The sequence below is a fragment of the Sideroxydans lithotrophicus ES-1 genome (assembly GCF_000025705.1).
In the GTDB taxonomy this organism is placed as follows: domain Bacteria; phylum Pseudomonadota; class Gammaproteobacteria; order Burkholderiales; family Gallionellaceae; genus Sideroxyarcus; species Sideroxyarcus lithotrophicus.
On sequence record NC_013959.1, the window covers coordinates 1,033,911 to 1,495,283 of the forward strand.

421 protein-coding genes, 3 tRNA genes, 1 other RNA gene, 1 pseudogene and 2 riboswitches (2 of these 428 running past the window's edge) are annotated in these 461,373 nt (G+C 56.4%); of the genes and pseudogenes, 294 read left to right on the top strand and 132 right to left on the bottom strand.

What is annotated here, in order from left to right; genetic code table 11:
• Together carB and greA are read left to right on the top strand one after the other, a co-directional pair.
• Positions 1-1,741: the 3' portion of a carbamoyl-phosphate synthase large subunit gene (carB, locus tag SLIT_RS05280; protein ID WP_013029193.1), read on the top strand. 1,478 nt of this gene lie to the left of the window's left edge; only the last 1,741 of its 3,219 coding nucleotides appear in the window; its start codon lies beyond the left edge, outside the window; the stop codon is at positions 1,739-1,741.
• 20 nt (positions 1,742-1,761) lie between these two features.
• Positions 1,762-2,238, top strand: a complete 477-nt coding sequence (gene greA, locus SLIT_RS05285) for a transcription elongation factor GreA (protein WP_013029194.1) — start codon at positions 1,762-1,764, stop codon at positions 2,236-2,238.
• Between the two features lie 32 nt (positions 2,239-2,270).
• Here the strand turns inward: greA and SLIT_RS05290 are convergent, their stop codons facing one another.
• Positions 2,271-2,618 carry a YhbY family RNA-binding protein gene (locus SLIT_RS05290; protein WP_013029195.1) on the bottom strand — a complete coding sequence of 116 codons (348 nt, stop codon included), beginning with the start codon at positions 2,616-2,618 and terminating at the stop codon, positions 2,271-2,273.
• Between the two features lie 33 nt (positions 2,619-2,651).
• Here SLIT_RS05290 and rlmE point away from each other — a divergent pair, with 33 nt between their 5' ends.
• From rlmE to glmM, 4 genes are all read left to right on the top strand, one after another.
• A complete protein-coding gene (gene rlmE, locus SLIT_RS05295; RefSeq protein WP_013029196.1) occupies positions 2,652-3,272 on the top strand; it encodes a 23S rRNA (uridine(2552)-2'-O)-methyltransferase RlmE in 621 nt (206 codons plus the stop codon).
• Positions 3,273-3,326: 54 nt separating this feature from the next.
• Entirely contained in the window at positions 3,327-5,225 is a 1,899-nt protein-coding gene (ftsH, locus tag SLIT_RS05300; protein ID WP_013029197.1) for an ATP-dependent zinc metalloprotease FtsH, read from the top strand.
• Positions 5,226-5,256: 31 nt separating this feature from the next.
• A complete protein-coding gene (gene folP, locus SLIT_RS05305) occupies positions 5,257-6,114 on the top strand; it encodes a dihydropteroate synthase (protein ID WP_013029198.1) in 858 nt (285 codons plus the stop codon).
• Between the two features lie 206 nt (positions 6,115-6,320).
• The gene (glmM, locus tag SLIT_RS05310) at positions 6,321-7,676 is read left to right on the top strand and encodes a phosphoglucosamine mutase (protein ID WP_013029199.1); all 1,356 of its coding nucleotides are present in this window, start codon (positions 6,321-6,323) and stop codon (positions 7,674-7,676) included.
• A 674-nt stretch (positions 7,677-8,350) separates the two neighbouring features.
• On the opposite strand, the gene pstB is transcribed toward glmM, so the two are convergent.
• The 4 genes from pstB to pstS all read right to left on the bottom strand — a co-directional run bounded on the left by pstB (position 8,351) and on the right by pstS (position 12,073).
• A complete protein-coding gene (gene pstB, locus SLIT_RS05315) occupies positions 8,351-9,127 on the bottom strand; it encodes a phosphate ABC transporter ATP-binding protein PstB (protein ID WP_013029200.1) in 777 nt (258 codons plus the stop codon).
• A gap of 11 nt (positions 9,128-9,138) precedes the next feature.
• On the bottom strand, positions 9,139-9,987 hold the full coding sequence (gene pstA / locus SLIT_RS05320; protein ID WP_013029201.1) for a phosphate ABC transporter permease PstA: 849 nt from the start codon (positions 9,985-9,987) through the stop codon (positions 9,139-9,141).
• 3 nt (positions 9,988-9,990) lie between these two features.
• Complete coding sequence (gene pstC / locus SLIT_RS05325) at positions 9,991-10,953, bottom strand: phosphate ABC transporter permease subunit PstC (RefSeq protein WP_013029202.1); 963 nt, start codon at positions 10,951-10,953, stop codon at positions 9,991-9,993.
• A 73-nt stretch (positions 10,954-11,026) separates the two neighbouring features.
• Positions 11,027-12,073, bottom strand: coding sequence for a phosphate ABC transporter substrate-binding protein PstS (gene pstS / locus SLIT_RS05330; protein ID WP_013029203.1), 1,047 nt, complete (start codon positions 12,071-12,073; stop codon positions 11,027-11,029).
• A 225-nt stretch (positions 12,074-12,298) separates the two neighbouring features.
• Here pstS and tpiA point away from each other — a divergent pair, with 225 nt between their 5' ends.
• The 20 genes from tpiA to SLIT_RS15535 all read left to right on the top strand — a co-directional run bounded on the left by tpiA (position 12,299) and on the right by SLIT_RS15535 (position 31,379).
• Complete coding sequence (gene tpiA, locus SLIT_RS05335; RefSeq protein ID WP_013029204.1) at positions 12,299-13,051, top strand: triose-phosphate isomerase; 753 nt, start codon at positions 12,299-12,301, stop codon at positions 13,049-13,051.
• Positions 13,052-13,099: 48 nt separating this feature from the next.
• Entirely contained in the window at positions 13,100-13,447 is a 348-nt protein-coding gene (gene secG / locus SLIT_RS05340; RefSeq protein WP_013029205.1) for a preprotein translocase subunit SecG, read from the top strand.
• A 10-nt stretch (positions 13,448-13,457) separates the two neighbouring features.
• Positions 13,458-13,544: transfer RNA gene (locus tag SLIT_RS05345), tRNA-Leu, on the top strand.
• A 96-nt stretch (positions 13,545-13,640) separates the two neighbouring features.
• Positions 13,641-13,997 carry an NADH-quinone oxidoreductase subunit A gene (locus tag SLIT_RS05350; RefSeq protein ID WP_013029206.1) on the top strand — a complete coding sequence of 119 codons (357 nt, stop codon included), beginning with the start codon at positions 13,641-13,643 and terminating at the stop codon, positions 13,995-13,997.
• The gene (locus SLIT_RS05355) at positions 13,988-14,467 is read left to right on the top strand and encodes a NuoB/complex I 20 kDa subunit family protein (RefSeq protein ID WP_013029207.1); all 480 of its coding nucleotides are present in this window, start codon (positions 13,988-13,990) and stop codon (positions 14,465-14,467) included. Before SLIT_RS05350 ends, SLIT_RS05355 begins: the two co-directional genes overlap by 10 nt.
• A 7-nt stretch (positions 14,468-14,474) precedes the next feature.
• Positions 14,475-15,104, top strand: a complete 630-nt coding sequence (locus SLIT_RS05360) for an NADH-quinone oxidoreductase subunit C (RefSeq protein WP_013029208.1) — start codon at positions 14,475-14,477, stop codon at positions 15,102-15,104.
• A gap of 21 nt (positions 15,105-15,125) precedes the next feature.
• Complete coding sequence (locus tag SLIT_RS05365) at positions 15,126-16,379, top strand: NADH-quinone oxidoreductase subunit D (protein WP_013029209.1); 1,254 nt, start codon at positions 15,126-15,128, stop codon at positions 16,377-16,379.
• The gene (gene nuoE / locus SLIT_RS05370; protein ID WP_013029210.1) at positions 16,379-16,864 is read left to right on the top strand and encodes an NADH-quinone oxidoreductase subunit NuoE; all 486 of its coding nucleotides are present in this window, start codon (positions 16,379-16,381) and stop codon (positions 16,862-16,864) included. The genes SLIT_RS05365 and nuoE overlap by 1 nt, the downstream gene beginning before the upstream one ends.
• On the top strand, positions 16,861-18,123 hold the full coding sequence (gene nuoF / locus SLIT_RS05375) for an NADH-quinone oxidoreductase subunit NuoF (RefSeq protein WP_013029211.1): 1,263 nt from the start codon (positions 16,861-16,863) through the stop codon (positions 18,121-18,123). The genes nuoE and nuoF overlap by 4 nt, the downstream gene beginning before the upstream one ends.
• A gap of 14 nt (positions 18,124-18,137) precedes the next feature.
• Complete coding sequence (nuoG, locus tag SLIT_RS05380; RefSeq protein ID WP_013029212.1) at positions 18,138-20,444, top strand: NADH-quinone oxidoreductase subunit NuoG; 2,307 nt, start codon at positions 18,138-18,140, stop codon at positions 20,442-20,444.
• A complete protein-coding gene (gene nuoH / locus SLIT_RS05385; RefSeq protein WP_013029213.1) occupies positions 20,441-21,541 on the top strand; it encodes an NADH-quinone oxidoreductase subunit NuoH in 1,101 nt (366 codons plus the stop codon). The genes nuoG and nuoH overlap by 4 nt, the downstream gene beginning before the upstream one ends.
• Positions 21,542-21,558: 17 nt before the next feature.
• Positions 21,559-22,047 carry an NADH-quinone oxidoreductase subunit NuoI gene (gene nuoI, locus SLIT_RS05390; protein ID WP_013029214.1) on the top strand — a complete coding sequence of 163 codons (489 nt, stop codon included), beginning with the start codon at positions 21,559-21,561 and terminating at the stop codon, positions 22,045-22,047.
• A 15-nt stretch (positions 22,048-22,062) separates the two neighbouring features.
• Positions 22,063-22,710, top strand: coding sequence for an NADH-quinone oxidoreductase subunit J (locus SLIT_RS05395; protein WP_013029215.1), 648 nt, complete (start codon positions 22,063-22,065; stop codon positions 22,708-22,710).
• Between the two features lie 15 nt (positions 22,711-22,725).
• Positions 22,726-23,037 carry an NADH-quinone oxidoreductase subunit NuoK gene (gene nuoK, locus SLIT_RS05400; protein WP_013029216.1) on the top strand — a complete coding sequence of 104 codons (312 nt, stop codon included), beginning with the start codon at positions 22,726-22,728 and terminating at the stop codon, positions 23,035-23,037.
• Between the two features lie 5 nt (positions 23,038-23,042).
• Positions 23,043-25,061 (top strand): NADH-quinone oxidoreductase subunit L, encoded by a 2,019-nt coding sequence (nuoL, locus tag SLIT_RS05405; RefSeq protein ID WP_013029217.1) that lies wholly within the window; start codon positions 23,043-23,045, stop codon positions 25,059-25,061.
• 32 nt (positions 25,062-25,093) lie between these two features.
• Positions 25,094-26,587 (top strand): NADH-quinone oxidoreductase subunit M, encoded by a 1,494-nt coding sequence (locus tag SLIT_RS05410; RefSeq protein ID WP_013029218.1) that lies wholly within the window; start codon positions 25,094-25,096, stop codon positions 26,585-26,587.
• A 7-nt stretch (positions 26,588-26,594) separates the two neighbouring features.
• Positions 26,595-28,043 carry an NADH-quinone oxidoreductase subunit NuoN gene (gene nuoN, locus SLIT_RS05415; RefSeq protein WP_013029219.1) on the top strand — a complete coding sequence of 483 codons (1,449 nt, stop codon included), beginning with the start codon at positions 26,595-26,597 and terminating at the stop codon, positions 28,041-28,043.
• A gap of 66 nt (positions 28,044-28,109) precedes the next feature.
• Positions 28,110-28,664, top strand: coding sequence for an NUDIX domain-containing protein (locus tag SLIT_RS05420; protein ID WP_013029220.1), 555 nt, complete (start codon positions 28,110-28,112; stop codon positions 28,662-28,664).
• A 161-nt stretch (positions 28,665-28,825) separates the two neighbouring features.
• The gene (locus tag SLIT_RS05425) at positions 28,826-30,028 is read left to right on the top strand and encodes an ammonium transporter (RefSeq protein WP_013029221.1); all 1,203 of its coding nucleotides are present in this window, start codon (positions 28,826-28,828) and stop codon (positions 30,026-30,028) included.
• Between the two features lie 64 nt (positions 30,029-30,092).
• On the top strand, positions 30,093-31,379 hold the full coding sequence (locus SLIT_RS15535; protein WP_190272148.1) for a TniQ family protein: 1,287 nt from the start codon (positions 30,093-30,095) through the stop codon (positions 31,377-31,379).
• Between the two features lie 12 nt (positions 31,380-31,391).
• Here SLIT_RS15535 and SLIT_RS05435 read toward each other — a convergent pair whose 3' ends face one another.
• From SLIT_RS05435 to SLIT_RS15815, 7 genes are all read right to left on the bottom strand, one after another.
• Positions 31,392-32,027: a DUF429 domain-containing protein gene (locus tag SLIT_RS05435; protein WP_013029223.1), complete on the bottom strand. Its 636-nt coding sequence runs from the start codon at positions 32,025-32,027 to the stop codon at positions 31,392-31,394.
• A 12-nt stretch (positions 32,028-32,039) separates the two neighbouring features.
• A complete protein-coding gene (locus SLIT_RS05440) occupies positions 32,040-32,735 on the bottom strand; it encodes a restriction system modified-DNA reader domain-containing protein (protein ID WP_150102944.1) in 696 nt (231 codons plus the stop codon).
• A gap of 31 nt (positions 32,736-32,766) precedes the next feature.
• Entirely contained in the window at positions 32,767-33,462 is a 696-nt protein-coding gene (locus tag SLIT_RS05445) for a DUF6602 domain-containing protein (protein ID WP_013029225.1), read from the bottom strand.
• A complete protein-coding gene (locus tag SLIT_RS05450) occupies positions 33,449-35,896 on the bottom strand; it encodes an N-6 DNA methylase (RefSeq protein ID WP_013029226.1) in 2,448 nt (815 codons plus the stop codon). The genes SLIT_RS05445 and SLIT_RS05450 overlap by 14 nt, the downstream gene beginning before the upstream one ends.
• A gap of 18 nt (positions 35,897-35,914) precedes the next feature.
• Positions 35,915-38,458: a DEAD/DEAH box helicase family protein gene (locus SLIT_RS05455; RefSeq protein WP_013029227.1), complete on the bottom strand. Its 2,544-nt coding sequence runs from the start codon at positions 38,456-38,458 to the stop codon at positions 35,915-35,917.
• 135 nt (positions 38,459-38,593) lie between these two features.
• Positions 38,594-40,126 carry a TnsD family Tn7-like transposition protein gene (locus SLIT_RS15540; protein WP_083775007.1) on the bottom strand — a complete coding sequence of 511 codons (1,533 nt, stop codon included), beginning with the start codon at positions 40,124-40,126 and terminating at the stop codon, positions 38,594-38,596.
• Entirely contained in the window at positions 40,127-41,062 is a 936-nt protein-coding gene (locus tag SLIT_RS15815; protein WP_013029229.1) for a hypothetical protein, read from the bottom strand.
• 103 nt (positions 41,063-41,165) lie between these two features.
• Between SLIT_RS15815 and SLIT_RS16375 the strand changes: the two genes are divergently transcribed.
• The 21 genes from SLIT_RS16375 (at position 41,166) to SLIT_RS05580 (ending at position 65,735) form a co-directional block, all read left to right on the top strand.
• Complete coding sequence (locus SLIT_RS16375) at positions 41,166-41,540, top strand: helix-turn-helix domain-containing protein (protein WP_013029230.1); 375 nt, start codon at positions 41,166-41,168, stop codon at positions 41,538-41,540.
• Between the two features lie 223 nt (positions 41,541-41,763).
• On the top strand, positions 41,764-42,741 hold the full coding sequence (locus SLIT_RS05480) for a PDDEXK family nuclease (RefSeq protein ID WP_013029231.1): 978 nt from the start codon (positions 41,764-41,766) through the stop codon (positions 42,739-42,741).
• 5 nt (positions 42,742-42,746) lie between these two features.
• Positions 42,747-44,780: a TnsB C-terminal domain-containing protein gene (locus SLIT_RS05485; protein WP_013029232.1), complete on the top strand. Its 2,034-nt coding sequence runs from the start codon at positions 42,747-42,749 to the stop codon at positions 44,778-44,780.
• Positions 44,780-46,108 (top strand): hypothetical protein, encoded by a 1,329-nt coding sequence (locus SLIT_RS05490; protein WP_013029233.1) that lies wholly within the window; start codon positions 44,780-44,782, stop codon positions 46,106-46,108. Before SLIT_RS05485 ends, SLIT_RS05490 begins: the two co-directional genes overlap by 1 nt.
• Before the next feature lie 847 nt (positions 46,109-46,955).
• Positions 46,956-47,885, top strand: coding sequence for a hypothetical protein (locus tag SLIT_RS15105; protein WP_013029235.1), 930 nt, complete (start codon positions 46,956-46,958; stop codon positions 47,883-47,885).
• Positions 47,878-48,369, top strand: a complete 492-nt coding sequence (locus tag SLIT_RS05505) for a hypothetical protein (RefSeq protein ID WP_013029236.1) — start codon at positions 47,878-47,880, stop codon at positions 48,367-48,369. Before SLIT_RS15105 ends, SLIT_RS05505 begins: the two co-directional genes overlap by 8 nt.
• A gap of 3 nt (positions 48,370-48,372) precedes the next feature.
• On the top strand, positions 48,373-50,415 hold the full coding sequence (locus tag SLIT_RS05510; RefSeq protein WP_013029237.1) for a hypothetical protein: 2,043 nt from the start codon (positions 48,373-48,375) through the stop codon (positions 50,413-50,415).
• 99 nt (positions 50,416-50,514) lie between these two features.
• Positions 50,515-53,262, top strand: a complete 2,748-nt coding sequence (locus SLIT_RS05515) for a DEAD/DEAH box helicase (protein WP_150102945.1) — start codon at positions 50,515-50,517, stop codon at positions 53,260-53,262.
• A gap of 10 nt (positions 53,263-53,272) precedes the next feature.
• The gene (locus SLIT_RS05520) at positions 53,273-54,307 is read left to right on the top strand and encodes an SIR2 family protein (protein ID WP_013029239.1); all 1,035 of its coding nucleotides are present in this window, start codon (positions 53,273-53,275) and stop codon (positions 54,305-54,307) included.
• 118 nt (positions 54,308-54,425) lie between these two features.
• Positions 54,426-56,285 (top strand): FRG domain-containing protein, encoded by a 1,860-nt coding sequence (locus SLIT_RS05525; protein ID WP_013029240.1) that lies wholly within the window; start codon positions 54,426-54,428, stop codon positions 56,283-56,285.
• Between the two features lie 46 nt (positions 56,286-56,331).
• On the top strand, positions 56,332-56,883 hold the full coding sequence (locus SLIT_RS15110) for an MltR family transcriptional regulator (RefSeq protein ID WP_013029241.1): 552 nt from the start codon (positions 56,332-56,334) through the stop codon (positions 56,881-56,883).
• A 160-nt stretch (positions 56,884-57,043) separates the two neighbouring features.
• Complete coding sequence (locus SLIT_RS05535) at positions 57,044-58,345, top strand: hypothetical protein (RefSeq protein WP_013029242.1); 1,302 nt, start codon at positions 57,044-57,046, stop codon at positions 58,343-58,345.
• Positions 58,346-58,463: 118 nt separating this feature from the next.
• Complete coding sequence (locus SLIT_RS05540) at positions 58,464-59,582, top strand: M48 family metalloprotease (RefSeq protein ID WP_013029243.1); 1,119 nt, start codon at positions 58,464-58,466, stop codon at positions 59,580-59,582.
• Between the two features lie 548 nt (positions 59,583-60,130).
• On the top strand, positions 60,131-60,721 hold the full coding sequence (locus tag SLIT_RS05545) for a dihydrofolate reductase family protein (protein WP_013029244.1): 591 nt from the start codon (positions 60,131-60,133) through the stop codon (positions 60,719-60,721).
• A gap of 251 nt (positions 60,722-60,972) precedes the next feature.
• Positions 60,973-61,479, top strand: a complete 507-nt coding sequence (locus SLIT_RS05550) for a hypothetical protein (RefSeq protein WP_150102946.1) — start codon at positions 60,973-60,975, stop codon at positions 61,477-61,479.
• Between the two features lie 63 nt (positions 61,480-61,542).
• Positions 61,543-62,391, top strand: a complete 849-nt coding sequence (locus SLIT_RS05555; protein WP_013029246.1) for a DUF1444 family protein — start codon at positions 61,543-61,545, stop codon at positions 62,389-62,391.
• Positions 62,392-62,538: 147 nt separating this feature from the next.
• Positions 62,539-63,429 carry a tetratricopeptide repeat protein gene (locus SLIT_RS05560; protein WP_013029247.1) on the top strand — a complete coding sequence of 297 codons (891 nt, stop codon included), beginning with the start codon at positions 62,539-62,541 and terminating at the stop codon, positions 63,427-63,429.
• A gap of 109 nt (positions 63,430-63,538) precedes the next feature.
• Complete coding sequence (locus SLIT_RS05565) at positions 63,539-63,856, top strand: ribonuclease E inhibitor RraB (protein WP_041420788.1); 318 nt, start codon at positions 63,539-63,541, stop codon at positions 63,854-63,856.
• 161 nt (positions 63,857-64,017) lie between these two features.
• Positions 64,018-64,593: a DUF4272 domain-containing protein gene (locus tag SLIT_RS05570; protein WP_013029249.1), complete on the top strand. Its 576-nt coding sequence runs from the start codon at positions 64,018-64,020 to the stop codon at positions 64,591-64,593.
• Positions 64,594-64,595: 2 nt separating this feature from the next.
• Complete coding sequence (locus SLIT_RS05575; protein ID WP_013029250.1) at positions 64,596-64,937, top strand: low molecular weight protein tyrosine phosphatase family protein; 342 nt, start codon at positions 64,596-64,598, stop codon at positions 64,935-64,937.
• A gap of 54 nt (positions 64,938-64,991) precedes the next feature.
• Positions 64,992-65,735: a DUF695 domain-containing protein gene (locus SLIT_RS05580; RefSeq protein ID WP_013029251.1), complete on the top strand. Its 744-nt coding sequence runs from the start codon at positions 64,992-64,994 to the stop codon at positions 65,733-65,735.
• A gap of 530 nt (positions 65,736-66,265) precedes the next feature.
• On the opposite strand, the gene SLIT_RS05585 is transcribed toward SLIT_RS05580, so the two are convergent.
• Positions 66,266-66,952, bottom strand: a complete 687-nt coding sequence (locus SLIT_RS05585; RefSeq protein WP_013029252.1) for a Crp/Fnr family transcriptional regulator — start codon at positions 66,950-66,952, stop codon at positions 66,266-66,268.
• Between the two features lie 181 nt (positions 66,953-67,133).
• Here SLIT_RS05585 and SLIT_RS05590 point away from each other — a divergent pair, with 181 nt between their 5' ends.
• From SLIT_RS05590 to SLIT_RS05600, 3 genes are read left to right on the top strand one after another with little or no spacing between them, the layout of a single operon-like run.
• The gene (locus tag SLIT_RS05590; protein ID WP_013029253.1) at positions 67,134-67,571 is read left to right on the top strand and encodes a hemerythrin domain-containing protein; all 438 of its coding nucleotides are present in this window, start codon (positions 67,134-67,136) and stop codon (positions 67,569-67,571) included.
• A gap of 4 nt (positions 67,572-67,575) precedes the next feature.
• A complete protein-coding gene (locus SLIT_RS05595; protein WP_013029254.1) occupies positions 67,576-67,830 on the top strand; it encodes a DUF2249 domain-containing protein in 255 nt (84 codons plus the stop codon).
• A complete protein-coding gene (locus SLIT_RS05600) occupies positions 67,827-69,149 on the top strand; it encodes a hypothetical protein (protein WP_013029255.1) in 1,323 nt (440 codons plus the stop codon). Before SLIT_RS05595 ends, SLIT_RS05600 begins: the two co-directional genes overlap by 4 nt.
• Here SLIT_RS05600 and SLIT_RS05605 read toward each other — a convergent pair.
• Positions 69,124-70,236, bottom strand: a complete 1,113-nt coding sequence (locus SLIT_RS05605; protein WP_013029256.1) for a hypothetical protein — start codon at positions 70,234-70,236, stop codon at positions 69,124-69,126. The genes SLIT_RS05600 and SLIT_RS05605 overlap by 26 nt on opposite strands.
• A gap of 250 nt (positions 70,237-70,486) precedes the next feature.
• Here SLIT_RS05605 and SLIT_RS05610 point away from each other — a divergent pair, with 250 nt between their 5' ends.
• The 7 genes from SLIT_RS05610 to SLIT_RS05640 are packed head-to-tail and all read left to right on the top strand — an operon-like array spanning position 70,487 to position 76,931.
• Positions 70,487-70,912 (top strand): c-type cytochrome, encoded by a 426-nt coding sequence (locus SLIT_RS05610; RefSeq protein WP_013029257.1) that lies wholly within the window; start codon positions 70,487-70,489, stop codon positions 70,910-70,912.
• A 44-nt stretch (positions 70,913-70,956) separates the two neighbouring features.
• A complete protein-coding gene (locus SLIT_RS05615; RefSeq protein ID WP_013029258.1) occupies positions 70,957-72,333 on the top strand; it encodes a cbb3-type cytochrome c oxidase subunit I in 1,377 nt (458 codons plus the stop codon).
• 58 nt (positions 72,334-72,391) lie between these two features.
• The gene (locus SLIT_RS05620; RefSeq protein ID WP_013029259.1) at positions 72,392-72,979 is read left to right on the top strand and encodes a cytochrome c oxidase subunit 3 family protein; all 588 of its coding nucleotides are present in this window, start codon (positions 72,392-72,394) and stop codon (positions 72,977-72,979) included.
• An 8-nt stretch (positions 72,980-72,987) separates the two neighbouring features.
• Positions 72,988-73,269, top strand: coding sequence for a cytochrome C oxidase subunit IV family protein (locus tag SLIT_RS05625; protein ID WP_013029260.1), 282 nt, complete (start codon positions 72,988-72,990; stop codon positions 73,267-73,269).
• 53 nt (positions 73,270-73,322) lie between these two features.
• Positions 73,323-74,105: a CbbQ/NirQ/NorQ/GpvN family protein gene (locus tag SLIT_RS05630; RefSeq protein WP_013029261.1), complete on the top strand. Its 783-nt coding sequence runs from the start codon at positions 73,323-73,325 to the stop codon at positions 74,103-74,105.
• Positions 74,106-74,135: 30 nt separating this feature from the next.
• Positions 74,136-75,104, top strand: coding sequence for a 4Fe-4S binding protein (locus tag SLIT_RS05635; RefSeq protein ID WP_013029262.1), 969 nt, complete (start codon positions 74,136-74,138; stop codon positions 75,102-75,104).
• The gene (locus SLIT_RS05640) at positions 75,105-76,931 is read left to right on the top strand and encodes a nitric oxide reductase activation protein NorD (protein WP_013029263.1); all 1,827 of its coding nucleotides are present in this window, start codon (positions 75,105-75,107) and stop codon (positions 76,929-76,931) included. It abuts the gene before it with no gap.
• A 25-nt stretch (positions 76,932-76,956) separates the two neighbouring features.
• Here SLIT_RS05640 and SLIT_RS05645 read toward each other — a convergent pair whose 3' ends face one another.
• A complete protein-coding gene (locus SLIT_RS05645; RefSeq protein WP_013029264.1) occupies positions 76,957-77,268 on the bottom strand; it encodes a hypothetical protein in 312 nt (103 codons plus the stop codon).
• A 417-nt stretch (positions 77,269-77,685) separates the two neighbouring features.
• Between SLIT_RS05645 and SLIT_RS05650 the strand changes: the two genes are divergently transcribed.
• The 11 genes from SLIT_RS05650 (at position 77,686) to SLIT_RS05700 (ending at position 90,789) form a co-directional block, all read left to right on the top strand.
• The gene (locus SLIT_RS05650) at positions 77,686-79,419 is read left to right on the top strand and encodes a cytochrome D1 domain-containing protein (protein WP_013029265.1); all 1,734 of its coding nucleotides are present in this window, start codon (positions 77,686-77,688) and stop codon (positions 79,417-79,419) included.
• Between the two features lie 71 nt (positions 79,420-79,490).
• A complete protein-coding gene (locus SLIT_RS05655; RefSeq protein WP_013029266.1) occupies positions 79,491-81,719 on the top strand; it encodes a TonB-dependent receptor in 2,229 nt (742 codons plus the stop codon).
• Between the two features lie 47 nt (positions 81,720-81,766).
• Positions 81,767-82,081: a TusE/DsrC/DsvC family sulfur relay protein gene (locus tag SLIT_RS05660; RefSeq protein ID WP_013029267.1), complete on the top strand. Its 315-nt coding sequence runs from the start codon at positions 81,767-81,769 to the stop codon at positions 82,079-82,081.
• A gap of 54 nt (positions 82,082-82,135) precedes the next feature.
• Complete coding sequence (locus tag SLIT_RS05665; RefSeq protein WP_013029268.1) at positions 82,136-83,362, top strand: NnrS family protein; 1,227 nt, start codon at positions 82,136-82,138, stop codon at positions 83,360-83,362.
• Between the two features lie 219 nt (positions 83,363-83,581).
• Positions 83,582-84,745 carry an efflux RND transporter periplasmic adaptor subunit gene (locus SLIT_RS05670; protein WP_013029269.1) on the top strand — a complete coding sequence of 388 codons (1,164 nt, stop codon included), beginning with the start codon at positions 83,582-83,584 and terminating at the stop codon, positions 84,743-84,745.
• A gap of 3 nt (positions 84,746-84,748) precedes the next feature.
• Positions 84,749-85,939 (top strand): ABC transporter permease, encoded by a 1,191-nt coding sequence (locus SLIT_RS05675; RefSeq protein WP_013029270.1) that lies wholly within the window; start codon positions 84,749-84,751, stop codon positions 85,937-85,939.
• 2 nt (positions 85,940-85,941) lie between these two features.
• Complete coding sequence (locus SLIT_RS05680; protein ID WP_013029271.1) at positions 85,942-86,649, top strand: ABC transporter ATP-binding protein; 708 nt, start codon at positions 85,942-85,944, stop codon at positions 86,647-86,649.
• A gap of 24 nt (positions 86,650-86,673) precedes the next feature.
• Complete coding sequence (locus SLIT_RS05685) at positions 86,674-87,297, top strand: TetR/AcrR family transcriptional regulator (RefSeq protein ID WP_013029272.1); 624 nt, start codon at positions 86,674-86,676, stop codon at positions 87,295-87,297.
• A 1,027-nt stretch (positions 87,298-88,324) separates the two neighbouring features.
• Positions 88,325-89,395, top strand: a complete 1,071-nt coding sequence (locus SLIT_RS05690; protein WP_013029274.1) for a DUF6414 family protein — start codon at positions 88,325-88,327, stop codon at positions 89,393-89,395.
• Between the two features lie 394 nt (positions 89,396-89,789).
• On the top strand, positions 89,790-90,365 hold the full coding sequence (locus SLIT_RS05695; RefSeq protein WP_013029276.1) for an HU family DNA-binding protein: 576 nt from the start codon (positions 89,790-89,792) through the stop codon (positions 90,363-90,365).
• 184 nt (positions 90,366-90,549) lie between these two features.
• Positions 90,550-90,789, top strand: a complete 240-nt coding sequence (locus SLIT_RS05700) for a hypothetical protein (protein WP_013029277.1) — start codon at positions 90,550-90,552, stop codon at positions 90,787-90,789.
• A gap of 46 nt (positions 90,790-90,835) precedes the next feature.
• On the opposite strand, the gene SLIT_RS05705 is transcribed toward SLIT_RS05700, so the two are convergent.
• Positions 90,836-91,132, bottom strand: a complete 297-nt coding sequence (locus SLIT_RS05705; RefSeq protein ID WP_013029278.1) for a DUF1840 domain-containing protein — start codon at positions 91,130-91,132, stop codon at positions 90,836-90,838.
• 134 nt (positions 91,133-91,266) lie between these two features.
• Positions 91,267-91,401, bottom strand: coding sequence for a hypothetical protein (locus SLIT_RS16255; protein ID WP_013029279.1), 135 nt, complete (start codon positions 91,399-91,401; stop codon positions 91,267-91,269).
• A gap of 238 nt (positions 91,402-91,639) precedes the next feature.
• Here SLIT_RS16255 and SLIT_RS05710 point away from each other — a divergent pair, with 238 nt between their 5' ends.
• On the top strand, positions 91,640-92,296 hold the full coding sequence (locus tag SLIT_RS05710) for a thiopurine S-methyltransferase (protein WP_013029280.1): 657 nt from the start codon (positions 91,640-91,642) through the stop codon (positions 92,294-92,296).
• A gap of 48 nt (positions 92,297-92,344) precedes the next feature.
• On the opposite strand, the gene SLIT_RS05715 is transcribed toward SLIT_RS05710, so the two are convergent.
• The 8 genes from SLIT_RS05715 to cydP form a co-directional block, all read right to left on the bottom strand.
• Positions 92,345-93,616 (bottom strand): NAD(P)/FAD-dependent oxidoreductase, encoded by a 1,272-nt coding sequence (locus tag SLIT_RS05715; RefSeq protein WP_013029281.1) that lies wholly within the window; start codon positions 93,614-93,616, stop codon positions 92,345-92,347.
• A 150-nt stretch (positions 93,617-93,766) separates the two neighbouring features.
• Positions 93,767-93,931, bottom strand: a complete 165-nt coding sequence (locus SLIT_RS16055) for a hypothetical protein (protein ID WP_013029282.1) — start codon at positions 93,929-93,931, stop codon at positions 93,767-93,769.
• A 28-nt stretch (positions 93,932-93,959) separates the two neighbouring features.
• Positions 93,960-95,417, bottom strand: a complete 1,458-nt coding sequence (locus tag SLIT_RS05720; RefSeq protein WP_013029283.1) for an NAD(P)/FAD-dependent oxidoreductase — start codon at positions 95,415-95,417, stop codon at positions 93,960-93,962.
• Between the two features lie 54 nt (positions 95,418-95,471).
• Positions 95,472-95,765 carry a cyd operon YbgE family protein gene (locus tag SLIT_RS05725; RefSeq protein WP_013029284.1) on the bottom strand — a complete coding sequence of 98 codons (294 nt, stop codon included), beginning with the start codon at positions 95,763-95,765 and terminating at the stop codon, positions 95,472-95,474.
• Positions 95,762-95,881, bottom strand: a complete 120-nt coding sequence (gene cydX, locus SLIT_RS15550) for a cytochrome bd-I oxidase subunit CydX (RefSeq protein WP_013029285.1) — start codon at positions 95,879-95,881, stop codon at positions 95,762-95,764. The genes SLIT_RS05725 and cydX overlap by 4 nt, the downstream gene beginning before the upstream one ends.
• 15 nt (positions 95,882-95,896) lie before the next feature.
• Positions 95,897-97,036 (bottom strand): cytochrome d ubiquinol oxidase subunit II, encoded by a 1,140-nt coding sequence (gene cydB, locus SLIT_RS05730; RefSeq protein ID WP_013029286.1) that lies wholly within the window; start codon positions 97,034-97,036, stop codon positions 95,897-95,899.
• 14 nt (positions 97,037-97,050) lie between these two features.
• Positions 97,051-98,616: a cytochrome ubiquinol oxidase subunit I gene (locus tag SLIT_RS05735; protein ID WP_013029287.1), complete on the bottom strand. Its 1,566-nt coding sequence runs from the start codon at positions 98,614-98,616 to the stop codon at positions 97,051-97,053.
• Between the two features lie 9 nt (positions 98,617-98,625).
• Positions 98,626-98,805, bottom strand: coding sequence for a cytochrome oxidase putative small subunit CydP (gene cydP / locus SLIT_RS05740; protein ID WP_013029288.1), 180 nt, complete (start codon positions 98,803-98,805; stop codon positions 98,626-98,628).
• Between the two features lie 208 nt (positions 98,806-99,013).
• On the opposite strand from cydP, the gene SLIT_RS05745 reads away from it, so the two are divergent.
• The 7 genes from SLIT_RS05745 to SLIT_RS05775 all read left to right on the top strand — a co-directional run bounded on the left by SLIT_RS05745 (position 99,014) and on the right by SLIT_RS05775 (position 104,045).
• Complete coding sequence (locus SLIT_RS05745) at positions 99,014-100,324, top strand: sigma-54 interaction domain-containing protein (protein ID WP_013029289.1); 1,311 nt, start codon at positions 99,014-99,016, stop codon at positions 100,322-100,324.
• 40 nt (positions 100,325-100,364) lie between these two features.
• Positions 100,365-101,072 (top strand): class I SAM-dependent methyltransferase, encoded by a 708-nt coding sequence (locus tag SLIT_RS05750; RefSeq protein WP_150102948.1) that lies wholly within the window; start codon positions 100,365-100,367, stop codon positions 101,070-101,072.
• 65 nt (positions 101,073-101,137) lie between these two features.
• On the top strand, positions 101,138-101,515 hold the full coding sequence (locus SLIT_RS05755) for a hypothetical protein (protein WP_013029291.1): 378 nt from the start codon (positions 101,138-101,140) through the stop codon (positions 101,513-101,515).
• A 115-nt stretch (positions 101,516-101,630) separates the two neighbouring features.
• Positions 101,631-102,368 carry a M90 family metallopeptidase gene (locus SLIT_RS05760; protein ID WP_013029292.1) on the top strand — a complete coding sequence of 246 codons (738 nt, stop codon included), beginning with the start codon at positions 101,631-101,633 and terminating at the stop codon, positions 102,366-102,368.
• A 92-nt stretch (positions 102,369-102,460) separates the two neighbouring features.
• Positions 102,461-102,880 (top strand): hypothetical protein, encoded by a 420-nt coding sequence (locus SLIT_RS05765; protein ID WP_013029293.1) that lies wholly within the window; start codon positions 102,461-102,463, stop codon positions 102,878-102,880.
• A 119-nt stretch (positions 102,881-102,999) separates the two neighbouring features.
• Positions 103,000-103,102, top strand: a riboswitch (cyclic di-GMP riboswitch).
• A 214-nt stretch (positions 103,103-103,316) separates the two neighbouring features.
• Positions 103,317-103,613 (top strand): integration host factor subunit beta, encoded by a 297-nt coding sequence (locus SLIT_RS05770; protein WP_013029294.1) that lies wholly within the window; start codon positions 103,317-103,319, stop codon positions 103,611-103,613.
• Positions 103,614-103,718: 105 nt separating this feature from the next.
• The gene (locus tag SLIT_RS05775; protein WP_013029295.1) at positions 103,719-104,045 is read left to right on the top strand and encodes a hypothetical protein; all 327 of its coding nucleotides are present in this window, start codon (positions 103,719-103,721) and stop codon (positions 104,043-104,045) included.
• Between the two features lie 72 nt (positions 104,046-104,117).
• On the opposite strand, the gene SLIT_RS05780 is transcribed toward SLIT_RS05775, so the two are convergent.
• From SLIT_RS05780 to SLIT_RS05795, 4 genes are all read right to left on the bottom strand, one after another.
• On the bottom strand, positions 104,118-106,844 hold the full coding sequence (locus SLIT_RS05780; RefSeq protein WP_013029296.1) for a response regulator: 2,727 nt from the start codon (positions 106,842-106,844) through the stop codon (positions 104,118-104,120).
• Positions 106,845-106,854: 10 nt separating this feature from the next.
• Positions 106,855-107,295, bottom strand: coding sequence for a type 2 periplasmic-binding domain-containing protein (locus SLIT_RS05785; protein ID WP_223293830.1), 441 nt, complete (start codon positions 107,293-107,295; stop codon positions 106,855-106,857).
• A 13-nt stretch (positions 107,296-107,308) separates the two neighbouring features.
• Positions 107,309-108,691, bottom strand: coding sequence for a hypothetical protein (locus tag SLIT_RS05790; RefSeq protein ID WP_041420789.1), 1,383 nt, complete (start codon positions 108,689-108,691; stop codon positions 107,309-107,311).
• 181 nt (positions 108,692-108,872) lie between these two features.
• Positions 108,873-109,400, bottom strand: coding sequence for a response regulator (locus SLIT_RS05795; protein ID WP_013029299.1), 528 nt, complete (start codon positions 109,398-109,400; stop codon positions 108,873-108,875).
• A gap of 264 nt (positions 109,401-109,664) precedes the next feature.
• On the opposite strand from SLIT_RS05795, the gene SLIT_RS16260 reads away from it, so the two are divergent.
• Both SLIT_RS16260 and SLIT_RS15115 read left to right on the top strand, forming a co-directional pair.
• Entirely contained in the window at positions 109,665-109,787 is a 123-nt protein-coding gene (locus SLIT_RS16260) for a hypothetical protein (protein WP_013029300.1), read from the top strand.
• A 262-nt stretch (positions 109,788-110,049) separates the two neighbouring features.
• Positions 110,050-110,134, top strand: a riboswitch (cyclic di-GMP riboswitch).
• A 178-nt stretch (positions 110,135-110,312) separates the two neighbouring features.
• A complete protein-coding gene (locus SLIT_RS15115) occupies positions 110,313-111,011 on the top strand; it encodes an ankyrin repeat domain-containing protein (RefSeq protein WP_013029301.1) in 699 nt (232 codons plus the stop codon).
• 70 nt (positions 111,012-111,081) lie between these two features.
• Here SLIT_RS15115 and SLIT_RS05805 read toward each other — a convergent pair whose 3' ends face one another.
• The 3 genes from SLIT_RS05805 to gcvA form a co-directional block, all read right to left on the bottom strand.
• Positions 111,082-111,864: an alpha/beta fold hydrolase gene (locus tag SLIT_RS05805; RefSeq protein ID WP_013029302.1), complete on the bottom strand. Its 783-nt coding sequence runs from the start codon at positions 111,862-111,864 to the stop codon at positions 111,082-111,084.
• Positions 111,861-112,871 (bottom strand): M14 family zinc carboxypeptidase, encoded by a 1,011-nt coding sequence (locus SLIT_RS05810; RefSeq protein ID WP_013029303.1) that lies wholly within the window; start codon positions 112,869-112,871, stop codon positions 111,861-111,863. Before SLIT_RS05810 ends, SLIT_RS05805 begins: the two co-directional genes overlap by 4 nt.
• 167 nt (positions 112,872-113,038) lie before the next feature.
• Positions 113,039-113,938 carry a transcriptional regulator GcvA gene (gcvA, locus tag SLIT_RS05815; protein WP_013029304.1) on the bottom strand — a complete coding sequence of 300 codons (900 nt, stop codon included), beginning with the start codon at positions 113,936-113,938 and terminating at the stop codon, positions 113,039-113,041.
• 98 nt (positions 113,939-114,036) lie between these two features.
• Between gcvA and SLIT_RS05820 the strand changes: the two genes are divergently transcribed.
• The 5 genes from SLIT_RS05820 to SLIT_RS05840 all read left to right on the top strand — a co-directional run bounded on the left by SLIT_RS05820 (position 114,037) and on the right by SLIT_RS05840 (position 118,890).
• On the top strand, positions 114,037-114,927 hold the full coding sequence (locus SLIT_RS05820; RefSeq protein ID WP_013029305.1) for a DMT family transporter: 891 nt from the start codon (positions 114,037-114,039) through the stop codon (positions 114,925-114,927).
• A gap of 81 nt (positions 114,928-115,008) precedes the next feature.
• Positions 115,009-115,749 (top strand): 2OG-Fe dioxygenase family protein, encoded by a 741-nt coding sequence (locus SLIT_RS05825; protein WP_013029306.1) that lies wholly within the window; start codon positions 115,009-115,011, stop codon positions 115,747-115,749.
• Positions 115,750-115,924: 175 nt separating this feature from the next.
• Positions 115,925-116,899 (top strand): cysteine synthase A, encoded by a 975-nt coding sequence (gene cysK / locus SLIT_RS05830; protein WP_013029307.1) that lies wholly within the window; start codon positions 115,925-115,927, stop codon positions 116,897-116,899.
• Positions 116,900-116,971: 72 nt separating this feature from the next.
• Positions 116,972-117,859 (top strand): cysteine synthase CysM, encoded by an 888-nt coding sequence (cysM, locus tag SLIT_RS05835; protein ID WP_013029308.1) that lies wholly within the window; start codon positions 116,972-116,974, stop codon positions 117,857-117,859.
• 47 nt (positions 117,860-117,906) lie between these two features.
• Entirely contained in the window at positions 117,907-118,890 is a 984-nt protein-coding gene (locus tag SLIT_RS05840; RefSeq protein ID WP_013029309.1) for a hypothetical protein, read from the top strand.
• A gap of 25 nt (positions 118,891-118,915) precedes the next feature.
• Here SLIT_RS05840 and SLIT_RS05845 read toward each other — a convergent pair whose 3' ends face one another.
• Both SLIT_RS05845 and SLIT_RS05850 read right to left on the bottom strand, forming a co-directional pair.
• The gene (locus tag SLIT_RS05845; RefSeq protein ID WP_013029310.1) at positions 118,916-119,422 is read right to left on the bottom strand and encodes a TlpA family protein disulfide reductase; all 507 of its coding nucleotides are present in this window, start codon (positions 119,420-119,422) and stop codon (positions 118,916-118,918) included.
• A gap of 24 nt (positions 119,423-119,446) precedes the next feature.
• Entirely contained in the window at positions 119,447-120,487 is a 1,041-nt protein-coding gene (locus SLIT_RS05850; protein WP_013029311.1) for a hypothetical protein, read from the bottom strand.
• Positions 120,488-120,940: 453 nt separating this feature from the next.
• Here SLIT_RS05850 and SLIT_RS05855 point away from each other — a divergent pair, with 453 nt between their 5' ends.
• Positions 120,941-126,718, top strand: coding sequence for an alpha-2-macroglobulin family protein (locus SLIT_RS05855; protein ID WP_049870958.1), 5,778 nt, complete (start codon positions 120,941-120,943; stop codon positions 126,716-126,718).
• A 3-nt stretch (positions 126,719-126,721) separates the two neighbouring features.
• Here SLIT_RS05855 and pbpC read toward each other — a convergent pair whose 3' ends face one another.
• The 3 genes from pbpC to tsaE all read right to left on the bottom strand — a co-directional run bounded on the left by pbpC (position 126,722) and on the right by tsaE (position 130,970).
• Positions 126,722-129,013 (bottom strand): penicillin-binding protein 1C, encoded by a 2,292-nt coding sequence (gene pbpC, locus SLIT_RS05860; RefSeq protein WP_049870959.1) that lies wholly within the window; start codon positions 129,011-129,013, stop codon positions 126,722-126,724.
• A 173-nt stretch (positions 129,014-129,186) separates the two neighbouring features.
• Positions 129,187-130,482 carry an N-acetylmuramoyl-L-alanine amidase gene (locus SLIT_RS05865; RefSeq protein ID WP_013029314.1) on the bottom strand — a complete coding sequence of 432 codons (1,296 nt, stop codon included), beginning with the start codon at positions 130,480-130,482 and terminating at the stop codon, positions 129,187-129,189.
• A complete protein-coding gene (gene tsaE / locus SLIT_RS05870; protein ID WP_083775011.1) occupies positions 130,464-130,970 on the bottom strand; it encodes a tRNA (adenosine(37)-N6)-threonylcarbamoyltransferase complex ATPase subunit type 1 TsaE in 507 nt (168 codons plus the stop codon). The genes SLIT_RS05865 and tsaE overlap by 19 nt, the downstream gene beginning before the upstream one ends.
• Here tsaE and queG point away from each other — a divergent pair.
• Together queG and SLIT_RS05880 are read left to right on the top strand one after the other, a co-directional pair.
• Positions 130,965-132,032 carry a tRNA epoxyqueuosine(34) reductase QueG gene (queG, locus tag SLIT_RS05875; protein WP_041421083.1) on the top strand — a complete coding sequence of 356 codons (1,068 nt, stop codon included), beginning with the start codon at positions 130,965-130,967 and terminating at the stop codon, positions 132,030-132,032. The two genes, tsaE and queG, sit on opposite strands and share 6 nt — an antisense overlap.
• 58 nt (positions 132,033-132,090) lie before the next feature.
• Positions 132,091-132,166, top strand: a tRNA-Lys gene (locus tag SLIT_RS05880).
• A 54-nt stretch (positions 132,167-132,220) separates the two neighbouring features.
• Here the strand turns inward: SLIT_RS05880 and SLIT_RS05885 are convergent.
• The 5 genes from SLIT_RS05885 to SLIT_RS05905 all read right to left on the bottom strand — a co-directional run bounded on the left by SLIT_RS05885 (position 132,221) and on the right by SLIT_RS05905 (position 141,437).
• Entirely contained in the window at positions 132,221-134,734 is a 2,514-nt protein-coding gene (locus SLIT_RS05885) for a bifunctional diguanylate cyclase/phosphodiesterase (RefSeq protein ID WP_013029317.1), read from the bottom strand.
• A 159-nt stretch (positions 134,735-134,893) separates the two neighbouring features.
• Positions 134,894-137,632, bottom strand: a complete 2,739-nt coding sequence (locus tag SLIT_RS15120; RefSeq protein ID WP_013029318.1) for a putative bifunctional diguanylate cyclase/phosphodiesterase — start codon at positions 137,630-137,632, stop codon at positions 134,894-134,896.
• Between the two features lie 6 nt (positions 137,633-137,638).
• Positions 137,639-138,493, bottom strand: a complete 855-nt coding sequence (phnD, locus tag SLIT_RS15125) for a phosphate/phosphite/phosphonate ABC transporter substrate-binding protein (RefSeq protein ID WP_013029319.1) — start codon at positions 138,491-138,493, stop codon at positions 137,639-137,641.
• 248 nt (positions 138,494-138,741) lie between these two features.
• Entirely contained in the window at positions 138,742-140,322 is a 1,581-nt protein-coding gene (locus SLIT_RS05900) for an EAL domain-containing protein (protein WP_223293831.1), read from the bottom strand.
• Between the two features lie 143 nt (positions 140,323-140,465).
• On the bottom strand, positions 140,466-141,437 hold the full coding sequence (locus SLIT_RS05905; RefSeq protein ID WP_150102951.1) for a hypothetical protein: 972 nt from the start codon (positions 141,435-141,437) through the stop codon (positions 140,466-140,468).
• Positions 141,438-141,606: 169 nt separating this feature from the next.
• Between SLIT_RS05905 and SLIT_RS05910 the strand changes: the two genes are divergently transcribed.
• The gene (locus SLIT_RS05910; protein WP_013029322.1) at positions 141,607-142,068 is read left to right on the top strand and encodes a WbuC family cupin fold metalloprotein; all 462 of its coding nucleotides are present in this window, start codon (positions 141,607-141,609) and stop codon (positions 142,066-142,068) included.
• Positions 142,069-142,070: 2 nt separating this feature from the next.
• On the opposite strand, the gene SLIT_RS05915 is transcribed toward SLIT_RS05910, so the two are convergent.
• The 5 genes from SLIT_RS05915 to SLIT_RS05935 all read right to left on the bottom strand — a co-directional run bounded on the left by SLIT_RS05915 (position 142,071) and on the right by SLIT_RS05935 (position 148,652).
• Positions 142,071-143,960, bottom strand: coding sequence for a propionyl-CoA synthetase (locus tag SLIT_RS05915; protein ID WP_013029323.1), 1,890 nt, complete (start codon positions 143,958-143,960; stop codon positions 142,071-142,073).
• Positions 143,961-144,114: 154 nt separating this feature from the next.
• Positions 144,115-145,602, bottom strand: coding sequence for a bifunctional 2-methylcitrate dehydratase/aconitate hydratase (locus tag SLIT_RS05920; protein WP_013029324.1), 1,488 nt, complete (start codon positions 145,600-145,602; stop codon positions 144,115-144,117).
• A 15-nt stretch (positions 145,603-145,617) separates the two neighbouring features.
• Positions 145,618-146,766: a bifunctional 2-methylcitrate synthase/citrate synthase gene (gene prpC / locus SLIT_RS05925; RefSeq protein ID WP_013029325.1), complete on the bottom strand. Its 1,149-nt coding sequence runs from the start codon at positions 146,764-146,766 to the stop codon at positions 145,618-145,620.
• Positions 146,767-146,929: 163 nt separating this feature from the next.
• Positions 146,930-147,823: a methylisocitrate lyase gene (gene prpB, locus SLIT_RS05930; RefSeq protein ID WP_013029326.1), complete on the bottom strand. Its 894-nt coding sequence runs from the start codon at positions 147,821-147,823 to the stop codon at positions 146,930-146,932.
• Positions 147,824-147,974: 151 nt separating this feature from the next.
• A complete protein-coding gene (locus tag SLIT_RS05935) occupies positions 147,975-148,652 on the bottom strand; it encodes a GntR family transcriptional regulator (protein ID WP_013029327.1) in 678 nt (225 codons plus the stop codon).
• A gap of 232 nt (positions 148,653-148,884) precedes the next feature.
• Here SLIT_RS05935 and SLIT_RS05940 point away from each other — a divergent pair, with 232 nt between their 5' ends.
• The 9 genes from SLIT_RS05940 (at position 148,885) to SLIT_RS05980 (ending at position 160,396) form a co-directional block, all read left to right on the top strand.
• Positions 148,885-149,973: an ABC transporter ATP-binding protein gene (locus tag SLIT_RS05940; RefSeq protein WP_013029328.1), complete on the top strand. Its 1,089-nt coding sequence runs from the start codon at positions 148,885-148,887 to the stop codon at positions 149,971-149,973.
• Complete coding sequence (locus SLIT_RS05945; protein WP_013029329.1) at positions 149,966-151,003, top strand: ABC transporter permease; 1,038 nt, start codon at positions 149,966-149,968, stop codon at positions 151,001-151,003. The genes SLIT_RS05940 and SLIT_RS05945 overlap by 8 nt, the downstream gene beginning before the upstream one ends.
• The gene (locus tag SLIT_RS05950) at positions 150,996-151,772 is read left to right on the top strand and encodes an ABC transporter permease (RefSeq protein WP_013029330.1); all 777 of its coding nucleotides are present in this window, start codon (positions 150,996-150,998) and stop codon (positions 151,770-151,772) included. Before SLIT_RS05945 ends, SLIT_RS05950 begins: the two co-directional genes overlap by 8 nt.
• Positions 151,769-152,824, top strand: coding sequence for a polyamine ABC transporter substrate-binding protein (locus SLIT_RS05955; RefSeq protein ID WP_013029331.1), 1,056 nt, complete (start codon positions 151,769-151,771; stop codon positions 152,822-152,824). Before SLIT_RS05950 ends, SLIT_RS05955 begins: the two co-directional genes overlap by 4 nt.
• Before the next feature lie 92 nt (positions 152,825-152,916).
• The gene (locus SLIT_RS05960; protein ID WP_013029332.1) at positions 152,917-155,352 is read left to right on the top strand and encodes a Lon protease family protein; all 2,436 of its coding nucleotides are present in this window, start codon (positions 152,917-152,919) and stop codon (positions 155,350-155,352) included.
• An 85-nt stretch (positions 155,353-155,437) separates the two neighbouring features.
• Positions 155,438-156,118, top strand: coding sequence for a protein-L-isoaspartate(D-aspartate) O-methyltransferase (locus tag SLIT_RS05965; RefSeq protein ID WP_013029333.1), 681 nt, complete (start codon positions 155,438-155,440; stop codon positions 156,116-156,118).
• A gap of 6 nt (positions 156,119-156,124) precedes the next feature.
• Positions 156,125-158,791 (top strand): cation-translocating P-type ATPase, encoded by a 2,667-nt coding sequence (locus SLIT_RS05970; protein WP_013029334.1) that lies wholly within the window; start codon positions 156,125-156,127, stop codon positions 158,789-158,791.
• Between the two features lie 160 nt (positions 158,792-158,951).
• The gene (locus tag SLIT_RS05975) at positions 158,952-159,566 is read left to right on the top strand and encodes a hypothetical protein (RefSeq protein ID WP_013029335.1); all 615 of its coding nucleotides are present in this window, start codon (positions 158,952-158,954) and stop codon (positions 159,564-159,566) included.
• A 119-nt stretch (positions 159,567-159,685) separates the two neighbouring features.
• Positions 159,686-160,396 (top strand): hypothetical protein, encoded by a 711-nt coding sequence (locus SLIT_RS05980; RefSeq protein ID WP_013029336.1) that lies wholly within the window; start codon positions 159,686-159,688, stop codon positions 160,394-160,396.
• A gap of 78 nt (positions 160,397-160,474) precedes the next feature.
• On the opposite strand, the gene SLIT_RS05985 is transcribed toward SLIT_RS05980, so the two are convergent.
• From SLIT_RS05985 to tal, 3 genes are all read right to left on the bottom strand, one after another.
• Positions 160,475-161,149, bottom strand: a complete 675-nt coding sequence (locus tag SLIT_RS05985; RefSeq protein ID WP_013029337.1) for a sensor histidine kinase — start codon at positions 161,147-161,149, stop codon at positions 160,475-160,477.
• A gap of 189 nt (positions 161,150-161,338) precedes the next feature.
• Complete coding sequence (locus tag SLIT_RS05990) at positions 161,339-163,018, bottom strand: response regulator (RefSeq protein WP_013029338.1); 1,680 nt, start codon at positions 163,016-163,018, stop codon at positions 161,339-161,341.
• Positions 163,019-163,281: 263 nt separating this feature from the next.
• The gene (tal, locus tag SLIT_RS05995; RefSeq protein WP_013029339.1) at positions 163,282-164,235 is read right to left on the bottom strand and encodes a transaldolase; all 954 of its coding nucleotides are present in this window, start codon (positions 164,233-164,235) and stop codon (positions 163,282-163,284) included.
• A gap of 222 nt (positions 164,236-164,457) precedes the next feature.
• Here tal and ettA point away from each other — a divergent pair, with 222 nt between their 5' ends.
• From ettA to SLIT_RS06055, 12 genes are all read left to right on the top strand, one after another.
• Positions 164,458-166,128, top strand: a complete 1,671-nt coding sequence (gene ettA / locus SLIT_RS06000) for an energy-dependent translational throttle protein EttA (protein ID WP_263053160.1) — start codon at positions 164,458-164,460, stop codon at positions 166,126-166,128.
• Between the two features lie 28 nt (positions 166,129-166,156).
• Positions 166,157-167,656, top strand: a complete 1,500-nt coding sequence (locus SLIT_RS06005; RefSeq protein ID WP_013029341.1) for an anti-phage protein — start codon at positions 166,157-166,159, stop codon at positions 167,654-167,656.
• Between the two features lie 193 nt (positions 167,657-167,849).
• A complete protein-coding gene (locus SLIT_RS15130; RefSeq protein WP_013029342.1) occupies positions 167,850-168,332 on the top strand; it encodes an Lcl C-terminal domain-containing protein in 483 nt (160 codons plus the stop codon).
• Between the two features lie 143 nt (positions 168,333-168,475).
• On the top strand, positions 168,476-169,429 hold the full coding sequence (locus SLIT_RS06015; protein ID WP_013029343.1) for an SEL1-like repeat protein: 954 nt from the start codon (positions 168,476-168,478) through the stop codon (positions 169,427-169,429).
• A gap of 100 nt (positions 169,430-169,529) precedes the next feature.
• Complete coding sequence (locus SLIT_RS06020) at positions 169,530-169,934, top strand: rhodanese-like domain-containing protein (protein WP_013029344.1); 405 nt, start codon at positions 169,530-169,532, stop codon at positions 169,932-169,934.
• 84 nt (positions 169,935-170,018) lie between these two features.
• Positions 170,019-170,402 (top strand): hypothetical protein, encoded by a 384-nt coding sequence (locus SLIT_RS06025; protein ID WP_013029345.1) that lies wholly within the window; start codon positions 170,019-170,021, stop codon positions 170,400-170,402.
• 153 nt (positions 170,403-170,555) lie between these two features.
• On the top strand, positions 170,556-170,960 hold the full coding sequence (locus SLIT_RS06030) for a rhodanese-like domain-containing protein (RefSeq protein ID WP_013029346.1): 405 nt from the start codon (positions 170,556-170,558) through the stop codon (positions 170,958-170,960).
• A gap of 50 nt (positions 170,961-171,010) precedes the next feature.
• On the top strand, positions 171,011-171,490 hold the full coding sequence (locus tag SLIT_RS06035) for a hypothetical protein (RefSeq protein ID WP_150102952.1): 480 nt from the start codon (positions 171,011-171,013) through the stop codon (positions 171,488-171,490).
• A 78-nt stretch (positions 171,491-171,568) separates the two neighbouring features.
• Positions 171,569-172,162 carry a hypothetical protein gene (locus tag SLIT_RS06040; RefSeq protein WP_013029348.1) on the top strand — a complete coding sequence of 198 codons (594 nt, stop codon included), beginning with the start codon at positions 171,569-171,571 and terminating at the stop codon, positions 172,160-172,162.
• Between the two features lie 307 nt (positions 172,163-172,469).
• On the top strand, positions 172,470-172,751 hold the full coding sequence (locus tag SLIT_RS06045; protein ID WP_013029349.1) for a type II toxin-antitoxin system Phd/YefM family antitoxin: 282 nt from the start codon (positions 172,470-172,472) through the stop codon (positions 172,749-172,751).
• Positions 172,744-173,076: a type II toxin-antitoxin system RelE/ParE family toxin gene (locus SLIT_RS06050; protein ID WP_013029350.1), complete on the top strand. Its 333-nt coding sequence runs from the start codon at positions 172,744-172,746 to the stop codon at positions 173,074-173,076. Before SLIT_RS06045 ends, SLIT_RS06050 begins: the two co-directional genes overlap by 8 nt.
• A 214-nt stretch (positions 173,077-173,290) precedes the next feature.
• Positions 173,291-173,677, top strand: coding sequence for a hypothetical protein (locus SLIT_RS06055; RefSeq protein ID WP_013029351.1), 387 nt, complete (start codon positions 173,291-173,293; stop codon positions 173,675-173,677).
• A gap of 22 nt (positions 173,678-173,699) precedes the next feature.
• Here the strand turns inward: SLIT_RS06055 and SLIT_RS06060 are convergent, their stop codons facing one another.
• Positions 173,700-174,359: a methyltransferase family protein gene (locus SLIT_RS06060; protein WP_013029352.1), complete on the bottom strand. Its 660-nt coding sequence runs from the start codon at positions 174,357-174,359 to the stop codon at positions 173,700-173,702.
• 361 nt (positions 174,360-174,720) lie between these two features.
• Positions 174,721-175,185: a group I truncated hemoglobin gene (locus tag SLIT_RS06065; protein ID WP_013029353.1), complete on the bottom strand. Its 465-nt coding sequence runs from the start codon at positions 175,183-175,185 to the stop codon at positions 174,721-174,723.
• Positions 175,186-175,620: 435 nt separating this feature from the next.
• On the opposite strand from SLIT_RS06065, the gene rsgA reads away from it, so the two are divergent.
• The 5 genes from rsgA to SLIT_RS06090 all read left to right on the top strand — a co-directional run bounded on the left by rsgA (position 175,621) and on the right by SLIT_RS06090 (position 179,758).
• Positions 175,621-176,679 carry a ribosome small subunit-dependent GTPase A gene (rsgA, locus tag SLIT_RS06070; RefSeq protein ID WP_013029354.1) on the top strand — a complete coding sequence of 353 codons (1,059 nt, stop codon included), beginning with the start codon at positions 175,621-175,623 and terminating at the stop codon, positions 176,677-176,679.
• 106 nt (positions 176,680-176,785) lie between these two features.
• Positions 176,786-177,271, top strand: coding sequence for a Crp/Fnr family transcriptional regulator (locus SLIT_RS06075; RefSeq protein ID WP_013029355.1), 486 nt, complete (start codon positions 176,786-176,788; stop codon positions 177,269-177,271).
• An 85-nt stretch (positions 177,272-177,356) separates the two neighbouring features.
• Positions 177,357-177,971 (top strand): hypothetical protein, encoded by a 615-nt coding sequence (locus SLIT_RS06080; RefSeq protein WP_013029356.1) that lies wholly within the window; start codon positions 177,357-177,359, stop codon positions 177,969-177,971.
• Positions 177,968-179,161, top strand: a complete 1,194-nt coding sequence (locus SLIT_RS06085) for a DUF2157 domain-containing protein (protein ID WP_013029357.1) — start codon at positions 177,968-177,970, stop codon at positions 179,159-179,161. The genes SLIT_RS06080 and SLIT_RS06085 overlap by 4 nt, the downstream gene beginning before the upstream one ends.
• A 51-nt stretch (positions 179,162-179,212) precedes the next feature.
• Positions 179,213-179,758, top strand: a complete 546-nt coding sequence (locus tag SLIT_RS06090) for a hypothetical protein (RefSeq protein WP_013029358.1) — start codon at positions 179,213-179,215, stop codon at positions 179,756-179,758.
• A 118-nt stretch (positions 179,759-179,876) separates the two neighbouring features.
• Here SLIT_RS06090 and SLIT_RS06095 read toward each other — a convergent pair whose 3' ends face one another.
• Entirely contained in the window at positions 179,877-180,590 is a 714-nt protein-coding gene (locus tag SLIT_RS06095; protein WP_013029359.1) for a DUF6629 family protein, read from the bottom strand.
• Positions 180,591-180,717: 127 nt separating this feature from the next.
• Here SLIT_RS06095 and SLIT_RS06100 point away from each other — a divergent pair, with 127 nt between their 5' ends.
• A complete protein-coding gene (locus tag SLIT_RS06100) occupies positions 180,718-182,088 on the top strand; it encodes an EAL and HDOD domain-containing protein (RefSeq protein ID WP_013029360.1) in 1,371 nt (456 codons plus the stop codon).
• A gap of 84 nt (positions 182,089-182,172) precedes the next feature.
• Here the strand turns inward: SLIT_RS06100 and SLIT_RS06105 are convergent, their stop codons facing one another.
• Positions 182,173-182,970, bottom strand: coding sequence for an ABC transporter ATP-binding protein (locus SLIT_RS06105; RefSeq protein ID WP_013029361.1), 798 nt, complete (start codon positions 182,968-182,970; stop codon positions 182,173-182,175).
• Between the two features lie 111 nt (positions 182,971-183,081).
• On the opposite strand from SLIT_RS06105, the gene SLIT_RS06110 reads away from it, so the two are divergent.
• The 7 genes and pseudogenes from SLIT_RS06110 (at position 183,082) to SLIT_RS06135 (ending at position 189,880) form a co-directional block, all read left to right on the top strand.
• Entirely contained in the window at positions 183,082-183,657 is a 576-nt protein-coding gene (locus SLIT_RS06110; RefSeq protein ID WP_013029362.1) for a GNAT family N-acetyltransferase, read from the top strand.
• A gap of 131 nt (positions 183,658-183,788) precedes the next feature.
• A complete protein-coding gene (gene mrcB / locus SLIT_RS06115; protein WP_013029363.1) occupies positions 183,789-186,173 on the top strand; it encodes a penicillin-binding protein 1B in 2,385 nt (794 codons plus the stop codon).
• On the top strand, positions 186,173-186,727 hold the full coding sequence (locus SLIT_RS06120) for a tetratricopeptide repeat protein (protein ID WP_013029364.1): 555 nt from the start codon (positions 186,173-186,175) through the stop codon (positions 186,725-186,727). Before mrcB ends, SLIT_RS06120 begins: the two co-directional genes overlap by 1 nt.
• A gap of 108 nt (positions 186,728-186,835) precedes the next feature.
• Positions 186,836-186,901: pseudogene (locus SLIT_RS16380) on the top strand (zinc-ribbon domain-containing protein); the annotation flags it as partial.
• A 6-nt stretch (positions 186,902-186,907) separates the two neighbouring features.
• Positions 186,908-187,789, top strand: coding sequence for a pilin (locus SLIT_RS06125; RefSeq protein WP_190272149.1), 882 nt, complete (start codon positions 186,908-186,910; stop codon positions 187,787-187,789).
• 95 nt (positions 187,790-187,884) lie between these two features.
• Positions 187,885-188,562, top strand: coding sequence for a Dph6-related ATP pyrophosphatase (locus SLIT_RS06130; protein WP_013029366.1), 678 nt, complete (start codon positions 187,885-187,887; stop codon positions 188,560-188,562).
• 169 nt (positions 188,563-188,731) lie between these two features.
• Positions 188,732-189,880, top strand: a complete 1,149-nt coding sequence (locus SLIT_RS06135; protein WP_190272150.1) for an HD-GYP domain-containing protein — start codon at positions 188,732-188,734, stop codon at positions 189,878-189,880.
• Between the two features lie 100 nt (positions 189,881-189,980).
• On the opposite strand, the gene SLIT_RS15135 is transcribed toward SLIT_RS06135, so the two are convergent.
• Complete coding sequence (locus SLIT_RS15135) at positions 189,981-190,595, bottom strand: outer membrane lipoprotein (protein ID WP_190272151.1); 615 nt, start codon at positions 190,593-190,595, stop codon at positions 189,981-189,983.
• A 193-nt stretch (positions 190,596-190,788) separates the two neighbouring features.
• Between SLIT_RS15135 and SLIT_RS06145 the strand changes: the two genes are divergently transcribed.
• The 12 genes from SLIT_RS06145 (at position 190,789) to grxD (ending at position 202,416) form a co-directional block, all read left to right on the top strand.
• Positions 190,789-191,520, top strand: coding sequence for an EI24 domain-containing protein (locus SLIT_RS06145; protein ID WP_013029369.1), 732 nt, complete (start codon positions 190,789-190,791; stop codon positions 191,518-191,520).
• Positions 191,521-191,764: 244 nt separating this feature from the next.
• Entirely contained in the window at positions 191,765-193,279 is a 1,515-nt protein-coding gene (locus tag SLIT_RS06150) for an aminoacyl-histidine dipeptidase (RefSeq protein WP_013029370.1), read from the top strand.
• Positions 193,280-193,346: 67 nt separating this feature from the next.
• A complete protein-coding gene (locus SLIT_RS15140; protein WP_083775012.1) occupies positions 193,347-194,540 on the top strand; it encodes a GGDEF domain-containing protein in 1,194 nt (397 codons plus the stop codon).
• A 174-nt stretch (positions 194,541-194,714) separates the two neighbouring features.
• The gene (locus tag SLIT_RS06160; RefSeq protein ID WP_223293832.1) at positions 194,715-196,271 is read left to right on the top strand and encodes a GGDEF domain-containing protein; all 1,557 of its coding nucleotides are present in this window, start codon (positions 194,715-194,717) and stop codon (positions 196,269-196,271) included.
• A gap of 54 nt (positions 196,272-196,325) precedes the next feature.
• Positions 196,326-196,682 (top strand): hypothetical protein, encoded by a 357-nt coding sequence (locus SLIT_RS06165; RefSeq protein ID WP_013029373.1) that lies wholly within the window; start codon positions 196,326-196,328, stop codon positions 196,680-196,682.
• 51 nt (positions 196,683-196,733) lie between these two features.
• A complete protein-coding gene (locus tag SLIT_RS06170) occupies positions 196,734-197,897 on the top strand; it encodes a GGDEF domain-containing protein (RefSeq protein ID WP_013029374.1) in 1,164 nt (387 codons plus the stop codon).
• Between the two features lie 188 nt (positions 197,898-198,085).
• Complete coding sequence (locus tag SLIT_RS06175) at positions 198,086-199,138, top strand: mechanosensitive ion channel family protein (protein WP_013029375.1); 1,053 nt, start codon at positions 198,086-198,088, stop codon at positions 199,136-199,138.
• A gap of 71 nt (positions 199,139-199,209) precedes the next feature.
• Positions 199,210-200,172, top strand: coding sequence for a TraB/GumN family protein (locus SLIT_RS06180; RefSeq protein WP_013029376.1), 963 nt, complete (start codon positions 199,210-199,212; stop codon positions 200,170-200,172).
• Between the two features lie 64 nt (positions 200,173-200,236).
• On the top strand, positions 200,237-200,593 hold the full coding sequence (locus SLIT_RS06185) for a cyclic nucleotide-binding domain-containing protein (RefSeq protein ID WP_013029377.1): 357 nt from the start codon (positions 200,237-200,239) through the stop codon (positions 200,591-200,593).
• A 5-nt stretch (positions 200,594-200,598) separates the two neighbouring features.
• The gene (locus SLIT_RS06190) at positions 200,599-201,765 is read left to right on the top strand and encodes a hypothetical protein (protein WP_013029378.1); all 1,167 of its coding nucleotides are present in this window, start codon (positions 200,599-200,601) and stop codon (positions 201,763-201,765) included.
• Positions 201,766-201,833: 68 nt separating this feature from the next.
• Positions 201,834-202,070 carry a BolA family protein gene (locus SLIT_RS06195; RefSeq protein ID WP_013029379.1) on the top strand — a complete coding sequence of 79 codons (237 nt, stop codon included), beginning with the start codon at positions 201,834-201,836 and terminating at the stop codon, positions 202,068-202,070.
• Positions 202,071-202,086: 16 nt separating this feature from the next.
• Positions 202,087-202,416: a Grx4 family monothiol glutaredoxin gene (gene grxD / locus SLIT_RS06200; RefSeq protein WP_013029380.1), complete on the top strand. Its 330-nt coding sequence runs from the start codon at positions 202,087-202,089 to the stop codon at positions 202,414-202,416.
• An 18-nt stretch (positions 202,417-202,434) separates the two neighbouring features.
• Here grxD and SLIT_RS06205 read toward each other — a convergent pair whose 3' ends face one another.
• Complete coding sequence (locus SLIT_RS06205) at positions 202,435-202,989, bottom strand: YaeQ family protein (RefSeq protein WP_013029381.1); 555 nt, start codon at positions 202,987-202,989, stop codon at positions 202,435-202,437.
• 97 nt (positions 202,990-203,086) lie between these two features.
• Here SLIT_RS06205 and SLIT_RS06210 point away from each other — a divergent pair, with 97 nt between their 5' ends.
• From SLIT_RS06210 to SLIT_RS06220, 3 genes are all read left to right on the top strand, one after another.
• The gene (locus tag SLIT_RS06210) at positions 203,087-204,391 is read left to right on the top strand and encodes an MFS transporter (protein ID WP_013029382.1); all 1,305 of its coding nucleotides are present in this window, start codon (positions 203,087-203,089) and stop codon (positions 204,389-204,391) included.
• Between the two features lie 210 nt (positions 204,392-204,601).
• A complete protein-coding gene (locus SLIT_RS06215) occupies positions 204,602-204,895 on the top strand; it encodes a TusE/DsrC/DsvC family sulfur relay protein (RefSeq protein ID WP_013029383.1) in 294 nt (97 codons plus the stop codon).
• Complete coding sequence (locus SLIT_RS06220) at positions 204,826-205,671, top strand: hypothetical protein (protein ID WP_150102953.1); 846 nt, start codon at positions 204,826-204,828, stop codon at positions 205,669-205,671. The genes SLIT_RS06215 and SLIT_RS06220 overlap by 70 nt, the downstream gene beginning before the upstream one ends.
• A gap of 3 nt (positions 205,672-205,674) precedes the next feature.
• Here SLIT_RS06220 and SLIT_RS06225 read toward each other — a convergent pair whose 3' ends face one another.
• The 3 genes from SLIT_RS06225 to SLIT_RS06235 form a co-directional block, all read right to left on the bottom strand.
• Positions 205,675-206,400, bottom strand: coding sequence for a pseudouridine synthase (locus SLIT_RS06225; RefSeq protein ID WP_013029385.1), 726 nt, complete (start codon positions 206,398-206,400; stop codon positions 205,675-205,677).
• A gap of 12 nt (positions 206,401-206,412) precedes the next feature.
• Complete coding sequence (locus SLIT_RS06230) at positions 206,413-207,009, bottom strand: malonic semialdehyde reductase (RefSeq protein WP_013029386.1); 597 nt, start codon at positions 207,007-207,009, stop codon at positions 206,413-206,415.
• Between the two features lie 64 nt (positions 207,010-207,073).
• Positions 207,074-208,318, bottom strand: coding sequence for an MFS transporter (locus SLIT_RS06235; RefSeq protein ID WP_013029387.1), 1,245 nt, complete (start codon positions 208,316-208,318; stop codon positions 207,074-207,076).
• A gap of 74 nt (positions 208,319-208,392) precedes the next feature.
• On the opposite strand from SLIT_RS06235, the gene SLIT_RS06240 reads away from it, so the two are divergent.
• Positions 208,393-210,183 (top strand): N-acetylglutaminylglutamine amidotransferase, encoded by a 1,791-nt coding sequence (locus tag SLIT_RS06240; protein WP_013029388.1) that lies wholly within the window; start codon positions 208,393-208,395, stop codon positions 210,181-210,183.
• Between the two features lie 230 nt (positions 210,184-210,413).
• Positions 210,414-211,301, top strand: coding sequence for a DMT family transporter (locus SLIT_RS06245; protein WP_013029389.1), 888 nt, complete (start codon positions 210,414-210,416; stop codon positions 211,299-211,301).
• A gap of 38 nt (positions 211,302-211,339) precedes the next feature.
• Here the strand turns inward: SLIT_RS06245 and SLIT_RS06250 are convergent, their stop codons facing one another.
• The 3 genes from SLIT_RS06250 to SLIT_RS06260 form a co-directional block, all read right to left on the bottom strand.
• Positions 211,340-212,986: a methyl-accepting chemotaxis protein gene (locus tag SLIT_RS06250; protein WP_013029390.1), complete on the bottom strand. Its 1,647-nt coding sequence runs from the start codon at positions 212,984-212,986 to the stop codon at positions 211,340-211,342.
• 67 nt (positions 212,987-213,053) lie between these two features.
• Positions 213,054-213,239 (bottom strand): hypothetical protein, encoded by a 186-nt coding sequence (locus SLIT_RS16060; protein WP_013029391.1) that lies wholly within the window; start codon positions 213,237-213,239, stop codon positions 213,054-213,056.
• 34 nt (positions 213,240-213,273) lie between these two features.
• Positions 213,274-213,672: a hypothetical protein gene (locus SLIT_RS06260; protein ID WP_013029392.1), complete on the bottom strand. Its 399-nt coding sequence runs from the start codon at positions 213,670-213,672 to the stop codon at positions 213,274-213,276.
• A gap of 216 nt (positions 213,673-213,888) precedes the next feature.
• Between SLIT_RS06260 and SLIT_RS06265 the strand changes: the two genes are divergently transcribed.
• The 4 genes from SLIT_RS06265 to SLIT_RS06280 all read left to right on the top strand — a co-directional run bounded on the left by SLIT_RS06265 (position 213,889) and on the right by SLIT_RS06280 (position 217,320).
• Positions 213,889-214,167: a hypothetical protein gene (locus SLIT_RS06265; protein WP_013029393.1), complete on the top strand. Its 279-nt coding sequence runs from the start codon at positions 213,889-213,891 to the stop codon at positions 214,165-214,167.
• Positions 214,168-214,236: 69 nt separating this feature from the next.
• Entirely contained in the window at positions 214,237-216,072 is a 1,836-nt protein-coding gene (mnmC, locus tag SLIT_RS06270; protein ID WP_013029394.1) for a bifunctional tRNA (5-methylaminomethyl-2-thiouridine)(34)-methyltransferase MnmC2/FAD-dependent 5-carboxymethylaminomethyl-2-thiouridine(34) oxidoreductase MnmC1, read from the top strand.
• Positions 216,069-216,932: a class I SAM-dependent methyltransferase gene (locus SLIT_RS06275; protein ID WP_013029395.1), complete on the top strand. Its 864-nt coding sequence runs from the start codon at positions 216,069-216,071 to the stop codon at positions 216,930-216,932. The genes mnmC and SLIT_RS06275 overlap by 4 nt, the downstream gene beginning before the upstream one ends.
• Positions 216,916-217,320 (top strand): group II truncated hemoglobin, encoded by a 405-nt coding sequence (locus tag SLIT_RS06280; protein WP_013029396.1) that lies wholly within the window; start codon positions 216,916-216,918, stop codon positions 217,318-217,320. Before SLIT_RS06275 ends, SLIT_RS06280 begins: the two co-directional genes overlap by 17 nt.
• Here SLIT_RS06280 and ylqF read toward each other — a convergent pair.
• Positions 217,302-218,207, bottom strand: a complete 906-nt coding sequence (gene ylqF / locus SLIT_RS06285; RefSeq protein WP_013029397.1) for a ribosome biogenesis GTPase YlqF — start codon at positions 218,205-218,207, stop codon at positions 217,302-217,304. The genes SLIT_RS06280 and ylqF overlap by 19 nt on opposite strands.
• 98 nt (positions 218,208-218,305) lie before the next feature.
• Here ylqF and SLIT_RS06290 point away from each other — a divergent pair, with 98 nt between their 5' ends.
• From SLIT_RS06290 to SLIT_RS15830, 11 genes are all read left to right on the top strand, one after another.
• Positions 218,306-219,826, top strand: coding sequence for a fumarate hydratase (locus SLIT_RS06290; protein WP_013029398.1), 1,521 nt, complete (start codon positions 218,306-218,308; stop codon positions 219,824-219,826).
• Positions 219,827-219,869: 43 nt separating this feature from the next.
• Entirely contained in the window at positions 219,870-220,127 is a 258-nt protein-coding gene (locus SLIT_RS06295; protein ID WP_041420796.1) for a hypothetical protein, read from the top strand.
• Positions 220,128-220,943: 816 nt separating this feature from the next.
• Positions 220,944-221,042: signal recognition particle sRNA small type (ffs, locus tag SLIT_RS15470), an RNA gene on the top strand.
• A 48-nt stretch (positions 221,043-221,090) separates the two neighbouring features.
• The gene (dnaX, locus tag SLIT_RS06300; protein WP_013029400.1) at positions 221,091-222,704 is read left to right on the top strand and encodes a DNA polymerase III subunit gamma/tau; all 1,614 of its coding nucleotides are present in this window, start codon (positions 221,091-221,093) and stop codon (positions 222,702-222,704) included.
• Positions 222,705-222,879: 175 nt separating this feature from the next.
• Complete coding sequence (locus tag SLIT_RS06305; protein WP_013029401.1) at positions 222,880-223,203, top strand: YbaB/EbfC family nucleoid-associated protein; 324 nt, start codon at positions 222,880-222,882, stop codon at positions 223,201-223,203.
• A complete protein-coding gene (recR, locus tag SLIT_RS06310) occupies positions 223,204-223,803 on the top strand; it encodes a recombination mediator RecR (RefSeq protein WP_013029402.1) in 600 nt (199 codons plus the stop codon).
• Positions 223,800-224,642 carry a 23S rRNA pseudouridine(2605) synthase RluB gene (gene rluB, locus SLIT_RS06315; RefSeq protein WP_013029403.1) on the top strand — a complete coding sequence of 281 codons (843 nt, stop codon included), beginning with the start codon at positions 223,800-223,802 and terminating at the stop codon, positions 224,640-224,642. Before recR ends, rluB begins: the two co-directional genes overlap by 4 nt.
• Before the next feature lie 98 nt (positions 224,643-224,740).
• Entirely contained in the window at positions 224,741-225,973 is a 1,233-nt protein-coding gene (locus SLIT_RS16065) for an adenylate/guanylate cyclase domain-containing protein (RefSeq protein WP_013029404.1), read from the top strand.
• A 70-nt stretch (positions 225,974-226,043) separates the two neighbouring features.
• Positions 226,044-226,409 carry a TssQ family T6SS-associated lipoprotein gene (locus SLIT_RS06325; protein WP_223293847.1) on the top strand — a complete coding sequence of 122 codons (366 nt, stop codon included), beginning with the start codon at positions 226,044-226,046 and terminating at the stop codon, positions 226,407-226,409.
• An 18-nt stretch (positions 226,410-226,427) separates the two neighbouring features.
• On the top strand, positions 226,428-227,645 hold the full coding sequence (locus tag SLIT_RS06330) for a serine/threonine-protein kinase (protein WP_013029406.1): 1,218 nt from the start codon (positions 226,428-226,430) through the stop codon (positions 227,643-227,645).
• A 20-nt stretch (positions 227,646-227,665) separates the two neighbouring features.
• Complete coding sequence (locus tag SLIT_RS15830; RefSeq protein ID WP_013029407.1) at positions 227,666-228,106, top strand: protein YgfX; 441 nt, start codon at positions 227,666-227,668, stop codon at positions 228,104-228,106.
• Here SLIT_RS15830 and nadB read toward each other — a convergent pair.
• Positions 228,091-229,680, bottom strand: a complete 1,590-nt coding sequence (nadB, locus tag SLIT_RS06335) for an L-aspartate oxidase (RefSeq protein ID WP_013029408.1) — start codon at positions 229,678-229,680, stop codon at positions 228,091-228,093. The two genes, SLIT_RS15830 and nadB, sit on opposite strands and share 16 nt — an antisense overlap.
• A gap of 192 nt (positions 229,681-229,872) precedes the next feature.
• On the opposite strand from nadB, the gene rpoE reads away from it, so the two are divergent.
• The 15 genes from rpoE (at position 229,873) to SLIT_RS06410 (ending at position 242,361) form a co-directional block, all read left to right on the top strand.
• The gene (gene rpoE, locus SLIT_RS06340) at positions 229,873-230,472 is read left to right on the top strand and encodes an RNA polymerase sigma factor RpoE (protein WP_013029409.1); all 600 of its coding nucleotides are present in this window, start codon (positions 229,873-229,875) and stop codon (positions 230,470-230,472) included.
• A 2-nt stretch (positions 230,473-230,474) separates the two neighbouring features.
• Positions 230,475-230,954: a sigma-E factor negative regulatory protein gene (locus tag SLIT_RS06345; protein WP_013029410.1), complete on the top strand. Its 480-nt coding sequence runs from the start codon at positions 230,475-230,477 to the stop codon at positions 230,952-230,954.
• An 11-nt stretch (positions 230,955-230,965) separates the two neighbouring features.
• On the top strand, positions 230,966-231,943 hold the full coding sequence (locus SLIT_RS06350) for a MucB/RseB C-terminal domain-containing protein (RefSeq protein WP_013029411.1): 978 nt from the start codon (positions 230,966-230,968) through the stop codon (positions 231,941-231,943).
• A 1-nt stretch (position 231,944) separates the two neighbouring features.
• Complete coding sequence (locus tag SLIT_RS06355) at positions 231,945-232,388, top strand: SoxR reducing system RseC family protein (RefSeq protein WP_013029412.1); 444 nt, start codon at positions 231,945-231,947, stop codon at positions 232,386-232,388.
• A 30-nt stretch (positions 232,389-232,418) separates the two neighbouring features.
• On the top strand, positions 232,419-233,816 hold the full coding sequence (locus SLIT_RS06360; protein ID WP_013029413.1) for a DegQ family serine endoprotease: 1,398 nt from the start codon (positions 232,419-232,421) through the stop codon (positions 233,814-233,816).
• Positions 233,817-233,912: 96 nt separating this feature from the next.
• The gene (gene lepA, locus SLIT_RS06365; protein ID WP_013029414.1) at positions 233,913-235,706 is read left to right on the top strand and encodes a translation elongation factor 4; all 1,794 of its coding nucleotides are present in this window, start codon (positions 233,913-233,915) and stop codon (positions 235,704-235,706) included.
• Positions 235,707-235,723: 17 nt separating this feature from the next.
• Complete coding sequence (lepB, locus tag SLIT_RS06370) at positions 235,724-236,527, top strand: signal peptidase I (RefSeq protein ID WP_013029415.1); 804 nt, start codon at positions 235,724-235,726, stop codon at positions 236,525-236,527.
• A gap of 26 nt (positions 236,528-236,553) precedes the next feature.
• Positions 236,554-236,919 carry a DUF4845 domain-containing protein gene (locus tag SLIT_RS06375; RefSeq protein WP_013029416.1) on the top strand — a complete coding sequence of 122 codons (366 nt, stop codon included), beginning with the start codon at positions 236,554-236,556 and terminating at the stop codon, positions 236,917-236,919.
• 6 nt (positions 236,920-236,925) lie between these two features.
• Positions 236,926-237,600, top strand: coding sequence for a ribonuclease III (gene rnc / locus SLIT_RS06380; protein ID WP_013029417.1), 675 nt, complete (start codon positions 236,926-236,928; stop codon positions 237,598-237,600).
• A complete protein-coding gene (era, locus tag SLIT_RS06385) occupies positions 237,597-238,490 on the top strand; it encodes a GTPase Era (RefSeq protein WP_013029418.1) in 894 nt (297 codons plus the stop codon). Before rnc ends, era begins: the two co-directional genes overlap by 4 nt.
• Positions 238,483-239,214, top strand: a complete 732-nt coding sequence (recO, locus tag SLIT_RS06390) for a DNA repair protein RecO (protein WP_013029419.1) — start codon at positions 238,483-238,485, stop codon at positions 239,212-239,214. Before era ends, recO begins: the two co-directional genes overlap by 8 nt.
• On the top strand, positions 239,211-239,927 hold the full coding sequence (pdxJ, locus tag SLIT_RS06395) for a pyridoxine 5'-phosphate synthase (protein WP_013029420.1): 717 nt from the start codon (positions 239,211-239,213) through the stop codon (positions 239,925-239,927). Before recO ends, pdxJ begins: the two co-directional genes overlap by 4 nt.
• Positions 239,924-240,307 (top strand): holo-ACP synthase, encoded by a 384-nt coding sequence (acpS, locus tag SLIT_RS06400; RefSeq protein WP_013029421.1) that lies wholly within the window; start codon positions 239,924-239,926, stop codon positions 240,305-240,307. Before pdxJ ends, acpS begins: the two co-directional genes overlap by 4 nt.
• On the top strand, positions 240,307-241,356 hold the full coding sequence (gene nagZ, locus SLIT_RS06405; protein ID WP_013029422.1) for a beta-N-acetylhexosaminidase: 1,050 nt from the start codon (positions 240,307-240,309) through the stop codon (positions 241,354-241,356). Before acpS ends, nagZ begins: the two co-directional genes overlap by 1 nt.
• A gap of 102 nt (positions 241,357-241,458) precedes the next feature.
• Complete coding sequence (locus tag SLIT_RS06410; protein WP_013029423.1) at positions 241,459-242,361, top strand: crotonase/enoyl-CoA hydratase family protein; 903 nt, start codon at positions 241,459-241,461, stop codon at positions 242,359-242,361.
• A gap of 4 nt (positions 242,362-242,365) precedes the next feature.
• Here the strand turns inward: SLIT_RS06410 and SLIT_RS06415 are convergent, their stop codons facing one another.
• From SLIT_RS06415 to SLIT_RS15835, 3 genes are read right to left on the bottom strand one after another with little or no spacing between them, the layout of a single operon-like run.
• The gene (locus SLIT_RS06415) at positions 242,366-244,975 is read right to left on the bottom strand and encodes an ATP-binding protein (RefSeq protein ID WP_083775014.1); all 2,610 of its coding nucleotides are present in this window, start codon (positions 244,973-244,975) and stop codon (positions 242,366-242,368) included.
• Positions 244,876-245,988 carry an HD domain-containing phosphohydrolase gene (locus SLIT_RS06420; protein WP_013029425.1) on the bottom strand — a complete coding sequence of 371 codons (1,113 nt, stop codon included), beginning with the start codon at positions 245,986-245,988 and terminating at the stop codon, positions 244,876-244,878. The genes SLIT_RS06415 and SLIT_RS06420 overlap by 100 nt, the downstream gene beginning before the upstream one ends.
• A 15-nt stretch (positions 245,989-246,003) precedes the next feature.
• Positions 246,004-246,222 (bottom strand): hypothetical protein, encoded by a 219-nt coding sequence (locus tag SLIT_RS15835; protein WP_150102956.1) that lies wholly within the window; start codon positions 246,220-246,222, stop codon positions 246,004-246,006.
• A gap of 38 nt (positions 246,223-246,260) precedes the next feature.
• Here SLIT_RS15835 and SLIT_RS06425 point away from each other — a divergent pair, with 38 nt between their 5' ends.
• The 12 genes from SLIT_RS06425 to SLIT_RS06480 all read left to right on the top strand — a co-directional run bounded on the left by SLIT_RS06425 (position 246,261) and on the right by SLIT_RS06480 (position 259,760).
• On the top strand, positions 246,261-247,313 hold the full coding sequence (locus SLIT_RS06425) for a cell division protein ZipA C-terminal FtsZ-binding domain-containing protein (RefSeq protein ID WP_013029426.1): 1,053 nt from the start codon (positions 246,261-246,263) through the stop codon (positions 247,311-247,313).
• Positions 247,313-249,418, top strand: a complete 2,106-nt coding sequence (gene ligA / locus SLIT_RS06430; RefSeq protein WP_013029427.1) for an NAD-dependent DNA ligase LigA — start codon at positions 247,313-247,315, stop codon at positions 249,416-249,418. Before SLIT_RS06425 ends, ligA begins: the two co-directional genes overlap by 1 nt.
• A complete protein-coding gene (gene galU / locus SLIT_RS06435) occupies positions 249,415-250,284 on the top strand; it encodes a UTP--glucose-1-phosphate uridylyltransferase GalU (RefSeq protein WP_013029428.1) in 870 nt (289 codons plus the stop codon). The genes ligA and galU overlap by 4 nt, the downstream gene beginning before the upstream one ends.
• Entirely contained in the window at positions 250,284-250,832 is a 549-nt protein-coding gene (locus tag SLIT_RS06440; protein WP_013029429.1) for a hypoxanthine-guanine phosphoribosyltransferase, read from the top strand. The genes galU and SLIT_RS06440 overlap by 1 nt, the downstream gene beginning before the upstream one ends.
• Before the next feature lies 1 nt (position 250,833).
• Complete coding sequence (locus tag SLIT_RS06445) at positions 250,834-251,580, top strand: S-methyl-5'-thioinosine phosphorylase (protein WP_013029430.1); 747 nt, start codon at positions 250,834-250,836, stop codon at positions 251,578-251,580.
• Positions 251,570-252,103, top strand: coding sequence for a peptide deformylase (gene def / locus SLIT_RS06450; protein ID WP_013029431.1), 534 nt, complete (start codon positions 251,570-251,572; stop codon positions 252,101-252,103). The genes SLIT_RS06445 and def overlap by 11 nt, the downstream gene beginning before the upstream one ends.
• A gap of 1 nt (position 252,104) precedes the next feature.
• A complete protein-coding gene (locus SLIT_RS06455; RefSeq protein ID WP_013029432.1) occupies positions 252,105-253,115 on the top strand; it encodes a potassium channel family protein in 1,011 nt (336 codons plus the stop codon).
• 189 nt (positions 253,116-253,304) lie between these two features.
• Positions 253,305-255,107 (top strand): putative bifunctional diguanylate cyclase/phosphodiesterase, encoded by a 1,803-nt coding sequence (locus tag SLIT_RS06460; RefSeq protein ID WP_013029433.1) that lies wholly within the window; start codon positions 253,305-253,307, stop codon positions 255,105-255,107.
• Entirely contained in the window at positions 255,107-255,922 is an 816-nt protein-coding gene (locus SLIT_RS06465) for an ATP-binding response regulator (protein WP_013029434.1), read from the top strand. Before SLIT_RS06460 ends, SLIT_RS06465 begins: the two co-directional genes overlap by 1 nt.
• Before the next feature lie 65 nt (positions 255,923-255,987).
• Positions 255,988-256,809, top strand: a complete 822-nt coding sequence (locus tag SLIT_RS06470; protein ID WP_013029435.1) for an HDOD domain-containing protein — start codon at positions 255,988-255,990, stop codon at positions 256,807-256,809.
• Between the two features lie 57 nt (positions 256,810-256,866).
• Positions 256,867-258,198, top strand: coding sequence for a response regulator c-di-GMP phosphodiesterase, NosR family (gene nosR / locus SLIT_RS06475; protein WP_013029436.1), 1,332 nt, complete (start codon positions 256,867-256,869; stop codon positions 258,196-258,198).
• A gap of 23 nt (positions 258,199-258,221) precedes the next feature.
• Positions 258,222-259,760: a bacteriohemerythrin gene (locus tag SLIT_RS06480; RefSeq protein ID WP_223293834.1), complete on the top strand. Its 1,539-nt coding sequence runs from the start codon at positions 258,222-258,224 to the stop codon at positions 259,758-259,760.
• A 72-nt stretch (positions 259,761-259,832) separates the two neighbouring features.
• Here the strand turns inward: SLIT_RS06480 and SLIT_RS06485 are convergent, their stop codons facing one another.
• The 3 genes from SLIT_RS06485 to acnA all read right to left on the bottom strand — a co-directional run bounded on the left by SLIT_RS06485 (position 259,833) and on the right by acnA (position 263,899).
• Complete coding sequence (locus SLIT_RS06485) at positions 259,833-260,381, bottom strand: HPP family protein (protein WP_013029438.1); 549 nt, start codon at positions 260,379-260,381, stop codon at positions 259,833-259,835.
• The gene (locus tag SLIT_RS06490) at positions 260,378-261,007 is read right to left on the bottom strand and encodes a CBS domain-containing protein (RefSeq protein WP_013029439.1); all 630 of its coding nucleotides are present in this window, start codon (positions 261,005-261,007) and stop codon (positions 260,378-260,380) included. Before SLIT_RS06490 ends, SLIT_RS06485 begins: the two co-directional genes overlap by 4 nt.
• Before the next feature lie 201 nt (positions 261,008-261,208).
• Entirely contained in the window at positions 261,209-263,899 is a 2,691-nt protein-coding gene (gene acnA / locus SLIT_RS06495; protein ID WP_013029440.1) for an aconitate hydratase AcnA, read from the bottom strand.
• A gap of 179 nt (positions 263,900-264,078) precedes the next feature.
• Between acnA and SLIT_RS16185 the strand changes: the two genes are divergently transcribed.
• Complete coding sequence (locus tag SLIT_RS16185; RefSeq protein WP_013029441.1) at positions 264,079-265,725, top strand: CHASE domain-containing protein; 1,647 nt, start codon at positions 264,079-264,081, stop codon at positions 265,723-265,725.
• A gap of 41 nt (positions 265,726-265,766) precedes the next feature.
• Here SLIT_RS16185 and SLIT_RS06510 read toward each other — a convergent pair whose 3' ends face one another.
• The 4 genes from SLIT_RS06510 to mnmH form a co-directional block, all read right to left on the bottom strand.
• Entirely contained in the window at positions 265,767-267,284 is a 1,518-nt protein-coding gene (locus SLIT_RS06510; RefSeq protein ID WP_013029442.1) for a DHA2 family efflux MFS transporter permease subunit, read from the bottom strand.
• A 124-nt stretch (positions 267,285-267,408) separates the two neighbouring features.
• Positions 267,409-268,395: an HlyD family secretion protein gene (locus SLIT_RS06515; RefSeq protein ID WP_013029443.1), complete on the bottom strand. Its 987-nt coding sequence runs from the start codon at positions 268,393-268,395 to the stop codon at positions 267,409-267,411.
• A gap of 10 nt (positions 268,396-268,405) precedes the next feature.
• Positions 268,406-268,834 carry a MarR family winged helix-turn-helix transcriptional regulator gene (locus tag SLIT_RS06520; protein ID WP_013029444.1) on the bottom strand — a complete coding sequence of 143 codons (429 nt, stop codon included), beginning with the start codon at positions 268,832-268,834 and terminating at the stop codon, positions 268,406-268,408.
• Between the two features lie 86 nt (positions 268,835-268,920).
• A complete protein-coding gene (mnmH, locus tag SLIT_RS06525; protein ID WP_013029445.1) occupies positions 268,921-269,961 on the bottom strand; it encodes a tRNA 2-selenouridine(34) synthase MnmH in 1,041 nt (346 codons plus the stop codon).
• 13 nt (positions 269,962-269,974) lie between these two features.
• Between mnmH and selD the strand changes: the two genes are divergently transcribed.
• Positions 269,975-271,030, top strand: coding sequence for a selenide, water dikinase SelD (gene selD, locus SLIT_RS06530; RefSeq protein WP_013029446.1), 1,056 nt, complete (start codon positions 269,975-269,977; stop codon positions 271,028-271,030).
• Here selD and SLIT_RS15155 read toward each other — a convergent pair.
• Both SLIT_RS15155 and SLIT_RS15160 read right to left on the bottom strand, forming a co-directional pair.
• On the bottom strand, positions 270,989-271,918 hold the full coding sequence (locus SLIT_RS15155) for an ankyrin repeat domain-containing protein (protein ID WP_049870966.1): 930 nt from the start codon (positions 271,916-271,918) through the stop codon (positions 270,989-270,991). The two genes, selD and SLIT_RS15155, sit on opposite strands and share 42 nt — an antisense overlap.
• A 14-nt stretch (positions 271,919-271,932) precedes the next feature.
• Complete coding sequence (locus SLIT_RS15160; protein ID WP_013029448.1) at positions 271,933-273,279, bottom strand: HD-GYP domain-containing protein; 1,347 nt, start codon at positions 273,277-273,279, stop codon at positions 271,933-271,935.
• A gap of 159 nt (positions 273,280-273,438) precedes the next feature.
• Between SLIT_RS15160 and SLIT_RS06545 the strand changes: the two genes are divergently transcribed.
• On the top strand, positions 273,439-274,809 hold the full coding sequence (locus SLIT_RS06545; protein WP_013029449.1) for a diguanylate cyclase: 1,371 nt from the start codon (positions 273,439-273,441) through the stop codon (positions 274,807-274,809).
• Here SLIT_RS06545 and yoaA read toward each other — a convergent pair.
• Positions 274,806-276,731, bottom strand: a complete 1,926-nt coding sequence (yoaA, locus tag SLIT_RS06550; RefSeq protein ID WP_013029450.1) for a DNA repair helicase YoaA — start codon at positions 276,729-276,731, stop codon at positions 274,806-274,808. The two genes, SLIT_RS06545 and yoaA, sit on opposite strands and share 4 nt — an antisense overlap.
• Positions 276,732-276,861: 130 nt before the next feature.
• Between yoaA and SLIT_RS06555 the strand changes: the two genes are divergently transcribed.
• The 10 genes from SLIT_RS06555 (at position 276,862) to hslO (ending at position 283,478) form a co-directional block, all read left to right on the top strand.
• The gene (locus tag SLIT_RS06555; RefSeq protein ID WP_013029451.1) at positions 276,862-277,296 is read left to right on the top strand and encodes a DUF2721 domain-containing protein; all 435 of its coding nucleotides are present in this window, start codon (positions 276,862-276,864) and stop codon (positions 277,294-277,296) included.
• Between the two features lie 72 nt (positions 277,297-277,368).
• Positions 277,369-277,905: a flavin reductase family protein gene (locus SLIT_RS06560; protein WP_013029452.1), complete on the top strand. Its 537-nt coding sequence runs from the start codon at positions 277,369-277,371 to the stop codon at positions 277,903-277,905.
• 18 nt (positions 277,906-277,923) lie between these two features.
• Positions 277,924-278,313, top strand: coding sequence for a hypothetical protein (locus SLIT_RS06565; RefSeq protein WP_150102958.1), 390 nt, complete (start codon positions 277,924-277,926; stop codon positions 278,311-278,313).
• Positions 278,314-278,330: 17 nt separating this feature from the next.
• On the top strand, positions 278,331-278,822 hold the full coding sequence (locus SLIT_RS06570) for a YaiI/YqxD family protein (protein ID WP_013029454.1): 492 nt from the start codon (positions 278,331-278,333) through the stop codon (positions 278,820-278,822).
• The gene (locus SLIT_RS06575; protein ID WP_013029455.1) at positions 278,822-280,027 is read left to right on the top strand and encodes an MFS transporter; all 1,206 of its coding nucleotides are present in this window, start codon (positions 278,822-278,824) and stop codon (positions 280,025-280,027) included. The genes SLIT_RS06570 and SLIT_RS06575 overlap by 1 nt, the downstream gene beginning before the upstream one ends.
• A gap of 165 nt (positions 280,028-280,192) precedes the next feature.
• Positions 280,193-280,888 carry a cytochrome b/b6 domain-containing protein gene (locus tag SLIT_RS06580; RefSeq protein ID WP_223293835.1) on the top strand — a complete coding sequence of 232 codons (696 nt, stop codon included), beginning with the start codon at positions 280,193-280,195 and terminating at the stop codon, positions 280,886-280,888.
• Positions 280,889-281,515, top strand: coding sequence for a hypothetical protein (locus SLIT_RS06585; RefSeq protein ID WP_013029457.1), 627 nt, complete (start codon positions 280,889-280,891; stop codon positions 281,513-281,515). It begins immediately after the preceding gene.
• A 12-nt stretch (positions 281,516-281,527) separates the two neighbouring features.
• Positions 281,528-281,932 (top strand): DUF1924 domain-containing protein, encoded by a 405-nt coding sequence (locus SLIT_RS06590; protein ID WP_013029458.1) that lies wholly within the window; start codon positions 281,528-281,530, stop codon positions 281,930-281,932.
• Between the two features lie 11 nt (positions 281,933-281,943).
• Positions 281,944-282,507 (top strand): diheme cytochrome c, encoded by a 564-nt coding sequence (locus tag SLIT_RS06595; RefSeq protein ID WP_013029459.1) that lies wholly within the window; start codon positions 281,944-281,946, stop codon positions 282,505-282,507.
• An 86-nt stretch (positions 282,508-282,593) separates the two neighbouring features.
• Positions 282,594-283,478, top strand: a complete 885-nt coding sequence (gene hslO / locus SLIT_RS06600; protein ID WP_013029460.1) for an Hsp33 family molecular chaperone HslO — start codon at positions 282,594-282,596, stop codon at positions 283,476-283,478.
• Here the strand turns inward: hslO and SLIT_RS06605 are convergent.
• Positions 283,475-285,073, bottom strand: a complete 1,599-nt coding sequence (locus SLIT_RS06605) for an NAD(P)/FAD-dependent oxidoreductase (protein ID WP_013029461.1) — start codon at positions 285,071-285,073, stop codon at positions 283,475-283,477. The genes hslO and SLIT_RS06605 overlap by 4 nt on opposite strands.
• A gap of 149 nt (positions 285,074-285,222) precedes the next feature.
• On the opposite strand from SLIT_RS06605, the gene SLIT_RS15165 reads away from it, so the two are divergent.
• The 7 genes from SLIT_RS15165 (at position 285,223) to SLIT_RS06640 (ending at position 295,416) form a co-directional block, all read left to right on the top strand.
• Positions 285,223-288,510: an MASE3 domain-containing protein gene (locus SLIT_RS15165; protein WP_013029462.1), complete on the top strand. Its 3,288-nt coding sequence runs from the start codon at positions 285,223-285,225 to the stop codon at positions 288,508-288,510.
• Between the two features lie 84 nt (positions 288,511-288,594).
• Positions 288,595-290,253, top strand: a complete 1,659-nt coding sequence (locus SLIT_RS15170; protein WP_013029463.1) for a sensor histidine kinase — start codon at positions 288,595-288,597, stop codon at positions 290,251-290,253.
• The gene (locus tag SLIT_RS06620; protein WP_013029464.1) at positions 290,246-290,701 is read left to right on the top strand and encodes a response regulator; all 456 of its coding nucleotides are present in this window, start codon (positions 290,246-290,248) and stop codon (positions 290,699-290,701) included. The genes SLIT_RS15170 and SLIT_RS06620 overlap by 8 nt, the downstream gene beginning before the upstream one ends.
• Positions 290,702-290,718: 17 nt before the next feature.
• The gene (locus SLIT_RS06625) at positions 290,719-292,113 is read left to right on the top strand and encodes an HD domain-containing phosphohydrolase (RefSeq protein WP_013029465.1); all 1,395 of its coding nucleotides are present in this window, start codon (positions 290,719-290,721) and stop codon (positions 292,111-292,113) included.
• A 103-nt stretch (positions 292,114-292,216) separates the two neighbouring features.
• Positions 292,217-293,578, top strand: a complete 1,362-nt coding sequence (gene radA, locus SLIT_RS06630) for a DNA repair protein RadA (protein ID WP_013029466.1) — start codon at positions 292,217-292,219, stop codon at positions 293,576-293,578.
• 65 nt (positions 293,579-293,643) lie between these two features.
• On the top strand, positions 293,644-294,597 hold the full coding sequence (locus SLIT_RS06635) for a cation diffusion facilitator family transporter (protein WP_013029467.1): 954 nt from the start codon (positions 293,644-293,646) through the stop codon (positions 294,595-294,597).
• A 177-nt stretch (positions 294,598-294,774) separates the two neighbouring features.
• Entirely contained in the window at positions 294,775-295,416 is a 642-nt protein-coding gene (locus tag SLIT_RS06640; RefSeq protein WP_263053161.1) for a DUF599 domain-containing protein, read from the top strand.
• 455 nt (positions 295,417-295,871) lie between these two features.
• On the opposite strand, the gene SLIT_RS06645 is transcribed toward SLIT_RS06640, so the two are convergent.
• The gene (locus tag SLIT_RS06645) at positions 295,872-296,063 is read right to left on the bottom strand and encodes a hypothetical protein (protein ID WP_013029469.1); all 192 of its coding nucleotides are present in this window, start codon (positions 296,061-296,063) and stop codon (positions 295,872-295,874) included.
• 345 nt (positions 296,064-296,408) lie between these two features.
• Here SLIT_RS06645 and SLIT_RS06650 point away from each other — a divergent pair, with 345 nt between their 5' ends.
• Genes SLIT_RS06650 through SLIT_RS06660 form a run of 3 tightly spaced genes read left to right on the top strand, consistent with a single transcriptional unit; the run spans position 296,409 to position 298,197 of the window.
• Positions 296,409-297,170 carry a COG4705 family protein gene (locus SLIT_RS06650; protein WP_013029470.1) on the top strand — a complete coding sequence of 254 codons (762 nt, stop codon included), beginning with the start codon at positions 296,409-296,411 and terminating at the stop codon, positions 297,168-297,170.
• Positions 297,171-297,217: 47 nt separating this feature from the next.
• Positions 297,218-297,904: a haloacid dehalogenase type II gene (locus SLIT_RS06655; protein ID WP_013029471.1), complete on the top strand. Its 687-nt coding sequence runs from the start codon at positions 297,218-297,220 to the stop codon at positions 297,902-297,904.
• Positions 297,905-297,936: 32 nt separating this feature from the next.
• Positions 297,937-298,197 carry a DUF5062 family protein gene (locus SLIT_RS06660; RefSeq protein WP_013029472.1) on the top strand — a complete coding sequence of 87 codons (261 nt, stop codon included), beginning with the start codon at positions 297,937-297,939 and terminating at the stop codon, positions 298,195-298,197.
• A 59-nt stretch (positions 298,198-298,256) separates the two neighbouring features.
• Here SLIT_RS06660 and SLIT_RS06665 read toward each other — a convergent pair whose 3' ends face one another.
• Positions 298,257-298,562, bottom strand: coding sequence for a hypothetical protein (locus tag SLIT_RS06665; protein WP_013029473.1), 306 nt, complete (start codon positions 298,560-298,562; stop codon positions 298,257-298,259).
• 288 nt (positions 298,563-298,850) lie between these two features.
• Between SLIT_RS06665 and SLIT_RS06670 the strand changes: the two genes are divergently transcribed.
• Entirely contained in the window at positions 298,851-299,777 is a 927-nt protein-coding gene (locus SLIT_RS06670) for a DMT family transporter (RefSeq protein WP_013029474.1), read from the top strand.
• Positions 299,778-299,813: 36 nt separating this feature from the next.
• Here SLIT_RS06670 and SLIT_RS06675 read toward each other — a convergent pair whose 3' ends face one another.
• Positions 299,814-302,318 carry a cation-translocating P-type ATPase gene (locus SLIT_RS06675; protein WP_013029475.1) on the bottom strand — a complete coding sequence of 835 codons (2,505 nt, stop codon included), beginning with the start codon at positions 302,316-302,318 and terminating at the stop codon, positions 299,814-299,816.
• Positions 302,319-302,550: 232 nt separating this feature from the next.
• On the opposite strand from SLIT_RS06675, the gene SLIT_RS06680 reads away from it, so the two are divergent.
• Together SLIT_RS06680 and gloA are read left to right on the top strand one after the other, a co-directional pair.
• Positions 302,551-302,778: a hypothetical protein gene (locus tag SLIT_RS06680; protein ID WP_223293836.1), complete on the top strand. Its 228-nt coding sequence runs from the start codon at positions 302,551-302,553 to the stop codon at positions 302,776-302,778.
• A gap of 51 nt (positions 302,779-302,829) precedes the next feature.
• Positions 302,830-303,216, top strand: a complete 387-nt coding sequence (gene gloA / locus SLIT_RS06685) for a lactoylglutathione lyase (RefSeq protein WP_013029477.1) — start codon at positions 302,830-302,832, stop codon at positions 303,214-303,216.
• 116 nt (positions 303,217-303,332) lie between these two features.
• Here the strand turns inward: gloA and SLIT_RS06690 are convergent, their stop codons facing one another.
• The 8 genes from SLIT_RS06690 to SLIT_RS06725 all read right to left on the bottom strand — a co-directional run bounded on the left by SLIT_RS06690 (position 303,333) and on the right by SLIT_RS06725 (position 309,620).
• Positions 303,333-304,184, bottom strand: coding sequence for an aldo/keto reductase (locus tag SLIT_RS06690; protein WP_013029478.1), 852 nt, complete (start codon positions 304,182-304,184; stop codon positions 303,333-303,335).
• A 263-nt stretch (positions 304,185-304,447) separates the two neighbouring features.
• Positions 304,448-304,900, bottom strand: a complete 453-nt coding sequence (locus tag SLIT_RS06695; RefSeq protein ID WP_013029479.1) for a YiiD C-terminal domain-containing protein — start codon at positions 304,898-304,900, stop codon at positions 304,448-304,450.
• Positions 304,900-305,754, bottom strand: coding sequence for a bifunctional methylenetetrahydrofolate dehydrogenase/methenyltetrahydrofolate cyclohydrolase FolD (gene folD / locus SLIT_RS06700; protein ID WP_013029480.1), 855 nt, complete (start codon positions 305,752-305,754; stop codon positions 304,900-304,902). Before folD ends, SLIT_RS06695 begins: the two co-directional genes overlap by 1 nt.
• A gap of 18 nt (positions 305,755-305,772) precedes the next feature.
• Positions 305,773-306,321 (bottom strand): inorganic diphosphatase, encoded by a 549-nt coding sequence (ppa, locus tag SLIT_RS06705; protein WP_013029481.1) that lies wholly within the window; start codon positions 306,319-306,321, stop codon positions 305,773-305,775.
• A gap of 90 nt (positions 306,322-306,411) precedes the next feature.
• The gene (locus tag SLIT_RS06710) at positions 306,412-307,479 is read right to left on the bottom strand and encodes an alkene reductase (RefSeq protein WP_013029482.1); all 1,068 of its coding nucleotides are present in this window, start codon (positions 307,477-307,479) and stop codon (positions 306,412-306,414) included.
• A 63-nt stretch (positions 307,480-307,542) separates the two neighbouring features.
• Positions 307,543-308,109, bottom strand: a complete 567-nt coding sequence (locus SLIT_RS06715) for a YceI family protein (protein WP_013029483.1) — start codon at positions 308,107-308,109, stop codon at positions 307,543-307,545.
• A gap of 32 nt (positions 308,110-308,141) precedes the next feature.
• Positions 308,142-308,720: a YceI family protein gene (locus SLIT_RS06720; RefSeq protein ID WP_013029484.1), complete on the bottom strand. Its 579-nt coding sequence runs from the start codon at positions 308,718-308,720 to the stop codon at positions 308,142-308,144.
• A 33-nt stretch (positions 308,721-308,753) separates the two neighbouring features.
• Positions 308,754-309,620 carry a pirin family protein gene (locus SLIT_RS06725; RefSeq protein ID WP_013029485.1) on the bottom strand — a complete coding sequence of 289 codons (867 nt, stop codon included), beginning with the start codon at positions 309,618-309,620 and terminating at the stop codon, positions 308,754-308,756.
• 90 nt (positions 309,621-309,710) lie between these two features.
• Between SLIT_RS06725 and SLIT_RS06730 the strand changes: the two genes are divergently transcribed.
• On the top strand, positions 309,711-310,616 hold the full coding sequence (locus SLIT_RS06730) for a LysR family transcriptional regulator (RefSeq protein ID WP_013029486.1): 906 nt from the start codon (positions 309,711-309,713) through the stop codon (positions 310,614-310,616).
• Between the two features lie 226 nt (positions 310,617-310,842).
• Positions 310,843-311,940 (top strand): formylglycine-generating enzyme family protein, encoded by a 1,098-nt coding sequence (locus tag SLIT_RS15555; RefSeq protein WP_013029487.1) that lies wholly within the window; start codon positions 310,843-310,845, stop codon positions 311,938-311,940.
• Positions 311,941-312,003: 63 nt separating this feature from the next.
• Here SLIT_RS15555 and SLIT_RS06740 read toward each other — a convergent pair whose 3' ends face one another.
• Positions 312,004-312,381: a c-type cytochrome gene (locus SLIT_RS06740; protein WP_013029488.1), complete on the bottom strand. Its 378-nt coding sequence runs from the start codon at positions 312,379-312,381 to the stop codon at positions 312,004-312,006.
• Between the two features lie 437 nt (positions 312,382-312,818).
• Here SLIT_RS06740 and SLIT_RS06745 point away from each other — a divergent pair, with 437 nt between their 5' ends.
• Positions 312,819-313,214, top strand: coding sequence for a hypothetical protein (locus SLIT_RS06745; protein ID WP_013029489.1), 396 nt, complete (start codon positions 312,819-312,821; stop codon positions 313,212-313,214).
• 657 nt (positions 313,215-313,871) lie between these two features.
• Here SLIT_RS06745 and SLIT_RS06755 read toward each other — a convergent pair.
• Together SLIT_RS06755 and SLIT_RS06760 are read right to left on the bottom strand one after the other, a co-directional pair.
• Positions 313,872-315,917: a sodium-translocating pyrophosphatase gene (locus SLIT_RS06755; RefSeq protein ID WP_013029492.1), complete on the bottom strand. Its 2,046-nt coding sequence runs from the start codon at positions 315,915-315,917 to the stop codon at positions 313,872-313,874.
• A gap of 53 nt (positions 315,918-315,970) precedes the next feature.
• A complete protein-coding gene (locus SLIT_RS06760; RefSeq protein ID WP_013029493.1) occupies positions 315,971-317,224 on the bottom strand; it encodes a 6-phosphofructokinase in 1,254 nt (417 codons plus the stop codon).
• Between the two features lie 182 nt (positions 317,225-317,406).
• Between SLIT_RS06760 and SLIT_RS06765 the strand changes: the two genes are divergently transcribed.
• On the top strand, positions 317,407-318,183 hold the full coding sequence (locus SLIT_RS06765; RefSeq protein WP_013029494.1) for an oxygen-binding di-iron domain-containing protein: 777 nt from the start codon (positions 317,407-317,409) through the stop codon (positions 318,181-318,183).
• 106 nt (positions 318,184-318,289) lie between these two features.
• Here the strand turns inward: SLIT_RS06765 and SLIT_RS06770 are convergent, their stop codons facing one another.
• The 7 genes from SLIT_RS06770 to SLIT_RS06800 all read right to left on the bottom strand — a co-directional run bounded on the left by SLIT_RS06770 (position 318,290) and on the right by SLIT_RS06800 (position 322,490).
• Positions 318,290-318,688 (bottom strand): GlcG/HbpS family heme-binding protein, encoded by a 399-nt coding sequence (locus SLIT_RS06770; RefSeq protein ID WP_013029495.1) that lies wholly within the window; start codon positions 318,686-318,688, stop codon positions 318,290-318,292.
• Between the two features lie 2 nt (positions 318,689-318,690).
• Positions 318,691-319,347 carry an adenylate kinase gene (adk, locus tag SLIT_RS06775; RefSeq protein ID WP_013029496.1) on the bottom strand — a complete coding sequence of 219 codons (657 nt, stop codon included), beginning with the start codon at positions 319,345-319,347 and terminating at the stop codon, positions 318,691-318,693.
• Positions 319,344-320,129: a 3-deoxy-manno-octulosonate cytidylyltransferase gene (gene kdsB, locus SLIT_RS06780; RefSeq protein ID WP_013029497.1), complete on the bottom strand. Its 786-nt coding sequence runs from the start codon at positions 320,127-320,129 to the stop codon at positions 319,344-319,346. Before kdsB ends, adk begins: the two co-directional genes overlap by 4 nt.
• A complete protein-coding gene (locus SLIT_RS06785) occupies positions 320,126-320,311 on the bottom strand; it encodes a Trm112 family protein (protein ID WP_013029498.1) in 186 nt (61 codons plus the stop codon). The genes kdsB and SLIT_RS06785 overlap by 4 nt, the downstream gene beginning before the upstream one ends.
• A 148-nt stretch (positions 320,312-320,459) precedes the next feature.
• Entirely contained in the window at positions 320,460-321,443 is a 984-nt protein-coding gene (gene lpxK / locus SLIT_RS06790; RefSeq protein ID WP_013029499.1) for a tetraacyldisaccharide 4'-kinase, read from the bottom strand.
• Between the two features lie 9 nt (positions 321,444-321,452).
• Entirely contained in the window at positions 321,453-321,875 is a 423-nt protein-coding gene (locus tag SLIT_RS06795; RefSeq protein ID WP_013029500.1) for an ExbD/TolR family protein, read from the bottom strand.
• Between the two features lie 9 nt (positions 321,876-321,884).
• Positions 321,885-322,490, bottom strand: coding sequence for a MotA/TolQ/ExbB proton channel family protein (locus SLIT_RS06800; RefSeq protein ID WP_013029501.1), 606 nt, complete (start codon positions 322,488-322,490; stop codon positions 321,885-321,887).
• A gap of 404 nt (positions 322,491-322,894) precedes the next feature.
• Between SLIT_RS06800 and xseA the strand changes: the two genes are divergently transcribed.
• From xseA to SLIT_RS06820, 4 genes are read left to right on the top strand one after another with little or no spacing between them, the layout of a single operon-like run.
• Entirely contained in the window at positions 322,895-324,229 is a 1,335-nt protein-coding gene (xseA, locus tag SLIT_RS06805; protein WP_041421119.1) for an exodeoxyribonuclease VII large subunit, read from the top strand.
• A gap of 42 nt (positions 324,230-324,271) precedes the next feature.
• The gene (locus SLIT_RS06810) at positions 324,272-325,921 is read left to right on the top strand and encodes a glycosyltransferase family 39 protein (protein ID WP_013029503.1); all 1,650 of its coding nucleotides are present in this window, start codon (positions 324,272-324,274) and stop codon (positions 325,919-325,921) included.
• Positions 325,918-326,289 (top strand): EamA family transporter, encoded by a 372-nt coding sequence (locus tag SLIT_RS06815; protein ID WP_013029504.1) that lies wholly within the window; start codon positions 325,918-325,920, stop codon positions 326,287-326,289. The genes SLIT_RS06810 and SLIT_RS06815 overlap by 4 nt, the downstream gene beginning before the upstream one ends.
• Positions 326,290-326,291: 2 nt before the next feature.
• Complete coding sequence (locus SLIT_RS06820) at positions 326,292-327,413, top strand: DegT/DnrJ/EryC1/StrS family aminotransferase (RefSeq protein WP_013029505.1); 1,122 nt, start codon at positions 326,292-326,294, stop codon at positions 327,411-327,413.
• Between the two features lie 21 nt (positions 327,414-327,434).
• Here SLIT_RS06820 and SLIT_RS16330 read toward each other — a convergent pair whose 3' ends face one another.
• Positions 327,435-328,622 (bottom strand): methyl-accepting chemotaxis protein, encoded by a 1,188-nt coding sequence (locus SLIT_RS16330; RefSeq protein WP_013029506.1) that lies wholly within the window; start codon positions 328,620-328,622, stop codon positions 327,435-327,437.
• A 201-nt stretch (positions 328,623-328,823) separates the two neighbouring features.
• Here SLIT_RS16330 and SLIT_RS06830 point away from each other — a divergent pair, with 201 nt between their 5' ends.
• The 5 genes from SLIT_RS06830 to SLIT_RS06850 all read left to right on the top strand — a co-directional run bounded on the left by SLIT_RS06830 (position 328,824) and on the right by SLIT_RS06850 (position 333,752).
• The gene (locus SLIT_RS06830; RefSeq protein WP_013029507.1) at positions 328,824-329,840 is read left to right on the top strand and encodes a glycosyltransferase; all 1,017 of its coding nucleotides are present in this window, start codon (positions 328,824-328,826) and stop codon (positions 329,838-329,840) included.
• 36 nt (positions 329,841-329,876) lie between these two features.
• Complete coding sequence (locus SLIT_RS06835; RefSeq protein ID WP_013029508.1) at positions 329,877-330,800, top strand: formyltransferase; 924 nt, start codon at positions 329,877-329,879, stop codon at positions 330,798-330,800.
• A 10-nt stretch (positions 330,801-330,810) separates the two neighbouring features.
• Complete coding sequence (locus tag SLIT_RS06840; RefSeq protein WP_013029509.1) at positions 330,811-331,854, top strand: bifunctional UDP-4-keto-pentose/UDP-xylose synthase; 1,044 nt, start codon at positions 330,811-330,813, stop codon at positions 331,852-331,854.
• A 92-nt stretch (positions 331,855-331,946) separates the two neighbouring features.
• Positions 331,947-332,852, top strand: a complete 906-nt coding sequence (locus SLIT_RS06845; RefSeq protein WP_013029510.1) for a polysaccharide deacetylase family protein — start codon at positions 331,947-331,949, stop codon at positions 332,850-332,852.
• Between the two features lie 51 nt (positions 332,853-332,903).
• Entirely contained in the window at positions 332,904-333,752 is an 849-nt protein-coding gene (locus SLIT_RS06850; protein ID WP_013029511.1) for an HDOD domain-containing protein, read from the top strand.
• Positions 333,753-333,781: 29 nt separating this feature from the next.
• Here the strand turns inward: SLIT_RS06850 and SLIT_RS06855 are convergent, their stop codons facing one another.
• The 7 genes from SLIT_RS06855 to mutL all read right to left on the bottom strand — a co-directional run bounded on the left by SLIT_RS06855 (position 333,782) and on the right by mutL (position 340,916).
• On the bottom strand, positions 333,782-334,948 hold the full coding sequence (locus tag SLIT_RS06855) for a nucleotide sugar dehydrogenase (protein WP_013029512.1): 1,167 nt from the start codon (positions 334,946-334,948) through the stop codon (positions 333,782-333,784).
• Positions 334,949-335,028: 80 nt separating this feature from the next.
• A complete protein-coding gene (locus SLIT_RS06860; RefSeq protein WP_013029513.1) occupies positions 335,029-335,418 on the bottom strand; it encodes a DUF302 domain-containing protein in 390 nt (129 codons plus the stop codon).
• Positions 335,419-335,492: 74 nt separating this feature from the next.
• On the bottom strand, positions 335,493-336,005 hold the full coding sequence (locus SLIT_RS06865) for an O-acetyl-ADP-ribose deacetylase (protein WP_013029514.1): 513 nt from the start codon (positions 336,003-336,005) through the stop codon (positions 335,493-335,495).
• Positions 336,002-337,027: a tRNA (adenosine(37)-N6)-dimethylallyltransferase MiaA gene (miaA, locus tag SLIT_RS06870; RefSeq protein ID WP_013029515.1), complete on the bottom strand. Its 1,026-nt coding sequence runs from the start codon at positions 337,025-337,027 to the stop codon at positions 336,002-336,004. The genes SLIT_RS06865 and miaA overlap by 4 nt, the downstream gene beginning before the upstream one ends.
• Complete coding sequence (locus tag SLIT_RS06875; protein WP_013029516.1) at positions 337,024-338,298, bottom strand: MFS transporter; 1,275 nt, start codon at positions 338,296-338,298, stop codon at positions 337,024-337,026. Before SLIT_RS06875 ends, miaA begins: the two co-directional genes overlap by 4 nt.
• Positions 338,299-338,313: 15 nt before the next feature.
• Complete coding sequence (locus SLIT_RS06880; RefSeq protein WP_013029517.1) at positions 338,314-338,967, bottom strand: hypothetical protein; 654 nt, start codon at positions 338,965-338,967, stop codon at positions 338,314-338,316.
• A 26-nt stretch (positions 338,968-338,993) separates the two neighbouring features.
• Complete coding sequence (gene mutL / locus SLIT_RS06885; protein WP_013029518.1) at positions 338,994-340,916, bottom strand: DNA mismatch repair endonuclease MutL; 1,923 nt, start codon at positions 340,914-340,916, stop codon at positions 338,994-338,996.
• A gap of 166 nt (positions 340,917-341,082) precedes the next feature.
• On the opposite strand from mutL, the gene SLIT_RS06890 reads away from it, so the two are divergent.
• The 12 genes from SLIT_RS06890 to SLIT_RS06940 all read left to right on the top strand — a co-directional run bounded on the left by SLIT_RS06890 (position 341,083) and on the right by SLIT_RS06940 (position 353,833).
• Positions 341,083-343,218: a TonB-dependent receptor gene (locus SLIT_RS06890; RefSeq protein WP_013029519.1), complete on the top strand. Its 2,136-nt coding sequence runs from the start codon at positions 341,083-341,085 to the stop codon at positions 343,216-343,218.
• Positions 343,219-343,232: 14 nt separating this feature from the next.
• The gene (locus tag SLIT_RS06895) at positions 343,233-344,150 is read left to right on the top strand and encodes a hypothetical protein (protein WP_041420798.1); all 918 of its coding nucleotides are present in this window, start codon (positions 343,233-343,235) and stop codon (positions 344,148-344,150) included.
• Entirely contained in the window at positions 344,143-345,198 is a 1,056-nt protein-coding gene (locus SLIT_RS06900) for a 4Fe-4S binding protein (RefSeq protein WP_013029521.1), read from the top strand. The genes SLIT_RS06895 and SLIT_RS06900 overlap by 8 nt, the downstream gene beginning before the upstream one ends.
• Positions 345,191-345,850: an urease accessory protein UreH domain-containing protein gene (locus tag SLIT_RS06905; RefSeq protein WP_013029522.1), complete on the top strand. Its 660-nt coding sequence runs from the start codon at positions 345,191-345,193 to the stop codon at positions 345,848-345,850. Before SLIT_RS06900 ends, SLIT_RS06905 begins: the two co-directional genes overlap by 8 nt.
• Positions 345,851-345,922: 72 nt before the next feature.
• A complete protein-coding gene (locus tag SLIT_RS15175; protein WP_190272153.1) occupies positions 345,923-346,552 on the top strand; it encodes an energy transducer TonB in 630 nt (209 codons plus the stop codon).
• Entirely contained in the window at positions 346,549-347,205 is a 657-nt protein-coding gene (locus SLIT_RS06915) for a MotA/TolQ/ExbB proton channel family protein (RefSeq protein WP_013029524.1), read from the top strand. The genes SLIT_RS15175 and SLIT_RS06915 overlap by 4 nt, the downstream gene beginning before the upstream one ends.
• Before the next feature lie 9 nt (positions 347,206-347,214).
• Positions 347,215-347,625: an ExbD/TolR family protein gene (locus SLIT_RS06920; protein ID WP_013029525.1), complete on the top strand. Its 411-nt coding sequence runs from the start codon at positions 347,215-347,217 to the stop codon at positions 347,623-347,625.
• 83 nt (positions 347,626-347,708) lie between these two features.
• On the top strand, positions 347,709-347,852 hold the full coding sequence (locus tag SLIT_RS16080) for a hypothetical protein (protein WP_013029526.1): 144 nt from the start codon (positions 347,709-347,711) through the stop codon (positions 347,850-347,852).
• Between the two features lie 226 nt (positions 347,853-348,078).
• Positions 348,079-349,203, top strand: a complete 1,125-nt coding sequence (locus SLIT_RS06925; protein WP_013029527.1) for a Re/Si-specific NAD(P)(+) transhydrogenase subunit alpha — start codon at positions 348,079-348,081, stop codon at positions 349,201-349,203.
• An 11-nt stretch (positions 349,204-349,214) separates the two neighbouring features.
• The gene (locus SLIT_RS06930; RefSeq protein ID WP_013029528.1) at positions 349,215-349,508 is read left to right on the top strand and encodes an NAD(P) transhydrogenase subunit alpha part 2; all 294 of its coding nucleotides are present in this window, start codon (positions 349,215-349,217) and stop codon (positions 349,506-349,508) included.
• Positions 349,509-350,897, top strand: coding sequence for an NAD(P)(+) transhydrogenase (Re/Si-specific) subunit beta (locus SLIT_RS06935; protein ID WP_013029529.1), 1,389 nt, complete (start codon positions 349,509-349,511; stop codon positions 350,895-350,897).
• Between the two features lie 50 nt (positions 350,898-350,947).
• Positions 350,948-353,833: a bifunctional diguanylate cyclase/phosphodiesterase gene (locus SLIT_RS06940; protein ID WP_223293849.1), complete on the top strand. Its 2,886-nt coding sequence runs from the start codon at positions 350,948-350,950 to the stop codon at positions 353,831-353,833.
• Here SLIT_RS06940 and SLIT_RS06945 read toward each other — a convergent pair.
• Positions 353,808-356,168, bottom strand: a complete 2,361-nt coding sequence (locus SLIT_RS06945) for a DNA internalization-related competence protein ComEC/Rec2 (RefSeq protein WP_013029531.1) — start codon at positions 356,166-356,168, stop codon at positions 353,808-353,810. The genes SLIT_RS06940 and SLIT_RS06945 overlap by 26 nt on opposite strands.
• A 36-nt stretch (positions 356,169-356,204) precedes the next feature.
• Between SLIT_RS06945 and SLIT_RS06950 the strand changes: the two genes are divergently transcribed.
• A complete protein-coding gene (locus tag SLIT_RS06950; protein ID WP_013029532.1) occupies positions 356,205-356,753 on the top strand; it encodes a DUF2062 domain-containing protein in 549 nt (182 codons plus the stop codon).
• A gap of 709 nt (positions 356,754-357,462) precedes the next feature.
• Here the strand turns inward: SLIT_RS06950 and SLIT_RS06955 are convergent.
• From SLIT_RS06955 to SLIT_RS06965, 3 genes are all read right to left on the bottom strand, one after another.
• Positions 357,463-357,972, bottom strand: coding sequence for a DUF7674 family protein (locus tag SLIT_RS06955; protein ID WP_013029535.1), 510 nt, complete (start codon positions 357,970-357,972; stop codon positions 357,463-357,465).
• Positions 357,973-358,062: 90 nt separating this feature from the next.
• A complete protein-coding gene (lolD, locus tag SLIT_RS06960) occupies positions 358,063-358,746 on the bottom strand; it encodes a lipoprotein-releasing ABC transporter ATP-binding protein LolD (protein ID WP_013029536.1) in 684 nt (227 codons plus the stop codon).
• Positions 358,739-359,983, bottom strand: a complete 1,245-nt coding sequence (locus tag SLIT_RS06965) for a lipoprotein-releasing ABC transporter permease subunit (protein ID WP_013029537.1) — start codon at positions 359,981-359,983, stop codon at positions 358,739-358,741. The genes lolD and SLIT_RS06965 overlap by 8 nt, the downstream gene beginning before the upstream one ends.
• 73 nt (positions 359,984-360,056) lie before the next feature.
• Between SLIT_RS06965 and SLIT_RS06970 the strand changes: the two genes are divergently transcribed.
• The 24 genes from SLIT_RS06970 (at position 360,057) to SLIT_RS07080 (ending at position 383,546) form a co-directional block, all read left to right on the top strand.
• A complete protein-coding gene (locus tag SLIT_RS06970; RefSeq protein ID WP_013029538.1) occupies positions 360,057-361,049 on the top strand; it encodes a 2,3-bisphosphoglycerate-independent phosphoglycerate mutase in 993 nt (330 codons plus the stop codon).
• A 29-nt stretch (positions 361,050-361,078) separates the two neighbouring features.
• Entirely contained in the window at positions 361,079-362,617 is a 1,539-nt protein-coding gene (locus SLIT_RS06975; protein ID WP_013029539.1) for a mechanosensitive ion channel family protein, read from the top strand.
• Between the two features lie 81 nt (positions 362,618-362,698).
• Complete coding sequence (locus tag SLIT_RS06980) at positions 362,699-363,667, top strand: acetyl-CoA carboxylase carboxyltransferase subunit alpha (protein ID WP_013029540.1); 969 nt, start codon at positions 362,699-362,701, stop codon at positions 363,665-363,667.
• On the top strand, positions 363,636-364,973 hold the full coding sequence (gene tilS / locus SLIT_RS06985) for a tRNA lysidine(34) synthetase TilS (RefSeq protein ID WP_013029541.1): 1,338 nt from the start codon (positions 363,636-363,638) through the stop codon (positions 364,971-364,973). Before SLIT_RS06980 ends, tilS begins: the two co-directional genes overlap by 32 nt.
• Positions 364,974-365,040: 67 nt before the next feature.
• The gene (locus SLIT_RS06990; RefSeq protein ID WP_013029542.1) at positions 365,041-366,087 is read left to right on the top strand and encodes a TRAP transporter substrate-binding protein; all 1,047 of its coding nucleotides are present in this window, start codon (positions 365,041-365,043) and stop codon (positions 366,085-366,087) included.
• 51 nt (positions 366,088-366,138) lie between these two features.
• Positions 366,139-366,654, top strand: a complete 516-nt coding sequence (locus SLIT_RS06995; protein WP_013029543.1) for a TRAP transporter small permease — start codon at positions 366,139-366,141, stop codon at positions 366,652-366,654.
• Positions 366,651-367,946 carry a TRAP transporter large permease gene (locus SLIT_RS07000; protein WP_013029544.1) on the top strand — a complete coding sequence of 432 codons (1,296 nt, stop codon included), beginning with the start codon at positions 366,651-366,653 and terminating at the stop codon, positions 367,944-367,946. Before SLIT_RS06995 ends, SLIT_RS07000 begins: the two co-directional genes overlap by 4 nt.
• Before the next feature lie 103 nt (positions 367,947-368,049).
• A complete protein-coding gene (gene ndk, locus SLIT_RS07005) occupies positions 368,050-368,475 on the top strand; it encodes a nucleoside-diphosphate kinase (protein WP_013029545.1) in 426 nt (141 codons plus the stop codon).
• Positions 368,475-369,554: a dual-specificity RNA methyltransferase RlmN gene (gene rlmN / locus SLIT_RS07010; protein WP_013029546.1), complete on the top strand. Its 1,080-nt coding sequence runs from the start codon at positions 368,475-368,477 to the stop codon at positions 369,552-369,554. The genes ndk and rlmN overlap by 1 nt, the downstream gene beginning before the upstream one ends.
• Positions 369,551-370,315: a type IV pilus biogenesis/stability protein PilW gene (gene pilW / locus SLIT_RS07015; protein ID WP_013029547.1), complete on the top strand. Its 765-nt coding sequence runs from the start codon at positions 369,551-369,553 to the stop codon at positions 370,313-370,315. Before rlmN ends, pilW begins: the two co-directional genes overlap by 4 nt.
• Positions 370,315-371,349 carry a helix-turn-helix domain-containing protein gene (locus tag SLIT_RS07020; RefSeq protein ID WP_013029548.1) on the top strand — a complete coding sequence of 345 codons (1,035 nt, stop codon included), beginning with the start codon at positions 370,315-370,317 and terminating at the stop codon, positions 371,347-371,349. The genes pilW and SLIT_RS07020 overlap by 1 nt, the downstream gene beginning before the upstream one ends.
• A 5-nt stretch (positions 371,350-371,354) precedes the next feature.
• Entirely contained in the window at positions 371,355-372,626 is a 1,272-nt protein-coding gene (gene ispG / locus SLIT_RS07025) for a flavodoxin-dependent (E)-4-hydroxy-3-methylbut-2-enyl-diphosphate synthase (protein ID WP_013029549.1), read from the top strand.
• Between the two features lie 8 nt (positions 372,627-372,634).
• Entirely contained in the window at positions 372,635-373,906 is a 1,272-nt protein-coding gene (gene hisS, locus SLIT_RS07030; RefSeq protein ID WP_013029550.1) for a histidine--tRNA ligase, read from the top strand.
• 10 nt (positions 373,907-373,916) lie between these two features.
• Positions 373,917-374,555, top strand: coding sequence for a tetratricopeptide repeat protein (locus SLIT_RS07035; RefSeq protein WP_013029551.1), 639 nt, complete (start codon positions 373,917-373,919; stop codon positions 374,553-374,555).
• Complete coding sequence (bamB, locus tag SLIT_RS07040) at positions 374,552-375,682, top strand: outer membrane protein assembly factor BamB (protein WP_013029552.1); 1,131 nt, start codon at positions 374,552-374,554, stop codon at positions 375,680-375,682. Before SLIT_RS07035 ends, bamB begins: the two co-directional genes overlap by 4 nt.
• Positions 375,683-375,691: 9 nt before the next feature.
• The gene (der, locus tag SLIT_RS07045; RefSeq protein ID WP_013029553.1) at positions 375,692-377,089 is read left to right on the top strand and encodes a ribosome biogenesis GTPase Der; all 1,398 of its coding nucleotides are present in this window, start codon (positions 375,692-375,694) and stop codon (positions 377,087-377,089) included.
• Between the two features lie 85 nt (positions 377,090-377,174).
• On the top strand, positions 377,175-377,300 hold the full coding sequence (locus SLIT_RS16265) for a hypothetical protein (protein ID WP_013029554.1): 126 nt from the start codon (positions 377,175-377,177) through the stop codon (positions 377,298-377,300).
• A gap of 94 nt (positions 377,301-377,394) precedes the next feature.
• Entirely contained in the window at positions 377,395-377,625 is a 231-nt protein-coding gene (gene hfq / locus SLIT_RS07050; protein WP_013029555.1) for an RNA chaperone Hfq, read from the top strand.
• Positions 377,625-378,767 (top strand): GTPase HflX, encoded by a 1,143-nt coding sequence (gene hflX / locus SLIT_RS07055; RefSeq protein WP_013029556.1) that lies wholly within the window; start codon positions 377,625-377,627, stop codon positions 378,765-378,767. Before hfq ends, hflX begins: the two co-directional genes overlap by 1 nt.
• A gap of 22 nt (positions 378,768-378,789) precedes the next feature.
• The gene (gene hflK / locus SLIT_RS07060; RefSeq protein WP_013029557.1) at positions 378,790-379,980 is read left to right on the top strand and encodes an FtsH protease activity modulator HflK; all 1,191 of its coding nucleotides are present in this window, start codon (positions 378,790-378,792) and stop codon (positions 379,978-379,980) included.
• The gene (gene hflC / locus SLIT_RS07065; RefSeq protein WP_013029558.1) at positions 379,980-380,858 is read left to right on the top strand and encodes a protease modulator HflC; all 879 of its coding nucleotides are present in this window, start codon (positions 379,980-379,982) and stop codon (positions 380,856-380,858) included. Before hflK ends, hflC begins: the two co-directional genes overlap by 1 nt.
• A 6-nt stretch (positions 380,859-380,864) precedes the next feature.
• A complete protein-coding gene (locus SLIT_RS07070; RefSeq protein ID WP_013029559.1) occupies positions 380,865-381,050 on the top strand; it encodes a DUF2065 domain-containing protein in 186 nt (61 codons plus the stop codon).
• Entirely contained in the window at positions 381,050-382,207 is a 1,158-nt protein-coding gene (locus tag SLIT_RS07075) for an ATP phosphoribosyltransferase regulatory subunit (protein ID WP_013029560.1), read from the top strand. The genes SLIT_RS07070 and SLIT_RS07075 overlap by 1 nt, the downstream gene beginning before the upstream one ends.
• 25 nt (positions 382,208-382,232) lie before the next feature.
• Positions 382,233-383,546 (top strand): adenylosuccinate synthase, encoded by a 1,314-nt coding sequence (locus SLIT_RS07080; protein WP_013029561.1) that lies wholly within the window; start codon positions 382,233-382,235, stop codon positions 383,544-383,546.
• 117 nt (positions 383,547-383,663) lie between these two features.
• On the opposite strand, the gene SLIT_RS07085 is transcribed toward SLIT_RS07080, so the two are convergent.
• Positions 383,664-383,750 (bottom strand) — tRNA-Leu (locus SLIT_RS07085).
• A gap of 45 nt (positions 383,751-383,795) precedes the next feature.
• Between SLIT_RS07085 and rnr the strand changes: the two genes are divergently transcribed.
• Genes rnr through SLIT_RS07100 form a run of 3 tightly spaced genes read left to right on the top strand, consistent with a single transcriptional unit; the run spans position 383,796 to position 387,084 of the window.
• Entirely contained in the window at positions 383,796-386,117 is a 2,322-nt protein-coding gene (gene rnr, locus SLIT_RS07090) for a ribonuclease R (RefSeq protein ID WP_013029562.1), read from the top strand.
• Positions 386,110-386,853, top strand: coding sequence for a 23S rRNA (guanosine(2251)-2'-O)-methyltransferase RlmB (rlmB, locus tag SLIT_RS07095; protein WP_013029563.1), 744 nt, complete (start codon positions 386,110-386,112; stop codon positions 386,851-386,853). The genes rnr and rlmB overlap by 8 nt, the downstream gene beginning before the upstream one ends.
• Positions 386,854-386,871: 18 nt before the next feature.
• Complete coding sequence (locus SLIT_RS07100) at positions 386,872-387,084, top strand: hypothetical protein (RefSeq protein WP_013029564.1); 213 nt, start codon at positions 386,872-386,874, stop codon at positions 387,082-387,084.
• A gap of 12 nt (positions 387,085-387,096) precedes the next feature.
• Here the strand turns inward: SLIT_RS07100 and SLIT_RS07105 are convergent, their stop codons facing one another.
• From SLIT_RS07105 to SLIT_RS07115, 3 genes are all read right to left on the bottom strand, one after another.
• On the bottom strand, positions 387,097-387,864 hold the full coding sequence (locus SLIT_RS07105) for a ParA family protein (RefSeq protein ID WP_013029565.1): 768 nt from the start codon (positions 387,862-387,864) through the stop codon (positions 387,097-387,099).
• Positions 387,865-387,953: 89 nt separating this feature from the next.
• Positions 387,954-388,223 carry a DUF1161 domain-containing protein gene (locus SLIT_RS07110; protein WP_013029566.1) on the bottom strand — a complete coding sequence of 90 codons (270 nt, stop codon included), beginning with the start codon at positions 388,221-388,223 and terminating at the stop codon, positions 387,954-387,956.
• A gap of 66 nt (positions 388,224-388,289) precedes the next feature.
• On the bottom strand, positions 388,290-388,787 hold the full coding sequence (locus SLIT_RS07115; protein ID WP_013029567.1) for a cyclic nucleotide-binding domain-containing protein: 498 nt from the start codon (positions 388,785-388,787) through the stop codon (positions 388,290-388,292).
• 147 nt (positions 388,788-388,934) lie between these two features.
• On the opposite strand from SLIT_RS07115, the gene SLIT_RS07120 reads away from it, so the two are divergent.
• Complete coding sequence (locus SLIT_RS07120) at positions 388,935-389,741, top strand: DUF3025 domain-containing protein (RefSeq protein ID WP_223293837.1); 807 nt, start codon at positions 388,935-388,937, stop codon at positions 389,739-389,741.
• The gene (locus SLIT_RS07125) at positions 389,722-390,501 is read left to right on the top strand and encodes a MipA/OmpV family protein (protein ID WP_013029569.1); all 780 of its coding nucleotides are present in this window, start codon (positions 389,722-389,724) and stop codon (positions 390,499-390,501) included. Before SLIT_RS07120 ends, SLIT_RS07125 begins: the two co-directional genes overlap by 20 nt.
• On the opposite strand, the gene hpnE is transcribed toward SLIT_RS07125, so the two are convergent.
• From hpnE to dapC, 9 genes are read right to left on the bottom strand one after another with little or no spacing between them, the layout of a single operon-like run.
• Positions 390,494-391,888, bottom strand: coding sequence for a hydroxysqualene dehydroxylase HpnE (gene hpnE / locus SLIT_RS07130; protein WP_013029570.1), 1,395 nt, complete (start codon positions 391,886-391,888; stop codon positions 390,494-390,496). The genes SLIT_RS07125 and hpnE overlap by 8 nt on opposite strands.
• Positions 391,873-392,706 (bottom strand): presqualene diphosphate synthase HpnD, encoded by an 834-nt coding sequence (gene hpnD / locus SLIT_RS07135; RefSeq protein ID WP_013029571.1) that lies wholly within the window; start codon positions 392,704-392,706, stop codon positions 391,873-391,875. The genes hpnE and hpnD overlap by 16 nt, the downstream gene beginning before the upstream one ends.
• Before the next feature lies 1 nt (position 392,707).
• Positions 392,708-393,523, bottom strand: a complete 816-nt coding sequence (gene hpnC, locus SLIT_RS07140) for a squalene synthase HpnC (RefSeq protein WP_013029572.1) — start codon at positions 393,521-393,523, stop codon at positions 392,708-392,710.
• Positions 393,523-394,428 carry a 50S ribosomal protein L3 N(5)-glutamine methyltransferase gene (gene prmB / locus SLIT_RS07145; RefSeq protein ID WP_013029573.1) on the bottom strand — a complete coding sequence of 302 codons (906 nt, stop codon included), beginning with the start codon at positions 394,426-394,428 and terminating at the stop codon, positions 393,523-393,525. Before prmB ends, hpnC begins: the two co-directional genes overlap by 1 nt.
• Before the next feature lie 42 nt (positions 394,429-394,470).
• Positions 394,471-395,601, bottom strand: a complete 1,131-nt coding sequence (dapE, locus tag SLIT_RS07150) for a succinyl-diaminopimelate desuccinylase (RefSeq protein WP_013029574.1) — start codon at positions 395,599-395,601, stop codon at positions 394,471-394,473.
• 10 nt (positions 395,602-395,611) lie between these two features.
• A complete protein-coding gene (locus SLIT_RS07155; RefSeq protein WP_013029575.1) occupies positions 395,612-395,959 on the bottom strand; it encodes an ArsC family reductase in 348 nt (115 codons plus the stop codon).
• Entirely contained in the window at positions 395,956-397,125 is a 1,170-nt protein-coding gene (locus tag SLIT_RS07160; RefSeq protein ID WP_013029576.1) for a PilT/PilU family type 4a pilus ATPase, read from the bottom strand. Before SLIT_RS07160 ends, SLIT_RS07155 begins: the two co-directional genes overlap by 4 nt.
• A 44-nt stretch (positions 397,126-397,169) precedes the next feature.
• A complete protein-coding gene (gene dapD, locus SLIT_RS07165) occupies positions 397,170-397,991 on the bottom strand; it encodes a 2,3,4,5-tetrahydropyridine-2,6-dicarboxylate N-succinyltransferase (RefSeq protein WP_013029577.1) in 822 nt (273 codons plus the stop codon).
• A gap of 8 nt (positions 397,992-397,999) precedes the next feature.
• Positions 398,000-399,193: a succinyldiaminopimelate transaminase gene (gene dapC / locus SLIT_RS07170; RefSeq protein ID WP_013029578.1), complete on the bottom strand. Its 1,194-nt coding sequence runs from the start codon at positions 399,191-399,193 to the stop codon at positions 398,000-398,002.
• Between the two features lie 52 nt (positions 399,194-399,245).
• Here dapC and SLIT_RS07175 point away from each other — a divergent pair, with 52 nt between their 5' ends.
• The 6 genes from SLIT_RS07175 (at position 399,246) to SLIT_RS16085 (ending at position 409,623) form a co-directional block, all read left to right on the top strand.
• Positions 399,246-400,133, top strand: coding sequence for a DMT family transporter (locus tag SLIT_RS07175; RefSeq protein WP_223293838.1), 888 nt, complete (start codon positions 399,246-399,248; stop codon positions 400,131-400,133).
• 62 nt (positions 400,134-400,195) lie between these two features.
• Complete coding sequence (locus SLIT_RS07180; protein WP_013029580.1) at positions 400,196-401,119, top strand: HD domain-containing protein; 924 nt, start codon at positions 400,196-400,198, stop codon at positions 401,117-401,119.
• Between the two features lie 189 nt (positions 401,120-401,308).
• Positions 401,309-402,214 (top strand): hypothetical protein, encoded by a 906-nt coding sequence (locus tag SLIT_RS07185; protein ID WP_013029581.1) that lies wholly within the window; start codon positions 401,309-401,311, stop codon positions 402,212-402,214.
• Positions 402,214-404,010, top strand: coding sequence for a cytochrome c (locus SLIT_RS07190; protein WP_013029582.1), 1,797 nt, complete (start codon positions 402,214-402,216; stop codon positions 404,008-404,010). The genes SLIT_RS07185 and SLIT_RS07190 overlap by 1 nt, the downstream gene beginning before the upstream one ends.
• Before the next feature lie 152 nt (positions 404,011-404,162).
• On the top strand, positions 404,163-407,021 hold the full coding sequence (locus SLIT_RS15845; RefSeq protein WP_150102966.1) for a cytochrome c3 family protein: 2,859 nt from the start codon (positions 404,163-404,165) through the stop codon (positions 407,019-407,021).
• 13 nt (positions 407,022-407,034) lie between these two features.
• On the top strand, positions 407,035-409,623 hold the full coding sequence (locus SLIT_RS16085) for a tetratricopeptide repeat protein (protein WP_013029584.1): 2,589 nt from the start codon (positions 407,035-407,037) through the stop codon (positions 409,621-409,623).
• Between the two features lie 37 nt (positions 409,624-409,660).
• Here the strand turns inward: SLIT_RS16085 and SLIT_RS07200 are convergent, their stop codons facing one another.
• On the bottom strand, positions 409,661-410,710 hold the full coding sequence (locus SLIT_RS07200; RefSeq protein ID WP_013029585.1) for a class I fructose-bisphosphate aldolase: 1,050 nt from the start codon (positions 410,708-410,710) through the stop codon (positions 409,661-409,663).
• 88 nt (positions 410,711-410,798) lie between these two features.
• Between SLIT_RS07200 and SLIT_RS15565 the strand changes: the two genes are divergently transcribed.
• From SLIT_RS15565 to zapE, 4 genes are all read left to right on the top strand, one after another.
• Complete coding sequence (locus SLIT_RS15565; RefSeq protein WP_013029586.1) at positions 410,799-412,394, top strand: Ig-like domain-containing protein; 1,596 nt, start codon at positions 410,799-410,801, stop codon at positions 412,392-412,394.
• Between the two features lie 157 nt (positions 412,395-412,551).
• Positions 412,552-413,706, top strand: coding sequence for a formate-dependent phosphoribosylglycinamide formyltransferase (gene purT, locus SLIT_RS07210; RefSeq protein WP_398349082.1), 1,155 nt, complete (start codon positions 412,552-412,554; stop codon positions 413,704-413,706).
• Positions 413,706-414,080: a VOC family protein gene (locus SLIT_RS07215; RefSeq protein WP_013029588.1), complete on the top strand. Its 375-nt coding sequence runs from the start codon at positions 413,706-413,708 to the stop codon at positions 414,078-414,080. The genes purT and SLIT_RS07215 overlap by 1 nt, the downstream gene beginning before the upstream one ends.
• Positions 414,080-415,222, top strand: a complete 1,143-nt coding sequence (gene zapE, locus SLIT_RS07220; RefSeq protein WP_013029589.1) for a cell division protein ZapE — start codon at positions 414,080-414,082, stop codon at positions 415,220-415,222. Before SLIT_RS07215 ends, zapE begins: the two co-directional genes overlap by 1 nt.
• Positions 415,223-415,225: 3 nt before the next feature.
• On the opposite strand, the gene SLIT_RS07225 is transcribed toward zapE, so the two are convergent.
• From SLIT_RS07225 to SLIT_RS07235, 3 genes are all read right to left on the bottom strand, one after another.
• Positions 415,226-418,624 carry an EAL domain-containing protein gene (locus SLIT_RS07225; protein WP_190272154.1) on the bottom strand — a complete coding sequence of 1,133 codons (3,399 nt, stop codon included), beginning with the start codon at positions 418,622-418,624 and terminating at the stop codon, positions 415,226-415,228.
• A gap of 91 nt (positions 418,625-418,715) precedes the next feature.
• Complete coding sequence (locus SLIT_RS07230) at positions 418,716-419,108, bottom strand: hypothetical protein (protein ID WP_013029591.1); 393 nt, start codon at positions 419,106-419,108, stop codon at positions 418,716-418,718.
• A 142-nt stretch (positions 419,109-419,250) separates the two neighbouring features.
• Positions 419,251-420,285, bottom strand: a complete 1,035-nt coding sequence (locus tag SLIT_RS07235; RefSeq protein WP_013029592.1) for an NADP(H)-dependent aldo-keto reductase — start codon at positions 420,283-420,285, stop codon at positions 419,251-419,253.
• Positions 420,286-420,350: 65 nt separating this feature from the next.
• Between SLIT_RS07235 and SLIT_RS07240 the strand changes: the two genes are divergently transcribed.
• Genes SLIT_RS07240 through SLIT_RS07250 form a run of 3 tightly spaced genes read left to right on the top strand, consistent with a single transcriptional unit; the run spans position 420,351 to position 424,526 of the window.
• Positions 420,351-421,139, top strand: a complete 789-nt coding sequence (locus SLIT_RS07240; protein WP_013029593.1) for a DODA-type extradiol aromatic ring-opening family dioxygenase — start codon at positions 420,351-420,353, stop codon at positions 421,137-421,139.
• Positions 421,140-421,186: 47 nt separating this feature from the next.
• On the top strand, positions 421,187-422,341 hold the full coding sequence (locus tag SLIT_RS07245; protein WP_013029594.1) for an FIST signal transduction protein: 1,155 nt from the start codon (positions 421,187-421,189) through the stop codon (positions 422,339-422,341).
• 1 nt (position 422,342) lies between these two features.
• A complete protein-coding gene (locus SLIT_RS07250) occupies positions 422,343-424,526 on the top strand; it encodes a putative bifunctional diguanylate cyclase/phosphodiesterase (protein WP_013029595.1) in 2,184 nt (727 codons plus the stop codon).
• Here SLIT_RS07250 and queF read toward each other — a convergent pair.
• Positions 424,523-424,942 (bottom strand): preQ(1) synthase, encoded by a 420-nt coding sequence (gene queF / locus SLIT_RS07255; RefSeq protein WP_013029596.1) that lies wholly within the window; start codon positions 424,940-424,942, stop codon positions 424,523-424,525. The genes SLIT_RS07250 and queF overlap by 4 nt on opposite strands.
• A 60-nt stretch (positions 424,943-425,002) precedes the next feature.
• Here queF and smc point away from each other — a divergent pair, with 60 nt between their 5' ends.
• Positions 425,003-428,536 carry a chromosome segregation protein SMC gene (gene smc, locus SLIT_RS07260; protein WP_013029597.1) on the top strand — a complete coding sequence of 1,178 codons (3,534 nt, stop codon included), beginning with the start codon at positions 425,003-425,005 and terminating at the stop codon, positions 428,534-428,536.
• On the opposite strand, the gene SLIT_RS15185 is transcribed toward smc, so the two are convergent.
• Entirely contained in the window at positions 428,533-428,988 is a 456-nt protein-coding gene (locus SLIT_RS15185; RefSeq protein WP_013029598.1) for a DUF4124 domain-containing protein, read from the bottom strand. The genes smc and SLIT_RS15185 overlap by 4 nt on opposite strands.
• Before the next feature lie 140 nt (positions 428,989-429,128).
• Between SLIT_RS15185 and SLIT_RS07270 the strand changes: the two genes are divergently transcribed.
• The 9 genes from SLIT_RS07270 to SLIT_RS07310 all read left to right on the top strand — a co-directional run bounded on the left by SLIT_RS07270 (position 429,129) and on the right by SLIT_RS07310 (position 448,585).
• Positions 429,129-429,803, top strand: coding sequence for a hypothetical protein (locus SLIT_RS07270; protein ID WP_013029599.1), 675 nt, complete (start codon positions 429,129-429,131; stop codon positions 429,801-429,803).
• 60 nt (positions 429,804-429,863) lie between these two features.
• Positions 429,864-431,324: an IMP dehydrogenase gene (gene guaB / locus SLIT_RS07275; protein WP_013029600.1), complete on the top strand. Its 1,461-nt coding sequence runs from the start codon at positions 429,864-429,866 to the stop codon at positions 431,322-431,324.
• Positions 431,325-431,403: 79 nt separating this feature from the next.
• The gene (gene guaA, locus SLIT_RS07280; protein WP_013029601.1) at positions 431,404-432,984 is read left to right on the top strand and encodes a glutamine-hydrolyzing GMP synthase; all 1,581 of its coding nucleotides are present in this window, start codon (positions 431,404-431,406) and stop codon (positions 432,982-432,984) included.
• 43 nt (positions 432,985-433,027) lie between these two features.
• The gene (locus SLIT_RS15190; RefSeq protein WP_083775058.1) at positions 433,028-436,006 is read left to right on the top strand and encodes a bifunctional diguanylate cyclase/phosphodiesterase; all 2,979 of its coding nucleotides are present in this window, start codon (positions 433,028-433,030) and stop codon (positions 436,004-436,006) included.
• A 241-nt stretch (positions 436,007-436,247) separates the two neighbouring features.
• A complete protein-coding gene (locus tag SLIT_RS15855) occupies positions 436,248-437,519 on the top strand; it encodes a fibronectin type III domain-containing protein (RefSeq protein ID WP_013029603.1) in 1,272 nt (423 codons plus the stop codon).
• A gap of 1 nt (position 437,520) precedes the next feature.
• A complete protein-coding gene (locus tag SLIT_RS07295; protein WP_013029604.1) occupies positions 437,521-443,022 on the top strand; it encodes an autotransporter domain-containing protein in 5,502 nt (1,833 codons plus the stop codon).
• Between the two features lie 161 nt (positions 443,023-443,183).
• A complete protein-coding gene (locus SLIT_RS07300) occupies positions 443,184-445,040 on the top strand; it encodes a hypothetical protein (RefSeq protein WP_041420804.1) in 1,857 nt (618 codons plus the stop codon).
• Positions 445,041-445,078: 38 nt separating this feature from the next.
• The gene (locus SLIT_RS07305; RefSeq protein ID WP_013029606.1) at positions 445,079-445,816 is read left to right on the top strand and encodes a FecR domain-containing protein; all 738 of its coding nucleotides are present in this window, start codon (positions 445,079-445,081) and stop codon (positions 445,814-445,816) included.
• Positions 445,817-445,990: 174 nt separating this feature from the next.
• Complete coding sequence (locus tag SLIT_RS07310; RefSeq protein WP_013029607.1) at positions 445,991-448,585, top strand: coiled-coil domain-containing protein; 2,595 nt, start codon at positions 445,991-445,993, stop codon at positions 448,583-448,585.
• Between the two features lie 62 nt (positions 448,586-448,647).
• On the opposite strand, the gene SLIT_RS07315 is transcribed toward SLIT_RS07310, so the two are convergent.
• Both SLIT_RS07315 and SLIT_RS07320 read right to left on the bottom strand, forming a co-directional pair.
• Positions 448,648-449,106 carry an outer membrane lipoprotein gene (locus tag SLIT_RS07315; protein WP_013029608.1) on the bottom strand — a complete coding sequence of 153 codons (459 nt, stop codon included), beginning with the start codon at positions 449,104-449,106 and terminating at the stop codon, positions 448,648-448,650.
• Positions 449,103-451,349, bottom strand: coding sequence for a heavy metal translocating P-type ATPase (locus SLIT_RS07320; RefSeq protein ID WP_013029609.1), 2,247 nt, complete (start codon positions 451,347-451,349; stop codon positions 449,103-449,105). Before SLIT_RS07320 ends, SLIT_RS07315 begins: the two co-directional genes overlap by 4 nt.
• A 135-nt stretch (positions 451,350-451,484) precedes the next feature.
• On the opposite strand from SLIT_RS07320, the gene SLIT_RS07325 reads away from it, so the two are divergent.
• The 10 genes from SLIT_RS07325 to truB all read left to right on the top strand — a co-directional run.
• Positions 451,485-452,357, top strand: coding sequence for an S-methyl-5'-thioadenosine phosphorylase (locus tag SLIT_RS07325; protein WP_013029610.1), 873 nt, complete (start codon positions 451,485-451,487; stop codon positions 452,355-452,357).
• A 105-nt stretch (positions 452,358-452,462) separates the two neighbouring features.
• Positions 452,463-453,101: a class II aldolase/adducin family protein gene (locus SLIT_RS07330; protein WP_041420805.1), complete on the top strand. Its 639-nt coding sequence runs from the start codon at positions 452,463-452,465 to the stop codon at positions 453,099-453,101.
• Positions 453,102-453,246: 145 nt separating this feature from the next.
• Positions 453,247-453,774 (top strand): adenine phosphoribosyltransferase, encoded by a 528-nt coding sequence (locus tag SLIT_RS07335; RefSeq protein WP_013029612.1) that lies wholly within the window; start codon positions 453,247-453,249, stop codon positions 453,772-453,774.
• Positions 453,775-453,941: 167 nt separating this feature from the next.
• Positions 453,942-454,643 (top strand): hypothetical protein, encoded by a 702-nt coding sequence (locus SLIT_RS07340; protein ID WP_013029613.1) that lies wholly within the window; start codon positions 453,942-453,944, stop codon positions 454,641-454,643.
• Between the two features lie 40 nt (positions 454,644-454,683).
• Entirely contained in the window at positions 454,684-455,775 is a 1,092-nt protein-coding gene (gene mtnA / locus SLIT_RS07345; protein ID WP_013029614.1) for an S-methyl-5-thioribose-1-phosphate isomerase, read from the top strand.
• A gap of 216 nt (positions 455,776-455,991) precedes the next feature.
• Positions 455,992-456,417: a ribosome maturation factor RimP gene (rimP, locus tag SLIT_RS07350; RefSeq protein ID WP_013029615.1), complete on the top strand. Its 426-nt coding sequence runs from the start codon at positions 455,992-455,994 to the stop codon at positions 456,415-456,417.
• A 17-nt stretch (positions 456,418-456,434) separates the two neighbouring features.
• On the top strand, positions 456,435-457,910 hold the full coding sequence (nusA, locus tag SLIT_RS07355) for a transcription termination factor NusA (protein ID WP_013029616.1): 1,476 nt from the start codon (positions 456,435-456,437) through the stop codon (positions 457,908-457,910).
• Positions 457,911-457,968: 58 nt separating this feature from the next.
• Positions 457,969-460,548: a translation initiation factor IF-2 gene (gene infB, locus SLIT_RS07360; protein ID WP_013029617.1), complete on the top strand. Its 2,580-nt coding sequence runs from the start codon at positions 457,969-457,971 to the stop codon at positions 460,546-460,548.
• A 141-nt stretch (positions 460,549-460,689) separates the two neighbouring features.
• Entirely contained in the window at positions 460,690-461,046 is a 357-nt protein-coding gene (rbfA, locus tag SLIT_RS07365) for a 30S ribosome-binding factor RbfA (protein WP_013029618.1), read from the top strand.
• A protein-coding gene (truB, locus tag SLIT_RS07370) for a tRNA pseudouridine(55) synthase TruB (RefSeq protein WP_013029619.1) crosses the window boundary here: on the top strand, positions 461,030-461,373 show its start. The gene runs 598 nt beyond the window's last position; 344 of the gene's 942 nt are visible here — the first part of the coding sequence; its start codon is at positions 461,030-461,032; its stop codon lies off the right edge, out of view. Before rbfA ends, truB begins: the two co-directional genes overlap by 17 nt.

The following is a 461,373-nucleotide window of genomic DNA, read 5'->3' on the forward strand; positions in this document are numbered from 1 at the left end:
CGATGCGCGTCTGGCAAAATTGCTGGGCATCGATGATGAGTCGGTGCGCGCCTACCGCCATGCGCTGGGCGTGCGTCCGGTGTTCAAACGTGTGGACACCTGTGCCGCCGAGTTCGCCACCAACACCGCCTACATGTATTCGACCTACGAGGAAGAATGCGAATCGCTGCCTACCAGCAACAAGAAGATCATGGTGCTGGGCGGCGGGCCGAACCGTATCGGCCAGGGAATCGAGTTCGACTATTGCTGCGTGCATGCCGCGCTGGCGATGCGTGAGGATGGCTATGAGACCATCATGCTCAACTGCAATCCCGAGACCGTTTCCACAGATTACGACACCTCCGATCGTTTGTATTTCGAGCCGCTGACACTGGAAGACGTGCTGGAAGTGGTGGCGGTGGAGAAACCCATCGGCGTGATCGTGCAATACGGCGGACAGACGCCGCTGAAGCTGGCGCACGGTCTGGCGAAGAACGGCGTGCCTATCATCGGCACCACGCCGGACATGATAGATATGGCAGAAGACCGCGCGCGCTTCCAGGCCATGCTGCGCGAACTGAACCTGAAGCAGCCGCCCAACCGCACGGCCAGCAATGTGGCAGACGGCGTGGCGGGTGCAGCCGAGATCGGCTATCCGCTGGTGATGCGTCCTTCCAACGTGCTGGGCGGCCGCGCCATGGAGATCATCCATGCGCAATCAGATCTTGAGCGCTACATGCGCGATGCCGAGGAAATGTCCAAGACTTATCCCGAACGCATGCCCATCCTGCTCGACCGTTTCCTGAACGATGCGATCGAAGTGGACGTGGATGCGGTGTCCGACGGCAAGCAGGTCATCATCGGCGGCATCATGGAGCACATCGAACAGGCGGGTGTGCACTCCGGCGACTCGGCATGTTCGCTGCCGCCGTATTCGCTGTCCGCCAAGTTGCAGGACGAGTTGCGCCGCCAGACCGTGGCGATGGCCAAGTCGCTCAATGTGGTCGGCCTGATGAACGTGCAGTTCGCCATCCAGGGTGAGACGGTATACGTGCTGGAAGTGAATCCCCGTGCTTCGCGCACGGTGCCCTATGTGTCCAAAGCGACCAGCGTGCCGCTGGCCAAGATCGCTGCGCGCTGCATGGCAGGCCAGACATTGGCGCAGCAGGGTGTGACCAAAGAGGTCATCCCGCCTTATTATTCGGTGAAAGAGGCGGTGTTCCCTTTCATCAAGTTCCCCGGCGTCGATACCATCCTTGGTCCGGAAATGAAATCCACCGGCGAAGTGATGGGTGTGGGCGATAGCTTCGCGGAAGCCTTCGTCAAATCGCAGCTTGCTGCCAGCGTGAAGCTGCCGAAGAGCGGCAAGGTGTTCATCAGCGTGCGCGAGGAGGACAAGCATGGTGCTGCCGAAGTTGCGCGCACCTTGAAGCAGTTGGGCTTCACCATCCTGGCGACCCGTGGCACAGGCTCGGTCATCACTGCTGCGGGAGTGGAAGTGACTGTGGTGAACAAGGTCGCCGAAGGCCGCCCCCACATCGTGGACATGATCAAGAACGGCGATATCAGCCTTATTGTCAACACAGTGGATAGCAAGCCGTCGGTGATGCGGGATTCGTATTCGATCCGCCATGCAGCGTTGCAGGGCAGGGTGACGTACTACACTACGCTTGCCGGTGCACGTGCCGCCTGTCTTGGTATGCAGCATCTGGCGGAATTGCAGGTCTATGACTTGCAGTCTTTGCATCGCCGCATGGAATAATAGAAGAAGGGAAGAGCAGCATGAGTAAGGTTCCATTGACAGTGAACGGCGCGGAGTTATTGCGTCAGGAATTACACCGCCTGAAGACGGTGGACAGGCCTTCGGTCATCAATGCCATTTCTGAAGCGCGTGCTCAGGGCGATCTGTCGGAGAATGCCGAATACGAGGCGGCCAAAGAGCGCCAGTCGTTTATCGAGGGTCGTATCGTCGAGTTGGAATTCAAGCTGGGAAGCGCGCAGGTCATCGATCCAAAAACGGTCAATGCGGATGGCCGCTGCGTTTTCGGTTCGACCGTAGTGATTGAAGACACCAATAACGGCGATGTGGTGACATACCAGATCGTCGGCGATGACGAGGCCGACATCAAACAGCGCAAGATATCGATCAGCTCGCCTATTGCGCGAGCCCTGATCGGCAAAGTCAGCGGCGATATTGCAGAAGTGCAGGCGCCTGGCGGTATCCGGGAATACGAAGTGGTGGACGTTCAGTACATCTAGGCAGGTATTCCCTTGCCAGCATGGGACGGAGCTTAAGTGCGGCTACCGAGCTGTTTCTTGCTCAGGACGGTCTTGCCCTGACGGCGTTTGGGAGGTTTTGCAATAGGTATTTCCAGTGGGCGATACACCACCAGAATCTTGCCGATATGCTGAACGGGCCCAGCCTTCAGTTGTTCGCATATCTCCTGCAGCATCGTTGCGCGCACCTCCCGGTCGTCATTCATCACGCGGATCTTCATCAGGTCGTGGCTTTTCAGGCTGCGTTCGATCTCGCCCAGAACGGCAGGGGTCAACCCGGCGTTGCCGATGATGACGACAGGATGGAGTGCATGCGCGCGCGCCTTGAGGTCGCGGCGCTGTGAAACGGAGAGGTTCAACATGATATTCCTTAAAGTAAGCGCGGATTCTAAACGATGAAGGCATCCAAAACCAGCAAACAATGGATGCGCGAACACGTGAACGACCCCTATGTACAGCAGGCGCAAAAGGATGGTTATCGCTCGCGTGCTGCTTACAAGCTGCTGGAGATCGACGAGCGTGACCATTTGATCAAGCCCGGCATGGTTGTCGTAGACCTGGGAGCTACGCCTGGCGGGTGGTGTCAGGTGGTGGCGAACAGGCTGGGGGCGAACGGACGCATCATCGCGCTGGATCTGTTGCCGCTGAATCCGTTGCCTCGGGTCGAGTTCATCCAGGGCGATTTTCGCGAGGACAGCGTACTGGCGCAGCTCGAAGAAAAGCTGGAGGGGCGCCAGATCGGCCTTGTAATTTCGGATATGGCACCCAATATCAGTGGCGTAAGCTCGGCTGACCAGGCTCGTGCCATGCATCTGGCTGAATTGGCGCTGGATTTTGCAGTCGAACATCTCGCGCCGGGAGGTTCGTTCCTGGTCAAAGTGTTTCAGGGTGTGGGTTTTGAGGACTATCTGAAGCTGATGCGCAGTAATTTTGCCAAAGTGGTCGCGCGCAAGCCGAAAGCATCGCGCGACCGCAGTAGCGAACAGTATCTGGTGGGGCTGGGGAAGCTTGAGTAATGGCCTCGGACAGTGTTTAATGCAACTTCGTATTACCGCTCATAAGGAGCATATGTGAACAATCTATTCAAAAGTGTCGGAATCTGGCTGGTCGTGGCGTTGGTGCTGATGACCGTATTCAATCAATTCAACGCGCGCCAGCAATCGACCGCACAGGCGCAGCTGGATTATTCACAATTCCTTGAGGAAGTGAAAGCCGGACACATCGAGAAGGTGGTCATTGAAGGGCGTACTCTCAGGGCCACCACGACCGACGGCAAGCGCATCACCACTTATGCGCCCAGCGACCTCTGGATGGTCTCCGACCTGCTCAAGAACGGCGTCAAGATCCAAGCCAAGCCTGAAGAAGAGCAATCCTTCCTGATGAGCATCTTCGTATCATGGTTCCCCATGCTGCTGCTGATCGGGGTGTGGATATTCTTCATGCGCCAGATGCAGGGCGGCAAGGGCGGCGGAGCATTTTCGTTCGGTAAGAGCAAGGCGCGCATGCTGGACGATGCCAAGGAGCGCGTGACTTTCGCCGATGTGGCAGGGTGCGACGAGGCCAAAGAAGAAGTTTCCGAACTGGTCGACTTCCTGCGCGATCCAACCAAGTTCCAGAATCTGGGCGGGCGCATCCCGCGCGGCGTGCTGATGGTCGGTAGCCCGGGTACCGGCAAGACTTTGCTGGCCAAGGCCATCGCAGGCGAAGCCAAGGTGCCGTTCTTTTCCATTTCGGGATCGGATTTCGTCGAGATGTTCGTCGGCGTCGGTGCGGCGCGCGTGCGCGACATGTTCGAGCAAGCCAAGAAACAGTCCCCGTGCATCGTGTTCATCGATGAGATCGACGCAGTCGGTCGCCAGCGCGGCGCAGGACTGGGTGGCGGCAATGACGAGCGCGAGCAGACACTTAATGCATTGCTGGTAGAGATGGATGGATTCGAGGGCGCTTCAGGCGTGATCGTCATCGCCGCAACCAACCGTCCCGATGTGCTCGATCCTGCTTTGCTGCGTCCAGGACGTTTCGACCGCCAGGTGGTGGTGCCGTTGCCAGATATTCGCGGTCGCGAGCAGATCCTCATGGTGCACATGCGTAAAGTGCCGGTGGCAGCCGACGTCAAGGCCGATATTCTGGCAAGGGGCACGCCCGGGATGTCCGGTGCCGACTTGGCCAACCTGGTGAATGAGGCCGCGTTGTTCGCAGCCCGGCGCAGCAAGCGCTTCGTCGATATGGAAGATTTCGAGGCGGCCAAGGACAAGATCATGATGGGCGCCGAGCGCAAATCCATGATCATGCCGGAAGAAGAGCGCCGCAACACCGCATACCACGAATCCGGACATGCAGTGGTGGCGAAGTTGATGCCCAAGACCGATCCGGTGCACAAAGTCACCATCATCCCGCGCGGTCGCGCGCTGGGCCTGACCATGCAATTACCGTCGGAAGATCGGTACAGCATGGACAAGATTCGTATCCTGTCGACCATCGCCGTGCTGTTCGGTGGCCGTATCGCGGAAGAGATATTCATGAACCAGATGACCACTGGCGCATCCAACGACTTTGAGCGTGCGACCGACATGACGCGCAAGATGGTCACGCAATGGGGCATGTCTGATGCGCTGGGACCGATGGTGTATGCCGAAAACGAAGGCGAAGTGTTTCTCGGACGTTCGGTGACCTCGCACAAGAATATCTCCGAAGCGACCATGCAGAAGGTGGATAACGAGATACGCCGCATCATCGACCAGCAATACGCTTTGGCGCGCAGTCTGATCGAAGCGAATCGCGACAAGATCGAGGCCATGACCAAGGCGCTGCTGGAATGGGAAACCATCGATGCGGATCAGATCGACGACATCATGGCGGGCAATCCGCCGCGACCGCCCAAACCGAGCCAGAGCAATAAAGCACCTGAGCCGCCGAAGGATGAGGCTCCGACGGCAACGGCGACCAATAAGCCGGCCGAAGGCGTCTAAACACATACGGGGGCTAAGCCCCCGTTTTCTTATGTTCTATTGCGGCAAATTCCAGTTCGATCTTTCGCGCCCGCTTGTGATGGGCATCGTCAATGTCACCCCGGATTCATTTTCCGATGGAGGTCATCACTCCTCGACCGCTAGTGCCATAGACCATGCACAGCAACTGATAGCGGATGGTGCTGACATTCTCGACATCGGCGGCGAATCCACGCGCCCCGGTGCTGCAACAGTAAGCACGCAGGAAGAACTGGATCGCGTGCTGCCGGTGATCGAAGGGCTGCACGACATCTCTGTTCCAATCTCCATCGACACCTGGAAGCCGAAAGTGATGCGCGCCGCGCTGACGGCAGGCGCGAGCATGGTCAACGACATCAACGCGTTGCAGGAGGAAGGTGCGCTGGAAATGGTGGCCGCGAGCGGCGCGGCAGTGTGTCTCATGCACAAGCAAGGCGTGCCGCAGACCATGCAACAGCAGCCGCAGTATCAGGATGTCGTTGCCGAGGTGAGCGCGTTCCTGCGCGAACGCATTGCTGCTGCAGAAGCGGCGGGCATCGCACGCGAAAGCATGGTGATCGACCCGGGTTTTGGTTTTGGCAAGACGCTGGCGCATAATCTTGCCCTGTTACGCAATCTGGACGCATTCTGCGCCTTGGGCGTGCCGGTACTGGCGGGTTTGTCGCGCAAATCCATGCTGGGCGCGATCATCGGGCGCGATGTGGGGGAACGCATGGCAGCCAGTGTGGCAGCCGCCATGCTGGCAGTGCAACGCGGCGCAGCCATCGTGCGGGCGCATGATGTGCGCGAGACAGTGGATGCATTGAAGATTATGAACGCATTAAACCCAAAAACTGCAGTTGACCGCTCCATTGAGGACGCAGGCAAATGAACCGAAAAGAATTGAGATTTTTATCCACGCTCACCCAATGGGTGGGTCGCTACGAAGCGTATTGCGCGTCCCTCACGGCACATGGCGGCGTTGCTCCTCCTCGGAATGGAACGACCATTCCTCGTTGTCGCGCCTTGCTCTGCGCCACGATGAACGCACACTACACTTCGTCCAACTGCGGTTTCTAGGTTAAACGAGAGCGAACGATGAGCAGAAAATATTTCGGTACCGACGGCGTGCGCGGACGTGTGGGCGTTCATCCCATCACCCCGCAATTCGTGATGAACCTGGGCTATGCAGCAGGCAAAGTACTGGCCAAAGCCGAACACGCGCAGAGCGATCGCCCGGCCGTGCTGATCGGCAAGGACACGCGCATCTCCGGCTATATGCTGGAGTCGGCCCTGGAAGCCGGGCTTATAGCGGCAGGCATCGATGTGTATCTGGCAGGGCCGATACCGACACCCGCAGTGGCTTACCTGACGCGTGCTTTGCGCTTGCAGGCCGGGGTAGTGATCTCCGCCTCACACAACCCGTTCGACGACAACGGCATCAAATTTTTCTCCGGCAGCGGTACTAAATTGCCGGACGAGGTGGAACTCGCCATCGAGGCGGCACTGGATGAGCCGATGCAAACCAATCCGTCGGAAGGATTGGGCAAGGCCAAACGTATCGACGACGCCGTGGGGCGTTACATCGAGTTCTGCAAGAGCACCTTTCCCGCAGACATGAATCTACGCGGCATGAAGATCGTGGTCGATAGCGCGCACGGCGCGACCTACCACATCGCCCGCAACGTGTTCCACGAACTCGGTGCGGACGTGATCGCCATCGGCGCCGAGCCGAACGGCAAGAACATCAACGAGGGCTACGGCGCAACAAAACCGCAGAATTTGCAAAAGGCCGTGGTCGAGCACAAGGCGCACATCGGCATCGCTCTCGATGGCGACGGCGACCGCCTCATCATGGTGGATGCTGGAGGAAAACTCTATGACGGCGACCAGTTGCTCTATGTCATCGCCAAGCATCGTCAGGCGCTGGGCACCTTGCACGGCGGCGTAGTCGGCACCCTGATGACCAACCTCGCGTTCGAACATGCGATGCTGAAGCTGGGCATCCCTTTCGCAAGGGCCAAAGTGGGCGATCGTTATGTGATGGAGGTGTTGCAGGAAAAGAAATGGCAACTCGGCGGCGAGAACTCCGGCCACATCATCTGCCTGGACAAGCACAGCACCGGCGATGGCATTGTCTCTGCACTACAAGTGTTGTGTGCGTTGCGCATGAAGCAGCAGACGCTGGCGCAGGCAGCAAGCGACCTGCACATGTATCCGCAGATACTCATCAACGTGAGAGTGAAAGGCAAGGCGGCCGAGCTGCTGGAGCTCACGCCGGTCAAAGCGGAAGTGGCCAAAGCCGAACGTGACTTGAATGGCAAAGGGCGGGTGTTGTTGCGCCCTTCCGGCACTGAGCCGTTATTGCGGGTGATGGTGGAGGGGGAGGATGGTGGGCAGGTTAAGTTGTGGGCGGAGCGGATTGCAGAGGCGGTTAGGGGAGTGGCGGGGTAAGGTTCTGTTAGTCTGCATTCTGCAGAGCCAACACCGTCGGGGGTAGCCCGACAGCTAGTCACTTTTCTCGTCTTGCCGAGAAAAGTAACCAAAAGAGGGCGCCCCCAGCGCGCCGCCCCTTCGGGGTTCCCTCGATATTTCACAAACAAGCGGGGCTGCGCAACTCGCCCTAGCGGGGTACGCAAAACGTACCCCGCCGCGGAGCTCGAACAGTGCTCGCCTAAATCTCCGCTTGTTTGCGAAATATCGAGGCGGCGCACAGGGGAAGGAAATTCAAGAGCGGTTTTGTGTGGGCATAGCCCACGCTGTTCTTTTGTGTGTAGGTGGGCGCGCAGCGCCCACCTACGGGTTTGGCTTTTCACTTTTCTCTCCCCTGTTCCGCCACCGAGTAGCGGAGGCGGGTCAGGGAATTCTGACGAATATGTTTGAGCACGTGGCCGCGTAGCGGATCGTGCGAGTTTATGAGGAAGCCTGACCTGCCGAGCAACGCAGGGAATCCCGAAGGGATGGCGGATTGGGGTCGCCTTTTCTTGGGTTACTTTCTTTTGGCGAGACAAAAGAAAGTGACTAGCTGTCGGGCTACCCCCGACGGTGTTGTTTTTGAATTGGAAGACGGGGAAATAATCCGTTCATGGTTCGACAAGCTCACCACGAACGGATCAGGAAGCGTTGAATTAACCGAAACGTCCGGTGATGTAATCTTCGGTTTCTTTCCGCTTCGGATTGGTGAACACGTTGCTGGTGTCGCCGAATTCGATGAGTTCGCCCAGATACATGTAGGCGGTAAAATCGGAGATGCGCGCCGCCTGTTGCATGTTGTGAGTGACGATGACGATGGTGAAGTCCTTCTTCAGTTCGTCGATGAGCTTTTCGATGTGCGCCGTGGAGATGGGGTCGAGCGCGGAAGTGGGCTCATCCAGCAACAGCACTTGCGGTTTGACGGCGATGGCGCGAGCGATGCACAGGCGCTGCTGCTGACCGCCGGAGAGGCCGGTACCGCTCTGTTTCAGCTTGTCCTTTACTTCATTCCACAGTGCTGCCTTCTTCAACGCCCACTCGATGCGTTCTTCCATTTCGTGGCCGCTGAGGTTCTCATACAGCTTCACGCCGAAGGCGATGTTGTCGTAAATGGACATCGGGAACGGGGTGGGCTTCTGGAACACCATGCCGATCTTGGCGCGCAGCGTGTTGAGGTCCTGTTTCTTGTCCAGCAGGTTTTCCCCATCCAGCAATATCTCGCCGGTGGCACGCTGTTTCGGATAAAGCTGGTACATGCGGTTGAAGGTGCGCAGCAGGGTGGACTTTCCGCAGCCGGAAGGCCCGATGAAGGCGGTGACCATCTTTTCCGGAATGACGAGGTTGATGTCTTTCAGCGCACGGTCGGCGCCGTAATAGAAGTTCAGGTCGCGCACGATCACTTTGGGTGCGGAGATGATTTGTTCGGCTGTCATTTCATTGATCCTCATTGTGCGTTCGCCTTCTGGCGGAATAGTACTCGGGCTACGATGTTCAGGGTGAGGACGCTCAGGGTGATGAGCAGGGCTCCTGCCCATGCTAGGCTGTGCCAATCGTCGTATGGACTCATGGCGAACTGGAAAATGACCACCGGCAAGTTGGCCATCGGCTGGTTCATGTTGTTGCTCCAGAACTGGTTGTTCAATGCGGTGAACAGTAGCGGTGCAGTTTCGCCGCTGATGCGTGCGATGGCCAGCAATATCCCGGTCAATATCCCGGCACGCGCGGCGCGCAGCGTGACAAAACTGATGATTTTCCATTGTGGCGCACCCAATGCAGCTGCGGCTTCGCGCAAGCTGTTGGGGACCAGGCGCAGCATGTTCTCGGTGGTGCGGATGACCACCGGGATGACGAGGATGGCGAGCGCGAATGCGCCGCCCCATCCGGAAAAGTGTCCGACTTTGATCACGTAGACCTCATACACGAACAAGCCGATGACGATGGAGGGTGCGGACAGCAGGATGTCGTTGATGAAACGCGTAGCCGGGGCCAGCCAGCCGCGCTGGCCGAATTCGGCAAGATAGGTTCCGGAGAGGATGCCGATAGGAGTGCCGATGAGAATGCCGACTACGGTCATCATCACGCTGCCCCAGATGGCGTTGATCAGGCCACCGGAGCTTCCGGGAGGGGGGGTGGTCTGGGTGAATACATGCATGCCAAGCAGGCCGGGAATGCCATTCACCAACAGCGTCCACAATATCCAGACGAGCCAGAACAGGCCGAACAGCATGGCCAGAACAGAGATGCCCAGGCTGATTGCGTTGACGAAGCGGCGGCGAGTGTACAGATCGAACATGTCTTAGGCCCCATGCCCTTCACGCTTTGCCAGTTTATGCAACATCAGGCGAGCGAGTGAAAGGACAACGAATGTGATGAAGAACAGTATCAGGCCGAGCTCGATGAGCGATGAGGTATACAAGTCGCCTACCGCCTCGTTGAATTCGTTGGCCAGCGCCGATGAGATGCTGTTGCCGGGCATAAGCAGGGACTTGTTGAGATCGTGCGCATTGCCGATGACGAAGGTCACTGCCATGGTTTCGCCCAGCGCCCGGCCCAAGCCGAGCATGATTCCGCCAACCACACCGATCTTGGTGTAAGGCAGCACCACTTTCCACATCACCTCCCATGTGGTTGCCCCCAAACCATAGGCCGACTCCTTGAGCATGGCGGGCACGACGTCGAACACGTCGCGCATCACCGAGGCGATGAAGGGGATGACCATGATGGACAAGATGATTCCGGCGGTCAGAATGCCGATACCCATCGGCGGGCCGGAGAAAAATGCGCCGATCAAAGGAAGTGTGCCGATATGGTGGTTGATCCAGGGCTCGACGTGCTCGGCAAACAAGGGGGCGAAAATGAATAGCCCCCACATACCGTAAATGATACTGGGTATACCCGCCAGCAATTCGACTGCGATGCCGAGAGGGCGGCGTAGCCATTTAGGTGATAGTTCGGTCAAGAAGATGGCAATACCGAAGCTGACCGGTATCGCGATCAATAACGCGATACCAGAAGTAATTAAGGTCCCGATGATGGGAATCAACGCCCCGAATTTGTCGTTGACTGGATCCCAGTCAGGACTGACCAGAAAACCGAAACCGAAGGCATGGATAGCGGGGAGACTGCCCATGATCAACGAACCGATGATCGCAGCGAGCAGCGCCAATACTGCAACGGCAGCCAGTCGTGTCAGGTTGCGGAACAGCAAGTCGAACACGGTTTGTCGTTTAAGGTGCGCTTCGCGTATGAACGTCGGCATAATTCAATTCTAGGAGTTGGAAAAAACGCGGGGGCGTTTAAGGCCCCCGCGATTATATCTTAGAAGCAGTGACTTACTTCCAGATTGCTTTGCCAGATGTATCCTTGACTTGCGCTTTCCATGCGGCGCGAATCATGTTCTTGACGTTGGCAGGCAAGGGTACGTAGACCAGATCGGAAGCCATCTTGTCGCCGTTTTCGTAAGCCCAGTCAAAGAACTTCAATACAGCTGCGGCGTTTTCCGGTTTGTCTTGTGTCTTGTAAAACAGGATGAACGTTGCACCGGTGATAGGCCAGCTGTTCGCGCCCGGCTGATTGGTCAGGATCTGGTAAAAACCCTTGTCGGCTTCCCAGTGTGCATTGGCAGCTGCAGCCTTGAAGTTTTCTGCCACGGGGCTGACGAAATTGCCGTCGTGGTTTTTCAATTCGGCATAAGTCATCTTGTTTTGCAGCGCATAAGCGTATTCCACATAACCGATGGAATTCTTGATGCGCTGAACATAGGAAGCAACACCTTCGTTACCCTTGCCGCCGGTACCGACAGGCCATTGAACCGCTGCGCCAGCGCCAACGCCACGCATCCAGTCCAGGCTGACCTGGGAGAGGTAGGTCGTGAAGATGAAAGTAGTGCCGGAGCCATCAGCGCGGTGCACCACGGTGATCGCCGCATCCGGCAGGTTCACGCCACTGTTGGTGGCCGCGATCTTTGGGTCATTCCACTTGGTGATCTTGCCTTGATAGATATCTGCCAAAGTTGCGCCGGTCAACTTCAGTTGTCCCGGAGCAATGCCGTCCACATTAACGACCGGGACAACGCCGCCAATTACGGTCGGGAACTGTGTCAGCCCGGCCAAGCCCAATTCTTCAGGTTTCAACGGGGCATCGGAAGCACCGAAGTCCACTGTTTTGGCCTTGATTTGCTTGATGCCGCCGCCGGAACCGATGGACTGGTAATTCAGGCCGATGTCGGTTTGAGCCTTGTAGGCTTCTGCCCATTTGGCATATACCGGGTAGGGGAAGGTGGCGCCTGCACCCGTGATGTCGCCAGCAAAAGCGACGCTGGCAGACAGCAAGGCAGCAACTGCACCGATGCTGCTAAGAAGACGATTCAGTTTGATCATTTCAATTTTCTCCACTAAGGATAGTTAACTTGCTTGCCGTTTTCCAGCGTGGTGCATCTTAGTGCTCATTTGTTACACAATTATTACACAATGTAGCAATTGAGATGGGTGTCGATTCAGGGTAAGCGGGGAGGGGTATTTTGAGGTGGTGCCGGGCTCGGATTGACCATTTAAGTTTTCATCGGTACTATCGCCGCCTTCGGTCAAAGGCGGAAATTGATTTTGATGCGTCGTAAAATGGTGGTCGGAAATTGGAAAATGCACGGCTCGCTGGTTCAGAATGAGTCGTTGTTGTCCGCCCTGAAGAGTGGTGCCGCGCAACTATCCCATGTGGATATTGCCGTCTGTGCGCCATTCCCTTACTTGGCGCAACTCCAACAGCAATTATCGGCTTCGTCAGTGAAGTGGGGCGCGCAGGACGTGCACCAGCTCGAAAAGGGCGCTTTCACTGGCGAGGTGTCCGCGGCCATGCTGGCGGATTTTGGATGTACTTATGTGATTGTCGGGCATTCCGAGCGTCGCAGCATCTACGGCGAGGACAGCCGGCTGGTGGCGGAAAAGTTCTCTGCGGCCCAGCAGGCGGGGTTGATACCGATCCTGTGTGTGGGGGAAACTTTGCAGCAGCGCGAAAGCGGCGAGACTGAGGCGGTGGTGGCTGAACAGCTGGATGCTGTGATCGCCTTGGTTGGAGTTCAGGCATTGCGCAAGGCAGTTGTGGCGTACGAGCCGGTCTGGGCGATCGGTACCGGCAAGACCGCGTCGCCGGATCAGGCGCAGTCGGTGCATGCCTTTATTCGCCAGCGAGTGGCCGGCCATGACGAACAGGTCGCACAAGGCCTGGTTATACTGTATGGGGGCAGCGTAAAGGCGGCGAATGCGCCGGAGCTGTTTGCCAAGGCGGATATCGATGGCGGCTTGATCGGTGGTGCTGCTTTGGTGGCCGAGGAGTTTTTGGGGATATGTCGCGCTGGCCAGTAATAATATAAGGTCAGTAACAAGTGTGTTTGAACAGTTTCGAGGTGGTGTGTGGAAAATATAGTCTGGGTAATACATGTGGTAACAGCGGTGGTGCTGATCGGATTGGTGCTGATACAGCACGGCAAGGGTGCGGATATGGGCGCTGCATTCGGTTCGGGTTCGGCTGGTAGTGTGTTCGGATCCAGTGGTTCGGCAAACTTCCTGAGCCGCAGTACTGCGGTGGCTGCGACTATTTTTTTCATCACCAGTCTTGCGCTGACCTATTTATATTCGCGCCCCGGCAAAGACCAGGGTGTGATCGATAAAGTGGATGTAAAAACATTGCAACAGCAAGCTGTACCTGCCCCGGCAGGCACCGAAACAAGCGATTCCAAATCGCAACAAATACCAAAATAATAAGAAACATGCGGAGTTGGCGGAATTGGTAGACGCGCAGCCTTGAGGTGGCTGTGTCCGAAAGGACGTGTGGGTTCGAGTCCCATGCCCCGCACCAAATCGAATGGCCAAGGCGTAGCCGAAGGCCGAAAATATCCAGAGTAGCATTCTGTGCCCCGTTTTGCCGGGGCCAACAGAGGAGGGGAGCTCAAAGATGTTGGAAAATTATTTTCCGGTTCTACTGTTCATCGGTATCGCATTGGTGATGGGCATATTGCCTTTGGCATTAGGCAAATTGTTGGGGCCAAATCGCCCTGACGAGAAAAAACTTTCTCCCTATGAATGCGGCTTCGAGGCGTTCGAAGATGCGCGCATGAAATTCGATGTGCGTTTCTATCTTGTGGCAATTCTTTTCATACTCTTCGATCTTGAGATCGCTTTTCTGTTTCCCTGGGCGATCGTACTCAAAGAGATCGGCACTTTTGGTTTCGTTTCCATGATGATCTTCCTGGCCATCCTTGTGGTTGGCTTTATCTATGAGTGGATGAAAGGAGCCCTGGAATGGGAATAGAGGGCGTACTGGAAAAAGGTTTCATCACCACCAGCGCGGATACGGTGATCAACTATGTTCGCACCGGTTCGCTGTGGCCGATGACATTCGGTCTCGCATGCTGTGCAGTGGAAATGATGCATGCGGCTTTGCCGCGTTATGACCTGGACCGTTTCGGTGCCGGCGCATTCCGTCCCAGTCCGCGACAGTCCGATGTGATGATCGTGGCGGGGACCTTGTGCAACAAGATGGCGCCGGCCTTGCGCAAGGTTTACGACCAGATGGCCGAGCCACGCTGGGTCATCTCCATGGGGTCATGCGCCAATGGCGGTGGCTACTACCATTATTCCTATTCTGTTGTTCGCGGTTGCGATCGCATCGTGCCGGTCGATATCTATGTTCCCGGCTGTCCGCCGACTGCTGAAGCCCTGCTTTACGGCATCATCCAGTTGCAGAACAAGATCAAACGTACCAATACCATAGCGCGCTAGGATGAACATGGCTACTGACCTGAACATACTGTCCGCAAATCTGAACGAGGCCTTTTCAGTCAAAGTCGTGAGTCTGGAGGAGCGTCTGGGCGAACTTACGCTGGTCATCAAGGCCCATGACATGCTGGCCGTGTTTACCCGCCTGCGTGACGATGCCGACCTGCGGTTCGAAGAGCTGGTCGACGTGTGCGGCATCGACTACTCCACCTATGGCAGCGAACTCTGCGAGGATGGCAAGTATCTTCCTGATGAGCCGCGTGCGGGCCCCAGGTTCGCTGCGGTCTATCATCTGCTCTCGATCACCCACAACATCCGTTTGCGTGTGCGCGTCTTCGCCGACGATGACGACATGCCGGTGCTGAATTCGGTGACCGGGATATGGCCTTCTGCCAACTGGTATGAGCGCGAGGCGTTCGATCTGTACGGCATCATCTTTGTCGGCCATCCCGATTTGCGCCGCATCCTCACCGATTACGGTTTCGTCGGCAATCCCTTCCGCAAGGACTTTCCGCTGTCCGGTACTGTCGAGATGCGTTATGACGCAGCTCAACAGCGTGTGATCTACGAGCCGGTGACGGTCGAGCCGCGCCAGATCACGCCGCGCACGATGCGCGAAGAGAATTACGGTCGCGAATGATGGCGAAAGGCAATTAGAGTTATGGCTGATATCAAGAATTACACAATGAACTTTGGTCCGCAGCACCCGGCGGCGCATGGTGTATTGCGCCTCGTGCTGGAGCTGGACGGAGAAGTGATCGAGCGTGCCGATCCGCACGTCGGACTGCTGCATCGCGCGACCGAAAAATTGGCCGAGCACAAGACCTTCCTGCAAGCCGTTCCCTATATGGATCGCCTGGACTATGTGTCCATGATGCTCAACGAGCACGCCTATGTGATGGCGATCGAGAAGCTGGCTGGCATCGAAGTGCCGATCCGTGCGCAGTACATCCGCGTCATGTACGACGAGATCACGCGCATCCTGAATCATCTGCTGTGGCTTGGCGCTTCCGGTATCGACCTTGGCGCGATGACCATGTTCTTCTATACCTTCCGCGAGCGCGAAGACTTGCTGGATGCCTACGAGGCCGTTTCGGGCGCACGTTTGCATGCGGCCTATTATCGCCCGGGCGGTGTCTATCGCGACCTGCCGGATTCGATGCCGCAATACGAAGTGAGCAAGATCCACAATGCGGCTGCAGTGAAGAAGAAGAACGAGAATCGCCAGGGATCCCTGCTCGACTTCCTGGAAGACTTCACCAACCGTTTCCCTGGTTACGTGGACGAATACGAGACGTTGTTGACCGACAACCGCATCTGGAAACAGCGTACGGTGGGTATCGGCGTGGTATCGCCGGAGCGCGCCCTGGCGATGGGCTTTACCGGCCCGATGCTGCGCGGCTCCGGTGTGGTGTGGGATCTGCGCAAGAAACAGCCGTATGAGGTCTACGACAGGCTGGACTTCGATATCCCGGTCGGCGTCGAGGGCGACTGCTATGACCGGTATCTGGTGCGCGTGGAAGAGATGAGGCAAAGCAACCGCATCATCAAGCAATGTATCGACTGGCTGCGCAAGAACCCGGGGCCGGTGATGACGGATGACCTCAAGTACGCGCCGCCGCAACGCGAATCCATGAAGCAGAACATGGAGGAGTTGATTCACCACTTCAAGCTGTTCACTGAAGGCTTCCATGTGCCCGCCGGCGAGGTGTATTCCGCCGTCGAACACGCCAAGGGGGAGTTTGGCATCTATCTGGTGTCGGACGGCGCGAACAAGCCTTACCGCATGAAGATACGCGCAGCCGGATTCGCGCATCTCGCCAGCCTGGATGAGATGGTGCGCGGACACATGATCGCCGACGTGGTGGCGATCATCGGTACGCAGGACATCGTTTTCGGGGAGATAGACCGCTGATGTTATCCCAACAGATCACCACGCTCATCGACAAAGAGCTGAAGAAATACCCTGCCGATCAGCGCCAGTCCGCCGTGATGGCGGCATTGCGGTTCGTGCAGGACGAGAAGGGCTGGATAGCTCCGGACGATATGGCGGATATCGCAGCCTACATCGGCATGCCGCAGATGGCCGTATACGAAGTGGCGACCTTCTACCACATGTACAACCTCAAACCGATGGGCAAGTACACGCTGACCGTGTGTACCAACCTGTCATGCCAGCTGTGCGGATCGGACGAGACGCTGGCCCATTTGAACAAACGGCTGGGTATCGGCCTGGGCGAAGTCACGGCGGACGGCAAGTATGGTCTGCGTGAAGGCGAGTGCATGGGAGCTTGCGTGGACGCACCGATGTTCACCATCAATAACAAGAAGCTGTGCGGTCGCTTGACCAGCGAGAAGATCGACCAGATTCTGGCGGAACTGGATGGGGGGCAGGCATGAACAAGCACATCATCCTGGCTACGGCTGAAGACGGACTGACCAACCTGGACAACTACATCAAGGCGGGCGGCTATCAGGCCTTGCGCAAAGTACTGGCGGAGAAGCTGTCCCCTGAGGCTATCATCGCCGAAGTCAAGGCATCCGGTCTGCGCGGCCGCGGCGGCGCGGGTTTTCCGACCGGCTTGAAGTGGAGCTTCATGCCGCGCAATTATCAGGGCGACAAGTACCTGGTGTGCAATTCGGACGAAGGCGAACCGGGCACCTGCAAGGACCGCGACATCCTGCGCTACAACCCGCATCTGCTGATCGAGGGCATGGCGATCGCGGCGTACACCATGGACGTGAAGACCGGCTACAACTATGTGCACGGCGAGATCTTCGAAGCCTACGAACGCATGGAAGAGGCCTGCGAAGAGGCGCGCAAGGCCGGCTATCTGGGCAAGAACATCATGGGTTTCGATTTCGAATTCGACCTGCACAACCACATGGGCTATGGCGCTTACGTGTGCGGCGAAGAGACCGCCTTGCTCGAATCCATCGAGGGCAAGAAGGGCCAGCCGCGTTTCAAGCCGCCGTTCCCCGCCAGCTTCGGCCTGTACGGCAAGCCGACCACCATCAACAACACCGAGACCTTTGCCAGCATCCCTTACATCATCCGCGAGGGCGGACAGAAGTTTGCGGGACTGGGGGTCACCAACAGCGGCGGCGTTAAACTGTTCTCGGTGTCCGGCCATGTGAACAATCCCGGCAACTTCGAAATGCCGCTGGGTACCCCGTTCATGAAACTGCTGGAGATGGCCGGCGGCGTACGCAACGGCCACAAGCTGAAGGCGGTGATTCCCGGCGGTTCGTCGATGCCGGTGCTGCCGGCCGAGATCATGATGGGCCTCAACATGGACTTCGATTCCATCCAGAAGGCAGGTTCCTATCTGGGGACCGGCGCCATCATCGTGATGGACGAGACCACCTGCATGGTCAAGGCGCTGGAGCGCCTGTCCTATTTCTATTTCGAGGAATCCTGCGGTCAATGTACGCCATGCCGCGAGGGTACCGGCTGGCTGTACCGCATCATCCATCGCATCGAACACGGCGAGGGCAGGCCGGAAGATCTGGATCTGCTGCTCGACCTGTGCGGCAACATCGCCGGACGCACCATCTGCGCCTTGGGCGATGCTGCGGCCTGGCCGGTGCAGGGTTTCCTCAAGCATTACCGCGCTGAGTTCGAGTACCACATCGAGCACAAGCGTTGTTTGGTCTAAGGCATAGGTGAGCAATGATCAATATCGAAATTGACGGCAAGCAGATACAGATACAGAACGGCTCGACCGTGATCGAAGCCGCGCATCAAGCCGGGATCGCCATCCCGCATTTCTGTTATCACAAGAAACTTTCCATCGCCGCCAATTGCCGTATGTGCCTGGTCCAGGTGGAGAAGGCGCCCAAGCCTTTGCCTGCCTGCGCCACGCCGGTAGCCGAGGGCATGAAGGTGTACACCCATTCCGAGCAGGCGGTGAAGGCGCAAAAGGGCGTGATGGAGTTCCTGCTGGTGAATCACCCGCTGGATTGCCCGATCTGCGACCAGGGCGGCGAGTGCATGTTGCAGGACATGTCGGTCGGCTACGGCGCCGGACATTCGCGCTACCACGAAGAGAAGCGCGTGGTGCTGAGCAAGGACATCGGCCCGCTGGTGTCGGCAGAGGAAATGAGCCGCTGCATCAACTGTACCCGCTGTGTGCGTTTCGGCGTCGAGATCGGCGGACAGATGGAGCTGGGCCAGGCATTCCGCGGCGAGCACGCCGAGATCATGTCCTTCGTTTCCGGTACGGTGGACTCAGAGCTCTCCGGCAACATGATCGACCTGTGTCCGGTCGGCGCGCTCACCAGCAAGCCGTTCCGTTACAAGGCGCGTTCGTGGGAACTGTCGCGCCGCCGCTCGGTCAGCGCGCACGACAGCCTTGGTTCCAACCTCGCCGTGCAGACCATGAACAACCGCGTGTTGCGCGTGCTGCCCATCGAGAACGAAGAGATCAACGAATGCTGGCTGTCCGACAGGGACCGCTTCGCCTATGAAGGATTGAATTCCGCCGAGCGATTGACCAAGCCGATGATCAAACAGGACGGCCAGTGGCAGGAAGTCGAATGGCAGACTGCACTGGAATATGCCGCCAATGGTCTGCGCCATATTGCTAACGGTGCCGGGGCAGAACAGATCGGTGCTCTGGCAACGGCGAATTCCACATTGGAAGAGCTCCATCTGTTGCAAAAACTCATGCGTGCCGTCGGCAGCGAGAATATCGATTTTCGTTTGCGCCAGTCCGATTTCAGCAGCGACAGCAAGCAACAGGGTGCCCCCTGGTTGGGCATGTCCGTGAGCGACATCAACCGTGCCGATCGTTTCCTCATCGTCGGCAGCTTCCTGCGCAAGGACCACCCGCTGTTGGCGGCACGTATCCGCCAGGCAGTGAAGAAAGGTGCGCAGGCCAACATCATCCATTCCGTGGATGACGACCTGTTGATGAAAGTCTCGAACAAGGCCATCGTCGCACCGGATGCGCTGGTCGAAATGCTGACGCAGGTATCGAAAGCGCTGACGGCCGAAAAACAGGGGCAGAGCGCGAGCGGCGAAGCGGCAGCCATTGCCAGAAGCCTGGCCAGCGGCGAGCGCGTCGCGGTCTTGCTGGGCAATTTCGCGCAGCAACATCCGCAAGCCGCACAACTGCAGGCTCTGGCGCAGCAGATCGCCGCGTTGAGCAACGGCAAATTCGGTTTCTTCGGCGAGGCGGCCAACAGCGTGGGTGGTTATCTGGCGCAGGCAACGCCTGGCGGCAAAGGACTGAATGCGCAGGCCATGCTGGCCGCACCGCGCAAGGCATATGTTCTGCTGAATGTCGAAGCCGAGCTTGATTGTGCCGATCCGCAGCAGGCCATTGCTGCCATGAAGGCGGCCGATCTGGTGATCGCGATGAGCGCCTATAAACATCAAGCAACGGAGTACGCCGACGTGTTGTTGCCCGTTGCGCCATATACCGAGACCTCGGGCACTTTCGTCAACACCGAAGGCCGCGTGCAAAGTTTCAAGGGAGCGGTCAAACCCTTGGGCGAAGCGCGTCCGGCATGGAAAGTGTTGCGCGTGCTGGGCAACCTGCTGAAGCTGGAAGGTTTCGAGCAGGACACCTCGGAAGCGGTTCGCGACGAAGTACTGCAAGGCATGGACGTCGCCGCCAGGTTGAATAACGCCATCGGCGGCGTCGAGGCGAAGGCTGCTCCCGCTTCGCAAGGACTGCAACGCGTCAGCGATGTGCCGATCTATGCGACGGATGCGATAGTGCGCCGTTCCGCACCCTTGCAAGCCACTGCCGATGCTGCGGCACCGCAGGCCTGGCTGCACGGCGATGAACTGAGGAAGCTGGGCGTGCAGGCCGGCGCGACAGTCAAGGTCAGTCAGGGGCAGGGTGACGTGCAGCTTGTCGCTGCGGCAGACGACAGATTGCCCAAGGGCGTGGTGCGCGTGGCTGCCGGCCATGCCGCGACTGCTGCACTGGGTGCGATGTTTGGAACGATCACCGTGGAGCGTGCATGATGGAAGCCCAAGCCCTGCATTTCATACAATCGCTGTTGAGTCTGGTCGGACTCTGGGACTTACTGGGTGCTTACATCGAGCCAGCCTGGCCGGTGGTCTGGATCGTGGTGAAGATATTCGTCATCATCCTGCCGATCATGGGTGCGGTGGCCTATCTGACCCTGGCCGAACGCAAGGTGCTGGGCTTCATGCAGATCCGTCCGGGTCCCAACCGTGTGGGCTACTGGGGCCTGCTGCAGCCGATCGCCGATGGCGTCAAGCTGCTGCTCAAGGAAGTCATCATCCCGACCGGCGCCAATAAATTCCTGTTCGTCGCCGCGCCGGTATTGGCGCTGGCACCAGCCTTGTCGGCCTGGGCGGTGGTGCCTTTCGACGACGGCATGATCCTGGCGAATGTGAATGCGGGACTGCTGTACCTGCTGGCGATGACCTCGCTTGGCGTGTACGGCATCGTCATCGCCGGCTGGGCATCCAACTCGAAATATGCCTTCCTCGGTGCCTTGCGTTCCGCGGCGCAGATCGTTTCCTATGAACTGGCCATGGGCTTCGCGCTGGTTTGCGTGTTGCTGGCTGCTCAGAGCATGAACCTGGGCGACATCGTGCGCGGGCAGCAGGGTTCCTATGGCATGTTCGGCTGGTACTGGATACCGCTGTTCCCGATGTTCGTGGTGTATTTCATCGCCGGCGTGGCAGAGACCAACCGCGCGCCGTTCGACCTTGCCGAAGGCGAGTCCGAGATCGTGGCCGGCTTCCATGTGGAATATTCCGGCATGGGCTTCGCGCTGTTCTTCCTGGCGGAATACGCCAACATGATCCTGATCGCCGCCCTGACCGCGGTCATGTTCCTCGGCGGCTGGCTCAATCCTTTCCATGGCTGGCCGTTGCTGGGCGAATTGACCGACCATATTCCCGGTTTACTCTGGATGCTGGGCAAGATGTCGGTCATGCTGTTCATCTTCCTGTGGTTCCGCGCGACTTTCCCGCGTTATCGCTACGACCAACTGATGCGCCTGGGCTGGAAGGTGTTCATTCCGCTCACGCTGGTCTGGGTGGTCGTAGTGGCTGCCTGGATGCAGACCCCCTATTGGCTGTGGTAAGCCTTCGAGGATAGACAATGAAAAACCTCATCAATTTCTTCAAGAGTTTCCTGTTGCTCGAATTGCTCAAGGGCATGTCGGTGACGGGACGCTATTTCTTCGCCCGCCATATCACCGTCGAGTACCCGGAGGAGAAGACGCCGCAGAGTTTCCGTTTCCGCGGCCTGCACGCGCAGCGCCGCTATCCGAACGGCGAGGAACGCTGCATCGGCTGCAAGCTGTGCGAAGCGGTATGCCCGGCGCTGGCGATCAAGATCGAAGTGGCGGAACGCGAAGACGGTACGCGCCGGACGACCCGATATGACATCGACCTGGTCAAGTGCATCTTCTGCGGTTTCTGCGAAGAATCATGCCCGGTGGATGCCATCGTCGAAACACGCGTGTTCGAATACCACGGCGAGAGTCGCGGCGACCTGTATTACACCAAGCCCATGCTGCTGGCGATGGGGGAAAAGTATGAAGAGCAGATCGCCATGGATCGAGCTGCCGATGCCAAATACCGGTAGGAAGAGGAAGCCCCGATGAATCTTGAAACCGTATTGTTCTATTTCTTTGCCATCGTGACGGTGCTCGCTGCGTTGCGCGTGATCACTGCGCGCAACCCGCTGCATGCGGTGCTGTTCCTGGTGCTGGCCTTCGTCAGCAGTGCCGGCATCTGGCTGTTGCTGGAGGCGGAATTCCTTGCCATCGTTCTGGTACTGGTCTACGTCGGTGCGGTGATGGTGCTGTTCCTGTTCGTGGTGATGATGCTGGATATCAACATCGAGCGTCTGCGTGAAGGTTTCTGGCGCTGGCTGCCGGTGGGACTGTTGCTGGCTGCATTGATCGGGGTGCAGATGGTGTGGGTACTGGGCGCCAAAGAAACATCCGCCGGCATGCGGGTCGTCAAGCACGCCGCCGATTACAGCAACACCAAGGAACTGGGCCGTCTGGTCTACACCGATTACGTCTACCCCTTCGAACTGGCTGCGATATTGCTGCTGGTGGCGATGGTGGCGGCGATCGCCTTGACGCTGCGTCGCCGGCGCGATGCCAAACGGCAAGACATCAACCAGCAGGTCAAGGTCAAGAAACAGGATCGCTTGCGCATCGTATCGGTGCCATCCGCATACAAGGCGGGTGAGGTGCAAGAGGCAGTCGTATCGCCGAATGGGCATACCGCAGATTAAGGCAAAGGGGAGAACATGTTGAATCTGGGTCTATCGCATTATCTGGTGCTGAGCGCGGTGCTGTTCGCCATCAGCGTGGTGGGTATCTTCCTGAACCGCAAGAACCTGATCGTATTGCTGATGGCGATCGAGTTGATGCTGTTGGCGGTGAACACCAATTTCGTCGCCTTCTCGCATTACCTGAACGATCCGGCGGGTCAGATATTCGTGTTCTTCATCCTTACCGTGGCGGCTGCGGAAGCGGCGATCGGTCTGGCGATCCTGGTGGTGCTGTTCCGCAATCTGCATACCATCAACGTCGATGATCTCGGCAGCTTGAAAGGTTGATGCGCATGGATATGCAAAGCCTGTATTTGCTGGTTCCCCTGGCTCCCCTGGTTGGCGCCATCATCGCCGGCCTGTTCGGAAAGGTGATTGGTCGCGCGTGGTCGCATCGCATCACCATCGCCCTGGTTGCCGTCTCGTTCTTCGCCTCGGTTGCGATCTTCCGCGATGTACTGGCGGGGCACCAGTTCAACGGCACGGTCTACAAGTGGATGTCTTCCGAATCCACCAGTTTCGAAATCGGCTTCCTGATCGACCGCCTGACCGTGATGATGATGCTGGTGGTGACTTTCGTCTCGCTGATGGTGCACATCTACACCATCGGCTACATGGAAGAAGATCCCGGCTACCAGCGCTTCTTCAGCTATATCTCGCTGTTCACCTTCTCCATGCTGATGCTGGTGATGGCCAACAACTTCCTGCAACTGTTCTTCGGCTGGGAAGCGGTGGGTCTGGTCTCTTATCTGCTGATCGGCTTCTGGTACACACGCCCGACGGCGATCTACGCCAACCTGAAAGCGTTCCTGGTCAACCGCGTCGGCGACTTCGGCTTCCTGCTCGGTATCGGCCTGGTGCTGATGGTGTTCGGCACGCTGGACTACCAGGCGGTGTTCGCCAATGCGCATAACTATGTCAATGACATGGCCCCCATCCCCGGCATCTCGGTGGGATTGCTGACGTCGATCTGTATCCTGCTGTTCATCGGCGCGATGGGCAAGAGCGCGCAGTTCCCGTTGCATGTCTGGCTGCCTGATTCGATGGAGGGCCCGACGCCGATCTCCGCCCTGATCCACGCCGCGACCATGGTGACCGCAGGTATCTTCATGGTGGCGCGCATGTCGCCGCTGTTCGAACTGTCGGATACGGCCTTGTCCTTCGTGATGGTCATCGGTGCGATCACCGCGCTGTTCATGGGCTTCCTCGGCGTCATCCAGAACGACATCAAACGCGTGGTGGCATATTCCACGCTGTCGCAACTCGGTTACATGACCGTGGCGCTGGGCGCATCTGCCTACTCGGTGGCCGTGTTCCACCTGATGACGCATGCATTCTTCAAGGCGCTGCTGTTCCTGGGAGCGGGTTCGGTGATCATCGCCATGCATCATGACCAGGACATCCGCAACATGGGCGGCCTGCGCAAGTACATGCCGATCACCTGGATCACCTCGCTGATCGGTTCGCTGGCCCTGGTCGGCACGCCGTTCTTCTCCGGCTTCTATTCCAAGGACAGCATCATCGAGGCGGTGGAGTACTCGCATCTGGCGGGGTCCGGTTTTGCCTACTTCGCGGTGGTGGCTGGTGTCTTCGTCACGGCTTTCTATTCCTTCCGCATGTATTTCCTGGTGTTCCATGGCGAAGAACGTTTTGGCAAAGCGCATCACGACCACGAGGGCGATCATGCCGACGAGGAGATATCCACCGACCATCATCACGGCCTGGCTCCGGGGCAGAAACCGCATGAGTCTTCATGGGTGGTGACGTTGCCGCTGATACTGCTGGCCATTCCTTCCGTGCTGATCGGTTTCTTCGCCATCGACCCGATGCTGTTCGGCGGATACTTCCTCGACTCGATCTATATCGGCCAGAATCACCAGGCACTGACAGAGATGCGCGAGGAGTTCCGCGGACCGGTGTTCATGGTATTCCACGCTTTGGCCGATCTGCCTTTCTGGCTGGCGGTTGCGGGTGCGGGTAGCGCGTGGTTCTTCTACATGAAGCGTCCGGATATTCCGGCAACCATCAAGCAGAAGTTCTCTGCCATCTACACCTTGCTGGACCAGAAATACTACTTCGACCGTTTCAATGACTGGTTCTTTGCCGGCGGCGCACGCGGCACCAGCCGCCTGCTGTGGAAATTCGGCGACGTGAAGCTGATCGACGGTTTCTTCGTCAATGGTTCGGCGAAACTGGTCGGCATGTTCTCCGGCGTGCTGCGCACTTTCCAGACCGGCTACGTCTATCACTATGCATTTTGGATGATCATCGGCGTGTCTGCACTGTTGACGGTGCGGACATGGTTCGAATAAGGCAGTACTAGAGAAGAGCAGAAGGAACAAGCATGATTTTCGGATATCCCCTGTTGAGCGCTGCCATCTGGTTGCCCATTCTCTTCGGCGTGCTGGTGCTGGCCACCGGCAACGACCGCAATGCGAGACTGGCGCGCACGATTGCGCTGGTCGGAGCGATCTTGAGTTTCCTGGTGACGATCCCGTTGTACACCGGCTTCGATCGCATGACCAGCGACATGCAGTTCGTGGTGCTCAAGGACTGGATACCGCGCTTTAACATCCATTACCACCTGGGCGTCGACGGCATCTCCTTGCTGTTCGTGCTGCTGAACAGCTTCTTCACGCCACTGGTGGTGATTGCCGGCTGGCAGGTCATCGAAAAGCGCGTGGCGCAATACATGGCAGCGTTCCTGATCATGTCCGGCCTGGTCAACGGCGTGTTCGTGTCGCTGGATGCGATGCTGTTCTATGTGTTCTGGGAAGCGATGCTGATCCCGATGTTCATCATCATCGGCGTATGGGGCGGCCCCAACCGCGTATATGCGGCACTCAAGTTCTTCCTCTATACCTTGCTCGGCTCGCTATTGATGCTGGTGGCCTTGCTCTATCTCTATCACCAGTCCGGTGGCAGCTTCGACATCCTCGACTACCACCGCATGGCGATACCGTCGCTGACCGCGCAGATACTGGTGTTCATCGCCTTTTTCATGGCGTTCTCGGTGAAGGTGCCGATGTTCCCGGTGCATACCTGGTTGCCGGATGCGCACGTCGAAGCGCCCACGGGCGGCTCGGTGATCCTGGCGGCGATCATGCTGAAGGTGGGCGCTTACGGCTTCATCCGCTTCTCCTTGCCGATCGTGCCCGACGCCAGTCATTACCTGGCGCCGGTGATGATCGCGTTGTCCCTGATCGCGGTGGTGTATATCGGCCTGGTGGCGCTGACCCAATCCGACATGAAGAAACTGGTCGCTTATTCTTCCATATCGCATATGGGCTTCGTCACGCTGGGCTTCTTCATCTTCAATTCCTACGGGATGGAGGGAGCGTTGCTGCAGATGATCTCCCACGGTTTCATCTCCGGCGCGCTGTTCCTGTGCATCGGCGTGCTGTATGACCGCGTGCACTCGCGCCAGATCGTCGACTACGGCGGCGTGGCCAACAAGATGCCGGTGTTCGCCGCTTTCTTCATGCTGTTCGCGATGGCCAACAGCGGTCTGCCCGGCACCAGCGGATTCGTCGGTGAGTTCATGGTGATCATGGGGGCGGTCAAGGCCAACTTCTGGTTCGCCTTTGCTGCTGCCAGCACGCTGATCTTCGGGGCGGCCTATACGCTGTGGATGTACAAGCGCGTGATCTTCGGCGCGGTCGCCAACGACCATGTCGCGCATCTGCGCGATATCAGTGGCCGCGAAAAAATCGTCTTCATCATTCTTGCGATCACCGTACTGGGTATGGGACTGTATCCATTGCCGTTTGCCGACATCATGCACACCTCAGTGACCGATCTGCTGGTGCATCTCGCTACTCCCAAAGTTTTGAATTGAGGAACACATGAATCTTCTCTCCTCCCTTTATCCGGCTTATGCAGAGATATTCCTGCTCGTGATGGTGTGCGTGATCCTCATCGTGGATCTGTTCATCGTCAATTACACCAAGACATTGACCTACCTGATGGTGCAGATCACCTTGCTGGGCTGCTCCCTGATCACGGTGGCGACGCATGTGGACGGCATCGCGTACCTGTTCCATCACATGTTCGTCGATGACCTGATGTCGGATGTGCTCAAGCTGCTGACTTACCTTTCGGTATCCATGATGCTGGTGTATTCGCGCACCTACCTGATGGCGCGCGGGCTGTTCACCGGCGAACTGCTCTCGCTGGTATTGTTTGCCACGCTGGGCATGATGGTGATGATCTCCGCCAGCAACTTCCTTTCCCTCTACCTCGGCCTGGAGCTGCTCGCATTGAGCCTGTATGCCCTGGTGGCATTGCAGCGCGATTCCGCCGTCGCCACCGAATCGGCGATGAAATACTTCATCCTCGGCGCGATGGCCTCCGGTTTCCTGCTCTACGGTATGTCCATGCTGTATGGAGCGACCGGATCGCTCGACTTGAGCAACATCGCCGATGCCATCCGCCACGGCACGGCGAACAATCAGCTGCTGGTGTTCGGTCTGGCCTTCATCGTGGCAGGCCTGGCATTCAAGCTCGGTGCCGTGCCGTTCCATATGTGGGTGCCGGACGTGTATCACGGTGCGCCCACCGCAATGACCATGTTCATCAGCTCCGCTCCCAAATTGGCGGCATTCGCCTTCGTCATGCGCATCCTGGTCGAAGCGCTGCAGCCGCTGATGATCCACTGGTCGGGCATGCTGGTGATCCTGGCCGTGTTGTCCATGGCTGTGGGCAACATCACCGCGATCGCGCAGACCAACATCAAGCGCATGTTCGCCTATTCGACCATTGCCCACATGGGCTTCCTGCTCATCGGCATCCTGAGCGGAACGGTCGAAGGCTATGGTTCCTCCATGTTCTATGCGGTGGCCTATGTGCTGATGAGCCTGGGCGGTTTCGGCATGATCATGCTGCTGTCGCGGGAAGGCTTTGAAGCCGACAACCTCAATGACTTCAAAGGGCTCAACCAGCGCAGTCCGTGGCTCGCTTTCATGATGCTGTTGCTGATGTTCTCCATGGCGGGTGTCCCGCCGACCGTGGGCTTCTATGCCAAGTTCTCGGTGCTGAATGCGGCAGTGCAGGCCGGCCATCTTCCGCTGGTCGTGATGGCGGTGCTGTTCTCGCTGATCGGTGCGTTCTACTATCTGCGCATCGTCAAGCTGATGTACTTTGATGCGCCGGAAAGCCACGAAAAGCTCTATATCCAGCCCGACAGCAGCCTGCTCATCTCCATCAACGGCCTGGCCGTGCTGGCGCTCGGCATCCTGCCCAACACGCTGATGTCGGTGTGCGCCGTCTCGGTACAACAGTCTTTATTGCACTGATCAACGCCATGTATCGAATGAATGCTCCCGCTGCGGCGGGAGTATTCGTTTTGAGGAGGAGGAAAAATGGATCTGACCGAAAAACAGCTCGATAGCCAGGTGATGTACAACGGCGGTTTCATCGAGGTTCTCAAGGACAACGTGCTGCTGCCGGACGGCAGCACCAGCACGCGTGAATACATCACCCATCCCGGTGCAGTCGCCGTGCTGGCGCTGCTCGACAACGGCAATCTGGTGATGGAACGGCAATACCGTTATCCGCTGCATCGCGAATTCATCGAGCTGCCCGCCGGCAAGATCGACGCAGGCGAAGACATCCTCGTCACCGCGCAACGCGAATTGCTGGAAGAGACCGGCTATGCGGCAAGCGAATGGATACATCTGACGACGGCCTGGCCGTGCATAGGCTATTCCGACGAATGCATGGAATACTTCCTGGCGCGCGGGTTGAAGCATGTGGGCGACAAACTGGATGACGGCGAGTTTCTCGAAGTATTCGAGCTATCCCTGGTCGAAGCCATCGAGTGGGTGCGGCTAGGCAAGATCAACGACAGTAAGACCATCGTCGGACTGTTCTGGCTGGACAAGGTGCTGAACGAGGGCTGGGCCGCACCGAAATAAGGCATCACTTTGGTGCGCGAATCATCATCAGGCACCATTAAGGTGAACAATCTGCGCCTGAAAATCCATTCAAAATAAATATATCCTTATAAAACAATTGGCATGTCGAATGGCATGCCGCTTGCATGCGAAGTGCGGGTTTGCACTTTTTTGGAGAGAACATGGAAAATCTGAAGGTCGGAAGTGATGCATTATTCATTCTGCTTGGCGCCATCATGGTGCTGGCCATGCATGCCGGGTTTGCATTCCTGGAACTGGGCACAGTGCGGAAGAAGAACCAGGTCAATGCACTGGTGAAGATACTTTCGGATTTTGCGGTATCCACATTGGCTTATTTCTTCATCGGATACAGCATCGCCTATGGCGTCAATTTTTTCAGCGGCGCAGAAATACTGGCGCAGAAGAACGGCTATGAACTGGTCAAGTTCTTCTTCCTGCTGACCTTCGCGGCCGCGATCCCGGCCATCGTTTCCGGCGGTGTGGCAGAGCGGGCGCGTTTCAACCCCATGCTGGCCGCTACTTTCGTGCTGGTGGGTTTCGTCTATCCGTTCTTTGAAGGCATCGCCTGGAACCATCGCTTCGGCGTACAAGACTGGCTGAACGGCAGCTTCGGTGCAGAGTTCCACGACTTCGCCGGCTCCGTGGTGGTGCATGCGGTAGGTGGCTGGATAGGCCTGGCGGCCGTGCTGATGCTCGGCGCGCGCCATGGCCGATACAGCAAGGAAGGGCGCATCTCGGCCCATCCCCCGTCCAGCATCCCGTTCCTCGCGCTCGGCGCATGGGTGCTGACCGTGGGCTGGTTCGGCTTCAACGTCATGTCTGCCCAGACCATAGACAAGATCAGCGGACTGGTCGCGGTCAACTCCTTGATGGCGATGGTCGGCGGAACACTGGTTGCGCTGTGGGCAGGCAAGAACGACCCCGGCTTCGTGCACAACGGACCGCTCGCCGGTCTGGTGGCGGTATGCGCAGGATCCGATGTGATGCATCCCATCGGCGCGCTCATCACCGGCGGCGTGGCGGGGGGGCTGTTCGTCTGGATGTTCACCCTCACGCAGAACCGCTGGAAGATAGACGATGTGCTCGGCGTGTGGCCGCTGCACGGCCTTTGCGGGGCATGGGGCGGCATCGCCGCCGGCATCTTTGGTGCAAAGATGCTGGGAGGTGTCGGCGGCATAAGCTTCATGTCGCAACTCATCGGCACACTGATGGGCATCGCCATCGCCCTGGTCGGCGGCTTCGTGGTCTATGGCGCGATGAAGAAGTTCGTAGGTATCCGACTGGATCGTGAAGAGGAATTCAACGGTGCCGACCTGAGCATACACAAGATCTCTGCTACGCCGGAACGCGAGTCGGGCTGGTAATCAATGTGATGGCGAGGAATAAAGTCTGTCGGACGAGAATAAAGTCTGTCGGGGTGAGAGACGATTGCTGACATCTAAAATTCTGGATGATGAGTTTTCTCGGGGCTACAGGGGGCGACTTCGAGCTTTAAATCAATATTCTTCAGTACTGAAGTTCATGGAGGCATTGCGCACATCTGTGCATCCTCCAGGAACGACTCCGGATGCATATTCTGATTCAGCCACTCTGGCGCTTGCTGCAGGTGTTTCGCTTGAGCACTTTGCCCGGAAACACAGTTTGCTCCCTTTCTATCGAACAGTTTCGCGTGAGGGTGACGCTGGCCAGCGTGACACTTACAGCGTTGAGACCATAGGCTATTTCGGGACCAGGAGTTCGCGCCAATCTATGGCGATATTTTGCCCTGAGTGCATCAAGGAAGACAAAGCATCTCCTCGAGGTTTCGCCTACTGGCGTCGATCTCATCAATTACCTGGAATTCCCTGGTGCGTAACACACGGTTGCCAGCTAGCTAACAGTCCTGATGGAACTAAGGCATTCGACGCTATGCCATTTCCTGAAATGGATGCGATCTTTGAATTTTCTGAACCGGAATTTATCGAAGTTTCTACAAATCCGATAATCCAGCGCTACGCAAGCATTGCCATCGCGTTTCTGAACGCAGAAGTGACAACGCCAGATATTCATGCACAGTTTCGTATTGCCGAACAGGCAAAGAAGCATAATTTGCGTGTTTGTATACAAGGAAAGCGGCCAACGCTGACCGACAGACTGCTGGAACAGGTGCCAAAATATTGGCTGAGAACTCTCTATCCCGATATCGATAAGCACTCGTCAACGGAGTTTTTTTATCCCATTGATAACGTAACTGTCGGAGTGACTGCAGGCACAAGTTATGTGCTGGCACTCGCTTCGCTTTTCGATTCAACTGAGGAGGCATTGAATTACTGGCAAGGAGATATTGAGGGGCTGCCAACTGAGCGTAAAGTGCAGCGAAGTTTTGGCAAAGACTATTGGAGCAGTACCGAAATGTTTAAGTTATATGTTGAACATAGAGGGAACTACAAAAGCCTTAGCCAAGCATTAACGATCAGTCCTTCTTATCTGCGTCCCCAACTAATTGCTGCAGGTCTCCCAGGTCTTGGATTGGTGAATATGAATACCACCGCGAGGGCCGTCCTGGACTTTCAGACCGGCATGTCCCTCGAAGCAGCATGCGAATCCAATGGAGCTTCTCGGGATGAAGTGGAAAAGCTGATTCGAATTGGGATATCCAAGCTTTCGACTGCCATCAATGAAATATCCCAATCCAATTCCATTAAGGGAAGCTCACACCAAACGGATGATGACTAGGGTAAGTCGATGCTAGCTTGATATTTTGGGAACAACGACAAATCCCTCCAAACTATCGCCGTAGTTATGGCAGTTACCAGCACGCAACGATTGAGCTGTAACCGCACACAGTGCGGCATCAACAAAATCAATATTGGGAAGCATGGTCGTATCAATCCCCATATCGCTTAATATCTTGCGCCGCACTGAGCTCTTTCTCTTTGCAGAAATAATCTTCCCGGCCAGTGCACATGCCACCGCTTGAGGGAATGTCTCGAAACACACGGGGTTCGAATCTACAGGCTGACCATCGAACAAGTGGTAGTGCGCTTTCAAAAGGCTGAACAATTCGGCGCCAGCAAGCATCCAGCCATAGTTATCCTTGGGATGATCCTCTGCCATTTTCTGCGTTGGAGTAGCGAAACACCAGATACCCTCATTCATCAGAGCGCGTTCGGCGGGTCTCGCCCGTCCGGTCAGGCTCCATTGGCATGGTGCATCAACACCGACGGCCACAGCATGCTTTTGCTGGCACCAGTCAACGATTGCAGATGCGGCGGGAGTGGAGAGTTTGTCTATGCAGCAATTCCCGCGCAGCGCCACCGCATGAAAACCTTTGCGCTTGCCGCCAACATCGACACCAACAACGATCGGGCTACCTTGCAACATTCTGCGCCAGACTTATTTGCGCAAACGTGACAAGGGTACCCACTCGCCTGCGTCATTTTGATACTTCCAAAAGACCCAGCCGTTCACAGCCCTTCCTTTGATAATCATTTTTGCAGCTGCAGTGGGTGATTCATATTGTTTGGTGTTGAAGCAGATGAGGCCATCTTTGCGCAGTGTTGCGCGATATTGCTTATCTTTGTAAGTCGCCCTGAGTATGTAGCGGTGCTCAACCACGCCTTTCAATCCAAGCGTCCCTTTGGAAGTTGCCTTGGCTTTGATGCGTCGGGTAACCGCGCTCCCACCGAGCAACTTGGCTCTGTTGTTGGCATCGGTTTCGCTCATATGCTTACTGATAGCTCTGCCCAGGTTACTGGCGCCGGGCAAATGGCCTTTAACGTGATTTCCTTTTGGATTCACAATTCTTAGCACTAATGATTCCAGCGGCTTGATGTGATGATCTTCTGTCACCAGGTAAACACTGAAACGATCCCAAAGCCCTGTATGTCGATCTTTGAGGTGTGTCTTCAATCTGCCCTTCAGATTCATGGTCAGGCCGACATAGTAAAGCTTGTCCCCATGATAAAGCGCGTACAACCCGGCCTTACCTTTGATCATTTCGTTGATGATCTGAGGATATTCCTCCAGAATCTTCCACGAAATCTTCTCGAAGAATTCGGTTACCAGGTTATCGGCTTTCTTCTTCATCATTTCTCCCTAATGCAACTACTCAATGGCCTAACTATGTACTAGCCTGCCGGTTAAGGCTTCTTACTAAACTGAACAAATTCTTAATAAGCGGGTAAGTGGTAATTCGTGCGAAGCGTGATACTCCTTCCCGTAACTCGTATTTGCTTAAATATATTTTCTTGTCCTCTTCAAGGGAAACAAAAAAATCCAAACTAGGGTAGTTTAGCGACAGCCAGTTAGCTTCGGCTTCGTTCGGGATGGTTGCATTATCAAAGTAAGTGTTTGTCGCGCTATCGAAAGAAAAGCCAAAGCGTTTAAGGATAGTCTTCAAATTGAGATCAACTTTGTAACAAACAACACCATAAAGTGGGCCACTTTCCCCTCTCATTGCCTTGATCGCTTGTGCTTTTTCTTCGGCTTTCGCCAGGTCTCGGCCTGTGCAATTACCTTTTACTTCGATGACGCAGAGCGAATCATTTTTCTCGATGTAGCACTGTCCACCTAGCCTTCTGATGTGCGAGCCGGATCGGCAGAGAATGATGTCGAGCTGACCGGCATCAGTTTCGCCGTCTGACACAGTGCCCTTTACAAGACAGGGTTTCGGTTCAGAGCAGGATTCCAATGTGGAAATGAGGAAGTCCTCCCGAACCTCCCCCTTCATAAGCTCGTGGCTAATTATGTCCGATACATCATACTGAGCCATCAGCATATTTTCGGAATATTGATCAAATTCATCAAACCGCATCATTTCCCCATACGCGGTTGATGGTGGTTTGGATTTTTGCTTCGAAGCGGGCGATCAGTTGTTTGTTGGCATTTATCAAGGTTTGCTCTGCTTCGATTTCGGCGACTATGGTGCGTTGGGTTTGGAGGTCAGGCAGAGGTAATTGATAAGCCTTGAAGAAGCCACTATGAAAGCTCTGAACAGTAACCCCTGGTTTGATGCCTGCCGCAAGAATCTCGTTGCTCTTGGCCTTGAAAATGTAAAAGAGGTAACGGATATCTAGTTTTCCGCCGTCGGATTGGATCGCAACAATATCCTGATTAAACGCCATTGGACGAGTGGTCAGAGCTACCGGAAATGTATGCTGCAAAATGCCTGACCTAACAACACATAGCAGTGTTCCACTTGGCACGAGCTTGGTGGCACTGCTGGAAATCGCAGCTTCTGAAATATGATCTTCTGTATCCACCAAGAAATCCACTTTCATATCTTTTGGTGATACCCAGGGAATATTTCCTACCCAGAAGTTTGCTTCCTGTTTTGATGGGGTGCCACCGCTCCCCGTGGTCACAACTTCGCCAAGTGCAACAACCGGCCAATCACGCTGTAAATTGATGCTGGGACGATAGTTTTCAACCACCTGTCGAGCACCGTCAATGATCTTCTGATAGCCTTCTATTTCTTCGACGATTTCTTTCTGGATGGCAAGTGGAGGCAAGGGGATTTGGTGTGCTTCGTAAACATCTTTTCGGTTTAACCCAGGAATGCCAGCGCCACCTTTCAGGTCAGTAAGTTTCAAGGTTTTAAGGACCTGGTACAGGTATCGTATGTCACTTGCCTCTGGATTGACCGGTTTTACATAGTAAGTCGTATCTATAGGGAAACAATTTTCTGCGACGTAGGTGACTTCACCTGCTGACCCTTTACGTCCAATGACGATAGCTGGCCCCTCGATAAGAAACTTATTGTGGTAACCAGTAATTCCATTCGAGCCTAGAACTGGATATGGACCATCGCGGCGTTCGCTTTTTGGTAAGCTGGAACCATATTCTAGAGTGCAGACGCTTTCGAAGGGCATCAGATTAAAGGAAGATGTTCGAGCTTCGTCAATGCGATATCGCTCCCCGCTCAAATTCCAGTCCCCATTCTCCCCAAGCCGTGTTTTTTCTACTACGTGTGCATTTCTGAATTGTGAGGAATCAAAAATTGTGGGTGTGACATCTTCTTGTGAATGACGGAATGCCAAATAGGCGGCTGCAGCGTCAGGTAGCCCGCTGCCCGCCATTGCGCGCCGTTGTGCGCCGAGATTAAAGCCGTCGTTCTCAACTTTTACAAACAGTACTTCGCTGGTGCGCTTCGCCAGCCATTTGTCTAGCAACAATATTGAGGTCTTCACACCGCTATATGGGTTGAACACTCCAGAGGGAAGCGAAATCACTGCGACCAGCGAATTCTTCACCAGCATTTGGCGTAGTTGCTTGTATGCCGACCCGCTCTGAAAAATAATACCTTCTGGCACGATGATGGCTGCACGGCCATTGGGCGAGAGGTGCTCGGCGATGTAATCGACAAACAGCACTTCGCTGCGCGTGGCTTGTACACTGAAACGCTTGTGCGGTTTGATGCCGCCTTTCGGAGACATGAACGGTGGGTTGGCGAGAATCACATCCGCTGTCTCGTTCCATTTCTCTTCGCTGGTGAGCGTATCGTATTCGACGACGTGCGGATCGGTGAAACCGTGTAAGTAGAGGTTGACCAACGACAAGCGCACCATGTCTGGCGAGATATCGTAGCCGTGGACGTTAGCTGCAATGTAGGCGCGTTGCTCCGGGGTGAGTTGATCGCCCAGGTTTTTCTTGGTGTTGTGCTTGAGAATATGCTTCCACGCCGAAATGAGGAAGCCAGCTGTGCCGCAGGCGGGGTCGAGAATTCTTTCGCCTTTTTGCGGGTCGACGATCTCGACCATGAAGTCGATGATGTGACGCGGGGTACGGAATTGTCCGGCGTCACCCTGGCTTCCGAGAACGGAGAGCAGGTATTCAAACGCATCACCGAGTTTTTCCGAATGATCGTAGGTGAAGTAGTTGATCTCCTTCAGGAAAATGCGCAAGGTTTCCGGGTCGCGGTATGGCAGGTAGGCATTTTTGAAAATATCGCGGAACAGGGTTGGGATGCCCGGATTCTCGTTCATCTTGCCGATGGCTTCGGAATACAAAGCCAGTACATCAAAGCCGCCCATGTTCGGGGCCATCAGTTTTGCCCAGCCATATCTTGCATACTCCCCGGCAAAGAAGCTGCGCTTGCCGCCCAACTCTTCGGCCTCGGCATCCATGTCGTCCATGAACTTGTAGATGAGCGCGATGGTGATTTGTTCGACTTGCGATTTCGGGTCTGGCACTTTGCCAACGAGGATGTCGCGGCAGGAGTCGATACGGCGTCTTGTTTCAGCGTCGAGCATATTGGTTGTTGCTTTCCATTACATGAATTGATTTAGGGGTACATAGTCTTTGACGTACTCGGGAATTCGGTCTCGCCATTCCTTTGGCACGGCTTTAAAGTCGGCCATGCTGAATGCTGGGTTTACGTTGAGTTCGGTGAGGCGTTTGTTTTCGATGATGTCGCGCAGGCGGCTATCTGTGGTGTAAGCCTTGAAGAAGTATTTGAGGGCGACGATGGCATCGGCGTGTTTATTCAATGCGTCGGCAGGTTGGTCGAGCAGGAATTTCTGGAATTCATCTTCGAGCAGTTCGTCTTTGTTCTTGAAGTAGGGAATGAGGCCGAATATCTTTTCCAGTATTTCGCGCAAGGTCAGGCGACGGTCAACTCCGGCGGCACGGCGCAGTTTGTCGAGGTTGTAAAATGCGGATGGCTTGTCAAACAACTGGGTGGTGACGTATTCAATAGCCTGATCCCACTGCTCGTTGTCCACTTGCCGTTGTAACACAGGGTCGGCCTTGACCGTGTTCTCGAAACCTTCGAAGAACATGCGGTCGATTTTCATGCCTTGCGTGCCTATTGCTTGCTCTGCGAGCAGTTTCAGCGCATCGGTACCTTGGTGTTCGTATTGATCAATAGGTTCGGGTGGGGGCGGCAGCGGCGTGTCTTCCCGCTCGCTGGGACGCGGTAACTTGAGAACCTCGTCGTAGTTGAACTTTTCCTCGAAGTATTCGCAGACAGCAAAGAAGTCGAACAGCTTGTACTGCGTCTTGTCTTGCTTGCCGATCTGTTCCTTGAGCACTTTGTCATGTAGCTCGGTCAGGAAGTTGTGTTTACGTGTTCCACGGCCTTTGATCTGTACAAATTCAGAAGGTATGAAAACTGGGCGCATCAACGCAAGATTGAGAATGTCCGGGCAATCGTAGCCAGTGGTCATCATGCCTACGGTCACGCAGACGCGCGCTTTACTGGTTTTGTAGCTGTCGAGAAAATTGGTCGAGCCGAGCAGGTTGTTGTTGGTGAAGTTGATGGTGAACTGCTGGGCATCAGGAATTAGCGAGGTAACTTGCACGGCAAAATCGGATTGGTATTTGCCCGGATATATTACATTCGCCAAATCGTTGAGAATTTGTACGAGCTTGGCCGCGTGGTTCTGACTTACCGCAAAGACTATGGATTTGCCGAATTCGTGGCTGATCGGATCGCGTAATCCGTTTTTCAGGAAGGTTTCGCAGAATAGTTGATTGGTGGCTTTGGAAAAGAACTTCTTTTCGAAATCCTTTTGAAAAAAGGTCTCTTCGGCTGCTTGGCCTTCCGAGTTGGATGCGGCTACGGCGTAACCTTTGTCGGATAGCAATTGTGTAGTGATGTCGGTGCGTGCGTCGACCACCACCGGATTGATGAGGAAGTCATCACGCACACCATCAAGCAGAGAGTACCTAAAAGTGGGTTGACCGGTTTCGCAACCGAAAGTGCGGTAGGTGTCGAGCAGCAAGCGACGTTCAAGTTCACGCGGGTCGCGGCTGGTTGGTTTGCTTGCGTCGAACTTTTTCAGGTAGTCGCGCGGAGTTGCGGTGAGGCCGAGTTTGTAACCGACGAAATACTCGAACACGGCACGGGCATTGCCGCCGATGGAGCGATGGGCTTCGTCGGAAATCACCAAGTCAAAATCCGTAGGAGAAAACAGGCGTTTGTATTTATCGTTGAAAAGTAGCGATTGCACGGTGGTGACGACAATCTCTGCTTTGCGCCATTCGTCGCGCCGTTCCTTGTAGATAACCGAGGTAAAATCGTTCTTGAGTTGGGCAATGAATGCCTTGTTGGCCTGATCTTCCAGTTCCAGACGATCTACCAGGAACAAAACACGGCTCGCGTTGCCCGTACGTAGGAATAGTTTGATGACGGCGGCGGCAGTGAGCGTTTTGCCGGTGCCGGTTGCCATTTCAAACAAGAATCGGCTTTGGCCTTCAGCCACAGCATCCTGTATAGCGTGAACGGCGCGCTTTTGGTAGTCGCGCAGAAAGCGCAGACGGTTTTTCTCCTCGAATGCAGGTCGTTCTAGATCATTTTTCCAACCCGCCTCGCTGGCGTAGCCCGGCATCTGGGTTAGCGCGATGTAATCCCTACCGACCAGCTCAGTGATGAGCTTTTGAGCGTTTGGCTGAAATTTCTTATGGCCTTTGATGGAATCCGGCGAGGGAAAGCGCGTGATGATGTGCGGGTTGCCTTGCTCCAAATCCCAGAAATAGTGCAGGTTGCCATTGGAGAGGATGATGAAACGGCAGTTTTGCGACTTGGCATATTTGCGCGCTTGTTCTTTGCCGATCAGTGGGTTCTTGTCTTCGGCTTTGGCTTCGAGCACGACTAGCGGAAAACCTGCTTCATCCAGCAGTAGAAAGTCGATGAACCCGTTGGAAACCGTCTCGAAATTTTCGCCTAGCTCATCGATCTGGGCTTTGGTCAGCTTGACCTTGGGCTCAAGGACGATGTTGGCTTTGCCGTGGCTATCCTCGAAAAAACGCCAACCTGCTTCTTCAAGCAGTTTGTTGAGCTTGATTCGGGCTTTAGCTTCTTTGGCCGCCATCCATTTCCCCTTTATTCACAAGGGACGAATCGTACCATGAAGATGTTTTGGGGGAGTTGAAGACCGATGGGCGACTTGATGGGGCGAGTAGCTAATTGCCGGCAGAATTTGAAGGTTATGGACCGTTCTTTGATGTCAACAAGTCGTGTCGGGTGTGGATGAACTGTCCCTCCACAGACTCGGCAGGGTATTCTCAAGCCATTGCCTGTCATTTCGAGCTAGCCACTGAATCCCATTCCCTGGAATCTGCTTCAGCTGTTTGATCGAATCATTCGGGTGTTCGCTAAGCAATTGCACAAGGTGTTGTCGATATTTTTCAGTCTGTTTGGCCAAGTTGGCTTTCTTCCAAGCGTCGCGCAGGATGGAATCCTGCGCCAAGTAGTCTTTGATAAACGTTTTCCTGATGCCAAGTGTGGCAGCGATGAGTTCGCGATCCTCTCCTGAGCCAAGAAGCTGGCGAAGGGCGGACTCTTTTTCGGGATTTAGTACGCGAGGGCGCCGCTTATATTCAACCCCCTCCATCTTTAGGTAACGAACTGCTTGTCCTACGGGAAGCCCTAATTGGTTAGCAGCGGCGTTAACTGAGTATCCTAGTTCTGCAACCATCAGTTTAAGCTGGTTCCTTTCTTCTGTTAGCTCAGCCCAAAGATCTTTCCTGTCCAGCCAGATTGAGATGGAAAGTATCCGCTGATATTCGGAATTGAAGTGCATAGGTTCGCCAAATAGGAAGTCCATCATCAGCGCGTGTTTCAGTGGATGTCTGTTGCCATCGAACTGGCGTAATAGTGAGCCGAGGAAGCCACCATGGTCTTGACGAGTTTCTCCAATAAATTCGAATCCACGCAATTCCTCCAAGCATGAATAACTTTCACGAAAAGCAGCTCTAATTTGGCTAAATTTCAAAGAGCCATCCATTGTGGTCCAACCCATGGCTTTGGCGCGTATATGGTAGGTTAGTCGCAACAAGTCACTATCAAACGGATTTTGGGATCGAGTAACCAGATAGCAGCTCCATTCGTTTAGTTTATGCAGTTTGATTAGAACTTGTTCATTTGGGATTGCATCTGCTTGCCATTGGACGTCTGCCGGAAGAAACCATTCCTTCAATACCCTTGAGTGAAACGCTTGAGGGGGCAACAGAAGGTAATCGCCATGCGTCTGGCAGACGCGATTCGTCGGCCACTGATGTTCTATATGCCACCACGGCGTGCCCAGTGAGTTTGTCTCGCTACGCATGCAGCTTGGACAGGCTTTCAGGGGTGCAGCGCTTCCTGCTCTGCTTGGTAACACACCAAGGTGATGCTTGATATGCACATCCCCACCTTCGTTCATATTTTCGGCGATTGATCTAATTGCGGATGTAGCCAGGAAGGGAGAAAAGATGCCGAATACGGTTCTTTGATATATCAACTCGTCAGCCGATCCCAAGAGTTGATTTGTTCTCCCTAAGAAGACGTTCAATTGTGTCGGAAAGTCATGCCGAAGTCCTGCTGTGGAATCATCGAATAATTGACGGCTAGTCAACCGAGCGCTTGTATTTCCATTAATGCGATGAAAGCGTGCACACCAGCTATACAGCGTTTCGCCCGTAAATGGTAATGGTAGGTGCGAGTTGTCGGTGTCGAAAAGCTCGCTCAAGTGGGCAAGATCATTTGAAAGTTCATTCAATCACTCATTGTTTTCTGCGGGAACGGGCGGCTTAGGCAGGAACTTTTCGAGCTCCATAACTCGCCAGCTTACGGGTAACCCAAACCCAAAATGCACAAAGCCGTTGTACTCTCGATGAGAGAGGTTAGCCGCCATATGGATGAGGTGCTTTTTCAGACGATCTTTGATTCGTGTGCACGCAGGATCACTGTCTATGAAAGACATGTGCTTGAAAAAGGCCTTTCTGGACAGGTCGAACCTGGTCACATCACCTATCTCGGCCGACTCCATCATCAACGCAAGCATCGCGGCGAGGCTCTCCATGGAGTGAATGGTTTGGAGATGTCCTATCTCAACATTGGCCGATGAATACTTGCGCGTCCAATTTGGCCCCGATCCGTTTCCGTCAAACAGTACGTCTCTGATTGGAGGGGGAAGTCGAAGCAGTGATAAGTGGACGAAGGATAGGCGATCCATATTGCTTGATGGCTTGGATCGATGCTTTCTGCTTTTGGTTGATTGATTCATCAACTCCCACTCGTGAGCTATTTGGGAGTCGCCGCGCGTTCTTGCTTTAGTTATCCAATCTTCTGGAATGCGACGGAAACGCGACGACCAGAATACGGATGACTCTAATTCGCCAAATAGTAGGTCAAAGATAGGGTGAAAAAATGCAGAAGATGATCCCGGGAATTCCAGTTCTGCAGCTAGCAACCAAGGCGCAATCCGCACTTCCTTATCTGGTTCAAATGCGACTGAACGATACAGCCGAAAATAGTCGCGTACTGTTTCCTCAGAGGGCGCAAGAAGGCTTGGATTTACTATTTGATTTTCATATTGATTTTCTCGAACTCTTCTTTCAATCTGCTTAAAGCCAAGGTTGGTTAAGTATTTCAGATTGTCAATAAAGTAACCTGTTCTAAAAAACAACGTAGGTTGCTTGATTGTCTTGCCCATGGGTTCCTCCTTGAATTGCCAAATTATCGGTGAAAACGCCCCTTTTGAACCATCTCCATTTCTGCTTTCATTGGACTCAGAGAAATCCAGAAATCGAAAACTAATGAGATCAATCCAAGTTAATGGTGAATTTGGTGCCTGCTTGCTAAAGCTGAGACTCAGTAGGAAGTTGTCTCAGAAAGCTGTCGCCATTCTGGCTGAGATGGATCAGTCCTACTTAGCTGGGTTAGAGGCAGGTCGCCGCCCCCCGCCTCGCGATAGGCAACTTGCCCGTCTCGTAAGCGCGTTGGGTGCTACCCCAGAGGAAATCCAAGAACTGCGAGAGGCGCGAGCCCTCGCCAGACTGGCTGATGTGGTCGACGAACTTGATCCGCAGCGTGGTAGGGCGTTGGCTTCGTTGGCGTGTCGTTTTAACAGATTGTCTGCTAACCAGCTGCGAGTCATTGAGGAAATGGCATCGTTGCTCGAACAGCGATGAAGTGAATTGTGAGAAGGAGAATGCGATGAGCTAAATGAAAAAAACCGACCCACCTTGCGGGTGAATCGGTTCTTCCACCTCTTTGCGGGAGGAATTACTGCTGCTTCGACACCATCAGTTTCCCCCCCAGACGATGCTTGAGTCAAGTGTTTCATCTTGACTATAGGGAGTCCATTTGCCCGCAAATCAGAACAAGGACTGATTTTCAGACAAAGGAGCTCGCATGCCATCAAAACACAAAGGGATCAACGCGTCCCGCCTAAAAACCATCTACGCTCGCCAGGCAATGCCAAGCTGGGACAAAGATTATGTGCCTGCAATTTTGGCTACGCCTCAAGAGGCACCCTCAATTTCTAGAGCATTCATCCTTACGCCAGAAAAACTTCAGAACCGTGAAGTCCATTTGCTATCCACGCCGGAGCGAAATGCCGCATTGCTTGGGCTATACCATCCTGATGTGATTGGACTTCAGGAGCAACGCATGTTGTCACCTGAACCGTGTCCGCATCCACTGTGGACATTTCCCGGCATGGACAGGACGGGATTGCCTGCAGTCAAGGGCCTTATTGATGTTTCTGATCGACTCGGATATCTCAACCTGCTGACACGCGTAAATGTAGAAAACAAGGACGATCCACGCGGCAATTCCTCGCTGGTTTTTCCGTGGGTCGGGGATCTGCTGTGGGCAATTCGAACGGCTTCGGGTGCAGTCTTCAACATTAACTGGACGGTGAAGAGTAGCTACGCTGATTTCAAGCGTTCTTTGCCCAAAAGTAAAAAAAAGGCAAGCGACATGGCAAGGGTTCTGGCTCGCCACGAGATTGAAAGGGCGCTTTACGATGACGTGAGAATCAAGACTGTGCAGGTTGCCGACGAAGGTATCGACTCGCATGTTGTCGCAAATCTGCGGCAGCTCTTTGGTCATCATCGCCGCCCCCTTGGCCTTTCTGTGGAGCAGCGAACAGAGATTCTCTACAAATTCTATTCCGCACTTGGGGCGGGTGTGCCCCCAGTCGAGGTAATTCTCCAGTATTCAGACAGGGGTAGATTTACAGTTCATCAGTGCCGTTCGCTCTTTTATCAAGCAATCTGGAATCGAGAGCTTCGCATCGATCTGTTCCATCCGATATTGATCAATCTGCCGCAACGTCCGGAGGAGCGGGACGTGCTCGATGTATATGCAGATTGGTTTAGGGGGTAAGGATCATGCATATTGGTATTCAAATTGAAGCCCCCGAAGGCTGGGGACAGTTGCCTATGGGGGGTGTTTTCCACTTCTTGAAGAGTGATGCGAAACGAGGCCGTGTTTTGCTAGTTCATTTCGATCGTGGAACGCCGACGAGGCAGCCCAAGGCTCAACTCCTAGCACTTGAGCGAAAAAAGTTTGAAGAAGGGATTGCTCTTGAAAAAATCATTCCTACAGCAGAACAGTCCATCCTCCCACCATGGCTGAAAGAACTGGAAGGGATTGACCTGTCTCAAGTTGACCGGGAGAGGCCGAACGCCAAGATACTTCATAGTTCGAGGGTTGAAGATCGCTTCCTGAATATTGCTCCTTCGGTTTGTGACTTTGAAGGAGTAATGCAATCTAAAGATCCTGAAGCGGAGCTCAATCGGCGAGCTCGACTATGCGATCCGCCACAAAATGAGACGCGGTTCCGCGTTCATTTTCTGACGTACATGTGTTTCGGGAGAAACATGTGGGTTCTGTTGCCGCCCTTCCATCGCATTGGCCACTGGGACCGCTATGTTCACCCCGATAGGAAATATGGAAGACCATCTCTTGCCTTCGGTCGTCACTACGGCAATGGCTCAAGCAAGGAGTTGACAGATCGTTGCGTAAAAGCCTACCTGGCTCGCGCTGGACTTGGCAAATTTCTCATTGAGATTTACGACGATGCGATGGTGTATGAATTCGGTTGTCAAAGAGTTGTTGGCGAGAGTGGAATGAAGTTGTATGTGCACCCGCGAGGTGAGTCGTTCCCAACGTATTGGCAATTTAGATATCGGGTGCAACAGGCAATTGGCATTGAAGAAATGCAAAAGACTCTATATGGGGCTGTGCGATTCAGAACCAGAAAGGCCGCATCGCTGGGGCCATTTTCGGAGGAAATCGCAAATCTCATGGAGCGAATGGAAGCTGACGGCTACTTTACGAAGGAACGCCCCAAAGGGTATGTCGAAGGCTCTGTACTGCCACCGTTATGCGTTGTAACGGGACGCGATCTGCTGAGTGGGCTCAAGCTCGGAATAGGGTTTTCATTTGGAGCTGAAAAGCATACTGCGTACCGCATGATGTTATTTTGCATGGCAGTACCAAAGGATTATTTTGGCAGTCTCTTCGGAATCAAGATTGATCCACAGGAGTGGCCTAACATCGGCCTGCCAAGCAATTTTGGCATAGACCGAGGACCGGGGGCTAAACAGGACTTAATTGCGGAAGTGGAGAAGAGATTTCCGATCAAGGATATGGCTCCTTCATACTCAGGACAGTCGAAGGCGACCATAGAGACGTCGAATCCACGCAATATGCATGCAGAGGGGCAACCGACCTACCTTGCGAGCAACCTTACTCCTATTCAGTTAGCTATAAAGGAAATACTCCGGCTGCTTAAGTATAACCAAGCGGACGATATGGAGGGGCGATTCGAACCGGACAGTGATTTGGCATTTGTGCCTCCATCCCCAATTGGACTCTGGAGTCACTATGACCGGTTATTTCGGAATGACGCTATGCCCATCAGCATTGAAGATGCTGTGCGGCTGTTCTTAACTCCGATTGAGTTTTCTTTGCACGATGATGGTGTGTGGCTGGATCAGCGGCGCTATTTCTCCACTGAGCTCGAGGAGTCCGGAATTCTGGACAAAGTTGCACGGTCTGGAAAGACAGGGACAAAGATACAAGGATACATTTTGGATCTGTGCGTTCGTTACATATGGGTCGAAGTCGAGGGGCGTCTACTTCAGCTCGAAGCGATGCTGCGGATTCGGGGAGATGAGGAAACGCTTTGGATGTCGCTGGCGGAGCTTGAGCAATGGCAAGAAGCGCGCCGAAAGACGCGGTCCGCATTCCAGGTTCATCAACACGCCGTTGGCTCAGAATTTGTGGAGCGCTTCGAAGACAGCACTGGCCAGAAGTGGGATTCGGCCGTGCGACGCCCAGGGAAGCCTAAACGTTGTGCTACGGCGAAACAGGAAGAAGCTGAGGCCAGACAGGTTACTTCCAGGAGGGTCGCCTGATGAAAAGATTGCAGTCAAATCCATGGGCGAAGCGGTTTGAGTTGTTCTTAGATAAAGAGACAATTAGGCGGCATTCTCTTGTAGTCGTGCCACCCCTTATTGGTCTTCGCGATGAATCCACAGAAACTGCTTGTTTGCGTATGGAACAGGCTCTTAAAACGGTGTTTTATCCTACGAATCAGTGTGTAGACGTGTTGCTCAGGCTCGTCGATAAGGCTTTCGCGCATTGCCTCAGAACGTATGACGATGAGAACAAATACTTGGCTGGAATCTATGCCAAGAATCCTCCCTTGTTGGAATTCGAGCCTCCCCTCCTAGTTACTGGACTGGCAGGAACTGGCAAAACCGAAATCGGAAAAGGCATTCTAAGAATCCTCCTTGACGATGGTCAGGTTGTTGTAGGGCAAGAACACTCGCCGTTCCCACTCAAGAAACCATGGTACGTAACGGTTCATGCCAAGGCGGGCCCGTTAGACGTTTTGAAAGTACTCGCTAATTGTGAAAGAGGTTCTTCCGATTTGGTGGAGCGATGCAGGAAGATCGCATTCAGGGATGGTGTGCCATTGCTAATGGCAGATGAGTTTCAGTTTGCGACTGGCAGTTCGAGCGCTAATGCGCGGGTAACGCAGATGCTGCTGTCGCTTGGCTACATCGGGATTCCATGGGTCTATAACGCAAACTTTACGCTTGTGCGACGACTACTGAAGCGTCCCGAAGAAGACCTGCAACGCATATTGAGTGATTGGATCATTCTGCAGCCAGATCCACCTTCAAGCATGGATTGGCAAGAGACCTTGAGAATCCAGAAAAACGTAGCACCGGATATTCTGTACTTTGACCCTGTCATGGATGCTTCCAAAATCCATGAATATACAGCTGGTCGGAAGAGGGCCACTAAGGAACTTTTCGTACGGGCTATGCGTGCAGAACATCCACGAGGTGGCGTGGTTGATATGGCAGCTATTAAGAGGACTTATCATTCGCAGCAATATGCGGGCTTTAGAGCAGAGTCTGAGATTCTGGCGAATCAGGCAATTACGAATTGCCCAGACAAAAAACGTCCTGATCTTTGGTGTCCCCTTCCTCTTTCAATGGGCACGACAGTTGAATTTGCAGTAGCTGCCAAAGAAAGGAGAAATGCGCATGTGGCAGATGCTGAAATCAGGTCGGCCTTAAGTGGTAATGAAAGAGATGCTCTTCGCGAAATTGAGCGAAAAAGCACCAAACCTCAAAAGAAGCATGGGGAGGTCGTGCCATTGCGAAGAAAAGCCGCTCCGACCGCTGAGGATTTAAAGCGGAACGCGAACTGGTTCAAAGACCAGATATGACTGTAATTGAAATTTCTTCTGCCGCCCTGGCGGTCCAATAGATATGAAAGGATCACGATGACTCACTCTCATGATGACAACGAGCTCACACAGGCAATTAACGAAATGATTCCAAAATCACTCGACGATATTATTCGTGCGAACCGACATTTATGCATTCTTACCTTATCAACTGAGGGGCAGTTGGGCGAGTTGCCGCCAATTGTTCAGTCATTGAGAAACCCAAAGGCTATCAATGCAACATTAAGTGATTGGAGATTCATTTGCCTGAATCTTTCGAAAGAGCATGGGGGGAGCCAGCATATACTGACCGGCTACCACGAGGTCCAAGGATGTTGCTGGTCTACGTCGGTAATAGTGGCGGCCGATCTGGAACATGGTCTGGTGTTGACCAGAAGCGGGAGCATTTATCGGCTAGGCACTAAAGGTGAGGCGGAGCCGGGACAAGATATGCTTCTTCATATATGTGTCCAATTGCATAAATGGGGCATGGGCACATTGTTTGGTGTCCCGCATGTATTCTATTAGTATCTCAATGGGCATCAAAATGATCTGCTTTGCCTAATTGTGATGCCCAAAGTGTTGCAACTTATCCCTGGCTCGTTTAGAGTCCATCGCTTGCGCAACAGCAGCAATAATTGACCGCAAAGAACGGTCTAATGCGGCTGATAATCAGTATAGGAGGCTGGCGCGAATTACTTCTTAAGTGGGAGTGATAAATTTTAGCTTTGTTATTTAGGGGGAATAACATGATAGTAAGCCTCTATACTTTTCCTTCATGTCAGTCAGACATGCTGGTATATCCTAAAGTGTTAATCGCGCTCGATCAAATGCATCAGGCTACCATATGAGTGCCGTTATTCCGCGACTCGCTGGTGATGAATGGCAGCGCTGGGCTAATAAATTGCTAACTTGTCACTATGGTCCGACTGAATATCAGACGGTTCCAGATAATGATAAAGGTGACGCAGGCATCGAAGGGTTTACTGTTAAGAATGGTCATGTGTACCAAGCCTATGGTTGTGAAGAACCTGTAAGTACCAAGCAGCGTTATGAAGCTCAGCGGGACAAGATGTCACAAGACATCAAAAAATTCATAGACAATCAAACGGTACTCAAGAAAATATTCGGATCCGTAGAAATAGAGCGATGGATCCTATTTGTTCCATATTTTGATAGCAAAGAAATCGTATCGCTCGCTTCGAAAAAAACGGCTGAGGTGTTGGCTGCGAAATTACCTTATGTTTCGGACGATTTTCGAGTAATGATCTGCCAAGAAACGGATTTTGCTGTCGAGCGAGATCAGTTGCTGAATGCGAATTTAGGCACGATAGAGGTTCAGGTTGAAGGGGCCACAACAGATCAAGTTACTCTTTGGGCATCGTCTAACCACAGCCTGTCCTCAATACTTGAAGCTAAACTGAAGAAATTGCCAACTATCCAGAACGATAAACATCGACTGGAATTTCATCAAAAAGTGCTGAAATGGTATCTTGATGGACAATCGATTCACGAAGCACTACGTATATATCCTGAGGTATACGAAAAAATACTGAGGGCAAAAAACCATCGCGAAAACTTCCTTGCGATGACTCTGATTAGTGGGGCTCCTCCTCAAAACATTCTTAATACCACTTTGAATGACCTCATTGAGGCATTCAAGTCGGAAATTAAGCTGCTAAGCAGTTTTGATGCTGAATCTTTGGCGCATGAGGCCGTTGCTGACTGGCTGCTTCGGTGTCCATTAGACTTTCCTGAGATCCAAAATCATGATTGAAGTTATAGCACAAGGCACTGATGTGCCTGAATTGAATACAGAGATCGTCTTCAGACGACGCCCGCTATCTTTGCCTGAGGATCTCCGGCCTGCGTGGAGGATTGGTCTGCTAGTTTTACTTCTGAGCACTTGTTGCCGTGGTGGGAAAAGTAGTCGTGCGCGTCTTCATGTACTTAGTTGGGGAATCAGAACAAAGGAAAGTCAGGTTGATCTTGTTGCCGCCATTTCAGGGAATCTGAATCCAGGCACTCTACTAGTTCGATTTGACCCTTTCTTAGATCGCGCATTGGACTTTGCGATTGGCGAGGGAGCCATCCAGCATGTTGGCGGTAAATCAGTAGCGCTTACCCAAACTGGTAAGCGTCTTTCCGAGGAAATACGCCAATCTGATTCTGTATTCGTTGCTGAAAAGAAATTCATCGATTTAATCGGTCAGAAAGTCTCAGAAGAATTAGTCAGGCAAATGTTCGGGTGGAAGGATTAAATTATGCGTTTTAGAAGGCTAACAATTCGCCTGCAAACTAATGATGGACCATATGGAGTTACGCTTGATTTTCCAGATGGTCTTGTGGTGATGTGGGCAGACAACTCTATGGGGAAGTCTACCTGCGTTAAGTCGATCCTTGTCGCTCTTGGTATGGAAGCGATGCTTACGACTCAACAATCTGACCTTCCGTTGCCTCCTGCAGTTAAGGCAAGGTTAGATTCGGATAATGGCGAACACGATGTAATTGAGTCGGAAGTATTTCTTGAATTAGAGAATCAGAAAGCAGAGAGAATTGTTGTACAACGCACAATAAAAGGATCTCGTGATAAAAACCTGATTACGGTACACGAAGGGCCCATTTTGACGTCTCCGGGGCAATCTGTTTCTTCAAGAGATTATTTTGTTAATCGACAGGGAGCAGCCACTCGAGAATCAGGCTTCCATTTCTTCTTGTCGAATTTTTTCGGCTGGCAGCTTCCTCAGGTTCAGACATACGATGGCAATGAGTATCCATTGTACTTGCAATGCGTTATGCCATATTTTGCTGTGGAGCAAACGAGAGGGTGGTCTACGGTACAACCACCCCTCCCTACGCATTTTCGAATTCGCGAGGCACATAAACGCGCCGTTGAGTTTATCCTAAACCTTGATGCACACCGAAATGCGCTCAAGCGCCAAGAAATTGACCTTGAAATAACTCGAATCGCTGTGGCATGGGCGGCGCAAGTTGGTCGCGCGAATGAACTGGCAGAGCAGAAAGCGGTGCGTGTTCAAGCCCTGCCTCAGAAACCAACAGCAACATGGCCGCCCCTTGTTACTCCGAGTCTGATGGCACCTGTTGGTAGCGAGTGGATCAGCATTCGTGATAGAGCAGATGGCTTTCAGGCGGAGCTTGATAATCTGGTGAAGAAAGAAATACCTAGGGTAAACGAGATTGCATCTTCTGCTCAAGCAGAGCTGACAGCGGCAGAAGAAGTCATTCAGGATAAACAGACATTACTGTCTAGGCTACTTGAATCTTTTGCAATGGAGCAGCAGGAGGTTGAGCGTATTGAAGAAAGGCTCAAGGCTATTGCTGAAGATATTCAGCGCAATAAGGATATACGAGTATTGAAGAATCTCGGCTCGCGTCAAGGATCGGCGGTTGATGGTGGTAGTTGCCCCATATGTCATCAGTCAATACACGATACTCTTGTGCCAATTGATTTCGCGCAAACCGTTATGTCTCTTGATGAGAGTATTGATTTCTTATCAGAGCAACGTCGTACATATGAAGTCGTGCTAGCGAATGCCGCTAATGTGGTCGATTCTAGGAGCCTGCAAATCAGCACGCTTCGCGAAGAAGTCTCTACCGCACGACAGATAGTGCGGGCATTGCGGCAAACACTGGTTTCAGATGGAAGGCAGCCGTCTATTGCTGCAATACAAGCGCAAATTAGACTTGAGAATTCTGTTGCAAATGATCGTGATGCACAAAGTCGTTTCGAGAAAATAGTAAATGGCTTTGGGGAGTTGGCTGATAGCTGGAAAATTGCCCAAGAAGAAGCCCTTAAGCTACCTAAGGACGATGTATCAGAAGATGACCGAAAGAAGATAGGCATTTGGACGAGGATTCTTCGAGACCAACTGTCGCAGTATGGATTTGGCAGTTTCCCAGAAACTCAGATAGTCATCTCTACGGACACGTATCGACCAGAGCATGAGGGTTTCGACCTTGAAGCAAGTTTTCCTCTGCAGAACAGTATTTCTGCAAGCGATCTTATCCGGACAATTTGGGCATACCTCAATGGACTTCTTGAGATAGCGAGAACCGAAGACACACATCATCCAGGATGCATCATTTTTGATGAGCCCAGACAGCAAAGTACTAGAGACGTTAGCTTTGGCGAACTTCTGAAGCGTGCATCTCTCGCCGGTAATTTTTCACAACAAGTCATTTTCTTTACTAGTGAAAATCGAGAGAGACTAAAAGGACATCTCTCTGGGCTTCCGCATTATCTTAACGAGATAGAAGGCAGGGTTCTGAAGAAAATACCTTCCTGAACCCAGGGGCGTCTACAAAGCGAGAAATTAAAAGCTGAGTAAAGTCTACGAAGGCGGGCGAAGTCCAGTTTGATTTACGCAGATAATGAAAGGCGAATCTTGGAGAAAATTAGCAAAGTGAATGGGCCTGGCTTCACTGACGAACTTCGCCAACGTCTTTTAACACAGGGTATTAATTCCATTACAACAGTTCAACGCATGGCAATTGAAGCAGGCGTCGCTGATTGTAAAAGTCTGGTTGTTTGTGCGCCGACATCATCTGGGAAAACTCTTGTAGGTGAAATTGCACTATTGGCTGCAATTGATTCCGGTCGCAAAGTGCTTTATCTGGTATCTCTTAAAGCACTTGCGGATCAAAAATTCGATGATTTTGGGCGACGTTACGGAAATGGTGGCCGAGATCCGCTTGCGCGGATCGCTATAGCTACTGGGGACCGCGATGACGGTGATTCAGAGCCGCAAATTCTTGTGGCTACCTACGAAAAAGCAATTGCTCTTATCCTCTCTGGGGCAATAAATCTTGCTGAAACTGCCATTATTGCTGATGAATTGCAGATTCTAGGTGAGGACAAGCGCGGCCCTGAAATCGAAATACTCTGTGCTTTGCTGCGTCAACGAGGCGTAAAGCAATTCATATCACTAACTGCGACGGTGTCGAATGGTGAGGATATATCAGGTTGGCTTGAATGCGACTTGGTTGAGTCAGGGCACCGCGATGTTGAGCTGGTTCAAGAAATATGGGCAGATGGGAAGATTTTCTCAATCCGGTTTGGTCAGGAAGAGGGGGAAGCCAAGGACCCGGGACATGCTCTTCCAACAAATACCTTAGATGCTGTCGAGCGCCTCCTATTGCAAAAACGAGGCCCGGTTCTTGTGTTTACTGAAACACGAAGGGATGCGTCTGAATTGGCGGCTCAATATGCTAGCCGGTGCACTAAGACAGTGGATGGTTATAATTTCGCGGAACAACTATCCCTTTTCTCAGAGGCGACGGAGTTTTCTGATAGGCTAAAGGATACGGCTGAAGCTAAGGTAGCATTTCATACTGCCGATCTGACTCAGAGTGAACGTGCGGTTGTTGAACAGGGACTGATCGACGGTACCTTCAATGTTTGTTTTGCGACGCCGACGCTTGCTGCAGGTGTGAACTTCCCTTTTCAAACTGTTCTATTCGATCGAATTCATCGCCGATACATTCCTCCTCCTCCACTGCCTATTGGTAACTATCGAAATATGTCAGGTCGTGCAGGTCGTTTGGGGATGCATGAACGAGGTTACTCCGTTCTGATTCCGCGTGACCAAATCGAAGCGAAGCACGCGAATGTCTTAGTTTTGCCCGAAAATGAGCGGCTGACGTCGAAACTCATATCTCTCAGTGTTCGGAAGATTGTACTCACACTTATTGCATCTGGATCTGCCGGAAGCATCGAAGAAATTCGCGAATTCTTGGAGAACACGCTTTATTGGTATCAGATTCGTGATCGCAATCCGGCCAAGCTAGACGAATTAGTGTCGTTGGTTAAGAACTCGATTGAATGGCTAATCACCCATGGGATGGTTACCCAGGACTCTACGCGTCTAATTGCTACCGATTTGGGTTTGGTCACATCGCGAACCGGTCTACTTCCATCCTCTGCTTATGCATTTGCGCAGGCGCTTACAAAGCACGCCAAAGACCTTGAAGCCTCCTTCGAAGATTTTGAGGTAGGTTGGATTCACGCTGTGTGTTCTAGCGATGATTTCAAATCAACTTCAGCACAGCGCTTCTTGCCACCTGTCCGAGGAATGACTGCTAATGCATTGGGCATGTTAAGAGTCTCCAAGCTGCTCGCAGACTTGGATTCATCTCAGGATTCTGCAAGCGTTATTCAGTCTTCATTTGCGCTGTTCCAATTTATGTGCGGGCAACTGGAGCGAAGAATTAGTGCCGATTCCGGGATTTCGTCTGGGTATCTTCATCGACTGGCCGGCGATGTAGCTTGGGTCTTGGATGGTATCCATCATATTGCTGGCGTTCCAAGCGTCGGATGTCCTCAGGCGGTCATGAATAATTTGTCCATTCTTGCTCGACGTATTCGGTATGGAGTGCCACTTGAACTGGTCGACTTAATACGAATTGCGCAGCGCGCTAATGTACCCGGATTCGGAAGGCAGCGCGCGTTGGCTTTGATGAAGGCCGGCTTGTCCACTCCCGAGGCTATTATCAATACTGACCTAAAAAGTCTTGAGAAAATTCTTCTTCATAAGGTACGTGTCGATAGTCTGGTGGATGCGTTACAAAAAGCTGAGGATCGTCCGTATGAGTTTGCGCGCAGACGTCAATCGAAGGCCGCGCGAGAGCTTGGAATAGAGGAGATGGTTGAAGATGCCTATCGTCTGTTTGGAAATGAATATGAAGATGCGATTGAAGCTCTTCTACGCCTTGAGAAGACATGGAAGATCACAAAGCTGGAAGATGGTAAACGGCAGGGAGTCCCAGATTTCATGATTCAGTTAGATAGTAAGTCGGCCGTGCTTGAGTGTAAGACGTGCACAAAAAAACCTCCCGCGATAACCAAGGATGAGGCATTTGCAGTTCTTACAAAGGCTGCAAATATCGAATCAACGACAAGGCGAGTGACCTTGGGTAAGCCTGGATTTGATACTTTTTCAGAAGGGAAAGCTTGTGGGTCTACTGAGATAACGTTGATTCGTCATGCAGACTTTATTGATGCGATGCTGTTGTTGAGGTCTGGCTTAGTAACGGTCGATGAGGTTTATAACTGGCTTGTAGAGCCTGGAGTTGCAGAAATTGAACGGTTAGATGCCAGGAAGTCTACTCTCGCTGTACAACAGATGAAGATGTAGATTGCACAATATGAAAAGAATTCGAGATACCGTTTATGTTGTTGGTGCGGGGTTTTCAAAAGGCTGTGGTTACCCGCTGACACGAGACTTACTTTTTGATGTTTGGGCGCGAATAGATGATACTCATCGCGACAGCTTAAGGAAAATTATTGAGTTTCATCACCCGCATTTTCGGGAAGATAAGCAAGCGAGTTTTCCGAACATAGAGAAGTTGCTCACCGAACTTACCGTTAATATCGATCTATTTAAAAGCTCGCGCCGTTATAAAGGAAATTTCCAGAAAGAAGAGTTGATTGAGGCACGTCAAGCGCTTCTTAGTACGATTGCTTCATGGTTTCACGAGATTTACAAAGATGCGAAATTAACGCCTTGGTTAGATGAATTTGTGCAAATCGTACAAGAAGAAGAGGCGGGAATAATTACTTTCAACTGGGATTTGCTCCTGGATCAAAAAATGTTTGGCCGCGATATTACGCCGGATCAATATGGACTTGGCAAAGAGTTACCAAAGAACGGCCCTTTTATCTTAAAACCTCATGGTTCACTTAACTGGTATACGTCTGATGAAGTGAACTCAGTTATAGAAGAGCGTCGCTTAATCTTGTTCCACGCCCGTAAATCAAACCATCAAGTAGAGGTATTCATTCCTCCAAGGGAAATCAAAACTAAGGTAAATAAGAAATACACCCCACTTATCGTGGCCCCGTCTTACCTCAAAGACTTTAGTAAGCCAGTCTTTCGTCACATTTGGAAGCATTCAACGGAACTGTTGAGCACGGCAAAACGGATAATTTTTCTTGGCTATTCACTACCTGATGATGATTTGCAGGCTCGATACATCCTTCGATGTGGTTTTCATAACCAAATAGAAGGAATTATCCGAAGAAATGGCCGCCTAATTCCAACTGGAAAGTCGAAGGTAGTAGTGGTCAATCCAGATTATGAGGCTGTAAAACGAATTAGGGATATCCTGAACCCAGGAGTCAGGGTAAGCCGCCCAGCTAAGACAGTAGAGCAATGGCTACGGGATACTCACAGATCATAATCGGACAATCTGAGCTTGCATGCCTGAGGTGGTAAAGCTGAGAGACAGTTATTTTATTTTGGCTGGCATCTACAGATTGCTCCGCAACTACAACTAAACATAACTAGTGAACTGAATCATGGATACAAACGAAGTATTCTTCGATGTCTACAACGACATCCGCGTTCCTCTGATATCTATTGACGTCCTAAAGCTTACTGATGGACTCAAGCAGCTAGATATTAGGAAACCCTGGAGTTACGTGGCTTTTCGAATCGACGTGCCTGACAGCAAACATGGAGCATTTCTTGACGCCATAAGAGGTCTTATTCAAAAGATTGTAATTTCCAAAGAACTGGCGAGCCTTTTCGCAACTGATCCGCTCTTGGCGAATACTGCTCCGCCCAAGATTATTGTAGCAGGGCTTGTACCGCAGTCCCGTATTCAACATTTACGTATTATGGGGAATCAACTCATATGGGAGGAGAATAGTCTGCGTCCTTTGGCGTATTCAACATTGATAAACCAATTTCTGAATATCGTGACACTGCACAAGTTATTGATTGAGCAGAAAAGGCAGGCAACCACTCAGGAGCTAGAAGCTCTAGGATTTAGCGGTGATAACGTCGAAACTGTGTCTGAGTATCCCCGCCAGTTACAGACGCATTTGCACTTTGCTGCCGCATCTTTGGGTGCATGGCTCGGTGGAGCTATCAATGTGCAGTACTTTGCTTACTATGCTGCAATTAGGCAGATTACACATGCGCCTCTCAACGATGCATATGCGGCGAGTATTGGATATGATTCAGATATGGCATCAGCCTTGACCAAGAGTGGGATTATTGCTGCTCCGCCATCTCTTGTTTTGCCTTTAATAGAGGCTCAAGGTAGTGCTAAGGTGTTTGGCTCAATCGGCATCGACGAGACCAACACGGCCAATCCCCCAGACGACTCGTTTGATGCTTCAAAAGAAACAGATCATCCTGGATTTCTACCAGGCTTCTTGACGGACAAGCACTATCGAGCCATGTTTATTGCTCGCCGCAGCGGGCAATATGGGTTCTATGGTGCAAAGGACGTATTCCGCGATCACTACAAACAATTCTACAGCGACTTGCAGGACTATCCAAGGGTGCGCTGCAAGCACTACTGTGTACCAATCGTAGATGTATCCAGCGTTCAAGAGTTACAGGATCATGCTTCCAGGATTCCCCTCCATAATCCAGACGGGGTTTTCTTTCGCGGGCAGAGACAGATGTACTTACTTCAGCGTGAAGAGCGAGTTCAAGACATGCTCTTTGGCGGATCGACGAGAGCAGAACCTTCTCTTGTGACATCTGCATCACGTGATGCAAACTATGATTATGACAAATTTCACTTTCAACTCAGGCGCTATCTTGAGCGCCGGATCAACACAGATGGAAAGAAAGGAAGCGAGTCTCTTCGCCATTTTCAGGAGTTACTCGTTGATCCGACATGCCGGTTAGACCGTGCGATTATGGCGCTAGCGCAGCATTACGGTCTCCCCACTCACGGACTTGATGTAACAACGAGTATCGACATTGCAGTCTGGTTCGCACTGAACGTTTTTGAGCGAGACTCCGTAACCGGGATTGCATCCTACAAAAGTATGAAAATAGACGACTGGCCCATGAACAAACCGAAGTGGCCTGTTGTATTTGCATGTCAATGCGTTACTGAGTCAGTTGGACAGTCCCTGCAGGACTGCGCTGAGCTTGAAGAATTCGGAATTACAGCGGCTCGTCCCCATCTACAAGAGGCACGTTTTTTTCAAGGGGGGCATAGTGACCACCAGAATCGTTTGGCCGAGACGGTCGTCTGCGTTTACCGTCTTAAGCCTGGGATATACGAGACTGAAGCTACCTTTGAGTCTCTGTTTCCTTCGCCCGACGAAGATCCGGCGTACAAACTCATGCTTGAATTTGCAACACACGGCGCTCCCGAGCTTCGAAAGCTAGTCAATAGGTTTCATCCTTGAAACCTTAGAGTGACAAATCGCAATAAAATGGGAATCGGAGAATAAAGTGGCTAAGAAAAAGCAGAAAGCATTTTTGGATAGCAATTCTTGGGAGCAGTTTAGAAAGGAGTATACAAATGCTGATGATAGATCCTGTGCGCTTCTTGGTGCAGCGTATTTAGATCATTGTCTCGAAATTTTGCTCCTTCGTGCACTTGTCAAATGCGATGCGACTGACAATTTATTAGGAGAAACGAATCCACTTGGAACATTTAGCGCGAAGATAAAAATCGCTTTTTCACTAAATCTGATCCCTTTGGTGATTTTTCAAGACTTGGAAGTAATTAGAAAGATAAGGAATGCCTTTGCCCACCAGCTGAACGGATTATCATTTTCGTGCGATCCAATTAAGTCCTTGGCAAGAGGATTGAAGTTTCCGGAAGATTACTTAGGCGATGGTCAATGGACCGTCGAGTCGGTGTTGAACGATGATCCGCGCCAAATGTTCATCTTCAGCTGCAGTATTATTAGTTCGCTATTTGAATCCTATTATCTCGAACGCGCGGGCAATATGCAGAAAACACTCATGTCGTTAGAGCCTACTTTTGACAACAATTAAGTATTTGTCTGATATCTGGTGATCTGGCATTCGCTTACGGATGGCAATATCGACATTTACTTGATGGTTTGCTACTGATCAATTGGAGCGCATGTCTAGGTTCAATATTGAGTAGTATTATCGAGTGTTGCATTAACTTCAAGGTTTCTCTATTGTTGCCATGACAATCGCAGACGATCCGACGAGCATGCCTGCTACCCCGCCGCAAGAAGAGATCAAGCTCCCCTTGACTCGCGAGGCACTGTACGCACTTGTCTGGTCCGAGCCGATGCTCAAAGTTGCCGCGAGGTTCGAGGTTTCCTCTAGCTATATGGCGAGAGTTTGTACTCGTATGAGCGTTCCCAGACCTGAGCGCGGATATTGGGCGAGACTGGCAGTCGGTCAGACACCAATGAAAATTCCACTCCCCGAAGCTCAGCCGGGGGACGAAATGGTTTGGTCTCGGGACGGTAACAGCGTTCAGGTTCCAAGGCCGTTGCCGAAACCTCCTGTTGGTATAAAGCGTATACGGCCAATACCTTCTTTGCGTACGAACCAGCATCTACTCATCAATGGCGCAAAAGCACTTTTTGAGTCTGGGCGGCTTTCTTATGAAGGAGGATATCTAAAACCGTCCAAGAAATTGCTGGTAGACCTGGCCGTCACCAAGCCCACGCTCGACAAGGCACTGTCTTTCGCTAATCAATTCTTCTTGGCGCTCGAGGGAAATGGCCATAGAGTCGTACTTGCACCACACGGTGAACGCCTACGTCGAGAGGCAGTCGATGAGCGTGAAAACCCAGGTAAGAGCCACCATTTCAACAACCTTTGGTCGCCAGCACGCGAAACGGTAGTCTATGTTGGGACCGTGGCAATTGGTTTGACAATTATCGAGTTATCGGAGGAAGTGGAGGTTCGCTACGTCAATGGCGACTATGTGCGGGAGAAGGATTATGTCCCGCCAAAACGCAGTAATCATCACACTTGGACGACCAAGAAAGATCTTCCAACTGGCAGATTATGCTTACAAGCCTATTCGCCTTATCCAGTGGCCAGTTGGAAAAAACAATGGAAAGAAACGACAGCGGCCCGCAGTCTTGAAACGCAGATAAGGGGAATTGTGAAGGAACTAGAAGGTGCGGCGGTTGAAATTGCCCAGCTGGTCGAGGAAGGCATGCGCCAAGCAGAAATTGAGCGGCAGCGCTGGAAAGCACAACAGGAGGTGTGGAGACGTAAAGAGGAAGAACGCCGAGCAGCCGAAGCACTCAAGAATAGCAAAGAAGATCTACATCGCATTATTGATCATTGGGCGGAATCAAACCGTATAGAGCAGTTTTTTACGGAGGCGGAGATGCGCGCATCTGATTTGGAGGAAAGCGAAAGACTCAAGCTCCTTGAGCGACTCAGACTAGCTCGCGAGCTCATTGGTAGCGTCGATGCTCTCGATCATTTTCTGGTTTGGAAGTCGCCGGACGAGCGATGACTGACAGGTACCAATGGCTATACTGATTTCTCTAGTCAGATTCTATTCCTCGCCATTAATTGCAAAGCCGATAAAATCAGGGCATGAAATGCAAAGCAAACTTTATATTGGAAGCTAGATGAATCCGTTCTTTAACTTTTTCAAGAATAACTGCAATATTGCTCGTAAAGAGTTAGTAATCGGTTCGCCAACAAGAACAAATGTTATCGAAGTCGAAGCTGTGCTTAAGCATAGCGAGATTTTTGGCAACTTACTACTAAGTCGCGATGGCTTTCATGAAAGTTATGCAGCGTTTGGAGGCCCATGGCAACGAGAACGTGAGGCGGCGGCGTGGAATCTACTTGCTGGCGCCTGCGATGGATTTCAGAAAATGCTCGGTGGGAAAACAACTGAAAGGCATATCAAACCCTGGCGAATATTTGGTTTCGTTTCGGACTCGATAGATGCCAATGGTCTTGCAAGAAAAATATGGCATGACGATCAAAGCTTCTATTTTATTGTAACCGCTGGCGCAATATTGGATCCGTATCTGACGTACATAAAGTTGGCCGCTCTATCAGACTTTCTCCCTGAAGCTCCCGCGGCCGGGAAAGTCCTAGAAGTTCCAACTGGCGTGAATTCTGCCGTAACAATTTCGACGGATAGGCTAGCATTCGCAGGAAGGTTGGCAGTCTATTCGGGCTATGCGATTTTCTTTCATGAACTAGCGCACATTCTTCGCGGTCATGTGTTACTACATTGTTCATCTCAGTTGGGTCGAGGTATTGCGGAACGAATTGAAGCATATGCCGAGAATCCCGACCTAGAACGACGTGCCATGGAAACTGATGCAGACTATTTTGCAGGGCAGTTTATGGCGAAAATGTTTCTAGCTCAAAAGGGCCAAAATCAAATTCTGGGCTCGAAACCAAATGAACGTCTCTTCCGCCTCGCGATCGCAATCTTTGTGGCTTACTATACGTTTGAAGAATTATCGGGCTATCACTCTGGCATTACCCGTATCTACGTTGCTCTACATGGTTTGTTTACTTCCATCAAGGGCTCCACTAAGGACAAAGCTCGAATGATAGATAAGATCATGGTGAGCCTCATTCAATTTATGAGTACTGCGGACTTTACGGTCAAAGACTTTAGCCTGACTGATTTCCAGAATCTGCTTCGAGACACGCAGCCAGTGATTAATGAAATGCAGGCCAAGTTTGTTGGAATGCGTCCGTCGGAGTGGAAAGAAATTTAGATTAATAGTTGCCCGTCAAAGCCGTCGGCTGTGTAGACTTTTGTAGGTTGCAATCTATAACTCACTTACACTTAGCGAAACTTGATGTGGCCACGTCCTTCACACTTTATACACTCAACCCGAATTTGTCCGTTTCCACTGCATTTTCGACATTCAACGGTAAAGGTGATGGTTGGATGGGCGACAGGTGCTTTGTCCGCCCCTTTTCCCGAATGCTGCCGAACCGTCAACTACGCTAAGCAACGACAGCTTTGGCCGAGTTGCCGATCTGGCTGATTTTCGGCCGGAATAGCCCTTCGTGTATGGCAGCTTTAGCGAAGGCAATTTCGCAACTTGAGCTACTGCAATGTGCCAGTAGGAGACATTCGTCCCTCGCCCGTACTATTATGCATATGAGGAGCAATAAAATCGGGTGGCTTCAATGAATCAATTGCTTACCGAAAATATGCATCCACACTAATTTTGATGGTACAGACCGGTGGGTCTGCCTAATAATTGTTAGCGTGCAAGACCTAGACTCGTTCGCAACAAACAGAGGAGCAGAAACCATGAGAAAGATCATCGCAATTACGCAGCTCACTGTCGACGGCGTTATGCAAGCGCCCGGTGACTCCGAGGAGGACCGGCGAAGCGGATTCACGCACGGAGGCTGGGCTATGCCATTCGTGGACGACGACCTCAACATTGTCGAGACGGTCGAAATGTACGACCTGCTCTTGCGGCGCCGGACGTATGTGATATTTGCCGCATACTGGCCGTACCAGGACAACCCGATTGCGGAGGCATTCAACAAGGCCACTAAGTATGTCGTGACCCGCACTCTCGATCAGCTCGACTGGAAGGAATCAAAGCGTATTGACGGTGATGTTATTGATGAGATCCGCCGGTTAAAGGAGTCGGACGGCCCAGATTTGCATATTTGGGGTAGCGGAGAATTGCTCCAGACATTAATCTCAGCCGACCTCATCGACGAGTTTCGCATCGCCGTTTTTCCAGTGGTGCTCGGCGAAGGAAAGCGGTTGTTCGAGAACGGTGTCCCGCCGCGCAATCTCACGCTGGTCGACACACGAAGCACGACTACGGGTGTTCTCGTCAACACGTACCATCCGGCTGGTTTCCTGCCAAAGGAGTCGGGATAGGCCTCCGATCATTGTGGCGCGTCGTGAGGGGCCGCTATCAGTGCGCGGTTTTTTCGATGCTCAAGTGGTCGCTTCCTGGCGGGCAAAATGGCAACATGAATTACCGCTGCGTGCCATCAACAGACCTCCGACTTCGGAAAGTGGACGTCCGCTCTCCGCCGCATTGCTGCCAGTCGTAATTGCGAGGACAATCCGGCAATTGTCGGCCAAGAGTTATTCAGGAATGTCCTCCATTCAGCCATGGAGACTAATTGGATTCACGACGTCATGCACTTTATGAATGTATTTTTTCTTCAACTTCGTTAGGCATCATGCGCAACCTCTCGGCTAAGCGAATTGTCGTGCTCATCTTCTGCGGCGTAATAGCGGCCTGGCTATGGGTCTGGCTGCTCGGCCTGTGGGCGGTATATGACACGCCCTTGCTTAAGCTCGGTCTACTTTCCGGGTTTACTGCCTTGTCTATCGGCGATATTTCAATGGCGCTGTTTGCCTTGTCTACCGCCGGGCTGTTCACAGCGCTTTTGTGCCTGTGGTCACGGCGTAGCTTGCTGCCGTCCGCGGTTGTTTCTGCTCTGGCTTTTTCGTTGGTCTTCCTTGTTCCTGCCCTCTTGGATACCGACGGCATTTCATTCTTGTCTTCCTTCACTGCACTGTGGCTATTTGTTGTGTTCTTTGGCCTGTGTGTGCTCTTAGCGTCCAAACTCCACAATGCAGCCAGGAATGGACGGACGCGTGTATCCTCCAGTTTAGATGTTTAAAATCATTTTTCTCGATTTTCAAAGTGCTGCCAGTGGGTCAGACTAATTACGGTTGAGTATGATATGAAACGCTTCCTTGCATCATTGATCTTCACCCTAGGCTTATCAAGCATTGCTACTGCCGCACCACTGTCTGCGGATCAATTCACTAAGGTTTTTGCAAAGGAGTTGAAAAAGGCTCAGCCAGCGATCAACCTTACTGTTAAGGGCGATCTGTTACTGATTATCAAAGACCCGGACGGAAAAGAGACCACCACATTTCTTAATAACGCCTATTCGCAATATCTTCTTGACCCCACAGCAGTTGATGAAATCCTAAAAAAATACATTACCTCATTTGTTGAAGCTACGGGGAAGTCGGCCCCTCTTGAAAGGACCCGCATCGTTCCAATTATCAAGGATCGGAATTGGATTGCAGAGATTAAAGAGTCCGTGAAGCAACGAGGTAGTAAGCAAGCCCCTGAAAACGTCTATGAGGACTTCAATGAAGAACTTGTGATCCTCTACGCTGAAGACACGCCTACGAACATCACCTATTTCGCACCCAAGTCTCTTGATGAGATCGGAATATCTCGAAAGCAGTTGCGAACACTTTCTGTAGCAAACTTAACCAGACTAATTCCCAAGCCTCAAGTGGATGCCGGCCCTCTTGTATCAATGATCACGGTGGGCGGAAACTACGAGGCAAGCTTATTGCTTTTTGATGACCTATGGACCAATCTATCCAAAGCTAACGGTGAAATTGTTGTGGCTGTTCCTGCTCGTGATCTTCTTATGTTTACCGGGTCTCGCAATCAGCAAGGCTTGACCAAACTACGCGAACTCGCCACAAAATATGCAAAAGAATCTCCCTATCATCTTACCGACAAGCTTTTTGTTTACCGTAACGGGCACTTCGCTAGGTTCGAGTAACTAACGGTGTCCGTTATGAATAGAACAGCAGTTGTTCGCTGGTAAGATGAACACTAGGCAGGATGCGGCCAGCGGGCGATCAATGATGATTTTCATAATGGGCGCTTATTGCAGAGGTAAAGTCCAGATGGCATTTAAGGAAAGAAAGTGAACCTGTTTAACCTAAACAAAAAACGAGCCCAGAAATACCATCAAGAAGCTCAGCATCTAAGCGATGCAGGCAAGGATTCCGAAGCAATTGAGCTGTACCTTAAGGCCATTGAACTCGATCCTGAAAAATCAGAAAGCTTCTATAACCTTGGCTTGATTTACAAGTATCGCAATGAATGGCTGTTGTCATTTGACTATAACAAACGAGCCAACGAACTTGCTCCTGAGGATGAGGCCGCCAGATGGAACCTCGCCATCGCTGCAACAGCGCTAAGACAATGGGACATCGCACGGTTAGCTTGGAAGCAAAATGGGATCGAGATTGAAGGTGACGATGGCCCAATCAATATGAATTTTGGCATTACTCCAGTAAGACTTAATCCTGATGGGGATGGCGAAGTAGTTTGGGGTACTCGAATTGATCCCGCTCGTGTGCGAATTGATAGCATTCCTTACGCCGACTCAGGCTTTAAGTATGGAGATGTCGTGCTGAACGACGGTGCTCCCGTCGGCTATCGAAAGATTGGTGAGAGGGAATATTCGGTATTCAATGTTCTGGAGGTTTTTGAATCGTCAGAGTATGAAACATCGATTGCCTCCGTAGAAATCTTGCAAGAAGAAGACTTGCAGGAGTTGGAGAAAATATTTTCGGCTACTCCGCATAACTTTGAGGACTGGACAACGAATATTAGAAATATATGCAGGCAATGCAGTGAAGGCAGACCTCATGATCACCATGATGCAGAGCTAAAAAATGAATGGAGCGCCCAGAGAACGCTGGGAGTGGCAATATACAAAAACCAACATGTTTATCAGTTGTTTGAAGATTGGCAGAAAAGAACTGGCGCAAAACTACTTTCATTGAAGAGCAGTGATGTCCGTTGTTAAATGAGAAACAGACGTTGAGAAGTTCGATGAACATGGGGCGTAGTGCGGCCCACGGTCATTCAATAATAATTTGGAACTCGTGTTCTCTATGACAAATTCTAGAGTTTCGATGGATTGGCCTGCTGATGCAGATGGGGATGTGTTCCGGCGTCTTGAGTCCAATGGCTTCGATTTCAACAAAGACTACGCTGTTGACTACAACGTAGACTTTGAAACGTGGCCACCTGTTCCGGCAGCGCTTAAGTTGCTGCGTGAGCAATATGGACAAATTGAAATATATGAGCCTGACGAAGACGGAGACGGGTACGTTCTTTTTACAATCCTCGGACGTGTCACATATGAGGGGGTTACATCAATTCAACGGAATACCAGCGCCATCATGCAACCTTATGGTGGTATTTGCGAAACATGGGGAGTCCTGCACTAATGAGACCAACCCGTATTAAATAGTGGGGAACGAACGACTGTTTGCAGGTGATACGGACCTTCGCTAGAAGCGATGGCTGAAGGACGCAAAGCCAGTAACGCTCATTCGCCGAAAACCTCCAATTTGTGAGCATTAGTTGATTTTCTAGGGAAACAGCGAAATTGATTACGTCAGAATTGGACAATTGTCCGCCAGATGAAGTAAGGGAAGCATCCGAAATAGCTCGTCGTGCTTTGGCATTGTTTGGCGTAGTCGGATTAGGGTTAGGTGCCCCACACAGCGAAATATATTCGTGGCTAAGAGAAGAAAATCTGTGGGACGAACTATCCCCATCAGAGCTGGCTTACGTATCAGCTAAGGAACCGACTAGAAAGCAATCTATAGATGCGACGTGGAAGAGTGAAGCACTGGCCGTTCTACTTTGGTCACTGGAAAAGACGGAATATTTGCCTGCGATAACTGAGCAATGCGATACGTCTATCTTCCAAGAGTTGCTGCCGCCATACGCAAATATATCGCCGTCCGAGTTTATAGCGTCTGCAAAGCGCCGCCCCGATGACGTATTGATTGGAATGGCCGACGAACTCATGGATTATCACTGGCAAGTACGTGATGCACAAATCCACTCCAAACCTACTGACCTTGATATTGAAATCATTCAAGAAAGGCATCATGCGATCAACTGGGTCATTGGATATGATGGCGCTCCATGGGATGACGTTACTACCGACACATAACTATGAAACACTTTCTCTTCATATGTAGCCAGAACAGATTGCGGAGCCCTACGGCTGAGCAGGTTTTCTCTGATACTCCGGGAATCGAATGCTCGTCTGCAGGACTCAATAATGATGCGGAAAATCCAGTTACAGGCGAACTTATAGAATGGGCTGACTTGATCTTTGTAATGGAAAAGGCGCATCGCAACAAGTTATCATCAAAATTCAAGAACCATCTGGGACGCAAACGCGTCATTTGCCTGGATATTCCCGACGAATATGAGTTCATGGATCCGATGCTCGTCCGTTTGCTTAAGGCAAAAATCACGCGTTTCCTCCCTGTGAATCATGCTCAAGGTTAAGTGTACTAAGTGCGGTGGCATAGTTCACTCTCAAATAATAGATAGGTAGCATTCATGACAGATGATTGGGATTTTTACTTTTTGAACGTCGACAACAAACCCGCTTCGATGTTTGTTGATTTGGGTGCGCATAGGTTGGCGCCTTATTCAGACTTATCGCACATGGCCTACATACGGTTAGAAATGAAGTCGCCACGAGATGACGGCTTGTCTAGCCAAGAAGAGTATGACTCGCTATTGTCTATTGAAAAGGCAATTGAAGCTCACCTAGTCGATGATGAGGCTGACTACCTTGGTCGCTGTACTACTAATTCATGCCGGGACTTCTTCTTCTATATTGCGCAGCCGCAAAATTGGGCCGAAAGAGTCGCTAATTGCATGCGAGCATTCCCGACCTACCGGTACGAGGTAGGAAACAGAGAAGACGCCGGTTGGTCAACTTACTTCTCATACCTTTACCCAAGCCCTTCTAATCGTCAAACTATCGAGAATCGTCGCGTTTGTGAAGCACTAGAACGTAACGGCGACAAATTGCGCCAGTCTCGAGAGATTGACCACTGGTCGAGCTTCTCAGAAGCCGCCGGCAGACACGCCTTTGTCGTCGAAGCAATGCAACTTGGATTTGCGGTACGTTCACTTTCAGAGCTGGATAAAGGAAATACCCGATATGTCGCCCAACTGTGGAGGACAGATATTCCGGCGCTTAATACCATTGATGACGTGACTCTTCCACTCTTTAACCTCGCATACAAACATGGGGGCGAATACGATGGTTGGGAATCAATCGTTGTCACCTAAGAAGTCAGCCACACAAATCTGAGGAAGCAGGAACTTGCAGAACTGTGGGATGAGGTAAAGAACGAACAGAATCATTCGCATAAACTGTCCGCTTTAGGGAAGTCGCTATGTCCGTTACGGTAAAGTAATTCAAGCTCACATATTCCCAGCAGATTGAAGGTCTGCTGCCCGCAGCAACGGTCGCTCAGAGGTTACACCTTGTAGGTCGGCAGTGGGTCGAATGCCGGATGTCGCGTGAGACCGCTATCTGGAGCGCTGATTTTTTCGATGCTCCAGTGACTGCTTCCAGGCGGGCAAAATGGGAACATGAAATACCGCATCGTGCCAAGAACGGAACTTCAGCGATGCGCGACGACCTTCCACTTTTCGGCATAGCGGACTACGGCAATCTACCGAGATACATGTTGGTTCGAGCAGTATGGATGTCCGCTCCCGATTTCCCAAAGCTAGCTTTACAGTAGAATTACCACATAGTCTCAGATAGGTTAGTAATAGTTTTTCGAACTAAGACTCTATTTGTCTAAATCAAATCACTCGTCGTAACTGCGCAATCTGGCAACATCCCGGATACATACATCCTTGCCCTCAACCGCAATCAATCCGGCATCGGACAGATTACGCAGGATGCGTGAAAAAGTTTCCGGCGTGATGTTCAGATTGGAAGCGATCACGTTCTTGTTGGCCGACAGACTGACATGGACATCCAACCCTTCTTTTGTCCCATCCAACTCCTGCAGCAACAGATCGATCACACGCTGCGCCGGTGAGCGTAGCGAGATCGACTCAACGGTCTGGATCAGACGGTGCAAGCGAATGGAAAGTCCCGCCAGCATCTTGCGGCAAAAGTTCGGGTCGCTGTCGATACCGCCGACGATCACCTGCTTGCCGATATGCAGAACCATGCTGTCAGTCAGCGCCTGGGCATACACCGGGTACGGTTTGTCCATGAACATCACCGCCTCGCCGAAACTCTGGCCCGGACCGATCAGTTCCACCACTTTTTCGATGCCCTGCGGAGAAGTCAAAGCCAGCTTGACCCTGCCATGCATCACCACATAAAAACCGGTGCACGGATCGCCGCGCTGGAACAACACCTCGCCGCGCGCCAGACCAAGTTCGCGCGCTCCCCGGGCAATGCGTTCGATCTCATCGGGAGACATCTCACAGAACAGGGGCAGGTGTGCCAGAAAAGCGGGGATTTTCACTGGATTGGTCAAGACAGTTCCTCAGAGCCAGGGAACCCGATTATAAGGGCATGTGCGCCACAAATCGCCGCCCCTCGGGAAGATCGGATGAAATAGATCCGCGCCCTTGATTCCGGTCAAGGCAATCCGCACCGCCCGCCCGCAGAATTCGTGCAGCCCAATCGGGCATACCATTCTGCGGGAGTTTCATTCAATGACGACGATCAGCGATTATCTTGGCACCGACCACAAGCATTGCGACGGACTATTCGCGGCAGCGGAAGAAGCCGTGGCCAAAGACAACTGGGATGACGCGGCAACTGGTTTTCGCAGTTTCTACAATGCACTGCTGCACCACTTTTCCATGGAAGAAGAGGTCATGTTTCCGGCCTTCGAATCCCGCACCGGCATGAGACAAGGACCGACCGCAGTGATGCGTTCCGAACACAGCCAAATGTCAGGCCTGCTCAACCGCCTGCACGACGCCGTAACGCGCAAAGACGTGAACGCCTATCTGGGCGATGCCGACACGCTGCTCATCCTCATGCAGCAGCACAACGTAAAAGAAGAGCAGATGTTGTACCGGATGGCCGATCAGGCTTTGGTGAGCGAGCTGGACGAGGTGGTCGCGCGCATGCGCGCTGTGGCCTGATGCAATGACGGAGCGCATCATCGACGCCCGTTGGCTGGCGCCGCCCGAACCGATGGAACTCACGCTTGCCGCGCTGGAAGTGCTCGAGCCGGGCGGGCGTTTGCGCCTGCTGATCCACCGTGAACCGCATATGCTGTTCTCTATCCTGGAAGAATGGGGCTATGCCTACCTGACCCACGCCAATGACGACGGCAGTTACGACATACTGATCTGGCACCAGGGACATCCCGCCCCCGGCAGCGACCAGACTCTGCCATGAACCAGACCTCCAGCCTGTCGCTCGACCAGGCACCGCCCTTCAGCGTGCCGTTGCGTTTTTTTGTCACCGCCCCGCTGTTTGCACTGGCTGCGGCCTTGCTGATGCTTTGGCAGGGGCCGGATAAGTTCGGTAGCCGCTGGGATCCGGTCATGCTGGGCTGCACGCATATGCTGACGCTGGGTTACATGGGCCTGATCATGCAGGGGGCGATCCTGCAGATGCTGCCGGTGGTGGCGGGTACGCCGGTGCGGCGGCCTGTGCTGTTCGCCGCCATCACACATACGCTGGGCGTCGCCGGTATCATCCTGCTCAGCTGCGGGCTGGCCTTCACCATACCGCTGCTGCTGCAGGTCGCGCTGCCTGCACTGGGAGCGGAATTACTTCTGTTCGCCGTGCTGGTCGTCATCACATTGCGTCGCGCGCTGCCGCAGAACATGACTGCCCGCGCGATGCGACTGGCAGCACTGATGCTCGTAGCTACAGTACTTCTGGGCCTGGTCCTGCTAAGCAACCATGCATTCGGCTGGTGGCTGCAGGCGCGTGAAACGCTGGCCGATCTTCATCTGACCTGGGGCTTGCTGGGCTGGGTCGGGATACTGGTGGTAGGAGTCGCATATCAAGTCGTGCCGATGTTCCAGCTCACACCGGCCTATCCTGCCAAACTCACGCACCGGCTCGCGGCACTGCTGTTTCTGCTGCTGCTTTTGCTTGCCCCCGCAATCCATGCTCCCAAGCTGCAGCTGGTGCTGGAAATCTTGCTGGCTGCGGGCTATGCCGTCTTTGCTCTGACCACCTTGTGGTTGCAGCTAAAACGCCGCCGCAAACTGCCCGACGTGTCCCTTGATTTCTGGCGCGGAGGGATGATCAGCGTGCTGTTGGCGATTGTGCTCTGGCTTGCGGCGCAATTCGTTCCGGCGATTGGGGACATGCCAAGTTACGGCATATTGCTGGGTGTGCTGATGATCGTCGGGTTCGCGATATCCGTCATCAACGGCATGCTGTATAAGATCGTGCCGTTTCTGGTGTGGTTCCACCTGCAAAGCAGTCGCGGCCCGACCAGCAGCCACGCGGTACCCAACGTCAGGGAGATTCTGCCCGAGGTGCGCACGCGCTGGCAGATGCGGCTGCATTTCGTCGCATTGTGCACGCTCCTCGCCGCGGTCGTATTCCCGGCGATATTCTTCTATCCGGCCGCCCTGCTCTTCGGTGCTTCCAACCTTTGGTTATGGCTTAACATCGTTGCTGCGAGCCGCACCTATCGCAGGGTACATGCACTGCTCACTGCCAACGCAGTCAGCGCGGCAGCCGCAACAAGCTGACGACCGCCAGCGCAAAAGAAAGCAGTGCAGCCAACGCAAGCCAACTTGCCCATTTGAAGCCCGCCAGCGCCAGCAGTCCGGCGCCAAGAAACAACGCAGCACGCGTACCGGATGCGAAAGTCAGGCGCAGACGCGCCCGCGTATGCCATTCGGTCTGTTGTCCCGGTCTGAGCCACAGTGGAAGCAACTGCCCTGCAGCGCCGCTCACCAACGGAAACAGGAAGGAAAAAACAAACAGGTGCGCCAAGCCGGTGGAATCCAGCCAACCCAAGGCATGTCCTCCGCCGGCAACAAGTGCGATAAAGAACCCCGCCAAGGCTGCAGCCACTAACGGCACCGCACCATGCCACCGAAATATCTCCGCGCGATAGCCTGCAAACCAGGCGCGCATCAAACGCCCCAACGGGATCATCCATAACAATAGGCCGAGCCATGACAGCAACGACAGCCACGCGGCACCGCCCGCAATCAACACCGAGCCGAAAAATGCAAAGTGCAGATCTGCGCGCAGCCTGTTGGATACCTGCGGATCGGGATGACCGACCGCGGTGGGGAGCAAGACTTGCAGAGTACCAATAGCCGTCAACCCGACAAAACCGAACAGATTGAGATGCAGATGAAAACGCTTGAGCGCAAGAAACTGCTGCGGCCATACGGACATCGCAAGCACTGCCAGAAGGCTCGCCGCCAAGCAAACCAACGCCGCGACATACCAGCGCAATCCGGGATGCGCTCCGCCCAGCGCTTCCCCGGCGCGCATCAGTTGCCAAACAGCCAAACCACCGGCAGCAACCAGTGCGAGAAACGCGGCAACACTGCGCACGACATCCAGCAACGCAAACATAAAGAAGGCCACGATCAGAACACCGCCGAGCCAGGCCAAGCCAGCGTATCCCTCGACAGATCGCGGCGCGGCGCGCGTGCGGGTGAGCACCGGGATGAAATGCGTCATCGCCCCCATGATCAGCGGCATCACACCAAGCGCAAACGCCAGGTGGACATGCGCTGCGCGGTGCCAATCACCGGTGGACGGCAACAGCCATGCACCCAGCATGCCCACAATAGCCACTACTACCAGCAATACCATAACAAAGAAATCCCCCTGCCTGTGCTCGTCACGATCTTAGCTCAGCGGGAACTTACCGCAGCGAAAAATATCGCTCATTGATTCTCTTGATTGTAATCAAGGAGAGTTAAACCCGGCTTGCGTTACTGTGAGTTCGCCAAGATTTATGAACCCACCTGTTCGTTTTCCTTGCTGACGACTGTCAGGAAGAAGCTGATAGTCAAGTTCGGGGCAACGACCAATTGGAAGCCACTTATTCTGGAGGTAAGTTATGAGCGAAACGTTTACCAAGGGGATGGCGCGGAATATTTTCTACGGGGGAGCAGTATTTTTCTTCCTGTTATTTCTCGCCTTGACCTTCGACACCGTGCAGGGCCTGCCAAAACGGGATCACCGTGAAAACATCACCGATTCAGTTGTACGCGGCAAGCATATCTGGGAGACACGCAACTGTGTCGGATGCCACACCATTCTGGGCGAGGGTGCGTATTTTGCCCCCGAGCTTGGCAACGTTTACAAGCGTCGCGGTGGTGATTTCATCAAAGCATGGATCAAGTCGCAACCTACCGGTGTACCGGGGCGCCGCCAGATGCCGCAATTCAACCTGACCGATCAGCAACTCGACGACGTAGTCGAGTTCCTGAAATGGACGTCTGAGATCAACACCAACAATTGGCCCCCGAACATCGAAGGCTGATCAAGTAGATATCCCGACACAAAACGGTTTTGGAGGAACTCAAGATGCAATTTAAATCTCAATCAGTGGCAAAGCCCTATTTCATTGCCGCCATTGCCCTGTTCGTCGGACAGATACTGTTCGGCCTGATCATGGGCTACCAGTATGTAGTGGGCGACTTCTTGTTCCCGCTCATCCCTTTCAACGTGGCCCGCATGGTCCACACCAACCTGCTGATCGTGTGGATCCTGTTCGGATTCATGGGGGCGGCCTACTACCTGATTCCGGAGGAATCGGAGACAGAACTGTTCAGCCCCAAGTTGGCCATTGTCATGTTCTGGGTCTTCCTGACTGCCGGCGTGTTGACCATCGTTGGCTATCTGGCGGTGCCTTACGCAACTTTGGCCCAAATGACGGGTAACGATATTTTGGCGACCATGGGGCGGGAATTCCTCGAACAGCCGCTGCCAACGAAGATCGGCATCGTGATCGTGGCGTTGGCATTCCTGTTCAACATCAGCATGACCGTACTGAAAGGGCGCAAAACCTCGATCAGCCTGGTGATGTTGCTGGGGCTGTGGGGCCTTGCGATCTTCTTCTTGTTCTCTTTCTACAATCCATCCAACCTGGTGCTGGACAAGTACTTCTGGTGGTGGACTGTGCATCTGTGGGTGGAAGGCGTGTGGGAACTGATCCTTGGCGCCATGTTAGCCTTCGTGCTGATCAAGATCACCGGCGTGGATCGGGAAGTGATTGAAAAGTGGCTCTACATCATCATCGCCATGACCCTGATCACCGGCATCATCGGCACCGGTCACCACTACTTCTGGATCGGCGCACCGGAATACTGGCAGTGGTTCGGTTCCGTGTTCTCCGCTCTGGAACCAATCCCGTTCTTCATGATGACCGTGTTCGCCTTCAACATGGTGAACCGTCGCCGCCGCGAACATCCCAACAAGGCTGCCACGCTGTGGGCACTGGGCACGGGAGTGATGGCCTTCCTCGGCGCTGGCGTATGGGGCTTCCTGCATACACTGGCACCGGTTAACTTCTATACCCACGGCACGCAGATCACCGCCGCACACGGTCACATGGCGTTTTACGGTGCGTACGTGATGGTGAACCTGACCATGATTTCCTACGCAATGCCACTGTTGCGCGGACGCAGCTCCAATCCAGATTCGGCACAAACCATGGAGATGTGGTCGTTCTGGCTGATGACGGTATCCATCGTCTTCATCACGCTGTTCCTGACCGTCGCCGGCGTGCTACAAATCTGGCTGCAACGGATGGGAACCAGTCCGTTGGGTTTCATGGATACACAGGACCAGGTTCGCCTGTTCTACTGGATGCGTGAGTTTACCGGCTTTATTTTCCTTCTTGGCCTGGTGCTCTATATCTGGAGCTTCTTCAAAAAAGGTACGGTAAAAACTGTTGCGTAGCACCGTTGTGCATCGGGGGGCGTTCGCGCCCCTCGTTTCTCATTTGTAAGAATTCACTGTGACCAACAACGTACCCACTGCATATCAGATCCATGACACGCCGCCCGGCGATCTGGCGATCTGGTTTTTTATTTTTGCCGAATTGCTGGCCTTCGGCATTTTCTTTGTCGCATACGCGTTCGCGCGGGCACACAATGTGGAACTGTTCAACGAATCCCAGCAACACCTCAGTATTTCATCGGGCGCCGTCAACACCCTGGTGCTGATCACCAGCAGCTACTTCATGGTTCGCGCAGTCGCGGCCATCAAACGGGATGTATCACGCGAATGCGCGGGATGGATCGCCGCCGCCATCATGTTTGGCGGAATATTTCTGGTCATCAAGCTGTTTGAATTCCATGCCAAGTTCTCCGCAGGAATAACACTCAGCACCAACACGTTTTATATGTTCTATCTGTCGCTAACGATCTTCCACTTTATGCACGTGATCCTCGGCATGGTGATTCTCGCCGCAGTGATGTTGAAAGCGATGGCGGGAGGCTATACCGCAGAAAGTCATGCCGACGTGGAAACCGGTGCCTCGTATTGGCATATGGTCGATCTGTTGTGGATCATCCTGTTCCCGTTGGTTTACGTGATTCGCTAAGAAAACCCATGGATGCCGCATATAAACCCCATTTCATCCTCTCCTGCACTTATGTCTGGCTGGCCTTGATGGCACTGACCGGAACAACCTATTTCATCGGCGAGGCAAACCTTGGCGGTATTGCCGTCATGTTGACCGTAATCGCCACCGCTGCGGTCAAGGTACAAATGGTGGCCAACTATTTCATGGGTCTGCGCCGAACCCGCTGGCTCTGGCGCGGAATCGTATTGGGATGGCTGATATTGGTGACGGGGCTCATTACCATCGCTTACTTATCTCCCGTCAAGTAAAAAGCCGCGCGCTTGAACTAAACTGGATCAAATCCATAATCAAGGTTCCGAACATGAATGACCTGCCTTTTTACAGACCGCACGGCAATGAGATCGAACTATTTGAACATGCCTACCGCAAACAGCTGCCATTGCTAATCAAAGGGCCGACCGGTTGCGGCAAGACGCGCTTCGTCTCGTATATGGCGGAAAAGATCGGCTTGCCGCTCTTCACCGTCGCCTGCCACGATGACCTTACGGCATCCGATCTGGTAGGTCGGCATCTCATTGGCGATGGCGTGACCTATTGGAACGACGGACCGCTTACCCGTGCCGTGCGTGAGGGCGGCATCTGCTATCTGGACGAAGTCGTTGAAGCGCGCAAGGACACCACCGTAGTATTGCATCCCTTATCCGACGACCGCCGTATTCTGCCTATCGAACGCACGGGCGAGATTCTCAAGGCTCCGCCGGAATTCATGCTGATTGTGTCATATAACCCGGGTTACCAGAACTTTCTCAAGGGCATGAAACCCAGCACGCGCCAGCGTTTTGTCAGTCTTCGTTTTGACTTTCCCAAGCCGGAACTGGAACAACAGATCGTCATGGGCGAAACAGGTGCCGATGCAATGCTGTCGAAAAAACTGGTTAACCTGGGCAACAGTCTGCGTGCACTAAAAGAGCACGATCTGGAAGAATCAGCCAGTACACGCCTGCTGGTCTATACCGCGACCCTGATTCAAAGCGGCTTTGACCCAGTGGATGCCTGCCGTGCTGCCCTGGTGGAGCCGCTCACGGACGATGAGGAAACTGCCGAAGCGCTGATGGAGATTGTCTATGCCAGCTTTGGAAAATAATCCTCCTGTATCCCGGACCGGGTGAGAACTGTGAGGATTGACACCCAACGCAAACGCCTGCTGTTTCAAGCCGGATTCTTCACGTTATTCCTGCTTGCTCCGGTGTTCGATCTGTTTCGCCTTGACCTCAATCTCAAGCATTTCTTTTTTCTCGGCATGCATTGGACATTGGGCCTGGACGATTTCGTGGCCGGTGAAATCGACTCCACCCAGGCAGCCATCAATATCGTATTTCGCGGTGTGGTGCCTATCCTTGGCACAATTGCACTCGGAGTATGGGTTTCCTGGAAATACGGAAGACTCTATTGCGGCTGGCTATGCCCGCATTTTTCAGTCGTGGAAACGATCAACCAATTGATGCGCCGCACAATCGGACGGCAAAGCCTGTGGGATCGCCATGCGCTGCCAGAAGAGAATGCGGATGGCACTGTCACCAAGGCCAATCCGCTCAACTGGCTGCTGCTGTTACCGCTGGTGGTTGCCTTCGCATTCGTGTGGGCCATCGCGCTACTGACCTATCTGCTCCCCCCCGATGAAATTTACGGCAACCTTTGGAACGGTACACTGACACGCAACCAGAGTGTTTTTCTCGGTGTCGGCACGCTCGCTTTCTTTGTCGAATTCATGTTTGCCCGTCACCTGTTCTGCCGCTACGCCTGTGCCGTCGGCTTGTTTCAGAGCATCGCCTGGATGGGCAACCGCAAAGCCATGGTGATCGGATTTAACCGGCGCCGTGTGGAGGAATGTGTCGATTGTAATGCCGCCTGCGACAACATCTGCCCGATGCGCATCAAACCGCGCCAGATTAAACGTCTCATGTTCACCTGCACCCAGTGCGGTCAATGTGCCGATGCCTGCACTCAAGTGCAGGCCAACAATCCAGAAGGCTCCTTGCTGAAATGGGTGGAGAACGAATGCGCCCTCGACAAATCGGCGCGAGAATTCGGACACCATAACGATATTCCCATGCACTGCCATGAGCAGGGAAAGAAGAAATAGATGGAAGAATATGTTGGGGCACTGTGGCATAGACTCATAACCGGGGTGGCCGACAAACGCTATCCGGCTGAGGCGGTCTCGCTGGAACAGATCAGCAAGACTGCCGGCATCCTTTTCCGCTCTTGGGGGGGAGACAGCGGGCTGGCCGTAAAATCGGCCACCGCAACCCAGCACGGAGCTAAGCGCACCCTGTTGCAGCGCATTGCCGGCAGCAATCTAAAGACCGAACTCACGTGGCTGGACGGAGAAACCCTGAACCTGCCCGCAACCATCGCTTTTTTCCCGGAAAGAGAACTGAACCGGGATTTGTATATTTGGCTGATCGCCATGGCAGCTGCCAGTACTGCATCAACGCAACCGTGGATACAGCGTAACCAGCAAGCGACCCTTGAAGTGCTTGAGCGTTTTCCCGGACTGAAACGACGCTATCAGCGGCTAGCAGATGCAGCGCTGGCCATTCGCCCTGAACCAGCGTCCCTGCCGAATGACGAGCGTGCGCAGGAAGAGGCTATCCGTGCCGCTCTGAAAAGTCCCGGCAGCGTAAAACACTTGCCTCCAGCCAGACGTGCGCCACAGCCGGTGTACCTGTGGTTGCATCCAGACCCGCCGGCCAGCAAAGCCACCGCCGCTTTAAGTAAGGAACCGCAGAACCACGAGGGCGGGAACAATATAAAGAATGGGAAGGACCGCCGACACCAGGCAGAGCGGGTCGACATGCCCGAAGACAAGAACAGCTTCATGATGTCGTTCCGTGCTGAAAGCATCTTCAGTTGGGCGGAATATATCAAAGTCAATCGCCCCACCGAAGAAGACGAACCTGCCGACGACCGTCCGGCGGAGGATCTGGATCGGCTGAGCGTGGCACAAGACGGAAAGACCGCTGCCTCGCGTCTGAAGTTCGATCTTGATTTGCCCTCGGCGGCATCAGATGATCAGCCATTGGGCAAGGGAATCTTGTTGCCTGAATGGCATTACAAAAAGCAGCTGCTGCAACCGGCACACTGCTGCTTGCAACCCATGGTGGCCCTTAAAGCAGAAGCGCTACCCCTGCCCGCGCATTTGTCCGCAACAGCGCGCCGCCTGCGCAGCCAGTTCGCGGCACTGACACCAGCCAAGGTGTGGTTCAAGGGGCAATTTGACGGCAGCGAACTCGACCTTGATGCCTGCGTGCAATTCAGTGCCGACCGCATCGGCGGTCTGCAGGCGCGCGAGCAGGGGCTGTACAAAGCACACCAATATCGCGATCGCGATCTGGCGTGCCTGCTGCTGGCAGACCTGTCACTATCCACTGACGCCTATGTCAACGATCAGGCGCGCGTAATCGATGTTATCCGGGACACGTTATTCCTGTTTTCCGAAGCACTTTCTGCCACCGGCGACCGCTTCGCGCTCTACGGTTTTTCCTCGCTCAAACGGGAGAACATCCGCTTCCACATCCTGAAGGAATTCGAGCGCAAGTACAACGACGAAGTACGCGGACGTATCGCAGCAATCAAACCCGGCTTTTACACCCGTATGGGAGCAGCAATACGCCATGCCAGTCAATTGCTCGCCAAACAGGCAACGACTCAAAGACTGCTGCTCATTCTTACAGATGGAAAACCCAATGACCTGGACCAGTACGAGGGGCGCTACGGAGTAGAGGACACGCGCGTTGCCATCCACGAGGCGCGTCAAATGGGACTAAGGCCGTTCTGTGTCACCATCGACGAGAAGGGCAGCAGCTATTTGCCGCATCTGTTTGGCGTCAATGGCTACGTGGTGATACGCAACCCATCGGAACTGCCTCGCGAATTGCCGCTGTTGTATGCCCAATTGACGCGTTGAAAAATCGCAAGCCAATAAATCCGATTTAGTTATACCAGGATTTAGGTTGCGCCTCTTCCCAGCCCTTTTTTGCCCGGGTGAACAGCCAGCCGGTATAGAAGAATATCTCGAACATCAGGAAAGAAAATCCCCAAAGAAGAGTGCTCGTCATCGAATAATCACCAATCCTTGTCGTGCTTCCCCACGCCAAGGGCGGGTTTATCCAGTTGGTCAACCAAGGTCCGATCAGTGGCCCCAACACGCAGGAAAACGCAAACATAATCGCAAAATGAATCATCACCTGACGGCTGGAAGGCAGATATTTTGCAAGCGCACTTTCCTTGTTTTGCTTGTCCATAACATCACCTTATCAATTGGTCCGCACCACAAGCCGGGATTATTGCAAAGATTGATTAATCCCAAAAACAGAAGTCCGACCTAAATCGAACAGAAGCCAGACAACTTTGGCACCGGCTGCGATCTTAGCTCAGCTGGATTTCGCTGCAACGAAAAATATCGCTCATTGATTCTCTTGATTGCAATCAAGGATAGTTGGACCGGGTTTGGACTACTGTGCATGTACCGTGATTGTTGGGCCCGATTGTTCGCTTCTTTCTCCGAATCAGAGAGAGTAAGCTACCCCGATGCTCCATGTTCGCCAGCGTACAGCCTGGCCACTTATTGAAGCATATATTGAACGGCTACGGCATTCAGAACAACTCAGCACCATGCGCAGATACAGATACTTCACTTTCAAACGATAAGGAGGCATGTGATGAAGCACGCAAACAACCGAATGTTGGGATTGCTGGCACTGGCTGCTTTGCCATTGGCATTGAGCACTGCATTTGCCCAGGAAACTGCCGGGCACAGCTCGGGAAAAATGGAAACGGTCTACGAAAGCTCCGGCGGCTCACCGCTTGCCAACTCACCCATGCACCAGAATATCAATCCCAAGGCGCCGTCGATGACGGAAGCGGAATTCACGCGCGGCAAGGAGATCTTCTTCCAGCGTTGCGCCGGTTGTCACGGCGTCTTGCGCAAAGGCGCAACCGGCAAACCGCTGACTCCCGACATCACTCTGGAACGCGGCACCGACTACCTCAAAGTGTTCATCAACTACGGTTCTCCTGCGGGCATGCCCAACTGGGGCACGTCCGGCGAATTGACCGAAGCAGAAGTGGACCTGATGGCGCGCTATGTGCAACAGGAACCGCCCACTCCGCCGGAATTCGGCATGAAGGAAATGGAGGCGACCTGGAAGGTACTGGTGCCGCCGGAGAAGCGTCCTGCACGGCAGATGAACAAGCTCAACCTGAAGAACATCTTCTCCGTGACGCTGCGCGATGCGGGCAAGATCGCATTGATCGACGGCGATACCAAGAAGATCATCAAGACGATCAAGACCGGCTACGCCGTGCATATTTCGCGCATATCCGCGTCCGGTCGGTATCTGTTCGTGATCGGCCGCGATGCCAGGATAGACCTGATCGACTTGTGGATGGACACACCCACGACCGTCGCCGAGATCAAGATCGGTCTGGAAGCGCGTTCCGTGGAAACCTCCAAGTACAAGGGTTACGAAGACAAGCTGGCGATAGCCGGAGCATATTGGCCGCCACAGTTCGTGATCATGGACGGCGACACACTCAAGCCGCTCAAGATCGTATCGACCCGCGGCATGACAGTCGATCCGCAGGAGTATCACCCGGAACCGCGTGTGGCCTCTATCGTGGCTTCGCACTTCAAACCGGAGTTTCTGGTTAACGCCAAGGAGACCGGCAAGATCTACATGGTCAATTATTCCGACCTCACCAATCTGAAGATGACCGTGATCGACGCGGCGCGTTTCCTGCATGACGGCGGCTTCGACTCTACCGGGCGTTACATGATGGTGGCTGCCAACGCTTCCAACAAGATCGCGGTGGTGGACACCAAGGAAGACAAACTGGCGGCGATGGTCGACGTGGGCAAGACACCGCATCCGGGTCGCGGAGCCAACTTCATCGACCCGAAATTCGGGCCGGTTTGGGCCACCGGCCACTTGGGTGACGAAAGCATTTCCCTGATCGGTACCGATCCGGTCAAACACAAACAGAATGCCTGGAAAGTGGTGCGTACGATCACCGGACAGGGGGGCGGCTCGCTGTTCATCAAGACCCATCCCAAATCCACGAATCTGTGGGTGGATACACCGCTGAATCCGGATGCAGCCCTGAGCCAGTCCGTTGCGGTATTCGACATCCGGCATCTGGAAAAAGGCTACATAACTTTGCCGATCGGCGCATGGGCCGGGCTGGGCGAGGGTGCCAAACGCATCGTGCAACCCGAGTACAACGCGGCCGGCGATGAGGTCTGGTTCTCTGTGTGGAGCGCCAAGGATAAGGAGTCCGCCATCGTGGTGGTAGACGACAAGACCCGCACGCTGAAAGCGGTGATCAAGGACCCTGAGATCATCACGCCCACCGGCAAATTCAACGTGTACAACACGCAGCACGATATCTACTGAAGCCAAAGCGATGCGGCAGATGAAAGGGCGGGGTGACCCGCCCTTTTTTCCTAAAGTTGAAGGGTGACCCGATGAATACCCGTTTGCATAAAGTCCAGATACTGTCTGCATTGGGCCTTGTTTGCGGCTTGTTCAATACAACGCATGCAGCCGCGGGTGAAGATCCGGCCGAGTTGGACGAAGTGGTGGTAACGGCGACCAGGACGACCGCAACACTCGCCGATGCGCCTGCCGCAGTAACGGTAGTCGGTGCCAAGAACATCGAAACAAAGAATGCCTCGCGCCTGGGCGATGCGCTCGACCGGGTGCCCGGGCTATATCTGCGCGACGGTGCGCTGGGTTCGTCGCAAGGCACTTCCGGCACCAGCGGCATGTCACTACGCGGCATAGACCAGAACAAGACGCTCATCCTGCTGGATGGACAGCCGCTGCAGGATGGCCGTTCGGGAAAAGTGAACTGGCGCATTCCTTTTGTCGAGGATATCGAACGCATCGAAGTCGTGCCTGGTGCGTTTTCTTCTCTGTACGGAAGCAATGCCATCGGCGGTGTCGTCAGCGTCATCACCAAACAGCCGGTCAAACACGAGCTCACAGCCAAAGTCAAAAAGGGCTGGAGTGACGCGAGCGGCGAAGATGCCTCCGTCTATTGGCGGGAGAAGCTGAACAACGGGTTCGGTATCGTCGTCGGCTACGGCCAGCAACGGAGAGACAGCTATGTGAACGACTTCGTCGTCAGAACCCCGGTGGCCGGGGCTGCAGGCACAACCGTCACGGGAGCGCAGCCGATAACGACACGCGACGGCGCGCCTGCATATCTGGTGGGAGACAAGGGCACAACGCCATGGGATTCGACCAATGCGACGACCAAGGTCTTTTATAACCTGAATGAGCGCGACAAGTTATACACCGGTATCACCTACCAGAGCATCGATGAAGGCTACACGCGTTTCAACACCTACCTCAGGGATGCCGCGGGTACGCCGGTATCCGGCGGCACGCTGGGGATCAACGGCCAGCGTGTCACGCTTGCCGAATCCAACTTCGTCAACAATTCGCCGCTGCATGAGGCCGCCACCCGCTACTTTGTCGGCTATGACGGCACTGCCGGCGACAATCATCTGTTGAAGATCGATCTCGCCAAGATCGATCGCGCATACAGTTTTACCCAGTCCGGCGCGGCATCCAGCTGGTCCGGCGGTACAGGGACGCTGACAGACACCCCGAACAGCGGCATAGACGGAACAGTGCAATTGAGTTTCCCGCTGGGCACCCGTCAATTCTGGGTAACGGGTCTGGCACTGCACCGCGACTATGCCAACCAGAGATCGTATGTACTGGGCGACTGGCGCGATCCAGGTACACGCACCTCGGTAAGCGGGGGCTACAACGGCTACTCGATGACGAGCGCCGTGTTTGCACAGGACGAGATCCGCATTGCGGATGCGCTCAAATTCTTTCTGGGCGGCCGTGTGGACCGCTGGGAGACACGGGGCGACAATTTCAAAAACACCGCACCGGCCGGCACAACCGCATTTCCCGCGCGCGGCACTTCCGCCTTCAGTCCAAAACTGTCTGCGGTATATCAGGCGACGCCTGCCGCAACCCTGCGCGCCTCCTTCGGTAAGTCTTTCCGCGCACCCACCAATGAGGACATGTACACCACCTCGACCATCAACGGCCTGACGACCCAGGGCGACCCCAACCTGCAGCCCGAACGCGGGACGACATGGGAGATCGGCGGCGAGATGCACTTCACCGGAGAGACCAAGGCGACTGCCACCTATTTCGAGAACGAGTTGAGCAACCTGATCTACCTGAAGCAGGTCACCCCTCTGGTGCTATCGCAACGTATCAATGCGGGGAAGGCAAAAATCCGCGGGATCGAATTGGCAGCGACTGCCAGACCGACTGACTGGTTGATGCTTGATGCGAACTATTCGTATATCGATTCCAAAATGCTGGAGAACAGCGCCGATCCATTGAGCGTAGGCAAGCGTCTGACCGATTCGCCGAAGAACCTTTGCGGAATCGGCATGACAGCGCAACGCGGTGCGTGGTCTGGAGTACTCGGCGTCCGCTATATCAGCCATGTCTATGCCACCGCGCGGAATACCGATGTGGTCGAGGGCGTGCCCACCGGCTACGATTCCTACACGATGACGGACGCCAGAGTGGGTTATGCCTTTTCAGCGAACGTGAAGGGCAATCTCGCCATCAACAATCTGTTCGACAAAAAGGTGTACTCCTACTTTCTGATGCCGCGACGCAATCTGGTCGCCGAGCTTGTTTTTGATTTTTAGGGAAAATGCCGGAGATATAAGCCGGCAAAATTGATAAGGAGAGAATTATGCAACTACCGGACACCGACGAAGAAGGTTACCTGATCGATCCGCTGACATGGAACGAAGCGATCGCCGGGCAAATTGCCGAGCAGGAGAACATCCAGATGGGCGAGGATCACTGGGATGCGATTCGCTTCATGCGCCAGTATTACGCCGAGCACCAAGTTGCGCCGGATGTCCGCCATGTAAGCAAGCATCTGGCCGAACGTCTTGGGCCCGCCTCGCGCAACGCGATCTTCGAACTGTTTCCCTACGGCTATGTGAAACAGGCTTGCAAGATCGCCGGCATGAAACGCCCTAGGGCATGGAGTACCGGCTAATAATTATTGCGAACTTCGCCTGCAACTCCCTGCCACCAACTCCGATCTGCCGATATGCCCGCCAAACTCTGGAATAGTTTTACCGCCGCCCCCCACCGCGTCATGTTCTTCGGCGGCGCACTGCAAGCCGTTGCTGTCATGCTCTGGTGGTTCTATGAACTGGTCACGCGCTTTGGCATTGCCGGCCAACCCGCGACCTGGAGCATCGTGCCCAGCGCGGCACATGCCTATCTGATGATTTTCGGGCTGTTTCCGTTTTTCATGTTCGGCTTTCTGATGACCGTCTTCCCACGCTGGATGGGGGGCGGTGAGATTCCGCCACAGCGCTTTGTGCCGGCTTTTTCATTTCTCCTGCTGGGAGCCGCCGGCTTCTATGCGGGCTTGTTGATCAACACCACCGTTCTCGCTGTCGCGGTAACAAGCACACTGGCCGGGTGGGGAGCTGCGCTCTATACCTTGTTGCGGGTTTTGCTGGATACGGACAATCCCGACAAGCGCCACCCGACCAGCATCTTTATCGCAGTCAGCCTGGGATGGTGCAGCCTTGCTGCTTATCTGATATGGCTGTTAAGCGACAGCGTATTCATTCTGCGTTTGGCGATCCAGGGAGGGCTGTGGCTGTTTCTGCTCCCTGTCTTTGCGAGCGTCGCGCACCGCATGCTGCCATTTTTTACCAGTAGTGCGCTGCCCCAATATGCCGTGCGGCGACCAGAGTGGCCGTGGCGGACCATACTGGCGGGAAGCGCGATGCATGCCCTGCTGCAACTCTCCAACGCAAGCAACTGGCTGTGGTTGGGCGACTTGCCCATGGCTTTTGCGGCATTGTATTTGTCATATGCTTGGGGATTGCACCGCAGTTTGCGCATACCACTGCTCGGCGTTTTGCACATCGGTTTTGCCTGGATGGGTTTGTCCATGCTGTTGTTCGGCATCCAAAGCCTCATATCCTTTACCAGCGGAAACGCTACCCAATACTGGGGACTTGCGCCGCAGCACGCTCTCACCATTGGCTGCTTTGCCACTTTGCTGATCGGTTTGGGAACGCGCGTGACGCTCGGTCATTCCGGCCTCCCCATGCAGGTGGATAAACCGGTCATGCTCATGTTCCTGGGAATACAGCTGGTTGCCATTTTGCGTGTGCTGGCGGACATGCTACCCGGCCAGAACGGATACTGGCTGTATATCGCTGCGGCGGCACTCTGGTTGGTTTGTTTCTTTCCCTGGGTGCTGCGCTACTTGCCGGTATATGTGCGACCGCGGGTGGATGGACAGGCTGGATAGCGAAAGCCGTTATAGCCCAAGTAATCCAGCAGTCGGATTCTGATGGCCAAATTTCCAATACTCGGCCAATCCGAATGTTGGTATTTACACGCAAAGTCATTTCGCACCAGATATCAACCAATTGTATTAATTAAATAATATGGCATCACATAAAGATTGATTGTGATTAGTTACAAGACTGGTTAAGATAGTCATCAATTACTTACTTGGAGCGACATCATGTCGAGAAAGAATATCGGGCTTCTGATGCTTTTGGCTGGCGTAGCCATGGTGTTCGCTTGGGTTGTCATGACTCAGGGGCCCTTGGCACCAGTCAAAGTTACGGTGGATAAAGTTCAGACGGGCAATCTTGCCAACAGTGTATTTGGCATCGGAACCTTGAAGGCCAGGCACAGTTACAACCTTGCGCCGACCATGACAAGCCGGGTAAAAGCCGTGCTGGTCGATCAGGGAGATCACGTCGTTGCAGGTCAAGTTCTGGCGGAAATGGACCCGGTCGATCTGAATGAGAAGTTAATTGGCAGCCAGCGCATGGTTGAGAAAACGGCCAATTCGATCCAGGCCGCGACAGCACAAGTCAGCGAAGCGCAAAGCAGACTCAAGATGGTTTCTGCCACCGTTAACCGTTATCTGGAATTGCGTGGCAAAGGTTTTGTCAGCCAGGACATGTTTGATGCCAAGCAACACGAGATGAATGCGGCAACTTCAGCGTTGACGGTTGCAGAAGCCAATTTGGCCGCCGCCCGTGAAGAACATGCCCGGGCCCAGGCGGATATGCGGGGGATCGGTAAAGCGCGTGCGCAGACCCGCTTGATCAGCCCGGTTAACGGCGTAGTCATTGCCCGTTTGGTCGAGTCGGGCAGCACCGTGGCCGGGGGCCAGGTCGTGCTGCAGGTTATCGATCCGGACATCCTGTGGGTAGAGACACGTATCGCCCAACAACAGGCCGGGCAGATCCGCGTCGGACAAACGGCACAGGTCATTCTGCGCTCCCGGCCGCAGGCACCGGTCGCGGGCAAAGTCGCCCGACTGGATATGGTGAGCGATGCGGTGACAGAGGAGCGCATCGTCAATGTGCTGATCGACGTCGCCAATGCCAGCGTCGGGGAATATGCGGAAGTCACGATCAAATTGCCGGAAATGAACAACACCCGCAGCATCTCAAGCGCTGCGCTGAAGCGCATTGAAAAACAGAATGGCGTATGGGTCTTGCTAGATGGTCGGGTGCAATTCAAACCGGTTAGGATCGGACTTGCGACCATCAACGGACAGACCCAGATACTGGAAGGCCTGAACGACGACGATACGGTCATCGTATATAGCCAGCAAGCGCTGCGCCCGGGGCTGAAGGTAAAAGTCGTGTCCGAACTCGTGCGGAGCTAACCCATGATCAATCTGGCAAGCCGCGACATACTGCATGGCTGGGGTAAATTCGTCTTTACCGGCATTGGCCTGGGTTTGCTGATCGGTGTGACCCTGACCATGGCGGGCGTCTACCGCGGCATGGTGGATGATGCACGTGCGCTGCTGGAAAATGCGGGAGCCGATCTGTGGGTGGTCCAGCAGGATACGCTGGGACCCTATGCCGAGCCGTCCAACGTGCATGATGACGTTTCAAAGGAATTGCTGGGCTTGCCCGACATACAGGAAGCTGGAAATGTGACCTATCTGACCATGCAGATTCGCCACGACGGCAAAGACATTCGAGTGATGCTGGTGGGATATGAGGCGGGCAAACCGGGAGAACCTGGCTACCTTGTTGCGGGACGCCCGATATACCAGTCACACTACGAGGCGCTTGCCGACATCAAGACGGGGCTTTCGCTGGGAGACAAGATCAGCGTTCGGCGCCATGAATACGCCATTGTAGGCTTGACGCGCCGTATGGTTTCTTCAAGTGGCGACCCGATGATTTTCATTCCACTCAAAGATGCACAGGAAGTGCAGTTCCTTAAAGACAATGATGCGCTCGTCAATGAAAGAGCGCGCACTGCCGCGAATCCCGCCTTCAATCGTCCCGGTATCCCGGGGCTGCTGGAAGCGATACAGGCCAGTCAGACTTCAAGCCGGTTCGTGAATGCGATCCTGGTACGTACTGCCCCGGGAACGGATGAGGCGGTAGCCGGACAAATCGCGCGCTGGAAACACTTGGAGGCGTACACCAAGCCCCAAATGGACGAGATATTGGTCGTTCGTCTGATTGCCACCTCGGCCAAACAGATATTCATGTTTCTGGTGATTCTTGCAATTGTTAGCGCGGCCATCGTCGCCTTCATCATTTACACCATGACCATGAATAAGGTGCGCGAGATCGCGGTACTCAAGCTGATCGGTGCGATGAACAAGACCATCAGCGGAATGATCTTGCAGCAGGCATTGGGCTTGGGCCTGATCGGCTTCATGGTCGGGAAGTTTTCGGCAACCTTATGGGCTCCCCTTTTCCCGAAATACGTATTGCTGTTACCGGGCGATGCCGTATCGGGCTTCATTCTGGTCATGCTGATGTGCGCGGTTGCAAGCATCTTCGCAATCCGAGCGGCATTGAACATCGATCCAGCAACGGCAATTGGAGGTTGAACATGCGCGAACCGGCAATTCATATAGAGAATCTCAAGAAGCGCTATGGCGAAGGCGACACGGCTGTCGATGCACTCAAAGGTGTGGACATGACTGTATGGCCGGGCGAGGTGGTGGGTCTGGTAGGCCCAAGCGGCTCCGGCAAAAGCACCCTGTTAAAATGTCTGGGGGCAGTAATCGAGCCCACTGCAGGTCGCATGACGCTAGGCGGCCACACTATCTTTGACGAAAAATGGATGATCAATGACTTGCGTACGCTCAGGCGGGATCGAATCGGGTTTGTGTTTCAGGCACCGTATCTGATCCCATTTCTGGACGTTACCGACAACGTTGCATTGCTGCCGATGTTGGCGGGTATTTCGAATGCGGAAGCACGCAAGCGCGCAAGGGAATTGCTGGGGGCACTCGATGTGGGACATCGTGCCATGGCCGCCGTTTCACAATTGTCGGGCGGCGAACAGCAACGCGTCTCCATCGCGCGGGCGTTGTCCAACCATCCTCCCGTTATTCTGGCCGATGAACCCACTGCGCCATTGGATAGCGAACGGGCATTAAGTGTGGTGCGCATACTCAACCAGATGGCGGAGCAATTTCAAACGGCAATCGTTGTCGTTACCCATGATGAAAAGATCATCCCCACTTTCAAGCGCATCTACCATATTCGTGACGGGCGGACCTACGAGGAAGCGGGCGAAGGCAGACATGTATAGAGCAATAATTGAAGGAGATGCGTCATGAGTGAAAAAGAACCAAAACGCCGCTTAAGCACAGAAGAAAGACAGAGCGAGATCATTCGCGTGGCGGTTGAATTGGCTGCGGAAAAGGGTGTGGACAGCGTCACCACACAGGATATGGCCAATGCGATGCAGCTCACCCAGGGGGCGATCTTCCGTCACTTTGCAACCAAGGACGATATCTGGGTCGCAGTCATAGAATGGATACGCGAACGCCTGATGAAGGTATTGGACAAAGCCGCCACCGGCGCCACCGACCCATTGAATACGATCGAGCGCATGTTCTTCGCCCACATTGGTTTTGTCAGCAAGCATCCGGCCATTCCGCGCCTGCTGTTCTCCGAGTTGCTGCACAAGAAGAACAGCAAGTTGCGTCAACTTATCCAGGGAATAATTTCGGGCTATGAGGCCAGGATCGCCGGCTTATTGGAGGAGGCTAAATTGCATAAGCTGGTGCCGGGCGATCTCGACAGTCAAAGTGCAGCGGTACTCTACATCGGCATGATCCAAGGACTGGTCATGCAGTCGAACATCTTTGGCGGCAAGCTTTCTCTGCAACAGCAAGCAGAAAAAACCTTCCCGATATTCTTGCACGGAATCAAAACCCGCAGCAGCCCCATTTGATTCGACAATCAGGAAAGGTGTCTTACGACATGGTAGAAAATAGCGATAGCGCTGAATGTCTGCGTCTGCATTGACGCCCAATCATTTTGCAGTACCATCAAGTGGCTAATGACCACGTTACTCCAGCTTTACGAAGTTCCTGCGGATGACGTTTTCGTTATAACAGCTAAAGCCAGTTGTCCCTATTATTTCTGGCAGCTTTTACGATGTCCCGCTTGAGCCGACGGTCATTTCAGCAAATCTCAACAGTCCTGAGGTTATAAGCGTGAAGTCGAAAAGTTATAAACCGGACACTCAAACATACTAAACCGTCAGTTATTTTGTGGAACCGTCAGAGTCCGCAATGGTGGGAGGAGGAGACGGTCGGGGGGCCTAGCCCGCGTTTCCTCTTTGGGTCGAAAGTGAAAGTTCGCCAGAGTCCGGTTTGCGGCAACAAATTCATTAAGAGCTATGACCGGAGTGGCCGAATAACTGCCGCTGAATACCCTACCGATATTAGTCCCGACCGACTATATTCCCAGAGCATCTCAATATTTAGCAGCTTTAGCGCACTCCGACAGACTTTGCATCAGTCTTGCTAATTTTGGGGGTTGTTAGAAACAAGGAGTTAGCCACGCAACTCCGACAGACTTTATTACTTGGTATCAAATGGAATGATGGAGATAGATAATGAGTAGCAATATCGTGTTGGTGTTGATATGGGTTTGGTTGATAGGATTTCTTGGCACGCTGATTTACTTGCACAAGAAAAAATATTTCCCGAAATAGTTCTGGAATAAGTCGAAACGCTCCCTTCATGGGAGCGTTTTTTGCTTGGTGCGACTATCAGCTTTGCTTATATGTAGTAGTTCAGACTGTCATCTGACAGACGTCGTCCGATGCTCGGCCGTACCTGCCGTCATAACTCGAACAGCGTTACGTCTGTTGAGATTCTCAAAGCGGACATATCCGAAGTTCATTTGTGTCCGCACTTGCCATTTACTATTATGCGGACGCGTGCGTCAGCATAATAACTGTTAGGTGCTCAATGCAACTCTATGACTTCATCTACGTAGACCTCGAAAAGGTCATCTCGATTTACAGCCAAATGACCGGGGGAATCGTCGAAGCTCTTGAACGAAGCACTGAGAACTCGCGCTCTGCTGACAATAAGCGTAGCTATGACTTTAAGGTATTAAAGCATGACGCCGGAGGAACTACGAATGACAGAAGCGCAGTGAAGGAGGTCATCAAGCCACATCACGCACTTCTTGCGGAGACAGAAGAGGCGCTTGCTACCAATGGCTACCTCGTCGATTTAACTGATCCGATGGTCGCAAAATCCTTTCGCGATCCTGAGTTTCGCGCCCAATTGAAAGAAACATTCTGCATCAAGGTTCGTGGCCGCGCTGTATTTGAAGACTACGAGCGCATGAAGAAGATCGCAGCCGACTTTCCTGAGGTGGTCAAGTTGATCAACAAGAGCAGCGAGTCTAGCCTGTTCTCATCACCCGAATATATTCAGATTAAGTCGAAATTGGATTCGGCTGAGAAAGCGCTCAAGTCAATCAAAGATCGTAATGAACGTTCTCGCGAGGAGCAGCGGATCAGTGACGTGCGAAGAGAACTCGCTAAGCTAGTCGCCTCGGCTACCAAAGTCGGCATGGTAGATCAGTGGATTCTTGACGGAGTGAAGACATGGATTGATGCGTTCTTGCCAGGCATCGTGAACTTCCGCGTCTATCCAAACCCAGAGCTACCGGACGAGCACGTCTTTGGGCATCTAAAGAAGCGCTGCTTTGAGGATGCCGAGTTTGGAGCTCTCCACTTCACCTATGGATCGTTCCCTACCGAGAACTTAACAATGATTGGAGTCATCACGTCTGTCCCTGCGGAAGGCGGCGAGACATTTAGCCCCCTAGCCGAGTTCGAGAAAAGTGATCTGGCCGACTACGAGACCGTCGAGAATGGATTCCGAGGTGTTTTCCGAGGCTTCGATGGGATGGAACGAATGGTTCGTACATCTCGCTTTCCTCGGATTCTTGTTCAGCCATTGACTGTTTATCGTGGTGTCAGACCCAACCCTTCGTTCCGGCGGGCCGCCTCTGGCGGTCGATGAACTCAAACGTTGCTTGCATTTTAAAGGGGCCTGGCCCCTTTTATTGGCGATTTCTCTTTATTGACTTGATAGTGCAGTTGTCAATTGACAACAACACTCAGCCTGTTATGATGACCCAAAGATTCTGGGGTAATTAATGTCTCATTCAAAGAAAGAAGTGAATGCCGCAATTGAATACGCCAAGAGCAAGGGCTGGCGAATTGTAGAAGGAGGCTCCCACGCATGGGGACAGATGTACTGCCCATACAATGACAGCGAATGCCGGTGCGGCGAGTTTTGCAGATCCAGTATATGGAGCACGCCGAAAAATCCAGGCAATCACGCAAAACAGATTCGCAGAATCGTAGACAATTGCATCAGGCTTAAGGCCGATGAACAGGACAAGGAGTAAGCCATGAAAGAATATGACTTCGAGCTCAAATTCTCTCTGCCAAGTCCGGACGCCGATCCGGAGCAGTTCGTGAATGCACTTTATGAAGCGGGCTGTGACGATGCTACAGTTGGCTTAGGTTTAAAAGGTAGAGTGGCATTAAGTTTTACAAGAGAGGCACCTTCAGCGCAGGATGCTGTTGCATCGGCAATTGCCGACGTAACGAAGGCCATCCCAGGTGCCAAGATGATTGAAGCCACCCCCGACTATGTTGGCGTTACCGACATTGCGGGCTTCGTTGGCTGCAGCAGGCAAAACATTCGAAAAATTTTGATAGAAAACAGCTTAGCTCCGACACCGGTACATAGCGGCACGACGGTAATTTGGCATCTAGCTAACGTCCTTGATTGGCTGAAGCACAAAGGAAGCTTCAAGATCGAAGATCAATTGATCGAGATGTCATTCGTAACTATGAAGGTCAATGTTGAAAAAGAAGTGGCACATGTCGCGCGTATTGGTCGCAACCCTATTACTGGCGCCACTATCAAGATCAAGTCAACAAAGCGTCAGCAATCGCCTTCAAAGCAAGCGCAGGCATAAAACATTTAGTAATTCCGTACGAAGTTCGAACCAAAGCTGACATCCAAACTCTTCCCTGAAAACGTCAGCTATGGCCGAATCACAGTACATTCGATCAAGTCGTCCGTTTCTTAAAGCGAATATTGGTGGATAATTTGCCTCAGGCCGGAGATCGTCCGGAAACCAATCCCCAGAGAAATTCGCAATGGAATATGTAATCGTTGGTGTAGTCGTGTTCGTTCTGGTCGTCGTCATCCTGTCGGCGCGGGGCAAGGATAGTGCTGTCGATGCGCTGGTCAGCGAACACGGTCTGAGCCGCTCCATGCTCAGTCCCTTGAGCGGCATGGAGATTGCAAAGCTGAGGAAAGAGATCAAATCGCTGGAGAACGGCAACAACAGGGCGGCGCTGAAGAAGCTGCTCGCGCGATACAAACTGACTGAATAGGCGCTGGACAATCGCAAGTCAGGGATAGAGCGGGCTTAACGATGGCTCATTTCCATGTCACATAGCTTTTTTCTTTCACTGCGGCAGCAAGCAAGTTCAGCAAAGGCATTGCTCGATGGGCAATGCTTACTGCGGGCTCATCCTCGCTCCTGGCGGCAGGTAAGGGAGATGATCTTTCTGCATTGATGGCCGCTGTCAGCCGGTTCAGCGCTTCAGGAACATCCTCAGCCCGAATGGCGCCGGGCACGGTTGCGCTGTGTCCCATCATTCTCAGCATGCTGAGTGCGACATCTCCGAACATGGTGATGTCGGCATAGGCGTCCGTTGTAAAAGTCACCAGCATTTCGCTCTCCTTGAGGGTGTTACGTGCTGATTTTGGCCGTTCGATCCGGATTGCTTCAGCGTGCGGCCAATACCGGCTGGGAGCCGTCGAGATTCATCAGTCTGTTGTTGATAAAACAAATTGAAATATTGACTCTAGCCGTCTTTCAACAGGACATATAAGGCAAAAAGAAACATGGTCACGATTGTCGTGATCACCATCTTCATGGTCTTCTCGGTCTTCTTTTTGTGAATCTCATACAGCTCTTCGGTGCTGAGTCTTTCGTTCAAAATAACCTCGCGATTTGAATGGTTCTGCCAGGATGGTGCATATTAGCAATATGTCTGCTGTTTGACCGGCAACCGAATGTTGGTTCCCTGCGAGAATCGGTTAATATTTCAATGAAGATTTTGGCAACAACCAGTCCATGGATCTTGCAGTCTGTTATGGGTGCTGCTGTCAGAACTGGTGCGGTGCAGGCTCGATAGCCAGTGCGCCTTTTAAAATGACATTTGCAGGAGTGGATCGATGAAAAAGGATTTTTGGCTGGAGCGTTGGGAGCGGGCTGAGACGGGTTTTCACCAGAACGAGATCAATCCCTATCTGCAACGGCACTGGCAGGAATTGCATCATGCCCAAGGCGGTGAGGTGTTCGTGCCGCTGTGCGGAAAGAGTCTCGATATGATCTGGCTCAGGGAGCAGGGATGTTCGCCACTGGGGGTGGAGATCAGTCCCATCGCTGTGCAATCCTTCTACAAAGAGAATGGATACAGTCCCGAACTTGTCGCCGGCAACAAGTTCGAGAGATACGAAGCTGGCGGCATCAAGATCCTGTGCGGTGATTTTTTCGACTTGGGCAAAAAAGAGCTGGCGAATGTGCGGGCGGTTTACGACCGCGCATCGCTGGTGGCGCTGCCTCCCGAGATGCGCGAGCGCTATGCACAACATCTGGCAAGCATCCTGTCGGCGGGGACGCAAATCCTGTTGATCACTTTCGATTATCCGCAGGCTGAGATGTCGGGGCCTCCATTTGCGGTATCCATCGAGGAGGTGGAGTCGCTCTATAGGGATCGGGCCGAGATTCGCTTGTTGGCACACCATGACGTGCTGGCACAGACTCCGCGCTTCAAGGAGCGCGGGTTGAGCCGGTTGCACGAGAATATCTTCCTGCTCACGCTGAGATGACCGCTCGGATCGCGCCCCGGATCGATCATTGGCTTTGTTGCAGGCCTGCTATTTGATCCGGTAGATACCCAGTGCCTTGAGTACGTATTTTTCATAGACCGGCTCTGAGGTGCCGGTCTTCATCTTGCGCATGAAGTATTTCTCGAACGCGATCTTGGCCAGATGCACCCATTTGCCTTTCTTGGCCCAGGTGACATTGCGGGGCGGGATCTGCGGCAGCGCGACAAAAGCCACGCCGGTGTCTCCCATGTCGGCCAGGCATATGGTGTTCCATGTGCCGGTGGTCACGGCAGCGCGGCCATCGAGTTCATCCTGTATGTTGTGCACGATGGCGGAGACCATCGATTCGATCATGTAGCCTGTCTTCGGTGTTCCGACCGGCACCGGCGTCGGTTCCACCGGCGGTATCGCGATGCACACTCCTGCCGCGAAGATGTTGTGGTATTTCGGGCTGCGCTGATGCTGGTCCACGATCACCAAGCCGGCCGGGTTGCATAGACCGGCGACATTGGTGACCGCAGGCACGCCGCGAAATGGCGGCAGCATCATCGAATAGTTGAAATGCAGCACATGGTTGCGGACCTTCTCGCCGTAAAGGTCGTATTCCTCGACATGCATCTTGTCTGCTTCTACTTTGACGGTCTTGGCATTGGTGATCCACTTGATGTGGCGATGGCGCAATTCCGATTCGAGCAGTCCCTTCGAATCGCCGACACCGCCCAGCCCGAGGTGGCCGATATAGGGTTCGGGGCTGACGTAGGTGATCGGTACCTTGTGGCGCAGTTTGCGGCGGCGCAGGTCGGTATCCAGCGCCATTGCATACTCGTATGCAGGGCCGAAGCAGGATGCGCCCTGAAACGCGCCAACCACCACATGGCCCGGATCCTTGAGGAATTCTTCGTATGCGTCGTATGCCTCGCACGCGTGGTCGACGGTGCAGACGGACTGCGTGTACCCGCCATTCGGTCCGGAGCCATCGACCAGTTCAAAGGCCAGGCGCGGTCCGGTGGTGATCACCAGATAGTCGTAATCGAGGATTGTTCCATTGGCCAGATGGATGCGGCTGGTTTCGGCATCGATCTTTTCAGCGGATGATGCGATGAGGGCTATGCCTTTCTTTTCCAGGCACGGGCGCAGATTGAAGGTGGTGTCTTCGCGTTTGCGCCAGCCGAGCGCGACCCAGGGGTTGGAAGGAACGAACTGGAAGGTTTCGGATGCATTGATGACCGTGATCCGGTGCTGCCTGCCCAAAGCTTCGCGCAATTCATACGCTGCGGGTGTTCCGGCGGTACCGGCACCGAGGATGACAATGTGTGCCATGTTCTTCCTCCAAGGATTCAGGCGCAGGCTCTTCCTTTGCAGATCGCCAGAGCTGCCCGGGTGTTGCGGGATAGGCAGTAGGTATCAGCTGCCATAGTCGGATAGGTCTTTCTGCAACTGAAAGGTCTCCAACTACGGCAGGGCCGGGATTCAGTGATGCGATTTCGCCATCAACTTGAGTATCTTCAGATTGATGACGAGAAAGCGGACACCCTGCCATACGAGCGATGTGCGCATGTAGCGGGTGAATCCGGTCGGGGCCGGAGGGTAGTAAGCCTGCTGGTAAGGCTCTCTGTTGGTGATCTTGTTTGCCATGTCTTGCTCCTGAAATCGTTTTGAATAATTAATCCGGGATGATCGACCAGCCCGGCTTCAGCTTTGCCTGGTAGATGAATGCGTGATGCAGCAGATATTTCATCCAGTGGCCGGCCAAGCCGATCTCGCCGAAGGTCAGGTCGATGTCGCGACCATAGTCCGGGTATTTCTCGAAGTCCGGCACGACCGGGAAGACCGTCATCGTGGCTGCGGTACCCTTGAAGAAGTCTGCTCCGGTAGAGGCGACGCACGCGGCGCCCATCTCCGCCATGGAAGCCGTGTGGGTGGGTTTTTCCGCACCGTTGAGCATGTCGCGGATGCTCATGGCGACTGCCTTGGCCATGGCCGCGGATGGCATCCCGGTTCTGGGGGCCGTCGGATTGATGGGGGTCCCGTTCGCGCTTTGCATCGGCTTGCTGATCATGTGCGGTGGCGCGAAGGCGATGCCGACGGCGAAGATATTGCGGTAAGCCGGTGTCTGGTAGGTCTTGGGCCAGTCGCGGGCCGACCATTCCAGATAGGGGCGAGCAGTGTAATCCGCGTCCACCTTCATGAAACCATTGGGGGCAAACAGCTGCGCGGATATGTCTGCTCCAGCCTTGTCGTAAGCCTTCAGCCCGACCCCGGCGAATGGCGGGATCAGCATGGAGAAATCGAACTCCAGTTCATGGTAGCTGCCATCCAGCGTCTCGTAATGGATCTTGCCGGCTTCGACCCTGGTCACGTGCGCACGGGTGATCCATTCGATGTTGCGCTCGACCATCAGCGATTCGGCGAAAGTCTTGCCGTTGGTGACGTAGCCGCCGCGCTTGATATGCACGCCGCCCATGCCGAAGTCGCCCAGCTCGTATTCGTTGCTGAGCCAGACGATGCGGGCCTTGTCGCGCACGCCGGCTTCGCGCAGCATATGGTCCACGTTGTAGATGTATTCGAATGCGGCGCCCTGGCAGGTGCACATCCCGTGCCCGGTGCCGATGACGATGGTGCGGCGCTCGCCTGCGCGCAGGGCGTCGATGACGTGCTGCAGTTTCTCATTGGCTTCCAGTGCGTGGCTGGAAGTACAAACGGATACCGTGTGGCCGTGCTCGGGGCCCAGTCCCGGAGTGGCGGCAAAATTCAGTTTCGGTCCTGTGGCATTCACCAGATAGTCGTAGGTGATGTTCTCCTGCACACCGGCCTTGGCGGGATGGGTGTACTCGACGGTCACGAACGGGGAAGGATTTTCGGCATTGCCCTCAGGATGGATCGCGAGTGCCTTGGCCTGGCGGAAGTTCACCCGGGTCTTGCTGTACACCTCGGTCAGGTCGAAGGTGACTTGCTCTTCCTTCATCTGTCCGACACCCACCCAGATATTGGAGGGTATCCAGTTCCACTTTGCATTGGGCGAGACAACTACGACCTCGTGCTGTTTGCCTACCCATTTGTTCAGATACCTGGCGACAGTGTGACCTGCAATGCCTGCGCCCAGAATTACGATACGTGCCATTTCTTTTTCCTCAAATTATTGATTCAGTCTGATTCGATTTCGTGTGCCGCTTTGTCAGCTGTTAAGCAAGAGCCATAGCCCAAGACCCATCAGTGCCCATGCCACCCAGGGCCCGAACAGCAAACGCCACAGCCTGGTTTCAGGGATGAAACCCACGCCGTGAATGAACCCGGCACAGATGCCCAGCATCGTCAGCGACAGCATGCCGTGGCTGGTATGGCCGAGTGCCCTCGGATAGGTGAGGATGATCCCGGTCAGGGCCAGCGCCAGCAGCAGCGACAGCATGCGCGGCAATGCTGCATAGATGCCGCCATGCGCGGCTGGTACTGTTTCCTGGCGCACGGTCATTCCTTGTCGCTTGATTCTTCCTTGGTGACGCAAGCTTGCGCGTCGCACATCATGGTGTTGACGATGGCCAGCAGAATGGCCATCGAGACTCCCAGTATCCAGGCGAAATACCACATGTCATATCTCCTTTATCAGTATGCTGACTTGTCGTTGGCGTTGATGAATTCGGCAGTGACCTTGCCCGACATCTTCTTGTAGGCCCAGCTGGTGTAGACGACGATGAGCGGCAGGAAGATCACTGTCGCACCCAGCATCAGGGTCAGCGTCAGTTGCGAGGAGACGCTATCCCACACCGTCAGGCTGGAACGCGGGTCGGAACTGGACGGCATGATGAACGGGAACAGCGATACCCCGGCGGTGCCGATGATGCCCAGCATGCCCAACGAAGAGCTGACGAAGGCGGTCAGCGGTTTGTTGAACCAGGCAGCTGCGATGGCCAGCAACCCGCCGGCGAAGCCGATGGCGGGAACCAGCTTGGCAGCCGGATACAGGGTGTAGTTATGCAACCATGCACCGGCCTGGGTGACCACGGTCTTGTCCAGCGGGTTGGGCAAGGCATTGCCGTCGATCACGCTGGTGATCACATAACCCTGGATGCTGTTCGCCAGCCAGATGCCGGCAAGTGCGAAGGTGACCAGTGTGAGTGCGCCGAACACCAGCGAGGCGGTGCGCACGCGGCGATACACATCCCCTTCGGTGCGGATCATCAGGTAGTTCGCACCATGCGCGGTGATCATCGCCGTGCTGACGACACCGGTGAGCAGCGCGAACGGGTTGAGCAGGGCCCAGAAGGTGCCGGTGTAGAACGAACGCAGGTCATTGTCGAAGTGGAACGGCACGCCTTGCAGCAGGTTGCCGAACGCCACGCCGAAGATCAGCGGCGGGACGAAGCCGCCCACGAACAAGCCCCAGTCCCAGGTCTTACGCCAGGTCGGGTTCTCGATCTTGCTGCGGTAATCGAAGCCTACCGGGCGGAAGAACAGCGCCCACAGCACGGCGAGCATGGCCCAGTAGAAGCCGGAGAAGGCAGTGGCGTAGACCAGCGGCCAGGCGGCGAAGATGGCACCGCCGGCGGTGATGAACCACACCTGGTTGCCGTCCCAGTGCGGGCCGACGGTGTTGATCATGATGCGGCGTTCGGTGTCGTTCTTGCCGGCAAAGGGCAGCAGGGTGCCGACGCCCATGTCATGTCCGTCCATGATGGCGAAGCCGAGCAGCAATGCACCGACCAGCAGCCACCAGATGATTTTTAACGTTTCATAATCGAGCATGGTTATCTCCTAGTTCAGATAGTGGCGGTTGCGGTTTGTTCGGAGTGGTAGCGTCCGGTACCCAGGCTGCCCGGTCCCTTGCGCGCGAACTTCACCATCAGGTACATCTCGATGACGAGCAGTCCGGTGTAGAACACGACGAAGCCGGTGAGCGATCCGTACAGGCTGCCTACCGACAGGCTGGAAGCCGACAGATGGGTAGGCAGCACGCCGTAGATGGTCCACGGCTGGCGACCGTATTCAGCCACGAACCAGCCCAGTTCGGCGGCGATCCACGGCATCGGGATGAACAGCATCGCCCAGCGCAGCAGCCAGCGCTGCTTGAGGAAGGTGCCGCGCACCGTGTGGTACAGCGACAGGCCGAGCAGCAGGGCGAAGGCAAAGCCCAGCGCGACCATCACGCGGAAAGACCAGAACAGCGGTGCGACGCGCGGCACCGTGCTGTCGACAGCCTGCTGGATCATTTCCGGTGTCGCCTTGGTGACGTCCTCGGTGTATTTCTTCAGCAGCAGGCCGAACCCCAGATCCTTCTTGTGGTCTTCGAACACCTGTTTCGCTGCGACATCGTTCTTGTTCTTGCGCAGTTCTTCCATCGCGTTCACTGCGAGCAGGCCGGACTCGATGCGTTTGCGGTTCTTCTCCTTGATCTCGGCGATGCCCGGGATCTCCTTGCTGAAGCTGCGCGTGCCGATGATGCCCATCACATAGGGGATCTGTACTTCAAAGTCGTTGCGCTGTTCCTTCTCGTTGGGGATGGCGAACACGTTGAACGCGGCCGGTGCCGGTTCGGTATGCCACATCGCTTCCATGGCCGCCAGTTTTGTCTGTTGCGATTCGGAGATGGTGTAGCCGGATTCGTCGCCGAGCACGATCACCGACAGCGCGGAGGCGAAGCCGAAGGCGGCGGCGATGCGGAACGAGCGGCGTGCGAATTCGATATCGCGTCCCTTGAGCAGGTACCAGGATGAGATGCCGAGCACGAACAGCGAAGCGGTGACATAGCCGGCGGAGACGGTATGCACGAACTTGGCCTGTGCGGTGGGGTTGAAGATCACCTGCCAGAAGTCGGTGAGCTCCATGCGCATGGTGGTGTAGGAGAACTCGGCGCCCACCGGGTCCTGCATCCAGCCGTTGGCGATCAGGATCCACAGTGCCGACAGGTTGGAACCGATCGCGGTGAGTATGGTGACCATGAAATGCTGGCCCTTGGTCAGGCGGTCCCAGCCGAAGAAGAACAGGCCGATGAAGGTGGATTCGAGGAAGAACGCCATGAGCCCCTCGATCGCCAGCGGTGCTCCGAAGATGTCACCGACATAATGCGAATAGTAGGCCCAGTTGGTGCCGAACTGGAACTCCATGGTCAACCCGGTGGTCACACCGAGCGCAAAGTTGATCCCGAACAGTTTGCCCCAGAATCGGGTCATGTCTTTGTAGATCTGTTGTCCGGTCACCAGGTATGAGCCTTCCATGATGACCAGCAGGAAGGTCATACCCAGGGTGAGAGGAACGAACAGGAAGTGATACAGCGCGGTGACCGCAAATTGCAACCTCGAAAGGTCGACCAGTTCAGTGCTAATCATGCATCCTCCTCATGGTGTCGTAGTGTTGTGAGTCTGGGTTCGCAGAACCGCGCTGCTGACCTGTTCCGGTGTCAGCGTGCTTTCGCCGCCGCTGAAGAAGATCCACCAGATGGCCAGCAATCCGGCGAGCTTGATTGCGGTCACGATGGCGATCTTTCTGGCAAGCGGTTGCTCGTGAAAAAGTTTCATCTGCGCTCAAAGGTTAGTTTCCCCGCTGACCCTAATGCAGTATCTGTGCCATCGACCGGCACATGTTTTTAATGCCTTGTTAATGAATGGTTTTAATTCGTTTGAATATGGATTCTGGTGGGCAGCGATAATTGCGGGCATGTCAAAAATGGCAGCTCATTCTGCTAGAATGAATAAATAACTGACATATTTGTTAAGGTAATGATTCATGAGCCATAGTTCTATTTCCGAGCTGATGTCCTATCTCGATACGCTGGCGGAACCACGCATCGTGCTCGATCGGAGCTACAACATCATAGGCGCCAATCGCGCCTATCTCAGTTATTACCATGTGGGCGATTTGCCCATCGCCGGACGGCATTGCTATGAAGTGTCCCACCGCTATAAGCGTCCCTGCGACGAGGAGGGCGAGTCCTGTCCGCTCAAGTCCAGCCTGCAGAGCGGACAACCGCATCGGGTGTTGCACATCCACCACACGGTGCGCGGGGACGAGCATGTGGACGTGGAGTTGACGCCGATACGCAACGCGGAAGGAGAGATCGAGTATTTCGTCGAGATGATCCATACCGTGCGTGCCGGCAGCGCTTTGCCCGAAGGGGAGTTGGTAGGACGTTCCGCAGCGTTCAACCGGATGCTGGAACAGGTGACGAGAGTGGCGCCGTCGCAAGCGGACGTGTTGCTGCTGGGCGAGTCCGGCACGGGCAAGGAGCTGGTGGCCCACGCGGTGCACGACGCCAGCAAGCGTGCGACGGGGCCATTCGTCGCGGTCGATTGTTCCAGCCTGCCCGAGAACCTGTTCGAGAGCGAACTGTTCGGCTATGAGAAGGGTGCATTCAGTGGCGCGAACCAGCGCAAGCAGGGACTGGTCGAAGCCGCCAGTGGCGGTACGCTGTTCCTCGACGAGGTGGGCGATATCCCGCTGGGTTTGCAGGTGAAACTATTGCGGCTGCTGGAAACCGGCACCTATCGCCGGGTGGGGGGCGTCGAGCCTTTGCGCTCGGATTTTCGCCTGGTTGCGGCTACCCATCGCGACCTCAAGAAAATGATCGCCGAGGGAAGTTTCCGCCGCGATCTGTATTACCGCATCAGCACTTTCCCGATCCTGCTGCCGTCCCTGAGCGAACGGATGGAGGACTTGCCGTTGCTGATGGAGGCCTTGCTGAAGCGCATCAGTACCGATCATGCGATGTCTATCCATCCCGCCACGCTGCTGTGCCTGTCCAAATACGATTTTCCCGGGAACATCCGCGAATTGCGCAACCTGATCGAGCGTGCGACGCTGCTGGCAGACGGCGATGTCCTGCTGCCCGAACATTTTCCCGATCCTTGCGAAGAGAAGCAGGATTCATTGCACTCTGGTCAGAGCTTCAGCCAGGTCATGACGCTGGAGGAGATGGAAAAGAGTTATCTGGAATGGCAGGTTCGGAATTCAGGGCTGGGCCGCAGGGAATTGGCAGAGCGGCTGGGGATAGGCGAACGGACCCTGTTCAGAAAATTGGGCAAGCTGACCAAGATATGAGTTATTTATGGAATTTGAAAATATGCCTCTTGCAACTGCAATGAAGATATCCGAACCAGGCTATGACCGGGTTTGCGATGAACGGGATATTTACGAGCGTCTGCTGCCTCTCGAAGATGCGGACATCCTCGAGCTCGGCTGCGGCAAGGCCGAAAAGACCTTTGCCATCGCAGAACGCGGAAAGGCAAACAGGATCGTTGCGCTGGAAGTCGACGAGATCCAGCACGCAAAGAACCTGCAGCGCAAAACTCCTTCCAATGTGAGTTTTCAACTTGGCGGAGCGCAGGCGATCCCGGTCGGCGATCGCTCCTTCGATATCGTGTTGATGTTCAAGTCGCTGCATCATGTACCGCTGGCGCTGATGGATACGGCGATGGCCGAGATACATCGAGTGCTGAAACCGGGCGGGATGGCGTACATTTCCGAGCCGGTCTTTGCCGGGGAATTCAATGAGATCCTCAGACTCTTTCATGACGAGCAGGCCGTGCGGGCAGCCGCTTTCGCCGCTGTTGAGCGTGCAGTTGCTGCTGGCAGCTTCGAGCTGGCGAGTGAGACCTTCTTCGATACGCCTGTCCATTTTGAAAACTTTGAACAGTTCGAAGAGCAGATATTGAAGGTGACCCACACACAGCACCGATTGGCACCGGAGCTCTACCAACAGGTAAGGCAGAAATTCATGCATCACATGAAAACTGATGGAGCGAGCTTCAGGACACCGATACGGGTAGACTTGTTGCGCAAGGTCTGAAGCGCAAGAAGCAGGCAATCAGGTACATTCCGGCATATCGTATACGACTGCAACGAGGATCGGGCATGCAAAATACCATTGAGATATCGGGCAAGAAAGTGCTGGTGGAATGGAGTGCGGCTGCGGATAAGCAGATGCGATCGCTTGCCGAACCGTTGTGTGTCGAGATGGAGCTTTACTTCAGTTGCCTGATCAGAAAAGCAGTTCGTTTCGGCGGAAACGCGCATTCGGGAAACTTTACTTTGGCAGCCCCGAAATTGTCAATCGGGTTTCGACCGGTGATGACAAAGATCTGCCGCGTCAGCGATGTCGAAGGAGCTCCGCCACTGGAAGATTTTCCTATCGTCAGGCCGGAGGCCTTCGTGCCGAAACGGCTCGCCATCGACTACCGCAGCGGGAAATCGCTGGGCGAGTTCTTCCTGGACAAATCCACGGTGGCATGATGCATGGCCGGTCACCTGGCACGGAAGCGGACAAGAGCAAGTTGTTCATGAAATTCCAATAACTCCAGACATCTTCCAATTGAAATCATTAGGCAACACCTTGCGGCGCTGGAACATGCGTCGAATTCTGCGGCGGAATCCGATCCCTCAGCATATCTGGCACAGTGTTACCCGCCATGCTGTAGTGTTGCACGAGCTGGATGCAGTGCAAATGGCACACCTGCGCGAACTGGCGACATGGTTCTTGCATAGCAAACAGATCAATGGGGTGCAAGGCCTGGATGTGACATTGCCCATGCGTGTAACTGTGGCTGCCCAGGCCTGCCTGCTGATCCTGAATCTGGATGTCGATCATTTCGACAATTGGGTTGAGGTCATTCTTTATCCCGGTGCGTTCCGGGTTCATCATGAACAGGTGGATGCCGTGGGCGTGGTGCATAGCGAAGCAAGCGTGTTGTCCGGCGAATCATGGTTGCGCGGACCGGTGATCCTGTCCTGGGACGACGTGGAGCGGGATACCCATGATTGCCAGACGGGGCGGAATGTCGTGCTGCATGAGTTCGCGCATAAGCTGGATGGCCTCAATGGAGCTGTGAATGGCATGCCACCATTGCGTAGCGGCATGAGCAGGAAAAGATGGGCCGAGGACCTGGGGGCAGCTTATGCAGTCCTTTGCCGGCAAGTGGCGGCAGGCGATCCTGCCTGCATCGACCCTTATGCTGCCACCAGCCCGGCTGAATTCTTTGCGGTTGTGAGCGAATATTTCTTTGCGGCACCGGCCATTCTGAAAAAATGCTATCCGGATGTCCACAGACAACTGGAGCTGCTTTATCATCAGCCGGTGTCGCGTTGAGCCATCGGCAGTTCAGCGGGAGAGCGATATGCACGAGCGCTATCCTGTTCGGATGCCTGATGCGGAATTGAACTACTGAAAGAGAGAGTCACATGAGATTTTTGCCCGGATCCCCAGCACAGATAGCCGGCTATCTGTCGCTGCTGAGCGCATCGCTGGTTGTTGCCATTTGGCTCATTCTTCTGTTTGCGGCCATACCGTCAAATCTGACTGTCGCAGAAGCAGTCATCGACCAGCTCCATTTTGTTTTCTCGGCAGAAAACCAGGCGCGGTTGAATTTCATCTGGCTTGCCATCCTGCCATTGTTATCTATCCTGATCGGCAGTGCATATTTGCTGAAACTGGCGCGTTCAAAGGCGATTGCAGTCTTCCTGTTTGCGGCGACCTTGTCGATTGGATTGATTGTGCTCGCTTTCAATCCATTCAGTCTGGCGATCATTTTTCTGCTGCCGGCATTCTGGGGGTGGAAATGCATCGAAGCATTTCAGGACCAGCCACGGACAGGCAGCTGAATATGGCCTGAAAGCCACACTCGCAAGATATTGACATTATTGGCGGATCGAATGGCGGGTTTGACAGTTCCCGCCCGATAACCATAGAATCCAGGCGCAATCGTTGATTTACACATCAACGCCTGCAAGGGCAAACCCGTCGAAAGGCGGGGACGCAAAGTTTCCGGGCTAAAGGACATGTTCCTATTCGACATCAGGTCGAGTGCCAGCGGGGCTGCCAGGTAATCTGATCCATTTCTCTTTATCGATCGGCATTCTGCTTGCGCGGATTCTTTGCGTATAACCTGAGGAGTTTTATTAACGAGGTTTATATGGCAGTGGATACCCGGAAATTTTCTTGCAGACAACAAGATTCGTCGATTGATTATCGCAGCTGTCGATCTGGAAAACTGCATCACAGTGGCATAGGGAATATATCGGTCGAGGCATTTCCATCATGACGCGATCAGAACTGATACAACAGCTTGCTTCCCGTCATCCCGAGCTCACCTCAAACGACATCGAGATGAGTGTCCGCCTCATCCTGGATAAGATATCCAGCGTTCTGGAAAACAAGGCAAGAGTCGAAATACGCGGATTCGGAACCTTTGCGACCCTGCATCGTCCGCCGCGCAATGGACATAATCCCAAAACAGGCAAGGTGGTCAAGGTGCCTGCCAAATATGTGCCGCATTTCAGGGCGGGCAAGGAATTGCGTGTACGAGTCAATCACGGTAACTCCAGCATCCGTTAGGTATCGCTTATGGGCATAACGGTAGCACCAATGAATTACACATCAGTGAAGTCAGGTCCGCCCGACATGCATCAGATGCTTTCGAGGCTGGCATAATTCATCATCATGGGACGCCGCAATCACTACCACGTATATGTGATCGAGCTGTCGAAGGACGTTCTTTACGAGGGCAAGTTCAAAAGATGCAATCCCGGTTACATCATGGGCAAGCCTTGTGTCTACGTCGGCATGACAGGACTGGACCCCGATGTGCGTTTCGACAAACATAAGGCAGGCATCCAAGCCAATCGCTATGCCAGGGAGTTCGGGCTGCGCCTGTTGCCAGACCTTTATGAAGCCTATAACCCGATGTCCTATGATGAAGCGTGCAACAAGGAGGTCGAACTGGGGATCGATTTGCGCTCCGCAGGTTTTGGAGTTTGGCAGGGATGAACCGCAGCCGCGGGACTTTCCACCCGATATTTCTGCTGTGCGGAAATTCCAGATGCGACTATAGGGCGGAACTCAACTTGTGCGAGCCTCGATAGCCAGGTCTATGGAGGCAATCAGATTCCTGATCTGCTGGTTGGCCTGAGCCAGCAAAGATTCAATATCGCCGAGTGATCCATTCTTGATGTTGTTTTCCAATAGTTCAGCCTGCTGTTGCAGTGATTCTGCGCCAAGAGTGCCGGCTATTCCCTTGAGAGTGTGTGCCAGTCTTTCAGCAGTTTTAGCATCGCCAGCCGCCAGTGCTGCCCGGATCTGGTCGGCAGTACTCAGTTGATTGACTCTGAACTTGTCGAGCAATGAATAATACAGGGCAACGTTTCCTCCTATGCGACGTACGCTAGTAGCCACTTTGACACCAGGCAAATCAGGTAAGGCTTCTGGCGCAGAAATTGCGGCTACGGGTGGAGGTTGGACAGTTTCAGCTTTCCGGGCAGGGCGCAGCCATTTGGCAAGCGTGGCCACCAGCCGGTCCGGATCGAGAGGCTTGCCGATATGGTCGTTCATTCCTGCTGCCAGAAAAGCATTTTGCTCGCTGACATATACGTTGGCGGTCAGGGCGATGATCGGCAGAGTGGCAAACTTCGGGTTCTTGCGGATTTCGCGGGTGGCGGATATCCCATCCATCACCGGCATCTGCATGTCCATCAACACTCCGTCGAACTGTTCTTCGTTCAGGCGTGCAATCGCTTCCTCCCCATTCTCGGCAACCGCAACCTTGATTCCGAATCCCTCAAGCAATTCCTGCGCGACTTGCTGGTTGATTTCGTTGTCCTCCACAAGCAGTAAATGTGCTCCGCGAACCTGGGAAACGAGTAGCGGATTGAATTGCGCGCCGGTAATCCTGAACTTTCCGGTCGCCGATTGATCCGGGCCGGAAATCCTGGAGATCGCATCGAACAATTTATTCTGATTGAATGGCTTTTCCAGCACGCCATCCACCACTTTGTTATTCCTGAGCGCCGGGGTGCCATTCTGACCATAGCCGGCAATCAGCAATATTTTCGGCTTGTTCTCCGCTTCGGTCATCGCGTGCAATTCCCTGGCTAATTCCAGCCCGTCCATTTCCGGCATCTTCCAGTCGAGGATGGCCAGGCTGAATGGCTTGCCATCCTTATTCGCCTTGCGCACTGTGCTTAATGCACTCCGTCCATTGCTGGCAACGCTGACATCGAATGAGAACGATTCGAGATAGTTTTTCAATATGCTCAGGCTGTTCTCGCTGTCATCAACCGCGAGAACACGCATGCCGTCAAACCCGGCGAACTCGGTTCGCGGAGCATTTTCACGACCTTTTGCCTTGAGGAAATTGGCGGTGAAGATGAATTTCGAGCCTGAACCTGGAGTGCTTTCAACCCAGATCTTTCCTCCCATCATTTCGATCAGGCGCTTGCTGATGGTCAGGCCCAGTCCGGTTCCGCCGAATTTGCGTGTGATGCTGGTATCGGCTTGTGTGAACGGGCGGAAAAGTTTGTCGATCTCGCTCTGCGACATTCCTATCCCCGTGTCTTTTACCGCAAATCGCAGAACGACCTGGTCACCTTCTTCCTTTTCAAGGTCGATACTGACTACAACCTCGCCCTTTGCGGTGAACTTCACCGCGTTTCCCGCCAGATTGATCAGTACTTGACCTAACCGGAGCGGATCGCCGACCAGCACGGAAGGAACGTCCGGTGCGGTCTCCAGAAGGAGCTCGAGATTCTTTTCATGAGATTTGGCCCACAAGATAGTGGAAAGGTTGCCCAATACCTCATCCAGCTCGAAGGCGATGCGATCCAGCTCCATCTTGCCAGCCTCGATCTTTGAAACATCCAGAATATCGTTCAGGATCCCCAGAAGAGATTTGGCCGAACTATGGATCTTCTGCAGATAGTCTTGCTGCTTATCGGACAATTCGGTTTGCAAACAAAGATGGCTCAATCCTATGACCGCATTCATCGGTGTGCGCAGCTCATGACTCATGTTGGCGAGAAATTCATCCTTGATATGGCTGGCTGCTTCGGCATGGCTTCTTGCCTCCTCGGCCGATTTCAGTTTTTGAATCTCCTGCTCGAGTTCGCTGTTGACCAATAACAGCATCTTGTTGCGGTTCTCCACTACCCTTTCCAGTACTACGATGCCGCGGTTGACCAGTAAAGTCAGTATCGCAATGACGAAAAGCATGACAGAACCGATGATGGCGCCTGAACCCTGTGCCCTATCTGATCTTCGGATCGCCTTGTGTATGGTTTCCTGGAATTCTTTTTCCGCGGCATCCCTGTAGGACACGGCGGATAACGAATAAGCATTGCGCAATTCGCGCAACTCGTTTATTTCCTGCTGACTGGGTGGGTTCTTTTTGGCCATCATTCTCTGGGCCACATTGAAAGCCAGGATATAGAAGGTATTGAAGTCCGATTTCAACTTTTCGATTTCGTTCGTATGGGTCGGATCCATCCGTTCCATCGAGTCATATCGGTTCAAAATTTCAGACGACTTGGCCTTGGCGCCCTCCAGATAATCCACTTCACCGGTTGCGGCTGCCGCATTTAGCGATTCCACCACGCCGTCGAAACTTTTCAGGTTTTCCCCCGCGGCATAGAGCGTCGGGAACTGAGCGTCGCGTATCTCTTTGAGCAGCGCATTCCCACCAGACAGAACCAGCGAAGAGTAGATCAGGTAGGCGACAAAACTGAATGTGGCAACCGCTGGCACCAGCAGCAATTTGAGTTTCAATGGATAGTTGCTGAATTTGCTCAATTTCACGGTGGGCGCCTTAAGGTTTGAGAACGATCCTGACGCTGCGATTCACAGCGCTCCTGTCGATATAGCCGATGGCGTTGGGATTGCCTGCTATGGCTTTTCTGACGGTGGCATTGCCAGCCAATCGTTTGGGTGGGTGGCCATCGCCCGTGAAAATGATCTTTGCCCAGTAGGCTGTGAGTTGGGCCGGGCTCTTGTGGACGACCTTGGTGTAGAACTCATCCCGGATTGCGCTGCCTTCAGGCTGGTCGATGGGAATGGCAGTCTGGCCATTCGGAAAGGTGCCGATCTTGCCAAGGAAAATCTTGGTGGTCTGTTCGGCGGTCAGGTTCTTGATATGGCTTCTGGATGACACGATGACAACCACGTCGGCATATGCGCTCGCGGCAAATGTGGATATTGCAAGAAGCAGGGCAGACATCAAGCTGTTGCGGATCATGATTGGTGATCTCACGTTCTTTTCGGCACTAGAACACAAAGTCGACGACTGCAGAAATTACATGAAATGTCGTTCCGTAGAGGGTTATGTTTGCCGGCACGTTTATAAGGTAGCCGTTCGAGCTGTCGCTGAGCGTTATACGATCATACTGCACCTTGAGGTCGTAGTTTCTCATGAAATCCCAGCGTGTTCCCAGACTGTTCGTGCTCTGCGATCTATCTGACAATAACAACAATGTCGCGGTTGGCGGAGGGGATGACTGCAAAAAGGAGCCGCGGCTATTCTGGCTGTGTATCAAATACGGCGTGAATTTGTTGATGCGATAACCGGCGCTGACATACATTGCACCGACCTTGTATGTCGAGCGGCGCTGCATCCACTCCGACATGGCGAACCAGTTGCCCGGATCGTAACTTGCGCCAACCGATAAATCCTTGTTCTTGTTCCACACCCCGGGGAGGGCTGTTGCCGACTGGGTGGATGACAGGCGCTCCTGATAGCCGAGATGAAACGTTGCCTCGTCATATTCAAGATTGTCGAATATGCCCCACATATCCTTCGAAGTGGTGATGCTGGTCGGTCTTTCTAACGTATTTCTCCCGAAGATTGCCTTGATGGAATTGCTCGCTTCCCCGATCTCAAAGCGGTACATGGCATCAATGCCATCGCTGCTCGGTATGGATTGCTGATGATAAAGATCAACTGGTGGATATACCCAGGTATAGCTGTAGCCCACGTCGCGATTTTCGGAATTCATGAAAGTCGGCAAGGCTATTCGTCCGGCGCGCACGTAGGTGTTCGGGTTGAAAGAGTATTTTACGTTCAGCCATTCCACTTCCGGCCGGTAAGTGCCATCGGCGTGATATTCCGATATGACCTGAAGAACAGCCGATACACTGGGCGTAAAGCTGGCATTCAGATGCGCAGCGATTTTGCTGTTATTGCTGGACGACCACTCGCTGCTGCGCCCCGTCCCTTTGGGCATGGTGCTATCCAGAATATAGTCTCCCAGGTTGAGGCTGGAATGAGAAAGGCCTAATGTCCCGAATCCGCCGAACTTGAACATCGGCTGGTCTGATAATGTATTAGTGGCAGGAGCGGAGGCCTGGTTTGTCCCGCCATTTTCAATCGCACTTGTCGGTTTATCTTTCGGGGCAGCTTCTGCAACGGAAGTTCCTGCAGCAATCATGAGAAGGATTGCGAGGCAATATTTTTTTGGCATAAGGGTCACCTTGATATCAAAAAACCGTGTTTGATTGCTCAAGTCAGTTTTAATAACCTCACATGCAGGGTTCGGCCAAGCCGGATCTTTGGATATATGAAACTTGTTCAATATGCTCAAATCATCGGAATATTCATTGCGGTTCGCAATATGTCCCCGGAGTTTGCGCGTGCCCGGCAAATTATGCATAGACAATATGTCGAAAGATCCGGCTTGCCTGTGTCGCGCGACGGTGGAAATGAAATGTCCGGATCAGACCTTTGCTACCTTATGAACCTCCAGTCGTCGACACTATCAGGCCAGTTGAGCTGTAAAGACACTTCATTATTCGGGATTGCAACTTCACTGGCCTGCTCCGCCTGACATCCTGTCAGAATTTAATGAACGGGCTGCCCCATAGCATCTTCATGATTTCAACCAGTTCGGAAGATGACTGTTTTGCGCTGCCTTGCAAGCGGGCATTTTCTTTCCTCAGGTAATCCATCACGAACTTGATTTTCAGATGCGTTTTAACGCGCGCAATCACTATCGGGGCGTTAATGGGTTTGTGAATGAAATCCGAGGCGCCGACCGAAAACCCCATCTCTTCATATTCGTCCTCATTCTTCGAGGTGATGAAAATAACAGGGACATCCGCAAGCTCCGGTTTCGCTTTGAGTCGGCGACATGCTTCGAACCCGTCAATATCGGGCATCATGACATCGAGCAAAACCAGGTCGGGAGGATTGGTATATGCGTAATCGAGAGCATCTTTGGCCTGATTAAACATTTTCAGCGAATATTCCTTCGCCAAAATCGACTCCATGATCATCAGATTCTCGACTGCATCATCTACCACCAATATGGTGGGACGTACTAGCACAGTAGGCTGTGCGCCAGACTCTTCTATATTGTCCATAATGATCTCCTTATTAAATTATGATCTCGATCAAAACCTCAGGCAGGCAATATCGTTGGGCCAGGATTCAAGGACATTCTCGGCGTTAACGGGTAAAAATACAATGCCGTTAATGATGGCATCTCGAACAAGCCGGACCAACGGCAACGCAAAAAATGATGAACGGTAGAATTAATTCCGGAGTCTCCAGTCTGAGAGTCGTCCTGGTCTTTCAGGGCAATTCGTAGCGTCAAATTACTGACGAAGATATAAAGGAGATTCAAAATGACCTATCAAGACAGCAACAATACCAAACGGGAAGATACAACGTTCAGGACGGTTTTGGGCTGGCTAGCAGCAGCGGCTACGGCTATTGCCAGCATCGCCAGCGTGGTTAGTTTTTCCTGATATGTGAACTATGAAAACGGGGTTACATGGAGGCGGTGAGAGCCGCCTCTTTTTATTTGCGGAGCAAACTGTTTCGATCGCATGAATGAATTTCTGCATGAAGGGGTTCTCAAGTTTTCCTGGGCGGCTCTTCAGGCATGTTTTTTCCTGAATATAGTCCAACGTGCTGGAAAAACCGAGCCTGTACGAAGGGGCCTTCTTGCAATAACCGGGATTTTATGTAAATGTGGCCGCCCGATTTGCAATGCTTCTGGCATGTCGGTATTGATAAAGGCAAACCTGTTGAAAAGCAGCGACGCAAAGTTTCCGGTCTAAGGCAAAAAACCTTTGATAGCGGGGCCGCCAAATCCTTTCTGATTGCTCCAGCGATGTTGCTTCATGGAGCGTCAATATGATGGAACAGCAGGTTCCAGTGCGCCTCCCCAAGCCATCCCGGACGACCGAGCAGCCTCGCGGAATAGGCCATTTCAACTGACTATAGTGCGGAATATGCAGGCAATTGATCATCGATAGAGGGAGGTCATTGTGAAAGTACAGTTCAAATCAAGTGAAGTGCTGATATTGCTGGCGGCTTCAGTAATGAGTTTCCTTGCCAACCTGCCGGATTCTTTGCTGGGGAATGTGGTTGACAGAAAAGCATTGCTGGCCGCACTGACTGCCCTGATTGTCGTGGCTATGTTCCGATATCTGCAGATACTGCTGTTGTTGACGATCTCCATTCTGGCTATCGGCGCGAATCTTCCCGAAGGGCTGGCTGCAGCGTTGGGTATCAGCCAGACGGCGTTGCTGGTATCGCTAGGCATCCTGGTTGCGCTTACGCTGCTGAACCGCGTGGCCAAATTGTTGCCTACAGACCAGACGGCACTTGCTTCAGAGATCGCCGATATGCGTCAAACCATGATGGCAGCGATCGCAAAAGGAGACCAGGCTACGCTTCAATGCCTGTTGGAAAAGGATGAAAGCGTCAACTTCACCCTGAATGGCACGACTCCTTTGCATCTGGCTGCCGAGAAGGGATACCCGAACATCGTGCGTTTACTGGTCGGACACGGCGCGGATTTCCGCATGAAGGATGCAACAGGCAAGACCCCGTTGGAGGTGGCGCAGTCGAAGATGAAATTCATCCAGACCGAAGAGATTCTTTATAGTGCGAGCAGACCAGCATTTGCGACTGGCGATGTTGAAAACAGGCGTACCGATGCCGAGATTTGGCGAGGGGCTTGACTGATCGAGGTCTGATGCAGGCCTTCATTGCCTGGCATTTTGTGCATTTTCTTGTTGGATCACGAACAGCTTATCTTGCCTGTTTGTCGATGTCGTCCGTTTCCTTCACCCATTCCTTGACTTGCTGAGCCACCCAGTAGCCGTCATCCAGCGGTATATCATGACCCGCTGTCGGGTGCAGTTTGACGGTGCAGTCCCATTGTTTCGCCAGAGTGAGCGAGCATTTCACATTGACCAACCGGTCTCGCTGCGCCGCAAGCAGCAACACAGGGGCGGCAGGAGCCGCCGGTGCGGCACGATATGAGGCGGCGGCCCGCAACTGGCGCAAGATGTTCGCACGCGTGACGGGACATTCCCGCGCATATCCTGTCCACTGTTCCAGCAATTCCGTGCGCTGTTGTGCGGAGCGATTCTGTGTGCTGGTCAGGCGCAGTATCAGTCGCTCTCGCCGAGCGGCAGAGCCAAGCATCAGATAACTCGACAAAGCCGGATAATTGGCCGGGCGCAGCCTGTGGTAGAAGGGGTTGTTCGGTGCCAGGCTGGTGTTGATCAATACCAGCCTTTCCAATTCATCCGGATAAAGCCTGCACCACTCCACTGCCACCATTGCGCCCAAGGAAAGGGCGAGCACGCGGTAAGGTGGCGCATACCCGAGTTGCTTGAGTTGCGCGCGGCAATGGTGCGCCATCTCTGCCACGCTGTTGAGGCTGGTGTGTGCATGCAGGCTGCCATTGCCGGGGAAATCCAGGGTGACGATGTTGCGTGCACCTACTGCATCCTGAAACAGCATGGGGAACTCGCCCCAGTGGCGCGTTTCGCGCATCAAGCCCCGCAAAAGAACCCAGGTCGTCATCGTCTGTACCAGCGCATCACTGCACGCTCCTGCATGCGAAGCCGGGTGGGGCCTTTGACCAGCCAATTGTCGTAGCCGCCGGCAGCGCGCATCAGAAAGTCCAGCCAGACGGCATGCCTGCGCAATACCCGGTGCAGCCGATGCTCCACGGATGGGTTGAATATGCCGTGACGAGAGAAGAGTTGGAGAGGGTTCTTCTTCACCCACAGCCAGGAACCCATTTCCAGCGTCAGCGGCAAAAAAGTCCTGTTTCTGTCGTTTTGCGACTGCAGGTAAAGATAGTCCCATATGTCACCGTGCGTGCGGTATTGCACGCTCTGCGGCTCGAACAGGTATCTGGTGTTGGGATGGGTCTGCTGAAACAGTTCCTCCAGCCTGAGGATGTCGGCCAGGTGATCGATAGGATGCACGCTATGCGCATGCGGAAACCAGATGCGATCGCGCGCCCCGAAGCCGGAGTGGCAGTCCACGGCGATGCTGAAAGGACGGGGCAGCAATTCCTCTTGCACGGTACGGCACAACGCCAGATTCTCGCTTTCCATCTCGGCACCTGCAGCACCGCGATACCAGGGCAGGTGCGGGCTGATGCGGTGACCGCCTAGCAGGAAGGGAACTCCGCCTGTTGCCTCCACCGGCGCATTGCGCATCAGATCCACCCCCCGGGGGGTGCTGCGTGTCGATTGCCACATCCCGCCAGGGTTGATCAGGGGCATGAATACCAGGCGCACGTCCTGCAGCAGATGGTGCATGCTGCTGTCCCACTCCAGGCGAGTGAGCAAACTGCGCAGGAAGTACAACAACACCTGCGTGCCGATACGTTCCAGGCCATGGACGCCACCGAAGAATCCAATCGCAGGCAACTTTGGATCGGGGTTGCCCAAGGTCAGCCGGTAGACGGGGAAACATTTATTTCCGGCACTGACTTCGCATTCGATATGCGCTTCGAGACGATCTTTTCCAAGTTCCAGGATTCGTTCTAACTCTCTCAGTTCGGGCAAGGTGGACATGGGAGTTCGGGTCTATGCCTGGTAATGTAAGTGCAATGGGTAATGGTCACGTTTCGGATAATACCGCCATTGTCGATCATGCATTCTGCATCTGTTCATTCTGCTTGCAATGGATGACTGCAGAGAAATCGAACTTTTTCCGAGATCGCCAGTCGATTCCGGCATATTCAGCATGCTGCCGGATCGGCTGCCTGTTCAAACAGCCATGCCCTGAAAGCGGCCACCTTGTTCAACATGCTCTTGTTCCTGGGCATCACCAGTTGATAACTCAGGTCGCTGGCTATGTTGTGTCCCAATATTTGTACCAGCCTGCCCGAGCCAAGGTCGTTCTGCACCAGGCTATGCCATGCCAGGGTGACACCAAGGCCGTTGACTGCGGCCTGGATCGCCAGGTCGGCATCGCCAAAACGACGGACATTCAGCGGGGCGTCGACCACTCCCAGCCCGGCAAGCCACGTTTTCCATTCCGGAAACGTGCCGCGCATGATGTGCCAGTCGTCCTCGATCAGATCGGCATGCAGCAGGTCGGCGGGAGTCTTGATGGATGCTGCCAGCTCGGGCGTGGCCACGGCAACTATCCATTCCGGCATCAAACGCTCGACGCTCAGTCCGGGATGGGGATCGCTGCTGAAGCGGATCGCCATATCCACTTCCTCCATCGAAAAATCGACGATGCGTCGTGTGGCCAGCAAATGGACCTCCACATCCGGATAGCGCAGGTAAAAATCATTCAAGCGCGGAATAAGCCAGCGTGCCGCGAATACGGGCGGGGTCGAGATGGTCAGCGGTCCGGCGATGCTGCCGGAGCGCACCCTCAGCATGGCCCGCTCGAGCTGATCGAAGGCGTCCGAGACCAGATGCAATGCATCATGGGCCGATTCGTTCAGGACCAGCGTCTTGCCGCGATTGAACAGGGCAACGCCAAGATGATCCTCCAGCAGCTTGATCTGCTGGCTGACTGCCGCCGGGGTGACATGCAATTCCTCCGCAGCACGGATGAATGAACGATGGCGAGCAGCTGCTTCGAAGAATCGCAAGGCGTTGAGCGGTGGAAGATGGCGTGCCATTAGTTTTCCTTAATGTGTCCTCAATAAAGTCTAGCTTGTGATCCAAGGCGCCGGCCATTAGAGTCGTGCCATCCGAATTAATCTTACTGGAACTGATCATGGGAATCACTACCGTCTACCTGCTTGTTACCGCCTCTGCATTTTTCTGGGGAGCCAATTTCGTGCTGGCCGGGCCTATCCTGGCCGACTTGCCGCCATTGTGGGCAGCGGCTATGCGCTTCGTGCTGGGGGCCGCCTTGATGTTCATCATCGCCGGCGTGCGCCGCGAACAACTGCTGGGTTTGCTGAAACGCAATGCCGGAGTTTACCTGTTGCTCGGAGCTGTCGGGATAACCGGATTCAACCTGTTCTTTTTTTATGCGCTGCGCTCCACCTCGGCTAACAGTGCCGCACTCATCATGGCGACCAATCCTTTGCTTACCGCGCTGCTGGCAGTTGCGTTCCTGGGCGAACGCCTTACCAGCCGGCATCTGGTTGCATTGCCGGTCGCATTGATCGGCGTGGCGGTGGTCATCTCGCAAGGGAATATGAACAAGCTGGAGTCATTGAACTTTGCGCATGGCGACTTGCTGATGCTGGCCGCCAATCTGTGCTGGGCGGCGTACAACGTCCTTGTCCGCCGTTATATGCCGCAAGGTTCGCCCATCGCCAATACCAGTTGGGTCATGGCGGCAGGAGCGATCCTGCTGGCTTCGGTCGCCCTCGGCAGTGATGCCCACATGAGTGAGCTCGATGGCAAAGCCAGTCTGGCGATGGCAGTCATGGTTGTTGGCGGCACGGTGTTGGCGTACCTGTTCTGGGGCATTGGCATCGCCCGGCTCGGCGCGGCGCGTACGGCGATCTTCATCAATCTTGTCCCCGTCTTTGCCATGCTGGTCGGCGGAGTTCTCGGCACTCTGCCAACCACGGCACAGCTTGCCGGCGGGCTGCTGGTGCTCGGCGGTGTGAGCATATCCATGTTCCCGTCCCGTCGCACTGCGGCAGCGTAGAGGCGGGATCGGGCGTACGTTCCTGTCCTGCAGGAGTTATTGAAGTAGAATCGGCCTCGACCGAACCCCGAACGCTTTCCCATGCCCACCGCCAATCTCGCGCCCAGTTACATCGAACCTTCGCATCTTGCCGACGCGTTACGGAGTCACGGTTTCGGCGTGCTGAGTCCAACCGGGCTGGCATCGTTTATTGGTTGTCCGCTGTCTGTGCTGGAATCTCTTAAAGCAGATTGGGATGATCTGCCGCCGGATACCTTTCTTAAGGACGGCGGACGTTACCGCCGCCGCAGGCATTCCTGCTTCATCGTGGACGGCCAGTCTGCGACCCAGGTCGCGCATCGTCCGCATTACCAGCCGTTGCAATACAACGCACTGCACGGCGGGATGCTGCGCTTGTTCGAACCTCTTGCTGCGCACACCGTTGCGCAACCGGTCTGGTCGACATTGCTGCGCAACATCGCGCGCGTCTGCGCTGACGTCAAAGGCGAGCGTCCCTGGTACGTTGAAGCGCACCAGTTCCGCATCGACACCACTCACGGGATCGGCCGTCCGACACCGGAAGGCGCACATCGAGACGGCGTGGATTTCGTTGCCATCCTGCTGGTTGGGCGCGAGAACGTCAGCGGCGGCGAAAGTCGCATCTTCGATGCCAATGGGCCGCACGGACAGCGCTTCACCCTGAGCGAGCCATGGACATTGTTGTTGCTGGACGACCATCGAGTCATCCACGAGTCCACCCCCATCCAGCCGACGGCCGACGGCGGCCATCGCGATACGTTGGTGCTGACTTTTCGTGCTGGCGGATTTCTGGAAATGCCTTAGCGGGATGGCATAGACTCTCTGGCAGCGACACTTTGGAACATATGGGCAATGCCCGCTAGTAGAAGAGTGGACTGCACCATCTAACGGCTATATATATACAACGATAGACCATTTCATAAAACACCGGTGTTTGGTTAGACTCGCACCATCGTGAATCCAGTCGAAGGAAACAAGCATGTCGAATCTGTATGCAGACAACGCGCAAAGCATCGGGCGGACGCCGCTCGTCAGATTGAATCGCGTGGGCGATGGTGCGAAGGCGACCATCCTGGCCAAGATCGAAGGGCGCAATCCGGCGTACTCGGTGAAGGACCGCATCGGTGCGGCCATGATCGACGATGCCGCAAAGCGCGGCCTGCTGGGGCCGGGCAAGGAGATTGTGGAGCCCACCAGCGGCAATACCGGCATTGCACTGGCTTTCGTGGCAGCGGCACGCGGCATCCCGCTTACGCTGACCATGCCCGAGACCATGAGTATCGAACGGCGCAAGCTGCTGGTCGCCTACGGCGCGAAGCTGGTGTTGACCGAGGGCGCGAAAGGCATGAGCGGTGCGGTGGCCAAGGCCAGGGAGATCGCGGACTCCGATCCGAAATATGTGCTGCTGCAGCAGTTCGAGAATCCGGCCAACCCGGCCGCGCATGAAGCGACCACCGGGCCGGAGATATGGAACGACACCGACGGCAAGGTCGATATTCTCATTTCCGGCGTGGGTACGGGCGGCACCATCACCGGCGTATCGCGCTATTTCAAGAAGACGCGCGGCAAGGCGATCGTTTCGGTCGCAGTGGAGCCGTCCGCAAGCCCGGTGCTGACGCAGCAGCGGGCAGGGCAGGAGCTCAAGCCCATGCCGCACAAGATCCAGGGTATCGGCGCCGGCTTTGTGCCCGGTGCGCTGGACATGTCGCTGGTGGACGACATCGAACAAGTGAGCAACGAAGATGCGGTGCTGTATGCACTCAGGCTCGCGCGCGAGGAGGGCATCATCTCCGGCATTTCCAGCGGTGCCGCTGTCGCAGCCGCAGTGCGCCTGGCGCACAAGGCGGAGAATGCAGGCAAGACCATCGTCGTGATCCTGCCGGATTCGGGTGAGCGCTACCTGAGCTCCATTCTTTTCGACGGCATGTTCAACTCCTTTGGCATAGCCACCTGACAGAGATAGCAGTGCAAAAGCGAACGCCAGCATTTATCATGCTGGCGTTATTCTTATTTTGCAGGGTTGAGTATGTACAAGACGCTGGACGATTTTGTTGGCAATACGCCACTGGTCAGACTCAAACGCATCCCCGGTAATACTTCCAACGTCATTCTGGCCAAGCTGGAAGGGAACAACCCTGCCGGTTCGGTGAAGGACAGGCCCGCGCTTTCCATGATCCGCCGTGCCGAAGAACGCGGCGAGATCAAGCCGGGCGATACGCTGATCGAGGCGACCAGCGGCAACACCGGCATCGCACTGGCGATGGCGGCGGCGATGCGCGGATACAAGATGATCCTGGTGATGCCGGAGAACCAGAGCGTGGAACGCCGCCAGACCATGCGCGCGTTTGGTGCGGAACTGGTGCTCACGCCGAAGGCGGGCAGCATGGAAATGGCGCGCGATACGGCTACGATGCTGCGCGACGAGGGACGCGGGATCATCCTCGACCAGTTCGCCAATCCCGACAATCCGCTGGCGCATTACGAAGGCACCGCCCCCGAGATATGGCGCGACACCCAGGGCAGGATCACGCATTTCGTCAGCAGCATGGGCACCACCGGCACCATCATGGGTTGCTCGCGCTACTTCAAGGAAATGAACCCGGCTATCCAGGTCATCGGTGCACAACCGGAAGAAGGCGCGCAGATCCCCGGCATCCGCAAATGGCCGGAAGCCTATCTGCCGAGGATATACAGTCCGCAGAACGTGGACAGACTTGAATATGTCGGGCAGCAGGATGCGGAAGAACTGACGCGCCGCCTGGCGCGCGAAGAGGGCATCTTCTGCGGCATCTCCTCCGGCGGTGCGCTGAGCGTGGCGCTGCGTGTCTCGCAGCAAGTGCAGAACGCCACCATCGTGTTCATCGTCTGCGACCGGGGCGACCGCTACCTTTCCACCGGGGTATTTCCCGCCTGAAACGCATGGCGTTGCAAACCTCATGGACATGCAGGATTGCGGCGCGCATGGCATTGGCCGCTGTACTGCTGGTTCCATTGACCGCACTTGGCGAAGAGCTGGTCGGTCCGCCGCCACAGTTCGTCGGCCCCCCCGCACCCCCATCGGCCACCGAAAAAGTCATGAACATGATGGATGCGCCGCGCGATTACCTGTCCGGCAAACTGGTCGGTTTTGTAAGCAGCGTCGATCGCTTTTTCGGAGACGAGCGTCATTACCAGGAGACCAACGACAGCGTCTTTCAGTTGGACACCTCGCGGGTGATGGGCTATGGCGGCGAACACAGGTTCGCGGTGTCGGCCAGGGCCAATGTGCATTTGCCCATCGCAGAGAAGAAACTGCACTTGTTGATAGAAACGAATCCGGACAAGAACACGATCATCGACCCGAAGCAGACCCAGACCCAGGCACAGGCGGTCAATGAACCGGCTACCCCGCAAAGTATTGGCGCGGCATTGCGATTCATCAAACAGGAAGCAGAGCGCTGGCACCTGAGCGCGGATGCCGGGATCAAATTCCAGGGACTGAGCACGACCCCTTTCGTGCGCTCACGGGCCAGCTTTGCAGTGTTGCTGGACCAATGGCGCATGAAGCCCTCCGAAACGGTATTCTGGTTCAATACCATCGGCGCAGGCGAAACCACCCAACTGGATTTCGAGCGCACCGTCAGCGAGGCAGTGCTGCTTCGTGCCACCAGCGTTGCTACCTGGCTCAACGACACGCAAAACTTCGACCTGCGGCAGGATTTCATCGTCTTCCACACCCTGGACGAACGCACTGCCTTGCTGTATCAGGCCAGTGTGGTCGGTGTGAGTCAACCGGTGTCGCACGTGACGGACTATGTACTGCTGATGCAATACCGTTATCGCCTGCACAAGAAATGGATGTATTTCGATGTCAGTCCGCAGCTGCACTTTCCGGTCGACCGGAGCTATCGCTTGAGCCCCCAGCTCAATCTGCGGCTGGAGATGATGTTCGACGAGATAAAGTGAGGCTAAGTGGATCGCCGGGCCGGGGTCAGGGAGTGAACAGTCCTGCTGCGGCCGGCTTCCGGGCAATGGCCTGTTCTACCTCGTTCTGGGTCAGTGGTCCGTAGTGGTGCCCAACCAGCTTGCCGGCGGGTGAATAGAGGAAACTGGTCGGCATCCCGGTCATCTCGCCGAAATCGCTGGCGATGTCTTCGTTGCCCATGACAATGGGATAAGAGATGGAATGCTGCCGGATCACATCGGTCACCTCCTCGGTCTTGCCGTACATCACCGCCACGCCGATCACCAGTAAATCCTTGCGCTGCTTCTGCAGTGCATCGAGCCCAGGCATCTCCGCGATACAAGGAGGGCACCAGGGCGCCCAGAAATTGACCAGCACCCACTTGCCTTTCTGTTCGGAGAGTTTGTATTGAGCTCCGTTTCTGTCTTTCAGGCTCCAGTCATCAGCCAGGGCCAAATGAGCCGAGCACAACGAAACGAGGAGTGCCAGCAGCACTCCTTTCCATAAGGCGGATATTTTGCGTTTCGTGTCCACAGCTATTTGCCGACTTTCGTGACTTTAGAAAGATTGTCTCACACCCAATGACAAGGTATAGCGCGCGCTCAACTGCAGCGAGTTGACGTTCTGGTAGACGGGCAACTGGACGAATCCGTAAACGGAAGTTCCTCCGCCAACGCGGGCCATGATGCCAGGAGCCAGATAAGCCAGTGTGCCACCGGTTGCAGGACCGCTGGTCAAGGCATCGGGCGGGGTTGCCGCTGCCCCGGTATCCGGACGGCGGTGGATGATGTTCAGTTGCAGCATGGGTGAGAACTTCGAGCCGAATTTGGCATAGCGCATGCCGGTGTTCAGCGAGTAGGCATCACCCGGGCGATAGTCTGCTCCAGCGATGCTCTTGGTCGCCACCGCATGTTGCACGGTTCCCTGCACGAACCAGCCGTAAGTATCGATGGCACCGGTGGTGTATCCGCCCAGGATGATGTCCGTTGAGCCGGTACCGATCTGCAGGCTGCGATCCAGCGCGGTGACGCCGTCGTTGAAAGTGGCATTGGTGTTCCCGGTAGGTAGCTTGATGCCGGCTATGAGTCCGGCAGTCTTGTCTGCAGAAAGGCCGGTATATCTGCCGATGAAACTGACATCGCCGATGCTGTTGTCAGATGAGGTGAGGTAACTGGTTGTGGCGGGATATGCGCCGGCGCCATAAGTGCCATGTGTGCGCTGAACGAAAGGAAGATTGGTGGTCAATCCCCAGGTATCGCCAGTGTATGAGAGCGCCGCCGTGGTGATCCGCGTGGTGGTGTAGTCTTCGATCTCCTGTCCTGCCGCAGCCAGGGCGTTGATCTGTGCTTGTGAAGCAGAGCTTGTGCCGATGCGCTGCTGGCTCTGGTTGATGTAGAAGTAGGACAGGTCGGCAGTAAAGCCGGGGGTCGTACTGATTCCCTGCGTTCCCCAATCTTTGGACAGCGTGCATCCACATGCCGCACAGGCCTGGGCATCCAGGCTGGGAAGAAGCGCAGAGAAACCAAGCACCACTGCAAGCGCGGCGCGTAATCCTTTGCGCGATGGTTCAGTCGTTGTTTTTATAAGTGGTTGCAGCATGTCGAACTCCCTGTTTTGTATTTATCGGGCGAGTCTGTGCACTCGCGCTTTCGATTATAGGAGTTCGCTTTTTATCGGGGGTGCGGCATATTGTCGCAGGGGTGAGATCGCTAATGAAAGCCTCTGATCAGTGCGATGCGATCATCGCCAGCAAGCATTGATCTACTTACCACACCACGGTAAGAAAAGAAAGGGATAAAAGTATATAGGCCGTCATGTTCCTTTCTCCCCATTGTTTTTCGCACTACTATCGCTGCGGCCTTTAATGTCAAGAGAACATAAAGGAAGCGTAAGTTATGCGTAAAATTAAGGGGAAGGCACATGCGCTCTTGGTTGCATCGAATACTCAAAGGGATTCTTAAACTTCCAAAACTGGTCTTGTGGCCTTTCCGGCTGATTGGCATTTTATTCGGCGGCTTGTTCGGGCATGTGCAATGGCAAAGGCCAGTTTGGATGGCACTCTCCCGCCGAGGAGTTTCCCTCGCATTCAACTGGGGCAAATCCAATCCCCGTAAATTCGCCAAATACAGCGCCATCATGCTGGCGACGTTTGCCGCAGTTGGCGGCGTCTGGTACGCCTATAGTCTGATTCCGAAACCCGAACTGGTCACCTTCCAAGTATATGCGCCTCCACGCACCCAGGTAGAGACTGACAATGCCAAACCGAATCCGTTGATCGTCGTTTTTTCCCAGTCGGCGGCGCCGTTGGACAAAGTCGGCAAGGAAATCAGCGGGCTGCGCATCAGCCCCAATGTGGCCGGGCACTGGAGTTGGCGCAACGATACGACGCTTGCGTTTGATCCAAGCGCGGATTGGCCGGTAGGGCAAGAGTTTGACGTCAGCTTTGACCGCGAATTGATAACGCAGTCGGTGCGTGTGGATAAATATTCCTTCAACTTTGAGACTGCTCCCTTCGAGATGAGCATCAACTCGTCGGAGTTCTATCAGGATCCAACGGATCCGAATCTCAAAAAAGCTATCATAACGGTGGGTTTTTCGCATCCCGTTGCGACGGAAGAATTCGAGAAGCACGTCTCCTTGCGCCTGCAGGGACAACGTAGCGGGGTGCTTGGCATCGGCGGCGAGACCACGCCGTTCACCGTGACATACGACAAGAAAAAACTGACGGCCTTTATTCATTCAGCACCATTACCTATCCCGCCGAAAGATACCGAGCTCACCGTGAAAGTGGATTCCGGCGTGAATGCACAAAGCGGCGGGCACGGCTCGCGCGAAGCACTGGAACAGGAAGTAACCGTCCCCGGGCTATTCAGCCTCAGAGTCAATTCCGCCAACATATTGCTGGTGAACAACGAGCGCTATGAACCGGAGCAGGTCCTGATGCTGGAGACATCGGCCACGGTGCAAGAGAACGACATGAAAAACCGGGTCGAGGCCTGGGTGTTGCCGGTCTACAACCCGGAGACACCGCTTGATCAGCGCAAGAATCCCTATTACTGGGGCAACGTGCAGCAAATCGGCGAGCAACTGTTAAAGCAATCCGAGACGCTCAAGCTCAATGCCATTCCTGCGGAACGCGAATACACTACCAGCCACAGTTTCAAGATCGAGGCGGACGTGGGGCGCTTCATTTATGTGCGCGTTACCAAGGGACTCAAGTCTTACGGCGGATATGCACTGGGCGAAACCTTTGATCGCATCATCCGTGTGCAGCCGTTTCCGAAAGAAGTTCGCATACTGCATTCGGGCTCGCTCCTGCCGCTTTCCGGCGAACGCAAAGTGCCGGTACTGGCGCGCGACGTGGATGCGCTGCACTATGAAATAGGTCGCTTGTTGCCGGGGCAGATCCAGCATATGGTAAGCCAGTCGTATGGCGATTTTGGCAAACCCAATTTCAATAACTACAACTTCAATTTCGACAATCTGACGGAACGCCTGACTGAAATCGTCGATCTACCCAAGTTGGCACCGGGCAAAGCGCAGTATGCAGCGCTTGATCTGGGCAAATACCTGAAGGAAGGCAGCGAGGGCAAGCGTGGACTGTTCATGGTCAAAGTGCAAGCCTACGACCGGGCGAACAAGCGTCCCGTGGGCAATCAGGATACGCGTCTGATTGTGCTCACCGACCTTGGCTTGCTGGTCAAGCAGGCGGTGGACGGCAGTCAGGATGTGTTCGTCCAATCGATACACACGGGTGCACCGGTAGGTGGTGCAGGCGTGCAGGTGATTGGCAAGAATGGACTGCCGGTGCTGTCGCAGGAAACCGATGCCGAAGGGCATGTGCGATTTCCTGCGCTCAAGGATTTCACGCGCGAGCAAACTCCGGCGCTGTACTTGGTCAAGAAAGGCGGCGATATCTCTTTCCTGCCGTATGAGCGCAGCGATCGCGTGCTCGACATGTCGCGTTTCGACATTGGCGGCGTGTCCAATAGCGTGCAGTCGGACAAACTGCAGGCCTATCTGTTTTCTGACCGGGGGATCTACCAGCCGGGAGAGGAATTCAAAATCGGCATGATCGTTCGCGCGACGGACTGGTCCACGCAGCTTGCGGGCATTCCTCTGGAGATGGTGATCACCGATGCGCGCGGCCTCACGGTGAAACGCGAGCGCATCAAGCTGCCGGAATCGGGTTTTGTGGAGACTTCCTATGCCACCGAGGATACGTCGCCCACTGGCACCTGGAACACCAGCCTGTATATCGTCAAGGACAACCATGCCGCCGGATTGATCGGTTCGGTTGCGGTCAAAGTGCAAGAGTTCCAGCCTGACCGGATGAAAATGAGCGCACGCTTTTCTGACGAAGCGGTGGAAGGTTGGGTCTCTCCTGATAACCTCAAGGCGCGCATCAACCTGCAGAATCTGTTTGGTACTCCTGCAAGCAAACGCAAAGTTCGCGCATCCATTACGCTGTATCCGTCCTTCCCTTCTTTCCCGTCATACAAGGATTACAGCTTCTATGATCCGCAGCGTGCGCGGGAGGGATTCGAGGATCGGCTCGCAGAAGGTGTCACGGATGACAAAGGGGAAGCCGAATTCGATTTGAACTTGCAACGATTTGCGCGCGCAACCTATCGCGTACTGTTCGTTGCGCAGGGATTTGAGGCAGAGGGCGGGCGCAGTGTTGCCGCAGAGCGCGCCATGCTGGTCTCCAGCATGCCTTATCTGGTCGGCTTCAAACCCGATGGCGACTTGCGTTACGTAAACAAGGGCGCGCAGCGTTCGGTGCAACTGATTGCGATCGATCCCAAAGCGAAGAAGACCAGGGTGCCCGGCCTGAAGCTGGTCCGCATCGAGCGCAAGTATGTGTCAGTGCTGACCAAGCAGGATTCCGGCGTCTACAAATACGAATCCAAGAGCAAGGAAGTCGTGCTTGCCGAAAAGCCGTTCGCCATCGGTGCCGAAGGAACAAAGCTGGACTTGCCGACTGACGAGCCGGGAGATTTCGTCATGGTGGTGCGCGATGCACAGGGTCTGGAACTGAACCGGGTCGACTATTCGGTGGCTGGCCACGCCAACCTGACGCGTTCGCTGGAAAAGAATGCCGAGCTGCAGATCAAGCTCGCCAAGACCGATGTGGTACCGGGGCAGGATATCGAGCTGGAGATACGTGCACCCTATACCGGCAACGGCCTCATCACTATCGAACGCGACAAGGTCTATGCCTGGCACTGGTTTAAAGCTTCTGCCACCAATACCGTGCAAAAGATCAGGGTGCCTGCTTCGATGGAGGGGAACGGTTACGTGTCGGTCACTTACGTGCGCGACTTCAATTCGCCGGAAATCTTCATGAGCCCGCTTTCCCATGGCGTGGTGCCATTTTCGATCAGCCTGGAGCGGCGCAAGAATGCCATCAGTGTGACTGCGCACGACCTGGTTAAACCCGGTGAGCCCTTACGCATGAAGGTCAGTACCGAGAAACCTGCACGTCTGGTGCTGTTCGCCGTGGATGAAGGAATCCTGCAAGTGGCGGGTTACAAGACGCCGGATCCACTAGGCCATTTTTTCCAGAAGCGTGCACTGGAAACCAGGACGTCGCAGATCCTCGATCTGATCCTGCCCGAATTCAGGAGATTGATGGAGTCAGCCTCAACGGGGGGCGACGCTGAGGGGGCATTGGGCAAACATCTCAATCCGTTCAAACGTAAGCGCGACAAACCGGTGGCTTTCTGGTCGGGCATCATTGATGCCGGGCCCAAGGAAAAGGAATTGACTTACAACGTTCCAGACCATTTCAATGGTACCTTGCGCATCATGGCAGTGGCTGTCTCGGCGGATTCCATCGGCGTTATCGAGAAGAAGGTAACCGTACGCGGCGATTTCGTGCTCTCGCCCAATGTTCCCACCCAAGTGGCACCGGGGGACGAGTTCGACGTCAGTCTGGGGGTGGCCAACAACATTCCCGCTTCCGGCAAGGATGCTGCAGTGCATATCGAGCTCAAGACTTCTCCACACCTTGCAATAGTGGGTGACGCTGCTAAAGAATTGAAGATCGATGCCCTGCGCGAAGGCGTGGCGACTTTCCGCCTGCGTGCCACGGACAAGCTGGGTTCCGGCAATTTGCAATTTATTGCCACCCATGACGGCCATAGCGCCAAGTACAGCGTCGACACCAGTGTGAGGCCGCCCGTGCCTTATCAGGTGAATCTGACTTTTGGCAGCTTCAAGAAAGGGACGCAGGAGCAGCCGGTGACGCGCAAGATGTACGACGAGTACAGCACCCGCAGTGCCGGCATTTCGTATTTGCCGCTGATCATGGGACAGGGGTTGATCGCTTATTTGGACAAAAATCCCTATGGCTGTACCGAACAGCTGGTGAGTCAGGCATTGCCTGCCATGATCATGCAGGCACGGCCCGAGTTCGGCGTGACGCGCAATGTTTCCGAGGAAAGTCTCGGGCGCATCATCGGCATGCTGCGCAGTCGGCAGAACCAGGAAGGCGGTTTTGGTCTGTGGGCGGCCAACCATCATGTCGCGCCATGGGCTTCCGCTTATGCGGTGCACTTCCTGCTGGAGGCGAGGGATCGTGGCTATACCGTACCGGCGGACATGCTGAATTCTGCCAATAACTGGTTGCAGCAATTGGCTGCAGGCGAGAGCGACTCGCTGGCAGATGACCGGGTGCGCGCCTATGCGATCTACTTGCTGGCGCGACAAGGTACGGTGGTCGGCCAATATGCAGCCACCCTGCAACGACGTCTGGAAGAGAAACATGCCAAGGAATGGCAGCAGGATATTGCGGCAGGCTATCTGGCGGCAGCCTATCAGCTCATGCGCCAGGAGAACTTGGCCAGCGCGTTGATCGGCAAACTCAAGCTGGTCCAGGATGCAGGGAAATGGGCGGATTACTATGACGGTCTCAGCCGCAATTCGCAGCTTATCTATTTGCTGGCGCGGCATTTCCCGGATGAACTGAAGCGGCTGGATGCGGATGCACTGGAGTCTATTGCCAAACCGATACGCGAGAATCGTTATAACACGCTGTCATCCGCTTATACACTGCTGGCACTTGACGCGTATGCCACGGCGATCGGCAATGAAACGGCCGGTCAATTCAGTACCGCCGAGGTATTGGCAGACGGCAGCAAAAGAGCGCTGGTATTGCCGTCGGGCATGATGCCCAGGAGTAATTTCTCGTCCGCCGCGGCTAAACTGCAGTTCGGCTCTGGCAGCGACTATGTTGCTTATACGGTGCTCAACCAGTCCGGTTTCGACCGCGGATTGCCGGATAAGGAGGTCAAACAGGAGATAGAGGTGTTCCGCGAATATCAGGATTCCAGCGGCAAGCCGGTCAGCAGCATCAAACTTGGCGACGAAGTGGAAGTTCACCTGAGCATCCGCGCCATCGGCAGAGATGCTGTACACGATGTCGCGATTGTCGACCTGTTGCCCGGTGGTTTCGAGATCGTTCCGGAGTCGCGTAGCGAACAGAAAGCCGCATCCAATCAGGCAAGCGCTGAACCGCAAAGCGAAGGCGACGACGGGGAAGGTGAGGACGGTGACAGTGGAAGCGCTTCCGACACCCAGAGCGAACAGTGGGCCGCACCGGTCGGCAGTGCCAAGTCCAGCTGGAAACCGGATTACGCCGATGTGCGCGAGGACAGGGTGGTGTTGTACGGCACAGTTGAGAATACCGCACATCTGTTCGTATACAAGATCAAGGCGACCAATGCGGGCAGTTATGCGGTTCCGCCAACGTTTGCAGAGGGAATGTATGACCGTGGCGTGCAAGCTCGCGCACTGGGCGGAAAAATAACGGTAGGGGCAAAATAGATTCTACTGCGCGATGCTGATGGTTGTTTCTCTCGAGTCCGAGCGCCCGGTGTCGTCTACTGCACGCAACACATAGTGACCGGGTCCTGACGGAGACCACGTCAGGGTTTTGCCGCGCGGTGTCTTGCCAAGATACTGTTCCCCGGCAAACCAGTAAACCTCGCTGGCGCCCGCATCCACCGTTGCCTGCAACGAGATGCTCTGTTCTTCCACCCTGGACAGACGCAGGGTATAGGTCACACCGCGCAACGGCGAGGTGATCTGCGGTGCAATGCCGCCATCATCTGTAGCGCTGGCACAGCGCGGCATATGAGCTGGCGGCACTCGGCGCGGCAATCCGGCCTGGCGGAAAATATCCAGCATGTCTGAAGTCCAGAACTCGAACACCTCGGTGCGGGTATGCCCCGGCAGGTATGGCGGACACGCGATCAGGCCCGTGGCTTTATCGATGACCAGTTTGCGGTGCAGGGTGCTGACGCGTATCGGTGACTTGCCGGGAATGAACCAGGTCTGTGCAAGTTGCGGGCAGTCCGCATTGGGCAAGTCGCCAGATGCCGCGCAAACATCGACCCGCATGAGATTGGACGGTGTTTGTAACAGCATCGAATGCAGATTGGGCTGTGCGGAATTGATCGAATTCACCAGTTCGAAGAATAACGGTGCGGCCATCTGTATGCCGACCAGCGCCGGATTGGGAGTGTTGTCAAAATTTCCCGCCCATACGGCAAGGACGTAAGGTCCAAAGACCCCGACGGTCCACGCATCGCGGAATCCGTTTGAAGTTCCGGTCTTCCAGTGCACCGGCAGGTTGGTCAAAGCCCCGCTGGCGATGGCCATGTCAGGCCGCTGATTTTGACGCAGCATATCGAGCACCATGAACGCGGCTTCATCGGACAGCAGTCGGGTTCCCGCGTCGGGTTTTTCCTGTTCCAGTGTGCGCAGCTGGCGCAGGTTGCCGTGGTTGGCGAGCATGGCATACAACTGCACCAGTTCTTCCATGCTGACCTCGCCACCACCGAGTACCAGCGCCAGCCCGTAGTGATTTTCGGGTGCCATATGGCTGACGCCCGCAGCTTGCAGGAAGTCGTACAGGTTGGGTTTGTCGAGTCTGGACGCCAGCGCAATGGCCGGCAGGTTGCGGCTGCGGTTGAGCGCTTCCGTTGCCGTGAGGGGGCCGATAAAACGACCGTCAAAATTTTCCGGTGTGTAGCTGCCGAAGGATTGTGAGCTATCCTTAAGCACGGTCATCGGATGGATCAACCCCTGGTCTATGGCCAGAGCGTAGATGAACGGTTTGAGAGTGGAACCCGGCGAGCGCTTGGCTGTTAATGCGCTGACCTGCCCGCTGATGGCAGCATCAAAGAAATCAGCAGAACCGACGGCGGCCTTTATTCCCATGTCGCGCGTATCTATCAGCAGGGCAGCCGCATTACTGACCCCGATGCGCTTCTGCCGTTCGATATAGGAATGCAGGTGGCGCTCCATCAGGCGCTGCAGCCGGAGATCAAGGGTACTGACCAGCTCGTGTTGCGCGGGATGTGCCACCAGCAATTCCCCGACAAAATGGGGCGCCAGGAATGGGAGGTTTTTGGTGCTGCGTACCTGAACCGGGAGATGGAGCAAATCAGCTTCTCTTGTTGCTTCCGGGTGGATCTGACACCACTGTGAAAAAAGCCGGTCGCGGGCACCGGTCAGTTCCGGTTGGGAGGGCGCGCGATGTAAAGGATTTTGCGGGATTACGGCCAAGGTCAATGCTTCTTCCAAAGACAGTTTTTCAGCACGCTTGCCGAAGTAGATGAGACTGGCTGCTGCGACACCTTCCACATTGCCGCCATAGGGAGCCAGGTTTATGTATGCCTCAAGGATTTCGTCCTTGGTATAAAACAGTTCCAGCTGGACGGCACGTATGATCTGTTGCATTTTGCCCGGGATGGTTCGCGTGTCCAGATGATAGAGATGGCGTGCAAGTTGCATGGTTATCGTGGAGCCACCCATGCGACGCTGGCCAGTGGCAGTGGAAAATCCGGCGCGCAATAAAGACCACGGATTGAATCCAGGATGCCAGCGGAACCAGCGATCTTCATAAAGCGAGATTGCTTCCGGCAACGCCGGATTCACACCCGATAATGGCAACAGCAGCCGATATTGTTCGTCACCGGAAAGAGTCAGTCGCAGGAGATGTTGTCGAGCATCGTAGACGGCAATGGACGACGGTGTATGCGCTAATAGAGGAGGTTTTGGAAATATTCTGGGCAGTACTATCAGGGCAGCTGCAAACAATGTAAGCCCAAGCATGAGGCGGGTAAACCGGCGGAGGGAAAAACGTTTTATCAGCGATGGTGTTTTCAAACCGGAATTCCCTGATGAAAATGAAATCTCTTGTGGATGCTGGTTGAGTGATCAGTTGCTTGGCGGAATTACTGATCACGCATTGACATGGATGCTTGTTCCGTATCCCGCTCTGTACCTCAGTCGCTCTGCGCCATCCTGGGCTTTGACAGCGCCGGATTCAGGGCGAAGTAGTGCTTGAGCCCACCCAGGATGGCCTGTGCAATCTTCTCCTGATATCCCTCGTCTTTCAGCTTGAGTTCTTCTTTCGGATTGCTGATGAAGGCAGTCTCCACCAGTATTGAAGGGGTGTCGGGCGATTTCAGCACGGCAAAGCCGGCCTGCTCGACGTGGCCGCGATGCAAGGAGTTGACGCCGCCGAGTTCCCGCAGCACCTGCCTGGCGAGCTTCAGGCTGTCGGTGATGGTGGCGGTCTGCGACAGGTCGAGCAGGGTGCGTGCCAGGTAGGGATCCTTGACCGCAAGATTCACGCCGCCGATGAGGTCGGCCTCGTTTTCCTTTTTCGCCAGCCAGCGCGCACTGGCGCTGGTCGCGCCGTGTTCGGACAGTGCGAACACCGAAGAGCCGTGAGCGCTGGACCTGACGAAAGCGTCGGCATGGATGGAGACGAACAGGTCGGCATGTGCCTTGCGTGCTTTTTCCACGCGCATGCCCAACGGGATGAAGTAATCGCCGTCGCGGATGAGGATGGCGCGCATGCCCGGCGTATCGTCGATCTGCGCCTTCAGCTTGCGGGCGATGGCGAGGGTCACGTCCTTTTCGTGCGTGCCGCGCCGTCCGCGCGCGCCCGGGTCTTCACCGCCGTGGCCGGCATCCACGGCGATGAGCAGCACGCGGTTGCTGAATTCGGTGCGCGCCGGCGGCATGGGCTTGGCAACAGGTTCGGAGGGCATCGCCAGAGACGGATTGGCCGGTACTGCGTCGACGCTGCTGGTTGCCGCGGCGGGTTCGCTGGCGGCGAGTTTGGTTTCGCCTTGCTGGGCAAGCTGCATCAACGGGTCTACTGCAACCAAGGGGTAGACATCCAGCACCAGGCGATAGCCGTAGTCGCCGACCGGCTGCAGACTGAACAGCTGCGGTTTGACCTGTGCCTTGAGGTCGAGTACCAGCCGTACCACGCCGGCCTTGAAGCGGCCGACGCGCACACTTTTGATGTAGGGGTCGTCCTTGCCGATCTTGCCGGAAAGCTCGTTCAGCGCGGGGGTGATGTCTATGTCTTCAAGATCGATGACCAGCCGCTCGGGATTCGAAAGGGTGAACAGGTTGTAGAGGATGGGTTGTTTCGATTCCAGCGTGAGGCGGGTGTAGTCCTGCGCCGGCCAGATGCGTGCCGCGCTGACGGCGATCCCGGCAAAGGCAGTATGTATCCACAGCAGGCACAGCAGGGCAGTGAGTCTTAAAGCGCGCTCAAGCATCTCTGTCCTGCATCGGTGTAGGCATGGAGCAGGAGTTCGCGTCCATCCTGAAGTATCTCGAAGGTGAGGCTGATATCTGCGGGGGGCAAGAGTCCTGTGGCCTGCTCCGGCCACTCCACCAGACAAATATTGCGACCGTCGAACTCATCACGAAACCCGGAATCCTCCCATTCTTCGGCATCGCGAAAGCGATACAGATCGAAGTGGCGCAAGTGTAACCCAGCTACATCGTAGCGTTCAATCAAGGTGTAGGTCGGGCTTTTCACGAGTCCTGCATATCCCAGGCCCTGCAGCAATGCACGCACCAGAGTCGTCTTGCCCGCTCCAAGATTTCCGCGCAGATAGATCACCAGGCCGGGTTGCAAGGCACGCGCGAGCCGGGCTGCAAAGGCCGTCGTGGCGGCCTCGTCGGGCAGGTTTATTGCGAGTTCCCGCCTGGCGGCAGAATGCTTGCTTACACCACTTCGGCTATGATTCGGTTCATGCAAAACGGGACACCTCAAACGGATTACGACGCGCTTGCCGCGCGCATCAAAGCGTGGGGCAATGCGCTCGGATTTCAGGCGGTGGGCATCAGCGACACACACCTCGATGTTGCAGAAGCGCATCTGCTGCAATGGCTCGCAGACGGTCATCACGGCGCGATGGATTATATGGCAAAACATGGCACCAGACGCGCGCGCCCGGCGGAACTTGTGCCGGGCACCTTGCGCGTCATCTCCGTGCGCATGAACTACTATCCGGAAAACGCCAAAGACACGCACGAAGTGCTGGCCGATGGGGGCAGCGCGTTCGTCTCGCGCTATGCCCTGGGGCGCGACTATCACAAGGTATTGCGCAACCGCCTGGAGAAACTGGCGCAACAGCTGCGCGACGAGACCGGTTGCCAATGCCGCGTGTTCACCGACAGCGCACCGGTGCTCGAAGTGGAACTGGCGCAAAAAGCGCGTCTGGGCTGGCGCGGCAAGCACACGCTGCTGCTGTCGCGCGAGCAGGGCTCATGGTTCTTTCTCGGCGAGATATTCGTCGACCTGCCCCTGCCGGTGGAAGCTGAGCAGGAAAACCATTGCGGCACCTGCAGCGCCTGCCTGGACATATGCCCGACGCAGGCCATCACTGCGCCTTATCGGCTCGATGCCCGACGCTGCATCTCCTACCTCACGATCGAACTCAAGGGCAGTATCCCGACCGAACTGCGCCCGCTCATCGGCAACCGCATCTACGGCTGCGACGACTGCCAACTGGTCTGCCCCTGGAACCGTTTCGCGCAGAAGACCATGGAACCGGATTTCGCAGTGCGCAACGGACTCGACAACGCCACCCTCGCCGAGCTCTTCGCCTGGGATGAACCGACCTTCCACGCCAGACTGGCCGGCAGCGCCATCCATCGGATCGGTTACGAACAATGGCTGCGCAACATCGCCGTGGCGCTGGGCAATGCCTACGCTACGCCGGAAGTGATGGCTGCTTTGCAGACACGCTCGCAACACCCGTCCAGCCTGGTGCGCGAGCATGTCGAATGGGCGTTGCAACGCCATTCAAAGGGGTGAGGGCGGGCACATTAGCCTTGACAATTCCGGCTGCTCGCATAAAATGCGCGCCTCTTCCGGGTCGTTAGCTCAGCTGGTAGAGCAGCGGACTCTTAATCCGTTTGTCGCAGGTTCGATCCCCGCACGACCCACCAACAAAAAGGCCTCGCGTTTTCGCGGGGCCTTTTGCATTGCGGGAAAGAGGTCGCTTATGCAAGTGTCTGAGTTTGCCCCAGTAGTGCCTCGAACTCGTCGATCGGCATCGGTTTTCCGAACAGGAAACCCTGGTATGCCATGCAGCCGTTCTGCTTGAGGAAGTTGAGCTGATCCTCTGTCTCGACACCTTCCGCGATCACATTCATGCGGAAGTTGTGGGCCAGGTTGATGATGGTCTGCACCATCACCGCATCGCTGGGGTCGGTCGTGACATCGCTGACAAAACTGCGGTCGATCTTGATCTGATCCAGCGGCAGTTGTTTCAGGTAGGACAGCGATGAATAGCCGGTGCCGAAATCATCCAGTGCCAGCTTGACGCCCAATGCCTTCAACGCATGCATCTTGCTTACCACGTCGGCCACATCGCTCAGCACCACGCTTTCTGTCAGTTCGAGTTTCAGGCGATTGGGGTTGAGCTGGTGGAGATGCAGCAGCGTCGAAACGGTGTCCACGAAGTCATGCTTGTTGAATTGCTGGGCACTTACATTGATCGCCAATATCAGATTGCGTGTTCGTTCATGTTTGCTCCAGAGCACCAGTTGCTTGCAGGCGGTTTCGAGCACCCAATGGCCGATCTCCAGGATCAGGGAGCTTTCCTCTGCGATGGGGATGAATTGGGCCGGGGAAACCAGACCGCGCACTGGATGCATCCAGCGGATCAAAGCTTCTGCACCCAACGGACGGTGATCGCTTGTCAGCTGGATCTGGTAATACAACCGCAGTTGTTTGCCGGTAACTGCGTGGCGCATGTCGGCCTCGAGCGCGGCGCGGGTCTCTACTGCGAGTTGCATGGCGGGATCGAAGAAGCGCACACCGTTGCGTCCCGATTCCTTGGCCTGGTACATGGCCAGGTCTGCGTGTCTGAGCAGGGTATCCACCGATTCCTCGTTACCGAGATACAGGCACACGCCTATGCTCGGCGAGCTGTGGTGCTCTTTATCCTTGAGCAGATATGGCTCAGTCAGTGCCGCGCGGATCTTTTCGGCGATCAACGCGACCTTGGTGGACACTTCCTCGTTGTCGGTGCCGATCTCTTCGATCAGCACCACGAATTCATCGCCGCCGATGCGCGCCACAGTGTCCATGTCGCGCACGCAGTTGCGCATGCGTCTTGATACCTCGACCAGGAACAGGTCACCGTAATCATGGCCCAGTGTATCGTTAAGGATCTTGAAACGGTCCATGTCGAGGAAGAGCAATGCGCCGTAATGATTGCTGCGCGCCGATATCGATCGTGCCTGATTGATGCGGTCCAGCAGGTGGCGTCGATTGGGCAGTTTGGTCAGGGAGTCGTAGAAGGCGAGCGTGTAGATCTCTTCTTCTGCGTGTTTGCGCAGGGTGATGTCGCTGAAGATGGCGACGTATTCGGTGGTCACACCTTCATTATCCTTGACGGCGGTGATGGTCAGCCATTTCGGATAGACTTCGCCGTTCTTGCGCTTGTCCCATATCTCGCCCGTCCAGGAACCCGAGCCCAGCAATCGCTTCCACATCGCGGCATAGAACTCGCTGCCCTGGCGGCCGGAACTCAGCACGCGCGGGTTTTTTCCGATCACATCTTCCGGACTGTAGCCGGTGATATTCTGGAATGCCTGGTTGACGCGAATGATGTTGGCATGGGCATCGGTGATCATGATGGCCTCATGGGTCTCGAATGCGGTAGCAGCGATGCGCAACTGGTTCTCTGCCTGCTTGCGATCTTCGATCTGCTGCTTCAGCAGCCGATTGCTCAGCAGCGTCTTTCCTTCGATGGTTTTTGCAGTTTTAACGACCAGCCATAACGTCAATGTGTAACCCGCCAGGCGTTGCATATGCCATCCCCACCAGGGCATATCCCAAATGCTGGACTGCATGAACGTGATGGCAGCAGAGGCAAGGATCAGGCACTGGAAGAAGAACAGCAGGTCTTCGGATTTTGCCGAATGGCGATAGGTGAGAAATAGCTTTACCGCAGCCAACAGCAGGAACAAGCCGCCGCCGATGTTCATTATCACGGCCGCTTGCGTGAACTGTCCCGACGCAAGCATCTGCGGTATCTGGCCGGGCTGGAGGATGGAGTAAATCCCCATGGCAGCTGCCATCAAAAAGGCATTCAAGGGCCAGTGCCTCATGACCGGCTTGAACCAGTGCCCCGGCAGCCAGATCATCGCGAACAACAGGCCGCCAAAGGCAGTTGCCAGGCTATGCAGCCAGACGAATGACTCGCCGTCGGGCATCATGGCGTGCAAGCCATCCAGGCCGCTCATGGCCAGCAGGGCAGCAGCGATCTGGTGGTTGAAACTGCTTCCCTCGCCAATCGCATGCAGGCGCAGCAGCAGATAGGCAACCATCGCGGCGATGACGGATCCGGCCATTTCGATCGCACCATGTACTGGCAGGCTGCGCAGGAATACATGCTTATCAAGATCCCCCGCCAGCAGGCTCAGCGCTTGAATCGCCAGGCCCAGTCCGAAGACTGTGACCATCACGATGCGCAAGCGCAGTGTTTCAGGAGCTGAGGGAGGCATGATCAAAATAGTATTGTTTCAGCAGGTAATCGTTCTGCTAGCTATGGCCCATGTTAATACACCTGCAGGGCCTTCATGCCAACATTTTTCGATCGTCAATGTAACAGACCCATCCATCCGTATTCCAATGCACTATAGATGAGATGTTGCGTAGTCGGTCTATTCGGAACGATACAAACTGGCATTCCACACCAGACCTTCAAAATCCTCTGTGGATAGCGGTCTGGAGAACAGATAGCCCTGCCCGTAGTCGCATCCTGCCGTTCTCAACAGGTCGCGTTGTTCGCTGGTTTCCACGCCCTCGGCAATCACCTTGATGCCAAGCTTGTGGGCCATCATGATCATGGCCTCACAAAGCGCAAGGTCGCTGGAATCGGGGGCGAGATTGCGCACGAAGGACTGGTCGATCTTGATGTAATCGATATCGAATTTCTTCAGATACGAGAGCGAGGAATATCCTGTTCCGAAATCATCGAGTGCGACCTGCATGCCGATATTCCCGAAAGCCATGAGCTTGCTCACGATGGTGTCGCTGGCATCCATCAGCAGGCTTTCAGTGATTTCAATTGCGAAGCAGCCTCCGGACAAGTCAAGTTCTTTCAGATGTTCAAACCATGCCAGATGGGTATTTGAATCGCTTTTGAATTGAACCGGTGACTTGTTTATGCTGATCTGGATATCCTTCCCATAAGCGCCACGCCAGTGTTTCACCTGATTCGCGGCCTGGCGGAATACCCAGTCACCGATCTGAATGATCAGTCCGCTTTGTTCTGCGATAGGAATGAAGTCGGCAGGACTGACCAGACCTCGGTTTGGGTGTTGCCAGCGTATCAGGGCTTCGGCTTTGTGTATCGAGCCGGTCTCAAGTTCTACTATGGGCTGGTATACCAGCCTGAACTGGTCTTGGGCCAGGGCCTTGTGTAGATCATTGGACAAACTCATGCGGTTCTGCGCGACCGACTGCATGGCTTGGGTGTAGTAGCAGGAGCGGTTGCGACCGGAATTTTTTGCCGCATACATCGCCTGGTCGGCATTCCTGAGCAGGGCTTCGATCTCCGTTGCATCGGATGGGTAAATCGTGACACCAATACTGACCGATATATAGGCCAGCTCGTTGCCCAGCTGGAATGGTGCCGAGAATTTATTCAGTATGCATTCGTTGACCCGCTCGATGCTGTCCTGGTCGCTCAGTTCGCCCAGGAGAAGTGCAAACTCGTCTCCCCCAAGCCGCGCGACCGTGTCGGATTCGCGAACACAACTCGACAGGCGCAGTGCAGCTTCTTTCAGCAGCAAATCGCCTGTGGCATGGCCCATGGTGTCATTCACCTCCTTGAAGTGGTCAAGATCGAGGAATACGACTGCCAGCGGCAACTCGACCCGGCGGGATTTCTTGATCTCCTGTTCCAGGCGGTCATGAAACATCCTCCAGTTGGGCAGGCCGGTCAGGTGATCGAAGTTGGCTTGTCGCCAGATCAATTCTTCCGATTCCTTTTTCTGGGAGATATCCGTGAACAGTGCGATCCGATGATGCACCTTGCCGTCATCGTTGAAGACGGTATTGATGGTCAACCATTTGGGGTAGACCTCGCCGCTCTTGCGGCGATCCCATATCTCTCCTATCCACTTGCCGGTGCCTAAGATCTCGTTCCACATGGCCTGATAGAAGTCCATGTCGTGGCGGCCCGATTTCAGGATGCCGGGATTCTTCCCGATCACGTCCTCCATGGCATAGCCGGTGATCCTGGTGAATGCGGGATTGATGGCCATGATCAGGTTGTCGGCGTCGGTGATCATCATGCCTTCACTGCTGTTTTCGTAGATCGAGGCCGCCAGTTGCAGGGATTGTTCCGCTGCTTTTCGTTGTACTTCCCGATCGAAGTTATCCAGTGAGAAGGATATATCCCGCGACATTTCATCCAGCAGCGCAATCGATTCGCCGTCGAATGCGTCGATGTGTTGATGGTAAACCGACAAGACGGCAAAGGGTCTTCCGCCTCTCGGGATCGGGAATGCCGCAATCGAATGCCAGCCTTGTTCTGATGCGCGGTTCTGCCAGGGGGCGAAATCAGGATCATTGGAGGAGTCGTTGATGATGACGGGGTGGTTCTCGCGAAAAGCCACCCCGACCGGGCCGCGGCCTTCGGGCACATCTGCAAGGGGCGAGATGACGATCCCGTCCAGGTAGTCCTGCCCGGCTCCGTAACTTGCAGCCGGGAGCAGCAGCTTGCTTTCCTTGTCGACCTGCGCGACCCAGGCCATGTTCATCCCGCCGAATTTGACAGCGCAACGGCATACCAGGGGGAAGAGCTGTTCTTCCTGCTCCATGCGCACGATAGCCTGATTGATCTCGCTCAACGCACTGTACAGCCTGGTTATGCGCCTGGCCCTGGAAGACTCCTTTTTGCTTTGCAAGGCGAAGTAAAGCAGGAGTGCGGCCAATATGGAGAAAGCCAGGAATATCCCGGCGAATTGCGCGATGAATCTTGCCTGGCGCCGATAGACAGGCTCCAGGCTGACGCGAATACGAGCTGTGGCTTCTTCGCGATAGGAGTACGAGATGGGCTCGTCAAGTTCGAGGATGTGCCTGTCTGGCGAGAATCGCAGGTATTCCGCGATCTTGAAACCGTTGGCGGAGACGAGTTGCAATTCGACGATGCTCGCATCCGCTTTTGCCCAGTGGTCGAACAGGGGGCCGATATTCTGGTAGTTCCCGTGATTGAGTTCCGAAGAGATCACAGTGGAGATCAGCTGCAATTGCTGCGTTGCCGACGTATGTGCGAACTTCAGGTCATCGTCGAATTTACTCTGGATCGCGACTGCCGAAATGGCGCCTAGCACCACCAATAATATGAACAGGGATGTCCATGGATACGTCTGAAGTCGGATGGTGGGGTTCATGAAGGTTCAGTGTCCCGATGAAGGTTTCGATTTCATCAAAGTGCGCAGGCTGTCGTAGTCGTGGTCTTTGGGCGGCACCAAGGCGGTCATGTCGGGGTGGATGCTGGTCATGATCTGCCTGCCTTCGGGGAGTCCGTTCAGTGCAATGAACGCCTTGCGCAATTTGCGCACCAGTGGAGCAGGAAGCTTGCCGCTTGTAACAAACAGATGATCGACGACCAGTGGCAATTCGGCCAGGGCCCGCAGGCCCTTGGGCTCGAATTCCTGAAATACTTCCTGCTTCACTGCGCCCGCGTCGCACGTGCCGGAAAGCACCGCCAACGCGACATTCTTGTGGCCTTCAAGGAACTTGTAGCTGCCAAGGCGGCTTAATGGAACCCCGGCATGCTCGAGCATATGCTGGGGCATGATGTAGCTCATCGTCGAATTGATATCGCCGAACAGGAAGCATTTCCCTTTCAAGTCGGCAAGTGTTTTGAGTGGACTGTCCTGTCGGACGATGATCTCGCCCTTCAGGTAAGGGTTGCCATTGATCACCTGTCGTGCCAGCAGCGGTTTTCTTCCGTATCTTTCCACCATCTCCACATATGGGGACGGTCCCATATAGGCGATATCGATAGTGTCGTTGCCGATGGCCTTGATGTGTTCGGCGTAGTCCCGGCCGACACGCACCTCTACCGGTCGACCGATGGTGTCGGCGATGTAATTTGCCAGGGGGGTGAAGCGGGAGATGAGTTCGTCGTGGGGCAGATAAGGATGGACGCCGAGGATGAGTGGCTTGAGTTCTGAAGCTTGCGCTGCATTCGGGACAGCCAGCGAAATGGCCATGGCATACAGAAACGCTTTGCATAGATTCAGCATAACCACCCCTTTATGCGTCACACTTTATGCCAACAGCAGAAATGCCGATCGAATGATTATCGTTGTCCAGTATTCGATTGCTTCTGCGATTCTCCCGGCTGGCCTTGTCGTTCGATCAGCGCGGATTATTCTTGTGCGGCATCTTCGTTCGGTACCGCTCGATATTTATCTTACTCCAAAGTGCCAGCATTAATAGCCTAACCGCGATTCTAAATCCGGGAGCAATTTCTGCCGGGGGGCTCGCCGGATTATTCCGATAGCGGTCTCGGTCTGGAGATGCCAAATCCCTGTGCATAATCGATGCCGACTTCTCTCAGCTTGGCGATGGTCTCTTCGTTCTCGACCAGCTCCGCGATCGTTTTCACGCCGATCGATTTGGCTACGCGATCGATGGCGATGATCTTGGCCAGCTCCACGGGATCGCGCAGGATGTTGAAGATGATGTTGCCGTCGATCTTCAGGAACTCTACCCGGAAGCCGCGGATCAAGTCGAACGATATCCGGTCGTGGCCGAAGCCGCTGATCGCGAGCTGGCAGCCTGCCTGCCTGACCCTTTGCGCGAACTCGGCGACGGCCACTGGCCGCAAGGTGAGCTCGGTGCTGGGAATCTCGAAACACAGCGCGGCACCGGGTACGCCGTATTCCATCAGCGTCAGTTGGAGGAATTCCGGAAAACTGTGGTCGCTGATCGTTGCGTCAGCCAGATTGATGAAGAACAGCGAGTTCTTCTGCCTTTCGTCCGACGGGTTCAGATGCGAGGCCCATTCGGCCACATGCTGCACGACCCATCGATCCAGGTGCGGCATCAAGCCGTATTTCTCGGCAAGCGGGAAGAATGCGCCCGGCGGCATCATGCCTTCCTCCTCTTCGATCAGGCGAACCAGGATCTCGTAATGCTCAGGCTCGCTGGAACCGGATGGCAGGGGCGTGATGAGCTGGCAGAACAGGCGGAACGCTCCTTTTTCGATCGCCGCCTTGATATGGTTCGCATCCTTCTGCCCGATGACCTGTTCGGAGAACGAATCCACAAAGGAATCCTGACTGGGGGAGCCTTCTCGAATGAAAGCAGCGTCCTTGCTACCGGCATGCGGCTGTTCTTCAGGTTTGTTCGTGCCGGCCAGTTGCACATCTCCCGGAGAGGTGATGTCGTCGATCAGCATGAAGAAGCCGCTGACTTTTCCATCCTCGCCGAATTGCGGAATGTGCTCGACCAGCAAGCGGTAGACCGCACCATCAGGCATCTTCTGCATCCGCTCGTATTGCACATGATGACCGTCCAGGGCCTGGCGGACCGAGGTCGCCGATTCCTGGTACACGCTGGAACCCAGGATCTTGCGTATGTGCTGGCCGTGTATCTGGTCAGGCCGCAGATGCAGCCATTCCATGAATGCCCGGTTGTGATAGCGGCAATTCCCTTCGGCATCGATCAGCGCAACCATGGTGGTCAGAACATCATCGATCAGTTGCAAGCGAGGCCTGCTGAGTGCGATCGCTTCCTCGGCTCTTTTGCGGAGCTGGGTCTGGTGTTCGAGCTTGTCTTTTAGCGCGGACAATTGTGCCGAGCGCCTGGTCGCTATCCATTCCAGGCGCGAGACCCGGGTCGCTTCCGCAAGAATGGCGGCCACCAGCACGCCGCCCAGGAAAGTGATCCACTGCATGCCAAGCTCGGTGAAGTAGATGGCAAAAACGAGTGCCGCAGCCGTGGCAATGACTGCCAGTGCGGAGATGTATGGCTGAACACTGCGAAAGATGGCGCGGAACTTCATTTCCTGATTCTCCCGATCTGGCGTGCCTCCGGTATTGCAGGTGATGGATGCTGTCCCGGCCATGTTATCAATTCTTCCGGCGGGAAGACATCGTCCTGTGGAGTCGCCATGGAAGGAACTGTACTTCAATGGCCGTCATGCGGCCCGGCCAGGTATTTTCGACCACGTTCAATCACCCCGGCGCATCTGTCCTGCAGTGCGGCTTGTCAGAACTCGATGGAGGGTCGGAACACCAGCGTGGTCGTGTTGTTGCGCATGTCCCTGAGTGCGCCGGAATATTCGTCCGGGCTGCTCCAGACCACGCCGACGTCCACTGTCGGCGTGTACCTCCATCCGCTTATCGGGAACTTCTTTCCGGCGATCAGTTCCAGCCGCACCATCTTTGCGCCGCGCTGCAGGAAATGCATGCGCAGATCGTAATTGGCGTTCTCCAGCCATGCCAGGAACGGGTAGCGCAGGTCGAGGTTGCTGCGGTGCAGGCTGACATAGGTCACATCGTTGACATCCTTGTTGGTGTTGAAGTGTCCGCCCACGCGGAAGCTCCATGAGAGCTTCTCGTCCGGGTAGTCGATGTTGCCCTTGATCTTCCATTCGAATTCGTACCAGTCGTCCGGGACGAGCATGTTGCTCTTGATATGCTTGTTGCCCGCACTGAACAGATAGCCGGTGTAGCCGTAATTGTTGCCCTGGCGCTGTTCCTTGGGGCGATTCAGTTTCGCCACGTTGCCGAAGAAGGCGGACACCGCCCAGGGTTCCTGGAAACCGACCGTGGCGGATTCGAGCAGGTTGATGCCGGTGTTCCCGATCTCGAATTGCCGGTAGAGATTGGTCGAATGCGACTTGATGTAGGAGCTCAGCCAGGGAGTCGGGTAGACGCTGGCCTCCAGCACCATGTAGCGCGGTATGAGCGAGCCTTTGATGAGATCGCGGTAGATCACGCTCTCGCTGTCGGAAGTGATGGTGGGGATGGCCTCTTTGGTGAGCGGCACGTTCAAGTCGACGTTGGTGTAGTAGGGCGAGGCTTCGAACACCACTTCGGTCTTGCTCACGTCGCCAGACTTGGCATCTTCAACATGGGACTCCTCGGTATGCGTCTCTGCCGCAAATGTGGCCGGCGTATGCAGGCAAAGCGCGGCAGCGATGCAGATTAGACGCAAGTGATTCGTGAAGGAGGGCATGGGCCCGGATTCTATCTGTTTGTTGGCATCCGGTAAAAGCATGAGAGAATTTCGCCCCTGACGGGCGCGGCAAGTGTGCCGCTCCCGTTTCCTATCCTGCTTTCCCCCGCACGCGGGAGAAAGGGCAAACGATTCGCTGCGCGAGTTTTACGTTAACTGGAGAACCATTTTGAAGAAACTGACATCGGCCGACCTGGCCTCACTCGGCCAGCAAGCCAGCCTATCACCGCGCTTGCGCGCCAATTCCAACCTGCATCAGGAACTCAGCGACCCCATCCAGCGCCTCGCCATCGCCATGGAGCCGGACACACTGATCCTGCCGCATCGCCATCCGCACACCTGGGAGGTGTTGACCGCCTTGCGCGGCCGCTTCACCGTGCTGGTGTTCGACGACGCAGGCAAGGTCATCGAGCGCGCCGTGCTGGGCGAGGATGTCAGCGTGGTGGAGATCCCTGCCGACGGCTGGCATGCCGTGTTGTCGCGCGACGAAGGAGCGGTGATCTTCGAAGTGAAACACGGACCTTATGCGCCGATCGGCGAGGCGGATGTCGCTGCGTGGAGCAAGGGCCGCAGCGCAGCCGAGCTGAACGCATGGTATGCCGTGGCCAAGGTGGGGGACAGGCTCGTCTGAAGCTACTTGGCGTATCCCTTGCTGCGCAGGGTCTCGATGATCTCCGGAATCACACCGGGATCGTCGATGGTCGACGGCACCTGGTATTCCTGTCCGTTGACGATCTTGTTCAGCGTCTTGCGCAGCGTCTTGCCGGAGCGCGTCTTGGGTAGCCGTTTCAGGATCACCGTATCCTTGTAGCAGGCGATCGCACCGATATTGTCGCGGATGCGGGCGACCAGTTCCTTTTGCAGCGCTTCCTCGCCGATGCTCGCGCCGGATTTCAGCACCACCAGGCCCATCGGCACTTGTCCCTTGAGCTCGTCGTCGCGCGCGATGACCGCGCATTCCGCCACCGATGGGTGGGCGGCGACGACTTCCTCGATCTCTCCGGTCGACAGCCGGTGTCCGGCGACGTTGATCACATCGTCCACGCGCCCCATCACGAACACATAGCCATCCTCATCGATATAGCCGCCGTCGCCCGTGGTGTAGTAGCCGGGCAGGAACTGCAGATAACTGTCGCGGAACTTGTTGTCGTCGCCCCACACGCGGTTAAGGCAGGAAGGCGGCAGCGGCAGCTTGAGTGCGATGTAACCCTGTTCGTTGCGCGCGAGCTGCTTGCCGCTCTCGTCCAGGATGCGCACATCGAAGCCAGGGGTGGGCAGCGTGGAAGAGCCCAGCTTCACCGGCTTGGGTTCCACACCCCACAGGTTGGCAGTGATGCCCCAGCCGGTCTCGGTCTGCCACCAGTGGTCCACCACCGTCTTGCCGCTCTTCTCGGTGAGCCACTGCTGCGTCGGCGGGTCGAGCCGTTCGCCGGCGGAGAAGATCACCTGCAGCTTCGACAGGTCGTAATCCGCCATCAGCTTCGCTTCCGGGTCTTCCTTCTTCACCGCGCGGAATGCGGTCGGGGCGGTGAAGAACGACTTGACGCCGTATTCGGAGATGACGCGCCACAGCGCGCCAGCATCCGGCGTCATGATGGGCTTGCCTTCGTACACCACCGTGGTGCAGCCGTGCAGCAGCGGGCCGTAGACGATATAAGAATGCCCAACCACCCAGCCCACGTCGGAGGCTGCCCAGAACACGTCGCCATGTTCGACGTTATAGATGGCCTTCATGCTGTAGTTGAGCGCGACGGCATGACCGCCGTTCTCGCGCACCACGCCCTTGGGTTTGCCGGTAGTGCCGGAGGTGTAGAGGATGTAGAGCGGGTCGCTACCCTTCACCGGCGTACAGCCGACGGGCTTTGCCTGCGCCAGCAGCGAGTTCCAGTCGTGGTCGCGTCCTGCAGTCAGCTGGGATGTCGCCTGTGGCCGCTGGTAGATGACGCAGCTTTGCGGCTTGTGTCTGGCCAGGTCGAACGCCTTGTCGAGCAGCGGTTTGTATTCGATGACGCGCTTCACTTCGATGCCGCAGGAGGCGGTGAGGATGACCTTGGGTTTGGCATCGTCGATGCGCACTGCCAGTTCTGGCGGCGCAAAACCGCCGAACACCACCGAGTGGATCGCACCCAGCCGTGCCACCGCCAGCATGGCGATGACGGCTTCCGGGATCATCGGCATGTAGATAATGACGCGGTCGCCTTTGACCACGCCCAGGTCGGCCAGCATGCCCGCCGTGCGAGCCACCGCATCGGTCAGTTCGGCATAGGTGTACTGCTTTCTGGTGTCGGTGACGGGGGAGTCATAGATGATCGCAACCTGGTCGCCGCGCCCGTTCTTCACGTGATGATCGAGCGCCATGTAGGCCGTGTTCATCTCGCCGTCGGCGAACCAGTGGCCGATGCCGTCGGCATCCGTGTGCAATATCTGTTGAGGGAACCTGTACCACTCCAGCGCTTCGGCCTGCTTGCGCCAGAAGCCCTCCGGATCCTGCATCGAACGGTCATACTCTGTCTGGTAGCTCATTTCGACTCTCCCTTCCTTTTGGTGGTCATTCCGGCGCAGGCCGGAATCCAGTCGATTCAATATTTCCGCGAAGCGGGCATCAGCAGGTTTTGTTTGCTGCGCAGGATTGTTTGACTTGCTGGATTCCGGCTTGTGCCGGAATGACGGTACTCCCTTAATTGATCACGAACATCTCCATGAACTCGTTCACCGGCGTCGCTTCCAGTTTCTTCTTGTCCAGGCACAGCGCCATGATCTGCTGGCAACGCTGTTCCGGGAAGCGTGTGCGCAGGTTGTTCAGGAACTTCTGTTCCAGCACCGGGATGCCCTCGGCGCGGCGGCGGCGATGGCCGATCGGATATTCCACCGCGACCTTCTCGGTGCTGCTGCCGTCCTTGAAGAATATCTGGATGGCGTTGGCGATGGAGCGCTTGTCCGCCTCCAGGTATTCGCGGCTGTAACGCGGATCTTCCACGACCTCCATCTTGTCGCGCAGTACGTCGATGATCGGATTGGCCGCATGGAAACCGTCCTCGTAGTGTTCCGCCACCAGGTCGCCGAATGCCAGCGGCACCGCCACCATGTACTGGAGGCAGTGGTCGCGGTCGGCCGGATTGGCCAGCGGGCCGACCTTGGAGATGATGCGGATGGCCGATTCGTGCGTGGTGATGACGATCCTGCTGATGTCCTGCAACCTGTCTTTCACCTGCGGGTGCAGGCGCACCGCGGCTTCGCATGCGGTCTGCGAATGGAATTCGGCGGGGAAGGAGATCTTGAACAGCACGTTCTCCATCACGTAGCTGCCGTAAGGTTGCGGCAGCGAGAAGCGGCGCTGTTCCTCCGGCTTCAGTTTCTGGTCCTTGTTGGTCTTGCTGAACAGAACGTCGTAAAAGCCCCACTGCGGTGCGGTCAGCACGCCGGGGATGCCCATCTCGCCCTTCATCGTCATCATCGCCAGGCGTACCGCGCGCGAAGTGGCATCGCCTGCCGCCCAGGATTTGCGCGAGCCGGCGTTCGGCGCGTGGCGGTAGGTGCGCAGCGACTGGCCATCGACGAAAGCCTGCGACAGCGCATCGATCACCTGCTCCTCGGTGCCGCCGAGCAGGCGCGTCACCACTGCGGCCGACGCCACCTTCACCAGGATGACGTGGTCGAGGCCGACGCGGTTGAAGCTGTTCTCCAGTGCCAGCACGCCCTGGATCTCGTGCGCCTTGATCATCGCGATCAGCACGTAGCGCATGTTCAGCGGCGGCTTGCCTTCCGCCACGCGGCAGCGGCTGAGGTAATCGGCCACGGCGAGGATGCCGCCCAGGTTGTCGGACGGGTGTCCCCATTCTGCCGCCAGCCAGGTGTCGTTGTAGTCCAGCCAGCGGATCATCGCGCCGATGTCCCACGCAGCCTTGACCGGGTCGAGTTCGTGCGAAGTGCCGGGCACGCGCGCGCCGTGGCGCACCGTGGTGCCGGGTACCAGCGGGCCGAGGTGCTTGGTGCACTCGGGGAAGCGCAGTGCCAGCAGGCCGCAGCCCAGCGTGTCGATCAGGCAGTTGCGCGCGGTGTCGTACGCTTCTTCCGAGCGGATCTCCATGCGGCAGACGTACTGCGCGATGTCCACCAGCACCTGGTCGGGAGCGGGGCGGTCGTTCATGTCTACATTGGCACTCATTTATTTTCCTCAGGATTAACGTTTTTCAATTGGCACCCAGGCCAGATTCTCCGGCCCGGTGTAGTTCGCGCTCGGGCGGATGATCTTGCCGTCGGCGCGCTGTTCCATCACGTGCGCGCCCCAGCCGGTCACGCGCGAGATCACGAACAGCGGCGTGAACATGTTGGTCGGCACGCCCATCATGTGGTACGACACGGCGGAGAACCAGTCGAGGTTGGGGAACATCTTCTTCAGGTCCCACATCACGGTCTCCAGCCTTGCGGCGATATCGAACAAACGCATCTCGCCTTTCTCCTGCGCCAGCTGTCTTGCCACACGCTTGATCACCTCGTTGCGCGGATCGGCGATGGTGTAGACCGGGTGGCCGAAGCCGATGACGATCTCCTTGCGACCCACGCGCTCGCGGATGTCCGCTTCCGCCTCGTCGGCGTTCCTGTAGCGGCTCTGGATACGGAACGCCTCCTCGTTGGCGCCGCCGTGCTTGGGCCCGCGCAGTGCGCCGATCGCGCCGGTGATGCAGGAATACAGGTCGGAGTTGGTGCCGGCGATGACGCGCGCGGTAAAGGTGGAAGCATTGAACTCATGCTCGGCATACAGGATCAGCGAAGTGTGCATGGCGCGCACCCACGAGGCCGGGGCCGGCTTGCCGTGCAACAAGTGCAGGAAGTGTCCGCCGATGGAGTCGTCGTCCGTCTCCACTTCGATGCGGCGGCCAGAGGTGCTGAAGTGATACCAGTACACCAGCATCGAACCGAAGCTGGCCAGCAGGCGGTCGAGCAATTCGCGGGTCTTGGCCGGATCATGCGCTTCCGGCTCCTGTTCGCAGGTGCCCAGTATCGAACAGCCGCTGCGCATCACATCCATCGGGTGGGCGTTGGCAGGTATCGCTTCCAGCGCCTGCTTCACCGGCTGCGGCAGACCGCGCAGCTTTCTCAACTTGGCCTTGTAGGCTTTCAGCTGGGAGGCGTTTGGCAAAGTGCCGTGGATCAGCAGGTGGGCGATCTCCTCGAACTCGGCCGTCTCGGCGAAATCAAGGATGTCATAGCCTCGATAGTGCAGATCGTTACCGGTGCGCCCGACAGTGCAGACCGCGGTATTGCCCGCGACGGTGCCGGAGAGGGCTACTGATTTTTTCGGCTTGAATGCGGTTGGTTCTTCTGCCATGTTTTGCTCCCTTCAATTCAATCAAATGTCTTTCATCTAATCCCTCTCCCGCAAGCGGGAGGGGGATAGGGGTGAGGGGCGTTGTGTTGAATCCAATTTGGCTTGCGCGCGCAGACCCTCATCCCCAACCCTTCTCCCGCCTGCGGGAGAAGGGAGTAAATCGTCATTCGCTGCCTTTTTCGGCAAACAGCCGGTCGAGCTGCTGCTCGTAGGCGTGGTAGCCGAGGTAGTCGTAAAGCTCCATGCGCGTCTGCATCGTGTCCACCACTTGCTGCTGCGTGCCGTCGGCGAGGATGTGCTGGTATACATTCAGCGCCGCCTTGCTCATCGCGCGGTAGGCGGAAAGCGGGTACAGCACCAGCTTGATCCCTACGCCCGCAAGCTCGGTCGTGGTGAACAGCGGCGTGGCGCCGAACTCGGTGATGTTCGCCAGCACCGGCACTTTCACGGCCTTGGTGAATTCGGCGTATTGCTCCAGTTTGGTCATCGCCTCGGGAAAGATCATGTCGGCACCGGCTTCCACGCAGGCTTGCGCGCGATCGATTGCGGACTGCATGCCTTCCACGGCCAGCGCATCGGTCCGCGCCATGATCACGAAGCTCTCGTCGCTGCGCGCGTCCACGGCGGCCTTCACGCGATCCACCATCTCGCCCTGGCTGACGATGGCCTTGTTCGGGCGATGGCCGCAGCGTTTCTGCATCACCTGGTCCTCGATATGGAAACCGGCCGCGCCAGCCTGCGCCACTTCGCGCGTGGCGCGGGCGATGTTGAAGGCGCCGCCCCAGCCGGTGTCGATGTCCACCAGCAGCGGCAGGTCGCTGGCGGCGGTGATGCGGCGGGCGTCTTCGCACACGTCATGCAGCGTGGTGATGCCGAGGTCGGGTATGCCCAGCGAGGAAGCCGCCACGCCGCCGCCGGAAAGGTACAGCGCCTTGTGTCCGCTTTTCTGCGCCAGGATGCCGCAATAGGCGGTGACGGCGCCGACGACTTGCAGCGGTGAGTTCTCCGCTACCGCGCGGCGCAGCTTGTTGCCTGGGGTGAGTGTTACCGGCTTCATTATTTTTTCTCCACTAAACTCAAAACTTCGTCATTCCGGCGCAGGCCGGAATCCAGTGCAGTTATTCAACATGCAGTTGGGTTTTGCCCGCTACGCGGAATTGTTTGATTCGCTGGATTCCGGCCTGCGCCGGAATGACGGCTAAGCAAAATCATGCCGCTTCCTCCTTGTCGATCATCTCGCTGATGCTGTGCCAGGCACCCTGGATGTGGCGGCGCATCAGCAGCTCGGCCAGTTCGCCGTCGCGGTGCGCCAGCGCATCCACGATCTGGCGGTGCTGTTGCAGTGCGGGTTTGGTGCGTTGCGCGTTGCGGCTGGTGCGGTAGCGGCACATGCGCAGCAGCTGGTATTGCTCGCTGCCCAGCATGTCCATCAGCATCTGGTTGCGGCTGCCGCGCGCGATCTGGTAGTGGAAGTCGAGGTCGCCCTCGCTCTGCGCATACACCTTGCCGCCTTGCTTCTTGATCTGTTCCTCGTGCCGGTCGAGCAGGGCGCTCAACTGGGCGATCTCGTCGTCGCTCATCTGCGTCGCGGCGATACGGCAAGCCATGCCTTCCAATGCTTCGCGCACCGCATACAGGTCGGAGAGCGTCTTGCGGTCAAGCACCACCACACGCGCTCCGGCATTGGGGATGCGTTTGACCAGGCGCATGCCTTCGAGATGACGCAGTGCTTCGCGCAAGGGGCCGCGCCCCATGCCGAAGCGCTCGGCCAGTTCGGCCTCGTTCAATTTTTGCCCCTGGGCCAGCTCGCCGGTGACGATGCTTTGCGCCAGGCGGTGCGTTGCAACGTCGGCAAGTGTGGCTTGCTCTGGTACTTTGATCAGCATCGAATCTCTCCGATTGTCGACAATCTGGCGAAACAATAGCATCAAAATGGCAAAAAAGTGCAAGTAATTTTAATTATGTCGACATAATTAAATGGTTTCTTACGGCAGGCGGACACTCGACAAGCGTCCGGATCGTCAGTCATGCAGCGATGTATCGTCAGTAGCTGCACGCGCAAAAGCGGGCAGGCAGCCGATGCAGTAATATCGAAACGGGCATTCATGGGTGTTCATCATGGCTCTGCTGGAACTAAGGAACGTTACCCGTCGCTTCGGTGATTTTACCGCCGTGGAAAATGTCAGCCTGAGTATCGAGGCCGGCGAGTTCTTCACCCTGCTGGGTCCCTCCGGCTGCGGCAAGACCACCATCCTGCGCATGATCGCCGGTTTCGAATTCCCCGACGCCGGTCAGATATTGCTGGACGGCCGGGATCTTGCCGGTACCCCTGCCGAAAATCGCCCGATCCATACCGTGTTCCAGAGCTATGCGCTGTTCCCGCACCTGACGGTCGCGGAGAACATCTCTTTCCCGCTGCGCATGGCGCATCACAATGCGACGGATATCAGGCAGCGGCTGGACGAAGCGGTGGAGCTGGTGCGCCTGACCGGCAAGGCCGGCAAATATCCCCACGAACTTTCCGGCGGACAGCAGCAGCGCGTGGCGCTGGCGCGTGCGTTGATCAACCGTCCGCGCCTGCTGCTGCTCGACGAATCGCTGGGTGCGCTGGATGCCAAGCTGCGCGAAGAGATGCAGGTCGAGCTGATCAACCTGCAGCGCGATGTCGGCATCACCTTCGTGTTCGTGACCCATGCGCAGGCGGAAGCGCTGGCGCTGTCGCACCGCATCGCGGTGATGAACCGGGGCAAGGTGGAGCAGGTGGACGAACCGGCGCGCCTGTACAGTTCTCCGCGCAACCGCTTCGTCGCCGATTTCATCGGGCACATCACCACGATGGAGGCGCAGGTGGTGGCAGCCGCCGGCCACAGCCACCTGCACCTGTCGGTGCAGGGATTGGGCGAGATCGTCACGCCGTTGCAGAAGGGCGTGGCAGCGGGCGACAGGGGCGTGTTCGCCATCCGCCCCGAGCAGGTGCGCATCGGCATGCAGGCCGACCTCGATGAATTGAAGAACCACTTTAGCGGCGAGGTGCACAGCCTGCTGTACCAGGGCGACGTCAGCGTGTACCGGATCAAACTGCCCAACGGCAAGATCGTCGAAGCGCTGCTGCCCAATTCGGCACCGGGACGCGCCGAGCTGTTCAGGGTGGGCACGGCGATCAAGGTCGGCTGGCGCCACGATGCGGGGGTGTTTCTGCATGAATGACGAACGCAAACCGTCGCGGGCGACACGCATCAACCGGTGGTTGAAAAATGTCGCGAGCGCAGCCAAGGCAAGGCGGCAAGCGGCGAAGAAGCGGAGTTTACGTGGAGTAAATGAGCATTCCGGGCCGGTTGCCAACGCCGGATTGGCAAGCGCAGCAGTTTTTCGGTGGCTGGTGAGCGGCCCGCCACTATTGTTCCTGGTGCTGCTGGTTGCGGTGCCCGGCGTGATCATGGTGCTCGCGTCGTTGCGCTACCCCGGCGAATTCGGCGGACTGGCACCACTGGTTTCAGCCGAGCCGCAGACCTTGCATGGCCTCACCACCGAGACCTACCGCTTCTTTTTCAGCGATTTCATCTATACCGAAGTGTTCCTCAAATCGTTCGCCATGGCGCTCGCCACCACGCTGATCTGCCTGGTCATGGCCTATCCGCTGGCGATGCTGATCGCACGCAGCCCGAAGCAATCCCGCAACCTGATGATGCTGTTGGTCATCCTGCCGTTCACCAGCAACTTCCTGATCGGCATCTATGCCTGGATGATCATCCTCGGCCCGCAGGCTGCGCTCAACCATGCGGTCAATGCGCTGCTGGGCCTGTTTGGTGCTGCGCCCGTGCAGCTGCTGTTCTCGCCGTTCGCGGTGCTGGTCGCCATGGTCTACGTGTACCTGCCGTTCATGGTGCTGCCGCTCTACACCAACCTGGAAAAACACGATCCCGTATTGCTCGACGCGGCACAGGATCTGGGCGCCAACGCCTGGCAGCGTTTCTGGCGCGTGACCTTTCCGCTGTCGCGGCCGGGCATCTTCGCCGGTTGCGCACTGGTGTTCATCCCGGCCATCGGCATGTTCGCCGTGCCGGAACTGCTCGGCGGCACCGGCGACATCATGATCGGCAACCTGATCAAGGAACAGTTCCTCGGCACGCGCGACTGGCCGTTCGGCTCCACGCTGGCGATCTTGCTGACGATGGCGGTGTTGCTGGTGGTCTGGTTGGTCTCGCGATTGTCTGCAAGAGGAGGCCGCTATGCGTAGAGGACCGTGGCTGTGGACGGCGGCACTGGCGGCATACACGTTCCTCTACCTGCCGCTCACCCTCGTCGTCGCCTACTCGTTCAACGACTCGCGCCTGAACGCCGAGTGGGTCGGCTTCACCTGGCACTGGTACAGCGAACTGTTCCACGACGAGGATATGCTGATCGCTGCGGGCAACTCGCTGCTCATCGCGACGATGTCCAGCCTGTCCGCCACCCTGCTCGGCACCATGGCGGGCATCGCCATACACCGCTATGACCTCAAGCTGCTCAACTTCATGGTGCTGGCACCGGTGGCGATGCCGGAGATATTGCTGGGCGTGTCGCTGCTGCTGTTCTTCATCCAGGTGCTCAACCTCACGCTGGGCATGCTGTCCATCGTGCTGGCCCACATCACCTTTTCCATCGGCTTCGTCGCGGTGATCGTGCGTTCGCAGTTGACCAGCATCGATGAAAGCCTGTTCGAGGCGGCGCGCGACCTCGGCGCCTCGCAGTGGCAGGCGTTTCGTTATGTGATGTTCCCGCTGATCCTGCCGGCGGTGATCGCGGGCGGGCTGATGGCGTTCACGCTGTCCATCGACGATTTCGTGGTGACCTTCTTCACCGCCGGGGTGGGCGTGCAGACGTTGCCGCTACGCATCTACTCGATGATCAAGATCGCGGTGACGCCGGAAGTGAACGCGGTGTCCACGCTGCTGATGCTGCTCACGCTGAGCATGATCGTGCTGGCGTCGCGCTTCGCGCCGGACGTGCTGAAGGGGAAGGCATGATGTGGCGCAGCCTGCTGTTCCTGCTGTTCATCGGCAGCGCCTACGCCGAAGACGTTCTCCATCTCTACAACTGGAACAACTACATCTCCGACACCACCATAGCGCGCTTCGAGAAGGAATGTGCCTGCCGTGTGGTGCAGGACTACTATTCCGACAACGAGGAGATGCTGGCCAAGCTGGCTGCCGGTGCTACCGGCTACGATATCATCGTGCCGACCGGCAATGCGGTGGAGGCGCTGATCCGCCAGCATGCACTGCGGCCGCTCGACAAGAGTCAACTGCCCAACCTGAAGAACATCGACCCGGCCTACCTCGATACCTGGTTCGATCCCGGCAACCAGTACTCGGTGCCGTATGCCTACACCATCACGCTGATCGGCTACAACGACGTGAAGCTGCGCGGACTGGAGCTGCCGCTCGATAGCTGGGCGGCGATCTTCGAACCACGCTACCTCGAGAAAGTGAAAGGGCATGTCACCGTGCTCGACAGCCAGCGCGAACTGCTGGCGGCCGCGCTGAAATATCTCGGCTACTCGGCCAACGACACCGACGAGCAGCACTGGAAACAGGCGCGCGACCTGATCATCCGCGCCAAACCTTACTGGGCAGCGTTCAATGCTTCCAGCTACATCAAAGAACTCACCGTCGGCAACATCTGGCTGGTGCACGGCTACTCCAACGACATCTTCCAGGCCGACCAGGATGCGCAAAATGCCCACCGCGGCTTCCGCATCCGTGCCAGCATCCCGAAGGAGGGGGCGGTGCTGGCGCTGGACTCGATGGTGCTGCACAAGAGCGGCCCGCGTCCTGATCTGGCGCTCCGTTTCATCGACTTCATGCTCGACGGGCGCAACTCCTCCGAACTCACCAACCTGATCGGCTCCGGCAATCCCAACCGTGCCGCGCTACCGTATGTTTATCCGGAGATCGCGAAGAATCCGGCGGTGTTCCCTGATCGTCGGCAGCGGGCGCGGCTGGAGATGCTGCGCGACCTGGATCGCAACCAGCGCCGCGTGCTGTCGCGCATCTGGACCGAGATAAAGTTGCGCTGAGAACCGGAGCGGCTTGCCGGAAAAAGTGACAACTGTCCCGATGGCAGTAGAATGATCACGCTATGTCTGCAATCAAACGAATGGGATCAGTCATGCAAAACAAAACGAACGTCCCTCTTCCGTTGCATGCGCAACAGCTCTGCCAGTCCTGCGACCTCGCACAATTCTCTTTCCGTACGACTGCCGAACTGGATGACCTGACCGAGGTCGTTGGCCAGATGCGAGCCATGGATGCAGTCAGCTTCGGTACCGGTATCCGCCACGATGGCTACAATCTTTTCGTACTTGGCCCGTCGGGCATGGGCAAGCACGACATGGTGCAGCGTTTCCTCGAAAAGAAGGCTGGCGACGAGCACAAGCCGGACGACTGGTGCTATGTCAACAATTTCGCCCAGCCGCATAAACCGCAAGTGCTCAGGCTGCCTTCCGGCAGGGGGGAGGAATTGCGCCTGCGCATGGAGAAGCTGGTGGACTACTTGCGCAGTGCCATTCCCGCGCTGTTCGAAGGCGAGGACTACCATGCCAAGGTGGGAGCGATCCAGGAGGAATCCAGCAAGCGCCAGGACGATGCATTCAAGGAATTGGGGGATGAGGCCGGCAAACAGCAGATCGCGTTGTTGCGCACACCCGACGGGTTCGCATTCGCGCCGCTGCGCAACCAGGAAGTGGTCCCGCCGGACGAATACGAAAAGCTGCCTGAAGAAGAGAAGCGGCAGTTCGAGGATGCGATCATCCTGCTGCAGGAGAAGCTGGAAAAGATCATGCGGCAGATGCCGAAATGGCGCCGGGAACGGCACGAGCGCATCAAGCAGCTGGATAGCGAGACGACCCTGTCGGCGGTCGCGCACCTGGTGGATGAGTTGAAGGAATCCTATGCCGATCTGCCGGAAGTACTGAAATATCTCGAGCAGGTGCAGCAGGACATGGTCGACAACGCGGATGACTTCCGCAAACAGGAAGAGTCGTCCAGCGTCGGCAACATGACCGTGGTCATGCGCCAGAGTTACCACCGTTACCAGGTGAACGTGCTGGTCACCAACGGCAAGGAGGGCGGGGCACCCATCGTCAGCGAGGACAGCCCGACCTACAGCAACCTGGTCGGCCGGGTCGAGCACCTCTCGCAGTTCGGTGCGCTGGTCACCGACTTCACGCTGATCAAGCCCGGTGCGTTGCATCGCGCGAACGGTGGCTACCTGCTGCTGGACATCCACAAGGTGCTGGGGCAGCCGTTCGCCTGGGAAGGATTGAAACGTGCTTTGCAATCGCACGAGATACGCATCGAATCGCTGGGGCAGATGTACAGCCTGGTCAGCACCGTGTCGCTGGAACCGGAACCCATCCCGCTGGATGCCAAGGTGATCCTGTTCGGCGACCGCCTGTTCTACTACCTGCTGCAGGAATACGACCCGGAGTTCGTCGAGCTGTTCAAGGTGGCAGCGGATTTCGAGGAGCGCATCGAGCGCAATCCCGACACCCACCAGCTCTATGCACGCCTGATCGCTACGCTGACGCGCAAGGAGGCGCTGTTGCCGCTGGATCGCGGCGCGGTGGCGCGGGTGATCGAATACGGTGCGCGCCTGGTCGGAGATGCGGAAAGATTGTCCACGCATATGCGCAGCGTGGCGGACCTGCTGCGCGAGGCTGATTTCTGTTCGCGCCAGGCTGGCCGTGAAATAGTGGAAACTGCCGACGTGCAGTCGGCCATCGATGCGCAGAAACGGCGCCAGAGCAGAGTGAAGGAACGGCTGCACGAGGCGATCCTGCGCGATACGCTGGTGATCGCCACGCAGGGAAGCGTGGTCGGGCAGATCAACGGCCTGTCCGTCATCGAGCTGGGCAACTTCGCCTTCGCGCAACCGACGCGGATCACCGCCAACACCCGGCTGGGCGACGGCGAGATGGTCAACATCGAGCGCGAAGTGAAACTCTCCGGAGCCATCCATTCCAAGGGCGTGCTGATCCTGTCCTCCTTCCTCGCCGCGCGTTATGCGAAGAACCAGCCGCTGGCGTTCTCCGCCAGTCTGGTGTTCGAACAGTCCTACGGCATGATCGACGGCGACAGCGCATCGCTGGCGGAACTGTGCGCGCTGCTCTCCAACCTGGCAGACGTGCCGATCAAGCAAGCGCTGGCGATCACCGGTTCGGTGAACCAGTTCGGCCAGGCGCAGGCCATCGGCGGGGTCAACGAGAAGATCGAGGGCTTTTTCGACATCTGCTCCGCACGCGGCCTGACCGGCGAGCAGGGCGTATTGATCCCCGCCGCCAACATCAAACACCTGATGCTGCGTCACGATGTGGTGGCTGCCGCCGAAGCCGGGCAGTTCCATATCTATGCTGTGGAGAATGTCGACCAGGCCCTCGCGCTGCTGACCGGTCTGCCGGCAGGGGAAGCGGATGCCAAGGGCATCTATCCGGCAGACAGCGTCAACCGCAAGGTCGCGGCGCGACTGGCCGAGCTGGCAGAGATCAGGAAAACGTTCGCAAAACCTGCGCAGAAAAAAGCAGCAGCAAAGAAGAAAACGGATTGAACGTTGTCCTGTTTCACCGCTACGGCCACATGGCGGGCAGGACACCCGCATAGTCGTCGATGCATCGTTGGCAGAAAGGCTGATCATGTCGAACGAGGAAGAGGAACGCTACGCCCGCGCGCGGCACAAGATGGTCGAGGAGATCCGCGAGATGGCGCTCGAAGCGGGCGCATACGAACCGGCTCCCCCGATCTCCGCGCGAGTGCTTGCCGTCATGTCCAGGGTGCCGCGTCACCGCTTCGTGCCGGAAGCGGAGTCGTACAGCGCCTACTTCAACCATCCCCTGCCCATCGGGCATGGGCAGACCATCTCGCAACCCTACATCGTGGCCCTGATGACGGACCTGCTGCAGGTGAACAAACAGCATAGCGTGCTGGAGATCGGCACCGGTTCGGGTTACCAGGCAGCCGTGCTGTCAGAACTGGCAGGCAAGGTCTACAGCATCGAGATCGTCGAACCGCTGGCCGCCGCCGCTGCAAAAGTGCTGCGCGAGTCGGGTTACGCCAATGTCGAGGTGAAGGCCGGTGACGGCTCCCTGGGCTGGCCCGAACATGCACCCTACGACGGCATCATCGTCACCGCGGCGGCGGAAGAGATTCCGCAGCTGCTGCTGGACCAGCTCAAGCCGGGCGGGCGCATGGTGATCCCGGTGGGCGGCTACTATGATGTCCAGCAATTGCTGCTGATCAGCAAGGATCGCGAAGGCAACTTGCAGCGCAGGAACATCGAACCGGTGCGGTTCGTGCCGCTCACCGGGGGCACGTAGCCGATCGTGAACCCGCACCGGCATGACATCGAAAAACTCTACGCGCATCTGCACAGCAGCGCACAGGGCCTGTCGCAGGCCGAAGCGGCGCGGCGGCTGGCGCGATACGGCCCCAACCAACTGGAAAAGATCGGCGGGCAACCCTTGTCCATCAGGCTGCTCAAGGAATTCACCCATTTCTTCGCGCTGATCCTGTGGCTGGCCGCGGGCCTGGCGTTCTTCGCCGAATGGCGCGAACCTGGCCAGGGCATGGCGATGCTGGGCTACGCCGTGGTCGGCGTCATCGTCATCAACGGCCTGTTCTCGTTCTGGCAGGAATACCGCGCGGAAAAAGCACTGGCGGCCTTGCGCAACCTGCTGCCGCGCCATACCACCGCGCTGCGCGACGGCCGCGCCATGCAAGTGCCGGTGGCGGAACTGGTGCCGGGCGATGTGGTGGTGCTGGCGGCGGGCGACGATGTGCCTGCCGATTGCCGCCTGATCGAGGCCTTTGCCGTGCGCGTCAACACCGCCAACCTCACCGGCGAATCGAAGCCGAAATCGCGCGCCACCACCGCTCCCATCGAAGCTGAGCAGGTCGCGATGCGGCGCGACATCCTGCATGCCGGCACCTCGCTGATCTCGGGTAACGCGAAAGCCATGGTGTACGCCACCGGCATGCACACCGAATTCGGCAACATCGCGCGTCTGACCCAGGTCGCGCAGGAGCCGCTGTCGCCGCTGCAAAAAGAGATCGCGCACCTGTCGCGGCTGGTGGCGCTATTTGCCACGCTGCTCGGCGTGCTGTTCTTCTTCATCGGCCAGTCGATCGGCCTGTCGTTATGGGCCAACCTGATCTTCGCCATCGGCATCATCGTCGCCAACGTGCCGGAAGGATTGTTGCCCACCGTCACGCTGTCGCTGGCCATGGCCACGCAGCGCATGGCGAAGAAGAACGCGCTGGTGCGCCATCTCACTGCGGTGGAGACGCTGGGCTCGGCCACTGTCATCTGCAGCGACAAGACCGGCACGCTGACGCAGAACCGCATGAGCATCCGCCAAGTGTATTTTTCCGGCGCGCAGCTGTTTCCGGACGAGCTGGACGGGGCCGAACCACTCTACGACATCATGCGCCATTGCCACGATCTGCGTCGCGTCGAGCACAACGGGCAGCAGCAGTGGCAGGGCGACCCGATGGAAGTCGCGCTGCTGCAAGCAACGCCTGCCGGCACGACATACCCGCGCGTGGACGAGATCCCGTTCGACACCGAGCGCAAGCGCATGTCGGTGATCTGCGATACACCGCAGGGTCGCATGCTGTATTGCAAGGGGGCGCCGGAGACCGTGCTGCCGCTGTGCAACGAGATGATGGCGGAAGAGGGCCGCCTGCCGCTGGACGACGAGAGCCGGCTCAGGATCATGAACGAACACGAACTGATGACGGCGGACGGGCTGCGCGTGATTGCGCTGGCTTACCGCAGCGTGCCGCAACAATCCGCGCACCGCGAGGCCGGCATGGTCTTCGCCGGGCTGGTCGGCCTGGTCGATCCGGCTCGTCCCGGCGTGGCCGAGGCGATCGCAACCTGCGCCGCGGCCGGCATCCGCGTGATCATGATCACCGGCGACCATCCGCATACCGCCAGTGCGCTGGCGCGCGACATCGGGCTGGGCCTGGATCCGCTGGCCATCATCGGCGAAAGGCTGTGCACCATGTCCGACACCGACCTGCAGCTGCTGCTCGACGAGCCTGTGCTGATCTTCGCGCGCACCAGCGCCGACCAGAAGATGCGCATCGTGCAGGCGCTGCAGCGCAAGGGCGAGATCGTCGCGGTGACCGGCGACGGCGTGAACGATGCGCCCGCGCTGAAATGTGCCGACATCGGCATCGCCATGGGTATCAGCGGCACCGACGTGGCCAAGGAAGCGGCCGACATCATCCTGCTCGACGACCACTTCGCCACCATCGTCACCGCCATCGAGGAAGGACGCGCAGTGTATGACAACGTGCGCAAATTCCTCACCTACATCCTCACCTCGAACATCCCCGAGATCGTGCCCTACCTGGCCTTCGTGCTGTTCCGCATCCCGCTGCCGCTCACCATCATCCAGATCCTCGCCGTCGACCTCGGCACCGACATGCTGCCCGCGCTGGCGCTCGGTGCGGAAAAACCGGACTCCGACGTCATGCGCCGACCGCCGCGTCCGCGCAACGAACACCTGCTCAGCCGGGGGGTGCTGCTGCGTGCATATTTTTTCCTCGGGCCGCTCGAAGCGGTCGCCGGCATGGCCGCATTCTTCTTCGTGCTGCACGGCGGCGGCTGGACATTCGGTCGCGAGCTGGGCTTGCACGACCCTCTTTACCTGCAGGCCACCACGGCCTGCCTGTCGGCGATCATCGCCATGCAGGTGGTCAACGTATTCATGTGCCGCCATCCCGTGTTTTCCGTATTCAGTCGCGGTCGCAGTTTCAACCGCCTGATCGTATATGGTATCGGTTTCGAATTGCTGTTGCTGCTGCTGATCACCTATACCCCGTGGGGCAATGCGCTGTTCGGTACGGCGCCGCTGGCGGGCGAGGTCTGGCTGTTCATGCTCCCGTTCGGGCTGGGTATGTGGCTGCTGGAAGAGTTGCGCAAGGCATTGATACGACAAAGGATCGCGCGGAACGGTACGGCAGGGAACACAGTGCGCTAGGCTGTGCAACAGTTCATTTTCCACCCTTCATGTCGTCGACTCAAGGCCGATATTTTTTCATCATGCGACAAAGGTCCGTTGGGTTCGGATGGGTGCAGTGTTAAGATGACGTCAACAAGCAAGTAATCGCGCAAGTCAAAGATCATCAAAGGGGCAAATCATGAATCACCTTCTCGGTCAGGTTTCTTATCCGGTCTTCATCTCCGGCGTTTTTGTGTTCTTCATCATCGCCAGCGTGTTCTCCTTCATCGTGGGAGTCGGCTTGGCGTTGCGCAGCCAGAGGATGATCCGGTTCTTCAATTTCATGAACAGGAGCTATTCCACCCGCCGCATGACCAGGCCTTTGACCGAGCCGCACTTCGTCGAACCCACCTTGCTCAAACATCCCAAGACCCTCGGTGTGGGCATCGTCGCCGGGGCCATCGTCTCCATCGCGCTGCTGTTCGATGTCGACGACATCGTGTTCCAGCCCATGTACAACGGATCGTTCACCAACGAGACCGCGGAGATACTGGCGAACTACACCCATTCGTTCCTGCTGGTCGGCAATGCCATCTGCATCATCGTGGGCGTGATGCTGCTGTTCTTCCCGCATGTGCTGTCGAACATCGAGAGCTATACCGACAAATGGTACACGCTGCGCAAACAGACCCGTCCGCTGCACGAGAACTACATCGAAGTCGACAAATGGGTGCTGGCGCATCCCACCGTTTCGGGCGTCACGCTCAGCCTGTTGTCGCTGGGTCTGGGCATCTCGATGTACATGCGGCTCTGATCCACCCGTAGTTTCGAACGTCAAGGCCATGCCGCAAGGTGTGGCCTTTTTGCAAGTGCTTCATCCTCGCAGTGCAATGCCTGTATTCGATCTTTTTGCTTTATAAAAAGGGCCTCAAGATGGGTAACAAGACGATAGGAACGTTGCTGGGTCTGGCGGTCACCCTGGTGCTGGCAGGTTGCGTCACTGCTGCCGCGACCAGGAAGCCGACGGTCCCGATCAACAAGGTGGCGCTGGTTTCGCTCTCGGTCAGCAATTGGCGCGGCATGGTATCGGGTACCGCCGGGGACGCCAAAGCCGAAGAGCTGATCAACAGCACGCTGTTCGGGCTGGTCGTGTTCACCGAGAACAAGCTTTCCGGTTTCATGCACGTCACCAGGCTATCCAGCTTCATCGGCAACGCGGGCTACCGCAGCCTGGGCGTCAAGAACGAGCTCGGCCTGATGCTACCCAAGGTGAACGGCATGCACGTCGAGCTGTTCTCCACCAGCAACGACGACGTGATCGCGGCCGATCTCAAGCCGGAGGTGGCCAGGAAACTGTGTGCCGACCTGCATGTGGATGCGGTGGTCGTGGTGTATTCCGAATGGGCGGCAGCGCAGGGACATTTCGTGCCGACCCGCAAGGCGCTCGCCAAGAACGTCGTGTCAGTGTGGGATCGCAACGGCGAGCTGGTCTTCAACAAGCGCGTCGATGAGATGGGCGATGCCGTGATCGGCGGGCCTTATGTGACAGTGGTCAATGTCGGGACGATCAAGCAATGGAGCATTGCCTATAACAAGAGCTTCGAACAGATCGCCAAAGAGATGAAGGCCGCGCTGAAGTCTTAGCCAGCCTGGCTGCCTCACCGACAAGGCCACGCTTTGCGGCGTGGCCTTTTGTTTTGGGGCAGGGCAAGCGGATGCGGATCATCCGGCCAGATGGAACTCCATTGTGAACAACGCACCGCCGCCGGGCGCATCGGCAAGCGTCACCTTGCCGCCGCCGTGCGCCTCGGTGACCGTCTTGCACAGGGACAACCCGAGGCCGGTAGATGCGGGCTTTGCGGAAGTCGTTGCCGCTTCGGCATGGCCGGTGTGGGCCGGCCCGGGGCCGTCGTCGAACACGAAGAAGGTCAGCCGGTCTGCATCCTGCTCGAACCATACATCCACGCGGCTCGCCGCATAACGCACAGCATTGTTGAGCGCCGACTCCAGCGCCAGGTCGACCAGGTATTCGTCGAGCGAGGCGACACCCTTGTGCCTGACTTCGGTTGCGATTCTGATCCGGTCCTCATCTACATTCACTGCTATGGCATGACCATGCCGGCTCGCCATCGTCACCGACTGGCTGCCGGCGATCATGTCTTCGAGGAATTCGGCCAGGTCGATCTCGCCGAGATTGGGAAGCAATCTGCCTTGCTCATGTTTGTAGAGCGTGAGGAAACTGATCAGGCGGCTCTTCAATTCGATGCAGCGCTGGTAGGCCTTGCGCGCCTCGTCCGGCGCATCGGCGCGGTGGTTGAGCTGCTCCAGGTCGGCCTCCAGCAGCGCCAGCGAGTTCTTGATGTCGTGGATCACCAGCGCAGAAAGGGCTTGTTGCATTTGGGGTGCCTCCAATAATTCAAAGTTTCCGGTAATCGCGACTTAACCCCGTCACACCGGCGCAGGCCGGTGTCCAGTTGTTGGAAAATACTGGATTCCGGCCTGCGCCGGAATGACAGAACCGGGGGCGTTCAGACCTTTCATGGTCAAGGCAGGGGGCTCGCAAGATCCGGAGAATCGGTGGCACCCTCAGGCCCCTGTCAGTTGATCGTAAAAGCGATAGAAACTCATCACCTTCTCGTTGTGCGGCACCAGCTTGTCCAGGATCGCGAGATAGCTCTTGGCGCGTTCCTGCACATCCGCGTCCATGCCGCCCTGCTTCAGCCACAGCAGGTGCAGCTGTGCCGCCGCGAACAGCGCCTCGATGTTGTCGCTCTGGATCGCCAGCGCATCGAGCACCTTGCGGTAGGCGGCATCGAACTGCGCCACGTGCATCGCCTTGCGCGCCTCTTCCACCAGCGCCAGCACGCGTCGTTGCCCGGCATCGATGACTTCATCCACCTTGTCGTGCTGTCCGGTGTCGATCATCGACTTGGTGACATGGCGCGCGATGCGCTCGCGCTCCAGGCCGCTCGACTGCACTGCCTGGGTCAGCATCTTCAGGCCGAGGACGGAGTCGCCGGTCTTGAATGCGGCCTTGCCGAGCGAATTCATGGCGGAACTGCTGCTTTCCGCGGTCAGCAGCCGTTGCGAACGTTCCAGCAGTCTCTTCGCCGCAGCCTTGTCGCCCGCATCGAAATAGGCCTGCGCCAGGATCGCGTTCTTGGAGATGCCGAACGAACCTTTCTCCTCGAACTTGCGCGCGCTTTTTTCCAGCGTGTGGATGGCGCCCTGCGGGTCGCCCAGGTCGGTCTGGATCTGGGCCAGCGACAGGTAATCGTCGGGGCGTTCCGTTATCGAACCGCTCGCCAGCCTGATCGCCGATTCGGAATATTTCTTCGCCTCGTCCAGCTTGCCCAGCAGGAAAGCCGATTCCGCGTTGGAGCGGAAACGTTTCGCGGTGGGCAATATCTTGGCCGATTGCTCCATCAGCTGGTAGGCGCCTTCCTCGTCCTTCTGCATGCGCCTGATCTCGGCCAGCAACTCATAGGCCGCGACATAGCTCGGGTTGTCGGCGACGATCTGCTTGGCCATCTCCTCGGCCGCATCAACTTCATTCAGCAGCATGCGCGCACGCGCGATGCCGATCTTCACCCACGGCACGTTGTCGCGCATGGCCAGCGCCTGTTCATAGGTCTTGAGCAGGTCGGTGGTGTCGTTGAGGGCGAGCAGCGCTTCCGCCTTGAGCTTGAGCGCGGCCATCAGCCAGCGCTCGTTCGTCACCAGCGCCATCAGCCGGTCGCATTCGCTCACCACCAGCAGGTAGTTCTTGTCGTCCATCGCCGTGAGCGCGGGCAGCAGGAAGTTGCGCCGATCGAACAGGCGTTCCAGCCGCGCGCGCAGCTTCTTTTCCGGGCAGGGCTTGAGGATGTAATCGTCGGGAGCGAACTCGGCGGCATTGGCGACAAAGGCATACTCGGCTTCGGCCGTCACCATCACGAAGATCGTCTTGGCGCTGAGCAGATGCTCATGGCGCAGGTATTCGAGGAAATGCTGCCCGGAGGTGGCCTTGTTGAGGTTGTAGTCGCACAGGATCAGGTCGTAGCGGTTGTTCTCGATCTGCCCCAGCGCTTCCTGCGCATCGGCGACGCACTTGATCGAGTTCATCTCCATCCATTGCAACTGCGAGCGCAGCGCATGGCGCATCGCGCCGATGTCGTCGATGACCAGCGCCGACAGCGTATCGAAGCGGATATATTCGTTCTCGTAGGCATCCTTCTTGCCGCCGATGATGTCCGCCATCGAGTTTGCGTTCTTGCGGTCCTGCATCACTCTCCCCGTGTTGTTCGTGCGCAAGGTGGTTGGATGGCTGCGGAGGAGGATATCCAGCCCTGCGCGCCGTGGCCTTTTTCCGAATGATAACGAAAATCCGCCCGGACTAGCCGCCTTTCCTCGGCTGCAGCGGCTGATTCTGTTTTGCGGCAGGCCATGCACCTTCATGTCCCGCACCCGGGAAGGTGAAAAAATGGTGAAAGCTCAAAAGGGTAGGGAAGGGCAAGCGGGATCAAGGTTCGCCCTGCGCGGTTTCAACTTCACAACTTATCCGACAACGCTTTTTCCAGCTTGATCTGGTCCGCAGTGAACCCGCGTATCCCTTCGGCCAGCTTCTCCGTCGCCATCGCATCCTCGTTCATCTCCCAGCGGAACTCGGCCTCGGTCATCGAGGCAGGGCGCGGCTTGATCGCGCCTGCGTAATGCAGGCGGCGTGGCAGCGCGCCCTGGGCGCCTTGCAGCTCCTGCAGCAGCGCCGGACTGATGGTCAGGCGGTCGCAGCCGGCCAGCGCCAGTATCTCGCCGCTATTGCGAAACGATGCGCCCATCACCGTGGTCGGGTAGCCGTGCTCCTTGTAGTACTGGTAGATCTTGCGCACCGAAAGCACCCCCATATCTTCTTCCGCAGGAATGTCGGTGCGCCCCTCCTTGGCTTTTTGCCAATCGAAGATACGCCCGACAAAAGGCGAGATCAGCGTCACGCCCGCCTCGGCACTGGCGCGAGCCTGGGCGAAACCGAACATCAGGGTGAGATTGCAATGGATGCCTTCGTGCTCGAGGATCTCGCCGGCGCGTATGCCTTCCCATGTCGAAGCGACCTTGATCAATACCTGCTCATTGCGGACGCCTGCCTCGTTGTAGAGCCGTATCAGCTTGCGTGCCTTTGCCAGCATGGCCTGTGTATTGAACGACAGCCGCGCATCCACTTCGGTCGAGATGCGCCCCGGCACGATCTTCAGCACTTCCAGCCCGACGTTCACCGCCAGTTTATCTATCGCGTCGTGTGCCTGTTGTTCCCGGTCCTTGCCTTGCGACTTCGCCCACGTCAGTGCATCGGCGATCAACGGGGCATATTCGGGCAAGCTTGCCGCCTTCAGCAGCAAGGAAGGGTTGGTGGTCGCGTCTTCCGGCTGATGGGCGCGTATTGCCTCGATATCGCCGGTGTCGGCGACGATTGCGGTCATGGATTTCAGTTGTTCAAGCAGATTGGACATGGTCTCTCCTCCGGGTAGGTGGCCTCACGGCAGCGAGCGCCTGGGCCGATTCGTCTGCGCGTCGCAGTACAGGGTGGCACATATTGAGCCTTTGCTGATCAGGGGGTAAAGCCGAAATGCCATTCCCCCGTCTGCTGTGGGCAAGGGGAACACCATTCTAGTTCCCTCCGCTTTACGGTAAGCTACGCGCCTTCTGTCCCTCACCCAAGAAAGCGCAATAAAATGGCACAAGGTCAATATGTAATGTCCATGCTCCGCGTGAGCAAGATCGTTCCCCCCAAGCGTCAGATCATCAAGGATATCTCCCTCAGCTTCTTCCCCGGCGCCAAGATCGGCCTGCTGGGTCTGAACGGCTCGGGGAAATCCACCGTGCTGCGCATCATGGCGTTGCAGGACAAGGAATACGACGGCGAGGTGCAGCACCTGCCCAACATGAAGATCGGCTACCTGCCGCAGGAGCCGCAACTCGACGCATCCAAGACCGTGCGCCAGGAAGTCGAATCCGCGCTGGGCGAAGTGATGGAAGCGCAATCCAAGCTGGATGCGGTGTATGCCGCCTATGCCGAGCCGGATGCCGACTTCGACGCGCTCGCCGCCGAGCAGGCCCGCCTGGAAAACATCATCGCCGCCAGCGGCAGCGATGCCTCGCACCAGATGGAGATCGCCGCCGATGCGCTGCGCCTGCCGGAATGGGATGCCGTGATCAAGAACCTTTCCGGCGGTGAGAAGCGCCGAGTGGCGCTGTGCAAGCTGCTGCTGGAAAAGCCCGACATGCTGCTGCTGGACGAACCCACCAACCACCTGGATGCCGAATCGGTGGAATGGCTGGAACAATTCCTCGTGCGCTTCCCCGGCACCGTGGTCGCCGTTACCCACGATCGCTACTTCCTCGACAACGCCGCCGAATGGATCCTCGAACTCGACCGCGGCCACGGCATCCCCTGGAAGGGCAACTACTCCAGCTGGCTGGAACAAAAGGGCGAGCGCCTGGCGCAGGAACAGAAGCAACTCGATGCGCATTCAAAAGCGATGAAACAGGAACTGGAATGGGTGCGCCAGAACCCTAAGGCGCGCCAGGCCAAATCCAAGGCGCGTATCGCCCGCTTTGAAGAACTCAATTCGCAGGAACACCAGGCCCGCAACGAAACGCAGGAAATCTTCATCCCCGTCGGCGAACGTCTGGGTAACGAAGTCATCGAATTCGACGGCGTGAGCAAAGCCTATGGCGACCGCCTGCTGATCGACAACCTCAGCTTCAAGATCCCGCCCGGCGCCATCGTCGGCATCATCGGCCCCAACGGCGCGGGTAAATCCACCCTGTTCCGCATGATCACCGGCAAGGAAAAACCGGACAGCGGCGAAGTGAAGATCGGCCAGACCGTGAAGATCGCCTTCGTCGACCAATCGCGCGAAGGGCTGGAGAACGACAAGACCGTGTTCGACGCCATCTCCGGCGGCAACGACATCCTCACCGTGGGCAAATACGAAACCCCGGCGCGCGCCTACATCGGCCGCTTCAACTTCAAGGGCGCAGACCAGGCCAAGATCGTCGGCCAACTCTCCGGCGGTGAGCGCGGCCGCCTGCACCTGGCGCAAACCCTCATCTCCGGCGGCAACGTGCTGCTGCTCGATGAACCCTCCAACGACCTCGATGTGGAAACCCTGCGCGCGCTCGAAGATGCACTGCTTGAGTTCGCCGGCTGCGTCGCCGTCATCTCCCACGACCGCTGGTTCCTCGACCGCATCGCCACCCACATCCTCGCCTGCGAAGGCGATTCCAAGTGGACGTTCTTTGATGGCAACTATCAGGAATATGAGGCGGACAAACGTAAACGGTTAGGCGAGGAAGGGGCGAAGCCTAAGAGGATTCGGTATAAGCCGATTAGTCGGTAACAGTTTGACGTTCCGCCAAGGGAGATACATGAGCGCATTCGAGGAGTTTTACAGGAATTTCGGCCTAGTCGAATATCCATTTTCAATTTTCTCTGCTGAACAGGAAAAAGAGCGGCTCAAAGACATTTTCGTGAAGCCAAATGTCTATGCTCCTCTGGTTGAGATTTTTGGCAAGGGCGCAACTGTCATTCTCAAAGGGGAAAGAGGTACTGGGAAAACCGCACTTACCTACGAGTTGGTAAAAGAAAAAGAGAAAAACTCGCTCGTGGTTGTCCTTGACGAATATTCAGATCTGGAAAAAGGGTACACCCCGAACGATTTATATCGTTTCATACTAAATGGTGTTGCCGAGAAGTTATTACTGTGGCTTGCGGAGCACAAATATAGAACCCTGACAATTCCAGAAAATGATCGGTTCTTGCTAGCTTACCTGCTTAAATTCCACATTACCGAAATCAGCCAGTCCCGACTTCAGGAGAGAATTAGGGGGATGCAGCAGGGTGCGATAAGGACGTTGTTATCGAGGGGTTATGATCTACTCAGGTATCCGTTAAATTTTGCGGCAAATATCGCCGTGATTTTTGCCACGGACGCAATAAAGAAGACATACCCTGGATTACCAGATCTTGATCTACCAAAACACAAAGACTATTTTCCTCAGCTTGCCGCCGCCAAGCTCGACGATATATCTCAAGCTAAAGCGAACTTTAAAGTGTTGAAGGATGTCTCGTCGTTGGTTAAACGGTTTGGGATAGGTGGTCTTGTAATTGTCATTGACAAGATTGATGAGAATCAAAAGTTGGAGAACGACGCTGAGGAAATAGCTGACTTTTTGAGCAAGATTGTACTAGACAATAATCTCCTACTTGATTCTGGCGCGACGTTCGTTGTTTGCTCTTGGAGCATACCGCTCGGTTACTTGGCGAAGGAGGGAGCGCGGCTGTCAAAAATGAGCACATTTGAGGTTGCGTGGGATAAACCAAGTCTTGAAAAATTATTAAACAGGAGACTGGCAGTATTCTCTGGGGAACAACTGACGAACTATCGTGACTTATTTGCCGCGGACGTGTCAGAAGATGAAATCAATGACATTTTTCTGATAGCAAACAAGAATCCTCGTGATCTCATCCACCTTCTGGATGAAATATTTCTAATGGCTTTCAAGGCTAGCCCTGCATTAAGTAAGATTTCCAGTATGCACATCCGAGAGGGAGTGCGAGAATTTGTATCTAAGTTCAATTTCTTCGAATATTACCCTAGAAATTCTAAATCAAGAGCGAACAGCATGGATGTGTATAGCTACATTGCGCATCTTTTAAAGCTTGGTACGCACACTTTCACAAAAAACGAACTAAATGAAAAGGCGGGTGTTAGCGGTTCATCGGCCCCAAACTACGTTACGGCCATGAAGAATATGGGGTTGGTAAAGGAGCTGACAACTAAGAAGGAAAGCGCAGTGGTGTACGAAATTAGAGATCCTAAGGTTGTATACGCGATAAGCAATGGAATGGAAATCTCACGCCCATAACCGAAGAACTAAGCAACTGGAGAATTACGGGGTCAGGTCTTGCAATGCAAAGAATTACGGGGTCAGGTCTTGCAATGCAACATTCTCTTTTTGCGATGCGTCAATGCAAGACCTGACCCCGTCGCCGCGTCGCAAGACCTGACCCCGCGTCGCCCGAATCGAGTCCATCCAAATACTGTTAAGGTGCATACAAATGAAAATACATCTGAGCGTTTTACTGGTGTTGGGAGTTGCATTTTCGAACGTCGGCTATTGTGGGAATCTTCAATCCGTTCAATCTGACGAGCGGTGGGAATTTGATGGCGATTTGTTATATGACAATGCCTTTGATCTGACTTGGCAGCGCTGCGCTATAGGGCAGAAGTTTTTTGGCAAGAGTTGTGTTGGGGGAGCTATGCCAATGACACTACCCCAGGCCAAAGAAAAGGAGAAAGATGGGTGGCGCCTACCAACACATAGTGAACTTCTTACACTAATAAAATACGACGTAAAACCATATATTGATGACAAGGCGTTCCCGGGATTTGCCTGTTGCTATTATTGGACGGGCGAATACAACTCCGATAGAGAAGGCTACTACTACGTTCTATTCGATAGGGGCGATTCAACTTACCGTGATGAAAGATCAAATCATCTGGTCAGGTTTGTTCGATCAGGAAGATTGCAAAAGAAGTGACGCGGAGCAAATAGCCGCATTGCAGTAGTCTAGAACTTCGGGGTCAGGTCTTGCAATACAACATACTCGTTTTGCGTTCGTCAATGCAAGACCTATCCCCGTCACGCTGCATTTGAATTTCTTAATTTCCTAAGGTGCTCTCAATGCGTAACTTGATAAATACGTGCATTGTTCTACTGATTGCATCATCTTCTAGTTGTGGAATTGCGGGGCAGCTAGAAGCTAGTCAGCAAAGTGCGGGAAAGGTACCAGCTAATACTTTTCAAGTGCTCATTTCGCTGGCGGAGCGAGGTGATGCTATTGCTGAGCACGATTTGGCTCATATATACGAAAACGGAACTGGTGGTGTTTCAATAAATTATTCATTGGCAGCCAAGTGGTATCGTGAATCTGCAATGCAGGGATACGCGCCAGCCCAAAATAACTTGGCAACTATGTATGAACGAGGATTGGGTATAGAAAAAGATGATGTGCAGGCTGTTATGTGGTATCGCAAGGCAGCAGAGCAGGGGTTTTCCATAGCGCAACAAAATCTGGGCGCTATGTATGCCAATGGCCGGGGCGTTGTAAAAGACGATGTGCAGGCTGTGCAATGGTATCGCAAGGCTGCAGAATCGAATAATGCCAACGGATTGCAAAACTTGGGATGGATGTATGCAAACGGCCTGGGAGTGAAGAGAGATGATGCTCATGCGGTCGTGTTGTATCGCAAGGCTGCAAAGCTGGGGCATGCAGGGGCGCAGAATTGTTTAGGGGTTATGTATGCATCAGGCAGAGGTGTTGCAAAAGACGAGGCAGTTGCCGCACAGTGGTATCTCAAAGCTGCCAAGAAGGGTGATTTAGATGCGCAGGATAATTTGGGACTAATGTATATCAGGGGACAGGGTGTGGCCAGAGATACTGCTCAAGCATATAAGTGGTTCAGCAGGGCTGCTGAGCACGGTTTCGCAAATGCTCAACGAAACCTCGGGGTAATGTATGGAACTGGCGATGGCGTAAAACAGGACATGAAGAAGGCGGTTTATTGGTACCGTAAAGCTGCCGATCAGGGGCATGTTGAAGCGCAAGAAATATTGGCGAAGCTGAAACAAAAGTGATTTGAGTGATATGGGGGCGGGAGCTAAAAGGGGCAGCATCGCAATAGTTTTCAAAGCGTGTGGGTGGCGGCGCAACAACTTCATCAAGGAGCAGATCGAGATGACCGGAATTCAAAGATGCATCGTCGCACTGGCCGTATTGATCCTGGCGGGGTGTGGTCCGAAGGATGAGCAGTTGGTGGATGTGAAAGCGGCTGCCGAGCGGCAGACTCGCGGCGAGCTGTTGTTGGATGTGCGTGAAGCCGATGACTACAAAGAGTTCCACATACCGAACACGATGAACATACCGTACGGTCATCTGGCCTTGCGCATGGCGGAGTTGGAGCCATACAAGGGCAAACCGGTCATGGTGATCGACCATTCCGGCCTGCGGGCACCCCGGGCAATGGAGCAACTGCAAAAAGCAGGATTCACCCAGGTGTTCGTGGTGAAAGGCGGGATAGCCGAATGGAAAGCCGCCGGTCTTCCTCTCGAAAAACTGGACATGCAGCTGCAGCCGCAGTGATCTTTTCAGATACCGCGCAGCAGATAGGGCCAGGTCACAGGTGCTGTAGTCGAACTGTTCTGAATGTTTCCGTGAAAGGCTGACATGATCACGAAAGGTATGCGGCTCTGGTTGGCACTGCTGACATTGGTGCTTCTTGCCATTTTGCTGATTTGGCAGTTTGGTTTTCGGGAAGGAATAGGGCGACCTGCCGCTGCCAGGACCGAGGTTCGCTTCTGGTTTGAGCCATTCAAGCCGCGGTTTGAGCAGATCAGGGCAGCATTCCTGGCTATTCCCAAGACACCGGAAATAACAAATATCGAAAAACTGTACGCGTTGGACGAGCAACTGGAAAAGCTAGTGCTTGAAGCAGGCGGAAAGTACAGCAGCTATTTCCCAACGATTAAAGGGGTCGTGTTCGAATATTTCCTTCAAACCGTTTTGCTCGGTTATACCTTCAATCGGAATTCCGCCATCAACCCGCAATGATTCGCTTGTCAATCATTCACCCCCTGCTAGAATGACCGTATTCAGTCCTTATTCGGTGACTTATCATGCAAGAGGAGCTAATGGGGTCAGCATCGCAATAGTTTTCGAAGGTGTGGCTGGCAGCGCAACAACTTCATCATGGAGCGAATCGAGATGACCGGAATTCAAAGATGCCTCATCGCACTGGCCGTGTTGTTCCTGTCGGGGTGTGGTCCGAAGGATGAGCAGTTGGTGGATGTCAAAGCGGCTGCGGAGCGGCAGGCTCGCGGCGAGCTGTTGTTGGATGTCCGTGAAGCCGATGACTACAAAGAGTTCCATATACCGAACACGATGAACATACCGTACGGTCACCTTGCCTTGCGCATGGCGGAGTTGGAGTCATACAAGGGCAAACCTGTGATGGTGATCGACCATTCCGGCCTGCGGGCACCCCGCGCAATGGAGCAACTGCAAAAAGCAGGATTCACCCAGGTGTTCGTGGTGAAAGGCGGGATAGCCGAATGGAAAACAGCCGGACTTCCTCTCGAAAAACTGGACATGCAGCTGCGGCCGCAGTGATTTATTCAGATACATCCGAGAACCAAAGGCGGCGGAGCCGAGGGGGCAGAATGAAGAATGTTGCTTGTGTAAGCTTGATGCTGTGTGCGATGGTGATGCCGCGTGAAAGTGTTGCGGCAGATGGCAACGCCATTCCCTTCACTCCCGCTCCGGCCTATTACCGCCTTGCCCAGCCCATTACGGAGCGATCCCTTTTTCCCGAGTGCATCACGCCCAAAGATGACGCGGCCAAGAATCAATGTTCGCAAATTGCTTCGCGGCTGACTTCTCTTGAAGCCCGGTTGAAAGAATTATGTGTCGATGCGGGGGAGTCGATATTCCGCACGGTGAACAATGTCGAGGGAGTCTACGTGCAAACTTCCCAATCCAGCGGGAATGGTTACTTTCATGAGCTTGAAAACGCATGGGAACTCTTTGTGTCTCCCCAGCTTTGGCCGCATTACCGGTATTGGGAATATGCCAAGCCATGGCAGGGCAAGAGAAACAAAAGGTACCGGAGTCGAATTGTTTTGCGCGAAATCTGTGTTTGAAAATGAAATCGCAATCAAAGGGGCCAAGCTCAATATAGTTTCAATATGTTTATGAACGTATAGTCCGAGGGTTTAATAATGATTAGAAAAATCTCAGTGCTGGTCGTGTATGTTGCTGTGCTTTCAATATTCGCTGGCTGTGGATCAACAAAGCCCAAAGCAGAGTCTTGGGTACTTCCTAAAAAGGAAAAAGCCGATTCTGCGATGCTCATCGGGTATATCGGTTATCCCAATAACAAAAAGGAAAATCCGGAAAACAATAAGCTTTACCTGAGCGAAGTAAATTTCATGACCAAAGACAAAGCGGTTTACTTCGGAAATGGAGAGCCAAATATCGAATTGGATAACAACTATTTTGTTGTCCCCAATCTTAAGCCTGGCAAGTACTATCTGGTTAGTTTTCGAACGGGTGAGCTTTTTGATCAGCTACCGTTATATGACGAAAAATATGTAATAGAAGTAAAACCGGGGCAAATAAAATTCTTCGGGAGCTTCGACTTTCTTGAATACGATAGTAGCTTTCTGGGAGCCCATTCCTACAAATTTAGTATCAGGAAAACAGAGAAGCCCAGTGAATTGGAAATGTTCCAATGGCTAAACCGGGTTGGTGCAGGAAGCGGCTGGGAACCCGCTATCAAAAAACGAATCCACGAATTGGGTGCGCAGCCATAACTCGGAATTAAAGGGGGCGTGTGCGAATATTTTTTCAAACCGTTTTGCTCGGCTATACCTTCAATCTGAATTACTCCATCAATCCGCTTTCTCGTTGATGCCGGATGGCGAGTATGTCCATCCGGTCTTGTTCTGGCAGGTAGCGATACAGCGTGATTAAAGGGGTCGTGTTCGAATATTTCCTTCAAACCGTTTTGCTCGGTTATACCTTCAATCGGAATTCCGCCATCAACCCGCAATGATTCGCTTGCCAATCATTTATCCCCTGCTAGAATGACCGTATTCAGTCTTTATTCGGTGATCTATCATGCAAGAACAAATCATCAGCCTGACCGATTTTAAAGCCTCCGCCAGCCGTTTGTTGCAGGAGACGCGCGGGGGAGCCAATATCATTTTGACGCAGAACGGTACGGCGAGTGCGGTGGTGCAGGACTACGCAACCTACCGCGCGCAGCAGGATGCATTTCTGATGTTGAAGCTGATGGTTCAGGGCGAGGCCGATGCACAGAAGAATCGCCTAACTCCGCAAGCCAAGGTATTTGATACCCTGCGCACGTCTTTGCTGAAGCAGCAAAAGCGACATGGCTGAAACAAAGTCGTATCAGGTGTTGTGGTCGCACACGGCACAGCAGGATTTGACGGAGATCATCGAGTACATTGCACAGGATAGTATTGAAGATGCGCTGGCGATCCTGCAAAAGCTGGAAACCAAAGCCGCACTTCTGATTACTTTGCCCAATCGCGGTCGTGTCGTGCCTGAGTTATTGCATACCGGCATCTCGCAATACCGGGAGCTGATCAGTGCGCCTTGGCGCATCGTTTACCGGGTTGATAACAAGCAAGTCTTGATTATGGCGGTGCTGGATAGTCGGCGTGATTTGCAGACGGTGCTGCTCAACCGTCTCGCTCGCTAGCAGAGCCTGTTAAATCGCGAGAACAATCAGGGACGGACCACGGTTTCAGAAACACTAGTGCGAAAATCGTAGTCGTGTCCCCACGATGTTCAGGACCGCAGTAATACCGATTGGAAAAGGGTTGAAGTCAGGTCTGCAAAGGTACACAGTGTCATGCCTGTGGTTGGCTTGGGCGATTCCTTTCAATCTGATTCACTTCAACTGGAGGTCCATCATGTTCTCTCCTGTCACTATCCCTTTCGGGGCAAAGATGCTATTCAATACGGCTACGATCAAACCCGGCGTGCCTTTCGAAGATGTCGAAGTGGCGCTGGCCGAGATGTGCAATGTGGTGAAAGACACTTACGGCGGCGACAAGGGGGGCTTCGTTGCCGGTCAGGTCTATGAGTTCTCCGGTTTCGTTTCGGACGAAGGTTCGTTGAGCGATTCGAGATCGGCGGAAAAGCATATTGCGATCGTGACCTACTGGAAGTCTTTCGAGCAGCATGAGCGGTCGCACGCGGACAAGGCATTCAAGGATAAATTCGCGGCCTTGGCCAAGCTGTGTGTCGAGAGCAAGGAATTGGGTTACGACATGCTCTGGCAGGGGGCGCTGGAATAGGTGATCGAAGTTCCGGGCTCCATCAATCCTCTGCTTGTGTATTCAACAGCACCCTGGCTTCCTCCGCCGTAAGGGACTTCCATGGCAGCGGTATCAGGCCGGGAACGCGCGCCATATAGCGGCGGTAAGTATCGCCGTGATAGGTCAACAGTTTCTGCTCTTCCAGGCGCGATCCGATGACGAAATACAGCGTGATGAACACGCTGGATAGCAGCGTCGTCGCGTTCATGTCGCGCGTCCACACCAGCACCAGGCCGAAGAAATACCAGGGGTGGCGCACGTGGCGGTGGAACGGGGAGAGATGGAAGTGTTCCTGATCCTCGACCTTGCGGAGGTGGAGCCGCAACTGGCGCAGGCCGAGGAATTCCTGCATGTCGTAGCTTTTGAGACTCAGCCAGAAGCCGAACAGTGCTGCCAGCGCCAGCCCGTTTGCCAGCCACGCGGTGGCACCTTGCCAGTGCCACAACAGCGGCCCCGGATCTCGATAGGTGAGCCACAGGATCGGCAGGATCAGCAGCGATGCCAGGAGGTTGAACGTCAACCGGTAATACGGCATCAGCTTGGGCCAGGCTGCGGCAACCTTGCGCTTCACCGTCAGCGATGCCAATGCGGAGTGCAGGGCGAAGTAGCCTATCCAGCAGATTGCCAGCAATACGACGTTTTGCCAGGCGGATTCAGTCATGCGATATCACGGCCTTTCTTTCAAAGGTTTTGTCTACGTTCTGCCAAAAGCGATCCAGTTTCAGGCCGGACCGAATGGTTGTTTCGATCTGCCGCAGGGTTTTGTGAATGATACAGACGGGTTCGGGAAGATGGTGAAGTCGTTATTGAAGGATGGGCGCAAGTGAACCCTTGAATACTGCTGCGGGATCGCCACGCGTAGCGACGGCGGACACTGTCGATGCGTGATAAAAATAAAAGCGGTTTGAGAGAGAGCCCTCAAGCCGCTTTTGAATTGCAACCTCTGCCCGCACGCCTGTTTTCTATTTAATGAACAGGTCCCCCTTGACCGAGGTTGCTGCACGCCGGAATACCGGCGCTTGTTATTTTCCCAGCACGTCCTTGCGTGTGCTTTCGGCGATCGCGGCGCATTGCGTGATCAGGTGGCCGGGCACTTTCAGTTCCATGAGCGTAGCGCCCAGGTTCTCCATCACTGCGTTGAAATGGGAATCGTTCAGGCCCTGCTTGACCAGGTGCGCATGGCCGCGGCGCATGTCTTCCCCGGTGTAGTTGTGCGGGCCGCCGAATGCCATGGTCAGGAACGCCTTTTGTTTGGCTGCTTGCCGTTCCATGTCGACGCCTTCGAAGAAATGGCTGATACGCGCATCTTTCAGGACCTTGCGGTAGAAGATGTCGACTGCAGCATTGACCGCTGCTTCGCCGCCGAGTTGCTGATAGATGGATTGCTTGGCTGCGGGGGTTGGCTCTGGTTTACCGCTCGCCAGAATCATCAATGCCAAAATAATGAATGGTGAAAATACAAATAGCAGCACCCCGAAGTTTTCCATACCAATACTCCCCATAGATTTAGTTTAATTTGATTCGCCGTTGACTGTTTTTTTACAACGGCAGGGGAATACTAAATTAATTCCTGCTCATAACATATATCAAAAATACATTATTTAACGGAATTTTGACAAGTAGGCGATAGAGTTACTCGGCATTACGAACTGAAAGAACTGGCAGGCTTCGGCACATCGCCAGAGTCGCCTGAGACTCCAGGCCGAAGCGGAATTCGACGAGATGCCTTGGCTGGACAAGCGCAAGCAGGGCGGGACGTTCGGGAAGAGGTTGAAGTCGGCGCTGAAACGGAAACAAGGTTGAGATAATCTGGCATCAGGCCCACCATGGCGGCATGACCAAAGGCGCAGCATCGCATTGGTTTTTTTCATATCGCCCGCGAAGGCGATGTTCTTTTCTGTCTTGGAAGGCACAGGCTCACCATGGAACTGACCGGACTTGGTTTGGATAGCCAGTTGCAGGAACAGGCAAGCAAGCGGTGTAAATCGGGCCTGCGCCTGGCCCGGGTGACTGCGGTCGATCGCGGGCGCTATGTCGTCCGGGATGAGCAGGGCGAGGTGCCTGCCGAGCTGACGGGCAAATTCCTTCACACCGCGGCATCTTCGGTGGATATGCCCTGTGTCGGCGATTGGGTGTATGTGCAGTATCGCGATGCGGATATGCATGCGAGCATCCATGATGTGGTGCCCAGAAGGTCTTTCCTGCGGCGCAAGTCTCCCGGCAAGAACATCGATTTCCAGATGATCGCGGCGAACATCGATGTGGCGTTCATCGTGCAGTCGTGCCATTTCGATTTCAATGTGCGCAGGCTGGAGCGCTATCTGGTGATGGTGAACGAGGGGCACATCGAGCCGGTGCTGCTGCTGACCAAGACGGACCTGGTGAGCGCGGTGGAGCTGGAGCGCATGCTCGAGCATATCCGCACGGCGGGCATCACGGCCCGGATCATCGCGCTCAGCAACGTGACGGGCGAGGGCGTGGAGCAGGTGAAGCAGCTCATGCGGCCGGGCAAGACCTATTGTCTGCTCGGCTCTTCCGGCGTGGGCAAGACGACGCTGATCAATCAGCTGCTGGGCCGTGACGCGCTGGAGACCGGTGCTGTCAGCGGCACGGGCGAGGGCAGGCACACCACCACGCGCCGCCATCTGGTCATGCTCGACAATGGCGCGTTGCTGATCGACATGCCGGGCATGCGCGAGCTGGGTATCCTGAGCGCGGGCGAAGGGCTGGATGACAGCTTCGCCGATATCAAGGCGCTTGTCTCACAATGCCGCTTCGCCGATTGCCGCCACACCAACGAGCCGGGCTGCGCGATCCGCAAGGCCATCGAAAGCGGCGAGCTGAACGCGGAGCATTACCAGAGCTACCTGAAGCTCAAGGCCGAGTCCGATTTCAACGAGATGTCGTATGTGGACAAGCGCAAGAAGGACAAGGCGTTCGGCAAGTACGTCAAATCAGTGTTAAAAGGACAGCAGAAGTGAGCCGAGTGATAGCGCTAAAGGGGGATATGCAACAGGTGTTGGTTGACTGATACTGCCGCGCCACAGAATTTTTTCATTCACCAAAAACAATAAAGGGGAGAAGTTAATGAGCGACATTGCAGACTACAAACAGGTTCGCAACTCGACGGTGGGCACGGAGCTCACGGAAGACGAAGCCAGGCTGCTGGCTGAGAAGCTGGGTGTGCGCCATCTGAAGAACGGCGAAATGCTGGTGAAGGAAGGCGAGGCCGATCGGACCTTGTTCATTCTTGCTTCGGGCAAGCTCGCCGTCACCAGCAAGGATGCGGGGGGCGTCAACAAGCAGGTCTACATCATGAAAGAGGGCGAATGCGCCGGCACCCGCGCCTTCGTGGAGCAGTCGCCGCGCAAGGCCACGCTGCAAGCCATGGGGGATGCCACGGTCTTCACGCTGGACCCTGCCAATTTTGAATCATGCCTGGACAAGAATCCGCGCCTGGCCTTCAAGGTGATGCGCGCGCTGTTCCGCGTCACCCATGCCAACCTTGCCCGCATGAATCAGGAAAGCGCGGAGCTGACCAATTACATCTCCAAGACGCAGGGCAGATACTGATAAAACGGGAAGTGATCGGGGACAGGCCACAGTTCCCGAAAGGCAGCTAATCGCATCAAGGCGCAATCATTAAGGAGAGGCTTGCATGAAATCATTCCTCCGCGAGAATCCCACCATCGCTTTCGGGCTGGGCTTGCCGCTGCTGCTCGTTGTCGTGTTCCTGCTGGTGTCGGGGATACCTGCGCTGCTGGTCGATCCGCCGAAATACGATGTGCTCTACGCGACGGAATACAACAACTACAACAATTACCAGAACGGTGTGCAGATCTCCGTCGTGGATCATAAGGTGCAAGTCGTCTACCTGGGCAGTGCGATGGGTTACCAGAAGCCGCGTCTGTGGCGATACAGCCCGAAGACCGGCGGGGTGCAGGAGATCCCCATCATGCTGCCGCCCGGCCTGGTGCCGCTCGGGCAAAGGCCTGTTACGCCCGCCGATACGGCAAAGATCACGCCGATCGAAGTTCCCGATCTGGTCGGGCTGACGGTCGATTCGTCCAGCGTCGCGCCGGACGGTTACGAATTCAGCGCGGGGACGAACGGCTATTCGGGCGACGTATTCACCGGCCTGTTCTATTCCGGGCGCTACCGCAACGAGGCGGTGCTGACGAAGAAAGGGCGCAGCATCCGCCTGCCGAATGCAGGCAACAATCTGTATTACGCCAACAACACGCACTTCGTCGGCTGGGTCGTGGCGCCATGATCTGGCTGTTGCTGCTGATCGTCATCGTCGTGCTGCTCGGCGGCGGCATGTGGGGCTGGCCGCTGCTGGCCGGGCTCCTGGGCGCGTCCAGCGTGACGGACAAGGCCAGCGCGCTGGAGAGCATCGCGCAGCTGATGCGCAACTACGACATCACGCCTGCCGAAGTCGACGCCGCCTTGCGTGTGCCTGCCGCGGCCCGGCCTGTGGCTGCCAAACGCAGCAGGGGCGATGTCGCCAAGACGCTGTTCATCTATCTGGGGGCGATCTTCATCCTCGCCGGCGTCGGCACTTATATCGGCACGTTCTGGCAGAGCATGGGCAGTGCGATGCGGGTCTTCACGACGCTGGGCGTGGGCTACATCCTGCTCATCGTGCTGGTTTCCGCGCTGCATGAGGACAAATATCCGCGGCTGATCCTGCCGCTTGCGCTCGCTTCCGTGTTCACGATGACGGGTGGCTGGTTCGTGCTGATCCACGAGGTATATCCGCACGGCGACAACTGGCGTGCTGCTGCGCTGTTCGTGTTCGGCGTGATGGCCGTGCACCAGGGGGCGTTGCTCGGCAAATACCGGCTCACGGTGCTGGCGTTCACGACACTGTTCTTTGTGTACGGGTTCATGCAGGTGGGTCTGGATATGCTCGGCGTGCCGTTCGCCTACATCGCCATCGTGCTGGGCGCCTCGTTGTTCCTGGTGGCCACCGCACTGGAAAAGATGCCGCAGCGCTTGCTCGCGGAGCCCGCTTTGCTGATCGGCACCATCTGGCTGAACAGCGGCTTGTTCGACCGCATCGCGGTCGCCACTTCCGCCGACTGGGCGGGGGTGATCACCGGCGTGTGCGTGATGTCAGCAGCCTTTGGCCTGCACAAGGCGGGGCGCTATCCGCGCCTGACCGGACTCGGCTATTTCATCGGCTCGATCATGGCCTACAGCGGGTTGTTCGATCTCGTGCACAACACGTCATTCGAACTCGTCTATCTCGCGCTGAGTGCGGCCATGCTCTATGCCTGCGTGGTGCTGCAAAGCCGGGCGCTGTTGTTCACCACGGTCATCGCCATGCTCGGCTTCATCGGCTATTTCACCGCCAAGCATTTCGCCAATTCCCTGGGCTGGCCCATCACGCTCGTGCTCATGGGCGTCGCTTTCCTGGGCGTCGGCACGATCGCGATCAAGGTGAGGCGGCAGCTCTAGGCCGGTTCAGATGGCACGCGCAATTGGCAGATCAGGTCTGGACAATTACGGGTGAACAGATTCTCGGAAAAGTTGCTGGGGTTCGAGTGCGACATCCCGGATGGATGGGATGTGTTGCCGGGTGCATGGGCCAGGAAGGCCAAGCTGAGTGCCGCACCCACTTCCGAAAAGGTGGAGGAGCTGCTCAGGGCCAATACCGATATTCCATTCCTGAGCTTGCAGCAGACTCGCAACGATCCGTATGAATGTGTTCCGATCATCCAGTGCACGGCCAAGTCGCTGCAGGTGATGCACAAGATGGGCGGGCCTGATGCAGTGATCGATGTCGTGCTGGCCAAGATGGAAGAGGCATATCCGGATTTTCAACTGATACAGCGCTTGTCCCCTTACCTGATCGCCGGGGCGACAGGCGCCTACATGAAGGCCGGCATGTCAGTGCTCAACGAGCATGGGGTGAAATTCTCGGCAGCGTCCGAAATGATCCTGCTGCTGGCATCCGGATATTGCCTGATCATCGGGTTCAGCGGGCCCTCCGCTGTAGACAAACGGCCTGCCGCAGATTTCGATGCGTTCGTGCATTCGATCAGGATGGCGTGAACAGTTTCCACTATTTAACCTTCCTGCAAGCCGCGTCCAACAAAGACCTGCAAGGTAGTGTGCTGCAAATTGCCGTCATTCCTTGCTCTGCGTGAATGTGCCTTGAAGGTTGCCTGTTCTATTGGCTTGCAGGATGGTCGCCTTGTCGATTCGCAAGAGCGGTTGAATCAGCTTGAACGACGAGGTGCTTGATCATGTACACGAGATAGAGCGAGAGTCCGGCAGCAAAGAGACACCAGACCGAGATGTAGGCATAAGCATAGATCTCCGAGGTCAGCAGGCTGGACAGGGCGACCAGTCCCCCGAAGATGATGATCCGCTTGTTGCTGGAACCGAACAGCGGCACCAGCGTGGTCAGCGCATAGAGTGCCGCAGGCGTGATCGGCAGATGGATGGAGTCGCGATAGGGGACGGAGAACTTGTAGGCGATGGAGTGTTCCCGCACCGCGACCGTCATCCATTCCGGATGGGAGAGCATGACGGCAAACACCACCGTTCCGGCGAAAGCACCGAAGAGGGTGCAGCCACCCATGATCCTCCTGCGTATCTTGCCCGGCTCGACCACGTAACTGCCGAGGCCGAACCACCACAACCACAGCCAGTGCGAGAACAGGTGGAACCCGATTGCGTAAGGCACCGCGGCATGGGCATCGCCCGCATCGAGCATCTGCCATACCCGACCCTCACATGCCTGCTGCAGGCCAAAGAAGAGCGGGACCAGCCCCCACATCCAGTACGGGGCTTGCAGTTGGCGGGCCTGCTTTACGGCATACAGGCCCGTGGGTACCAGCACGGCGGCGGCGCTATAGCTGACAGTCGCGGAAAAGCACATATGACAAGCATCTCTCCTCGAAATGTGAAGCCGGCAATCTGTGAATCCATGCCATCAGGATGCTCGAATTCGTTATCATTGCCAATACCTAATGATGTGACATGTTTACCGCACAGGAAGATCGCAAATGCTCGAATCGATACGCCGCATGTTGGGAGGCTCGCCGAAAGGACCTTCATCCCAGGATTCATTTCAGCAACTGAACGCAGTCGCTCCGTTGAAACCCTCGCAGAACGGTGCGTCAAAAGAGAATGCGCAAAAGCATTCTTCCTTCATCTGCCGCGAGGCGATCCTGGACCGCAATGAGCGCATCGCAGGTTACGAGTTCGCATTGGGACAGAGCGTGCAGTCGCGCATGATGGACAAGAGTGCGCAGATACGGCGCGTGTATGACGATGCCATGCTGAACAGCCTTGCACCGCTCGGCGTGTCGTCTTTGCTGGGCGAGCGCAACGCTTTCATCCGCTTGTCGGTGGAATCGCTGCAGAATCCGCATCTCGACGCGCTGGCCAATCCGAACACGGTGGTCATGATCACTCCGCGCCCCCTGGCCGAGATCGATGTTGCCGGGATGCGTGCCAGCCTGGCACATATCAAGGCGCTCGGCTTCAGGCAGGGCTGGGCGATCAACCAGCCGCGTCCCGAATATGCCGAGTTCCTGCACCAGGCCGACTTCATCGAGATCGATCCCGCGCAACTGGATGGCATCCAGCTGAAAGCGATGATCGCGGAGTTGCGTGCCGCCAACAGCAGCCAGAAACTGATCGCCAGCAGATTGCAGACGGCGGATGACTTCAAATATTGTTTCGAGCGCGGCTTCAATTACTTCATGGGACCGTTCGTTTCCAGCCGCGAGAACTGGCATCCGTCGAAGAGCGATGTCAATTACTTGCGCGTATTCCAGGCGCTCGAGATGATCCAGTCCGGTGCCGAATTCGATGCCATCGCGGAGTGCCTGCGCACCGACCCGATCCTGACCTTCAAGCTGCTGCGCTATATCAATTCGCCCGGCATCGGGCTGCTGCAAAAGATCGAAGAGATACAGCGGGCACTGCTGCTGCTGGGCCGGGACCGCTTCTACCGCTGGCTGTCGTTGTTGTTGTTCGACAGCAAGAAACCGGGCTATCACGAGAATGTCCTGCAAGAGCAGGCGCTGACACGTGCGCGTTTCATGGAGATGCTCGCTGGCAAAGGCCGGGTTCCCGCCAATGCCGACCAGTTGTTCCTGACGGGTCTTTTTTCATTGATGCATGTGATGTTGGCGCAGCCACTCGAGGATGTGCTGAAACAGGTGGCACTGCCGGAAGCCGTCGTTTCTGCACTCAGGGGCGAGACAAGTGCGATGCACGATGCGCTTACGCTGGCGATCTCCATCGAGTCCGGGATCGGGAGCATGGAAGCCGATGCGGCACAATGCGGTGTGGATGCATCCGAAGTTTCCGGCATATTGATCGACGCATTGGCCTGGGCGCAGCAGATTGCTGCGGTCAGGGATTAGGCAATGTGCAAACAGTGAAGCGGCGGCCCACCTGATCAATGGGCCGGGATCCCGCCTTCATGCTCGAGCCGCCATCGCGGCGTGTCAGGCTTCCTTGAGCAATTCTTCGGGATACGGTTTGCTGGGGTAGTGGAAGGGTACTGGTCCGTCCGGCTGGGCATGCAGGAACTGGCGCACGAACGGATCCTGAGAACCGATCATCTCGCTCGTCTCGCCTTGCGCGACCACGACGCCGTCGTGGATGAAATAGATGTAATCGACGATCTTGAGCGATTCGGCGAGGTCGTAGGTCACTACCACGGACGATATGCCCAAGGCATCGTTGAGCTTGCGGATCAGGTTGGCGATGGTGTTGAGCGAGATCGGGTCGAGTCCGGCGAAGGGTTCGTCGTAGATGATCAGTGCGGGATCGGTGGCAGTCGCTCGTGCCATGGCAACGCGGCGCTCCATGCCGCCGGAAAGCTGGCTCGGCATCAGCTTGTGTGCGTTGCGCAGGCCGACGGCCTGCAGTTTCATCAACACCAGGTCGCGGATGATCTCTTCCGGCAGGTCGGTGTTCTCGCGCAAGGGGAAGGCCATGTTGTCGAAGACCGACAAATCGGTGAACAGGCCGCTGACCTGGAACATCATGCCCATCTTCAGGCGTATCTGGTACAACTCCTTGCTGCTGAGTTCATGCAGCACTTTGCCCATGAAATTCACGCTGCCCTTTGAAGGGTGCAGCTGGCCGGTGAAGTGGCGCAGCAGGGTGGATTTGCCGCTGCCGCTGGAGCCCATGATGCCGACGACTTTGCCGCGCGGGATGGTGAGATTGATGCCCTTTAGCACCTCGCGTGGGCCATAGGAGTGGTGCAGATCTTTGACTTCGAGCAGATTGTCCATGGTTCGATACAATGTTTGGGCTTCTTGCGGCCATTCTGACATGACTGGGGGCCGCAGTTAAAGGGGCAGTGTCATATTTGTTTTGCACAGCAAAGATTCCGGACGAGCGCCTTGCCTGCACAAAGACATCCATCCTCAAACACTGACCTTACTTTCCGCCGCGCCAACGCGGCAGATGTGGACGCCATCGTCGCGCTGGTCAACTCCGCCTATCGGGGCGAATCAAGCCGTGCCGGGTGGACCACCGAAGCGGACATCCTGGGCGGGCAGCGCACCGATGCGGCGGAGATCGCGCACCTGATCGCGCAGGACGGTTCGGCCATCCTGTTGTGCCTGTGTGGTGGCGGGATCATCGGCTCGGTGCATGTGGAACAGGTGGATACGGCCACGGCATACCTGGGTATGCTGGTGATCAGGCCGCAGTTGCAGGGGCAGGGGGCGGGCCGCCGCTTGATGGACGAGGCTGAGCGCTTTGCATACACGGAATGGGGTGCCGGGCGTGTGCAGATGCAGGTGATCACGCTGCGTCGCGAATTGATCGCTTACTACGAGCGGCGCGGCTACCGGCGCAGCGGCGAGGTCAGGCCGTTCCCGGCTGGCGAACCGAGATTCGGCCTGCCCAAGGTGGAGGGGCTGATGTTCGAGGTGCTGGAAAAGGTTCTGGAAGCTGGTTGTGGCGGGAACTAAAACCGCAGCTTCGCATCAACTTGTGCGTGTGAAATCAGTCCTGCGGAACATTCGGAGCATCTGCCTCGACTGCCTTGCGGCGACCAAGATACAATTCGCGGCCAACCGCACTTTCTGCAGGTAATCGATCAATGAAGTTGCCCTCTTTGCCCTGGAACAAACTCCCTTCCGGCTTAAGTTTCAAATCGCGTGGCAGGGCAGTGCGCCTGATCGTGCTGCTGTTGATGCTGGGGCTGTCGGGCTACATCTATTATCTCGACGTCACCATCCGCGAAGCATTCGAGGGCCGGAAGTTCGCTTTGCCGGCGCGCGTGTACGGCCGCGCGCTGGAGGTTTATCCGGGACTGAAGCTGACATCGGTACAGTTCGGCGAGGAGTTGAAGAGGCTGGGTTACCACGAACGGCCTGAGCCGAACGAGGCGGCGACCTACAGATACACCTTGAACGGCTACGAGTTCACGACGCGCGATTTCGTGTTCGGCGATGGTCCGCAAGCCTCGCAGCATGTGCGCATCGAATTCACCGACGGCAAGGTGTCGTTGCTGCAGCTGCGCGGCAATCCGGATGCCGACCTGCCTTTGCTGCGCATGGAGCCGCCGCTGATCGGCGGCATCTATCCCGGTCACAACGAAGACCGCGAGCTGTTGCGGCTCAGCCAGGTACCGAAGCCGCTGATCGATGCGCTGGTTGCGACCGAGGACCGCAAGTTCTATACGCACTGGGGCATCGATCCGCGCGGCATCGCGCGTGCCCTGTTCAAGACGGTCACCGGGCAACGCATCGAAGGCGGCAGCACGCTCACCCAGCAGCTGGTGAAGAATTTCTTCCTGACTTCCGAACGCACGCTGACGCGCAAGGGCACTGAGGTGCTGATGGCGCTGCTGCTCGAGATGCATTACAGCAAGGACGAGATACTCGAGACGTATATCAACGAGATATTTCTGGGGCAGGATTCCAGCCGCGCCATCCACGGCTTCGGTCTGGCCAGCTATTTCTACTTCGACCGCCCACTCGATCGTCTGGAACTGCAGGAGATGGCGACGCTGGTCGGCATGGTCAAGGGACCGTCCGTGTATGACCCGCGCAAGCACCCGCAGCTGACGCTGCAGCGGCGCAACGTGGTGCTGCAGGAGATGGTGAGCCAGAACGTCATCACGCAAGCGCAATTCGTTGCGGCCAAGCAGAAGCCGCTGGGCGTGGTCCAGCGCGCACCCGCCGGCACTTCGCCGTATCCGGCGTTCCTGCAGTATGTGCACCGCCAGCTGGAGCGCGACTATCGCGAGGAGGACCTGCGCAGCGAAGGCTTGCGCATCTTCACCACGCTGGACCCTAACATCCAGCAACAGGCGGAACAGGCATTGGCATCGCGTCTCGGGCAGATCGAAAAATCGCGCAAGTTTGGCGCCAATACACTGGAAGGCGCCGTGGTGGTGAGTAGTACGCAGACCGGCGAGATACAGGCGATGGTGGGCGGGCGCGATGCGCGTTATGCAGGGTATAACCGCGCCATCGATGCGCAGCGCCAGATCGGTTCGCTGGCCAAGCCGATCGTCTACCTGACGGCACTGGCGATGCCGGATCGCTATACGCTGATCACGCCGCTGGACGACAGCCCGCTGGTGTGGAGCCAGCCCGGCACCACCGACTGGAAGCCGCAGAACTACGACCGCCAGTTCCACGGCCAGGTGCAGTTGCGCACCGCGCTGGCCCATTCCTACAATGTGGCGACCGCGCGTCTGGGCATCGGGCTCGGTGTCGACACCATCCTCGACAAGCTGCCGCTGTTCGGCATCGAAAAAAGGCCGCCGCCCTTCGCTTCGTCGCTGCTCGGTGCTTTCGAGCTTTCCCCGGTCGAGGTTGCGCAGCTTTACCAGACTTTTGCCGACAACGGGTTCCGCACGCCTTTGCGCGGCATCCGCGAGGTGGTCACTGCAGACGGCAAGCCGCTGCAACATTACCCGATCAACGTCGAGCCTGTCGCTGCGGCCGGACCGGTGTATCTGCTGACGGCTGCGATGCAGGGCGTGGTGCGCGAGGGGACGGCACAGTCGATGATCAACTGGCTGCCTGCCGATCTGAATGTGGCGGGCAAGACCGGCACCACCGAGGATCTGCACGACAGCTGGTTCGCCGGATATACCGGCGACCATGTGGCCGTGGTGTGGGTGGGACGGGACGACAACCAGTCTTCGGGATTGACCGGCGCATCGGGTGCGATGACCGTTTGGGGCGAGATGATGAAAAACATCCAGCCTGAGCCTTTGCAGCCGGTCATGCCGGATGACATCGAGATGGTGAACGTGGACCCGGCCACCGGCGTGCGCTACGACGACGATTGCAGGACCGGTGTGCTGCTGCCTTTCATCAAGGGCTCTGCGCCGGCAGAAAAAGGGGTCTGCGCTTTTGCGCCAGCGGCAGTGCAGCTTGGTGACAGGCCGACGGCGAAGGTAGAAGTGAAACCCGAAGTCAAACAAGAGCCGGAGAAAAAGAACTGGCTGGAAAGGTTGTTCAATTGATGGATCGTTCCCGTTCGTTGGTTTTCCCGGCATTGCTGTTGCTGCTGGCCGGATGTGCCACCGCACCGATCCAGCCGGCGACTGCTCCTGGTGCTCCCGCCACGCCTGCAGCGCCTCCGGTGGTGCCGCAGGGGGCGATACCGCAACCGCCGGTCGAAGGAGTCGTCATCGAAGCGATGCCGAAGTCGGACATGTCGAGCAACAAGGCCATCATCGCCCTGCTGGACCGTGCGCAGCACGACAACGAGGCCGGCCAGCGCGAAGCGGCAGATGTGTCGCTGGAACGCGCCTTGCGCATCGAGCCGCGCAACGCCTGGCTGTGGCTGGAACTGGCGAAGCTGCGCCTGGCGCAGGGGCAGTATGCGCAGGCCATGACGCTGGCGCGCAAATCGATCAGTTTCGCCGGGCACGACAATCGGCTGCTGGCCCTGAACTGGCAGGTGATCGGCAATGCCCGCGTCGGACAGGGTGATTCCACGGGCGCGGAAGAGGCGTTCAAACGCGCTGCGGATTTTGCGCATGCAGCGCAAGCGGACATAGTCCCGATCTTCTGATATAAATCCGCCGTGAGAAACTGATTCAAGGCTGCGATGGCTCGCGGGTGATTTGTCGGGATATTTTCGTCATTTTTCGGTTTTCGGTTCCAGCTTGAGGAGAAACGAATGTTTTGTTCCAAATGTGGAAGTGCAAACGATGATGCTGCGAGATCTTGTGTGAAATGCGGTGCAGCGCTTGTGCAGACCGGCCTGGCCGCTTCTGGTGCAAATGCTGCGGAGCCTGCCAGCGACGAGGATTATTACAAAGCCATCATCGGTCCCCAGAACCAGGAATATTATCTTGAGCGTTTTTTCCGTTTCGATGATGAGGGAAAGATACTTCCCACCTGGAACTGGTCCGCGTTCCTGGTGACGTCCTACTGGCTGCTGTACCGCAAGATGTGGGTCCAGGCCGCGATCTATTTCATTATTCCCTTGCTGTTGCTGGCCCTGTTCTGGATCGTTGGTTTTGCGGTCGGCCGCGGTTCGGGTTTCCTGATCACTTTGGGCAATTTCCTCTATCTGGCGGCGGTCTTCATCGGGGTGCCGATGTATGCGAATGCGGCTTATTACAAGCACTGCAAGAAGATGATCGCTGAAGTGCAGGCGACGACACAGGATACGCAACGGCAACTGGGCGAACTTGCCGGCAAGGGCGGCACGAGCAAGTCGGTGGTCTTCCTCGTGATGTTCCTGGCGATCGTCGGCTTTGTCGGAATAGTGGCTGCCATCGCCATTCCCGCCTACCAGGACTCCGCGATCAGGGCGCGCATGTCGCAGGCGGTGGTCGTCGGCAGGTCTGCAGAAGATTATGTCGACGCTTACTACAGCACCTACAGGACGACTCCGCGCAACCTGGAAGCGGCAGACTTCCTTTCGTCGTTGCCGTCCGCGGTGAAGTCGGTGACCATCGACAGCCAATCCGGTACGGTCACGATCACGATGAAAGGTGCAGCGGCCATCGAGGACAAGACAATCAGGTTCGTTCCTGCACAGGGTGGCGACCAGCTCAGGTGGGCTTGCATGAGCGATGACATCCAGGACAGGTATCTGCCGCAAGAGTGTCGGCGCTCGAAGTGAGATAAAAGTGGAGGCAGGGAGATATCCTGAATCCGGCTGCGTCCTGATTGGATGTTTTGAGAGATTTTCTTTCAGTCAATTACCGGACGATTGCCATGCGCAAGAAGACCTGGCTTAGCTGGAGCAGTGGCAAAGACAGCGCCTGGGCGCTGCATGTGTTGCGCCAGTCCGCCGGACATGAAGTGACCGGGCTGTTCACCACCATCAACAGCGCATTCGAGCGTGTCGCCATGCATGCCGTACGTGTCCGATTGCTGCGCCAGCAGGCGCAAATGGTCGGCTTGCCGTTGTACCTGATCGAGATACCCTATCCCTGTTCCGACGAACAATATGCCTACGCGATGACGGACTTCATAATGCGTGCCCGCAATGAGGGTGTGGAATGCATGGCGTTCGGCGACCTGTATCTGGAGGATGTGCGCCGCTACCGCGAAGCGCGCATGCAGGGTACCGGCATCGAGCCGATATTCCCGCTGTGGGGGAGACCCACTCGCCCCCTGCTGCAGGAGATGCTGGCTGGCGGTTTGCGCGCCTGCCTCACCTGTGTCGATCCGAAAGTGTTGCCGGCAGAGTTCGCCGGGCGCGAATTGACGATGGAACTGCTGGAGAGCATGCCGTCCGGCATCGATCCTTGCGGCGAGAACGGTGAGTTCCACACTTTCGTATTCGATGGGCCGATGTTCGCGCAGCCGCTCGATATCGAGATGGGCGATGTGGTGGCGCGCGACGGGTTCGTGTTTGCCGATTGCAAGCTGCGCGACGTCGCCTTATAGCTAGTCGGCAAGCGAGATTGGAGTGAGATCAATGGGTTGGTGTCGCAGCGATCCTTTGATCGGCGTGATAGCCGGCAACATGCCTGAGCTGCCCCTGCCATTGCTGTTATTGTTATGAACAACAGGCTGGTTTCGGTACTTGGTATCGAGTGTCAGCTGCTAAAAAATCTTGAATAACGGGAGCGAAGCGGTGGCGAAAGTTCGGCTTGAACATCGGCATATAGTGCTCGGGCAGCCTCTGCAGTTTGATCTGGTCGACGACCGTGGCAGGGTGTGGCTCAAATTCGGCTATGTCATCCAGAGCCAGGGCCAACTGGATCGACTGATAGACCGGGGCGTCTTTTTCGAGGAGATAATCGACGAGACGCAGCGGCAGCAGCAGGCGAAAGAATATGTATCTGTGTTTCTGCGTGTAAGCGAACTGGCCGGAGATTTTGAGCGCCTGTTCGCCACGGAGCCGGTCAACTACGGCGCAGTGCTGAATATCACAGAATTGATCCAGGATCTGTGCGAGCTGGATGGTGATGCGGCGCTGGCCAACATACAGCTGCACAAGAGCGGTCGCTATTCCCTGCGGCATTCTTTCCATAGCGCAGTGATGACCGAGATGCTGTTGCGGCATCTGGATCGGCCCCGCGAGGTCAGGAGTTATGCCGTTGCCGGTGCATTGACCATGAACATCGGCATGCTGGAATTGCAGGATCTTCTTTATCAGCAGGACGTGCCGCTCACGCTCGAACAGAAGAGAGCCATCGTCGCCCATCCTGAAATGGCGGTCGAGGCGCTGCGCAAGCAAGGCATCGATCACTCCGTTTGGCTCGAGGTCGTTGGACACCACCACGAGATGATCGATGGGTCCGGCTATCCCAGGCGTCGGTCCGGGGATGAGTTGAGTATTGAATCCCAGGCCGTATCCCTGGCAGACCGTTTCTGTGCCCTGGTTTCCGAGCGAAAATATCGGTCAGGCGTCCTGCCCAGCCTGGCGGCGCAGAATCTGATGAGCCGTCAGGCATCCACCATCGCTCCTGCGCTTGCAACTGCCTTTACCCAGGAAGTCGGGAGCTATCCGCCCGGTACCATGGTTGTCCTCGCCAACGGCGAGGTGGCGGTAGTGGTCAGGCGCTTGTTGAACCTGAAGCAACCGATGGTGCGCAGTCTGCGTTCGCCCAGCGGCATTCGTTATGTGGCGCCCCCGAAGAGGATCGCCAGCGGTCCCGTGTTTGCCATCAAGGAAGCAGTGGATGCGCAAGTGATAAAAGACTTCGATTGGGCGATCCTGTGGTCGTCTGTGCAACTGGATGAGGCCAGCGCCGAATGAATGGGACAGGAGAGGCCCGCATCCTGTTGCGAGCGACACAGGCAGCAAAAAAGAGGGCATCGAGCCCTCTTTTTTATGGCTTGCAGCAGTTGCTGCAGACTTACAGTCTTACGATCTTCTCGCCTTCGAGTTTGATCTTGTCGCCTGCCATGACGCCGGGGGCGGTCTTGTAACGCAGCACGCGTTCTTCGCCGTTCTCCATCTTCACGGTCACATCGTAGACCACGGTCTTCTTGATCTTTTCCTCGACCTTGTTGCCGGCGATCGCACCGCCGATCACGCCTGCGATGGTGGCGAGGTCGCGTCCCGTGCCATTGCCGACCTGATTGCCGACGAGGCCACCGGTCAAGCCGCCGGCGATGACTCCCAGACCTGTGCCTTTGCCTTCCTGCTCGCTTTCCTTGACGGCAACGACGACACCGCAATTGTCACATTCGATTTTCTTTGCTGATGCCACTGGTTCGTTGCGTGCGGTTTTTGCTTCTGCGACATGCCGGGTTCTTTCGGAGGGTTTCCCGGCGGCATGTTCGGCTTTATGCGTCGGCTCGGGAGCGGGAGCTGCCGCGTGTTCCTTGGCTTTTTCTTCGGCCATGGCGGCCTTGACTTGGGCGGCGATCTCTTCAGTGGAGGCTTTTTGCGAGCAGCCGCTGAATGCAAGCATGCTGAGCAGGGCGATGATGCCCAAAACGCCAAAGCGGTTTGTGATGGTGTTCAAGATTGTCTCCATTAATATTATCGGGGTGTTGGCGAATCGCCAGTACCAAGGCTTGGAATAGTGAACAGGGGAATAAGTTCAGTCTGTTTTCAATCGTTCATGGCAAGGCTGTGCGGATACCGGCGAGCAAATCGGATATCATCGCAATGGTTCCTATTGGCATGACCATCATCCACCTGCATTCCGAATCGATATGAACAGCGTGCTTTCCGCCCTGATCCGGGCACTCCAGACCCTTTTCCATCCGAAGATGTTGTCGCTGGTGCTATGGCCCATGCTGGTGGCCGTGGCGTTGTGGGTAGGAGCGGCGATGTTGTTCTGGGGAAGCTGGGTCAACGACCTGACCGGCATGGTTCAGGCCACTCCGCTGGAGCAATGGATAGCGCACGGTTTCCTTGCCGTGGTGTCGCATTACCTGATCGTCATCATCCTGATGCTGTTGCTGCTGCCGGCGATCTATGTCACCGCGCTGCTGATCACCGCGGTCTTCGCCATGCCGATGATGGTCGACCACGTCGCCGAAAAGTATTACCCGGAGCTGGAGCGCAAGCGGGGCGGCAGCAATGCCGGCAGCATCGCCAATGCGGCTGTCGCCATCGTCGTGTATTGCGCCGGCTGGGTGCTGAGCCTGCCGCTGTGGCTGTTCTCGCCGCTCGCCCTGCTGTTGCCGCTGGTGCTGATGGCCTACCTGAACCAGCGCCTGTTCCGCTATGACGCGCTGGCCGAGCATGCCAGCCGGGAAGAATATGCGCGGGTCATCGAACGTGGCACGGTGAAGCTCTATCTGCTGGGATTGGCCGCCGGATTGCTGCAGTTCGTGCCGCTGCTCAACCTGTTCTCGCCCGTCTACGTTGCGCTGGCGTTCATCCACTTGTGTCTGGACGAGTTGAAACAACTGCGCCAAACCGTTCAGGATTCCAGCTGACGAAGTTGCTGATGCGATGGGCGGGCCTTCCGTGCCAGCAAGGCCGGCGCCAGGGCGCTAGCAGTATCAAATCGGGTAAGGGTTCGCGGGATGAAACCATGATGTGATAAAGGGGACTGCATCGATCCATGGGCGAGCTCGAATTATTTTGCGCCAACCCATGATTTTTTGGCCCACCCCGTTTACACTTCATCTACCGATCTCAAACTTCGCCCTGACGGGCGATTTTTTTAGGGGCTCTTAGATGGTGGCGACACATGTTCTGGCAAACCTTCAACCGATCGCGGTCTGGGCGCATTTCGCCGCGCTGTGTGCAGTGCCGCGTTCCTCGCTGCACGAGGCGGCGTTGCGCCAGCAGCTGATCGAGTGGGCAGAGGCGCACGGCATCAAGTCGCTGGTCGATGAAGCAGGCAACCTGATCCTGAGGAAGCAGGCGAGCGCAGGCTGTGAAGCGGCGCCCGGCGTGATCCTGCAAGGCCACCTGGATATGGTGTGCCAGGCCAATGCCGGCATAAAGCATGATTTCGAACGCGATCCGATCAAAGTGCAGGTGCACGATGGCTGGGTGGTGGCGCATGACACCACGCTGGGTGCTGACAATGGCATTGGCGTGGCATTGGCGCTGGCTGCGCTGGAAGAGCCGGGGCTGGTGCATCCGCCGCTGGAGGTGTTGCTCACCGTGAACGAGGAGTCCGGCATGGATGGTGCGCGCGGACTTGTTCCCGGTACCTTGCAGGGTGCGACGCTGATCAATATGGATGCAGAGGAGTGGGGACATTTCTATCTGGGCTGCGCGGGCGGTGTGGATGTGGAGGTGCGCCATGCTTGCGCGCAGGAAGCGTTGCCGCCTGGCTATGCACTGTGGCGGCTGGAGGTGAGCGGCTTGCGCGGCGGCCATTCCGGCATCGACATCCATCTTGGGCGCGGCAATGCGATCAAGCTGCTGGCCGATGCGCTGCATGACCTGTCCGAGCCCTTTGACCTGCACCTGGTGGAGATGTCCGGTGGCACTGCGCGCAACGCGATCCCGCGCGAGGCCTGTGCGGTGTTCGCGATGCCGGCTGCCGATGCCGGGTTGCTGGAAGCCTGGGTGAAGGATGAGCTCGAGGTGTGGCAGGAATGGTTCGCCGAGAGCGAGGACAATATCTCGCTGGTGTGCAGGCAGATCGAATCTACTGCGGTCAAGGCGGTCGCGCGCGAGGATCGCGACAGGCTGCTCGAATTCCTCGACAGCGCTGCAAATGGCGTCGATCGCATGAGCGACGATTTCCCCGGCGTGGTGGATACCTCGGACAACCTCGGCGTGGTGGCACTGCGGCAAGGCGAGTTCCGCGCCACCTTCAAGGTGCGCTCGCTGAGTGACGAGCGTGCGGACGTGCTGGCCGACAGGATGATCTCGCATGCGGCCAGTTATGGCTTGCGCGCATGGACGGACGGCGCGTATCCGGGCTGGACGCCGAATCCTTCTTCCGATCTGCTTGCGCTATGCCAGCAGGTCTACACAAAGGAGTTCGGCCAGCCTGCCAGCCTGCAGGTGATCCACGCCGGTCTGGAATGCGGCCTGCTCGCCGACAGCCATCCGCACCTGGACATGATCTCCTTCGGTCCCGACATCCGTGGCGCACATGCGCCGGGCGAGCGGGTGGAGATAGAATCTGTCGCGCACTGCTGGGCTTTGCTGAAGTCGATATTGCAGGCATTGGCTGCTCAGCCGCAAGGCGCAGATGCCAGCCGTGCCGGAAAGGTGTCGATGCTGTGAGATAGTCTGACCCGTCGGTTTCCGGCATCAGCAACGACGGCTGTTCCATTTTACGACACGTTTTTCTATGCCGAACTCATTCATGACGGGATTGTTGAAGTGGCTGCGCTGGGGATGCGACGGGGTGGAATCGTATTCCCTGCAACGGAAGATATTCCACGTCAATGTGGCCGCACTCATCGCCATCCTGTCGATGGCTTTCTTCGCCGTATTCAATGCGCTGACAGGCAATCCGGCGCTGATCCGGTCCAACCTGCTGCAGATACCGTTCTATTTCATCGTGCTTGTCGTGCCATGGTTGAACCGGCATGGACAAGCAGGGATGGCGCGATGGGTGCTCTCGCTATCCATCACCACTGCGGTTTCGACCAACATCTGGATAGCCAACGGTTCCTGGCTGGACCTGCATTTCTATTTCCTGCTGTTTGCATTGGTGGGGGTGGTGTTCTTTCCCATACGCCAATGGGCAAGCATCGTCTTCCTGTTTGTGCTGAATGCATCGCTGTTCATCTATTGCGAGTATGTCGGCGTCAAGCCCGATCCAACACTGTTCCTGCTTGGGGAAAATATGACCACGATGTTCCGCTCCGCCTTTGTCTCTACCAGCCTGTTCACACTGTTGTTCATCACCTGGCTGGGGGAATATGTGGCCAACCGCAACGAACGGGAGCTGGAAGAGCTGTCGGGTATGGATATGCTGACCCACTTGCCCAACCGCCGCCGCATGGAACAGCGTCTCGCCGAGACGATCGCCGTCAGCGAGCGCACCGGGCAGCGGGGGGCAGTCTTGTTCCTCGATCTGGATAATTTCAAGCCGCTCAACGATGAGCATGGGCATGCAGCCGGCGACCTGCTGTTGCAGGAAGTGGCGCAGCGCATCAGCGGCTGCATCCGCAAGATGGACATGGCGGCCCGCTTTGGCGGTGACGAGTTCGTGATCATGCTGAGCGAACTGGGGCAGGAGCAGGAGGGCGCCAGGCAGCGGGCGGCGCAGGTGGCGGAGAAGATCCGTATCGCGCTGGCCGAACCTTATTTGCTCGATATCAGTTCGGCAGGAGGTGACAGGGAGTCAGTGAAACACCGTTGCAGTGCGAGTATCGGCGTGGAGATGTTCGTTGGCGGAGCCATGAGCGAGGCCGACATCCTGAAACGAGCCGATGCCGCCATGTACCAGTCGAAAGAGCATGGACGCAACAAGATCAGTTTCCATGAAGAAAAACGGCATGTGTGGGATAACCCCGAGTTGCCAACGGTCGTCTGAACGGGCAGGGGGAGGCGCATGTTAGTATGCGTCGACAGATTGATATAAATTTCCGGGGGGCTCCTGCGCCTGATTTGGCTGTCACACTTGATTCAGATGTATAAGTTCATTGCCCGACATTCCCGTCGTATCCTCCGCGCTTGCTGTTTTTTCTGCGTGCTGTTGCTGTTGCCTGTGGCAAGCACGGCAACACCGCTGAGCCTGGAAGGCAAGTGGTACCAGGCTCCAGCCGATTGGGGCTACACTGGACAGGGTCTGCCGGACATCGCCAGGTTGACACCGGTGGATGCTGTATCGCGCACCGGCGGGCGTTTCATCTTCCTGGCAGACCTGAATACAGGAGAGGCTGGCACGCAGGTTCTGGACTTCAAGAATTCCAGCGTGATCGGCGAGTTCCATCATTGGGTGTTCGATAGCTCGGGCCATCGGGTCGCGGACGCCGAAGGGGGCATCCAGAGCGATGCCGACAATCCTTTTCTGCTGCGCCACGGCAGGGAGTTGCAGCTGGCCCCAGGGCACTACCGTCTGGTCACCGAACTATCCTCCCCGTTCTTTCTTGCATACCCGCAACCCTATCTGGATACGCTGGCGCACTATCGGCAGGCCGTCAAGGCGGGTACCGGGCTGGTGTTCCTCTGCCTGGGCATCCTGCTTGGCCTCGGTATCTATTACGCCGCGCTGGCGTTGATCCGGCACAGCATCGTCGACGGCATGTATGCGCTGTTCATCCTTGGCAACCTGTTATACAACGGCACGGCATTGCTGGTGTATCCCGGTCTGTTCGGCATGCACTGGTTCTATCTGGTCAGTGTGCCCATCCTTTTCTCCAATTGCGCCTATGCCGTGTTCGTGATGACGTTGCTGGACATCCGCCGCGACTCCCATCCGCGCTTGTACCGCATAGGTGTGAGTGTGTTGGGGATATTGGGTGCATTCATCCTGTTGGCGGGACTGATGCCCAATTGGTCGCTGGAGCTGGATCGCTACGGCGTAGGTCTTTTCCTGCTGTATGGCCTGGTCTCGGGCATCGTGCGAGCCCGGGAAGGGAGCCTTACGGCACGACTGTACCTGGTCGCCATCGGCGCCTTCTTTGTGCTGGGTTCAAGCGCAATCAGCCTGGGCAGCCTGCATGGGGTATACGTCTATTACATGGAGCATCTGGGACTGCTTGCGGTGACGGTCGAGGCATTGTTGCTGGCGCTGGTGGTAGCCCAGCAATTCGCGCAACTGCGCAGCGAAAAGGAGCATGCGCTGTCGCAATCCCGAAGAAACAGAAAACTTGCCCAGACCGATGCGCTGACCGGATTGCCGAACCGATATGCGCTCGAACTGGCGCTCGAGCAGCTGCCAGCACAGGGAAGCCTGACTTTCATCGACCTGAACGGGCTTAAATATTACAACGACCGTTTTGGCCACGAACGGGGCGATGAATTGCTGTGCCGTTTTGCTGCAGAATTGCATAAACGATTGCCGGAATGTGCCTGCCTGCACCGGCTGGGAGGCGATGAGTTCGCCATCACCTGCTGCGAGGGTGACATCTCCCGGGTCGAAGACCGGATCGCGGCAACGGTGAATGTCTTGCACAACGGCGATTTCAAGTTCGCGGGCGCCAGTTTCGGTTCGGTCAGGGTGGCGGAAAATCCCGCCAAGGATGACCTCATGCGCATGGCTGACGAACGCATGTACGAGAACAAACGCAGTTCAAGGCGTCTGGTTCCGCAGCCAGCCTGAGCGGCCTTGTCATGGCGCAGGAATCCAGGTTGTGGGCAAAACGAGGATGCAGGAATGCCTTCCATAATCAAACTCGAACAAGCATTGATGGCCTGGGGAACTCCAGAATTTCCGGACGTCCTCAAACGTGAGCTTGTACAATCGGGCGTCAGCCAGCTGCCGCTGCAGCAGGGCTTGTCGACCGGCAACTATGTGGCCGATGAGCCGATCACCGTCGTGATCAACAAGGTCGTAGAGATGGATGACGTGATCCGCGTGACGGCAGGGATATTTTTCAGGAGTGTGATTGGCGGTTGCAGTTGCGCGGACGATCCGACACCCGCGAGCGATATCGATGAATATTGCGAACTGCAGCTGGATATCAATAGAATGAGCGCAGCGACGACGGTTTCATTGTTGAAGGACGGCTGAAAAGGCGGCCCGCTTCTGCACCCGGATTAAAGAAGAACGATACGTGAATAGATGAGACTCGATCCGCCCACCATGCTGTTTTCACTGATCCTGACCAACGCCTTCATGGTGGTGGGTCTGTTCGTGGCAGCCTCGGGAGGGAGGGACCGGGAGAGGCATGACGGCATCGGCAAATGGGCGGTGGCGATCCTGCTGGAAACACTGGGCTGGATGCTGATCGCCGCACGAGGACACATCCCCGATTCGCTTTCCATCGTCGCCGCCAACGGTTTCCTGTCTTCCTCCTATGTGCTGATCCTGGCGGCAGTCTATGAGTTCCAGCAGCGCTCGGCTCCTCGCTGGCAGTACTTTGTGCCCGTCATACTGACACTGCTGATCGCAGCGATCCTGATAGACGACATCCATGGACGTTTCATCTGGGGCGGCATCGTCTTTGTCCTGCAGCTGGTGTTGATCGCCAGCGAGCTACTGAGGAACCGGGCAACCCATACCGGCCGCGCCTGGCGGCTATTGCTTGCCGGGATAGCGATCGTCGTGGTGGTGCTGGGGTTGCGCTCGCTCGTCGCGATGTCCGGGCAGTTCATCCTGGCCCAGCCCGAGACCGGGGGTGTTCCCAATTGGGTCCAGGTCCTTTCTTTCGTGGCGGTGATGGCGTCATCGCTGCTCGGCTCGATCGGTTTCTTGCTGATGGTCAAGGAACGCACGGATCGGGAGGTTCTGCATCTGGCGATGACGGACAGCCTCACCGGAGTGCCCAACCGGCGCGCCTTGATGGACTATGCCGAACGCGCGATGGCGCAACGCGGTGGCAGATCCGTGGCGCTGCTGATGATCGACGCGGACCACTTCAAGCGCATCAACGATACCTACGGACACCCGGTCGGAGACGAGGTATTGCGCCAGCTTACTCGTCTATTGCAGCAACGCTTGCGCGGCGGCGACTTGCTCGGCCGTTACGGTGGCGAAGAGTTTTGTGTGGTCGCACCGGATGCCGATGCTGAAGGTGCGCTGAAATTGGCCGAATCCCTGCGGGAGAGTGTTGCATCGGCTGTGCTGGACACGGAGCAGGGGAAACTTTCCATTACGGTGAGCATCGGCATCGCACACTCCACGGCCGATGCCGGGCGTGCATTGAAGGATATCCTGGCGGAGGCCGATATTGCGCTCTACAGCGCCAAGAAAGGCGGACGCAACCAGGTGGTCAGTTTCAGTTGATCGGTACGGCAAGTTTATGGTCGTGTCTTTGGAAACGATAAGGCACTACGGCGGTCTGCTACTCCGTCGCATGTCCTGACTGGCACGGAATCATGCGTGTTGCTGGTCCTTCGAACATGGCGATATTGTCTGGACATTGAAGCGCATCCTCCATGGATGGGTGATACAGGGAAAGGAACTCGATAGGCATGCAGGAAATTTTTGACTATTCAATATTCGGGAACACGGTACTCAGATATCTTGAGTCCATCGGGATACTTGTCGGTGCTTTGGCCGCCCTCTATCTGTTCAAGAGGTACATAGTCACTCGCCTGGAGAAGTGGGCGGATTCAACAGAGACGACGATCGACGACCTGCTTGTCCAGTCCGTCGAGAAGTCGCTGATACCGATCCTGTATTTCGGTTCGTTGTATGCCGCGCTGCACACCCTGGCCATTTCGCAAAAATTCGAGCACTACATCGATATCGCCGCGATCATCGTGGTCACGCTGCTCGCCGTCAGGTCGATTACCACCGCAGTCACTTTCGGGCTCCATTCCTACTTGAAGGATGCAGGCGATTCTTCTGGCGGGGAGAAGCAGATCAAGGGAGTGAGCAGCCTGGCGAACTTCCTGATCTGGGCGCTGGCGCTGGTCTTCATTCTGGACAATCTCGGGGTCAGGATATCGGCTGTCGTGGCCGGTCTCGGCATCGGCGGCGTCGCTGTCGCGCTGGCTGCCCAGGCGGTGCTGGGGGATCTGTTCAGCTACTTCGTCATATTCTTCGATAAACCTTTCGTGGTCGGGGATTTCATCGTGGTCGGCGACAAGATGGGGACAGTGGAATACGTCGGCATCAAGACCACCCGGCTGCGCGCCATTGGCGGCGAACAGCTGGTCTTTTCGAACACCGACCTGACCAATTCGCGCGTGCACAATTTCAAGAAGATGGAAAGGCGGCGGGTGGTGTTCAAACTTGGTGTGACCTATCAGACGCCGCTCGAAAAACTGAAAGCCATTCCGCAGCAGGTGCGGGAAATCATCGTCGCCCAGGATGGGACGGTCTTCGATCGGGGGCACTTCGCTTCCTATGGCGCTTCCAGCCTGGATTTCGAGTTCGTCTACTTTGTGTCGGATGCGGATTACGCGAAATACATGGATATCCAGCAGGCGATCAACCTGGCGATCTTCGAGGCATTCGAGAAGGAACGGATCGAGTTCGCCTTCCCGACGCAGACTCTGTTCGTGAACAAGGTTGCCTGACAGGATTGGTGCCGTCCAATGCGTGATGATATGAACGACCCCATTTCAATGCAGGTTCCGGAAATGCGGCGATGATCCTGCCGAAGATGATCCGTGCCGGAGTATTCCTGGCACTGGCCGCATTCGCGAACCTTGCTGCCGCCGGCAAGGATGCTTGCCCGCCGGTTGCGGTACAGCCGACGCCCGAGATGGTCCAGGCGGCCATGCACAATGCACGCGACCACGGTTTCCTGTGGCGCATCAGCAAGGATGGCCATACTTCTTTCCTTTACGGAACCATCCATGTCGCGAAATTCGACTGGATGTTCCCCGGACCGAGCGTGATGCAGGCGTTGCGCGCATCGGACACGGTGGCACTTGAGCTGGATATGATGGATGCCGATATCCAGCGACGCATACGCGAGGGAATGTCGGCGCTGCACAGTTCGGCGTTGCCCGAGCCATTGGTGAAACGCTTGCAGCGGCAGGCCGAACTGGTATGCGTTCCGTACGATACGCTGACCACGCTCACCCCCGAGTTTCAGATCACCACATTGACCCTGATGGCGGGACGCTGGGAGGGATTGTTCTCCTCGTATGCCATCGATGGCGTGCTGGCAGGGATCGGGCACGGGGCCAGGAAGCTGGTGGTGTCGCTGGAGACGCCGGAGGCACAGTTGCAGGTGTTGCAGATGCAAAGTCCGCAGGAGACTGTGGCATTCGTCGAGGATGGCCTGAAAGAACTGGAGGCAGGCGGCACGCAGAAGACATTCAGCCATATCGCCAGGGTATGGGCCGGTTCCGACTATGCCGACCTGTCGCGTTACGATGAGTGGTGCGATTGTCTCAATACCAGCAGCGAGCGCGAGGAGATGAAAAGACTGCTGGATGAACGCAATCCGAACCTTGCCGCGGGCATCGATACCTTGCACATGAGCGGCAAACGGGTGTTCGCCGCAGTGGGCAGTTTGCATATGTTTGGGCCATTGGGACTGCCGGCGCTGATGGAAAAACGCGGTTACCGGGTCGAACGCGTCGAGCTGAGGCCGCTTTGACATGTGCATGACCGCGGATTCCATCTAGAATCGCATCATCGCAAACCAGGATGAGGACTGAAGAATGAATCTGGCTGAATTGTTCCGTCACGAGACCGACCTGCAGGCGCTTCAAGCCGGGCAGACCCTGTTCAACGAGGGCGAAAAAGGCGAGCTGATGTATGTGCTTATCTCTGGCACTGCCTCTATCTTCGTTCGCAACAGGCTGGTGGAGACCGCGGAGGCGGGGGCGATGATGGGCGAGATGGCGATGATCGAAGATGCGCCGCGCACGGCGACGGTGATCGCAAGGACCGATTGCATGCTGTTGCCCATCGGCCAGAAGCGTTTCAATTTTCTTGTGCAGCAGACACCCAACTTCGCCCTGCATGTGATGCGTGTGATCGCGGATCGCTTGCGCAGGGCGGACGCGTTTCTGTGAGCGATATGCGATCCGGCCCGCGCGAGATCGTCACGCCTTTCCGGTCCATCCCCCTGGATGTGCCGGAGGGGATGAAGCATAACGAGTTCTTCAACAGCACCGAGAACCTGAACGATCTGGCGAACAACAATGGTCTGCTGGCGAATGCCGAGAATCTGTTGCTGTATCGCAAGGCACTCGGCCATAGCACCGAGTTCGATTGTTCGATCATTTACAACACTTCCAAGACCATCCTCAATCCGCTGGGACGGCCGGTACGACGCACTCAGGTGGCGGAGAATGTGAAGCATGTGTGGAACCGGATGAACCAGATCATCATCGATTACATGCTGGAGCAGTATCCCGATCCGGAGCAGGCGCTGATCCTCGCGGGAGAGGCGAGCCTGGATGCGACCTGGCCGCTGACCTCTCCCGGTGTACCCAGCATCCGCATGTTGCACAACCACTTCGTCGTCTTTCCCAAGGAGGAGTTGCGCAACGCCAGGCTGGCCGATGCCAACAATCCCAACCTGACCGATGGCGGCCAGCACAGCCTGTTTCAGGCCTATATGCGCGACGTATACCGCGAATTCTTCGACAAGGCATTGGATCTGCAGATACTCAGGTCGGCGAGTGAGGCCGATGCGCGCATCGAGTTGACCGGATATCCGCAGGGCCTGCCGAGCTGGGAGATACAGGGCGGTGCGGATACGCTGAAGAATGTGCATTTCTGGAAAGAGTACGACGAGGTGCTGAAAGGCTTCATCGATTTCTACCGCACGTTCTTCTCGCAGGTCTCCACGCATAACGCACCGATGCTGCCGGATGTGTATTTCCCGGAGCAAGTGGAAAGCGTGCTGCTGTTCAACAACGACTTCATGAAGACAGCGAAGAAGGTGCGCGACCACTGCATCGTGGATGCGAAGTATGCCAATGCCATCCGCTGGCAACCCGCATTCAAGCAGATCATCTACCGCAACGATACGGGCAAGCTGATCGTGACCATCAGCCAGAATTCCATCGGCAATGCGATCACCGAACTGCTCGGGGTGGTGGTGAATCGCACGCCCGATGCCGAAGCCTACGCCCGGCATGAACCTGCGCTGATCGCCAGATTGCTTGAAGTGCGGCGCCGGCTGATCGAGGCTGATCTGGGCGAAGGCATCGCAACGGCCTACTGGCCGAAAGGGTAAGCGGCTTCCTATATTGCTTGAGTAAAAAAGTAGGATATACTACGAATTCAGCAGATACAGGAAAGATCATGGTAACCCCCGAAAACGTAAAGACTTATATTCAGCAAGGTTTGGACTGCGCGCACATCAGTGTCGAAGGCGATGGGCGCCACTTCGAGGCGGTGATCGTGAGCCCGGCATTCGAGGGCAAGGGAATGTTGCAGCAGCATCAGCTCGTCTATCGCGCCTTGGGCGACAAAATGGATGTGATCCATGCCCTGTCGATGAAGACATTTACACCTGAACAATGGGCCAAGCAGGCCTGATATCTTGGAGAAGAACGTGGACGCAAAGACAATCGCACTGGAAAAGATCAAAAAGACCGTTACCGAAAATCCCGTCGTGCTCTATATGAAGGGTACGCCCCAGTTTCCGCAATGCGGATTTTCCGGGCGCGCGGCACAAGTGCTCAAGGCTTGCGGCGTGGACAAATATGTCTCAGTGAATGTGCTGGCCGACCAGGAAGCATATGACTACCTGAAGTTCTATGCCGACTTTCCGACCTTTCCCCAGCTCTACATCAAGGGGCAGCTGATCGGCGGATCGGACATCATGATCTCGATGTACGAGCAAGGCGAATTGCAGAAACTGCTCGAGACCGCCGCGGTCTGATGGTTCGCACGGCTGGAGCTACTTCCAGCCGGCTGCCGTTCGCAGCATCACCCGTTCCACCTGCACGCTGGTATCGCCATCGCTCAACCACACCTGCCCATCCTGGATGGTGCATTGCAGGCTCATCGTGCGTTGCGCCAGCCTGGATAGCGCCAGTGTGTCCGCCGCCGGCAGGTTGACGATGGTGAGGTTCTTCTGCCGTTCGAACTGCGCACTGTTCTGTGCGAACCACATGTCGGCGACGCGTCCTCCGTAGCAGTACACCACTACCTGGTCCGCGCGTCCGCATGCCTTGCGGATCAGCTTCTCGTCCGGGATGCCGACATCGATCCATAACTCGATCGCCCCGGTCAGGTCTTTCCGCCACAGGTCCGCCTCGTCGTCGTTGGTCATGCCCTGGCCGAATTCCAGATGCTCATGCGCATGCAGGGCAAAAGCCAGCAGTCGCACCATCAAGCGTTCGTCCGTTTCGGACGGGTGTTGTGCCAAGGTGAGCGCGTGATCCTGGTAGTAATGACGTTCCATATCCGCGATCTGCAGATTGGCTTTGAAGATGGTTGCTTTGATTGCCATGAACTTTCCTGAGCTGAGCCTTGTTATCGTGTTGAGTATTGGGGTGACATGATTCATCATGCGCCCCCTGAGATTAGCAGTTTTTTCGGTATTCCCCATGTTGAATGATCATCAGGCGAGCCAGCTCGTCCGTTTGCGCTGGACCGCTTTTGCCATCGTCGGCATGGCGTATGTGTTGTCGTTCTTCCACCGCTTCGCCCCGGCGGCGATCTCGGCCGACCTGCAGCAATCCTTTCATGCCAGCGCTGTGGAACTGGGCGGATTGGCGGCGACCTACTTCTACGTCTATACGGTGATGCAGATCCCGACGGGTGTCCTGGTCGATACGATGGGGCCGCGCCGTGTGGTCGCTATCGGAGGGGCGATCGCCGGTGCCGGTTCGCTGTTGTTCGGCATGGCCGATACGCTCACGGTTGCGTCGGTCGGGCGTCTGCTGGTTGGACTGGGCGTGTCGGTCACGTTCATTTCGATGCTCAAGCTCAATGCCGCCTGGTTCCATGACCGCCATTTCGCAACGATGACTGGCGCGACCATCCTGCTGGGCAACGCAGGATCACTGCTTGCCGCGGCACCTTTGGCCTGGGTGTTGGGTTATGTTTCCTGGCATACCGCGTTCGAGATCATAGGTCTGTTTTCTCTGGTGCTGGCGCTGTTGGCAGGCTGGCTGGTACGCAACAATCCCGGCGAAGCCGGCTTGCCCAGCTTGCGCGAGCTGGATGGAAAAACGGCTCATCCGGCGCATGCCGGGCATTGGTATGACGGGCTGCTGATCGTCCTGAAGAATCGCGCCACCTGGCCCGGAATGTGGGTGAACATGGGATTGGCCGGGACGCTGTTTACGTTTGGCGGATTGTGGGCGGTGCCATTCTTGCGTGATGTGTACGGTATGGATCGAGTCCAAGCCACCAATCACACTTCTTTGCTGTTGGCAGGATTTGCCATTGGCGCATTCTTCATCGGGACGCTCTCCGACCGCATCGGGCGACGCAAGCCGGTGATGATGACCGGGGCATTGGCATATTGTCTGTGCTGGTTGCCGTTGTTGCTTGGCATGTCACTGAACGGCTTTGTCGGTTACGGATTGTTTTTTGTGATGGGATTGTGTGCGCCGAGCTTCACCTTGAGCTGGTCGTGTTCCAAGGAGGTGAATCCGCCTGCATTATCCGGCATGGCAACCAGCGTGGTAAACGTCGGGGGGTTCCTGGGCACTGCAATCCTGCAACCGCTGGTGGGTTGGGCCATAGACCGTTCTCATGCTGGCATGACTGAGGGACCGCTGGGCCTGGGAGATTATCGCGCCGGTATTGCCATCATGCTTGCGTTCGCAACGATGGGGTTGATCGCCACATTGTTCATACGCGAGACCTATTGCCGGAATGTGGATCAGGCAAGAAGCGAATGATCCTGAGAAAGTGACAGAGTCTGGCGTCACGGCAATGCTCCCCGGAAGTGGCGTTATTGCAACTGGTTGTCTTATAAAGATAATCAATTATTCGCGGTATTGCTGAAAGGGCAGGATGCCCCCCATTCTTACTACCCCATCAGAATAGTTGCCTAAAATACTCGGGTATAGTTAAATATAGCCTGCTTACACAACTGAAAGGTGATTAACATGCAGATTCCGAAACGCGATGGTGATGGATATCTTGTCGATATGAGTGATTGGACGGAAGAAATCGGCCGTGCAATGGCTGCAGAAGACGGCTATGAATTGAATGAGAAAAAATGGCAACAGATCATGAAGGCGCGCGAATATTTCGAGGAATTCGCCTCGGTGCCGCCAATACGCAAGTTCGCCAAATTCATCGAAGAAGACCAGAAGGATGTGTTCGATCTGTGGATGACCGGGCCGATGAAGCCGATCACCAAGTACGGCGGCATGCCCAAGCCGACCGGCTGCGTCTGAACGGACGGGCACGCAACTTCCTCCTCTTTGTGGCGCTGGTCTCCTGCATACTGCGCGGGATCAGTGCATATGCCGCTGCTGACGAGATCCAGGTATATACCGAAGAACTCAACGCACCAGGCCAGTTTGGGCTGGAGCAACATCTTAACTATTCTATCAGGGGTACGCAGGTTCCAGATTATCCGGGACAGACGCCCCCGCACCATGTTCTACAGCTCACGCCCGAATTTTCTTATGGTCTTACCAGGAATCTGGAAGCGGGGTTGTATGTTCCATTTGCAATCACTCCCGCAGGCGATACGTTCCTCAACGGCCTGCGCGTACGTCTGAAATATATTGCACCACGGCAAAACGATGAGGACATGTTCTATGGTTTGAACGTGGAGGTAGGTCGCAACTCCTTGCGGACGTCGGACAGTATCTCGACGATGGAGCTGAGGCCGATCATCGGCTATCGAGATGCGAAATGGCTGGTGAGTTTCAATCCGATCCTGAATCTGGGACTGGCTGCCAATGTGAGTCATCAGCCGCAGTTCGAGCCTGGATTGAAACTGACGCATTCCGTAAGCGAGGGCCTGCGTGGCGGCTTCGAATATTATGGGGCGTACGGTGCGTTGAACCATCCCTTGCCCAGCAACCAGCGTTCGCATTCGTTGTACGTCGTGGCCGATATGGCGAAGGGCGGATACGATGTGAATTTCGGCATCGGGCGGGGTTTCGTGAATGCCGCGGATACCTGGGTGATGAAAGCGATCATCGGTTTGCCGCTCGAGTGATCCTCAGCCGGTCAGTCCATCGGACAATAGCGCCAATTCTGCTTCTCCCAGATAGCACCATTCCCCTTCGGCCAATCCCAGAGCCTCCAGTCTGAGTTTGCCGATCTCGGTGCGGCGCAATGCCGTACAGTGATTACCCGCAGCAGCCAGCATGCGCTTCACCTGATGGTATTTGCCTTGTTCCAGCACGATCTTCAACTGGCATGTATCGAGCATATTGCAGACCACTGCAGCGAGCGGTGCAGGTTCGTCATGCAGCTTCACGCCAGACATCAACTGCCTGACGAGTTGCGGTGTCACCGGATCGTGCGTGGTAGCGACATAGACCTTGGGGATATGCCGCTTGGGCGAGGATTGCGCATGGATGAACGCACCGTCATCCGACATCAGCAGCAGGCCGGTAGTGTCGTGGTCGAGCCGACCGACCGGCTGCACGTCGCGCAGCGCGAATTGTTCCGGCAGCAATGAAAGCACACCGGGATGATGGCTGGGTTTGCGCGAGCATTCGTAATCGGCGGGCTTGTTCAGAGCGATGTAGACATGCTCGCGAAATCTCCACGACTCGCCATACACGCTGAACTCGAGATTGTCGGTCTCGAACGCGTGACGGTAATCGGTGATGGAGTCGCCGGCGACGAGGACTTCGCCGTCTTCTATGAGCTCGCGGCACCACTTGCGCGTGCCAAAGCCCTGCGATTGCAGGATGCGGTCGAGCGGGAGCTTGCTCATGATCCTTGCTGGTCAGGCGATGCTGCAGGCTTCGGCAAACTCGAAGCGCACATTGCGCGGATAGACGCCTTTCGGGTCGCCGTAGCCGAGGTTGCAGATGAAATTGGATTTCACATTCGTTCCGGCAAAGAACAGTTGATCTACTGCCGCGTTGTCGAAGCCGGACATCGGGCCGCAATCGAGTCCCAGCGCGCGGGCAGCAAGAATGAGATAGGCGCCCTGCAGTGTGCCGTTGCGGAAGGCGGTGGTGTCGGCAAGCGTGGCGTTGTTCGCGAACATGTCGCGTGCGCCGGGGATGGGCGGGAACAATTTGGGCAGGTTCTCGTAGAAGTGCATGTCGTGGCCGATGATGGCGGTGACGGGGGCTGCCATGGTCTTGGCGCGGTTGCCTTCCATCAAGGCCGGCATGAGCTTCTCCTTCGCCGCCCTGGATTTGACGAACACGATGCGTGCCGGGCTGCAGTTCATCGACGTGGGAGCCATGCGCAAGGTGTCGTAGAGGCGATGCAGCAGCTCATCGGCAACCGGCTTGTCTTGCCAGGCGTTGTGGGTGTGGGCGTCGAGAAAAAGCTGGTCTAAAGCAGATTGGGTCAACGGTGTGCCTGGCATGAATAACTCCTGTGGAAGATTGATCGGGGCTAATGCGGTTAGTCTAAATGAAAATGAGCCATCGTTACTTGGGGGCGACATCCGGCAGGTTGGCGTGCTGGTCGTGCATCACGATGCGCGCGACGAACCAGATCGCGATCAGATTTGCCGCCACCGCCACAAAGCCGACCAGTTGGTAGTGGATGATCTTGCCAGTGTTGTCCTGCGCAATTATGAAGCCGCCCAGCGTGGTGGCCAAGCCCATCGCGAGAGATTGCATGGTGGCATTGAGCGACATGAAGGTACCGCGCAGCTTGGGTTGTGCCGCGGAGGTGACGATGGCCATTGCTGGAATGAAGCGACCGGAGACCAGGACGAAGAAAGGGGTTGTGGCAAGCAACCACAACCACAGCGGCGCGGCGCCGAGATTCGTCACCACCAGCAGCGGAAACATCGCCGCAACGGCGATCATGCGGTACACCTTGACCTTGCCGCGCAGGTCGGCCCAGCGCCCGATGAGGCGCGCAGTGAAGAAGGTCGCAGCTCCACCGCAAAGATAAACAAAGGGAATGTCCTGTTGCGAGATGCCGACGTTGTTTACCGCATACACCGTGATGTACGGTATCACCGTAAAGCCGGAGAAGATGAGCAATGCCGAATACAACAGCGCGCGCAGATGGTTGACGTCGCGCACGACGGCGAACATCGCCGCGAACGGGTGCGCCTGTTTCTCGTTGCTGATGTGATGGCGCAATTCGGGCAGGAAGCGGGCTCCGACGATGATGAACAGCGTCACCAGCAGGGCGATGAAGACAAACGGTGCACGCCACTGCAGGTGGTTGGCCAGCCATAGCGAGAGTGGTACGCCGGCAACCGTGGAGAGCGAGAACGCCGTCGACACGATGCTGCTGGCCCTGGCGCGGCGGGCGAACGGGATTGTGTCGCCTATCATGGTCTGCACCAGCGCACCCATCACGCCGCCGAACATGCCGGCCAAACCACGTGCGACCAGCAGGGAGATGAACGAGGGGGCGACGGCGCAGGCCAGTGTCGCGAGACCGAACAAGGCAAAGATCCCTAGCAGCAGGCGCTTGCGCTCGAACCGGTCGATGAAGGTTGCGCCGAGCAGGCCGGAGATGGCGGCGCTGAAACTGTAGGAGGCGACCAGCAGGCCGAACTCGTGAGTGCCGATGCCGAATTCGCGCATCAGGATCGGGCCGAGCGGCATCATGATCATGAAGTCGAGGACGTGGCTGAACTGGATGCCGGCGAGGGTAAGCAGGAAGAATTTTTCGCGTTGCGCGGTGAGTGGGGTGTGCATTGCGTGCATTTTATCAGGTCGCCTGCGAGCAAACCCGGCGGCAGTAGGAGATAATCCGCTATCCGAATCGACTGGAGTTTTACATGTGCGGTATCTGCGGTGAGTTGCGCTTCGATCAATCGGCACCCGATATGGATGCGCTGAAACGCATGACGGCGAAGCTGGCGCGGCGCGGACCGGATCACGAAGGGTTCTTCAACGGCGACGTGATCGCGTTCGGCCACCGTCGCCTGTCCATCATCGACTTGTCCAACCATTCCGACCAGCCCATGGTGGACCAGGACTTGCAACTGGCTCTCGTCTTCAACGGCACCATCTATAACTATCAGGAACTGCGTGCCGAGCTGGTGGAGATGGGCTATGACTTCTTCTCCCACGGCGACACCGAAGTGATCCTTAAGGCCTACCACGCCTGGGGCGAAAAATGCGTGCAGCGTTTCTACGGCATGTTCGCGTTCGCCCTGTGGGATATGCGCGACAAATCGCTGTTCCTGGCGCGCGACCGCTTCGGCATCAAGCCTTTGTACTACTCGCTGGACGGCGCGCGTTTGCGCTTTGCCTCCATGTTGCAAGCCCTGCTCGCGGCAGGCGGGGTGGACAAGAGCCTGGACCCCGTGGCATTGCATCACCATTTCACCCTGCACAGCGTGGTGCCTGCACCGCGCACCCTGCTGAAAGGCGTGAAGAAACTGCCGCCTGCACACACCATGACCTTCACCGCGTCCGGCGAGGTGAAGCTGCAACGCTACTGGTCGCTGGTGGCGACACGCCCGGAGGTCGAACTGTCCGAACAGGACTGGCTCGCAGCTACACGCACCGTGCTGACGCGCGCCGTGGAGCGGCACCGGCTGGCTTCCGATGTGCCGGTGGGCGTGCTGCTTTCCGGCGGGCTGGATTCCAGCCTGTTGGTCGGGCTACTGGCCGATCACGTGGATGACCTGAACACCTTCTCCATCGGTTTCGAGGAGGTGGCGGGCGAACTGGCCGACGAGTTCGAGTATTCTGACCTGATGGCGAAGCATTTCAACACACGCCACCACAAGTTCGCGATCCCCAACAGCGAGGTGCTGAAGACGCTGCCGGATGCCATCGCGCAGATGTCGGAGCCGATGCCGAGCTACGACGTGACTGCGTTTTACCTGCTGGGGCAAAAAGTGTCGGAGGAGGTTAAGGTGGTGCTGGCCGGGCAGGGCGCGGACGAAGTGTTCGGCGGCTACTTCTGGTATCCGCGCATGGATGCGGCGAACGGCTCGCCGCTGGCGCGCTTCTCGCAGCATTATTTTGATCGCGATCACGGCGAATATCTGGCGATGATGACGGAGGCCTATGCCGTGCCGGACGTGACTTCTGAATGGGTGGATCATGAACTGTCGCTGCCGCATGCGGACGAATTCCTCGACGAAGTGTTCCGCCTGGACGTGACTGCGCTGATGGTGGACGACCCGGTCAAGCGCGTGGACAACATGACCATGGCCTGGGGGCTGGAAGCGCGCGTGCCTTTTCTCGATCACGAACTGGTGGAGCTGGCTGCGCACATGCCGCCCTCGCTCAAGCTCAAGGAAGGCGGCAAGTTCCCGCTCAAGGCCATCGCGCGCGGCGTGATCCCGGATGCGGTGATCGACCGGCCCAAGGGCTATTTCCCGGTGCCCGCACTCAAATACGTGCGCGGCGAATTCCTGGAGAAGATGCGCGAGCTGTTGAATTCCGAAGCCTGCATCAAGCGTGGCCTGTACCGGCGCGACTATGTGGAAAAACTGCTGGCCGATCCCGAGGCGTATCTCACGCGCATCCAGGGCAGCAAGCTGTGGCATCTCGCCTTGCTGGAGTGGTGGCTGCAAATTAACGTTGACGGCGTTTCATCCGCACCCGCATAATCCTGCCCATGAACTCCATGCATTCCATTCGTCACGTCCGAGCCGTCCCATGCGCATTCCTGCGCAAGGCGTGGCATCGCACACAGGGTGGTCTGGAGAGTTAGCGTTCAATTTTTGCAGCAGTTACTTTCAAAAAGGCCACAGATGAACTCTGTGGCCTTTTTGTTTTTGGCTGTTCCATGTCAAGGCTCGGTGGAATGGCGGTTGTTAGTGGAGCCGAGGAGGGAATCATGTCGCTTCCAGCAGCATTCGTCACGGTCATACTGATCTGGTCCACCACGCCGCTCGCCATCAAGTGGAGCGCATTGGGTGTCGGTTTCAGCTTCGCGGTATTTTCGCGTATGGCCATCGGCGTGATGCTGAGCGCACTTCTGCTGGCAGCGTTCCGTGTGCGTGTGCCGCTGCACCGCAAGGCATTGCTGGCCTACATGGCCGGCGGGTTGAGCATGTTCGCCACGATGGCGCTCACCTATTGGTCGTCCCAGTTCGTCAGTTCCGGCATGATCGCGGTGTTGTTCGGCTTGTCGCCGCTGGTCACCAGCCTGGGCGCGATGATGTGGTTGAAAGAAGAGGCGCTCACCCCAAGCAAACTGGCCGGGATGGTCATGGGTGTGCTTGGCCTGTTCCTGGTGTTTCGTGGAGGGCTTGGGTTGGGAGCAGGCTCAATGACCGGTCTGATCGCCCTGTTCCTGGCGGTAGTGTCGCAATCTCTGGGTCTGGTTTGGCTCAAGCGTATCGGCGACGACAGTCCGCCGTTGGCGATGACACTGGGAATACTGGTGGTGGCATTGCCGCTGTTCTTTGCCGCGTGGTGGTTGCTCGATGGACATGTGCCTGCCGCAGTGCCGGAGCGCGCCGTAGCGGCGACGCTATATCTCGGTACTTTCGGGTCGGTGCTGGGATTCGCGCTGTACTACTACCTCATCAAGCATATGGAGGCTGGACATATTGCGCTGATCACGCTGATCACGCCTGTGATGGCATTGCTGCTGGGGCACGGACTGAATAACGAAGCCGTGTTGCCGCAGGTCTGGTTGGGCACGGCGAGTATCGTATCCGGGCTATGTTTGCACCGCTGGGGCGAACAGTGGATGAAGATTATGGCAAGGCAGGAATGACCGGAGGTGCTCTGGCATCCTTGTGGATGCCAGAGTGCTCAACCTGCCACCTGGACCGTTCTGAATCTGTTTATGGTGTTTCTCATTGCCGAAGCGAGTTCCTGCAATGAATTGGCCGATTTTGCAGCTTCGCTGGCGACGATTTTGTGCTCTTCGGTCATGCGTGCTATCTGCTCGACATTGCGTGCGATATCCTCGCTGGCAACCAGTTGCTCCCTTACCGATGCTTCTATTTCATTCATGCCATTGGCGGCTTGAGTAGCAGAATCGGATGTCTCACTCAGGCTGGACAGTACGTTATCCAGACAGGCATTGCTGGTTTGCAAGGCTAGCAGGCCTTTGCGAATGGCGTTATCCGCTGCGACAGACTGTTGGGACAGCTCTTTGGTGATGCTGTCGATCTTGTCGGCAGACTGGGCCGATTGCTCCGCGAGCTTGCGAACTTCATCGGCGACAACTGCGAACCCGCGTCCTTGCTCGCCGGCCCGTGCTGCCTCGATGGCTGCGTTCAAGGCAAGCAGGTTTGTTTGATCGGCCAGTCCCTTGACTTGATTGGTCATGGCTGTGATTGCCTTTACGCTGGTCACGAAATTTTCAATGGAAACAGCAATGTTGGTGACGACTTGTTCAATTGAGGAGATTTCATTTTTCAGCGAAACCATGCTTTGACTTCCATTTTTTGCATGTTTCAGATTGTGCTCGGAAACCTTCTTTACTTCCCCGGCATTGCTGGCGACCGAAGAGATGCTGACCGCCATTTGTTGCATGGCGGCGGCAGTGGAAGAAGTTGCCTCGTGCTGGCTATGAGAGCTTGCTGAGGCCTGAACTGCCGCATTGGAAAGTTGCAATGCGGCTTCTGCTACCTGGGTGCTCGAGTGATTGATCTCGGCAATGATCTTTCCAAGATCCAGGCGCAGCTGTTCGACGTGATCAGCTATCTTGCCCATTTCATCGTTTGTGGACTTGTTTACCGGAATCGAGAAGTCCCCCTTGGCAATGTGGGAGATGCCTACTACCAGCTGATTCGCAGGCGCGATGATGCCCTCATGTACCATCCAGAAAAAAGCCGCTGTGGTGATCGCAATGACCAAAGCGATGATGGATAAACTGATATAGATCCCTTGATGGCCTTGAGCAATGACTTTTTCGGTCACTTGCAGTCTGAGCGTGTTTAGTTCGTCGGATGCACTCGTCAGTAATTCGGTCGGTGCGCGATCCATGCCCTTCACGGCCATGTCGCCGATTTTGCTGTCGTACCCGCTATCCTTGAAAGCTTGCAATCCCTTGCGATAGTCCGCCCCCATGGTTCGATGTGATTTCAGGAATTGTTCGACCAAGTCCCTGGCTTTACCATCCGTTATGCGTGCCTGCAATGCCTGGCCGTTTTCCTGGACTTTGCGTTCCTGGCTTTCAAAATTCCCCCAGTATTTATCCAGGGCCGATCGGTCGCTGCCGCGCAGCAGTACGTCTTTCCACTCCTGTACCTGTTTCTTGAAATCGGTCTGCATGACCAGGATGGACCGTTCGTCAGCTGTGCTTTTCAAAACGTCCTGTTCGAAATAACGCAGGCTGTTCCATGAAAGCCACAGTCCGAAGAGTGCGGCCGAGAGCAGTAACGCTGTTCCAGTTCCGGCGATCAAGAGAAGTTTCAGACGTATGCTGGGTATCCGTGCGATCAGGTTCATATTTTCTCCTCGGGTGGCTGCATGTGATACAAACTTGCTGACGAACAGGGCGTGCTGGCGGAAGAACTCAATGAAGAGAAATCGCCAGATAACCGAACAAATGGGAAATGGAGAATGCGGCAAGCCAGCCGGACGCATGTATGGCCGCCGACGCGGGGTTCTCTCCGGCGTGCAGACACATTGCAAAGGCGCCGAAGCCATACACGAGCATCAGTCCTAATCCTAAAGTGACGATGGAGATTGCAAAGCTCATGGCGCCTCCTGTTTTGAGTGTCCCGCTGCGTACACTATTGCTGCCAGGAAAGATTGGATGTAAGGGAAAATGTTCGTGTGCCGAAGCGTTGGTGCAGATTCCGGTCCAATTCTTTTAGCCCGTCTTCTTCGAAATGCAGGAATTCGATTTCTGTCAGGAACTTTCCTTCCTTTACGACTGTGGCGATACTGTTTCCGATGATCTTGATGATTTTTTGCGGAGCTCCGTTCAACAAGGAAGGGATCATCAATTGCATGGCGACTTTTTTGTGTTGGCAGATGTGATGCTCGCTGAGTATGCGCACTCCGTGTATCGAAATCTCGTGTGCAATGCCCCTATGGATGTTGATTCGCTCGTTCTGTTTCCTGCAGTCGCACAGAAAACGCATTCCCCAGTTCGTCGGATAATGTAGATGAGTCGGTTTTTCTTCCATTTGCGCGTCCTTCCAATGGTCGATATCGCTGCCCGGCGATGAAGTATCCACTCTTGAAATGTGGTTGCAATATGCCAAATGGACTAGCCTGAGCTGCAAAAGGCATAGATAGCGACATATGCCTTCGCTGTTTTGAGGGGCGTGGGCGGTATAATTACCGAGGTGGTGATCCTGTTTGCCATCGAAAATTCAAACAATTCCTGGAGAGTGTGAAACATGCGTAATCTGATCGTTGCCGCTATTGCTTCGTTGTTCATCGCCAATCTGTCTTTTGCTGCCGATTCCAGCTGCGAAGCCAAAGCCGTCGGCAAAAGCGGCAAGCCTCTGACCGGTGCCGCCAAGTCTGCATTCATGAAGAAGTGCGAGAAGGATGCAGCTCCGGCTGCGGCGAATTCGTGCGAAGCCAAGGCTGTTGACAAGAACGGCAAGCCCCTGGCTGGTGCCGCCAAGTCTGCATTCATGAAAAAGTGTGAAAAAGACGTTGCAGCGAAATAACCATCTGTGACCTGGCAGCAAGATTCCGGCGGGTTTGCACCCGCCGGAATCATTTCAGGGATTGATTCGATGCTGGACTGGAAAGACGGACAGCCATTTTCCAATCGCTTTGGCGATGTGTACTTCTCCACCGATTCCGGCCAGGAAGAGACGCGGCACGTCTTTTTGCAGGGCAATCGCCTGGCTGAGCGTTACGCGGCGTTGTCGGAGGGGGAGAGCATCTGCATCGGCGAGACGGGCTTTGGCACCGGGCTGAATTTTCTTTGTGCATGGCAGCTGTTCGAGCAGGTAGCGCCGCAGGGCGCGAGCCTGGATTTCTTCAGCATCGAGAAATTTCCATTAAACAATGACGAACTTCGTGGAGCATTGGCGCTGTGGCCGGAATTGCACATGCAAGCCGAGGCGCTACTGGCTTGCTGGCATCGTCGTGTGCCGGGCTGGAACCGCTGGAGTATTGCCGGTGGTCGGGTGCGATTGACTCTGGCGATTTGCGATGTGGCACACGCCTTGCCGGAACTTCTTGCCGGCTGTGCAGATGCCTGGTTCCTTGACGGTTTCTCGCCGGCGAAGAATCCCGATATGTGGAGCGAGACGGTACTGGCGAATATCGCCCGTGCCTCGCACGAGGGAACGACCCTGGCAAGCTACACCAGTGCGGGTTGGGTGCGGCGCGGTTTGTTGCAGGCCGGATTCGCGGTGGATAGGGTGGCAGGTTTCGGGCGCAAGCGCGAGATGATAAGAGGGCAATTGAATGCTGCCGCAGTTTCCAGGCCAAGAGGAAAGACGCCGCGTACAGCTCTCGTCATCGGCGGTGGCATCGCGGGTTGTGCTGCTGCGCACGCCTTGGCTCAGCGCGACATCGACGTCATATTGATCGAGCGTGCCCCGCAACTTGCTGCCGCCGCTTCCGGTAATCCGCGCGGCATATTGCATGCGCGCTTCGGTGCCAGCGATAATCCCTTGCACCGTTTCGTGCTGGCAGCATACGGCCATGCCTTGGCACTGCTGGATGAGGTCGTGCCGGTGGATGGTGCAATGCGTGCTGAGTGCGGCCTACTGCAATTGGCGGCGACCGATGCCGAAGCAAAACGCATCGGCAGATTCTCAGCACAGGAATGGCCTGCGCATGTGTTGCAAACGGTGGATGCGGCCCGGGCAACTGAATTGGCTGGAATGACAATGTTGCATGGCGGCCTGTGGTTCCCCGCGGGCGGCTGGGTGGTGCCGCCGCAAGTCTGCGCACGCCTGACTGATCATCCGCGCATCACGCAGCGTCTTGCTTGCGAAGTCACTTCCCTGGAGCGAACCGGCTCCGGTTGGTGCGCCAGCGGCGAGGGATTTGTCATTGAAGCTGAGCAGATGGTGGTGTGTTGTGGACATCTGGCGAAGAATTTGAGCCAGTTCAAGGCTTTTGCGCTGCAAGCCGTGCGCGGCCAGATCAGCGAGATTCCTGCAACGGCAGCAAGCGAAAAGTTGAAATCTGTTCTGTGTGCCGAAGGGTACTGTGCACCGGCAGCGGCAGGGCGGCATGTGGTCGGGGCGACCACCACCTTTGACGATGCGGAGGCGGACTTGCGCGATGCGGACCATATGGACAACATCTCGAAACTCAAGGTTTTCATGCCGACGCTCTATCAAGCCTTGGGCACCGTTGATGCCGCCCAGTTATCCGGTCGAGCCGGGGTGCGTTGCTCGACACCGGGTGCGACGCCGCTGGTCGGCGAGGTCGAGTCAGGGTTGTATTGCAGTCTTGCGCATGGCACACGCGGTCTGCTCACCGCCGGCATCTCGGGTGAGGTGGTCGCCGCGGCGATGTGCGGGCAACTGCCGCCGTTGCCGCAATCGCTGCTGGAAGCATTGGCACCGTTGCCAAGAACGGGAAATAAAGGACAATATGCAGCATGAAAAGAATGCCTTCCCCTGAATGTCCCGAAATACGTGCCGGCCAATCCATTGAATTGTTGAAGGAGCTGCACATCCTGACGCGCGATGGCAAGATGAACCAGGATTCGCGCCGCAAGCTGAAGCAGGTGTACCACCTGTATCAATTCATCGAGCCGCTGCTGCAAGAAGTCCGCAATGAGAAGGGGGCGCTTACGCTGGTGGATCACGGGGCGGGCAAGTCGTATCTGGGGTTTATTCTGTACGACTTGTTTTTCAAAGCACTGAAAGATGCTTCGCACATCTACGGCATCGAGACGCGTGAAGAACTGGTGATGCATTCGCGCGAGCTGGCGCAGCAGCTGGGGTTCGGCGGCATGTCGTTCCTGAACCTGTCGGTGGCGGAGTCCATCGTGTCGGACAAGTTACCGACCGGAGTGGATGTGGTGACGGCGCTACATGCCTGCGATACGGCGACCGACGACGCCATCAATTTCGCCCTGAAGAAGCATGCGCAGTTCATTGTGCTGGTGCCGTGTTGCCAGGCCGAGGTGGCGGCGGCATTGCGCAAGAACAAGGGCAGGCAACTGGCAAAGGATGCGCTCACCGAGCTGTGGCGGCATCCCATTCATACGCGCGAATTCGGCAGCCACCTGACCAATGTGTTGCGCTGCCTGCAATTGGAGGCGCACGGCTACCAGGTGACGGTCACTGAGCTGGTAGGATGGGAGCATTCGATGAAGAACGAACTTATCATTGCCAGCTATAAAGATCTGCCGCGCAAGCGGGCGGCTGATCGGCTGAATGAAGTGCTCCACAGCGTGGGGCTGGAAGAGATGAAGGGTAGATTTTTTACGGAGCAAGACGATGCAGATCAGCAATGACAAGCGCTCGCACTACGAGCGCATCGGTGGCGAAGCAAAGGTGAGGGAGCTGGTACAGCGCTTCTATCATTTGATGGACGAGTTGCCCGAGGCCCATGGTGTGCGCAAGATGCACGGTGCCAGCCTGAAAGGTTCGGAAGACAAACTGTTCATGTTCCTGTCGGGCTGGATGGGCGGGCCGCAACTGTTCGTGGAGAAGTTCGGCCACCCGGCGCTGCGCATGCGTCATATGCCTTTCGCTATCGGGAAAACCGAGCGCGATCAATGGCTGTTGTGCATGGGGCAGGCGCTGGATGAAGTGGTTGAAGAAGAGGCATTGCGCAATGAGCTCAAGGCGGCCTTCATCAAGGTGGCCGATTTCATGCGCAATCAGTCTGAAGAAGACTGATCGTTGTCTGTATCTGCTTTGCCTGGTGTCGTCGTACGCAACATTTCGGCACGCGTTGCCGGGGTTTCCAGACTGATGCGACCCAGCGCGCCTGTGCGATAGTCCTGCAACAAGGTCATCGCTGCCTTTTCCAGGTCGAATTCCTTGCCGCGGATGCGGTAGCCGCGTTGTTTGGCGATGGCCTCGATCAATGCGTAACCATCCATGCCTTCCAATGGGAACTTGTAGCGTGCCAGCAGCAGGTTCGGATAACGTGCCAGCAGCAGGTCGCCCAGGAAGGCGGCGACCTCTTCGTCGATGATGGCATTGCGGCCGATGCTGTGGCTGGCGGCAAGCATGAGGCCGTCGCTTTCGAATTCGATTTTCGGCCACATCAATCCGGGCGTGTCGATCAGGATAGTGTGGTCGTTGAGGTCGAAGCTCTGCTGGTTCTTGGTGATGGCGGGCTCGTCGCCTACCGCGACCGCACGGCGCTTGAGCAGGGTGTTCATCAGCGTGGATTTGCCGACGTTGGGGATGCCCATGATCATGATGCGCAGCGGCTTCAGCGGTGTGCCGCGATGCGGGGCGAGCGGCAGGCACAGTTTTGGGATCTTCGCGGCATCGCCCGCTTTCTTGCAGGACAGCGCGACGGCCTGCACGCCCTCCTGTTCGTTGTAGTGATCCAGCCAGGCCTGTGTCGCCGCCGGATCGGCAAGATCGGTCTTGTTCAGCACCTTGAGGCATGGCCGTTGGCGATGCAGGCGCAATTCGCGAATCATCGGGTTGCTACCCGCTTCCGGCACGCGTGCATCCAGCACCTCGATGACCACATCGATGCGTGCCATGGTCTCGGCCGCCTTCTTGCGGGCTGAGGTCATGTGTCCGGGGAACCATTGGATGGCCATGGGATGAAGTCCTTGAAAACAGGCGCGCATTCTAACTGTTATTTGACGCTGACTGTCCCCGCTCCCATAATCCATGCGTAATTACCGGGAGCTCAATCATGGCTATCATCCGCCAACAGGATTTCATCGACAGCATCGCCGACGCATTGCAATTCATCTCCTACTATCACCCGCAGGACTATGTGCAGGCCGTCGCTGCAGCCTACCAGCGCGAGGAATCCCCTGCCGCCAAGGATGCGATGGCGCAGATACTGACCAATTCACGCATGTGCGCGATGGGCAAGCGGCCGATCTGCCAGGATACCGGTATCGTGGTGGCCTTCGTGCGGATCGGGATGGATGTGCGCTGGGAAGACGCAACCATGAGCGTCACCGAGATGGTGAATGCCGGGGTACGCAAGGCTTACCTGCTGCCGGACAACGTATTGCGCGCTTCGATCGTGAGCGAACCGGCGGGCAGGCGCAAGAATACCGGCGACAACACGCCGGCCGTGGTGCATTTTGAGGTCGTGCCGGGGGACAGGGTGGATGTGCGCATCGCCGCCAAAGGGGGTGGCTCCGAGAATAAATCGCGTTTTGCCATGCTCAATCCCGGCGACGATGTGGTGGAATGGGTGGTGAATCAACTGCCGGGCATGGGGGCAGGCTGGTGTCCGCCGGGACAACTCGGCATCGGCATCGGCGGCACGGCTGAGAAAGCCTTGTTGCTGGCCAAGGAATCGCTGATGGAAGACATCGACATGACCGCGCTGAAGGCGCGCGGGGCGAAGAACCGTATCGAGGAATTGCGCATCGAGATCTACGACAAGGTCAACGCGCTGGGCATCGGCGCGCAGGGCCTGGGCGGGCTGACCACGGTGCTGGACGTGAAGATACTGGATTACCCGACCCATGCGGCCTCCAAGCCCATCGCCATCATCCCGAACTGCGCCGCGACAAGGCATGTCCATTTCGAGCTGGATGGCCACGGGGTGGCAAGCTTCACGCCGCCGAACATCGCCGACTATCCCGATGTGCATTGGCATCCGGCGGCGGATGCGCGGCGCGTGAATCTGGATACGGTGACGCGGGCCGACATCGCGCAATGGAAACCCGGCGACACCTTGCTGCTTTCCGGCAAGCTGCTCACCGGCCGCGATGCAGCCCACAAGCGCATGGTGGAGATGCTGGCCAAAGGCGAGAAACTGCCGGTCGATTTCAACGGTCGTTTCATCTACTACGTCGGCCCGGTCGACCCGGTACGCGACGAAGTGGTCGGCCCTGCTGGACCAACAACAGCCACGCGCATGGACAAGTTCACCGAGACCATGCTGGCGCAAACCGGACTCATCGGCATGGTGGGCAAGGCCGAGCGCGGCAAGACCGGCCTTGAGGCGATCAAGAAACACGGAGCCGTGTATCTCATCGCGATCGGCGGAGCGGCCTATCTGGTGGCGCAGGCGATCAAGGCGGCTAAGGTGGTTGCGTTTGCCGATCTCGGCATGGAGGCGATCTACGAATTTGTGGTGCAGGATATGCCGGTGACGGTGGCGGTGGATGTGAATGGGACTTCGGTGCATGAGACGGGGCCGAAGGAGTGGCAGGGGAGGATTGCGGGGATTCCAGTGAAGGTGGTGTAACCTTAGTATCAAGAGGATTGTCATCAAAAATACGTGAGGTTTTATGAGACTTTTATTGCGCGCTTTTTTGCTTCTTTCGATTGTTGGCCTCATGGCAGGCTGTGATTCGGGCAATGACACCTTCACTCTCTATCGCAACAGCGTTATGGACGAAAACATGCGAATTCATGTTGCTTCGTTTAATTCAACTGACGGTGAGGCTTATAACAGGGAGAACTGTCAGCAAGCGCAGCAGCTTTTTCAAGCTCAACCCGGAGTAAGAACTAAGTTCTGGTGTGAGAAGGGTGTGTTTAGGAAGTGAGTAAATGTAGCAAGCGTAGGAGGGGTAGAGCGTAGCGCTACCCAGCGGAAACCGTCGGGGGTAGCCCGACAGCTAGTCACTTTTTCTTGCTTCGCCAAAGAAAAAGTAACCAAAAAGAAGGCGACCCCGGTGCGCCGCCCACTTTGTGGGTTCCCTGCGTTGCTCGAACGTCCGGGCCTCCTCATAAACTCGCACGATCCGCTGCGCGGCCACGTGCTCGAACATATTCGTCGGACTACTCCCGGCCGTTCTGCGCTACTCGGCGGCGTACAGGGGACGGTAAGGCAAAGCGGTTTTGTGTGCGCTTTGCGCACACTTCTTGTTTTTTGGGCGAGGCGGGCATTGCCCGCCTCGCTGGTTTTGGGGTTGGGGTTTTGCAGTTCCATCCCCTGTGCGCCGCCTCGAAAGGCTGTAAACAAGCGGAGATTTAGGCGAGCACTGTTCGAGCTCCGCGGTGGGGCACGTTTTGTGTGCCCCGCTAGGGCGAGTTGCGCAGCCCCGCTTGTTTGCAGACTTTCGAGGGAACCCACGAAGTGGGCGGCAAACCGGGGGCGACTTCTTTGGGTTACCTTTCTTGGCAAGACAAGAAAGGTAACTAGCTGTCGGGCTACCCCCGACGGTGTTGATTTTAAATTTGAAAACCTGCGGGCTGCGCCCATCCTTCGACAAGCTCAGGACGAACGGTCCGTGTAGCGCTTCTCCCGACCAGCATCGGCGCATGGGGCATGCTCCCATGGATTTATCCCCGCTTTTCGACTATCATGGCGTCCTGTTTTCAGGCAGTTTCTGGCCTGCAAAACTCAGATTTTACGAATTGGCGGGTCTCCCCGCATTGCACTTTGGTGAACCTGGTCAGGTCCGGAAGGAAGCAGCCACAGCCAAGCGGTGCAAGTGCCGGGGGTAAGGCTCGCCTCCTTATTTATCGAGGGTGTCACACTCGACAGGCAGGAGGGTGTAGGGCGTATGTCAGCGACTTCAGTGCTAGCGCGCAAATGGCGCCCCAGAAACTTCGCCCAATTGGCCGGGCAGGAACACGTCGTGCAGGCGCTGACCAATGCGCTGACGCAGAACCGCCTGCATCATGCCTATCTCTTCACCGGCACGCGCGGCGTAGGCAAGACCACCATCGCGCGCATCTTCGCCAAATCCCTGAACTGCGAGACCGGTGTAACGGCTACACCGTGCGGGGTGTGCGGTGCCTGTACCGAGATCGACAGCGGTCGTTTCGTCGACCTGATCGAACTGGACGCGGCATCCAACACCCAGGTCGACAACATGCGCGAGCTGCTGGAGAGTGCGCTGTATGCGCCGACCAGCGGGCGTTTCAAGGTGTACATCATCGACGAAGTGCATATGCTGTCGAAATCGGCCTTCAATGCGATGTTGAAGACGCTGGAAGAGCCGCCGTCGCATGTGAAGTTCATCCTGGCCACCACCGACCCGCAAAAAATCCCGGTCACCGTACTGTCACGCTGTCTGCAGTTCAACCTCAAGCAACTGCCGCCAGCGTTGATCCTGACCCATCTGCAATACGTGCTGGGGCAGGAGAACATCCCGTTCGAGATCGGTGCGCTGAATCTGGTGGCGCGTGCCGCGCAAGGCAGCATGCGTGACGCTTTGAGCCTGTTGGACCAGGCCATCGCCTATTCGTCCGGCAAGGTGGACGAGGCGTTGGTACGTACCATGCTGGGCGCGATTGACCAGGGTTACCTGTTTGACCTGTTGCAAATGCTGCGCGTCGAGGACGGTGCCGGGCTGTTGCGCATTGCCGACGATATGGCCATGCGCAGCCTGGCATTCGAAGCGGCATTGCAGGATCTGGCAACGCTGCTGCACCGCATCGCGCTGGCGCAGACCATTCCAAATGCCATCGCAGAGGATGAGCCGGAGCGTGCGCGCTTGTTTGAACTGGCGCAGCAGTTCACTCCCGAAGAGATTCAATTGAATTACCAGATCGCCATCCACGGGCGCAACGAAATCGATCTCGCACCGGACGAATATGCCGGATTCACCATGACGTTGCTGCGCATGCTGGCCTTTGCTCCGCAAGGTGCAAAGGCGAGTGCCGGCCAGGGTGCGCCGAAACCTGCACCGGTAACAGTGCCCAGGGCAGCGCCAGCTGCGGCTGAATATGTGGCTGCGGAACCGGTGCCCGCGATGCAGTCAGCGTCTGTGCGGACTGTCGAAAGCGGTACCGATCTGGACTGGAATACCCTGTTGTCGCAACTCAATTTGCAAGGTATGGCGCGCGAACTGGCGAAGAATAGTGTGCTGGCGAGCTTTGGCGATAGCCGTGTGGTGCTGAATCTCGCACCGCAACACAAGCACCTGCAAAGCAATAAAATTGCACAGGAAAAGCTGCAGGCGGCGTTGAGCGACTATTTCGTCAAGCCGATCAAATTGACGGTGGAACTTGGGGCAGAGAAGAATGCCGCCACCCCTGCCGCCGTCGAGCAGCAAGAAAAGCAGACGCGCCAGCAGCAGGCAGAAGAAGCAATCAGGCAGGATAGCTTCGTGCGCGAAGCACAAGTTCACTTGGGTGCGCAGGTGATCGAAAATTCGATCAGGCCCATATAATAAATGATGTAAGGAGCATACTCCTTACATCATTTTCCTCGCCTCCGTACCCCTCTGGAGGAACGACTAGCCATTCGACTAAGCCCGCAAGCGGGCAAGTCGCTGGTTATCCCAGAGGGCGAGGGGTACGGTAAGTCGCGATGCGGGATTTTGAATTTTTTCGGAGGAAGTGGAAATGATGAAGGGTGGATTGGCCGGGCTGATGAAACAGGCGCAGCAGATGCAGGCGAATATGAAGAAGGCGCAGGACGAACTGGCCACCGTCGAGGTGGAAGGTCAGTCCGGTTCAGGCATGGTCAAAGTGATCATGACTTGTGCGCATGAGGTACGCCGGGTGAATCTGGACCAGAGCGTGCTGGACGACAAAGAGATGCTGGAAGACCTGATCGTGGCGGCATTGAACGATGCCAACAAGAAAGCCGCCGAAACTTCGCAGAAGCGCATGAGCGGCTTCACCGCCGGGATGAACCTGCCGCCGGGCATGAGCTTGCCGTTTTAAATGAATACTCCTTCCAGTCTGGAAGAGCTGATCAAGGCTTTGCGCTGTTTGCCGGGTGTGGGTCCCAAGTCGGCGCAACGCATGGCTTACCACCTGCTGCAGCGCGACAGGCAAGGTGCCTTGCATCTTGCGCGTTCGCTTGATCAGGCAGTAAGCAGTGTCAGGCACTGCAGCAAGTGCAATAATTTTTCTGAGGAAGACGTCTGTCCCATGTGCCGTTCGCAGCGACGCGAGACGGACATGCTGTGCGTGGTAGAAATGCCTGCCGATCTGTTGATGATGGAGCAGGCGCAATGCTACCGCGGAATGTATTTTGTATTGATGGGGCGCCTTTCTCCCCTGGATGGCCTGGGGGCGAAGGATCTGCCGCTGGAGCGCTTGCTGAAACGTGCACGGGAGCTGTCGTGCGAGGTGATCCTGGCGACGAATTTCACCATCGAAGGCGAGGCGACGGCACACTATTTGGCAACCTTGCTGCGAGCGCAGGGGCTAAAGGTGTCGCGCATCGCCCGTGGTTTGCCGGTTGGCGGCGAATTGGAGCATGTGGATAGCGGCACTTTGGCGCAAGCCGTGCTGGAAAGAAGGACGGTGACAGAATGATCGATCAAGCCGAAACAAGTCAGCCAGGCGAGCGATTGCAAAAGGTGCTGGCACAGGCGGGTATTGGTTCACGCCGTGAGATGGAAGAGTGGATCAGCGCAGGAAGAGTGACCGTGAACGGTACGGTTGCAACGTTGGGGATGCGGGTTGCAGAGGGTGACAAGGTGCAAGTGGACGGACGTAATGTACGTCTTCAATTGCAGACCGAGCAAACCATGCCACGCATTCTGCTGTACCACAAGCAGGAAGGCGAAATAGTCAGCCGCGACGATCCCGGCGAGCGTGCCAGCGTATTCGATGCCTTGCCAAAATTGCGCGGACAGAAATGGATAGCAATCGGACGTTTGGACTTCAATACCAGTGGGTTGCTCATCTTCACAACTTCTGGCGAACTGGCGAATCGCCTGATGCACCCCCGTTTCGAGGTGGAGCGCGAATATGCCGTTCGTGTGCAGGGCCAGATGACGCCGGAGCACATGCGGCAAGTGACCAAAGAGGGCATAGAACTCGATGATGGCGTAGTACGTTTCGAGCAGCTCAGCGATGAAGGCGGCGAAGGGTTCAACCACTGGTATCGACTGGTGCTGAAGGAAGGCCGTAATCGCGTGGTGCGCCGCACTTTCGAGGCATTGGGCTTGCCGGTTAGCCGCCTGATGCGAGTGCGCTTCGGTATCATCGGTCTTCCGCCCCGTATCAAACGCGGCATGATGGCCGAATTGGGCGATAACGAGGTGAGATCGATACTCGAGTGGGTGGGTTTGCCGGTGGGAGTTGCCAGACAGGTGGTTGACGATGGCCGGCGCAACAAGTTGCAGCGTGCTCGGATACGGAAAAATTAAAACTGGCGAGATTGACGTACTGTCGTTAAAATCCGCGGGGTTAAGTGGCATTCTTAAGTGATAACGGCAACCTGGAAGTGAATAACGAGCGGGAATAAATGGAAGAGCGGGGCAACAAGACCATCATCTGTAGCGTAGTTTTCTTGGATATCGTCGAATATTCCAAGAAATCCGTTTCAGGGCAGATATCCTTGAAAGAGCGTTTCAACGCCTTTCTGTCCATTGCTATACGCGATGTGCCTGTCAACGACCGCATTATTCTGGATACGGGCGATGGTGCTGCGATCAGCTTCCTGGGGGACATCAGCGATGCCTTGCATGCGGCGCTGAGCATGCGCAGCAGTCTGCTGAGCGAAGGTGTGCGCATGGAACCGCCGTTGCTGGTGCGCATTGGCGTCAACCTTGGTCCGGTACGCCTGGTCAAAGACATCAACGGCCAGCCGAATATCGTTGGCGATGGAATCAATGTGGCACAGCGTGTGATGGGCTTTGCCGACCCCGGGCAGATTCTGGTATCGCGTTCATATTATGACGCGGTGTCGCGCTTGTCGCAGGAATATGCGGGCATGTTCCATTACCAGGGTTCTCGCACCGACAAGCATGTGCGAGAGCATGAAGTTTATGCGATCGGCTATCCGGGTGATTTCACTTCGACGCAGCAGAGTCTGGCCAAACAATCCAGACAGGCTGGAGCGACAGGTTTCGATGCAGTGCTGTTCCGTCTGGAGAATTACTGGGATGAATTTGTCGCCATCATGGCGCGCTGGGAGCGCGTTGCGATCACTGCGTTCCGCAATGCATCCGGTAAGCAACGCGCTGCTGCCATCGGCGTGGTTGCTGTGGTACTGGTCACTTTGACAGCACTAACGATCAAGCTGGCGAGCCATTCTGCGCCTCAGCACACGCAAATTGCTTCTACAGAGCAGGCTGATCCCGGTAAACCGCCAGTGGCTGCGGCTACCGAGCCCGCGCAAAGCAAAGCTGTCGCTAAGGGAGCCAGGGATGCTGAGGATGCAGAAAAAGTCTCTCCTAAACCGAACAAGAAGCCCCACTCCGAGAAGAAGGTGCAAGGTGTCAAGGAGAGTTCTCGTGTGAGAACTCTGGCGGAAACTATCGGTGCACCGGCAGTGGTAAGCCTTGGAATTCTGCCTTGGGGAGAGGTTTATCTGGATGGTAGAATGCAGGGAGTCAGTCCGCCCTTGCTGGAGTTGCAGGTTGCTCGGGGCAAGCACGAGATCAAAATTCGGAATACGACATTCCCGGTCTATACCAAAGTCATTACGGTGAAGCCGGGAGAGAGAATAAGAATTAAGCATACGTTCGCCAATTAACAATTGTTGGTGATGGCAAAGAATTAGGAGAGTATGGATGTTGGGTCGCCATAATGTGATATTGGGCGCGATGTTGGTATTGCTCCTGAGCGGTTGCCATACCCTGAACACTTGTGACGAGTGCTGGTGGTATAACAGAACTGCCGGACACAAATTGAGCAAGGGCGTAGAGAGTTATGAGGAAGGCAACTATATTGCCTCGGTAGAAGCTCTGACCAATGTGCTGCAAGCGAAATTGGCCGATAAGGATGACAAGGTGAGTGCATATAAATATCTCGCGTTCATACATTGCGTTTCCGGGAGAGAGCGGATGTGCTATGAGGCCTTTCACAAGGCATTGCTTCTGAATCCGAAGTTCGAACTGACCCCGGCTGAGGCTGGTCATCCGGTCTGGGGGCCGGTTTTCCGCAGTGCGAAGGCAAAATTTGGCAAATAACTATTCATCACTGGGCACATGATCAGTCATTTGGGGCGTTATGAGGTTGTCGGCGAACTCGGTCAGGGGGCGATGGGGGTCGTTTACAAGGCCACCGATCCGCTGATCGACCGTATCGTCGCCATCAAGACCATCACCTTGAGTCTTGCGCAGGAAGAGCGCGAGGAATACGAGGGGCGGTTCTACCAGGAAGCCAAAGCGGCCGGTCGACTTAGTCATCCCAATATAGTAACCATCTACGATGTCGGACGCAGTGGCGACATCGCATATATCGCGATGGAATTCCTGCAAGGCCGGGAGCTGCGGGACATTCTCAATGACGACAAGCTGTTGCCGGTCGACCAAGTGCTCGATATCGTGTCGCAAGTTGCCATGGGCCTGGCTTACGCGCACGAACACGGCATCATCCATCGCGACATCAAGCCATCCAATATCATGGTGGGCCGCGATGGTCATGTGAAGATCACCGACTTCGGTATCGCACGCATGGCCTCTGCCGGTGTCCGCACTCAGACTGGCATGGTGCTTGGCTCGCCCAAATACATGTCTCCCGAGCAGGTGATGGGCAAACTGACCGACCAGCGATCGGACATATTTTCGCTTGGCGTTGTGTTGTATGAGATGCTGACCGGGCAGCCTGCCTTCATGGGGGAAAACGTCAATGCCATCATGTATCAGACCCTGAATGCGATTCCGCAGCCGCCGAGATCCTTGAATCCGGCTGTCCCGGAAATGCTCAATTTCATCGTTGCAAAGGCGCTGGCGAAAGATGTGGAGAACCGCTACCAGAATGCCAAAGATTTTGCGAATGACCTGCGTGCCTGCCGCGGTACCATGCCGAGCACTGTGCTCTCCGCTGATATCGCAAATGCTCCGAGTGCTTCCTTTGTTTCGGGGACGGCTCCGCAGGAGGGAGAGGTCAGCGAGGAGGCTGATCCTGCGATTACAATGAGGCTGTCACCGTCTTTTGATTCCGCCGGGGCGACGATGCGTCTGGCTGCGATGACTGCAAGCAAGGAAGACGTGGAAGAGTTATCCAAGACATTCAAGATGGTGCGTCCCAGCATTGATGAGATAAACCAGGCCGCTCCCCAATCGCCAGTGTTTACGAGGCATACAACAGGCAACGTAACGTATCCGGAACATGACGCGCGATCTGCCAAGGGAGGCGGGCTTATCTTGATGGCCATTGTAGCCTTGATCCTGATCGGCCTGATCTCTGCGCTTCTGTTCTAGCGTCCCAATAAGTGCCAGGAATGCAGCGGTCTTTCAAGTTGCGCCCGTCGCGTTCACTCGCTCTGTACTTTTTTATCCTCTGTTCTGCAGCGCTGGTTGCGCTATGGTTGCTTCCATTGCCGAAGTTGCCATTGATCGGCATGACTGTGTTGGTGCTGTGTTGGGGCGGGTATTGCCTGCTGCTTCATGCGAATCTGCGTATGGAGCATTCCTGCATAGCTTTCCGCCTTGAAGATGACGGCAATATAGTGCTGGTTTTACGCAATGGCAGACATGCGCCATGCAGGATATCCCCGGATAGCGTGGTCACGCCCTATCTGGTCATTCTGAACGTTGTTTTAAATGAGAAAGGTGGCAGGCGCAGCCTGCTGATATTGCGAGACGGGACCGGGCAGGAAAGCTTTCGCCGCTTGTGTATCGCCTTGAGGTGGGGAGATGCATCGAATCAGGCTGCAACATAGCTCGGTGGTGTCAGCACAGTGGGGTGAGCTTCGGGCAGCATTTGTGGATAGTCCTTGCTGAAGTGCAAACCGCGGCTTTCGTGCCGGGACAGGGCGCTTTGTACGATTAGGTCGGCAGTTAATACCAGATTGCGCAACTCCAGCAAGTCGGCACTGACGTGGAAATTGCTGTAATACTCGTTTATTTCCTCGTGCAGCAATTTGATGCGATGTTGTGCGCGCTGCAGGCGTTTGGTCGTGCGCACGATACCGACATAGTCCCACATGAATCGACGCAATTCATCCCAGTTATGCGAGATCACCACGGTTTCGTCTGCATCTGTCACACGGCTTACATCCCATTGCGGTAGTTCGGGGATTGGTCTTGCATGGCTGTCGAGTATGTCCAGCGAAGCGGCTTCGGCGAACACCAGGCATTCCAGAAGCGAGTTGCTTGCCAGGCGGTTGGCGCCGTGCAATCCGGTGCAGGCGGTTTCACCGATAGCGTAAAGTCCGTTCACATCGGTACGTCCGTGCAGGTCGGTCATAACTCCCCCGCAGGTGAAATGAACGGCTGGAACGACCGGTATCGGCTGTTTTGAAATATCGATTCCGAGTGCCAGGCAGCGCGAGTAAATGGTCGGAAAGTGCTCCTGCAAGAATTCGACGGGCTGGTGCGAGATATCCAGATAGACGCAATCCAGGCCCCGTTTCTTCATTTCGAAGTCGATGGCGCGGGCTACGATATCGCGCGGTGCCAGCTCTGCCCGGTCGTCATGCCATGGCATGAAACGTGTACCGTCGGGCAGTTTCAATGTCCCGCCCTCGCCGCGTACCGCTTCGCTGATAAGAAAGGATTTGGCATGTGGGTGATATAAGCAGGTTGGATGGAACTGGATGAATTCCATATTGGCGACCCGGCAGCCGGCGCGCCAGCCCATTGCGATGCCGTCGCCGGTGGCGGTGTCCGGATTGGTGGTGTAGAGATAGACTTTTCCTGCGCCGCCAGTGGCAAGTACGGTGTTCTGTGCCGAAATGGTGATTACTTCACCGCTAAGAGTGTTCAGGGCATAAGTGCCATGGCAGCGATTGTCATCCTGGCGCAATTTTTTTCCGGTAATGAGATCAATGGCGATGAAGCGTTCCAGCAGGGTGATGTTCGGGTGGGCGCGTACCTTCGCGGCGATGGTCTCCTGTACTGCCTGCCCGGTAGCATCGGCAGCATGGATGATGCGACGATGGCTATGACCGCCTTCGCGAGTGAGATGGTAACCATTGTTTGAATCGGCATCGCGGGTGAATGGCACCCCCAGCGATATCAGCCAGTCGATGGCTGCCGCACCATGTTCAACTACGAAGCGAGTGGTTCTTGCGTCACACAGTCCAGCCCCGGCGACAAGAGTGTCCTGGATATGATCCTTTAGCGAGTCGTCGGGGGAAAGTACCGCGGCAATGCCGCCCTGAGCCCATGCACTGGCACCTTCCAGAAGCGATTTTTTGGTTATAACGGCGACTTTTTGTCTGTCTGCCAGCTTGAGTGCCAAAGACAGGCCAGCCAGTCCGCTACCGATGATGAGTGTATCGAAACGCAGCACGCAACTATTCCAGTCAGGTTATTTTCTTGGCGAACTATAGCAAACTTGTGAGGGTATCAAACCGGCGTTGTGAACTTATTTCTGCCCTGGATGTCAATGTCGTGACATTGGCAAAGCTGACGTTTGAGCATCCGTCCGGTTATACTATCGAACCGCTTGGGAGCGGTTCAAATCAATAAGCCGGGAAACGGAATGGGTGACAGGGAGGTCGATCAACAACTGGTGGAACGGGCGCAACGCGGCGACAAGCACGCGTTCGAGTTGTTGGTGGCAAAATATCAGCGTCGACTGGGCCGTCTGATTTCGCGTTTTGTGCGAAATTCAGCTGAGGCAGAGGATGTCACGCAAGATGCGTTCATCAAGGCATATCGCGCCTTACCTGCGTTTCGGGGGGATAGTGCGTTTTACACTTGGTTGTACCGGATTGGCATCAATACCGCAAAAAACCACTTGGTGGCGCAAGGTCGCAGAGCGCCCACCAGTACGCCGTTCGATGCGGATGAGGCGGAAGATTTCGAGGATGCAGCGCTGTTGCATGAAGTGGCGACGCCCGAGAATGAACTGATGAGCAAGCAAGTTGTGGAAGTAGTGAACTCCTCATTGCAGGAATTGCCTGATGATTTGCGCACGGCATTGACCTTGCGTGAGATTGAGGGGTTGAGCTATGAAGAGATTGCAGCGGTGATGGATTGCCCGATTGGCACCGTCAGATCGAGGATATTCAGGGCACGCGAGGCGATAGCAACCAATTTGCGTCCATTGTTAGGTACGAGTGAAGATAAAAGGTGGTAAAGATGAAACAGGAAATTTCTGCGCTGATGGATGGTGAGATGTTCGAAGACCAGGCGGATGCCTTGTTGGACAAGCTCAAACGCCATCCTGAAGTACAACAGGAGTGGGGAAATTATCATCTGATAGGCGACGCCTTGCGACAGCCCGACCACATCTGTAAAAACTTCGGAAAATCTTTCCATGAGCGATTGAAGGCCGAGCCAACCGTAATTGCCCCATACAGCCGTACTACACAGCGTGTCCGCAATTTTGCACTTTCTGCCGTTGCATCCGTGATGGCGCTGGCCTTGGTGGCCTGGCTGTCCCTGCAAGTCGGCAGCGAACCTGCGCCGCAGGTGGCAATGATTCCGCAGGACAATATCTCTGCGATTCGCCCCGCATCCGCTCAAGTCGACGATTATCTGATGGCTCATCAGGAATATTCGCCCAGTGCGGACATACACGGTGCTGCCTCTTACATTCGCGCGGTGGCGGGCAGATAGTGCGGCGTACGATGCGACAATACAGTTATCTGTTCTTTATGCTGTTGCAGCTGGGTGTTGCGTCGGCATTTGCCGATCCATTGCGTGCAGATGAGTCGGATTGGCTGAAGACCATGGCGTTTGCGGCGCATCAGACCGATTACAGCGGGGTTTTCGTTTATCAATCGGGCGGACGTGTCGAAATGTCGCGCATTACCCATGTCTCCGATTCTGCCGGAGAGCATGAGCGCCTTGAGGGTATAGGTGGAGAGCGGAGAGAGCTTATTCGCGACAATGATCAGGTATGGTTGTACACCGATGGACACAAGGTCCGGGTGGAAAAACGCCAAATCAAGCGCTCCTTCCCTGCGTTATTGCCCGAACAGATTTCGCTTCTGAAAGAGAATTATTCAGTCACTCAGGCTGAGGAAGATGAAGTGGCCGGTTATCATGCCCATGCCGTCGTTTTCCTGCCCAGGGACAATTTGCGTTATGCACGCAAATTGTGGGCGGACAGCGACTCGGGTTTGTTGCTTAAAGCAGTGGTGCTGAATGATCGGGGTCTGGTCATTGAACAGTATGCATTCATGCAGTTGAATATAGGCGGCAATATCGATCGCAAATGGATAGTACAAGACAAGCCTTCAGCTGCAATGGTTCAGGAACTCCATCTATCTCCCTTGCCCAAAGTTGAGCTGCTTGAGGAGCCATGCGGTTGGCAGGTGGATGCTCTTCCTTCCGGATTCAAGAAGATACTTGAAATGCGTCGTCCGTTCCGGGCAAACAAGGAACATGTCATACAGATGGTGTTCTCCGACGGCTTGGCGGGCATCTCGGTGTTTATCGAAAAATCCCAGGACGCGTCGTATCTTCATTCCGGATTGTCCGGGCAAGGTGCTGTGCATATCTATAACCGTATCGTGGGTGACCATCTGATCACTGTGGTCGGCGAAGTGCCATCAAGGACAGTAATTCAAGTGGGCGATTCAGTTCGCTATGCGGGACAATGACATGCTGGAAATGCGCGCCATCGTCATTCATGTTCATGGGGATAGTGCCTCGGTAAAGCCCTTGGGTACGGGCGGCTGCGGCCATTGTGACAGCGAAGGCGGTTGCGGCAGCGGAACTCTGACGAAGTTGTTTTGCAGCAACAAACCTCGTCTTTTCAACGTTAGCAATGCTGCTCGCGCCATGGAGGGTGACGAGGTGGAAGTGACCATCCCCGACGGGGCCTTGTTGCGCGGCGCCATGAAGATGTATGTGGTGCCTATGGTTCTGCTTCTGGTTGGTGGTGCGGCGGGATCCGGTTTGGCTACCGCAACGGTCGGGCATGACGCTTACGCGGTTGTCGGCGCACTCTTCGGTTTGGCGATCGGTTTTATTTATGCAAAATTGTCCCCGGGAATCGGGCAGGCAGTTGCTTCATCTGTTGTTAGATCGCAGTCTGGTCATTAATCAACGATCCATCTGGAGGCTGATCATATCATGCTGAAAAAACTGGTTTTTTTTGCATTTTTCGGGTTGTTCGCCCATTTTGCCGCTGCCAACACCTTGCCCGATTTCACCGTGCTGGTGGAACAGCAGGGAGCGGCAGTGGTGAATGTGAGTACAACGCAAATCATCCACAACCCGCAAACATTCCAGGGCATACCCAGCTTGCCTGAGAACGACCCGTTCAACGAGTTCTTCCATCATTTCGCTCCGCAAGCGCCGAGCGAGCAGGAATCGCAGTCACTCGGCTCGGGCTTCATCATCAGTTCAGACGGCTACATCCTTACCAATGCACATGTTATTGATCACGCAGACAAGATCACGGTCAGGTTAACTGACAAGCGTGAACTCAAAGCCCGGGTGATCGGCGCCGACAAGCGCACAGATGTGGCATTGCTCAAGATCGATGCGACAGGCTTACCCAAGGTTACTCTGGGATCACCAGATCAACTCAAGGTGGGCGAATGGGTGGTGGCGATCGGCTCGCCTTTTGGTTTTGATAGTAGTGTCACTGCGGGTATCGTCAGTGCCAAAGGGCGGTCCTTGCCGCAGGAGAACTATGTTCCCTTCATTCAGACGGATGTGCCGATCAATCCAGGCAATTCCGGCGGCCCGCTGTTCAATATGAAGGGAGAGGTGGTCGGCATCAATTCCCAGATATACAGCCGTTCCGGCGGATACATGGGGCTGTCGTTCTCCATCCCCATCGACGTTGCGATGGATGTGGTCAACCAGTTGCGCAGTACCGGCAAGGTGACGCGCGGACGCATCGGCGTGACCATTCAGGAAGTGACGCGCGAACTTGCTGACTCTTTCGGCTTGACTAAGGCTGGCGGTGCGCTGATATCCAGCGTGGACAAAGGAAGCCCTGCGGAAAAGGCAGGAATTCGTGCCAGTGACGTAATCCTGAAGTTCGATGACAAGGTGGTGACTTCATCGGCATACCTGCCACGTATCGTTGCCGCGACCAAGCCCGGCAGCAAGGTTAAGGTGCAATTGTGGCGCAAGGGCAGCACGCTGGATGTATCGCTGGTGGTTGGGGAGATGAGGGATGAGGGTGCTGCTGTACAGCGGGGCGGCAACCGCGGCAGCGCAGAGGGCTCTTCTGAAAGCGAAGCTCGCCTTGGTTTGGTTGTGAGCGAATTGAATGACCAGCAAAAGGCGGAACTGCAGGTGGCTGGCGGTTTGATTGTGGAAGAACTGAAAGGTCCGGCTGCACGCAGTCAGCTGCAGCGAGGCGATGTGATTCTCGCTGTCGGCAACATAGAAATACACAGTGTCGATCAGTTCAACGAGGTGCTGAAGAAGGTGCCGCATGGCCGCAACATTGCCTTGCTGGTGCGCCGTAGCGATGGCACGGTGTATGTCCCGATCAAGATGGATGATAAGTAAGCAAGCCTTTGTCGCTCAGCGTATCCCGTCAAAATCGGCTAGAATTCGCGCTTTGCGAAATAGCCGCTTTCGACGGGATTTATCATTTTGAGCCACATGCAGCATATCCGTAACTTCTCCATCATCGCCCACATCGACCACGGCAAATCCACTCTGGCGGATCGCATCATCCATTTATGCGGAGGCTTGTCGGACCGCGAGATGGAGGAGCAGGTGCTGGATTCGATGGATATCGAGCGCGAGCGAGGTATCACCATCAAGGCACAGACCGCGGCATTGAACTACAAGGCGCGAGACGGACAGTTATACAACCTGAATCTCATCGATACGCCGGGGCACGTGGATTTCTCATATGAAGTCTCCCGTTCGCTCTCTGCCTGCGAAGGCGCGTTGCTGGTTGTGGACGCTTCGCAGGGGGTGGAGGCACAGACCGTCGCCAATTGCTATACCGCGCTGGATCTGGGTGTCGAGGTGGTGCCGGTATTGAACAAGATCGATCTTCCTTCCGCCAATCCGGAGAATGCGATCGCCGAGATCGAGGATGTCATCGGAATCGGTGCGCAAGATGCAGTGCGTTGTTCGGCCAAGACTGGAATGGGCGTGGAAGACGTGCTGGAGGCATTGATCGTCAAGGTGCCGCCGCCCAAGGGGGATGTCGATGCGCCGTTGCAAGCGCTCATCATCGACTCGTGGTTCGACAACTATGTCGGCGTGGTGATGCTGGTGCGCATTGTCAATGGCACGCTGAAGCCGAAGGACAAGATATTGTTCATGGCGACAGGTGCTCAGCACCTGACCGAGCATGTCGGGGTGTTCACGCCGAAATCGCAGGATCGCGATTCCCTATCGGCTGGGCAGGTCGGTTTTGTGATCGCCGGTATCAAGGAGTTGAAGGATGCCAAGGTCGGCGATACGGTCACCTTGGTGTCCAGGCCGGCCGCCAGCGCACTGCCGGGTTTCAAGGAAATACAGCCGCAGGTGTTCGCCGGACTGTTCCCGGTGGAGTCCAACCAGTATGAAGCGCTGCGCGATTCGCTGGAAAAATTGAAGCTCAACGATGCAGCGCTGCAATATGAGCCGGAAGTCTCGCAGGCGCTCGGTTTCGGCTTCCGCTGCGGCTTCCTCGGCTTGTTGCACATGGAAATCGTGCAGGAAAGGCTGGAGCGCGAGTTCGACATGGATCTGATCACCACCGCTCCCACGGTGATCTACGAAGTGGTGCAGCGCGACGGCACCGTGCTGATGGTAGACAATCCGTCCAAACTGCCGGACCTGTCCAAAGTGGAAGAAATCCGCGAGCCCATCGTCAACGTCAATCTTTACATGCCGCAGGAATATGTCGGTTCGGTTATCACGCTATGTACACAAAAGCGCGGCGTGCAGATCGACATGACCTATCACGGCAAGCAAGTGCTGCTGAAATACGAGATGCCGATGGGCGAGATCGTGCTGGATTTCTTCGACAAGCTGAAATCGGTGTCGCGCGGCTATGCTTCGATGGATTACGAGTTCAAGGAATATCGTCCCGCCGATGTGGTGAAGGTAGATATGCTGATCAACGGCGAGAAGGTGGACGCGCTATCCATCATCGTGCATCGCGCCAACAGCCAATATCGCGGGCGCGAAGTGGCGGCGAAGATGCGCGAACTGATCCCGCGCCAGATGTTCGACGTGGCGATCCAGGCAGCCATCGGGGCCAACATCATCTCGCGCGAGAACGTGAAAGCCTTGCGCAAGAATGTGCTGGCCAAATGTTATGGCGGTGACATTTCCCGCAAGAAAAAGCTGCTGGAAAAACAGAAAGCAGGCAAGAAGCGCATGAAGCAGGTCGGCAGCGTAGAGATTCCGCAGGAGGCATTTCTCGCCATCCTGCGTGTAGACGATAAATAACCAGAACTGGAAGAAGAATGACTTTTGCCTTGATCTTGATCTTGTTGATATTGCTAACTGGCGTGATCTGGTTGATGGATCGTTTTTTGCTGCGTGCAAAACGTCCTGCAGGGGTAAATGAACCATGGTGGGTGGAATACGCTAAGAGTTTCTTCCCGGTGATTCTGATCGTCTTCTTGTTGCGCTCATTCCTGGTTGAGCCGTTCAAGATACCGTCCGGCTCGATGATCCCAACTCTGCATGTGGGCGATTTTATTCTGGTCAACCGTTTTACCTATGGCCTGCGCATTCCCATCATCAACAAAAAAATAGTCGATATCAACCAGCCACAGCGCGGCGATGTGATGGTCTTCCAGTATCCGGAAGACCCGTCGGTGGATTATATTAAGCGTGTGGTGGGGGTGCCGGGAGACCAGCTGGTCTATCGCGACAAGAAACTCTGGATCAATGGCGAGCTGCAAGTGCAACAGCGCGATGGCGACTACAATTATGTGGAGAGCGAATTGCGCTTTGTGCACACCGAGCGATATAAAGAGAACCTGGGGGGCAAGACCCATGCGATTCTGCTCAATCCGGATATGCCTTTGGTGCATCTGGGCAACGTGGCGGAATTTCCGCTGCATGAGCAGTGCAGTTACAGCGATATGGAGGTACGTTGTACTGTTCCGCCTGGACACTACTTCATGATGGGCGACAATCGCGACAACAGTCGCGACAGTCGCTATTGGGGGTTTGTGCCTGACGATATGATCGTCGGCAAGGCATTTTTGATCTGGATGAATTTCAACGAACTGGGTCGTGTGGGTCTATCGATCAAGTAGCCAGGGGACTTGTGAAAGGAGTGGAGATGAAAGCAACAATGTTCAAGCAGCGTGGTCTGGGCTTTTTCGGTATGGTTCTGGTTGCGGCTGGAATAATCTTTGTGGCGATACTGGGTATGAAGCTGGTCCCGCCTTATATCCATAGTGCCCAAATCGCCCAGATATTTCGAACGATGGCCAGCGATCCGTCGATGCAGGATGCTTCGATCAAGGAAATCAAAGCCTCGTATGACAAGCGTGCAAACATCGATTACATCACCGATATAACCTCTGATGACATCGATATCATCAAGGCCGGTGGACGATTGAGCATCAGCGCCAGCTATTCGGTCAAGATTCCGCTGGCAGGCAACATTACCCTGCTGCTCGAATTCAACCCCAGCAGTTCATGATTTTTCATGAAGCACGCGGCACTGTGTAAGCGACTGGGCTACCAGTTTTTGCAGCCACAATTGCTGCAGCGTGCGTTGACCCATCGCAGTTACTCGGCCGCACATAACGAGCGGCTGGAGTTTCTCGGCGATAGCGTGCTGAATTGCGCCATTGCCAAATATCTATATGATACTTATCCAGACTTGCCGGAAGGCGATCTGTCACGTCTGAGATCCAATCTGGTCAATCAACAGACTTTGGCTATTTTGGCGCAGCAACTGAATTTGGGCGAACAACTATTGCTGGGCGAGGGCGAACGCAAAAGTGCGGGATTCCGCCGTCCTTCAATTTTGGCTGATGCACTGGAGGCCTTGTTTGGAGCGGTGTTGCTGGATGCTGGTTTCATGGCTGCAGAAAAGGTGGTGTTGGGCTTATATGTCCCCTTCATCGTGCAGACCGACCTGAAGACGCTGGGCAAAGATGCCAAGACCTTGTTGCAGGAGCATCTGCAAAGCCGAAAACTGGCCCTGCCTCAATATCATGTGGCCGAAATCAAGGGTGAAGCGCATGCGCAAACATTCGTCGTCACCTGCGAGATCGCCCAACTTGGTCTGGTCAGCCAGGGAGAAGGAACCAGCCGCCGCATCGCCGAGCAAATCGCCGCAGAACGCGCCTATCAACAAATCAAAGAAACTCAATGACTGAATCTCAAGTTTTCCATAGCGGCTTCATTGCCATCGTAGGACGTCCCAATGTCGGCAAGTCGACTTTGCTCAATCATCTGATCGGGCAAAAGATCAGCATTACTTCTCGTAAGGCACAGACTACCCGCCATCGCATCACCGGCATCCTCACTGAGGCTGACACCCAGTTCGTTTTTGTCGACACGCCCGGTTTCCAGACGCAGCATACCAATGCCCTGAATCGCGGCATGAACCGTGTGGTGACCAACAGTTTGCGCGAGGTGAACGTAGTGTTGTTTGTGCTGGAGGCTCGCCAATTCGATGAGCGAGACCAGCAGGTGATGGGGCTGTTGCCGCAAGATCGCCCGGTCATACTGGTCATCAACAAGGCAGACCTGCTTGCCGACAAATCCGAACTGTTGCCCTTTATTGAAAAAATCTCGGCTTTGCGCCATTTCGCCGCGATCGTTCCGGTCAGTGCACGGCAGGGAAAACAGCTCGATACATTGCTGGAAGCCATACGCCCCTACATCCCGGAGGGCGAACACCTGTATGCCGAAGATGAGATCACCGACCGTAACGAGCGTTTCCTTGCCGCAGAGTTGCTGCGCGAAAAAGTGTTCCGCTTCACCGGCGAGGAGCTGCCTTACTCGGTCAGCGTGGTGATCGAACAATTCAAGCTGGAGGGCAAGCTGCGCCGAATCCACGCCGCCATTCTGGTCGACAAGGAGGCGCACAAGGCCATGCTTATCGGCAGCAAGGGAGAAAAGCTCAAAGAGATCGCAACCCAGGCGCGCCTGGATATGGAGAAACTGTTCGACGGCAAGGTGTTTCTCGAAGTGTTCGTCAAGGTCCGCAGCGGCTGGGCGGATAGCGCCCATATGCTGAAGACGCTGGGGTATGAGTAACGCGGCATCCAAACAACGCATTCAGGACGAACCGGCCTTCGTACTGCACAGCTATCCATTCCGCGAGACCAGCCTGATACTGGAGGTGTTCAGCCGTCGGCACGGACGTGTCGCGCTGGTGGCGCGCGGGGCGCGGCGTCCCAGGTCGGCGTTGCGCGGCCTGTTGATGGGCTTCCAGCCTTTGCAGATGAGCTGGTTCGGCAAACACGAATTGCGTACCTTGCATAGCGCCGAATGGCAGGGCGGGCAGCCACAGCTGCAAGGAACAGCGCTGCTGTGCGGTTTCTATCTGAACGAGTTATTGCTCAACCTGATGGCGCGAGACGATCCGCATGAGAGCCTGTTCGACTATTATCTGCAAACGTTGCAGCGTCTGGCGCAGGAAGACGATCATGCATTCACGCTGCGCTGCTTCGAAAAGCACATGCTGCAAGAACTGGGATATGCGCTGCTTCTGGAGAATGAAGCTGACAGCGGCAGCCCCATTGTGCCGACGCGGAATTACCGCTATATACTTGAGCGCGGTGCGATAGCGGAAATGGCGGATTCTTCGCAAGGAATGCCAGTATCGGGCAAGACGTTGCTGGATATGGCTGCGGACGATTATCGCGATGCCAACAGTGCGCGCCAGAGCAAACAATTGATGCGCATGCTGCTGGATCACCATCTTGCCGGGAAACCGTTGCACACACGCGAACTGATGAGGGACTTGCAAAAACTATGATCAAACTTGGACTCAACATCGACCACGTTGCCACTTTGCGTCAAGCGCGCGGCTCGCGCTATCCGAATCTGATGCGTGCTGCGCTGATCTGCGAAGAGGCGGGTGCGGATGCCATCACCATCCACCTGCGCGAGGATCGCCGCCACATTCAGGATGCCGACGTGGATATCCTGCGCGGCATGTTGCAGACGCGCATGAACCTCGAATGTGCGGTTACCGACGAGATGATCGCCAATGCGCTGCGTGTGAAACCTCATGACATCTGCCTTGTGCCGGAGAAGCGCGAGGAATTGACCACCGAAGGCGGACTGGATGTGGTCAAGCATTTCGATGCTGTGCAGCGTGCTACGCAGCGTTGCACCGAAGCCGGCATACGGGTTTCGCTGTTTGTCGATGCCGACGATAAACAACTGGATGCGGCAAAGAAAGCGGGAGCTCCCGTGATAGAGATCCACACCGGAAAATATGGCGATGCCGATAGCGTGCCGGCACGCGAACAGGAGCTGGCGAGAATCCAGCGAGCCGCTGTGTATGCGCATTCCCTGGGATTGCAGGTGAATGCCGGGCACGGGTTGAACTATCACAATGTCCGTCCCATCGTGGCGATTCCGCATATTGCCGAGTTGAATATCGGTCACGCCATCATCTCCGAAGCGGTCTTCATCGGGCTGGATCAGGCGGTGAAAAACATGAAGGCCTTGCTGGCAGCATGATCTTCGGTATCGGCACGGATATCGTCAATGTGGCGCGCATCGAGGCGGCTTGCAATCGACATGGCGAAGCGTTCGCAGCCCGGATTTTGAGCGAAGACGAACTGGCCGAATATGCCTCGCAAGTCCATCCGGCAAGATTCCTGAGCAAACGTTTTGCTGCCAAAGAGGCATTTGCCAAGGCGACCGGGCATGGGTTGCGCCATCCGGTAAGCCTGAAGCGAATCACGGTTACCCATGACGAACTGGGCAAACCGATGTTTCAGTTCGATGATGAATTGGCGGCTTATTTGCTACAGATGGGTGTTGCACGGCATCACCTGAGCATCAGCGACGAACGTGACAGTGCAGTGGCATTTGTGATCCTGGAAGGGGAAGATTGATGGGTAATGGGCCTGTGATGCTGGATATTCTCGGTAAGACGCTTACTGCAGAAGACGAGAGGCGCTTGCTCCATCCGCTGGTCGGTGGTGTCATCCTGTTTGCTCGTAACTACGAATCTCCCAGCCAGCTTGCCGAGTTGACGGCCAGCATCCATGCACTGCGCACGCCGCCGCTGCTTATTGCGGTGGATCACGAAGGCGGCAGGGTGCAGCGTTTCCGCGAAGGTTTTACACGCATCCCGCCGATGCGCGAGTTGGGCAAGGTTTGGGACGATCATCCCAAACGCGCCAGGCATCTGGCGCAGCAAGCAGGTTTTGTGCTGGCTTCCGAACTGCGAGCCTGCGGCGTGGACTTCAGTTTTACTCCTGTGCTGGATGTGGATTATGGCGCAAGCGGAGTGATCGGCGACCGCGCATTCCATTCTGACCCTCAAGCCATCGCCGAGCTGGCACACAGTTTACTGCTGGGACTCAGGCAGGGGGGCATGCCAACGGTGGGCAAACATTTCCCTGGTCATGGATTCGTCAAGGCGGATTCGCATTTGGAGATACCGGTGGACGACCGCAGTTATACCGACATCGAATTGTGTGACCTCATTCCATTCCGCCAGATGGTGAACTACGGTCTCACTGCCGTGATGCCAGCCCATGTCATTTATCCCAAGGTCGATTCGCGTCCTGCTGGTTTCTCCAGCGTGTGGCTGAAAAATGTCCTGCGGGGTGAAATGGGCTTTGAAGGATGCATCTTCAGCGACGACTTGAGCATGGAAGGAGCTACGGTGGCCGGTGGGATCGTCCAGCGTGCGGAAGCGGCATTGAATGCTGGGGCAGACATGGTGCTGGTATGCAACAAACCTGAGTCCGCCGATGAATTATTGGCAGGACTGAAGTGGGACATGCCGGCACAAAGCAAAGCGCGTCTTGCACAGATGCACGGGCGTCCGCACTCGCGGACACTGGTGCAGCTGCATGAAGATGCCGATTTCATCAAAGCACTGCATGAAGTGGCCGGCATCGGCATGCGCGAAGGTGAACTGCCCTTGGTATAGCACAGGTTTTTTTCTGATATCGAGAATGAAATTGCGGCTTCTCGAACAGGATTCTTGGAGCTATCATGCGAGCCATCTTGGCCTGGGTATGAGGAGAGCAGAATGCAACAAGTGTCTCGCATGCATCATCCGTTGGAGAAAGAATTTACGCATTTGACAGTGCGCTTCGATTCTGAGAGGGGCGTGTTGTGGACCCTTCTGGATCCAAAAAACGTCCCATGTTTTAACCTTGAGCTGTTAGGACAACTGCGGTCTCATCACGATGAAATCGAGACTCAAGGGAGTCGCATGCCGGATGTTGCTCAGGGACATGAGATTCGTTATTCTGTACTTGCTTCACTTACACCAGGAGTCTTTAATTTGGGCGGGCAGCTTGCCCTGTTCAGGGAATTGATTCGCAGCAGGAATAGGGATGCTTTGTTGCATTACGCAACAAAATGCATAGATGTGATTTATCAGCGGGTGCATCATTTTGGCTTACCGCTGGCTACAATCACATTATTGCAGGGCGATGCCTTGGGGGGCGGATTTGAAGCTGCATTGACCAGCGACATCATCATTGCTGAACGGAGTAGTCAAATGGGTTTCCCGGAGATTCTGTTCAACCTGTTTCCGGGGATGGGTGCATACAGTCTGGTCGCCAGAAAGGTGAATCCAAAATTCGCAGAAAAGATGATCTTGAGCGGCAAGATCTACAGTGCCGAAGAGTTGCATGAAGCTGGATTGATAGACATCTTGGTGGAAGACGGTAAGGGAGTGGAGGCGGTTAACGATTATGTAAAAAAACAGGAACGCCGTTCAAACGGTTTTCTTGCCGTCCAGAAGGCACGCCATCGTTTTAATCCCGTAACTCAGCAAGAGTTGATGGATATAACAACCGTATGGGTCGATGCGGCATTGAAGTTAAATGAGAAAGACCTGAAGGTGATGGATCGTTTTGTGCGTTCCCAGGAAAAGCTCTTCCTGCAGCCACAGGTCCTGCCATCAATGTCTACTGCTGCATGATCTTTCACACTGTGGCTTGATGAGCACCATTCAGATAATGCAATAGTGCGGCTCGTGTTTCCGGGAAGTTCTGCAGGGCCTCATCCAGCAATCCCTTGGCCGAAGACCCCAGTTCGGCGTTGCTGATGGCCAATATCTGGGTGCAAATGGCAAACAATGCCTCTGCCCCAACGTTTCCGGAGCTGCCCTTCAAAATATGAGCCAGTTCCTTGAATGTGGAGTACTCGCGTTTGGACAGGGCAAGGCGCATCGCCTCAAGCAATTTTTCCGTTTCCAGCAGGAAGCCGTAGAGCACGGTTTGCAGGAAGTCATCCTGATCGCCTCCAAGCAACGCCAGATGGTGCAGCGTATCTTCATTGATCAATCCAGCCGAGAATTGCTCCAGGGAGTGAAATAGCTCCGGGGCATCGGTCTTGGCGGGGGTCAGCGTCAACCGTGCTACGGTGTCGAGCAGGGTCAATGCATCGACGGGCTTGGTCAGATAGGCATTGATGTGGGCTCGTTCGCATTCCAGTTTTGCTTCCAGTGTGGCATTTGCTGTCAGGATGATCACTGGTGTGTCCAAGGGGCGCCTGGAAAGAGCGCGATGAACCTTGACGACCTCGAGACCACCCATCTGCGGCATGTTCATATCAAGGATCAGCAGGTCATAGGTGTTCTCTTCCAGCTTGTCCAGGGCCTGTTCACCGTTTTCCACCATATCGACTTTGTGGTTGCCGTGCTTCAGTATCTTCTCGATGATCTGCTGACTGGTACCGTTGTCTTCGGCAACAAGGATGCGAACCCCGCGCTTCCCGGCGGTGCTGCGCTCATAGTGTTCCTTGAACGAGATGACACCCTCCGATGGGCGCGGTGCCATGATTCCGTGCAGTGCGTTGAACAACAATGTCTTGTCGAGCGGTGTGCGCAACAGGCAGGAATAGCCTGCATCCAGATATTCCTTTTCGCTGTGGTTGTGCAGGTCAGGGTTGATCAATATTGGCGAGACTTGTTTCAGTCCGCGCAATTCCTGGATGTTTGCAGCGAAGTCCTTGGCGGTCATGCCGATATTTTGCGGAAAGCATAGTATGGCCAGGTTGGCAGGCCGTTCAATGTTCTTGTCGATCAGGAAAGTGAAGAAATGCGTCAGTGAAGCGGCATGTTCGCAGCGGATACCCCAGCCGGCGGTATAGTCGGTCACGGCGTGCTGCTCCTCGCGCGGCAAACCGATGGTCAGTACAAAAAGTTGTTCCAGCGTTGGTTTGGATTCGACGAGTACAGCGGCCGATTGTTTGAAGAAGGGAATCTCGAACCAGAAAATACTGCCGATCCCTTGTTCGCTTTGCACCCCCATCTTGCCGCCCATCAACTCCACCAGTTGCTTGGAGATCGTCGTGCCCAATCCTGTCCCGCCGTAGATGCGTGTGATGTTCTGGTCGGCCTGGGTGAAACTCTCGAATATCCTGCCCTGAGCTTGGGGCGAGATGCCGATGCCCGTATCGATCACCTCGAAACGAAGCAGGGTCTGGAGATCGCCTTGTTGCAAAGTTGCGATCCTGAGTTCGACACTGCCCTTGCTGGTGAATTTGATCGCGTTCCCCACCAGGTTGATGAGTACCTGCTGCAGATGCAGTGGATCGCCTTGCAGCATGAAGCAAGTCTCAGGCGTGAATCGAACGGACAGGCTGATCCCTTTCTTTTCGACCTGGGGCAGGAACATTTCAAGCGTGCTGTTGACCAGTTTGTGCAGATCGAAATCCGTCTTTTCGGAAACCAGTTTTCCGCTTTCGATCTTGGAAAGGTCCAGGATGTTATCGATCAATTTCAGCAGGAGATGCGCCGATTTCTTCAGCGTGGCAACCAGGTCTTTTTGTTCATCATCCAGGCGTGTGCCCAGCAACAGGTCTCCCGCGCCAATCACCCCATTGAGAGGGGTGCGCATTTCGTGGCTCATATTGGACAGGAAATCACTTTTTGCCTTGCTGGCTCGTCTAGCTTCTTCCAATGCCTGATTAACTTGGTTGCGCAGCTTAAGTATGTATGGGGGAATCAAAATCAGAGTGAGCATCAATCCGATGGACAGACGGGGATTGGATATCCAATAGTCATTCAGAAATATGACAAGAGTGAATCCGAGAATGCTGGTTACATAAGAAGTAATGAGTGACCAGGCGCCGAATCGAATGCCATTTCCTACGATTACCCAAAGGTAAATCCCAAAAAATATCGGTCCAGTCTCCTGGGAAATAAGGATCACATACGTTGTGGCCCCCAGGTCGCAGATCATGGTCAGGAATACTCTGCGTTTTGAGACATTCGGCTTGAACAAAACATATGCGGCAAGCAATATGGAAAATACCAAGTAGCTGCTGGCAAAAATCAATTGGCGCCTGGAAATTATTTCAGGATTGCCAAGCATTATTTCGACGAATAAATAAGTCAGTATCAAGGTTGTAAAGGCGATTCTCAGCAGAACCTGTTCATGCTCGCCATTTTTCATGCGCAACTGACGAATAAAGTGCTGGAATTTTGCCTTCATTGCCATACCTGAACTTTCTGCGATGGAGTCGTATCCTGCAACTGCTGCTGGATCAGGCTGATCTTGCTGAATTGCAGCATGAAAGCTTCGACGCATCCCGGATCGAAGTGGGAGCCCTTGTTCGCATAGATGAACTCGACAGCATCCTGGTTTGACCAGGCTTTTTTATAGGGGCGCTCGGAAGTCAGCGCATCAAAGACGTCGGCCACTGCAACGATGCGAGCATCAAGGGGGATGGCCTTGCCCTTCAGTCCGTTGGGATAGCCGCTGCCATCGTAGCGCTCATGGTGCGATAGCGCGATCTCGGCACCAAGGCTGATATATTTCGAGTGGCTGCTCTTGAGGATATGATAACCGATCGAGGAGTGCGTCTTCATGATCGAGAATTCCTCGTGATTGAGCTTTCCTGGTTTTAGCAGGATGTTGTCCGGGATGCCGATCTTGCCGATATCGTGCATGGGGGCAGCCATCTCTATCAGGCTGCATCGATTCTCGTCCAGCCCCATGCCCTCGGCGATCAGGCGCGAGAACTTGGCCATCCGCAACACATGATTGCCGGTGTCGGAATCGCGGTATTCGCCTGCTTTCGCCAGCCGGAACAACGTCTCCTGTTCGCGTTCGAGTATCCGCCGCGTCGCCTCGGTGACTGCCTTCTCCAGCTGTTCTGAACGATACAGGACTTCTTTGTGGTGCAGTTGCAACGCAAGCAGATTGCGGCAGCGTATCTGGCATTCGTAATGGTTGAAAGGCTTGGTAAGGAATTCGGAAACCCCCAAATCCAGTGCCTTATGGCGTATATCGTTGTCATTCGATACCGTGACCATAATGATGGGAACATGTTCCAGATGTGGTACACGCCGGATCGTTTTGACGACATCCAGCCCGGACATCTCGTCCATCAGGTGATCCACGAGGATCAGATCCGGATGGTTCAATCTCAGCCAGTCGATCGCCCCCAGTGGGGAGGCGAATGCCTGAACAAATACCTCCTTCTGCAAGCTGCGAACGATCTTGTCCAGAATGATCCTGCTGGTGAATTCATCGTCAATGATCGCGATGGTCGGAAGGGATGCGGTGTTGTCGTTTTGTCCGATGATTTCGAATGGCATGTGTTCGTTCCTTTATTAGCGGATACTGCGACACTTGGCCCGTCTTTGTGCGGGATTTTTGGTGGGATTTGGCTTGGAGACATTGCCCCGCCGGGTCGAGCGGATGTAAGTAGAGCCTGCTCTGCTTTCTTCGTCAACTGTCTGCACGGCAGAATGGTCGGCCTCAGGGTTGACGACAAGCAGCTGCAAAACTTCAAGGCCTGCCATTCTAAGCAAGGATTTGAGATAATTCACGCGTATTTCCTACATGGCGTTCGTCCCGGTATTCAAACATGAGTGAATTTCAGCTGAGCCTGTTGGCCATCGGACTGGTTGTGGTGGTTGGAGTCTATCTATACGGCTTCTGGCAGCAATGGCGTTACCGGCGCAGTCTGGGCGATGCATTCAAACCGTCTTCCAGCGATCCAGCCATCCAGGTAGTACCCGCCACGGTCCATCCTGCAGAAGCAGGCGATCCGCCGCCGCACTCGGGCGGATCGATCAGTCCGCCATCAGGCGATGTGTGCGGCCTGCTCAACGATGCCACCGATTATGTCGTTACCATGTTGCTGAAAACCCCGATCACGCCGACGGTACTGGAAACGCTATGGCAGCGCCGTTTCGATTTTGGCAAGACTATCCTGGCCTGTGGCTTGAACACCCACAGCGGTTTGTGGGAACGGTTGATCCCGGAAAGCGAACAAGCATACCGCGCCTTCAGGATAGGCCTGCAACTGGTGGACAGGGCGGGTTCGGTAAGCGAGATGAGGCTGGCCGGATTCCGCGACCTGCTCGGCGATATTGCCGGCCAGCTGAAGGTGGAACTCAATCTGCCCCCGGTCGAAGAGGCGATCAAGCGTGCCCAGGAACTGGATCGCTTCTGTGCCGATGTGGATCAGATGATAGGTATCAACCTGCTGACCAGCGGAGACCGAAAACTGTTCGGAACCGAAGTGTCCAATGCGGCGGGACGCCTTGGCATGGACCTGCAATCCGATGGCGCCTTCCACCTGCTGGATGAAAGTGGCGAGACCCTGTTCAGCCTGGGATCTTCCGACGGCTCGCCGTTCCAGCACCACACCCTTAATCAATCGCGCGTCGACAGCCTGACCCTGCTGCTGGATATCCCCCGTGTGGACGAGCCTGTCCGTCATTTCGATCAGATGGTGGTATTGGCGCAGGAACTGGCTAGGACGTTGCGCGCATCCATGGTGGACGATCAGCGCGTGGCCTTGAGCGATGGTGCCATTGCCCAGATACGTGCACAGGTCGCGGCCACGGAAGCGCTCATGCTGGCCGGGCATATCACGCCGGGCAGTGCGCAAGCGCTCAGGTTGTTCTCCTGATGATCAATCAAGATGTGACACGTCGCGCAGCCTTGTTGCGCAAACAGATCGCGGAATACGACTATTGGTATTACGTGAAGGATATGCCTCGTATTCCCGATGCGGAATACGACAAGCTGTTCCGCGAACTGCAAGCGCTCGAAGCGCAGCATCCCGAGCTGCTTGCCTCTGATTCTCCAACCCAGCGCGTCGGCGGCAAGCCGCTGGATATGTTCCAGCCGGTGCGTCATGCGGTGCCGATGTTATCGATCCGAACCGAGACCGACATCAGCGACCAGGGGGCGATTGCATTCGATGCGCGAGTGCGGCGCGAGCTGGGATTGAACGAAAACGACCCGCCAATTGAATACGTTTGCGAGTTGAAATTCGACGGCTTGGCGCTCAACCTGCGCTACGAGCAGGGCAGGTTGGTGCAGGCCGCTACGCGTGGCGACGGCGAGACCGGCGAGGATGTGACGCAGAATGTGCGCACCATCCACCAGATTCCACTATCGCTGGAAGGGATGTGCCCTGGTGTTCTGGAGGTGCGCGGCGAAGTCTACATGGCCCGCCCTGACTTTGAGCGCTACAACGAACGTCAGCGCCAGCAGGGGCTGCCTACGCTGGTGAATCCTCGCAACGGTGCGGCGGGCAGCATCCGCCAGCTCGATCCGGCACTGGCCGCGCGGCGTCCGCTGAAATTCTTTGCTTACGGCCTTGGAGAAAAGGTGGAAGGCTGGGATTGGCGCGAAACACATAAAGGAGTGCTCGATCAATTGGAGGCATGGGGATTCCCGGTAAGCCATGAATGCAGGGTCGTGCACGGTGCCCAAGGACTGGTGGAGTTCCATCGCCGTATCGAAGCCATGCGCGACAGCCTGCCGTTCGACATCGACGGCGTGGTATACAAGGTCAACAGCATCGCCTTGCAGGAAAAGCTGGGTTTTGTCTCGCGCGAGCCGCGCTGGGCGGTGGCGCACAAATTTCCAGCGGAAGAGCAGGTCACACGTCTTAACGGCATCGAGATACAGGTGGGCCGTACCGGCAAGCTCACGCCGGTCGCCAAGCTGGAGCCGGTGTTCGTCGGTGGCACCACGGTCTCCAACGCCACGCTGCACAACGAGGGCGAGATACGCCGTAAGGGCATACACATCGGCGATATGGTGATCGTGCGCCGTGCGGGCGATGTGATCCCGGAAGTGGTAGGTGTAGTGCCGACAATGAAAGTCGAGCCGACTATTCCGCCGTCTAACACTATTAATTTGGAGCTCACTGCACCGAGTCCAACTTTAAGTGCATTCATGATGCCGACGTCCTGTCCGGTCTGCGGCAGCCATGTAGTGCGCGAGGAGGGGGAGGCGGATGCGCGCTGTACCGGCGGCCTGTTCTGCGCCGCCCAGCGCAAACAGGCCATCCTGCATTTCGCCGGGCGGCGCGCGATGGATATCGAGGGGCTGGGTGACAAACTGGTGGACCAGCTGGTGGACGAGAACATCATCCACTCGTTATCGGACTTGTATGACGAGAAGGTGCTGAATTCCCAGACGCTGGCTGCACTGGATCGCATGGCGGAGAAAAGCGCGCAGAACATCGTGGATGCGCTGGAAAAAAGCAAATCCACCGCGCTCAACCGCTTCCTGTTCGCGCTGGGTATCCGCCATGTCGGCGAAAGCACGGCCAAGGACCTGGCACGGCACTTCGGCAAGCTGGAAGCCATCATGCAGGCCAATGTCGAGCAATTGCTGGCCGTGCCCGATGTCGGCCCGGTGGTGGCGCAGAGCATCGTCGATTTCTTCGGCGAGGCGCACAACCGCGAGGTGGTGCAGCAATTGCGGATACTCGGCGTGCATTGGGCTGAGCATGAAGGCAGCAGCGTTCGGGAACTGCCATTGTCCGGCAAGACCTTCGTGCTTACCGGAACGCTCGCCAACCTGAGCCGCGATGAGGCAAAATCGCGGCTGGAGGCCTTGGGAGCGAAAGTGGCTGGATCGGTATCGAAAAAGACCGATTGTGTGGTGGCTGGCGTCGAGGCGGGCAGCAAGCTGGACAAGGCGCGCGAATTGAATGTGCCCGTATGGGATGAGCAACAGTTGTTTGACCAATTGAAAGAGTACGAAAAACCATGAAACAGAAAATCACCAAAGCAGTGTTCCCCGTGGCCGGTATGGGTAGCCGGTTCTTGCCCGCCACCAAAGCAACTGCCAAGGAGATGCTGCCCATCGTCGACAAGCCATTGATACAGTATGCGGTGGAAGAGGCTGTAGCCGCGGGTATCACCGATATGGTGTTCATCACCGGGCGGCACAAACGCGCCATCGAAGACCATTTCGACAAAGCCTATGAACTTGAGGCCACGCTTGAGGCTGATGGCAAACTCAAGTTGCTGAGCGTCATACAGGATGTCGTTCCCAAGCATGTGAACTGCATCTATATCCGCCAGGCTGAGCCGTTGGGTCTGGGGCATGCGGTACTGTGCGCCAAGCCGGTCATACAGGACGAGCCGTTTGCAGTGATCCTGGCCGATGACCTGATCGACGGTGAACCGCCCATCATCCAGCAAATGGTGAACGTATTTGCCAAATACCAGTGTTCGATCCTGGGGGTGCAGGATGTGCCGCGTGCCAACACCAAGCAATACGGTATCGTCAGCAGTGTCAATCTGGAAAAAGACATTGAACGGGTAAGCGGCATTGTGGAAAAGCCCAAGCCAGAAGTCGCTCCGTCGACATTGGCAGTCGTTGGGCGTTACATCCTTACGCCGCGCATCTTCCATTATCTGGAAAATATCCAGCCTGGTGCGGGAGGGGAGATCCAGCTCACTGATGGTATCGCCGAACTGCTTAAGGAAGAGCAGTTGTTGGCCTACCGCTTTAGTGGTACTCGCTACGACTGTGGTTCAAAACTCGGATATTTGCAGGCGCAAGTCGCATACGGCTTGAAGCATGAAGAGCTGCGCGAGGACTTTGCTGCTTATCTGAAAACGGTAGCGTGATGCTCAGCAATCAGCAAGCACGCATCATTTTGCAGGATGCGGAGCTGATTCATTCGGCAGACGAGGTGCAGGCAGCCGTGCGGCGCGTGGCCGACGCGATCAATCTGGAGCTGGCAGACCAGCACCCGCTGGTGCTGTCGGTGATGGGGGGCGCTGTGGTATTCACAGGACAGCTATTGCCGATGCTCGATTTCCCGCTGGACTTCGATTACCTGCATGTCTCGCGCTACGGGAACGAGAAACAGGGCGGCGAATTGCACTGGAAAGTCGCGCCGCGCGAAAATGTGCGCGGGAAGGTCGTGCTGGTGGTGGACGACATCCTGGATGAAGGCGAGACTTTGCACGCGATCAGGCAGCGCGTGATGGAACTGGGAGCAAGCAGGTTCTACAGCGCGGTTTTCGCCGACAAGGCGAACGGCAAGAACAAGCCCATCCATGCGGATTTTGTCGGCATGGAACTGCCGGACCGATTCGTATTCGGATACGGGATGGACATTCATGGTGCGTGGCGCAATCTGCCGGCGATTTATGCAGTAAAGGAAAACTGAAATGTTAGCGATCATCGGCGGTACGGGTTTTGCACAATTGACTAACCTCAAGATCACCCATCGGCAAGTGCTGCGCACGCCTTACGGCGAGCCGTCCGGGCCGATGACCTTCGGTACCATCAATCAGCACGAGGTGATGTTCCTGGCGCGCCACGGCTACGGCCATACCATTCCGCCGCACGAGGTGAACTATCGCGCCAATCTCTGGTCATTGCGCGACCAGGGAGCAACGCGCGTCATCGCGGTGACCTCGGTCGGCGGCATCCGCGCAGATCTGGTTCCTGGTACTTTGGTGGTGCCGGATCAGATCATCGATTACACGTATGGCCGCAATTTCACCTATTTCGACGGCAAGGATAAATCGGTCACGCATATCGACTTCACGCGGCCGTATAACGAGAAGGTCCGCCAGCAGATAATCGCCGCAGTGAAACTCGCGGGCGAGGCATGTGTGGATGGCGGCGTGCATGCTGTCACACAGGGCCCGAGACTGGAGACGGCAGCCGAGATCAACCGCCTCGAGCGCGACGGTGCAGACATGGTCGGTATGACCGGCATGCCGGAAGCCTCGCTGGCAAAGGAACTGGGGCTGGCCTATGCCACCATTGCGGTGGTGGTCAATCAAGCCGCCGGGCGTGGCGGCAGTCGCGATGGCGTTCCCCTGGAAACGATCGGGACGGTGATGGGTCCTGCGATGGAGCGTGTGCGGAACATCCTGGAATGTGCGGTAGGGCAAGATGGCGACTAGGGAAGTACTGCGTATGGGCGATGTGCGCCTGCTGCGCAAGGCAGGCGAGGTGCGCCTGTTCGATACGCCGGAGTTGCATGCATTGCTGAAAGACATGCGCGAAACGATGCTGGCCATGGATGGTGTCGGGCTGGCAGCGCCGCAGATCGGTGTCGATCTGCGCGTTGTCATCTTCGAGGTGAATCAGAATCCGCGCTATCCCGATGCCGAAACGGTGCCCCAGACCGTGCTCATCAACCCGGTGCTCACGCCGCTATCCGATGTCATGGAGGAGGGCTGGGAAGGATGCCTGAGCGTACCGGGCATGCGTGGTCTGGTGCCGCGCTACACCCATCTGCGCTACCAGGGGCGCGACGAATACGGTGCGCTGATCGATCGCACCGTGAGCGGTTTCCACGCGCGCGTGGTCCAGCACGAATGCGACCATCTCGACGGCATCCTCTACCCGATGCGCATCCGCGACATGAAGAACTTCGGCTTCAGCGATGTGCTGTTCCCTGACGCCGAGGTGCAAGACGAATAGCATGGCCGTACACCACGAATCCAGAGTGATCCGCAATCTCCTGATCGCCCTGTTGGCGCTGGTGTCGGTGTTCGCCATCGGCACCATGGGCTATCGCCTGCTTGGCGGGCCGCAGTATTCGTGGCTCGATTGCTTCTACATGACCTTCATCACGATCTCCACCATTGGTTATCACGAGGTCGTCGATGTTACACCGCACGAATACGGCCGTCTGTTCACGGTGTTTATCGGTATCGCGGGTATCGGTGTGCTGGGTTATGTGCTTTCCACAGTGACAGCGTTCATGCTGGAGAGCGATCTCAATGTCCTACGGCGGAGAAAGAAGATGCAAAACAGGATCGCGCAATTGAAGAATCATTACATCGTGTGCGGTGTCGGATTGGTCGGCAGCAATGTCGCGCATGACCTGGAAATGACCGGGCGTCCGTCTGTCATCATCGACAGCGACATCAATAACATCCATCATTATCTGGAAACTCATCCGTTGCAGTTGTATGTGCATGGCGATGCGACCGATAACGATGTGTTGCTTGCGGCCGGAATTAAGCATGCAAAGGGCGTTTTTGCCGTGGCGCACGACGACAGTTCCAATCTGGTCATCAGCCTGAGCTCCAAACAGCTCAATCCGAATCTGCGCGTGGTCGCGCGGTGCCATGCGCTGAAGAACGCCGAGAAGACACGGCGCGCTGGAGCGGACGCGGTCATCTCGCCGGATTTCAGCGGCGGATTGCGCATCGTTTCGGCGATGGTGCGACCGAACGTGATGAACTTTCTCGATGAGATGCTGAAATCGGACAGCAAACTGCGCATGGAAGAAGTCGTCATTCCGGATAGCCTGGCCGGCAAACCCTTGAGTGTTTTGTATCACAGCAACAAGGATTGCCTGGTGCTGGCGCTTCAGCGCAATGACGCATGGCAGTTCAATCCCCAGGCCCATCACCAGCTACAGGATAAAGATGTACTGATGGTGATATGTCCACACCAGAAGGACGCAATCGCCTGGAACAGCTGATGCAGGGCATCGACTGATCGCTGTCGCTGGGATGGATGCGGGAGTCGTTGCGGCCATTCTGTTCCCGGTCATTCTGACCAGATAATGATCGGGTGGAGCAAACAGCAGCACTCCGCCAATTCCTGACTTGTGTCAAACACTTGCGCTCGTGATAAAGTTCGGCTACTCAATGCCGTGGTTGGGGGCTCCGTGGAACGTACTTTGTTGCTGGTTGACGATGAGGTCGATGTTGGCGCCGCCCTGGAGCGCCTGCTCAGGCACGACGGCTACAGGATCCTGCGTGCGACCAGCGCTCTGGAAGGCCTGGAATTGCTGGAACAACACAAGGTGGGTGTGATCATTTCGGATCAACGCATGCCCGGCATGTCCGGCGTGGAGTTCCTGACCCGGGTATATGAGCTGTATCCAGACACCATCCGGATCGTCCTGAGCGGTTCCGCCGATTTCGATTCGGTGACTGGTGCCATCAATCGCGGGGCTATATACAAATTCTTCACCAAGCCATGGGACAACGAAGCTTTGCGCGTCGATGTGATGGAGGCGTTCTGGCGTCATGAATTGGCTCAGGAGAAAGAACGCCTGTTGCAGGAGATCCAGAGTGCAAATGTGCTGTTGTCGCAGCTCAACCTGGAACTGGCGTCGGCAATGGAGCACAAGGACAGCCAGATCAAGCGTATCGCACATTACGATTCATTGACGGCGCTGCCCAATCGCCTGCTTTTCCTCGATCGTCTCGACCAGGAGGTCGCCCGGGCGAACCGGGATGACCAGATGGTTGCCGTGCTGTCGCTCGACCTGGACCGGTTCAAGAAGGTCAACGAGTCATTCGGGCATCCTGTCGGGGATCAGTTGCTGCAAACGGTGGCCAAAAAGTTGAGCAGCCAGATACGTGCATGCGATACCGTGGCGCGCATCGCCGACGACGAATTTGCCATCGTATTGACTGGCGTGAAAGCTACGCATGCCGCCGGTGAAGTGGCACAGAAGATCCTGGATTCGTTCGCACACAGCCCCATATCGATAAGCGACAGTGAAGTTTTCATCACTTTGAGCATAGGCATCAGCATATACCCGGTAGACGGAGTGAATACGACAGCTCTGCTCAAAAGTGCGGACACGGCGTTACACCAGGCAAAAAGAGAAGGGCGCAACAACTTCCAGTACTACACCGTTCAGATGAACGCCACTTCATGGCAACGTTTGAAGCTGGAGACTGAACTGCGCCAGGCACTGGCGCGCAACGAGTTCGAGCTCCATTACCAGCCCAAGGTGGACATGGATTGCAACAAGATCGTCGGCATGGAAGCCCTGTTGCGTTGGCAAAGTGCAGAGCGGGGTCTTGTCACTCCAGCCGAGTTCATTCCGTTGCTGGAAGAGACGGGCCTGATTCTCCCGGTGGGAGAGTGGGTGTTGCGTGAAGCGTGCAAGCAGGCACGAGCCTGGCAGGATGCCGGCATCCCCGATGTGCACATCGCGGTCAACCTGTCTTCGCTGCAATTCAGGCAGCCTGATTTTGCCGGTTCTGTCCTGAAGATCATGCAGGAGCATGGTCTGGACCCGGCAATGAATGGGATCGAGCTGGAACTGACCGAAAGTCTGTTGCTGGATAATGTGGCAAGAACGATCGATACGCTGAATACCCTGCATGAAGCAGGTATCCGGTTTTCCATCGACGATTTTGGCACCGGTTATTCCAGCCTCAGCTATCTGAAACGTTTCCCGATAAGCAGTCTCAAGATCGACCAGTCGTTCGTGCAAGACCTGTCCAGCAACCGGGACGACGAATCGATCGTGTCTGCCATCATCGCATTGGGGCGCAGCCTCGGTTTGAGTGTGATCGCCGAAGGAGTGGAAACCGCAGAGCAATCGGCGCAATTGCGCCGGATGGGATGCGACGGAATGCAGGGTTACTTGTTCAGCCGTCCGGTACCCGTTGCCGAGATGACCTATCTGCTGCAAAACAGCGCGAATCTTTTTCCAGCGGGGGCCTGATGGAGCGCACGCTGCTGCTGGTTGATGACGAAGAGAACATCACTTCCGCGCTTGTGCGGTTGCTGCGGCGGGACGGATATTGCATCCTGCGGGCTAACAGCGGCGATGCCGGGCTGGAATTGCTGCGCCAGAACGAGGTCGGCGTGATCATTTCCGACCAGCGCATGCCCGGTATGACTGGTGTTGAGTTTCTGGGCAAGGTGCGCGACCTGTATCCGGATACGGTGCGTATCGTCCTGAGCGGTTACACCGAACTCAATTCGGTGACCGACGCCATCAATCGCGGCGCGATATACAAATTCTTCACCAAGCCATGGGAGGACGACCTGCTGCGGGCCAACGTGGAAGAGGCATTCCAGCGCTACGAGATGAAGATGGAGAATGTGCGACTGACTGCCGAACTCCAGAGGGCGAATGAAGAGCTGCTCAGTATCAATCATCAGCTAGAGCAGCGTGTCGAGGAAAAGACGCGCGAAGTGATGCGTAACCTGAGCATCCTCCAGGTGTCGCAGGAGGTGCTGGAGCATCTGCCGGTGGCGGTAATCGGCATCGGTGACGACGGCATGATCGCAATCGCCAACATGAGTGCGCACCGGATATTTACAGACGTCGGCAACAAGGCCATGGTGGGCGAAGCGGCAACCGAAGTTCTCCCGGCCGAATTGCTTGCTTGTGCCTTGGTCGGTGAATGTCGCAAGCAACAAGGCAGCTTTCCGCACGGCCCTGATGGCAAGCACGCGAATTACTGGTGTTGCCCGATGGGCGAGATATCGCATTCGAGGGGAGTGGTTATCGTCATCGATGTCGAACCATAGAACGGACCGGTTCGATATTTGCCGGAGTTATTGACCGAGGATAAAAGTGCAACCTGGCGCCATTTATGGATAAGAGCGTAATCCTGGACAAACTGCATCAGCTACCCGCCATGCCGCTGGTGGTGAGGGAGGTGATGGACAGCTTCAGAAATGCCAATGTGGGCAGCGCCATCATGGGGCACAAGATTGCGCTCGACCAAGGGTTGAGCGCAAAAGTGCTGCGAGTGGCCAATTCCTCGTTTTATGGATTGGAGCGAGAAGTCGGATCAATACAGGATGCGGTGATGGTGCTGGGATTCGATACCGTTCGCTCGCTGGTGGTTTCGGCGGGTTTCACGCGCGCTTTTCCGCCATCCAAAGACACCTTGTTCGATCGCCATGCTTACTGGATGCGCGGCATTCGGGTAGCGACTTACACTGAGGCGCTGGCCCAATGCCTTGGAGGAGGAAGACAGCTGTCATTTACCGCCGGACTGTTCCATGATGTCGGCCAGCTCGTGCTGAGCATCTGCATCCCGGAAGCTTTCGCCGACATATTGGCGCAGCAGAAATCTTCCGGGACGGATCTGCTCGAGATAGAGCATGCTGTGCTGGGTTTTGATCATGCCGAGATCGGCGCTGACATGGCCAGGCGCTGGAACTTCCCGGCGGCGATCGAACATGGCATCCATTATTGGCGCACGCCGGAAAAGGAGCACTTCGAGCCGATCACAGCCATGGTGCACGTGGCTGTGCAGATGGAGAGCGGTCTGAGTGGGGATGCCTTGATGGGTAGCCTGCCTGAAGAGTTGATCGAACGCCTGCAGATGAGTTGGCAACGCATCGAGGCATGTATGCCTGAGCCGGAGCAGTTGGAAGCTGTGGTCGATTTGATGCTGGAAACATAGATCAGCAGCCCTGCGATTATCTTTTTGTTATGTGCCAATTTTAAGATGGAAATCCTGATGAGCGACATGCACGAGACAACGTCATCACCGTCCCTGGAAGGAAATACCTCAACCTTGTTGTTCGTCGACGACGAGGCCAATGTCCTGTCATCGCTGAAGCGCCTGTTCCATCCTTGCGGTTACCGCATATTGACGGCTGCAAGCGGCATGCAGGGCCTGGAGATCATGCAGCGCGAAGCTGTCGACCTGGTGATCTCGGATATGCGCATGCCGGAGATGAGCGGGGCGCAGTTTCTGGAACAGGTCAACGAACGCTGGCCGGAAACGGTGCGCATCCTGCTGACTGGCCATGCGGAATTGACTGCAACCATCGATGCCATCAACAAGGGGCATATCTATCGCTACATAGCCAAACCTTGGGAAGACAACGACCTTGTGTTGTCCATCCGGCAGGCGTTGCATCAAAAACAACTGGAAAAGACGAATCAGGGCCTGGAAGCGCTGACGCGCAGGCAGAACGAGGAGCTGAAAGAGCTGAACGCCAACCTCGAAGAGAAGGTCAGGGCGCGCACCGAGGAAGTGCGACAGACCATGGGGTTCCTGGAAGTGGCCAACGAGAAACTCAAGCAGGGCTTCATCACTTCGATCCGGGTCTTCTCCAACCTGATCGAGATGCGCGAAGGCGCCTTGGCTGGGCACTCGCAACGGGTCGCCGAACTGTCCAGAAAGATCGCCCAGAAGATGGGATTGAAGGAGGCGGAGGCCCAGGATGTGTTTCTCGCGGCGTTATTGCACGATGTCGGCAAGATCGGCCTGCCGGACTACCTGCTGGAAAAACCGTTCGCCAGCCTGAGCAGCGAAGAACGGTTGGAGGTGAGCAAGCATCCAATCAAGGGGCAGGCTGCGCTGATGGCGCTGGAGCAGTTGAATGGCGCGGCCAAGCTGATACGCAGTCATCATGAGCGTTTCGATGGGCTGGGGTATCCCGACAGGTTGCAAGGACTGGAGATTCCCTTGGGTGCGCGGATCATCGCGCTTGCCAACGAATATGATGCGGCGCAGATCGGCATGCTGTTGAGCAAGCGACTGAAGCAGGCCGATGCCCTGCTGTTCATCCAGGAAGGGCGGGGGGTACGCTACGATCCGGCGGTGGCGGACGCTTTCATGAGCGTGATGAGGTCGGTCAGCAAGGCAGATACACATGTTGTGGAACTGGCACTTCATCTGGAACAGATCCGGCCCGGGATGATGCTGTCACGAGATCTGACGACCAGGCAAGGCGATCTGTTGCTGTCCAGGGAGCACGTGCTGGACACTCCCCTGATCGAGCAGATCAGGAGTTTCGAGTATCTCGGAGAAAAACTGACCATCTATGTCTATGACAAATAGCAGAGCGGTTGCATGAAGGAGAGATGATGCTTGCTGCGGCAGCGGAAAAGTTCGAGACATTCGTCTGGGATGACAAATTCAATACCGGCGTGGAAACGGTGGATGAACAGCACCATAAGCTGGTCGACCTGATCAATCAACTGGGGGCAATCAGCACACATCAATCCGGTACTAACGAGCTGGATGATATCCTGAACGAGCTGGCGAGCTACACAGCGTACCACTTCAGCGTCGAGGAGAAGCTGATGAAGCAGTCTGGCGTGGACGCCGCCCATCAGGATGCGCATCTCAAGGCACATCAGCATTTCACTGCCCAGGTATTGCTTGCGGCGAAGATATTGATGGATGGTGCAGATGTTTCCAGCCAAATGGTTCCCTCTTTGCTGAAATATCTCACCAACTGGCTGGTCCAGCATATTCTCGGTGCAGACAAGCGCATGACGCAGGAGGTGCTGGCATTGCAGGCTGGCGCCAGCCACGAGGAAGCAACCCGCAAGGCGACGGATTTCATGACCCAAGCATCGAACGTACTGCTGGAGGCACTGAACGAGATGTATGGCAGGCTGGGCGACAAGACGCTGGAAGTGATTCAGAAGAACCAGGAGCTGGAAAAGGAACATGAAGCCTTGCAAGCGCTGAACGAACAGCTGGAAGAGCGTGTGAAACAGCGCACTGCATCTCTGGAACAGGCCAACCGCAAATTGATGGCCAGCAACGAGGAACTGAAGCAGCTGAACGAAAGATTCGAATCGACCCAGAACCAGTTGCTGCAATCGGAAAAGATGGCCTCCATCGGTCAGCTGGCGGCTGGGGTGGCACATGAGATCAACAATCCCGTCGGATTCGTCAATTCCAACATGGGCACGCTGGGCAAGTACATCACGAGCATGTTCAGGGTGATCGATGCTTATGCAGCTGCAGAATCCGGAAATGACGGCTCTGCATTAGAAGCGGTTGCCAGGGTCAAGCAGGAAGTGGATTTTCCCTATCTGGTGGAGGACATTCCGAACCTGTTGCAAGAATCGCAGGATGGATTGGCCAGGGTCAAGCGCATCGTGCAGGACCTGAAGGACTTTTCCCATGTCGACGAGTCAAATTGGCAGCATGCGAATATCGAGCATGGCATCGACAGTACCCTCAATGTCGTCAACAATGAGCTCAAGTACAAGGCGGAGGTGGTGAAGGAATATGCCGGACTGCCGGATGTGGAATGCATGCCGTCACAGCTCAACCAGGTGTTCATGAATCTGCTGGTGAACGCGGCCCATGCGATAGACAAGCAAGGCACCATCACCGTTCGCACCGGCATCAAAGGTGATGACGAGATTTGGGTGGAAGTGCAGGACACCGGTAAAGGCATCGCGCCTGAACATATCAACCGTATCTTCGATCCTTTCTTCACGACCAAGCCGGTAGGCCAGGGCACCGGTCTGGGGTTGTCGCTGTCATATGGGATCGTCCAGAAACACCATGGGCGCATTGAAGTGAAAAGCGAGGTGGGCAAGGGGAGCACCTTCAGGGTATGTCTGCCGGTACGCCAGGCTCCTGTGGAAGAAGCTTGAAAAGCTCAGAGCGGTCAGGCAATCCAGGCTTGGGGTCCTGCAGAGCAGTTCTGAGCGAGGTGCTTTAAGGCTTCAGAACCAAATCTCCGGATACCGCCTCGATTCCGGAATGTTGTTAACCAGTAGCGCTACCAGCAGCATGATGAGGGGCCCTAGGGTGGAGGGTATCAGCACATACAAATATCCCAGCTTGTGGATGCCCTCAGAACCGATCACTGCGATCAGACTGGTGGCGGCACCGGGGGGATGCAACGTTCGGGTGAGATGCATGAGCGCGATCGCAGTGCTTACCGCCATCGCTTCCGCAAACCAGGGATACTGGTGGAACAGTTTCCAGCAGGTGACACCCACGATCGCTGACAGGATGTGTCCGCCCAGCAGGTTGCGCGGCTGCGCCAGGGGACTGCGGATAGCGCCGTAGATAAGTACAGCGGTGGCACCAAAGGAACCGATCATCAAGGACAGGTCGGTTCCTTCAAGAAATAGACGATTGACCCAGGCTACCGCAGCTATACCCAGGAAGCCGCCGATCCAGGACCAAATGATCTCGGAGGTGCTTACTCTTGGCGGCCCGCCGCGCGTGGTGCCGCGCATCTTTTGAAAGTATTCGGTGATTTTCAACGCAGATATTCCAGGTTAAATGCGGCAATGAAGTCCTTGCGCAACAGTATGCCAAGCAGGCGGCCGTCGCTGTCCACGATAGGGGTGCTGCGGCCGTCATGCTGGTGGAAGGCAGTAATGACCTCCCCGAAACCGGCATCTTTGGTCACCGTTATCGCCGGGGAGGTCATCGCTTCCTTGACGTGCGTCTCATGACAGCGGTGCTGGAATTCGAAGTCGTCATCAAGCATGTCCAGCAGCAACTCCAGGAAGGTATCTACCTTTAGCCGCCGCAAGAAATCGGTTTCGGTCAGCATGCCTGTGACACAGCCTTTTTCATCCACTACCGGCAGACTCTTCAGGCCGGAACGAACGATGGCTTTGATCGCCTCGTCGAGATACATGTCGGGAGATAAAGGCTCGATACCTGTGCGCATGAGATTGCAGGCTTTGAACTTGGCGAAGAGACGCGCTAATGCATGCCGATGGGCCAAGTGGTAGATCGTCCTGAAATCTTCTGTGGTGATGTCGAGGTAGCCTGGGATGTGCTGCATCGCATCCAGAATATCCTCGTCGACCAGTTCGACTTCCGCAACTTCATTTGTCGAATAGTTATTCTTTGGATCTTCTTTTGAAGTGCTATTCATGCTGAGAATCCAACAAGTAAGTTTCAGGGGCACATATTATCAGCTTGCCCGTTCAACCAGTAACGCTGTTGGCGTAAATACCGGCTATCCAATTCAGACCCTGCTGCAAGAATGGGGAAGGAGGCGCTTTTTTCGTTTGGCGAAAAAATACCCTTGCCTCTTTCAAGACAAGGGCTTCATGACATCGTTATGCCCAGCTACTTATCCGCCTGCCAATTCTTTCAGCACATACGGCAGGATGCCGCCGTTGCGGTAGTAGTCCACTTCGATCGGTGTGTCTATACGGAGGAGGAGCGCGACGTTCTGCTTGCTGCCGTCCTTGCGCGTGATGGTGAGCGTCACATCCTGTTGCGGCTTCAGATTGTCGCTGATGCCGGTCAGATCGAAAGTCTCGTTGCCCGACAGGTTCAGGCTGGCGAGCGAGTCATTGCCCTTGAACTGCAAGGGCAGCACGCCCATGCCGACCAGGTTGCTGCGGTGGATGCGCTCGTAACTCTTGGCGATGACGGCCTTCACACCCAGCAACTGTGTGCCTTTCGCGGCCCAGTCGCGACTGGAACCGGTGCCGTATTCTTCACCGGCAAAGATCACGGTTGCGGTGCCATCGGCGATATATTTCATCGCGGCGTCGTAGATCGCCATCTGTTCGCCCTTGTACAGGGTGTAGCCGCCTTCGATACGGCTGCCGTCTGCGTTCGGCGGCAGCATCAGGTTCTTGATGCGCACGTTGGCGAAGGTGCCGCGCATCATCACTTCGTGGTTGCCGCGGCGCGAGCCGTAGCTGTTGAAATCTTTCACCTCGACCTTGTGGCCTTGCAGATATTTCCCTGCGGGAGTGGAGGGCTTGAAGCTGCCTGCCGGGCTGATGTGGTCCGTGGTGACGGAATCGCCGAACTGCGCCAGCGCCTTCGCGCCCTTGATATCGCCGATCTTTGGAACGGCGGCATCGAAGAATGGCGGACGTGCGATGTAGGTGGAGTCGTCCCACTGGTACTGATTGCCGGTAGGGGCGGGGATGGCGTTCCACAGCGGCAGATCCTTGGTCAGGTCGCTGTACAGGCGCTGGTACACCGCCGGGTCGGCCGCGTACTTCATCACGGTCTGCACTTCGGCGCTGTTCGGCCAGATGTCCTTCAGGTAGACCGGTTGGCCGTCGCGGCCTACTCCGAGCGGCTCGGTGTCGAGGTTGATGTTCATCTTGCCGGCGATGGCGTAGGCGACCACCAGCGGCGGGCTGGCAAGGAAGTTGGCCTTCAGGTTCGGGTGGATGCGCGCTTCGAAGTTGCGGTTGCCGGAGAGCACGGCAGCGCACACCAGATTGTTGTCGGTGATGGTCTTGTCGATGTCCTCACGTAGCGGGCCGGCGTTGCCGATACAGGTGGTACAGCCGTAGGCGGCGACGCTGAAGCCCAGTTGTTCCAGCGATTGCAGCAGACCGGCGTTGGTCAGGTACTCGGTCACCACGCGCGATCCGGGCGCGAGCGAGGTCTTGATGTGCGGCGCGACCTTCAAGCCTTTCGCTACGGCCTTCTTCGCCAGCAGGCCGGCGGCCAGCAACACGCCGGGGTTGGAGGTGTTGGTGCAGGAAGTGATCGCGGCGATCAGCACGTCGCCGTTGCCGATCTTGAGATTGTCCTTGCCGGTCGCATAGCGAGTGTTGAGTTTGTCGGCAGGCTGGTTGAAGCCGTTCTCGGCGATGGGCTTGCTGAACAGCGTGTCGAAGGTCTCCTTCATTTTCGGCAGTGCGATGCGGTCTTGCGGACGTTTTGGTCCGGCCAGCGAGGGCACGATGCTGTCGAGGTCGAGTTCCACCACGCTGCTGTAGTCGATGCTGCCCGCTTTGGGGATGCCGAACAGGCCCTGCGCCTTGAAGTAGGATTCGAAGGCATCCACTTCGTCGGCGGTGCGACCGGTGTTCTTCATGAACTGCACGGTCACGTCGTCGACCGGGAAGAAGCCCATGGTCGCGCCGTATTCCGGCGCCATGTTGGCGATGGTGGCGCGGTCGGGCAGGGTCAACGCGGCAGTGCCTTCGCCGAAGAACTCAACGAACTTGCCGACCACCTTGTGCTTGCGCATCAATTCGGTGACGGTCAGCACCAGGTCAGTGGCGGTCACGCCTTCGCGCAGCTTGCCCTTCAGGTGCACACCGACCACATCGGGGGTCAGGAAGTACACGGGCTGGCCGAGCATGCCGGCTTCCGCCTCGATGCCGCCCACGCCCCAGCCGACCACGCCGATGCCGTTGATCATGGTGGTGTGCGAATCGGTGCCGACCAGCGTGTCGGGATAGGTCACGCCGTCTTTCTGCAGTACGCCGCGCGCCAGGTATTCCAGGTTCACCTGGTGCACGATGCCGATGCCGGGTGGCACCACCTTGAAGGTGTCGAATGCCTGCATGCCCCATTTCATGAAACGGTAGCGTTCGGTGTTGCGCTCGAATTCCATCTCCATGTTGATCTTGAGCGCGTTCGGATTGTTGTAGCTGTCGATCTGTACCGAGTGGTCCACCACCAGATTCACCGGCACCAGCGGCTCGATGACCTTCGGGTCCTTGCCCATCTTTGCCGCGGCATCGCGCATGGCAGCAAGGTCGGCCAGCAGCGGCACGCCGGTGAAATCTTGTAGCACGATACGCGCCACGATGAAGGGGATCTCTTCGCTGCGTGGTGCGTTCGGCTTCCAGTTGGACAGTTCGCGTACATGCTGTTCGGTCACCTTCCTGCCGTCGCAGTTGCGCAGCACAGACTCCAGCACGATGCGGATGGAGACGGGCAGGCGCGATATCTTGCCGATGCCTGCGGCTTCCAGTGCCGGCAGCGAATACAGCGAGGCTTGTTTGCCGCTGGCAAGTTTGAACGATTGACGGGTGTTGAACAGGTTGTGCGACATGAGGTATGGCTCCGAAGTCCGAAACGAGAAAGATGGAGGATTATAGCGCGGCAGGCAGAGTGCTGGCATATGGAGTAAGCGTATGCGGTGCGTATTCCGTCGAGTGCCAGGCAAATGCTTCTGTGATATCGTTCATTTGACCAGTGCGATTCACCGGGACCGAACAGCTTTAACTTGAGATGACAAAACATTACGACAGATTTGGGCTGTTTCTCAGGTTCGCTCCCATTGCGGTTCTATTGGTCGGTTTGCTGCTGACCTGGTTCATCTGGGACATACTGAGACAGCATGCATTGCATGAACTGCAAAGCGAATTCAACAGTGAGGTCAAGGAGATCCACAACAGGATAGACGACCGCCTGGATGACTACCGGAATCTGTTGAGGGGGACCGCGGGGCTGTTTGCCGCCAGCGGATCGGTCGAAAGAAAAGAATTTCATGATTATGTGACCGGTCTGGATCTGGAACAGACTTTTCCGGGTATTCAGGGTCTCGGTTTTGCACAGCTGCTCTCGCCACGGGAAAAGCAACGTTTGATAACGGCAATACGCCGGGAAGGTTTTCCCAATTTTTCCATCAAGCCGGAAGGCGTGCGCGATCAATATTCCGCCATCGTCTACCTGGAGCCGTTCGACTGGCGCAACCAGCGCGCTTTCGGCTATGACATGTATTCCGAACCGGTGCGCCGTGAGGCCATGCAGCGTGCGCGCGATGAGAATGCTGCCGCCATGTCCGGCAGGGTGGTGTTGCTGCAGGAGACGGCTACGGAAGTGCAAAGCGGCTTCCTGATGTACTTCCCCGTATTTCGCAACAACCGCCCTCATGCAACCATCGAAGAGCGCCGCAACAACCTGGTCGGTTGGGTGTACCAGCCATTCCGCATGAATGAATTGATGAACAAAGGTGTGCTGGGGCGCTACCTGGATACGGTCAGGGACGAACTGGATATCGAAATCTATGATGGCACTGCCCGGCAAGCATCCAATATCATGTTCCATCTGGATCAGCCACATTCTGCAGATCAACCGCGATTTGTTTCTACGCATACCATTCGGTACTTTGGCCGCGACTGGACCGTAGTCGTGCGCTCTTTGCCCGCCTTCGAGGCGAAGCTGCAGACCGCACAGTTATTTGCAGTCGCAATCGGTGGCATAGTCATCAGCCTGCTGCTGACTTTGGTTGTGTGGCTGCTGGCGACGACCAACACCCGAGCAATCGCGCTGGCGGAGAGGATGAGCGAGAAATTGGCGCGGACCCTGGATCAGACCATCAGTGCCATGGCGGCAATCACTGAAATGCGCGATCCCTATACGGCAGGTCACCAGCGCCGTGCTGCCGACCTCGCCCGTGCTATCGCGTCGGAACTGGATGTGGATGGCGAACGATACCGTGCCTTGAGTCTTGCGGCGATGACCTATGAGATCGGCAAGATCCAGATCCCGGCGGAGATCCTGAGCAAGCCTGGGCGGCTTGACGAGCTCGAATTCAATATGGTCAAGACCCATGCGCAGGCCGGTTTCGAGATATTGCAGGAGATCGACTTTCCCTGGCCTATCGCAAAGATCGTGCAACAGCATCATGAGCGATTGGATGGTTCCGGTTATCCGCTGGGGCTCAAGGATGGCGAGATCATGCTGGAGGCGCGCATCATCGCGGTTGCGGATGTGGTGGAGGCCATGTGTTCGCACCGCCCCTATCGGCCTGCACTGGGGATTGCGGCGGCGCTGACCGAGATCATCGATCAGCGTGGAACGCTATATGATCCGGCAGTGGTGGATGCCTGCGTCACCCTGTTCCGGGATCGCGGTTTCAGTTTTTCGCCCTGATCGACTGTTCGCAATCGGACAACTATTCTTTTCCTGGTTATCTATTCAGCACTGACTGCCGGTGCAGACGCCGCCGCGCCTTTCTTCGGCGTACGCACCAGCAGCAGCAACGGCAACATCATCACGAAATTAAGCGTGGCGAACCAGAAGCTGTCGATGTAGCCGATGTTCTGAGCCTGGTGCAGCACAGCCCTGGCAGCCATTGCGACGCCTTGCGGATCCTGCGCACCGAGATGGAGCGGGGCAAGATAATTGCGTAGCGCCTCGCTGTACGGCGTGATGTCGCCGCGCAGCAGGCTCCAGCTTTGCTGGGTGCTGCGCGAGAAATAGGTGGCCAGGATGGCGATGCCGAACGATGAGCCGACCGCACGGATCAGGCTGTAGATACCCGCGGCTTCGGCTGCCGTCTCCTTGGGCAGGGTGGTGAAGGCCAGCGTGGAGATGGGTACAAAGATCAGCCCCATGCCCATGCCCTGCAGCATCATCGGCACGATCAGGTCGTTCGCCGTGATGTCGCCGGTGAAGCGAGTCATCATGTAGTTGCCCAGGATGCTGGCGCAGATGCCGACGAAGATGAAATTGCGCGGCTGGATCCGGTTGACGAATTTGCCGACGAAGATCATCACCAGGAACGAGGCCAGGCCGCGTGGCGCCATATACAAGCCTGCCTCGAAGGTCGGGTAGCCGAGGAAATTCTGCAGGAACAGCGATTGCAGCAGCATGCCGCCGAAGAAGCCGATGCCGATGGTGGTCATGATCAGGCTGGCGACCAGGTAGTTACGGTCGCGGAAGATGCGCAGGTCGAACAGCGGATGGTGCTTGCCGGTGAGCGTGTAGACGATGAAAAAAATGAAGGCGGCAACAGAGAGCAGGGCCGCAAACACCAGCGTCTGCGAACTGAACCAGTCGTCCTGGTTGCCACGGTCGAGTATCAGCTGCAGTGCGCCTATGCCCAGACCAAGCGAAGCGAATCCAAGCCAATCCATGCGCCGCTCGCGCGTGGGCGTGTCATGCACATGACGCATGGCGAGGATGAAGGAAAGGATGCCGACGGGCAGGTTGATGTAGAACGTCCAGCGCCAGCTGATCTGCTCGGTGAGCCAGCCTCCCAGCGTCGGCCCCATGATGGGGGCGACCATCACGCCCATGCTCCAGATCGCCATCGCCTTGCCGCGCTGTTCGCCGGGGAATATCTGCAGCATGATGGATTGCGACAGCGGCACCAGCGATGCACCGAACACGCCTTGCAGGAAACGGAACAGCACCATCTGCGCGAGGCTGGTGGCCATGCCGCATAGCGCCGAGGAGACGACGAAACCGGCGATGCTGATCAGCAGGAAGCGTTTCTGCCCGATGCGATCGGTGATGAAACCGGTGAGCGGCATGATGATGGCCGAGGCGATCAGGTAAGAGGTGAGTACCCAGCTGATATTGTCCGGTGTGGCATCAAGCTGGCCGATCATGTTCGGCAGCGCGACGTTGATGATGGTTGTGTCCAGCACCTGCATGATGGTCGCTGCCATCACGGCGATGCCGGTAAGTACACGATTAGAGTTCATCAAAAATTTCCAGGAAAAGACAACTGGCCACAGAGAACACAGAGATCACAGAGTAGAGAGGCGGATGGTTTTGATTTTCTCTGTGTGTTCTGTGTTCTCTGTGGCTTGAATTTGGATTTTGGGGTTACTTCAGCTGCACGCTCACGGTCGCCGTTGCACCGATGCGCAAGGGATGCTCGGCATCGGTCGGCGCAAGCTTGATGCGTACCGGCACACGCTGGGCGATCTTCACCCAGTTGCCCGTGGCGTTCTGCGGTGGCAACAGCGAGAAGGCCGTGCCGGTGCCGCCACTGATGCTTTCCACCGTGCCCTTGAAATGCTGGCCGGGATACATGTCGATCTCGATATCCACATCCTGCCCCGGATGGATGCCGGGCAGTTCGGTCTCCTTGTAATTGGCATCGATATGGAAACTGTTGTCAGCGATGAGTGCGAACAGCGGCTCGCCGACGCCGACCAGCGAGCCTGCAGTCAACGAGAGGTTGCTGATCTGCCCATCCTGGCTGGCGACGACATGTGTGTGTTCCAGATCCAGCCTGGCCTGATCGATAGCGGCTTGTGCCTTGAGTACATCGCCGCGTTCGCCCACCTTGACGGGGGCCGAAAGTGCCTTGGTCAGCTTGGCGTGAGCCTGTTCCAGCGTTGCCTGCAACGCCTGCATGTGGGTCTGCGCATCGTCCAGTGACTGTTGCGAAAGGAAATGCTGCGCCACCAGTTCCTTGTCGCGGGTATAGGTGCTGCGCGCGTTGCCAAGATCGCTTTCGGCCTGAGTGACCATGGCTCGCGCGGCAGCAACTTCCGCATTGTCCTGGCGTGCGTTCTGCCGGGCTTGCGCCAGGTCGGCCTGTGCGCGTTCCAGGGCGATGGTGAACGGTTGCGGATCGATGTCGAATAGTGCATCGCCCTTGTGAACGTGCTGGTTGTCCTTGATATGCACGGCAACGACGCGACCGCTGACCTGGGCGGCCACGTTCACCACATCTGCATTGATGTAGGCGTTTTCCGTGCTGCGCGAACGTCCATAGTAATAAGTGAAGGCAAGGATACCGGGCAAAGCGATGAGCAGCAGCCCGATGATGATCTTCTTCTTGTGCGCCTTGATGCTATCCATGTGCATTCCTTTACTGCGGTGTCAGTTTGCTGCGGATGTTCTGCAATACCTTGAGTGCGGTGCTGATCTCTTCCATGCTCGATTCGGACAGTATCTCTTTGCGCAGTTCGGCGGCATTGCTGCGGATGCGCGCTACCGCTTTTTTGCCTTCGGCGGAGAGGTACAGGTGCTTCACGCGCCTGTCGGTCTCGCTGCCGCAACGTTTGAGCAAACCTTCCTGTTCCATGTGGTCGACCTGTTTGACCAGCGTCGCGGCCTCGATGCCCATTTGTTGTGCCAATTCGCAATGGGTGCAGCCGTCGTTGCGCGAAAGATGCAATAACAGCAACCAGCGCGAATGCGAGAATCCCAGTGGCCGCAGACGGCGATCCAGCTCGGTGCGCCAGGCATGCGCGACCTGATGGAGCGATTCGGCGAATTGTTCGTCCAGCGCTTTCATGGAGTTGTTTGTGTACTAATAGTTAGCATGCTAATCATTTTCATATAAACAGGCGGATTTGTCGAGAAGCTATATTTCCATGAGGGTTATAGCAGGGAGGTCGCTGCGGTACGTAGCGACTCCTCGTCCAGATGCTCGAGCAGAAGCAATTTCGCTGCATCCAGATGAATGAAGTTATTGGCGGTAGATCGCCGATACGCGGGGTCGTAATGCTGGATCAGGAGTTTTTCGACCAGTTCAGGCCAGGCGCCTAGCTCGGCCAATTGCTGCCAATGATCGAGTATCTGACGGCCGTGCAGCGGAAGCAGCGGGGTCAGCCGGGCGATGAGCAGCGCGGGATCGTTGAGGAAGTGCCGGTAATCTTCCATCAGCAAAGCTACACGCGCCTGGACAGGTGCCTCGATCAGCAGGCAATCCGAACTCCGAATCTTCTGCAGCAACGCTTCCGGCATACTGATGAGGCCGATCTTCTTGCTTTCTGCTTCAACGAACACCGGGCGTAGCGGATCGAAATGTCGCAACGCATCCCAGATACGGCTCTCGAACATCTTTTGCGCAGGCTGCGCTTCGTGCGGCAGGTTGCCGAGCAGGGAGCCGCGGTGCTGCGCCAGCGCTTCGAGATCGAGCACCTGTCCGCCTTGTCCGTGCAGCGCATGCAACAAGCGGCTCTTGCCCGAACCGGTCGGGCCGCATACCACGCGGAACTGCAAAACGTCCGGCAATGTTTCCAGATCGGCCAGAACCTGGCGCCGATAGGTCTTGTAGCCGCCTTCGAGCCTGCCGGTCGACCAGCCGACCTGGGCCAGGATGTGCGCCATCGCGCCGCTGCGCTGGCCGCCGCGCCAGCAGTAAACCAGCGGTTTCCATCGTTTGGGCTTGTCGCAGAACAGGTTGTCGAGATGATGTGCGATGTTGCGGGCGATGAGCGTGGCGCCCAGTTTCTTTGCCTCGAATGGCGAAACTTGCGTGTACAGGGTGCCGACCTGGGCACGCTGTTCGTCGTCCAGCACGGGGGCGCTGATCGCGCCGGGGATGTGGTCTTCCGCATATTCGGCAGGTGAACGCACGTCGATGATTTCGTCGTAATCGGACAGTTGTGCTACGGTAGCGACCCTTGGATTTTGCATGGATAGTTATTGTATGAACGACGCAATCAAATTGACACAGTATTCCCACGGTGGCGGTTGCGGCTGCAAGATCGCACCTGCGGTTTTGGCCGAGATGCTGGCTGCAATGCCACAACCGCCATCTTACCCGAACCTGCTGGTCGGCACCGAGAGCAGCGACGATGCGGCGGTATACAAGCTCAATGAATCACAGGCGATCGTCGTCACCACCGACTTTTTCATGCCCATCGTGGACGATGCGCGCGACTTTGGCCGTATCGCCGCCACCAACGCGCTGTCCGATGTGTATGCCATGGGCGCGACGCCCATCCTCGCGCTGGCGGTGGTGGGGATGCCGGTCGCCAAATTGCCGCTGGACACCATACGCGAGATCCTTGCCGGCGGTGCAGCTGTGTGCGAAGCGGCAGGGATTCCGCTGGCGGGCGGCCATTCCATCGATGCGCCCGAGCCGATCTATGGTCTGGTCGGGGTGGGCGTGGTGCATCCCGATCATGTCAAACGCAATGACCGTGCGCAAGCAGGCGACGTGCTGATCCTCGGCAAGCCGCTGGGTGTCGGCATCCTCAGTGCCGCATTGAAGAAAGGCGAACTCGATGCCGCAGGCTATCGGCAGATGGTGGATACGGCCACGCAGGTAAATCGTGTCGGTGCGACCCTGGGGGGTATGGACTGCGTGCATGCGATGACCGACGTCACCGGTTTCGCGCTGCTGGGACATCTGCTTGAAGTATGCCGCGGTTCGAAACTGGGTGCGGAACTGGATTTCGATGCGCTGCCATTCCTGCCGGCGGCGTTAAAGTTGGCTGAACAGGGCTACAGTACGGGAGCGGCCGACCGCAACTGGAGCAGTTACGGTGCGGAAGTGGAACTGCCGCAGGGTTTTCCCGAGTGGCAGCGCAAACTGCTGTGTGATCCGCAGACCAGCGGCGGTCTGCTGGTGGCGTGTGCTGCTGGCGAGGCGGACAAGGTCTTGTCGATGTTTCACGAACAGGGCTTCGACGCAGCGTGCATCATCGGGAGAATGTTTTCAGAGCAGCCGCAAGTCGGGATTCGCGTCCTTCGCCGCTGATCCGGCGGGCGCCTGGTTCAGCAGCTCGACGATATCCAGATGTTTGGCCTTGATGGCCAGATCGAGCGGTGTGCTGCCATCCTGATATTTCGCAAATCGATTGGCACCTTTATCCAGCAGCAACTTGACGACCTGGGTATGGCCATTGTTCGCGGCCTTGTGCAGTGACGTCCAACCGTCGGTGGATGTCGCGTTTACGTCGGCACCATGCGAAAGCAGGTAGGCGCATGCGATCAGATGCCCGCGGGTCGCAGCCTGCATCAGTGCCGTCCAGCCGAACTGGCTGGGCGTATCTGGTTCGGCACCTTTTTCGATCAGCATCTTCACCACTTCCACGTGGCCGTTGTAGGCTGCCCAGTGCAGCGGTGTATAGCCGTTCTTGTCCCGCGTCGAAACGCGTGCACCGCATTTGATCAGCAGTTTCGCAAAGTCCAGATTGCCGTTGAATGCGGAGACCATCAACGGTGTCCAGTTGCGGTCGTCGCGCACTTCCAGATCGACGCCGCAGGACAGGAAGAGCTGCACGGCATTCTGGTTGTTGTCGTCGACGGACTTCAGCAGGCCACTTGCATTGAAGTCGTAGCCGTACTGCATGAGCTCCTGGCGTTTGTATTCCGGGATGTCTTCCCAGGCTTTTACTTCCTTGCCGGCATTGCGCAACCGGTCGAGATAGTTGCTCAGGCGGATGATCTCGCTCGCTGCCTCTGGCGGGAAACCTTCCCTGTCGCCGCCGCGCTTGTCCACCATCAGATCCTGCAGATAGGCGTCGATATGCGGCGTCTGCCACAGTTCGAGCAGCTTGTTGAAGACGCGCGGGAACTTCTCCTCCAGTGTGCCTGGATACAGGTCCTCGTCGCGATCTAGCAGGTTGAACAGTCTTTCATTCATTGGTTTTCGATTCATCAGTCCTGGTATTGTCCGGCGATCTGCCGGAATTCATCCTGGATTTGTTGGAAAGCTTCGACAACATCGGGATCGAAGTGATTCCCTTCCCCCTGCAATATATATGCCATAGCATCTTCGTGCGACAAAGCCTCCTTGTAGATGCGGCGACTGATCAGCGCGTCATACACATCGGCTACCGCCATCAGGCGTGCGGAGATGGGGATCTCTTTGCCTTTGAGGCCTAGGGGATAGCCGCTGCCGTCCCATTTTTCGTGATGTCCGGTGGCGATCTCGCGGGCGATATGGAGGAAGCGGTTAGGTGTCGGCAAACCGCTCTCGGCCATGGCGATGGCATTGCCGCCGAGCAGGGGGTGCGTCTTCATGATCTCGAACTCTTCCATCGTGAGCTTGCCTTTCTTGAGCAGGATGGCATCCGGTATGCCGACCTTGCCGATATCGTGCAGCGGTGCCAGTTTGTAGAGCGATTCGATGTTGTCCTCGGTGAGGAAATCCTTGAAGTGCGGATGGTGGCGCAACCTTAAGGCTAGTGCGCGGATATAGTTCTGGGTGCGCTTCAAGTGGTTGCCGGTTTCGTTGTCGCGCGTTTCGGCCAGCGACGCCATTGCCATGATGGTGACGTCGCGGATCTGCGCGACTTCTTCGGTCTTGTGCTGCAGCTGTGCGGTACGTTCCTCGACCTTGTGCTCCAGCACGCCGTTCATCGAGGCGAGCTGTTCGGCCAGGGATTCGTTCTCGAAACGTTGCCGCAGCGACAGCATGATGAACTTGCTCAGGAAGTGGCCGGAGCTCAGCATCACCAGCAGGAACAGCAGCAGCATGGCGCCCAGCGCGATATGCGTTTCATCCTGTTCCACCATCACGCGGAAGGTGAGCGGCACCATCAGGCTGAGGACATAGGCATAGAACGAGGGCGGATGCATCGAATTCATGGTGGCCGCACCGGCGGTCAGCCCCATCAGCACGCACACCAGCAGCACCTGGGTGAGCAGGTCGGAGGGGAAGAAGAACATCGTGCCGACCCCCCACATCATCCCGAACACCAGTGCAAAGTTGAAAAGATCCTGGCTCCAGCGCTGGCACTCCTCGATATTGCCGAGATCCTCCCGGCGCTGGATCCAGAGCACCATCTCGGCCAGATGCAACAGATAGGCGGTTGACAGCCAGATCATGAGTTGCCGGTGCGAAGCGATATCCCACATCAGCCATATGTAAAGCGGCTCGATCACTATCTGGACGACCAGCATCAAGGGCAGCAGCTTCAGGCGAGCGCGCAACTGCTCGGCACGCACGAAGAGGTTCTCTTCGTCAATGTAGAATCGCAGGTCGTCGAAGAATGAGTTCATGAAAATAGAAGGAGTAACTCAAAGAAGTTTGCTCACAGTGGACATCAAAGCCTGTGGGCAGTCAACTGATCCAGCCGAAATGACCGCATCCGGGGAGTAATGTTGTGTGTTCAAGGGTTACAATGCTCAAGATGTACAGGGTTATTAAAAGGGTGTGTGATGATCAAACATAGCAAGGTCGAGGATTTTGCTGCCGATTGGCAGCAACTGCATCAGCAAGTCCCCGAGTCAACGAAGAAGCTGATCTGCGACACGGTCGACCGATACGCTGGTGATCTGGCGACGCAGTTTTACGACTATATGCTGGCAGACAAGGAGGCGAACCCTTTTATCAGCCACGATATCGTGAGCCAACGACTGCATGCTTCAATGCAAGGCTGGTTGCGCGAACTTTTTTCCGTGCAGCAACATGATCCCAAGGAGATATACAAATACCAATGCCACGTCGGCGTGGTGCATGCGCGTATCCAGATGCCGATCTCGCTGGTGTTGCGCGGTTCGCGGCTGTTGAAACAGGCGATCACTGAACATCTGGTCGAGACCGAACTGGATCGCGCGAAGCTGGTGCAGGCGACACGCTTCGTCTCCGAAGTGATGGAATTGAGCATGTCGGCAATGACCGATTCATACGTTATCAATGTAGGTAAAAGTGTGCGCACCGACGAGTCGTACCGCATGTTCGCGCTTGGGCAGAACATGCTGGCTGAGCGCGAGCGCCAGCGCGCCGCGCTGTCGGAATGGGCGCAGCACATCCTGTTGCATCTGCTCGGGGATGAGGGTACTGGCGTTCCGGAGATGAAACATTCCGAGTTCGGCCTGTGGCTGCAGCACAAGGCCAGCATCATCTTCCACGACGCCCCGGAACTGGAGCGCATACGCGTTTGTGTCGAAAAACTGGAGCGTACGCTCCTGCCTGGCCTGATCGAGAAACGCCGCAATGGCGGTAATGCTCGCGAGGCGATGCGGCAGGTCGAGGCCGACATAGGGGAGGTCAAGTTTTTGCTGACAGGCCTGTTCGACCGCTTCATCGAAGTGGAGAGCGGGCGCGACAGCTTGACCCGCCTGCTCAATCGTCGCTACCTGCCGACCATCCTGATGCGCGAACTGGCCTTGGCCAGGAACAGCGATGTCCCGTTCGCAATCCTGTTGCTCGACATCGACCACTTCAAGAACATCAACGATACGCACGGGCATGACAGTGGCGACATGGTGCTGCAGCAGGCATCCGACCTGGTCACGTCCAGTGTGCGTGTGGGCGATTTCATCTTCCGCTATGGTGGCGAGGAACTGCTGGTCGTGCTGGTGGAGATAGGCAGGGATCAGGCCCTGCAAGTGGCCGAGACCATCCGCGAGCGTTTTGCTGCCGAGCCGATGCGCGTGGGCGACGGCAAGGTGATGCAGGTCACCGTGAGCATCGGCGTGGCTGCCTATAACGGGCATCCCGATTACGAAAGAATCGTCAAGGATGCCGACGATGCGCTCTACCGCGCCAAGAACAGCGGGCGCAACCGCTGCGAATTGGCCGATTAGTTCTTCGCGAAGAAGGCGACGGCTTCCGCCTCGTCGCGGGTGCGCTTGAACGGCGGCAGGCTTTGCCAGATGCGTTTACCGTAATGTTTGGAGATCAGGCGCGGGTCGCAGATCATCAGCACGCCGCGGTCGTTTTCGTCGCGTATCAACCGGCCCGCCCCCTGTTTCAGGTTGATGATGGCGCGCGGCAGCTGGAACTCCATGAAGGCGTTGTGTCCCTGCCGGTTCAGCTCGGCGATGCGCGCCGCCAGCACCGGGTCGTCCGGCGGGGCGAACGGCAGCTTGTCGATGATCACCAGCGACAATGCCTCGCCGCGCACGTCCACCCCTTCCCAGAATGACTGGCTGCCGAGCAGTACCGCGTTGCCGTGGTCGCGAAAACGCGTGAGCAGCTCATTGCGCGAACCTTCGCCCTGGATCAGCAGCGGGTATTTCAGGTTCTTGCGGTCGAACTCGGCCTGCAATATCTCGTAGGCGCGCTGCATCGCGCGCAGGCTGGTGAAGAGCATGAATGCGCGGCCTCGGCTGGCCTCGACCAGAGGCAATGCAGCCTGCACCACTGCATCGGTATAACCCTCGGTGTTTGGCTCAGGCAGGTTTTGCGGCACATACAGCAGTGCCTGTTCCTGATAGTTGAACGGGCTGTCCCAGCATGCGGTGCGCGCTTCCTGCAGTCCCATCTCGCCCTGGTAGTGTGAGAAGTTCTGTTTCACTGCCAGTGTCGCCGAGGTGAATATCCAGGCGCGCGGGTGGCCGCTGATCTGCTTCTTGAAGATGTCCGCGATGGACAGTGGTGTGGAGTTCAGCTGCAATGAATGGTGGAACACCTCCAGCCAGCGCACGGTTTCCGGCACATCGCCGGTCTGCCAGTGTTTCAGCTCCTGCACCAAGGTGCGTGCCCGTTGCCAGCAGTTCTCCAACCCTTCGCTGCGTTCCGCCTGCTTTTCCAGCAAGTCGGACAGTTTGGCCAGTTTTTCTGCCAGCACCTTCAGCGTCGGTTCGAAGTCCTTGATGTTGGCCGTCGCATCCGCTGCCATACGGCCTTCCTTCTTGAACGCCAGGCGCAGGTCGCGCGCGGCTTTCTCCAGTTCATCGCACGCCGCCGGCAGTGCCGCAAAGTCCTTGGCGCCGCTCAGCGCCTCGATGCGCGCATCCTGCGACAGGTCGAACAGCTGCGAGGTGGACAGGCTCTCGCCGAAGAACAGGCTGGCCGTCTCCGGCAACTGGTGCGCCTCGTCGAAGATCACCGTGTTGCAGGCGGGCAGCAGTTCCGCCACACCCTCGTCGCGCAGCATCACGTCGGCGAAGAACAGGTGGTGGTTCACCACCACCACGTCGGCTTCCATCGCCTCCTTGCGCGCCTTGAGTACGAAGCACTCGGTGTGCTGCGGACATTCCTGTCCCAGGCAGTTGTCGCGCGTCGAGGTCACGTGCATCCAGATCGGTGCGTTCTCCGGCACATCTGCCAGCCCGCTCTTGTCGCCGCTCTGCGTCACCTTGGCGTAGGTCACGATCTTCGCCAGATGCTTCACGTCCTCGCGCGTCTTGAACAGCCCGTTCGATTGCGCCAGAGACAAATGGTAGTGACACACATAGTTCGAACGCCCCTTGAGCAGCGCCACCGACACCGGCGCTTTCAGCGCATCGCGCACCATCGGCAGGTCTTTCTGGAACAGTTGGTCCTGCAGGTTCTTGGTGCCGGTGGAGATCACCACCTTGCCGCCCGCCAGCAGTGCCGGCACCAGATAGGCGAAGGTCTTGCCCGTACCGGTGCCTGCTTCCGCCACCAGGATGGCGTTGTCGCGTATCGCCTCGGCCACGGCCAGCGCCATCTCGCGCTGCTGCGTGCGCGGACGGAACGAAGCGACTTCGGTGGCAAGCGGGCTTAGTTCGGAAAAGAAACGTTCTACTTCGACGGTCACGGCGGGGTATGGTTATTGGCTGGGGACGGCGTTATAGTGCGGCAGCGATTTTACGCGAGGCCACAGAGATGGGGGTGGATTTTTACCCGTTCTGCACTCTGCTCGCAGCCAATTCTCAAGGAATCATCTTATGGAACACGCACCCGAAATCATCACTGTAGCCCAGGTCATCCAGCAGGCGGTTGCTCCGGTATTCCTGCTGACCGGGGTCGGAGCGGTCCTGAGCGTGCTCTCCGTACGGCTGGCCAGGGTGATCGACCGCTTTCGGGTGCTGGATACAGCCTCCAACAGCGAACGCGCCACACATGCGATAGAAATAGATACCTTGATACTCAGGGCACGCTGGATACATTGGGCGATCAGCCTTTGCACCACTTGTGCTCTGCTTATTTGCATCGTAATCGCGGCACTGTTCATCGGTTCCGAGTTGGGCAAAGACCCCTCGACACCAATAGCCGTGTTGTTTATTGCTGCCATGCTGGCGCTGACTACCGGACTGCTGTGTTTTCTGCGCGAGATCGCGCTATCGACCAATATCATCAACTTCCCCAAGAGCCAGGAATAACCACTCTGCGAGGGAAGACAGTAATGGTTTGAAGAGGTCAGTTCCGATTTTCTTTGATGAAAGGAGCGCTAAATGGCCAAGAAGACTTTTCCGCTTTCCGAAGTCTATCGCCTGCTGGAGCCCGGCCCCGTGGTGATGGTGAGCACTGCACACAAGGGCAAGGCGAACATCATGACGATGTCGTGGCAGACGATGATGGAGTTCGCGCCGCCGCTGGTGGGGTGCGTGATCAGCGGACGCAACCACAGTTTCGATGCGCTGGTGGCGACCAGGGAATGCGTGCTCAATATTCCCTCGGTGGAAATGGCGAAGCAGGTGGTGGGGGTGGGCAACTGTTCAGGCAGCAAGGTGGACAAGTTCAGGAAATTCAAGCTGACGGCGATGCCTGCATCCAAGGTGGCGCCGCCACTGATCGACGAGTGTTTCGCCAATCTCGAATGCAGGGTCTACGACACACGTATGGTGAACAAGTACAACTTCTTCGTGCTGGAGGTGGTGAAGGCGTGGATCGATCCCGCCAAGAAGAACCCGCGCACCTTGCATCACCAGGGCAAGGGATATTTTGCGGTGGATGGAGACACGATCAAGCTGTCTTCGAAGATGGCGTGATGGTTCGACCAGATGAAAATGCGCTATTTAGCTGCCTGGTTCGTGATGCTGGTGGTTGCGATGATCAATGGCGCGTTGCGCGACTTCACCTATGGCAGGCAACTTCCCGCGCTGCTGGCGAACCAGCTTTCCTGTGCGAGCGGCATCATCTTGCTGGGCGCGGTGATCTACTTGTACCAGCGCCGCTGGGCATTCGCCTCGGCACGGCAGGCTTGGGTCATCGGCCTGTTCTGGATGGCGTTGACGATGGCGTTCGAATTCCTGTTCTTCCATTACGCCGCAGGGCATCCATGGTCTGAATTGCTGGAGAATTACGATATAGTGCATGGACGTCTGTGGCCGTTGATTCTGCTCTGGGTGGCGGTCGCGCCTTATTTCTTTTTTCGTCTGGCTGGCAAGCGCTGTTAGCGCGTGGGGAATCAGTGATGCAGATCTGGGTGGATGCCGATGCGTGTCCGAAAGTGATCAAGGAGATTTTGTTCCGCGCGGCCGACCGGCGGCAGATGCAGGTGACGCTGGTGGCAAATAAGCTGCTGTATTGCCCGCCTTCGAAGTTCATCCGTGCCATGCAGGTGCCGGCCGGATTCGACGTTGCCGACAACAAGATCGTGCAGATGACGGAGGCTGGCGATCTGGTGGTCACCGCCGATATTCCGCTGGCTGCCGAGGTGATCGCGCGCGGAGGCCATGTGCTGAACCCGCGCGGCGAGTTCTACACCAAAGACACGATCCAGGAACGGCTGACCATGCGCAACTTCATGGATGGATTGCGTAGCAGCGGGGTGGAAACTGGTGGGCCGCCGACACTCAGCCAGAGCGACCGCCAGGCATTTGCAAATCAGCTGGACAGGTTTCTGGCGAAACACGTTCGCCCCTCGACAGGCTCAGTGCGAACGGACGTTTCCGGGGATGGCTGATGGGCAAACTCGCTAAAGAGTCGCTTGCCAGGATTCCCAGCGGTGTATGGGTACTGGGTTTCGTCAGTCTGCTGATGGACGTGTCATCGGAAATGATCCATAGCCTGCTGCCGTTGTTCATGGTCACGGTGCTGGGGGCCAGCGCATTGACGGTCGGTGTGATCGAGGGCATCGCAGAGTCCACGGCGTTGCTGGTGAAGGTATTCTCGGGCGCGCTGAGCGACTATCTTGGCAAGCGTAAAGGGCTGGCGCTGTTCGGCTATGCCATGGGCGCGCTGACCAAGCCGATGTTCGCGCTGGCCTCCGGCGTGGGCATGGTGCTGGCGGCACGCTTTCTCGACCGTATCGGCAAGGGGGTACGCGGTGCGCCGCGCGATGCCTTGATTGCCGAGATCACGCCAGCCGGGATACGTGGTGCAGCGTTCGGCTTGCGCCAGTCGCTGGATACGGTGGGTGCGTTCCTCGGGCCATTGCTGGGCACCGCCTTGATGCTATTGTGGCTCAACGATTTTCGCGCGGTGTTCTGGGTGGCGGTGATCCCGGGGTTGCTGGCTGTCGCATTGCTGTTGTTCGGCGTACACGAACCGAAAAGCGGGGAAGCGCAGCAGCCCAACAACCCGGTCAGCCGCGAGAATCTGCAGCGGCTTGGTAGCGATTATTGGTGGTTGGTCGGCATCGGCGCGGTGTTCACGCTGGCACGCTTTAGCGAAGCCTTCCTCGTGCTGCGCGCAGCACAGGGCGGGATTCCCGTCGCTTTGGTGCCGCTGGTGATGGTGGCGATGAATGTGATCTATGCCGCGTCGGCATATCCGTTCGGCAAGCTTTCCGACGGCATGAGCCACACCAGGCTGCTGGCGATGGGGCTTGCGGTATTGATCGCGGCCGACCTGGTGCTGGCGAGCAACGACCATTGGGTGACGGTGTTGCTTGGTGTGGGGTTGTGGGGAGTGCACATGGGCATCACGCAGGGCTTGCTGGCGCGCATGGTGGCGGATGTGACACCCGAGGATCTGCGCGGTACGGCATACGGTTTCTTCAATCTGATGAGCGGGCTGGCGATGCTGGTTGCCAGCATGCTGGCGGGACTGCTCTGGGATCGCGTTGGCCCCTCTTTTACCTTTTATGCTGGCGTGGGTTTTTGTCTGATTGCAGGTTTTGCATTGGCCTGGAAGCCAGCAAGGGCGGGAGATTTAAGCAAGAATTAAGAATTCCTGCCTATAGTGCAGGAATACAACACTCCAGCTTGGAGAATGTAAAATTTAAGGTAAAATCCGCGCCGTTTTGTGCAGGACTTATAGTAACAATATCTGCCTTACCAATCGAGCAACGGGATTTTCCTTGGACGTGGTGCGCTGAGCTGATTAAAGTGATTGGCGCTTATCGACCAGGAATTCGTTTGTTTAACAATTTTCAGGTGGTGTATGCAGCAAGTAAATGCAAATCATGCCGGCAAAGATGAACAGGCAGCAGTGAAGGTGTGGGACCGGTTCCTCCGGTTCTTCCACTGGACGCTGGTGCTGTGCTTTGCGACAGCTTTCATTTCGGGTGAGGTGCACTTGTCCGAGATACATGTGCTGGTCGGGTATGTGCTGTGTGTATTGCTGGCGGCCAGGCTGTTTTGGGGATTCAAAGGCAGCGAATATGCGCGCTTCCGCGCCTTTATCTTTCCTGTCAGCGAGGCTATCGAGTATCTGCGCTCGATGCTCAAGGGTAACCCCAAACATTATTACGGACATAACCCGGCAGGCGCATTGATGGTGTTCACGCTGTTCGGGTTGCTGGCGGCGATATTTGTGTCGGGCCTGCTTACTCTGGGTACCATAGACTTCGAAGGGCCATTGGTCTTCCTGGCGAACCGGGTGACTGACGAGTCCAGCTATGCGTTTCGCCATGTCCACGAATTTCTTCCCAACGTGGCACTTGCGTTGGTAGTACTGCACCTTCTGGGTGTATTGGTTGGCAGCATCCAGCACAAGGAAAATCTTGTGAGGGCGATGATCACCGGGAAGAAATCACCACCAAAGCAATCAAGTTCCAGCAGTCAAAACGATAAAGAGGAGAGTTAAATGAAGGGCATCCAGTTTATGAGTGCCGCCGTGCTGTGCTTGGCGGCTCTATCCGGGACGGCGTTCGCGCAGGAGTCGGCTTTCGATATGCCGCTGACATCCAGTGCGTATGTGAAGGACTATGAATCGTTCAAGCTTGCGGCAGCGAACGATACCGAAGTATCCGTGAAGAAGTCGAACAGCGCCGCCCCAGTGGTAGCCGCGACTCCATTCGAGCCCCCGTTGATCACGGGCGGCAAGGTGCACCAGTATCTCGGTCTTGGAACCATCGTCCTGGCGGGATTGACGGCAGTGACAGCGCCGGGCGAAGGCTGCGAGACCAACTGTACGGCGCAGGCAAACCAGCCGCGCCAGACCAACGGTACGCACGCCAAGCTGGCAAAGGCGACCGTTGCGATGGCTGCAGCAGCCATCACCACAGGCCTGATCACGCACTGGGACGATTTCCATCTGGCGGACGGCATCACCGATCCTGATAATCTGCATATACTGCTGGGCGTGACCGGCGCTGCACTGATGGCTTATGCCGTGAACAAGTCGAAGAATTCGACTGTGCCGGTCAGCCATGCAGGCATCGCCGAGATGGGCGCACTGGGCATGGTGGCTGCGATCAAGATCACCTGGTAACGGAGAGTGAGAATGAAACCACTATTCACATTGATGGCGTTGATCGGCACGCTGGTCATGGCTTCCGCCGCATCGGCGACCCCCGCCAGCGACGAGCTGTTTGCCCGGTACAAGTCTGAGGGGGCTTCCGGTTTCGACGCTGAACGCGGCAAAGCGGACTGGGCCAAAGAGGGCAAGGTCGAGGATGGCGTGAAGATGAATTGTTCGACTTGCCACGGCGACGACCTGCGCAAGCCTGGCAAGCACAAAAAGACCGGGAAGGTCATCGAGCCGATGGCTCCCAGCGTCAATCCGGAGCGCTTCACGGATGCCAAGAAGATCGAAAAATGGTTCAAGCGTAATTGCAATGACGCTTGGGGTCGCGAATGTACAGCGCAGGAAAAGGGCGATGTCCTTAAGTTCCTGCTGAGCAAGTGAGGATCGGAGAGATGATGATGCAAAATAAATTCAAAGCAGCTCTGTTGGCTGCAGCATTGCTGATGAGCAGCGGGGCAGCGATGGCGGAACAGAACTTCTGGCAATGGTTGGGCAACTTCTCGCGTCAAAAAGGCGTGCAACCGGTCGATAACAAGACCTACTCGGACGAGTGCGGCTCATGCCACTACGCCTACCCACCCGGCCTGTTGCCGAGCAAATCGTGGGCGAAGCTGCTGGACGAAAAGGCCTTGAACGATCACTTCGGCGAGAATGCTTCGCTGGACAAGGACACCCTGAAGACCATCTACGATTACGCGATGGACAATGCCGCGGAGAAATCCTGGTACAAGCGTTCGCGCAAGATCGCGCTGGCGACCGAAGACGGCGATGCTCCGATACGTATCACCGAGGTGAGTTACATCAAGCGCAAGCACCACGACATCCCGGAGAAGATGATCAAGGGCAACAAGGATGTCAAATCCCTGAGCTACTGCAACGCATGCCACACCAAAGCTGACAAGGGCATCTTCGACAGCGACACCGTGTCCATCCCGAACTATCCTGACTGGGATTGATGCAGCTTAGATGTGTAAACATGAAGGGCAGCCTGGGCTGCCCTTTTTGTTTCTGAGCCACTGGCTCGGTGTTATCATCGCGCGCCATGAAGACTTCATCCGATTCCCTGCGACGTTTTCTGTTTGAACATGCACCGATACGCGGCGAGATAGTGCGCCTCGATGCAGTTTGGCAGAGCGTGATCGAACGCCACAATTACCCGGCTGTGCTGCGCGACCTGATGGGGGAGTTGTGTGCCGCCACTGCATTGCTGGCGGCGACGCTCAAGCTGCAAGGATCCATGGTGTTGCAGATACACGGCAAGGGCGCGGTGAAACTGCTGGTAGTGGAATGTTCCGGCGATCTGGAGATGCGCGCAACCGCGAAATGGGAAGGCGATCTGGCGCAAGGTACGCTGCAGGATCTGGTCGGGGGTGACGGGCGCTTCGTCATCACGCTCGACCCCAAGGACGGCAACCAGGCTTATCAGGGTATCGTCGCCCTGGAAGGCGATAGCATCGCCGAGATCCTGCAGAACTACATGACGCGCTCCGAGCAGTTGGAGACTCGCCTCTGGCTGGCAGCAGACGGCAAGCATGCGGCAGGCATGTTGTTGCAGAAGCTTCCCGCACAGGCGGAACTGCACGATGATGACCCGTGGGAGCGCGCCGTGCTGATCGCCAATACGCTCAAGCCCGAAGAGTTGCTGAACGTTCCTGCAAGTGAGTTGGTGCATTTTCTGTATCACGAGGAAGATATACGCTTGTTCGATGCGCAGGAGGTGGTGTTCCGTTGCACTTGCTCGCGCGAGAACGTGGGGCGCATGTTGCGCATGCTTGGTCGGGAAGAGGTGGATTCGATACTGGCCGAGCGTGGCGACGTCGAGGTGCACTGCGAGTTCTGCAACCAGCGCTATGTGTTCGATCGCGTGGATGCCGATGCGGTGTTCGCCGATATCATCGTGATGGCGGCAAGCGACACGCGCCACTAGGCCTTTTGCTGCATATCCAGTCCGACTGCTTCTGCCACCTCGATGCCGTCCACCGCCGCGGAAAGGATCCCGCCCGCATAACCTGCGCCTTCGCCGGCCGGATACAGTCCCTTGATGTTGATACTCTGGAAATCATCGCCGCGCCTGATGCGTACGGGCGATGATGTGCGTGTCTCGACCCCGGTCAGCACGGCATCGTCCATGGCAAATCCCTTGATCTGTTTATCGAATGCGGGCAATGCTTCGCGGATGGCGGCGATGGCGTAATCGGGCAAGGCGGTGGAGAGATCGGTGGGTGTCACGCCGGGCGTGTAGGAAGGCACGACTTCGCCGAGATGGGAGGAGGGACGCCCGGCGAGGAAATCGCCGACGCGTTGTGCCGGAGCTGCGTAACTTTTGCCGCCCAGTTCGAAAGCGCGCGCTTCCCATTTGCGCTGGAACTCTACGCCCGCCAGTACATCGCCCTCGTAGTCAGCCGGGGTAATCCCCACGACAATCCCGCTGTTGGCGTTGCGTTCGTTGCGCGAATACTGGCTCATGCCGTTGGTCACCACACGGCCTTCTTCGGAGGTCGCCGCCACCACCGTACCACCGGGGCACATGCAGAAACTGTATACCGAGCGCCCGTTGCTGGCGTGGTGCACCAGTTTGTAGTCGGCCGCGCCCAGCAGGGGATTGCCGGCGTTGGGGCCGAGACGAGCGCGGTCGATGACGGCCTGCGGGTGTTCGATGCGGAAGCCGATGGAGAAGGGCTTGGCCTCCATGTAGACGCCGCGTTCATGCAGCATCTCGAAGGTGTCGCGCGCGCTGTGGCCGACTGCCAGCACTACATGCTTTGTCGCGATGCGCTCGCCATTCACCAGAACTACACCGCACACCTGTCCGTCTGTAATCTCTATATCCGTCACGCGACTCTGGAAGCGTATCTCGGCACCCAGCGCTTCCATGTTATAGCGCATCTCTTCAACCATGCCGACCAGGCGAAAGGTGCCGATGTGCGGCTTGCTCACGTACATGATCTCTTCCGGTGCACCGGCCTTGACAAATTCGGTGAGCACCTTGCGTCCATAGAATTTCGGATCCTTGATCTGGCTGTGCAACTTGCCATCGGAGAACGTGCCCGCGCCACCCTCGCCGAACTGCACGTTGGATTCGGGGTTGAGCTTGCCTTTGCGCCACAGGCCCCAGGTGTCCTTGGTACGTTCGCGTACTTCCTTGCCGCGTTCGAGGATGATCGGTCGGAAGCCCATCTGGGCCAGCAGCAGGCCGGCAAAGATGCCGCAGGGACCGGTGCCGATGACTACAGGACGCTCGCTCAGGCCCTGCGGTGCATGAGCCACGAAACGGTAGCTCATGTCGGGCGCCGGGTTCACATGCGAAATGTTCTTCTTGAGCAATGCGGATTCGTTCTTTATCTCTGCATCCACGGTGTAAACCAGCACGATGGCATTGCGCTTGCGTGCGTCATAACCGCGCCGGAAGATCGTATAGCCGATCAATTCGGGTGCGGCGATGTTCAAACGCTTCAAGATGGCTTCGGATAGAGCTTCTGCGGGATGGTCGAGCGGAAGACGGATTTCAGTGAGACGTAACATTTTGTCATTCTAACCCGCGGGGATTCCAGTTTGCGACTTTGCAGGGTCTTTTAACTATGGTTGGAGAGTGGTTTTGATGGTATGTTGTCAAAAAACGATTTCGTTTCATATTGCTCAAACGAATTCAGAATAAATATAAAGGCTTGTCCATGTCATCCAGTAATGCCACATTGCGGCACATGATCTGGTTCTTGTCGGCTCTGACTGTGTTGTTCGTCGTTGTCTGGCAAGCGCCCGCGTTTTACGTCGTGGAAGGACTGGCCAACTATCTGCCGCTGCACATGTTTGCCGAAACTTTCTCCATCGTCGTATCCATGATGGTATTCGGCGTCGCCTGGAACGTCTACAGCAAGGAGCGTCCGGGCAATATCGTGATCCTTGCCTGTGCGCTGCTGGCAGTTGGGTTGATCGATTTCGCCCACATGTTGTCGTTCAAGGGCATGCCCGAGTTCATCACTCCCAGCAGCCCGGAAAAAGCCATCAATTTATGGTTGTCAGCCCGCTTGATTGCAGCGTTGGCTCTGCTCACTACGGTGCTGCGGCCATGGCGACCTTTGCAGGATTCGTACACTCGCTACTGGTTGCTTGCAGGCAGTCTCGCTATCGCGACAACGGTGATATGGTGGGGGCTGGCATATCCGCAAGACTGGCCGCACACCTTCATTGCCGGACAGGGGCTGACGTCGTTCAAGATAGGCGCTGAATACACGATCATTGCCGCACTGACGGTCCCCGCTGCAATGTTCTACCTGCGGGCAAGGCAACCGCAACCCTATGATGCAGCCAGTCTGTTCGCCGCATCTGTCATCACCATCCTGAGCGAACTGAGCTTCACGCTGTATTCTGATGTTTCCGACGTCTTCAATCTGCTCGGGCATCTGTACAAGATCGTGGCTTATATCTTCATTTACCGCGCGGTGTTCATGGGCAGTGTGCGTGAGCCGTTCCAGCGACTGGATACCGAATTCACCGAAAACAAACGGATCGCACAGGAGTTGCATGCAGCATCGCTCTATACCCGCAGCCTGATCGAAGCGAGCCTGGACCCGCTGGTGACCATCAGTGCAGAAGGCAAGGTCACGGATGTCAACAAGGCGACGGAAGTAGTAACCGGCAGAAGTCGTTCCGAATTGATAGGAACGGATTTTTCCGACTACTTCACCGAACCGGGCAGGGCGCGCGAAGGATATCGGCAAGTGTTTCAGCAAGGCTTCGTCACCGATTATCCTTTGGCCATCCGGCGCAAGGATGGGCATATTACAGACGTGCTGTACAACGCCGGCGTTTATCGCAATGAAACAGGTGAGGTGCTGGGAGTGTTTGCCGCAGCGCGTGACATCACCGAACGCAAACGGGCCGAACTCAAGCTGCGCGAAAGCGAACAGGCATTTCGCATGCTGGCAGAGAATTCACCCGATGTCATCGTGCGTTATGACAGGGAAGGTCGACGTACCTATGTCAATCCGGAGTTCGAACGGGTAAATCATCTGTCAGCCGAGCAGGTTTACGGCAAGAAGCCGCTCGAACTTTCAACAGAACTTAAACCTAGAGCGGATGAATTCACCGGCAAGCTCATGCAGGCGATGGAGTCCGGAACCGTTACCAAAGTGGATATGGACTGGATCGGCAATGACGGCAAGCTGATCTGCTGGTTTGTGCGCGTCGTGCCAGAGTTCGATGCGGGGGGGGATGTGGTCAGCGCCCTGACAATCTGGAGCGACATTTCGGATCGCAAGCGGGCGGAACAGGAATTGCAGGAACAGGATCGGCATTCCCAATCTTTGCTTCGTCTTTCCAGGAATTTGGAAAGGTCACAGGCTTATTCGGAGGTGGTGAATGCCGCGCGGAGCGAAGTCAGGGAAATCCTTGGTTATCAGAACTTGTGGACATATCTCCTGAGCGATGACAGAAAGTACTTCACCGCGCTGGTCGCCAGCGGTCCCGAATCGGACACGGTCATGTCAGAGGAAGGAACAGCCAGGCTCACCATCGAAGGTGATCGCATGCTGGAGGAGATCGCAGAAGCCAAAGAGATCGTGATCGTCGCGGATGCAAGGACCGACGAGCGGGTGAACAAGGAGATCGTGGCGCAATTGGGGAACAGAACGATCGTGAATGTACCGATCGCCCTGTTCGACCGGCACTTGGGCACGGTAGGCATGGGCACCTTCGGTGACGAGGGAGTACGCATCCCTTCAGTGTCCGAGCAGAAATACCTGATGGCACTGGCGAGTCATATGGCGGCAGCGATCGATCGTATCCACTTGCTGGCAGAGCGCAAGAAGGCCGAAAAGGAACTGCGCGAACTCAACAACGATTTCGTCACTCTGCTGGAAAATACGGGCGACTTCATCTACTTCAAGGACAAGGACGGTCGATTCCGTTTTTGCAGCCAGACGCTGGCGAGCGTCACCGGCCACCGCAACTGGCGCGACATGATCGGCAAGCACGATCTGGAGGTTTTTCCTGCGGATACGGCGCGCATCTATTACGAGGAGGAATTGCCAATCTTTCAGGAGGGCAAGCCTTTACTGAACAAGACGAACCCTTATTACGATGATAAAGGCAGGCAAGGCTGGGTGAATACCAACAAATGGCCGGTATTCAGCGATGACAAAAAAAGCGTCATCGGAATATTCGGGATCAGCCGCGATGTCACTGAACTCAAGCAGGCTGAAGACAGGATCATGGCGCTCAATCGCGATCTGGAACGACGAGTGGCTGAGCGTACGGCGCAACTTGAAGTTGCCAATAAGGAGCTGGAGGCATTTTCGTATTCAGTCTCGCACGACTTGCGTACGCCGTTGCGTGCCATTGATGGCTTCTCGCATATCTTGCAGGAAGACTATGCAGGCAAGCTGGACGATGAAGGCAAACGGCTGCTGAAAGTGGTGCGGGACAACGCAAACAGGATGGGACTGCTCATCGACGATATCCTGAAATTCTCGCGTGCAGGCCGAATCGAGATCAGCTTTTCCGAGATCGACATGGAGAAGCTGGCTCATGAGGTTTTCGACGAGCTGCGGCTCGCAATCGCCGGAGGAGGCCTGGAAATGGACATTGGACACATTCCATCTGCCAGGGGGGATCGTGCCATGATGCATCAGGTGTTCGTCAACCTGCTTTCCAATGCCATCAAGTTCAGCCGCAATCGGGAGCCCGCCCGAATCGAAGTTGGGGCCACGACGGGCTCGGATGAGACCATTTACCATGTGAAGGACAACGGCGCCGGTTTCGATATGCAATATGTAGACAAGCTTTTTGGCGTATTTCAGCGTCTGCACAGCATGGAAGAATTCGAGGGTACCGGTATCGGGCTCGCCATCGTAAAACGCATCATCACCCGGCATGGTGGCAGGGTGTGGGCGGAGGGCAAGATCAACGAAGGTGCGACGATCTATTTTGCATTGCCGGCCAAGATTGCTGAACGAGGCTGATGCCTTGAAGCGCACGCTTGGGAAATGGCAATGTTTTGATTCGAGAGTAAATGTCAATGTACGATCGTGCTGACGGTGGCCAGTATGCCTGCCAATAAGCAGTTATCCCGATTTTCCCTCAGCCTGTTGCTGACGATAGGCATGTTTGTCATATTCGTCATTGTTTTTGCCTTTTACGTTCGTGCAGAGAAGCGGATCGACCATGCCAATGAATTGCGCTATCGATCCTATGTTCTTGCTGACGTATTGCGCCAGTCTTCTGACGATCTCACGCGTATGGTGCGCTACTATGTGGCTACGGGTGATGCAATTTACAAGAGGCACTATCAGGAAATCCTCGATATCCGCGATGGCAGGAGACCACGTCCCGTCGGTTACGAAGGGGTCTACTGGGATCTGGTGCTGGATGACGATCGGCGTCCACTTCCTGATGGCGAGGCGGTTTCCCTGCTGGAACTGATGCGGCAAGCCGGTTTCACCGAAGAGGAATTTTCCAGGTTGGCGCAAGCCAAGGCCAAATCTGACGCACTGACCAGGACCGAATTCGCCGCCATGTCGCTAATCGAGTCCACGAAACCGACTACTCAAGCGAACAGGCTCAAGGCGACCTTGATGCTGAACGACTCTTTCTATCATCGGGCCAAGGCGGACATCATGCGACCGATCAGCGAGTTTTACCGGATGGTGGACCGACGCACACTGGAGGCAGTCAAGGATGCGGAGAGTGCGGCAGCACTGGTACAAGCGATGCTGATCGTATTCGGTGCCATTCTGATGCTGGCATTATGGAACGCTTATCGGGCTTTATATTCCACGCTGGGTTGCTCGGTGGATGAACTGCAAGGCCGCATCGCCCGCATGGGCAGCGGAGATTTTTCATCGCTCATGCAAACTCCAAAGGGCATGGAGAACAGCATACTGGCCTGGCTGTCGGAGACCCAGATCAATTTTGCCCGTATTGAAGCTGAGCGCATGGAAGCCAGGGCTGAGCTATCCCGGTTGAATTCCGAACTTGAGCGGCGGGTAGCAGAGCGTACTGCAGAACTTGAGACCGCACTCTATGACCTTGAGAATTTCACCTATTCGGCCTCGCATGATCTGCGTATACCGTTGCGTGCGATCGACGGGTTCTCAAGGATTCTGCAGGATGAATATTCGCAAAAGCTTGATGGCGAGGGCATGCGGCAGCTGAATGTGGTGCGCGACAACGCCAGGAAGATGGCGCAGTATATCGACGACATGCTGGCCTTTTCTCGTGCCGGGCACATGGCGATGACCCCGGCCAGAATCGACACGGAAGAACTCGTGCGTGCGGTATGGGAGGAGTTGAAACCTGTTAGGGCCGATCGCGAAGTGAAGTTCGAGATGGACAAGCTGCCCAGCCTGTTCGCCGACCCGGTGATGATGCGGCAGGTATTCGTCAACCTGTTGTCCAATGCCATCAAGTTCAGCCGCAATAAGAAGATGGCAAGTATCTTGGTGGGTGGATCCATGGAGGGTGAAGAAGCTGTGTGTTATGTCAGGGATAACGGCGCCGGTTTTGACATGCAGTATGCCAACAAGCTGTTCGGCGTGTTCCAGCGGTTGCATACTGTGAGTGAGTTCGAAGGCAACGGAATCGGTCTTGCTATCGTCAAGCGTATCATCAACCGTCATGGCGGCAGGGTGTGGGCTGAAGGCAAGGTCGATGTGGGAGCAACGGTCTATTTTGCTTTACCGAAAAAGGAGACGGGCAATGGATGACTCAGTGAAAGAAGTGGAGATACTGCTGGTGGAGGACAATCCTACCGATGCAGAACTGGCGATCCGGGCACTGAAGAGAAGTAATCTGGCCAACAAGCTGGTATGGGTGAAGGATGGCGCTGAAGCGCTGGATTTCATATTTGCAAAAGGAGCATATTCCGATCGCCAAGTGGCGAACGGTCCCAAAGTCATCTTGCTGGATCTTCGTCTGCCTAAAGTGGACGGCATGGAGGTCTTGCGCATGGTCAAGGCTGATGCACGCACGCATACCATTCCGGTCGTGGTGTTGACATCCTCCAAGGAAGATCGGGATGTGGCAGAAAGTTACCAGCTCGGCGTCAACAGTTACATCAGCAAGCCGGTGGAATTCGACGAATTCGCCAAGACGGTATCCGAACTTGGACTTTATTGGCTGCTGGTGAATCGACCGCCGGTCTCGACAAAGTAATCATGGAGCAGGAAGCAATGACTCAACAGTTGAAAGTCTTGATGCTGGAAGACACGCCCACCGATGCCGAACTGGAGGAGCGTGAACTGCGCAAGGCGGGTATCGCTTTCACTTTGATGCGTGTCGAGACACGGGATGCATTTATCCGGGCGCTCGATGAATTCCAGCCTGATATCATCCTGTCGGATTACAGTCTGCCAGACTTCAATGGCATGTCCGCGCTGGAGTTCGTGCGGCACAACCATCCGGAGATCCCGGTGATCATGGTCACCGGTGCGCTCAGCGATGTCGAGGCGGTCGGGCTGATCCATGCCGGAGCCAAGGACTACGTGTTGAAAGACAGGCTGGCGCGTCTTGGATCTGCGGTGCAGCATGTGCTGTCGATGGAGCAGGGTATCCGCGCGCGCAAGGCGGCGGAGAAATCGCTGCGTGAGAGCGAGGCCAAGTTCCGCTCATTGGTGGAATCCACCAGCGACTGGATATGGGAAGTCGACGAGCGCGGCATTTACACTTATTCCAGTCCGCAAGTGTATGAGTTGCTGGGTTATACGGCAGAGGAGGTGGCCGGCAAGACTCCGTTCGATCTGATGACACCAGCGGCAGCAGAGCAGCTCAAGGAGAAGTTCAATTCCATCATGAGTGAGAGGAAGAAATTCCAGCTTCTGGAGAACGTCAATCAGCACAAGAATGGCCGTGAGGTGTTTCTGGAAACCAGCGGGGCACCGATATTTGATGCTCAGGGTGTCTTCAGGGGGTATCGGGGTATCGACCGAGATATCACCGATCGCAAAGAGGCTGAGAGGGAACGCCACGCCAATGCGGAGAAACTGCAACAGACGCTTTTGCAGACCATCGAGGCCATCGCCTCCACAGTCGAAGCGCGTGATCCTTACACTGCCGGCCACCAGCGAAGGGTGGCGATTATAGCCAGTGCCATCGCCCGTGAAATGGGACTGACGGATGAAAGGATACATGCTCTGTATCTGGCAGCCAGCATCCACGATCTGGGAAAGATACGCATTCCCGCCGAGATACTCAGCAAACCCGGCAGGCTCAATGCTATCGAATACGAACTGGTCAAGAGCCATCCCAAGACAGGCTATGACATCATCAAGGACATCCAGTTTCCATGGCCTATCGCGCAAATGGTCTTGCAGCATCATGAGCGAGCGGATGGTTCGGGATATCCGCAAGGGCTGAAATCCGATCAGATCATGCTGGAGGCGATGATCATCGCTGTGGCCGATGTGGTGGAGGCGATGTCCTCGCACCGCCCCTACCGGCCCGGTCTGGGCCTGGATGAAGCGCTGGAGGAGATCACCAGGCAACGTGGCACGCTTTACGATCCTGCCGTGGTGGATAGCTGCATCTCGATGTTCAGGGAAAAGAGGTTTGTCCTTGAATCAAAGTAAAACCGCGTTCTGCTGAGCGGTTATTCATCCCGCTGACCGTAGCGAAATGGGGGCAATGCTGGTAGATTGCCCGCCTTCCTCCAGATGTGCTGAATCGATTCGAATGGCAAAGGCAAAAACGATCTATAGCTGCACCGAATGCGGCGGGCAATCGCCAAAATGGCAAGGCCAATGCCCGAACTGCGGCGAATGGAACACGCTGGTGGAGTCGGTTGCGGAAGCATCTGCGCCTGCCGGCAAGAATCGCTATAGCGCATTGGCTGCATCCGGAAAATTGCAGCAGCTGGCCGAAGTGGAGGCGAGCGAGGTGTCGCGCACGCCGACCGGGATCGCCGAATTCGACCGCGTACTGGGCGGCGGGCTGGTCGAAGGTGGGGTGGTGCTGATCGGCGGCGATCCCGGCATCGGCAAATCCACCCTGTTGCTGCAGGCACTAGCACATCTCTCCACGACGAAGAAAGTCCTCTACGTCAGCGGCGAAGAGTCCGCGCAGCAGATCGCGCTGCGGGCCAAGCGGCTTTCGCTGGACGCACGCGAAGTCCATCTGCTGCCGGAGATACAGCTGGAGAAGATCCAGGCAACCGTTGCGCATGAAAAGCCGGATGTAGTGGTCATCGATTCCATCCAGACCGTGTATTCCGAACAGTTGACCAGTGCACCTGGCTCGGTGGCGCAGGTGCGCGAATGTGCGGCGCAACTCACCCGTATCGCAAAGAGCGCTGGGGTGACCATGATCCTCGTCGGCCATGTCACCAAGGAGGGTGCTCTGGCCGGGCCGCGCGTGCTGGAGCACATCGTCGATACCGTGCTGTATTTCGAGGGCGACACGCATTCCAGTTTCCGCCTCATCCGCGCGTTCAAGAACCGCTTCGGTGCGGTGAACGAGCTGGGTGTATTTGCCATGACCGAAAAGGGGCTGCGCGAAGTGAGCAACCCGTCCGCATTGTTCCTGTCGCAGCATGGTACGCAGGTGCCGGGTTCCTGCGTGATGGTCACCCAGGAAGGCTCGCGGCCATTGCTGGTGGAGATACAGGCGCTGCTCGACGAGGCGCATTCGCCCAGTCCGCGCCGCCTGTCTCTCGGTCTGGAACAGAACCGTCTGGCCATGCTGCTGGCAGTGCTGCATCGCCACGCGGGCATCGCCTGTTTCGACCAGGATGTGTTCATCAATGCCGTGGGCGGGGTGAAGATCACCGAACCGGGTGCCGATCTCGCCGTCCTGCTCGCGATCGTTTCATCGCTGCGCAACAGGCCGCTGCCGGAAAAGATGGTGGTGTTCGGCGAAGTGGGGCTGGCAGGCGAGGTGCGACCCGTGCAGCGCGGGCAGGAGCGCCTGAAAGAAGCCGCCAAGCTCGGCTTCACCCATGCCATCATCCCCAAAGCCAACGCGCCCAAACACAAGATCGACGACATGGAGATCATCGCTGTGGAGCGGGTGGATGAAGCAGTAGCGAAGATGCGCTAAGCCATATCGATATCCGCGAGAGACAAAACTTTTCGCGCGGTTGGAAATCTTAAGAGACGGATAATATGTCACATCAACATTCACACGATCACAGCGGACACGCGCATGGGCATCACCACCACGGTGATCCGAACAATCATGGACGCGCTTTCGTTGTTGCGATCGCACTGAACACGGCTTTTGTCGCAGTCGAACTTGCCTACGGCTTCATTGCCAATTCGACCGCGCTGATGGCCGATGCCGGCCATAACCTGTCCGATGTGCTGGGTCTGTTGCTGGCATTGGGTGCGGCGATCCTCGCGCGCAGAACCCCGAGCGGGCGCTTTACTTACGGACTGCGCAGCACGTCGATCCTGGCAGCGCTGGCAAATGCCATGTTCCTGATGACGGCGTGCGGGGCCATCGCGCTGGAGGCCATGGAACGTTTTTCGCAACCTCACGAGGTGGCAGGGCTGACAGTCTCCCTGGTTGCATGCGTGGGAATCGCCATCAATGGCCTGTCGGCATGGCTTTTCGTCAAGGGCAGCAAGGGCGACCTGAACATCCGGGGCGCCTATCTGCACATGCTGGCCGATGCAGCTGTCTCGCTCGGTGTTGCCGTTGCTGGCGTGCTAATACTGTTCACGGGTTGGTACTGGCTCGATCCGCTGGTTAGCCTGGCGATCGTGGTGGTGATCATGATCGGAACCTGGGGCCTGCTGCGCGAGTCGCTGGAACTGGCATTGAATGCTGTCCCTGCGCATATAGATGCACCGGGTCTGGAGTCTTACCTGCGTCAATGCCGCGGTGTCGCTGATATCCATGATCTGCATATCTGGGGCATGAGCACGACAGAAAGTGCCCTGACTGTGCATCTGGTGATGCCGGAAGGCTATCCCGGCGATGCCTACATGGACGACATCATGTGTACGCTGAAGGAACGCTTCTCCATCCAGCACAGCACGCTGCAAGTCGAGCAGGGCACGACCAGTCATGCCTGCGTGCTTCACTCAAACGCTGATGCTGCACATGTTCACTGACGCATGTTCGGGACGATTAAGTATTCTACGGTGCCGCATTTGATATTAAAATCACGGCTTGCGAGATATTCCCGATGCGGATCCCCAACGATTTTACCTATCTGAGATTCTGTTTACCTGCCCATGGATAACTTTACATTTTTGACATCTTTAACGAATGATATTGCCAGTTTCATAGTGAGTGCATTGTTGATCGTCGCGTACCACGTCTACCTCCGGCACAAGATCAAGATCGACCCGGCATATTCCGTGCAGTCGGTTAATAGGATCGTGCGGACCGCATGGGCGGAGACCATCATGCAAGACGAAAAGAATGGCGTGCTGGCGGTGCAGACACTGCGCAACTCGACCATGGCGGCCACTTTTCTTGCCTCGACTTCCGTGCTTCTGATCATTGGCGTGCTGACGCTCAGCGAGCAGGGCGAGAAGCTGGAAGCTCACTGGCATGTGCTGAATTTGGTGGGTTCGATCAATCCGGTACTCTGGATGGTGAAGCTTCTGCTGTTGCTGCTCGACCTGTTCGTCGCTTTTTATACTTTTTCAATGTGTATTCGTATCTACCATCATGTGGGTTTCATGATCAATATCCCGCTACGCTTGAATCACAGAATGATAACGCCGGCACATGTGGCGGCGCATTTGAACCGGGCGGGTCACTTCTACAGTCTGGGCATGCGTTCCTATTATTATCTGATCCCGCTGGTGTTCTGGCTGTTTGGGCCGCATTTCATGCTGCTTGCGACCATAGGCATGCTGATGGTTTTGTACCGCATAGATCGCGCCCCCGAGATCACGCCCTTGGAATTCAGCGATGTATAACCAGCATCTATCTGGTCCCGATTCCATCAAGCAGTAATCTTCTCTCCGAGGCGCAGAATGCAGAACGGCCTGACATGAAGTCAGGCCGTTCTGCATTTGTCGCTTGCGAAAACGAGTTTCAAATTTAGCAGTGCGCTACTCACCCGCAAACAAGATCATCAGCGACAGCACGATGAATGGGGAAAAGATGAAGAAAAATGGTAGAGAGATCACGATAACACCTCCTGGTTGAGTTGAGGGAATCTGAATCTGCCATACCAAGTCGTGTTCGATCATGTTAGCTGACCATGAGTCTGGGTCGGCTAGAAGAGGGTGGTATGGTGCGTCCATAGTGTCACCACTTGGACGGGAAGGCAAGGTCGGGCTGGCAGTCAGGTTTCAGGCGGACATGCCATAGCTCCTGCTGGGAGCCTTGTGGATTGCCAGGGTTGCCGGCCCAGTGTGCACCCAGACGATCATTTGCGGTGGCTGCGTATTTTCAGAAAATCGAGAATCATCTGGAATGTCCGCTTTCCTTCGGTGCTGGTTCGATATGCCGGCCAGCTGAACTCGTTATGACTTTCCTCGTCGACCAGATGAAGCGTGGAAATGTCCTCTGGTTCGACGGATAGAAGCAGGCCGTGTGAATATGATTGCTGATCTTTCATTGTCGCCACCCTTTTCGAGTTGCGGTATCGGCGAATCACGAAACCGTATAAACAGTATATACAGTAATACCGTTATAGTAAATTGTAACAATTTGCTGTCCGGTTTCGTCTGATGCAAGGCTGAATGTCAAATATTGGTTAAATGCGGTGAGTCGTCCGCACTTCCTGCATTGCTCTTAAGCATGATTTAAGAACGGTCACACATGATGCGGGCGTGAAACTTTTATAACGTCAGTATTGCCGGGCGGGGGGAATTGTTATGATGTATTCGAAATCGGTTGGATTGTCCGCTTCATTTGATGAATGTATGGAAGCGGAGAATCAAGAGTGGTGGAGGCTTGTCTTATGAACAAGAATATCGAGCACGTTTTGACCAAGGTGCCGGAAGTCACGCTGACTTTCTGGATCATCAAGATCGCTGCAACCACCCTTGGCGAAACCGGCGGCGACGCAGTGTCCATGTCGATGCAGCTGGGGTATCTTGTTGGCACGGTCATCTTCGCAGCAGTCTTTCTGGTTGCCGTGATGGCCCAGGTCAAAGCGAAGCTGTTTCACCCTTACCTGTACTGGGCGACCATAATTGCCACGACGACCGTAGGTACGACGCTTGCCGATTTTGCCGACAGGTCTCTGGGAATAGGCTATGCCGGCGGTGCCACATTGTTGTTCTTCCTGCTGATGGCATCATTGGCTATCTGGCACAGGGTACTCGGATCTGTTTCCGTCAATACCGTGAGCACCCCGAAAGAAGAGATGTTCTATTGGGTGACCATCATGTTTTCCCAGACTCTGGGTACAGCGTTGGGGGACTGGACGGCCGATACGGCCGGGCTTGGCTACGAAGGAGGTGCGATCATCTTCGGCATCCTTTTGGCAATTGTGGCGGCAGCCTATAAATGGACGAACTTGAACAGGACGCTACTGTTCTGGGCGGCGTTCATCCTTACCCGGCCCCTTGGCGCTGTGGTGGGGGATTTCCTCGACAAACCGCTGAGTGCCGGTGGCCTTGCATTAAGTCGTTTTTCGGCGTCGGCGACGCTCATCATAATGATCATTGCCTGCATCATGCTTTTTCCGCAGCGCGCCGGGAAAAGTACCGGGCACTGAGGTGACTTCCGATTGACTCCATCCACGAATTGACTGCGAGGGATCCGATGGCTATCACGCTTGCATTTGATGTCTATGGAACGCTGATCGATACACATGGCGTCATATCGGCGCTGGAGAGATATGCAGGCAAGGATGCCGCCGCCTTTTCGCGCACCTGGCGGGAGAAACAGTTGGAGTATTCTTTTCGCCGCGGGCTGATGCAGAATTATGAGAATTTCGCCGTATGCACCAGCAATGCGCTGGATTACACCAGTTCGTATTACCAGGTGCCGCTTTCCGCAAAAGACAAGGAAGCGTTGATGGGGGTATACAGATCGCTGCCGGCATTTTCCGACGTGCAGGCGGGACTTTCCCTGGCCGGGCAGGCAGGCTTCAGAATGTTCGCATTCTCGAACGGGAGTCTCGATGCGGTCGAGGCATTGCTCAGGAATGCCGGACTCAGAGACTACTTTCTTGGGGTGGTCAGCGTTGACGAGATGAAATCCTTCAAACCGAATCCCGCTGTATATAGTCACTTCCTGAGAAGGACTGGTGCCGTTGGGGCTGATGCCTGGCTGGTATCGAGCAACCCGTTTGATGTCATCGGGGCGATCTCTGCCGGCATGCGGGCTGCATGGGTCAAGCGCACTACCGATGCGATATTCGATCCGTGGGGGATAGAACCGACGATAACGGTGAATAGCCTGGCGAACCTGGCTGAAAGGATTGAGCAGGAAGGCAAATCAGAGTGACCAGGCGTTAACGATACGGGCTGGAGGGAGTCATGCATAAACTGAAGAATGAAGCAGCCTTATTCAAGGCCGCGCTGATCGAGGGCATGAAATATGCCGAGGGGCGCGGTGTGGTCAAGTTCGAGCCGGGCGATTCGGCAAGCGAGCGGCTGTTATACATCTACAGGTTGCTGGTTCACGACAAGGTCATCCAACCCTTGCCGGAAGATCAGGTCGCGGAAAAAACATTGCGCCACAAACTGGCGATCTGGTATGCGAAGCAGTTGCCCGAGGATCATCCGTTGCTGAAGTAACCACGAGCCCGGCACGCGCTTCAACCTGCCCAGGCTGCCGATCATTCGAGGTGGAATTGCTACCCGGTTATTGCCATCCATCCTTGCCTCAGTCCGCGCAAGACCGAGGCCGAAAAGTGCGGATTCAGATTGTCGAGAGCCATGACCACCAGAAAGCCGACGATAAATGGCTGGATCAGGAAAAAAACGGCAATGAGAAATGCCTCCATATAGAACCGGATAAATCTGCGGGATCGATAGAGGTACGCCAGATTCGATCGGATATTCAACAAGGGTTTGCGGAGCAATACGATCTCGCTGACCATCAGGAAGAACGACAGCACAGTCCCGGCCATAATGGCGACGTACAGTTCTATATTCATCATTCGCTTTCAGCTTGGATGTCTGGATTGTATTCTTGTCTCGCCAAACTGCAATTATGCGACGTTGCATTTGACCGAATACGACTGAATCCGTATATTCCATCGCCATGCATACGCAACAACCCATCTCTGCCGATACCATCATCGCCAAGCGACTGTGGCAGGTATTGCCAGCCCACTGCCGCAGCGCGTTCCTGTTTTAATGTTTCATTTGTTTAACCGGGCAACTGCGGGTCGACCGCGTTGCTTCTGCCTGAGACCCGCATAGCCAGAACTTTGGGGTCTTACATCATGGCAAATCTTGCAGGCAGTACCTCCGCTCACCGGGATGTGTTCCTCGGTGTCGTCTTTGCGCTGCTCGCCGCAGTCGGATTTTCGGCCAAGGCCATCCTTGTCAAGCTGGCGTATCTCGACAATGTGGATGCGGTGACGCTGCTGGCCTTGCGCATGGTGTTCTCGGTGCCGTTCTTCATCGGTGTGGCGATCTGGGTGCGGCGGCATCATGCCGCGCCGCTGAATGTTCATGACCGTTTGCTGGTGTTGGGATTGGGCCTGATCGGCTACTACTGCTCCAGCTTTCTCGACTTCCTGGGCTTGCAATACATCTCTGCCGGACTTGAACGCCTGATCCTGTTCCTCTATCCGACCATGACAGTGATCCTCTCGGCGCTGCTCTACAAACGCGCCATCGGCAGGAAAGTCATGGCGGCGATGTTGCTGAGCTATGCCGGGATCGCACTGGTTTTCCTGCACGACGTGGGTGCAAAAGAGGGCGGTATCGTGCTGGGCGCATCGCTGGTGTTTGCCAGCACGCTTTCCTATTCGATCTATCTGGTGGGTGCGGGGCATGCCATTGCGCGCATCGGCACCTTGCGCTTCACCTCCTATGCGATGGTGGTGGCGTGCGCAGCCAGCCTGCTGCAGTTCGGCGCGATGCGCCCATTGAGTGCGCTCGACCTGTCGTGGCACGTGTACGGGCTGTCCATCGCCATGGCGATATTTTCCACAGTGCTGCCGGTGTTCCTGCTGTCTTTCGCCATCCGGCGCATCGGCTCGGGCAGCGCGTCACTGATCGGTTCCATCGGCCCGGTCAGCACGATCTACATGGCGTATGCGATCCTGGGCGAGGAAATTTCATTGTTGCAAATAGCGGGATCGTCGCTGGTTCTTGCCGGTGTGCTGGTCATCAGCCTGAACAGCAAGCGCGAAGTGAAATAAGCAAGCCGGAAGGATAGGCTGCCTGAATCCGCTTCCTTAGCCTGAGCGACCCAGTGCGCGCAAGCCGATCTTCCCGGCATCGAGCAACAGCACTGTACCAATGCCGCTGGCGAAGGCCGCCAGCCAGTGCTGCAACGTTGGCGGCTGGAATGCAAAGGCTTGCGCGATGGAGGGGACGCCGGTGATGAGCGCCAGCCCGGACAAGGTGCCGGCGAGTACCCATAGCGCGACCGTCGAGGGAGCGGTAAACATCTGTTGCCAGTTTCGATGCGTGGAGCGAACGGAAAGGATCAGCGCAGCATTCGCCGTAACCAGCACGATGAATGCCAATGCGCGCGCTTCTTCGGCAACGATGCCCGCCCGCAGACTGAGCATGTAGAAGATCGCGATGGACAGGGTGGCCATAACACCTTGAGCCAGTCCTCCAAGAAGATGGGGTGTGGCGATCAAGTGTTCGGTATGCGGGCGGGGCGGCTGCTGCATCAGGCTTCGGCTTCCTGCCTCGGCTTCGAACACGATCGAGCAGGCGGGGTCGATGATCAATTCCAGAAAGGCGATGTGTATCGGTGCCAGCACCAGCGGCAGGCCGAAGAACAACGGGATGATGGAGAGGCCGATGATCGGGACATGTACGGCCAGCGTATAGACCACTGCCTGGCGCAGGTTGGCGAAGATGCGGCGGCCGAGACGGATGGCGGCGACGATGGCAGTGAAGTCGTCTTCCAGCAACACCAGCGACGCCGCTTCGCGCGCGACGTCGGTGCCGCGCTTGCCCATGGCGATGCCGATGTGGGCCGCTTTCAGTGCCGGTGCATCGTTCACGCCGTCGCCCGTCATGGCGACGATGTCGCCATTGGCTTTGAGCGCCTCGACGATGGCGAGCTTCTGCTGCGGCGTTACGCGGGCGAAGACGTTCACCGATGAGATGCGCTGTGCCAGTGCCCCGGCATCCATGTTGGCCAGTTCGTCGCCGGTGAGCAATGTGCTGCCATCAATACCGGCACTGGCGGCGATGGCGCGCGCGGTGCGCGGATGGTCGCCGGTGATCATGACGACGCGAATCCCGGCGCGGTGGCATTCGGCGACCGCGCCGGATACTTCGGGACGGAGCGGATCGGCGAGTCCTGCCAGGCCGACGAACTCGAACTCGAATTCATGCTGGATGTCCGGCCAGGTTTCGTGGATGCTGTGCTTCGCCTTGGCCACGCCCAGTACGCGCAAGCCGCGATCCGCCATCGACTCCGCGTCCCTGCTCATGCGCAACCGCGCATCCTCCGGCAAGTGGCAAAGATCGGCGATGGCCTCCGGCGCTCCCTTGGTGGCGACGATATCCTGCTTGCCGGAATCGTTGCGCCACAGGTGCGACATAGCCAGCAGCTCGGAAGATATCTCATATTCACGTGCCAGCGACCAGTCCGGATGCAGGTGTTCCGTGTTGGCCAGATATTCGCGGGCAAAGCCATGGAAAGCCAGTTCCATCGGATCATGGGGATCGATCTCGCTGGCGAGCACCGCGTATTCAAGCAACTCGTGATAGGTCTCCGGCAGTTCGCAGCCTGAAATATCCGCGGTTTCCAGAAATTGCCCGCCGACCGACAGGCTGGTCACCGCCATGCGGTTCTGGGTCAATGTTCCGGTCTTGTCTACGCACAGCACGGTCGTTTCGCCCAGCGTTTCGATGGCATTGAGTCGTCGTGTCAGCACGCGCTGATTGGCGATGCGGCGCGCACCCAAGGCAAGGAACACGATCATGATGACGGGAAATTCCTGCGGCAGAATGCCCATCGCCAGCGTGATGCCAGCGAGCAGGGCATCGAGCCAGCCACCTCGCAAGATCCAGAAAAGCGCCGCCAGAGCGAGGCACAGACCGATGCCGATCAGCGCGAGGTGCCGGGTCAGCAGGGCGATCTCGTCGCGCAGCGGCGAAGATTCGGCAACGATATCCTGCAGCGATTTGCCGATGCTTCCCAGTTCGGTCCGGCTGCCGATGGCTGTGACACGCATCAAGCCCTGGCCGCGCACGATCAGCGTTCCGGCAAAGACTTCGCCGCGTTCGGGAAATTTTTCCACAGCCACGGACTCGCCGGTCAGCATCGACTCGTCGGCAGCCAGTTCGTGGGCCTGCAATACGATGCCATCCGCCGGTACGCGGTCGCCTTCGACCAGGATCAGGATATCGTCGCGCACTACCTCGCAACCGGCGATCCGCTTCGGCACGCCGTCGCGGATCACCAGTGCGCGCGGGCTGGAGAGGTCGCGCAACGCTTCAAGGGCTTTTTCGGTGCGCCGCTCCTGCAGGATGGTGACGGCCATGATGATGACGACGAAGCCGAGCAGGATGAGGGCTTCATGTGCGTCACCCATGGCGAGATAGATGGCTCCGGCACCCAGCAGTAGCAGGAACATCGGCTCGCGTGCCACTTCGCCGGCGATGGTCGGCAGGGTGCGGCGCTGGTCTGTGCCAAGCTCGTTCGCTCCTTCCGCAGCCAGTCGCGCACTTGCTGCTTCGTGGCTCAAGCCTGATGGGAACGTCGTGGTCATGTCACATCAAGTGTGTCGATCGTTGTTTGTTGGCAGCCCGTTTCAACTATAGCAAACTCGAATCAAAGGCGTTCACCTGAATTCCTGCATACCAGGTAGTTCAGTTATTTGCCCGGGCGTATACTTCGGCAGGAAGGCGGCATCCATGGAGGGAGGACATATGTTCTGTAGACTGATTACCATCGTACTGTTCATTTTGATCGGGAGCATCGGAGTTGCAGGTGCCCAGCCGATGCGAGATCCTCAACGAGGAGAGCTGTTGTATTCGACCCATTGCATAGCCTGCCATAACACCAAGATACATTGGCGCGACCAGAAACTTTCCAAAGACTTCAAGAGTCTGTCTGCTCAAGTGGATCGCTGGCAAAAATTGGCAGGGCTGGGTTGGGATAGTCATGACATTACTGCGGTGGCACGCTATCTCAATGTCCTTTATTACCATTATCCAGAATCATACTGAGCCTGTGTGCCCGACGCCGGGCCATCATTGCCATCATTCAGGAGCAACCAGATGCGAATACTGCACACGATGATCAGGACGGGCGACCTTGAGCGCTCCATCGATTTCTATACCAAAGTCATGGGCATGAAGCTGCTGCGGCAGCAGGATTATCCGGCCGGGAAATTCACGCTGGCCTTTCTCGGCTACGGTGACGAAAGCGAGCAGGCGGCGATCGAACTGACCTATAACTGGGGCGTCGACCACTACGATCTTGGCACCGGTTACGGCCATATCGCCCTTGAAGTGGATGATGTCCACGCGGCCTGCGACCGCATCAAGCAACTTGGCGGAAAAGTGGTTCGAGAAGCCGGCCCGATGAATGGCGGAACGAGGATCATTGCATTCGTCAGCGATCCGGACGGCTACATGATCGAGCTGATCGGCAGGAAGGCTTGAGGAGAGGTTTGTCCGGAAGATGGCTGGTCTTCGGCCATAGCGGATCAGATCAACCTGCCCCTGACGTGTCTGCTTAAAACTAGGCAGAGGTTGTCAGGTGCTCAACTTCTCACGCCCTACACATCCAGTTTTCGTGAGGTCAGCCATTCAACCATCGCCGGATCGCGATGCGAGAAGAATGCACTTGTTGCCGTATCCATTGCCGTGATCCTGTTCATGTCGAAGTCAGACAGTTCAAAATCCAGGACTTCGATATTTTCCATCATGCGGTCTTTATGTACGGATTTGGAGAGCGCGACAACGCCACGTTGAATAACCCAGCGTAACACCACCTGCCCCACGGACTTACCGTAGTATTTGCCGATTTCAGTGAGCACCGGATTGGCAAACAGGTTATTGCGGCCTTCGGCAAAGGGAGCCCAAGCCTCCGGTTGTATCCCTTTAGCTTTCATCCAGGGTACTGCGTGTAATTGCTGGTTAAAGGGATTGACCTCTACCTGATTGACTGCCGGCTTGACGCGATTGAATGCCATCAAATCAGCCAGGCGATCCGGATGGAAATTGCTAACTCCTATGGCGCGCACTTTGCCCGCCGCCTGCAATTCCTCCATGGCGCGCCAAGCGCCATGGACATCTCCATAGGGTTGATGGATAAGATATAAATCGAGGTAATCTAATTGCAGGCGATTCAAAGATCGTTCGAACTGTGCTTTGGCACCTTCATAGTTCGAATCCTGAAGCCACAATTTGGTGGTAACAAATAATTTGTCTCGACCTATGCCGCTCATTCTCAGCCCATTGCCTACCTGGGTTTCATTCTGGTATGAGGCAGCGGTGTCGATGTGACGATAGCCTGTTTCTATAGCATCCAGAACGGCGCGTTCACATTCAGCCGGATTGCTTATTTGAAAAACGCCAAAGCCCAGTACGGGTATTTCGACGCCATTGTTCAATTTTACTGTTTGCATAATTACCTCCTTTGCGCTCTAGCCAGAATGGTACTGCGTATCGCGCATTGTTCATACACAAGGTCTGACGATGGACGCGATGACAAGTTGGCCGGCCACTCGGCGCGGAAGTATGTGGTGGTGCTCAGCATGTCCGCAATACTGAGCAGTGCAGAAGTTTCAGCGGCCCATCCCGGACTTCCGCTACGGCCGATTAAGAGATGAATGCATTGGATTTCTGCCGAGACCGCCTCTTGTTCGTCTTGGTAAGAAAGTCTCGATCGCTACAGGATGATGGCGACGAAGTCGCCTTCGAACTCGCCGACCTTTTTCCCTTCGCAATACAACGAGGATTGGACGCTGATGCGGGCGCGCTTGTGCTTCGACAGCGTGGCAAGGAAGCGTTGCCATTTCTCGGGAGCGGGAACTACAGCCTCAGCGGTGAAATCGGTGGGCATGGGCAGGTCATAGCTCATGCTGTTCTTCTGGATGACGAGGCGCGCCTTGATATCTGCATCCAGCAGGCTGACGTGCAGCAGCGCCCAAGCCGAGAGGATGGCGACGGCAGATACGCTGCCACCGAATACGGTGTCGCGATGGTTGATGTTGGGTGCGAGCGGAGCGGCGAGGCAGACGCCTGCAGGGCTGGCAGTTCTGACCTCCACGGCCATCGCTTTCGACAGCGGGATGTGGGCGTGGAGGTAGTCCTGTAACGCTTGCGGCGTGGGGGCGGGCATTACTTGCCGGCCGCGCGCTCTGCTGATTGCACGGTGTTCGCCACCAGCATGGTGATGGTCATCGGGCCGACGCCGCCGGGGACGGGAGTGATCCAGCCGGCGACTTCCTTGGCTGAATCGAAATCCACATCGCCGCAGAGCTTGCCGTTTTCCATGCGGTTGATGCCGACGTCAATGACTGCAGCGCCCGGTTTGATCATGTCGCCGGTGATCATCTTCGGTTTGCCGGTGGCGACCACCAGGATGTCGGCGTCGCGCGTGTGCTTGGCGAGGTCGCGGGTCTTGGAGGTGCAGATGGTGACGGTGGCGTGGTGCTGCAACAGCAGCTGTGCCATCGGTTTGCCGACGATGTTGCTGCGGCCCACCACCACGGCATGCTTGCCTTCGATATCCACGCCGCTCTTTTGCAGCAGGATCAGCGAGCCGTAAGGCGTGCAGGGCGCGAAGCGCATGCTGCCGGTGGCCAGCGCGCCGACGTTCATCGGATGGAAGCCGTCCACGTCCTTGTCCGGGCTGATGGCGTTCAATATCTTGTCGCTGTCGATGTGCCTGGGCACCGGCAGTTGCACCAGCAGGCCGTGGATATTCGGGTCGGCGTTCAGTTCGGCGATCTTCGCCAGTAGCGTCGCTTCGCTGGTGTCGGCGGGCAACGCGATGTGTTCGGAGTACAGGCCCAACTCGGCGCAGGCCTTCACTTTGTTGGCGACGTAGACCTTGGAGGCAGGGTCTTCGCCGACGATGATGACCGCCAGCCCCGGCGTGATGCCGCGTGCCTTGAGGGCGTCGGCACGCACTTTCCATTCGGCGCGCACTTCCTGCGCGATGGCTTTTCCATCAATGATGCGTGCGGTCATCTTTGTCTCCTGAAAAGTTCAGAACTGCGGTTTGTCGGAACTGTTCTCGTAATTCTTGACGCCAGCCATGATTTCCTTGCGCGCTTCTTCCACGCCTTCCCAGCCGCCGATCTTGACCCACTTGTTGGGCTCGAGGTCCTTGTAGTGGGCGAAGAAGTGTTCGATCTGTTTCAGCACGATCTCGGGCAGTTCGGTGTGGCTCTTCAGGCCGCGATAGAGGGTGGAAAGCTTGTCCACCGGTACCGCCAGCACCTTGGCATCGAAACCGGATTCGTCTTCCATCTTCAGCACGCACAGCGGGCGGCAACGCACCACGACTCCGCTGTTCAATGGCACCGGGGTGATGACCAGCACGTCGACAGGATCACCGTCGTCGGACAATGTGTGCGGGATATAGCCGTAGTTGCACGGATAGTGCATCGCGGTGTTCATGAAGCGATCCACGAAGATCGCGCCGGAATCCTTGTCCACTTCGTATTTGACCGGCTCGCCATGCATCGGGATCTCGATGATGACGTTGAAGTCGTTGGGAAGGTCTTTGCCGGAGGGGACTTTGTTCAAGCTCATGGTGCGACGCCTTTACGTGAAAATTGAAAGGCGCGAATTGTATCACCGAGCGGCAGTCTGCCAAAGACCGCCGCCCGGGAACGATCGGGATCAGTAGTCGGTATAGCCCTTTTCCCCCGGGGTATAGAACGTGCTGGAATCCGGTGCGGTCAGTGCAGTCCCGTTTTGCAGCTTGTGTACCAGGTCCGGGTTGGAAATGAACGGGCGACCGAATGCGACCAGATCGCCGCGTTGTGCTTCGAGGTCGGTATTCGCGCGTGCCAGGTCATAGCCGCCGGAGAGGATGTATTTGCCTTTGAAGTTGGCGCGTATCTTGGCTTTCAGCTCCGGGCTGACTTCCGGCGCACCCATCGAGCTGTGATCGACGATGTGGATATACACCAAGCCGAGCTTGTTCAGTTCCTCGATCAGCCGCAGGTATAACGCATCCATCTTGGCGTCGGAAACGGTGCCATTGAACGCACCATAAGGCGAGATGCGCATGCCGACGCGTTCCGCTCCGATGGCGGCAACCGTTGCCTTGGCCACCTCAGTAGCAAAACGGACGCGGTTCTCGACGCTGCCGCCCCATTTGTCGGTACGCTGGTTGGTGGCGGTATTGAGGAACTGGTCGATCAGGTAGCCGTTCGCCGCATGCAATTCGACTCCGTCGAATCCGGCTTCGATGGCTCGCTTCGAAGCAGAAGCGTATTCGGCGATCGCGTGCTCGATATCGGCTTCGCTCATTTCGGCTGGAGCCGGATGCGGCTGCATGCCGCTGCTGTCGGTCCACATCTCGCCCGGAGCGGCGAGGGCAGAGGGTGCCAGTATCCTGGTGCCTGGCTGCATGTTGGCAGGGTGGCTGACGCGTCCGGTGTGCATCAGCTGTATGAATATCTTGCCGCCGGCTTTGTGTACGGCATCGTTCACGCGCTTCCAGCCTTGCACCTGGGCGTCGGAGAACATGCCGGGAATGCGCGCGTATCCCAGACCATTCGCAGAAGGGGAGGTGCCTTCGGTGATGATAAGGCCCGCACCGGCGCGCAGTTGGTAATATTTTTCCATCAGTTCGTTCGGCACGTTGTCGGTGGCGCGAGATCGCGTCATCGGTGCCATGACGACACGGTTCTTCAGTTGCAGTCTTCCCAGCGTGGTGGGGGTGAACAGTGTGTTGCTCATGTCGTGCTCCTTGCAAGCTGTGCCAATGACTCCTTCTTCCCGGAGGAAGAAGGAGGTTGGGCATTATTGTTTGATGGATTCTACCGGGATGGTCAGGGTCACTTCATCGCTGACCAGCGGTGCATACTTGGCCATGTTGAATTCGGAGCGTTTGATTTGGGCAGTGGCGTTTGCTCCACAGGCTTCTTTCTTCATCATCGGGTGGGGCATGCACATGAAAGAGGTCACGGTCAGCGTCACCGGTTTGGTGATGCCCTTGATGGTCAGGTTGCCTTCCACTGCAGCTACCTTGTCGCCGTTGAATTCGACCTTGTCGGACTTGAACGTGATGGTGGGATATTTTGCGGTATCAAAGAAGTCATCTCCCTGCAGGTGACCGTTGAACAGGGGATATCCGGTATCGACGGACTTGGCGTCGATCTCCACATCCACAGATCCGGTCTTGGCGGCGCGATCGATCGTGATCGAGCCTTTCACGGTATCGAAACGGCTGAGCTGGGTGGAATATCCCATATGGTTGTATTCGAATCGCGGCTTGGTGTGATTGGTGTCGATCATATATGTTTCGGGTGCCGCATATGCTACGGAAGACAGCGACGCGGCGAGGGTCAGGGCAACTAATCTATTCATGGTGTTCTCCTTGTTGGTTGGTTAAGGTCAAACTACTTCCTAGCAGGTGATGCATTCACTACGACGTGAAACTTGATTTGGACTTCGTTGGCGACCGAGCTGACATCGGTCCATTCGCCTTCGCCTATCATGTAGTCGAGGCGCTTGATGGAGAAGGTGCCGTCGAAGGTGCCGCGTGTCCCTTCCGACTGGAAGGTGACGGGTGCGGCGACATCAAGCGTCTTGCCCTTGATGCTGAGTTTGCCGGTTGCCTGATAACGGTTGCCACCCAGTGCCTTGAGGCCGGTGGAGACAAAAGTTGCGGTGGGATAGTCTTTGGCGTTGAACCATTTCTTTCCAACCACCTCTTCATTGCCTTCGTTCGAGCCGGTGTCTATGCTGGCGACATTCACTTCGATGCGAGCTTGTGCTTTGGCAAGTTTGGCTGGGTCGAAATAAAGTTCGGTCGCGAATTTCCTGAATGTGCCTTCAAGCGGCGCACCCATCAGCGTAAAACCAAACGTCACTACGCTCTGTTCCGGCTGCGCCAGCTTGTATTCAAGGGCAGATGCCGGGCTAGTCAGCAGCAACAGCATGGAAATTCCAGACAGGCACTTGGCGGGGATGTTCATTGTTTTCCTTGGAATGGTTCGCATGAATTCGATTCAGGCCAGGCGTCCGTGACGAAAATCGTCCAGAGCCTGGTGTATCTCCTCCTGCTTGTTCATCACGAACGGCCCATACTGCACGATGGGCTCGTTGAGCGGCTTGCCCGCAACCAGGATCAGGCGGGAATCTTCCGCCGTGGCGACAGTGATGCCATCGGCTTCCGGCTTGTTGCTCAGGATGGCCATGCGCTGCGAGTCCACTTGTGTTTCTCCAACTTTCACTGCGCCGCGATAGACGAAGATGAATGCGTTATGCGTGTGCGGTAACGCGGTCGTGAATGAAGTTCCGGCAGGAAGGTGGATGTCGAGATACAGCGGTTCCGTGACCTCGCGCGTCACAGCGCCTGCCACACCGTTGCTGTCGCCGGCGATCACGCGTACGGTAACGCTATTTGCAGTGACATATTCCGGTATCGTCGCGCTGGCGAAATCCTTGTACCAGGGCTCAGCCATTTTTGCTTTTGCCGGCAGGTTGAGCCAAAGCTGGAAACCTTCCATCACGCCATCCTCTTGTTCCGGTATCTCCGAGTGGATCACGCCGCGACCGGCGGTCATCCACTGTACTCCGCCGTTTTCCAGCAAGCCTTCATGTCCAGCGCTATCGCGGTGGCGCATGCGTCCGGCAAGCATGTAGGTCACCGTTTCAAAACCACGATGAGGATGATCGGGAAATCCCGCGATGTAATCGTCCGGATCGTCGCTGCCGAATGCATCCAGCATCAGGAAGGGGTCGAGTCGGCGTTGCAAATGTCCGGTGAGTACACGGGTCAGTTTCACGCCCGCACCATCCGAAGTGGCGATGCCTTCGACGATGCGCTCGACAGTTCGCGATTGCAGCCGGGTTTGTTGAATAGTGGTGTTCATGTTCATCTCCTTAGTGGAGTAAAGTGGTTGCATATTAGGCGTCTCGAAATATTAGATAAAGCCATGAATACGAGATAGACTGTCCCATAAATGGAACAAAAGAATATTTCTGCCGATGATTACATCTTGTTCGCTGCCATTGCCGAGCAGGAAAGTCTGGTGCGTGCAGCCGAGCATCTGGGCATGCCAAAGGCGACTGTTTCACGGCGTTTGACCAATCTCGAGACGGTTCTGGGCCAGCGGTTGCTGTTGCGCACGACGCGACGCCTGACGCTCACCGAATTCGGACAGGAATTCCTCGATCATTGCCGCCGCGTGGCCGAAGAAGTCGCCACTGCCCAGGATTTTGTGCGCAGCCAGGATGTGAAGCCGCATGGCCGCTTGCGCGTCTCCATGCCTGAAGACTATGCCAAGCAGAATCTGTCGCGGGCGCTTGCCACCTTTATCGAGTCCTATCCGGAGATCCATCTGGATCTTGATCTGAGTTCGCGCCTCGTCGATCTGATCGGGGAACGTTTCGATCTTGCCATCCGCATGGGGACATTGGAGAACGATTCGACCCTGGTCGCCCGCAAGATAGACGAACAACACTTCGGCCTGTATGCCAGTCCAATCTATCTGGGACTGCATCCGGCGCCGAAACATCCGGAGGAGCTACTGCAGCACACTACGCTCAGGATGCTCTCCGACCAGGGGCAATTGATCCCATGGAAACTGTCACGAGGTAAATCCAATTGGGAAGGCGTGCCACCGGGGCGGCTGGCGTTGAATTCCATCGGCGTCATCCAGCAATTGCTGCTGGACGGCGCCGGCATCGGTGCGTTGCCCGACCGATTCACCCTGGAAGACGTGCGCCGCAATCGTCTTGTCCGGGTGTTGCCGGAATGGTGCCTGCCCTCCGTACCGGCATGGGCGGTGATGCCGATGCGCCGCTATCTACCCGCGAAGACCCGTGTTTTTCTCGATCATCTCGAGAGGTTTATGGAAAGAGGTTGAAAGGATTCAGTAACAGGAAGTGCATTGCATCGGATATTGACGTCAGCGATCCTCAAACGATTCCTCCCCGGCCCTGGCGAATATCGCCGTTGTAATATTGGAACTTGAAACGCGGATTTGATCGAACTTGTAACACATCATGAATATTCCTGATCTGGAAAACAGCTACAATCACCAAATGATTCCACCAACGAATCGACCATGAAGGGGCTTAATCTTGAATTACATGCGGAAATGTCTGGCAGTTGTTTTCATTCTGATCTGTGCACCTGCGTTCGCCGAAAGCACTAACGACCCATTCCAGGAGGTCGTCACTAAATACCTGGCGGCGAAACCCAAGCCGGTGTTGTCCGAAGAGGCGCACAAGTACAAGGTCCAGGCTGAATTCATGGTGCAACAGAAGCAACCTGGCAAGGCAATGGAACTCTATGGCAAGGCTTTGAATATCGCCCCCTGGTGGCCGGAGGGACACTTCCGGCTTGCCTTGCTGCTTGGTGATACAAATAAGTATCGTGATGCAACACAGGAAATGAAACGCTATCTGATGCTTGCTCCAGATGGCCCCGATGCGCGTGCAGCGCAGGACAAGATATACCAATGGGAATTGGTGGTCGTACCGGAAGCCGGCAAGACTTCAAAGGACTGCCCGGAATGTCCGGAAATGGTGGAGATACCGGCAGGCAGTTTCGATATGGGTTCGAACGATGGAGAGCCGGACGAGAAGCCTGTACATCATGTGACCATTGCGAAACGCTTCGCCATTGGCAAGACTGAGGTGACACAGGCGCAATGGCATGCGGTGATGGGTAGCGATCCGAGCTATTTCACTGGCTGTGGCGACAACTGCCCCGTGGAGCAGGTCAGCTGGGATGATGCCCAGGCGTTCATCCACAAGCTCAATGCCAAGACTGGAAAGAATTATCGCCTGCCTTCCGAGGCCGAATGGGAATATGCCTGCCGTGCCGGAAATCAGCAGGAGTTTTGTGGCAGTGACAATGGGAACGCCGTGTCGTGGACCAGTTTCAATAGCGGCAGTTTCTTCTTCAATACCCCCCATCCGGTTGCAACCAAGCAAGCCAATGCTTTCGGCCTATACGACATGAGCGGCAACGTATGGGAATGGGTCCAGGATACCTATCACGATAGTTACACGGGTGCTCCCATAGATGGCAGTGCATGGGATGGCGATTCGTCCATGCATGTGCTTCGCGGGGGATCGTGGGGGTACGACCAGAAATTCAGCCGCGCGGCTTCGCGTTCCAAGTTCGGTCCGAATTACCGTTACTATAGTTATGGTTTCCGTCTGGCAATGACGCTGCCTTAGCAGAAGTGAAACTGAAAACAAAAAAGCCGACTTGCGTCGGCTTTTTTGTTATTGGTGCAAAACTTACTTGGCGAGACCCAAGATAAACTCGACCAATTCCTTCATGTCGCCTTGCTTCTTGCCGGATGGGTCATTAGGAACCATCGCTGCGGAACCCCAGTTACCATGGCCGCCCTTGGAAACCTTCACCATCAGGCCTTCAACCAGAGGATATTCCTTGGCATCGGCAGCTGCCGAACCGTTGTTCGAATACTTGTATGTTGTAGCGCCCTTGTACTTCTTGGCTACATCAGCCCAAGCTGGGCCAACCACCTTGTGATCGATTGCGTGGCAAGCTGTACAGCCATTTTTCTTGGCTACAGCAGGCATCTCGGCTGCCATTGCGCTACCTGCAATCATCAAGCCTGCTGCTACTGTTATGTTTACGATAAAAGATTTCATTGTTTCCCCTGATTGTTTAAATTACGAAAGATTAACTTTCTGATCTGTCGTCTATCTTAATTTGTCGATTTATCACAAAGATATGAGTTTGTGATGCATTTTGGATAGTTCGACGCCGCATATCCTAGCAATGAGTATGTTAATAAAACGTAAATTAATCATTAAATGGAGGTTAAATTAGCGTTTAATGCAACACGCCCGGATGAGAATGTTAAATGGAAACAAAACCCAAATATTTGGCCTAAGTGCTTGAATAAAACACTTGGGTATGTATAGTTGAATATGCGAGAACAGCAAGTATTCTGGTTGTCGCGCATGTCGCAGCTCCTGCAAGAGGGACAAATGCGTAGTGATGACATGCGAATTACGCGATATCGGGTTGATCCAAGCGCCAGACTACTCCTGCATGTACTTTCTTCTGCAGAAGGGAGGCTACCATGGCTGCATTCTTTGGAATTGACGAATTCAAAGCACAAGGTTTCATCGACAGGAGTGTCGTATGCATCCCGCACGATGGAGATGGGCGGCCGGATTTGCACGCCATCGTTGCGCCGATCAAGAACGAAGACATCGTTTTCATCAAGCAGTGTACACCGCAATTGGAATTGCATATCAAGGCTATCGGTATCGTTCAGTCCGATTATCCAACCGAGAGCATCCTGGGTATGTGCTTGCCGGTGAATTGGGTATGGCAAGGGGAGAAAGTGCCTGTCAATGTCGATGAATCTTCGTCTTTGTGCGGTGCGGCGCTTTACGAAGAGCACAGTATTTCCGTGCAAAAGGAGATCATAGACCTGCTTCCGGAGAAGCACCGTATGCCGCAAGAGTGGTAAATCCTTTATGAGGTACAGACCGAACAAAAGGAGAATATGATGAGTAGCGTATGGAGCAGTATTTTGACTTTCTTCGCGATCACTTTGGTGCTCGTCTTGATAGGTGTGCTGTTCTTCGCCTCACATTGAGGGTCAATTGGATCCATGACCGGCTTTCAGGAAAGAGGCAGTGCAGGGCAATAGGCACGCTGGAAGGGATGGAGTCTTTGGCGAAATTCGGTCTTGTTGCTGGCCAGGGTAAACTGTGACATCGTTTGAACCGATGTTGCCAATATGTCCTGCAGGCAATTCGCTCTGTGGGCCGAGTGTGAAAGGATGCTGCATGACTTCAAGATTTGCTGTCGGGGGGATGCTGTTGCTGCTCTGTTTTGGCGCGTTCGCAGCCGGTGCTCCCTGGTATAAATGGAAGAACAGGACGGACGGAACGATCATCTGCGCGCAAATATCTCCCGGAGAGGCATGGTATAGATTTCAGGGGCCATATATGGAATCGCGCTGCAGCAAGCTTGGCAATCCGCAATGATCAGTTGATCGCGTGGAGACGGATCAAATGCTTCCGGATTGATGCGAAAACAGCCGGGTGTATTCGACGACTTGGATAAAAGGGGCCGACGATTCGCCGGCCCCTTGGTTTTTGATCAACAGCGAGAGCTGTGATTACAGTAGCGGAACGATCATCAGCGCAACGATGTTGATGATCTTGATCAGCGGGTTCACCGCCGGACCGGCAGTATCCTTGTAGGGGTCGCCCACGGTGTCACCGGTCACAGCCGCCTTGTGCGCTTCCGAGCCTTTGCCGCCGTAGTTGCCTTCCTCGATATATTTCTTCGCGTTGTCCCATGCGCCGCCGCCGGTGGTCATCGAGATCGCAACGAAAATGCCGGTGACGATGGTGCCGACCAGCACGCCGCCCAGAGCCACCGGGCCGAGGATCAGGCCTACGATGACGGGTACGGCAACAGGCAACAGCGAAGGAATAATCATCTCCTTGATCGCGGCTTTGGTCAGCATGTCCACGCAGGTGCCGTATTCCGGTTTGCCGGTGCCCTCCATGATGCCGGGGATTTCCTTGAACTGGCGGCGCACTTCAACCACCACGCTACCTGCCGCGCGGCCCACCGCTTCCATGCCCATCGCGCCAAACAGGTATGGCACCATGCCGCCGATGAACAGACCGATGATGACCATGTGATCGGACAAGTCAAAGAGCATGCCTGGGTGATTGGTGGAAAGTGCGTGGGTGTAGTCGGCAAACAGTACCAGCGCGGCCAGACCGGCGGAACCGATGGCGTAGCCTTTGGTAACAGCCTTGGTGGTGTTGCCCACGGCGTCGAGCGGGTCGGTGATGTTGCGGATGGACTCATCCAGACCGGCCATTTCCGCGATACCGCCAGCGTTGTCGGTGATCGGGCCGTAAGCGTCGAGTGCCACGATGATGCCGGCCATGGAGAGCATCGAGGTTGCAGCGATGGCGATGGTGTACAAGCCACCATGTTCTCCACCCAGTGAGTAAGCGGCATAGATCGCCAGACACACGGCCAGCACTGGTGCCGCAGTGGATTTCATGGAAACACCCAGTCCAGCGATGACGTTGGTGCCATGGCCGGTGGTGGAAGCTTGTGCGATATGCCTTACCGGGCTGAATTCGGTGGCGGTGTAATATTCAGTGATCCACACCATTGCTGCTGTCAATGCGAGACCGATCAGCGAAGCCAGGTACAGATTCATCGACGATACCAATGTGCCGCCAATCATCACGCCATCGCCGAGTATCCATTTGGTCACTGGATAGAACGCGACGAGTGCGAGTACTGCGGAGACGGTCAGGCCGCGATACAAGGCGTTCATGATCTTGCCGCCTTCGCGGGCATGGACGAAGAAGGTGCCGACTATCGAAGCAATGATGGAAACTCCGCCCAATACGAGGGGATAAATCACCGCATTGGGTGAGTCGCCCGAGATCATCAGGCCGCCCAGCACCATGGTGGCGATGATGGTCACCGCGTAGGTCTCGAACAAGTCGGCTGCCATACCAGCGCAGTCACCGACGTTGTCGCCCACGTTGTCGGCGATCACGGCTGGGTTGCGAGGGTCATCTTCCGGGATACCGGCTTCGACTTTACCGACCAGGTCGGCACCAACGTCTGCACCCTTGGTGAAGATGCCGCCACCGAGACGGGCGAAGATGGAGATCAGCGATCCGCCGAAGCCCAATCCTACCAAGGCATGTGTAGCCTGCGTCGTGGTCTCGCCCATGCTGGTGAGAAAGATATAATACCCCGCCACGCCGAGCAGACCCAGGCCAACCACCAGCAAGCCTGTGATCGCGCCACCCTTGAATGCGACATTCAAGGCGGCATTAAGTCCGTTTTTGGCTGCCTCCGCAGTGCGTACATTGGCGCGAACCGAGACGTTCATGCCGATGAAGCCGGTCAAACCCGAAAGGAGAGCGCCGATGGCGAAGCCCACCGCAGTCTGCCAGTGGAGCGCATAGAAGATGGCGATGAACAAAGCAACACCGACCCAGGCGATGGCAGTGTACTGACGTTTCAAATAGGCGGAGGCTCCCTCTTGTACCGCAGCTGCGATGCTCTGCATCTTCTCGCTGCCGGTCGATAATCCCAATATCCACTTACTCGAAATTACGCCATACAGAATCGCTGCAATCGCACAAAACAGTGCAAAACCCAAGCCACCTGCCATGATCTTCTCCTCAAGTAAAAACCGCTCCTTGGGGAGCGGCGGGTTAACGGCAATTAAATCTTGAACTCTGCCAATTTCTTTGCGACGGCTATATTTTTCAATTGCACATATTGTGGCAATCCGTCCTTGTATGGCGGGTAATCCTCGCCCTTGATGAGTGGCGTGAGATAGGCGCGGCATTTTTCGGTGATGCCGAAGCCGTCAGGTGTAATGAAATTGCGCGGCATGAATTTTTCGACGTTGGCGACTTTCGACAGCGGAGCGACGCCGACCTTCCATTTGTATGGCTTGTCTGAAATGCGCTCCACCGTCGGCATCACGGCATTCTGGCCTTTGAGTGCCAGCTCGACTGCGGATTTGCCCAGCGCATAAGCCTGTTCGACGTCGGTCTTGGAGGCGATGTGGCGTGCGGCGCGTTGCAGATAATCGGCTACAGCCCAATGGAACTTATGCCCCAGCGCCTCCTTGACCATATTGGCGACCACGGGGGCAGCCCCACCGAGTTGGGCGTGCCCGAAGGCATCGCGCGTGCCCTGTTCGGCGAGGAACTTGCCATCCGGGTAATGGCAGCCTTCCGACACCACCACGCTGCAATAGCCGTGCTTCTCCACCATCGCACTGACCTTGGCGAGGAACTTCTTCTGGTCGAATTCGATCTCCGGGAACAGGATGACCACCGGAATTCCTTGCTCTTCGGCGAGCCCCCCGGCTGCGGCGATCCAGCCGGCATGGCGGCCCATCACCTCCAGCACGAACACCTTGGTCGAAGTCTTGGCCATAGAGCGTACATCGAAGCTGGCCTCCAGCGTGGAAACGGCGATGTACTTGGCGACAGAACCGAAACCGGGGCAGCAATCGGTGATCGGCAGATCGTTGTCAACGGTCTTGGGTACATGGATGGCCTGCACCGGATAACCCATGGTTTCGGACAATTGCGATACCTTGTAACAGGTGTCGGCCGAATCGCCGCCGCCGTTGTAGAAGAAATAGCCGATGTTGTGTGCCTTGAATACTTCGATCAGGCGCTCGTATTCGCGCTTGTTCTGTTCCAGTGATTTGAGCTTGAAGCGGCAGGATCCGAATGCACCGGAAGGTGTGGTGCGCAGCGCAGCGATGGCTTTGGCGGATTCTTTGGTGGTGTCGATCAGGTCTTCGGTGAGGGCGCCGATGATGCCGTTGCGCCCCGCGTATACCTTGCCGATCTTGTCTTTGTGATTGCGGGCGGTCTCGATGACGCCGCAGGCTGAAGCATTGATGACGGCTGTGACGCCGCCGGATTGTGCATAGAACGCGTTCTTTTTAGCCATATTCTGCTCTCCATCAGTAATTGTGATGTAACCGTCCGGGTCGCGATGCCGGAGCTATCTTAACGCTTTTCGAGGATGCAGGTGTTACTGAAGGAAATCACGGCCTGTCGGCTTGGCCCAGACTCAAGTAGAATGGCGCCGCACAGGATGTGAAATCAATAGAATTTAGGGGGAAGAAGCAGATGGCCATCGAATTGTTCAATAACGGCAAACACCAATGTCTGATGTTCGACGACTTGGTGGATGACTCCGCCGGGGAGGCGGTACAGGCCAACCAATTCCTGATCGTCGATAACGGGCAGGGTGCGCTGGTCGACCCGGGCGGCAACATGACCTATAACGGCCTGTTGATGGAGATGCACAATTACTTCCCGCCGAAGAAACTCAAATATATCCTGGCTTCTCATGCAGATCCAGACATCATCGCCTCGGTCAACAAATGGATGATCCACTCCGACTGCCAAGTGATGATCTCCAAACTATGGGTGCGCTTCGTGCCGCATTTTTGCAGCGGAGACAATTCTGCCGGGCGCGTGCAGGGCATTCCGGACGAAGGCATGAATCTGTCTTTGGGCGATTCCTTCATCAAGGCGATTCCGGCGCACTTCATGCACTCTGAAGGCAATTTCCAGTTCTACGATCCGGTCAGCAAGATACTTTTTTCGGGCGACATGGGGGCTTCTCTGGTGGGGCATACCGAAGCGGACAAACCGGTGGAAAATTTCAAGTCGCACATCCAGTACATGGAAGGTTTCCACAAACGCTACATGATCTCCAACAAGATTTGCCGTTTCTGGGTCAACATGGTTCGCCAGCTGGACGTCGAGGCCATCGTACCCCAGCACGGTCGAGCTTTCGTGGGCAAGAAGATGGTGAACGAGTTCCTTAACTGGATCGAAGCCTTGCCTTGCGGTATCGACCTGCTGACGCAGGAAAACTACCGCATTCCAGCAAACTGAGTATTGCAGATCCATCCGGACGGGCATCATCCGTAAAGGGTGATGCCCGTTTTCATTCGACAGGATTTGAGCGAGTCAGGCTTAGCTGAAGAGGCGCTTTATAAAATCACAGCGCGTTCGCGCCGGCCTGGGCGATCTGTCCATCCTGAAAGGATCGTACGCCGCTGATGCCGAGTCCGCCGACAATGAGGCCGTCGCGCATCAGTGGCACACCGCCTTCAGCCGGAATCACGCCGGGCAAGGCGAGGTGGATGAGGCGTCCGCTCAGTACCGCATCTTCCGATGCTTTGGTTGGACGCTGGAACGCTACTGCGGCATGCGCCTTGGCGATCGCCGTCTCGACACTGCCGAATTGCGTGTCGTGACTGCGTTGCAGATAGAGCAGGTGGCCGCCGTCGTCCACCACGGCGATGACGACCTTCCATGCGTTGGCTTGCGCTTCCGTATCGGCAGCGGCAGCCACGCGCTTGGCATCTTCCAGTGTGAGGATGGGTTTGGTTGCCATGCTCACTTGCCCAATGCGCGGAATACCTGATCGCGTATGCTTTCCACACTGCCGATCCCGGGAATATGGATGATCTTCGGGGCGTTCGGATCCCCGGATTTTCCCCATGCGGTGTAATACTCGACCAGGGGTTGGGTCTGTTCGTGGTAGACACTAAGGCGTTTGATCACGGTGTCTTCCGCATCGTCAGGGCGCTGCACCAGGTCTTCGCCGGTGATGTCATCTTTGCCCGGCACCTTGGGCGGATTGAATATTTCATGGTAGGTGCGTCCTGACGCCAGATGCACGCGGCGACCGCCCATGCGCTGGACGATCTCGTTGTCCGCCACGTCAATCTCCACTACGTAGTCGATGCGGATGCCTGCATCTTTCATAGCTTGTGCTTGCGGGATGGTGCGGGGGAAACCATCGAACAGGAATCCGTTCGTGCAGTCCGCTTCCTTGATGCGCTCCTTGACCAGATTGATGATGATCTCGTCGGAGATCAGGTTCCCCGCATCCATCACTTTTTTTGCCGCGATGCCCAAGGGAGAGCCTGCCTTGATGGCTGCGCGAAGCATGTCGCCGGTCGATATCTGCGGGATGCCGAATTTCTCCTTGATGTAATTCGCCTGGGTACCTTTTCCTGCGCCGGGTGCTCCTAACAGAATCAGTTTCATGGTTCGCTCCTCAAGTTGTGATGTATTTCGAAAATCCTTCTGGCAACCTGCAAATCCGGTTCGGTATCCACTCCGCTGGGCGGGGCCTCCTGGGCGATGGTCACACCTATCTTGTAGCCATGATACAGCGCGCGCAGTTGTTCCAGCGATTCGACCTGTTCAAGCATGGAGGGGGCAAGCTCGCCGTATGCGCGCAAGAAACCGGCGCGATAGGCGTAGATGCCGATGTGCCTCAGCACATCGATGTTTTGGGGTAATGGCTGATTCTGGGCATAGGCATCGCGCGGCCAGGGAATGGGAGCGCGGCTGAAATACAGGGCGTTGCCAAGTTTGTCCAGCACCGTCTTGACGATGTTCGGGTTGCGCATGGAGGCATCGTCATGGATGGGATGGCAGGCGGTCGCGATCGAACAGTCGCCATGTTCGTGCAGGTGCCGGGCGACGGCACGGATGAGGTCGGGGGGGATCAATGGCTCGTCGCCCTGCACATTGACCACGATGGTATCGTCCGTCCAGCCTTGCTGGATGGAGACTTCGGCGATGCGGTCGGTGCCGCTGTTGTGGTCGGCACGCGTCATGCAAGCCTGAAAACCATGCTCCTGTGCCACGGAGACGATGGGCGGGTGATCGGTGGCGATGATGATTTGTTGTGCGCCGCTCAGTGCGGCTTGTTCTGCGACCCGGATCACCATCGGCTTTCCGCCTATGTCCAGCAGCGGTTTGCCGGGCAGGCGGGTCGAGGCAAAGCGGGCGGGAATGACGACCTTGAAGTAAGGTATCAAAGCGCTTCGACCTCTTTCAACGAGAGTTCGCGCGCCTCGTCTGCCAGCATCACAGGGATATCGTCCTTGATTGCGAAGGCCAGCCGGTCTGCCTTGCAGATCAGCTCTTGTTCGGCCTTGTGGTAGATGAGCGGAGATTTGCACAGAGGGCAAACCAATATATCGAGAAGTTTTGCGTCCATTCGTGTGTACTCCAATAAATTCATTTTGATAGCGAATCGCCGCGTCGCGTGCTCGCTCTTTCCTCGCCTACCTCTGTGGTATGTCTCGTCATTCGCTGTGCGGCTCCTTGCGCTTCATCACTCAAAAGTGAATTTCTTGGGAGACACACTATGGCGTGACCTTTTTCAGGATAAGTTGGGTGAGAGCCGGACTGACTTGCGCATCCACGCGCAGCACCCAGCATCTCTCGGTGGCGAAGCGGGAGCATTTTACCGCATCTTTTTCGGTCATGAGTATCGCCTCCGCATCTTCGAGGGCAATATCGTCGGCAGCGTAGCGGTGGTGATCCGGGAAAGCATGCTGCTGAACAACCAGGCCAAGATGCTCCAGGTGCGAAAAGAAACGCTTGGGATGTCCAATGCCGGCAATAGCATGCAAATTTTTTCCGGCGAAATCGCCCGCAGGCAATATTGTGCCGGGATTGAGCAGGTTGTAGAAAAGGGAACCATTAAGGGTCATGGCAAATTCATGCTTTTGCGCATCGCCACCGTTGATCACGATCGCGTCCGCATGGCGCATGCGCGACACCGGTTCGCGCAGCGGTCCGGCAGGCAGCAGCAATCCGTTGCCGAAACGCCTTGCGCCGTCCACGACGACGATCTCTGCGTCGCGCTGCAAGCGGTAATGCTGCAGACCGTCATCGCTCAGGATGATGTCGCATTCGGGATGTGCCTGCAGCAGGGCGCTCGCTGCTGCAGGACGGTCGCGGCCGATCCACACGGGACAAAGTGCGCGCTGCGCCATCAGCAGCGGCTCGTCGCCGACTTCGTCTGCGGCATCGTCGATAGAGACTTCACGAGCGGTTTTCCTGCGCTTCCCGTTTTTTGTGTATCCACGGCTGACGATGCCGGGATGCCAGCCGTTCTCGATCAGCTGCTGAGCCAGCCACAAGGTGAGCGGCGTCTTGCCTGTTCCGCCCACGCTAATGTTGCCGACGATGACGACCGGGGCGGGCAGCCTGACTGAAGCCAGTATTCCGCTGCGGTAGAGCAGGCGCCGCGAAAAAACGAGCGCACCGAAAAACAGGCTAAGGGGAAACAGCAGCAGGTGAAGCGGCGTGATGCGATACCAATGGTGTTGCAGCCGCTCCATGCCGATCGGTTATTTATTCTGGTTCTGCGTGGTGAAAGTGATGCGACCGAAACCGGCTACGCGAGCGGCTTCCATGATGTTGATGACCGACTGGTGGGTGGCTTTTCCATCTGCGTTGATGATGATGGTCGGATCATCCTGCCCGGCGGCGGCCTTGCGCAGGACTTCGCTGAAATCAGCCGGATTTTTGAAAGCTGTTCGCACGCTGTTCACGGCATAATGTTCCGAGGCATCGACGGCGACATTGATCGGTTTGCCGGCTGCGGACACGCCTTCATCGCCTGCCGCTTGCGGGAGATTGATCTGCAAGTGGGCAAAATTGGAGTAGCTGGTGGTGACCATCAAAAAGATCAGGATCACCAGCAATACGTCGATCATCGGGATCAGGTTGATCTCCGGCTCGTCGCGAGATTGTCCGCGTCGAAAATTCATATCAGCCCCTTATTTCCGCTCGCCATGCACGATCTCGACCAGTTTGATCGCCTGCTGTTCCATTTCGATAGTCAGGCTATCGACCTGGGCACGGAAATGCCGGTAAGCGATCATGCTGGGCACGGCCACGATCAGGCCGTACGCGGTGTTGTACAGGGCGACAGAGATGCCGTGGGCAAGCTCGGTGGGCGCAGCACCGCCCGCGTTCTGGGAGCCGAATATCTCGATCATGCCGATCACCGTTCCGAACAGGCCGAGCAGCGGACTGATCGAAGCGATGGTTCCTAGAGTGGTAAGGAAGCGTTCGAGGTCGTGTGCGGCACTGCGTCCGGCTTCCTCTATGGACTCTTTCATCACCTCGGGCGCGCTCTTGATGTTCTTCAGCCCGGCAGCGAAAACTTTGCCCAGCGGCGAACCTTCGCTCAATTTTGCAAGCATCTGCAGGCTGACGCCGCGCTGCTTGAGTTCCTGCACCACTTCGTCCAGCAGGGTGGGGGGCACGATCTTCTTGCTACGCAGATAAAGGGCTCGTTCAGTGATGAGTGCGACAGCTACCAGGGATGCAATGAGGAGTAAATAGATCGGCCAACCAGCCGCTTCAATGAGTGTGATCACGCAACGTCTCCAGGAAATTATGCTTAAATTCGAAGGCGGCACTGTATCTTGTAGGCCATGTTTGAGCAAGGAGGGAGATATGTCCTTAGCGCTAACTGATAGCAGTATAAGCAAATTGTTTTCTTATGCACAAAAACTGTGGATAACTTTGTGCATGAATATCCGGGATGGCTGTCTTAGGCCTTGTACTGTAGCCATTTTCGCTGGATTGCTCAAAAAACACGCCGCAACAAAATACATATAAAACAATACGATATCGTAAGTTGTCATTCTTTCGTGATCTCACCTTCATGGAAAGTGGCGAATTTACTGGGGTTGTGGATTGAAATGATTTGTCAATATGCCATTTGGCCTATTCGATGAAAAAAATTTGCATGGACGAATGTGAAAAACAGGGAAGTCTGATGGACAAGAACCATGTATTGAGTGTGCGCGAACTGAATCTCGCGGCGAAACAATTGATTGAGGGAGGATTGCCGTTGTTGTGGGTGCGCGGCGAGATATCCAATTTCGTCAGCGCAGCTTCTGGACACTGGTATTTTTCACTCAAGGACGAGCAGGCGCAGGTGCGTTGCGTGATGTTCCGGCATAAAAGCCAGTACTTGGAATTCAAGCCGAGCAACGGCATGCAAGTAGAGGTGCTGGCGCTGGCGACATTGTATGAAGCGCGCGGCGATTTCCAGCTGACGCTGGAAAAGATGCGTCCGGCCGGATTGGGTGCACTGTATGAAGCGTTCGAGCATCTGAAAAACAAACTTGAAGCCGAGGGCTTGTTCGATGCCGGGCGCAAGCGCGACTTGCCGTTGCTGCCGAAGCAGATAGGTATCGTGACCTCGCCCCAAGCGGCGGCGTTGCGCGATGTATTGCGTACCCTGGCGAACCGCATGCCCAATGTGCCTGTGCTGTTGTATCCGACACCGGTGCAGGGCGAAGGCGCAGCACAAAAGATCGCGCAGGCGATCAGGTTGGCGAGTCAGCGCGCCGAGTGTGATGTGCTCATCGTGTGCCGTGGTGGCGGCAGTATCGAAGACCTGTGGGCGTTCAATGAAGAGGTGGTTGCACGCGCCATTGCAGCCAGCCATATCCCGGTGGTGAGCGGTGTCGGGCACGAAACAGATTTCACCATTGCCGATTTCGTGGCCGATCTTCGCGCCGCCACACCGACGGCGGCGGCACAGGCGGTGGTGCCGGATAAGCAGGAGCTGCGGCAACGATTGGCGCAGCATCGGCAACGCTTGGTACGCGCTGTTGCGCGGCGATTCGAGCAAGGCATGCAACAAGTGGATTTCCTGCAACACCGGCTGGTTCACCCGGCGCAGCGCATCCGGCAGCAAGGCGAGCGCCTGGAAGCGCTGCAGCAACGCATGCGATTCGCCCATGACCATGCAATGCAGCGTCAGCAAGGCCGCTGGAGCATGTTGTGGCACAGGCTGCGCGGGGCGCGCCCGAATCTCGCCCGACTGCAGGAGCAGCAGTCTAATCTGGCGCGCCGCTTGAATGGTGCCATGTTGCAAACCCTGGATCGCCATGATGCACGCCTGACCGCATTGCGGCAGCATTTGCAACTTCTCGATCCGAAACAGGTGCTGGCGCGCGGCTACAGCATGGTGCGCGATGTGCAGGGCAATATCGTCGTGAGCAGCGATAGTCTTGAACTGGGCGAGAAGCTGGATATCACCTTTGCCCAGGGTGGCGTGCATGCAGTGGTGCAGGAAAAGCACGAGCCCAATTCAGATTAGGTTAAAATCCGCACCTGCTTTCAAGCCCCCCGATTTATTTCTATGAAGAATGACATTTCCCGACGCGGACTCTGGCTGGTGTTGCTGGCGGTCGTAGTCATCTGGTTCGGCAATCTGGAATATCGCAAACTCATCCGGCCCGACGAAGGCCGCTATGCCGAGATCCCGCGCGAGATGGTGGTTAGCGGCGACTGGACGACGCCGCGCCTGAACGAGCTGAAGTATTTCGAAAAACCGCCCTTGCAATATTGGGCCACTGCAGTGGCTTACGAGGTGTTCGGCGAACATCAATGGACATCGCGCATCTGGACAGCGCTGACCGGATTCGCCGGCATCCTGCTGGCATGGTTCGCGGGGGCGCGGCTGTTCGGGCGCGAGGCGGGGATCTATGCGGCGTTGCTGCTGGGCAGCAGCATGCTCTACACGATGATGGCGCACATCAATACGCTGGACATGGGCGTGACCTTCTTCATCACGCTCGGCATTTTTTCGTTGCTCCTCGCACAAAAAGAAGAACACGATGCGCAACAACGGAACTGGATGCTGCTGGCCTGGGCTGCGCTGGCGCTGTCGGTGCTGAGCAAAGGATTGATGGGTCTGGTTCTGCCGGGTGCGGCATTGTTCCTGTACTCGATATTCAATCGCGATATCAGGATATGGAAGCGCATGCACTGGATCGGCGGGCTGCTGGTGTTCTTCCTGATCGCCACTCCCTGGTTCGTACTGGTCATGCGAGACAATCCCGAATTCTTTCATTTCTTCTTCATCCACGAGCACCTCGAACGCTTCACCACCAAAGTGCACGGGCGCTTCCAGCCCTGGTACTACTTCGTGCCGATCCTGCTGCTGGGCATGTTGCCCTGGACGGCACTGATGTTCGACGCATTGCTGCGTTCTTGGCGCGGCAGTGTGCAGAAGGCGAGGGAATTCAGTGCGGAGCGTTTCCTGCTGGTGTGGACGGTGTTCATCTATGTGTTTTTCTCGATCTCCGATTCCAAACTGCCGTCGTATCTGTTGCCGATGTTCCCGCCGCTGGCGCTGTTGATGGGCAAGCAGCTTGCCGAGATGAATGCGCGCCGCTTGTTCTGGCTGACCGTTCCGGTGCTGGTGGTGGTTGCCGTCCTGCTGGGAGTTATCCCTTTTGCTGTCAAGATTGCGGCGGACACACCGTTACAACATCAGATGTACGGCAATTACTCGGTATGGTTGCTGGTCGCAGCGGTACTCTGGCTCGTCGGCACCGTGGCGGCATTATGGTCGCTGCGCCTTGATCGCAAGATGGCAGCGGTCATCGTGCTGGCTTTCTCTTCGCTCGCAGCTTCGCAGTTGGCAACTTCGGGCTATAACACTATCGCTCCGGAGCGTTCCAGCTATATCCTTGCCGACGCGATCAGACCGTTGATCAAGCCGGGAGTGCCGTTCTATTCCGTGTTTTGCTACGAGCAGACATTGCCTTTCTACCTCAAGCGCACATTCACTCTGGTCGATTTTCAGGACGAGATGGCGTTCGGCATCGAGATGGAACCGGAACGCTGGATACCGACTGCGGATCAACTGGCTAAGCGCTGGAGCATACAAAAGGATGCTTATGCTATCGTGCCGACGCCGTTGCTTCATATTCTCCAGGAACAAGGAATGCCAATGAAAGAGATCTATCGTGACGAACAGTATGTTGTGGTGAGCAAACCATGAACCTGGTCAGTTTCGGTTTGATCTTCACTGGCGTGATGCTCAATGCCGCCGCGCAGATCCTGATGAAGGCCGGCACCAATGCTATAGGTCATTTCGAGTTCAGTACAGCCAACATCCTGCCCATCGGCTGGAAACTGGCGACCGAGTGGCACATCGTCACCGCCTTGTTCTGCTACGGCATCAGCGTGGTGGTATGGATATTGGCGCTGTCGCGCGTGCCGGTCAGCATCGCCTTTCCCATGCTGTCCATGGCGTATGTGGTCAATGCCATTGCGGCCTGGTATCTGCTGGGCGAAGCCTTCAATCCGACCAAGCTGGTCGGTATGGGTGTGATCATCTTTGGTGTCATCATTATTTCGAGAGCTTGAGCATGTCTGAATTCTTACCTTTCACCAAACCCTTCATCGATGAAGCCGCCATCACGGCAGTTGGCGACGTGCTGCGCTCCGGCTGGATCACCAGCGGACCCAAAGTGGCGGAATTCGAGAAACAACTCTCGGCCTATTTCGGCGGGCGCCCGGTGCGCACTTTCAACTCCGGTACCTGCACCATGGAGATCGCCTTGCGCATCGCGGGTATCGGGCCGGGCGACGAAGTCATCACCACGCCCATCTCCTGGGTGGCGACATCCAATGTGATCATCGAGGTCGGCGCCACGCCTGTGTTTGCGGACATCGACCCGGTCACGCGCAACATTGATCTGGACAAGGTCGAAGCGGCCATCACACCAGCTACCCGCGCCATCATCCCGGTCGATCTTTCCGGTTTGCCGGTGGACCGCGACAGGCTGTATGCCATCGCTGCCAAATACAAGCTGCGCGTGGTGGAAGACGCGGCGCAGGCTATCGGCTCCTTGTGGAAGGGCAAGCGCATCGGTGCATTCGGCGATTATGTCTCGTTCAGTTTCCAGGCCAACAAGAACCTCACCACCACCGAAGGCGGCTGCCTGGTGCTGAACAACGAGGACGAAGCGCGGCTCGCCGAGAAATATCGCCTGCAAGGCGTCACGCGCAGCGGCTTCGACGGCATGGAAGTAGACGTGCTGGGCGGCAAGTACAACATGACCGACGTGGCCGCCGCGATCGGCTTGAACCAGTTGCCGCAACTGGAAGCCATCACCGCACGCCGCCATGTGCTGGCCAAACATTACTTCGCCACCTTCGGTGCGGATTTCGAGCAACAGACCGGCGTGCAACTGCCGCTGGCAAATTTCGAAAATACCAATTGGCACATGTTCCAGATCGTGCTGCCGCAAGGTGTGGTGCGGTCCGAATTCATGGAAAAGATGAAAGCCCGCAACATCGGCTGCGGGGTGCATTACCCACCGATCCACCTGTTCCAGATGTACCGCGAGCGCGGCTTCAGGGAAGGCATGTTCCCTATCGCCGAAAGTGTGGGCCGCCGCATCGTCAGCTTGCCGATGTTTCCCAGGATGAGCGACGCGGATGTGGAGCGTGTGGTGGTGGCTGTACGCGAGGTGCTGGGCAGTTGACCGGAGCGCGAATATTGGCGATCAGTGCCTGGTAGCCTGCATGGATTCGCGGCATTCCTGGTAATTTTCAGAATTGATGTTTTCCTTGCCGCTTTCGGCAATCATCTCCAGCGATTCCAGCACCATGAAGCTGGCTTTTTCCATTTCGGCGATCGCTTCCAGGCCCCTCTGGTATTGTCCTTCGTGATAATGGGTAACGGCTTCGACGCCATAACGGTGGAAGCGCTGATGCGGCTCCGCCATTTCCTGATACCCGTGCAGTTTGGAAAAACAGTGCTTGCCTTCGCCTTCGTAATACCACTTGCCGAGGCGGCAGGACTGGTGGCTGGAGAATTCTTCAGGTTTTTTCGATGAAGTGCCGAGAAATACTTTGTATATCTCGAACTTGTAGACCAGATGATCCATTTTCGCGACTTCGATGAAAGTGCGTAAAGCAGTCGTGCCGATCGCCTTCTTCATCTGTACGGTGACTTGCATCAGTTCTCCCATACTGCTGGCTGCCTGCTGTCCGTCTTTATGGAACTCCTCGGCCTGTTGCGGGCTGACTTCCACCAGCGCTTTGACGGCCGCGGTTTCTTTCTGAATCGCACCGACCAGTTGGCCGATCTCGCTGGTGGCGGTGGAAGTGCGTTCGGCCAATTTGCGTACCTCGTCAGCCACCACCGCGAAGCCGCGGCCCTGTTCGCCCGCACGGGCCGCTTCGATGGCGGCATTCAGTGCCAGCAAATTGGTCTGTTCGGCGATTTCCTTGATCAGTTTGACGATGCTGCCGATCTGGCTGGTGCGTTCGTTCAGGTGATCGACGCTGACAGCCGTCTCGACAGTCTTTTCCGACATCTTTTGCAGGTTGTTGGAGATGCGCTCCACCGCAACCAGGTTCATGCTCAACGCGCCCGTGGTCTCGCCGATCTGCTCGTTCTCATGCTTCATGGTACTCGCCAGGGTCGCCAGCGAACTCTGAATCTCCTTGGCGGATTCGCAATAGGAGTTCATATGCTGGAACAATCCTTCGTGCATGACGACCAGTTCCGACGTACCGTTGAATTTCGCCATGACAGATTCATGTTCTTGCCTGAGGGAGCGCACATTGCTTTCCCGTTCGTTCAGCAATTGCTCGAAATCGTGCAGTTTTTCTTTCAGGCTTGCCACTTCATGTTTATAGCCGTTATTGAACATGGTCTTCTCCCACTTGTTGATGAAAGGTTTCATGCAGCCGGATATGCCACTGTATATAGTCGCGATATCGGTTGACTACCGAGTGTGGTTATCGACCATAAGTCAGGCGAAATCAATATGCCAAACGGTCTAGATAGCTATCTAGATAAAACTGCTACAGGGGCAATGCCGCAGGAGCGGCTTCGGAATGGCGGATTTCACGAACCCCATGCTCTGCGGTAGAATGCCGCCCCTATGAGCGCTCTCCAACTTTCCGTCGTCATCCCCGTCTATAACGAAGAGCAGGGCCTGCAGGCCCTCTTTGACCGGTTGTATCCCGCACTGGACAAGCTTGGCATCGATTACGAGATCATTTTTGTCAACGATGGCAGCCGCGACCGTTCCGCCGCCATCCTGCGCGAACAGTTCCAGAAACGGCCCGATGTGACGCGTGTGGTGCTGTTCAACGGCAATTTCGGCCAGCATATGGCGATCATGGCAGGCTTCGAGCACTGCCGCGGACAGCGCATCGTTACGCTGGATGCCGACCTGCAGAACCCACCTGAGGACACCGGCCTGTTGCTGGCAAAAATGGACGAGGGTCATGATTATGTCGGTTCCATCCGCCGTCAGCGCAGCGACAGCATGTGGCGGCATGTCGCTTCGCGCGCCATGAACGGCCTGCGCGAAAAGATCACCCGCATCAAGATGACCGACCAGGGCTGCATGTTCCGCGCCTACGACCGCAACATCATCGACGCGATCAACAGCTGCAAGGAAGTGAACACCTTCATTCCGGCGCTAGCCTACAGCTTCGCGCGCAATCCGGCCGAGGTGGTGGTTGGGCACGAAGAACGCGCGGCGGGCGAATCCAAGTATTCCATGTATAGCCTTATCCGCCTCAACTTCGACCTGATGACCAGCTTCTCGCTGGTGCCGCTGCAGATGTTCTCCATGCTGGGCATGCTGATCTCGGTATTTTCCGGTTTTTTCTTCGTGTTCCTGGTGATCCGCCGTCTGTGGATCGGCCCCGAGGCGGAAGGCCTGTTCACCCTGTTTGCGCTGATGTTTTTCCTCATCGGCATTGCGCTGTTCGGTATCGGATTGCTGGGCGAATACGTCGGGCGTATCTACCAGCAAGTGCGTCATCGGCCGCGCTATCTGGTGGAGGCCTTGCTGGAACAGCAGACTGACGACAAGCCCAAACGTGCGCGCAAGCCCAAAGCTGCGACTGAACCTGCAACCGACCTGTTCGCGGACGGCGAGGAATGAGCAGGGCGCCGATGAGCGATTTGCGGGAAGCCTGTGATGAGTAAAGCAGTTGTGTTTGCGTATCATAATGTCGGCGTCCGCTGCTTGAATGTTTTGCTGGCGCACGGCGTGGATGTGGCGCTGGTGGTGACCCACCGCGACAATCCGAAAGAGACCATCTGGTTCGAAAGCGTACAGAAGCTGGCCGAATTGCATGGCATCCCGACCATCACGCCGGACAATCCGAACGTGCCTGAAGTGGAAGAGCAGATACGCGCTTTGCAGCCGGATTTCTTCTTTTCGTTTTACTACCGCGAGATGCTGAAAGCCCCGCTGCTGGCCATTCCCAAGCGCGGTGCGCTGAACATGCACGGTTCGCTGCTGCCGAAATACCGCGGACGCGTGCCGGTGAATTGGGCGATAATCCGCGGCGAAACGGAAACCGGCGCCACGCTGCACTACATGACCGAGAAGCCGGACAACGGCGACATCGTGGCACAGCAGGCAGTGCCCATCCTGCCCAATGACACGGCGCATGAAGTGTTCCAGAAGGTGACAGTGGCGGCAGAGATGGCGCTGAACGATGTTATACCTTCGCTGCTGGCCGGCAAGGCACAGGCAGTGAAGCAGGATCTGAGCAAGGGTGCCTATTTTGGCGGGCGCAAAGCGGAAGACGGCGTCATCAACTGGTCGCAGTCGGCGCAGGAGATACATAACCTGGTGCGCGCCGTGGCGCCGCCGTATCCCGGTGCGACGACTCTGGTGATGGGCAAACCCATGCGCATCCTGCAGACGCTGGTGACTAAAGACGTAACGACCGGCAAAGAACATCCTGCCTTCTATGTTAAAGAAGGCAAGGCGTATGCGATCTGCGCAAGCGGTGTGCTGCGCGTGGTGCGTTTCGAGCTGGATGGTGTCGAAATGAGTGCCGCAGGATTCGCAGCGAAGTACGGCGCGGAAAAGTTTGAGTTCAATCGTTGAGGAAATAAAAATGAAGAAAGTACTGATCCTGGGTGTGAACGGTTTCATCGGTCACCATCTGTCCAACCGTATTCTGGCCACCACCGACTGGGAAGTCTATGGCATGGATATGAGCACCGACCGCATCTCCGACCTGATCGGCAAGCCGCGCTTCCACTTCTTTGAAGGCGACATCACCATCAACAAGGAATGGGTCGAGTACCACGTCAAGAAATGCGACGTGATCCTGCCGCTGGTGGCGATCGCCACACCGGCCACCTACGTGAAGCAACCGCTGCGCGTGTTCGAACTGGACTTCGAAGCCAACCTGCCTATCGTCCGCGCCTGTGTTAAGTACAACAAGCACCTGGTGTTCCCGTCCACTTCCGAAGTCTACGGCATGTGCCATGATGAAGAGTTCGATCCGGACAATTCCGAACTGATCTGCGGCCCGATCAACAAGCCGCGCTGGATCTACTCCAACTCCAAGCAGCTGATGGATCGCGTGATTTGGGGCTACGGCATGCAGGACAACCTGAACTTCACCCTGTTCCGTCCGTTCAACTGGATCGGTGCTGGTCTGGACTCCATCAACACCCCGAAGGAAGGCAGCTCGCGCGTGGTGACCCAGTTCCTCGGCCACATCATCCGCGGCAACAACATCAGCCTGGTCGACGGCGGCCACCAGAAACGCGCCTTCACCTACATCGACGACGGCATCGACGCGCTGATGAAGATCATCGACAACAAGAACGGCATCGCCACCGGCAAGATATACAACATCGGCAACCCGTCCAATAACCACTCCATCCGCGATCTGGCCGATATGATGCTGAAACTGGCGAACGAGTACCCCGAGTACAAGGATTCCGCCAAGAACGTGAAGATCGTCGAAACCACTTCCGATGCCTACTACGGCAAGGGCTATCAGGACGTGCAGAACCGCGTGCCGAAGATCACCAACACCTGTGAAGAGCTGGGCTGGAAGCCGACCACCACCATGCCGGACACCCTGCGCAAGATCTACGACGCCTACCGCACCCAGATCGCCGAAGCCAAGGGCCTGGTCGACTAAAAGCAGGATACAGGAGGCGGGATACAGGATACGGCACCGCGCCCCCTATATCCTGAATCCAGTATCCCGTTTCCTGTATTCCGAATCCTGTTATGAAAAAGATCGCCCTCAAGATCGATGTGGACACCTATCGCGGTACGCGTGAAGGTGTGCCGCGTCTGGTGGAAGTGCTGCAACGTCATCACGCACAAGCCAGCTTTTATTTTTCCCTGGGACCGGACCATACCGGACGCGCCATCAAACGTGTCTTCCGCCCCGGTTTCATGAAAAAGGTGTCGCGTACCTCGGTGCTGGAGCATTACGGCTTCAAGACATTGATGTACGGTACTTTGCTGCCGGGGCCGGACATCGGGCGCAATTGCGCAGACATCATGCGCTCGGTGCGCGATGCCGGTTTCGAGGTCGGCATCCATTGTTACGACCATATCCGTTGGCAGGACCATGTGGCAGCCAAGGATGCCGACTGGACCAAGCGCGAGATGCAGCGCGCGGTAGACCGCTTCACCGAGATATTCGGCGAGGCACCCAGAGCCCATGCTGCGGCAGGATGGCAGACCAATCGGTATGCCTTGCGGCAGACACAGCATCTGGGTTTCGACTACAGTTCCGATACGCGCGGCACGCAGCCGTTCATCCCGACCTGGGATGCCGAGATCATCGCCTGCCCGCAATTGCCCACGACCTTGCCGACGCTGGACGAACTCATCGGCCGCGACGGCATCACCATGGAGAACGTCGCGCAGCATCTGCTGGACATCACCGGCAAACCATCGCAAACCGGCCATGTCTATACCCTGCATGCTGAGCTGGAAGGGCAGAAATGGATGCCGATCTTCGAACAGCTGCTGCAAGGCTGGCAGGAGCAGGGCTACCAACTGGTTTCGATGCGCGAATATCTGCAAGGCTTCAAGCCTGCCGATCTGCCCCGCTATGAAGTCAAAGCGGGTACGGTCGATGGCCGTAGTGGTATGCTGGCGGTACAAGGTCAGAACGGCTAAAGATTCCTCCAAGGATGCCGTTAACTCCTTTGCTACGTAGAGGGGGGATGCATGCAACAGCAGAACGTGACAGGACTGGACGGATGGGTCGACTTCCTGAGCGGGGCCAACCTCCCTGTGCTCAAGCAGACCTCGCGCGACCTTGCGGCACTGCACCAGGATGAGAACAAACTCAGTGCACGAACCGTCGCCCAGACGATCACGGTCGATCCGATGATGACGGTAAAATTGCTGCGTTACCTCCAGCAGAACAAGCGCCGCAGCCAGACCAGCGAAGTACTGCAGGTCGAGCAGGCGCTCATCATGCTCGGCGTCGAAGCCTTCTTCAACAAGATCCCCGCCCAACCTACAGTGCAGGATCTGCTCAATGGGCAGATGGATGCGCTCGTCCACCTGTTGCATGGGGTACACCGTGCGCACCGTGCTTCGGAATATGCCTACGATTGGGCGGTGCGCCTGAACGACCTGCATTACGAAGAAGTGCGCGTGGCGGCATTGCTGCACGATCTTGCCGAGATACTGATGTGGTGTTTTGCACCGCAGAAGATGCTGCAGATACGCGCCATCCAGAAGCAGGACAAGACATTGCGCAGCCGTGCCGTACAGGAGCAGGTGCTCGGATTCGCCCTGGCCGATCTGCAAAAGCAGCTGGTGCAGAAATGGGAGCTGCCGAAACTGTTGCTGATGCTGATGGACGATGCGAACGCCAATCTGCCGCGCGTACGCAACGTCCAGCTGGCAGTCAACCTGGCCCGCCATTCAGCCAACGGCTGGGACGATGCGGCGCTTCCGGACGACTACAAGGACATCGGCGAACTATTGCGGATCAGCGCCGAGCAGGCAATGCTCATCGTCGGTGCCCAGGCAGGGATCGTGTGCGACCTGAGCAAGCCGCACTGATTCTTAGCATTCCTTATCCCTGAATCGGCTCAATCCTTGCCAAACAGATCCCGGCTGTAGACCTTGTCCGCCACATCGCGGATGTCGTCGGTGATGCGGTTGGCCACGATGACATCGGCTTCCTTCTTGAATTGAGCCAGGTCGTTCACTACCCTGGAGTGGAAGAACTCCGTATCCTTCAGCGCAGGTTCATACACGATGACCTCGATCCCCTTGGCCTTGATGCGCTTCATGATGCCCTGGATGCTGGATGAGCGGAAATTGTCCGAGCCGCTCTTCATCACCAGGCGGTGGATGCCGACCACCTTCGGGTTACGCTTGATGATGCTGGTCGCCACGAAATCCTTGCGCGTGGTGTTGGACTCGACGATGGCGTGGATCAGGTTCTGCGGCACATCCTGGTAATTCGCCAGCAGTTGCTTGGTGTCCTTGGGCAGGCAATAGCCGCCGTAGCCGAACGAGGGATTGTTGTAATGGTCGCCGATGCGCGGATCGAGGCAGACGCCCTGAATGATCTGCTTGGTATCCAGGCCATGGGTGGCGGCGTAAGTGTCCAGCTCGTTGAAATAGGCCACGCGCATGGCGAGGTAGGTGTTGGCGAACAGCTTGATCGCTTCGGCCTCGGTGGAGTCGGTGAACAGCACCGCGATATCCTGCTTGACCGCGCCCTGCCTGAGCAGGTTGGCGAAGGTCTCGGCGCGCTTGGAGCGTTCGCCAACCACGATGCGCGACGGATGCAGGTTGTCGTACAGCGCGCGGCCTTCGCGCAGGAATTCGGGCGAGAAGATCAGGTTGTCGCACTTCATCTGCTGCCTGAGCTTGGCGGTATAGCCGACCGGGATGGTGGACTTGATGATCATCACCGCCTGCGGGTTGATGGCCTGTACGTCCCTGATCACCGCCTCGATGGACTTGGTGTTGAAGTAGTTGGTTTCGGGGTCGTAATCGGTGGGCGTGGCGATGATGACGTATTCCGCACCGGTGTAGGCTTCCTGCTTGTCCAGCGTCGCCTTGATATTGAGCTTCTTGTGTGCCAGATAGTCCTCGATCTCCACGTCCTCGATGGGCGACTGCTTGCGATTGAGCATCTCCACCTTTTCCGGAACGATGTCGATGGCCACGACTTCGTTGTGCTGGGAAAGCAGGATGGCGTTGGAAAGGCCTACGTAACCGGTACCGGCAATGGCAATTTTCATGGGTTGAAAGTCAGCTTACTGTAAAAACTATGGCGCGCATTATACGCGATGACAGCTTTCAGTAATCTTTCAACCATCTTTCAGGCGTTTGACAGTGCCCTTTCGATCTTCGCATCCGCTTCAGCAGCCAAGGCGGTCAGTTTGGCGTCGCCCAGTACCGTCATCATGCTGGTCGGCTTGATGAATTCGACCGACATCTTGCCCGGCGCAACCTCGCGTATCACCGCGTTGCAGGGCAACAGGCTCGCCACATCGCTGTTCGCAGTGTAAGCCTCGTAAGCCAAGTTGGGGTTGCACGCGCCCAGGATCACGGTGGGGATGACCTCCTTGCCAGTCTTTTCCTTGATCTTGCTGTGCATGTCGATGCGGGTGAGGATACCGAAGCCTTCGGCAGCCAGCGCCTTGGTGGCGCGCTCGATGACGTGATCAAAGCTGTCATTGATCACACGCTTGAAATTGATGGTGGTCATATTCGTTCTCCGAAATGAATCGAGAGCTAATCATAGAGCAAACGACTATGCGGCAACACTGGGTCGTAACAGGGTCATTCCGTGCGCGTGAGCGCAGCTTGATAAAGCGCGAGGTCGCTCGCCGAGAAACAGCAGAAGATCACTTCCTGCAAGGAGCAGGGTGAGCGCAGGAAATCGCGTACCGCCGCGACCGCCACTTCGGACGCCTGATCCGGCGGATAGCCATAGACACCCGTGCTGATGCAGGGGAAGGCGATGTTGGCAAGTTGTTGACTGGCGGCGAGGGCAAGACTTTCGCGGTAGCACGAGGCCAGCAGCTTCACTTCGTTTTGCGTGCCGCCATGCCATACCGGCCCCACGGTATGGATGATGAATCTGGCTGGTAACTTGTAGCCACGCGTGAGCCGTGCCTGCCCGGTCGGGCAACCGCCCAGCGTGCGGCATTCCTGCAACAGCTCGGGGCCTGCCGCGCGATGGATGGCACCATCCACACCGCCGCCGCCGAGCAGCGAGGAATTCGCGGCATTGACGATGGCGTCGACATTCAGTTGGGTGATGTCGGCCTGGATGGCATTGAGGGTGGTCATGATTTTTCGTTGATCACATCGAGCACCGTTTGCGCCAAGTCAGGCGCAAGACAATCCAGTTCGATGATGTCCGGTGTGGAGCGCAACCAGGTAAGCTGGCGTTTCGCCAGTTGCCGCGTGGCGGCGATGCCTTTTTCCAGCAGCTCGGATTCGGTGATCTCGCTCTCCAGGTATTCCCAGGCCTGGCGGTAGCCGACGCAGCGCATTGAGGTCATGTCGCGGTGCAGCGGGTATTTCGCACGCAGGCCACGCAGTTCTGCTACCAGTCCCTGTTGCAACATATCCGCAAAGCGCGTGGCGATGCGCTGGTGCAGCACGGCGCGGTCGGAGGGGATAAGCGCGATAGAAAGGATGCGATAAGGGAGGTCACCGGCAAACTGACTCCCTCGCCCTTCGGGATAACCAGCGACTTGCCCGCTCGCGGGCTTAGTCGAATGGCTAGTAGTTTCATCAGAGGGCTGGGGTGAGGGTGATTTCTTGATCAGCACCGACATGGGCTGCCCACTGACAAGATAAATCTCCATCGCGCGCTGGATGCGTTGCGTGTCGGTGGCGTGCAGGCGGGCGGCGGTCTCTGCATCTACCTCGGCCAGTCTGGCGTGCAGATGTTCGATTCCATGCTGCGCGATGATTTCATCCAGTTTGATGCGCACCTCGGCATCGGCTTGCGGCAGCGGACTCAGACCCTCGCGCAGTGCCTTGAAGTAGAGCATGGTGCCACCGACCAGCAACGGAATCTTGCCGCGCGCGGTGATGTCCGCCATCAGGCGCAGCGCGTCGTGGCGAAAGGCCGCAGCGGAATACGCCTCGGTCGGGTCAATGATGTCTATCAGGTGATGCGGTGCGCGGGCCAGCGTGGCGGCATCCGGCTTGGCCGTGCCGATGTCCATGTCGCGGAATACCAGCGCGGAATCGACGCTGATGAGCTCCACCGGCAGATGTTTGACCAACTCGATTGCGACGCCGGTCTTGCCGCTGGCGGTGGGGCCCATGAGGAAGATGGCAGGTGGCAGAGCGCTCATACCAAATCGCTATCGCGCGTTTCCTTGATGAAGAACACGGCCAGCAGGCTGATCGCCGCGGCAGAGGAGATATATGCGCCTACCCAGGCAAGCCCGCCGTGCAGAACCAGTTGCTGCGCGATGTATGGTGCAAGCGAAGCACCGAGGATGCCGCCCAGGTTGTAGGCGGCACCTGCGCCGGTATAGCGCACGGCAGTGGGGAACAGTTCCGGCAACAGCGCACCCAGCGGTGCATAGGTTGCCCCCATCAGGAACAATTCGAGACTCAGGAATGCAGTGATCAGCACCGGCGAACCGCTGCCCAGCATCGGTGCGAGCAGGAAGCCGGACAATAATGCCGCGCTGCCAGCGACCAGCAACACCCGGCGACGGCCGTAACGATCACCCGCCATCGCGGCAAGCGGCGTAGCCGCCGCCATGAACAATATCGCGATGCACAGCATGAAGAGGAATTGCGATCGCGGGATACCCAGTGTCTTGACGCCGTAACTCAAGGCGAACACGGTGGACATGTAGAACAGCGCGTAGCACACCACGATGGACAGCGCACCCAGCAGCAGCGGCGCGGCATGCTGCGACAACAATTGCGACAGCGGAAATTTCACTTGCTGCTGTGCTGCCAGTGCTTTGGCGAATACCGGCGTTTCGGCAAGCTTCAGCCGCACATAGAGCCCGACCACGACCAGTGCTGCGCTGGCGAGGAATGGGATGCGCCAGCCCCAGGCGCGAAACTGCGCATCGTCGAGCAGCTCAGCCAGCAACAGGAAACCACCGACCGCAAACAGGAAGCCGACCGAGGGACCTAACTGCGGGAACATGCCGAACCAGCCACGCCTGCCCTTGGGTGCATACTCTGCCGCCAGCAAGGCCGCGCCGCCCCATTCGCCTCCAAGGCCGATGCCTTGGCCAAAGCGCAGCAGGCACAGCAGCGCGGGCGCGACCCAACCGACGGCTTCATAGCTCGGCAGAACGCCGATGAGCGTGGTGGAGATACCCATCACCAGCAGCGATGCCACCAGCGTCGTCTTGCGCCCGATGCGGTCGCCGAAATGTCCGAATAGCAGCGCGCCGAAAGGGCGTGCGAGGAAGGCGATGCCGAAAGTGAGGAAGGCGTTCAGCGCCTGTACCGCCGGATCGCTGTTGGGAAAGAAGATCGGCCCGATCACCATCGCCACGGCGAGGCCGTAGATGTAGAAATCGTAGAACTCGATGGCGGTGCCGATGAAGCTGGCGAAGGCGATGCGGGTGGTGGAAAAAGATGTGGAAGGCAAAATAGATTCCAATTTCTATTTTGGTTGAGCGGGCAACAAAGGCATTAATACATTCGACATTAATCTTGTTTGAATACTGTTCATGTTGTCCGCCAACGAATACATATCTTCTAGCGAGACAACTGTTAGTGTTTCAAGTCGCTCATAACGCTCCAGAAATAGTTTTCCAACTGCAGGAAGACCGTCTTTAACTGTCCAGACTTGATGAACGTAGACCGCACGCTTATCAAACGCTGCCTTAATTGCGGCACATATTTCGGTTACTTCACTTTTTAGCTGTGGAGCTCTGAGCTCAACTAATGCTTTCAATATTTCAGTTAATTCACTTATTCGCATTTTCCCCGTGAATGCTCTTCCGGTATTTGAATCCAGACCGGAAATGTGCCAAATCACAGTCCTAATTAAAACTTCAATACTGGATGAGCTGACAGCAATTTGTCCGATTGCTTCTTGATAAGCCTTTGGGGGCCAACTCCAATTCCTTTTAGTCGAGGCATTTCTAATTAGATCAAGTGCAAGTGAATCAACTGGTGGCGTGCTAGCAATGGCTTTTGCCTCATCTTCTGTTATTGCAACCATATCGTTTTCAATATGGGAATCTTGCGAGCCATCTGACTCGAATGCAAAAACCTGCCATTTACTTGGAATGTTCTTTTTGTAGTATTTCATTATCTACTGTCCTTAATGCCGAATGATTACTTCCCACGCATAAACATCGCATCCAGTTCTGCCAGCGTCATTTGGAACCAGGTCGGCCGTCCATGGTTGCACTGGTCGGCGCGTTCGGTCTGTTCCATCTCGCGCAGGATGGCGTTCATCTCGGGCAGGGAGAGTTGCTGGTTGGCGCGCACGGCGGAATGGCAGGCGAGGGTGGCGAGCAGTTCGTTGCGGCGTTCGGTGAGGGCGCGCGATGCGCCGAAGTCGCGCAGTTCGTGCAGCACTTCGCGCGCGGCGGTTTCGGCATGCGATTGCTTGAGCATGGCGGGCATGGCACGCACGGCCAGAGTGTTGGTGGAGATCGGGGCGATGTCGAAGCCGAGCTTATGCAGCGCTTCCTGTTCTTCTTCGGCAGTGGCGACGTCCAGTGCTTCGGCGGCGAAGGTGACCGGGATCAGTAGCGGCTGCGTCGGCATCTGCTGGGCGTCGAAGGCGGTCTTCAGCCGTTCGTACACGATGCGTTCGTGCGCGGCGTGCATGTCCACCACTATGAGGCCTTGTTGATTCTGGGCGAGGATGTAGATGCCGGAGAGTTGGCCCAAGGCAAACCCCAACGGATGCGCATCCTGTTGGGGAGCGGCGCTTTCCTGTTCGCGCACCACGGCGGCTTCTTCCCAAAGTTTGTAGGCGGCTTGCGGCTGGGCGGCGCTGAATGTCATCGTTTGCTGCTGGATGGGGGCGAACGGTTGAGGTTCTTCCCTCACCCCAACCCCTCTCCCAGAGGGCGAGGGGCTTGTAGCTGATTGGTTTGAAGCGGTACTGCCCATCGTCGCGCTCAGCGCATCCTGCAAGGCATGGAACACGAACTGGTGGATGCCCTGGCTCTCGCGGAAGCGCACTTCGCTCTTGGCCGGGTGCACGTTCACGTCCACCTGTTCCGGCGGCATGTCGAGGAACAGCACGAAAGCCGGGTGGCGCTGGTGGTGCAGGATGTCCTGGTAGGCCTGGCGCACGGCGTGCATCAGCACCTTGTCGCGCACGAAGCGGCCATTGACGAAGAAGTATTGCTCGTCGCGCGTGGAGCGTGAATAGGCGGGCAGGGCGGCGATACCGTAGAGGTGCAGCGGGCCGATCTGGCGTTCGACATTCACCGCGTGCTGGCCGAATTCGGGGCCGAGGATGGCGGTGATGCGTTGTTGCAGGGAGTGCTTTTCCTCACCCTCAATCCCTCTGATGGAACTACTAGCCAATCGGCTAAGCCCGCGAGCGGGCAAGTCGCTGGTTATCCCGGAGGGCGAGGGAAGACCGCCAAAACCCTCGCCCTCTGGGAGAGGGTAGGGTGAGGGAGTGCTCTTTGAAGCGGCCAGTTGCCACACCATCTTGCCATTGTGCTGCAGCGAGAACGCCACATCCGGTCGCGACAGCGCGATGCGCTTGAACGTCTCTTCGCACCAGGCGAACTCGGTGCTCTCGCTCTTGAGGAACTTGCGCCGCGCCGGGGTGTTGAAATACAGCTCGCGCATCTCGACGCTGGTGCCTTGGGGATGTGCCGCGGGCGTGACGTCGCTTTGCGTGCCGTCTGCCGCCTCGATCTTCCAGGCATGGGCAACATCGGCGTTGCGGCTGGTCAGCGTGACTTGCGCGACGGCGGCCATGCTGGCCAGCGCTTCGCCGCGGAAGCCCATGCTGGCGACACGCTGCAGGTCATCGAGCGAGGCGATCTTGCTGGTGGCGTGGCGCATCAGCGCCAGCGGCAATTGTTCCCTGGCGATGCCGCCGCCGTTGTCGCGCACCACCAGCCGCTTGATGCCGCCACCTTCCAGTTGCACGGCGATGTCCGTCGCGCCTGCATCCAGGCTGTTTTCCAGCAGTTCTTTCAGCGCCGAAGCGGGGCGTTCGATCACCTCGCCGGCGGCGATCTGGTTGATGAGCAGGTCGGGGAGTAATTGGATGGAAGACATGGGCGAGGATTATAGCGGATAGGGTGGATGAGCATTTTGATGTTCCGATAAATTGCCGATTTTCAGGCTGCGACATTTTGACGCGCGACGATTTGTCACATTCCCGCGATTGAAGGAGGTCTTTAGTATCCGCCCCGATTCAACAACGACAATCACAGGGGAGTATATGAACAAGAAAACATCTGTCTTGAGCGCGATGCCGCTCGTGTTGTCCATGACGCTTGCATTGCCCGGTCATGCCGAGGATGCACTGCCGGTTGCAGGTTCGGGAAAGGATGCCGGGAACAACAAGATACTGGATGAGGTGTCGGTGACCGCAACGCGAGAAGCTCGCACGACACGCGAAGTGCCTCAGGCCATTGCGGTGGTCGGCAAAGACAAGATCGAAAAGAAACGCATGTTCAACCTGAAGGAGGCGCTGGAAGGCATACCTGGCGTCCAGGCGGACAGCAAGAACGGCGGGTCGGATGTGCGTCTGTTCATACGCGGAGCAGGTGTCAAGGCCGTGTACGGTATCCGCGAGATCATGGTGTTGCGCGACGGGGTGCCGGTGACCGACCCGGACAGCCTGACCCGTCTTGATTTCATCGACATGCAGGACATCGAACGTGTCGAGGTGAGCAAGGGCCCGGGAAATATCTACAGCACCGGATCGTTCGGCGGTGCCATCCAGATCATTTCCAAGTCGGTGTTCGACACGAGCGGCAACGTGGCCCGCATCGGCGTGGGAGAGCAGGGCGCCAAGAACCTGCACTTGCGCTATGCGGGTATGGCCAATGAGAGCAACGCGCTGGCGATCACCACTTCGTTCCGGAAGCAGGACAATCCTTGGCGCGTCAGGAACGTCTCCGATTCCAAACAGCTAGGGTTCAAGCATGGCCTGTTGCTGGACGGTGGCGCCACGCTGGAAAGCGAATTGACCTATGCGAATTCCAAGATGCAGTTGCCGGGCGGGATGGACCTGGCTGGTTTCACCAGTTTCCTGGCAACGGGAACGCAGACCACACAAGCGGGAATATGGAAGAATTCCAAGCGCGATTCAAGAGTGTGGTCGTTCAATTCCAAATATGAGAAAGAGATTGGCGACTGGACGTTCAAGCCGCGAGTCTATGCGAACTGGTGGAAGCACTACCATCCGGTCACCGGCCTCATCAACGACACGGTCAACTGGACCCAGACGATCGGAACCGACATCGAAGGCCAGAATAAACACAGTCTGGCTGGCATGTCGGGCTCGCTGGTTGCCGGGGTGACGTTGCGCCAGGTCGGCAACAGCGATTCGCGCCAGTATCAATATCGGGATGTGGCCAAGGCGGGTACCAGGATCATCGCCACTTTGTCAGATGTCGAAGGTGCGCTTGCCAGCCAGCAAAGCTACACCGACACCGTCAAGGGGATATTCATGCAGGAGTCACTGCGTCCGACCGAGCGCTGGCTAGTCGATGCGGGCATGCGCTATGACCAATCCAGTTTCTCGATGACGACCAACGAGATATCGAAATTCAATTACGCCACGGCCACCTATGCGGCAGGTGCAGGGGTCTTTCAAACCAACAAGAGCTACAACCTGCCATCCAGCAAGCTGGGCGTGACATACAAGGCGACCGAGTCAGTCAACGTGTATGCCACCATCGGCCGCAGCAATCAGTTGCCGGCGAACGCCGAGATCACTGCGAACCCGAACCTGACCGTGGCGACCTCGACCAACTACGAGATCGGCATGAAAGCGCGGACCGATGACTGGTTCGGCAATATCGCTGTGTATAACAATAAGCTGAACAACGAGATCGTCAGCGTCAACACGGGCGGGACGCAATCCTTCGTCAATGCGGGCAAGACCAGCAAGCAGGGCCTGGAACTGGATGGCGGCTATCGGGTTGTGAAGAATGTGGAGGTGGGTGGGCAGTTCAACTACAGCAACTACCATTACACATCCTTTAGCGAACCGGTGGGCGCCACCAACGCAGTGCGCGACGGCAACCAGCTGCCGTTCATTCCCAAGGATCGTTACGGCGTGTATGTCGATTACAAGCATCCTTCCGGCATCAGCGCGCGCGTGCAATCGAATTTTTCCGGTGAGTATTATGTCGACAATGCCAACAGCCAGATGTATGGCGGTTACCGCGGGGTGGTCAGTGCGTCGCTGGCTTATGAGACCGGGCCGCATTTGTTCAATCTGAGTGCCGAGAACCTGACCAATAAGTACTATGCGATGGAAGTTTCAAAGACGACTACGGGCACGGTGACTTACTCGGCTGCCTCGCCCCGCGTGATCATGGCCAGTTACTCGCTCAAACTCTAGGTCGCTGGAGAGAAATGATCATGATCAAAAAGATGAATGGGGTGGCGATCGTGTTGCTGGCCTCGGCGATGCCACTTGCGCAGGCAGACGATCATGCTGCGATGATGCATGGCGGACATGATCATGCGGCGATGATGGGGATGCAGGCGAAAGCGGTTGCATGGACTTCCTTCCCGATGCTGAAGACTGTCACGAGCGGCGCGAGCCGTAATCTGGCGGTGACGAGCGCCGTGCCACAGAACATCGTGGTGGCCAGTGTCGATGCATGGTCCAACGATTTGCAGGACGAGCATGCCCATCGCCAGCTGACGCTGGATATGTCGGGCGCAAAGCTGGTCAACTTCGCAAACGGCGGCTTCTACTGGTTATCTGGTCGCGAGGAGCAGGCTGGCAAAGTGCAGGTCGCTTCCACGGTGTACTACAACGGCGAACGCAGTGCGAAAGATCCCACCGCGATGTTCATGCAGCAGAAACAGGAACTGGAGATCATCCCGCTGCCTTTCCCGAAAGAACACTCGCGCTACCGGGCCAAAGAGGACTGGAAGTTCGTGGTGCGCTTCAACGGCAAACCGCTCGCCAATCAGAAAGTCGAACTGGAAACCACGAACGGCAGCAAGTCCGAATTGGTGACGGATGCCTTGGGAATCCTGGCTTTGCATGTGCCGGACGACTTCAAGGCGGAATCCGGACAAACGACAGCGGGCAATCATGGCCACGACATGGCGGGTGCGGAGTTTGTGCTGGCGACCAATCATGCCGAGGGAGACAGGAACTACCTGACCGCATTCAACAGCAGTTATGGCAAGAATGCTTTCGACAATCGCAGTATTGCATTGGGGCTGGGCTTCACGGTGCTGGGCATGATCGGTGCCGTGCCGCTGCTGCGCCAGCGAAAGAGTGGACGGCAGAACAGGGAGGTTGGAGATGCTTAAGACTTTGTTTCCGACGCTGGGCCGGTTTCGTTTCACCGTGCAGATCGTCATGCTGTTCGTCACCGTTTATGGCGGCGAATTGCTGGGCAGTTATTCAGTGGATCGTATTTCGCAGGCACTTCCATCGCTGTCTTGCGCCTACGACAAGGTGACAGGAGATCACTGCATCCTGATCGTCACCCAGCATCAGTTGCATCATCGCATCGGCGAAGCGCTGACCCGGATCCAGGACGTGACACTGAAGGTGTTCATCCCGACGCTGTTCTCGGTGGCGATCTTCTTCACCTTCTTCTTTTTCCTGAACAAGGCATTCTGCGGCTGGGTCTGTCCGATGGGTACGGTGCAGGAACTGCTGTTCCGCATCGGGCGCCGCCTGGGGCGTCCGCTCAGTCGTTTCGATTCGAATAATGTCGGCAAGGTGCGACCGGTCAAGTGGCTGATGTTGCTGGTGCTGGTGCTCGGTTTGCCATTGCTTGCAGGGATGGGTGTGGCGCCGAGCGAGGCTGGTGATCCGTATTGCCAAGTATGTCCGGCGCGCCTGGCGACCACCTTGCTGACTGCCGACAGCGAGCAGATCGCCGTGCGCACTTCCAGCAACATCACTTTCGTTCTCGGGGCACTGGGCAATGCGCTGTTCGGTTTCGTCATCATCGCAGCCTTGGCGGTGCGGCTGCCGTTCTGTCGTATCTGTCCGTTGCTGTCGTGGAACGCGCTGTTCCAGAAACTGTCGCCGATGCGTCTGGTGAAGAAGCAACACGAGAAATGCGAGAAGTGCGGCGTGTGCGCGAAAGCCTGTCCCATGGATATCCACGAGATCGGCAGCGAGCACGGCAGCAAGGCATTCCACGAGGACTGCACCTTGTGCGGACGCTGCGCCGAATATTGTCCTGACGACGATGTGATCCAGATCAGGTTCTTCGGCATCAGGCTGTTCGGCTCTTCACGAGAGTACTACAAGAGCCGGGTGAAGCGGGAATCGCCGGAGGGAATGCCAAAGAAGCGGGTCGTCAATATCCAGTTGGTCAAACCGGAAGCAGAAAATGGATGATTTCCTGGACCCTGCGCTGTTGCGAGTACAGGCTTCGTTGTGGGGTGTCTGGCTGCTCGGTGTCTCATTGGGGCTGACCGCCTGCACCGCCACCTGCCTGCCGTTCATGGGCAGCTGGGTGCTGGGGCGCGGCGGTACGCAGATCCAGCTGCTGCGCGACACAGCCCTGTTCGTGGCGGGGCGCATACTGGCCTATGCCTTGCTGGGTGCGATCGCGGCCGGGGCAGGGACGTGGCTGGCGCATGTGCTGCATGGGGGTGTGGGCAATCTCATCATCGGTTCTGCTTCGATAGCGGCAGGGGTGTGGTTGCTGCGTTCGGGCGTGGCACACGCGCCGTGCAATGCGGCACGCAATGCCGGCACCACACCTCCGTTGCTGCTCGGTTTTTCCCTGAGCCTCACACCTTGCGCGCCATTGGCTTCGCTGCTGGCGGTATGTGCAGCGGCGGGCAGCATCGGTTGGGGAGTGGCGAACGGCGTGGCATTCGGCCTGGGCGCAGCGCTGACGCCGCTGTTGATCCTGTTGCCGCTGGTCAGCCTGTTGGGCAAGAACCTGCGCGAAAATCGCGCATGGATCACCCGCTGGATACGCTGGGGTGCGGCGACTGTGCTGGTATTGCTTGGCTTTAGACGCATCCTGCTGGCGCTTTGAGTATCCCCCGGATGGTCACCTTTGGAGAGCACTGGTAGGATGTCAACACTTCAAATCTCGCTGAACCCTTTCATGGCAATACCGTACTCATTTCCTTCCATGCCGGAGCGGTCTCCGTTGCAAGAGCGGATCGCTGTGGTCGGGTTGGTGATCTTGTTGCATGCGCTTCTGTTCGCGGCTTATTGGCTGCAACCGGAGCCTCCTGCAGTGGCAGTCAACGAGATGTCGATCTCGTTTGCCAATATGCAGATGCAGCAGGCCGATGTGTTGCCCCAACCGAAGCCCAAGCCAAAGCCGCGCGACCCCGATCCGCAACCGGCAGAAAGATCCGCGCTGGATAAACCTGCGGTAAAGGAAGAAGTGCGGCCGGTTCAGCAGGACGCCACTCCGCCTTCGCCGGTGGTGCTGGATACGGAGCCGGACTACAAGGCCGATTACCTGAACAATCCGCGGCCACCTTATCCGTTGGTGGCGCGGCGCATGGGCTATCACGGCAAGGTGGTACTGAATGTCGAGGTGCTGGCCGAGGGCAAGGCGGGCCAGGTTCTGCTGTATCAAAGCTGCGGTCACGATGTACTGGACAATGCCGCATTGCAGACGGTGAAAACGTGGCGCTTTGCACCTGCCCGCCGCATGGGCCAGCCAGTCACGCAGTGGTTTCTGGTTCCCATCAAGTTTTCTTTAGAGGATAGCGCAGCATGAGCAATCTGTTTTCCATCAATTCCCCCATCGTTTCCGCGACGCTGGCCCTGCTGATTCTGTTGTCCATCGTGACGTGGTCCATCGCGCTGTTCAAGCTATGGAAGCAGTGGCAGGCCAAGCAGCATGACCGGGAGTTCAATGAGTGCTTCTGGGCGGTGCGCGAGTGGGGCGATGCGGAGAAGGTGGCGCGAAACAGCCAGGGCGACATTGCGCGCCTGGCACAGGCGGGATTTGCCGAGTTGAAAACCTTGAGTGCAGACCAACAGGACCTGAAGCATTCCGGTGCGCCGCAGGATGTGCTGGAGCGCATGTTGCGCCAGCAATTGCAGAACATCCAGCGTTACCACGAGCGCGGCCTGGCGGAACTGGCATCTATCGGTTCGACTTCACCCTTCATCGGGTTGTTCGGCACGGTGTGGGGCATCATGCATGCGCTGCAGGACATCGGCAGGAGCGGTTCGGCTTCGCTGGACGTGGTGGCCGGCCCCATCGGTGAGGCTTTGATCGCCACGGCGATCGGTATCGCTACGGCACTGCCGGCGGTGCTGGCCTATAACTTCTTTCTCAGGCGTCTCAAGGTACATGTGACCGATCTGGAGAATTTTGCCCATGACTTTCTGCGGCTGGCGCAAAAACACGATTACAAGTTGTGAGGTACACATATGGCATTCGGCAACTCTTCGCAGGACGACAGCATGATGAGCGAGATCAATGTCACCCCGCTGGTGGACGTGATGCTGGTGTTGCTGGTGGTGTTCATCATCACTGCACCGCTGCTGGCACCGCAAGCACTCAAGGTCAACCTGCCCAGGACCGAATCGGTCGCGCATGACGACAGGGTGCAAAAGCTCAGTCTGGCGATCGATGCGCGTGGCGATGTTTCGCTCGAATCGGCCCACCTTTCTGATGCAGGTTTGGCTGAGTTGTTGAAACAGCGTGCAGCCGATCCGCAGTTCCAGTTGCAGATACAGGCAGACCAGGCGGTGAATTACGGCAGGGTGGCGCAGATCATGGCGATCGCGCAGAAAGCTGGAGTGGGCAAGTTGTCGTTCTTGACGATTGCCGGCAAGTGAGCGCAGGATATATTCGTCATTCGGGTGGTCCGGCAATAGTTTCGCCGGACCGTATTGCAGATGGCTGGCAAAGGAGGGTTGATATGAAGAATATTGCAATCGCATTGTTGTTGGTGTTCGGTGTTTCCGTGACCGGAAGTGTGTTTGCTTGCGATGGCAACAAACACGGTAAATCGATGTCCGGTACCAGCGCTCCAGCTGCACCGACTCCTGCCCCGGTCAAGTAGTTCGGGGTAGCGGCACACCTGACGGGGCCCGGGAAACCTGGCCCCGTTTTCATGTCCGGAAACGTCCTCATCATCTTATTTAATAAGAAGAACTTCAGCTGGATTCTGTTGTTTATATGTTAACAATGCCGCGCGGTCGAGTAATAAGCTCGTATATAATCGCCGCCGAACAAAATTTGCCCGGTTCGCCGGGTGTCTGGCAGTAGCGCGTTAACAGGAGGGCTTCATGCGTATAGGGATTCCTGCGGAAACACATGCAGGCGAGACACGGGTCGCTACTACACCGGAAGCGGTGAAGAAGATGCTGGCAGCCGGCCATCAGGTATCTGTGCAAACAGGGGCGGGTGCCGGGGCAAGCATTCCGGATTCTGAATTTGAGGCCGCTGGTGCCAAGCTGGTCGGTGCTGCAGACATATATAGTCAGTCCGAGATCGTTCTCAAGGTCAGGGCGCCCAGTGCAGATGAACTTGCCAAAATGAACAAGGGTACGGTGTTGATCGGGCTGCTTGCGCCGCATCAGGCCGACCTGGTCGCGGCTTATGCCAAACAGGGCATTGCCGCTTTCGCCATGGAAAGATTGCCACGTACGTCCCGCGCACAAGCCATGGACGTGCTGTCGTCGCAAGCCAACATCGCCGGCTACAAGGCGGTGATCGTCGCTGCCGGCCTGTACAAGCGTTTCTTCCCCATGTTGATGACGGCCGCCGGCACGGTGAAGGCCGCGCGCGTGGTGGTGCTGGGTGTCGGCGTCGCAGGTCTGCAGGCCATCGCGACAGCCAAGCGTCTGGGCGCGGTGATCGAAGCTTCCGATGTGCGTCCGGCAGTGAAGGAACAGGTGGAATCGCTGGGTGCCAAGTTCATCGACGTGCCTTACGAGACCGACGAAGAGCGCGAAGCTGCGCAGGGCGTGGGCGGTTATGCCAAGCCGATGCCGCAAAGCTGGATGGATCGGCAAAAAGTGGAAGTCGCCAAGCGCGTGGCCATGGCCGACGTGGTCATCACCACTGCGCTGATCCCCGGGCGTCCAGCACCGGTGCTGGTTAGCGAAGAGATGGTCAAGGCCATGAAGCCGGGTTCGGTGATCGTGGACCTGGCAGCAGAAGCTGGCGGCAACTGCCCTCTGACCGAACTGAACAAGACCGTGGTCAAGCATGGCGTGACGCTGGTGGGCGATCCCAACCTGGCTGGCTCGGTGGCGGCGGATGCATCGGCCTTGTATGCGCGCAACCTGCTCAACTTCCTCAATCTGTTGTGCGACCCCAAGAATGGCGGCGCCATCAACATCAATCGTGAAGACGATATCATCGCCGGTTCGCTGATCGCGATCGACGGCGCAGTCGTCACCAAATAAAGGAGCGTGAAATGAGTGGAGTGGATCCTGTTGTTCTCAACTTGACCGTGTTCATCCTGGCGATCTTCGTCGGTTACCACGTGGTGTGGAATGTCACCCCCGCGCTGCACACGCCGCTGATGGCGGTGACCAATGCGGTGTCCGGCATCATCATCGTCGGCGCGATGCTGGCCGCGGGGCCAAAGGAACTGGATGTAGGTACCGTACTGGGACTGGTCGCGGTGACGTTGGCGGCGGTCAACGTGTTCGGCGGCTTTCTGGTCACCCAGCGCATGCTGGATATGTTCAAGAAAAAGGGCAAGTAAATGTCAGCCAATTCCGTTGCTCTAGCTTATCTCGTCGCTGCCGTCCTGTTCATCCTGACACTGAAGGGACTGAGCTCCCCGGTCTCCGCACGTCGCGGCAACATGTTCGGCATGATCGGTATGGCCATCGCCGTACTGACTACATTGAGCTTGACGCACAATGTAGCCTACATCCTGATCGCGATCGCCATCGGCGGCAGCATCGGTGCGGTGGTCGCCAAGCGCATCCAGATGACGGCGATGCCTGAATTGGTCGCGGCGATGCATTCGCTGGTCGGTCTGGCTGCTGTGCTGGTCGCGATGTCCGCATTCAAGAATCCGGTCGCTTACGGCATCGCCCTGCCCGGCGAGATCCTGCATGCCAGCAATCGCATCGAATTGTTCATCGGTACCTTTGTCGGTGCGATCACTTTCACCGGTTCCATCATCGCATTCGGCAAGCTATCCGGTCGCCTGTCCGGCAAGCCGCTGCGCTTCGCCGGTCAGCACTGGGTGAACCTGGCATTGGGCATCGCGATGGTCGGCTTCGGCATCGCATTCTTCATGAGCCCGAGCTGGACGCCGTATCTCGTCATGACTGCCATCGCGCTGTTGCTGGGTGTGCTGCTGATCGTGCCGATCGGCGGCGCGGACATGCCGGTGGTGGTGTCCATGCTGAACTCCTATTCCGGCTGGGCTGCAGCGGGCATCGGTTTCACCCTGAACAACAACATGCTGATCATCGCCGGTTCGCTGGTGGGCAGCTCGGGTGCGATCCTGTCCTATATCATGTGCAAGGCGATGAACCGTGCCTTCCTGAACGTGATCCTCGGTGGTTTCGGTGGCGAGAGTGCAGTGGCGGATAGCGGCGATGCCGTGCAGAGGACCTACCGCAGCGGCAGCGCAGACGATGCCGCATTCCTGATGGGCAACGCCTCTTCCGTCATCATCGTGCCGGGTTACGGTCTGGCGGTCGCGCGTGCGCAGCATGCGATCAACGAAATGTCGCATTTGCTGACCGAAAAGGGTGTGAATGTGCGCTATGCCATCCACCCGGTGGCCGGACGCATGCCGGGTCACATGAATGTGCTGCTGGCCGAGGCGGAAGTGCCTTACGACCAGGTGGTGGAGATGGACGAGATCAACAACGAGTTCGCCGACACGGATGTGGTGCTGGTGATCGGCGCCAACGATGTGGTGAATCCCGCGGCCAAGAACGACAAGTCCAGCCCGATCTACGGCATGCCCATCCTCGAGGCGCACAAAGCGCGCACCGTGCTGGTAGTGAAACGCTCGATGGCGACCGGTTACGCCGGCCTGGATAACGACCTGTTCTATCTGGACAAGACCATGATGATCTTCGGTGACGCGAAGAAGGTTGTGGAAGACGTGATCAAGGCGCTCAGCTGACAAACGGGACTTCATTCATTCCGGGATATGACCGCACTGTAGTTCTGCGTATCGCAGTACTCAGTTCGGTTTACTTCGTTGCGGCCAAGGTCGGCCTGGCGCTGGCGCTGGTACACGACACCGTCACGCTGTTCTGGCCGCCTTCCGGGATCGCGCTCGCTGCATTGTTGCTCTTCGGCTGGCGGCTCTTTCCCGCGATCATCATCGGTGAATTCTTCGCCAATCTTGGGACTGAGCTCACTCCGCTTGGTGCCTTTGGTCTTGCCTGCGGCAATGCCCTCGAAGCGTTGCTTGGCTATTACCTTTTGCGACACCGTGTCAGTTTCAACGAACGTCTGAGCACAATCCGCGATGTAGGTCTGTTGTTTGTGTTCGGTGCGCTGGCCAGTCCCCTGGTGGCCGCTTTGAATGGTGCCTGGTGGATCAAACTTTCAACTGGCGAGTCATGGCAGGATTACATCCATACTGTGCAGTACTGGTGGATGGGCGATGCCCTGGGTATCGCGCTGTTCACTACGACGATACTTGCATGGACACGCGGCGATTCCATTGTCTGGAGTTATGAGAGGGTACGCCGGGGCGTGCTGGCTGCAGTGGTGTTGCTGTTGACTTGCTGGATATTGTTCCTCGATCTGCCGGGCAGATTGCTGGAATTCGGCCTGTTCTTCCCGCTGTTGATCTGGATCGCACTCAATTTCGATCTGCGCTGTGTCAGCGGTGCACTATTGTTGATCTTCCTCAGTTCGATATTGGGTTTGCTGTCGCTTGGTGATTTGCGCGGCAGCAGCCTGGATACGCTGGTCAATTTCGTCTGGTTGTACAACCTGCTGTTCGGGCTGACTGCGCTGAGTGTGGCGGTGCTGAACGCTCAGCACAGGCGCAGCGAGCATGCGCTGAAATTGAGCGAGGACAATCTCAACCGTGCCCAGTCGATTGTCGGTATCGGTAGCTGGCATCTGGACATAGTCAACAACTGCCTGCAATGGTCTGACGAGACCTATCACATCTTTGGTGTCGCGGAAGGAACGCCGCTCAATTACGAGGTGTTCCTCGAGCACGTTCACGCGGATGACAGGGACCTGGTCAACCGGACATGGCAACAGGCATTGCTGCGTCAGCCGTATGACATCGAACATCGGATCCTGGTGAATGGGGAAATCAGATGGGTGCGCGAAAAAGCGAATCTGGATTTTGATGCGCACGGCAATGCCGTCTACGCCATCGGTACCGTACGTGACATCACGCGCTACAAACAGGAAGAAGCCACCCTGCGGCTGGCGGCGAGGGTGTTTGACAGCAGTGGCGAGGCCATCCTGATCACGGATGAGAATGTCCGTGTCGTCGCGGTCAACCATTCGTTCGTCGCAATGAGCGGCTATCGCTCTGAAGAGGTGATGGGCAAGAACCCGCGGATGTTGTCTTCCGGACGCCACGATGCCGAGTTCTACCGGGCCATGTGGGACGACATCAACCAGCATGGCTACTGGCAAGGCGAGATATGGGACAAACACAAGAGCGGGCGCATCTACCCGAAGTGGATGTCGATCACCGCCGTGCGCGACGAGCATGGAAAGGTGGTCAACTATATATCCATCGCGCGCGACACGACCGAGCAGACCGAAGCGGAAAAGAACATCCATTTCCTTGCTTACTACGACGTGCTGACAGGGTTGCCGAACCGCACCCTGTTGCGCGATCGTCTGGGGCAGATGATCGCAGTAGCGCATCGCGACAAACATCAGTTCTCCCTGATATTCCTGGATCTCGATCGATTCAAGTACATCAATGATTCGATGGGGCACTCGGTTGGCGACCGGCTGCTGCAGTCAGTCGCCTTGCGCATCCAGGATTGCGTGCGCGAGGGCGACACGGTTGCGCGTCTTGGAGGCGACGAATTCATCGTACTGTTGCGCGAGGCGGGAGAAAGTGCCGCCTCTGTGGTGGCGCAGAAATTGTTGATTGCCCTGGCGACCCCTTATGATCTGGACGGTCAGGTCATCTCCACGCAAGCGAGCATCGGCATCAGCATCTATCCTGATCAGGCCCAGGATGCCGACACGCTCATCAAGAATGCCGATATGGCGATGTATCGCGCCAAGGAAGAAGGGCGCAACAATTTCCAGTTCTTCGTGCCGGAGATGAATTTCCGCGTCGATCTGCTGTTTTCCATGGAAAAGGACCTGCGCCTGGCACTGGAGCGCGGCGAACTGTTTTTGCAATATCAGCCACAGGCCGACCTGGCGAGCGGCACACTGAGCGGTGTGGAGGCATTGATACGCTGGGACCACCCGGTGAAAGGACAGGTTTCGCCAGCCGAGTTCATTCCGGTAGCGGAAGAGACCGGGCAGATCGTCGCCATCGGGGAATGGGTTTTGCGTACCGCTTGCAGTCAAATGGCGGAATGGCGCAAGACCGGCATGCACGATCTGACCATCGCGGTGAATCTGTCGATCAGGCAGTTGCGCCAGCCGGATCTGGCGGAACTCATCAAATCGGTATTGCTGGAAACTGGGCTGGACGCGCGTCATCTGGAACTGGAGATCACCGAAGGCATCATGATGGGCGACAATCAGGCAGCCTTCCGTTTTCTGAGCGAAATGCAGGATCTGGGTGTGCAATTGTCCATCGATGACTTTGGTACGGGTTTCTCCAGCCTGAACTATCTGAAGCAGATGCCTGTGAACAAACTCAAGATCGACCAGTCCTTCATTCGCGATATCGAAACCGACGAAGGCGATGCTGCCATCATCCGTTCCATCATCAGTTTGGGGCATCGACTTAATCTGCGCGTGATTGCCGAAGGGGTGGAGACGCAGGAACAGCTCGATTTTCTGCGCATACGCGGCTGCGACGAGATACAGGGATATTTCTACTCTCGTCCGTTGCTGGCAGAAGACTTTATGCGCTTCGTCAAGGCTCCGCCGCGCCTGAATTGATCCGATTCTGTTGCCAATAACGGGCGTGGGTCGTGCGATAGCGCTCTATCCGGAAATCCCGTGCATCCATCCGGATGTCCACCGCACCATCTTCATCCGAACGCAATATCTCGCTACCCGCCGCGCGATATCGTTCTACGACCTCGTCTTTGGGATGGCCGAAGCGGTTGAGGTATCCCGCAGTGAACATCGCATAGCGCGGGTGTACCGCATCCACGAAAGCAGGAGACGAAGAACTTTTGCTGCCGTGATGCGGGACGAGCAGGAAAGTGGTGCGCAACTCCTGCGGGTGCAGCCTGGTCAAGCGCGATTCGGCCAATCTTTCGGCATCGCCGGCAAGCAATACACTGTGCCGTCCGGTGCTGATGCGCAAGATGCAACTGCGTTCGTTGTCATGCTGCGGGTAGAGGGGCGTCTGCAATTTTGCGGGGCTGAGCATTTCGAAACGCACACCATCCCATTCCCAGGACTGGCCGTCGAAGCATGCCTCGTTGTGTGCGGCGAGTTGCAGTTTGGGGTGTGTGTCCGGCAAGGAGGAAATGACATTGGTGACCGGGATGCCGCTCAATACGGATTCTGTGCCGCCGATATGGTCGACATCGTCGTGCGACAGCACGAGTGTGTCCAGATGCAGGATACCCATGCCGCGCAACGCAGGCAGCAATATGCGGTTGCCGCTATCCGCTTCGCCGGAGAAATCCGGGCCGGTGTCATAGAGCAGTGCATGAGCGTGCGTCTGCACTGCCACAGACAGACCCTGTCCCACATCGAATACGACCAGCCGGGCACCGCCTGCAGCCGGGCGTTCGGGAGCGACCAGGAACATCGGCAGCAGCAGCAGACTGCCCAGCCAGCGCATCGGGAATCCGCGCGGGGATAACAACCACAAGGCACCGCCGATACCGGCCAAGATCGTCCAGGCTGGCGGCGCATGCTGCGACCACACCACGTAGGGCAACTTGTCCAGCAGATGCAGCAGGTACATGCACAAGGTCATCGCCTCGTGGGCGACGTACAGCATCCATTCGAACGGCGGCAGGGTGCCAAGCAGGGTGAGCGGAACCACAATGAAGCTCACCAGCGGGATGGCAAAGGCGTTGGCGAGGGGAGATACCAGCGACAGTTGCTGAAATAGGGCCAGCAGGGGCGGGATCAGCCCGATCATCATCGCCCATTGCACCTTGCCATATTCCCTGAGCCAATGCTGCCTCCGCAAACGATTCGCGGTGACGTAGAAGATCAAGGCGACTGCGCCGAACGACAGCCAGAAGCCGGGCGACAATACTGCCCAGGGATCGGCAAGCAGCACTACCATGAGTGCATATGCCAGCAACTGGGAAGGCGAGACGTTGCGTGAAAGCATCAGCATCAATCCGATGGTGACCAGCATGTACAGCGTGCGCTGGGCTGGGACTTCAAAGCCGGACACCAGCGTGTAGAACAGCGCGGCCAGGATGCCTGCCAGCGCTGCCGCCTTGCGCGCGGGGAACCATAGCGTGAGACGTATGCTGCGCCGCCACAGCCAGTAGACGGCGGCGAAGACCAGCCCGGCGAGCATGGTGATATGCAGGCCGGAGATGCTCATCAGATGATTGACGCCGGTGCGCGTGAACAGCTGCCAGTCCGATTGCGAGATGCCGGATTGATCGCCGATCGCCAGGGCGGTCAGGACGCCGGTATAGGGCGCATCGCTGAGAGTCTTGCGAAAATGGGTGCGTATCGTCTCGCGCAGCCGTTGTACCAGATACGCCGGACTGGAGGTCTGTTCCGACAGCATTTTGTTGTCGCCCCTGGCATACACATAGCCGATGGCGCGGATGTTTCTTTCCAATGCCCAGGCTTCAAAATCGAAGTTGTATGGATTGCTGCTGCCATGCGGTTGTTTCAGGCGCACGGTGAGCTGCCAGCGTTGGCCAGCGCTCATCTTCAGGGGTTCTTTGCTGTCGCCATCGTAAGTGGCGAGCTGGATATGGCGAGGTACATGTGCGCCAACTGTCTGCACACTTTCCACATCGAACTGAAAACGCAGTCCGCGTTCATGTAATCTGGGCATCTCTGCTACGATGCCGGTGAGCACGATGTTCTTGCCCTGCCACTCAGCCGACAGTTGGTCGGACAGGCGATGCTGGGCGATCCATGCGGCATAGCAAAAACCCAGCAGTGCGGCACCGATAAGCAATGCGGCATGGCGTGCAATGACCAGCAACCTGCCGTTCTGGCGCGGCAGCAGGAGCAAGGCTGCGGCAATGGGCCAATAGGCGGGGAGCACAGGCAATGCTGCTTGCTGCTGCAGATACCACACGCCAAGAGTAAAAAAGAGAGAAAACCAAACCATGGTGCGTAGCGTACCGCAAAATCATAGAATCCACTCATGCGCAGATATTTCCGTGAACGACTCCCCGACCATAACGGCATCCTGAATCATCGCTGGCTGAGTCCCGTGCGACATTGGTTGCATCATCCCAACCTGTGGCACCTGCATCGCCGGTCTGTAGCCGGCGGTGTGGCCATCGGATTGTTCTGCGGGCTGATTCCTGGGCCGCTGCAAATGATCTCGGCCGTGTTGATGGCGGTGATGTTGCGCGTCAATCTGCCAGTGGCTGTGTTTACTACGCTCTATACCAACCCGTTCACCATTGTGCCCCTGTATCTGCTGGCCTATGAGATCGGCATTTTGGTGAGCGGTGCATCGAGCAACACGGCAGTGCCGGCTTTTCCGGAGTTGCACTGGAGCAACGGATTTTCCCAGATGTGGACATGGCTGATGGCCCTAGGCAAACCCCTGTTGATCGGACTCCCGGTGCTGGCCATCGGCCTTGCTATCATCGGCTATATGGCTATGCGCCTGTTTTGGCGGGTCTTTGTCGTGCTGAAATGGCGCAAACGGCATGCAAAAAAACCAGGAACTTTCATCAACTAATCGAGTCTGAGTAGTTGTCCTGCAGATGCGAGCAGGATATCGGGTTAACTTTTAAGAGGTGTCAGATGAAAAAAGCATATGAAGAAGTGGCTAAGTTCGTTCGTTGGGTGATCGCCGGCGTGATGGCGTTTATCGTTGTATTACCAGCAGTCACATCCATCAGCTTGTCCAACTAACACTCTGTAATCATCAGCCCCGGCGAGCGATCTCCGGGGCTTTGTTTTGCCTGGAATTTATAGACTGGCTTGTTTGGAAGCTCATCCGGGACATGCGCTGGACGGTGCGACATCGAGGATGTCCGACGCAGCTTGGGAGCACGGGAAATACTGCTGCAACGATACTGCAGTACATTCGATTCAAGGATGTTTCTGGAGCGATTAATGAAACAGGCAGTCCTTGCATCGACCCGGAACTTCTTTCAACGGTGGCGCCGGAGTCTTTTGCCCGGCAGCTGTCCGGATTGCATCAATATCGAGGTGAAAGATGAAAATTATTTATGAGACTGTATCCAAATTCATACGGTGGGGCGTCATTGATGTGATCGTAGCCATCATTGCGTTGCCGTTATTCATGTCCATCGTATCTTCGATCTAGGACCCGAAAAAATAATGCCCAGGCGCGTGGCTGAGCGCCGGGGCTTTTATTGGTGGCGGCATCCGGCACGGCGATTGCCATTCCAGTCACCAGTCTTGAGTTTGAGCGGCAATGGTTATGCCGCAGTGGAACGAGTTCTTTCCAGGTGCAGTTCAGATTGCCGCAATATGTTTTCCATCGGCCTCGACAGCATGCTGCGTGCTTCCATGTATGCGGTAGAGGTCTCATCCAGGAACAGGCCTTCCAGATATGATATGCGGATGGCATCGTAGAGTTCGGCATCGGCCCGGTCGAACAGGTCGGCGATCATGAGCAGATGCCTGCGTACAGTGGCGTAATCGCGGCCTGCGATGGCTTCCTTGGTGGCCAGTTTCAATGCGCCGACTTCCAGATGCACGATGCCGAAATCGCTCTCTTCGATGCGAGCGGCGACCTCGGGCAGATACAGTGTGACTATCTTCATGAAATCGGCCCGTTTCACCAGCGGCTTGCTTTGTTGATGAGCCACCATGCGCCGCAGCGAGGCGAACGTCTTGAAATCCAGCAGGTGCTCAAAGGGTTGCATGGTGCCGTCGGCGACAGGCAGGTTGGCGAGCGTGAGTAAAGGTGATGGGAAGGGAATCATGGTTGTCGCTCCTCTTGTCAGGGTTTGGAGCAGGCTATTCCCTTCTCGTTACATGGTGATGACGGAAAGATTGCAGCTGGTCTTATGAGGTCACGCCTGGTGCAGCGTGCCGTCGATCAGACGCAACTTGCGTTGCATTCTGCTCGCGAGTTCGAGGTCGTGGGTGACGATGATGAAGCTGGTGTTGAGCTTGGCGTTGAGGCTCTGCATCAGGTCGAACAGGGTGGAGGCCGAAGCGCGGTCCAGGTTGCCGGTCGGTTCGTCGGCCAGCACGCAAGCGGGCTGGGTGACCAGGGCGCGGGCTACAGCGACGCGTTGGCGTTCACCGCCGGAAAGCTCGGCGGGCAGATGGTGCAGGCGTTTTCCCAGCCCTACCTGCTCCAGCATGGTGGCTGCATGCGGATGCGCCTCGGCAGGTTTCATGCCGCGTATCAACAGGGGCATGGCCACGTTCTCCAGTGCCGTGAACTCGTTCAGCAAGTGGTGGAACTGATAGACGAAGCCGAGCGAATGATTGCGCAGTTCGCCACGCTGGGTCTCGTTCATCGCGGAAACGTCATTTCCCAATATGCTGACACTGCCGCTGCTGATGCTGTCCAATCCGCCGAGCAGATGGAGCAGGGTGCTTTTGCCGGAACCGGAAGCGCCGACGATGGCGATACGCTCGCCGCGCGCCACTTCCAGGTTGACGCCATTCAGCACGGGGACGTTCAGGTTGCCTTGAGAATAGGTCTTGCGCAGGTCGCGGCAGGAGATCACCGGTTTCTTATTCATAGCGCAGTGCCTCTGCAGGTTGTATCTTGGCCGCGCGCCAGCTCGGATAGAGCGTGGCAAGCAGGCTGATGAGGAAAGACATGCCGGCGACCACGAATACGTCGGCTTTTTGCAGGTCGGAGGGCAGTTCGCTGATGTAATAGAACTCCTTGGACAGGAAATGCACGCCGAATAACTGTTCGATGAAGGGGACTATCGTGCCGATGTTGAGCGCGATCAGGACGCCGCCGATGACGCCGGTCGCCATTCCGATGAGCCCGATCAGCATGCCCTGTACCATGAATATCTGCATGATGCTCCTGGGCGATGCGCCCATCGTGCGCAGTATCGCGATGTCGGCCTGCTTGTCGGTGACCGCCATCACCAGCGTGGACACGATGTTGAAGGCGGCGACCAGCACGATGAGCGACAGGATGATGAACATCATGCGCTTTTCCATCGCCACCACGCTGAAGTAGTTGGCGTTCTGGCGAGTCCAGTCGGTGGCGTAGGTGTCTTTCGGCAGCTTGTCTTCCAGCTTGTAGGCGACTTGCGGTGCCAGATCGAGATTGTGCAGGCTGCCGCTGATGCCGCTCACGCTGTTGCCCATGCGATAGAGCTTCTGGGCATCCTCAAGATTGATCAAGGCGAGCGCATTGTCATAGGGCGACATGCCGATCTCGAAGATGCCGGCCACGTGGAATTGTTTCAGGCGCGGCAACATGCCGGCGGGGGTGATCTGCCCTTGCGGCGTGATCAGCAAGACAGTGTCGCCGACATGAGCACCCAGTGCGCGAGCCAGGTCGACCCCGAGCACGATGTTGAAACTTCCTGCACGCAGGTCGCCCAGTGCGCCGTTCTTCATCTTGTCGCCCAGGCCGGTAAGTCTTTGTTCGGCATCGGGCAGGATGCCGCGGACCATCACGCCTTGCACGCTTTCATTCAGCGATACCATGCCCTGGCCGTCCACGTATGGCGCGGCAGCACGAACCTCCGGGTCCCTGGCTACGATACCCAGAACATGCTGCCAGTCGTTGAGTTGCCCGCTGTCGCTCATGACCTGCAAATGAGGGGTGACCCCCAGGATGCGGGCGCGTATCTCTTTCTGGAACCCGTTCATCACGGACAGGACCACGATCAGCGCCATCACGCCCAAGCCGATGCCCAGCATGGATATCATCGAGATGAAGGAGATGAAATGATTGCGGCGTTTGGCTCGGGTGTAGCGCAGGCCGATGAAAAGTTCGTAAGGTTGCAAGACAAATGCTCGAAATGACGACGGGCGCTAGTTTGCCACAAGAGCATGGATAGCGGGATGGTAAACTTCCGCCATGAAACATTTCAGCCTGATCATTCCCAATCTGTTTCCTCCACAAGAATTTGCTGCAGAAGTATGTGCAGGATTGCATCTGCCCGCACTGCAAAAAATGCTGGCACGCGGAAGTGTCAGTGACTCCACCATCGGGTCGCTGGAGGATTGGCTATGTGCCGCGTTTGGAGCGCAATCCGTTGCGCCGGTACGTGCCGCTGCCGATGGGCTGGGTACGGACAAGGGGTACTGGTTGTGCGCCGACCCGGTGAATCTGGAATTGCAGCGTGCGCAGATGCTGCTGTTGCCGGACGTGATGCTAAGCCATGATGAAACAGCTGCGATATGTGCCGCCCTGAACGAACACTTTGCCGGGACAGGACTGTATTTTGCCGCACCGCATCCGCGACGCTGGTATGTGCAACTGGAAGAAGATCCCCGGATGACGACCTCGCTGTTGAGCCAGGTGGCCTGGCGCGATGCGAAGTTCCACCAGCCGCAGGGGGCTGATGCATTGCGCTGGCAGCGTCTGGTCACCGAGATACAGATGCTGCTGCATGCGCACCCGCTGAATCAGGCGCGCGCGGCGCGCGGCGAGTTGATGATAGGCAGTCTGTGGCTCTGGGGCGGAGGAAGATCGGTGCCATTGCGGAAAGTCTTCGATGTGGTCGGGGGGGATAGCGGGCTGGCCAGGATATTTGCACGGCAGACAGGTGCAGTCCAGGCCGAATCGTTACCTGCGATGCTGGACGGAGGATATGGAAGCGGCTTGTGGGTGATTGATTCGCCGGGAGATGCGTTGCAACGCGGCGATCTCTACAGGTGGCGGGAGGCAGTACAGCGAATCGAGCTGGAATATGCCCAGCCTTTGCTGAAGGCCCTGCAAACAGGCGGGGTGCAGCGGCTGACGCTGGAGGTGTTGCGGGAAGGAGGATCGCGACGTTTCGAACTGACGCGCGCCGCTGTCTGGAAGCTATGGCGCCCAGCGCGGCCGCTGACCCGATACGCAGTGTAGAATGCGTGCACTTTGAGCGGACTGGATCTATGAGCTTCTGGGACAACATGACGGGTTACATCTGGAGCGACGTGACTTTTCCGTTGCTGCTCATGGTGGTGTGCATCGCGATATTGCTTTTGCATTTCCGCCGCGAAGACCGTGCAAGTCTCATCAATACGGTAAGTTTCTTCCTCATCTGCCTGTTCGGGCAGTTCATCAGTGGCCTGTTGCATGCCCTGGAGTACTTGCGGGCGGCGGATGTGACGCACGAGGTATTTGTCATCGGTGCCGGTATCGCCGTGATCCGCCTGTGGGGGCTGCTGGTGTTCCGCATCGTGTTGCCTGCGGTCAAGGTCAGGCCGCCGCGGATCACCGAGGATATCTTCGTCATCATCGCCTACGTGGCGTGGTTCATGGTGCGTCTGCGCTATGCCGGACTCGATCTGGGCAGCATCCTGGCAACGTCGGCAATGATCACGGCAGTCGTTGCATTCGCCATGCAGGACACCCTTGGCAACATCCTTGGTGGTTTGGCGCTGCAGCTGGACAATTCGATCGAGGTCGGCGACTGGATCAAGGTGGATGATATCGCCGGCAAGGTGGTGGACATCCGCTGGCGCTCCACGCTGGTGGAGACGCGCAACTGGGAGACCGTGGTATTCCCGAACAGCCAGCTGATGAAGAACAAATTCATGGTGCTGGGGCGCCGCACCGACCAGCCGGTGCAATGGCGGCGCTGGGTATGCTTCAACGTCGCCCTGGAGGTGGCGCCGACCAGAGTGGTGAGTCTGGTGGAAGAATCGATCCTGCAGACCGATATCGCCAATGTGGCGAAAACACCGGCTCCCAATTGCGTGCTGATGGATATGGACGCCAAGGGATATGCACGATATGCCCTGCGTTACTGGCTGACGGACCTGCTACCCGATGACCCGACCGATGCCATGTTGCGCTGGCATATCATGTCTGCATTGCAGCGGGCGGGAATCAAGCTGGCGGTGGAAGAACACAGCGTCCATCTCACCAAGGAAAACGAGAAATACGACGAATTGGTGCGCCAGCGCGAAGTGATGTTGCGGATCAAGACGTTACGGCGGGTCGAGCTGTTTTCCCAGCTCAACGAGACCGAACTGACGGGATTGGCCCAACGGTTACGCTACTCACCGTTCGCCAAAGGCAACGTCATCACCAGGCAGGGAGATACACACTCGCAATGGCTGTATATCATCATCAACGGCGAGGCAGAGGTGTATGTCGATGCGCCCACTGGCAAGCGCCGCGCCGTACGCACTTTGGGACGCGGCGATTTCTTTGGGGAGATGGGACTGATGACGGGGGCGCCGCGCGTGGCTTCAGTCATCGCCAAATCCGATGTAGAGTGCTACCGCATCGATAAGGATGTGGTTGAGGAGTTGCTGCATGCACGTCCCAGCATTGCCGAAGAGATATCGCATATCCTCGTCACCCGGCGAGCCGAACTGGATGTGGCGATGCAGGATCTCGATGCGACGGGGGCGCATAAAGACTTGTCGCAGCAACGCAACGAGATTCTCGCTACCATCAAGAGGTTTTTCTCTCTCAGTTGAATTGACGGTTCAAATTTAGGGCTTAATTCGCGGAGCGGCTTCCTGTATCATTCGCTCCCGGACAACACGGATATAGTGCAGATGAAAGTTACCTTTCTGGATTTCGAGCAATCGGTCTCCGAGCTGGAGAACAAGATTGAGCAATTGCGTTATGTGCAGGACGATTCCGCACTCGATATCTCCGACGAGATCGGCAGGCTGCAAAAGAAAAGCCAATCGCTGACCAAGGATATCTACGCCAAGCTCACGCCGTGGCAGATCTCGCAGGTATCACGCCATCCACAGCGCCCCTATACGCTGGATTACATCCAGCACCTGTTCACTGATTTCGAAGAGCTGCATGGCGACCGCAACTATGCGGACGACCCTGCCATCGTCGGCGGGCTGGCCCGCTTCAACGGCCAGAGCGTGATGGTCATCGGCCATCAGAAAGGCCGCGACACCAAGGAGCGCCAGTACCGCAACTTCGGCATGCCGCGTCCGGAAGGGTACCGCAAGGCGATGCGTCTGATGCGCCTGGCCGAGAAGTTCGGCATTCCCATCATGACATTCATCGATACACCCGGTGCGTATCCCGGTGTGGGCGCGGAAGAACGCGGCCAGTCCGAAGCCATCGGCAAGAATCTGTATGTGATGGCTGAACTGAAGGTGCCCATCATCTGCACCATCATCGGCGAAGGCGGTTCCGGCGGTGCGCTGGCCATCGCGGTGGGCGATGCCATGCTGATGCTGCAATACGCGACTTACTCGGTCATTTCCCCCGAAGGCTGCGCCTCCATCCTGTGGAAGAGTGCGGAAAAGGCGTCGGATGCGGCGGAAACGCTGGGCATCACGGCGACGCGCCTGAAGACCCTGGGACTGGTCGACAAGATCATCAGCGAGCCGCTGGGCGGAGCGCATCGCGACTATGCGGCGATGATGCAGGCTATGAGGAAGGCTTTGCAAGAGACGCTCAAACATGTGCAGTCGCAGACTACCAGTGAGATGCTGCAAACGCGCTTCACTCGCTTGATGAGCTATGGCAAGTTCAAGGAAATCGAACTTAGCTGAATCCGTTGCGGCGCACTTCGCGCCGCTTCTTCCCAGGCACAGTCACATCCTCGTCGGTTTGAGCGGCGGTATGGATTCCGTCGTTCTGCTGCATCTGCTGCATATCCTCGCTCCGCGTTTCGAGTGGCGGCTTTCCGCTTTGCATGTCCATCACGGCATCAGCCCGAACGCCGATGCGTGGGCGAATTTCTGCGCCGATCTTTGCGCCCGCAAGGGCATCCCGCTGCATATCGAGCGCGTCGACATCGCACCGTTGCGTGACGAGCACGGCATCGAGGCGGCTGCGCGTAAACTGCGCCACGCCGCTTTCGCCAGGCAACCCTGCGACTACGTCGCGCTGGCCCATCATGCCGACGACCAGGCTGAGACCCTGTTGCTGCAGTTGTTGCGCGGGGCCGGCGTCAAAGGGGTAGCGGCGATGCCTGCAGTCAAATCCGCCACTCCGCATGCCCGTGCCATCCTGCGCCCGCTACTCGATGTATCACGCGACGAATTGTCCGAATATGCGCAACAACAGGGGTTGCGATGGGTGGAAGACGAAAGCAATGCCGACGATGCTTATCCGCGCAATTTTCTGCGCCATCGCCTGCTGCCCCTGCTGGAGCAGCGATTCCCGGCCTATCGCGATACATTGATACGCAGTGCGCAGCATTTTGCCGAAGCGGGTGACTTGCTCGACGAACTGGCACGGCAGGATGCGCAGGATTCGCTGACGGATGGCCCTCTCGATGTGTCCCTGTTGCGTGCGCTTTCGCATTCGCGCGCCAGGAACCTGTTGCGCTATTACTTGCATATGCGGAATACGCCCATGCCCCAGGCCGTACAGCTCGATGAAATGCTGCATCAGTTATGCGATGCGCGCGATGATGCGGCAGTCTGTGTCGAGTTTGGCGGTTGGCAGTTGCGACGCTATCGGGACAAGGTCCATGTGTTTTCCGCCTTGGCCGCGTTTGACCGTAATCTGGTGTTGCCGTGGTGCGGCGACGCTGAATTGCCTTGGCCCGCATTGGAAAGGACCATTTCTTTCCGTTCGGTTCAGGGGCAGGGAGTCAGCCTCGCCAAACTGCAGCGCAAGGCGGTGACTTTAAGGTTGCGCAACGGCGGCGAATCTCTGCGTCCCCAACGCAATGCCGCGACACGCAGTCTGAAGAATTTGTTACAGGAGCGGCATGTCCCGCCCTGGCAGCGTGAACGATTGCCGTTGTTGTATAGCGGTGCCGAGTTGGTCAGTGTGATCGGCGTGGCTATCCAGGCAGATTATCAGGCGCAACAGGGCGAGGCTGGCCTGTTGGTGTCTTTTGAATAATAGGGCTATGATTCCACCGACAAGAAGTTGTTGTACCAGTGCCGCGAATATAACAAGGGAGATCACCATGAAAAGTCTGAGCGCGTTGTGCAGTATCTTGTTGTTGAGTCTGTCTCTGTCCGTATCTGCCGATCCCATCATCATCAAATTCAGCCATGTCGTTGCACCAGATACCCCCAAGGGACGTGCAGCGGAAAAATTCAAGCAATTGGCAGAAGAGTTGACCAAAGGCCGCGTCAAGGTCGAGGTCTATCCCAACAGCCAGTTGTACAAGGATCGCGAAGAACTGGAGGCATTGCAGCTTGGTTCGGTGCAGATGCTGGCGCCGTCGATGGCAAAGTTCGGACCGATGGGGGTGCGCGAGTTCGAACTGTTCGACTTGCCTTTCCTGTTCCCCAACAGCACCGTGCTGCACCGCGTCATGGACGGCGAAGTCGGCAGCAAACTGTTTGCGAAACTCGACACCAAAGGTGTGACGGGGCTGGCGTTCTGGGATAACGGCTTCAAGCAGATGAGCGCGAACCGACCGCTGCATAACGTGGGGGACTTCAAGGGGCTGAAGATGCGGATCCAGTCTTCAAAAGTGCTGGAAGCGCAGATGAGAGCCCTGGGCGCGATCCCGCAAGTGATGGCCTTCAGCGAGGTGTACACCGGCCTGCAGCAAGGTGTGGTGGACGGTACGGAGAATCCGGTATCGAATTTCTACACACAGAAGATGAACGAGGTGCAAAAGGACATGACCATCTCCAACCACGGTTACCTGGGTTATGCCGTGGTGACCAACAAGAAGTTCTGGGATGGCTTGCCCGCGGATATCCGCAGCGAGCTGACCGAGGCCATGAAGGAGGCGACCGAATACGAACGCAGCATCGCACAAAAGGATAACGACGATGCCCTGGAAAAAGTGCGTGCAGCGAAAACGACCACTATCTATGTGCTTTCTGACGCGGAACGTGCAGCGTGGCGCAAGGCTCTGGTGCCGGTGCATGCCGAGTTCGAGAATGTGATCGGCAAGGATCTGATCCAGAGCGTCTATGACGTTGAAGCGCAGGTAGCAAAAGAACAACAAAAACCTGCCGAACGCAAAAAACACGACGGCAAGAAGAAAAAGTAAGTTTGCGATCATGCCCCGGCTCGACCGGGGCTTTTTGTGCATGGGGGAGACATGTTCAACCGCATTCTGGATCGCATTGAAGAGGTGTTGATCGCCTCATTCATGGCGGCAGCGACATTGATTACGTTCACTGCTGTCGTGATGCGCTATGCGGCGGGTGAAGGCATCAGTTGGGCGCAGGAGCTGACCATCTATCTGTTCATCTGGATGGCCAAGTTCGGTGCGGCTTATGGCGTGCGCACCGGCATCCACATCGGTGTCGATTTCGTGGTGAATGCCGCAAGGCCATCCATCAAGCGTGTGCTGGTCATCATCTCCATGTTACTGGGTGTGGTTTTCACCGGCGTCATCGCGTATTTCGGCGCACGCTGGGTGATTTTCATCCATGGCACCGGGCAGACTTCGCCTGATCTGGAATGGCCGATGTGGGTGATCTACCTGGCGATCCCGTTCGGCTCCGGGTTGATGTGCTATCGCTTCATCCAGGCGCTGCACAAATTTGTCAAAACCGGGCAATTTCATAGCCACACGACCATCGGTGAGCAAGGCGAGGAGAGCCCGCTATGACTTTCCTGCTTATCGTAAGCATCTTGTTGTTGTTGTTGATCACCAGCACGCCGATCTCCATCGCCCTGGGGATGACGGTGCTGGTGTTTCTGGTCGGTTTCTCCACCTTGTCGTTCGACACTGTCGATATCATCTCGCAGCGCTTGTTTACCGGCCTGGAGAGTTTTGCCATCATGGCGGTGCCGTTCTTTGTCCTGTCCGGGCAATTTCTGATCGACGGCAAGATCGCGGCTCGCATCATCCGTTTCGCCAACAACCTGGTGGGATGGATGCCGGGCGGCATGGCGATGGCGGCGGTCGTGTCGTGCGCCTTCTTTGCCACCATTTCCGGCTCCAGTCCGGCGACAGTGATGGCCATCGGTTCGGTGATGCTGCCGGCGATGGTCAAGGCCGGCTACCCGAAACGCTTCGGCGTGGGCGTGATCGCGACGTCCGGCTCGCTCGGCATCCTCATTCCGCCGTCCATCGTGCTCATCATCTATGCCGTTTCCACCAGCGAGAGTGCCGGCAAGCTGTTCATCGCGGGCATCGTGCCGGGCATGTTGCTAGCCGTGATCCTGATGGGGCTGGTGTTCATGCAGGCCAAGCGCAGGAATTTTCCGGTCATGCCCAGACCGAGCGGCAAAGAACTGCTCAAATCCTTCCTGGATGCGTGGTGGGGATTGTTCCTGGTGGTCATCGTGATGGGCGGGATCTATGGCGGGATATTCACCCCGACCGAAGCTGCGGCCGTGGCGGCTGTCTATGCTTTCATCGCCGCCAAATTCATCTATGGCGACCTGAAATGGCGCGACGTGCCGAAATCACTGCTGGCAGGGGCGAACACCAGCGCGATGCTGCTGTACATCATCACCAATGCCATCTTGTTCTCGTTCCTGATGACGTCCGAGCAGATCCCGCAATCCATGTCCAACTGGGTATTGGCGCAGCATCTGGATCCCTGGATGTTCCTGCTGGTGGTGAACCTGGCCCTGCTGGCTGCGGGGCAGTTCATGGAGCCGACCTCGATCATTCTCATTCTCGCGCCATTGTTCCTGCCCATCGCCAAGACATTGGGCATCGATCCCATCCATCTCGGTATCATCATGACCATCAACATGGAGATCGGCATGATCCATCCGCCAGTCGGCCTCAACCTGTTCGTGGCCAGTCACATTTCGAGAATGGGATTGACCGAGGTTTCCATAGCTACCTTGCCGTGGGTGTTTGTCATGTTGGTGTATCTTGCCCTGATCACCTATGTGCCTGCGATCTCCCTCTGGTTACCGCATCTGCTCTACCCAACCCGTTGATCCGCTTGCCGGCGATGCTTCTCCGCCCTGCGACAGGGCGGGCAAACCCTGATAGAATCTCGCCCTCAGAATTTTCTGATGCACATTCATTTTGGAGAGAAGCATGGCTGTCGAACGTACCCTTTCAATCATCAAACCCGATGCTGTGGCTAAGAACGTCATCGGTCAGATATACACCCGTTTCGAGAACGCAGGCTTGAAGATCGTTGCTGCGCAGATGCGTCACCTGAATCGCGCCGAAGCAGAAGGTTTCTATGCCGTGCACAAGGCGCGCCCATTCTTCAAGGATCTGGTCGATTTCATGATTTCCGGCCCCGTGATGATCCAGGTACTGGAAGGCGAGAACGCTGTCCTCAAGCACCGTGATCTGATGGGTGCTACCGATCCGAAGAAGGCGGATAAAGGCACGATTCGGGCCGACTTCGCCGACAGCATCGATGCCAATGCGGTGCATGGATCTGACTCGGCAGAAAACGCTGCGACCGAGATTGCCTACTTCTTTGCCACAAAGAACATCCATTCCCGTTGATGCAAAATCTCCTCGACTTTGAACCGGCAGCGATGACCGCATGGTTCGCGGAACACGGCGAAAAACCGTTCCGCGCCAGGCAGGTGCTGCGCTGGATATACAAAGGCGGGGAGTCCGATTTCGATGCGATGAGCGATCTGGCGATATCGCTCCGCGAAAAACTCAAGCTGATCGCCTGTATCCAGTCCCCCAAGGTGATGCGCGAGGAGACTGCCTCCGACGGTACGCGCAAGTGGTTGCTGGATGTGGGTACAGGCAATGCGGTGGAGACGGTGTTCATTCCCGAAGAGGGCAGGGGAACGTTATGCGTTTCCACGCAGGCCGGTTGCGCGCTGGATTGCGCATTCTGTTCCACTGGCAAGCAGGGCTTCAACCGCAATCTTTCGACCGCCGAGATCATCGGTCAGGTGTGGTGGGCCAACCGCGAACTTGGCAAAGACGCCGATGGAAATTGGCCAGTCACCAATGTGGTGCTGATGGGTATGGGCGAGCCGCTGCTCAATTTCGACAACACCGTGAACGCCTTGCGCCTGATGCTGGACGACAATGCCTATGGCCTGTCGCGCCGCCGCGTGACGGTCTCCACCTCAGGCGTGGTGCCGGCGATGGACAGGCTGCGCGATGAATGCCCGGTAGCGTTGGCGATCTCGCTGCATGCGCCGAACGATGCCTTGCGCAACGTGCTGGTTCCGATCAACCAGAAATATCCGCTGCAAGAGCTGATGGCGGCCTGCCAGCGTTACCTGGAGAAGGCGCCGCGCGATTTCGTCACTTTCGAATATGTGATGCTGGCCGGGGTGAACGACAGCGTGCAGCATGCGCGGGAATTGATCGAACTGGTGCGCGACGTGCCGTGCAAATTCAATCTCATTCCTTTCAACCCGTTCCCGCAAGCGCCTTATCAGCGTTCTGACATGCCGACGGTGCTGCGTTTTCGCGATGTGCTGATGCAGGCCGGCATCGTGACCACCATACGCAAGGTCCGCGGCGACGATATCGCGGCAGCCTGCGGCCAGCTGGCGGGGCAGGTGCAGGACAAGACTAAACGAACACATCGATTGATGGAGGTGAGCCAATGAATCTTTTCAAGCTGTTTCTGATCGTGTCGTTCTTGACAGGCTGTGCTTCCGCCGGTGGGGGTTCTGAGGGCACGCCGCAACAGGATACGACGCGCGCGCAGGCGATCGCCAGAATACATACCGAATTGGCAGCTTCCTATTTCGAGCGTTCGCAATATGGCGTGGCATTGCAGGAGGTCGGTGTGGCGTTGCAGGCGAATTCCGATTTTGCGCCGGCCTATAACATGCGCGCATTGATACGGATGGCCTTGCATGAAGATGACAAGGCCGACGAAGACTTCCAGCACAGTCTGAAGCTGGACGGTACGAGCTCCGATACGCACAATAACTATGGCTGGTTCCTGTGCCAGCGCGGCCATACCAAGGAAGCAATCAAGCAGTATCAGGCAGCGCTGGATAATCCGCTCTATGCCACACCCGAGCTTGCTTATGCGAACATGGGCATGTGCTACAAGAAGGCGGGGTCGATGAAGGAAGCGGAAAGCAATCTGCAGCGGGCCCTGGTTCTGCATCCCGATATGCCGAACGCGCTGTATGGCCTGGCGGACTTGAGTTACAGCAAGGGGGATTTCGCGGCGGCAAAATCCTATTTCAGGCGTTTCTCGCAGGGAGCTTCAGATTTGAATGCCGAGCAGTTGTGGCTGGCGGTTCGTATCGAACGGAAGATGCACGATCTCAATTCCGAGGCCAGTTATGCCCTCCAATTGCGCAAGAATTTCCCCGATTCCCGTGAAGTTCAACTGATGTTTCAAGGGCAGTGATGGATACAGCAGACGTTGTCGCCAACGCGCGAAAAGAAAATATCTCCCCCCTGCAGTCCAAGCTTGATGTTGGCCTGACCCTGCGGCAGACGCGCGAGCAACTGGGAATGAGCGTGCATGATATTGCCGAGCGTATCAAGTTTGCTCCGAGGCAAGTCGAGGCGTTGGAGGCCAATGATTTCGAGCATCTGCCAGAACCAGCTTTTTTGCGCGGCTTTGTGCGCAGCTATGCGCGTGTTTTGCAGCTGGACGACGTGGCATTGGTCGCATCCTTGCCTTCAGCGCCCGGCAAGCAGGTTACGATCAAGACGCAGGCAGTGAATGTGCCATTCCCGACTTTGCAGTCGTTGCGACGCATTAATGTGATGTGGCTGGTCGGGGCACTCGGCGTGGCGCTTGTGCTTGGCTGGTTCGTACTGATGCACAAGGTCGATACGACGGTGAAATCTGCAAAGGTCGTTGTCGAATCTGTTCCTTTGCCTGCGACTGAAACAGCGGTTTCCGCACCTGCGGATACGGGGGCTCAACCTGTGGCAGCCGAGCCGGCCGGAATCATCGAGCGCGAAAAGCAACATGCGTCTGTCGAAACAGCCGAACCTGAAAAAAGGCATGAATCTGCTACGGCCACTGAAGCCGATAAGACTGCCAAGCCAGCCAAAGTTGCCGAACCTGAAAAGAAACCTGAACCTGCCAAGATCAAGCAGCACGAAGTGAAAGCCTTGCCTCAAATCGATGCGGCATCTGCGCCTGCTGTGGCTGTCAAGACAGAGATTCCTCTGGAAATACTCAAGCGCCGTCCCCTGCATTTCGTGTTCACCGAAAGTGCGTGGGCTGAGGTGATAGATTCACACGGTGCCGTATTGCTATCGAGGAACAATCCGCGCGGTACTGAAAAATGGATCGGTGGACCGCGACACGAACCCTATGACATATCCATATCGCATCCGGAACACGTCAAACTGTATTACCGGGGACAGGAAGTCGATCTTTCGGCTTACGCGGGGATGGATGTTGCGCACTTGAAAGTGGAGTGAGGCACATGAGTCATTCAGCAATCTTGCGCCTTCCGACGCAACGCGTGCATGTTGGCGATATCGCCATCGGCGGCGGGGCGCCGGTCGTGGTGCAATCCATGACCAACACGGACACGGTCGATGCGGAGGGTACCGCGCGCCAGGTGTATGAATTGGCGCAGGCCGGTTCGGAGCTGGTGCGCATCACTGTGAACACGTCCGAGGCTGCGGCTCAAGTGCCGCGTATCCGCAAGATTCTGGACGGCATGGGTTGCGATGTGCCCTTGATCGGTGACTTTCACTATAACGGACACCGTTTGCTCACCGAATTTCCGGATTGTGCGCAAGCACTGGCGAAATACCGCATCAATCCAGGCAATGTGGGCAAGAATCGCAAGGGTGAAGACCAGTTCGCCATGATGATCGCTGTAGCCAGGCAATATGACAAGCCGGTGCGCATCGGCGTCAACTGGGGCAGTCTGGATCAGGATCTGGTGGTGCGCTTGATGGACGAGAACGCCCGATTGGCACAGCCCAGGGAGGCAGGCGAAGTGACGCGGGAAGCGTTGATCGTTTCTGCGCTGGAATCAGCCAGGCGTGCCGAAGACCTGGGCTTGCCGCATGACCGCATCGTACTTTCCTGCAAGGTCAGCGAAGTACAGGACCTGATTGCGGTTTACCAGGAACTGGCGCGGCGTTGCGATTATCCGCTGCATCTGGGGTTGACCGAGGCGGGCATGGGCTCGAAAGGGATCGTGGGATCGACTGCCGCGCTGGCCGTGCTGTTGCAGCAGGGTATCGGCGATACCATCCGCGTGTCCCTGACGCCGGAACCGGGCGGCCCGCGCACGCAGGAGGTGGTGGTGGCGCAGGAGATATTGCAGACCATGGGATTGCGCTCGTTCACGCCGATGGTCACCGCCTGTCCCGGATGCGGACGCACGACCAGCACGGTGTTCCAGGAGCTGGCGCAGAGCATCCAGAACTACCTGCGCATGCAGATGCCGGTGTGGCGCGAACAATATACCGGCGTGGAGGAAATGACGGTTGCAGTGATGGGCTGCATCGTCAACGGACCCGGCGAAAGCAAATTGGCCAACATCGGCATCAGTTTGCCGGGTACCGGCGAATCGCCCGCCGCTCCGGTGTATGTGGATGGCGAGAAGACCGTGACCCTGCGCGGTGACAACATCGCGGCAGAGTTCCAGCTGATCGTTGATGACTATGTGGCGAAAAATTATGCCAGGCGCGAGGCTGGGGACAAACCTGGCAAACGTATCGAGATCAAAGCGGTTTGAGTGAGCAGATGAGCAATCCTACATTGCAGGCCGTGCGCGGCATGAACGATATCCTGCCCGACGAGGCGGGGTTGTGGCTGTGGTTCGAGGAGGTGGTAAGGGACTGGCTGGAAGCCTATGGCTATCGCAACATCCGCATGCCTCTGGTGGAGCCCACTGCACTGTTCAAGCGCGCTATCGGCGAGGTCACTGACATCGTCGAAAAGGAGATGTACAGCTTCCGGGATGACCTTAACGGCGATGAATTGACCTTGCGTCCCGAGGGAACCGCCTCCTGCGTGCGGGCAGTATTGCAGCACAATTTGCTGTACAACGCGCCGCAGCGCCTGTATTACAGCGGCCCGATGTTCCGCCATGAGCGCCCGCAGAAAGGTCGCTATCGCCAGTTCCATCAGATCGGCGTAGAGGCAATGGGCTTTGCCGGACCGGACATCGATGCCGAACAGATCGTGATGTGTGCACGGTTGTGGAAGAAACTGGGTATCCGGGATGTGGCCTTGCAGATCAATACCCTCGGCGATGTGGCTGCGCGGCAGCGTCATCGCGAAAAACTGATCGCCTATTTCGAGCAGCACAAGGATGTGCTGGATGCCGATGGTCAGCGGCGGCTGTACAGCAATCCGCTGCGCATCCTCGATACCAAGAACCCGGCGATGCAGGAGTTGGTGGCTGCCGCACCGAAGCTGATGGATGAGCTGGACGAGGATGCCATCACGCATTTCGAAGCGGTGCAAGCGATTCTGCAGCAACATGGCATCGCGTTCGAGATCAATCCGCGACTGGTGCGCGGTCTGGACTATTACAATCGCACTGTATTCGAGTGGGTCACGACGAGACTTGGGGCGCAGGGCACGATCTGTGCCGGTGGTCGCTTCGATGGCCTGATCGAGCAGATCGGCGGCAAGCCGGCACCTGCCTGCGGTTTTGCCATGGGTGTGGAGCGTCTGCTGGCCTTGTTGCAGGAAGACGGCATGCAAAACCCGGCGGCGCCATTGGATGTTTATGTGGTGCACCAGGGTGAGCAGGCGCGGATCCAGGCATGGCGTGTGGCCGAGGATTTGCGCGACGGCGGCCTGCGTGTGCTGTTGCACTGTGGCGGCGGCAGTTTCAAGTCGCAGATGAAGAAGGCGGATGCCAGCGCAGCGGTATGTGCAGCCATCATCGGCGACGATGAGGTTGCGGCGAATGTTGTAATGCTCAAGCCTTTGCGCAGCGGAGGAGAGCAGCAGAGAGTCGGGCTGGACGATTTGCAGCATAAGGTTCGAGAATTGATCAAGTGAGGAAATGAATATGTCTAGTTTGGATCTGCAAGAACAGGAACAGGTGGAAGAACTCAAGGCCTGGTGGAAAGCGAATGGAAAATGGGTGGTTGGTGCACTGCTGGTCGGATCGATAGGGTTCGCTGGCACGACATACTGGAGAAACCATAAAGCCAGTCAGGCTGCCGAAGCGGCGAAGTTGTACGCCGAGGTGGTCAAGCAGGTCGCCAGCAATGACGCCAAACGCATCAGCGATGCAGCTGATGCCTTGGTAAGCCGCTACGGCAGCAGCGCTTATGCGCCACGTGCACAGCTGTTGGCGGCACAGGCGAACCTGCAGGCTCGCGATGCGGCACATGCCAAGGTTGAATTACAGTGGGTTATCGAACATGCCGATGAGACGGGGTTGCAGGACACGGCACGCCTGAAACTGGCCAGTGTGTTGCTGGATGAGAAGAAATACGATGAAGCGCTCAAGCAGCTTGATGCAGCACATCCGGATTCTTTCACTGGCCTGTATTCTGATCTCAGGGGTGATGTTTTGAGCGCACAAGGAAAGATCGCCGAAGCACGTGTGGCTTACCAGCAAGCATATGACAAGATGGATGCCAAGAGCGGTTATCGCAATCTGATCCAGTTGAAGCTGGATGGCCTGGGTAACGCCAAATGAAATTGAACCGTCTGATCGTTTCGATGTTGCTGCCGGTGTTGCTGGTTGCTTGCAGCAGCGATAAGGCGAGTATCGAACCAGCCAAGCTGGTGGATTTCAATTCCAGTGCCAAGATCGAAGTGCGCTGGGATGCGGATGTGGGCGACGCGGGCATGAGCGTGCTTTCGCCTGCGACGACCCGTGAGGCCGTATTTGCAGCGAATGCGGAGGGTAAAGTGTACCGCTTCGATCGCGATACCGGAAAACAGATCTGGCGCATCGATTGCGGATTCACCATCACGGGCGGTGTCGGTGCCGGTGAGGGGCTGGTGCTGGTTGGCGGGGAAAAAGGCCAGCTGGCCGCGTTTGATGAAGACAGCGGCAAGTTGCTATGGCAGGTCAAGGTTTCCAGCGACGTCTGGAGTGCCCCCAAGATCGCCGATGGCATCGTGGTGGTTCGCACCGGCAACCAGCGGCTCGAAGGCTTGAGCGCGAAAGATGGCAGCCGGTTATGGCTATACGAACGTGCGACACCCACTCTCATCGTGCGCAGCAATGCAAGCGTGGTGATCAGGAATGGCCTGGTGTATGCAGGATTTGCCGCCGGGAAACTCGCCGCGATCGGATTGAAGAACGGTGTGGTGGTTTGGGAATCTTCGGTTTCACAGCCTCGCGGCAGTACCGAACTGGAACGCATCAGTGACGTCACCAGCCTGCCTGTTGTGGACGATGCACAGGTGTGCGCCATCGCTTTCCAGGGGCGTCTGGCTTGTTTTGATGCAATCCAGGGCGGTACGCTGTGGACGCGCGATATTTCAAGTGACAAAGGTTTGGCTTTGTACGGTAAGACGCTGTATGTCACCGATACCGACAGCAACGTGCTGGCACTGGACAAGAGCAGCGGAGCTTCGCTGTGGAAGAACGACAAGCTGCTGTTGCGTCAGGCGACGGCGGTCTATCCGCTGGACAATTATGTCATGCTGGGCGATTACGAGGGTTATCTGCATGTGTTGAAAAGCGACGACGGCAGTTTCGTTGCGCGACGCAAGACTGATGGCAGTGCCATCAGGTCCGCACCGGTCACCCTGGGCGATGGCGCGTTGGTACAAACCAGCGGCGGCGAGCTGTATTCCATTGCCATTCACTAGCCAGATTACATGCTACCTACTCTCGTACTCGTCGGCCGTCCCAACGTCGGAAAATCAACGCTGTTCAACCGGCTCACGCGCAGCCGAGACGCGCTGGTGGCGGATCTGCCGGGACTGACGCGTGACCGCCATTACGGTCGCGGTCGCGTCGGCGAACGGCCTTATCTGGTGGTCGATACGGGAGGTCTGGAGCCGGTGGCCAAAGAAGGCATCATGCATGAAATGGCCAAGCAGACCCGGCAGGCAGTGGACGAGGCCGACCTGGTGTTGTTCATTGTGGACGGACGCGATGGATTGACGCCGCAGGACCGCATCATCGCCACGCAACTGCGCAAGACGGGGCGACCGGTGATGTTGCTGGTGAACAAGGCTGAAGGCATGCGGCGCGAGCGTGTCACGGCTGATTTCCATGAACTCGGTCTGGGCGAACCCATTCCTATTTCATCCGCACATGGCGACAACGTCGCCGAGATGATCGAAGTCGCGCTGGACGAGTTGCCGGCAGCAGAAGTCGAGGCCGAAGAAAAATCCGATCATCCCAAACTCGCCATCGTCGGGCGTCCAAATGTCGGCAAATCCACCTTGGTCAATGCCATACTGGGCGAAGAGCGCGTCATCGCCTTCGACCAGCCTGGCACCACGCGCGATTCCATCTACATCGACTTCGAGCGGGCTGGCCGCCAATACACCATCATCGATACCGCAGGTATACGCCGCCGCGGCAAGATCGACGAGGCGATCGAGAAGTTCTCGGTGGTGAAGACGCTGCAAGCCATCGAGGATGCCAATGTGGTGGTATTGGTGGTGGATGCGCGCGACCAGATCACGGAACAGGATGCACATCTGGCCGATTTCGTGCTGCAAGCCGGGCGTGCGCTGGTGCTGGCGGTGAACAAGTGGGATGGCCTGGATGAATACAAACGCGACACGGTAAAGCGCGACATCGAACGCAAGCTGCACTTTTTAAGCTTTGCCAAGCACCATTTCATCTCTGCGTTGAACGGTACAGGTGTAGATGCGTTGCTGAAATCGGTGAACCAGGCCTATACCGCGGCAATGACCAAGATGCCCACGCCGCAACTTACGCGCGTGCTGGAGGAGGCGCTGCAAAAACAGCAGCCTCCGCGCGTCGGCAGTTTCCGTCCCAAGATGCGCTATGCCCACCAGGGCGGCAGCAATCCGCCGCTCATCATCATCCACGGCAGCGCGCTGGACAAGATACCGGACAGCTACACCCGCTATCTGGAAAAGACCTTCTGCGATGCTTTCAAACTGCAGGGCACTCCTCTACGCATCGAATTCAAGTCCGGCAAGAACCCGTTTGCCGATAAGAAACATGTGCTCACCGAGAGCGAAAAACGCGCTGCCCATCGCGCCCGTATACGCGGACGCAGGCTATACGGCTAAGTACGTCATTCATTCTGCTCAAGTACTGCTGCTTTGTGCCGAAATATGACTTAAGCAGGCTGTGTCTACAATGCAGGAGGTCGATATGAAATACTTACTATCGGGTTTGCTGGTCGTGATGCTGTTAACGACATTCATGTTTGTCTTCATGACAAAAGCTGCATATGTCGAGTTGAGGGAGCGGCTTGGGAAAGAAAGGTTTGACCGCTGAGGCTGATCGGGCTGCGCAGCGATGACTTGTGCTCTTCCGTAGCGACGCATTTTCCAGTACAGTGATCGCCTCAGTAACAACAAGAGCGGACATCATGAGTACAAAAGGGCAACAATTACAAGACCCGTTTCTGAACGCGCTGCGTAAGGAACATGTTCAGGTCGCCATCTATCTGGTCAATGGCATCAAGCTGCAAGGCCAGGTCGAATCGTTCGATCAATATGTGGTGTTGCTGAAAAACACTGTCACCCAGATGGTCTATAAGCACGCTATTTCCACTATCGTTCCCGCCCGCGCTGTCACCATCCCGTTCGACGCAGAGTAATGCACGAGTCAACGACTGCCGCCAATACGGCGGTATTGGTCAGTCTCGATTTTGGTGCTCCGGATTATGCAGAAAGTTTGGAAGAACTGCGTTTGCTGGCCGAAAGCGCCGGCGTGCGGACACTTGCGCTGGTAGAAGGCAAGCGGCAGCGCCCCGATGCCTCAATGTTCGCTGGCAGCGGCAAGGTGGAGGAGATCGCCGCCCTGGTTGAGGAACTGGAAGCACCGTTGGTCATATTCAATCACGACCTGTCTCCTGCGCAGATGCGCAACCTTGCCGCCAAGATACAGACACGAGTGATCGACCGCACCATGCTGATCCTGGATATCTTTGCGCTGCGTGCACAGAGTCATGAAGGCAAAGTGCAGGTTGAACTGGCACAGCTCAAGTATCTATCCACGCGCTTGGTGGGTATGAACATGGATATGGGGCAGCAAAAATTCGCCGTGGGCGCGCGCGGACCGGGCGAAACGCAACTGGAACTGGACCGCCGCAAGCTGGACCGGCGGGTGCATCTGCTCAATGAACGCCTGAAGCAGCTCAAGCGCCATCGCGAGCTCCAGCGCAAAGCGCGCAACCGCTCCGATGTGATGTCGGTCTCCATTGTGGGTTACACCAATGCGGGCAAATCCACTTTGTTCAACCGCCTGACCAATGCCAACGTCTATGTTGCCAACCAGCTGTTCGCCACCCTGGATACCACAGCAAGAAAGATATTTCTGGAAGGCGATAGTCACCGGCAGGTGGTGTTGTCGGACACTGTAGGCTTTATCCGCCATCTGCCACACGGGCTGGTGGCGGCTTTCCGGAGTACCCTGGAAGAGACGGCGCAAGCTGATCTGTTGCTGCATGTAGTGGATGTGAACAGCCCGGAACGGCATGACCAGGTGGCCGAGGTGAACAAGGTATTGGCCGAGATCGGGGCGCAGCATATCCCGCAGATCGTGGTCTACAACAAGATCGATCTGCAGGGGCTGGAAGCGGGCGTCAAGCGCGACGAATATGGTAAAATCACCAGCATTCATTTGAGTGCCAGGACTGGTGCTGGTTTGGCTGAACTGAGAGCCGCGCTGGCCGAGGTGCGCGATGCGCCAGTAGCGGCAGCGAAAGTGGAAGAGTGGCATCCCCTCAATGACAACTGAATTGACCTAAAGGTAACAGGCTATGGGATTGAACGACCCACAATGGGGCAATAAAAACAGCGGCGGCCCTCCCGATCTGGAAGAGTTGGTGCGCAAATTGAATCGCAAAATAGAATCTTTGTTCGGCAAGTCCGGCGGAGGTGCTCCAAAGGGCGGCAACGCCAATGCGCCGGGTGGATTTGCAGGCGGCATCGGGTTGATCGTGCTCATTGTGGTTTTGATCTGGATCGCCAGTGGCTTCTATATCGTCGATGCAAGTCAGCGCGGCGTAGTGCTGCGTTTCGGCAAGCAAGTCGAGATCACGGATTCGGGTCCGCGCTGGCATTTTCCGTATCCTATCGAGACGGTGGAGGTGGTCAATCTGAGCCAGGTACGCACGGTCGAGGTCGGTTACCGCGAAAACGAGAAAAACAAGGTGCTGAAAGAGTCTTTGATGCTGACCGATGACGAGAACATCGTCGACATCCAGTTCGCGGTGCAATATTTCCTGAAAGACCCGGCCGAGTTCCTGTTCAACAACCGCATGGTGGACGACAAGGAAACTGTGCGTCAGGTGGCCGAAACTGCGATACGCGAAGTCGTTGGGCGAAGCAAAATGGACTTCGTTCTGTATGAGGGGCGTGAACAGATTGCGGCTTCGACGACCAAGCTGATCCAGGAAATCCTCGATCGTTACAAGGCCGGCATCATCATCAGCAAGGTCACCATGCGCAACGCGCAGCCGCCAGAACAGGTCCAGGCTGCATTTGACGATGCGGTAAAAGCCGGCCAAGACAGGGAGCGTCAGAAGAACGAAGGCCAGGCCTATGCCAACGACGTCGTTCCCAGAGCCAAAGGTGCGGCTGCGCGACTGATGCAGGAGGCAGACGGCTACAAGCAGAAGGTGATTGCCGATGCCGAGGGCGATGCCAGCCGCTTCAAGCAGATCCTGGTCGAATACAATAAAGCACCGCAAGTGACACGCGAGCGGATGTATCAGGACATGAAACAGCAGATACTCACCAGCACCAGCAAGGTCCTGGTGGATCAGAAGAGCGGAGGTAATAATTTGTTGTATCTGCCCTTGGACAAGCTTATCCAAAGCACAAATGCTGCGACTGATTTGCCGGAGGCGAAACCGACGGAGCAACTGACAACGACGACGACAAGCGGCGTGCCATCTGCCTCTCTTGCCCGGGAATCGCTGTTCAGCCGCGAAAGAGAGGCTCGCTGATGAAACTGAATCCGACAAATTTCCTGGTTGCTGCCGTAGTCGTGCTGATCCTGGCCAGCATGAGCATCTTCATCGTCGACCAGCGCCAGACTGCCATCGTGTTCCAGCTGGGACAGGTGATCAGAATGGAAACCACGCCGGGAATCAAATTCAAGATGCCCCTGGTGCAGAACGTGCGATTTTTCGATTCGCGCATCCTGACCCTGGATAGTGACGATCCTGAACGCTTCATCACTGCCGAGAAAAAGAACGTACTGGTCGATTCTTTCATCAAGTGGCGCATCTTCGATGTGAAGCAATATTACATCAGCGTCGGCGGAGACGAAGCACGAGCCCGAACTCGCCTGACGCAGACAGTGAATTCGGCATTGCGGGAGGAATTCGGCAAACGCACCATCCATGATGTGGTGGCGGGCAAGCGTGAAGAGCTGATGAAGGCTGTGCAGGAGAAGACCGATGTGGATGCACGCAAGATCGGGGTGGAAGTGCTGGATGTGCGTCTGAAACGCGTGGACTTTCCGAATACGATCAGCGAGTCCATATACAGCCGTATGGAAGCGGAGCGGAAGCGTGTCGCCAACGAGTTGCGCGCGACAGGTAACGCAGAAAGCGAAAAGATTCGCGCCGATGCCGACAGGCAACGCGTCGTGATCCTGGCGCAGGCATACCGCGATGCGCAAAAGATCAAGGGCGAAGGCGATGCCAAGGCGACGGACATCTATGCCAAAGCGTATGGACGTAATCCGGAGTTCTATGCCTTTTATCGCAGCCTGGATGTGTACAAGCAAGGATTCAAGAACAAGAGCGACGTAATGGTGCTGGATGCCAGCTCGCCGTTCTTCAAATACCTGAAAGGTTCCGGCAGGGACGGCAAATAGAGTCACATGAGCAACTACTGGCTGGCAGCATTGGGCTTGATGTTGGTACTGGAAGGAATCATGCCGTTCCTGTTTCCTTCCTCATGGCGTGAAACGTTGCGCAAAGTCTCTCAATTTCAGGACGGACAAGCCAGATTCATCGGGTTGACGCTGATGTTGTGTGGCTTATTGCTGATTTACTGGATGAAATAATGAACTGGTTGTTGCCGGAATACATTCAAGACATGCTGCCGGAAGAGGCGTGGCGTATCGAAGTCATGCGCCGTGATGTGCTTGAGCTGTTGCGCCGCTCTGGTTATCAGCTGGTTGCCCCGCCGCTGCTGGAATATGTCGAATCGCTGCTCATCAGCGAGAGCCAGGACATGGATCTGCGCAGCTTCAAATTGGTAGATCAGCTGAGCGGACGCACGCTTGCCGTGCGGGCCGACATCACGCCGCAAGTGGCCCGCATCGATGCGCATCTGCTTAACCGCCAAGGCGTCACTCGCTTGTGTTATGCGGGGAGCGTACTGCATACCCAGCCTGCAGGGCTGATGCGCACGCGCGAACCGTTGCAGATTGGCGCCGAGCTGTACGGGCATGGAGGCATCGAAAGCGATCTGGAAGTGCAGCGCCTGATGCTGCAATCGTTGGCACTGGTGGGCATCGAAGGCGTGCATCTGGATCTTGGCCATGTCGGCGTGTTCCGTGCACTGGTGCGCAATGCAGGTATCGACCATGAGCTTGAAGCTGCATTATTCAGCGCTTTCCAGCGCAAGGACGTGCCGGCTTTGCGCGGGCTGGTGACAGGTTTGCCGCAAGATGTCCAGGATGCCCTGATGATCCTGCCGCAACTCTATGGCGGCGTCGAAGTCATCGAGCGTGCACGCAAGACATTGCCTCCATATCCTGAGATAAAGACAGCCTTGGACGAATTGGAGCAGGCTGCAGCGCATCTGAAAAACCTCGCACGCGACATCGGCGTCGATCTGGCCGAGCTGCGCGGCTATCACTATCACAGTGGCATGGTGTTCGCGGCCTACCATGCAGGCAGCCATGATGCCATCGCCCTGGGCGGGCGCTACGACGATGTGGGCAAGGCCTTCGGGCGTGCGCGCCCGGCGACCGGCTTCAGCATGGATCTGCGTCAACTGCACGGTTTGCTGAGCAAGCAAGGGCAACCGAAAACGATTCATGCGCCGTATCGCCAGGATGCCGCTCTGGATGCAGTCATCGCCAAGCTTCGCGAGCAAGGTGAGGCTGTCGTGGTCGATCTGCTCGGGAAATCCGAATATCGCGAAGAGCTGAACTGCGATCGCGAGCTGCTGTTGCGCGACGGCAAGTGGGTTGTGGCCCCGTTGAAGAATTGAAAACTGTTTAGATCAGGAAAGAATCATGTCCAGGAATGTTGTAGTGATCGGCACCCAATGGGGCGATGAAGGCAAAGGCAAGGTGGTCGACTGGTTGACGGACCACGCTCAGGGTGTGGTGCGCTTTCAGGGCGGACACAATGCGGGTCATACCCTGGTCATCGGCGGCGAGAAGACGGTTTTGCACCTGATCCCTTCTGGGGTCTTGCGCGAAAACGTGGTCTGCTACATAGGCAACGGCGTAGTGGTATCGCCTGCAGCTTTGCTCAAGGAGATGGATAAGCTGACAGAGGCCGGGGTGCAGGTCTATGATCGCCTGCGTATTTCCGAGGCTTGCCCACTGATCCTGCCGTACCACGAGGCGTTGGACAAAGCGCGAGAAATTGCCAAGGGTGCAGGCAAGATCGGCACTACCGGGCGCGGTATCGGACCTGCCTATGAGGACAAGGTCGCGCGGCGTGCGATCCGCTTGCAGGATCTGTTCCACCGCAAGCGCTTTGCAGCCAAACTGGGCGAAGTGTTGGATTACCACAACTTCGTTTTGAAGAACTATTTCCACGCGGAAACGGTGGACTTCCAGAAGACCATGGATGATGCATTGGCGCTGGCCGAACGCCTTAAGCCGTTGGTGCTGGATGTGCCGCGTGCCCTGTACGAGGCCAACAAGGCAGGTCAGAATCTGCTGTTCGAAGGTGCCCAAGGCACACTGCTGGACATTGACCATGGCACCTATCCGTTCGTGACCTCCAGCAATTGCATCTCCGGCGCGGCCTGTGCCGGCAGCGGCATCGGTCCGCAGAGTCTGCATTACGTATTGGGTATTACCAAGGCCTACACCACGCGTGTCGGCTCCGGCCCGTTCCCGACCGAGCTGTACGACGCCGAATCGAAGCAGGATCCCATCGGCAAGATGCTGGCCGAGAAAGGGCACGAATTCGGTTCCACCACCGGGCGCGCGCGGCGCTGCGGCTGGTTCGATGCGGCCGCTCTGAAACGTTCCATCCAGATCAATGGCGTATCCGGCCTGTGCGTGACCAAGCTCGACGTCATGGACAGCATGGAGAAGGTGCGTATCGGCGTGGGCTACAAGATCGACGGCCAGTTCAGCGACATCCTGCCGGTCGGAGCGGAGTCGCTGGTCGGCTGCGAACCGGTATACGAAGACATGCCGGGCTGGAGCGGCAGCACGGTGGGCGTGAAGCGCTACGAGGATCTGCCTGTCGAAGCGCGCAACTATCTGCAGCGCATCGCAGAGATCTGCGAAGTGCCGGTCGATATGGTCTCAACCGGGCCGGATCGCGACGAAACCATCGTGTTGCGCCACCCGTTCAAGGCTTGAGCAGGTGAGGCTGACGAAAGAAGAGTGCACGCATCGCAAAGCCGGTGCGTGTTTTTATTCATTGGAAAATAGTGCATATGAAAATGGCCCGCTTGCGCGAGCCATCCATTTGAATCGTGGTGCCCAGAAGAGGACTCGAACCTCCACAGTGTTGCCACCGCTAGGACCTGAACCTAGTGCGTCTACCAATTCCGCCATCTGGGCATTGCTTGAGGGTGCGCACTTTAATTGCTATAGGATTTTGTGTCAATGACGAAGAAGAAAAAAAATATCCGCGAACTCGACCCGTTTCTGGAACGCGAGCGCGAACAATACGAACAACCCCTGCCGAGCCGCGAATATATCCTGCAGATATTGGCGGAAAAAGGTGTCCCGCTGGAACAGGACGAGTTATGTGTCCTGCTGCAGATCGAGCACCACGAGCAGGATCTCTTCAATCGCCGCCTGCGCGCCATGGAGCGCGACGGCCAGATCATGCGCAACCGCAAGCGCGCCATCTGCGTGGTGGACAAGCTTGACCTGATCAAGGGCAAGGTGCAGGGCCATCCCGATGGATTCGGTTTCCTGATCCCGGAAGACGGTAGCCCGGACCTTGTTCTGAGCGCCAAGGAGATGCACAAGGCGCTGCACGGCGACACCGTGATGGCGCGCATCGGCGGTGAGGATAGGCGCGGCCGCCGCGAGGCCAGCATCGTCGAGGTGCTGGAACCAGCCAATACGCGGGTGGTTGGGCGACTGTACGAGGAACACGGCATCCAGTTCGTGGTGGCCGAAAACCGTCGCATCAGCCAGGATTTCCTGGTCGCGCCGGGCGAATCCGGCGGCGCCAAGGCCGGGCAGGTGGTGATGCTGGAGATCATGCAGCAACCGTCCAAGCACGCGCAGCCGATAGGACGCATCGTCGAGGTGCTGGGCAACTATGCCGACCCCGGCATGGAGATCGAGATCGCCTTGCGCAAGCACGACCTGCCCAACGAATTTCCGCATGATGCCGAAAAGCAGGCCAAGGCGTTCTCGCCCGAGGTTAAACCGGCCGACTACGCCGGACGCGAGAGCGTGGCCCAGTTGCCGCTGGTGACCATCGACGGCGAGACTGCGCGCGACTTCGACGATGCGGTATATTGCGAGCCGAACGCCAAGGGTTTCCGGCTGGTGGTGGCCATCGCTGACGTGAGCGCCTATGTTAAATCCGGCGATGCGCTGGACAAGGAGGCGATCAACCGCGGCAATTCGGTGTATTTCCCGCGCCGCGTCATTCCGATGCTGCCAGAGGAGCTATCCAACGGACTGTGTTCGCTCAACCCCAATGTCGAACGCCTGTGCATGGTTTGCGACATGCAGATCAGCGCGGATGGCGAGATACAGAAGCATCGCTTCTATCCCTCGGTGATGTTCTCGCATGCCCGCCTGACCTACACCAAGGTCGCCGACATGCTGGAAAATCCGCAGGGCGAGAATGCGCGTGAATACGCTGCCGTATTGCCGCATATCAACAACCTGTACAAGTTGTTCCAGACCCTGTTGCAGGCGCGCGAAAAACGCGGTGCCATCGATTTCGAGACGGTCGAGACGCAGATGATCTTCAATGCGCAGGGCAAGATCGAGAAGATCGTACCGGTAGTGCGCAACGATGCGCATAAACTGATCGAGGAATGCATGCTGGCGGCCAACGTGTGTGCGGCTGCCTTCCTGAAAGAGCATGACCATCCGGTGCTGTACCGCGTCCACGAAGGTCCTACGCCGGAGAAACTGGAGGCGGTGCGCGAATTCTTCAAGGAATTCGGCCTGCAACTGGGCGGTGGCGACGATCCGCAAGCCAGCGATTATTCCAAGCTGCTCAAGCAGATCAAAGGGCGGCCGGACGCCGGACTACTGCAAACCGTGATGCTGCGCTCCCTGCGCCAGGCGGTGTATGCGCCGGAAAACGTCGGCCACTTCGGCCTGGGCTACGAGGCATATGCACACTTTACCTCGCCGATCCGTCGCTATCCGGACTTGCTGGTGCACCGCGCCATCAAGGCCGTGCTGGAGGGCAAACAATACAAGCCGAAACTAAAATGGGCGGAACTGGGCGTGCATTGCTCGATGACCGAACGCCGCGCCGACGATGCCACGCGCGACGTGGAGGCCTGGCTCAAGTGTTTCTACATGCGCGACCATCTGGGCAGCGTGTTCGACGGCAGCATTTCCTCGGTTACCGGCTTCGGCCTGTTCGTGGCGCTGGACGAACTCTATGTCGAAGGCCTGGTACACGTGTCCGAGCTGGGGGCAGACTATTACCATTTCGACCCCGCCAAGCATCAGATGCTGGGCGAGCGCACCGGCAAGCGTTACCGCTTGGGCGACCGCGTGCGTGTGAAGGTGGTACGGGTGGATATGGAAAGCACCAAGATCGACTTCGTGCTGGAGACCGGTCCGGCTGCTTCAGGTTCGGATGAGGCTTCGGGCATCCAGGGCATCGATGTCGGCGCCTGGGGGGCAGCGTCGCCCAAGAAGGCCAAAATAACTGAGAAATCGGGCAAGACCAGCAAGTCGCCTAAAACGGGAAAGTCGGGTAAACGTCATGGCTGAGTCGCGCATCATTCATGGTTTCCACGCCGTCACTGCCCGTATCCGCCAGAACGCAGATAGCGTGTTGGAGATGTATGTCGATACCCAGCGCAAGGATCCGCGTGCGCGCGACTTGCTGAAACTGGCCGAGAGCAATGGCGTACGCATCATCCAGGTGGACGGCAAGCGCCTTGACGGCATGGCCGGGAATAGCCGTCATCAGGGCGTTGTCGCACGGGTGGACGCCGCTCAGAAAGTGCAGCACCTGGACGATGTACTGGATACCCTCACCGAACCAGCCCTGTTGCTGGTGCTGGACGGTGTGCAGGATCCGCACAATCTGGGTGCATGCCTGCGCAGTGCTGATGCTTTCGGCGTGCATGCCGTGATCGCCCCCAAGGACCGTGCCGTGGGCATCAATGCCACGGTGGAAAAGGTGGCTTGCGGCGCGGCACAGACGGTGCCCTACATTACGGTGACCAATCTGGCCCGTACCCTGCGTGAGTTACAGGAGCGTGACATCTGGGTCATCGGTATGGATGGCGAAGCGGAAACTAATCTGTATGATGTGCAACACCAAGGAGCAGTCGCCTGGGTATTGGGTGCAGAGGGCGAAGGACTGCGCCGGCTGACCAGAGAGACTTGCGATCAACTGGTGCGCATTCCGATGCAGGGCAGCGTGGAAAGCCTGAACGTGTCGGTCAGCACCGGGGTATGCCTGTATGAAGCGAGAAGACAAAGGGTAGTCAAACCATGATGTGACTGGAGGGTTCTGATGCAGAAATTCGATTTTTCGATTCTGACGCGCGATGGACAAAAGGTAGAAAGCATCGTCATCGCCGGCAACAACGAAGCCGATGCAGAACGCAAGCTGAGGATGATGTATCGTTATTGCGAAATAGTGAGTTGCAACGCCAAGGATGCGGGGGACGGGAAGAATCAGCAAGTCATGTCGGTCGAGGATATCCTGTCGCTGATATCCAAGTGAGCCAAGCAGGCTCTACTCTATAAAGCCATCAGCCAGCAGTTCTTTCAACAGGTCGTCGTAATCATGCGCACCGCGACTGTCGGGTGCGTGCTCGAAGACCGTTTTATTCATGGCCGGGCTCTCGGCCAGACTGACGTTTTCGGAAATTCTGGTGCGGCAGACATCGGCGCCGAAGTGTTCCTCCACCAATTTCAATACATCCCAAGCCATGCGCCGCCGCCCATCGAAACGGGTGAGCAGATAGCGACGATTGACGCGGCGCTTGAGCACCTGCTCCAGCGCGGTCAAGGTCTTTTCTATCTGGAGCGCCCCTTTGGTGGAGAGGTGATCGGCAGAGATCGGAACGATCAGTCCGGTGCAAGAGAAGATCGCGTTCAAGGACAATACTCCGACCATGGGGTTGCAATCGATCACCACCGGGTTGTCCCTACCGCCAAAGCGTTCAGTCTGCAACGCACTGTTGAGCTTGTTCACCACATTGAAGCCCTTGCCATAGAGCGCATCCACCTTGGCAAGCTCGGTGTGGGCCGGGATGACCTTGATCCTGCTGGCCGACTCCCGGACCAGCTGGCACAGGGGGCGATTGCTCTGGAACAGGCTTAGAACTGTATCAACTCCCGACTTTGCGATGACATTGGTGATGGAGCTGAGTTGCGCTTGCGGATCAAGGTCGATACCGTAAGTCGAACGCCCGATGCGCGACAGAGCAGCAGCGAGATTGACGGCAGTAGTGGTCTTACCGACCCCGCCTTTTTGATTGAAGACAGCAATGATGCTCATACGGCCCGAATTCTAGCCGAAATCAGGGCGCATATGGGGAATAAGGATTGGAAGGCACAGCCCCATACGGGCTGCGCCATTATGGTGCGTCAGTTGCGTTTGTAAATGATCTGTTTGGTGTCGCCCTCGCATGTGCCGACTACCTTGCCTGCGGTTTCTTTGGCGGGGGTGGCGGCGGCAGCGCCGGATGCAGCTACAGGAGCAGCTGCGGCTTGTGCGACGGGAACGATGTCCAGCGTGTAGGACTTGACGCCCTTGGCCTGGAGCTTGGCATCGATCTGCGCCTTGAGATCGTCGCACGAGGCCATGGCGGGAACAGAGAGGCTGAACAGGCAGGTTGCAAGTAACAGGTTACGCATATCGACTCCTTTATAGATTGAGAAACAATGCATGCCACGGTAACGCTGCTGGCAAAGACTCGCCCTTCAGCGCAACAATTCTTCGATCTTGCGGTTCGCACCTTGCAGTTTCTTGAAGAGCGCCAGTAGCAGCGCTTTGTCCAGATATGCCTTTGCGTCGCCACGCAGCCGATCGATGCCGCTCGGTCTGATCTCTGCCGCAATTACCTGCCCATCGGCAATCACTGTGGCAGATCGCGAGATGTTCTCGTTGGCGAAGAACATGCCTTCACCGATGCATTCACCGCTGCGTATCGTGCCGACGACTTTCCTGCTGTAGTAGACAGTGGCCGTACCATAAAGTATGACGTAGAAAGCATCCATATCGTCGCCTTCCGAGGTAATGCAATCGCCCGCCGAGAATGTGCGGATCTCGGCCTGCTCCGACACTGGCTTCAGCCATTCGCTGGGGATGGGGTCAAAGAAAGAACATTTGCGCAGTTCATGAAACCGGTCGGTAGATACCTCATCAAGGCGCTTGGTGAAACTCGCCAGACTGGCTTGGATGGCGTCTAATTCGTCCATTGTTCCTCCCGGGGCAGGGCAAGTTGATGACACAATTTCATTGATAGGGCGCAACTTACCATAAGCCGTGAAAAATGTGTTGGACAGCGCGTTTGAGCTAAACTTGACCTTATGAAACCCATGCCGGAATGGAACAAAGAGATATTGATGAGCGCGCCCTGTTTTGTCCCGCTGCGACCATTCATCTCCCGCTTTGAGTCGGCCGGTTTTCCAACTCTGCAGCAATGCAATGCGCTGCTTGCGTCCCTTCAGCCTGGTGTCACTGTGCATAGCGGGAAACCTCTGCATTTCGTATCGCAGGAGTACGGGAAACTTCCTTTTGAGGCGCAATACGAGCCACGCTGCTACTTGCAAGGCGAAGTGCCGACGCGTGCGAACAACTGGCATGACTTGTTCAATGCGCTGGTATGGTTGGCTTTCCCGAGAGCCAAGGCTGCCATCAATGCGCGACATTATCGTGCATTGACTGAAGTCAACTCTCCTGGAACGCATAGCCAGCGCGGTGCGGTGCGGGATACCAGCACTTTGCTGGATGAGTCCGGTGTCCTGGTCGTCTATTCCGATGTCGAACTGGCGAACTTGCTGAGAAACTTCCAGTGGAAAGAGCTGTTCTGGAAAAGACGCGCGCAAGTCCGTTCCGATATGGGATTCTATTTGTTCGGGCACGGCTTGTATGAGAAGTCGCTGCAGCCTTATATCGGCATGACCGGACAGGGATTATTGCTGCCAGTGGAACAGGAGTTTTTTCATTGGGGCAAAGAACATCAGCTGAAATACCTTGATGTTCTGGTGTCGGATTATCTCTCCTCGCCAGAGCACTGCAATAGCACTCGCGAACTGACCCCGGTACCTTTGCTGGGAGTGCCGGGCTGGGCAGCGGAAAACGAAAATGCCGCCTATTACGACAACACGGATTATTTCAGGACAGGCAGACATGGACGCCGGGAAGATTAGCAAAAAGAACAAAGGGCTGTTCCTGTCGGGAATGGCCTGTTTGATTTCGATCGCAACGATGGCGACGGAGGCCGCAGAGTTTCCCGGCAGCCTGCAGGGTGATATCGGCATGGGAGCTTATTACACGCACAGCATCATCCGCGGCAAGGGCGATGAAGTCAGTGTCTTGCCTTACGCCGATTTTGAGTACGGCAGGATGTTTGCGCGGGTCGATACCCTAGGCATCAAGACGCTGCAGATGGGATATGGCCATCTTGAACTGGTCGGTCGGATCAGCCAGGATGGATTCAGCACGAATTCATCCAGCCTGCAGGGCATTGCCAGCAGAGAGACATCCATTCCCCTGGGTATCGGGACGCTGCAAGTGACTCCGCTAGGTGCGCTGATGGTCAACCTGTTTCACGATGTGCGCAGATCCGGGGGCGACTGGTTCGAAGCGATCTATGGGGGCGAGATCGATCTGCGGCGGCTGACGCTCTATCCCTTGATCGGTGCCGATTATCAATCCAGGGAGTATGTGGGCTACTACTACGGCATATCGCCGCAGGAAGCAGCGGCCAGCCAGTATGCAGCTTATGCGCCGGCCGGTTCGCTCAATGGCCTGTTCGGGCTGATCGGCGACATCGAACTGAGCGACAGCTATCATCTGAATCTCTATGTTCGCCGGAAATGGCTGGGAAGCTCGATTCGGCAAAGCCCAATTGTCAGTCAGAGATATCTGGACACTGGTTATCTTGCGCTGAGTTACCGCTTCAAGTAGGTGTAGTCTTCGCCAATAGCCTGGCGCATTGTAGCCCGCTGAGCACGGCGCCCTCCAGTGTGGCCGGATAGTCACCCGCTGTGTAATCTCCAGCCAGCAGCAGGTTGGGCAGGGCGGTCTGTTGTGCCGGCCGCGGCAGGTCTGGGACGCAACAGAACGTGGCGCGCTTTTCGGCGATGACCTTGAACCATTGCGGTGCTGCATCGATGGCGAACTCTTCGCGCAGCTCGGTGATGGCTTTCTGCGCAAGCTCTTCCTGGGACAATTCCTGATGTATCCCTTCGGCGCTGATGACGGCGGCGATCAGGCCGTGCTGGCCGGCGATCTGCCCTTTGTCGAACAGCCATTGGCAGAAGCGCTGGTGCAGACCGATCATGGCATGGGATAGCATGATGTGTTCAGGGTATTGCAGGTAAATAGTGTATATCGGCTGGTGCTCCAGCTTGTCGATCATGTGGACTGTGCTTTCAAGCGCAGGAACAGGGCGCAGCAGTTTGGCTGCAGCGAAGGGTGAGGTGGCGCAGATGACATGGCTGAAGGTGTGGGTAGTGCCAGCGACGGCAAGTTCAAGATTTCCTGTCCTATAGTCGATGGAATCGATTCCGCATGAGAGGCATATCATGCCTCCGCGTTGTTCGACGTATGCTGCAGCGCGTTGGGGAAACAGTGCCGTGAAATCCAGACGTGGCAGCAGCATGTCGCTGTCAGCTCGACTCCGGTTCAGCGAATCGCGCAGCACATTGAGCAACACTTGCGCAGAGGCCTTATGGATGGGGGTGTTCAGGGCTGCGATACACAATGGCTCCCACAGTTTGAATGTCAGATCGGCATCCTGTCCGTATCGCTCAAGCAGTGCACTGACTGTCATGTCGCTGGACAAGCGAAAACCCATGCCGCGAAGAGCAAGCATGAAACGTACGGCTTTCATGCGCTCGTGCCAGGTCAGACCCTGTGCTTGGAGCAACCCGGCGAGCAGATGGAACGGGGCAGGCAGGCGTGGAGCTTTGAGCGAGAACTGGCCATGCAAGTCCAGTTGCAAAGGCAGGCGCATAAAATCCTGCGAGATATCGCCGCCGACCTTTTCGATGAGACGCAGTGTTTCGCGGTAACAACCGAGCAGCAGATGCTGTCCGTTGTCCAGAATCAAAGTGTCCCCCGGCAGGGGACGGTTGCCCTTTCCCCCTTCGGGGGAAAGTTGGATAGAGGGAGGGAAGCGTTTTTTATCGTGCAGCACGGGGTGCGGAGTGCGCACGCCGCGAGCCCGCCCGCCAAGCTGTTTGGCGCTTTCGAAGACGGTAACCGGGATACCTCGATCAGCCAGTTCGACAGCGGCAGCCATGCCCGCGTAACCGCCACCGATGATGCCTACCTTCAATTCCTGAGCCATGTCTTGAGTGCCAACCAGAACTTGTAGGTTGGCGTGAGCGAGACGCGCTCTTTCAGCACATGACAGCCGCTTGCGGCGACTTCGTTCAGTGTGGCCTGGTAGACTGCAGCCATGATCAAACCGGTGCATTGAGCTTTTCGATCCGCTTTGGGCAAGTGACCAAGCGCCTGCTGGTAGTAGCGCTGCGCGCGCTCGATCTGGAATGCCATCAGCTTCTGGAACCCTTCAGTCTCGCGTGCATTGAGGATATCCGCGGCGCTGACCCCGAATTGCTGCATCTCGTCCATCGGCAGGTAGATGCGGTTGCGTCGTGCATCTTCGCCCACATCGCGAATGATATTGGTGAGCTGGAGGGCGATGCCGAGATCGTGTGCGTATTTCAGCGTCTGGCGGTCGGTGTAGCCGAATATCTCCACTGACAGCAGCCCGACCACCGAGGCGACACGGTAGCAATACAGTTGCAGCGATTTGAAATCAGGGTAGCGCGGCTGGTCGAGATCCATTTCCATGCCGTCGATGATCTCCAGAAAATGTTCCTGAGCCAGATTGAATTGCCTGACGATCGGGCTCAGTGCCTGAGTGACTGGATGCTGCGGCTTGCCTGAATAGACGGCGACGACCTCGTTGCGCCACCAGTTGAGGGTAGTACGGGCCACGCTGGCATCGGAACACTCATCCACCACGTCGTCCACTTCGCGGCAGAAAGCATACAGCGCGGTGATGGCGCGGCGCTTGTCCCGGGGCAGGAAGCGGAAACTGTTGTAGAAACTGGAACCGCTGGAAGCGGCCTTGTCTTGGCAGTATTCGTCGGGAGTCATGTCAGAAACGTAATGGTGCGCTTTTTGCCAGCATGATAACCCAGTCGAGCGGTCGCAGTACCGGGCGGTGGCGGAACATGTCGTAGTCGGCAGCTTCCAGCTTGTCGAGGATGCGCAGTCCGCCGGCAATGATCATGCGCATCTCCAGGCCGATGCGTCCCGTCAGTATCGAACCGAGCGGCGCCCCCTGCAGCATCAGCGCACGGGTACGGTCGACTTCGAATCTCATCAATGCGCGCCATGCGTCATTGGTTTGGCCTTGGGAAATTTGATCTTCGGTTACGCCGAACTGGGCCATTTCATCCTGCGGCAGATAGATGCGCCCGATGGCATGGTCCCTGGCCACATCCTGCCAGAAATTGATGAGTTGCAATGCCGTGCAAATGGCATCCGAGTAGGCGATGTTGACGGATGTGGCTTCCTCGTACAGATGCAGCAGCAAATTGCCGACGGGGTTGGCAGAACGGCGGCAATAATCGAGCAATTCGTCGTAATCGGAGTAGCGTTTTTTCACGACGTCCTGCGAGAAGGCATCGAGCAGGTCGCGAAATGGTTGCATCGGCAGCGCATGTTCCTTGATCTCGACCGCGAGACGCTTGAACAGCGGTAGTTGGGGCGTTTCATCCGCCGCGATGTGATTCAACTCATCGCGGAAATCGTTAAGCTGTTGCAGACGTTCTTCGTTCGTCAGATCGCCCTCATCGGCGATGTCATCGGCAGCGCGGGCAAAATGGTAGAACGCCGCCACCGGCTGGCGTAGCCGGCGGGGCAATAGAATCGAGGCGACCGGGAAGTTCTCGTAGTGTTCAACAGGCATTACGAAAGGTCGTTCTTGTGCAGCAGGAACACGAACTCATCACCCGCACTGACATCCAGCCAGGTGAAGGGCAGGTTAGGGAAGGCGGCTTCAAGCGCGTCGCGATTGTGGCCGATCTCGACGACCAGTATGCCGTTGCTGGTGAGATGTTTTGCAGCGTGTTCGAGGATGACACGGGTCGCATCCAGTCCGTCTGTGCCGCTGCCCAGCGCCTGCTGGGGTTCGTATTTGTATTCCTGTGGCAGGGCGGCCACGGATGGTGCATCGACATAGGGAGGATTGCTGATGATGAGGTCGTACCGCTTGCCCTCGAGTTTGTCGAACATGTCGGATTCGATCAGGGAAATGCGCTCTTCCAGGTCGTAATCGGTCACGTTGTACTGGGCGACATCCAGCGCATCGGCAGACAGGTCGACGGCATCGACATGCGCATCGGGAAAGGCATGTGCGGCCAGAATGGCAAGACAGCCGCTGCCGGTACACATGTCCAGCACGTTATGGATGCGCTCGACATCGCTGATCCAGGGGGCGAGCTGTTCGCGCAACAACTCGGCGATGAACGAACGCGGTACGATGACGCGCTCGTCGACATAGAAGGACAGGTCGCCGAGCCATGCCTGATTGGTCAGGTAGGCGGCCGGGATGCGCTGTTCGGTGCGCCTTTCGATGATGTCGAGTACGTCGTAAATTTCGGATTGTGTCAGCCTGGCGTCGAGGAACGGATCCAGCCGGTCCAGCGGGAGATTCAGTGTGTGCAGGATCAGGTAAGCCGCTTCGTCGTAGGCGTTGGCGCTGCCGTGACCGAAGAACAGCTCGGCCTCGTTGAAGCGGCTGACCGCGAAGCGCAGGCAATCCCGGACTGTCTTGAGCGACGCGCTTGCTTCCGAATAGTGGTTGATATCCATTTGTATACCCTGTCAGCTAAATAGCGGTTTTCTTCAAATTCCTTATTCGGTCAGCAGCTTGACCAAAGTCAGGTAGTAAATCTCGGACAATGCATCGAGATCGTCAACCGCCACGCATTCGTTGAGCTTGTGGATGGTCGCATTCAACGGGCCCAATTCGATGACCTGCGGACAGATGTCGGCGATGAAGCGACCGTCCGATGTTCCTCCGCTGGTAGATAGTTCGGTTTCCAGTCCCTGTACCTGTTTGATCGCGGCAGCAACCGCATCCACCAATCCTCCGCGCGGTGTGAGGTAGGGCTTGCCAGACAGCTCCCAAGCCAGATCGTATTCCAGGCCGTGCTTGTCGAGGATGGAGTGCACTTTCGTCTTCAATCCATCGACCGTGCTGGCGGTGGAAAAACGGAAATTGAACAATATCTCCACTGTTCCCGGCACCACGTTGGTTGCGCCGGTGCCACCGTGGATGTTGGAGATCTGCCAGGAGGTCGGCGGGAAATATTCATTGCCCTTGTCCCATTCCGTCGCAGCCAATTCGGCGATGGTGGGGGCCACCATATGGATGGGGTTCTTCACCAGATGCGGATAGGCGATGTGGCCTTGCACACCCTTTACGGTGAGGGTACCAGAAAGCGATCCGCGTCGACCGTTCTTGATGGTGTCGCCCGTCTTCGTAACTGAGGTCGGTTCGCCGACGATGCAGTAATCCAGTTTCTCGTCCCGTTCCTGCAATGCTTCGACCACGCGCACCGTTCCATCTACTGCGATACCTTCTTCGTCCGAGGTGAGCAGCAACGCGATCGACCCCCGATGTCTTGGATGTTCGGCAACGAACTTTTCGATGGCAGTGACAAAGGCGGCGAGTGAGCCTTTCATGTCTGCCGCACCGCGACCGTACAGCATGCCGTCGCGTACCGTGGGGGTGAAGGGGTCGCTGTCCCATTTGTTCACCGGGCCGGTCGGCACGACATCGGTATGTCCGGCGAAGCAGACCAGCGGTGAAGCATCACCGCGTCTTGCCCACAGGTTGTCCACTTCGCTGTGGCGCATCTTCTCCAGGCTGAAATCGAGCGGTGCGAGGCGGGCGCCGATGATGTCGATGCAGCCGTCGTCCATGGGGGTGAGCGAATGACGGGCGATAAGTTGTTTGGTGAGTTCGAGAGTGTCGCTCATTTTGTGTTGTTCAATAATCCAGGTTTTCGTAATCGGTTTCGTTGAATCCGGTCGCCAGAACCTTGCCTTGGTGTTCCAGCACCGGTCGTTTGATGACGTTGGGTTTGTCCAGCATCAGACCCATCGCAGATGTATCGTCCTTGATCGAGGCTTTGATCGCCTCCGGCAACTGGCCCCAGGTGGGGCCGGTCTTTTTTAACAGTTTCTGCCAGCCGACTTGCCTGAGCCAGCCAGAGAGCATGGCCTCGGTCACGCCCTGTTTCTTGAAGTCGTGGAATTCATAGTCCACGCCATGCTCATCCAGCCAAGCACGTGCTTTTTTCACCGTGCCGCAGTTGGGTATCCCATACAACTTCATTTGCCGGAATCCGGAACTTCGATATTGAGTTTGATAGCACCGAAATCTGCTGCAGATGCGGATTTGCCCTCTTGGTGGGCATTCGGGTCATATGCCTTCATCTTGCTGGTTTGCGAGTAGTCGATCAGCGAGGCGAGGTTACTGGCCGAGTCGGCGTTGCGCAAGGCTTCTTCCTTGCTGATATGCCCGGATTTGAACAGTTTATACAGGGCTTGCTCGAAGGTCTGCGAACCCGGGGAGACGCTTTGCTCGATGGCATCGCGGATCTGGTCGATCTGGTCGCTCTTGATCAGGTCGGCGATGAGTGAAGAATTCAACAATACTTCCACCGCAGGCATCAGCTTGCCTTGGGCATTGCGGATCAGCCGCTGCGAGATGACTGCACGCAGGCAGAGCGACAAGTCGGACAGGATGCTGGGGCGGGCATCATAGGGGAAGAAGTTCACCATGCGGTTGAGCGCATGATAACTGTTGTTGGCATGCAGGGTGGACAGGCACAAGTGGCCGGTCTGGGCAAAGATCAGTGCATGCTTCAGTGTCTCGCGGTCGCGAATCTCGCCCACCATTAAGACATCCGGTGCTTCGCGCATGGCGCTGACCAGCGCGGTCTCGTAGCTGGTCGTATCCGTGCCGACTTCGCGCTGGTTAACGATGGACTTGCTATGGCGGAACATGTACTCCAGCGGATCCTCGATGGTCAGGATATGGCCACTCTGGGTTTCGTTGCGGTGCTGGATCATGGCGGCCAGGGTGGTCGATTTTCCGGAACCCGTAGCGCCGACCATCAGCACCAGTCCGCGTTTTTCCATGACGAGCTCTTTGAGCACCAGCGGCAGGTGCAACTCCTCGACATTAAGTACATCGCCGCGCACATAGCGGATGACCACGGCGACGCTGCTGCGCTGGCGGAACACGTTGACGCGGAAGTTGCCTACCCTGGGTACACGGAAGGAGAAGTTCATCTCCATATGCAACTCGAACTCGTTGATCTGTTGCTCGGTCATCATCTCGTAGGCGATGCGCTGGACAGTCTGCTCGTCGAGTATCTGTGCGTTCACCGGCATCACCACGCCATCGATCTTGATATTGATCGGTGCACCCACCGACAGGAACAGGTCGGATGCCTGCCTGTCAGCGGCGAGTTGCAGCAATGGCGTGATGATCATGTGATTCTCCTTAAACAGTCGCTGGTCGATCCCTGCAAAATAGCCTAGATGCCTCTCAGCAGTTCATTGATGCCCACTTTGCCCAAGGTCTTTGCATCCACTTTCTTCACGATCACGGCACAGTACAGGCTGTACTTGCCATCGCTGGAAGGCAGACTGCCGCTGACTACCACAGAGCCGGCAGGAACACGACCATAATGAACTTCGCCGGTCTCGCGGTCATAGATCTTGGTGCTCTGGCCGATGAACACGCCCATCGAGATAACGGAGCCTTCTTCCACGATCACGCCTTCGACGACTTCCGAGCGTGCGCCGATGAAGCAGTTGTCCTCGATGATGGTGGGGTTGGCCTGCACCGGTTCCAGCACGCCGCCGATGCCGACGCCGCCGGAGAGATGCACGTTCTTGCCGATCTGTGCGCAGGAGCCGACGGTAGCCCAGGTGTCGACCATGGTGCCTTCATCGACATAACCGCCGATGTTCACATAGGAAGGCATCAGTACCACGTTCTTGGCGATGTAGGCGCCGCGGCGTGCGGCAGCCGGAGGCACCACACGGAAGCCGCCTTCGCGGAATTCCTTGGAGTTGTAGTCGGCGAACTTGGATGGCACCTTGTCGAAATAGTTGGTGAAGCCGCCCTTGATGAAGGCGTTGTCCTCGATGCGGAAAGATAGCAGCACTGCTTTCTTCACCCACTGATGGGTGACCCATTGGCCGTCGAGCTTCTCTGCCACGCGCAGTTTGCCCTGGTCGAGATATTCGATGACGGTGTTGATGGTCTCTTTCAGTTGCGCATCAACGTTGCGCGGGGTGATCTCGGCACGTCGTTCAAAGGCTTCTTCGATGATGGCTTGCAATTGCGGCATGTTTTTTCCTAACGTAGTTTTTGGGTGAATTCGGCGATGCGTCGTGCTGCTTCCAGCGTCTCGTCCAGATTGGCGACCAGCGCCAGGCGGATGAAATTCGCACCGGGATTGACCCCTTGTGCTTCGCGGGCAAGATAACTTCCTGGCAACACCGACACATTATAGTCGCGGTATAGCTGTTGCGCGTAGGCAGTATCATCGATAGGGGTCCTGAGCCAGAGATAGAAGCCAGCATCCGGTTTGGAGACTGGCAGTGCCGGGGCAAGCAGCGCGATAACCTTGGCGAATTTCTCCGCATAGAGTCGGCGGTTCTCCGCGACGTGTTTCTCGTCTTTCCATGCGGCGATGCTGGCGGACTGGATCGCCGGATTCATTGCGCATCCATGATAGGTCCGGTAAAGAGCGAATCTTTCCAGAATCCCGGCATCGCCTGCAACGAAGCCGGAACGCATGCCCGGCACATTGGAGCGCTTGGACAGGCTGGAGAACACCACCAGGTTCCTGTAATCGCTACGTCCCAGCAGTTGTGCGGCTTGCAAGGCACCCAGCGGTTTGTCTTCGCCGAAATATATCTCGGAATAGCACTCGTCTGCGGCAATGATGAAACCATGGCGGTCGCTCATCTCAAACAACGCCCGCCATTCTGTCAGCGGCATTACCCGGCCATTCGGGTTGCCGGGAGAGCAGACATAGATCAACTGGGTGCGCTGCCAGACTTCATCTGACAGTTGCTGGAAATTAAGCGCGAAGTCGTCTTCCGGCAAGGTGTTGAGGAAGTGGGGTGTCGCACCGGCAAGGTATGCCGCACCTTCATATATCTGATAAAAGGGATTAGGACAAACTGCGACCGGAGCCGCTTTGCTGCGGTCGATCACCGCCTGTGCAAAGGCGAACAATGCCTCCCGGCTGCCGTTTACCGGCAGGACTTGCGTCTTGGCATCCGGCGACGGAATGTCGTAACGGGAGGTTAGCCAGGTGGCGATCGTGTCGCGTAAAGTCTCGCTGCCCACGGTTGTGGGATAATTCGCCAGCCCATCCAGCCCTGAGACCAGCGCGTCTTTGATGAACTGCGGTGTGGCGTGTTTGGGCTCACCTATGTGAAGGCTGATCGGTTTGAATGCTGCATTCGGCGAAGTTGCACCGAATAATCCGGCTAGCTTTTGGAATGGGTAGGGCTGAAGGAGCTGCAGATCCGGATTCATTTTTTGCAGTTGATCAATGGCGAAAACGTTAGGCATTATAAGGGGCGTGCTGGTGCCAGCAAAACAAAATATGCTGCCGGTCATCGGAGTATTGAGCGGCGCATTGGTCTGGGGCCTGATCTGGTATCCCTATCGTATGTTGCAGGACGCAGGTTTGTCCGGCGCGATGGCAACGCTCATCAGCTACCTGTGGGCGATGGTTTGCGGGGCATTCATGCTGCCGCGAGTGTGGCGCGAGCGTGGTGACTTCGGTTGGTGGGGAGTATTGCTGGTATTGAGTGCAGGATGGGCGAATCTCGGTTACGTGCTGGGGATGCTGCATGGCGAAGTGATGCGGGTTCTGCTGTTGTTCTACCTCGCTCCGGTGTGGACTATCCTGTTTTCGTTCTGGATGCTGGGCGAGCGTCTTAATCGTTATGGTTATCTTATTCTTGCCTTGTCCTTGTGCGGAGCGTTGGTCATGCTGTGGAAGCCTGACTTGGGATTGCCATTCCCTCAAAACATCTCCGAATGGCTGGGGCTTTCCGCAGGAATGGGTTTCGCACTTTCCAATGTCACTTCGCGGCGAGCAACGCATCTTTCCGTGGAAGCAAAATCTTTCAGTCTGTGGCTGGGCACGGCTGGGCTGACTTTGCCGTTCCTGATGTGGCAGGGTGGAGCGGCTGGACAGTTATTGGCGATTTCCATGCAATCCTGGGTCGTACTGGCAATAATAGGGGGGGTAATCTGTGCGACCAGTTTTGCCGTGCAATATGGCGTCACACACCTAACGGCAAACAGGGCCGTGGTGCTTTTTCTTTTCGAGTTGGTGTTTGCCTCCGTTTCGTCGTATTTCCTTGCCAATGAAGCGATGGATGTGCGGGATATCATCGGTGCCGTATTGATCGTTTCTGCAAGTTTGCTTTCAGGGAAATTGTATTCGGACAAGAGCTTGGGTTAGACTGCGGCAGGCCCATTTCGCCGTGATCATGGATAAGGTGAAATTGCGAGGATTTTCCGGATATGAAAAATAAAGATAGCCCTTCGCCTGCTGAGATCGATGAGTTGTTTAACAACAACGACCCACAAATCGTATGGGCGAAGGTGGCCGACATCATCCGTCGCATGAGCCCTTCGTATGACTTCACTTTTGCCCAGTCGGTGTTCGATGATGTCCTGAGTTTGTTCAGGGGAGACTATCCTGGTTACGGCTCCATCAAAACTCTATATCACGATCTCCCTCACACTTTGGAGGTCTTGCTGTGCGGGGCGAGACTGATGCATGGGGTGCATGTTTCGGGCGATCATCTGAATGATGACGAGATCACTTTGATCCTGCTTGCCATCATGATGCACGATGTCGGTTATGCGCAGCTCAAGGAAAAAGAGAGCGGAACAGGCGCTCAGTATACTCAGACCCATGTTCAACGCGGCATCGAATTCATGCGACGATATTTCAACGAACGCCAATTGCCTGCTGACATCGCACTTGCTGCGACCAATTTGATACTGGGTACCGAGCACAATCGTCCGTTCATGGGCATCGACTTCAACGATGAAAGGTCGCTTCTATTGGCCAGAATTGTTGCCACTGCCGATATTACCGGCCAGATGGCAGACAGGATCTATCTGGAAAAACTGCTCTTCCTGTATCTGGAGTTCAGGGAAGCGCACTTTGGCAGTTATCAGAGCATGTATGATTTGTTGAGTCAGACCAATAGGTTCTACGAAACCACGCGTGAAAAGCTGGACGGGGCGCTGGGCGGCATTTACAAGAAATTCAAGTACCATTTCAAGGATGTGATGGGTGTCGATAATAATTACTATCTCGAATCGATAGAGAAGAACATGGATTATCTATCGAGGATCGTTGCACATAGCGAGGAAGAGCTCCTCACCATGCTGAAACGCAATGGGGTAGTCGAGAAAACCCGCAAACTTGCATAACTTCAAGCTGTACTTGCGCTTAGCCAGTTGCTCGGAGACTAACGTGTTGTTAATTCGATGAATAATAAGCAAGCAGCGCCTTTACACGACAAATTTGTTTATGTTTATAATGTTGACGTTAATTTAACGAGGGGAACAATCAGATCTTGCCGCCAGTAGTGGGCTTAGGGAGATTGTTCACAGGTGTAAATGTCAACATTAGCAGCATCACAACCGCCAGTAGACAGGCGCAAGCAACAACGTACTTCCCCACCCAAAGATTATGGCTGGACACTATATATAATAGTGATCACCTTGTTGATGGCTGCGGGATTCTTTATCTCATATGACCAGCTATACAAGCCCGGCGACAATGTCGGTTACAACCTCGGGTTGGCTGGCGGGATAATGATGCTGACTCTGCTGATCTATCCCTTGCGCAAAAGGGTGGGCTTCATGCGGAACTGGAGCATCCTGCCAAAGTGGTTCAAATGGCATATGGCCTTCGGAATCCTTGGCCCGGCGCTCATCGTGTTCCATTCCACCTTTACTATACATTCGATCAATGCAGGCGTAGCGATGGCCTGCATGTTGCTGGTATCAGGGAGCGGAATCTTCGGGAGATTCTTCTACACCAAGATCCACAATGGACTTTACGGCAGGAAATCTTCGCTTGAGCAGATGCAGGCTAATTTGGAAAGCAAAGGTGATGTCAAATCCATACTGAACTTTGCCCCGGAGCTAGAGCAAAAGCTTTTGGATTTTCGCGATCAGGCAATGGCTTCCGCGAGACCTGGAAAGTTCGATCTACTGAATTTCATCAAATTGGGTATCCGGGCAAAATGGTATTCAAGGGTGTTTGTCAGAGAGTTGGAAGACGCAATGTATGCGGATGCCAATGCCAAGCAGTGGAACGAAGCGCAAATGAAGCGCTTGGACGAGCTCTTTTACCAGAACGAGAGGTTTATTCGGAACTATCTGCTGACTGTACGAGATCTCGCTCAATTTTCGACCTACGAAAAATTGTTTTCCCTGTGGCATATATTCCACGTACCGCTGGTTTACATGCTGGTATTCAGCGCAATCTGGCATGTCATCGCTGTTCATAAATACTGATGGATAACAATTTCTTCAAGTGGCTATCTTTCAGGACGTTCGCAATTGCCGTGGGCGTCCTCGTATTTTCCTTCCAGGCCCATGCAGATTCTGCAAGCGACCTGTTGATGCCTGGCCAATTGATCCAGGCGCATGACAAATACAAGAGCGATTGCGCTAACTGCCACAAGCCGTATGACAAGGCGGCACAATCCGGGCTGTGCAAGGACTGTCACAAGGAGATCGCGAAAGACATCGCCGGGAAACATGGTCTGCATGGCTTGATGAAGGAAGATAAACCTTGCAAGGAATGTCACACCGAACACAAAGGCAGGGATGCCCGGATCGCAAAATTGAACACCGTCAATTTCGACCATTCGACTACAGGATTCGAGTTGAAGGGGGCGCACTTGAGCAGCAAGGTTCTTTGCAAGGACTGTCACTCCCCACTGAAGAAATACCGCGAAGCGCCTGTCAAATGCATCGGATGTCATCAAAAAGCCGACAAGCACAAAGGTTCACTGGGACCGGACTGTGAGAACTGCCACGAAGAAAAAGACTGGAAGACGACCCATTTCGACCATAGCAAAACTCACTTCCCATTGCTTGGAAAGCATATGGATGTGAAGTGCAAGGCTTGCCATATCAATGACAAATTCAAAGATACCCCGCGTCTGTGCAACGACTGCCATAAGAAGGACGATAAACATAAGGGCAATTTCGGACCGAAATGCGAGACTTGTCATGATGCAAAGAGCTGGAAAGAGATTCTCTTCGATCACGACAAGCAGACCAAATACCCGTTGCTAGGAAAACATCGTGAAACGAAGTGCGTGAGTTGCCATAAAGGGAATCTGTACAAGGAGAAATTGAAGACAAACTGTTTCTCTTGCCACAAAAAAGATGATAAGCACAAAGGCAAGTTCGGTACGAAGTGCGAATCCTGCCACGTCGAGCGCAGCTGGAAGGAAATTCCATTCGATCATGACAGGAAAACCAAATTTCCCTTGCTTGGGAAACACAAGGACGTCAAATGCAACGCCTGTCACAAGGGCGATCTATATAAAGACAAACTGAAGATGGATTGCTTTTCGTGCCATAAAAAAGACGATAAGCATAAGGGCAGCTTTGGTCCGAAATGCGAAACTTGCCATATCGAAAAAAGCTGGAAAGAGATTGTCTTCGACCATGACAAGAAAACCAAATACCCGTTGCTGGGCAAACACCGGGATACAAAATGCGTCAGCTGTCACAAAGGTGACTTGTACAAGGACAAACTGAAGACCGATTGTTTCTCTTGTCACGAGAAGGATGACAAACACAAAGGCGAGGAGGGGAGGAAATGCGAATCCTGCCACCATGAGGACTCGTGGAAAAGAGTCGAATTCGATCACAGGATCTCACGCTTCCAGCTGACGGGAAAACACGCGTTGGTAGAGTGCAAGAAATGCCATTTGACTGTGGTCTTCAAAGAAGCGAAATCGGACTGCTGGTCTTGTCATGAGAAGCAGGACGTACATAAACGCACGCTTGGCACGGGATGCGAAACCTGCCACAACACCCGAGACTGGAAAGATTGGGATTTCGATCACGATAAAACCGGCTTCAAACTGGATGGGAAACACAGGAGTCTTAAGTGTATCGACTGCCATAATACCCCGGTTAGAACCAAGGTCGTGCTGGCAGCTACCTGTGTCAGCTGTCACGAAAAGGATGATAAGCATGATGGTGCATTTGGCATGCAGTGTGACCATTGCCATATTGGATCAAATTGGAAAACCATCAAAGTAGGAGGGCAGCGGTGGATAAACTACTAGCCCTCTATAAGCCGCTCATCCTTGTTTGCCACAACCGATGGGCGGTTTGAATGAAACATGGCAATACAGAATACAATCGTGAAAAGGACGTTAAGCAGTAGCTTGGCGATAACTCTCGATTAAAATAAAAGGCAGGACAGCGGGGTGTCTATATGAAATTGCCAATAGTGATTTATAGTAATTTCTTAAAGGCGGCGGCGATGTTGCTGCTACTGACAATCGGATTCTCTCCCTTTGCCCAAGCCGCTCCGGCGGCAAAAGCAAAAAATTCGTTTGACCATTCCAAAACGGGATTCATCCTCAAGGATGTTCACGCGACTCTGAAGTGCGAACAATGCCACGTCGATGGCATTTTCAAGAACACCCCGAAAGATTGTGCCGGCTGCCACTCTGCTGGAACGCGTGTCGCTGCCACCCCCAGGCCGATCAATCATGTGCCAATTTCAAACATCAATAACAACGCTTGCGATACATGCCACACAAGCACCGCTAATTTCCTGGTAAAGAGCTACCAACATGTGGGCATTACGGGCAACTGCTCGACTTGTCACAACGGCCAGTCACTTGGAGTGGTGAGCAAGCCTGCAACACACTTCCCGACTATGGCGCCTTGTGAATATTGCCACAAGAACACCAGCACTTTCCTCAGCTACCAGGTCGATCATCTGGCAAATGGATTTATCGGCAACTGTTATACATGTCATGGTGGGCCGCAAGCAGGCTCGGCCACTTATCCCAACGTCGTGGCTTATCCCTCGAATCACATGACGATAGCTGCGGGAAGTGATTGCAACGCCTGCCATCAGAATTACGTTACATTCCTGGGGGCGACTTTTGGGCATACCCCCGGTTCTGTATGTACTACCTGTCATTTGCCGGGGCAGTTGTCTGGAGTAGTTTCCATTAATTACTCAACTCACATTCCTTTGCCGGCGGGTTCTACCTGCACAAGTTGCCATGCTGATCCAGTGACCCAACCAACGCCTACGTTCCTTGGCGCAGCGTTCCATACCAGCACCTATGGAAGCACGGCCGCCGCAGCGGGTACCTGTACGACTTGCCATAGTGGCAGCTATATTTCACAAAATGCCCAAACCAAAGGCGCAACCCACATTCCGACTTCTGCAGATTGCAGCACATGCCACACCGATGCGGCAGGAACGCCAGCCAATACGACATCAAGTTTCACAACTTTTCTCGGTGCGAAATTCCACCTGACACCGTCCGGCAATCCCCCTACCGGCTTGTGCTCGACCTGCCATAACGGTGGATATGCATCGGAAAACGCGCTGGGCAAGAACACTGGACACTTGGTGACGACAGCAGATTGCGTGATGTGTCACACCGCAACGAATACGATCAGTTACACCACATTCCTGGGGGCCAGTTTTGATCACAATGTGACCTATAACAATGCTTTCCCGGCAGCGGCACCTGCCTCGCCGCTTTGCGGTTCATGCCATAACGGAGCCACTGCGACGGGCAAGAAGACAACCCATGTGCCGACGACAGGGGATTGCATCACCTGTCATACCAACGCCACTACAGGTTGTCCGAATTGCGTTTCTTTTTACGGTGTGCAATACGATCACACCAATGCGGCAGCAGGCGTCGCGGCTTATACGACTTTCCCGGTGGGAGCTCCCGCTTCGCCGCTATGCAGTTCGTGCCATAACGGTACCACCGCGCTTGGCATGAATGCAGGGCATATTCCGGTAAACGGAGCGGATTGCATCACTTGCCACACGCCCGCCAATACTGGTTGTGGCACAACTGGACTTTGCTCCACGTTCCTGGGTGCAACTTTCAGCCATGCAGCTGTTGCAGCCGGGTCTTGCGGGGCTTGCCACCAGAGTCAATATCCGGGTGTGGTGTCGATCAATCCGGCAATTCACATTCCGCAGTCTTCGGGCAATGCATGCGATAAGTGCCATACCAATGCAATAACCGGGTTGCCAGGCACCGCTACTCCGACATTCCTGAATGTGGTGTTCCATCAGAATGCGTTGGGCAATCCACCCGCGGGCTTATGCTCGACCTGTCATTCCGGTGCCTATGTCACAACACAGGCGACTCCCGCCTATTCAAAAGCGTACACGGGCAGCTTCAATCACGTTGCGACAACAGCAGATTGCGTGGTATGCCACACCGCAGCAAATACCTCGTCTTACACCACGTTCCTTGGAGCCGGTTTTACCCACTCTCCAGGTACGTACGCAACTTGGCCACCTACCATGCCTCCGTCACCAACCTGTTCGTCTTGTCATAATGGGGTGACTGCAACCGGCACAAGTTCCGCACCTACGCCACACCCTGCGATCGGTGCTTCGGACTGCATGACTTGCCATACGACATCTGTACTGGTGGGGTGCCCGTCCTGTTCATCGTTCGGGATGGCTGCGGGGGTAGTGCACAATACCGCACCGTACAATACGGCAGGCTCCTGCAGCACCTGTCACAATGGGGCACAGGCGACAGGGCTCTCCCTCGGGCATATTCCTGTCGGGGCGGCAAGTTGTGACCAATGCCACTCCGTATATGATGGATCAGGGTCGATCAACTTCAGTACGGCAGCCATTTCCTCGATAACAGTGAATGGGGTTTCAAGATACGGAATGAAACATTCCGCAGTCACCGGGCGATGCGACAGCTGCCATAACGGTTCCTATATAGGACAAGGCATATTCGGTGCATTGGCCAAAGTCTCCAATCACATTCCGACAGCCATCATCAACACCGCGGCCAACACCGACTGTACCAGTTGCCATTCCACGACCATCACAATTGCATCAGGAGCGGGTGACTGGAAAACTGGCGAGCATATGAATCATAATAATGCACAGGGGGGAGCTCCTAATTACTGTGTGACCTGCCACCTGAAAGGTGTTACCTATTTGTCGACGGCCCAGAAGATCAGCCACAATGGCGCCAGTACCTCCAAAGACTGCTCATCTTCAAGTTGCCATAAACCACTTGGTAGAAAAGGTACCGCATATTCTTCCTGGAACTAATTCGTTAGAATGAATGTTCATCATAAAAGCCTACCTCTTGGAGGTAGGCTTGGTTACCTCTTCAAAAATCGAGCATGAGAATATGAGTTCAACCAAATGCTATCGCTTGATTTTTTCACTCATTGTTTTACTACAATTGGTATTCTTATCGTCCAGTGCATTCGCAGACGAACTGGTCGACGATATCGTCTTGCATCCAGAGTCTAATGGGGATGTAGTCGCCGTCATGAAGTTTGCTTATCCGATTCAGTATCTGAGACATTTCCCTCGGGGTAAATCTCCTTATACTTCGATTTACTTCAATATCCTTGGAAGTGTTCCGCCAGACATATGGCAAGATTATGAGTCACACAGGACTCCTCCTTCTAATTTGGTCCAGGAGATCACTGTAACAACACGTGATCGCGGTACCGGACCCAAGGTTCAGATCAAGTTCTATCGTCCTGCCGAATTCGCCGTAACCATGGGCAGCAACAACCAGGTCCTGTTGATTCGAATCAGACCGGAGATAACCCAACAAAAGAATGAAAGCAAAACTGTAACAGGGCAACCGGCAAATATGATTGCGCCGGTCTTGGCTCCCCCGATTACTGCCTTGCCAACGATTCCCAAGACTCCTGCTGCATCTACACCCACTGTTGCAGTAACACCAGCACCAGCACCAGCACCAGCACCAGCACCAGCACCAGCTTCCGCTTCAATCGCGATGACTTCAGTTGCGCCTGCAGGCGAGGTAACCAAGCCGCATGTCATGCTGGCACCGACCAAGGCAAAACGTATCCGTATTCCTCTCGGCGGAAAAGACGGGCTTCCTCCTTTCCCGGAAATTGAGCAGTTCGCACAGCCGGCTGGCGCAGCTCCATCTGACAAAGCTGCCGCACTGGCCGCACAGGTCGTGAAAGCAAACAATGAGGCGGCTGTGTTGATGGAAAATGGCGGAAATGCGCTGCTGACAGGCCAATCATTTGCCGCCATTGAATCGTTCAATAAGGTACTCACGCTACCGCCCAACACTTACACGGAAGATGCCCAGCTGTGGATAGGGATAGCAAAGGAAAGGACTGGCCTTCTGGACAAAGCCATCCTTGAGTACCAGTCGTATTTGAGGCTCTATCCGAAGGGTAAATCGGAAGCATGGGTCAAGAATCGGCTTGCCATACTCAAGAAGTCCGTTCCTGCGGTATTTGCAAATCTTGAGAGGCCGGTGGTGGCGCCAACCCCGGCCCGAATACAAAATACCGAGATGCAATATTCCGAGTTTGGCAGCCTGTCCATGTATTTCTACACGGGGGCCACTCAGACAAATACCACTGCGACTCCGGGCACCGTGCAGACGCCGACATCCTTTTCAACTACCGATCAGAAATCCCTGATCACCAATGTCAGCGCCACTGCCCGTGCATACAACAACGAATATGACAATCGTCTGGTATTCCAGGATTTCTATTCGGCCAACTTTCTCCAGAACCAGCAGAACAGCAACAGGTTAGGAGCGGCCTATTACGAAGTGAAAGACCGCATCGTCGATTATTCGTTCAAGATCGGGCGACAGTCCGGCTTTGGTGGCGGTGTGATGGGGCGTTTCGACGGCATCGCAGCGGGATATGGATTCGCCCAGGATTGGCGCGCGAACATAGTGACCGGACAGTTGTCCGATGCCACCATCGATGCAAAACCAAAGTTTGCTGGCGTCAGCCTCGACTTCGGCGTCAGAAAACCGCTCGGTGGCTCGGTATATTTCATCAACCAGACAGTCAGCGGTATCACCGATAGAAGAGCCGCGGGCGGCAACCTGCGATACTTTGACCAACGCTTCACCCTTATGTCCATGCTGGATTACGACATCCAGTTCAAGGCACTGAACATGGTCACTGTGCAGGGGACCATGAATGGGGGCGGAACAGGGAACGACTACAACTTCCTGATCGATCGGCGCAGGAGCCCGATCCTGGACATCAGGAACGCCATTAATGGCACAGCCATTCCGTTGTCTGTCCTCATACAGAATGGTTGGACCACGAGCGATTTGGTATTGCTGGCCAATCAGCGTACGACGATGGCAAGCATGGCCTCGGTAGGCATGACCAACCACCTTGATGAGAAGTGGAGCATCGGCACGGATTTTTCCATTGCAAAGACCGATGGTCTTGCCGCCAGTGGCGGTGTGCCAGATGCGTTCGGGGTATGTACAGCTACGGAAGGATGTGTACCGGCTACGCCTTCAACGGGCAACACCTGGACGATCTCCGAAAGGGCAACCGGTCTGGGTGTCATACAGCCGCATGATGTGACCAACTTCAGCCTGAGTTATACCAAGGGCCAATTGTCGCAAGCTGAAGCATTCCAATTCAGCAACCATTCCGACCTCAAAGAGAAATGGACGCTGGATTCAACATGCGCACTCAGCTTCCAGTCGGATAGCACGGGCGGCAAGGCGAACGCAATCTCCCCCACGGCAAGATTGTCGTACCAGGTGAGAAACAATCTGTCTACTGACGGCCAATTGGGATTGAGCTGGACCAAGTCTTCATCCAGCTCATTGCAGACTTCAACGACGTCGCTTAGGGAGTTCGTTTCATTCGGCTTCCGTCTGAATTTCTGACGAAAGCTACGCCATGAACTGCATGATCTGTTTGTGCCTATGCTACCGACACGGTTTTATCCAGATACACGTCCTGGATCGCATTGAGCAGATTGACGCCATCCTGCATCGGTTTCTGGAACGCCTTGCGGCCCGATATCAGCCCCATGCCGCCGGCGCGCTTGTTGATCACCGCAGTGCGCACCGCTTGATGCAGGTCGTCCTTGCCGGACTCTCCGCCGGAGTTGATCAAGCCGACTCTACCCATGTAGCAGTTCGCCACTTGGTAGCGCACCAGATCGATGGGATGGTCCGTGGTTAATTCGCTATAGACCTTGGGGCTGGTCTTGCCGAACTTGATGGCGTTATAGCCGCCGTTGTTCTCGGCCATCTTCTGTTTCACGATGTCTGCGTTGATGGTCACGGCAAGGTGGTTGGCTTGTCCGGTCAGGTCGGCGGAGACATGGTAGTCCTTGTCCGCAGTCTTGAACGCCGGGTTGCGCAGATAGGCCCACAGGATGGTGGCCATGCCGAGCTCATGCGCATGCTCGAAGGCATCTGATATCTCCTGTATCTGCCGGCGCGAATGTTCGGAGCCATAGAATATGGTTGCACCTACTGCCACCGCCCCCATGTCGAACGCTTGATCTACGCTGGCAAATAGGGTCTGGTCGTAGATGTTGGGATAAGTAAGCATTTCATTATGGTTGATCTTCACGATGAAAGGGATCTTGTGAGCGTAACGGCGGGCGACCGAACCCAGAACTCCCAGCGTGGAAGCGACACCGTTGCATCCACCCTCGATAGCGAGTTTGACGATGTTCTCGGGGTCGAAATACATGGGATTGGGTGCGAAGGAGGCACCGCCGGAATGTTCCACTCCCTGATCCACAGGCAGCAGGGACAGGTAGCCGGTGTTGGCCAGGCGGCCATGCCCGTAAAGTTCCTGCAGACTGCGCAGGACGCCGGTCTTGCGATCCTTTATCGAGACGACCCGATCCACGAAATCCGGTCCCGGCAAGTGCAGCGATTCCTTGGGGATGCCTGCACAACGATGCTTAAGAAGATGTTCCGCTTCGCTGCCCAACAATTCGATCACGTTCGTCATGGTTTTTGCTCCCGTCTGGTTGGATTGACATAGTTATCTTACTCTTATGTGTATAATTTTTGGCATTCAAATCCGTCCGCGTCGCTCAATGAATATTGGCAACTACTGCGCATCGCTGCATGCCTCGAGTTGCAGCCATATTGTCTTTTGCCGAAGCATCCTGCAGCACTTCGATTCCATGGTGGAACGTCTGTTCAAACCAGGTTGCCAGACTATCAGAACCTTTTTTGTATCCGGTCTTGGCATTGCACTGCTGCTGGCAGGATGTGGCGGTGGGGGAGGATCGGCTCCGCCTGTCGCCTTGCGCAACATTGCCATAAGCCCTGATCCGATATTTATTGGAGCCGGTACAAGTCTTAACCTGAGAGCTACAGGATCCTATTCGAACGGATCGACTGCCGACCTCACTTCGAGCGTCACATGGAAATCTGACAACTTGGCTGTGGCAACCGTAGGATCGACCGGCTTGGTCACAGTGGGAGCAAGTGTGCTTGTCACTTCTACCGCACACATCTCCGCTACCCTGAGTGGGATAACTTCACCTCTGGCCCTTCTCACGGTCACGCTCGCCGGTTCAAGCTCATCGAACGGACTCATTACCCCGCGCTACGACCACACGGCAACGCTTTTGCGCGATGGGACCGTGCTGGTGGCGGGGGGGTACAACACGGTGGCTCTCGCCAGCGCCGAGTTATACACTCCAGGCGCGACGACGAACACGGGAACATGGACGTCGGCCGGAAACATGGGCGTTGCTCGGCGTGACCATACCGCCACTTTGCTCAATCCCGCGCTTACTGCCGGTAATGAAGTGCTGCTGATCGGAGGAGGAGATGGGCTCAACGACCTTAGCAGTGTCGAGTTGTATAACCCAGCGGCTCCAGTCCTGACTGCATGGACATCCTACCCAAATATCCTGAGCACGCCCCGCTCATATCACACGGCTACCCTGCTCAACAAAGCGGCAAACACTTCGGCAAATGGCGGCAAGGAACTGGTGCTGGTGGTCGGCGGGAGCATCTCCAGTACCGCCGATATCTACGATCCAGCGAATCCTTCATCGGCAGCCTCGGCGGTTGCCGATATTTCCCCGCGTTATTCACATACGGCCACTTTGCTTAACGATGGCAGAGTACTGGTGGCAGGAGGATTCGATTCTACGACTCCTGCTGTGCTGAACACGGCAGAGCTGTTCGGGCCGGCGGCGGGATCGGCTGTGGTTGCGACAGGCAATCTTGTAACCGGGCGCTATTTGCACAGTGCTACCTTGCTTAACGATGGCAGAGTACTGGTGGCCGGCGGAATCGATCCGGCGGGTTACCCCTTAGCTAGTGCCGAGCTGTATTATCCCTTTGCATCCGGGGTTGTTGCTGCAGGTTCATGGGTAACAACCGGTGGCCTTGCCACAGCACGCTTTGGTCACACAGCCACGCTGATGACTAGTCCTCCGAATGCCGGAAAGGTTTTGGTTCTGGGTGGAAGGAATGCCAGTGATCCAAATCTTTCAAGTGCGGAATTGTACGATCCGGCTACGGGAACATGGAGCGGAACAGCCAATCTCCAATTCGGGCGAGCAGTATTTACCGATACTCTGCTTAGCACTGGACCGGATGCAGGCAGTGTCCTGGTGGTCGGTGGTGATGGAGCCGCCGGCACGCTCTCCAGTGTCGAACTGCACTGGTGATCTGAATGTCATCAGGACGAATCAGGTGCAGCAGCAAGCTTGGCCGGTGCCGTTTTATTCTCCTTATGTATAATTTTATGTATTCCAACTTCAAGGTCTGACACCTGTGAAAAAGCTCACTATCGGCACGCCACTTTCATCTTCCGCCACCAAAGTCATGCTGCTCGGTAGCGGCGAACTCGGCAAGGAGGTCATCATCGCACTGCAGCGCCTGGGCGTTGAAGTGATTGCGGTCGATCGCTATGAAAACGCGCCGGGGCATCAGGTGGCGCACCGTGCCCACGTGATCAACATGGCGGACGGTGCGGCCTTGCGTGCCTTGATCGAGAAAGAAAAGCCCGATGTCATCGTGCCGGAGATCGAGGCGATCGCTACCGAGATGCTGGTACAGATCGAGAAAGAGGGCGTGGTCCGTGTCATCCCGACTGCACGTGCCGCACAGCTCACCATGAACCGCGAGGGTATCCGCCGCCTCGCAGCCGAGACGCTGCAGTTGCCGACCTCTCCGTACAAGTTTGCAGACAGTCTGGAGGATCTCCGCGCGGCCACTGAAGTGATCGGCTATCCATGCATCATCAAGCCGGTGATGTCGTCCTCCGGCAAGGGACAATCGAAGGTGGATGATGCATCCGAAGTGAAAGCGGCATGGGATTATGCCGCCAGCGGTTCGCGCGTGAACCAGGGCAGGGTCATCGTCGAGGGGTTCATCGATTTCGATTACGAGATCACCCAGCTCACCGTGCGCGCGATCAGAGAAAACGGCGGGACCGAGACGCATTTCTGCGACCCTATCGGACATGTGCAGGTGCATGGCGATTACGTCGAAAGCTGGCAGCCGATGGCGATGTCGTCATTGGCACTGCAGCGTTCGCGCGACATTGCCAAGAAAGTCACCGAAGAACTGGGCGGTTTGGGTATCTTCGGCGTAGAGTTGTTTGTGAAAGGCGACCAGGTATGGTTCAGCGAAGTCAGTCCGCGCCCGCACGATACCGGCATGGTGACCATGTGCACCCAGCGCTTCAACGAATTCGAGCTGCATGCCCGCGCCATCCTCGGATTGCCGGTGGATACGACTTTGCGCGCTCCCGGCGCGAGTGCCGTGATCTACGGTCAGATGGATGAGAGGGGCATCGCCTTTGCCGGTGTAGCAGAGGCCTTGCGCGTGCCCGAATCGGACATCCGCTTGTTCGGCAAGCCCGAAGCCTTCAAGAAACGCCGCATGGGCGTGGCATTGGCAAACGGCAAGGACACCGATGAGGCCAGGACACGCGCCAAGCTGGCTGCCAGCAAAGTGATTCCTGTCAAAGTCTGATGATCGCAGGCATTCAACACGCAACGTTTCTGACCAGCGACCTTGTCAGGTCGCGCGCCTTTTACGAGGGTGTGCTTGGCTTGCATCCCAATCCCGGTCGTCCACAGATGAGCTTCGAGGGTGCGTGGTACGACGTTGGGCCTGGGCAACAGATACATCTGATGGTGTTGCCCGACCCCGAGGCCGGTTTGCAACGACCGCCACACGGCGGGCGCGACCGGCATGTGGCATTGGCCGTGAATGACTTCACGCAGTTGAAGAACAGACTGGATGCGGCCGGCATCGCCTATACCAGTAGCCAGTCAGGACGCCGTGCCTTGTTCTGCCGCGACCCTGACCAGAATGCGCTGGAATTCAACGAGGTCGTCGCCTGATGCGGCAACCGACTGGCGAGGCTGGCATCAGTCCGAAAGCCTGGTATCAGGCCGCGTGCGAGAGAGCCGGTTTTGTCTGCGATACTCGCCAGATCGCTGCCATCGAAGAGCTTGAAAAGCTTTGGCGGCAACTGGTCGAATTCAAGAACAGGCGCAATCAATTCCTTGGGCGCAGCCTGCGCAGTCCGCAAGTGCCCAAAGGTCTGTACATCTGGGGCGGGGTGGGGCGCGGCAAGACTTTCCTGATGGATGGCTTCTATCACTGCCTTCCATACCGCCGCAAGCGCCGCATCCACTTCCACAATTTCATGGTCGAAGTGCATCACGAGATGAAGCAGCTTGCACACGAGAGCGATCCCCTGATGGCGCTGGCCGACAAGATAGAACGCTCCACCCGCCTGCTGTGCCTTGATGAGTTCCATGTGGATGACATCGCCGATGCGATGATACTCGGACGTTTGCTGGGTGCGTTGCTGGAGCGGGGAGTGGTGCTGCTCACCACGTCGAACTATCAGCCTGACGACTTGTATCCCCATGGCTTGCAACGGCAGAATTTCCTGCCTGCCATTGCGTTGCTCAAACGCGAACTGAAAGTGCTGCATCTCGACAGCGACACCGATTTCCGCATGTTGCAGATGGTGCGCGACCCGCTGTTCATGGTTTCCGGAGATGCGAAGACAGAAGAACAGATGAGATCCCTGTTCCAGCGGCTCACTGCCGGCATGCATAGCGAAGTTGGCTTCGTTGAAATCGGACAGAAACGAATCCCGGTCAGGTTCGTGGCGCGCGAGGTGGTCTGGTTCGATTTCAGGGAGTTGTGCGGTGGATATCATGATCAGTCCGATTACCTGGAGCTTGCCCATCGCTTTCCGACGGTCTTCGTTTCAGACATACCCGGAATGTCGGCCGAAAATGCAGCGGAAGCCAGGCGTTTCACCTGGCTGATCGACGTACTGTACGACAATCATGTCAAGTTGGTCGCTTCGTTTGAAACGGCCCTGGATGAATTATATGAAGCAGGGCGGAATGACAGCGAATCGCAGCGTATTTTCAGTCGGCTGACCGAGATGCAGACACGCCATTATCTGGAATTGCCGCATCGCACTCGCGGAGTCACCCTGGGTGAGCCCCATTCAGGATAGCGGCTATTGCCCCTGTTTCTGCAGGTATGAGACGAACTGTTCGGCGGGCAGCGGCTTGCTGAAGTAATACCCCTGGACTTCATTGCATCCCTGCAGGCGCAGGAATGACAGCTGCCCGGCAGTCTCGACCCCCTCCGCGATGGTCTGCATGCCAAGGCTGCTGGCCATGTTGATGATGGCGGCGACGATCGCTTTATCATCTGGATCGTCGGTGATGTCGTGCACAAAGGATTGGTCTATCTTCAGCTTGTACACCTTGAAGCGCTTCAAATAGCTCAGCGAAGAGTAACCGGTGCCGAAATCGTCTATGGACATCTTGATGCCGCCGGTATGGAGCTTATCCATCACTCCAATGGCCAACTGCGGATCATCCATGGCTACCGCTTCGGTCAGTTCCAGTTCAAGGTATCTGTGCGGCACTTTCGATTCGTCCAGGATGCTGGTGACCAGTTCCATCAGGTTGGATTGGCGGAATTGGGCCGCGGAAAGGTTCACCGCCATGATCATCGGCGGCAACCCGCTGTCCATCCAGTCTTTCAACTGTTTGATCGCAGTACGCAGCACCCATTCCCCGATCGGTATGATCTGGCCATTGTCCTCTGCGATCGGTATGAACTCAGCGGGAGAGATGGAACCCAACTCCGGATGCTGCCAGCGCAGCAACGCTTCCGCACCAACGACATGCCCGTCCTGGGTGGATATCTGGGGCTGATAGTGCAGATGCAACTGGCCGCGTGTCAGTGCATGGCGCAGTGCATTGCCCAGTTGCAGGGTGCGGGCTGAATGCGCCTGCATCTCGGAGGTGAAGAAACAAAAACCGTTCCTGCCATCGTGTTTGACGCGATACATCGCGGTATCTGCGTTCTTTGAGAGCGTCTCGAAGTTTTCCCCATCATGCGGATAGATGGCAATGCCGATCGAACAGGTGGCGACAAGTTCATGCTGTTCGAACTGGAATGCCTGGGAGACGGCTTCCATCAGCTTTGCTGCGACATGTGCGGCGCCATTCTCGTCGGTGCCAGGCAGGATCAGGATGAACTCATCGCCCCCCTGGCGCGACACGGTATCTTCGTCGCGCAAGGTTTCCTTGAGCCGCTTTGCCACATCCATCAGCAGCTGGTCGCCGATGGAATGTCCCAGCGTGTCGTTGATGTCCTTGAAGTGATCGAGATCCAGGAACATCACGGTCATCTGTTCGCCGCTGCGCTGGGCCAGGCTGAGTGCGTACTTGAAACGTTCGTTGAGCTGGGTACGGTTGGGCAGGCCGGTGAGATGGTCGAAATGTTCCAGTTTCTCGATGCGCTCCTCCGTGAGTCTTTTCTCGGTGATGTCTTCCTTGATGGCAAGGTAGTTCATCACCCGACCATCGACTTGGCTTACCGGGGATATGAGGACGGACTCTATGTATTCAGTGCCATCCTTGCGGCGGTTGAACAGCTCGCCCTTCCATGGTTCGCCGCGCGTCAGATGTGCCCACATGTCCTCGTAAGTGGCTTTGGGCGTCTTGCCTGACTGCATGAAGCGCGGATTCTTGCCGAGTACTTCGTCCAGACTGTAGCCGGTCACCTTGGTGAAATTCGAATTGGCGTATTCGATATTGGCATCCAGATCGGTGATGACGATGCTGTTCGGGCTTTGCTCAACTGCCAACGATAATTTGAGCAAAGTCTCGGACATCTTTTTGCGTTCCGTTTCGGCGTCAAAGCGTTCCAGCGCGAAGCTGATATCCATCGCCATTTCGAGCAGAAGGTTGCGTGCGGGTTCGTCGAATGCATTCTTTTCTTCGGCATACAGGGTCAATGTGCCGACGACGATGCCATGGCAATGCAGGGGAATGGATGCGGATGCACCCCAGCCATATTCTGCAGCCCGTTCATGCCAGACGGCGGTGACCGGATCGTTGGCAAAGTCCTGGCACCAGAATGGCCTGTCTTCGCGTAGCGCGATGCCGGTAGGACCGCTGCCTCCTGGTTCATGACCATCGATCGAAACGTGCAAATTGTCCAGATATTCAGTGCCGGCTCCATATGAAGCAACCGGTTCGACCAGTCCGGTCACTTGATCCAGGATGCCGATCCAGGCCATCTTCATGCCGCCGAAATTGACCGCATCGCGGCAGATGATGGGGAAAAGTTCGGTCTTGTTGGAGCAACGTACGATGGCCTGATTGCATTGGCTCAATGCTGCGTAGAGTTTGGTAAGTCTCAGGATATGGGTTTCGTTTACCTTGCGTTGGGTGACGTCGCGAACAAGGACGATGAAGCGGGGTGCCTGATTCTTGGCGTCCTGTTTTTTTGAGATGGAGAGTTCGAACCAGGATTCGCCTTGCGGCAAGGAGAGCGCGTACGTCTTGCCGTTCGAACGGCCTGTCATGTTCGCTTCCTGTAGTGCCGACATGCAGATATCTGCGGCATCCGGAGGCAGGACATCGCCGATCTTCTTGCCGATGAAACTTGTCGCGGGAGCTGTCAACAGGTCATTGCGCGAGGAGTGATAGCTGTAAAAATGCCCATCCAGCCCGATCTCGAACAGCAGATCGGGTATGGCATCCAGTGTTGCCCGCAACTGGCTGCTTGAATCTGCAAGCTGCTGTGTCCTCAGCCTGATCTGTTTGCGCATGAACAGCAATCCGAGCAGGGAAAAAAGCAACACCCCACTGACACCCCCCAGTGTCCTCCATACGACGGGAGGAACGATGGAGGCCGGGGTTCGGCCGCCCCAACGTTGCAGTATCTTGAAATATGCCGAATCGGGATCCCTGTTCCAGGCCGAGAGGTCTTTATCGATTCCACTCAGCAGTTCCGGGTGCCGTCCCTTGGCGGTCACATAGAACAAACGAGTGGGCTGAAAAATGATCGGGGTTCCGTTGAGTTGGTAATCGGGCGCATGAAAGTCGCCATAGTCGTGGCTGGCAACCGCAGCGTCTGCCTGGCCAGAGCGCGTCAGACGGAAGGCATCTTCTACTGACCTGGTCCTGATCAACTGTACCTTGATGTTGAACCCGGAAAACATCGCAGTGATCGCGCTTTCCTGAATGCCGCCAGCCAGCAATGCGATGCGTTTGCCTTTCAGATCAAGAACGGAAGAGATATCTACACCCTTGCGGCTATATATCTGCGACCAACTGTATAAGGCAGGTGTGGTATGGAAATCGAAATGCAGCGCGCGTTCTGGAGAAAAGGCCACATCCGGCATCAGATCGATGCTGCCGGCCTCGAGCTCCTTCAGGCATTCTTCCCATGTACAGGGAACATAACTGAGCTGCCATTTCTCTTCAGCTGCGACTGTATTCAGCAGGTCGACCAATATGCCGGATGGGGCTCCATTGGCATCGGTGAATATCTTGGGTTCGTTCTCATAGAGGCCGACACGGACCTCCGTTGCACAGGTGTTGCCGGCCAAGCTGAGAAAGCCTATGCAGAGGAGGATGCGCAGTGTCGGCAAGATAGCCACGAACGCAGACTGGCTTCGGTTGCCCTGCTAGCCAGGAAAGCTATGAACCATTCTTCAAACGGGTATCGTAAGTCGCTTGGCATGCTGCATTGGCTGCTTCCAGCGTTTTGGCGGCTTCATCCTGAATGGCTTGAGGAATCGTGAATTGTCCGGGTTTGCGGCGGACGGGCTTCTGGTTCTGGGTCAGAAAATCTTCTTTTGCTTTTTCTGCGGTAGCCTTGCATGCGTTCAGTTCTGCCAGGGCCAGTTCTTCGAATTTCGCCTTGGCCTCGGCAGCTGCTTTTGCCCTTGCCAGTGCCTGTGCGCGGGCTTGTTCCATCTCGCGGTGCAACTGTTCCGCGGCCAATATCGCCTGCTTGTTCATGTAATCCAGATAGAGCCAGGTACCTCCCAATACTACGATGAGTAGAACCGCGACAACTTTCTTAACCATTACTTCCTCCCCAGAAGTTTATTGATGAGCGTGGTCGTTATGATAACCAATTCAAGTGGTTTGTGTCCTGTCTAAATTCAGTAGCTTAGCTTGCTTGGCTCTGCTATTGATCGAACATGGCTTAAATCACGCTGCCAACTGTTCAAGGTGCCGGATTCGGATAGAGTTTGTGAATGGATTCAATCTGTTCAAGCACCTCAGCCGATAGGGTGATCTCTGCACTGCCAAGGTTCTCCTTGAGCTGATCAAGGGTGGTCGCGCCAAGCAGGATGCTGCTGGTAAACCATCGGGTGCGGGCAAAGGCGAGCGCCATCTTCGCCGGAGTGAGTCCGGCTTCGCGTGCGATGCGCATGTATTCTGTCGTGGCGGGAGGTACGTTGGATTTGCTGTAACGTTGCCCGAAGCCGGGAAAAAGCGTGATACGTCCTTTTGCTTTCGGGTCGTTGATGTATTTGCCGGTCAACCAGCCGAATGCGAGCGGACTATAGGCGAGCAGACCGACATTGGCGTGGTGGCAAGTCTCGGCCAGGCCGCTTTCAAAAGTGCGGTTAAGCAAATGGTAGGCGTTCTGCACACTGACGATCTTGGGCAAACCCGATTGTTCGGCACAACGAACGAATTCTGAAACGCCCCATGGCGTCTCGTTGGAGAGGCCGATGTGGCGAATCTTTCCGGCTTTGACGAATTCTGCCAGTACCTGCAGCTGTTCGGCGATGGGCGTGCTGTCGCGCTCCTGCGTCACATCGTAACTGGTCGCGCCAAACATGGGCACATAGCGGTCTGGCCAGTGGATCTGGTACAGGTCGACATAGTCTGTTTGCAGTCTGCGCAGGCTGCCTTCGATGGCACTGGTGATGTGTTCGCGGTTGATGCGCGGCGTGCCGCGTATCCAGGTGAATCCGCGTGCAGGGCCGGCAATCTTGGTGGCAACGATGAGTTTGTCCCGCTGTTGGTGTTTTAGCCAGGTGCCGATATAACTTTCGGTGCGATGCACGGTTTCGGCGCGCGGCGCGACCGGATACATCTCCGCGGTATCGATGAAATTCACCCCGCTCGCTACGGCAAGGTCAAGCTGGGCATGCGCCTCCGCCTCGGTGTTCTGCTCGCCAAAGGTCATGGTGCCCAGCCCCAATACCGAGATCTTCAAATCACTGCCGCCAAGGTATCTGTATTCCATAAAACAACCTCTAAAATATCGGATGCGGTTATTTTAACGTCTTCCTCGTGCTAGCATCATGCACCATGATGATGCCTGTCCTGTTTCTTTCGCATGGAGCCCCGACCCTGCCGCTTGAACCGGGCGAGACGGGGGCGGTCTGGAAAAGACTGGGAGCCCAATTGCCCAGACCTTCTGCCATTCTGGCGATCTCCGCGCATTGGGAGACGCGTATCCCCACGCTCAGCCTTGCGGTGCAGCCCGAGACCATCCACGATTTCAGCGGTTTTCCGGAAGAACTCTACCGCTTGCAATATCCGGCACCTGGCGCGCCGCAGATGGCGAAGTCAGCCGCGCAATTGTTACAGCAAGCGGGTATTCCAGTTCGGCTGGATGATTCACATGGACTCGATCACGGAGCATGGGTGCCCTTGAGTCTCATGTTCCCGCAGGCGGATATTCCCGTCGCCCAGCTATCGTTACAGCCCGAGCAAGACCCGGCATGGCACCTTGAGCTGGGTCGTGCTTTGCGTCCGCTGCGCGAACAGGACGTGCTGATCGTCGGGAGTGGCGCGATCACGCATAACCTGCGAGCCGTATTCACCCATCCCGATCATGAACCGGCGCCGGCATGGGTGACTGAATTCTGTGACTGGATCGCTGCCAGGATAGCGGAGGGAAACCTGGATGCGCTGAGCGCATATCGCGAGCTGGCGCCGCATGCAGAGCAGAACCATCCCAGCGATGAACATCTGCTGCCGCTGTTCGTGGCACTGGGTGCCGCTTCGAAAGTGGACGATGCGCATCACCTGAATCGTGTGATGACCTTTGGCTTGCTGGCGATGGATGCCTGGCTGTTCGACGGGGCAGGGTAAAGATTCGGCACAGTGTGTCGCAAACAGCAATGGGAGCGGGAGGCAATATGAGCACGACTGGCATGATGCATTACTTGCCCGAGGTGGAAGAGAGTGCCATCGAGCGTAAGCTGACGGAATTGCAGGCGGTCCATCCTGAACTGGGGATCTGTGCGCTGCTTCCCGAAGCGCAAAAAGACAAGGTTGGCGTGTTGCAGTCGGTTTGTTCCAGATGCAATGTGCCTCTGGCCGGCGCGATCTTCCCGGCATTGGTCAGGGACGGCAATTTCCTGACCAGCGGGGTGTGGTTGCTGTGCTTCAGGCAGATGCCCCATTTTGCGCTATACGACAACCTGCCGACGGGAAGCGCCGAGGCGGAACTGGCGGCAGAAAAGATCGCCAACGATATCCGCGCACAGATCGATCACGTCCCGGACATGACGCTGTTCATGCTGTTCGATGCCATGGTGCCGAACATCGGCACGCTGCTCGATAACATCTACCTGCATCTGGCGAACCGCGTCCACTATGCAGGGGCGAATGCGGGCAGCGAGACCTTCCAGCCCATGCCGTGCCTGTTCGATCGCGATCGCCTGGTGGAGAAGGGCGTGCTGGTATTGCTGCTGACCCGGCACAAAGGTGCGATCCTGGAGCATGGTTACCATACCAACCCGCATACCTCTTACGCGACATCGACCAGCGGCAACTGCATCTCGCAGATCGACTGGCGCCCGGCCTTCGAGGTGTATCAGGAGCTTGTTCGCGAGCATTACGGCGAAGAGGTGACGGCTGAGAACTTCTATCAGTATGGCGTTCATTTCCCGTTCGGTATCGTGCGCGCCAATCACCATGTGGTGGTGCGCATCCCGGTCATGTTGACCGATGACGGCTCGCTGTTCTGCGTGGGCGAAGTCCCGCCCAATTCGGTGCTGACCCTGCTTAAAGCCCCTACCGTACGCACGGTCGAGACATTGCATAACCTGACCGAAGGATTGAAGAAACTGAATGGGGATGTTTCCGGTTCGGAACTGTTGTTGTTCTATTGTGCGGGACGCAGATTGCATCTCGGGATGCAGATGGCAACGACCGAACTGGAGGCGTTTGCCGGGCTGACCCATGCCTCCCAGGTCGCCGGGGCACTTTCGCTCGGCGAGATAGGCGGCTCAACGGTGCAGGGCTACCCGTTGTTCCATAACGCTACTTTGGTGGCCTCGCGCTGGTAGCATGGATCGCGACGACATCCTGCCGGTTCTGTACGACCTGGTGGTCACCATCGGCAGCGAGATCAGCGTCAAACCCCTGCTCACGAGGACGCTGCAGCGTTTGTTGTATCACACATCCTTTTCGGCAGGGTTCATCTGTCTGGACGTGCCGCCATGCAACAAGCACGACGGACAGGCCGAAGTTCGCCTCGATGCCGTGGTTGGAGATTTCGACCTGATCGGAGTGATCGGCCGGAACATCGCTTTGCCATGCGAACTGATCGGCGAAACGGCGGGGCGGGAATCAGACCAGGCGGCATTATTGTCCGCGTTGCGCTGCACGCAGATGCAATACAAGTCGTATCTCAGGCTGCCCATCGATCATTGCGGGGTGATCGTGCTGCTTGCAGTCGAGATACCGAAAACGTCCCTGCCTTTGACGACGATGTTGCAACCGGTTCTGGCGCACTTGGCAAAGGCCATTGTGCTTTGCCGCAACAACGATGTTCATACCCGCGGCTTGATCGATCAGCGCGACCTGTTGGAGACGGTGTTCGAGAGCAGCTACTCGGGCGTGATGATCACCGATGCCAAAGGGAATATCGTCGAGGTCAACCCCGCATTCACCCGCATCACGGGTTATCAGTCCGAAGAGGTCCAGGGCAGGAATCCGCACCTGCTGGCATCGGGACGGCACGACCACACGTTTTATCGGGAGATGTGGGACGATATTCTGGCAAACGGTCATTGGGAAGGCGAGATATGGGATCGCCGCAAGAATGGAGAGGTGTATCCGAGCTGGATGAACATCAACCCGGTGCGGGACATATCCGGCAATCTGCTGTATTACGTCGGCATCTTTTCCGACGTCACTAAGCGCAAGGAGGCCGAAGCGCAGATACATCAGCTGGCGTTCTATGATCCGCTGACCGAGCTGCCCAATCGACGCTTGCTGAACGAGCGCCTGCAACAGGCATTCTCGGTCGGGGCACGCAGCGGTCACCATGGTGCCGTGCTGTTCCTCGATCTGGATAACTTCAAGACACTTAACGATACCAAGGGCCATGATATCGGCGACCAGTTGCTGATTGAGGTGGCGAAGCGACTCAATAGCTGTGTGCGCAATGGCGATACCGTGGCACGCCTGGGAGGCGATGAGTTCGTGGTGGTGCTGGAATCCCTGAGTTCGGTCCCGGATGAGGCAGCGACCCAGGCCGATCTGGTCGCAGAGAAGATACGTTATGCCCTTAGCCAGCCTTATCAGCTGGCCAACCATGTTCACCGTACCACACCCAGCATCGGCGTCGTGATGTTCCGGGGGCACCAGCAAAGCCTGGAAGAAGTGTTGAAGTTCGCCGATACCGCGATGTATCAGGCCAAAACAGCGGGACGCAACGCCATACGATTCTATGATCCGGTGATGCAGGCTTCCATAGAGGCACGCGCTGAACTTGAAGAGGAGTTGAGGCAGGTGGTCGAGCGGAATCAACTTCGCCTTTACTACCAGGTGCAGATGGATAGCAGCAATCGTCCGTTGGGTGCGGAAGTGCTGTTGCGCTGGCAACACCCTGAACGAGGACTGGTCTCCCCGGCACAATTCATCCCGATGGCTGAGGAGACCGGGCATATCGTTCCGATCGGGCTGTGGGTATTGCAAACTGCCTGTACCCAGCTCAAAGTCTGGCAGAGCGATCCGTTGACGTGCGACCTGACCCTGGCGGTGAATGTGAGTGCCAAACAGTTTCGCAGCATGGATTTCGTCTCACAGGTACAGCGCACCTTGGCTCAGTCAGGGGCGAAACCGTCTTTGCTCAAACTCGAATTGACCGAAAGTCTCGTGCTGGAAAACGTCGAAGACACGATAGCCAAGATGCGTGAGTTGAAATTGCTGGGAGTGAGCTTTTCGATGGATGACTTCGGTACCGGATATTCGTCCCTGCAATATCTGAAGCGTCTGCCGCTGGACCAGATCAAGATAGACCAGTCCTTTGTGCGCGACATCGCCAGCGACTCCAATGATGCGGCTATCGTCCAGACCATCATTGCCATGAGCGAAGTGCTCGGATTGAACGTCATCGCCGAGGGCGTGGAAACCGAAGCGCAAAGGGAGTTTCTGGATTTGCGCGGCTGCCATGCCTTCCAGGGTTATCTGTTCGGAAGACCGGCCCCGCTGGCCGAGTTCGAGGCCATATTGCGCAAGGCTTAATCGCGCGTATTCGACTGCGTCTGGAATTGGCTCAGGTCGACCAACGGCACCGGTTGCCATCCGGCTTTGCGATGTTCGGCCACAACGTTGGTGAAGATTCCCCCGCGCACATAGAATTTGGCGGTCAGGCGCATGAAGCGCGGCTGGGTGGCGGTAACCAGGTCATCCAGCACTCGGTTGGTGACGTCCTCATGGAAATGCCCTTCGTTGCGGAACGACCAGATATAGAGCTTCAGGCTCTTCAATTCCACGCATTTCTCGTCGGCGATGTAATCCAGAATCAGGGTGGCGAAGTCCGGCTGGCCGGTCTTGGGGCACAGGCAAGTGAATTCCGGTATCTCCATGTGGATGTGGTAGTCGCGCCCGGGTTGCGGATTGGGAAAGGTCTCTAATGTCTTAGTGGGTTGGGTGGTCATTTGGTCAGGGGCTCGGGTTCAGTTAGAATGCGGCGCATTATATCGTCAGCCTGAATCAAATTGCGTCTCGCACATATAAAGTTAGCCGGTTTCAAGTCCTTCGTTGACCCCACCCATATCGCGCTGCCCGGGCAGCTGGTGGGTATCGTCGGTCCCAACGGTTGCGGCAAGTCCAACGTCATTGACGCCCTGCGCTGGGTGCTGGGCGAATCGCGCGCCTCGGCGCTGCGCGGCGAATCCATGCAGGACGTGATCTTCAACGGCGCCGGCACGCGCAAGCCGGTGGCTCGGGCCAGCGTCGAACTGGTGTTCGACAATTCGCTGGGCAAGGTCGGCGGGCAATGGGCGACCTACGCGGAGATATCCATCAAGCGCGTGCTGCAACGCGACGGCGATTCCAGCTACTACATCAACAACCAGTCGGTGCGCCGCAAGGACATCACCGACATCTTCCTCGGCACCGGAGTAGGCGCCAGAGCCTATGCCATCATCGAGCAGGGCATGATCTCGCGCATCATCGAGGCGAAACCGGAAGAACTGCGCGTTTTCCTCGAAGAAGCCGCGGGCGTCTCCAAATACCGCGACCGCCGCCGCGAGACCGAGCTGCGCCTGGGCGATACGCGCGACAATCTGTTGCGCGTCTCCGACATCCTGCAGGAACTCGACAAACAACTGGTGCATCTGGGCGGACAGGCGGAGGTGGCCAAGACCTATCGCGAACTGGAAGCGCGGCGCGAGACCACGCAAAAACTGCTGTGGCTGGTGAACAAACAGGAAGCCGAAACGCGCCGGGTACGTCTGTCGCAGCAAGTGGAGAAGACGAAGAACGAGCTGGAAGCTGAGATCGCCAAACTGCGGGAAGTGGAAGCCAGGCTGGAAACCGCGCGCAGCGAGCATTTCGGGTTGTCCGATGCGCTGCATGCCAAGCAGGGCGAACTGTACGCGAGCAACGCCGAAGTGCTGCGGCTGGAACAGCAGATCGCATTCATCGTCGAACAGCGCAACCGCCTCTCGCAGCAGATCCAGAACGGCGAGCGCCAGATCGCACAGCAGCAGACACAGCTGCAGGGGCTGCGCACCCTGCGTACCCATTGGCAGCAACAGCAGGAAGATGCCGCCGTGCGCGTGGCTACCTGCGAGAACCGCAGCGAGAGCGAGGCTCAGAGCCTGCCGCAGGTGGAAGAGGCGGCACGAGTGGCGCAGGAGCGGCTCAATTCGATGCAGCGCGAACAGATGCTGATCCAGCAGCAATTGCAGATCGCCGAGACGCAGCGCGGGCATGTGCAGGGAAACGTGCAGCAGCTGGATAGCCGTCGTTCGCGCCTGATGCTGGAGCGCGACAACCTGCCGCAGGTGGACGCCGGATTGCTGGAGCAAAGCCAGCAGCAACTCGCCGAGATGCAAGCCGAATACGAGATGCAGCAGCAACAGCTGGCCGAACTGCAGGAGCGCTTGCCGCTGGCCGATGCCGATCGCCGTCAGCAGCGCGATGCGGTACAGGAGCTGTCGCGTCAGCTGGCGCAGGCCGAAGCGCGCCTGAATGCGCTGCAGCAATTGCAGACGCAGCTCGACAACGACAAGAACCTCAAGGCCTGGTTGAACCGGCACCAACTGGATAACGCGCCGCGCCTGTGGCAATCCATCAGCATCGAGCCGGGATGGGAGGATGCGCTGGAAGCGGTATTGCGCGAACGTATCAACGCGCTGGCATTGCCGCGCCTGGAAGATGCGGCAGGCTGGAACGATGTGCCACCGGCCAAACTGGCCGTGTATGCGGCGGACGGTTCACGTCCGGGCAATGTGGCTGCGCAAACCGGCCTGACGCTGCTGGCGAACTACGTGCGTTGCCAGGATGCCCAGGCCGCGCCGGTGGTGGACGATTGGCTGGCTGGTGTGTATGCCGTCTCGAACCTGAGCGAGGCATTGGGCCAGCGCAACAACCTGCCGGCAGGCGCCTGGCTGGTGACGGCACAGGGACATCTGGTCGGCGCGCACAGTGTGCTGTTCCATGCACCGGACAGCCAGTTGCACGGTGTGCTGGCGCGCCAGCGCGAGATCGAACAGTTGCAGCAGGAAGTGCAGCAGCGCAGCGATGCGCTGGAGCAGGGCAAACAGCAGTCGGCTCTGGCTGAAGAAGCCTACCACTCAGTCGAGGGACGCATCGCTCCCTTGCGCAGTTCCACCAGCGATCTGCAGCAACGCCAGCATGGTGCGCAGATGCAGATATTGAAACTGACCCAGGCCAACGAGCGCACTCAGGAACGCAATGTGCAGATCGCACAGGAGCTGGAAGAGCTGGCGGATCGTATCGCGAACGAACAGCGCCAGATGGAAGAGATCGCCGAGCAGATGGCGATCCAGCGCGAGAAACTTTCGTCCCAGCAGATGGAAAGCGATCAGGCGCGCCAGCAATCCAACACGCAGGACGGCCTGTTGCGCGAACAGCGCGACCGCGCGCAAAAGGCGCAGCACGAGTTGCAGGAAGCCCGTTTCTTCGCCAAGACCTGCGCCGAGAAACTGGCCGATCTGGAACAGAACCTGAAGCAGCACGGCGAGACATTGACGCAGCTGGAGGAAGCGCTGACGCATAGCCGCAACGAACTGGCGAACCTCAGCGAAGGAGATGCCGACCGTCAGTTGCAGGGTGCTTTGCAACAGCGTCAGGTGCATGAACAGGCATTGGCCGAAGCACGCAACACGCTGGAACACGCCACCATGAACCTGAATCGCATGGAGCAGGAACGCATGGCCTGCGAGCAGAAACTGAATCCGCTGCGCGAGAAGGTGAGCGAGATCACGCTGAAGGAGCAGGAAGCGCGGATCCAGTTCGAGCAGTGGGCGGAACAGTTGCAGGGGGTGGACGAAGAACCGTTGTTGCCGCTGATCGAGGGCGCCAAGGCGGGCGGTCTGCAGAACGAACTGACGCGCCTTGGCAACGAGATCACTGCTTTGGGCGCGGTGAACCTGGCCGCGCTGGAGGAACTGCAGTCGGCGCAGGAACGCAAGACCTACCTGGATGCGCAGGCAAAAGACCTGAACGAGGCGATCGAGACCCTGGAAGACGCGATCCGCCGTATCGACAAGGAATCACGCGACCTGCTGATGGCGACTTATGAGGAAGTGAACCGCCATCTGTCCGAACTGTTCCCCATCCTGTTCGGCGGCGGCGATGCAAAGCTGGTGCTGACCGGAGAGGAGATCCTCGACAGCGGGGTGCAGGTGATGGCGCATCCGCCGGGCAAGAAGAACGCATCCATCCATCTGCTGTCCGGCGGCGAAAAGGCGCTCACCGCCATCGCGCTGGTGTTCTCGCTGTTCCAGCTCAATCCGGCACCATTCTGCGTGCTGGATGAGGTGGATGCGCCGCTGGACGACACCAATACCGAGCGCCTGTGCAAACTGATCCAGAAGATGTCGGACAAGACGCAGTTCGTCTACATCAGCCACAACAAGATCACCATGGAGATGGCTCAACAGTTGATCGGAGTGACCATGCAGGAGCGTGGCGTCTCCAAGGTGGTGTCTGTGGATATCGAAGAGGCGCTGAAGCTGAGCGAGGAGAGCGGCGGCAAGGCCGCTGTCGTTCCGGCCTAGTTGCAGTTCTCGCTGATGACCTTCTGTGCTTCACTCAGGCGTTGTGCGCGAGTTTCATCATCCATGAAAGAGCGTTCGCCGTTGGCGTCGTAGGTGACGACGCGCGGACTGTCTTGCAGAACCCGTGCATTCTCGCGCGCGGCAGCGCAGTTGCTCTTCTTGGCTTCTTCCTGGGCTTTCTGTTGGGCCTTCTTTTGTTCAGCCTCATCCTTGGTTAACTTGGCCTTTTTCATTTCCGCTTCGCGTTCAGCATAGCTTTTTGGCGTGTAGGCGGGAGAATATCCCCCTTGATCCTTGCCGGTAAAGTTGGGTACTGCCTGGGTGGTCGCATCCGGGGTGGGTGGAGCGTCCGAATAATGAACCTTGCCATCCGAATCTACCCATTTTACCAGCCCGGCGTGGGCACTTGCGGAGAGCAGGGACAATGTGACGACGACAAGAAAGCGTTTCATAAGGAGTTCCTCCAATGACGATAGTCGCGAAACTAGCTGTTAATTTGCCGCGCGTCAATTTATGATAGCGCCCGAAGTTTTGCCCGGACTCCCGATCTTGGGGGAGCATGGAACGATAACGAGCGGGGCTGTAAGCCGAAATGTCACATACACATTTGCCGACTGGCATCAATCGGGAGTATTTCCAGGTAGACAGGAACCAGGATTCGGCACTTCGGCTGTTTCGTTCCTATTACCGTGCCCACCAGAACTCCGGGAAACTGTTCGATGACTTGCCGGAATTCTTTCTGGTCAAGCCCATCGTGCTGAAAGATGCCGACCTTACGACGCGCGCTTCCGACAAGCTGATACTTGACGACTGCATCAATCGCGCGCAAGAGCGCAATGGTTACGTGGGTGTCAGCAAGCGAAAGAATCCCAAACTCAACTATTATTGGCTGGAGCTGACGGTGTTGCCTTTCGTGCTGGGCGATTCAGTGTCGGAAAACAACAAGAACGAGTTTTTCTATGTGCTGAGCAATTTCATCGAATATACCAAGCTGCACCCCAGAGTCTACGGGGACATCACTGCAGAGATCGATTCTGACAAGGACCTGGCGCTGATGTTGCGGGAGATCAACAAGCAGGGAGCCAGCCTGGGAACGCTGCTGCCACTTTATCCAGAGGAGATGCTGGTACGTTTCAACTCGAACTGGCCGATCAGCGAGGTGAACAAGCTGCTGATGACCCTGAAAGACAATGACCAAAGCTGGTGTGAAGTCTTTTTCGAGTATCTGATCTATGTCATGGGCAGAAAAGGGAAAGGCGGCGGGTAATCGCCGTGCGGCCTCTGTGCAAGTTTTGATATAATGCGCGCTTTGCAGAGGATGGTTCCCATGCGTATCGTACAAAAAGCCCTCACTTTCGACGATGTATTGCTGCTTCCGGCGCATTCCAACGTCCTGCCGCGCGACGTCAGTCTGCGCTCCCAGCTCACCCGCAATATCACCCTGAACATTCCGCTGCTGTCTGCGGCGATGGATACCGTCACCGAGGCGCGTCTGGCTATAGCACTGGCGCAGGAGGGCGGCATCGGCATCGTGCACAAGAACATGACGGCCAGAGAGCAGGCCGCGCAAGTCGCCAAGGTCAAGCGTTTCGAGAGCGGCGTGGTGAAGGATCCGATCACCATCGCGCCGAACATGACCGTGCGCGACGTGCTCAATCTGACCCGTCAGCACAAGATCTCCGGCCTGCCGGTGCTGGAAGGTAAGAAGGTGGTCGGCATCGTGACCAATCGCGACCTGCGTTTCGAGAGCAATCTCGACCAGTCCATCACCAACATCATGACGCCGCGCGATCGGCTCATCGTGGTCAAGGAAAACGCCAACCGCGACGAAGCGCGTAACCTTATGCACAAGCACCGTATTGAGCGCGTGCTGGTCGTAAACGATGCGTTCGAATTGTGCGGACTCATCACGGTGAAAGACATCCTCAAATCAAGCGAACATCCGTTGGCCTGCAAGGACGAGCTGGGTCGTTTGCGGGTCGGCGCCGCAGTCGGCGTGGGCGAGGGCACGGAAGAGCGCGTGGCATTGCTGGTCGAAGCAGGTGTGGACGTGCTGGTGGTGGATACCGCGCACGGCCATTCACAAGGCGTGTTGAGCCGTGTGCAATGGGTCAAGAAGAACTTCCCCAAGGTCGAGGTGATCGGCGGCAATATTGCCACCGCTGCTGCGGCCAGGGCACTGGTCGATCATGGCGCCGATGGCGTCAAGGTCGGTATCGGTCCCGGCTCCATTTGCACTACACGCATGGTTGCGGGTGTCGGTGTACCGCAGATATCGGCCATCCAGAATGTGGCGGACGCCCTGGCGGACACGGATGTGCCATTGATCGCGGATGGCGGCGTACGTTTCTCGGGAGATATCGCCAAGGCTATCGCAGCCGGTGCCCATGCCGTGATGCTGGGAGGCCTGTTTGCCGGAACAGAGGAAGCTCCCGGCGAGATCGAGTTGTATCAGGGGCGGTCATACAAATCCTATCGCGGCATGGGAAGCCTGGGCGCGATGCAGCAAGGCTCCAGTGACCGTTACTTCCAGGAGAACGAAGGCAATCAGGACAAGCTGGTGCCGGAAGGCGTGGAAGGCCGCGTCCCTTACAAGGGCAGTGCACTGGCGGTGATCCACCAGTTGCTCGGCGGTCTGCGCGCCAGCATGGGTTACCTGGGTTGTCCCGATATTCCCACAGTGCATGCGAAAGCCGAATTCGTGGAGATCACGTCGGCAGGTATCCGCGAATCACATGTGCACGATGTACAGATCACCAAAGAAGCTCCGAATTACCATATCGACTAGAGGATTTAGGAGTTGGGATTTAGGATTGAGCCAAATCTCTCCTAAATCCTCATTCCAAATTCCAAAATCCTAAGAAGCCATGCACAAAAAAATCCTCATTCTCGATTTCGGTTCCCAATACACCCAGCTCATCGCCCGCAGGGTGCGCGAGACCCATGTCTATTGCGAGCTGCACCCATGGGACATGACCGAAGCGGACATCAGGGCCTTCGATCCAGCCGGCATCATCCTGTCCGGCGGGCCGAATTCCGTGTATGAAGAAGAGACCCCCAAGGCACCGGACGTGGTGTTCGAGCTGGGCGTGCCGGTGTTCGGTATCTGTTACGGCATGCAGACCATGGCTGCGCAACTCGGCGGCAAGGTCGAGAGCGGCAAGGTACGCGAGTTCGGCTATGCCGAGATCCGCGCACAGGGGCACTCCAAGCTGTTCAATGGCATCCAGGACAAGACCAACGCAGCAGGCCACGGCCTGCTCGATGTATGGATGAGCCACGGCGACAAGGTGACGGCACTGCCGCCCGGTTTCTCGGTGATCGCTTCCAACGAGGCCACACCTTTCGCTGCGATGGCGGACGAGTCGCGTCGCTACTATGCGGTGCAGTTCCATCCGGAAGTCACGCATACCTATCAGGGCAAGGCCATCATCGGCCGCTTCGTGCACGACATCTGCGGTTGCGGCCAGGATTGGAACATGCCGGACTACATCGCCGAAGCGGTGGCGAAGATCAAGGCGCAGGTTGGCAGCGAAGAGGTCATCCTTGGCCTGTCCGGTGGAGTGGACTCGTCCGTGGCGGCGGCGCTGATCCACCGCGCCATCGGCGACCAGCTCACTTGTGTATTTGTTGACAACGGCCTGCTGCGCCTGAACGAAGGCGCGCAGGTGATGGAAACGTTTGCGAAGAACCTGCACATGAAGGTCATCCATGTCGATGCCAGCAGCGAATTCATGAAGCACTTGGCCGGGGTCAGCGATCCCGAGCAGAAACGCAAGATCATCGGTCGCGAGTTCGTCGAAGTGTTCCAGCGCGAATCGGCCAAGCTGAAGCAGGCCAAATGGCTGGCGCAGGGCACCATCTATCCGGATGTGATCGAATCGGCCAGCGCCAAGACGAAGAAGGCGCACACCATCAAGTCACACCATAACGTCGGCGGTCTGCCGGAATCCATGCACCTCAAGCTGCTGGAGCCGTTGCGCGAACTGTTCAAGGACGAAGTGCGCGAACTCGGTGTGGCGCTGGGGTTGCCGGCTGACATGGTGTACCGCCATCCGTTCCCCGGACCCGGTCTGGGCGTGCGCATCCTCGGCGAGGTGAAGCGCGAGTATGCGGAGTTGCTGCGCCGCGCCGATGCCATCTTCATCGAAGAATTGCGCAACACCAGGGATGCCGACGGCAAGAGCTGGTACGACAAGACCTCGCAGGCATTCACCGTGTTCCTGCCGGTGAAATCTGTCGGCGTGATGGGCGACGGGCGTACCTACGAATGGGTGGTGTCGTTGCGTGCGGTGCAGACGCAGGACTTCATGACCGCGCACTGGGCGCACCTGCCCTATGAGTTGCTGGGCAAGGTCTCCAACCGCATCATCAACGAAGTGCGCGGCATCAACCGGGTGGTCTACGACATTTCCGGCAAGCCGCCAGCCACTATCGAGTGGGAGTAAGAAAGATGGTTCTTGCGGCATGGGTGAGTAGCTGATGTCTGGCATGCATCCATACGCAGTCTATCGTTGGACGGATGTCCCCAGACTGTCCTGGCTGGCGCTGCTGTATGCGCTGCTTATCCTGCTCGTACTTTCCAATTTGACCACCGAAGCAAAGATATCCCCTGTCTGGCTGCCAAGCGGAGTTGGGCTCGCAGCACTGATTGCTGGCGGCAGAAAATATTGGCCGGGCATCTTTATCGGAGCGCTGGCGGCTTATCTGGTGATATGGCGTTCTGTCCCACTCTCGTTCTTTATCGCTTCAAGCAATGTACTTGAGGCGCTGACAGCCGTCTGGCTCCTTTCCCTGATCAAGACTTTCGATTCCGGATTCAAACAGCCGCGAGATTATTTATGGTTGATCTTTGCAGGCTCCATCGCTGCCATGTTGGCGGCGACGATAGGGGTGGTCACGCTGGTGTTTGCGAATGTCCTGCCGATTGCGGATATTTTCCATGCCTGGGGGTATTGGGTGATGGGCAATCTGCTCGGGATCGCACTGGGCACCCCGTTCCTGCTGATCTGGCGCAAGCAGCCGAGCAGGTGGATCAATAAAGAGCAGAGCAGATGGCTGGAGTTGTCGCTATTCGCAGTGCTGGCATTCCTGACCAGCCTGGTTGCTTTCCATGGCTGGACGTCGTCATCGTTTGAAGATATCCCCTTGGGATACTTGATGTACCTGTTCGTCACTTGGGCGGCGATCCGTCTGGGAAGACATGGAGTGACGCTGGTGCTGCTCTTGACCGCGGTACAGGGGGTGCTGGGTGCGCTCGACGGAGTGGGTTTTTTCGCCGGTGACATCCATAGCGGACTGGCGAATTTCTGGCTATACATGATCAGCCTGAGCCTGGTCGGTGTCGTGCTGGAGTCGACCATCCGGCAGCATCGTCGCGATGGAGATGCCTTGCGCGAGAGTGAATCCAGACTGCATGCGATACTGGACCATGCCCCGGTCGGCATCTGGCTGGTGGGCAAGGATGGCCGCTATCAGTTTGTGAACAAGCGGTTCTGCGATGCGACCGGCATTCCGGAAAGCGCGTTTCTCGCCACTACGCATCTTCCCGATCTTATGGGTGAGCAGATCGCGGCAGCTTGCCTTGCTTCCGATCAGGCCTGCCTGTCGCAGGATGAGCCCTATGTTTCAGTCGAAACGCTTCCTTTAGTCGACGGAAAGTTGCACCAGCTGGAGGTCACCAAGGCACAGTTGCGCGACAGCAATGGCGAAGTGATCGGTGCCATCGGGATTTCCGTGGATGTCACCGGGCGCAACCAGGCCGAAGAGGCATTGCGCGAGAGCGAGGCGCGCTGGAGCTTTGCGCTGGAGGGCGGTGGCGACTGCGTCTGGGACTGGAACGTGTCGAACAACGAGGTTTCGCTGTCGAAAGGCGGCAAGGGCATGTTCGGTTTTGCCGACGATGAGATCGGCAACGACATGTCGGAATGGAACGCCCGCGTCCACCCGGAAGATATCTCGCGGCTGCTGTCCAGGATCAGCGATTTCTTCCACTCGAAAGCAGACAGGTTTTCCGCCGAGTATCGGGTGCGCTGCAAGGATGACAGCTGGAAGTGGATTTTGACGCGCGGCATGGTGGCGCACCGTTCTACCGATGGCAGGGTGACGCGCATGATCGGCACACACACCGACCTTTCCGAACGCAAGCTGGCCGAGGAAACCATACGGCGTCAGGCTAATTACGATTCGCTTACCCAGTTGCCCAACCGGCGCCTGTTCCGCGACCGGCTGGAGCAGACGATCCGGCTGGCAAAGCGCGATCAATCTTCGTTCGCACTCATGCTCATTGACCTCGACCACTTCAAGGAGGTCAACGACACCATGGGGCACGATGCCGGGGATTTCCTGCTGGTGGATGCTGCCCAACGCATTCAACATTGCGTGCGCGAATCCGATACGGTTGCACGCATGGGAGGGGACGAGTTCGTGGTCATCCTGCCCGATGTCAACGACCCGGACAACATTGAACGCATCGCCCAGAACATCATCACCAAACTGGCTGCGCCATTCGTATTGGGCGAAGAGAAGGCCTTCATCTCGGCCAGCATCGGGATCACTTTGTATCCCTCTGACGCAGACAGCATGGAGACCTTGCTGAAGAATGCCGACCAGGCGATGTATGTAGCCAAGCACCTTGGACGTAACCGCATGAGCTACTTCACGCCCGTATTGCAGGAGAATGCACAAAAACGGATGCGGCTGGTCAACGATCTGCGTGATGCTTTGTCTTCCAACCAGTTACGTGTGTTTTACCAGCCTATCGTCGAACTGGCGACCGGGGATATCCATAAAGCCGAAGCGCTGATCCGCTGGCTGCATCCTACGCGTGGCATGGTCAGCCCTTCCGAGTTCATCCCGCTGGCGGAAGAGACCGGCATGATCATCGAGATCGGCGACTGGGTGTTGCGGCAAGCGATGCACCAGGTGAAGCGCCTGCAGGCGAGCCACCATAAAGGATTCCAGATCAGCGTCAACAAGTCTCCGGTACAGTTCCACAACGACAATCCGCTGAAGGCTGCGGAATGGCTTGGCGAACTGGAACAGAACGGATTGCTGGCGAGCAGTCTGGTGGTCGAGATCACCGAAGGCGTGTTGCTGGATGACGATGGCAATGTCAAGGACAGGTTGCTGGCCTCGCGCGATGCGGGCATCCAGGTGGCGATAGACGACTTTGGAACAGGATATTCCTCGCTGGCATACCTGAAAAAATTCGACATCGATTACCTGAAGATCGACCAGACCTTCGTCAACAACCTGGGTAACCAGTCCGACGATATGGCCCTGTGCGAGGCGATCATCGTCATGGCGCACAAGTTGGGCCTGAAGGTCATCGCAGAAGGAGTCGAGACGGAGCAGCAGCGCGATCTCCTGAAGCAGGCGGGCTGCGATTATGCTCAAGGCTTCCTGTTTTCAAAGGCCATTCCGGCAGAGGAGCTGGAAGATTTGTTGCGTCAAAACGCGCAGCGGTAATGGATTCATATATCTCCAGCGTATCTTCAGCGAATCCCTAGTATCCCGTTTATATATTTTGATAGAATCCGCCCCGTCGGAGGAGAGTGAACTAATAAAAATTATTCGCCACGGATGTCCGCAAGGGGGTCTGCAAAGCGTGCAAAGCATACGATCATAACGAGCATCAGACTCGCCGATTGGACGCTTGATTGAAGTTTGATCTGTAGCACGAGCGAAATTCGTGCCCTAAGGGGGGGTTATGGATTTCAAAGTTGTTGGTTTTATTGCATCTGCTGCCGGACGATCGTCTGGCAGATCGGTCTTTCAGCTTTCATCAGAAAATGGGCTATTCCATTTCATTCTTACGTCGTTCCTGGCATTGCAGTTTGGGGTATTCCCTTGTTCGTTGGCGCAGGCAGCAGGAGATGCATCAAGAGGACAGTACAACTGGGAATACACCTGCCAACACTGTCATGGAGATCCCCAGACGAACAAGAATGCGGCATTCTCGGACTATGACACCACGGCGAACAGTCTGGCGGTATATGCCAGCGATCCAGCTGCCATAACGAAAGCCGCCAATGCTGGGTACACGATTCCGGATGGCAACACCAACGACAAGGTAGAACCCGGACACAGTACGAATGAGCCGATGGGGACTTGGGCGGGCATGGCGCCGAATCGGCTGGGGCTGGGAACCACGCCGACCCAGTACGCGATCGATTTCTCAGCATACTTCGCCACATTCTTCAGGGTACCGGCAGCACCGGCCATAGGAGCCGCCACAGCAGGAAATGGCCAGGCATCGGTGACCTTCACTGCGCCCAAAAGCGACCTGACCGTCACCGGCTATACCGTGACTTCGAATCCAGGGGGAATCACGGCTACAGGATCGGTGAGTCCTATCGTCGTTTCGGGCCTGAACAACGGCACCACCTATACGTTTGCCGTGGCTGCGACCAGCAATGCAGGAACGGGACCAGCCTCTTCTTCAAGCAACTCGATAGTACCGGCCGCGACTTTTGCGGTACAGACGAAAGCTGCCGGAGCCACGGTAACCTTGCAGGCTGCCAATGTTCCAACTGCAAAAGCCGTCCCGCCCGTTGCTGCCGCACAACCAGTCGTACCAACAACACAGATCGCTGCACATTCAATTGCAGCTACTCACGCGGCCGCAACCATTTCAGCGGGCAGCCAACCTGTAACTGCTCCATTGCCCGTCAATAACGCAGTCAAGTCTTCGGCTTTGGTTACTCCGGTCATCAGATTCGCAAGGGCTGGGAACGCACAGGCCCGCGTGTTTTTCGATATGCCTGCTGGTACTGGTGCCACGGAATATACGGTGACCGTCTTATCCAAAGGAGTTCCTGCAGGCATCACAGCCAAAGGAACGAGCAGTCCGGTCACGGTATCAGGGCTGAGCAATGGCACCGACTACACGTTCACGGTCACCGCCCACGGTAGTGCCGGAACGAGCCAGCCATCCCCGCCTAGCAACAGGGTCACGCCTTTGCGCATACTGGGGGATTGACATGATGACCGTGCGCAACTATTTCCTGCCGACCGTCACGTTGATATTGGGACTTTTGTCGAATTTATCTGCGTTCGCGGCAGCTCCGCCCACCGGCGTGCATGTGGGTTTCACGGCGGCCACCGGCAGTTCGGACTTCACGGGTGCGACAGGCGGGTGTACCGGTTGTCACACTGCACCTACTGCGGCGCTCGCCGCCTCGGTCTACCAGACATACGCCGCCGCAGCCACCAGCAACACCACCTACAGAACGTACAGCGCCTCGTCTACCCTGATCGGCACGAATGCCAACACTTTCGGCACGCCAGGCGGCATGCCTGCGGCGAATATCACTTTCGCCGCCAATGCCACGAACTCGGGCAACATGTCGGCATATTTCGCCTCGTTCCAGACGCCCGTGCTGGCGGCTCCCGCAGCCATCACCCTCACGCACGGGCAAGTCTATAGCCCCGGCTACCAGATCGTTGCCGCCGCTGGGCAGGATTTTCTGGTGGACACCACCACCTACACCGGTACCAGCTTACCGCCGGGCATCACTGTCAACCTGAATAGCGGCGTGGTGTCTGGTACGGCGCCCGCACCCGCGACGCCAACCGTTTACAACGCGACGATCACCGCGACCAACGCTTCGGCCAGCCCTACCGGCGGCAGCGCCTCCTTCACCATAGGCGTGAATGCGGGCCAGACCATCGCAGGCACGGCGCCGGCCTCGGTCGCCATGGGCACTAGCGGCAGTTTCGGCGTCACCGGCGGCGGCTCAGGAAATGCGATCACCGTGACCAATACTTCCGCTGCGGGCATCTGCAATGTCGCCATTTCCGTGAATACGGGCGCATCGGCAACAGTCACCATCACGCCCGTGGGCGTGGGCGCCTGCACCTACACGCTTAACCAGGCGGGCACCACGGTGGCCGCGGGCGCAGCCGGCTGGGATGCCGCAACCGCAGCACCTTACAGCACCACCATCGCGCAAGGTACACAGACAGTCACGACGTGGACTGCGCCGGCCTTGCCGTTCTATGCCAACAATGCAACCGCTACCGTAGGCGCCACGCTGAATTCAGGCCTGACTGCCACGCTGTCTTCGCAGACGACTTCCGTGTGCACGGTGGCGGGCACGACCGTCACCGGCATCGCTGCGGGAACCTGCACCATAACGGCAGCCCAGGCGGGCAATACCAACTGGCTGACGCTCACGGCCGGTGGTCAAACCACCTCGTTTGCCGTGAGCCTTGCTTCGCAGACCATAACAATGCCCGTGCCCTCTGTGGTGGTGGGGGGGGGCGCCGTTGCGATCTCGCCCACGGCTCCTTCCGGTCTTGCAGTCACTTTGTCCAATACCACCACATCGCAATGTACGTTGGCGGGATCGCCTGGCGCCTACACGCTCACCGGTCTGCACGCAGGCACCAACAATTGCGTATTGAACGCGACCGTGGCTGGCAATACGCAATATGCTGCCGTCACCACGCCACAGGCACTGAATGTCTCGATCGGGCTGGGTACACAAACCATCTCGGCAGGCACCGTGCCAACAGTGGCCACCGGCGGTACAGGACAATTGAACCCGACTTCCAATACGGCGAACCCCATTTTGTATTCCACCAGCACCGGATCTGTTTGCTCGGTTTCAGCCTCGGGCTTGGTTACTGCCGCCGCATCAACGGGCGGGCAGACCTGCACCATACTGCTCGACCAGAATGCGACGACCGACTACAACGCAGCAACACAAGTGGCGGTCAACATCACAGTTGGTTTGTATGGACAGACCATCACGCTTGGTACGGTTACCGCAGTTTACTACCAGCCTGCGGGGACAACTTACGGTACCGGGACCATTTCAGCCACGGCGAGCAATTCGGCCACACCTGCTACAGCATCTCCCTCCGTGACCTTCACATCGAACACGCCTGCTACATGTTCCGTGGGCCTGACGACTGGAGTCATTACCGGACTGGCTGGAGGAACGAATAACTGTACCATCGTCGGCAACGTGGCAGGCGTGACTGGTGTGTTGAATCCGGCAACGCTCACTTTCCCCTCGATCTCCATATTGCAGACAGGACAGACGTTGGGTTTCGGCGCTGCGCCATCCATTAGCGTTGGTACCACTGCAAACGCCAGCGCTACTTCTACTTCTGCTGCGAACACGGCTACAGGATTGGCTGTGACCTACGGCACGAGCAGTGCCAGCACGATCTGCACAGTGAACGCATCTTCAGGTGCCGTCACCGGCACTGGCGTCGGAACCTGCGTGGTCACTGCCGATCAGGCGGGCAACGCGAATTATTCTGCTGCCCCCCGGGTGACCCAGAACGTGTCCATCACCATCGGTAGCCAGACTCTGGTATGGGGCGCTGCACCGACCGTGAGTTACCAGGGAACGGGTTCGGTCAGCGCGACTTCGCAAGTCACCTCCAACTCCACTCCGACGCTGTTGCCGGTCACATACTCGTCGCTAACGCCGACGATCTGTTCCGTGGTGAGCAACACCGGCGTGATTACCGGCCTAGCCGGTGGCACCTGCACCATTGCGGCCAACCAGTCTGGTACAGCCAATTACAGCCCGGCTACGCAAGTCACCCAATCATTTGCCATCAATCCGATCGCGCAGAGCATCAACATGACGGCGGTGACAGGTTTGGTGGTGGGAGGCACAGTTACTTTAAGTTCGACAACAACGTCAGGACTTGCAGTTACCTATAGTTCCGCAACGACCGGTATTTGTACTGTTAGCGGCAATGTCGTCACCGGTGTGGCGGTGGGTACTTGTACCATCAATGCCAACCAGGCAGGTGACACCAATTACCAGGCTGCTACGCAGGCATCCCAGAACGTTACCGTTGGACAAGGTAACCAGACAATCACTTTCGGCACTGCGCCAGCGGTGAATGTGGGGGGCACAGGTACCGTGAGCGCCACTGCATCGTCTGGCCTGGCTGTAACTTTCACCAGCCTGACCTCAAGCGTATGCACGGTGACAGCAGGTACGACTGTTAATGGCGTGACCACAGGTACCTGTACCATTGCAGCGAACCAGGCTGGCAATGCAAACTGGACTACGGCGGCACAAGTCACGCAGACCTTCTCGATCACTTACCTGCCACCCACAGCTGGCGCGGCAAGCCTGACGGCCCAACTCAACACGGCCGCAACACTTGATCTGGCACCGTTCATTACAGGCATAGGGGTCACCGGTGTCAGCATCTCGGTGCAGCCTGCACATGGCACGATAAGCGTGTCCGGGACCAGGGTGACCTACACACCCAACTCGAATTATTTCGGTTCGGACAGCTTCAAATATCTTGCTTACAACGCTGGAGGAGTATCGCCAGCCGCCGCCGCAGTGAGTGTGACGGTTTCCGGTCGTCCCGATCCAACCAAGGATGCACACGTGACCGGACTGGTCGATATCCAGACGGCCACCGTCAAACGTTTTGGCATGGCACAAGTGTTCAATTTCCAGCAACGCCTGGAATCGCGCCATCATGCGGCTTACTATCCGATGGCCAGTGCATCTCCTGCAGGCACGGGAAGCCCAATAGGCCCTGCAGATTCCGGACCTCCTCCTGCGCCCGCCGGGGGGGCGGCTCCCGGTCAGACGCAAAACTATTTCAACAGTTGGCAACCGGGCACCGTACTGGCTTATGCGAACGACCCTCAGACACTGATGCTTGCGCCGGATCGGCTGAACAGCGGAGGAAACAATTCCAGCCCGCTGTTCGGTACATTGATGAGTGCTGTCACGGGAGCAATAACGACTTCGAGTTTGAATCTGGGAGCGATCTCCAATGCGGTCGGCTCGGCGCAGGACGAATCGTTCAGCAGGCTTGATATCTGGGCTGCAGGCAACCTGCGTTTCGGAACGACGACACAAGACGGCGTGAATACGCAATTCAGCACGGACGGCATCAGCGTCGGTGTCGACAAGCGGATGGACCGGAAGCTGACCGTCGGCATGGGCATGGGCTATGCGCGCGACAACAGCAGCATCGGCACGGACGGTACGAACAGCACTTCCAGCGGCAACAGCGTTGCCGGTTATGCCAGCTACCAGATGGATTCGGGTAACTTCCTCGATGGCTTGCTGGGATACGGCAAGGTGAATTTCAACACCAATCGCTATGTGGCTGCGGTGAACGATTTTGCCCGGGCCTCGCGCACCGGCGACCAGATATTCGGTTCTGTATCGTTCGGTTACGAGTACCACAAGGAAGGGTTGTTGTGGTCGCCGTATGGCCGCTTCGATTTCGATTTCGACCGGCTGAATGCGGGAACGGAAAGCGGGGCGGGCATCAATGCGCTGAGCTATGCCAGCCAGAACATGCGCACCTCGCATCTCACCTTCGGCATGCGCGGCGAGTCTGTCCATCAGACCACTTTCGGCGTGGTACAGCCACATGCTCGCTTCGAATATCAGCACGGCCTGGAAACGAATGGACAGACTTCCGTTTCCTATGCCGATCTGCTGGGAGTGCAGTACTCGATCGCTGGAACTTCGCAAAATACCAATGCCGTCGTCCTTGGCCTGGGCAGTGATTTCCTGCTGAGCGACAAGTTGAAGCTTTCTTTCGACTACCAGCGCTTGCGTTCGAGCGGATTCGAGAACTATCAGTCGATCAACTTCCGTCTCACCAAAACGCTCAGCGGCAAAAACGATCTTGCCGAACTGCTGGATGAAAGTTACAACGCATCGCTCGAACATCCTTCCGGACTGCTCGTTGCAGCCGGATTTGCTTACGACGACAACGTCAGTCGCGCCAGCGAGGTGCTGGACAAGCTATCGGATACCATCTACAGCCTGACAGTGAGCAAAGGCCTGGTGTTCGCCGTCTCGCGGCACACTAGGCTGACGGTGAGCGGATTCATGGATGTCGAGAAATTCCGCAATTACGCAGGACTCGGACATGTCTCGGGCGGCATGCAGGGCGAATACATGTATCGCAGCTCGGGCGAGTTCGGCGCACCCACCTACGGCATCTTCGCACGCTTCGAGGCCGATCAGTATGAATCCACCTTGCGCGACGGGACGCACAGCTCCGCGGGCCTGACCCTGCGCAAGCCGCTAACCGACCGCATCGATCTCTTCGCCTCGGTGGCTGAAAATGCGCATACAGGCAAGAGCGATGTGTTCAATACGCGGGATGTATCGGGACGCATGAATTTCGACTATGCACTGGCTGTCGGGCAGACGATCTACCTGACCGGAGAGTACCGAAAGGGCGACATCATCTCTTCCGGGCTGCCCTCGCTGAAGATACTGGATATCGCAACCGTCTTCGTACGCGACGATGCATTTGCCTCGGCGGGATTCTTTGATTACCGGATGAAAGGGCGAACCGTGCTGTTCACCCTGGGCTATAACATCGGCTTCGGCAACAAGGATTCCGCGGATATCTCCTGGCGTCGAGTGCAATCGACGCCGGACATGACGCCGGCTTATGCGTCGCCGCTCAACTATACAGTCAACCAGCTCGCCATCGTTTATCTGATGGCATTCTAGGAACGACCATGAACTACAGATCTTTTCAAATCGGTGTTGTCAGATTATTCCAGGTTGCAGTTGGTGCAGTTGTGCTATCACTTCTGCTGGCCTCTTGCGGCGGAGGTGGCAGTGGGGCTGGCGATACATATCCGGCTGCGACGTTGGGAGGGGTTGTTGCGGTGTCCGGGCCCGACAGTTTCCTGTTGTATCCCAATCCGCAGAGCTCTCCCGCCATCGATTCGCAGGCCTATGCTCAAGCGTATTACGCAGCCATCGATCCGACCAATGCAAAAGATACGCTGGTAAAGTGGAAAGCGGCGAACGGGTTCGGCAGCGGCACTGGCATGGAAGTTCAGGCGGTTTTCGGAGACGTGCGCGATCTGGGGTATGGCCGTTATGTGACGGCAAGAAAGAACACCGATGGCACCATCGCGTTCTATGTCGATAACTACTTGGTCTGGTCCGCAGCCGGCTATGGCTATTCAAGTCTGAATCTGGATGCGGCAGTTGCACGCGACCAGCGCTGGTATATCGGCACCAATGCCATCGAATTCAGTCCCGGTCCTGCTGGTGGGGCACCGTTCGCCAAATATTTCACTTTCGATCCGGTCACCGGAGCAAGGCTGCTTGCGGCTAATCTGGATGGGCGCGGAAACAAGGCCATGCCGGGGATCTGCACCGGCTGCCATGGTGGCCGCGGCGATCCATTGACGCCGCCCGATGCATTTGGAAATCAGCTGTTCGCAGTTGTAGGGAATCCTGCGAGCGGGGTGCGCGGTGACCTGAAGGGCAAGCTGCACTTCTTCGAGCCGGATACGTTCAGTTTTTCTACGCTGGCTGGCAAGACCCGTCCGGACCAGGAAGCAGCCATCAAGACATTGAACCAGTGGGTACTGTGTACCTATCCGTTGCCGACTTCGAGTGTGGTACCAACGGGTTATGCGGAAGATACCTGCCGTAACGTTGCAACGCTCGATGAATGGCAGGGCGGTGCGGCGGATATCGTCAAGGCAGCGTATGGCGGTAACGGTCTTCCGAATCCCGCCTATGCCGATAATTATGTCCCTGCCTCGTGGGTGGCTGCGGGACAGACGACGCTGTATCAGAACGTGGTGCAGCCTGCGTGCCGCATGTGTCATATCCTGCGCGGCATCGGGCAGCAGTCGGATGCCGATTTCTCCAACTTTACGGCCTTTCAGACTTCGGCCGATCGCATCATGGAGCATGTGATCGAGCGCGGAAACATGCCTTTGACCAAAGTCCTGTACGGCAGATACTGGTCGACGCCAAGCATGTACAACACCATGAACACCTTCTTGCAGAACGAGGGTTACACAGTGCTTGATGCTGCGAGCGCGCCATTGCTGCCGGGCCGTCCTATCGCCGATGCCGGACTGAATCGCACCGTGTCGACCGGGGCGACCACCTTGTCCGCTGCAGGCAGCATGTATGCCGATACATTCAGCTGGTCGATCGTTTCCAATCCGGGAAGTGCAGCGACATTGAGCGTGGCGACGGGAGTGCAGACGACATTCAATGCAACGGCGAACGGTACTTACGGAGTACAGCTGGTGGCAAGCAAAGGTACAGTCCAAAGCGTTCCGGTCGTATTGACCCTCGTGGTGAACAGTGCATTGACACCGGCGCCTGCAGCGATACGTTTTTCGGATATCAAGGCTGTGCTGCAGGCGGCGGGGGCGGGAAAGTGCATCACTTGCCACACTCCTGCACCTGCGGGCAATTTGCCGCCTTCACCGATCATCTATGCCAATGTAGATCGAAACGGGGATGGGCTTGTAGACGCGACAGACGATCTATGGCTCTACACCGAAGTACGCGGGCGTATCAATTTTTCCGACATATCGGGGAGCCCGCTGTTGCGCAAGCCTTCAGGGCACCATCACAATGGCGGAGTTCAAAGCGGATTCGGGGACCAGGTAAATAAGATTTCTGCAGACAAATTGCAGCCCGGCGATCCGCTTCGCGCAAATTACGATCTGTTCCTGAACTGGATATCGAACGGGGCACCGTACTGATGCGGTTTTATTAAGTGATCAAACTATAAGGAGTTCAAATGAGTCGATTCGATGAAGCAGATGATCCTCGCCGCAGGGTGCTGATCAAGGCGTTGGCTGCGGGTGCGTTTTCCGCTGCACTGACAGACAGGGCCGCACTCGCCGCCAGCATCTTTGGTACGCCGCCGAGCAAGCTGCCTGCGGGGCAATCCATCTACCGCATCAATGGTACGGCGAAAGTGAATGGCCAAGAGGCGAATCTTTCGACCATCATCAAACCCAACGACACGGTCGAAACCGGGCCCAAAAGCGAGATCGTGTTCGTGGTGGGAGGCACCTCCATGCTCATGCGCGAGAACAGCCATCTGACGCTGGAAGGCAAAGAGGAGGGGCTGGCTTCCTATCTCATCCAGGGATTCCGCATGCTTACCGGAAAGCTGCTTACCGTCTCGCGCAGCAATGGCACTCAGATTCGCACATCGACTGCGACCATCGGTATCCGTGGAACGGGTTATTACATCGAATCGGACCCGGAGCAGACTTATTTCTGCACTTGTTACGGCCTGACCGATGTGGAAGCGAATGATGACCCGACCAGCAGGGATACGGTGGCGTCGAAACATCACGACAAGCCCCTGTACATACTGGCTGGACAGCAACCCGGACAGAACATCCGCCGTGCGAGCTTCATCAACCACACTGACCAGGAGTTGATGCTCATCGAGACTCTGGTTGGACGAACTCCGCCATGGGTCTTTGCCGGGGATCAATACACCGCACCGCGCCGCGATTATTGATCGCAGAACACGACACGCTCATCCTGCCTGCAGGGATGGGTGTGCTGCCGGCAATCTCCTGCTTCTCAAAATAGCCTGTTTTTCTGCCTTTATTCCACGCTTCAACCAAAGTTCTACCTGTTACTTTAGCGTCGAACCGATGCCCTTGGCATCCCAAAGTGAAAGAGGTGGAACATGTCTGCACTGAAAAACATCCGCTTGGTTTCTTCCCGTGGCGAAGAAAATCCCGTCGAGTCGGAAGCGATACTCGAATCGCGCGGGCGCATCGAAGCAGAGATCGAAGCGCAGCTGGCGGTGCAGGCTCGTGCCCGTGCCGAAGCGCATGCGCGGGCCATATTGCAGGGCAAGGTGCGCCAGGAAAGCGAACTGACCGAACAGATCGAAGCTCGTACCCGTGCCGAATCCGAATTGGCCGGTGAAGTGCAAGCGCGCCACGATCACGAACGCGAGCTGGCGGCAGTGTTGCATACCAAGAAGAAGGCCGAAGAACGTCTTACTGACGCCGTGCGCGAAAAACTGGAAGCAGAGCGACAGGCCCAAGCCGAGCTGGAACAGAAATTGGCTGCTGAAAAGCGCCTTCGTAACGAACTGGAGCGGCAGGCGCAACTGGATCGCGAGGCGGCATTGCTTGCCCAGGAAAAGGCCCGCACCGAAGAAACGTTGACGCAATCCGTGCAGAACAAGCTCAAGGCCGAAAAAGAGGCGCTGGCGATGGTCAATGCCAAGCTTGCCGCCGAGAACTCGGCGCAGGATGCGATGAATGCGCGCGTCCGCGCCGAAATGCTGGCACTGGCCGAGACTCAGGCCAGGGTGGCGGCGGAACTGGATGCCGAGCGTGCCGCGATGGCAAGGGCAGATGAAGAGCGCAAGGCCGCCGAAGAAGTCGAGCTGCGCATCAAGATCGAACAACAAGCCCAGGCCGAAGCATCGGCACGGGTGCAAGCCGAATTGAAAGCTGCCGAGATCGCCCAAAAGGCCGTCGAGGCAGAACAGGAAGAAAGACTTGCCGCAGAAAGGAAACTGCAAGCCGAACAGGAGATGCTGAAGCTGCTGGAATCTCGCGTGGAAGCTGAACAGCTGGCAATCAGGGAACGTGAAGAGGCGAACGCCGTATTGAAGCAGATCGAGCTGGAAGCGCGCGATCTGTTGGCGGTAGAGGAACAAGCCAAGCGTGCCGCCGAGGTCAAGCTGCAGGCGGAGCGGGAATTGACGGTGATGGCACAGCACCGTGCCGAAGTCGATATGCGCGCTTCGCAAGCCATCGAGTTGCAGGTTCATGCCGAAGCGGAAGCGATAGAGCAGGCCAACCGACGCTACGAGATGGCGGAATGCGCCAGAAGCATCGCCGAAGGCAAGGTCGAGCTGGAAACCGAACTGTTTGCAGCAGAACAGGCGCAAGCCAAGGCCGATGAACTGGCAACCTATGAACTGCAAAAGAAGCTGGATGCGATCAACGCCGCTTTGCCCCTGGCCGAACAGCGCGCGCAACTGATGGTGGAAGAATGTCTTGCGGCAGAAGAAAAGCTGGCTGCGGAAAAAGCAGCCATTGCCACAATGCTGCAACGCGTCGAAGCCGACCGCCGCGCCGCCGAAGCCGATAGACAACGCCAGGAACTGGAAGAGGAAGCTATCCGTGTAGCCGAAGCAAAGGTGCTTGCCGAGAACGAGGCCATCGAGAAGATCACCTCCCGCATGGATGCTGACTTGCGTGCCATCGAAGCCGACAACGAGCGCATCGCTGCCGAAGTTCGCGCCGAAGAGGCCGCTGTTGCCAGGCAGGCATTGGCGGAAGAGAACATCGCGGCAGCCAGAGCGAAAGAAGAGATCGAGATGCGCGCACTCAATATGGCGAAGTTGAAGGCCGAATCACTGGCACGCGCCATCAAGGCCGAAGAGGAAACCATGCAGGCGGAAGCTGCTGCCGTCATGCAGGCACGCCAGCGCTTTGCTGCGGCTGAGGAGACCCGGCGTCGTATCGAGGAGCGCGAACGCGCGGAGACAGCGCAGCTGTTGCTGGATCAGCAGAACAGGGACGCGGAAGAGCGTGCGGCATCAGAACGAGTGGCTGCCGTAGTGCGCCAGCGCATAGCCGTAGCCGAAGAGACCAGACTGCTCATTGAGGAACGTGAGCGTGAAGAGACTGCCAGGCTGGAACTTGAGCAACATAACCAGGCATTGGAGCAGGAGTATCTGTCATTGGCCCAACAGAACCGGGAAGCCGAGGAAAGATTCCGTGCCACCTGCAATGAGCGCCTGGAAGCGGAACGGCTGGAGATCGAAGCGATGGAAGGCCGCATCGCTGCCGAGAAACATGCCGCCGAACTGGCGCGTCAACGCGATTTTGCCGAATTGCTGGCGCATCAGTCCGCCAACGAGCAGATCGCAATGCAGGAGCAGGCCATCGCAGCGTTTTACGAAAGCGAAAAGATCGAACGCGGCCTGACCGAAGAAGTACGCAAAGAATTGCTGCAAGCCAAGGCGCAACTGGAAACAGGCAAGTTGCTGCAAAGGCTGAGCAGGACCCATCGCATCAACCGATTCACCCAGGCGGCCCTGGTTGCATCCTTGTTGTTATGTGCCGGATTGTGGTTTGGCGGAGCAGGTTCGAGTGCAAAGCCCGAAAGTATCGCGAACAGCAACAGGGTCGTTGTGGCGCAGTTCGCCCCTAAATTGCAGGCGAACGAGCCTGGCGTAATGGGTGGTTTGAAATTGTCTGCCGATCTGGGCGCATCGTCCTCGATGCAGGGGCAGGCCGAAAGAGAGTTCTAGACTGTTGTTGCAAGGAATAAAAAACGGGGGCATTCAGCCCCCGTTTTCATTTGGCGATCAGCTCAGAACGGAACGACGCGAGTCACACCATCGTTCTCGATGATGCGTACCTTGTCGCCGGCCTTGATATCGATGTCCTTGCTGACGGCTTGTACGACCGAGATGTAACTGCCGTCTTCCAGCTTGATGGAATATTCGTTGCCGTCCTCGCGGGTATAGCCTTCTTCAGCCGCCGCGCCAGCCATACCGCCGACCACGGCCCCCAGGACGGCTGCGACTTGTCCGGTCTTGCCGCCCGAGGCGCCGCTGCCTGCGATACCGCCGACGATGGCACCTGCAGTCGTGCCGACCTGGCTTTGCGTACCCTCGATGCGTACTTTGTGCACGCTTTCGACGGTGCCGACCTTGAAGTGTTGCACCTGTTGCACCTGGTCGCGGCTATAGACGTCGCCGCCTTTTTCGCTGGCACAGCCTGCAAAAAGCAGCGGGGCGGCCAATAGAAATATGAATTTTCCGTTCATGATGTCGTTCCTTGGGAAGATAGTGACGTTTCGGTATTTACTGCAACCGTTTTTTCGACCTCCGAATCGGGCACAGGTTCACCGGGCTTCCATTTTTTCAGCAGCAACGCGTTGCTGACCACCGATACCGAGCTCATCGCCATTGCGCCGCCTGCGATCATCGGGTTGAGCAGGCCGAGCCCGGCGAGCGGAATTCCCAGCACGTTGTAGGCAAAGGCAAAGAACAGGTTCTGGCGGATCTTGGAGAGCGTCACGTGCGACAGGTCGATGGCATCTGCCACGCTGTTCAGGTCGTTGCGCATCAAGGTGATATCCGCCGCCTCGATGGCGATGTCGCTGCCGTTCTTCATGGCGAAGCTGACATCGGCGGCAGCCAGCGCCGGCGCATCGTTGATGCCGTCGCCGACCATGCCGACCAGTGTCTTGTCGTTCTTGAGTGAGGCGACATAACGCGCCTTGTCCTGCGGCGAGACTTCGGCGATGAATTCCTCGATGCCTGCCTGTTCGGCGATGGCCTTGGCGGTGGCCTGATTGTCGCCGCTCAGCATCACTACACGGATGCCCATCCCGCGCAAACGCGCCACGGCGATGCGGCTGCCGGGGCGTATCCTGTCGGCAAAAGCGATATAGCCGAGCAACACCTGCTCGCGCGCAATGGCGATCACTGTCTTGCCTTGTTTCTGCAAGCCGAGTATCGAGCCATCGTCCAGCGCAATACCTTGTTGTGTGATGAAGGACGGGGAACCAAGCAGGTAGGGGATGCCGTCGAGTTTCGCACGCAGCCCGCTGCCGGGCGATTCTTCGAAGTCGGAGACCGGCAATGGCATCGTCGCCTGTGCTTGCGCATGTTCCATCACTGCACCGGACAGCGGATGCGTGGAATGCTGCGCGAGACTTGCGGCGATGCGCAGCAATTCGCCCACGCTGCTGGTTGCGCTCGGGCGCAGGCTGGTAAGGGTGGGTTTGCCCTCGGTCAGCGTGCCGGTCTTGTCCAGTACCAGCACGGCAAGTTTATGCGCGCGTTCCAGTGCCGCCGCATCCTTGACCAATATCCCTTCGCGCGCCGCAAGTCCGCTGGCGACGACGATGGTGACGGGAGTCGCCAAACCCAATGCGCAAGGGCAGGCGATGACCAGCACCGAGACCGCATTGATGATCGCAGAAGAGATATCGCCATCCACCTTGAGCCAGACGAAAAAGGTGAGGGTGGCCAGCACCAATACGACGGGCACAAAGATGCCGGATATCCTGTCGGCCAGTCGCTGGATGGGCGCCTTCGAACCCTGGGCCTGTTCCACCAGCCGCACCACTGCTGCCAACTGAGTATGGCTGCCGACGGCGGTCGCGCGGCACTTGATCATGCCCTGATGGTTGAGCGTGGCAGTGTAGACCTTGTCGTTCGCCTGCTTGCTTTGCGGCATGCTCTCGCCGGTCAGCATGCTTTCATCCATGGTGGAGGCGCCTTCCAGCACCACGCCATCCACCGGCACGTTCTCGCCGGGGCGCACGATGAAGATATCGTCCGGCCGCAGCTGACCTGCCGAGACATCCAGGATCTGCCCGTCGCGTTCCACATGGGCGATCTTGGGCTGGAGCTGGATCAGCTTCTCGATTGCGCTCGATGCCTTGGCCTTGGCGCCCATTTCCAGCAGTTTACCCATCAGCACCAAGGTGATGAGTACCGCACTGGATTCGAAATAGACCGGCTGGTGGATGTCGAAAATGACGATGGCGACACTGAGGAAATAGGCGGCACTGGTGCCCAATGCCACCAGCAAGTCCATGTTGCCGCTGCCATGCTTGATGCTGGCCCAGGCACCGCGATAGAAACGGGCACCGATCCAGAACTGCACGGGCGTAGCCAGAATCCATGCCGCCCAGGTCGGGAGCGAGAGATGGATGTCGAACGGCATCAGCAGCATCTCCAGCACCATCGGCGCGATGAGCGCCAACGATATGAAGAAGCGCAGTTTTTCCTGCTGGTAGGCTTTGAGCCGGTCCGCTTTTTCGGCGGCAAAATCGCGTGATACATGCGCATCGAAACCGGTATCGCGCACCGCCTTGATGAGTTCGTCCACATTTGTATGGTTGGGATCGAAGGTCACGCTGGCTTTTTCGGTGGCCAGATTGACCACTGCAGTGACCTCAGGCAGCTGATTCAATGCTTTTTCCAGACGAGAAGAACATGATGCACAACGCATGCCGACGATCTGGAGGTCGGCGTGATTTTCTGCTTGGGACATGGATAATGACTCTTGGAATGAATAATCAAAAGATACGCCCGAGCGACATTCTTGTCTATCTTGCCTGTCATTGACCTTGAGTAGAACGAGGTTTCCTGTTTCAATCCTGCCTCATTTCAGTGGCAGGGAATAGCAATGGCACAAGCAAGCATCGGCATCATCGGGGGGAGCGGTGTGTATGACATCGCCGGGCTGGAGCACAAACGCTGGGAAAAGGTCGAATCGTCATTCGGCGCACCGTCGGACGAACTGCTGTTCGGCGAGCTCAACGGCGTGAAACTGGCCTTCCTGCCGCGCCATGGCAGAGGGCACAAGATTCCGCCGTCCGAGATCAACTTCCGCGCCAACATCGACGTGCTCAAGCGCGTCGGCGTGAGCGATGTCATCTCGGTCAGCGCGGTCGGTTCGTTGCGCGAGCACCTGCCGCCGGGCACCTTCGTCATCGTCGACCAGTTCATCGACCGCACCTTCGCGCGCGAAAAATCCTTCTTCGGTACGGGATTGGTCGCGCATGTTTCGATGGCGCATCCGGTGTGCAAGCGCTTGGGCGACCATATCGAAGTGGCGGCCAGGGAAGCAGGCATATCTGCCATGCGCGGGGGCACTTATTTGGTGATGGAGGGGCCGCAGTTCAGCAGCCTGGCCGAATCCGAACTCTACCGCAGCTGGGGTTGTGACGTGATCGGCATGACCAACATGCCCGAAGCCAAGCTCGCGCGCGAGGCCGAGCTCTGCTACGCCACCGTGGCCATGGTCACCGACTACGACTGCTGGCATCCGAACCATGACGATGTCACCGTGGAGCAGATCATCAAGGTGCTGCTGGCGAACGCAGATAAGGCCAAAAGCCTGGTGAAGCATGTCGTGCCGCACATCGGTGCGGATGCCAAGGCCTGCGAGTGCGGGTGCCGTAGCGCCTTGCAATACGCGCTCATCACCGCACCGGAAGCTCGCGATGCGGCGATGAAAAAGAAGCTGCAGGCCATCGCTGGGCGCGTGCTGAAATAATGTTGTCACACCGGCGAAGGCCGGTGTCTGGTTATATAAAATCAGTGGATTCAGGCCTTTGCCGGAATGACGAACGATTTTGAATGTTTATATGTAGGCAACGAAATGACCGAACAAACATTACGCCAGCAACTGCTGGACACCTCCCGCCGCATGGTCGAACTCGGCCTCAATCGCGGCACGGCAGGCAACGCCTCGGTGCGCCACGGCAGCGACATCCTTATCACGCCTTCCGCCTTGCCTGTGGCCGAGATGACCGAGCGGGACCTGGTGCTAATCGACAAGGAAGGCAAGGTGCTGCAAGGCCGCAAGCCTTCCAGCGAGTGGCGCTTCCATTGCGACATATTGAATGCCCGCCCCGAGATCGGTGCCGTGCTGCACATGCACTCCACCTTCGCCACCACCATCGCCTGCCTGGGCCGCGACGTGCCAGCCGTGCATTACCACATCGCCATCGCGGGTGGTGACAGCATCCGCTGTACACCTTACACCATCTTCGGCGAGCAGAACCTGTCCGACCTCGCACTGGAAGCACTGCGCGACCGCAAGGCCTGCCTGCTGGGCAACCACGGAATGATCGCGCTGGGCAAGGACCTGGACGATGCGCTGTCCGTCGCGCAGGAAGTCGAATATTTGTGCGAGATTTACTGGCGAGCATTGTCGGTAGGGGAGCCGAAGATACTTACCGCACAGCAGATGCATGAAGTGAAAGAGAAGTTCGTGGAGTACAAAAAGCGCGACTAAATGAAGTTTGAGATTTGCAACGGACATTCCCCCATCCCAACCTTTCCCTCGCGGGAGAAGGGTTCAACTTCCCTCTCCCACCGGGGGAGGGAATGAGGGTGGGGGAACCAGCTTTAATCAACCTGAGTAGAAATTAGGAACCACCATGCCCATCAAATCCCGAGTCCGTACCGTCCCCCATTACCCCAAACAAGGCATCATGTTCCGCGACATCACCACGGTGCTCAAGGACCCCATCGGCCTGCGCGCCACCATCGATGAACTGGTGCGCCGCTACAAGGACGTGAAAATCGACAAGATCGCCGGCATCGAATCGCGCGGCTTCATCATCGGTACGCCGCTGGCCTACGCGCTCGGCGTCGGCTTCGTGCCCATCCGCAAAAAAGGCAAACTTCCCGCCGAAACCATCGGCCACGACTACGCACTCGAATACGGCACCGACCGCATCGAGATCCACACCGACGCGATCTCCAAAGGCGAAAAAGTTCTGCTGGTGGACGATCTCATCGCCACCGGTGGCACGGCCGAAGCTGCCGTCATCCTGATCGAGAAGATGGGCGGCAAGATCATCGAATGCTGCTTTATGATCGACCTGCCGGATATCGGCGGTCGTGCGCGGCTGGAGAAACGCGGGCACAAGGTGTTTGCCTTGTGCGAGTTTGAGGGTGATTAATGGAACCTGCAAAAATCTACTGCGCGATTCGATAGCGGCGTTGCGCGGTACTCGAAATCCTCATGTACTTTAAGTACATTCCGGTTTCTCCGTTCCGTGCGCCTTGCTATCGAGTCGCTCGCTACGATTTTTATCAGGTTCCATAAGGCCAATATCTGGGTGGCAGTATGACGAACGAAAAATTCCATACAAAGGCAGAAGAGCATCTCCATACGAGAGAGCATTTTCGTGGCTTAGTGACCCAACAATTTTTATCTCACCATAAAGATGTAAATATTCTTGTGGCTTCAATGCACGAAATTGTAGCCAGTATGGTGACGTTTCTAGCAGATCAAGATATTGGAAAGATTAGAAACGGGGAATATATAGTTAAATTAGCCAGTTCTTTTTGTAGGTCTTACTTTATTGCGGCAGACCTTACACTTTGCGGTGAGCTAACCGATGCTGCCGTAATAGTTCGCAAACAAATGGAACTGCTAGCGCGGTTAAATGAACTGACTGCGGGCTTGGATGTGAACTCTCTAATTAATAAAACACCTCAACTTAAATATCTCAAAGGCGCGTTAAAGAAACAGTATGGTGCATATTCCAAAGTGGCTCATTCTTCGAGTCTTGAAGGTATGATTCTCCTAGGTGAGGAAGTAACTGAAGATGGAGTCTTCACGCCTCTTCATCCTGTATTTCAGGAAAATGCCTACGTTAGCTTGCATCATCTATTTCTAACGGAGATTGGCTTCTTCATGTGGGCTATGGAATTTTATCGAAAGCACTTTCCCAATTACGATAGCACTTATGATTTGCGATATTTCTCCCTTGCTATTGATCGGCACCAAAAAATATTCCCTTTAAATAAATCGAGCTTAGCGTAGGTAACGCTGCGCTTCACCCAAGTACATTTGAGAAAGTGATATGAAAATCGAAACCCTGCGCTGGTTCAACGACCGGCTGGAGATGATAGACCAGCGCATCCTGCCTGCTGCCTTTGAATATTTGAGTTACTACTCGGCAGCTTCGGTGGCGGAAGGCATCCGCAGCATGGTGGTGCGCGGTGCGCCGGCCATCGGTGTGGCGGCGGCTTATGGGGTGGCGCTGGAGGCGTTGCGATTGTCAGAGGAGCCGTCCACCCTTCGATCCTTCGACAAACTCAGGACAGGCGGAGCTCAGGGCGAACGGACTGAGTTTGATAAAGGCATGGAAGAAGGCTTTACCGTGCTGGCCGCTAGCCGCCCAACGGCGGTGAACCTGTTCTGGGCCTTGCAGCGCATGCGCAAGGTGTGGGTGAGCGTGGCGACGCAAACGCCGCAGCAGGTCGCGCAGCGTTTGCTAGCCGAGGCACACGAGATACTGGCCGAGGACATCCGCATCAACAAGGCGATGGGCGCGAACGGCGCGGCCTTGTTGAAGGACGGGGCGCGGGTGTTGACGCATTGCAACGCAGGGGCGCTGGCAACCGCAGGCTGGGGGACGGCGCTGGGGGTGTTCCGTTCGGCGGTGGAGGCGGGCAAGAAGATCTCGGTCATTGCCGACGAGACGCGGCCTTTCCTGCAAGGGGCGCGACTGACGGCGTGGGAGATGGTGCAGGAGAATATCCCGGTGACGCTGATCACCGACAACATGGCCGGTCACCTGATGGCACACGGCGAGGTGGATGCCGTGGTGGTGGGTACGGATCGCGTGGCGGCCAACGGCGATGTGGCGAACAAGATCGGTACCTACATGGTGGCGGTGCTGGCGAAACGGCACAACATCCCGTTCTATGTGGCGTGTCCGCTTTCGACCATCGACTTGAACATCGCCACGGGCGCGGATATTCCCATCGAGGAGCGCTCGGTGGACGAGGTGAAGGGCTTCCGCGATAACCATTGGGCGGCGCAGGGGGTGAAGATCCGCAATCCGGCCTTTGATGTGACTCCGGCCGAACTGGTGACGGGGCTTATCACTGAAAAGGGTGTGATTTTGCAGCCGGATGTGCAAGGCATTCGGAAGTTGATGGCGGGATGAACGTTTGATGACTTTGCCCCCTCGCCCAGACGGGGAGAGGGTTGGGGAGAGGGGAATGGTTGAAATGCGCCCTTCTTCCTGACCTGCTCTCACAGGGAGATGGGATGAGTTTAGCTATCTTCCTTAAATACCTGTTTCCATTGGCCTGACCTTTTGGTACAATCCGCGCCGTTTTCAGATGGGCTTCGAGCCCGTTTTTTATTTGTGGGTGCGAATATGGATGTGGCGAAGCTGGTAGAGACGACACTGGCCGGTATGGGCTACGAGTTGGTCGATCTGGAAGTGTCCGGTCGCGGGCTGATGCGCGTGTTCATGGACAAGCCGGACGGCATCTCGGTGGAAGACTGCGAGCGCGTGAGCAACCAACTGGTGCGCCTGTTCACGGTGGAAGGGGTGGAATACGAACGCCTCGAAGTCTCTTCGCCGGGACTGGATCGTGTGCTGAAGAAAGAATCCGATTTTGTGCGGTTTGCCGGGCAGAAGGCGCAGATCAAGGTGCGCGTGCCGCTGGCAGGGCGCAAGAACTTTGCCGGCATCATCGGCGAAGTGAAGGATGGCGTAGTGCAGTTGGATGTGGATGGCAGCCTGGTAGCAATTGAGCTGTCGAATATGGATAAGGCACGTTTGGTGCCCGTGTTTTGAAGTAGTTGGAGAAAGCTATGAGCCGTGAAGTTCTGTTGTTGGTAGATGCCTTGGCGCGTGAGAAGAACGTGGACAAGGAGATCGTGTTTGGTGCGCTGGAATCGGCATTGGCCTCTGCTACCAAGAAACGCTTTTCAGATGAAGAGGCGGATGTGCGCGTGAGCATCGATCGCCAGTCCGGCGAGTACGAATCGTTCCGTCGCTGGCAGGTGATGGACGACGAGACGTTCGAGACGCCCGAGCTGCACATCAAGCTTGAAGAGGCGCAGAAACGCGATCCGCATATCCAGCTGGAAGAGTTCATCGAAGAGCCGCTGGAGAACATCGATTTCGGCCGCATCGGCGCACAGGCTGCGAAACAGGTGATCTTTCAGAAGATCCGCGATGCGGAACGCGAACAGATCCTCGCCGACTTCATGGAACGCAACGAGCACCTGGTGTCCGGCACCATCAAGCGCATCGAACGCGGCAACGCCATCGTCGAATTCGGCAAGATCGAAGCGCTGCTGCCGCGCGACCAGATGATCCCGAAAGAGAACCTGCGCGTCGGCGACCGTGTGCGCGCCTATCTGCTGCGCGTGGACCGCACCGTACGCGGTCCGCAGATCATCCTGTCGCGTATCACCACCGAATTCCTGAGCAAGCTGTTCGAGCTGGAAGTGCCCGAGATCGAGGAGGGGCTGCTGGAGATCGTCAGCGCCGCACGCGATCCCGGTTCGCGCGCCAAGATCGCGGTGCGCAGCCACGACCAGCGTCTCGATCCGATCGGCACCTGTGTCGGTATGCGCGGTTCGCGCGTGCAGGCCGTGACCAACGAATTGGCGGGTGAGCGCGTCGACATCATCCTGTGGTCGGAAGAGCCGGCAACCTATGTCATCAATGCCCTGGCTCCGGCCGAGGTGACCAGCATCGTGGTGGATGAAGAGAAGCACAGCATGGATGTGGTGGTCGAGGAAGAGAACCTGGCGCAGGCCATCGGCCGCGGCGGCCAGAACGTCCGTCTCGCCAGCGACATGACCGGCTGGGAGATCAACCTGATGACGGTGGAGCAATCCGCCGAGAAGAACGAGCAGGAATTCTCCAAGATCCGCGACCTGTTCGTTGCCAAACTGGATGTGGACGAGGAAGTCGCCGATATCCTGGTGCAGGAAGGCTTCAATACGCTGGAAGAAGTAGCTTATGTGCCGCTGGAAGAGATGCAGGCAATCGAATCTTTCGACGAGGCGACTGTCAATGAGTTGCGCAGCCGCGCACGCAATGCGCTGCTGACCGCCGCTATCGTCAACGAAGAGCAGGTCGAGCATAACATCGAGGACTTGCTGAAGATCGCTGGCATGGACGAAGAGACGGCGCGTACCTTGGCGGGCAAGGGTGTCGGCACGCAGGAGCAGTTGGCCGATCTGGACGGCGATGAACTGGTTGAAATGACCGGGATGGACGCGGAGCGCGCAAATCAGTTGATCATGACGGCACGCGCGCCCTGGTTCGTTTAAGTCCGAAGCGCAAGAAGCAAAGGTTATCCGTAGTCAGGTATTGGTTTAAGGGGTCGTAATGGGAAAAATGAACGTCGCGCAATTTGCGGGTGAGCTGGGGCTGCCGGTCGAACTGCTATTGGAGCAGTTGCAATCGGCTGGAGTCACTAAGCAGAAAGAGACCGACTCCATTTCGGAACAGGACAAGGCGCAACTGCTCGAACACCTGCGCGGTGCACATGGCGCAAGCAAGAGCAAGATCACACTGACGCGCCGCGAAACGACTGCCATCAAGAAGGCGGACAGTACGGGCAAATCGCGCACCATCCAGGTGGAAGTGCGCAAGAAACGTACCGTTGCAGCTGCGCCGATCGCTGAAGCTCCTGCAGCTGTAACAGCTCCGGTAGCTGAGGAAGTCAAGCCGGGCAAACCGGCAAGGAAAGTGCTCGACGAACAGGAACAGAAGGCGCGCGAAGAAGAGGCGCGTCTGCAAGCGGAATTGGCGGCACGCCAGGCTGCCGACGTACTTGCCAAACAGGAGCGCAGCAAACGCAAGATCGCTGCCGCAGAACCGGTTCCGGCCCCTGCGCCTGAGCCAGTCGCCGAAGCCAAGCCAGCCGTTGCCGCACCGGCAGTGGCGGCGCCACCTGAAGGAACTTTGCATAAGCCGACGCTCAAGCCCGGCGACAAGGTGGCACGGCCGACCAAGAAGACAGAAAAGCCCTCAGCCAAGGACAGTCCCTGGGATGAGGCCGGACACAAAAAGCGTCCTCCATCGCGCAGCACGGATACCCGTGCCGGATTGGGCGGGCGTACTGGCGGCAGCGCGATTCGTGCGCCGCGTCATGACAAACACAGCAAACCCGAAGCGGCACATGCGTTCTCTTTGCCGACCGAGCCGATCATGCAGGAAGTGATGGTTCCGGAAACCATCACCGTTGCGGAGTTGGCGCAGAAGATGTCGATCAAGGCTGCCGAGATCATCAAGACATTGATGAAGATGGGTTCCATGGTCACCATCAACCAGGTGCTGGATCAGGAGACCGCGATGATCGTGGTCGAGGAACTGGGGCACAAGGCGATTCAGGCCAAGCCGGACGATCCCGACGCGTTCCTGCTGGAAGCCGTCGATCATGGCGACGTGGTGATGGAATCTCGTGCGCCGGTAGTGACCGTGATGGGCCACGTCGACCACGGCAAGACTTCCTTGCTGGACTATATCCGCCGCACGCGCGTGGCGAGCGGCGAGGCGGGCGGCATCACCCAGCATATTGGCGCCTATCACGTGGATACGCCGCGCGGCATGATCACTTTCCTCGATACCCCAGGCCACGAGGCGTTTACGGCGATGCGTGCGCGCGGCGCCAAGGCGACCGATATCGTGATCCTGGTGGTGGCGGCTGACGACGGCGTGATGCCGCAGACCAAGGAAGCGATCCACCACGCCAAGGCGGCCGAAGTGCCTATCGTGGTGGCGATCACCAAGATCGACAAACCGGATGCCAATTCCGAGCGCGTGCGCCAGGAACTGGTGGCGGAAGGCGTTGTTCCGGAAGACTGGGGCGGCGATGCGATGTTTGTCGAGGTGTCTGCCAAGACCGGACAGGGTATCGACACCTTGCTGGAAGGCATCCTGCTGCAGGCCGAAGTGCTGGAACTGAAGGCGCCGAAGAACGCCAGCGCCAAGGGCGTGGTGGTCGAAGCTCGTCTGGACAAGGGCAAGGGCGCCGTGGCGACCCTGCTGGTGCAATCCGGTACGTTGAAGCGCGGCGACGCGATCCTGGTCGGTTCCGTGTCCGGGCGCGTGCGCGCCATGCTGGACGAGAACGGCAAAGTGATCGACGAAGCGGGCCCCTCGATCCCGGTCGAGATACAGGGGTTGTCAGAAGTGCCGGTCGCCGGCGCCGATTTCCTGGTGCTGGCCGACGAGAAGAAGGCGCGTGAGATCGCGCTGTTCCGTCAGGGCAAGTTCCGCGACGTGAAGCTGGCGAAGCAGCAGGCTGCCAAGCTGGAGAACATGTTCGAACAGATGGGCGAAGGCGAAGTGCGCACCCTGTCGCTGATCGTGAAAGCCGACGTGCAGGGTTCGCTCGAGGCGATCGCCGGATCGCTACAGAAACTGTCCACGGCCGAGGTCAAGGTCAGCATCATCCACAGTGGTGTGGGCGCGATCTCCGAATCCGACGTCAACCTGGCGCTGGCCTCCAAGGCGATCATCATCGGTTTCAATTCGCGTGCCGATGCGACAGCGCGCCGTCTGGCGGAATCGTCAGGTGTGGATATCCGTTACTACAACATCATCTATGCGATGGTGGACGAGATCAAGGCGGCGTTGTCCGGCATGCTGGCGCCGGAGAAGAAGGAAAGCATCATCGGCATGGTCGAAGTGCGCCAGGTGTTCCACATCTCCAAGGTGGGCACGATCGCTGGTTGCTACGTCACCGAGGGCATGATCAAGCGTTCTTCCAGCGTGCGCGTGTTGCGTAACAACGTGGTGATCCATACCGGCGAACTGGATTCGTTGAAACGCTTCAAGGACGATGCCAAGGAAGTCAAATCCAACTTCGAATGCGGCCTGTCATTGAAGGGCTACAACGATCTTGAAGTCGGCGACCAGCTGGAAGTGTTCGAGATCGTTGAAGTGGCGCGGGCGCTGTGAAAAACTGCTGCGAGGCGATGATGCTGCGTTGGAAAACGTCTCAGAATGCTCATTTACTCCATGTAAACTCCGCTTCTGAGACGTTTTCCGCCTTGCCTGATCGCCTCTCGCGACGTTTTTCATTTTTTGGTAATTGACTTTATGGCAAAGGATTTCGCCAGGACAGACCGCATCGCCGAGCAGATCCAGCGTGAACTGGCCGAACTGATTCGTCTGGAAGTGAAAGACCCGCGTGTGCGCAAAGTCACCCTGACAGGAGTGACAGTGACCAACGACCATGCCCATGCCAAGGTGTTCTACACCTCGCTGGATGGCGACAGCCCCGACCTCCTGCTGGGGCTGGAGCGTGCGGCTGGCTTTTTGCGCAGCCAATTGGCGCACGCCATGAAGCTGCGCATCACTCCCCAGTTGCATTTTGTATACGACGCCTCCGTCGAGCGCGGCGCGCATCTCTCCCAGTTGATCGATCAAGCGGTTGCGAGTGACAAAAAAGACTGAGCAATTCAAACGCGTCAAAAGGCCGCTAGATGGCGTCCTGCTGTTCGACAAGCCGCTGGAGCTCAGTTCCAACACCGCCCTGCAAAAAGTCCGCCGTCTATATGGCGCCGAAAAGGCCGGACATACCGGCACGCTCGATCCTCTGGCCACCGGCCTGTTGCCGGTCTGTTTCGGCGAAGCCACCAAATTCACCACTGCCTTGCTGGATGCCGACAAGCGATATCGCGCGACGATACGCTTGGGGCAGCGCACGACGACGGGCGATGCCGAAGGCGAGATCACCGAAACGCGCCAGGTCGAAGTGAACGAAACGCAAGCTCGGGCAGT

Coding starts and splice junctions, on each gene's coding strand:
- galU (WP_013029428.1), top strand. CDS start 249,415: ATGAAACAGAAAATCACCAAAGCAGTGTTCCCCGTGGCCGGTATGGGT.
- SLIT_RS06045 (WP_013029349.1), top strand. CDS start 172,470: ATGCAAGAACAAATCATCAGCCTGACCGATTTTAAAGCCTCCGCCAGC.
- SLIT_RS05775 (WP_013029295.1), top strand. CDS start 103,719: ATGGGACGCCGCAATCACTACCACGTATATGTGATCGAGCTGTCGAAG.
- SLIT_RS05290 (WP_013029195.1), bottom strand. CDS start 2,618: ATGTTGAACCTCTCCGTTTCACAGCGCCGCGACCTCAAGGCGCGCGCG.
- SLIT_RS07315 (WP_013029608.1), bottom strand. CDS start 449,106: ATGAACGGAAAATTCATATTTCTATTGGCCGCCCCGCTGCTTTTTGCA.
- SLIT_RS06165 (WP_013029373.1), top strand. CDS start 196,326: ATGCCTTCCATAATCAAACTCGAACAAGCATTGATGGCCTGGGGAACT.
- SLIT_RS06590 (WP_013029458.1), top strand. CDS start 281,528: ATGAAACCACTATTCACATTGATGGCGTTGATCGGCACGCTGGTCATG.
- cysM (WP_013029308.1), top strand. CDS start 116,972: ATGTACAAGACGCTGGACGATTTTGTTGGCAATACGCCACTGGTCAGA.
- SLIT_RS06720 (WP_013029484.1), bottom strand. CDS start 308,720: ATGAACATCCCCGCCAAGTGCCTGTCTGGAATTTCCATGCTGTTGCTG.
- SLIT_RS05810 (WP_013029303.1), bottom strand. CDS start 112,871: ATGTCCACCTTGCCCGAACTGAGAGAGTTAGAACGAATCCTGGAACTT.
- SLIT_RS06280 (WP_013029396.1), top strand. CDS start 216,916: ATGCAGATCAGCAATGACAAGCGCTCGCACTACGAGCGCATCGGTGGC.
- mtnA (WP_013029614.1), top strand. CDS start 454,684: ATGAAAATCGAAACCCTGCGCTGGTTCAACGACCGGCTGGAGATGATA.
- SLIT_RS06420 (WP_013029425.1), bottom strand. CDS start 245,988: ATGCCATTCGAAATCATCGGACAAAACGACAACACCGCATCCCTTCCG.
- der (WP_013029553.1), top strand. CDS start 375,692: ATGCTACCTACTCTCGTACTCGTCGGCCGTCCCAACGTCGGAAAATCA.
- SLIT_RS06465 (WP_013029434.1), top strand. CDS start 255,107: ATGGAGCGCACGCTGCTGCTGGTTGATGACGAAGAGAACATCACTTCC.
- SLIT_RS06455 (WP_013029432.1), top strand. CDS start 252,105: ATGGCCGTACACCACGAATCCAGAGTGATCCGCAATCTCCTGATCGCC.
- guaB (WP_013029600.1), top strand. CDS start 429,864: ATGCGTATCGTACAAAAAGCCCTCACTTTCGACGATGTATTGCTGCTT.
- cydP (WP_013029288.1), bottom strand. CDS start 98,805: ATGAAACTTTTTCACGAGCAACCGCTTGCCAGAAAGATCGCCATCGTG.
- SLIT_RS05975 (WP_013029335.1), top strand. CDS start 158,952: ATGAATCACCTTCTCGGTCAGGTTTCTTATCCGGTCTTCATCTCCGGC.
- SLIT_RS06570 (WP_013029454.1), top strand. CDS start 278,331: ATGCAGATCTGGGTGGATGCCGATGCGTGTCCGAAAGTGATCAAGGAG.
- SLIT_RS06715 (WP_013029483.1), bottom strand. CDS start 308,109: ATGAATAGATTAGTTGCCCTGACCCTCGCCGCGTCGCTGTCTTCCGTA.
- SLIT_RS05535 (WP_013029242.1), top strand. CDS start 57,044: ATGACAATCGCAGACGATCCGACGAGCATGCCTGCTACCCCGCCGCAA.
- pstA (WP_013029201.1), bottom strand. CDS start 9,987: ATGTTCGATCTGTACACTCGCCGCCGCTTCGTCAACGCAATCAGCCTG.
- folD (WP_013029480.1), bottom strand. CDS start 305,754: ATGACCGCACGCATCATTGATGGAAAAGCCATCGCGCAGGAAGTGCGC.
- SLIT_RS06215 (WP_013029383.1), top strand. CDS start 204,602: ATGCAGATTCCGAAACGCGATGGTGATGGATATCTTGTCGATATGAGT.
- SLIT_RS07115 (WP_013029567.1), bottom strand. CDS start 388,787: ATGGACGAATTAGACGCCATCCAAGCCAGTCTGGCGAGTTTCACCAAG.
- SLIT_RS05840 (WP_013029309.1), top strand. CDS start 117,907: ATGGCATTGGCCGCTGTACTGCTGGTTCCATTGACCGCACTTGGCGAA.
- SLIT_RS06490 (WP_013029439.1), bottom strand. CDS start 261,007: ATGAATAGCACTTCAAAAGAAGATCCAAAGAATAACTATTCGACAAAT.
- SLIT_RS06345 (WP_013029410.1), top strand. CDS start 230,475: ATGAAACAGGAAATTTCTGCGCTGATGGATGGTGAGATGTTCGAAGAC.
- SLIT_RS06995 (WP_013029543.1), top strand. CDS start 366,139: ATGTTCAACCGCATTCTGGATCGCATTGAAGAGGTGTTGATCGCCTCA.
- SLIT_RS05525 (WP_013029240.1), top strand. CDS start 54,426: ATGGATACAAACGAAGTATTCTTCGATGTCTACAACGACATCCGCGTT.
- SLIT_RS15130 (WP_013029342.1), top strand. CDS start 167,850: ATGAAAATACATCTGAGCGTTTTACTGGTGTTGGGAGTTGCATTTTCG.
- SLIT_RS06890 (WP_013029519.1), top strand. CDS start 341,083: ATGAACAAGAAAACATCTGTCTTGAGCGCGATGCCGCTCGTGTTGTCC.
- SLIT_RS07120 (WP_223293837.1), top strand. CDS start 388,935: ATGAGCGCGCCCTGTTTTGTCCCGCTGCGACCATTCATCTCCCGCTTT.
- SLIT_RS06240 (WP_013029388.1), top strand. CDS start 208,393: ATGTGCGGTATCTGCGGTGAGTTGCGCTTCGATCAATCGGCACCCGAT.
- SLIT_RS05855 (WP_049870958.1), top strand. CDS start 120,941: ATGGCACTCTCCCGCCGAGGAGTTTCCCTCGCATTCAACTGGGGCAAA.
- SLIT_RS06745 (WP_013029489.1), top strand. CDS start 312,819: ATGGCTGCATTCTTTGGAATTGACGAATTCAAAGCACAAGGTTTCATC.
- SLIT_RS15190 (WP_083775058.1), top strand. CDS start 433,028: ATGCATCCATACGCAGTCTATCGTTGGACGGATGTCCCCAGACTGTCC.
- rbfA (WP_013029618.1), top strand. CDS start 460,690: ATGGCAAAGGATTTCGCCAGGACAGACCGCATCGCCGAGCAGATCCAG.
- SLIT_RS05360 (WP_013029208.1), top strand. CDS start 14,475: ATGGCTACTGACCTGAACATACTGTCCGCAAATCTGAACGAGGCCTTT.
- SLIT_RS05825 (WP_013029306.1), top strand. CDS start 115,009: ATGCCCACCGCCAATCTCGCGCCCAGTTACATCGAACCTTCGCATCTT.
- SLIT_RS05670 (WP_013029269.1), top strand. CDS start 83,582: ATGTCGAGAAAGAATATCGGGCTTCTGATGCTTTTGGCTGGCGTAGCC.
- SLIT_RS05945 (WP_013029329.1), top strand. CDS start 149,966: ATGAATGACGAACGCAAACCGTCGCGGGCGACACGCATCAACCGGTGG.
- SLIT_RS06375 (WP_013029416.1), top strand. CDS start 236,554: ATGAAAGCAACAATGTTCAAGCAGCGTGGTCTGGGCTTTTTCGGTATG.
- SLIT_RS07105 (WP_013029565.1), bottom strand. CDS start 387,864: ATGAGCATCATTGCTGTCTTCAATCAAAAAGGCGGGGTCGGTAAGACC.
- SLIT_RS05805 (WP_013029302.1), bottom strand. CDS start 111,864: ATGACGACCTGGGTTCTTTTGCGGGGCTTGATGCGCGAAACGCGCCAC.
- SLIT_RS06655 (WP_013029471.1), top strand. CDS start 297,218: ATGGCTATCACGCTTGCATTTGATGTCTATGGAACGCTGATCGATACA.
- SLIT_RS05710 (WP_013029280.1), top strand. CDS start 91,640: ATGAAAAAGGATTTTTGGCTGGAGCGTTGGGAGCGGGCTGAGACGGGT.
- SLIT_RS07200 (WP_013029585.1), bottom strand. CDS start 410,710: ATGACGAACGTGATCGAATTGTTGGGCAGCGAAGCGGAACATCTTCTT.
- radA (WP_013029466.1), top strand. CDS start 292,217: ATGGCAAAGGCAAAAACGATCTATAGCTGCACCGAATGCGGCGGGCAA.
- SLIT_RS06650 (WP_013029470.1), top strand. CDS start 296,409: ATGAACAAGAATATCGAGCACGTTTTGACCAAGGTGCCGGAAGTCACG.
- SLIT_RS06620 (WP_013029464.1), top strand. CDS start 290,246: ATGGATGACTCAGTGAAAGAAGTGGAGATACTGCTGGTGGAGGACAAT.
- SLIT_RS05675 (WP_013029270.1), top strand. CDS start 84,749: ATGATCAATCTGGCAAGCCGCGACATACTGCATGGCTGGGGTAAATTC.
- rlmN (WP_013029546.1), top strand. CDS start 368,475: ATGCAAAATCTCCTCGACTTTGAACCGGCAGCGATGACCGCATGGTTC.
- SLIT_RS06350 (WP_013029411.1), top strand. CDS start 230,966: ATGCGACAATACAGTTATCTGTTCTTTATGCTGTTGCAGCTGGGTGTT.
- SLIT_RS06275 (WP_013029395.1), top strand. CDS start 216,069: ATGAAAAGAATGCCTTCCCCTGAATGTCCCGAAATACGTGCCGGCCAA.
- SLIT_RS05920 (WP_013029324.1), bottom strand. CDS start 145,602: ATGAGTGCCAATGTAGACATGAACGACCGCCCCGCTCCCGACCAGGTG.
- SLIT_RS07310 (WP_013029607.1), top strand. CDS start 445,991: ATGTCTGCACTGAAAAACATCCGCTTGGTTTCTTCCCGTGGCGAAGAA.
- SLIT_RS05580 (WP_013029251.1), top strand. CDS start 64,992: ATGACAGATGATTGGGATTTTTACTTTTTGAACGTCGACAACAAACCC.
- SLIT_RS05905 (WP_150102951.1), bottom strand. CDS start 141,437: ATGCCCTCCTTCACGAATCACTTGCGTCTAATCTGCATCGCTGCCGCG.
- SLIT_RS07100 (WP_013029564.1), top strand. CDS start 386,872: ATGCAGAAATTCGATTTTTCGATTCTGACGCGCGATGGACAAAAGGTA.
- SLIT_RS06695 (WP_013029479.1), bottom strand. CDS start 304,900: ATGCCCGCCCCCACGCCGCAAGCGTTACAGGACTACCTCCACGCCCAC.
- SLIT_RS05600 (WP_013029255.1), top strand. CDS start 67,827: ATGAACCAGACCTCCAGCCTGTCGCTCGACCAGGCACCGCCCTTCAGC.
- SLIT_RS05555 (WP_013029246.1), top strand. CDS start 61,543: ATGAAACGCTTCCTTGCATCATTGATCTTCACCCTAGGCTTATCAAGC.
- SLIT_RS07230 (WP_013029591.1), bottom strand. CDS start 419,108: ATGGTTAAGAAAGTTGTCGCGGTTCTACTCATCGTAGTATTGGGAGGT.
- def (WP_013029431.1), top strand. CDS start 251,570: ATGGCGACTAGGGAAGTACTGCGTATGGGCGATGTGCGCCTGCTGCGC.
- SLIT_RS06290 (WP_013029398.1), top strand. CDS start 218,306: ATGGCTATCATCCGCCAACAGGATTTCATCGACAGCATCGCCGACGCA.
- pstC (WP_013029202.1), bottom strand. CDS start 10,953: ATGCCGACGTTCATACGCGAAGCGCACCTTAAACGACAAACCGTGTTC.
- lepB (WP_013029415.1), top strand. CDS start 235,724: ATGACTTTTGCCTTGATCTTGATCTTGTTGATATTGCTAACTGGCGTG.
- hflK (WP_013029557.1), top strand. CDS start 378,790: ATGGGATTGAACGACCCACAATGGGGCAATAAAAACAGCGGCGGCCCT.
- SLIT_RS06210 (WP_013029382.1), top strand. CDS start 203,087: ATGTTGAATGATCATCAGGCGAGCCAGCTCGTCCGTTTGCGCTGGACC.
- SLIT_RS05650 (WP_013029265.1), top strand. CDS start 77,686: ATGAAGCACGCAAACAACCGAATGTTGGGATTGCTGGCACTGGCTGCT.
- SLIT_RS05750 (WP_150102948.1), top strand. CDS start 100,365: ATGAAGATATCCGAACCAGGCTATGACCGGGTTTGCGATGAACGGGAT.
- SLIT_RS05690 (WP_013029274.1), top strand. CDS start 88,325: ATGCAACTCTATGACTTCATCTACGTAGACCTCGAAAAGGTCATCTCG.
- SLIT_RS16260 (WP_013029300.1), top strand. CDS start 109,665: ATGACCTATCAAGACAGCAACAATACCAAACGGGAAGATACAACGTTC.
- SLIT_RS06205 (WP_013029381.1), bottom strand. CDS start 202,989: ATGGCAATCAAAGCAACCATCTTCAAAGCCAATCTGCAGATCGCGGAT.
- SLIT_RS05485 (WP_013029232.1), top strand. CDS start 42,747: ATGCATATTGGTATTCAAATTGAAGCCCCCGAAGGCTGGGGACAGTTG.
- SLIT_RS07070 (WP_013029559.1), top strand. CDS start 380,865: ATGAGCAACTACTGGCTGGCAGCATTGGGCTTGATGTTGGTACTGGAA.
- SLIT_RS07270 (WP_013029599.1), top strand. CDS start 429,129: ATGTCACATACACATTTGCCGACTGGCATCAATCGGGAGTATTTCCAG.
- SLIT_RS06025 (WP_013029345.1), top strand. CDS start 170,019: ATGATCACGAAAGGTATGCGGCTCTGGTTGGCACTGCTGACATTGGTG.
- SLIT_RS06675 (WP_013029475.1), bottom strand. CDS start 302,318: ATGACCACGACGTTCCCATCAGGCTTGAGCCACGAAGCAGCAAGTGCG.
- SLIT_RS16375 (WP_013029230.1), top strand. CDS start 41,166: ATGAGATCAATCCAAGTTAATGGTGAATTTGGTGCCTGCTTGCTAAAG.
- SLIT_RS05695 (WP_013029276.1), top strand. CDS start 89,790: ATGAAAGAATATGACTTCGAGCTCAAATTCTCTCTGCCAAGTCCGGAC.
- SLIT_RS06755 (WP_013029492.1), bottom strand. CDS start 315,917: ATGGCAGGTGGCTTGGGTTTTGCACTGTTTTGTGCGATTGCAGCGATT.
- SLIT_RS06795 (WP_013029500.1), bottom strand. CDS start 321,875: ATGAATTTTCGACGCGGACAATCTCGCGACGAGCCGGAGATCAACCTG.
- nuoL (WP_013029217.1), top strand. CDS start 23,043: ATGGATATGCAAAGCCTGTATTTGCTGGTTCCCCTGGCTCCCCTGGTT.
- SLIT_RS05625 (WP_013029260.1), top strand. CDS start 72,988: ATGGATGCCGCATATAAACCCCATTTCATCCTCTCCTGCACTTATGTC.
- SLIT_RS06690 (WP_013029478.1), bottom strand. CDS start 304,184: ATGCAAACAGTAAAATTGAACAATGGCGTCGAAATACCCGTACTGGGC.
- SLIT_RS07295 (WP_013029604.1), top strand. CDS start 437,521: ATGATGACCGTGCGCAACTATTTCCTGCCGACCGTCACGTTGATATTG.
- ispG (WP_013029549.1), top strand. CDS start 371,355: ATGAGTCATTCAGCAATCTTGCGCCTTCCGACGCAACGCGTGCATGTT.
- SLIT_RS05725 (WP_013029284.1), bottom strand. CDS start 95,765: ATGACCGTGCGCCAGGAAACAGTACCAGCCGCGCATGGCGGCATCTAT.
- SLIT_RS05350 (WP_013029206.1), top strand. CDS start 13,641: ATGTTGGAAAATTATTTTCCGGTTCTACTGTTCATCGGTATCGCATTG.
- SLIT_RS05900 (WP_223293831.1), bottom strand. CDS start 140,322: ATGGCCGGGACAGCATCCATCACCTGCAATACCGGAGGCACGCCAGAT.
- SLIT_RS05795 (WP_013029299.1), bottom strand. CDS start 109,400: ATGGACAATATAGAAGAGTCTGGCGCACAGCCTACTGTGCTAGTACGT.
- SLIT_RS05595 (WP_013029254.1), top strand. CDS start 67,576: ATGACGGAGCGCATCATCGACGCCCGTTGGCTGGCGCCGCCCGAACCG.
- SLIT_RS16055 (WP_013029282.1), bottom strand. CDS start 93,931: ATGGCAAACAAGATCACCAACAGAGAGCCTTACCAGCAGGCTTACTAC.
- SLIT_RS06235 (WP_013029387.1), bottom strand. CDS start 208,318: ATGCACGCAATGCACACCCCACTCACCGCGCAACGCGAAAAATTCTTC.
- dnaX (WP_013029400.1), top strand. CDS start 221,091: ATGTCAGCGACTTCAGTGCTAGCGCGCAAATGGCGCCCCAGAAACTTC.
- pdxJ (WP_013029420.1), top strand. CDS start 239,211: ATGATCAAACTTGGACTCAACATCGACCACGTTGCCACTTTGCGTCAA.
- SLIT_RS05480 (WP_013029231.1), top strand. CDS start 41,764: ATGCCATCAAAACACAAAGGGATCAACGCGTCCCGCCTAAAAACCATC.
- SLIT_RS07080 (WP_013029561.1), top strand. CDS start 382,233: ATGTCCAGGAATGTTGTAGTGATCGGCACCCAATGGGGCGATGAAGGC.
- SLIT_RS06660 (WP_013029472.1), top strand. CDS start 297,937: ATGCATAAACTGAAGAATGAAGCAGCCTTATTCAAGGCCGCGCTGATC.
- lolD (WP_013029536.1), bottom strand. CDS start 358,746: ATGAATAAGAAACCGGTGATCTCCTGCCGCGACCTGCGCAAGACCTAT.
- SLIT_RS06900 (WP_013029521.1), top strand. CDS start 344,143: ATGCTTAAGACTTTGTTTCCGACGCTGGGCCGGTTTCGTTTCACCGTG.
- SLIT_RS16265 (WP_013029554.1), top strand. CDS start 377,175: ATGAAATACTTACTATCGGGTTTGCTGGTCGTGATGCTGTTAACGACA.
- SLIT_RS05680 (WP_013029271.1), top strand. CDS start 85,942: ATGCGCGAACCGGCAATTCATATAGAGAATCTCAAGAAGCGCTATGGC.
- SLIT_RS07110 (WP_013029566.1), bottom strand. CDS start 388,223: ATGCGTAACCTGTTACTTGCAACCTGCCTGTTCAGCCTCTCTGTTCCC.
- hslO (WP_013029460.1), top strand. CDS start 282,594: ATGAAGACTTCATCCGATTCCCTGCGACGTTTTCTGTTTGAACATGCA.
- nusA (WP_013029616.1), top strand. CDS start 456,435: ATGAGCCGTGAAGTTCTGTTGTTGGTAGATGCCTTGGCGCGTGAGAAG.
- SLIT_RS06585 (WP_013029457.1), top strand. CDS start 280,889: ATGAAGGGCATCCAGTTTATGAGTGCCGCCGTGCTGTGCTTGGCGGCT.
- SLIT_RS05790 (WP_041420789.1), bottom strand. CDS start 108,691: ATGCATAATTTGCCGGGCACGCGCAAACTCCGGGGACATATTGCGAAC.
- SLIT_RS06865 (WP_013029514.1), bottom strand. CDS start 336,005: ATGACCACCCTCAATGCCATCCAGGCCGACATCACCCAACTGAATGTC.
- SLIT_RS15555 (WP_013029487.1), top strand. CDS start 310,843: ATGCGGAAATGTCTGGCAGTTGTTTTCATTCTGATCTGTGCACCTGCG.
- nuoH (WP_013029213.1), top strand. CDS start 20,441: ATGATGGAAGCCCAAGCCCTGCATTTCATACAATCGCTGTTGAGTCTG.
- SLIT_RS06325 (WP_223293847.1), top strand. CDS start 226,044: ATGTTGGTATTGCTCCTGAGCGGTTGCCATACCCTGAACACTTGTGAC.
- SLIT_RS07235 (WP_013029592.1), bottom strand. CDS start 420,285: ATGGAATACAGATACCTTGGCGGCAGTGATTTGAAGATCTCGGTATTG.
- SLIT_RS05565 (WP_041420788.1), top strand. CDS start 63,539: ATGGATTGGCCTGCTGATGCAGATGGGGATGTGTTCCGGCGTCTTGAG.
- SLIT_RS06710 (WP_013029482.1), bottom strand. CDS start 307,479: ATGAGCAACACACTGTTCACCCCCACCACGCTGGGAAGACTGCAACTG.
- SLIT_RS05440 (WP_150102944.1), bottom strand. CDS start 32,735: ATGATGAAGAAGAAAGCCGATAACCTGGTAACCGAATTCTTCGAGAAG.
- queG (WP_041421083.1), top strand. CDS start 130,965: ATGCAAAACGGGACACCTCAAACGGATTACGACGCGCTTGCCGCGCGC.
- SLIT_RS06545 (WP_013029449.1), top strand. CDS start 273,439: ATGATCAAACATAGCAAGGTCGAGGATTTTGCTGCCGATTGGCAGCAA.
- SLIT_RS06915 (WP_013029524.1), top strand. CDS start 346,549: ATGAGCAATCTGTTTTCCATCAATTCCCCCATCGTTTCCGCGACGCTG.
- lepA (WP_013029414.1), top strand. CDS start 233,913: ATGCAGCATATCCGTAACTTCTCCATCATCGCCCACATCGACCACGGC.
- recR (WP_013029402.1), top strand. CDS start 223,204: ATGAATACTCCTTCCAGTCTGGAAGAGCTGATCAAGGCTTTGCGCTGT.
- mnmH (WP_013029445.1), bottom strand. CDS start 269,961: ATGCAAAATCCAAGGGTCGCTACCGTAGCACAACTGTCCGATTACGAC.
- SLIT_RS05355 (WP_013029207.1), top strand. CDS start 13,988: ATGGGAATAGAGGGCGTACTGGAAAAAGGTTTCATCACCACCAGCGCG.
- nagZ (WP_013029422.1), top strand. CDS start 240,307: ATGGGTAATGGGCCTGTGATGCTGGATATTCTCGGTAAGACGCTTACT.
- cydB (WP_013029286.1), bottom strand. CDS start 97,036: ATGCTCGATTATGAAACGTTAAAAATCATCTGGTGGCTGCTGGTCGGT.
- SLIT_RS05950 (WP_013029330.1), top strand. CDS start 150,996: ATGCGTAGAGGACCGTGGCTGTGGACGGCGGCACTGGCGGCATACACG.
- SLIT_RS05655 (WP_013029266.1), top strand. CDS start 79,491: ATGAATACCCGTTTGCATAAAGTCCAGATACTGTCTGCATTGGGCCTT.
- acpS (WP_013029421.1), top strand. CDS start 239,924: ATGATCTTCGGTATCGGCACGGATATCGTCAATGTGGCGCGCATCGAG.
- SLIT_RS06625 (WP_013029465.1), top strand. CDS start 290,719: ATGACTCAACAGTTGAAAGTCTTGATGCTGGAAGACACGCCCACCGAT.
- nuoF (WP_013029211.1), top strand. CDS start 16,861: ATGAACAAGCACATCATCCTGGCTACGGCTGAAGACGGACTGACCAAC.
- rpoE (WP_013029409.1), top strand. CDS start 229,873: ATGGGTGACAGGGAGGTCGATCAACAACTGGTGGAACGGGCGCAACGC.
- SLIT_RS05665 (WP_013029268.1), top strand. CDS start 82,136: ATGCCCGCCAAACTCTGGAATAGTTTTACCGCCGCCCCCCACCGCGTC.
- SLIT_RS16085 (WP_013029584.1), top strand. CDS start 407,035: ATGTTCATCATAAAAGCCTACCTCTTGGAGGTAGGCTTGGTTACCTCT.
- SLIT_RS06230 (WP_013029386.1), bottom strand. CDS start 207,009: ATGCCAGGCACACCGTTGACCCAATCTGCTTTAGACCAGCTTTTTCTC.
- SLIT_RS05705 (WP_013029278.1), bottom strand. CDS start 91,132: ATGCTGGTGACTTTTACAACGGACGCCTATGCCGACATCACCATGTTC.
- nuoK (WP_013029216.1), top strand. CDS start 22,726: ATGTTGAATCTGGGTCTATCGCATTATCTGGTGCTGAGCGCGGTGCTG.
- SLIT_RS15175 (WP_190272153.1), top strand. CDS start 345,923: ATGGCAATACCGTACTCATTTCCTTCCATGCCGGAGCGGTCTCCGTTG.
- hpnC (WP_013029572.1), bottom strand. CDS start 393,523: ATGCCTGTTGAACACTACGAGAACTTCCCGGTCGCCTCGATTCTATTG.
- SLIT_RS06075 (WP_013029355.1), top strand. CDS start 176,786: ATGAGCGACATTGCAGACTACAAACAGGTTCGCAACTCGACGGTGGGC.
- SLIT_RS06945 (WP_013029531.1), bottom strand. CDS start 356,168: ATGGTTTGGTTTTCTCTCTTTTTTACTCTTGGCGTGTGGTATCTGCAG.
- SLIT_RS06950 (WP_013029532.1), top strand. CDS start 356,205: ATGCGCAGATATTTCCGTGAACGACTCCCCGACCATAACGGCATCCTG.
- SLIT_RS06180 (WP_013029376.1), top strand. CDS start 199,210: ATGATCCTGCCGAAGATGATCCGTGCCGGAGTATTCCTGGCACTGGCC.
- SLIT_RS06670 (WP_013029474.1), top strand. CDS start 298,851: ATGGCAAATCTTGCAGGCAGTACCTCCGCTCACCGGGATGTGTTCCTC.
- SLIT_RS05990 (WP_013029338.1), bottom strand. CDS start 163,018: ATGCAGGACCGCAAGAACGCAAACTCGATGGCGGACATCATCGGCGGC.
- SLIT_RS06520 (WP_013029444.1), bottom strand. CDS start 268,834: ATGAAAGCGCTGGACGAACAATTCGCCGAATCGCTCCATCAGGTCGCG.
- rluB (WP_013029403.1), top strand. CDS start 223,800: ATGATCGATCAAGCCGAAACAAGTCAGCCAGGCGAGCGATTGCAAAAG.
- rnr (WP_013029562.1), top strand. CDS start 383,796: ATGACGAAGAAGAAAAAAAATATCCGCGAACTCGACCCGTTTCTGGAA.
- SLIT_RS07320 (WP_013029609.1), bottom strand. CDS start 451,349: ATGTCCCAAGCAGAAAATCACGCCGACCTCCAGATCGTCGGCATGCGT.
- SLIT_RS06635 (WP_013029467.1), top strand. CDS start 293,644: ATGTCACATCAACATTCACACGATCACAGCGGACACGCGCATGGGCAT.
- SLIT_RS16330 (WP_013029506.1), bottom strand. CDS start 328,622: ATGAAACCTTTCATCAACAAGTGGGAGAAGACCATGTTCAATAACGGC.
- SLIT_RS05640 (WP_013029263.1), top strand. CDS start 75,105: ATGGAAGAATATGTTGGGGCACTGTGGCATAGACTCATAACCGGGGTG.
- SLIT_RS06765 (WP_013029494.1), top strand. CDS start 317,407: ATGGCCATCGAATTGTTCAATAACGGCAAACACCAATGTCTGATGTTC.
- SLIT_RS06980 (WP_013029540.1), top strand. CDS start 362,699: ATGAAAGTTACCTTTCTGGATTTCGAGCAATCGGTCTCCGAGCTGGAG.
- SLIT_RS05455 (WP_013029227.1), bottom strand. CDS start 38,458: ATGGCGGCCAAAGAAGCTAAAGCCCGAATCAAGCTCAACAAACTGCTT.
- SLIT_RS06575 (WP_013029455.1), top strand. CDS start 278,822: ATGGGCAAACTCGCTAAAGAGTCGCTTGCCAGGATTCCCAGCGGTGTA.
- SLIT_RS07075 (WP_013029560.1), top strand. CDS start 381,050: ATGAACTGGTTGTTGCCGGAATACATTCAAGACATGCTGCCGGAAGAG.
- SLIT_RS16065 (WP_013029404.1), top strand. CDS start 224,741: ATGGAAGAGCGGGGCAACAAGACCATCATCTGTAGCGTAGTTTTCTTG.
- SLIT_RS07035 (WP_013029551.1), top strand. CDS start 373,917: ATGTCTAGTTTGGATCTGCAAGAACAGGAACAGGTGGAAGAACTCAAG.
- tilS (WP_013029541.1), top strand. CDS start 363,636: ATGGCAAGTTCAAGGAAATCGAACTTAGCTGAATCCGTTGCGGCGCAC.
- hpnE (WP_013029570.1), bottom strand. CDS start 391,888: ATGGCTCAGGAATTGAAGGTAGGCATCATCGGTGGCGGTTACGCGGGC.
- SLIT_RS06880 (WP_013029517.1), bottom strand. CDS start 338,967: ATGAAATACTACAAAAAGAACATTCCAAGTAAATGGCAGGTTTTTGCA.
- rsgA (WP_013029354.1), top strand. CDS start 175,621: ATGGAACTGACCGGACTTGGTTTGGATAGCCAGTTGCAGGAACAGGCA.
- era (WP_013029418.1), top strand. CDS start 237,597: ATGACTGAATCTCAAGTTTTCCATAGCGGCTTCATTGCCATCGTAGGA.
- SLIT_RS06860 (WP_013029513.1), bottom strand. CDS start 335,418: ATGACCACCATCAATTTCAAGCGTGTGATCAATGACAGCTTTGATCAC.
- cysK (WP_013029307.1), top strand. CDS start 115,925: ATGTCGAATCTGTATGCAGACAACGCGCAAAGCATCGGGCGGACGCCG.
- SLIT_RS06130 (WP_013029366.1), top strand. CDS start 187,885: ATGCGCAAGAAGACCTGGCTTAGCTGGAGCAGTGGCAAAGACAGCGCC.
- SLIT_RS05450 (WP_013029226.1), bottom strand. CDS start 35,896: ATGCTCGACGCTGAAACAAGACGCCGTATCGACTCCTGCCGCGACATC.
- SLIT_RS05770 (WP_013029294.1), top strand. CDS start 103,317: ATGACGCGATCAGAACTGATACAACAGCTTGCTTCCCGTCATCCCGAG.
- SLIT_RS06725 (WP_013029485.1), bottom strand. CDS start 309,620: ATGAACACCACTATTCAACAAACCCGGCTGCAATCGCGAACTGTCGAG.
- SLIT_RS06245 (WP_013029389.1), top strand. CDS start 210,414: ATGTCGCTTCCAGCAGCATTCGTCACGGTCATACTGATCTGGTCCACC.
- SLIT_RS05505 (WP_013029236.1), top strand. CDS start 47,878: ATGATTGAAGTTATAGCACAAGGCACTGATGTGCCTGAATTGAATACA.
- SLIT_RS05545 (WP_013029244.1), top strand. CDS start 60,131: ATGAGAAAGATCATCGCAATTACGCAGCTCACTGTCGACGGCGTTATG.
- SLIT_RS05590 (WP_013029253.1), top strand. CDS start 67,134: ATGACGACGATCAGCGATTATCTTGGCACCGACCACAAGCATTGCGAC.
- dapC (WP_013029578.1), bottom strand. CDS start 399,193: ATGAATCCGGATCTGCAGCTCCTTCAGCCCTACCCATTCCAAAAGCTA.
- SLIT_RS05395 (WP_013029215.1), top strand. CDS start 22,063: ATGAATCTTGAAACCGTATTGTTCTATTTCTTTGCCATCGTGACGGTG.
- SLIT_RS15845 (WP_150102966.1), top strand. CDS start 404,163: ATGAAATTGCCAATAGTGATTTATAGTAATTTCTTAAAGGCGGCGGCG.
- SLIT_RS06410 (WP_013029423.1), top strand. CDS start 241,459: ATGCAACAAGTGTCTCGCATGCATCATCCGTTGGAGAAAGAATTTACG.
- SLIT_RS06440 (WP_013029429.1), top strand. CDS start 250,284: ATGCTCAGCAATCAGCAAGCACGCATCATTTTGCAGGATGCGGAGCTG.
- SLIT_RS06515 (WP_013029443.1), bottom strand. CDS start 268,395: ATGGATAGCATCAAGGCGCACAAGAAGAAGATCATCATCGGGCTGCTG.
- cydX (WP_013029285.1), bottom strand. CDS start 95,881: ATGTGGTATTTCGCCTGGATACTGGGAGTCTCGATGGCCATTCTGCTG.
- nuoN (WP_013029219.1), top strand. CDS start 26,595: ATGAATCTTCTCTCCTCCCTTTATCCGGCTTATGCAGAGATATTCCTG.
- SLIT_RS06150 (WP_013029370.1), top strand. CDS start 191,765: ATGGTGGCGACACATGTTCTGGCAAACCTTCAACCGATCGCGGTCTGG.
- SLIT_RS06415 (WP_083775014.1), bottom strand. CDS start 244,975: ATGCGTCGAAGCTTTCATGCTGCAATTCAGCAAGATCAGCCTGATCCA.
- SLIT_RS07185 (WP_013029581.1), top strand. CDS start 401,309: ATGTCAACATTAGCAGCATCACAACCGCCAGTAGACAGGCGCAAGCAA.
- SLIT_RS05715 (WP_013029281.1), bottom strand. CDS start 93,616: ATGGCACACATTGTCATCCTCGGTGCCGGTACCGCCGGAACACCCGCA.
- SLIT_RS06730 (WP_013029486.1), top strand. CDS start 309,711: ATGGAACAAAAGAATATTTCTGCCGATGATTACATCTTGTTCGCTGCC.
- SLIT_RS15170 (WP_013029463.1), top strand. CDS start 288,595: ATGCCTGCCAATAAGCAGTTATCCCGATTTTCCCTCAGCCTGTTGCTG.
- folP (WP_013029198.1), top strand. CDS start 5,257: ATGTTCTATTGCGGCAAATTCCAGTTCGATCTTTCGCGCCCGCTTGTG.
- SLIT_RS05720 (WP_013029283.1), bottom strand. CDS start 95,417: ATGGCACGTATCGTAATTCTGGGCGCAGGCATTGCAGGTCACACTGTC.
- SLIT_RS06030 (WP_013029346.1), top strand. CDS start 170,556: ATGACCGGAATTCAAAGATGCCTCATCGCACTGGCCGTGTTGTTCCTG.
- SLIT_RS06060 (WP_013029352.1), bottom strand. CDS start 174,359: ATGACTGAATCCGCCTGGCAAAACGTCGTATTGCTGGCAATCTGCTGG.
- gloA (WP_013029477.1), top strand. CDS start 302,830: ATGCGAATACTGCACACGATGATCAGGACGGGCGACCTTGAGCGCTCC.
- phnD (WP_013029319.1), bottom strand. CDS start 138,493: ATGCTGAATCTATGCAAAGCGTTTCTGTATGCCATGGCCATTTCGCTG.
- SLIT_RS06830 (WP_013029507.1), top strand. CDS start 328,824: ATGAGCGCTCTCCAACTTTCCGTCGTCATCCCCGTCTATAACGAAGAG.
- SLIT_RS05445 (WP_013029225.1), bottom strand. CDS start 33,462: ATGATGCGGTTTGATGAATTTGATCAATATTCCGAAAATATGCTGATG.
- SLIT_RS16060 (WP_013029391.1), bottom strand. CDS start 213,239: ATGAGCTTTGCAATCTCCATCGTCACTTTAGGATTAGGACTGATGCTC.
- SLIT_RS06815 (WP_013029504.1), top strand. CDS start 325,918: ATGAACCTGGTCAGTTTCGGTTTGATCTTCACTGGCGTGATGCTCAAT.
- SLIT_RS06250 (WP_013029390.1), bottom strand. CDS start 212,986: ATGAACCTGATCGCACGGATACCCAGCATACGTCTGAAACTTCTCTTG.
- SLIT_RS07155 (WP_013029575.1), bottom strand. CDS start 395,959: ATGAAGTTGTATGGGATACCCAACTGCGGCACGGTGAAAAAAGCACGT.
- nuoI (WP_013029214.1), top strand. CDS start 21,559: ATGAAAAACCTCATCAATTTCTTCAAGAGTTTCCTGTTGCTCGAATTG.
- SLIT_RS06905 (WP_013029522.1), top strand. CDS start 345,191: ATGGATGATTTCCTGGACCCTGCGCTGTTGCGAGTACAGGCTTCGTTG.
- SLIT_RS15155 (WP_049870966.1), bottom strand. CDS start 271,918: ATGAATGAAAGACTGTTCAACCTGCTAGATCGCGACGAGGACCTGTAT.
- SLIT_RS07340 (WP_013029613.1), top strand. CDS start 453,942: ATGACGAACGAAAAATTCCATACAAAGGCAGAAGAGCATCTCCATACG.
- hflC (WP_013029558.1), top strand. CDS start 379,980: ATGAAACTGAATCCGACAAATTTCCTGGTTGCTGCCGTAGTCGTGCTG.
- SLIT_RS15160 (WP_013029448.1), bottom strand. CDS start 273,279: ATGAACTCATTCTTCGACGACCTGCGATTCTACATTGACGAAGAGAAC.
- SLIT_RS06175 (WP_013029375.1), top strand. CDS start 198,086: ATGCAGGAAATTTTTGACTATTCAATATTCGGGAACACGGTACTCAGA.
- SLIT_RS06970 (WP_013029538.1), top strand. CDS start 360,057: ATGAAACATTTCAGCCTGATCATTCCCAATCTGTTTCCTCCACAAGAA.
- SLIT_RS06975 (WP_013029539.1), top strand. CDS start 361,079: ATGAGCTTCTGGGACAACATGACGGGTTACATCTGGAGCGACGTGACT.
- rnc (WP_013029417.1), top strand. CDS start 236,926: ATGAAGCACGCGGCACTGTGTAAGCGACTGGGCTACCAGTTTTTGCAG.
- SLIT_RS06035 (WP_150102952.1), top strand. CDS start 171,011: ATGAAGAATGTTGCTTGTGTAAGCTTGATGCTGTGTGCGATGGTGATG.
- SLIT_RS06425 (WP_013029426.1), top strand. CDS start 246,261: ATGAGTGAATTTCAGCTGAGCCTGTTGGCCATCGGACTGGTTGTGGTG.
- SLIT_RS06055 (WP_013029351.1), top strand. CDS start 173,291: ATGTTCTCTCCTGTCACTATCCCTTTCGGGGCAAAGATGCTATTCAAT.
- SLIT_RS06605 (WP_013029461.1), bottom strand. CDS start 285,073: ATGTTACGTCTCACTGAAATCCGTCTTCCGCTCGACCATCCCGCAGAA.
- pstB (WP_013029200.1), bottom strand. CDS start 9,127: ATGACAGCCGAACAAATCATCTCCGCACCCAAAGTGATCGTGCGCGAC.
- SLIT_RS06225 (WP_013029385.1), bottom strand. CDS start 206,400: ATGAGCAAGCTCCCGCTCGACCGCATCCTGCAATCGCAGGGCTTTGGC.
- SLIT_RS06565 (WP_150102958.1), top strand. CDS start 277,924: ATGCGCTATTTAGCTGCCTGGTTCGTGATGCTGGTGGTTGCGATGATC.
- SLIT_RS06145 (WP_013029369.1), top strand. CDS start 190,789: ATGAACAGCGTGCTTTCCGCCCTGATCCGGGCACTCCAGACCCTTTTC.
- nuoG (WP_013029212.1), top strand. CDS start 18,138: ATGATCAATATCGAAATTGACGGCAAGCAGATACAGATACAGAACGGC.
- acnA (WP_013029440.1), bottom strand. CDS start 263,899: ATGTCGCACAACCTGTTCAACACCCGTCAATCGTTCAAACTTGCCAGC.
- SLIT_RS05575 (WP_013029250.1), top strand. CDS start 64,596: ATGAAACACTTTCTCTTCATATGTAGCCAGAACAGATTGCGGAGCCCT.
- mrcB (WP_013029363.1), top strand. CDS start 183,789: ATGAAGTTGCCCTCTTTGCCCTGGAACAAACTCCCTTCCGGCTTAAGT.
- SLIT_RS06845 (WP_013029510.1), top strand. CDS start 331,947: ATGAAAAAGATCGCCCTCAAGATCGATGTGGACACCTATCGCGGTACG.
- SLIT_RS06555 (WP_013029451.1), top strand. CDS start 276,862: ATGGAACACGCACCCGAAATCATCACTGTAGCCCAGGTCATCCAGCAG.
- SLIT_RS06085 (WP_013029357.1), top strand. CDS start 177,968: ATGATCTGGCTGTTGCTGCTGATCGTCATCGTCGTGCTGCTCGGCGGC.
- SLIT_RS05630 (WP_013029261.1), top strand. CDS start 73,323: ATGAATGACCTGCCTTTTTACAGACCGCACGGCAATGAGATCGAACTA.
- SLIT_RS15855 (WP_013029603.1), top strand. CDS start 436,248: ATGGATTTCAAAGTTGTTGGTTTTATTGCATCTGCTGCCGGACGATCG.
- SLIT_RS05615 (WP_013029258.1), top strand. CDS start 70,957: ATGCAATTTAAATCTCAATCAGTGGCAAAGCCCTATTTCATTGCCGCC.
- lpxK (WP_013029499.1), bottom strand. CDS start 321,443: ATGGAGCGGCTGCAACACCATTGGTATCGCATCACGCCGCTTCACCTG.
- SLIT_RS06925 (WP_013029527.1), top strand. CDS start 348,079: ATGCGTATAGGGATTCCTGCGGAAACACATGCAGGCGAGACACGGGTC.
- SLIT_RS06930 (WP_013029528.1), top strand. CDS start 349,215: ATGAGTGGAGTGGATCCTGTTGTTCTCAACTTGACCGTGTTCATCCTG.
- SLIT_RS07330 (WP_041420805.1), top strand. CDS start 452,463: ATGACCGAACAAACATTACGCCAGCAACTGCTGGACACCTCCCGCCGC.
- SLIT_RS16080 (WP_013029526.1), top strand. CDS start 347,709: ATGAAGAATATTGCAATCGCATTGTTGTTGGTGTTCGGTGTTTCCGTG.
- SLIT_RS15185 (WP_013029598.1), bottom strand. CDS start 428,988: ATGAAACGCTTTCTTGTCGTCGTCACATTGTCCCTGCTCTCCGCAAGT.
- SLIT_RS05425 (WP_013029221.1), top strand. CDS start 28,826: ATGGAAAATCTGAAGGTCGGAAGTGATGCATTATTCATTCTGCTTGGC.
- SLIT_RS15830 (WP_013029407.1), top strand. CDS start 227,666: ATGCAGCGGTCTTTCAAGTTGCGCCCGTCGCGTTCACTCGCTCTGTAC.
- SLIT_RS07160 (WP_013029576.1), bottom strand. CDS start 397,125: ATGATCATCACGCCATTGCTGCAACTCGCCGCTGACAGGCAGGCATCC.
- SLIT_RS07305 (WP_013029606.1), top strand. CDS start 445,079: ATGAGTCGATTCGATGAAGCAGATGATCCTCGCCGCAGGGTGCTGATC.
- SLIT_RS05980 (WP_013029336.1), top strand. CDS start 159,686: ATGGGTAACAAGACGATAGGAACGTTGCTGGGTCTGGCGGTCACCCTG.
- SLIT_RS06740 (WP_013029488.1), bottom strand. CDS start 312,381: ATGAAATCTTTTATCGTAAACATAACAGTAGCAGCAGGCTTGATGATT.
- SLIT_RS15105 (WP_013029235.1), top strand. CDS start 46,956: ATGAGTGCCGTTATTCCGCGACTCGCTGGTGATGAATGGCAGCGCTGG.
- SLIT_RS06990 (WP_013029542.1), top strand. CDS start 365,041: ATGAAAAGTCTGAGCGCGTTGTGCAGTATCTTGTTGTTGAGTCTGTCT.
- SLIT_RS07190 (WP_013029582.1), top strand. CDS start 402,214: ATGGATAACAATTTCTTCAAGTGGCTATCTTTCAGGACGTTCGCAATT.
- rlmB (WP_013029563.1), top strand. CDS start 386,110: ATGGCTGAGTCGCGCATCATTCATGGTTTCCACGCCGTCACTGCCCGT.
- SLIT_RS05985 (WP_013029337.1), bottom strand. CDS start 161,149: ATGCAACAAGCCCTTTCTGCGCTGGTGATCCACGACATCAAGAACTCG.
- SLIT_RS06355 (WP_013029412.1), top strand. CDS start 231,945: ATGCTGGAAATGCGCGCCATCGTCATTCATGTTCATGGGGATAGTGCC.
- SLIT_RS06510 (WP_013029442.1), bottom strand. CDS start 267,284: ATGAACTCTAATCGTGTACTTACCGGCATCGCCGTGATGGCAGCGACC.
- SLIT_RS05865 (WP_013029314.1), bottom strand. CDS start 130,482: ATGCTTGAGCGCGCTTTAAGACTCACTGCCCTGCTGTGCCTGCTGTGG.
- SLIT_RS06105 (WP_013029361.1), bottom strand. CDS start 182,970: ATGGACAATCTGCTCGAAGTCAAAGATCTGCACCACTCCTATGGCCCA.
- SLIT_RS06095 (WP_013029359.1), bottom strand. CDS start 180,590: ATGTGCTTTTCCGCGACTGTCAGCTATAGCGCCGCCGCCGTGCTGGTA.
- recO (WP_013029419.1), top strand. CDS start 238,483: ATGAGTAACGCGGCATCCAAACAACGCATTCAGGACGAACCGGCCTTC.
- SLIT_RS07180 (WP_013029580.1), top strand. CDS start 400,196: ATGAAAAATAAAGATAGCCCTTCGCCTGCTGAGATCGATGAGTTGTTT.
- SLIT_RS15120 (WP_013029318.1), bottom strand. CDS start 137,632: ATGAACCCCACCATCCGACTTCAGACGTATCCATGGACATCCCTGTTC.
- SLIT_RS05955 (WP_013029331.1), top strand. CDS start 151,769: ATGATGTGGCGCAGCCTGCTGTTCCTGCTGTTCATCGGCAGCGCCTAC.
- SLIT_RS06170 (WP_013029374.1), top strand. CDS start 196,734: ATGAGACTCGATCCGCCCACCATGCTGTTTTCACTGATCCTGACCAAC.
- SLIT_RS05510 (WP_013029237.1), top strand. CDS start 48,373: ATGCGTTTTAGAAGGCTAACAATTCGCCTGCAAACTAATGATGGACCA.
- SLIT_RS05410 (WP_013029218.1), top strand. CDS start 25,094: ATGATTTTCGGATATCCCCTGTTGAGCGCTGCCATCTGGTTGCCCATT.
- SLIT_RS05760 (WP_013029292.1), top strand. CDS start 101,631: ATGCGTCGAATTCTGCGGCGGAATCCGATCCCTCAGCATATCTGGCAC.
- SLIT_RS07215 (WP_013029588.1), top strand. CDS start 413,706: ATGATCGCAGGCATTCAACACGCAACGTTTCTGACCAGCGACCTTGTC.
- SLIT_RS05660 (WP_013029267.1), top strand. CDS start 81,767: ATGCAACTACCGGACACCGACGAAGAAGGTTACCTGATCGATCCGCTG.
- SLIT_RS06820 (WP_013029505.1), top strand. CDS start 326,292: ATGTCTGAATTCTTACCTTTCACCAAACCCTTCATCGATGAAGCCGCC.
- SLIT_RS15165 (WP_013029462.1), top strand. CDS start 285,223: ATGTCATCCAGTAATGCCACATTGCGGCACATGATCTGGTTCTTGTCG.
- SLIT_RS06810 (WP_013029503.1), top strand. CDS start 324,272: ATGAAGAATGACATTTCCCGACGCGGACTCTGGCTGGTGTTGCTGGCG.
- SLIT_RS07245 (WP_013029594.1), top strand. CDS start 421,187: ATGAGCACGACTGGCATGATGCATTACTTGCCCGAGGTGGAAGAGAGT.
- SLIT_RS06665 (WP_013029473.1), bottom strand. CDS start 298,562: ATGATGAATATAGAACTGTACGTCGCCATTATGGCCGGGACTGTGCTG.
- SLIT_RS07240 (WP_013029593.1), top strand. CDS start 420,351: ATGATGATGCCTGTCCTGTTTCTTTCGCATGGAGCCCCGACCCTGCCG.
- SLIT_RS05755 (WP_013029291.1), top strand. CDS start 101,138: ATGCAAAATACCATTGAGATATCGGGCAAGAAAGTGCTGGTGGAATGG.
- SLIT_RS05610 (WP_013029257.1), top strand. CDS start 70,487: ATGAGCGAAACGTTTACCAAGGGGATGGCGCGGAATATTTTCTACGGG.
- infB (WP_013029617.1), top strand. CDS start 457,969: ATGGGAAAAATGAACGTCGCGCAATTTGCGGGTGAGCTGGGGCTGCCG.
- dapE (WP_013029574.1), bottom strand. CDS start 395,601: ATGAGCGACACTCTCGAACTCACCAAACAACTTATCGCCCGTCATTCG.
- tpiA (WP_013029204.1), top strand. CDS start 12,299: ATGCGTCGTAAAATGGTGGTCGGAAATTGGAAAATGCACGGCTCGCTG.
- SLIT_RS06100 (WP_013029360.1), top strand. CDS start 180,718: ATGCTCGAATCGATACGCCGCATGTTGGGAGGCTCGCCGAAAGGACCT.
- SLIT_RS06770 (WP_013029495.1), bottom strand. CDS start 318,688: ATGGCAACCAAACCCATCCTCACACTGGAAGATGCCAAGCGCGTGGCT.
- rimP (WP_013029615.1), top strand. CDS start 455,992: ATGGATGTGGCGAAGCTGGTAGAGACGACACTGGCCGGTATGGGCTAC.
- SLIT_RS07125 (WP_013029569.1), top strand. CDS start 389,722: ATGGACGCCGGGAAGATTAGCAAAAAGAACAAAGGGCTGTTCCTGTCG.
- greA (WP_013029194.1), top strand. CDS start 1,762: ATGAGTAAGGTTCCATTGACAGTGAACGGCGCGGAGTTATTGCGTCAG.
- SLIT_RS07335 (WP_013029612.1), top strand. CDS start 453,247: ATGCCCATCAAATCCCGAGTCCGTACCGTCCCCCATTACCCCAAACAA.
- SLIT_RS06645 (WP_013029469.1), bottom strand. CDS start 296,063: ATGAAAGATCAGCAATCATATTCACACGGCCTGCTTCTATCCGTCGAA.
- guaA (WP_013029601.1), top strand. CDS start 431,404: ATGCACAAAAAAATCCTCATTCTCGATTTCGGTTCCCAATACACCCAG.
- SLIT_RS06005 (WP_013029341.1), top strand. CDS start 166,157: ATGAGCGCATTCGAGGAGTTTTACAGGAATTTCGGCCTAGTCGAATAT.
- ndk (WP_013029545.1), top strand. CDS start 368,050: ATGGCTGTCGAACGTACCCTTTCAATCATCAAACCCGATGCTGTGGCT.
- prpB (WP_013029326.1), bottom strand. CDS start 147,823: ATGAAGCCGGTAACACTCACCCCAGGCAACAAGCTGCGCCGCGCGGTA.
- SLIT_RS05435 (WP_013029223.1), bottom strand. CDS start 32,027: ATGTTGCAAGGTAGCCCGATCGTTGTTGGTGTCGATGTTGGCGGCAAG.
- xseA (WP_041421119.1), top strand. CDS start 322,895: ATGGACAAGAACCATGTATTGAGTGTGCGCGAACTGAATCTCGCGGCG.
- SLIT_RS06080 (WP_013029356.1), top strand. CDS start 177,357: ATGAAATCATTCCTCCGCGAGAATCCCACCATCGCTTTCGGGCTGGGC.
- queF (WP_013029596.1), bottom strand. CDS start 424,942: ATGACCACCCAACCCACTAAGACATTAGAGACCTTTCCCAATCCGCAA.
- SLIT_RS05850 (WP_013029311.1), bottom strand. CDS start 120,487: ATGCTGCAACCACTTATAAAAACAACGACTGAACCATCGCGCAAAGGA.
- SLIT_RS06850 (WP_013029511.1), top strand. CDS start 332,904: ATGCAACAGCAGAACGTGACAGGACTGGACGGATGGGTCGACTTCCTG.
- SLIT_RS05420 (WP_013029220.1), top strand. CDS start 28,110: ATGGATCTGACCGAAAAACAGCTCGATAGCCAGGTGATGTACAACGGC.
- nosR (WP_013029436.1), top strand. CDS start 256,867: ATGAGCGACATGCACGAGACAACGTCATCACCGTCCCTGGAAGGAAAT.
- SLIT_RS15565 (WP_013029586.1), top strand. CDS start 410,799: ATGAATATTGGCAACTACTGCGCATCGCTGCATGCCTCGAGTTGCAGC.
- SLIT_RS06040 (WP_013029348.1), top strand. CDS start 171,569: ATGATTAGAAAAATCTCAGTGCTGGTCGTGTATGTTGCTGTGCTTTCA.
- SLIT_RS05915 (WP_013029323.1), bottom strand. CDS start 143,960: ATGAGCTACCAGACAGAGTATGACCGTTCGATGCAGGATCCGGAGGGC.
- SLIT_RS05960 (WP_013029332.1), top strand. CDS start 152,917: ATGCAAAACAAAACGAACGTCCCTCTTCCGTTGCATGCGCAACAGCTC.
- SLIT_RS06360 (WP_013029413.1), top strand. CDS start 232,419: ATGCTGAAAAAACTGGTTTTTTTTGCATTTTTCGGGTTGTTCGCCCAT.
- SLIT_RS06855 (WP_013029512.1), bottom strand. CDS start 334,948: ATGAAAATTGCCATTGCCGGTACCGGTTACGTAGGCCTTTCCAACGCC.
- hflX (WP_013029556.1), top strand. CDS start 377,625: ATGCACGAGTCAACGACTGCCGCCAATACGGCGGTATTGGTCAGTCTC.
- ylqF (WP_013029397.1), bottom strand. CDS start 218,207: ATGGCCATCCAATGGTTCCCCGGACACATGACCTCAGCCCGCAAGAAG.
- rlmE (WP_013029196.1), top strand. CDS start 2,652: ATGAAGGCATCCAAAACCAGCAAACAATGGATGCGCGAACACGTGAAC.
- SLIT_RS05735 (WP_013029287.1), bottom strand. CDS start 98,616: ATGATTAGCACTGAACTGGTCGACCTTTCGAGGTTGCAATTTGCGGTC.
- SLIT_RS06330 (WP_013029406.1), top strand. CDS start 226,428: ATGATCAGTCATTTGGGGCGTTATGAGGTTGTCGGCGAACTCGGTCAG.
- mnmC (WP_013029394.1), top strand. CDS start 214,237: ATGCTGGACTGGAAAGACGGACAGCCATTTTCCAATCGCTTTGGCGAT.
- SLIT_RS06015 (WP_013029343.1), top strand. CDS start 168,476: ATGCGTAACTTGATAAATACGTGCATTGTTCTACTGATTGCATCATCT.
- SLIT_RS06920 (WP_013029525.1), top strand. CDS start 347,215: ATGGCATTCGGCAACTCTTCGCAGGACGACAGCATGATGAGCGAGATC.
- dapD (WP_013029577.1), bottom strand. CDS start 397,991: ATGCCGCAATTGCAAGCCATCATCGAAGAAGCCTTTGAACGACGTGCC.
- SLIT_RS06185 (WP_013029377.1), top strand. CDS start 200,237: ATGAATCTGGCTGAATTGTTCCGTCACGAGACCGACCTGCAGGCGCTT.
- SLIT_RS05645 (WP_013029264.1), bottom strand. CDS start 77,268: ATGGACAAGCAAAACAAGGAAAGTGCGCTTGCAAAATATCTGCCTTCC.
- SLIT_RS06120 (WP_013029364.1), top strand. CDS start 186,173: ATGGATCGTTCCCGTTCGTTGGTTTTCCCGGCATTGCTGTTGCTGCTG.
- purT (WP_398349082.1), top strand. CDS start 412,552: ATGCTGCTCGGTAGCGGCGAACTCGGCAAGGAGGTCATCATCGCACTG.
- prpC (WP_013029325.1), bottom strand. CDS start 146,766: ATGGCAGAAGAACCAACCGCATTCAAGCCGAAAAAATCAGTAGCCCTC.
- tal (WP_013029339.1), bottom strand. CDS start 164,235: ATGTCCAATCTGCTTGAACAACTGAAATCCATGACCGCAATCGTCGCC.
- SLIT_RS05540 (WP_013029243.1), top strand. CDS start 58,464: ATGAATCCGTTCTTTAACTTTTTCAAGAATAACTGCAATATTGCTCGT.
- SLIT_RS06050 (WP_013029350.1), top strand. CDS start 172,744: ATGGCTGAAACAAAGTCGTATCAGGTGTTGTGGTCGCACACGGCACAG.
- bamB (WP_013029552.1), top strand. CDS start 374,552: ATGAAATTGAACCGTCTGATCGTTTCGATGTTGCTGCCGGTGTTGCTG.
- SLIT_RS05965 (WP_013029333.1), top strand. CDS start 155,438: ATGTCGAACGAGGAAGAGGAACGCTACGCCCGCGCGCGGCACAAGATG.
- pstS (WP_013029203.1), bottom strand. CDS start 12,073: ATGATCAAACTGAATCGTCTTCTTAGCAGCATCGGTGCAGTTGCTGCC.
- SLIT_RS06065 (WP_013029353.1), bottom strand. CDS start 175,185: ATGGAAAACTTCGGGGTGCTGCTATTTGTATTTTCACCATTCATTATT.
- gcvA (WP_013029304.1), bottom strand. CDS start 113,938: ATGGCACGCCATCTTCCACCGCTCAACGCCTTGCGATTCTTCGAAGCA.
- SLIT_RS06260 (WP_013029392.1), bottom strand. CDS start 213,672: ATGGAAGAAAAACCGACTCATCTACATTATCCGACGAACTGGGGAATG.
- SLIT_RS06305 (WP_013029401.1), top strand. CDS start 222,880: ATGATGAAGGGTGGATTGGCCGGGCTGATGAAACAGGCGCAGCAGATG.
- SLIT_RS06480 (WP_223293834.1), top strand. CDS start 258,222: ATGATGCTTGCTGCGGCAGCGGAAAAGTTCGAGACATTCGTCTGGGAT.
- SLIT_RS05885 (WP_013029317.1), bottom strand. CDS start 134,734: ATGCCTCCCTCAGCTCCTGAAACACTGCGCTTGCGCATCGTGATGGTC.
- SLIT_RS06265 (WP_013029393.1), top strand. CDS start 213,889: ATGCGTAATCTGATCGTTGCCGCTATTGCTTCGTTGTTCATCGCCAAT.
- SLIT_RS06595 (WP_013029459.1), top strand. CDS start 281,944: ATGATGATGCAAAATAAATTCAAAGCAGCTCTGTTGGCTGCAGCATTG.
- hfq (WP_013029555.1), top strand. CDS start 377,395: ATGAGTACAAAAGGGCAACAATTACAAGACCCGTTTCTGAACGCGCTG.
- SLIT_RS06470 (WP_013029435.1), top strand. CDS start 255,988: ATGGATAAGAGCGTAATCCTGGACAAACTGCATCAGCTACCCGCCATG.
- ppa (WP_013029481.1), bottom strand. CDS start 306,321: ATGAGCTTGAACAAAGTCCCCTCCGGCAAAGACCTTCCCAACGACTTC.
- SLIT_RS06840 (WP_013029509.1), top strand. CDS start 330,811: ATGAAGAAAGTACTGATCCTGGGTGTGAACGGTTTCATCGGTCACCAT.
- hisS (WP_013029550.1), top strand. CDS start 372,635: ATGAGCAATCCTACATTGCAGGCCGTGCGCGGCATGAACGATATCCTG.
- SLIT_RS06560 (WP_013029452.1), top strand. CDS start 277,369: ATGGCCAAGAAGACTTTTCCGCTTTCCGAAGTCTATCGCCTGCTGGAG.
- ettA (WP_263053160.1), top strand. CDS start 164,458: ATGGCACAAGGTCAATATGTAATGTCCATGCTCCGCGTGAGCAAGATC.
- SLIT_RS15140 (WP_083775012.1), top strand. CDS start 193,347: ATGCCGAACTCATTCATGACGGGATTGTTGAAGTGGCTGCGCTGGGGA.
- selD (WP_013029446.1), top strand. CDS start 269,975: ATGAACGACGCAATCAAATTGACACAGTATTCCCACGGTGGCGGTTGC.
- SLIT_RS06020 (WP_013029344.1), top strand. CDS start 169,530: ATGACCGGAATTCAAAGATGCATCGTCGCACTGGCCGTATTGATCCTG.
- SLIT_RS05940 (WP_013029328.1), top strand. CDS start 148,885: ATGGCTCTGCTGGAACTAAGGAACGTTACCCGTCGCTTCGGTGATTTT.
- zapE (WP_013029589.1), top strand. CDS start 414,080: ATGCGGCAACCGACTGGCGAGGCTGGCATCAGTCCGAAAGCCTGGTAT.
- SLIT_RS05365 (WP_013029209.1), top strand. CDS start 15,126: ATGGCTGATATCAAGAATTACACAATGAACTTTGGTCCGCAGCACCCG.
- SLIT_RS06835 (WP_013029508.1), top strand. CDS start 329,877: ATGAGTAAAGCAGTTGTGTTTGCGTATCATAATGTCGGCGTCCGCTGC.
- SLIT_RS06295 (WP_041420796.1), top strand. CDS start 219,870: ATGAGACTTTTATTGCGCGCTTTTTTGCTTCTTTCGATTGTTGGCCTC.
- SLIT_RS06445 (WP_013029430.1), top strand. CDS start 250,834: ATGTTAGCGATCATCGGCGGTACGGGTTTTGCACAATTGACTAACCTC.
- SLIT_RS06895 (WP_041420798.1), top strand. CDS start 343,233: ATGATCATGATCAAAAAGATGAATGGGGTGGCGATCGTGTTGCTGGCC.
- glmM (WP_013029199.1), top strand. CDS start 6,321: ATGAGCAGAAAATATTTCGGTACCGACGGCGTGCGCGGACGTGTGGGC.
- SLIT_RS07000 (WP_013029544.1), top strand. CDS start 366,651: ATGACTTTCCTGCTTATCGTAAGCATCTTGTTGTTGTTGTTGATCACC.
- SLIT_RS06680 (WP_223293836.1), top strand. CDS start 302,551: ATGCGAGATCCTCAACGAGGAGAGCTGTTGTATTCGACCCATTGCATA.
- SLIT_RS05745 (WP_013029289.1), top strand. CDS start 99,014: ATGAGCCATAGTTCTATTTCCGAGCTGATGTCCTATCTCGATACGCTG.
- SLIT_RS07020 (WP_013029548.1), top strand. CDS start 370,315: ATGGATACAGCAGACGTTGTCGCCAACGCGCGAAAAGAAAATATCTCC.
- SLIT_RS05490 (WP_013029233.1), top strand. CDS start 44,780: ATGAAAAGATTGCAGTCAAATCCATGGGCGAAGCGGTTTGAGTTGTTC.
- SLIT_RS15815 (WP_013029229.1), bottom strand. CDS start 41,062: ATGGGCAAGACAATCAAGCAACCTACGTTGTTTTTTAGAACAGGTTAC.
- SLIT_RS06195 (WP_013029379.1), top strand. CDS start 201,834: ATGGTAACCCCCGAAAACGTAAAGACTTATATTCAGCAAGGTTTGGAC.
- SLIT_RS05820 (WP_013029305.1), top strand. CDS start 114,037: ATGGGAATCACTACCGTCTACCTGCTTGTTACCGCCTCTGCATTTTTC.
- nuoE (WP_013029210.1), top strand. CDS start 16,379: ATGTTATCCCAACAGATCACCACGCTCATCGACAAAGAGCTGAAGAAA.
- hpnD (WP_013029571.1), bottom strand. CDS start 392,706: ATGACTCCCGACGAATACTGCCAAGACAAGGCCGCTTCCAGCGGTTCC.
- SLIT_RS05605 (WP_013029256.1), bottom strand. CDS start 70,236: ATGGTATTGCTGGTAGTAGTGGCTATTGTGGGCATGCTGGGTGCATGG.
- SLIT_RS06935 (WP_013029529.1), top strand. CDS start 349,509: ATGTCAGCCAATTCCGTTGCTCTAGCTTATCTCGTCGCTGCCGTCCTG.
- SLIT_RS05765 (WP_013029293.1), top strand. CDS start 102,461: ATGAGATTTTTGCCCGGATCCCCAGCACAGATAGCCGGCTATCTGTCG.
- ligA (WP_013029427.1), top strand. CDS start 247,313: ATGATCAATCAAGATGTGACACGTCGCGCAGCCTTGTTGCGCAAACAG.
- mutL (WP_013029518.1), bottom strand. CDS start 340,916: ATGTCTTCCATCCAATTACTCCCCGACCTGCTCATCAACCAGATCGCC.
- SLIT_RS05685 (WP_013029272.1), top strand. CDS start 86,674: ATGAGTGAAAAAGAACCAAAACGCCGCTTAAGCACAGAAGAAAGACAG.
- pilW (WP_013029547.1), top strand. CDS start 369,551: ATGAATCTTTTCAAGCTGTTTCTGATCGTGTCGTTCTTGACAGGCTGT.
- SLIT_RS07325 (WP_013029610.1), top strand. CDS start 451,485: ATGGCACAAGCAAGCATCGGCATCATCGGGGGGAGCGGTGTGTATGAC.
- SLIT_RS05520 (WP_013029239.1), top strand. CDS start 53,273: ATGAAAAGAATTCGAGATACCGTTTATGTTGTTGGTGCGGGGTTTTCA.
- SLIT_RS07250 (WP_013029595.1), top strand. CDS start 422,343: ATGGATCGCGACGACATCCTGCCGGTTCTGTACGACCTGGTGGTCACC.
- prmB (WP_013029573.1), bottom strand. CDS start 394,428: ATGGATATCAACCACTATTCGGAAGCAAGCGCGTCGCTCAAGACAGTC.
- miaA (WP_013029515.1), bottom strand. CDS start 337,027: ATGAGCGCTCTGCCACCTGCCATCTTCCTCATGGGCCCCACCGCCAGC.
- pbpC (WP_049870959.1), bottom strand. CDS start 129,013: ATGCTTGGGCTTACATTGTTTGCAGCTGCCCTGATAGTACTGCCCAGA.
- SLIT_RS05935 (WP_013029327.1), bottom strand. CDS start 148,652: ATGCTGATCAAAGTACCAGAGCAAGCCACACTTGCCGACGTTGCAACG.
- SLIT_RS06955 (WP_013029535.1), bottom strand. CDS start 357,972: ATGATTCCCTTCCCATCACCTTTACTCACGCTCGCCAACCTGCCTGTC.
- SLIT_RS05700 (WP_013029277.1), top strand. CDS start 90,550: ATGGAATATGTAATCGTTGGTGTAGTCGTGTTCGTTCTGGTCGTCGTC.
- adk (WP_013029496.1), bottom strand. CDS start 319,347: ATGAAACTGATTCTGTTAGGAGCACCCGGCGCAGGAAAAGGTACCCAG.
- SLIT_RS06190 (WP_013029378.1), top strand. CDS start 200,599: ATGCGATCCGGCCCGCGCGAGATCGTCACGCCTTTCCGGTCCATCCCC.
- SLIT_RS06785 (WP_013029498.1), bottom strand. CDS start 320,311: ATGGACGCAAAACTTCTCGATATATTGGTTTGCCCTCTGTGCAAATCT.
- SLIT_RS16185 (WP_013029441.1), top strand. CDS start 264,079: ATGACAAAACATTACGACAGATTTGGGCTGTTTCTCAGGTTCGCTCCC.
- SLIT_RS06760 (WP_013029493.1), bottom strand. CDS start 317,224: ATGGCTAAAAAGAACGCGTTCTATGCACAATCCGGCGGCGTCACAGCC.